The sequence below is a fragment of the Geodermatophilus sp. URMC 65 genome, assembly GCF_053502545.1.
Map to the genome: position 1 here is coordinate 4876326 of NZ_CP199954.1, position 457621 is coordinate 5333946.

Genomic DNA, 457621 nt, shown 5'->3' on the forward strand with positions numbered 1-457621 from the left:
CTGCGCCGCACCCGGCGGCAGGACCGGGTGGACGCGGCCGAGCACGACCACGGCGCCCGGCACCGGCACGGGCACGCCGCCCACTCCTGAGCCGACGCAGGGGGTGTCCGGCCCGTGATCGGGCCGGACACCCCCTGGTGTCGGGTGCGTTGCCGCGTCAGCGCACCGAGGTCTCCGCAAGCCTGGCCTGCGCGTCGCCCGCGTCCCGCTGACCGGGGCCGGCGTTGGTAGCGGAGGCCGGGAGTTCGTCACCGTGCGAGGCCAGGTAGTCGTCGTGCTCGTCGAGCATGGTGGCCTCGTCGAACGGCTCGCGGCCCGAGAGCGCCGCGGACAGCTGCTCGCGGTCGAGCTCCTTGGTCCAGGTGGCGATCAGGACGGTGGCGATCGCGTTGCCCGCGAAGTTGGTCACCGCCCGGGCCTCGGACATGAAGCGGTCGATGCCGACGATCAGGCCGACGCCGTCCAGCAGGTCGGGACGGTGGGCCGAGAGCCCACCGGCCAGCGTGGCCAGGCCCGCGCCGGTGACACCCGCCGCCCCCTTCGAGGCGATGATCATGAAGACCAGCAGCCCGATCTGCTCACCGAGCGACAGCGGGTCACCCAGCGCCTCGGCGATGAACAACGAGGCCATCGTCAGGTAGATGGCGGTGCCGTCGAGGTTGAACGAGTACCCCGTCGGGACGACGATGCCGGCGACCGGCTGGCTCACGCCGGCGTGCTCCATCTTGGCGATCAGCCGCGGCAGGGCGGTCTCCGACGACGAGGTGGAGACGATCAGCAGGAACTCGCGGCCCAGGTACTTCAGCAGCGAGAAGACGTTGATCTTGGCGACCAGGCGCAGCAGCAGGCCGAGGACGACGATCACGAAGACCGCGCAGGTGGCGTAGAAGCCCAGCATGATGATCGCGAGGCTCTTCAGCGCGTCGATCCCGGTCTCGCCGACGACGGCGGCGATCGCGCCGAACGCGCCGATCGGGGCGACCCACATGACCATCGCGAGGATGCGGAAGACCAGCCGCTGGAAGTGCCCGATGCCCCGCAGGATGGGCTCGCCGGCCCTGCCCATGGCCTGGATGGCGAAGCCGGTCAGCAGGGCCACCAGCAGCGCCTGCAGCACCGAGCCCTCGGTCAGCGCCGACACCAGCGTGGTGGGGATGAGGCCCAGCAGGAAGTCGACGGTGCCTCCGCTCTCGTGAGCCGTGCCGGCCAGCTCGGCACCCTCGCCGCGCAGCTCCTCGGACAGCTGCAGCCCGTCACCGGGGCTCAGGATGTTGCCGACGACGAGCCCGATCGCCAGGGCGATCGTGGACATGAGGATGAAGTAGCCCAGCGCCAGCCCGCCGATGCGGCCGACCTTGGCCGCCTGCCGGATGGCGCCGATGCCCAGCACGATGGTGCAGAAGATGACCGGCGCGATGAGCATCTTGATGAGGCCCACGAAGGCCGTCCCGAGCCACTTGAGCGAGACGGCGAACTCGGGGAAGGCGAAACCGACCGCGATGCCGGCGAGCACCGCGCCGATGACCGCGATGTAGAGCCAGTGCGTGCGGTCCCGCCGCTTCGCGGGCGGCGGCGCGTCAGCGACGGTGCCTGAGGCCATGACTGCTCCTGGGGTCCGGGGGGATGGGGCGGCCCGTGATGCGGGCCACTGCACAAACGGTGCGGGTACCCGGTGACCGCCGTCACGCATTCGTTCATTGCGTACACGCCGGTCGCTGCACCGAGGCGCCGACGCGGGACACTCGCGGACGTGCGCGTTCCCGACCCGCTGTCGCACCGCCGCCGGGGGGACGCGAGCCTGGCCCGGCGGTTGTTGCTGCTCCAAGCGCTGGTCGTGGCCGTGGTCGTGCTGACGGCCATGGTCGTGGCCTACCTCGACGCCCGCCAGGCGGTCCGGGCCGCCGCCGAGGAGGAGACCACGGCGATCGTCGAGAGCATCGCCGACTCACCCCTGGTGATCGACGCGGTGACCGGTCCCGACCCGACCGCGGTGCTGCAGCCCTACGTCGAGGCGGTCCGCGCCGACACCGGGACGTCGTTCATCACCGTCCTGGCCCCCGACCGGACCCGGTACACCCACCCCGACCCCGACGAGATCGGCCGGCCGTTCCTCGGCAGCATCGCGCCGGCCCTGGACGGGGAGACGTTCACCGAGACCTACACCGGCACCCTGGGCCCGTCGGTGCGCGCCACCGGTCCCGTGGTCGACGCCGACGGGGACGTCGTGGCGATCGTCTCGGCGGGGGTCACCGTCGAGGCCATCGGCGAGGACCTCGCCGCCGCCGTCCCCGGCATCCTCGGGACGGCGACGGCCACGCTGGCCGTCGGCGCCCTCGGCAGCTGGGCGCTCTCCCGGCGGCTGCGGCGGCAGACGCACGGGCTCTCGCCGGCGCAGCTCGCGCGGATGGTCGACTACCACCACGCCGTGCTGCACGCCGTCCGGGAGGGCCTGCTGCTGGTGGACGACGAGCAGCGGGTGCAGCTGGTCAACGACGAGGCCCGGCGCCTGCTCGGGTTGGCCGACGACCCCACCGGCAAGCACGTCGGCGAGCTGGGGCTGGCGCCGGAGCTCACCGCCGCGCTCACCCAGCAGCGCACCGCCGTCGACGAGGTGCACGTGACCGGCACCCGGGTGCTCGTGGTCAACCAGGCCCCGCCGCGGCCGGGGGGCCGCTCCGCCGGGGCGGTGGTGACCCTGCGCGACCACACGGAGCTGCAGGCGCTGACCGGCGAGCTGGACAGCGTGCGCTCCTTCGCCGAGTCGCTGCGCGCCCAGGCGCACGAGGCGGCCAACCGGCTGCACACCACCGTGTCGCTGGTCGAGCTCGGCCGCACCCAGGAGGCGATCGACTTCGCCACCGCCCAGCTGGCCTCGGCCCAGCAGCTCACCGACCGGGTGGTCGACGCCGTCGGTGACCCGGTCCTGGCGGCGCTGCTCCTGGGCAAGGCCGCGACGGCGCACGAGCGCGGCGTGCTGCTGGAGGTCGACCCGGCGACGGCGGTGGGGGAGACCCGCATCCCCGGCGGCGACCTGGTCACGATCGTCGGCAACCTGCTCGACAACGCGATCGACGCCGCCCTGGCCGGCGACCCGCCGCGGGAGGTGCAGTTCGCCGCCGAGGTCGACGGCGGGCGGCTGGAGATCCGGGTCGAGGACACCGGGCCCGGCGTCCGCGAGGAGGACCTGCCGCGGGTGTTCGAGCGCGGCTGGAGCACCAAGGAGACGGCCGCCGCGCCCACCGGGCTCGGTCGCGGGCTGGGGCTGGCGCTGGTCGCCCAGGCCGTCGCCCGGCACGGCGGCACGCTCACCGTGCGGCCCGGGCCGGGGGCGCTGTTCACCGTCACCCTGCCCGTCGGCGTCCCGGCGGTGTCCCGGTGATCCGCGTGCTGGTCGTCGAGGACGAGCCGGTCGCCGCCGAGGCGCACCGCGCCTACGTCGACCGGACGCCGGGCTTCACCACCGCGGCGGTCGCCGGCACCGGGGCCGCGGCCCTGGACGCGCTGGCCCGCCAGCCGGTCGACCTGGTGCTGCTGGACATGAACCTGCCCGACGGCCACGGCATCGACCTGTGCCGGCGGATCCGCGGCGCCGGCGCCCAGGTCGACGTCCTCGCCGTCACCTCGGCGCGGGAGCTGGCCACTGTGCGCGCCGCGGCCGCCCACGGCGTCGTCGGCTACCTGCTCAAGCCGTTCACCTACCCGGCGCTGCGCGACCGTCTGGCCGCGTACGCCGAGTACCACGCGCGGCTGCACGCCGGCGGGGACGCCGCCGGGCAGGACGACGTCGACCGCGTGCTCGGCGGGGTGCGTCCCAGCCGGCCGGCGCCGCTGCCCAAGGGGATGGGCCGGGAGACCCTCGACGCGGTCGTGGCCGCGGTGCGCGCCGCCCACGAGGGGCTGTCGGCCGCGCAGACCGCCGAGTTGATCGGGGCCTCGCGGATCACCGCCCGCCGCTACCTGGAGTACCTCGCCGACACCGGGCTGGTCGACCGGGCGCCGCGCTACGGCGGTGCCGGCCGCCCCGAGCTGGAGTACCGCTGGCGCTGAGCCGCGACGCCCCCCGGGGCGGTAGCGTGGACCCGAGCGTCGGACAGCGCCGGCGCTCCTCGTGCGTCACTCCCGCGGCGTACCCGAGCACCGGCCCCGGCTCGCGGGGTCCTGGAGCTGAGGTCGTCCAGCCTCTTCCGGTGGACGACCGGAGGGCGCCGCCATGTCGAGGAACGAGCTGCCGGACCCCCTCGACCCGGTCGAGGCGCTGGAGCGGTTGAGCCGCCTCACCTTCCGCGAGCACGGCATGAGGTCGCTGCTGCAGACGGTGGCCGACCTGGCCAAGGAGGTCATGCCCGGCGACCCGGAGGCGTCGGTGTCCCTGCTGATCAACGACAGGCCGAGCACGGCGGTGTTCACCGGCGAGCTGGCGCGCGCCTGCGACGAGAGCCAGTACGGCCGCGGCTACGGACCCTGCCTGCACGCTGCCGGCACCGGCGAGGTGGTCGAGATCGCCGACGCGCGGGCGGACACGCGGTGGGGGGACTACACGGCGTACGCCGTCGAGCGCGGAGCCCTCAGTTCGCTGTCGGTCCCGCTGCCGATCACCGAGGGCATCGCAGGGGCGGTGAACGTCTACGCCCGCAAGCCGCACGCCTTTGGCGAGGACAGCCGCTCGGCGGCCATCCGGTTCGCCGGCCACGCCGCCGTGGTCGCCGCGAACATGTACGCCTACGAGGAGGCCCGCGACCTGGCCGAGCACCTCGAGCGCAGGGTGGGGTCGCGGGCGGTCGTCGAGCGGGCCACGGGCATGCTCATGGAGCGCCACGGGCTCACCGTCGAGCAGGCGCAGCAGGCCCTGGCCCGGGTGGCGCGGTACACCGACACCAGGGTGAAGGACATTGCGGGCGGTCTCGTGCGGACCGGCGAGCTCCCGGACGACGGAGGTCCGGCGGCTGACCTGCTCGGGGGCACGAGTCCCTGACTGCCCGCGGAGCCGGCGGATGTGCGGTCCCGGTGGCCTCAGCACCCGCCGAGACCACCGGGACCGCGCAGCGGTTCCGATGACGGCGGGGTCAGCCGTGCGGGAGGCGCGGTACGGGGCGCACGGGGAACGGCTCCGGGGTGTCGTGGTCGCGGAGGACGCCGCTCATGCCCGCCGTCCTCCCTCGTCGTCGGTGCTGCCCCAGCCGCAGGCCCGCTCCAGCGCTCCGGCCGCGGCCGCGGGGTCGGCCCCGCGCCAGGCCACGTGCTGGTCGGGGCGGACCAGCAGGAACGGCGCGCCCCAGGTCTCGCGCAGCGGGGCGCCGCCGGACGCCACGTCGCCGTCCCCCAGCCGGACGACGGTCAGCGGGATCCCGCGGCGCGCCGCCGCCTCGCGGACCGGCCCGGGATCGCCGTCGGCCAGGGCGAGCAGCGTGAACCCGCGGCCCAGCAGGTCGTAGGCCGAGCGCCCGCCGGTCAGCCAGCGGTGCGGCAGCAGGCAGCCGGGGTGCGCCGAGGGGGTGTAGCGGATCGGGTCGTCGGCCGGCAGGTCGCTGCCGTCGTCGCTGGTCAGCGGCGAGGCGGCGTACTGGTAGCCCAGCACCAGGCCCAGCGAGTGGAACTCGCTGTCCTTGACCTCGAGCGCCACGGCGACCTCCTTGCGGAGGAGGTCGGCCTCCGGGCCCTCCTCGCCCAGCCGCGGGTCGGCGAAGTGGTGCGCGAGGGCCCGGTCGTTCGCGCCGGCGTCGGCGATGGTGCGGGCGGCGACCGGACGGCGCTCGGCCTCGTAGCTGGCCAGCAGGCCCGGCCCGCCCCAGCCCTGCAGGACCGCGGCGGCCTTCCACCCGGCGTTGACCGCGTCACCGACGCAGGTGTTGAAGCCGTGCCCGCCCCACGGCGGGTTGAGGTGGGCGGCGTCCCCGACCAGCAGCACCCGGCCGGTGCCGTAGGAGTCGGCGAGCAGCATCCGCGCCACCCACGGGTCGGTGGCGACCACCTCCACGTCGACCGGCTCGCCGACCAGCGCGTGCACGAGCGCGACCGGGTCGACGTCGTCGGCGCGCACGTCCACCCCCTGCACGATCGCCCACCACGTGTCGGCCGGGTCCAGCCGCCCGACGATGCCGGCCGCGCCCGGGGCCATCACCCAGGAGTGGACGGCGCCCGCGAACGGCACCCGCTCGGCCAGGCCGGGCGCGCGGAACAGGATGCTCAGGTTCGGCTTCTCGCCGGAGCCCCCCTCGTAGCGGGCGCCCAGCGCCGTCCGGGCGACGCTGCCGCCGCCGTCGGCGCCGAGCACCAGGTCGGCGCGCACGAGCGAGGTGCCGCCGTCGGCGTCCTGGACGGTCACGTCCACGCCGTCGTCGTCCTGCCGCAGGCCGGTGACGCGGGCGCCGGTCAGCAGCCGGGCGTGCGCGGAGGCCTGCACCGCCGCGCGCAGCACCTCCTCGATGACCGGCTGCGGCACCTGCTGGCCGGCCTCCGGGAACTCCTCCCGGCGGGTGGCGTACAGCTGGAAGGCGTGCTCGAAGCGGCGCACCTCGTAGCCCAGCAGCGTGGAGCAGAAGACGACGTCCTGCGCCTCCTCGACCGGCAGGGGTGCCGCCGCGCGGAGCCGGTCGGCGACCCCCCAGCGGCGCAGGTGGGTCATCGTGCGGGCGTTGGTGGTCTTGGCGCGGGGGCGCAGCGGGTCCACGGTGACGCGGGGCTCGACCACCAGGCTGGCCACGCCGTGGGTGTCCAGCTCCAGCGCGGCGGCCAGGCCGGCCGGGCCGCCGCCGACCACGAGGACGGGCACGTGCCGGCTCGCCGTGCCCATGGGGGACCTCGCGAGCTCGGTCACGCGGCACCCCCGGTGGTGGCGGCGGGACGGGGCGCGGCGACGACGGGGACCTCGGTCCGCGAGCGCGGCAGGCGGCTCATGACCAGCGCGCCGAGCAGCGCAGGGACGGCGAAGGCGACCGCGCTGGCGACCACCGCGCTCCCACCGCCGACGAACAGGGCGCCGTAGGTCGGCCCGACGATGGCGCCCACCCGGCCCACGCCGAGCGCCCAGCCCAGCCCGGTGGCGCGGGCGCCCGCCGGGTAGAAGCCGGCGACGTGGTCGTTGAGCAGGTTCTGGGTGCCCAGCCCGCCGAAGCCCGCGACGGCGACCAGGACGAGCACCACACCCGTGGGCGGCTGCGAGGCCAGGAGCGCGAGGGCTGTCGTGGCCGCGGCGAAGCCGGTCAGCACCATCGCCTTGGCGCCCAGGCGCTGGGCGAGGTGCGCGGCGACCAGCGTGCCGACGATGCCGCCGGCGCTGTAGACGAGCAGGAAGGCCACCGACGAGCTCAGGCCGTAGCCGGCGGTGCGCATGATCTGCGGCAGCCAGGTGCTCAGCCCGAACAGGGTCAGCAGGCTGCAGATGGTCACGATCCAGATGCCGATGGTGGCCGGGCCCATGCCGTCGGCGAACAGCGTCCGCACCGGCGAGCGGCGGCCGGCCGGCGCGGGCACGGCGGTGGCTGGGGCGGGCAGCCCGAAGGCGGCGGCGATCCCGTCGGCCTCGGCGGTGCGGCCCCGGGCGCGCAGGTACGCCGGCGACTCGGGCAGCAGGCGCAGCGCGACCGGCACGAGCAGCAGCGGGACGACGCCCAGGCCGTAGACCAGCTGGAAGCCGTGCTCGGCCAGCAGCGCGACCGACGCCGCCGAGGCGAGCAGGCCGCCGAGCGGCGGGCCGGTGAGCACCGCGCCGAGGATGCGCGAGCGGTGCTGCGGCGCCGCGAACTCGCTCGTCAGCGCGATCGCCGTGGGCAGCAGGCCGCCGATGCCGAGGCCGGCGAGGAAGCGGAACGCGGCGAAGACGCCGAAGGAGGGCGCCAGCCCGCAGCCGAGCATCGCGAGGGAGAACAGCGCGACCGAGGCGGCGAAGAGCCGGCGGCGGCCGAGCAGGTCGGTCAGCGTCCCGGCGACCAGCGAGCCGCAGAGCATGCCGACCAGGCCGAGGCTGGCGACCGCGCCCACCGACGCGGGCGTGGCGCCCCAGTCGGGTGCGGCCAGCAGCCCCGGCACGGTGGCGCCGTAGGCGAACAGGTCGTACCCGTCGGCGGTCAGGGCCAGCCAGCAGAGCACGGGCACGAGGAGCGCGGATCGGGACGGGGTGCGCGAGGCGAGGGTGTCCACGCGGGTCTCCGGGGAGTCGGGGGAGGGGGCGGGCGGCCGCTGCGCCAAGAGTGGGTGGCGCGGGTCACCCGATCCGACGGGGTTGCCATCCAATGGCAGACCGAGGTGCCAGGATCCCCGCGTGGACGAGGACCCGGGACCCCCTCCGCCCGCGCGCGGCAAGCGGCCGCCGCAGGGCGATCCCGTCGTCGACCGAGCGCTGGCCCTGCTGGCCGCCTTCGACGACGGCCACCGCCGGCTGACGCTGTCGGACCTGGCGCGGCGGGCCGGGACGCCGCTGAGCACCACCCGCCGGCTGGCCGAGCGGCTGGTCGCCTGGGGCGCGCTGGAGCGGGCCGACGAGGGCGGTTACGTGGTCGGCCTGCGGCTGTGGGAGGTCGGGTCGCTCGCGCCGCGCGCACTGGGCCTGCGCGAGGTCGCGATGCCGTTCATGGACGACCTGTACGAGGCGACCCGCCAGCACGTGCTGCTCGCCGTCCTCGACGGGGACGCCGCCCTGCTGGTGGAGCGGCGGTCCTCGCGGGCCGCCGTCCCGGTGCAGTACCGCGTCGGCGACCGGCTGCCGCTGCACATGACCGGGGTCGGCCGGCTGCTGCTGGCCCACGCGCCGGCCGAGCTGCAGGAGCGGGTGCTGCGCGGTGAGGTCGGCGGCCGGTCCGACGACCCGCCGCCGCAGCCGGCCGCGCTGCGCCGGGAGCTCGCCGAGATCCGCCGCAGGGGGATCGGGGTCATCAACCGGCGCCGGCCCGCGCCGGTGGTGTCGGTGGCCGCACCGGTGTGGGATGCCGCGGGGCGCGTGGCGGCGGCGCTGTCGATCGTGGTGCCGGCCGGTGGCGCCGGCCCGCGGACGATCGAGCCGGCGGTGCGGGCCGCGGCCCGTGCGGTGTCGCGCGGGCTGGGTGCCCCGGCCGCGGGGCGGCCGGGGCCGTCAGCGGGCTGAGCGGAGGAAGGCGATCGTCCGGGCCAGCGCGTCGTCCGCCGCCTCCGGGCTGCCCAGCCACATGTGGTCGGCGCCGTCGTAGGTCGTGAGCTCGACCGACACACGGGCGTCCTGCAGCGCGTCGCGCAGCCGCTCGCTCTGCACGCAGGGGATGAGCCGGTCGGCCCGCCCGTGCAGCAGGAGGAACGGCGGCGCGCCGGGGGAGACGTGTGCGACCGGGCTGGCCTGCGCCGCGCGGTCGGGCACGGCCGCGACGGGCGCGCCGAGCAGCTGCGCCTCCCGGGAGTCGGCGGCCGCCGGGTCGGTGCCGAGGTCCCCGGGCAGAGCGGGCAGGTCGGTGGGCGGGTACCAGGCGGCGACCGCGGCCACCGCGCTCGAGGGGCCGGTCACCCCGACGTCCCCCTCCAGCTCCGGGTCGCCCGCGGTCAGGCCCAGCAGCGCGGCGAGGTGGCCGCCGGCCGACTCGCCCCACGCGTGCACCCGCCCGGGGTCGACACCCAGTTCGCCGGCGCGGGCGCGCAGCCAGCGGACGGCCGCCTTGACGTCGTGCAGCTGGGCCGGCCACACCGCCTCGCCGGAGAGCCGGTGGTCGACCGAGGCGACCGCGATCCCGGCGCGGGCGACCGCCTCGAACGCCGACGGCCGCCGCCCGGCGTAGGCGGGCCCCGCGGAGTGCCGGCTGCCCAGCCGCCACCCGCCGCCGTGCACGAAGACGACGACCGGGGCCGGTCGCTCGGCGGGCAGGTACAGGTCCAGCTCGAGCGGGCGGGCGCCGGACAGCGCCGCGTACGGGACGCCGGCGAGCACCGTGACGCCCGCGCCGGCCTCCCACGCCGGCGGCAGCGGAGCGGTGTGTGCGGGCGGGAGCAGCGGGCGGTCGGGCACGCGTCGCCCTCCTGGGGTCAGGCGTCGGGCCAGTCGACGTCGCGGAGGAACTGCATCCGGTGCGCCTGCGCGGCGGCCTGCATGCGGGGCGGGTCGGGGACGAACGGCGGCTGCTCGCTAGGCACGTCGGTCGGCGCCCCCATGTGCTGGAAGAACCGCTCGAACCCGCCGGTGACGACCCCCAGCATCCGGCTGGGCCGCTCGACGCGGTAGGCGTGCGGCAGACCGGCCGGCACGAAGCCGAAGTCGCCCGGGCCCAGGAGCCGGGACGTCTTCTCGCCCCGCCGGTCCTGCACGAACACGCGCACCGCGCCGTCCACGACGTAGAACACCTCGTGCGTGGCGTCGTGCGCGTGGGTCGGGATGACGTCGCCGGCCGGGCAGTCGGCGGTGATGACGCCGAACTGGCCCTCGGTCTCGTCGCCGCTGAGCAGGACGGTGAACAGGTCGCCGAAGAGCCGGGCGTGCTCGCCCTCGCCCCGCTGGAGGAAGAAGGGCTCGGGTGCGCCGGGCAGCAGGCCGCGCCACTGCGGCCCCTGCTCCGGATCGGTCAGGTACTCGAAGCTCATGGCTGCTCCCGGGCCGGGCGGACGACGTCCCGGGCAGCGTGGGGAACGCCGGTCCCGCCCGGCCAGTGGCTTGCCATTGGACGGCAGGGTCAGCGCGCCGGGGTGGCCTCGAGCGCGTCGTCGTCCCTGCGGTCGACGTCGTCCCCGGCGACCGCCTCGCCGCGGGCGACCAGGCCGGCGACGTCGGACAGCGGGATCTCCCTGAGGAACAGCGCCAGCAGCAGCGCGACGGCGAAGGCCGGCAGCAGGTAGCCGAACACCGGGGCCAGGGCGCCGGCGTAGGCGTCGACGATCGCCGTCCGCAGCGGCTCGCCGGCCGCCTCGACCGCCTGCGGCACCAGGCTGTCCGGCGAGGTGATGCCGGCCGCGACCGCCTGCTGGGCGTTGTCCTGCAGTGCGCCGGTGAGGTTCTCGGCCAGCCGGTTGGTGAAGACCGTGCCGAAGACCGCGACGCCGAGGGTGGCGCCGACCTCGCGGAAGTAGTTGTTGGTCGAGGTGGCCGTGCCCAGGTCGCGCGGGGAGACCGCGTTCTGCGCCACGAGGACGACGACCTGCATGACCAGGCCGAGGCCCAGGCCCATGACGAACAGCATCGTGCAGATGGTGACCAGCGAGGTGTCGCCGGACAGCGTGGTCATCCAGAGCATCGCCGCGGCGATGACCAGCACGCCGGCGATGGGGAAGGCCTTGTACCGGCCGGTCCTCGTGGTCGCGACGCCCGAGCCGATGGCCGTGGTGAACAGGCCGGCCATCATCGGCAGCATCAGCAGGCCCGAGCTGGCCGCCGAGGTGCCCGAGGCCATCTGCAGGAACGTGGGCATGAAGGCGATGGCCGAGAACATGCCCAGGCCGATCGCGGCGCCGAGCGCCGTGGCCACGACGAAGGTCGGGTTGCCGAAGAGGGACAGCGGCACGATCGGCTGCACGGCGCGCTGCTCGACCAGCACGAAGGCCAGCACCGAGACGGCGAAGGCGGCCATCAGGGCGAGGGTCCAGCCGTCGGTCCAGCCGCGGTCGCCGCCGGAGTCGGTGGCGAACACCAGCGAGGTGGTCGCGGCCGACAGGGTGACGATGCCGGCGTAGTCGACCGGCTCGGTGTTGCGCTTGCGCGGCAGCGTCAGGGCGAACCAGCCGATGACCAGCGCGGCGACGCCGACCGGGACGTTGATCCAGAAGCACCACTGCCAGCCGAGGCTCGCGTGGTCGGTGAAGAACCCGCCGACGAGCGGGCCGGCGACCGCGGCCAGGCCGAAGACGGCGCCGAGCGGGCCGAGGTACTTGCCGCGCTCCCGGGCCGGGACGACGTCGGCGATGATCGCCTGCGACAGGATCATCAGCCCGCCGCCGCCCAGGCCCTGCACGCCGCGCCAGAACACGAACCAGGTGAAGTTGGTGGACAGCGCCGCCCCGACGCTGGCGGCGGTGAACAGCGCGATCGCGAGCAGGAACAGGGTGCGGCGTCCCCACAGGTCGCCGAACTTGCCGTAGATCGGCATGACCAGCGTGCTGGCCAGCAGGTAGGTCGTCGTCACCCAGGCCATGTGCGAGACGCCGCCGAGGTCGCCGACGATGGTCGGCATCGCCGTCGAGACGATGGTCTGGTCGAGGCTGGAGACCAGCATCCCGGCGATCAGCGCCGAGAAGACGAGGTTGATCCGGCGCCGGGTGAGGACGAACAGCGGTGCGTCGTCCGTCGCGGTCGGGGTGGGGGCGTGCACGGGGCTCCTCGGGTCAGTGGGGGAGGGCGGCCAGGCCGCGGGCGAGTACGTCCCACGCCTCGTCGACGAGGCGGGGCAGGGAGTCGGTGAACCCGCCGGTGAGCCAGCGGTGCAGAGCGGTGCGCAGCACCGCGCCGCTGGTCAGCGCCAGCAGCGTGGGCAGGGTGTCGGTGTCCACGTCGGTGCCGGTGCGCTCGGCGACGGCGGCGGCCAGGGCGCGGTCGGCCTCACCGAAGTGGGTGACCAGCCGGCCGACGAGACCCGGGTTGGCCTCGATGACCTGCAGCCGCAGCGGCCACAGTTCGGGCTCGCGCGCCATCTCCTCGGCCCGCGCGCGCTGGACGGCGCGCAGTGCCGCGACGGCCGGCTCGTCCGCGGGCCGCTCGGCGAGCGCCTGCGCCGTCCGCCGCAGTTCGGCCGGGTCCAGGCCGAGGACCGCGTCGTCCTTGGTGGCGAAGTAGTTGAAGAAGGTGCGCGGGGAGACGTCGGCTCGGGCGGCGATGTCGTCGACCGAGACGCCGTCCAGGCCGTGCTCGGCCACCAGCCGGAGCGCGGCCTCGTGGAGCGCGGCCCGGGTGGCGGCCTTCTTGCGCTCACGGAGTCCGGTGGTCACCCAGCCATCGTTGCACCGTCTGCAACTTTGCGGACTCTGCAGGACTTGTCGTGTCCGTCACGGCGGACGCGTGCCGCGGTTCAGGCCGGCCGCGCCGTCGGCGCGTACGCCAGCAGCCGCCACGACCCCCCGCTCCGCGTCCAGACGGCGAGGGCCAGGTTGTCGAGCGTCTTCGGGACGCCGGCGACGTCGACCACCGCGGTCATCCGGCCGACGACGATCGCGGTGTCGCCGGTGACCTCGACCCGGTCGACCGGGTGCTCGGCCCGGCGGTACACGTAGTACCGCGACCGCAGCTCGGCGAGGTACTCCTCCTTGGTGTCCCGGCTGCCGCTCGAGTGCGTGTAGCAGAGCCCGTCGGCGAGCGACTCCCCGAGCGCGTCCAGGTCGCCGTCGACCATCGCCCGGTACCGGCGGTCCTCCGCCGCGAGCACTGCCTGCACGTCGTCCGGGCTCCCGGTCACGGGGCCATCGTGACCCGTCCGGCCGTCGGGCCGCACCGCGAGTCGGCGGTGGGTCGGGCGACGGACGCCGAAAGCACCGTGGATCACACCCGGTGAGGGAGGGACTGCACCGGCCCCTACGCTCCGCCCGTGCCGCTGTTCTCCTTCGAAGGCCGTGCCCCCTCCGTCTCCCCGGAGGCCTGGATCGCACCGACCGCCACGCTCGTGGGGGACGTCGTCGTGGAGGCCGGGGCGTCGGTCTGGTACGGCGCGGTCCTGCGCGCGGACTTCGGCCGCATCGTGGTGCGGGCCGGCGCCAACGTGCAGGACAACTCGGTGCTGCACGGTGGTGCGGACCCGGAGACCGAGATCGGGCCGGGCGCGACCATCGGCCACCAGTGCGTCGTCCACGGCGCGGTGGTGGGCGCAGAGGCGCTGATCGGCAACGGCAGCACCGTGCAGGACGGCGCCCGCATCGGCGCCCGGGCGCTCATCGGCGCGCACAGCCTGGTGCCGCCGGGGGCGGTTGTCCCCGACGGGGTGCTGGCGCTCGGCGCCCCGGTGACGGTGCGGGGACCGCTCAGCGAGGGGGCCGCGGTCTGGGTCGACGGCAACCCGTCGATCTACCGGGAGCTGGCCCGGCGGCACGCGGCCGGCGTCGAGCAGGTCGGCTGAGCTGGCGGTGACGGTCCGCGAGCTCGTCGTCCTCGGCACCGCCAGCCAGGCGCCCACCCGCACGCGCAACCACAACGGTTACCTGCTGCGCTGGGACGGCGAGGGGCTGCTGTTCGACCCCGGCGAGGGCACGCAGCGGCAGATGCTGCTGGCCGGCGTCCCGAGCAGCGCGGTCACCCGGATCTGCCTGACCCACTTCCACGGCGACCACTGCCTGGGTGTGCCGGGCGTGGTGCAGCGGATGTCGCTGGACCGGGTCGCGCACCCGGTGGTCGCGCACTTCCCGGCGTCCGGGCGGGAGTACTTCGGCCGGCTGCGCGCCGCGTCGGTGTTCCACGACGTCGTCGACCTGCGCGAGCAGCCGCTGACCGCCGACGGACCGGTGGCCTCGGGGCCGTCGTGGACGCTGGAGGCGCGCCGGCTCGACCACCTCGTCGAGTCCTTCGGCTACCGGCTGGTCGAGCCCGACGGCCGCCGGATGCTGCCCGAGGAGCTGGCCCGCGCGGGGGTGTCCGGCCCGGACGTCGGCCGGCTGCAGCGCTCCGGGTGGCTGGACGTCGGCGGGCGGACCGTGCGGCTGGAGGAGGTGAGCGCCCACCGCCCGGGGCAGCGGGTGGCCTTCGTGATGGACACCCGGCTGTGCGACGCGGTCCCCGCACTGGCCGACGGCGCGGACCTGTTGGTGATCGAGTCCACCTTCCTCGAGGAGGACGCCGCGCTGGCCCGCGACCACGGGCACCTGACCGCCCGGCAGGCGGCGACGGTGGCCGCCGAGTGCGGCGTGCGCCGACTGGTGCTCACCCACTTCTCCCAGCGCTACCCCGACCCCTCGCGGTTCGCCGACGAGGCGGCCGCGGTGTTCGACGGAGACCTGGTGGTGGCGGCGGACCTGGGCACCGTGCCGGTGCCGCGCCGCGCCTAGCGGACCTCGCCGGAGCCGTAGTCGCCGAACGGCTCGGTGGCGACGGCGCTGATCGGCACCTCGGCCAGCGCCCGGCCGGCCGCGTCGAGGGTGCGCACCTCGCGGGCGCCGGCCGGGAGGAGGGCGGCCCCGCCGCCGTCGGGCAGCGGGACGGTGGCGAGCACGCCGCCGCGCTCGTCGAGCACGGCGGCGGCGGTGGCCGGGGCCGGCGCGGTGACGACCAGCCAGCGGCCGGCGTCGGACGGCTCGGTCTCGGGGGAGGACAGGTCGCAGACCCGCGCCACGACGAGCCCGGCGACGTCGGTGGTGCCCGGCGGGGTGTGCACGCCGCACGGCACGGTGCGCCCGGCCCCGGAGCTGCCGAGCTGCCCGGCCCGGGTGGTGACGACGAGCCCGCCGCCCGGGCTGCGGCCCACGACGACGGCGGCGCTGCCCGGCACCTCGGGCATCGGCAGGGTGCCCGACCAGAGCAGCTGCGGCTGCAGCTCGGCGGGCTCGGTGCCCAGCGGGACGGCGATGTCGGTGAGCGCCTCGGTCACCAGCCGGTCGGCCGGACGGGTGGTCGCCGGGCGCAGCGGGTCCAGCGGCGGGACGTCGACGGCGCCGACCGGGAGCGCGGGACTGGTGACGCCGGCGCGGTACAGCGGCTGCCCGTCGCGCAGCACGCGGACGCTGGTGCCGGATCCGGCGGCCGTCGTCGGGACCTCGGTGACCGCGAGGCCGTCGTCCGCCGGGACCGGCTCGTAGCTCCGGCCGACCGTGCCCCGCGGGCCGACCTGGAGCCGGGGGGAGACCTCGACCTGGTCGCCGGGGGCGGTGACGACGACGAGGGTCGCCGGGCCGGGGCCGCCCACCAGCAGCGACGCCGGCCGGTACGGGCCGAGGTCCTGCGGGACGTGGCGGGTGAGCTGCTCGGGCGGTGCGCCCACCGGACCGGTGAGCCAGACGCCGCGGACGTCCTCGTCGACCGTGCCGGCGAGCAGGACGACGCGGCCGGCGGGGGTGTCGGTGGCGAGGACGACGCGCCGCTCCTCGACCGGGGGCGGGGTCAGCGGGCCCCAGTCGGCGCGGCGCGCGGCCTCGACGAAGGCGGTGTCGTCGGCGAGCGAGCCGCGGGTGGGCTCGGTGAGCACGGGGACGTCGGCGGCCTGCTTCTGGGCGCTCGGCGCGTCGGGCGGCTCCACGCTCAGCTGCGGGACCACCAGGGCGGCGGCGGCCACGGTGGCGGCGGCCGCGGCGGCGATCCCGGCGGCGCGGACCCGGCGCTGCCGGCGGGCGCGGCCGAGGGCGTCGGCGGCGGCTGCGTCGGCGTCCAGGCGCCAGCGCGCGGGCGGGACGGCTGCCGGTCGGGGGCGGTCGTCGAGCGACTCGAGGACCTGCCCGTCCCCGTGCGGCGACGCGGCGGCGTGCAGGGCGTCGGCGGCGGTGGTCGCGGGATCGGTGCCGCGCCGTCCCCAGTGCCGCCGGGTGCGGGCCAGGGCGCGCTGGACGGCGTCCTCGGCGCGGTCGGGGTCGCCGGTCAACCGGAGCGCCTCGGCGAGGAGGCCGTCGCGCTCGGCGGCGACGAAGCGGCGGAAGGCCGCGTCGTCGTCCTCGCCCATGCCGGTCCTCTCTGGGTGCGCTGTGCCCGGAGCCCCAGTGTCCCGCTCCGCGGTCGTCCGGACCCACTGCTGGGGCTAGCGTCAGCAGACGTGCAGCTGCCCGACGGACTGGTCGCCGTCGTCAAGCGGGACTGCCCGACGTGCACCCTCGTCGAGCCGGTGCTGCGTGGGCTGGGTGCCGCGGTGTGGTGCCAGGACGACCCGGACTGGTTCGACGGCGACGACACCGGTCTGGAGCTGTCGTACCGGCTGGGCATCGAGACCGTGCCGACGGTGCTGCGGGTCGAGGACGGTCGGGAGACGGGCCGGGTCGTGGGGTGGAGCCGGGAGCAGTGGGAGGAGCTGACCGGGGCCGCCGGGCTCGGTCCCGGGCTGCCCGATCACCGGCCCGGCTGCGGGTCCCTGTCGGTGGACCCCTCCCGGGTGGACGAGCTGGAGGCCCGCTACGGCGACGGGCTGGCCAGCCGGCGGGTGGCGCTGGCCGACCTCGAGGACGAGCACGAGGCGCTGTTCGACCGCGGCTGGACCGACGGGCTGCCCGTGGTCCCGCCGACGCCGGAGCGGGTCCTGCGGCTGCTGCGGGGGACGACGCGGGATCCGCGCGAGGTGGTCGCCGTCGTCCCGCCGGACCTCGTGGCGTGCACCGTGGAGAAGGTCGCGGTCAACGCGGTGATGGCCGGGTGCCTCCCCGAGTACCTGCCTGTGGTGCTCGCCGCGGTGGAGGCCGCCTGCGCCGAGGAGTTCGCCCTCCACGGGCTGCTGGCCACCACCTACTTCTCCGGTCCGGTCGTGGTGGTCAACGGCCCGGTCGCCCGGCGGGTGGGCATGAACAGCGGGGTCAACGCTCTCGGCCAGGGCAACCGGGCCAACGCCACGATCGGCCGGGCGCTGCAGCTCGTCGTCCGCAACGTCGGCGGCGGCCGGCCCGGGGAGGTGGACCGGGCCACGCTCGGCAACCCCGGCAAGTACACCTCCTGCTTCGCCGAGCGGGAGGAGAACAGCCCCTTCGCTCCCCTGGCCGCCGACCGCGGTGTGCCCGGGGACGCGGTCACCGTGTTCGCCGGCGCCGGAGTGCAACCGGTGGTCGACCAGCTCAGCCGCGACCCGGAGTCGCTGGCCCGCAGCCTCGCCGCCTGCCTGCGGGTGAACGCCCACCCCAAGCTGCCGATGGCCTTCGACGCCATGCTGGTCGTCTCCCCGGAGCACGGCCGGGTGTTCCGGGAGGCGGGCTGGGACCGGGCGCGGCTGCTCGCCGAGCTCGACGGGCTGCTGCGGCTGCCGGCCGGCGAGCTGGTGCGGGGGGCGGGGGGCATGGCCGAGGGGCTGCCACCGGGGGTCGAGTTCGAGCAGCTGCCGAAGTTCCGCCCGGGCGGTCTGCTCGTGACGCACGCCGGCGGGGACGCCGGTCTGTTCAGCGCGATCATCGGTGGGTGGGTGTCCGGCGAGACGGGGAGCGTCCCCGTGACGAGGGAGGTGCGCGGGTGAGGACCGTCCTGGACCCGACCGGCGAGCGCAGGCCGGCGACACGGGAGCTGCTGCCCCGGCCCGGTGCGCTGCGCGGCCGGACCGTCGGCCTGCTCGACATCGGCAAGGCCCGCGGGGACGTCGTCCTGGACCGGCTGGAGGAGCTGCTGCGGGCCGACGGGGTGCGGGTGCTCCGGTACCGCAAGCCGACCTTCGCCCGGCCCGCCCCGGTGGACCTGCGGCACGAGATCGCCGAGCACTGCGAGGTGGTCATCGAGGCGCTCGCCGACTAGGGCTCGTGCACGTCGTGCAGTGTGCACGACATCGCCGACCTCGAGCGCCGCGGTGTGGTGGGGGTCTTCCTCGCCAGCGAGGCCTTCGCCGAGGCCGCGCTCGTCCAGGGCCGGGCCCTCGGGTACCCGGCTCCCGCCGTCCTCGTGCCGCACCCGGTGCAGGACCGCACCGACGACGAACTGCGTGCCGCCGCCGACGCCGCTTATCCCGCGGTGGTCGCTGCGGTCACGGCGGCCCGGTGAAGCCGCTGCGCGACGTCATCGCCCCCGACCTCGACGTCGTCTTCTGCGGGATCAACCCGTCGCTGCTGTCGGCCGAGCGCGGGCACCACTTCGCCCGGCCCGGCAACCGCTTCTGGCCTGCGATCCACCGGGCGGGCCTCACCCCGCGGCTGCTTCGGCCCGAGGAGGACGTGCAGCTGCTCGACCACGGCCTCGGGGTGACCAACGTCGTCGACCGCCCGACCCGGACCGCCGCGGAACTATCCCCCGAGGAGCTGCGGGCTGGCGCCGTGGCGCTGGGCGAGCTGGTGGCGCGGTACCGGCCGCGGGTGCTCGCCGTCCTCGGCATCACGGCCTACCGGATCGGCTTCGACCGGCCGCGCGCGGGCGTCGGGCTCCAGCCCGAGCGGGTCGGTGGCGCGGCGACCTGGGTGGTCCCCAACCCGAGCGGCCTGAACGCCCATCACCAGCTGCCCGACCTGGCCCGGCTCTACGGGCAGCTGCGGGAGGCGGCGCTCTCCGGCTGACCGTCGGGCCGTCAGCGGCGGGTCGAGAGGGCGCGCAGCTCGTGCGCGGACTCGACGGTCGGGGCGCGGGCGAGCAGTCGCTCGAAGGCGCGGTCCTCGCGCACGCGGGCGCGGGTGCGGCGGCGCTCGGCGATGGTGGTGCGCAGACGGGACACGGTGGTTCCTCTCGGGTCAGGCGGCGGCGGGCACCGTCGCGCTGGGCAGGGCGCTGTGCACGGCGTAGACCCCGTGCTCGGGGGTGAGGCGCGCCCCGGGGAGCAGCCGGCGGACCAGTCCGACCATGCGGTCGTTGTCGGCCTGGACGTCGCCGGTGAGGCTGCGGACGCCGCGGCGTGCGGCCAGCTCGGTCAGCTCGGCGAGCAACTGGCGGCCGACGCCGACGCCCTGCCAGGCGTCCTCGACGACCACGGCGACCTCGGCGGACGCGGGGTCGGCGGGGGAGCGGTCGTAGCGAGCCACCCCGATCACCTCGCCACCGACGACGGCCACGAGCGCCTCGCGCAGGTCGTGGTCGACCTCGACCAGCCGGTGTGCGTCCCCCGGCGGGGAGCGCAGCGGTGCGTGGAAGCGCCGGTAGACCGTCTCGGGGGAGAGCCGGTCCCACAGCCGGCAGAACAGCGGGGCGTCGTCCGGCCGCACCGGCCTGGTCGTCACGGGCAGATCCATCCCGGCCTCCCTGAGTTCGTGTGCCGAACTCTGCTCCTCCCGAGTGAGTTCGTCAAGTGAACTCAGCGGGCTATGCTGGTCCTGTGAGCGAAGCCGAGTGGGACCGGTCGCGGTGCTCGGTCGCGGGCACGCTGGCCGTCGTCGGCGAGAAGTGGAGCCTGCTGGTCCTGCGGGAGGCGTTCCTCGGAGTGCGCCGGTTCGCCGACTTCCAGCGGGTGCTCGGCGCACCGAGAGCGGTCCTGACCGACCGGCTCGCCACGCTCGTCGACCAGGGCATCCTGCGGCGGGTCCCGTACCAGGCCCCGGGGGAGCGGCAGCGGCACGAGTACCGGCTGACGCAGAAGGGCATCGACCTGCACCCCGTGCTGGTGGCCCTGATGAGGTGGGGGGACCAGTACCTGGCCGAGGACGGCGACGTGCCCCTCGAGTTGCGGCACCGCGACTGCGGGGAGCCGGTGCGCCTGGCCCTGGTCTGCGACGCCGGCCACGAGCTCTCCGGGGCCCGCGACGTGCGGCCGGCGCCCCGGGGCTCCGCGGGGTGACCACACCGGCGGCCGGCGCACACCGTCCGCCGGTCGCTCACTGCCGGGACCCCGAGCTCGCCCGTGTCCACGGGCAGCAACGGCCCCGCGTCCGATCGGTGCCGCCAGCCAGCGCCGGGGTCAGAACGGTGGGAGGTCGGCGTCCGGGTCGGGTGCTGGCGGTGGGTGCTGGCCGGGTCCTGGTCCGGGTGGTCGGGTGAGGACGCGGGGGCCGACCGGCTGCAGGCCCGGTGGCCGGCTGGTGCGGGTGACCCCGGAGGGTGCGGTGACGGTGAGGATGCCGTCGGGGTCCATGGCGAACCGCCAGCCGCGGGCGTGGGTCTTGAGCCGGTGGTGGGTGCGGCACAGGCAGCACTGCTAGACCTGAAGGGCAGCCTCTGAGGGGTGCTGACGAGGCCTTCGGGTCTGACCGCAAGGGGTACAGGACCGGCCCAGTGGTCCACTCGGGAGTTGTTGGCCCGGAGGCTTCGCCGCTGCCCCTCTGACCGGGCTGCCGCTCCGCCTGACCGAAGGCAGCACACGGGCGCTTCGCTGCCTCGAATCTGGCCTGTCGGCGGGCGGCAGCCCTTCTCGGCTTCACCCCGGTCAGATCCAAAGAATGGCTCTGGTGTCATTGTCCGCAACGGCGGATCCTCGCCCTGTGGACTGACTTCTTGGATCACTGACCCTCGTGTCTTGCAATGGACTCGTCGCCGCAGGTACCGAGCTCCGTTCCTTTGACCGCCAGCCCGCGTGACCGAATAGGAGCGTGCCACGCCGCTAGTGCATGGCCGATAGCAGTGCTGTCCATTGCGGACGAAGCGGTCGAGAGGTCCCTTCGGAAGTCGACAGGAGTAGTGCAGAAGTGATGAAATCGAAGGCTTCAGGTCGAACGGCCGATCCGGTCGCCAGTCTGTTCCGGGAAAGAGCGAAGACAACGGCTCCTGGTTCGGCGCAGGAGGTGTGGATCGGCATCGACACCCACAAGGACGTCAACGTCGCCGCCGCCGTCGACGAGGCCGGCCGCACGATCGGCGACGAAGCCCCCGCCTCCATCACCGTGCCGACCACGCCGGCCGGCAACGCCGACCTGCTGGCCTGGGCCGGCAGTCTCGGCGCGACCGTCGTGGCCTTCGCGGTGGAAGGCACCGGCAGCTACGGGGCCAGCCTGACCCGGTTCCTGCAGGCCAAGGGCCAGTACGTGGTCGAGGCGACTCGGCCCAAACGGGAGGACGCCGCGGTCCGCCGTAACCGGGGCAAGTCCGACGCCATCGACGCCCTGCTCGCCGCGCAGCGGCTGCACCGGCTGGAGCTCAAGATCAGCCCCAAGTCCCGGGTCGGCGACGTCGAGTGCCTGCGCATGCTCCGCGTCGCCCGCAAGACCGCGGTCAAGGCCCGCACTCAGGCGCTGAACTCGATGAAGGCCCTCATCGTCACCGCACCCGACGACCTCCGCGAGCAGCTGCGCGGACTGACCAAGGACACGCTGCCCGACAAGTGCGCATCGTTGCGGCCGAAAGGCACCGAGCCCACCGCGGCAGCGAAGCTTGCGCTGCGCAGCCTCGCCCGGCGAATCCATGCTCTCGACGCCGAGCTCCAGGAGCTCGACAGCGAGATGGCCACGATCATTGAGCGCGCCGCTCCGCAATTGCGTAGCCGCATGGGCGTGGGAACCGACGTGGCGGCCGCTCTTCTGGTCGCGGCCGGCGACAATCCCGACCGCATGAGAAGCGAATCCTCGTTCGCCGCCATGGCTGGAGTCAGCCCCTTGCCCGACGGTAGCGGCAAGACCAATGGCCGCCACCGGCTCAACACCGGCGGCAACCGCGACGCCAACAATGCCCTCTGGCGCATTGTTCTGACCCGCATGAACCACGACCCGCGCACCAAGGCCTACGTCATGCGCCGCACGCTCGAGGGAAAGGACAAGAAGTTCATCATGCGAGCGCTCAAGCGCTACGTCGCCCGAGAGATCTACGCCGCCGTGATGGCCGACCAGCCCGCCCTCGCGGCCCGTTCCTCGCCGCCACCGCGCTGACACCCGACGCCGCTTGACGAGACATAGGAGCGTCAGGTTGGCGCAGTCGGTGGCCCCGCCGTCAGCGTGCGGGACGACGTGGTCGGCGTCGACCCAGCCGGCCCGGTTGTCGCAGCCGGGATGGCGGCAGCTGCGGTCCCGGGTGGTGATGAACCGGTCCTGCGCGGCGGTCGGTCTGTAGGCCTGGGTCGGTTCCGGCCGGGTGATCACCGCACAGCCGCGGTCCCCGGCCGGGTGCTCCGGGCAGCCCCGCCGCGTCGCCTGCCGGAGTTCGTGCAGCGTGGCCACGGCCTGCAGGGCGCCCGCGTCGTCGGTGAAGGAGAAGGTGCTCGACCCGTTCGCCGGCGGCTGGAAGCCGGCGGCGTCGAGCTGGGCGAGCAGGTCCCGCACGTGCGCGGCGGTGATCGGGGTGCCGGCGACCGCACCGGTGGGCTCGGCCACGTCATCGGGCCGCTGGAACTCCGCCGGCAGCGGCGCACCGGCGGCCAGGAACCGCTCCGGCGTCAGGGCCCCGAGGGGCACCTGGATCTCGAGGTGCGCGGCCACCGGCTCGGGCGCCAGACACGGCCGCAGCACCAGATCGGCCAACACCCCCACCCGCAGCAGGCCGATCGGGCGGGCGTCGCCGGCCTGGTGCGCCCGCCAGGCCAGCTCGTCGATCGTCGCCTGGCAGGCGGCGGCCAGCTCATCGGGCATGCCGGCGACCAGCTCGCTGATCCCGTCCCCGACCGAGCGGCGGCGCGCGGTGACCGCCCGGTGCGCGCGTTCGCGGCGGCGATCGGAGGCCGCCGCATCGCGGGCGGCCGGCTCGGCGCGCAGCCGGGCCTTGAGCTTGCGGATGGACAGCGAGGCGGCCTCGGGCAGCACGGCGGCCTCCACCGCGGCGATCACCTGCGGGTCGGTGCCGTGCGCCGGCCAGCCCAGCTCCTCGCTGATGGTGCGGGCGCGGGGCCAGTCCAGCCGGCCCTGCGCCAGCTCGGCCAGCGTCGCGGCCAGCGACCGGGTCAGCGTCAGTGCGTGCTCGGTCAGCGTCGACGCGGTCGCGCGGGCGCAGCTGAGGGTGAGGGCCAGCTCGTCGGCGAAGAACTCCGACACCCCGTCCGGCGCGGCGCCATTCGCCATGTCGGCGGCGGCACCGGGCTCGCCGGGCTGGCAGTCGGCCGAGGCAGGGCGGTCGGCGGCGAACGCGGCCACCAGCTCGACCTTGTAGGCAGCGAGCTCCGACTCCAGCTGCTGCACCCGCTGCAGCTCCAGCGCCTTCTCCTCCGGCGACCGCAGGTGCACCGGCAGCACCTCACCCAGCGACGGGATCGCCGTCCCCGGCGGGGCGACCAACGGCAACTCGACGTCGGTCACCGTCAGCCCGACGCCGTAGCCGCCACCGATGAACACACCCCGAACCTACGGCCGGGGTACGACACTTCCCGGCCTTTGACCAGCGGAAACGGTGCCCGACGCGGTCCTGCCGAGGTGATCATGGAGTTGTTGCAGGCGACACGCGGAGACACGCCGCGCTTGTCAGCAACAACCCGATGATCAACGGCGCGAGAGCGGCACCCCGGCCGGTCCAGCAGACCCCCGAGCGTCAGACCGGCTGGGGTCCGGACGGTGGCGGAGCCGACGGGTCGGCGGGACCGGGCACGGGGAACGGGGCCGGCTCGGGCGGCGGCACGGGGTCCACGGGGGACGGCGAGGGCGAAGGAGGTTGCGGACCGGGCGGAGGCGGGACGGTCATGGACCGACGCTAGACCTCGGGAGCAGCTCGCCAGCCGCCGAACGGCGCCAGGAGACCAGCAGCTCGCGGCCGCTGGACCCGCCGGTGAGGACGACGACGGAGCCGGCCACCTCGCGACATCGGACCTCCCGGGGACGACGGTCGGCCCCGGGCTACCCCGGCCTGGACCGGCGGACGCGCACCGGGTCCCCTAGCGTCCGGGACGTGGGCAGACGCGTGGTCGTGATCGGTGGGGACGCCGCGGGTGGCAGTGCGGCGTCGCAGGCGAAGAAGCGACGTCCCGACCTGGACGTCGTCATGTTGGAGCGGGGCCGTGCGACGTCCTACTCGGCCTGCGGCATCCCGTTCTGGATCAGCGGCACCGTCGACTCCGAGGCCGACCTGATCGCCCGCACCCCGGAGCAGCACCGCGCGATGGGCATCGACGTCCGGATGCGGACCGAGGTCGTCGGCATCGACCTCGACCGGCGCGTCGTCCACTGGCGCGGCCTGGAGGACGGCGGCAGCGGCATCGAGCCGTTCGACGACCTGGTGTACGCCACCGGCAGCGTCCCCATGCGGCCGCCGGTGCCCGGCATCGACGCGACCGGGGTCCACGGCGTCCAGACGCTGGACGACGGCGCAGCGCTGCGGGCCGCGCTCGACGACGACGTCCGTCGCGTGGTCGTCGTCGGTGGCGGCTACATCGGCCTGGAGATCGCCGAGGCCTGCCGGATCCGCGGGCTCGACGTGACCGTCGTGGACATGTCGGCGACCCCGGTCGGCACCTTCGACCCCGACGTCGGGGAGTTCATCGCCGAGGCCGTGCGCAAGGAGGGCATCGAGCTGGTCCTCTCCGACGCGGTCGCGGCGATCGAGACCGACGCCGGCGGCCGGGCCCGGGCGGTGGTGACCGCCAGCGGCCGGGAGCTGCCCGCCGACGTGGTGGTGCTCGGCCTCGGTGTGCGCCCGGCGGTCCGGCTGGCCGAGGAGTCCGGCATCCCGCTCGGCGTCTCCGGCGGCATCGCGGTCGACGCGGGGATGCGCACCCGGGTCGAGGGCGTCTGGGCGGCCGGCGACTGCGTGGAGTCGGTGCACCGGCTCTCCGGCCAGCGGGTGGTGGTCGCCCTGGGTACCCACGCCAACAAGCAGGGCCGGGTGGCCGGCATCAACATCGGCGGCGGCTACGCGACCTTCCCGGGCGTCATCGGCACCGCGATCACCCGCATCTGCGAGCTGGAGGCGGCGCGCACCGGGCTGTCCACCGCCGAGGCCGAGGCGGCCGGGTACCAGTTCGTCACCGCCGTCGTCGACTCGACCACCAAGGCCGGCTACTTCCCGGGCGCGCAGCCGATCCGGCTCAAGATGATCGCCGAGCGGCGCAGCGGCCGGCTGCTCGGCGCCCAGGTCGTCGGCCGGGAGGCGGCGGCCAAGCGCGTCGACGCGCTGGCGATCTGCATCTGGAACGAGATGGGCGTCGACGAGATCCTCTCGCTCGACCTCTCCTACGCCCCGCCGTTCTCGCCCGTGTGGGACCCGGTGCTCATCGCCGCGCGCAAGGCCTTCGAGGCCGTGCAGGCCGACGTCCACCAGCTGTAGGCCCCGTCCTCCCCGCCCTCGGCTCGCGACGGGCGGGGAGCACGGGGTCCTCGCTCAAGCGGGGTCGACCCGGTCGGCCTGCCGGCCGCGCTGACCCTCGCTGGCCTCGAACTCGACGCGCTGGCCCTCGTCGAGGCTGCGGTAGCCGCCGCGGTCGGCGATGGCCGAGAAGTGCACGAATACGTCCGGGCTGCCGTCGTCGGGCTCGATGAACCCGAAGCCCTTCTCCGCGTTGAACCACTTCACCGTGCCGTTGGCCCGGCCGCCGCCCGAGGGTCGGCGCCCCTCACCGGCGCCGCCGCGCCCGGCGTCCCGGCCGCCGTCGCGGTAGCCGCCACGGTCCCGGTCCTGGTAGCCACCGCGGTCGCGGTCCTGGTGGCCACCGCGGTCGCGGTCCTGGTAGCCGCCCGAGTCGCGGTACCCACCGCCGCGCGGGCCGGCGTCCCGGGAGCCGCCGCTCCGCTCGGCCGACCGCACGTCCTCGGCCTGCGGGCCGCGCTGGCCCTGGGTGACGTCGAACTCGACGCGCTGGCCCTCGTCGAGGCTGCGGAACCCGCCCCGGTCGGCGATGGCCGAGAAGTGCACGAACACGTCCGGCCCGCCGTCGTCGGGTGCGATGAACCCGAAGCCCTTGTCGGCGTCGAACCAGGAGACCGTGCCGGTGGCCCGCCCGCCGCGCGACGGGCGGCCGCCCTCGCGCCCGCGGTCGCCGCCGCGGCCCCAGTCCCGCTCGTCGTCCCGCCCGCGGCCCCGGTCGTCGCGCCCGCGCTCCTGGCGGCGGGGAGCGCCGCCGACCGGCCGCACCGAGTCGGCCTGCGGGCCGCGCTGCCCCTCGCTGGCCTCGAACTCCACCTGCTGGCCCTCGTCGAGGGAGCGGAACCCGCCCTCGTCGGCGATCGCGGAGAAGTGGACGAACACGTCACGCCCTCCGTCATCGGGTGCGATGAACCCGAACCCCTTCTCGGCGTTGAACCACTTCACCGTGCCCTGCGGCATCCACGTGCTCCTGCACTGCTCGTCGCCGGCGGGCCCATCCCACCGGCCGTCCTCCGGCCCCACCGTCCCCGAGGAGAGGCACGGCCGCGCCCCCAGCCTCCCTCACCCGCCGCGCGCCCGGGCAGGCACCCGGCAGGACACCGGTCACGTCGCCCCCGCGGCGGGCGGACGGCCCGCGGCGGGCGTCCGGTCGAGGCGGACGTCGGGACAGCTCGTCCAGCCGGGCCTCGGCGGTCCGGCAGGCCGTGACCGCCGCACCGCTCGGGGTGCGCGCGAACGCCGAGCGGGCCGCGCCGAGGTCGCGGTGGGCCCCGATGACCAGCCGGTCGATCGCGGACACGGTGCCGACGGCGGGTGACATGGGAACTCCGCTGGGGACTCCGACCGGAGTCCGACTGGCCGGACTCCGGTCGCACGGCTGGACATACCCACCGGTGACCGCTCCCATCCCCGGCCCGGCACTCCCGCGGCGTGTCGCCGAGGTCGGCGGGCGTGTCCCGTTACCCGGGCGCGGGTCCGGGTAGGGGCGGCCACTCGCACGGGGAGACCCGACCGGAGGAGGAACGATGACGTCGAGCAGCGACAACCACGTCGTGGCGCAGGCGGTGCACGACCTGGGCTCGGCCCTGTGGTTCGGCGGGGCGGTGATGGGCATCGCCGGCGTGAACAAGTCCGGCCAGGACCTCTCCCAGGGCCTCGACCGCATCCGGGTGGCCGGGTCGGCATGGAGCCGGTACCAGCCCGCGCAGTTCGGCGGCATCGCCGCCACGCTGCTGGCCGGGCTGCGGCTCACCCAGGTCGGCGGCCGCCGGATCGCCCTGCAGAAGGGCTTCGGCACCGTGGGCGCGCTCAAGGCCGGGCTGGCCGTGGCCGGCGCGGGCGCCACCGCCTACGCCGCCTACACCGGCAGCCGCATCGGCAAGGCCGCCGAGGAGGCGGCGCGCCGCGGTGAGCAGGTGGAGGTCAAGGACGCCACCCTGCCGACCCAGAACACCCCGCCGGAGATCGCCAAGTGGCAGAGCCGGCAGCGGGTGACGCAGTTCCTCGTGCCCGCGCTGGCCGGCGCGAACATCGTCTGCAACTCGTGGCTGGTGCAGTCCTACCGAGTCGGGGCGACGGCCAAGGGCGTGCTGGGCCGGCTGTTCAACTGAGAGAGGACCACCCTCCGCCCCACGCCTCGGAGGCTCGGCGCGGGCCCCTGAAGGGTGGCCCTTCCAGTCCGTCACCGGGCTCAGGGCGGGTCAGGGGACGGGGCAGGGTGCAACCGGCTGCAACGCTCCCGGGGACCGGGCGCCTCGCGGTGTCCTGTCGGCAGCCTCCCGCGCGGAGGTCCACCGACGGACGGAGACGACGCCATGCAGGCAGCCCGGTTCCACGGTCGCGGCGACATCCGGGTCGAGGAGGTCCCGGACCCCCAGGTGCGCCCCGGCACGGTCGCCGTCGAGGTCGAGTGGTGCGGCATCTGCGGCACCGACCTGCACGAGTACCTCGAGGGCCCGATCTTCGTGCCCACGGCCGGGGCGCCGCACCCGCTGACCGGCGAGAGCATGCCGGTGACCCTCGGCCACGAGTTCGCCGGCGTGGTGGCGGAGGTCGGGCCCGGGGTGGACGACGTGCGGGTGGGCGACCGGGTGGTCGTGGAGCCCTACGTCGTCTGCGGCCGCTGCGACGCCTGCCAGCAGGGTCGGTACAACGTCTGCCGCACCCTCGGCTTCGTGGGGCTCTCCGGTGGCGGCGGGGGCTTCTCCCGGTACGTCGTGGCCGAGCGCCGGTGGATCCACCCGCTCGGCGACCTCGGCACGGACGTCGGGGCGCTCGTCGAGCCGCTCGCCGTCGCGTACCACGCCGTCCGGCTCTCCGGCGCCCGGCCGGGGCACGCGGCGGTGGTGTTCGGGGCCGGTCCCATCGGGCTGGTGACCACCGCGGCGCTGACCGCCGCCGGCGTGGAGCAGGTGGTCGTGGTGGAGCCTGCCGAGGCGCGCAAGCAGAAGGCGGCGGGCGCCGGCGCGGCCACCGTGCTCGACCCGCGGTCGGTCGACGTCGTCGAGGCCGTGGAGGAGCTGACGAAGGGCCGCGGCGCCGACGTCACCTTCGAGTGCGCCGGCGTCGACCAGGTGCTGGCGACGGCCATCCGCTCCACCCGTGCCGGCGGCACCTGCGTCAACGTGGCGATCTGGGGGCACGAGGCCCGGGTCGCGATGAACGACCTGGTGTTCCGCGAGGTCAGCGTGCTCGGCAGCCTCGCCTACGCGCATGACCACCCGGCGACGATCGAGATGGTGGCCTCCGGCCGGGTCGACCCGTTCCAGTTCATCACCGGGCGGATCGGCCTCGATGACATCGTCGAGCAGGGGTTCCGCGAGCTGATCGACAACAAGGAGGAGAACGTCAAGATCCTGGTGCAGCCCCGATGACGACGTGACCGGGTCGGTCGACCCGGCCGGTCCGCTCCTCGCTCGCTGGCGCTCGCTGCGATGCTCACTCGCTGTCGGCTCGCTCCGCGCGCTGCGATGCTCACTCGCTGTCGGCTCGCTCCGCGCGCTGCGATGCTCACTCGCTGTCGGCTCGCTCCGCGCGCTGCGATGCTCCCGGCCGCGTCAGCCGACGACGACGGTCCACGGCCGGATCGTCCAGCCGGTCACCAGCCCCTGGACGACGTAGGGGTCGGACTCGACGAAGCGCTCCACCACCTCGCGCGGCGCCGTCCACACCAGCAGCGCGCGGTCGTGCGGGTCGGGCAGCGCGCCGGCCATGAGCAGCTCCCCGCGCTCGTGGGCGGCTCGGAGGAGCGCCAGGTGGTCGGCCCGCAGCGCCTCCCGGCGCTCCAGGTAGTCGTCGGCCAGCGTGTACTCCAGGACGCTGTACTGGGGAGGGTTCACGCCGACAGCCTCCCAGGCCGGGCTCAGCGCAGCGCGGTCGTCAGCCGCACCGTGACGCCGTCCGGGCCGGAGCTGATGTCCACGTGGTCGCACAGCTGGCGGGCCAGCCACACGCCCATGCCGCCGCGGGAGAGGTCCTGGCCGTGAGCCGGGCCGTAGCCGGCGAACGGGTCGTCCAGGCCCCGGCCGTGGTCGGTGACGGCGCACACGACCCGGTCGGCCGACGTCCACAGCCGCAGGCCCACCGGCGGCGCGCCGTGCCGGACGGCGTTGGAGGTCGTCTCGTCGACGGCCAGGAGGAAGTCCTCGACCACCTCGCGCGGGCCCCCGACCGCGGCCAGCTCGGCGGCGACGGCGTGCCGCAGCGCGATCGGGTCGGCGACGTCGTCCACCGCCAGCCGCGGGACGCCGGACTGCAGCGGCTCATCGGGCACCGGCAGACCGCGCAGGTACGCGGCCGGGTCGACGAAGCGGGGATTGGGCGTCCGGGAGCGGCCGGCGACGACGGTCGGGTGGGTGCGGGCGACCGACTCGAGCACCGGCTCGGGCAGCCGCGTGGTGTCGAAGATGCACAGCCCCCACAGCGGCCGGTCGGCGAGGGCGCGGTTCACCACGGCCTCGTAGCGCTGCCACTCCAGCTGCTCGCGCTCGGTGCGCCCGAAGTCGGTCTCGCCGACCACCCGGACGCGGCGCGCGCCGGTGGCGGTGAGTTCGTCGGCCAGCCGGCGGAACGCGGTGACCGCCGCGGGCGTGCGCTGCGCGTAGGCCTCGGTCCACGCCAGGACCCTGACCCGGTCGTCGTCCACGGCCGTCCGGACGACGTCGGCGGTGGCGGGGGAGGCGGTGACGACGACGGCGTCACCCGCGGCCAGGCCCTCCTGGACGAAGGGAACCGTGGCCTCGACCAGTTCGTCGGGGGAGGAGTAGAAGAGCGCGTCGTGCACGTAGCGCGGGCCGGGCGCCGGGACGACTCCGTGCGGTAGCGCCGTGTCCACCTGCTCGTCCCTCCGCGTTCGGCCCGCCGATGCCCTACCACGGTAGCCAGCGCCGCGGTGCGGCCGCCCGCGGACACGGGGCGATGTAGCCCACCCCGGGCACGCCGCGCCTCCCGGCCGGGCTCGGACGGGCTCCTCCTGCACCGGGCGCCGGACGTCGTCCGGTCTCCCCGGACCCCCTGCGGGGACCAGCTCCCCGCCGGCGCGGACCCGGCGCAGCCGGTGCGCGGCCGGCCGGCTCCTGGCGCACCATGACGGGGTGATCGGCGCTGGAGGGTACGTCGCGCTCGGCGACTCGATCTCGATCGACGACTACTCCGGCGGCCCGGGCTGCGGCGGGGCCAGCCTGCTGTACGCCAACCGGGACGACGACTTCCCGGACTGGCGCGGGCGCGACCTGCGCAGCACCGCGCCCGGGACGGCGTTCGCGTTGCTGGCGACCGACGGCGCGACGACCGGCACGCTGCTGGACCGCCAGCTGCCCCGGCTCGCCGCGCTGCCCGCCCGGCCCTCGCTGGTCACGCTGACCATCGGCGGGAACGACCTCCTCGGCGCCTACGGGGACACCGCGGCCGCCCGTGCGGTCGTCGCCAGGGTCGCGGCCGCGCTCGACCGGGCACTGGTCGCCATCGGCGAGGCGCTGGCGCCGGACGGCCGCGTCGTCGTGGGCACGGTGTACGACCCCAGTGACGGCACCGGCGACGCGGCGCGGCTGGGCCTGCCGCCCTGGCCGGACGCCGTCGCGCTGATCGCCGAGCTCAACGACGCCCTTCGCCGGGGAGCGGCCCGGCACGGCGCCGCGGTGGCCGAGATCGCCGAGCTGTTCCGCGGCCACGGGCTGGCGGCGGGCGACCCCCGGCGCCACGAGGCCCGGCCGGAGCAGCGGGACCTGTGGTTCTGCTCCCTCATCGAGCCCAACGCCTGGGGTGCCGACGGCGTCCGCGCGGCCTTCTGGGCGGCCCTGGACGGCGGCTGACGGTGGCGTCCCCGGGCCCCGGCTGGACCCGCCGGCGCCTGCTCGGCGCCGCTGCGGCGCTCGCCGGTGCGGGTGGCCTCGCCGGCTGCGGGGTGCAGCTGCCGGGGTCCCCCGGCAGCACGGGGACGGTCGCGCGGCTCACCGCCCGCCCGCAGCCGGAGCTGCCCACCGCGCCGCCCGCGCCGGGGACGCAGCCGCTGGACCTGGGGGTCGAGCGGGTGCCGTTGCTGCACGTGCCGCCCGGGCTCGCAGCGGGCAGCGCGGTGCCGCTCGTGGTCGCCCTGCACGGGGCGGGCGGGAACGCCGACACCGGACTCGCCATCCTCGGCGGCCTGGCCGACGAGCGGGGCCTGCTCGTCCTCGCGCCGGCCTCCCGCGGGTCGACGTGGGACGCGGTCACCGGCCGCTCCGGTGAGGACGCCGCCCTGCTGCACCGGGCCCTGGCCCACGTCTTCTCGACCGTGCCGGTCGACCCGGGGCGCACCGCCGTCACCGGGTTCTCCGACGGCGCCTCCTGCGCGCTGGGGCTCGGCCTGGCCAACGGGGACCTGTTCACGCGGGTGGTGGCCTTCTCCCCGGGCTTCGTGCCCGGGGTGTCGCGGGAGGGGCGGCCGGCGGTGTTCGTGTCGCACGGCGACGCCGACGAGGTCCTGCCCGTCGAGCAGACCAGCCGGCGGATCGTGCCGGCCCTCCGCGACGACGGCTACGACGTCACCTACCAGGAGTTCGCCGGCGGGCACGCCGTCCCGCACGAGGTGGCCGTGGCGGCCGTGGACTGGCTCGGCGCGGGATGACGACGCCTCGGGGCGCGGACACGCGTCGACCGGCGTAGCGTCCGCAGCCACCCTGGTTCCGGGAGACCGAGTTCCGGAGGAGCGATGGCCCTCAGACGCCGGATCGGCGGCGCGCTCGGCGCGGCCGCGGCCCTGGCCGGTGCCGGCGTGGTGGCCGGCGCGGGGGTCACGGCCGGGCTCGTCGGTGGCACCGCCGGGCTGGTGCAGGGGGCCGCCCGCTCGTCACTGTCCCTCGCCCACGCGGCCGCGGTCACGGGCACCCGCGCCGTCGGCACCCTGGTCACCGGCGCCGACCCGCTGCCCGACGGGCGGTTGCACGACCTGGTGGACGCCGCGCGGGGGATGCTCGAGCCCCCGCCGGCGCGGCACACCCGCCGGGTCTGGGCCGACCGCGGCCGGGTGCAGGTCGAGCTCCTCGCACCGGATGCGCAGGAGACCCCGGAGGTCCGCACCGCGCTCCGCCGGCACCTCGAACGGCTCGAGGGCGTGGAGTGGGCGACCGTCAACGACGTCGTGGGGCGGGTCCTGGTCGCCTTCGACGAGCGGCGGATCACCGCCGAGGACCTCGTCGGCACGGTGACCGCCATCGAGAAGGCCCGCGGCGGGCAGGGTCTGCTCCCGGCACGGGAGGACCACCCGGCCGACCTGGAGCCGCTGCTGGCCGCGCTCGCGGCTGCCGGCATCGACCTCGCGGCCGTCGGTGTCGCCTACGCGGGGAAGCTGCTGCCGGTCCCGGCGCTCACCCGCCACGCGACCCTCGCCGTCGCGCTGCTGGAGTCCCAGACGTGGCTCAAGCGGGAGCTGTACCGGCGCGTGGGCCCGACCGGCACGGAACTGGTCTTCTCCGGCGTCAGTGCGCTGCTGCACGCGCTCACCCAGAGCCCCACGGTGCCGGCGCTCAATGCCGCCGCCGCGCTCCAGGAGGTCCTGGAGATGCGCGCCCACCGGCAGGTGTGGCGGCGCCGCGAGTGGGAGCTGTGCCGCCCGGAGCCGGACGACGGCGAGCGGGAGCCGCTGACGCCCCCGGGACCGCGGCCGTGCCCCCTGCCACCCGGCCCGGTCGAGTCCTACACCGATCGGCTGGCCCCCACCGAGCTCGCCGCCGCGCTCGGCCTGCTGGCGCTCACCGGGCGCCCCGGCCGCTCGGCCGACCTGCTCAAGGCGCTGAACCCGAAGGCCGCCTTCCACGGGCGGGCGGCGTTCACCACGACGCTGGACCTGCTGCTGTGCCGCCGCAACGTGCTGCCGATGGACGGCTCGGCCTACCGGCGGCTGGACCGGGTGGACACCGTCGTGGTCGACGGGGACGCGCTGTGCACCGGCCCGCCGGTGGTGCTGGAGGCCACCGCGGAGGCCGACGGGTGGGACGACGCCCGGGTCTGGACGGCCGCCGCCCGGCTGGTCGGCGCGCTCGAGGGCGACGAGCCGGACGACGGCGTGCGGCTCGGGCCGCCCGGGGCTGCCGGAGACGCCCCCGGGGCCGAGGTCCGGCCGCTGTACGAGGGCCGGCACCGGGTGGGCACGGCGACCGTCGCCCGCGAGCTGGACCCGCACGCCGAGGCCCTGCTGACCACCGCCGCGACGGCCGGCGCCCGGCTGGTGCTCACCGCGCACGCCGGCACGCGTGAGGTGGCCGCGGCGGCCGACGAGGTGGCACCCGCGGACGAGGCGCTGGTGGAGACGGTGCGCCGGCTGCAGGACGACGGGCGCGGCGTCCTGCTGGTCAGCGACACCGACGGCCCCGCCCTGCTGGCCGCCGACGTCGCCGTCGCCCCCGTCCGGCCCGGCCGGGCGCCGGCGTGGGGCGCCGACCTGGTCACCCCGCCGGGGCTCGCCGACGCCTGCCGGCTGGTCGCGGCGACGGGGGCGGCCCGCACCGTGAGCCGACGCTCGGTGCAGGCGGCGCTCACCGGCAACGTCCTCGGCGCGCTGCTCGCCGCCGTCGGCAGCGAGCGGTACGGGCAGCGCAGGTCCACCACGCCCGGGAAGACGGCCACCACCGTCGCGATGCTGGGCGGCACCTGGGCCGCCTTCCGGGCCGCCGGCCGCCCGGTCCCGCCCCCCACGGTGCACACGCCCTGGCACGCGCTGGACCCCGACGACGTGCTGCGCCGCGTGGCCGAGCTCCCGGGCGCGGAGGACGCGCGGCCGGTCCGCCTCCGCCGGGTCCGGGCGCACCCGCTGGTGCGGGGGCCGTCCCGGTTCGTCCGCACCGTCGCCGCCGAGCTGGCCGACCCGCTGACCCCCGTCCTCGGCACCGGCGCCGCGGCCACCGCGGTGCTCGGCGAGGCCACCGACGCGGTCCTCGTCGGTAGCGTCACGGTCGCCAACTCGCTGGTCAGTGGCCTGCAGCGGCTGCGCGCGGAGACGGCGCTGGAGTCGCTGCTGCTCGAGCAGGACGTCGTCGTCCACCGGGAGACCGACGGCGGCCGCGAGGAGGTGCCCGGCAGCGCACTGCGGGTGGGGGACGTCGTCGTGGTCGAGCCCGGTGACGTGCTCCCCTGCGACGCCCGCCTGCTGGAGGCGGTCGACCTCGAGGTCGACGAGTCCAACCTGACCGGGGAGTCCCTGTCGGTGGGCAAGTCGGTGCCGGCCACGCCGGGGGCCGAGGTCGCCGACCGCACCTGCATGCTCTTCGACGGCACGACCGTGGTGGCCGGGCGCGGCCGGGCCGCCGTCGTCGCGGTCGGCGACGCCACCCAGGCCGGCCGCGCGGCCCGGGCCGCCGGCGGCGCCGCACCCCCCGCCGGCGTGCAGGCCCGGCTGGGGGAGCTGACCCGCTCGGTGCTGCCGCTGACCCTGGCCGGCGGCGCGGCGGTGACCGCCCTCGGGGTGCTGTGGCGCCGCCCGCTGCGGGACGCCGTCCGGGACGGCGTGGCCGTCGCGGTCGCCGCGGTGCCGGAGGGCCTGCCGCTGGTGGCCACCGTGGCGCAGCAGGCCGCGGCCCGGCGGCTGTCGCGGCGGGGCGCCGTCGTCCGCAGCGCCCGGGTGCTCGAGGCCCTCGGCCGGGTGGACACCGTCTGCTTCGACAAGACCGGGACGCTGACGGAGAACCGGCTGCGGGTGGCCGGCCTGGCCCCCCTGGACGGGGAGCTCGACGAGGAGGGACTGCTGCGGCTGGTCGCGGCCGGTGTCGGCAACGGCGACGACCGGGCGCACGAGACCGACCGCGCGGTCGTGGAGGCCGCCGAGGAGCGCGGTGTGTGCCCCGACGGCGACGCGGGGGAGAGCCTGCCGTTCGCTGCCGGGCGCGGCTTCTCCGCGGCCGTGCGCGAGGGCCGGCTCGTGGTCAAGGGCGCGCCCGAGGTGGTGGCCGGCCGCTGCCGGGACGCCGGAGACCTCACCGGGCGGGTCCAGGAGCTCGCCGCGGAGGGGCTGCGGGTGCTGGCCGTCGCCGACCGGGAGTGGGACGGCGGCGCGGACGACCTGGAGGAGGGGGCCCGCGACCTCACGCTGCGCGGGCTGGTCGGGCTGGCCGACACGGTGCGCGGCTCCTCGGTCGCGGCGGTCGAGCAGCTCCGGGCAGCCGGCGTCCGGGTGATCGTGGCCACCGGCGACCACCCGGAGACCGCCCGCGCCATCGCCGCCCAGGCCGGCGTCCCCGGTGCCGACCAGGTCGTGACCGGCGCGCAGTTCGCCCGCGCCTCGGAGTCCGAGCGGGCCCGCATGGTGCGCGAGACGACGGTGTTCGCCCGACTGTCGCCCGAGCAGAAGGTGTCGCTGGTCGCCGCCCTGCGCCGGGCCGGGGCGACCCTGGCGATGACCGGCGACGGCGTGAACGACGCCGCGGCGATCCGGCTGGCCGACGTCGGGGTGGGGGTCTCCGGGGCCGAGTCGCCCGCCGCCCGTGCCGCTGCCGACCTCGTGCTCACCGACCTGGACCTGACCCGGCTGGTCGACGCGATCGGCGAGGGCCGGGCGATGTGGTCGCGGGTGACGGACGCCGTCTCGGTGCTGGTCGGCGGCAACGCCGGCGAGGTGGCGTTCACCGTGCTCGGCACCGCGTTCGGCGGGCGGGCGCCGATCAACACGCGGCAGCTGCTGCTGGTCAACCTGCTCACCGACATGTTCCCGGCGCTGGCCGTCGCCGTGGCCGCGCCGCGCGGCGCCGCACCCGGCGGGGACGACGGCCCGCTGGCCGGCCACCCGCTGGCCGCGGTGCTCGAGGCCGGGCCGCAGCGGGGCTTCGCGCGGGAGGTGCGCCGGATGGTGCTGGTGCGCGGGGCGGCCACCACCGCCGGCGCGACCGCCGCCTGGGCCACCGGGCGGCTCACCGGCCTCCGCGGCCGGGCCGGGACGATGGGCCTGGCCGCGTTGATCACCACCCAGCTGGGGCAGACCGCGTGGGCCGGCCGGCGCAGCCCGCTGGTGCTGGTCACCGCCGCGGGCTCGCTCGCCGTCCTGGCCGCCGTCGTCCAGACGCCGGGGCTCAGCCGCTTCTTCGGCTGCACGCCGCTGGACCCGCTGGCCTGGCTGGTCGTGCTCGGCTGCGCGGCGGCCGGCACCGCCGGTGCCGAGGTCGTGCCGGCGCTGGTGACGCGGGTGCGCGGGGAGCCGGCGGCGGCGATCTCCGCGGAGGTGGCCGCCGCCGGCGATCAGCCGGCGTAGCGGGCCGCGAACGCGCCCGGCGTCATGCCGGTGACCCGGGCGAAGTCGCGGCTGAAGTGGGGCTGGTCGGCGTACCCGAGCAGCGCCGAGACCTCGGCGAGGGTCGTGTCCCGATCGCGGAGGCGCTCGGCGGCCTCCTGCAGCCGGCGGCGCTGGATGAGCCACTTCGGCGTCAGTCCGAGCCGGCGCCGCACCAGCCGCTGCAGCGCCCGCTCGGACAGGTCGAACCCCGCGCAGACCTGGGCCACCCGGGTGACCTCGCCGTCGCCCTCCACGAAGGCCACCACCCGGTTGACCAGCTCGCCCTCGGCGTCGACGGGCAGCAGCGGCCGCAGCGCATCCCCGAAGGCGGCCATCGCCGTCCGGTGCGCGGCGGGGGACGCCGGGTCGGGAGCCATCGCCGCCCGCACCCGCGCGGTCAGCCGCTCGCCGTCGGCACCGAGCACGTCGGCCAGGTCGACGGAGCGGTCGGTGTACGGGGCCACCGAGCCGCGGGCGACGAGCGCGCCGGCGGCGGGGGCGCACATGACCCCGACCGCCCAGCCGTCACTGGTCAGCGTGGTGGTCGACAGGCCGGACACGACGCCGTAGAAGCGGGCGTAGGCGGCGGAGACGACGAGCAGCGTGACCGGGTACTGCAGCACCTGCTGCGGCGCCTCCCGGCCGGGTGGCACGGACCAGACCGGGATCCAGAAGCGCTCCAGCAGGCCGGCGAACTCCGGCGCCGCGTCGTAGCGGTACATCACGTGGGAGGCGTCGCCTGGGGAGCGCAGGTGCGCGCGCTCGACGTGGTCCAGGGGCCGCGGGGCGGTGTCGGGTTCCATCAAGACCCCACCCTGCCCGGCTCCCTACCGTCCCGGCCATGACCTCACCGACGACCTCACCCCGCAGCTCGATCGCCACCGCCCACGCCGCGGCCGACCGCCCGCTCACCGCCGTCCTCGACGCGGTCCCGGCCGACGCGTGGGACCGGCCCTCGACCTGCGAGGGGTGGACCGTGCGCGACGTCGTCCGGCACCTCGTGCAGACCCAGCGGGAGTTCCTCACCGAGCGCGGCGTCGACCTCGGGGCGGAGCCGGACGTCGACGCCGACCCGGCGGCGGCGTGGCGGGCCCACGCCGCGCGGGTCGCGGCGGCGGTCGCCGACCCGGCCGTCGCGGAGCAGGCGTACGACGGGTTCTTCGGCCCCACGACGGTCGGTGCGACCCTCGAGCAGTTCTACGTGTGGGACATGGTCGTGCACCGCTGGGACGTCGCCCGGTCGGTCGGCGCCGACCCCGCGCTCACCGACGCCGAGCTGGGCCGCGTCGAGTCCGGGGCGGACGCGTTCGGCGACGCGCTGTACATGGAGGGCATCTGCCGGCCCGCGGTCCAGCCGCCCGCCGACGCCGACCGCACGACGCGCGTGCTCGCCCGGCTGGGCCGCGCCTGAGCCCAGCCGGCGGGCTCCCGCGCCGGGAGGGCGTCCAGCGAGCGGCGCACGGTCTGGACGACGTCCCCCGCCACGAACAGGTCGTCGGCGGTGGTGGCCCGCGCCCGGCGGACCGCGTCGGCGAACTCGTGCAGGCACGCCCGCGCCCGGCTCGGGGCACCGGGGTCGGCCGCCGCGTCCTCCACCGAGCGCAGCGCGGCGGCCAGCGCGGCGAGGGTGCGGGCTGCGGACGGGCGCAGCGCGGGGCCGAGCGCGACCCGCTCGAACTCGGCCCGCTCCGTCTCGGCGATCACCTGGGTCAGCTGCTCGACCATCAGGCTCAGCCGCTCCAGCGCCCGGGCCTGCCGGTACTGCGCCTCCGCGGCGGCGCGGTGGTGGCGGGCCCGGCGGTTGCCCCGGCGCGCCTCGGCGGCCTGCTGCACCGCCTCCCGCATCTGCACGAGCACCGGGTCGATCCGGTGCGTGCGCCGCCGCCACTCGTCCTCGGTGGGCGGGTGCTCTTGCTGCAGCCCGTCGGCGAGGTCCTCGAGCTGACCGGCGAGCGTGTCGCGCAGCGCCCGCAGCTGCTCGGCGGCCGGCGCGAGCGGCAGCGGCGGGGAGGCGGCGGTGACCGCGAGGCCGATGACCGCACCGACGGCGGTCAGCCCCGTGTAGGCCACGACGAAGCCGGAGTCCTGCGTGCCGAGGACGAGCACGAACAGCGCCGAGGTCGCCGTCCAGCTGCCGGAGCTGCCCAGGCGCCGCCAGCCGGCCAGCAGCACGCTGGCGGCGACCATCACGGCGAGGGCCCCGAAGCCGTCCCCGAGCACGGCCGAGACCCCGAGGGCGAGAGCGGCGCCGAGGGCGATCGCGGCGACCGACTGGATCGACCCCCGCACCGAGCCGGACAGCGTCGTCGACGTCGCGATCACCGCGCCCAGCGGCGCGAAGTACGGGTACTGCTGGGCCGGGTCGAGGGGCAGCAGCCCGGCCACGTGCCAGGCCAGGGCGGCCTTGACGGCCAGCCCTCCCCGCGGGTGGCGCGCCCAGGTCCGCCGCACCCGGCCCGGCCGGCCGGGGTACGGCCGCCGGACGCCGGTCACCGGCCCAGGTGCGCCCGGAGCGCGGCCACGACCATGCGGTGGTCCTCGAGCTGCGGCAGCCCGGAGACGACGACCGCGCCGACCGGCCCCACCGAGCGGACGACGACGGGGAACGCGCCGCCGTGGGCCGCGTAGAGGGCGGGGTCGAGGCCGAACTCCTCCTCGAACGTCGTCCCCCGCTCGATCGAGGCCTGCCGCACGTAGAGGCTGCTGTGCCCGAAGCGGTGGACGACGCGGGTCTTGCGCTGGATCCACGAGTCGTTGTCCGGGCTGGTGCCCGGCAGCGAGGCGTGGAAGAGCTGGTGGCCGTGCCGGCTGACGTCGACCGCCACCGGGGCGCCGTCCCGCCGCGCGGCGGCCACCAGCGCCGAGCCGAGGTCCCAGGCGTCGTCGTTGGTGAATCCGGTGAACTGCAGCTCCTCCTCCTCGGCGGCGAGCTCGGCGAGGGAGGGGAAGGGGTCGGCCATGTCCCCTTCCTACCGCGCTCGACCGTCCTCCTGCGGGGTAGGAGGGTGTCCCTCGACGCGACAGGGGTGGGCCATGAGGTGGACGGAGCGGGTCGACCGGTTCCAGCGCCGGCACCCGGCGGCCGGGTTCCCGATCGCGGTGGTCTACAAGTTCATGGACGACGACGCCGTCTTCCTCGCCGCGCTGATCACCTACTACGGCTTCCTGTCGCTGTTCCCGACCCTGCTCCTGCTGGCCACCGTGCTGGGGCTGGTGCTGGCCGGGGACCCGGCACTGCAGCAGCGGCTGCTGGACTCGGCGCTGGCCGAGTTCCCGGTGATCGGGCCGCAGCTGGCTCGGCCGGAGGGCCTCGGCGGCGGGGTCACCGGCATCGTGGTCGGCGGACTGGTCGCCCTGTACGGGGCCCTGGGCATGGGGCAGGCCATGCAGCACGCGATGAACACCGTGTGGGCGGTGCCGCGGCACAGCCGGCCGGACCCGATCACCGCCCGCGGGCGCAGCCTGCTGCTGCTGTTCACCCTGGGGCTGCTCCTGCTGGCCACCACCCTGCTGTCCGCGCTGGGCACGGGTGCGGCGGCCTACGGCGGCGGGTTCAGCGGCTGGCTGCACGTGCTGCTCACCGTCGCCTCGGTGCTGGCCAACGCCGCCGTCTTCGTGCTCGGGTTCCGGGTCACCACGGCGCGCCGGCTCACCACGCGGCAGGTGCTGCCCGGTGCCGTGGCCGCCGCCGTGCTGTGGCAGCTGCTGCAGTCCTTCGGCGGCGTCTACGTCGCCCGGGTGGTGGCCAACGCCAGCGCTGTCGACGCGGTCTTCGCCCTGGTGCTCGGACTGCTCGCGTTCATCTACGTGGCCGCGGTCGCGCTCATGCTGTGCGTGGAGATCGACGTGGTCCGGGTCGACCACCTCTACCCCCGGGCGCTGCTCACGCCCTTCGTCGACCACAAGGACCTCACCGAGGGCGACGAGCGGGTCTACTCGGACGCCGCGCGCGCCCAGCGAGCGGTGCGGCACCAGGAGGTCGACGTCCGCTTCGAGTCGGGGGACGACGGGGGCTGACCCCGCGGGGCTTGACCTCGAGTGCACGTGAGGTCCGACGATCGGGTGGCCGGAAATCGGGTGGCGGTCCGATGAGTCCGGCGCGCACATTCGGTCGGAGGGGCAGAGGACGCTGCGACGCACCACCTGCTGAGGAGCCCGGATGACAGCCCAGCCAGCGCTCGCCATCGAGGCGGTCGGCCTCGAGAAGTCCTTCGGGGACACCCGGGCGGTGGCCGGCGTCGACCTCGCCGTCCCCGCCGGCGCCATCTACGGGGTCCTCGGACCCAACGGCGCCGGGAAGACCACCACGATCCGGATGCTCGCCACGCTGGTCGGACCCGACGCCGGCAGCGCGCGGGTCCTGGGGCACGACGTGGTCACCGAGTCCGACGCCGTCCGCGGTCTGGTCAGCCTCACCGGTCAGCTCGCCTCGGTCGACGAGGAGCTCACCGGCCGCGAGAACCTGGTGCTCGTCGGCCGGCTGCTCGGCCACCGCCGGGCCGCGGCCCGGGCCCGGGCCGACGAGCTGCTGGAGGCCTTCGGCGTCGCCGACGCCGCGGGCAGGCTGGTCAAGCACTGGTCCGGCGGCATGCGCCGCCGGCTGGACATCGCGGCCAGCATCGTCGTCACGCCGCAGCTGGTGTTCCTCGACGAGCCGACGACCGGGCTGGACCCGCGGTCGCGCAACCAGGTCTGGGAGATCGCCCGGGCGCTGGCCGCCGCCGGGACGACGATCCTGCTCTGCACCCAGTACCTGGAGGAGGCCGACCAGCTGGCCGACGGCATCGCGGTCATCGACCGCGGCCGGGTCATCGCCGAGGGCACCCCCGGCCAGCTCAAGGCCTCGGTGGGCACCGGCTCGCTGCACGTGCGGCTGCTCGACCCCGGCCGCCGCGCGGAGGCCGCCCGCATCCTCGAGGCCGCGGTCGGCACCGTGGTGCTGGAGCCGGACCCGGCCGCGCTCTCGGCCGCCTGCGCGGACGCCGAGCGCGCGGCCGTCGGCGTCGGTGAGCTGGGGCGCGCCGGCGTCGGCGTCGCCGGATTCTCCCTCGACCAGCCCAGCCTGGACGAGGTCTTCCTGGCCCTCACCGGGCACGCCGCGGAGCCCACCGCCACCCTTGAGGAGCAGGCGTCATGACCGCCACCACCAGCGCACCCGGCTCCGCCGACACCGCCGCCGTCCGCCGGGCCATCGCCGACACCGCGCGGCCGCCGCGCCCCGGTCGCCTGTCGACCGCGCTGACCTTCGGCTGGCGCGGCATGCTCAAGGTCAAGCACGTGCCCGAGCAGCTGCTCGACGTCACGGTCACCCCGGTGATGTTCCTGCTGCTGTTCACCTACCTGTTCGGCGGCGCCATCGCCGGCTCGACCAGCGCCTACCTCGACTACACCCTGCCGGGTCTGCTGGTCATGTCAGTGCTGTTCACCACCGTCTACTCCGGCGTCTCGCTGAACACCGACCTCACCAAGGGCGTGGTCGACCGGTTCCGGTCGCTGCCCATCTGGCGGCCGGCGCCGCTGCTGGGGTCGCTCCTGGGCGACAGCGTCCGCTACGTCGTGGCCGGCACGGTGATCATCGGGGTCGGCGTCGCCCTGGGGTACCGGCCGGACGGCGGGGTCGGGGGAGCGCTCGCGGCGCTGGCGCTGGTCGTCGTCTTCTCGTTCGGGCTGTCGTGGGTGTTCTCGGTGCTCGGGCTGCTGATGCGCTCGCCGAACGCGGTGATGAACGCCGGGTTCATGGGCATCTTCCCGCTGACGTTCCTGTCCAACGTCTTCGTCGACCCGGCCACGCTGCCCGGCCCGCTCGAGGCGTTCGTCGAGGTCAACCCGATCTCGGTACTGGCCACCGCCTCCCGCTCCCTCATGGCCGGCACTCCCGACGGCACCGCCATCGCGGTCTCCCTGGCCGTGGCCGCGGCGCTGGCCGCGGTGTTCCTCCCGGTCACGACCCGCCTCTACCGCAGCCGCTGAGGGCTACCGTGACGGCCGTGGTGCCGTCGGACCCGGACCCGTCGGGATCGGTGCGGCCGCTGGAGGACGCCATCCGCACCGACCTCGGCGGCGCCATGACCTACGCCGCGTACCTGGACCTCGACCACCTGCTGGCCGCCCAGCACCCCCGCAGCAGCCCCGAGCACCACGACGAGCTGCTGTTCATCGTCCAGCACCAGACCAGCGAGCTGTGGCTCAAGCTCGTCCTGCACGAGCTGCGTGCCGCCTGCCGGCACCTGGCCGGGAACGAGCTGGCGCCGGCCCTCAAGTGCCTGGCCCGGGTGAAGAACGTGCAGCGGACCCTCATCGAGCAGTGGTCGGTCCTGGCGACCCTGACCCCGCGCGAGTACGCCCAGTTCCGCGGCGCACTCGGCAATGCGTCGGGCTTCCAGTCGCACCAGTACCGCGCGGTCGAGTTCGTCCTCGGCGACAAGCACCCCGGCATGCTCGCGGTCTTCGACGGCGAGCCCGCCGCGAGGGAGCTGCTGGAGGAGCTGCTGGGGGCGCCGACGCTCTACGACGAGTTCCTCCGGCTGCTGGCCCGGCTCGGCCTCGCCGTCCCGGCGGTCGTCCTGGAGCGCGACGTGCGCCGGCCGTGGACCTTCCAGCCGGACCTGGTCCCGGTCTTCCGGGAGGTCTACGAGTCGACCGGCACGCCGTGGGGCGTCTACGAGGCCTGCGAGAGCCTGGTCGACGTCGAGGACAACTGGCAGCTCTGGCGGTTCCGCCACCTGCGCACGGTGCAGCGGACCATCGGCGCGAAGACCGGGACCGGCGGCTCCTCCGGGGTGGGCTTCCTGCGCCGGGCCCTCGACCGCACGTTCTTCCCCGAGCTGTACGCCGTGCGCACCGTCATCGGCACCCCGGCGGAGACCTCCCCGGGCGAGCCCGGCACCGAGCGGTCCTGAGGCTCGTCCCCGGGGGCGGCGGCCGCCGTGGAAATGCGGTGGCGTCGTCCGTCACACACCGAGCAGCGTTCTCGTCAGTAGGGGAGAGCAGGGTGCGCACCCACCGAGGAGAGGAGCGGCATGACCGCACGACCGGGCCACGCGGATGTCCTTGTGGCGCTCCCACCGGGGGGTCGAGCATGGGCACCCTGGCGCACCCGCAGAGGAGGAGCCGACATGGAGCCCGACCCGCGCGAACCGACCGGGGACCTCGGCTACGACACGGCGCACGAGGTGACCGGCGGCCGGGCACGGCCGCAGGGAGGGACCCCGGAGACCCCTCCGGTGGACGACGGCCGGGACGACGCGGCCGGGGACTACGGCTACGACGAGGCGCACGACTTCCGGCGCTGACGGCGACCCCGCGTGAGAACGCCGCGCCGGGGTAGTCGACGGGGACCCGCTCGTCCCCAGGGAGCGTCGTGACCGACCGCAGCTCGCCCCGATCCCTCCTCGGCACGCTGACCGGCGGCCTCGTCCGCGCGCCGGAGCTGCGCACCGACGACGACCGTACGGCCTCCCGTCTGGAGCTCTTCTTCGACCTGGCCTTTGTCCTCGTCGTCGCGGAGCTGGCCATCGACTTCCGTGCCGACGTGACCTGGCACGGGGAGCTGGTGTTCGCCGGGCTGTTCACCACCGTCTGGTGGGCGTGGGTCAGTTCGACCCTCTACGCCAACCGCTTCGACCACGACGACGTCGTCTACCGCCTGCTCAAGCTCGGCAGCATGGCCGCCGTCGTCGGGATGGCCGCCACGGCCACCGAGGCGACCGGCACCTACTTCGGCGTCTTCGTCGGCTGCCAGCTGGTGCTGCGGGCGATGTTGTTCCTCCAGTACCTCCGCGCGTACTGGCACCTGGCCGGTGCCCGGCCGATCGCCCGGCTGTACATGATCGGCACCGTCATCGGGGCGCTGCTGTGGGCGGTGTCCCTCGCGGTGCCGCGGCCGATCGGGTTCGCCCTGTGGGCCGCCGCCGTCCTGGTCGAGGTGCTGGTGCCACTGGTGGCCACCCGCTCGTCGGCCGACGTCCCGCTGCACGTCGAGCACCTGCCCGAGCGGTTCGCGCTCTTCGTGATCCTGGTGCTCGGCGAGTCGGTGGCCGGCATCGCCCACGGGCTGCACACCGCCCACTGGACCGGCTCCGGGCTGCTGGTCGCGGCGCTCGGCTTCGTCCTGGCCGCGGCACTGTGGTGGAGCTACTTCGACCTGGCCGGGGCCCGCGCCAAGCAGCTGCTCAGCGAGGTGGGCGGGGAGCGCAGCGACCACTCGCACGACGTGTACGTCTTCGGGCAGCTGCCGCTGACCCTGGCGCTGGCCACCATTGGCGCGGGGCTGGAGCTGGCGGTCGTGCAGAGCGGCGAGGGCGAGGTGCCGACCGGCACCCGGCTGGTGCTGGCCGGCGGGGTGGTCGTCTACCTGCTGTCGGTGACCGCCACCGAGGTGGGCATGTCCAAGCGGGGGGCGCGGCGCGGGCTGTGGTGGCCGGTCGTCGCGGCCGCGGTCGCTGCGGTGGACGTCGCGCTGGAGCTGCCGGCCGCCGTCGTGGTCGGCGCGCTGGCCGCGGTCGTCGTCACCGTGGTGGTGGTCGGGCTGGCCGAGCGGTCCACCGGGCGGCTGGCCGTCGAGGAGGTCTGAGACCGGTTCAGCGCGCCCGGCGGGCGACCAGCCGGCGCAGCGGGTCCGGCAGGAAGAGCAGCAACAGCGCGAGGTTGCCGACCGCCGGGACGGCGACACCGAGGAGGAGGGCGACCCCGAAGGCGGCCGTGGTGAGCAGGGAGCCGGTCGGGTCGTCCTCGGCGCCGTCGTAGCCGTGCCGGCGCAGGTGCGGCCGGCCGGAGACCATCAGGTTCAGCACGGTCAGGCAGGCCGAGCTCAGGGCCATCGTCCCGATGTAGATCGCGATCCCCAGCCGGGTGCTGTTCCCGTAGACGGCCGCCACCTCGGTGGCAAAGGGCAGCAGCACGATCGTCATCGTCCAGAGCAGGTTCACCAGCACGAACGGCCCGTCGTAGGAGCCGACCCGCTCGACGATGCGGTGGTGCACCAGCCACAGCTGGGCGATCACCGCGAAGCTCAGCGCGAAGGCGCCGAACCGGCCGGCCTCGTCGGCCAGCAGGGTGTCGAGGTCCAGCGTCGCACCCTCGGCGGGGAGGACGTCGACCAGCGGCAGGACGAGCAGCGTGATGGCGATCGCCACGACGGCGTCGAGGAACGTGATCAGCCGGTCGAGGCCCCGGTCGGTGCGCACCCGCCGCAGGCTAGGTGCAGCCCGTGCCCGAGCGGGGCGGTCGGAGCGCCCACCGGCAGGGTAGGGGCGGGGCATGCGGGAACGACCAGGCCACGGCGGACGACTCGGACCCCGGGAGGGCAGCATCCGACTGCCGGACGGGCGGGCGATGGCGTACGCCGAGTACGGCGACCCGGCGGGCCGGGTGGTGCTCGGCTGCCACGGCTCGCCGAGCTCCCGGCTGGAGCGCCACGTCGAGGACCCCGAGGACTACCGGCGCTGGGGGGTGCGGTTCGTCGTCCCCGACCGGCCGGGCTTCGGCCGTTCCGACCCGCAGCCGGGACGGCGGGTGGTCGACTGGCCGGACGACGTGGCGCGGTTGCTCGACTCCCTCGGCATCGGCGAGTTCTCCGTCCTCAGCCTCTCCGGCGGCGCCGCCTACGCGCTGGCGTGCGCCGCCGCGTTCGGCCCCCGGGTGCGGGCCGTCGGGGTGCTCGGCGGGGCCCCGCCGCCCGACGTCCCGTGGCCCTGGCCGCAGTGGGTGCCCCGGCGGCTGCGCTCGGCCGCGCACCGGCCGTCTGCGGCGACGGCGCTGCTGCGGCCGCTGTTCGGCCCCGTGGCGCTGCGCCCGGCGGCGATCCCGCGCTACCTGCAGGCTCGCCTCAACCCGGCCGACCGGCGGGTGCTCGGACGTCCCGAGGTCCGGCGCATCCTGTCCGAGACCTTCACCGAGGGGCTGCGCAACGGCGCGGCCCCGCTCGCCGAGGACCGCGCGCTGCTGTTCCGGCCGTGGGGGTTCCCACTGTCGTCGGTGGAGCAGCACGTGCACGTCTGGCACGGCACGCAGGACTGGCAGGTGCCCGCCGGGCTCGGCCGGGTGCTGGTCGCGATGCTGCCCCGCTGCACCGCGCACTGGCTGGTCGGCGAGGGGCACTTCGCCGTCTTCGACCACGCCGCGGAGGTCTACGGCGCGCTGCGCCCCTGACCGGGCGGGGGAGGATGCCCGCGTGCCCCGGCTGCTCGTCGTCCACCACACGCCCTCGCCGTCCCTGCAGGCCGTGCTCGAGGCGGTGCGCGAGGGCGTGGCGCTGGTCGAGGAGGTCGAGCTCGAGGTGCGCCCGGCGCTCTCGGCCGGGGCCGCGGACCTGCTCGCCGCCGACGGCGTCCTGCTCGGGACGCCGGCCAACATCGGCTACATGTCCGGGGCGCTCAAGCACTTCTTCGACACCGTCTACTACCCGTGCCTGGACGCCACCGTCGGTCTCCCGTACGGGGTGTACGTGCACGGCAACGACGACACCGCGGGCGCGCTGCGCAGCATCGAGCGGATCACCGGCGCGCTGCGGTGGAAGCAGGTGGCCGCGCCCCTGAGCCTCACCGGTGCGCCCGGGCCGGCCGACCTCGAGGCCGTCCGGGAGCTGGCCTCCACCGTCGCCGTCCAGCTGTAGCCGAGCACCCCGCTCAGCCGGGCGGAGTGGACGGCGCTGCGGCGGTGGGCGCGTGCCGCGGGGGGACCTCGGCGAACAGGTCGACCAGCGCGTCCCAGCGGGTCCGCCGGCCGGCGGGGAAGCGGGCCTCGGCGCGGGCCTGCCGTCGCGAGCCCGGCCGGTACCAGCGGTGCGCCCAGAACGAGCCGGGCCGGGCCAGCCGCACCGCGCCGACCAGCGCGACCAGCGGGACGAAGACGCCGACGACGCCCAGCACCACCCGGCCCTTGAGGATCGCGGCCAGGGCGAAGAGCAGGTTGACCGCCACCGTCACCCACAACAGGGTCTCGCTCCCGGCGTCGTCGGCGTCGAACGGGTTGGCGCCGACGAGGAGCAGCCCGCCGACGACGAGCGCGACCATGACCGCGTCGATCGAGCTGCGGCCCTGCCGGCTCCAGTAGACGTCCTCCAGGTGCAGCCACAGCGCGAACTCGTCGAGGGTGAGCGCGGCGCCGGCCCCGAACAGCACCGCCAGCAGCTGCACCCACGGCGGGCCCGGCCGGTAGGTGAACTCCAGGGTGCCGGTGCCCAGCAGCAGGAAGATGCCGTAGACCTCGTGGTGCACGTGCACCCCGCCGACGCTGGCGTCGCGGAACGGCCCGCGGCCGGTCCGGATGGCCCGGACGACCAGGCGGGTGACCAGGAAGGTCACCAGGAACGCCAGCACCATCCAGGCGACGACGGACCGCCGCCCGGCCAGCTCGGGCAGCACCTCCGGAGTGACCTCCACCCGCCACCTCCGCGCGCCGCGGCCCCGGTCCCGGCCGATGGTGGTGCCGGCGGCGGTCCGCCGACAAGCGGGTCAGCCGCCGTGCAGGCGCAGCAGGACGGCCTCGTCCGGCAGCAGCACCAGGTCGCGCACCGCCGAGGTCGAACGGCCGGGGTCGGTGGAGACCAGCAGGGTGGACTCCTCGCCCGGGGCGAGGGCGCGGGGCCCGAGGCTGAGGTTGACGGCGGCCAGCAGCCGCTCGTCGCCCTCCTCCCGGAGCCAGGCCAGCACGCCGGGCGCGGTGTCCAGCATGCGCTGCCGGCCGGTCTGCAGGGCGGAGGAGGCGGCGCGCAGCGCGCCGAGACGGCGCACCAGGGACAGCGTGGACGACGGGTCGGCGGCCTGGCGCTCGACGCACAGCCGCTCGGCGTCGGCGACCAGCGGCAGCCAGGGCTCGCCGGTGGTGAACCCGGCTCCCTGGCCGGCGACCGACGGCGGCCGCCAGGGGAGCGGCGCCCGCTCGGGGTCGCGGCCGTCGACGTCGACCACCCGGTCCGTCGGGACGACGGCGTCGGGCAGTCCCAGCTCGTCGCCCTGGTAGAGGAACGGCGTGCCGCGCAGCGCGGTCAGGAGCAGCGCGACCGCGCGCGCCCGCGCCGGGCCGTGCCCGCCGTCGTCGTAGCGGGTGGCGATGCGGGAGTGGTCGTGGTTGCCGAGGAACCACGCCGGCCAGGTCTCGGGCTCGGCCTGCGCCTCGAACTCCTCGATCGCGGTGCGGAAGGCGATGGCGTCCCACGGCAGGTGGACGAAGACGAAGTTGTGCGCCAGGTGCAGCTGGTCGCCGCCGGCGAGGTAGGCCAGCACGCGCCGTAGGTCGAGCAGGTAGACCTCGCCGACGATCATCCGGTCGGGGAACTCGTCGACCACCCGCCGGATGCCGCGCAGCCGCTCGTGCGCGGTCTCCCAGTCCTGGTCGTGCCGGCGGTCGGAGCCGGCGTTGCTGCGCAGCAAGGGGTCCTTGGCCAGCCGCTGCAGCGCGTCGATCCGCAGCCCGTCGACGCCGCGGGCGAGCCAGAACCGGATCGTGTCGTGCATCGCCGCCTCGACCTCGGGGTCGTCCCAGTTGAGGTCGGGCTGCTGCGGCGTGTACGAGTGCAGGTACCACTGGCCGGTGGGCTCGTCGTAGGTCCACGCCGGGCCGACCGCGGCGAACTCCGAGCGCCAGTCGTTGGGCGGCCCGCCGTCGGGGGCGCCGTCCCGCCAGACGTACCAGTTCCGCTTCGGGTCCTCGCGCGAGGACCGGGAGGCGCGGAACCACGGGTGCTGGTCGGAGGTGTGATTGGGCACCCAGTCCAGCACCACCCGGATGCCGCGCGCGTGGCAGTCGGCGACCAGGTCGTCGAGGTCGGCGAGCGTGCCGAACAGCGGGTCGACGTCGCAGTGGTCGGAGACGTCGTAGCCGAAGTCGGCCATGGGGGAGGGGAACACCGGCGAGAGCCAGACCGCCACGACCGACAGGTCGGCGAGGTGGTCCAGGTGCGTCCGCAGGCCGCGCAGGTCACCGATCCCGTCGCCGTCGGAGTCGGCGAACGACCGCGGGTAGACCTGGTAGACCGCGCCGCGCCGCCACCACTCCGTCACGGGCCCTCCTGGCTGGCGCTCGTCGGCGTCACGACGGACCGTGTCGTGTCCGTGCGGAACCTGGCGGGTTCGGTCACGGGCGCGGGATGTTGCGCAGGTTGCTGCGGGCCAGGTCGATCATCTTCCCGACACCGCCGCCGAGCACCTGCTTGGTGGCCGACGTCGCGAAGCCGCGGATCTGCTCGCCGGTGATCGCCGGCGGGATGGACAGCGCGTTCGGGTCGGTGACGAACTCCATGAGCACCGGGCCGGGGTCGGCCAGGCCCTTGGCCAGGGTGTCCCGGACGTCACGGGGGTCCTCCACCCGCATCGACCGGATGCCGACGCCCTCGGCGATCGCGGTGAAGTCCGTCGGCTCGTGGTCGGTCTCGAAGTCGGGGATGCCGTCGACCATCATCTCCAGCTTCACCATGCCGAGCGAGGCGTTGTTGAACAGCACGACCTTCACCGGCAGCCGGTGCAGCCGCACGGTGATCAGCTCGCCGAGCAGCATCGCCAGCCCGCCGTCGCCGGACATCGACACCACCTGCCGGCCCGGCGCGGCGAACTGCGCGCCGACGGCGTGGGGGAGGGCGTTGGCCATCGAGCCGTGCCGGAAGGAGCCGATGACCCGCCGGCGGCCGTTGGGCGTCAGGTAGCGGGCCGCCCACACGTTGCACATCCCGGTGTCGACGGTGAAGATGGCGTCGTCGGCGGCGAGGTCGTCGAGCTGCGCGGCCACGTACTCGGGGTGGATGGGCCGCATCCGCTCCACCCGGTGCGTGTAGGCGTCGACCACCTTCTCCAGCGCCTCGGCGTGCTGCCGCAGCATCGAGTCGAGGAAGCGCCGGTCGGTCTTCTGCTCCAGCAGCGGCAGCAGCGCCCGGATCGTCTCGCCGACGTCCCCGTGGACGGCGACCTCCAGCGGGCTGCGCCGGCCGAGGTGACCGGCGTCGGCGTCCACCTGCGCCGTCCGCCGCTGGGGCAGGAAGTTCGTGTACGGGAAGTCCGTGCCCAGCAGCAGGAGCAGGTCGGCCTCGTGGGTGGCCTTGTGCGCGGCGCCGTAGCCGAGCAGCCCGTTCATCCCGACGTCGTACGGGTTGTCGTACTGGATCCACTCCTTGCCGCCGAGCGCGTGGCCGACCGGGGCCAGCACCCGCCCGGCCAGCTCCACGACCTCGTCGTGCGCGTCCGCGCACCCGGCGCCGCAGAACAGCGTGACCGTGCGCGCGGCGTTCAGCGCGTCGGCCAGGGCCTGCACCTGCTCGGGCACCGGCCGCACCGGCGAGGGCCGGGGGACCAGCGCGGTCGGCACGGTCGGGCCGCCGGACTCCTCGGCCGCCAGGTCACCGGGGAGCACGACCACCGAGACCCCGCGCCGGCCGATCGCCGTCTGGATCGCGACGCGCAGGTTGTGCGGCATCTGCTTCGGCGTGACGACCTCGCACCAGTACGAGCAGTCCTGGAAGGTGCGCTCCGGGTGGGTCTCCTGGAAGAAGCCCATCCCGATCTCCTGCGACTGGATGTGCGAGGCGATCGCCACCACGGGGGCGCCGCTGCGGTGGGCGTCGTAGAGACCCTGGACCAGGTGGGTGTTGCCCGGCCCGCAGGAGCCGGCGCACACCGCCAGCTGCCCGGTGACCTGGGCCTCGGCGGCCGCCGCGAACGCGCCGCCCTCCTCGTTGCTGACGTGCACCCACTCGATGCCCTCGGTGTGCCGCACGGCGTCGACGACGGGGTTGAGGCTGTCGCCGACCACGCCGTAGATCCGGCGGGCACCGGCGTCCCGCAGCATGCGGACCAGTTGGGCGGCGACGGTCGGGTGGGCCATGGCGACCTCCGGGGACGGGGGAGCGGCGGCGACCGCGTCTGGCTGGGCGTGCCCTACCCGAGAGGCCCGCTGTCGAGTCGTGGCGGGGGACGTCCTGCGGCGACACGCCGTCACCGGGCGAGGAAGTGCACCCCGAGCCACACCCAGACGAGCAGCACCGCGACCCGCCCGGGCGTCGTCCGCATGGCGGCGCCGACCGCCGCGCCGACGGTCGCCGGCCCCGCGCCGCGCCGCGCTCCGGCCTCCAGCGCGAGGGCGGTGACCACCAGGACGGCGAACCCGACGGCGCCGGTCACCCCGGCCGCCGGGAGCCGGGACGGGTGACCAGCCAGGCGCCGGCCGCCAGCCAGGCGAGCGTCGCCCCGCCGCGCAGCACCGGCGAGGCCAGGACCGGGTCGGCCAGGTCGCTGAGCGTGGGCAGGTCGTCGTCGGCCAGGGTGACCAGTTCCCAGGCGACGGCCGCTCCCAGCCAGCCGAGCCACGGCAGCCCGCGCCGGCCCACCGGCGCCGCCCCCGCGCCCGCGCGGCGGGCCAGGCCCGCGGCGGTGACGACGGCACCGGCGGCGGCCACGGCGAGCAGCGCGCCCGAGGACAGCTCGCCCGCGACGGCGACCGCGACGGCGCAGGCGACGGCCGCCGCGGCGCAGGTGAGCCGGCGCGCGGAGCGGGAACACCGCATCCGTGCATGCTGGCGCAGCCGACCGCAGGAGGGTGCTGGTCCTCGCCGTGGCGCTGGTCCCGGTGCTCGGCGCCTGGAACAACCTGGTCGTGCACCGGCTCCCGGGCCAGCCCGGGTCCTACGTGGTGGCCAACGTCGCGGCGGCGGGTGTCCTGCTGGCGGCGGCCCGTGCGAGCGGCCTGTCCTGGGCCGAGCTGGGCCTCGGCCGCCGGCGGCTCGCGGCGGGCGCGCGGTGGGGCGGCACGTGTGCCGCCGTGGTCGCGGCCGGCTACGGCACGGCACTGGCGGTCCCCGCCCTCCGGCCGCTGCTCGGCGACGCGCGGGTGGCCGGCCTCGGGGGCGGGGAGCTCGCCGGGCAGGTGCTGGTCCGGATCCCGCTCGGGACCGTCCTCTGGGAGGAGGTCGCCTTCCGCGGGGTGCTGCTGTCGACGCTGGGCCGGCTGCTGTCCCGGCGCGGGGCGACCGGGGTCTCCGCCGCCCTGTTCGGCCTCTGGCACGTCCGGCCCACGCTCGGGGCGCTGGCGGCCAACGACCTGGCGGGTGGACCGCTGGCGCGCACCGGCGCCGTGGTGCTGGCCTGCCTGGGCACCGCGGCTGCCGGCGTCCTCTTCGCCGAGCTGCGGCTGCGCAGCGGGAGCCTGCTCGCCCCCGCCCTGCTGCACCTGGCCACGAACTGCCTGGGCCTGCTCGCCGCGGCCGCCGCGCACCGGTGAAGGACCCCGTCCTCCTCACGCCTCGGAAGAGGACCCCGTCCTCCTCACCGCTCGCAGGCTCGCGGCGAGCCTCTGGACGGGGCCGGCCCGGGACGGGGCGGAGCCTCGGGACGGGGACGTCCCTACACTCGCGCTCGATGACGACGGCGGGGTGGCGGGCGGCGCTCGCCATCCTCGCGGTGGTGGCCGGTGCCCTGGCCGTGCTGACCAACCTGACGCTCTTCCCGCTCTACTCCCTCAACCGCGACGACTCCGTCTACGTCGCCATGGCCCGGCTGCTCGAGACCGGCGCGGTCACCCTCCCCGCCGACCACGACGCCTTCCGGCCCTGGGCCTCGGCGGTGGTCGGCGACCGGATCGTGCTGAAGTACACGCCGCCCTGGCCGGCCGTGATCGCGGCCGGCGACCTGCTCACCGGCTCGCCGCAGGCGGCCCTCGCGGTCAGCGCCGCGGCGGCCGCGGTGCTCGTCGCGTTGCTGACCGCCGAGGTGCTGCGCGACCGGGTCGTCGCCCTCACCGCCGGGGCGCTGTTCGCGCTGTCGCCGGTGGTCGTGGTGCAGAGCGGCACCTTCCTGCCGTACCTGCCCGCCCTGGCGCTGGGCCTCGGTGCCGCCGTCCTGCTGCTGTCGGGGGCGCGGCTGGGCTCGACGCCGCGGCTGGTCGCGGGCGGCGCGGTGGCCGGGGTCGCCGCGTTCGCCCGGCCCTTCGACGCGCTGCTCACCGTCGCGCCGTTCGCGCTCGCCGTCCTGCTGGCCCGGGAGCGCGGGGGCCTCTCCCGCCCCGGCCTGGTCCTCCGGGTCGCCGCCGGGGCTCTGCCGGTGCTCGCGCTGACGCTGGTCTACAACGCCGTCGTGGTCGGCGGGCCGTTCCGGCTGCCGTTCACCGTCACCGGCCCGCAGGACACCTTCGGCTTCGGCGACCGCGGCGTCTTCCCGCAGTACACGGTGCACTTCACGGCCGCCGACGGCGTGACGGGAGTGCTGGCCAACCTCCTCGCGACGCCGGGCTGGGTGGCCGGCGGGGTCGTGCTCGTGGTGCTCGCCGTCGTCGGCCTGGTGCGGACGCGCGGTGCAGCCCGCTGGGCGGTCGCGGCGCTGGCCGTGGTGGTGCCGCTGGGCTACCTGCCGTTCTGGGGGCCGTGGGCGATCAGCGCGCAGTGGGAGGGCCTGGAGCTGTTCGGCCCCTTCTACTGGCTCCCGGTCGTCGTCCCGCTGGTCGTGTTCGGCGCCGCCGGGCTGGCCGTGGTGGTCCGGCGGGGGCGGGTGTCCGCCGCCGTCGTGGTCGCGGCGATGGTCGGGTTGACCGCGCTGGCCGTGCCCGGCCCGGTGACCGGCAACCGGGCGGTGACCGAGCAGTACCGGGCGGTGCAGCGGGTCGTCGAGGACGCCGGCCTCGACGACGCGCTGCTGTTCCTCCCGGAGCGGGGCGACCTGGGCTTCGAGAGCGACACGCCGTTCCTGCAGAACGACCCGTCGCTGCAGCAGCCGGTGCTCTACGCCGAGCAGCGCGGCGGGGCCGACCTCGCCCTGGCCGCGCGCTTCCCGGAGCGCTCCCCGTACCGGCTGTCGCAGGACGACGAGGGCCCGCCGGTCGTCGAGCCGCTGCGGGTGGACGCCGGCCCGCAGGTGACCCTCCGGCTGCGGCTCGCCGTCCCCGCCGGCGCGCCATCCGCCGTCGCCCACCTGCGGGTGGGGGACCGCACGTACGAGCAGCCCCTGGACCCGTCCGGCGAGGTGACCTGGACCGTCGCGGCACCCGGCGCCGCGGCCGACCCCGGCGCGGTGGTGCTCGACGCCGGCGGCGTGCTCGGCGTCGGCCTGGCCGTCCGCGCGCCGGGGGACGACGGTCCCGGCGACCGCTGGGAGCGGCGCATCGCGCACCGCACCGTCGACGGCGGGGCGCGGGTGGAGCTGCTGCGGCCGGGGCAGGCATGGGCGCGCACCGACGGCGGCGGCTGGGTGCCCGACGCGACCGGCAGCCCGGTCGAGGAGCTCGCCCCCTAGCCGAGCTGCCGCGCCAGCCAGTCGAGGACCCGCTCCCCGCGCAGGGCGACGGCGAGCGGCTCGCAGTGGCCGGCCGCGCCCTCGTCGGCGGTGAACCGCACGAGCTCCTTGGGGCCGGGCAGCATCTCGTACAGCCGCCGGGACTGGCCGGGCCAGAACTCCTCCTGCTCGGGGTCGGTGACCAGCACCGGGCAGGTGATCAGCCGCACGACGTCCTCGGTCAGGGTGTACGCGCGGGCGGCGGTGAAGAAGTCGAACGGCGAGGTGGTGCCGTAGGGCCGCATCCGCCACGTCATCATCGCCTGGACACGCGGGGCCAGCCGCAGCCCCAGCCTGATCTCCCTGTCGAAGACCTCCCGGTTCCCGGCGTCGAGCAGCCGCACGAGGTGGTGCGGCAGGTGGGTGAGCATCGCCGCGGACACGTCGACGACGCCGGGGTCGGCGACGGCGGCGGCGACGCGGTGCTCGAAGGCCGCGGCCCGAGGCACCCAGTAGCCGGCCTGGCTGACGCCGACCAGGGCCAGCCGGTCCGGGTCGACGTCGGGACGGGCGAGCAGGGCGTCGACGACCGGGGTGACGACGTGCTCCCAGTCGGGCCGGAAGTGCAGCTCCTGGCGGACGAGGGCGGCGTTCTGGCCGGGGCCGTCGAAGGTCATCGCGTTCCACCCGCGGGCGAGGGCACCGGAGATGCCCCGCACCCAGGCGCCCACCACCGAGCCGTCGCTGCCGTTGGTGTAGACCAGCGTGGGCCGGGGCTCGTCCGCCGCGCCGGACCGGAACAGGTAGCCGGGCAGGGTGGTGCCCTCGTAGGGGATCTCGAGGCGCTCGACGGCGAGGTCGGTGGCGTCGACGAAGGCGTCCCAGGCCTGTCGATGCCGTTCCCACAGCGACGCGAACAGGCCGTCGTCACCGGTGCGGTCGGCCGCCTCGGTCGCGGTGGCGAGGTAGTTCGCGGCGCGCAGGGACCGGGCCGCGGTCGAGGCGGCGCTCCCGTCCTCGGCCAGCAGCCGCTCGGCGGTGGCGATCCACTCGTCGACCCAGGACCGGCCGTTGCCGTCGCGGATCCGGTCGACGGTGGTGAGCACCTCGCCGACGTCCGCGGCGCCGGCGAAGACCCCGCCGAGCAGGGTGCGGGTGGCGAAGTCGAAGTCCTCGTCGGTGAACAGGGGGCGCACGGCCGTCACCTCCCGGGTGGACGACGACTGTGCCGCCCGGCGGCAGCCCACGGCACCCCGCCGGCGCCGCGCGGGGGCGGGCGCTCGCGGGTCGCGCCGGGGCGCGAGCGGACCGGCCGGTTCCGTGAGGCCGCGCAACGGGGTTCCCGGGCTGGACCGCGCCCGGGAGCATGGCGCGGTGGACGGACTGGCCGCGGCGCTCGCGCTCCTCGCCGCCGTCCTGTTCGCGGTCGCCTCGGCGGTGCAGCAGGAGTCGGCCGCCGACGTCCCCCAGGCGCAGGCCCGCGGCGGCCGGCTGCTGCTCGCCCTGGCCCGCAGCCCGCGGTGGTGGGCCGGGACGCTGTGCGACACCGCGGGGTTCGCCGCACAGGCGGCGGCGCTGGGCCTGGGTTCGCTGCTGCTGGTGCAGCCGCTGCTGGTCACGACCCTGCTGGTCGCGCTGCCGCTGGGCGCCCGCTGGGGCGGCCGGCGGCTGCGCCGCTCGGACTGGGTCTGGTCGGCGCTGCTGGTGCTCGCCCTGGCCGTCTTCGCCGTGGTGGGGGAGCCCACCGCGGGCGTCGACCGCGCCGGCTGGCGGCCGTGGCTGCCGGCCCTGGTGTTCCTCGGCCTGCTCCTCGGCGGCTGCCTGGCCGGTGCGGCGGTCCGCCGGGGGACGGCGCGGTCGGTCCTGCTGGCCATCGCCGCGGGCGTGGCCTACGGCGTCGGCGCGGCGCTGACCAAGGGCGTGGTGAGCCTGCTGGACGACGGGCTGCTCGCCCTGCTCACCAGCTGGGAGACCTGGCTGCTGGCCGTCGCGATGGGCGGCGGCACGCTGCTGCAGCAGTCGGCCTACCAGGCCGGCGCCCTCGAGGCGTCGCTGCCCGCGGTGACCGTGGGGGAGCCCGTGGTCGCTGTCGCGCTGGGGATCGCGGTGCTGGGGGAGCGGCTGCGCGCCGACGGGGCGGAGTGGGCGCTGATCGGCATCCTCGTCGTGGTCATGGCCGCTGCGACGGTGGCGCTGGCCCGGGCCGCGGCGCGGGACGCCGCGCCCGTCCCCGCTTGACCACGGCGGGCAGACGCGGTGGACCCGGCTGACTCCGATGCCGCCGAGGTGGTCATGAGCGGCCCACTCAGCGGCAGCGCAGCCCGAGCCTGTGGGTCAGCGGAGTCTTCGGGCGGTGAGGGGCGCGCCGCCGGAAAGCAGTAGCCACCGGAATGCGGTTCCGACAGTCTGGCCGCCCGGACACCATCGGGGGGCGAGGCTGATCATGGTCGAGGATGCTGTGTCGACGGTCGGTGGGACGGGTGGGGAACTGCTCGCCGGGGGCAGGACCTCGCCCGGGGTCGTCCGCATCGGGAACACGGTGCATCGCCCGGTCCGCCGGTGGACGACCACGGTGCACGCGGTGCTGCGGCATCTGGAACGGGCGGGCTTCACCGCGGCGCCCCGGGTGCTCGGGTTCGACGACGCGGGACGGGAGGTGCTCACCTATCTGGAGGGGGAGACGGCCGGTGAGGCGCCCTGGCCGGCGTGGGTGTCCTCGGACGACGCCCTGACGCAGGTCGGCACCTGGTTGCGGCGGCTGCACGATGCGACGGTCGACTTCGTGCCGCCGCGGGATGCGGTGTGGTTCGCCGGCCGGCCCGGGCGACCGGGTCTGGTCATCGGCCACCACGACGCAGCTCCGTACAACGCGGTCTGGCGGCAGGGACGGCTTGTCGGGTTCGTGGACTGGGACGTCGCGGGGCCGTCCTCGCGGGAGTTCGACCTGGCGTACTCGGCTCTCATGTGGGTGCCCCTGCTCGCCCCGGGGTCCGCGTGGCCGATGGCGTCCCGCCCGATGGAGGAGCGGTACCGGCGCCTGCACCTGTTGCTCGACGCCTACGGGTACGACGACGACCGCTCCGCGCTGGGGGAGGCCGTGCCCGCGCGCGCCAGGAGGAACGCCGAGGTGACCCGTCGGCTCGCCGACAGCGGCGACCCGGTGTTCCAGGCCCTCCGTGGGCAGGCCGCCGACCTGGACCGATCCGCGCAGCAGGTCGACGAACTCCCTGGGTCCTTCTGGCGGCGACCCGCAACGGGCTCCGGACCTCGACCGCAGGAGTCACCTCGGGGCGAACCAGGAGGAACGGGCGAGTAGCCGCCATTCGGCCCACGGCTCCTCCTGGGCTGCGCCTACGATCGCGACTGCCTCCGAGACCGTCCCCCGTCCCTCAGCGGCCCATCCGGTGACAGCTCGGATGGTTCCAGCAGTGGCCCGTCGGCAGGGCCGGTGGACGCTCGTCCTCGTCCTGCTGCCCACAACGCCGAAGGCGGCCGGCTGCACGGCGTGGCCGCTCGTGCTCCTGGTGCCATCGACACGTCTTAGCGATCACGAAGCGTGCCGCCATGCAGGGGAGGGGCCTTCCGACCCTGGCGTCCCTTTTAGGTCCTACGACGGTGGAACCGCCCCCGGTATGCGTCGACCGCGCCGGTGGCGCTGGTTCGGGGCTACTGCGTCACGCCCGGTCTCCGGGGTTTCCCCGTAGGTCCGAATCGGAGAGGCAGACCCAGCCATGACTGCAGTTGCAGGACAGACGGCACGTGGGATTCGCCCGTTCACCATCCACGTTCCCGAGGCGGACCTCGAGGACCTGCGTGCTCGCATCGTGGCCACGCACTGGCCCGAGAGGGAGACGGTCCCTGATCAGTCGCAGGGGCCACGGCTCGCCACCATGCGAGCGCTCGCGGACTACTGGGCCACCGAGTACGACTGGCGCAGGTGCGAGGCGCGCATGAACTCCTTCCCGCAGTTCCTCACCGAGATCGACGGACTGGACATCCATTTCCTCCACGTGCGGTCCCCGCACGAGGATGCGTTGCCGCTGATCGTCTGCCACGGGTGGCCCGGCTCCATCGTCGAGCAGCTGAAGATCATCGAGCCGCTGACCGACCCCACTGCCCATGGTGGGCAGGCGTCGGACGCCTTCCACGTGGTGGTCCCCTCCATGCCCGGCTACGGGTACTCCGGCAAGCCGACCACCACCGGCTGGGGCCCCGAGCACATCGCGCGTGCCTGGGCCGAGCTGATGGAGCGTCTCGGATACGACCGCTACGCCGCCCAGGGCGGCGATTGGGGCGGACAGATAGTCGATCTGATGGGTGCGCAGGCACCGACGGGGTTGATCGGCATCCACACCAACTTCCCTGGCGCTGTTCGCGACGACGTCACAGCGGCAGTCGTGTCGGGCGGCCCGCCGCCGTCCGGTCTCGATGACGAGGAGACGCGCCTCTACGAGAAACTGAGGGACTTCTGGGCGACAGACGTGGCCTATGCACTCGAGATGGGGACCCACCCCCAGACGCTGTACGGAATCGCGGATTCACCCGTCGGCCTGGCCGCCTGGATGCTCGACCACGACTCGACCAGTCTGGCGCTGATCGCCCGCGTCTTCGACGGTCAGCCCGAGGGCCTCACCCGAGACGACGTGCTCGACAACATCACCCACTACTGGTTGACGACCACGGGGGTCTCTTCGGGACGTCTCTATTGGGAGAACGAGTTGTCCTTCTTCGGCCCGAAGGGCGTCGCCATCCCGGTAGCCGTGAGCGTCTTCCCTGACGAGCTCTACCAGGTGCCGCGGAGTTGGGCAGAACAGGCCTATCCCAATCTCATCCACTACAACCGGCTCCCCGCGGGCGGGCACTTCGCAGCCTGGGAGCAGCCGGACCTCTTCACAGAAGAGGTGCGCGCGGGCTTGAGACCTCTGCGCAAGGCCCGGGTGCCTGAACCGCGTAGCTCCTGACGGACCCGCGGCTTCAGGGACATGACCGTTGCCCCTGGAGCCGCCTTCAGGACGACGGTCGCGACGCGCCGGGCGGACGGGCCGGCGCACCGGCGGCTCAGCAGGGCCGACGCTCGGGACGGCCCGGGACGTCGTCGGCGCGCTCGCCCACCGACGGAGCAGGGACCCCGCCCTCTCCACCCTTCGCGAGCTCAGGACGGGGTCGAGGGTCCTCGTCGGCGTCGCTGCGGCTGACCAGCCACGGCTGCAGGTCCTCGAAGCCGCTCACCGAGCGGCGCTGCAGCGGCTCGATCCGGTAGCCGGGGTGCCGCCGCAGCCGGGCGGCCAGCTCGCGGTCGACGAGCACGCTGCCGGCGCGGGCCACCGTGGTCAGCCGGCTGGCCAGGTTCACCACTGACGAGTACACGTCCCCGAGCCGGGTGAGCACCCGGCCGTGCGCCAGGCCGACCCGCAGCGGCGGCCGGTCCCCGGCCGCCCACCGCTCCGGCAGCGACAGCGCGATCTCCGCTGCGGCGGCCGGGTCGGTCGCGGTGAACAGCACCCCGTCCCCGACGGTCTTCACCACCCGCCCGCCGCCGCGCGCGACCACCTCGGCGGCGGTCGCCTCGAAGTCCTCGACCATGACGCCCAGCTCGGCGCCGCTCATGCCGCGCGTGCGGGTGGTGTAGCCGACCAGGTCGGCGAAGCCGACGGCCAGCTCGCGGATCTCGTCGCCGGGCGGTGCGGTCGGCGCCCGCTCGACGGCGGCGGCCAGGTGACGGCGCCACACGTGGTCCTGGACCTCGCGCAGCCGCGACAGCAGCGCGTCGGCCGCCGGTGACCCGTCCGGGGACGGGGTGCCCGGCTGGTCGGGCTGCCCGGCGCGGTCGCGGGCGAGGACGCCGGTGAGCAGCGGAGCCTGCCAGTCGGCCAGCCGCGCCAGCGGCTGCGCCAGCGCACGGGCGAACGACGCCTCGGTGCCCGGGCCGACGGACCCGGCGTCGGCGAGGTCCGACAGGGTGCGCAGCGCGGCGACGTCGTCGTCGGTGAACACCACGTCGTCCTCGGCGGCCTCGGCGAAGCCCAGGGCGTGCCACAGTCGCCGGAAGCGGTCCGGCGCCAGCCCGGACAGCTGCGCCACTTGCGCCCGGGTGTACCGGCGGCGGCCGCCCAGCAGCAGCCGGTCGAGCTGCGCGGCGGTCGGGTCGCGACGCGTCCCACCCTCGTCGTGCACCTCCCGAGTGTGCGGCTCACCCCGGGACGGCGCTGCGCCGACGCTCGAGCAGGGCGAAGACGAACGGCGGCAGCGACAGCACCACGGTCGCCAGTGCGAGCAGCAGCACGTAGACCACCGGGTTGCCGGTCTGCAGCTGGTCGGGGGGCACGAACCCGAGCAGGAACGAGACGACGCAGCCGAGCAGGCCCACGCCGCCGACGAGCCAGACGCCGGGCAGGCCGCCGGGGATGCGGTACGGGCGGGGGACGTCGGGCTGCGTGTGCCGCAGCCGGATGACCGCGGCGAACACCAGCGCGTACATGGTCACGATGACCTGCGCGGTGACCGCCGAGAGCATCCAGTACGAGGTGCTGACGCTGGGCACGAGCACGAACAGCAGCGCGAACACCGACCCGGCGACCGCCTGCACGACCAGCAGCGCCACCGGGACGTCGTTGCCGTTGACCCGGCCCAATCGCGCCGGGGCCAGCCCCTCGCGGGCGACCGCGCCGACGCCCTTGGCCGGCCCCAGCACCCACGGCATCAGGTGCGCGACCCCGCCGAGCGCGACGACGACGGCCAACGGGGCCAGCAGCCACCCGATGTCGAGGCGCTGCAGCACGGTGGAGAACAGCTCCATCGTCCCGGAGACCAGGCTGATCTCCCGCTGCGGCACGACGAGGGCCATGAACAGCGAGCCCAACACCGAGAAGGCGACGGTGACGGCGACGGCCAGCGCGATCGCCCGGGGCACGGTGCGACCGGGGTCGGCGGTCTCCCGGGCGTGGAAGCCGGCCATCTCCATGCCGGTGAACAGCAGGATGACCCCGCCGAGGAAGGCCACGTTGCCGAGCGAGACGTCGGGTACCAGCGCGCCGGCGGAGAACGGGATCTCCGAGGCGTTGCCGCGCAGCAGGAACGCCGCGCCGAGCGCCACGACGAGGACGGCCGGCAGGATCGACCCCGCGATCGTGCCGACCGCGCCGATCACCGACGACGTCCGCACCCCGCCCAGCGCGGCGGCGGTGGTGCCCCAGAAGACGACGAGCATGACCGCGACGAGGAAGAACCGGTCGTCGGCCAGCGCCGGGTCGAACGCGTAGGCCAGCGAGGCGGCGATGAACGACAGCACGGTGGGGAACCAGGCGACGTTCTCGGCGTAGTCGCACCACACCGCCAGCGCCCCGGTCCGGCCGCCGAAGGCCTCCTTGACCCAGGCGTAGACGCCGCCCTCCTTCGGCCAGGCGGTGCCGAGCTCGGCGGCGGCCATCGAGACCGGCACCAGGAAGACGCCGATCGACAGCGCGAACAGCGCGAGCATCGACCAGCCGTACTCGGCCATGACCGGCAGGTTCCGGGCGCTGACGATCGAGGCGATGTTGACCATGGCCAGCGACAGGACGCCGAGGCGGACCCTGCCGCCCGGCCGGGTCACGCCGCCGACCGCCGCTCCGGCGCCGAGGGCGCGGGCACGCCGCCGACGGCCTTGGGCACCAGCAGCTCGCCGAGCCCGGGCACGGCCAGGAAGCCCTCCGCGCCGGCGTAGCGCAGGCCCACCCGCGGCAGGTCGGCGCGGTGCCGGTAGGCGAGCACGCGGGGCAGCCACTCGGGGTCGAACTTGGCGTTGAAGTCGTGCAGCGACTTGATCTGGAAGAACGGGTTGAGCGCCCCGACCGCCCAGCGGGCCGCGCGCTGGGCGGGGGTGAACGGGACGTCGTCGGCGAACAGCCGCCCCCACAGCGCGAAGTTCATCGACAGCCGGGCCACGCCGCGGGCGCCCAGGGCGGTCGCGGTGGAGGCGATGAGGAACTCGGTCATGCCGTTCGGCGCATCGGGGTCGTGGCGCATCAGGTCCAGCGTGTAGCCGAACGACGGCCCGTAGGCGGGCACCAGGCGCAGGAAGCCGCCGGGCCGGCCGTCGGCGTCCTCCGCGACGCAGAGCAGGAACCCGGGGTCGGCGCCGGCGCCGCGGACGTCCTGGGACAGCGACATCGTGAAGCCGCGCTCGGGGTGCTTGCCGCGCCAGCGGGCGCTGATCGCGTTGAGCTGGTCGACCAGCGCCGGTGGGGCGTCGGTCTCGGCGACCAGCCGGAAGCGGTGGGTCCGCCCCACCCGCCGGACGGCGGCGCGCAGCCCCTTCTTCGCCGGGCCCTCGAGGCCGAACCGGCGGCAGTCGATGACCGCCTCGTCGCCCAGGTAGAACGCGGTGAACCCGCGCGAGGAGTACAGCGGCATGCTGGCCTCGCGAGCGGCCAGGAGGGCCGGCGTCCAGGCCCGCTCGGCGCAGAGGGCGAGGAACTCGTCGAGCACCCGCGGGACCGACTCGCGGGCGCCGATCGGGTCGCCGGAGACCAGCGCGTAGCCGCCGAGGTAGGTGTAGGCGAGGAAGGCCTCGCCGTCCCGGGAGAAGAAGAACGTCTTGTCGTCGCGCAGGGCGAAGTAGGCGAGGGTGTCCCAGCCGTAGGTGTGCACCAGCCGCTCGGCGTGCGCCCAGTCCTCCTCGGTGTGCGGACGGCGGGCCGCGGCCAGCGGGCGGAACAGCAGCACCGCCAGGGCGACCAGGCCGACGATCCCCAGCGCGAGCAGGGCCGCGGGGTAGAACGCCGCGAAGAAGCGGGAGCCGTAGGCGTAGGGGCCGTCGAGGCCGACCAGCCCGGCGAGCACGGTCTGCAGCGCCCCGGCGAGGGTGAGCGGCGGGTCGACCCGCCCCCGCTCGGCCCACAGCGCGGCCAGGCCGAACAGCAGCACGCCGGCCAGGTACAGCGGGACGAACCGCAGCAGGCGCAGCAGCGACGGCGGATCGGCCGGCGCCCGGAACGCCGACCGGTACCGCACCAGCCCGGCGAGCAGCGCCAGGCACAGCGCCACGGCGACCGGGTGGGGTCCCTTGGCCACGTGCGCGACCGCCCCGACCGCGGACAGCAGCACCGCCAGTCGCCAGGCCAGCGCCTTGCGCCGGGTCAGCTGGTCGGACAGCAGCAGGAGCAGCAGCCCCACCACCACCGACGCGACCGTGCCGCTCACCGGCACCCACAGCGGGCCGAACGCCGTCCCCCGGCCGACGAGCCGCTCGTGCACCACGGGCAGGGCGGTGAGCAGCTGCAGGACGCCGGAGAGCGCGGTCAGCCCGGCCAGCACCCGCACGGCCAGGGCGTGGGTGGGCGCCGTCGGCGGGGGTGCCGGGACCGGACCGGACGAGGGGGCCATCGACGGCAGCGCGACGACCGAGCCGTCCGCCGTCCCTGCGCCGTCCTGGCCGGCCGCGCTGCCGGCGGGGATCGGGGTGGGGGCGACCAGCGGGCGCACCGCGCCGTCCGGGCCGGTGCCGGGGACCTCGGGGCGCAGCGTCGGGAAGAGGATCACCTCGCGGATCGAGTCGACGCCGGTCAGCAGCATGACCAGCCGGTCGATGCCGATGCCCAACCCGCCGGTGCAGGGCATCCCGCACTCCAGCGCGCGGACGTAGTCGAGGTCGACGTCCCCGGCCTCCGGGTCGCCGTGCGACTTGGCGCGGGCCTCGGCCTCGAACGCGGCGAGCTGCTCGACCGGGTCGTTCTGCTCGGAGTAGGCGTTGCACAGCTCGAAGCCGGCGACGATCAGCTCGAAGCGCTCGACGTAGGCGGGGTCGTCGCGGTGCACCCGGGCCAGCGGCGAGACCTCGCGCGGGTAGTCGACGCAGAACACCGGCCCCACGACCGAGTGCTGCACCTTCTCGTCGTAGACCTCCTTCATCAGCCGCCCGGCGCCCCACGAGGCCTCGTACGGGATGCCCAGCCGGTCGAGCACCGCGCGCGCGTCGCCGATCGGCATGGCCGGGTGCATCTGCGCGCCGGTGACCTCGGCGATCATGTCGGCGAACCGCGTGCGGGGCCACGGCGTCGCGGCCAGGTCGATGGTGTGGCCGGCGTAGTGGACGGTGAGGTCCTCGCCGAGAGCGGCCCGGGCCGCGGCGGTGACGAGCCCCTCGGTCAGCTCCATCATGTCGGTGATGTCGCCGAAGGCCTGGTAGGCCTCCAGCAGCGTGAACTCGGGGTTGTGCCGGGTGTCGACGCCCTCGTTGCGGAAGACCCGGCCGATCTCGAAGACCCGCTCCAGCCCGCCGACGATCAGCCGCTTGAGGTGCAGCTCCAGGGCGATCCTCAGGTAGAGGTCGAGGTCCAGGGCGTTGGAGTGGGTGACGAACGGCCGCGCGCTGGCCCCGCCCTGGATCGTCTGCAGCACCGGCCCCTCGACCTCGGTGAAGTCGAGGTCCTCCAGGTGCCGGCGGATCGCCCGCACCGCCGCGTGCCGGATGCGGAAGACCTCCCGGGTGCGCTCGTTGACCTCGAGGTCGACGTAGCGCTGCCGGTAGCGGGTCTCCACGTCGGTCAGGCCGGCGTGCTCGGGCGGCGGCGCGCGCAGCGCCTTGCCGAGGACGGCGAAGTCCTCGACGCACACCGACAGCTCGCCGGTCCGGGTGGTCATCACGGTGCCCTCGGCGCCGAGCCAGTCGCCGCGGTCGACGTCGTCGAACTCGGCGTGCCGGTCCCCGCCGAGGACGGAGCTGTCGACGTAGAGCTGGATGGCGCCGGTGCGGTCGCGCAGCGTCGCGAAGGTCAGCCACCCCTGCCGGCGGATGAGCTCGACCCGGCCGGCGACCCGCACCCGGTCCGTCGTCCGCACGTCGGGGGCCAGGTCCGGGTGGGCCGCGCGGATGCCGGCGGCGGTGGCGTCCGGGGGCCAGCGGTAGGGGTAGGCCGCGGTGCCCCGGGCGCGCAGCGCCTCCAGCTTGGCCAGCCGGTGCGCGCGCTGTCCCGCGCTGCGCCCGGCGACGTCGGATCCGCTGACCACCGGGCCATGATGGTGAGGTCCCGGCTGGTGCGACCCCTCCGGCGACGCCGGTCGCCCCGGCCCCGTGCGTGCTCGGTGGGTCGCTGCACTCAGGGTCGGGCGGCCCTCGCTGCGTGTGGTCGCGACCGGGACCCTCGCCCCTGGTGCCGGGCCGGGCGCAGCGCGATCGTGTCCTCTCGTGCGACGGACTTCCCTTCCTGCGTGGGCGGCTGCCGGCCTGCTGGTCCTGGGTGGCTGTGCCGCCGGGCAGGAGGCCGAGACGGCAGAGGAGACCCCGGACGTCGCCGGCGTCGACGGCACGGTCGGCTCGGTGTCGCTGGACGACGTCTTCCTCGACGCCGAGGACACCGTCGAGGCCGGGGCCTCCGTACCGCTGCGGGGTGTGCTGACCAACGACGCCGAGCAGGCCGACCGGCTCGTCGGCGTCAGCACACCGGCGGCGGAGTCGGTCCAGCTGCTCGACGAGTCCGGTGCACAGAGCGCCGACGGGATCGAGCTGCCGGCCGGCGGTCAGGTGGAGGCCGTCAGCGGCGCCGTGCGGATGCAGCTGGAGGGGGTGACCGCGCCGATCGCCCCCACCGACACCGTCTCGGTCACCTTCACCTTCGCGACGGCCGGTGAGGTGGCCCTCGACGTGCCGGTCGCCCCCGGCCCCGGTCCCGTGGACTAAGACGACGGCCGCACCCGTTCGGCGGCTCCGCCGGATGCGTGCCCGGCGGCGTGCGCACGGTCCGCACGCGCCGCGTCCCTCGCTGGGCAGCCCGACGGGACGCTCCGGGCGCCGCCCACCCCGGCGCGAGCGAGGACATTCCCCTCCGTGCGGTGCCGCCCGGCGCCGCCAGGGAGGAGACCGGTCATGTACGCCAGGACCACCACCGTCCGCGGCGACCCGCGCGCGGTCGACGACGGGATCGCCTTCATCCGGAACGACGTCTGGCCGCTGGTCGAGCGGATGGACGGCTGCATCGGGATGTCGATGCTCGCCGACCGCGAGGCGGGGCGGTGCATCGTCACCTCCGCGTGGGCGAGCGAGGACGCGATGCGGGCCAGCGCCGACAAGGTCCAGGAGTCGCGGCGGCAGGCGGCCGAGGTGCTCCGCGCCGATGCTGTCGACATCGCCGAGTGGGAGATCGCCATCCTGCACCGGTCCCGGCCGGCGGGGGACGCGGCGTGCGTCCGGGGCACCTGGCTCGACGTCCCGGCCGGCCACGTCGACGAGATGGTCGACACCTTCCGGATGAGCCTGCTGTCGAGGCTCGAGGACCTCCCCGGCTTCTGCAGTGTCAGCCTGCTGGTCGACCGGCCCGGCTCCCGCGGCGTGGCCGCCGTGACCTACGAGGACCGAGCCGCCCTGGAGCGGACCCGCGAGCAGGGCGCCGCGCTCCGCGAGGAGTTCAGCCGGGCGATGGGCGCGAGGATCACCGAGGTCGCCGAGTTCGACCTCGTGATGGCCCACCTGCACGTCCCCGAGATGGCGTGAGGTCGTCGCGCCGCTGAGGCGGCGCCCCTGCAGTACTGCGCGCCCACGGCCCGTCCCGACTGCCTGGACGGGCCACCGGCGCGCGACGCCCGGTGTGCTCAGCCGCCGGGCCGCCAGCCCAGCGCCGGGCCGAGGCGTGTGGCGACGTCGGTGAGGATCTGCTCGTAGTCGGCGGGCGCGAAGTCGAACGGCAGCGCGAAGACGACCTCGGTGACCTCGCGGAAGCCGGCGTGGGTGTACAGGGCCTCGGCGATCTCCTCGGAGCCGCCCAGCAGGTCACGGGCGAAGAGCATCCGCGCCGGGCCCTGCGGTGCCGTCGTCCGCGGGGTGCGGGCCTCGACGTAGGCGGCGTACCGCGCCCACTGCTCGGGGGTGGCGCTGTCGGTGGGGATGACCACCAGCCCCTGGGAGACCCGGCCGGTGGGGCTGGCGGCCCGGAAGGTCCGCACGTGGGAGGCCTGGACCTCGGCGAAGTCCTCGGACTCCTCGGCCTTGACCACGCTGGAGGTCAGGAAGTGCATGCCGTGCTCGCCGGCCCACGCCGCTGAGCGCAGGCTGCCCCCGCCGTACCACATCCGGCCGGCCAGCCCGGGGGACTGCGGCTGCACCCGGTCGGACCACTCCTCGACGACGCTCTCCCGGCCGACGAAGGTCGACGCCCGCTGGCCGCGGACGAACCGCAGCAGCCGCTCCACACGCGCGTAGCTGAAGTCCTCGCGGTCGGCGGTGTCGGGGTAGAGGGCGTCCTTGACGTCGTCCCAGTGCATCGGCGGTCCGACGCTGACGCCCGGGTTGAGCCGCCCACCGGAGAGGACGTCGACGGTGGCGAGGTCCTCGGCCAGCCGCAGCGGGTTCTCCCAGGCCAGCGGCGTGACGGCGGTCCCGAGCCCGATCCGGCGGGTGCGCTGGGTGAGTGCGGCGAGGACGGCGACCGGCGAGGAGATGCCCGGCTGCAGGTGCCGGTGGCGCAGCCACGCGCTGTCGAACCCCAGCTGCTCGCCGAGCTCGACCATCGCGAGGGTCGCCTCGTGCCCGGGGCCGGGGTCGGCCGGGTCGAAGGTGCCGATGGTCAGGAAGCCGAGCCGGTCCAGCGGGGTCCCGGGGGCGGGCATGGGGCGGCTCCTCGATCGGTGCGGCGGGGTCCGTGCCATCGTCGGTCAGTGGCCGACGACGTGCTCCTGCGCCGTCCCCCGCGGAGGGGGCGTGGGTGGACCCCAGTAGCGCCGCAGGTCCACCGCGGGGAGGGAGTCAGGGTCGCGTGGGGGCTGTCGTGCGGGTCGAGCGCGCCGCCACTGCACCGATGTCTCTGAGCGGCCCACTGTGGGACAGCCCCATGTCGCACCCGACCCGACTCCGTGCTCCCGTGCTCTCGGATGAACGGCAGCCTCTGCGAACCGGTCGACGCGTCCCTGGGCCTGCTCGGTGCCCGCAATGTGACGACCCGGCACTGCCTCACCCGGCATTCGGCTTTTCATGGGCCGCTGAGCGCCAAGCCCCGGCGACACGCACCAGCGAAGCCCTGGACCGGCGCCAGTTCCTCACTCAGCGTATGTAACCCTTCACTTGCGCGACGACACACCGCAGGGACAGGGGCACCGACTGTTTCGACTCACTCGACCCTAGGCCCGGCCCCCGGAGGGAACTACCGTGCGCCAAAACCCTGCGGAACCGACTCAGTACGGACTGCTGGTGAACTTCGTCCGCAGCGATGCAGAGGCGCTCAATGACTCGGCCGCCGACTTCGAACGTGAGGGAGCACAAGGGTCCCTTCGGCACGCCGGACGGTTCACGTGCGGACCTCGAGGACATCCTGCGCGATTTTGTCGCCTTGGACGGAAGGCCTGGCTTTGGCGGAGTGGCAACGCGCGCCGACGATGCCATGGTTCGGGTCATCGTTGGTCGGATAGGGGCTGGCAAGACCGTATACATGCGGCGTCTATTCAGCTACCAAGAGGCCAGCAAGTCAGTCTACGCCGATCCGCCCCAACAGGACTTGCCCCAGACCGACCTGGTGATACAGGCGTGTCAGTGGTTCCCGAGCGAGCTCCTCACCGAGAAGTGGATGCAACTCTGGCACCGTGCGATTCTGCGCAGCCTCACAACGCATCTGCTCACAGCTCGGCAATTGCGTGGCACGGTAGAAGCGGCAGAGGCGGCCGCGATCCGGGGAGAGTACGGGCACCTCATTGGTAAGTTCCGGCAACCTCGGTCCATCTATAGCGAGCTTCGTGACATAATTTTCAGTCACAATGCGGCTATTCACCTGCGGCGATACCTTGAGAATCCCGACTGGGACGATCTGGAGTCGGTCCTTGCGGACCTGCTGCGAGAGAGCATGCCGGTCTTCTTCTATCTGGATGCCGTGGACGAAAGGATCAACAGTGCACCCATGTACTGGCTCCGATGCCAAGAAGGCTTGTTTATGCAAGTCATGCAATTGCTCCGGGACTCGAGGTTCGGCTCACGGTTGCACGTCGTGGTGTGCGTGCGCGAGCTCGTGCTTGCCTCCATCTATCGAAGTGAGCATGCCCCGCGCTATCACAACGAACCGCACATCCGCGTGTTGGACTGGTCTCGGGAGGCGATCGAGTTTCTGTTACGACAGAAGATCGAGCGGCTGCCTGACGAGTTTCTGATGGCCCCATCACTACCCAGCGGATCGTTGTCATGGCTGGGACGCACCTGGGTGCACAACGAAGCTCGCGGCGTGGATGAAGATGTTCTGGAGTACATAATCAGGCATACAAGACTTATTCCACGCGACATAGTCTCCCTCGGCAACGATCTTTGCCAGGTGGTCGCGCAGCAAAAATCGCTTGGGCGTACCGAAGTTCCTGGAGAGGTGCTGCGCCGCGTGGTGTCCTTGGCCGCGAAGCGCTTCGGCGACTCTCAGTTGGCGCAGTGTGCCAGCCAGATCGCGGCCGATGCGATACCCCGCCATGCGGTGAAGAAGGGCTTTGCCGACTTCTACCTGTCCGACCAGGAGTACGCCAGGTCCCTGCGGCAGGAGCTCAAGGAGATCATACGAGCCGTAGGTGTGGATCGATTCGACGCCGGAGACCTGCGCCAAATGGAGGAACTCGCCAAACAGGGCTTCGACGGGGCGACGAGCATTGCGTCGATCCTTTGGCAGAACGGCTTGCTCGGATACGTCGAGAACGGCCGGTACAGCTTCTATGCCGTCTCGGACATGAATGAACTCGAGTTACCGCGACATGCTCACGAGTACGTCTTTCACCCCTGCCTCATGGACGCCGTGCCTGGATTGCGTCCGTCGGGGCGGGAGATCGTCTACCCCTACTACCGGGAATAGGAGGGCAGTGTGGCCAAGGTTGCTCGCCTCGCGCTTCACTCCTGGGAAGAATTGAAGCGCGACCTGGTGCCTCTGCTCTTTGATCGAGAACCATTCCGATCAGGCGAGTACCTGTTCCGTGGGTGCGGAGACGCCGAGTGGTCGTTGATATCATCCTTCGATCGACAGTTCGGTCATCTGTCGAGCGACAAGCGCATGGCGATCTGGAAGGCTCTGCTACGGGAGTTCAGAGAACAAGGCGCTGAGCATGGCGTGGCCCGCGAGATCCTCGCGGACGACAAAGCGCTGCTTGCGTTCGCTCAGCATCACGGATTGCCAACGCGGTTGCTGGACTGGTCGTTGAGCCCCTACGTGGCCGCCTTCTTTGCCTTCCGTCAGGCGTTGAAAAGCCCCGGCGCAACCGGTCAGGTGGCGCTATGGGTCCTTGACACCCGGTCCAGCGCTTGGTCAGCGGAGATGGGGGTCGAGCTGGTCGCCCCTTTCGCGTCAGGCAATCTCCGACTGCGTAACCAGTCTGGTCGCTTCACGTATGCTCGCACCCCTCACCTGACCTTGGAGGAGTACGTCAGCTACGTGCCGACGGACGAAAGCCTTTTGACGCAGGTCACCTTGCCCAGTATCGAAGCCATCCGCGCTATGCCCGATCTCGACGCCATGGGCACACATGCCGTCAATCTGTTCCCGGATTGGGAGGGCCTTGCTGAGGGAGTGGCCATCCGACTCGAACTGGAGGCGCTGGCGAGTAGCGAAGCTCCGGTCAGCTGACCGTCCTGGCTGTGCTCTGGCGTTCCCGCGGGTGCATGGGGCAGGGCCGCTGTCGCCTGTCCCAGAGGCCGCCATCAGGGACACGGGTGGCGGCGCAGAGGATCTGCAGGACAGGCACTCGTCGTCATGTCCAATCGCCCGAAACCGTCAGACCCCGTACGTATGTTCGGGTCATGACGTCGACCGGCTCCCTGCGCACGCCGATCGAGGCGGCGCTGGTGGTCCGGCTGCTGGACCGGCCGTCGAGCAGCGCCCGGTTGCCGGTGGGTGTGCTGACCCGGGCGGAGAAGGCCGCCGAGCTGCGCCGGCTGCAGGCCCGCCAGGCGATGGACGCCGCGTATGAGGCCGAGCTGGTGCTCGGCCTGGCCGGCGACACCCCCGACACCCTGGACCCGCCGCCGGACGGCCCGGTGCCCGGCGCGGGTCGTGGGCGCCGGAGCCCGAGCTGCCCGGGGTGTCACAGTTCTTCACGTCTGAGCTGGCGGTGGTGCCCAACTGCGGCCGCCGCACCGCGGCGAACCTGGCGCTGCGGGCGTGGACCTACCGGGAGCAGCTGCCGGCCACCTGGGCGGCGCTGGCCGCCGGCACGCTGGACGAGGCGCGCGCCAGGGTGCTGGCCGACGTCCTCGGCCTGACCTCGCCCGCGCTCGCCCGGGCCGTCGAGGCCCAGCTGCTGCCCGAGGCGACCGGCCTGTCCACCGGCGGGCTGCGGGCCCGGGCGCTGGCGCTGCTGCTGGAGCGCGACGCCGCCGCCGTGGATGCCCGCCGCACGGAGGCCCGCCGGCAGGCCGACGTGCGCACCTATCCCTCGCCGCTGGAGGGCATGGCCACCCTGGCCGCGGACCTGCCGACTCCGGTGTCGGCCGAGTGCCTCGACGTCATCAACCGGCTCGCGGCGATGCTCAAGGCCGACGGTGATGCCCGCCCGATCGGGGAGCTGCACGCCGCGGTGCTGGCCGACCTCATCCGCCGCCCCTGGGACACCGGCCGCCCGGCGGTCACCGCCCACCTGACGGTCACCGCCGCCCTCGACGCCCTGGCCGGCACCGCGCACACCCCCGGATCGGTCAACGGGTTGCCGATCACCGCCGCGCACGTGCGCGAGCTGCTGGCCCGCCTCGGCGCGCTCGGGCTGCGCACCCCGTCGTCGGGTGCGGTGACGATGAGGGCCTTCATCGAGTTCAGCGCCTGAGTGCGGGCCTTGACCGCGGTCTTGCGGGCGACGCGGAGCATGCGCAGGCACTCGACGTCGCCGACCCGGGACTTGGGGCTGATCTTGAGCTCCAGCCGGTGCAGCCGCTGCGCGGCGAGCAGAGCGTCGATGGCGTCGGACTTGCCCCGGTTACGGCGGACCGCGGCCTCCTCCCGTTTGGGCCGAGTCGCCTCGACCACGTACTGGCCCTTGGCCTGCAGGAACCGGGTCAGGCTGGCCCCGTAGCTGCCGGTGCCTTCCACCGCGAAGGCCACGACGGTCGCGCCGAGACTGCCGGCCCAGGCCAGCAGGTCGGCGTTGCCGGCCGGCGTGGTCGGCACGGTGATGGAGGCGGGGGCTTCGTCGCCGATCGTGCGGCCGGCCTCGTCGACGGCGGCGGCGACGTTGACGTCCTTGTGGGTGTCGATGCCGATCCACACCTCCTGCGCCGAACCAGGAGCCGTTGTCTTCGCTCTTTCCCGGAACAGACTGGCGACCGGATCGGCCGTTCGACCTGAAGCCTTCGATTTCATCACTTCTGCACTACTCCTGTCGACTTCCGAAGGGACCTCTCGACCGCTTCGTCCGCAATGGACAGCACTGCTATCGGCCATGCACTAGCGGCGTGGCACGCTCCTATTCGGTCACGCGGGCTGGCGGTCAAAGGAACGGAGCTCGGTACCTGCGGCGACGAGTCCATTGCAAGACACGAGGGTCAGTGATCCAAGAAGTCAGTCCACAGGGCGAGGATCCGCCGTTGCGGACAATGACACCAGAGCCATTCTTTGGAGCTGACCGGGGTGAAGCCGAGAAGGGCTGCCGCCCGCCGACAGGCCAGATTCGAGGCAGCGAAGCGCCCGTGTGCTGCCTTCGGTCAGGCGGAGCGGCAGCCCGGTCAGAGGGGCAGCGGCGAAGCCTCCGGGCCAACAACTCCCGAGTGGACCACTGGGCCGGTCCTGTACCCCTTGCGGTCAGACCCGAAGGCCTCGTCAGCACCCCTCAGAGGCTGCCCTTCAGGTCTAGCAGTGCTGCCTGTGCCGCAGCCACCACCGGCTCAAGACCCACGCCCGCGGCTGGCGGTTCGCCATGGACTCCGACGGCACCCTGCACGTCACCGCACCCAGCGGGGTCACCCGCACCACCCGACCACCCGGCCTGCGGCCACCGATGGTCGATCCGCGCATGACGGACGGAACCTCACCACCGCCGGCACCGCCGGACGACGGCCCGCCGCCCTTCTGACCGGCCGCACCAACGTGTCGGTTCGTCGCCTTGTCGACGAACCGACACGGGCCGAGCCCGCGACTGCGAAGGGCGTGGCAGCCCAGGAGCGGTGGGCAGCCCAGGAGCGTTGGGCAGCCCAGGAGCGTTGGACAACAGCTCTGGCTGCGGCATCGGTCGACACCGGACCGATCACCGCCGACCGACGCACCACTGTCAACTGCGCCCTGCGAACTCCAGGAGCTCGGACAGCGCGGCCTCCGGTTCCGGCCCGAGGACGCCGACCTCCGCCGTCCCGGACGAGGGGACGACGTGCGCCGCGTCGCCGTCCCGGAACTCCACCACGCCACCGGGCAGCGCCGCCGCGGTGAGCGTGCCGGCCCGCGCCGCGGCCGAGACCCAGACGGTGGCCGCCTGCCGGTCCCATCCGGCCGGCACGGGCGCCCGGGCCCAGCGCTGCTCGCCCGGGGGCGCGCCGTTCCGCCCCACAGCCGCCCAGAGCTCGTCGAGCGAGGCCACCGGGCGGGCGGCGCCGGTCGCCGTGGCCAGCAGGTAGCCGCCGCGCCAGGGCGTGACCCGCAGCCGCCGGCCGGTCAGCAGCCGGCCGACGGCACCCGCCCGGGCGGCGCGCTCCGCGGGACCGGCCCCGGCCAGCACGTCCTCCCACGGCACGGTGGCCCGGCCGGTGCCGCAGGCGCCGCACACCGCGTCAGGCCGGGCGGGGCGAGCGGCGCAGGAAGTCCTGCGCGATCTCGTCGAAGGTCACCCAGTGCACGCCCTCGTGCCCCTTGATGTGGGCGATGATCCGCTCCAGGGCCATCAGGACCTGCGGTCGTCCGGAGACGTCGGGGTGGATGGTCATCGTGAACGCCGCGTAGTCCTGCTCGCGGTAGACCCAGTCGAACTGGTCGGTCCACATCTGCTCGATGTCGCGCGGGTTGACGAACCCGTGGCTGTTCGGACTGGTCTTGACGAACATCATCGGCGGCAGGTCGTCGAGGTACCAGTTCGCCGGGATCTCCACCAGCTCGGTCTCCCGGCCGCGGACCAGCGGCTGCATCCACGTGTCCGCCGGCTGCGAGTAGTCGATCTTCGTCCAGCTGTCGCCGACGCGGACGTAGTAGGGCTCGAAGTCGCGATGCATGAGCGAGTGGTCGTAGGTGATGCCCCGCTCCAGCAGCAGCTCGTTGGTGACGCGGGAGAACTCCCACCACGGCGCGACGTACCCGGTGGGACGGCGTCCGGCCCGCTTCTCGATGAGGTCGATGCAGCGGTCGAGCACCGCCGACTCCTGCTCGCGGGTCATCGCGATCGGGTTCTCGTGGCTGTAGCCGTGCACACCGATCTCGTGGCCGGCCGCCACGCAGGCGTCGAACTGCTCCGGGAACGTCTCGATGGAGTGGCCCGGCCAGAAGAACGTCTGGGTCAGCCCCTCGCGGCGGAACAGCTCGAGGATGCGCGGCACGCCCACCTCGCCGGCGAACAGCCCGCGCGAGATGTCGTCGGGGGAGTCCTCCCCGCCGTAGGACCCCAGCCACCCGGCGACGGCGTCGATGTCGACGCCGAAGGACACGAAGATCTCCTTGGCCATGCCCGTTCCCCTCTCGATCCGTCGGTGCTCACAGCCGGCCGGCGAGGACCCGCCCCGGGTCCTGCGGGTCCAGCGCCAGGGCGGCGGCCAGCAGCAGCCGCCCCTGCCAGGGGCTCAGGTCCCCGCCGAACAGGGCGCCGTCGCGCGCCAGGCTCGCCCCGCCCCCGGCGTAGAGCGGGGCGACCGGGCCCGACGGCACCCGCGAGCACACCAGGACCGGCACGCCGCCCGCCACCAGCTCGGCCGCCGCTGCGGCCACCGGCGGCGGGACGTTGCCCGCCCCGAACGCCTCCAGCACTACCCCGGCGGCGCCGGCCGCGACCGCGGCGCGCAGCAGGGCGTCGTCCGACCCCTGGGCGCAGGCGACGACGTCGACCCGCGGCAGGTCGGCGGCCAGGTCCAGCGGCAGCGCGGGCGGCCGCGGCGGCCGGCCCAGGGGGACGACGGCACCGCCCGCGACCCGCAGCACCGGTCCGCGGCCGGGGGCGCCGAAGGCCGCGCCGCGCAGGGTCTCCACCTTGCGCACCCCGCGGGCGGCGAAGACCAGGCCGTCGAAGGCGAGCAGCGCACCGAGGTCCCGGGCCGCGGGGTCGGCGGCGACCCGGAGCCCGTCGGCGAGGTTCGCCGGACCGTCGGGGGCCGGCGCGTCGAACGGCCGCTGCGCGCCGGTGAAGACCACCGGCCGCGGGTCGTCGTGCACCAGGTCGGCCAGGAACGCCGACTCCTCCATCGTGTCCGTGCCGTGGGTGACGACGACGCCGTCGACGCCGTCGGCCAGGCGCTCCCGCACCGCGCGGAGCAGCCCCCGCACGTCGGCGCCGGTGAGCGCGAAGCTCGGCACCGTCGTGAGGTCGCTGACGGTGACCTCGAGGCCCGGGAGCGGCCCGGCAGCGGCCAGCAGCTCGGCGGCCGGCGTGGTGGCCGACAGCCCGTCGTCGGTGCGGCGGCTGGCGATCGTGCCCCCGGTCGCCAGCAGGTGGACCCGTGCCACGGCACCCTCCCGTCCTCGCACCCGACCTCCCGCAGCGGCCCCAGGTGACCACGACGCGCCGAGCGACGCACCTCGGGGTGCGGTGTGAGCGGACCCACCCTGGGCGCTGACCTGCGTCGTCGTCGGACCGGTCCGTCCCGGGCTTGACGGCGCACGGCAGGACTCACTTAGAGTCCTCGACCGGACACCGCCCGTCATGGGGGGCCGCACGCCGCGGGGGCCACGGGGCTCTCGCGTCGCGCGGTGCGGGGGTGGCCCGCCGGAGCGCCGTGTCGCCCGGACGACCGCCGCCCGGGTGCTCGGAGCCCGGGTGCGCCTGACGCCCGCACGCACTGGAGAACGCCCTGATGCACCCTGCCCTCCGGCGTCGCACCACCGCAGGAGCCCACCGGTGACGACGGTCCTCGACCGGCCGCGCGTCTCGGACCTCACCGGCGAGATCCCCGTGCCGGTCACCCGCCGGGCCGCGCCCTCGACCCGCGCGCAGGCGGTGGCCTGGACGGCGCTGCACGCGCTGCTCGCCGCCGCCCCGCTGGCCCTGTGTCTCACCGCCGTCCGGCCCGGGCGCGGCTTCCTCGTCGACCTCTCCGTGGCGCTGGGTTTCGTGGCCCTCTCGGTGATGGGGCTGCAGTTCGCCCTGGCCGCGCGGTTCTCCCGGGCCACGGCCCCCTTCGGCATCGACGCCGTCCTGCGGTACCACAAGCAGATGTCGGCGCTGGCCGTCGTGGCCGCGTTCGGGCACCCGGCGCTGCTGTTCCTCGCCGACGACCGGTACCTGGTGCTGCTCGACGTCGCCGACGCGCCGCTGCGGGCCCAGTTCGCCTGGCTGTCGGTGCTGGCGCTCGGGCTGCTGATGGTGACCTCGATCTGGCGGCGGGGGCTGCGGATCCCGTACCAGGTCTGGCACGTGCTGCACTCGCTGCTCGGCGTCACCATCGTGCTGGCCGGCCTGGTGCACGCCTTCCTCGTCGGCAACTGGATGAGCGCGCCGTGGGTGCGCATCGGCTGGATCGTCTACGCCGCGGCCTTCCTGTGGCTGGCGGTGTGGGTCCGGCTGGTCAAGCCGCTGCGGCTGTGGCGCCGTCCCTGGCGGGTGGTGGAGCTGTGGCCCGAGCCCGGGGGCGCCGTGACCGTCGGCCTGGAGCCCGCCCACCGGCACGGCGGGCGGCCGTGGTCGTTCACGGCCGGGCAGTTCGCCTGGATCCTCCCCGGCCGGGTGCCCTTCACCCCGACCTACCACCCGTTCTCGATCTCCTCGAGCGCGCTGCGGCCCCGCGTCGAGTTCACGATCAAGCAGGTCGGCGACTTCACCCGCTCCATCCGCCGGCTGCGGGTGGGCGACACCGTCTACGTCGACGGTCCGCACGGCTCGTTCACCCTCGACCGGCACCCGGGCATGGGCTACGTCTTCCTCGCCACGGGCGTCGGCGTCACGCCGTTCCTCAGCATGCTGGCCACGCTGGCCGACCAGGGCGACCGGCGCCCGGTGTGGCTGTTCCTCGGCAACCGCAGCGAGGACCAGATCACCGGGATCCGCCAGCTCGAGCGGCTGAGGGGCCGGCTGGACCTGCGGGTGGTGCACGTCATCAGCCGGGCGTCCGAGGGCTGGCCGGGCGAGCGCGGCCGCATCGACGCCGCGCTGCTGGCCCGCCACCTGCCGCCGCACGCGCGCTCGCTGCAGTACTTCGTCTGCTCCCGCGAGGAGACGGTGCGGGCGGTCCGCGCCTCGCTCGGCGAGCTGGGCGTGCCCGCGGACCGGGTGCACAGCGAGCAGTTCGGGATGGTCTGACGTGCGCGCCGACGGACCGGCCTCGGCGGCCTGGGTGGTCAGCGGCGTGCTGCTGGCCCTCTGCGTGCTCTGGGCCCTGCTGCAGACCTGACCGGCCGGGCGCGCGCCGGGCGGTGACCGTGGCCACAATCCCCTCACCGGGACCGTCCGCACCGCGCCCTAGGAGGACCAGGTGGCGACCTTCAGTTCCGCCCCGCTGACCCCGACCGCCTTCCTCGACCGCTCCGCGCGGGTGTTCCCGGAGCGCACCGCGGTGGTCGACGGCGACCGGCGGTTCACCTACCGCGAGTTCGCCGACCGCTCGCGCCGGCTGGCCGGGGCCCTGGCGGCCCACGGCGTCTCACCGGGGAACCGGGTGGCCGCGCTGTGCACGAACAGCTCGGCGATGCTCGAGCTGCACAACGGCGTGCCGTGGGCAGGGGCGGTGCTGGTCCCGCTCAACACGCGGCTGAAGGCGGGCGAGCTCGACTACATCCTGCGGCACTCCGGCGCCGAGGTCCTCGTCGCCGACGCCGCGTTCGCCGCGACCGCCACCGAGGTCGCCGCGGCGGTGGGGATCCCGGTCGTGGTGGCCGGCGGCGAGGCCGACGAGTACGAGCAGCTGCTGGCCTCGGCCGAGCCCCTGGCACGGCCGTGCGCGGACGAGTGGGGGCTGCTGGCGCTCAACTACACCTCCGGCACCACCGGCCGGCCCAAGGGCGTCATGTACAGCCACCGGGGCGCCTACCTGCAGGCGATGGCGATGGCCCTGCACACCGGACTGGGACCCGGCAGCCAGTACCTGTGGACGCTGCCGATGTTCCACTGCGACGGCTGGTGCTTCCCCTGGGCGGTATCGGCCGGCGGCGCCACCCACGTGTGCCTGCCCCGGGTGGAGCCCGCCCGCATCTGGCAGCTGCTGCGCACCGAGGGCATCACCCACTTCAGCGCGGCGCCGACCGTGCTGACCATGATCGCCAACGCCGAGGAGGCGGAGGCCGGCCCGGTCTCCACGCGCGTCGCGGTGCAGACCGGCGGCGCGCCGCCCACCCCGACCCTGCTGGCCCGGATGTCCGCGCTCAACATGGACGTCACCCACCTGTACGGGCTCACCGAGACCTACGGGCCGGTGGCGGTCAACCAGTGGCACCCGGAGTGGGACGACCTCCCGGGCGAGCGGCAGGCCGAGCTCAAGGCCCGGCAGGGTGTCGCCAACGTGGTCGCCGAGCCACTGCGGGTGGTGGGGGAGGACGGCACGGACGTGCCCCGCGACGGGGAGATCATCGGGGAGATCGTCGCCCGCGGGAACGACGTCATGCTCGGCTACTACCAGGACGAGGAGGCGACGGCGAAGGCGACGCTGCCGGGGCCGGACGGCGGACCCGGCTGGTTCCGCACCGGGGACCTGGCGGTCGTCCATCCGGACGGCTACCTGGAGATCCGGGACCGCAGCAAGGACATCATCATCTCCGGCGGCGAGAACATCTCCTCGGTGGAGGTCGAGCGGGCCCTGGACGCCCACCCCGCCGTCCTGGAGTCCGCCGTGGTCGCCGAGCCCCACGAGAAGTGGGGGGAGGTCCCGGTCGCCCACGTGACGCTGCGGCCCGGGAGCGAGGTCACCGACGAGGAGCTCGCGGCCTTCGTGCGATCGCGGCTGGCCGGGTTCAAGGTCCCCAAGCGGTTCGTCCACGGGGACCTGCCGAAGACCTCCACCGGCAAGGTGCAGAAGAACCTGCTGCGCGAACGCTCCTCCGGCTGACCCGCGGGCCCTCAGACGGCGGCGGTGCCGATCAGGCCCTTGCGGGTGACCAGGTCGGCGAGCTGCTCCTCCGTCATCCCGTCGGTCCCCTCGGGCCGACGGGGGACGACCATGTACCGGGACTCGGCGCTGGCGTCCCACACGCTGATCCGCGTCCCGGCCGGCAGCTCAAGCCCGAACTCCCGCAGCACGCCGCGCGGGTCCCGGACCACCCGGGACCGGTAGGCCTCGCTCTTGTACCAGGCCGGGGAGGGGCCGAGCAGCGCGATCGGGTAGCAGGAGCACAGCGTGCAGACCACCACGTTGTGCTCGTCCTCGGTGTTGGCGACGACCTTCAGCCGCTGCTCCTGCAGCCCGCCGGACATCGACAGCCCGAGCTCCCGGATCGCGGCGTTGGCGTCGGCGAGCAGCCGGTCCCGGAAGTCCGGGTCCACCCAGGCGCGCGCGGTGATCCGGGCCCCGTTGGCCGGGGAGGCCTTGGCGAGGAACGCGTCGATGCGCCGGTCGACCTCGCCCTCGTCGACGAGGCCGCGCGCCTCCAGGAGGGCCTCGACGTGCCGGACCCGCTCGGAGATCGCCGAGCTGCCGTGGTGCTCTCCGCTCATGGTGTCCCTCCCTGGGGGTCGGCGGGCTCCAGGTAGTCCTCCCAGAGCTCCACGGTGACGGCGTGGTCGCCGTCGCCGAACAGGTCCGCGGCGGCGAACCGCACGTGGTAGACGGCTCGCGCCGTGCCCGGCAGGCCGCGAGCCCGGTCGTCGGCGAGGGGGTGGTGCCCGGCCAGCTCGACCACCCGGCCGACCGCGCCGCGGGTGTACCGCGGCAGCCGGGTGTGCCACGCCGGGTCGGCGGTGCTGGTCCGCACCGCGTCCCCGGGGGCGAAGCGGTCAGGCACCGGGGTCGGCCCCGGGGACGGCGAGCTCCTCCGGCGTCGCCACACCCTTGTCGACGAGCAGGGTCGTGATGGCCGTGAACCACTTCTCGTAGTAGGAGCTCGAGAGGTAGGCGTCCGGCGGCATCCGCTCGATGGCGTCGCGGAACTCGTCGAGGTTGTAGACGCCCCGCCGGAGCAGCGCCGCGTTGAGGGCCAGGACGTGCGCTTCCCAGTCGGCGTGGAAGGCCGGCTCGTCGGGCTCCTCGACGATCGCGGGGAAGCCCACCATGCCGCCGACGTCGTTGATGCGGCTCACCCGTCGATCCTGTCCCGTCGCACCGGTCCGGTCCAGCTCGCCGGGCGGGCCGGCCGGGCCAGGAGCAGGCTGGGCCCCTGGACCGCGACCGTCCCGACGCCCGAGGAGTCCCCGTGCCGCGTCGACGCACCGTCTTCACCGCCCTGACCGCCGCCGTCCTGGCCGGGGTCGCCCCGGCCGGCACCGCGGCAGCCGTGCCCGCGGACGCCGCCGTCCCGCCGCCGGAGAAGGTGCCCCGCGCGGTCGGGACCGGTGGTGCGGTCGCCACGGTCGACCCCGACGCCACCCGGGTCGGCCTGGAGGTCCTCGCCGCCGGCGGCAACGCCGCCGATGCGGCGGTCGCGGCGGCTGCCGCGCTCGGCGTGAGCGAGCCCTACTCGGCGGGCGTGGGCGGCGGCGGCTTCTTCGTGTACTACGACGCCGCGACCGGGGAGATCACCACGGTCGACGGCCGGGAGACCGCGCCGCAGGCGATGGGGGCCGACGCCTTCCTCGGGGAGGACGGCCAGCCCCTGCCGTTCGAGGAGGCGGTGACCAGCGGGCTGTCGGTCGGCACGCCGGGGACCCCGCTCACGTGGCAGCGGGCGCTCGACGAGTTCGGCACGCTCTCGCTGGCCGAGGCGCTGGAGGGCGCGACCGAGCTGGCCGAGGAGGGCTTCGTCGTCGACGAGACGTTCCGCCAGCAGACCGCCGACAACGAGGAGCGGTTCCGCCGCTTCGCGCCGAGCGCCGAGCTGTTCCTCCCCGGCGGCGCGCTGCCCGAGGTGGGCTCGGTCTTCCGCAACCCCGACCTCGCGGGCACCTACGAGCTGATGGCAGCGAAGGGGGTCGAGGCGTTCTACACCGGCGAGCTGGCGGAGGAGGTCGTGCGGACGGCGCAGGAGCCCCCGGTGGCGGACGGCGCCGCGCCGGTGCGGGCCGGCCTGCTGGAGGAGTCCGACCTCGCCGGCTACGAGGCACCGCTGCGCGAGCCGACCCGCATCGAGTACCGGGGCCTGGAGGTCTACGGGATGGCGCCGCCGTCCAGCGGTGGCCCGACCGTCGGTGAGGCCCTGAACGTCCTGGAGGGCGCCGAGCTGGCGACCCTCCCCGAGGTCGACGTCCTGCACACCTACCTCGAGGCGAGCGCGCTGGCCTTCGCCGACCGCAACGCCTACGTGGGCGACCCCGCCTACACCCAGGTGCCGCTGGCCGAGCTGCTCTCCGACGCCTTCGCCGCCGAACGTGCCTGCCTGATCACCCCGGACCGGGCGGCGCCCAAGCCGGTGCCGGCGGGCGTCCCGGACGGCGAGTACGGCCCGTGCCCGGCCCCGGCCGCTGCCACCGACGACGGCGGTCCGGAGGGACCGTCCACCACGCACCTCACCGTGGCCGACGCCGACGGGAACGTGGCCAGCTACACGCTGACCATCGAGCAGACCGGTGGCAGCGGGATCACCGTCCCCGACCGCGGGTTCCTGCTGAACAACGAGCTGACCGACTTCACCTTCGCGCCGGCCGACCCGACCCGACCCGAGCCGAACCTGCCCGGTCCGGGCAAGCGGCCGCGCAGCAGCATGGCGCCGACGGTCGTGCTGCAGGACGGCGAGCCGCTGCTGGCCCTCGGCTCGCCCGGCGGCGCCACGATCATCACGACGGTGCTGCAGACGCTGGTGGACCGGCTGGACCGCGGCACCGACCTGGTCGACGCCATCGCGGCCCCGCGGGCCAGCCAGCGCAACGCCGCGACGGCCGACGCCGAGCCGGCCTTCCTCGACGCGTACGGCGCCGAGCTGACCGCCCGCGGGCACGCCTTCGCCCCGGTCGACGAGATCGGGGCGGCCACCGGCGTGGAGTTCCTGCCCGACGGCCGGCTGCTGGCCGCGGCCGAGACCGTGCGGCGGGGGGGCGGCAGTGCCGGGGTGGTGCAGCCGAGCGACGGTTGACCCGCTCCGGTCAGCTCCCGGGCGCCCGTCGCCGGCCGAGCTGCACCAGCACCAGCAGCCGGGGGGGGGGGGGGGGGGGGGCGGACGAACGCGGCCGCCAGCGCCAGCCGCCGCCGCTGGCCGGAGGAGAGCTCCGAGGGCAGCGCGTCGGCGCGCTCGCCGAGGCCGAACGCCTCGACCTCGGCGTCCACGACCTCCTCGCCGCGGCCACCCCGTGCCCGCGCGCGGTCAGCAGCAGGTGCTCGCGCCCGGTGAGCGAGACGAAGAAGGCGTCGTCGTCCAGGACGGCGGCGACGTCGCGGCGGAAGGCCGACGACCGCTCGTCGACCGGTGCGCCGGCGAAGGCCACGGTGCCGTCGAGCGGCTCCAGCAGCCCGACCAGCGTGCGCAGCAGCGTGGACGTGCCCGAGCCGTTCGGACCGACGACGGCCACGGCGCGGCCGGCGGCCGGACGGAGGTCTACCGGGGCGCAGACCGGGGCGGTCCCGTGTCCCACGGAGAGGTCCTCGGCGACGAGCAGGTCGGGCTGACACACGGTGCGGTCCATCAGCGACCAACCTGGGTGCAGCCGGCGAGGGCACCGGTCGGCGACCCGGCGATGACTTCCCACGGGCACACGGGTCGGTAGTCGCAGAGCAGCCGGGACGACAGGGAGGACGGCATGGCGGAGACGACGTCCGCGGACGGCACGACGATCGCCTACGACAGCTGGGGCGACGGACCCCTGGTCGTGGTGGTCGGCGGCGCGTTCAACGACCGGGGTACGTGGGCGCAGCTGGCTCGGGCGCTGGCCGACCAGGGGTTCCGCGCGGTGTCCTACGACCGCCGGGGCCGGGGCGGCAGCGGGGACACCCAGCCGTACGCGGTCGAGCGGGAGATCGAGGACCTCTCCGCAGTGGTCGACGCGGCAGGGCAGGACGGCGTGACGTACGCCCACGGCGTCTCGTCGGGTGGCGCCCTGCTGCTCCGTGCGGTGGCCGCCGGGGTGCCGGTGGTGCGGCTGTCGGTGCTCGAGCTGCCCTACCGGGTCGGGGGCGCACCCCCGGCACCGGAGCGCTACATCGAGACGCTGCAGGGCTTCGTCGACGCCGACGACCGGTCCGGCCTGGTCGAGTACTTCCAGACCCGGGTGATCGGGCTCCCGGCCGAGATGGTGACCCGGTTCCGGGGGACGCCGATGTGGCACGCCCTGGAGGAGATGGCGCCCACGCTGCGCTACGACGGCCTGGCCCTGGGCGGCGACGACCACTCCCTGCCGGTCGACCTGCTGTCGCGCGTCGACGTGCCGGTGCTGGCGGTGACGAGCACCGGGACCGCGGCGCCCTGGATGGGGCGGGCCACCGAGGAGCTGGCGGCCGCGCTGCCGTCCGGTGAGTTCGCCCGCCTGGAGGGGGGCTTCCACGAGGTGCCGGTCGAGGTCCTCGCGCCCGCCCTCGCGGACTTCTACCGCCGGGACTGAGCGCGCCCGTCCCTCCGGACGGCGGTCGGTGGCGGGAGGATGCGGCATGGACGCCGACCCCGCGCTCGGACCGGACCTCGAACCCGACCTCGGATCCGGCCTCGAGCCGGACCTCGAACCGGACCTGGACGGCTTCCTGCTGGCCCGGATCGCCGAGGACCAGCGGCTGGCGGCCGAGGCCGCCCAGGCCACCGGCCACGAGTCCTGGGCCGGCGGCGTGACCGCGCCGGACGGCGCCGCGGACCACGTCGCCCACCACGACCCGGCACGGGTGCTCGCCGAGTGCGCCGCCAAGCGCCGGCTGGTGCTCGCCTGCCGGGACGCGCGCCCGGACCTGCACCGGCTCGGCGCGCGCCCGGAGGGGCTGGACTTCCCGCTCCCACCCACCGACCAGCACCAGCTGGCCGCGCTCACCCTGGCGCTGCTCGCCCTGCCCTACGCCGCGCACCCCGACTACCGGCCGGCCTGGCGCCCCTGACCGCGATGAGTTCCCCCCGCCCGCGGGGTCGGTACTGCAACGGAAGCGACCCCGGGAGGCACGGTGCGCACCCTCGCGATCACCCAGAACACGACCGTCGACGGCGCGGTGGAGATGCTCGACGACTGGTTCGCCCCGCAGGGGCAGGCGGAGGTGGACGAGTCCGACCTGGTCGAGGAGATCCACCGCCAGGACGAGCGCGCCGACGCCCTCCTCCTCGGCCGGCAGACCTTCGAGGACTTCCGCAGCTACTGGCCGGGGCGGACCGACGACCCGACCGGCATCAGCGCCTACCTGGACCGGGTGCAGAAGTACGTCGTCTCCTCGACGCTGACCGAGCCCGGCTGGCAGTACACGACCGTGCTGGACGGCGACCCGGTCGAGCAGGTGCGTGCGCTCAAGCAGCAGCCCGGTGCGGACATCGTCGTCACCGGCAGCATCACCCTCTGCCACACTCTGATCGGTGCCGGGCTGGTCGACGAGTACCGGCTGTTCACCTACCCCGCCGTCCAGGGCCGCGGCCGGAGGCTGTTCCCCGACGGCGCCGCGGCGGACCGGCTGCGGCTGGTCGAGTGCCGGGGCTTCCGCAACGGCGTCACGTACGCGCGCTACGCCCGGGGGTGACGTCCGCTGCCGCCCGCGCGCGGGGGCAGCGGGTCCCTCGGCTCAGCGGTGCGGCAGCTCCCCGAAGGCCGCGCAGGTCTCCTCGACGGCGGCCTGCGCCGCCGGGGACACCGCGCCCATGGCGAAGAAGCCGTGGATCAGCCCGTCGAACCGGCGGACCCGCGCCTCCACCCCGGCGGCGCGCAGCGCCTGGCCGTAGGCCTCGCCCTCGTCGCGGAGCGGGTCGTACTCCGCGGTGACGACGACCGCCGGCGGCAGCCCGGAGAGGTCGGCGGCGTGCAGCGGGGACAACCGCGGGTCCTCGGCGTCGTCCCACGCGCCGGCGTAGTGGCCGTAGAACCAGTCCATGGTCGCCTGCTCGAGGAAGTAGCCGCGGGCGTTCTCGGTGCGCGAGGGGTGGTCGCCGAGCGCGTCGACCGCCGGGTAGACCAGCAGCTGCGCGGCCAGCGGGGTGCCCTGGGCGGTCAGCTGCTGGGCGACGACGGCGGCGAGGTTGCCGCCCGCGCTGTCGCCGGCCACGGCCAGCCGGTCGTCGCCGCCCAGCTCACCCCGGTGCGCGGCGATCCAGCGGGCGGCGGCGACCGCGTCCTCGGCCGCGGCGGGGAAGGGGTGCTCGGGGGCGAGCCGGTAGTCGACGGCGACGACGACCGCGCGGCTGCCGCGGCAGATCCCCCGCACCGACCGGTCGTGGGTGTCGAGGTCGCCGATCACCCAGCCGCCGCCGTGGAAGAAGGCGACGGTGGGGAAGGGGCCCCCGCCCTCGGGCCGGTACACGCGGGCGCGCAGGTCGCCCTCGGCGCCGGGCACGGTGGTCTCCTCGACCGCCCCGACCGGCACGACCAGCTCCGAGGAGCGCGCGGCGCTCAGCGTCAGGTACTGGGTCCGGGCGGCCTCCGGCGTCCCCTCGTGCATGGGCGGCAGACCGGTCTCGGTGAGCATGGTGAGCAGAGCGGCGATGTGCGGGTCGACCGGCACCGGGCCTCCTGTGCGTGCGCGTGCTGGGTCACGGCAACCTATCCGCGCCGGACGACGGTTCCGGCACTTGGGTGTCCGCACCGCCCCGGTCCGTCCGCCGCCGACCTCGGGCCGGGGGTCGCCGCCTGGTTGACTGGTTGAACACTGGACCGTCGCCGGTGGCGGCCCCCACCCCGAGGAGGACAGCCGTGCACGTGGGCGTCGACAGCTTCGTCGCAGCGGTGACCGACCCCTCGACCGAGCGACCGGTCGGGCCCGAGGAGCGGATGGCGCACCTGCTCGAGGAGATCGCCCTCGCCGACGAGGTCGGGCTGTACTCCTTCGGCATCGGTGAGCACCACCGCCCGGAGTACTACGACTCGGCGCCGCCGGTCATCCTGGGCGCGGCGGCCGCGCGCACCTCGCGCATCCGGCTGGGCAGCGCGGTCACCGTGCTCAGCGCCGCCGATCCGGTCCGCGTCTTCCAGCAGTTCGCCACGCTGGACCTCGTCTCCCGCGGCCGTGTCGACCTGGTGGTGGGCCGCGGCTCGTTCGTCGAGGCGTTCCCCCTGTTCGGGCTGTCGCTCGCGGACTACGACGAGCTGTTCGAGGAGAAGCTGGACCTGCTGCTGCGGCTGCGGGACTCCGAGGAGGTGACCTGGTCGGGGCGGCACCGCCCCCCGCTCACCGGGCAGGGCGTCTACCCGCGGCCGCTGCAGGACCCGCTGCCGATCTGGGTCGGGGTCGGCGGGACGCCGGAGTCCTTCGTCCGCGCCGGGCTGCTCGGCCTCCCCCTGATGGTGGCGATCATCGGTGGGGAGCCGCGGCAGTTCGCACCCCTGGTCGACCTCTACCGCCGGGCCGGCGCGCAGGCCGGGCACGCGCCCGAGAGCCTGCAGGTCGGGCTGCACGTCTTCGGCTACGTCGCGGAGAGCACCCGGGCCGCCGCCGACACGATCTACCCGGGGTGGCACGAGATGTTCACCAAGGTCTCCCGAGAGCGCGGCTTCGCCCAGCCGACGCGAGCGCAGTTCGACGCGACCAGCGGCCCGAACGGCGCCTTCTTCATGGGCGACCCGGACACCGTGGCCGACAAGCTCGTCCGGGTGTCCGAGCAGCTCGGCGGGGTCGACCGCGTCTCGATCCAGATGACCAACCCGCGGCTGGCGCACGCCGACCTGCTGCGCGGCATCGAGCTGCTGGGGACCGAGGTCGCGCCCCGGGTGGCCTGGGCGTAGAGCTCAGAGGAAGGACCCCGTCCTCCCCACCCTTCGCAGGCTCAGGGCGGGACCCGGGACGGGGCCGCGCTGTCAGACGATTCTCTGAGCGGTGGCCAGCAGCACCGGGTCGGGCTGGCCGGCCCAGGTGCCGGTGAGCGTCGCGGCGCCGTCGACGGGCACGCCCGGGGTCAGCACGCGGCGCACGACCAGCTCCAGGTCCCCGGCGCGGACCGTCGTCACGTCGCCGGTGTCGGTGACGGACGGGGTCCCGAGGGTGTCGACGTCGGCCGCCGTCCCGCTGCCGGCGACGTGTGCCGTGGGGTCGCGGCGCTCCTGCCGGTCGTCGACCACGACGTACTCCTCGGCCTGCGGGGCGCCGGTGAGCACCGCGGCGGCCAGCGCGGCGACGTACACCGGGTCGGCGCACGCGTCGTAGCACCAGCGCCGGCCGAGCACCGAGTGCTCCGTCGTCCCCACCAGGTGCTCGGCCAGCTCCGGGACGGGCGCGCCGCGGTAGGTCAGCGGCACGTGCAGCACGGTGTCGCCGGCGCGCAGCACGAACGTCTCGGCGCCGACCTCGCCGGCCGGGTCGTCGAAGCGGTAGGCGGCGACCTGCTCGAGCTCGGCGCCTGCAGCCGCAGTACCCCACGGCCGGCCGGGCGCCCACCCCGCCACCAGCTCGAGCTTCGACGGCTGCAGGGTGGCCCGGTGGATGAGTGCCATGAGGGCGACCGTACGGGCCGGCGTCCGGGCTGCCCGGACGGGTGTCGTCGCCGGTGGCTGCCGCGGATCGCCCGTCCGCCGTACGCTGCTACGACCGGGAGCGGGTGGCGGGACGCCGCTCGTGCCACCCGGTCGGAGCGCACCGGGACCCCTACGTCGGGACAGCCGGTGGAGGAGGCGGGGCGATGGCGCAGGGTCCGGCGTCCATGCCGGTGCTCAGCCGGGGCAGGCACCGCAGTCCGGCCCGCGGGGCGTGTTTCCTGGAGTACACCGCCCTCCTGGCCGGCGAGCCGTTCACCGACGCCCCGGACTGCGTGGACGGGGAACTGGCCGCGGTCCTGCGGCACGCCAACGACCGGCTGTCCAACGGCGACCGGTTCCGGCTGACGCCGCTGCTCGGTCGCGCGATCGGCCTGGTGGTCCCGGGGCCGGCGGCGCCACGACGCCGGCGCCGCTCCGCGCGCCGGGCCGACGGGGAGGACGTGCACGCCCTTGCCGTCCACGACGCGGTCGTCGGCGAGCTGCGGGAGTCGGTCTCGCGGCGCTTCACGGTCGCGCTCGGCCACCGCCCGTCCCCGGCGGAGTGGCGCGGGCACGCCTGCGGCCGGGACGTCGACCGGCTCTTCTGGTCCCTGATGCTGGAGCCCACCCCGGTCAGCACCTCCGCCGCGTACGTGGACCGGTTGGTCGGCCGGCTGGTCCTGCTGCACGAGTGCTACGAGCAGGCGATGGCGCAGCTCGGTCTCGCGAGGCGGCCGCCGGCCTCGGCCACGGCCGCGCCCTCCCCGGACGGCATCCCGGCCGCGTCCCCGTCGGGGGTCTGACCGCCCCGCCGCACGCGGACCGACCCCGGCGTCCGGGCGCGCTCCCCGTGTGGTGCGGTGGGCGGGATGCGGACACCGGGAGGGACGAACACGGCGGTCTTCCTGCTGGGCCTGTCGGCGCTGCTGACCATCTACGCGACCCAGCCGCTGCTGCCGGCGCTCGCCGCCGACCTCGGCGTCTCCGCGACCGCCGCCGCCTGGACGGTGAGCGCCACGGCGCTCGGGGTCGCGGTCGCCGCGCCGTTCGCCGGGGCGGTGTCGGACCGGCTGGGCCGCAAGCGCGTGATGCTGACGGCGATCGCCGTGCTGGCCGGAGCGACGGTGGCCTGCGCTCTCGCTCCCGGCTTCGCGGTGCTGCTGGCCGCGCGGGCGGCGCAGGGCCTGGCCGTCCCGTTCGTCTTCGCGGTCGCGGTCGCCTACGTGGCCGAGGAGGTGCCCGCCTCCCGGTCGGCCGCCGTCAACGGCCTCTACGTCTCGGGGACGGCGTTCGGCGGTTTCCTCGGCCGGTTCCTCTCCGGCGCGGTCGCGGACGCGTTCGGCTGGCGGGCGTCGTTCGCGGCGCTGGTGCTGGTGCTGCTGGCCGTGCTCGGCGGGGTCGCGGCGCTGCTGCCGCGGGAGCGGCGGTTCGCGCCGACGGCCGGTGTGCTCGGCGGCCTGCGCGGCATCGGCGGCCACCTGCGCAACGGGCGGCTGCTGGGCACCTGCGCCCTCGGGTCCGCGGTGCTGTTCGTGCAGGTCGGCGCCTTCACCTACGCCGGGCTGCACCTGTCCGGACCACCGTTCGGGCTGGGCACCGCGCAGGTCGGGGCGGTGTTCGCGGTGTTCCTCGTCGCCGTCGTCGTCACGCCGCTGACCGGGCGGCTGGTGTCGCGGGTGGGCCGTCGTGGGGTGCTCGTGCCGGCCACCGTCGTCGTGCTCGCCGGGCTGGCACTGACCCTCGTGCCGGCGACCGCGGCGGTCGTCGCCGGACTGGCCGGCGCGTGCACCGGCGTGTTCGCCGCCCAGGCGTGCGCCACCGCGCAGGCCGCGGCCAGCGGGGGCGCGGCCCGCTCGAGCGCGGTCGGGCTGTACCTGACCTGCTACTACGTCGGCGGCGGGATCGGCGCCGTCGTCCCGGCGCCGCTGTTCTCGTCGGCCGGGTGGCCGGCGTGCGTGGGGCTGCTGGGCGCGGTCGCCGTCCTCGGTGCGGTCGCGGCGCTGGTGAGCTGGCCGGCGGGAGCCGGCGTCCAGCCCCCCGCGAGCGACGCCCGGGCGGCGTCGACCGGATCGGTGCCGGCCCGTGACCGGTCCAGCCGGTAGCGGACAGCGAGCGAGACGGTGGCCGTGGCCGATGTGTCTGCGGCGGTGCCCTGCCCCTGCCCCGCATGGTGGGCAGCGGGAGAGCGTGCGCGGGTGGTGGTGGGCCACCGGGCCGGACCGACTCCCGGGGACGGTGGTCGTGGACCGCGGAGCACGCCGCGCCGCGAGGCGCGGGGGTGGCATCCGGCGCCGGCCTGTGAGGAGATGCCATCTCGGACGGGACCACGCGGAGGTGCGGCATGACCCGAGCGATCGTCGTCGGGGGCGGGGTCGCCGGGCCCGTCGTGGCGATGGCCCTGCAGCGCGTCGGCATCGAGGCCACCGTGCACGAGGCGCACGCGGGCCCCGCGGGGGACGTCGGCGCGTGGCTGGGCCTGCAGACGAACGGGCTCGACGCGCTGCGGGCGATCGACGCGGAGCAGGCGGTCGCCGGCGTGGGCTTCCCGACGCCGGTCATCGAGTTCCGCAGCTGGACCGGCAAGGTGCTGGGCGCCGTCCCCACGTCGGGTCCCGACGGGAGCGTCGGCCTCTCCATGCGGCGCTCCGACCTCTACCGGGCGCTGCACGCCGAGGCGCTGCGCCGCGGCGTGCGGGTCCGCTACGGCTCCCGCCTGGTCGACGCGCGCGGCACCGACTCCGCCGTGACGGCGTCCTTCGCCGACGGCAGCTCCGAGGAAGCAGACCTCCTGATCGGGGCCGACGGCGTCCGCTCCACCGTCCGGGCCCTCGTCGACCCCGGGGGTGCGGCGCCCCGCTTCGTCCCCGTGCTCAACACCGCGGGGTACTCCGAGCACGTGCCGCCGGGTGCGGAGGTCGGCCGGCTCACGATGGTGTTCGGCCGCCGCGGGTTCGCCGGGTACCTCGCGGCGCCGTCCGGGGGGACCTGGTGGTTCGCCAACCCGCCGCTGACCCGCGAGCCGCCCTCCGGCGAGGTGGCGGGCACCTCGGACGCCGAGTGGCGGGCCCGGCTGTCCGACCTGCACCGCGGCGACCGGTCGCCGATCCTGGCCCTGGTCGAGGCCACGCCGGGTCCGCTGCGCGGGTGGACGACGTACGACATCCCGACCGTGCGCCGGTGGTCCGCCGGCCGCATGGTGCTGATCGGGGACGCCGCGCACGCCACCTCGCCGGCGGCCGGTCAGGGCTCGTCCCTCGCTGTCGAGGACGCCGTCGTGCTCGCCCGCTGCCTGCGCGACCTGCCCCTCCCCGCGGCCCTGGCGGCGTTCGAGGAACTGCGCCGGGAGCGGGCGGAGCGGGTCGTCGCCCAGGGCTTCCGCACCAGCAGCGCCAAGTCGCCACCCGCCATCGGCCGGGTCGTTCGGGACCTGGTCATGCCGTTCGTGCTGCGGCGCCGGGACCCGCAGGCCTGGGTGCGGGCCCACTCCGTCGACTGGGACGCCCCCGCGGTCCCGGCCTGAGGACCCTCGCGCTCAGCTGCCGGCGAGCAGCGCGCGGACGGCGTCGAGCGGATCGGCGTCGGCCGGGGACCTGTCCGGCCGGTAGCGGACCACCCGGGCGAAGCGCAGCGCGACGCCGCCGGGGTAGCGGGGGCTGCGCTGGGCGCCGTCCAGGGCGACCTCGACGACCAGCTCCGGTTGCAGCAGCACGCCCCACTCGTGCTGCTCGCGGGCGAGCCCGGGGAACGTCTGCGTCTGCCACTCCAGCAGCTCGTCGGTCATCCCCTTGAAGGTCTTGCCCACCATGACCGGCTCGCCGCCGTCGGGGTCGCGGGCGCCCAGGTGGATGTTCGACAGCTTCCCGGAGCGCCGGCCGTACCCCCACTCGGCGCCCAGCACGACCAGGTCGAGGGTGTGCACCGGCTTGACCTTCTGCCAGGCCCGCCCGCGCCGGCCGGCGGCGTAGGGCCCGTCGAGCGCCTTGACCACCACGCCCTCGTGCCCGGCGCCCAGCGCGCCGTCGAGCACCTCGGCGGCCTGCTCGGGCGTGGGCCGGCGGACGCCGGGCATCCGCAGCGGCGCGTGCTCCTCGCCGGCCAGCAGCTCCGCCAGCGCGTCGAGGCGGACGGCCAGCGGCTCGTCGAGCAGGTCACGGCCGTCGAGGTGCAGCAGGTCGAAGAAGAACGGGCTGAGCACGACGGCGGGGTCGGGCTCCCCGTCGTCCGGTGCCTGGCTGCCGAAGCGGCTCATCGTGTCCTGGAAGGCGCGTGGGCGGCCGTCGTCGTCCAGGGCGAGGGTCTCCCCGTCGAGGACTGCGGTGCGGCACGGCAGCGACCGGACCTGCGCGACCAGCTCGGGCACCCCGTCGGTCACCTCGCGCAGGGTGCGGGTCCAGACGCGGACGACGTCGCCGTCGCGGTGCACCTGGATGCGGGCGCCGTCCAGCTTGTGCTCGACCGTGACGTCGTCGCCGAGGTCGGCCAGCACGGCATCCAGCGAGGAGCCCGGGCTGGCCAGCATCGGCCGCACCGGGCGGCCGACCTGCAGGTGCACGGCTGCCAGCGCCGTCGTCCCGCCGTCGAGGGCCGTGGCGGCGGTGTCGGCCAGGCTGCCGGAGAGCATGAACGCCCGCCGCACGGCCGCGGCCGGGACGTCGGCCGCGGCGGCGATCGCGTCGAGGACGACGCCCTCGAGCGCGCCCTGCCGCAGCTCGCCGGTGAGCAGCCGGACGAGGAAGCGCTGCTCGTCGGCGGTGGCGGCGGTGAACAGCTGCTCGAGGAGCGCCTCCCGCCTGGCCGCCGACCCGGTGCCGGTCGTGCCGGCCAGCTCGGTGAGCGCGCGGTCGACGTCGGGGACGGTCAGCTGCGGTGCGACTGCCGGGTCGTGCGCGAGGCGGCCGAGGGTGCGCCAGCCGACCCCGAGCCGACCCTGCAGGGGATCGCCGGCCAGCCACGCGGTGACCGGCCGTACCTCGTCGCCGTCCGCGCGGCGCAGCAGGTCGGCGATGGCCGTGGCCTTGGCCGTGCGCGAGCGGGTGGCCGCCACCGCGGCGGAGGCGGCGACGACGTCGGCGAACAGCACGGCGCCATGGTGGCAGCCGGGACCGACACCGCCGCGGTGCCGGTGACGCAGCGCTGTCGAGGGGGTGGGGGCCGTGTCAGCCGCGTGACAGGGCGCTGCGAGGGGGCGCCGCCACTCTCAGGACACCCGGGAGGCGGAGGACGAGATGGTCGGTGGACCGGTGGGTGCAGGGATGCGGGTGGCTCCCGCGCCGGAGCGGGGCCACGGAGCGGTAACGCCGGTGGCGGCCCTGGGGGTCGGCGCGTTCGCGACCGGCACCGACCTCTTCGTCGTGGCCGGGGTGCTCCCCGGCCTGGCCGCCGACCTCGGTATCACGGTCGGCACCGCCGGCCTGACGGTCACGGTCTCCGCGGCCGCCTACGCCGTCGGCGGTCCGCTGCTCGGCGCTGCGCTCGGCGCGCGGCCGCGGCGGCGGGTGCTGATCGGTTCCCTGGCGCTGTTCGGTGCGTGCACCGCGATGGCGGCGGTGGCGCCGACGTTCGCGGTGCTGCTCGTCGCCCGGGCACTGGGCGCCCTCGCGGCGTCCGTGCACGTGCCGGTCGCCGCCGCGGCAGCCGTCGCGGCGGTCCCGGCGCGGTCCCGCGGCCGGGCGCTGGGGGTGGTCCTGGGTGGGGCCTCGGCCGCGATGGTCCTGGGTGCCCCGCTCGGCGTCCTGCTGGCTGGTGTGCTGTCGTGGCGTGCGGCCTTCGGCCTGGCCGCCCTCTTCGCGGCGGGCGGCGTCGTCGTCCTGCTGTGCGGCGACGTCGGGTCCGGTCGGCTGCCCCCGTCGACGCTGTCGGAGCGGCTGCGTCCGGTCCGCCGGCCCGCGGTCGTCGTCACGCTGGGCGCGACGGTCCTGGTGATGGCCGGCTCGAACGGCGTGTACAGCTACCTCGGCGTGCTGCTGGACCCGGTCGCCGGACCGGCCGGTCCCGGCCTGGTCATGGCGGCGTTCGGCCTCGGCGGTGCGGCGGGGGCCTGGTGGGGCGGGACCCTGGCGGACCGGCTCGGGGACCGGCGCCTCGTCCTGCTGGCGGGAGGCGCACTGACGGCGGCGGTCGCCGCGCTCCCGCTGGTCGCCTCGACCGGTGGCGCGCTGCTGGTCGTCGTGGCCGGGTGGGGGACCGCGGCCTGGGCGTTCACCGCGGCGCAGCAGCACCGCGTGCTCCGGCTGGGCGGGGACGCGGCGTCGGTGTCCCTGGCCCTGAACAGCGCGGCGACCCACGTCGGGTTCGCGGTGGGGGCGCTGCTCGGCGGTCTCGTCGTGGACACCGCCGGCCCCGGCCCGCTGGCGCTGCTGGGTGTCGCTCTCGGCGGCGCCGGACTGACCCTGCACCGATCCCTCGACCTGGAGGTCCGATCATGACCGAGTCCGCATCCGTCGTCGCCGAGCTGGGCACCGTCCTCGGCATCTGGGCGCACCCCGACGACGAGGCCTACCTGTCCGGCGGGCTGATGGCGCTGGCCCGCGACGGCGGCTCGCGCGTGGTGTGCGTGACCGCGACGCGCGGCGAGCTGGGCACCCCCGACCCGGAGGCGTGGCCGCCCCGGCGGCTGGCCGCGGAGCGCGCCCGCGAGCTGGCGCGCTGCCTGGCGGTCCTCGGCGTCTCCGAGCACCGCTGGCTCGGGTACCGGGACGGCGAGTGCCCGGACGCCCCCGCCTCCGAGGCGGTCGGGGAGCTCTGCGAGGTGATCGACGAGGTCGCACCGGACACCGTGGTGACGTTCGGCCCGGACGGCATCACCGGTCACCCGGACCACCGGGCGGTGTCGGCCTGGGCGACCGCGGCGTTCGACCGGGCGGCGCCGCCGGGGGCCCGGCTGCTGTACGCGGCGGCCGCCGAGCGGCGGGTGCCCCGGTGGCGGGACCTGGACGAGCGCCTGGGCGTCTACCTGCCGGGCTACCCCGTCGCGGTCCCCGACGAGCGGCTGGCGGTCGACCTGGTGCTGGACCCGGACACGGCAGCCCGCAAGGTCCGGGCGCTGGCGGCCCAGACGACCCAGACGGCCGGCCTCATCGCCACGATGGGGATCGACCGCTACACCGCCTGGGTCGGTGAGGAGTCGTTCGTCGAGCACCGGCGCTCGGCGCCGGTCGCCCGGCGGCCGGTCGCGGCGGTCACGCGCGGGTGAGCGTCGCATCCGGGTGACCTGGGAGACCGAGCCCTGCCCGGGGACGTCCTGTACTCCGAGGCGCGGCTCAGCGAAGGCGAGGCGCGGGCGCCCGCCGGAGTGCGCCTCGGCCACATGTCCCCACCCGGGTAGCGGGTCCTGGCGAGGGCCCTCGAGCTGGGACGCCAGCACCTGCCGACCCGGGCTGGACCGGCAGGCAGCGGAGCCCGGTGGGCCCGGCCCTGGCCGCGGCGGGAGGGGAACCCCCGTGACTCAGGGACGGGTCCCTGTGGTGCCGTCAGCGGAGCCGGCTGGGGAGCACGCTCGTCAGACGGGTACGGAGTCGTAGCGGGAGGAGATCTCGCGGCGGACGACCGGGTCACGCAGGCTGTCACCGGGAAGCCGGCTGAGGGCCTTGAACATCTCGTGCAGCCCGGCCGGGGCCATGATCGCCAGCAGGGTCCCGCCGCCTCGCCGCGCCGTGATCATGTGCGGGCTGCCGACCGGGACGAGGAAGTAGTCCCCGCGTCCTGCGGTGACCGCATCCCCGTCGCACTCGAAGGCGAACGTGCCGTCCAGGACGAAGAACGACTCACTGGTCCGCTGGTGCACGTGCGGGATCGTCCAGGGCCCTCGTCCCCGCGGAACTCCGCCAGGGCGAAGGCGCCGCCGGCCTGGTCCTCGACCAGGACGCGCATCGAGACCACGCCCAGGTCGCAGATCTCCCCGGCGTCCTTGTTGACGTAGTACCCGGCCACTGTGACCGCCTCCTTCAGTGAGAGGAACCCACGATGCTGCGCCGTCCTCGGGCACTCCAGCCCAGAAAGTGAACCGCCCCGGTGACCCTCCGGCTGCCAGACTGCGGGGTGTGCGGACCTACGGTCAGTACTGCCCGGTCGCACGGACGGCCGAGCTGTTCGCCGAGCGCTGGACGCCGATCATCATCCGGAACCTGCTCGCGGGTGTGACGACCTTCGGCCAGTTGCTGGCCGGGGCGCCGGGCATCCCGAAGGCGCTGCTCGCCGAGCGGCTGGCCGGCCTGCAGCGGGCTGGCATCGTCGAGCGTCGCACCGGCCCCGGCCGCCGGGTCACCTATGGCCTCACCGATGCCGGCCGGGACCTCAAGCCGCTGTGCGACGCGATGGGCGCCTGGGGGATGCGCTGGCTCGAGGTCGAGCCGCAGCACATCGACCCGGCCTACGTCCTGTGGGCCACCGCGCGACTGGTCGACGTCGACGCCCTGCCACCCGGCCAGGTGACCGTCCGGGTCGACCTGCGCGAGGCAGCCTCCGGCCCCTACTGGTTGCTGCTGCACCGCCCCGTGGCCGAGGTCTGCACCCACTACCCGGGCACCTCCGAGGACCTGGTCCTCCGCACGGACGCCGACGCACTCGCGCGCTGGCACCTGCGCGAGTGCAGCTACGCCCACCTGGTCCGTCAGCAGCGCATCCGGATCGACGGGCCGCCGGGCCTGGTCCGCGCGTTCCCCCGGTGGATCCGCCCCAGCCCGCATGCCGTGCACCGCATCCCTGCGTCGGCCCTGCCGTCCTCCTGAGGTCTTCCCGCATGCAGCTGGGGGATCCTCCACCCGCATCAGCCGCACTCAGTCGTCGCCGACCGCGCCTGGGGATCAGGTCACCTCCGTGCGGCGGTCACACGCGGGTGAGGTTGCGCTCGATGGCCAGCCGGGCCACCTCGAGGACGGCAGCCCGGCCGGGGACCTCGACGGTGGCCGGCTGCGGTGGGGCGCTGCGGGCGGCGGCGTCGGGAGCCCGGTCGGAGGCCGCGTCGAGCACGTCGGCCGGCTGGTCGTCCCCGAGCCGGCGGAGCAGGTCGGCGAGGTTGCGCAGCGTCGTCCACTGGTGGGTCCAGTTGCCGGTGCGGGCGAAGTAGTCGACCACCTCCCGGTACCCGACCAGCGCCTCACGGACCCGGCCGGCGTCGGCGCGCGCGGGGAGGAGCCCCACGGAGGCGATGCCGACGACGAAGGTGGCCCCCGACGTCCGGGCGAGGTCGATGGCCCGGACGTAGTGGGGCTCGGCGCGGTCCCGGCGGCCGACGGCGGTCTCGATCTCCCCGGCGACGTAGGCACCCCAGGCGCGCATCGAGGGCGAGACCGCCTCGGCGAGCCCGCGCTCGTTGAGGGTCCGTGCCCGGTCGGCGTCTCCCGAGTAGGCCAGCGCGAGGGCGGCGATCCCGGGCAGCTCGGCGGGCCGGATCCGGAGCGCGGCCGCGGCGAGGGCGTGCTCGGCGGCCTCGGTGTACGCCCCGCGGGCCAGGGCGACCACCGACAGCGGCAGCAGGCAGCACCCCGTCCCGGTCACGTCGGTCGCGCGCTCCAACCCGGCGCGGGCGAGCCGGACCGCCGTGGTGAGGTCGCCGCGGTGGTAGGCGGCCTCACCGGCGGTGCCCAGCACCGCGGCCTCCTGCGGGTGGCCGGCGAGCGCCGGGTCGGCGGCCAGCTCCTCGGCCCAGCTGCGGATCTCGACGAGATCACGGTACGTGACGGCGTCGTACAGCCCCAGGACCATCGCGACCGCGTCGTCGAGGGCGCCCCGGCTCCGGGTCGACCGCCACGCGGCCCGCAGGTTGGCCACCTCCCTGCGCAGGACGGCGTCGGCCTCGGGCTCACGGTCGGTGAGGCTGGCGGCGGCGAACCAGGCGGTCAGCTCGACCGCCCAGCGCTGCATGCGGTCGGTCGCGGCCTCCTCCTCGCCGGCCGTGGTCAGCCGGTCCAGGCCGAACGCCCGCAGCGTGTCGAGCATGCGGTAGCGGGTGCCCGCCTCCCCGATGTCGGCCTCGATCATCGAGGCGTCCACCAGGCGGGCCAGGACGCTCCCGGGGTCGCTGCCCAGGCGCAGGTCGGCGGCGACCCGTTCGGCGGTCGCGAGGTCGACCCCGTCGACGAACACCGACAGGTGCCGGAACAGCCGCCGCTCGTCCTCGGAGAGGAGCTGGTAGGACCACTCGACGGTCGCGCGCAGCGTCCGGTGCCGGGCGTCGCCACTGGGTCGCCCCCCGCCCAGCAGGTCCAACGAGCGGGTCAGCCGGCTGCGCAGGTCGGTCAGGGAGAAGGTCGACAGCCGGCCGGCAGCGAGTTCGATGGCCAGCGGCATGCCGTCGAGCCGGCGGACGATGTCCGCGACCGTGCGCAGCTCGTCGGGTGTCGGTGGGCGGCCGGGACGCACCCGCTCGGCCCGGTCCAGGAAGACCGCCACGGAGGGGACCAGGGAGAGGTCCCGATCGCCGTCCGGGAGCGGGAGCGGGGCCAGCCGGACGACGCACTCGGCCGCGAGGCCGAGCGGTTCCCGGCTGGTGGCCAGCACGGCGATCCGCGGGCAGGCGGCCAGGACGGCATCGACCGTGTCACGCACCGCGTCGAGCAGGTGCTCGCAGTTGTCGACCACCAGCAGGCCGGGGCGGTCGCCCAGGACGGCGAGGCAGGCCGCGAGGACGTCCCCCCGCACGACCTCCAGGCCCAGGGCCGCCGCCAGCGCGTGCGGGACGGCAGCCGGATCGGTGACCGGTGCGAGCAGCAGCGCCGCGGTCACCTCGCTCCGTCGTGCGACCTCGACGGCGACGCGGGTCTTCCCGACACCGCCCGGCCCGACGAGCGTGACCAGCCGCTCCCTCTCGAGCCGCCGGTGCAGCGCAGCGACCTCCGCGTCCCGGCCGATGAGCCGGGTCGTGGGCCGGACGGCCACCCGGGGTCCGGGCACCGGGCCGGCGGCTCCCCCGGCGACCTCGCGTTCCAGTCGGTCCAGCTCCGGTGACGGGTCCAGGCCGGTCTCCTCGGCCAGCCGCTGCCGGTACTCGCGTCCGGTCTGCAGCGCCTCGGGCGCCCGCCCGGTCGCCGCCAGTGCTCGCATCAGCAGCAGCACCGCGGGTTCGCGCAGCGGGTCGTCGGCCAGGGACGCAGCCGCCAGGCCCAGGACCTCCTCGGCCTCTCCGGCGGCGATCGCACTGCCGATCAGCGCGTCGGTCACCTCGCGCCGGAGCCGCGTGCACTCCTCGACCGCGGTGGCGATCGGCAGGACGTCGGTGAGGTCGGACAGGAGCGGTCCCCGCCAGAGGGCCCGTGCCTCCCGCAGCACGGCGAGCGCACCGGCCGGGTCCTGCCGTCCGCGCGAGCGCGCCGCCGCGAGCAGTGCCCGCGCCCGCGCCACGTCCAGGGCGTCGTCCTCGAGCACGAGCCGGTAGCCGTCCGGCTCGGTCTCCAGCCGGGCCGCCGCGGAGCCGAGGTGCCCGCGCAGCCGGGACACGTGGCTGTGCAGGGCCTGGCGGCCCGACTCCGGCACCTCCGACGGCCACAGCGCGTCCACCAGGGAGTCCACCGGCACGGTCCGACCCTCGGCGAGCGCGAGCAGGGCGAGCACCGCGCGCCGCTTGGGGCCGCGGACGTCGACCGGTCGGCCGTCGACGACCAGCCGCAGCGGACCGAGCACCTCCACCCGGACCCGCGCCGTCGCCTGGTCGTCCGACATCGCGCACCTCCGGAGCCCAGCCTGCCCGCGTCGGCGTCCGGACGGGAGGCCCGGGGCCGCCCTGTCAGCGGGCTGCCAGCGCGTGCGAGAGCCGTGACAGGGCCCGCGCCCACCGTCTGTCGCGACCGGGCAGGACACTGGGAGGAGAAGGAGATGGACCAGAGCAGGGTGACGGCGTTCCTCGAGCGCTTCGTCACGGACCTGGGTGCGGGTGGATCCGTCGGCGCGGTGGCGATCGGCCACCGGCTGGGGCTCTACCGCGCCCTGGCGCAGGGCCCGGCGACGCCCGAGCAGCTCGCCGAGCGCAGCGGGTGCCACCCGCGGTACCTCACCGAGTGGCTGCGCGGCCAGGCCGCCGGCGGGTGGGTGAGCTACGACGCGTCGACCGGCGAGTTCTCGCTCACCGAAGAGCAGGCGTTCTGCCTGGCCGACCCGAACGGGCCGAACCTGGCCGCGGCGTCCCTCGTCGTCCTCGGCTACCTGCGGGCGGAACCGAGGATCACCGAGGCCTTCCGCACCGGTGCCGGCGTCGCCTGGAGCGAGCACCACGAGGACGTCTTCGTGGGGTGCGACGCCTTCTACCGGCCCGGCTACGTGGCCCAGCTGGTGCCGGACTGGATCCCCGCGCTCGAGGGGGTCGAGGAGAAGCTGGCCGCCGGGGCGCGGGTCGCCGACGTCGGGTGCGGTCTGGGCTCGACCTCGGTGCTGCTCGCCCAGGCCTACCCGCGCACGACCGTCGTCGGCTCGGACTCGCACGCCGAGTCGATCGACCTGGCGCGCAAGAAGGCCGCCGAGGCCGGGGTCGGCCACCGGGTCACCTTCGAGGTGGCCTCCGCGCAGACCTTCTCCGGCAGCGACCACGACCTCGTGACGATGTTCGACTGCCTGCACGACATGGGGGACCCCGTGGGTGCCGCCCGGCGGGTGCGCGACGCGCTGGCGCCCGACGGCACGTGGCTGCTCGTCGAACCGTTCGCCGGCGACACGGTGGAGGACACCCTCAACCCGGTGGGACGGCTGTACTACAACGGCTCGACGTTCCTGTGCGTCCCCAACGCGCTCTCCCAGCCGGGCGGCCGCGCACTCGGTGCCCAGGCCGGTGAGGCGGCGATCCGCCAGGTCGCGGCCGAGGCGGGCTTCACCCGGTTCCGGCGGGCGGCGCAGACCCCGTTCAACCTGGTCTACGAGATCCGCCCGTAGGCGGGTCGGCCGGCGCCGGGGTCCCGGCCGGCGGGGTCAGCCCTCGTCGGCCGGCTCGCCGAGGTGGGCCTGCTTCGGCGCCAGTCCGCGCAGGGCCTCGGCGGCGACCCGGTCCCGGTCGGCCCCCGCGGCCGCGGTGACCGCCGCGCCGACGAGACCCTCGACCAGGGGAGCGGGGGAGAGGACCACCCGCTCGCGGACGTCGTCGTCCAGCAGCTCCAGCGCGGTCTCGGCGGAGAGGACGGCGCTGCCGAGGTCCATGAGGACGACGACGCCGTCCCCGCTGTCGGCCGCGGTGACCGCGTCCGCGATCGCCGTCGCGTCGGTGCCGAGGCCGCCGTCGACGTCCCCGGCCGCCACGCCGACGGCGAGCTCCCTGCCGGGCAGCATGCCCCGGGCGAGCTCCACCGCGGCGTCGGCGAGGGCGCGGCTGTGCGACACGACCACCAGTCCGACCGGCACCGCTCAGCCCTCGCCGGCCAGCGCGGTGGCGGCGGCCTGCACCAGCAGCGTCGCCGAGGCCGCGCCGGGGTCCACGTGGCCGGCGCTGCGCTCGCCGAGGTAGCTGGCCCGGCCCTTGCGGGCGACCAGCGGCTCGGTCGCGTCGCGGCCGGCCGCGGCCGCCTCCGCGGCGGCGCCCAGGGCCGCGGTGAGCGGCTTGCCGGAGCCGACCGCCTCGTCGAGCGCGTCGCACGCCGGGCCGAGCGCGTCGAGCATCGTCTTGTCCCCGCGCTCGGCCTTGCCCCGTGCGACGACGCCGTCGTACCCGGCGCGCACCGCGGCGGCGAGGGCCCGGCCGTCGTCCCCGTCCAAAGTGCCTGCGGCCCGAAGGAAGAACGTGCCGTAGAGCGGCCCGCTGGCGCCGCCGACCGTCTTGATCAGCGTCGTCGCGACGGTCTTGAGGACGGCGGCGGGGTCGTCCGAGGGGGTGGCCTCGAGGGCGGCGACGGCGGCGGTCATCCCGCGGTCGAGGTTGGCGCCGTGGTCGGCGTCGCCGATGGCGGCGTCGAGCTGGGTGAGCGCGTCGCGCTGCTCGTGCACCAGCCGGGCGAACTCCCGGACCCAGGCGGTGAGCGCGGCGGCGTCGACGGCGCTCATGCGCCCCAGCGCAGGGACGGGGTGCGCACGGGGGCGTCCCACAGCCGCAGCAGCTCGTCGTCGGCCTTGAGCAGGGTGACCGAGCAGCCGGCCATGTCCAGGCTGGTCATGTACGAGCCGACGAGGTTGCGGGCGACCCCGACCCCGGCCTTCTCCAGGACGGCGACCACCTCGGCGTACATCAGGTAGAGCTCGAGCAGCGGGGTGCCGCCCATGCCGTTGACGAAGGCGATCACCCCGTCGCCGCCGGTCATGTCCAGGTCGGCGAGGACCGGCTCGAGGAGCATCTCGGCGACCTCCCGCGCCGGCGCCAGCGGGACACGGCGGCGGCCGGGCTCGCCGTGGATCCCGATGCCGATCTCCATCTCGTCGTCCGGCAGGTCGAAGGTGGGTCGCCCCGCCGCGGGCACGGTGCAGGAGGTGAGCGCCATGCCCATGCTGCGGCCGTTGGCGTTGACCCGCTTCGCGATGTCGGCGACCTGGGCCAGCGGCCGGCCCTCCTCGGCCGCGGCGCCGGCCAGCTTCTCGACGAGGACGGTGACGCCGACGCCCCGCCGCCCGGCGGTGTAGAGGCTGTCCTGGACGGCGACGTCGTCGTCGGTGACCACCGCGACGACCTCGGTGTCGGACTCGGCGGCCACCAGCTCCGCCGCCATCTCGAAGTTCATGACGTCGCCGGTGTAGTTCTTCACGATGTGCAGCACCCCGGCGCCGCCGTCGACGCCGCGGGTCGCCGCCACCACCTGGTCGGGGACCGGCGAGGTGAACACCTCCCCGGCGCAGGCCGCGTCGAGCATCCCCGTCCCGACGAACCCGGCGTGCATCGGCTCGTGCCCCGAGCCGCCGCCGGAGACCAGGCCGACCTTGCCCTGCACCGGCGCGTCGGCCCGGAGGACGACGCGGTTCTCGTGGTCGACCCGCAGCTCGGGGTGGGCCAGGGCCAGACCGCGCAACGCCTCGGGGACGACGTCCGCGGGGTCGTTGATGAGCTTCTTCATCGCAGCCTCCTGGCCTCGGCGTTCCCGGTGACGGGGGTCACGGGGCAGGAGGCTAGGAGGGGGCACCGACCGGCACAAGCGAGGCCGGGCCCCGCGCCGGTCCGTCGCCCGGGGTTCCCGTCAGGGGACGACCACGACCGGCCAGCGGCCGCTGCGCACCAGGCGGTTGCCCAGCGACCCGAGGAGGCGGTGCCCCACCCGGGCCGAGGCCCCGACCACGACGAGGTCGGCCCGCAGCTGCGTGGCCAGGCGGCACAGCCGGGCGAAGGGCTCGCTGCGCACGGCGACGAACTCGGCGCGGACCCCGGCGTGCGCGGCGTCGTCCTCCACCTGGGTGCGCAGGTCGGCGGTCCGCTGCGCCATCGTCTCCTGGATCGGCCACGGCTGGTCGGTGGAGAGCAGGGCCATCACCGGTGGCGTCTCGACGTGGACCGCCACCAGCCGGGCCCGCTCGCGACGGGCGACCCCTGCGGCGTACGCGCCGGCCGTCTGCGAGGGGGGCGACCCGTCGAAGCCCACGACCACCACGGACGGGCCGTCGGTGCCGAGCTCGAACGCCGGTCGCTGCGGCGCGGCCTCCTCAGCCATGGCGCCCGCCGGTCCGGTGGGGCCGGTCCTCGGGGCAGGGGGACGCCGACGCCGCGGAGGACGGCGCGGCCGGGCCTGCGGACGGCGTCGCCGTCGGCGCCGTGGGAGTGGACCCCGGCGTGCCGGGCGCGGACGGCGTCGGTCCTGCGGCGGACGACGACGGCTCGGCGGGTGCCGCCGCCGACTGCGCCTCGGGAACCGGGGTGGGCGGCGTCGCGACGGCGGCCGGGGTGGCGGGCTGCGCAGCCGGCGCTCCGGCCGGGGCGTCCGCGTGCGCGGTGGCGGCTGCGGGCTGCGGTCGCGGGGTGGACGGTGCGGGCACGACCGGTCCGGCGCCCGCCGGTCGTCCGGCAGCGGCGGGAGCGGTTCCGGGCGCAGGGGCTCCCAACCCGCCGGGCGGCTCGGTCGTGCTGCTCGGCGCCGCGGCGGCCGTGGCGGCGGGCCCGGGACCGGCCGGTGCGGCCTGCTGGTCGCCCGCGGTGCCGGCCAGGACGGCCCCGCCGGCGATCACCGCGGCTGCCGCCCCGGCCGCCAGGGTGAGCCGGCCGCGGCGCGCCGGCCGAGGCGCGGGACCCGCAGAGGCTCGGGCGACCGCCGCGGCTCGCTGCCCAGGATGCGCAGGGCGGCCACCGCCGGCGGGCTGAGCCGGGTCCGGCCGGCGCGGAGTTCCGCGAGGACGACCCCGGCGAGGTCCTGACGCAGGTCGTCGTCTGCGTCCGGCATCGGGCAGCCTCCTTCGGCGCGGTGGGGTCGGGTGCGTCAGCCGGCCAGCACGGCCTGGATCTCGAGCTCGACGAGCAGGTGGGTGCCGACGAGGGAGAGGCCCAGCTCGACGGCCTGGTTCCAGTTCATCCGGAAGTCCTCGCGGTCGAGCCGGGCGGTGGCCGTGAAGCCCGCCCGGACGCCGCCCCACGGATCGGGGCGGGTGCCGCCGTAGTGCAGCTCCAGCGGCACGTCACGGGCGGTGCCGGCGAGGTCCAGCCGGCCGTGCACGGTCCACCGGCCCGGCCCCGCGGGCTCGACCGCGTTGCCGGTGTAGCGGATCTCGGGGATCCGCTCGACGTCGAGGAAGTCCGCCGAGCGCAGGTGCGCGTCGCGCTGGTCGTTGGCGGTGTCGATGCTGGCCGCGTCGATCACCGCCTCGCACCGCGAGCGCTCGAGCGGCTCGGCCACCACGATCTCGCCGGAGAACGCGCGGGAGCGACCGTGCACGGTCGAGAGGGCCAGGTGCCGGGCCGTGACCTCGATCGTGGAGTGCGCCGGGTCGATGACCCACCGGCCGGGCCGCGGGGTGCCGGAGTCGCCGGGGCGGCTCAGCACGAGCGGCCCGAGGTCGGTGCCGATCGGTCCGGTGGCCACGGTGCGCGCGACCGGGACGCAGCCGGGGGCGGCCACGATGACCGTCGCGGTCCCCGGGGCGGAGACCGGGACGGCGAAGCGGCCCGCGGCGTCCACGGCGGCGCGGCCGAGCTGCCGGCCGGTGCCGTCCACGAGCGTCACCGTGGCCGCCTCCAGCGGCTCGCCGTCCCGGCCGAGGACCGTTCCGGTGACGGCGTCCCGGACCTCCAGCCGACCGGAGCTCACCGCAGCGCTCCCAGCGTCATGTCGCGCGCCACAGCGGCCCCGGCGGGCAGCCGCAGCGCCTCGGCCACCGGGGCGAAGCCGCTCGCGGTGACCGTGTAGTCGCCGGGCAGCAGGTCGGCGAAGGCGTAGCCGCCGTCCCCTCCGGTGCGGGTCGTGGCCAGCACGTTGCCCGCCTCGTCGAGCAGCGTGACCGTCGCCTCCGGCAGCGGACGCCGGTCGCTGGCGGCACGGACGGTGCCGCTGAGCCGGGCGCCGCCGACGAGGGCGAGGTCCCGGACGACGGTGCCGCCGTCGGGCAGCTCGACGGTGCCGGCGACCGGCTGGTGCCCCGGCGCCTGGGCGGTCAGGGTGTAGGCCCCGGCCAGCAGATCGCCGAGGGTGAACGCCCCGTCGGCGGTGGTCGTGGTGCTCGCCACCACCTCGCCCTGGACGTCGGTCAGGGTGACCAGCGCCCCGGGCAGCGGCCCGCCGGTCGCTCCGCACACGGTGCCGCGGATCTCGCCACTGCCGGCCAGGACGACGTCCCGGTGCACGGCGGAGTCGGCCACGGCGACCATGGCGGCGTTGGGGGCCAGCTGTGGCGCGGCGGCGATGAGCAGGTAGGTGCCGCCGGTCGTCGGCCGCAGGCGGTAGCCGCCGTCGTCCCCCGAGCTGGCGCGGTCCACCTGCCGCCCGGTGACGTCGGCCAGCGTGACCGACGCGCCGACGAGCGGCCGGCCGTCGCCGCGCAGCACCCGGCCCAGCACCGACCGTCCGTCCGCGGAGTGCCCGTTGCCGTTGGCGCCGGGCACCGCGCCGTTCGCGCTCGCGGCGGCGGCCAGGGGGACGGGCTGCGTCTGCGGCGCTCGAGGGGCCTCGACGGCGGCCGCCGGAGCGGCCTCGCCGGCGGAGTTGCTGCTGCGCAGCGGCACCTCCTCGATGAACAGGACGGCGAGCACCGCGACCGCGGAGATGACCGCCGCGATGACGAACACGTCGCCGATGACGTCGCCGTAGACGGCCCGGACCAGGCTCTGCACCGGGCCGGGGAGGCCGGCCAGGTCCAGGGACTCCGAGCCGCCGCCCTGCGGTGCCGGCAGGCCCATCGCCACCAGGCCCTCGGCCACCCGGTCGCTGACCCGGTTGGCGGCGATCGAGCCCAGGACCGAGACGCCGGCGGCACCGCCCATCGAACGGAAGAAGGTGACCACGGAGGTCGCGGCGCCGATGTCGCGCAGGTCGACGGTGTTCTGCACCGCCAGCACCAGGTTCTGCATGGTCATGCCGACGCCGAGGCCGAGCAGCGCCATGTAGGCGGCCATCACCGCGTAGTCGGTCTCGTGGTCGATCGTGCCGAGCAGGCCCATGCCGGCGACCAGCAGGATCGTGCCGGCGACCAGGTAGACCTTCCACCTCCCGAACCGGGTGACGAGCTGGCCGGACACCGTGGAGGAGACCAGCAGCGCCCCGATCATCGGGATGGTCGCCAGCCCGGCCTTGGTCGGCGACCAGCCGCGGGCGATCTGGAAGTACTGACCGAAGAAGACCGAGGCGCCGATCATCCCGACGCCGACCGCGATCGAGGCGATGATCGCCAGCGCGGTGGTCCGGTCCCGCACGATGGGCAGCGGGATGATCGGCTCCCGCACGCGGCTCTCGACGAGCACGGTGAGCAGCAGGGCGGCGAGGCCTCCGCCGGCCATGACCGCCGACTGCCAGGAGACCCAGTCGAACTCGTTGCCGGCGAAGGTCACCCAGATGAGCAGGTCGCTGACCGCGGCGGTGACGAGCGTGGCACCCAGCCAGTCGATGCTCACCGGCCGGCGCACGGTCGGCAGGTGCAGCGTCTTCTGCAGCAGCACGAGGGCGATGAGGGCCAGCGGCACGCAGGCGTAGAAGGTCCAGCGCCAGCCGAGCCACGACGTGTCGACGATGACGCCGCCGAGCAGCGGGCCGCCCACGGTGGCCACGGCCATCACCGCGCCCAGGTAGCCCGAGTACTTGCCCCGCTCCCGAGGCGGGATCATCGCCCCGATCACGACCTGGACCAGGGACTGCAGGCCGCCCATCCCGATGCCCTGGAGCACCCGGAACCCGATGAGCATGCCCATCGACGAGGTGAGGCCGCAGAGCGCGGAGCCGATGACGAAGACGACGATCGCGAGCTGGACCAGCAGCTTCTTGCTGTAGAGGTCGGCGAGCTTGCCCCAGATGGGCGTCGACGCCGTGGCCGCCAGCAGGGCCGCGGTGACGACCCACGTGTACTGCGACTGGGTGCCCTCGAGCTTGGCGGTGATCGTCGGGAGCGCGTTCGCGACGATCGTGGTGCTCAGCAGGCCGACGAAGAGGGCCATCAGCAGGCCGCTCAGCGCCTCGAGCGTCTCGCGGCGCGTCATGGCGGACTCGACGGCGACAGGCCTCGTGGCCCGGTGGGTGGTGCTCATGCAGTGTCCTTCGCGGATGACGGCCGCCGGCCGTGCGCAGGTACCGGGGAGGCGGTCGGCAGGTCTCTCGGCCGCCGCTACAGGTTGTATTACGCAACGACATGTGGAGAGCTTCCCGCCGTCGGGGGAGACCTGCGTCACCGTCGGTGCCCGCCAGGTCGCCGACTGGGAACGGCGTCACTCGCGGCGTCCTCGTTTGGTTAGCCGGCCGGAGTGCGCGGTCATCGGCGACTCGGGCGAGGATGGCCGCCCGTCCTGCCGCCTCCCAATGGCATCGGCTGCGATCTTGTGCCGCGCTGGCTCCGCGCCTCTGACCTGGGCCTTCCTCTTGTGGAGCGCGGCCGGTCGAACGTATGATCGAACACATGGGCGGCGGGATGCAGGGCAGCACCATGGGTGCTGCTGCGCCCACCGTCGGGTGGGCGTCGGGTCCGCTGGGTGCGGTGCAGGCCGCGGATCGGGAGATCTCCCGGCAGACGGCGGTCAAGGCGCGGGCGGTGGCGGCGTTCGCCGCGTCCCGGCCGGCGTCGGCGGATCGGGCGCAGGGTGAGCGCGGGGCGATGTCGGCCGAGCGGTGGGCGGCGCGCCCGGAGATGCTCCGTGCCGTCAGCGAGTGGGCGACGCCGGAGTTGGCGATCGCTCTCAACCTCACGCAGAAGGCCGCCGAGGGACTGCTGGAGGAGTCCTGACCCTGGTGCACCGGCTGCCGGGGACGCTGGCGGCGCTGGAGTCGGGGTTGCTGCACGCCGGTCATCTGTGGTGTCTGATCGACAGGGTGGCACCGATCGCCGATGACCGGCTGCGCGCGGCGGTGGAGGCGGACCTGCTGGCCTGGATGGCCAGGAGGAACCGGGTCACCTCACCGTCGCAGTTGGGCGACAAGGCCCGGAAGGTGGTGGCCCAGCGGGATGCCGCCGCGGCCGGCCGCCGGCTGGCCCGGCCTTGAAGGAGCGCGGGGTCTCGATCCGCCCGGACCGGGTGGAGGGCATGGCGCTGGTGAGCCTGTACTGCACCCTGCCCGAGGCGCGGGCGTTCTACGGCGCGCTGGTGCAGTGCGCCGAGGCGGTGGGGGACGAGCCGGGCGGTCCGGTGCGCACCCGCGGGCAGAAGATGGTCGACGCGCTGCTGGAGCTGGTGCTGCGCCCGGGGGAGTCCGAGCTGCCGCCGGTGCGGGTGCTGCTGACGCTGGTGGCCTCGGTGGCGACCATGCTGGGTGGGGACGCCCCGGCGGAGCTGGACGGGGAGCTGCTGCCCGCGGAGATGGCCCGCCAGTTGGCCCGCGCCTTCGTCGGCTTCGACCCCGTCGCCGCCGCGGCCGACGAGCCGCCGGGAATGCCGTGGCAGGAGGCCGAGCAGGCTGAGCTGGCCGCCTGGTGGGACGAGGTGGAACGCCGTCTGCTCGCCGGCGAGCTGTCCGACGAACCCGAGTGGGGCCCGGACCGGCTGTCCGCGGACGCTGTCGGAGGAGGTGGCGAGGGCGTCGGCTGGTGGCCCGATACGGTACTGCGGGGCCCGTGGGCCGCCGCGGATCCCCAGCCACGGCCGGACCGCGAGCCACCGCCAGACGCGCGTGCGCCGCGGTCGCGAAATGGCTGGTGGGCGGCCGCGGACCGGGCGGTGCAGGACGCCGGCGCGGCGGTGCACACCGCCCGGATCGCCCTCGGCCACGCCTTCCGCAGCGTGCGCACCGCGCAGCAGGCCACGGCCGCCGACGAGACCGCGTGGCGGGCCGGCCCGGCCGGGCGGGCCGATGCCGCCACCGACGCGCTCGGCGCGCTGGCCGCGGCGGCGGACGCCCAGCGGGAGCAGCTGGCCGACCTGCTGGACACCACGGCCGGGGGTGGGCTGGCCGACCGGCCGCGCCTGGCGCTCACCGACGCGGTCAGCGGCGCGCTGCTGACGCTGACCGACCTGCCCGGGCTGCGCCGCACCGGCAGCTGCGGGCGGCCGACCTGCCGCCGCCGGCCGCAGACCTGCAGCCACGACCTGACCGGCCGCCCCGGGCTGGGCAGGCCCGGGCCCACCGACGGCTACGCACCCGGTGCGGCGCTGGACCGGTTCCTCCGCGCCCGCGACCGGCGCTGCCGGTTTCCCGGCTGCCGCCGCCGCGTGCCCCGGGCCGGCGAACTGGACCACCACCGGGCGTATGCCGAGGGTGGGGAGACCGCCGCGGCCAACCTGGCCGGCTACTGCACCGGCGACCACCGCGGCAAGCACCAGGCCCCGGGCTGGCGCCACGACCTGGCCCCCGACGGCACCCTCACCGTCACCACCCCCACCGGCCTGACCGCCGTCACCGAACCACCGCCCTACTGAGGCCGTCACCGGTCGTCCGGCGGGCGCCGCGGGGTCCCGAATGGGTGCCACCCGGTCGGGACCCCGCGGCAATCCGGACAGCGCACCCGGTGGAGCCGAGCGGCTCAGGTAGTGGGCGGCGAGGTGCTGGTGCCGTCCTCGGGCGGGTCCTGGTCGGGGTCGTCGTCCGGGAAGTCGAACGGCGGCGTCGGGTTCCGCCCCTCGGCGGACACCGGCACGTCGACGGTCACCTCGCCGACCTCTCCGAAGGCGTCGTCGTCCTCGATGCCGAAGGCGTCGTCGTCCTCGATGATCAGCACGGACCGGGCCATGCCGCGGCACTGCCCAGCGATGCCGCCCTCGACACCGCCCGGTCCCGGCGCCGGGCTCAGAACCAGCCCCGGCGGGCGCCGAGCTGACGGACTGCGGCGTCGAGGTGCGCGGCCACGGTGCGCACGTCGGTGTCCGAGTGGCTCAACCGCAGCCGGCCGCCGACGTCCCGTCCCTCGCTGAGCAGCCCGCCCCGCCGGTCGACCTCCAGGACGACGTCCACGCCCTGCGGGTCGGCGAGGAAGGTGACCTCCAGCTCGTTCACCCGGCCACGCAGGCCGGGCGGCGGGGCGAACTCGACCTCCTGGTAGAAGGGCAGCTCGCTGCCGCGGACGTGGCCCTTCTCCACGTCGGCGCCGCGGAAGGCGAAGCCGAGGCCGTCGAGCGCGTGGAGCACGGTGCGCTGCACCGGCAGCGGCAGCACGGTCACCGGGTCGAGGTCGCCGGGGTCGACCGAGCCGGGGATGTCGACCCGGGTGCGCAGGCCGATGCGCATGCCGCGCAGGTGCCAGCCGTCGATCGCGGTGATCGGGCACTGCCACGGCACCGGCAGGCTGAACGGCAGGGTGTGGCGAGCGCCCGGCTCGACCCGCGCGGCCCCGGCGACGGCGACCGTGCCGAAGGTGACCTCCTCGCGCCAGGAGGAGTCGCCGCGCTCCACCTCCACGGTGGCCTGCAGCGCGACGCGCACCTCGGTGACGTCCTGCGGCACCGTGCCGCCGGTCACGTGCACGGTGCCGGTGACGGCGCCGCCGGGGGTCGTCTCCGGCCGGTCGAGCACGGTCTCGACGCCGGCGCCGCCGGAGCCCAGGCGCGCCATCATGCCGCGGAAGGCCATCGGTCCTCCTGAATCGTCGGGGGTGGTGGGGTGCCTCGGGATCCTGGCGACCGGAGCCTGTCACGGGGCTCGTCCGCGTGTCACCGTCTCGTGGCGAGGGCACCGGGGTCCGCACGGACCTCCCAGTGGCACCGGCGCCGAGGAGGCGGACGTGAGCGAGACCTTCAGCCTGGGCCGGATCGCCGGCATCCGCGTGGGCGTGAACGCCAGCGTCCTCGTGATCGTCCTGATCATCGCCGGGGGACTGGCATTCGGCCGGTTCCCCCTGGTGCTGCCCGGCCGCGGCGCCGCCGCGTACGTCGTCGCCGCGCTGGCGGCCGCCGTGGCCTTCCTCGCCTCGCTGCTCGCGCACGAGCTGGCCCACGCCCTGGTGGCCCGCCGCAACGGGGTCGAGGTCGAGGGCATCACCCTGTGGCTGTTGGGGGGTGTGGCCCGGCTGAGGGGAGGGGCCCGCACGCCCGGGGCGGAGTTCCGCATCGCCGGCGTCGGCCCCCTCACCAGCCTCGTCCTCGGCCTCCTCCTCGGCGCCTGCGCCATGCTGGCGCGGCTCGCGGGAGCCGACGGCCTGCCGGTGGCCGTCCTCGAGTACCTGGCCGGCATCAACGTGGTGCTCGCCGTCTTCAACCTGGTCCCGGCCGCCCCGCTCGACGGCGGGCGGCTGCTGCGCGCGCTCCTGTGGCGTCTCCGCGGCGACGCGTGGTCCTCCGCGGTGACCTCGGCGCGGGCGGGCCGGGTCTTCGGCTTCGCCCTGATCGCCCTGGGCTTCCTGCAGCTGGTCACCGGCCAGGGGTTCGGCGGGCTGTGGCTGGCGCTCATCGGGCTGTTCGTCGTGAACGCGGCGACGGCCGAGGAGCAGCACGCCCAGGTGTCCGGCCGCCTGGGCGGGCTGACCGTCGGTGCGGTCATGAGCAGCCCCGCGCTGGTCGCCGACCCCGAGCTGACCGTCGAGCGGTTCCTGCACGAGGTCGCCCTCGTCCGGCGCTTCAGCACCTATCCGCTCGTCGACCCCTCCGGCGCACTCGTCGGCCTGGTGACGCTCAACCGGTTGCGCTCGGTGCCGCCCGCGGCCCGGGCCACGACCCGGCTCCGGGACGTCGCCTGCCCGCCGCCGGAGATCCCGGTCGCCCGCCCCGGCGAGCCGCTCACCGAGCTGCTGCCCCGCATGGAGGGGTGCAGCGACGGCCGTGCCGTCGTCCTCGACGGCGGCCGGGTCGTCGGTGTGGTCTCACCGAGCGACGTCGCCCGGACCCTCCAGCTCGCCGACCTCGCCGCCTTCGACCGGTACCCGTCGGCCGGGGGCGGGGCGGACGTGGCCCGGGTGCCGGACGCCGGTCGTCCCTGATCGTCCCGGCCCGCCCCTGGGAACCGGTCAGGCGCCGCCGGCGAACCGGCGCTCGGCGCGGGCGACCAGCACCGGGTAGAGCCGCGGCGCCAGCCGGACCAGCAGGTCGACGGCCTTGGCGTCGGTGCCGACCAGGATGCGCGGCCGGCCGGCCTCCACCCCGTCGACGACGATCCGCGCGGCCTGCTCGGGCGGCATCCTCAGCAGCTTCTCGTCGTAGGCCCGGTGGCGCGCCTCCTCGGCAGCGGTCATCTCCTGGCCCTGCGCCCGTGCGTGCTGCATCGCCGCCGTGGCGATGTTTGTCCGCACCCCGCCGGGGTGGACGACGCTGACCTGCACCGGGTGCCCGGCCGCCAGCAGCTCCGCGCGCAGGCTCTCGGTGAAACCGCGGACGCCGAACTTGCTGGTGCAGTAGGCCGTCATGCGGCCCTGGCCCATGATCCCGTTGAGGCTGGAGACGTTGACGACGTGCCCGTCGCCGGAGGCGATCAGGTGCGGCAGGAACGCCTTGGTGCCGTGGATGACGCCGAACAGGTTGATCGACAGGACCCGGTCGTAGTCGGCCCAGCTGCTGTCGAGCACGGTGCTCCCACCGGCGACCCCGGCGTTGTTGTAGACCTGGTGGACGACGCCGAAGTGCTCGGCCACCGCGGTCGCGTACGCCTCGACGGCCGCGCGGTCGCTGACGTCGAGCCGGGCGGTGTGCACCTCCGCGCCCAGCGCCTGCGCGCGGTCGGCGGTCTCGCCCAGGCCCGGCTCGTCGACGTCCGACAGCGCCAGGCGCGCGCCGCGCCGGGCCAGCTCGAGGGCCAGCTGCCGGCCGATGCCGGAGGCGGCGCCGGTGACGACGGCGACCTTGCCGCGCACGCTGCTCATCGGGTTCCTCCTGCGGTGGTCCGGACGAGGTCGGTGGTGAGCTCGACGAGGCGGTCGACGACGCCGGGCGCGAGGTGGTGGCCCATGCCGGCGATCTCGACGTGCCGCGCCCCCGGGATGGCGTCGGCGGTGGCCCGCCCGCCGGTCGGGTGCACCATCGGGTCGCGGTCGCCGTGGACGACCAGGGTCGGCGCGGCGATGCGGGCCAGCTCCGCCGTCCGGTCGCCGGAGGCCTGGATGGCGCCGATCTGCCGAGCCACCGGCGCGCCGGAGCGGGCGCCGCCGCAGCGGTCCCACACCGCGGTGGCCCAGGCCCGCTCGTGGTCCTCGTCCGGCGGGAAGGTGGTCGAGCCGATGTGCGCCAGCATCGCCAGGTGCCGCTCGACGGACTCCTCGACCGTGCGCGCCGGGCCCCTGCCCAGCCGCAGCAGCGTCGAGCGGGCCGGCTGGCCCACCCGCCGGTGCTCGGTGGTCGAGAAGATCGACGTCAGGGTGAGGACCCGCGCCGGGTGCCTCGCCGCGACGGTCTGGGCGATCATCCCGCCCATCGACATCCCGACCAGGTGCACCCGCTCGATGCCAAGGGCGTCGAGCAGGCCCACGGCGTCGGCGGCCATGTCGGCCAGGTCGTAGGCGTCCGGCCGCGGCCGGGCCAGCAGCTGGCGCAGCCGGCCGGGCGGCGGGGCGTCGATCCGGGAGGAGCGGCCGGCGTCGCGGTTGTCGAGGCGGACGACGCGGAAGCCCCGCTCGACGAAGCCGTCGACCATCCGCTGCGGCCACGAGGTGAGGTCCAGGCCGAGGCCCGCGACGAGGAGCAGCGGCGTCCCGTCGTCCGGCCCGTCGACGCGGTGGCAGATCCGCGGGCCGGCCGGGAGGTCGACGAAGCGGTCGGTGTCCTGCGCGGTCGCCGTCACGGTGCCTCCTCGCCGGCGCTCGTCGGCTCCGTGCCGAGTCGTGCTGTGCTCCTGCATGACCTCGCGAGCTCGGTCACGCGGTCACCACCGCGCGGTCGGCGGAGCGGGACAGGTGCAGCTCGGGGTCGGTGACGCTGTCGGCGCGCAGCAGCTTGACGTCGGAGCTGTAGCTCATGGACGTCAGCCACGGCATCCGGTCGCCCTGGCGGGGCAGCTGGTCGACCGCGCGCTGGATGTAACCGGCGGCGAAGTCCAGGAACGGCCGGGTCGGCATGTCCGGGTCGCTGGGCTCGGGCCGGGCCACGTCGTACCCGTGCGCGTCCATGTACGCCAGCAGCCGGCAGAAGTGCTCGCAGAGCAGGCCGATCTTCAGCGTCCAGGAGGAGTTCGTGTAGCCGATCGCCAGCACGAAGTTGGGGACGCCGGAGAGCATCATCCCCTTGTAGGCGACCGTGTCGGGCAGGTGCACCGGCTCACCGTCGACGGTCAGCGAGATGCCGCCGATGGCCTGCACGTTGAGCCCGGTCGCGGTCACGATCACGTCGGCCTCGAGCTCCCGGCCGGAGGCCAGCAGCACGCCGTTCTCGGTGAAGGTCTCGATCCGGTCGGTGACGACGTCCGCCGTCCCGTTGCGGATGGCGCGGAACAGGTCGCCGTCGGGGACGGCGCACAGCCGCTGGTCCCACGGGTCGTACGGCGGGTTGAAGTGCTCGTCGACCGGATACCCCTCGGGCAGCTGCTTGGTGTTCACCCAGCGGATCAGCCGGCGGGCCGCCTTGGGGTACTTCTGGCAGAACTTCCAGATGCCGATGCCGCGGGCGATGTTCTTGCGCCGGGTCAGCGCGAACGCGCGCTCCTCGCCGAGCAGCGCGCGCAGCCGGTCGGCGAGGGCGTCGTTGCGCGGGACGGGCAGCACGTAGGACGGCGTGCGCTGCAGCATCGTCACGTGCCCGGCGGTCTCGGCCATCGCCGGCACCAGGGTGACCGCGGTGGCGCCGCTGCCGATAACCAGCACCCGCTTGCCGGCGTAGTCGAGGTCCTCGGGCCAGTGCTGCGGGTGGACGATCGGGCCGCGGAAGCGCTCCCGGCCGGGGAAGACCGGGGTGAAGCCCTCGTCGTAGCGGTAGTAGCCGCCGGCGCAGAACAGCCAGCTGGCCGACAGCTGCAGCCGCTCGCCGGTGTCGGTGCGCTCGACGTCGACGGTCCAGCGGGCGTCGGCGGTCGACCACGAGGCCGCCAGCACCCGGTGGTGGTACCGGATGTGGGCGTCCAGGCCGTTCTCGGTGATCGTCTCGCGCAGGTAGGCGAGGATCCGCGGGGCGTCGGCGATCGACTGCTCGTCCCGCCACGGCTTGAACTCGTAGCCGAAGGTGTGCAGGTCGGAGTCCGACCGGATGCCGGGGTAGCGGAACAGGTCCCAAGTGCCGCCGGAGGCCCCGCGGGCCTCGAGGACGGCGAAGCTCGTCGCCGGCAGCTCGGTCGTCAGGTACCGGCCGGCCCCGATGCCGGAGATCCCGGCCCCGACGACGAGGACGTCGAGGTGCTCGACCGGCGTCTGCGTGGTGGTCACCCCTCCGACTCTCCGTGGTGCGCACCACTTGCGCCACCGCACGGTGCACCACGATGCTGCCCGCGTGGTGCAGACTGCTGCGCGCGGGCGGTGGCCCGACGTCTCCTCTCGGGTGCGGGAGCTCTTCCGGAGGGGTGCGGAGCTGGCGCTCGACCCCAACGACGCGTGGGTCGAGGAGCTGCACGCCGCCTCCCTGGGCGGGGCGCGGATGCGGCCGGTCGCCGAGGACCCGGTGCTCGCCGCGGCGACCCGGCGGGTCAGCCTGGCCAACCTGCTGCACTGGGCGGCGGCCAACGTGCAGCACCCGGGACGCCGGGTGCCGCCCAACACCGGGCCGGAGTCGCTGGAGGCGGCGCGCGACCTGGTGCGCCGGGGCCTGGACGAGTCGGCCCTGGACGCCTACCGCGCCGCGCAGGGCGTGGCCTGGCGGCGGTGGATGGAGATCTGCTTCGAGCTGACCTCCGACCCCGCCGAGCTGCGCGAGCTGCTCGACGTCTCCGCCCTGTCCATCGCCACCTTCATCGAGGACACCGTCGCGGCCACCTCCGAGCGGATGCGGGCGGAGCGCGACGAGCTCACCCGCGGCGCCCACGCCGAGCGCCGGGCCGCGGTCAGCCTGCTGCTGGAGGGCGCCCCCATCAGCCGGGCCCGCGCCGAGGTCCAGCTCGGCTACGGCCTGGCCGGCCCGCACACCGCCGTCGTCGTGTGGAGCGGGTCGGGGACGGCCTCTGGCCAGCTCGAGGCCGCGGCCGAGGCCGTCGTCCGGGCCAGCGGGGCCGCGCACCGGTTGACCGTCGTCGCCAGCGCCGCCGCGCTGTGGGTCTGGCTGCCGGTGGCGACCGCGCCCAACGCGGGGCAGCTCGCCGGCGAGCTCGCCGCGCACCCCGACGTCCGGGTGGCCGTCGGCCGTCCCGGCCGGGACGTCGACGGCTTCCGCCGCAGCCACCTCGACGCCGCCACCACCCAGCGCATGGTCGCCCGGCTGACCAGCCCCCAGCAGGTGGCCCGCTACGAGGACGTACAGCTGGTCGCGGTGCTCACCGCCGAGCTGACGCAGGCCGACGAGTTCCTCGCCGACACCCTGGGCGACCTGCTGCACGCCGCCCCCGACACCCAGCAGGCGGTGCTTACCTACGTCCGCGAGCTGGGCAACGCCTCGCGCACCGCCGAGCGGCTCTACACGCACCGCAACACGGTGCTGCGCCGGCTGGCCCGCGCCGACGAGCTGCTGCCGCGCCCGCTGGCCGAGAACGTCGTCAGCGTCGCCGCGGCGCTGGAGGTGCTGCGCTGGCGGGGGACGGCCACCTGAGAGAGGACCCCGTTGCCCCCGCCACTCGCAGGCTCGCGGCGGGACCCTGCAGCGGGGCCGTCCAGGGGGGGCGGGGTCCTCGTTCAGGTCCCGGGTGCCTCCGGCCCGTCGGCCAGCAGCAGGTAGAGCGACCGGCGGGCGTCGGCGAGGACGGCGGCAGCCGCGGCGCGCTGCGCGTCCGTGCCGGTCCGCGCGATCTCCCGGACGGCGGCGTGCAGCTGCTCGACGGGGCCCCGGAGGTCGGCGCCGGGACCGGTGGCGTCGTGCCCGGCGAACGGGTCGGCTCCGGTCTGCCTGTGCTCGTCGACGTGACGGCGGCCGGCCTCGGTCAGCGTGACGAGTTTGCGGCCGGCCTCGGCGGTGACGGTGACCAGTCCCTCGTCCTCGAGCTGGCTGATCGTCGGGTAGATCGCCCCCGGGCTCGGCGTCCACCGGCCGCCGCTGCGGTCGGCGATCGCCTGCATGAGCTGGTACCCGTGCATGGGCTGTTCGGACACCAGCAGCAGGACGGCCGCGCGGACGTCGCCGCGAGCGGCCCGTCCGCGGCCTCCGCGGCGGTGCCCCATCGGCCCGTCGAAGGCGCCCGGGTGGCCGCGGCGGGGGTGGTGGTGACGTCGGTCGGCGGGGTGTCCGCCGTTGTCTCGCATGGGGTGCATGTGCATCTCCTCGGTATATCGGATGACGGTAACGATACATCGTTACCGTCATCCGATCAAGCCGCCGGAGGATGCGCGAACGGTCCCGCTGCAGGGCGGGGGAGGCGGTCCTCCTTCAGCGCACCCGGAGCAGCACCTTGCCCGTGGCCCGGCGCTCGTCGAGCTCGGTGACCGCCGCGGCGGCGTCGGCGAGGTCGTGCACCGAGCCGAGGACCGGGTCGAGGGCGCCGCGCTCGAGCAGCGGCTGCAGGTCGCGCCACTGCTCCTGCACGTAGCCGGGGTCGCCCGTCCAGAACGCACCCCAGCCGACGCCGACGACCGAGACGTTGTTCAGCAGCAGCCGGTTGACCTTGACCGTGGGGATCTCCCCGCCGGTGAAGCCGAGGACCAGCAGTCGGCCCTCCCGCCCCAGGCTGCGCAGCGAGTCGGTGAAGCGGTCGCCGCCCACCGGGTCGGCCACGACGTCCACGCCGCGGCCGCCGGTGAGCTCCTTGACCCGGTCGCGGAACCCGTCGGCGAGCACGACCTCGTCGGCGCCGGCGGTCCGTGCGGTCTCGCCCTTGCCCTCGCTCGACACCACCGCGAGCACGCGCGCGCCGTAGGCCTTGGCCAATTGGATGCCCGCCGTCCCCAGGCCGCCGGCGGCGCCGTGCACCAGCACCGTCTCGCCCTCGCGCAGCTGACCGCGGCGGCGAAGCGCGAAGTGCATGGTCAGGTAGTTCATGGGCAGCGCCGCGCCCTGCTCGAAGCCCACCCGGTCGGGCAGCGGGAAGACGAGGCCCGGGTCGGCCGAGGCCACCTCGGCGAACCCGCCGAAGCCGGGGAAGGCCGCCACCCGCTGCCCGGGCTGCACGCCGCTGCCCTCGGGCGCGCTGCGCACCGTGCCGGCGACCTCGCTGCCGGGGACGAACGGCAGCTCCGGCTTGATCTGGTACTGCCCACGGCTGAGCAGCACCTCGGGGAAGGTCACGCCGGCGACGTGCACGTCGATCAGCACCTTCCCGTCCGCGTCGGGCTCGGGGACGTCGGCGACCGAGATGGCCGAGGGGCCGTCGAGGGTGGCGATCTGGGCGGCGCGCACGGGTCCTCCTGCACGGTGGGGGTACGGGGTCGCGAGCCTCTCAGAGCGGGTGACCGGCGTCGCACCACGGGGTGGCGGTCTCAGTCGGTCTCCGGCTGCTCGGTCGACTCCGGTCCGACGGCGGGGGCGGCGCCGCCGAGCTCCTTGCTGCGGGTGGGGTCGGCGTCCTCGAGCCTCGGGACGCGGGGGTCGTCGGGCAGCGGGGGAGCGGTCTCCTGGGGCCTGTCGTCGGCGGGGGGCGGGGTGCTGTCGGTGTCCATGCCCATGGGGTACCCGCTCGCCGGCTCGTCCTCGCGGGTGAACCGCACCTCCATCCACGGCTGCCAGGTCACGCCGTCCTCGGCCCGCTCCCACAGCGCGGTCATCGTCCGGCGATCCGAGGCGATGCGCAGGGTCGACCGTACGGCGGCCGTGGGGGCGTCCGGGTCGAACTGCGCGGCGCGGGCGACGTCACCGCCACCGGTGAAGTGCCAGGCGCCGTCGTCGTCGATGCGGACCCGCATGAGCGTGACGTCGCCGGTGTCGTCGTAGGAGCGGGCCAGCATCGCGTCGCCGTCCCGCTCGCCGATGATCTCGAGCGCCCGCACCGGCGTCCCGCCCACCAGGACGTCGACGGAGTGCACGAGGACGTGGCCGCCGGGGCCGGGCTCGTAGACGTCGCTGCCGGTGACGGGCACCGGGTCGTCGCCGAGGACGTGGCCCTCGGTGCGCCACCGGCCCACCACCGGCGCCAGGTCGGTGCGGGTCATGACGCCCATGGTGGGACAGCCGGGCGCGCCGCGGAACCGGCCTAGCGACCGACCAGCTGCCGCAGCCGGCGGACCGGCTCCCGGACGGCGCACACCGCCAGTCGCACCGGCAGGGTCGCGACGGCCTGACCGACCCGGACGCCGAGGCGCCACAGGTCGCCGTAGTCCGGCGGCGGCGGAGGCGCGCTCGGCGTGGGGTCGGCCGGGGGCGGCGTCGCGGGCACGATCAGGTCCACCGTCGTCCGGCGGCGCGTGCTGCGCAGCGACTCGAACGACGGGATCGCCGGGGCGGCGGGCGACTCCTCGTCGTCCGGATGCGTGTCCGGGGAGGAGAGCCGCTCCCCGCGCCCACCCGCGGCAACGCGGCCGGGCGGCTCCGGGACGACGCGGCGGATGGCCGCGATGCTGCCCGGGCCCAGCCCGTTGACCGCCAGCAGGTCGGCCCGGGTGAGGCCGGCGAGTTGTGCGGTCGTGGTGATCCCGGCCCGGGCCAGTGCGGTGACCGCCCGCGCGGGCAGGCCGAGGTCACTGACGGTCTCCCCGGGCGTGGTCCCCGGCGACGTGGTCGGCATGGTGTCCAACCTAGGACCGGCCGTCCGGCCGCACCGGTCCAGGTCTCCTGCAGGATGCGCAGCAGACCGCACCCGCGCAGGAGGACTCCCCGATGACCGCTGCTCAGCCCGTGCACGCCGAGGGCACCCTGGCCTCGGGGCTGTACCGGCAGGCCTGGACCGTCGAGGACCCGGTCGGCGCCGTCGTCCTGGTGCACGGCGCGCACGAGCACGGCGGCCGGTACCGGCACGTCGCCGAGCGGCTGGCCGCCGCAGGGTACGCCGCCCACGCCGTCGACCACCCCGGGCACGGCCGGTCCCCGGGTCGCCGCAGCAACATCGGCAGCATGGCCGCCGCCGTCGACGGCGTGGCCGAGCTGGTGCGGTTCGCCGGCGAGCAGCACCCCGGCGTCCCGCTGTTCGTCTACGGGCACAGCCTGGGTGGGCTGATCGCGCTGCAGTACCTGACCGGGACGCCGGACGCCCGGGTCGCCGGCGCGGTGGTCTCGGCGGCGGCCCTGGACACCAGCGCCGCGACCGCCGTCCAGCGGACCCTGGCGCCGCTGCTGTCGCGGGTCCTGCCCGACCTCGGCGTCCTGCGGCTCGACGCGGAGGCGGTCAGCCGGGACCCCGAGGTGGTCCGCGACTACTGGACCGACCCGCTCAACCACAACGGCCGGGTGGTCGCCCGCACCGGCGCCGAGCTGATGGCCACCGCGCTGGCCATGCCCCGGCGGCTGCCCTCGCTGACCATGCCGCTGCTCGTGCTGCACGGCACCGCCGACCGGCTCGTGCCGCCGGCGGCCAGCGAGGTCGTCCGGGCGCACGCCGGCTCACCCGACCTCACGGTCACGACCTACGAGGGGCTCTTCCACGAGCCGCACAACGAGCCCGAGAAGGACGACGTCCTGGCCGACGTCGTCGCCTGGCTCGACGCCCACCGTCCCTCCTCCTGACCGACCACCGCCGGCCGGGAGGCCGTGCGGCCGGGGCAGGAGTGACCACGGCTACACCGGCGCGACACGCCGCGTCGACCTGCGGCGCGCTGCTGGATAGCCGGTTTGTGACCGGCGTCACGACGACAGTGCACATGACTGCACGTAGCGTTTTGTGTGCGCTCAGCAAAGGAGAGAGCGCGGCGCCGGACCGCCAAACCCTGCCCACCGGTCGCCATCCAGATCCCAGGGCAGGGGTGGGGGACCCACGACCACGGCGCGCCACGACTCGAGCCGCACGGCTCGAGCCGAGGACCGCCTCGGGGTGAAGCCGCGGACCGCGGCCGGGCACCGATCGCCCGAACCCGACAGCTCACCTCGCCGGCGGTGATCGGAGATCACCATGGCCAAGCACCGCGCACCCCGCTACGTCCGCACCAAGAAGGTCCTCGCCAAGGCGCCCGTCGCCGCCGGCGCCACCGTCGTCGGGTTCGGCGTCCTGGGCTCCCCGTCCCAGGCCCTCGCCGGGACGACGGGCCCCCTCCCGGCTCACGCCGTCGAGGCCCCCGCCGCGACGGCGGTCGCCGACGCCGGCGCCCCGGAGGCCGGCTACACCGTCGAGCGCGGTGACACGATCGCGACGATCGCCGCCGCCCACGGTCAGTCGTGGCGGGACCTGTACCAGCGCAACGTCGGCGTCATCGGCGCCGACCCGAACCTGATCTTCCCGGGTCAGGTCCTCCACACCGCCGGCTCGGCGGCCGCCGCCCCGGCCGCCCCGGCTCCCGCCGCCGGCTCGGCCGGCGACGCCGCGCCCGCGCCGGTGGTCGCCCCGCTCGCCGCGGCGGCCGCTCCGGCACCAGCGGCCACCGCGCGCATCAGCAACAGCTCCGGCGACGTGGCCTCGCAGGTGCAGGTCGCGGCGAACCGGGTGGTCAGCGAGGTGTCCGGCGCCGGCTCGATCACCATCGGCGGCACCCGGGCCAGCGCCACCGACCCGAACGGCCACCCGTCCGGCCTCGCGCTGGACTACATGGTCATGTCCGACGCCGCCCTCGGCGACGCCATCGCCGAGTACCACATCGCCCACTGGGACGAGCTCGGCGTTGAGTACGTCATCTGGCAGCAGCGGATCCTGACCTCGCCGGACGGCGTGTGGAAGGCCATGGCCGACCGCGGCGGCGCGACGGCGAACCACATGGACCACGTGCACGTGAACTACGTCGGCTGAGTCCCCGGCCCGCACGTCGGCGGCCCTCCACCCCCTCGGTGGAGGGCCGCTGGTGTGCGGAGGGCCTCTCAGAGCAGCTCGTCGAGGTCGTCCGGGCCCGGACCGGTGCCGCCGGAGTCGCGCAGCGGCGAGGTGTCGGGCAGGTCGTCCTCGGGCGGCTCGGGCGCGACCGGACCCTCCGAGTACAGGGTGCTCGGGTCCCGCGGGTCCATCTCGCTCATGCCGACTCAGTGCCCCGGGGAGCCGCGGAGAACCGTCCGCGGGCAGCCCGACTCCGGGGTGGCGCTCGGTGCCCGCGGTCAGACGTCCTAGACATCTGTTGCGGAACCGTTCCGTCGACCGCATGCTGTCCCCGGCGGGGCCCCGGGGCAGAACCTGGGCGAGCTCCGCCGCCAGCTCCCCGCCGCCCCCGGGCCGCGGGTGCGGACCGGGCGGGGAAGCGCTCGCGCGGTCAGGCGGGACGGTCGAGCAGTTCCTTCAGCGTCCGGTCGACGACGTCGTTGTCGGCGGGGTTCATCCCGAGGCCGCCGAAGTGCCCCCAGATGGTGTCGATGACCCGGACCTCGCCCCGGGCGATGAACTGCGAGGCCCACTGCTCGTCCTCGGGGGGGAAGTAGAGGTCGGTCCGGGCGGGCATGGCCACCAGCGGGCAGCGGATCGAGCGCAGTGCCGCCTCGGTGTCCCCGTCGAAGCCCGGCGTCCGGCCGACGTCCCCGTGCTCCCAGGTCCAGAGCATCGCCAGCAGGTTGTTCGGGTCCCGGTCCCGGTCGAGCCAGAAGCCCTCCCAGAACCCGACCAGGAAGTCCTCGAGCGAGGAGTAGCCCATGGTCCGGTACTCGCGCTCCCAGTAGAACGCCTGCGACAGGCCCCACCCGGCGTAGATCCGGGCGAAGGCCCGCATGCCGGCGGTGGGGCGCGCGTCGGGGGAGTACTCGCCGCCCCGGAACGCCGGGTCGAGCGTCAGCGTGGCCCGCAGGCTCTTCAGGAACACCTGGTTGTGCTCGCTGGTGCGGCTGGAGCCGACGATCGGGGCGGCCCGCTTCACCATCTCGGGGTGGCTGACCGCCCACTGGTAGGTCTGGCCGGCCCCCATGGAGGAGCCGAGCACCAGCTCGATCGACTCGATGCCCCACTGCTGCGTGAGCAGGCGGTGCTGGGCCTCGATCTGGTCGGAGAAGGTGATCCGGGGGAAGTGGGGGCCGTCGAAGGGGGGAGGGGTGGTGCTCGGCGAGGTCGACAGGCCGTTGTTGAGCTGGTTCGGGACGACGATGAAGTACCGGTCCGGGTCGCAGGCCAGGCCCGGGCCGATCGACCACTCGTTGGCGTCGTGCCAGGCGCTGAACCACGTGGGGTGCACGATCACGTTGGACCGGTCGGCGTTCAGGGTCCCGTACGTCTTGTAGGCCAGTCGGGCGCCGCGCAGCGTCGCGCCGCTCTGCAGCGGCAGGTCGCCGAGGTCGAACAGCTCGTGGTCCGTCGGAGCCGGCACGGCGGGTTCCTCTCAGCTGGGAGGCCGGCCAGCCTGCTCGCCGCGATGTGCTCAGCGCAACCCCGAACGCCCGGGTCAGCGGGTCGCCAGCCGCTCCAGCAGCCGGCGGAGCGTGCGCGCCTCGGCCGAGGACAGCGCGGCGAGCCCGGCGCGCTCGGCCTCGGCGATCTGCGGGGCGAGCGACCGGCACAACGCCCGGCCGCGTTCGGCGGCGTGCACGACGACACGGCGACGGTCGGTCGCGTCGACGTTGCGGTAGAGCAGCGCGCGCTCCACCAGCCGGTCCACGAGCCGGGTCACGGTGGGCCCGGAGATGCGGGTGCGGCCGCTCAGGTCGCTCATGGACAGCGGGCCGGCCTCGGTCAGGGTGTGCAGCACCCGCCACTGGTCCAGGGTGAGGTCGCTCCCGACGAGGATCTCCTCGACGCGGGAGGTCAGGCCGGAGGTCACCTGCCGTAGCAGGTCGACGTGGGGCAGTGACCCCCCCGACGTCTCCTGTCGCATGCTCGCCTCTCCCTCGCCCGGGACCCTTCCCATGGCCGGGGCGGGTCAGCATAGTGATGCCCGACTCGGGCCGATTCTCGCAGAGGTCCGGGACGTCCCGCTCCAACGCCCGCGCACTCCACGCCTGGGGGGATCGATGCGTCGTCGGTCCGCAGAGGTCGCGCGGGTCGGGCTGGTCGTGCCCCTGCAGGGGCCCGCGGGCCTCTTCGGCCCGTCCTGCGAGGCGGTCGCGGCGACGGCGGTGCGGACCATCAACGACGCCGGCGTCCTCGGCCGGGAGCTGGCCGTCGAGGTCGTCGACGGGGGCGCGCGGCCGGAGCAGGTGGGCGCCGCCGTCGGCCGGCTGATCGACGCCGGGCGGATCGACGCGGTGACCGGCTGGCACATCTCGGCGGTCCGGCACGCCGTGGCCCCCGTGACCGCGGGGCGGATCCCCTACGTCTACACCTCGCTGTACGAGGGCGGGGAGTCCCGGCCGGGCGTCTTCTGCTCCGGTGAGACGCCCGCGCGGCAGATCGCACCCGCGCTGCGGTGGCTGCGCGACGTGTGCGGCGTGCGGCGGTGGTTCGTGGTGGGCGACGACTACGTCTGGCCCCGCGCCTCGGTCGCGGTCACCCGGGAGTTCGCCCGGCAGCTGGACCTGCGGCTGGTCGGGACGGCGTACGTGCCGCTGGGGACCGACGACTTCCGCGGCGTCGTCGGGCGCATCCGCGCCAGTGACGCCCAGGGGGTGCTGCTCTACCTGGTCGGGCAGGACGCGGTCCAGTTCAACCGCGTGTTCGCCGAGGAGGGACTGCAGGACGGGCTGGTCCGCTTCACCCCGCTCATGGAGGAGAACATGCTCCTGGCCAGCGGGGCGGAGGCGACGAGGAACCTCTTCGTCTGCGCGTCCTACTTCCGGTCGCTGGCCACGTCGTCGGCGCTGGAGTTCTGCGGCGACTACGTCGACCAGCACGGTCCCGACGCGCCACCGCTGAACAACGCCGCGGAGTCCTGCTGCGAGGGGCTCATGGCCCTGGCGGCCCTCGCCCGGCGCGCCGGCAGCTTCGACGTCCACCGGATGGTCGCCGTCGCCGACGGGCTGGGCTACGACGGGCCGCGCGGCCCGGTGTCCTTCGCCGGCAACCACCTCCAGCAGCGGGTCCACCTCGCCGTGGCCGACGGCTACGACTTCGACGTCCTCGCCGCGCTCTAGCGGGACCACCTGCGCACTCCTCTTGACAGTTCTTTTCACCTGAATAAGTTGCAGGTGAAAAGAACGGAGGAGTCATGGCCACGTACGTGTTCCGCTGCCCCGACTGCTCGGTGTTCGAGGTGGTGATCCCGATGTCCTCGCTGCGCTCCACGCACCCCTGCCCGACGTGCGCGGAGGAGTCCCCCCGGGTGTGGACCGCGCCCGCCCTGGCGACGACACCCGCCGCACTGCACCGCGCCGTCTCGGCCGCCGACGCCAGCGCCGAGGCGCCGCAGGTGGTCCGTTCGATCCCCGCCGGCAGGCCCCGGCCGCGGAGCCGGCGGTGGAGTCCCACCACGGGCGCCGCCCCGGTCAACGCGGCGCACCGTCCCGCGGGCCCGCACCCCTCACTGCCGCGCTGGTGACCCGTGGGCGCCGTCGGCCTGCTCTACGTCTGTGCCGTGCTCGTCGTCAACGGGTTCATGCTGCTGGGGCGCGTGAGCCCGCGCAGCGCCGCACCGCTGAACCTCTTCGTCGGCGGGCTCCAGGTGGTCACGCCGACCTACCTCATCATCGCCGCGGGCGGTGACCAGGCGCAGATCGCGCTCGCCGCGGGGCTCTACTACTTCGGCTTCACCTACCTGTGGGTGGGCATCAACGGCATCACCGGCTGGCCGGCCGAGGGACTCGGCTGGTTCTCCCTGGTCGTGGCCGCTGCCGCCGTGGGTTTCGCCGCCCACTCCTGGCTGGAGGTCGGTGACCGGACCTTCGCCGTCATCTGGCTGCTGTGGGCGGTCCTGTGGTTCTGCTTCTTCCTGCTGATGGCCGGGCACAAGGACCACCTCATCGGCGCGGTCGGCGTCCTGACCCTGGGGGAGGGGCTGCTCACGGCCGCCGTCCCGGCCTTCCTGATCATCACCGGTTGGTGGAGCGAGTCGCTCACCACTGCCCTCGTCGTCGCCGCCCTCGGGGTGCTCCTGCTCGTCGCCAGCGTCCCGCTCAGCCGGACCCTGTCCGCCTCCGCTCCGCCCACCCCCACCCAGCCCGGTGCCGCACCGGGCGCCCAGTGAGAGGAAACCGCCATGCCCGAGGTCGTGTTCAGCGTCGACCAGAGCAGGTCCATGCGGGACCAGGCCGTCCCCGGCCACAACCGCTGGCACCCGGACATCCCGCCGGCGGTCACCGTCCGTCCGGGGCAGGACTTCCGGGTGGAGTGCAGGGAGTGGACCGACGGCCAGATCGGCAACAACGACTCGGCCAACGACGTGCGGGACGTCGACCTCTCCCACGCCCACATGCTCTCCGGGCCGATCGCCGTGGAGGGGGCCGAGCCGGGTGACCTCCTGGTCGTCGACATCCTCGACCTCGGCCCGGTGCCGCAGGTCCAGGGCCCCAACTGCGGGGAGGGCTGGGGGTACTCCGGGATCTTCGCCAAGGTCAACGGCGGGGGCTTCCTCGCCGACTACTTCCCCGACGCCTACAAGGCCATCTGGGACTTCCGCGGGCAGAAGTGCACCTCCCGCCACGTCCCCGGGGTCGAGTACACCGGCATCACCCACCCCGGCCTGTTCGGCACCGCGCCGTCGGCGGACCTGCTGGCGCGCTGGAACGCCCGCGAGCGCGCGCTGATCGCCACCGACCCCGACCGCGTCCCGCCGCTGGGGCTGCCGCCGCTGCCCGACAACGTCCTGGGCGGCACGGCCACCGGTGACCTGCTCGGGGCGATCGGGCGGGACGGCGCCCGCACCGTCCCGGCGCGGGAGAACGGCGGCAACCACGACATCAAGAACTTCACCCGCGGCAGCCGGGTGTTCTACCCGGTGTACGTCGACGGCGGGCTGCTCTCCGGCGGGGACCTGCACTTCAGCCAGGGCGACGGCGAGATCAACTTCTGCGGCGCCATCGAGATGGGCGGCTTCATCGACTTCTCCGTCGACCTCATCAAGGGCGGCATGGAGACCTACGGCGTCACGACCAACCCGATCTTCATGCCCGGCCGGGTCGAGCCGCGCTACTCGGAGTTCCTGACGTTCATCGGTGTCTCGGTCGACCACCGCGACGACACGAACGTCTACATGGACGCGACGCTGGCCTACCGCAACGCCTGCCTGAACGCCATCCGCTACCTGGAGAAGTGGGGCTACACCGGCGAGCAGTCCTACCTCATCCTCGGCACCTCGCCGATCGAGGGCCGGATCGGTGGTGTGGTGGACATCCCCAACGCCTGCTGCTCGGTCTTCCTGCCGACGGAGATCTTCGACGAGGACATCCGGCCCGGCGGCCAGGGCCCGCAGCGCAGGGACCGCGGGCAGGTCTGCGTCACCTCCTGACCGAGGTGCTGCGGCCGGGCGCCGGCGGCCGACGGTCCGCCCGCGCCCGGCCCCCCGACCCGGCTTCCCGCCGGCGCTCGCACTCGCAGGACCCCTACACCCTCCGGCCCCCGATCCGGGGGTGGACGACGTGCATCACCTCACGAAAACGGGGCCGCGGATTGTCACAGTTCGATGACGCCGTTACGGTCGATGGGTCCGGTCGGTCGTTCCGCCTCCGAAGGGGGCCCGAGCGGACGCCGCCGAGTCGCCCCTTCGGGGCGAGCCGGGGACCCACCGCAGTACTGGGGTGAATCCGCTCCTGGACGCACGTCCGGGGGCAGGTAGGGCTGCTTCCCGCCCGAACCCGTCAGCTAACTCGGTAGGCGGCTCACGGAAGAAACGGAGAGCCGCCGGATGGCGTGCGCCTGCCCCGCTGCACCACCCCGCCGGCTCCGGTCCCGGGGGCGCTCGCGCACCTGACCGCCCGCGGCCGTCCGCAGCGGACGTCGCCCGCGCAGGCCCACCGGACCCCCCCGAGCACCTCAGCTCGACCGGCACCCCGCCGTTCCCCTCCGGTGCGCCCGCCCCGGCGCTCGCCGCACGGCCGCAGCCCCCTGCCGTCCGCACGCCTCCGCAGCTCCGCGCGCCCGCGCGCCGCTGCGCCCGCACCCCGGAGAACTCCCATCCCCATGGACACGCGCACTCCCACCTCTGGCCGCCTCGCCCGCGCACGCCGCCGTCCCGCCCTGTACCTGGGGGCGGCCACCGCCGGCGCCGTCCTGGCCGGCGTCGTCGTCGGCACCGAGCCGGCCGCGCAGGCCGGGGCCGCGCCGCCGCGGACCGTCAGCGTCGCCCAGGAGCTCGGGCTGACCGCCGGGTCCGGCCCGGTCGACGTCGCCACCGAGCTGCAGCCGCTGCAGGACCTCGCCGCCACCCGCAGCACCCGCGAGGCCGCCGAGACCGCTGCCCAGCAGGTCCAGGCCGCCGCCGACCAGGCGGTGCTCGACCGGCAGCGGGCCGAGGCCGAGGCCGCCGCGAAGGTCGCCGCGGACGCCGCCGCGAAGGCCGAGGCGGAGGCCGCGCAGGCCGCCGCCCCGGCGCAGGCGGGTGCGGCAGCTCCCGCGGCGGCCGCGCCCCGGGCCTCGGCCGCCTCGGCCGGCACGGTCGCGCGCGTCACCAACACCGCCGGCCCCGTCGCCGCGGTCGTGCAGGCCGCGGCCAACGCCGTCGTCAGCGCCGTGCCCGGCGCCGGCTCGATCACCCTGGGCGGCACCCGCCCGAGCGCGGCCGACCCGGGCGGCCACCCGTCCGGCCTGGCGCTGGACTACATGGTGATGTCCGACGCCGCCCTCGGGGACGCGATCGTCGAGTACCACAAGGCCCACTGGGACGAGCTCGGCGTCGACTACATCATCTGGCAGCAGCGGATGCTGTCCTCGCCGAACGGCTCCTGGAAGGCGATGGCCGACCGCGGCGGCGCGACGGCCAACCACATGGACCACCCGCACGTGAACTACCGAAGTTGACCTGCGGTTGCCCGCCGCGCCGGCGGGGCAGGACGGCACGATGGGCACCAGCTCCTCCCGTCCCGTCCCGCCGACCCTCGTCGACGCCAACCGGCTCTGGGTCGACTCACGCGTCCGTGCGCTGGTCCAGCGCCGCGTCGAGGCACCGGTCCTGCTCCGGCTGGGCGGGCCGGTGCCCGGCGGCCGGGTCCTGGAGCTCGGCACCGGGCGGCGCGGCACCGGGTTGCGCCTGGCGCTGGAGGTCTTCGGCGCCGCACACGCCGACGGCGTCGAGCGGTACGAGCCGAGCGTCGCGGCATGCCGGGCGGCGGTCCGCGACCTGGGCGGCCGGGTCGACGTGCAGCGCGGCGACGTGACGGCGCTGGTCGCGCAGGACGGGGCCTACGACGCGGTCTTCGGCTACCACGTCCTGCACCACGCCGACGCCTGGCGGGACGTGGTCCGGGAGGCGGCGCGGGTGCTGCGGCCCGGCGGGCGCCTCTACTCCTGCGAGATGACCGCGCGCTTCGTCGACAGCCGCCCGCTGCGGGCGGTCTCCCGCCACCCCGCCGACGGCGACCGGCCCACCCCGGACGGCCTCGCCGCCGCGTGCCGGGCGGCGGGGCTGACCGTGACCGCGCAGGACACCCGGCTCGCCGGCTGCTGGACGGCGCTGGTCGCGACCCGGCCCTGAGCCGGCCGGACCCTGAGCCGGCCGGACCCTGGGCCGGCCGGACCCTGGGCCGGCCGCCCGGCAGGCGTCAGAAGAGCGGGGTGACCGTCCGCGCGGTGTCGTGCTCGGCGATGAAGGCGCGGACGACCGGGTAGATCTCGGCCTCCCAACGCGAGCCGGCGAACACGCCGTAGTGACCCACGCCCGGCTGCAGGTGGTGCCGGCGCCGCTCGGGCGGGAGCCCGGTGCACAGCGCGTGCGCGGCCTCGGTCTGCCCGGGTGAGCACATGTCGTCCTGGGCGCCCTCGACGGTGAGCAGCGCGGTCTCCTCGATGAGCGAGGGGTCGACGTGCCGGCCCCGCCAGGTCAGGACGCTGCGGGGCAGGTCGTGCGCCATGAAGACGCGCTGCAGCGTCTCCAGGTAGAACTCCGCGGGCACGTCCATCACCGCGCCGTACTCGTCGTAGAAGGCGCGGGTGGCGGCCGCGGTCGCCTCGTCGCCGGCCACCATGGCGCGGTACATCCCCAGGTGGGCACCGAGGTGCCGCCGCGGGTTCATCGACATGAACGCCGCGAGCTGGGCGACCCCGGGGTAGACCCGCCGTCCGGCGCCCGGGTACCGGGCCGGGACGGTCGTGATCAGCAGCCGCTCGTACCGGGACAGCGGGACGCGGCCGGCGTTGGCGTTGACCCGGTTGGGGTTGACCCGGGTGTCGATCGGGCCGGCGATCAGCGTGAGGCTGCGCGGCTGGGCGGGGTCGTCGTCGGCGGCCAGCAGGGCGACGGCGGCGAGCACGAGCGGCGCGGGCTGGCACACGGCCAGGACGTGGGTGTCCCGGCCCAGGTGCCGCACGGCCTGCAGGACGTGGTCGACGTACTCGTCGAGCCCGAACCGGCCGGCGGACACCGGGACGTCGCGGGCGTTGTGCCAGTCGATGACGAACACGTCGTGGTCGGCCAGCAGGGTGCGCACCGTGGGGCGCAGCAGCGTGGCGAAGTGCCCGGAGATCGGCCCCACGACCAGCACCTGGGGCTGACCGGCGATGTCGGGCTTGGAGAAGTGCAGCACGTCGGCGAACGGCGTCGACAGCACCGGCTCCACGACCACCTCGGCGGCCCGCCCGTCGACGTCCACCGTGTCGATGCCCCAGTCGGGGCGGACGTGGGTGGCGCGTGCGTCGGCGACCACCCGGCAGGCCGCCCGCAGCCGGCGGGTCCCGGGCAGCGCGGCCAGCGGCGCGGGCAGTGCCTCGAGGGCACGCGCGGTCAGCGCTGTCGTCGTCCGGGCAGGAGCGGTCAGCCGCCGCTGCCACTCGTACGCGGTGTAGAGCACGGGTGTCCGCCCTTCGGAGCTCCTGCCGTGTGGCCGGTGCCACACCCTGCCGACGCTAACCGACGGCTCCGGGGGAGGGCCCGTCGGGACGCGCGGGCGCCGGTCAGCCGGCGAGGTCCGCGTACGCCATGCGCAGCTCGCGCTTGAGGATCTTGCCGCTGGCGTTCTTCGGCAGGCCGTCGGCGACGGCCACGTACCGGGGGGTCTTGTAGCCGGCGAGTCGCTCGCGGCAGAACGCCACGAGCTGGTCGGGGTCGACCGGCTGCCCGTCCCGGGGGACGACGACCGCGGCGACGGCCTCGATCCAGCGCGGGTGGGGGATGCCGAAGACGGCGACCTCCGCGACGGCGGGGTGCTGGTAGAGGACCTCCTCCACCTCGCGGCTGGCCACGTTCTCCCCGCCGGTCTTGATCACGTCCTTCTTGCGGTCGACGATCGTGATGTAGCCGTCCTCGTCGGCCACGCCGAGGTCGCCGCTGTGGAACCAGCCGTTGCGGAACGCCTCGGCCGTCTTCCCCGGGTCGTTCCAGTAGCCGGCGGTGGCGTGCGGGCTGCGGTGCACGATCTCGCCCTCGACGCCCGGGCCCACCGGGTCGTCGGCGTCGTCGACGACCCGGGTCTCGCTGTTGACCACCGCCGTGCCGGCCGACCCGGGCTTGCGCAGCTGGTCCTCGGGTGAGAGCACGAGGGCGACCGCGGACATCTCGGTCTGGCCGTAGAAGTTGAACAGCGCCATGTCGGGCAGCCTGCGGCGGAGCTCCTCGACGACGGCCACCGGCATGATGGACGCGCCGTAGTAGCCGGTGGCCAGCGACGAGAGGTCGCGGCGGTCGAAGTCGGGGTGCCGCAGCAGCCCGATCCACACCGTCGGCGGGCAGAACAGGCTGGTGATCCGCTCCCGCTCGACCGTCTCGAGCAGGGTGGCCGGGTCCGGCCCGTCCAGGACGACGTTCGTCCCGCCCAGGTAGAGGTTCGGCATCAGGAAGCAGTGCTGGGCCGCGACGTGGAACAGCGGCAGCGCGTGCAGGGCGACGTCCCCCGCGGTGTAGCGGCCGTCGACGATGCAGCTGACGTACTGGGCGATGAGGCTGCGGCTGGTCATCATCACGCCCTTGGGCCGCGACTCGGTGCCGCTCGTGTACATCAGCTGCAGCACGTCGTCGTCGGCGACGTCCACCTGCGGTGCGGTGGGGTCGCCGTGCGCGGTCCAGGTCTCGACCGCCTCCCAGCCCTCCGGCAGGCTCCGGGATTGCTGGGAGGCGGTGGAGCCCAGGACGCCGCGGACCCGGACCGACTCCGCGCGCCCGGCCTCCTCGATCGCCTCCTGCGCCACCGGCAGCAGCGCGGACTCGGCGACGACGCCGATCGCCGCGGAGTGCTCGAGGATGTAGGCCACCTCGCCGGCCCGGAGCATGAAGTTCACCGGGACGGCGATCGCACCCAGCCGCGCGAGCGCGAAGGTCAGCACCACGTACCCGTCGTCGTTGTGGGACAGCAGCGCGACCCGGTCGCCCTTGGACACGCCCCGTTCGGCCAGGGCGTTGGCGGTGCGGTCGGCCGCGGCGTCCAGTTCGGCGTAGGTGTGGGAGCGGTCGCGGAAGCGCAGGGCGGTCTTGCCCGGCACCCGGGCCGCGGAGCGGCGCAGCAGGTCGCCGAGGGCGTGCCGGCGGGCGCGGGCGATCGTCGTGGTCAGCGCGTCGTCGAACACGGAGGGCCTCCCGGGGCCGGCAGCGGTCGGGGTCGGTGGCGCCCGGGACGGTGGTCCGGGTCACGCACACGAGTACCACGGAGAGCCGGGGACCGGCCCCGGTGCTACCTCCCGGAGTGGGCGCGGACCTGCTCGACGGAGGCGCCGGCGTCCTGGTCGCCCAGGAAGTCCTCGACCAGCGCGCAGCCCTGCTCCGGGTCCTCGAACAGGAACAGGTGGCCGCTGTCGACCATCTCCAGCCGGGCGTGCGGCAGGGCGGTCGCGAGGATGTCGGCGTTGCGGGGCCGCGCGAGCGGGTCCCGCCGCGCGCCGATCACCAGGGTCGGGTGGTCGAGCTGGCGCAGCCAGCACCGGCTCGACCAGCCGGAGACGGCGTAGAGCTGCTGCGTGTAGCCGGCGAGGCTGGGCGGCCGGTGCAGCCGAGCCCGGCCGTGGAGCGAGTCGGCGGCCGCCCGCGGGCTGGTGCCGAACAGCAGCGGCGCGGTCAGCCGCAGGTAGGTGCGCGAGTAGTAGCGCGCCGGCGAGCTCATCAGCGCCAGGACCCAGGGCCACGGCGGCTGACCGCCCACGCCCGGCGTCGTGGCGGCCAGCACGAGCGCCCGCACGCGCTCCGGCGCCTGGTGGGCCAGCTGCTGGGCCAGCGCGCCGCCCCACGAGTAGCCCAGGACGTCCACCCGGTCCAGCCCCAGGGCGTCGAGCACCTGCGTCACCAGCTGCGCGTAGCCGCGCATCCTCAAGCCCACCCGCAGCGCAGGGGACCCGCCCGTCCCGGGCACGTCCAGCATGACCAGCCGGCGCCCGGTCAGGTGGCGTGCAGCGGGCTCCCACATCTCGATGTTGGCGCCGATGCCGCTGAGCAGCAGCAGCGGCGGGCCCTCACCGGCGACCGCGACGCGCACCGTGGCCGAGGCCGTGCGCACCGTCGAGTACACGGGGGGCCAAGCCGTGCTGGCTGCGCCTGCGCCGTCCCGGGACACCCGGGGGACGATACGCAGCGCCTCCGGTGGCCGCTCGGCGCGCCGGCCGGCCGGGCCGGGTCGGAGGACACCGGCGACGCGGGCCGCGGTGCGGTCGTGCACCCGTACGGAAGTGGTGTCCTGCGCCACCATGGACGACGCTGACCGCGCTCGACCACGCAGAGGGAGGACCCCGATGGACGTCGCCGAGGCCTACCGGGCCAGCCGGGACCAGCTGCTGGCGCTGCGCGGCCGGCACGAGACGGCGGTCGCCGAGTTCCGCTGGCCCGAGCTGGGGGAACGGTTCAACTGGGCGGTCGACTGGTTCGACGCCGTCGCGCGGGGCAACGACCGTCCCGCCCTGGTCCTCGTCGCCGAGGACGGGACGACGACGCGGCGCTCCTTCGACGAGATGGCGCGGCGCTCCGACCAGCTGGCCGCCTGGCTGGCCGGCCGCGGCGTGCGCAGGGGCGACCCGGTGCTGCTCATGCTCGGCAACCAGGTCGAGCTGTGGGAGTCGATGCTGGCCGTGATGAAGCTCGGCGCGGTGATCGTGCCGACCACCACGGCGGTCGGCCCCGCGGACCTGGTCGACCGGATCACCCGCGGCGGCGCGCGGCACGTCGTCTGCAACGCCGCCGACGTCGGGAAGTTCGACCAGGTCCCCGGCGACCACACGCGGATCAGCGTGGGGCCGGCCGAGGGCTGGGCGGACCTGCGGGCGGCCGCCGACCTCGAGCACGCGCCGGTCGAGCACCCGGGGACCGCGCCCGGCGACCCGCTGCTGCTGTACTTCACCTCGGGGACGACGTCGCGCCCCAAGCTGGTCGAGCACACGCAGGTCTCCTACCCGGTCGGGCACCTGTCGACGGTGTACTGGCTGGGCCTGCAGCCCGGCGACGTGCACCTCAACATCTCCTCGCCCGGCTGGGCCAAGCACGCCTGGTCCTGCTTCTTCGCCCCGTGGATCGCCGAGGCGACGGTCGTCGTGCACGACTACCGCCGCTTCGACCCGACCACGCTGCTGGGGCTGATCCGCGAGCACGGCGTGACCACCTTCTGCGCGCCCCCCACGGTGTGGCGGATGCTCGTCAACGCCGACCTCTCCGGCGGCCCCGGCGCGTTGCGGGAGGTCCTGGCCGCCGGCGAGCCGCTCAACCCCGAGGTCATCGAGCAGGTCCGCCGCGCCTGGGGGCTGACCGTCCGCGACGGCTACGGCCAGACCGAGACGACCGCGCAGGTCGGCAACACCCCCGACTCGGAGGTCAGGCCCGGCTCCATGGGGCGCCCGCTGCCCGGGGTGCCGGTGGTGCTGGTCGACCCGGTCGGCGGCCGCCGCGTCGAGGGGCCGGGGGAGGGGGAGATCTGCCTGGACCTCTCGCCGTACCCGCTACCGCTGATGACCGGCTACCAGGGCGACCCCGAGCGCGACGCCGAGGCCAAGGCCGGCGGTTACTACCACACCGGGGACGTCGCCAGCGTCGACGCCGACGGCTACATCACCTACATCGGACGCACCGACGACGTCTTCAAGGCCAGCGACTACAAGATCAGCCCGTTCGAGCTCGAGTCGGTCCTCATCGAGCACCCGGCCGTCGCCGAGGCCGCCGTCGTCCCCGCGCCCGACGCCCTGCGGCTGGCCGTGCCCAAGGCCTACGTCACGCTGGCCCCGGGGCACGAGCCGACCGAGGAGACGGCGCTGTCGGTGCTGCGGTACGCCCGCGAGCGGCTCAACCCCTACCAGCGGGTGCGGCGCATCGAGTTCGCGGAGCTGCCCAAGACCATCTCGGGGAAGATCCGGCGGGTGGAGCTGCGCGCCCGCGAGGAGGAACTCGCCGGCGCCGACAGCCGTTCGGGCGTCGAGTGGCGCGACGACCAGTTCCCCGAGCTGAAGAACTGATCCTGGAGGACCTGCCGTGACCGTCGACCGCCTGGTGCCCAGCGAGGAGGCCGAGGACCTGCTCGCGCTCGTCCGCGAGGTCGCCGACAAGGAGCTGGCGACCCGCGTGGACGAGCACGAGCGGGCCGAGACCTATCCCGAGGGGCTGTTCGCCACCCTCGGCGGGCTCGGCCTGCTCGGCCTGCCCTACCCCGAGGAGCTCGGCGGGGGCGGACAGCCCTACGAGGTCTACCTGCAGGTGCTCGAGGAGCTCGGCGCGCGCTGGGCGGCGGTGGCCGTGGCGGTGTCGGTGCACGGGCTGTCCTGCCACCCGCTGGCCACCTTCGGCACGCCGGAGCAGCAGGAGCGCTGGTTGCCGCGGATGCTCGCCGGTGAACTCGTCGGCGGCTACTCGCTGTCCGAGCCGCAGGCCGGCTCCGACGCCGCGGCGCTGGCCTGCAGGGCGGAGCGGACCGAGGGCGGGTACCGGGTGACCGGCACCAAGTCGTGGATCACCCACGGTGGGAAGGCCGACTTCTACGCGCTGTTCGCGCGCACCGGCGAGGGCTCCCGCGGGATCTCCTGCTTTCTCGCGCCCGGGCAGGTCGAGGGGCTGTCGTTCGGCCGGCCCGAGGAGAAGATGGGCCTGCACGCCATCCCGACCACGATGGCCAACTGGGACGGCGCGCTGATCGAGGCCGACCGGCTCATCGGGGCCGAGGGACAGGGTCTGCCGATCGCGTTCTCCGCGCTGGACTCCGGGCGGCTGGGCATCGCCGCGGTCGCCACCGGCCTGGCGCAGGCGGCGCTGGACACCGCGGTGGACTACGCGCACCAGCGCAGCACCTTCGGCCGGCGGATCATCGACCACCAGGGGCTGGGCTTCCTGCTCGCCGACATGGCCGCCGCGGTCGACACCGCGCGGGCCACCTATCTGGACGCCGCCCGCCGCCGCGACGCCGGGCGCCCGTACAGCCGGCAGTCGTCCGTGGCCAAGCTGGTCGCCACCGACGCCGCGATGAAGGTGACCACCGACGCCGTCCAGGTGCTCGGCGGGTACGGCTACACCCGTGACTTCCCGGTCGAGCGGTACATGCGCGAGGCCAAGGTCATGCAGATCTTCGAGGGCACCAACCAGATCCAGCGCCTGGTCATCAGCCGCCAGCTCGCCCGCTGACGGTCCGCCTCGGACGGCGGACGGCGGCCGGAGTGCCGTCGACGGACGCAGCGCGCTGCGAACGCGCCCCCGCCACCGATCCCACCGGTGCGGGACGGGGGACAGCCCCACCCGGATGACGGGGGACCCGACCGGCGGAGTGGGGGTTGCCTCGATGACCCGGCGCCCGGGGGACCGCCAGGCTCTGTCCACAGAGGAGCCCGACCGCCCGAGGAGCTGACGATGATCACGACCACCGCCATCCCGACCAGCACCGCCATCCCGACCAGCACCGCCACCCCGATCACCGCCAGCCTGCAGACCGTCCTCGAGGACGACTTCGCCCTGACGCGCTCCGAGTGGTCCGCGGCCCGCTCGCAGCGGCAGCGGAAGGACACCCCGGCCCACCGCGCCGCGGTCGCCCAGGCCGGCGCCCGCATCGACGCCGTCCTGGACATGTACCTCGACGCGCGCCTGGCCGCGTGAGAGGTACCGGACCGGCTCAGCCCGCCAGGTCCAGGGGTACGAGCACCCCGGCGTTGAGCACGCTGACGTAGGCCCGGCTGCCGTCCGGCAGCACCGCGACGGAGGTCGGCCCGACACCGACCGGCAGCCGCGCGGTCGCCTCGGACGTCTCGCCGTTGACCACCCCCGCCACGGCGTCAGCGGTGACGGTCGCGACGTAGGCGAACCGGCCGTCGGTCGACCAGGTGATGTCCTGCGGGTTCTGGTCCACCGGGATGCTGGCGACGACCGAGTTGCTGTCCGTGTCGATCATCGTCACCGAGCCGGAGTCGTAGTTGGCGTTGGGACCAGCGGCCGGTCCTGGTGCACCGCCGCGCTGTGCGGGCTGGTCCCCACCGGGATCTGGCTGGCCACCTCGAGGGTCCCCGGGTCCTGCTGGGTCACGAGGTTGGACTTGTGGTTGGCGACGTAGGCCCGCGACCCGTCGGGGGTGAACTCGATCCAGTGCGGGTTGGGCGGCACCTGCACCTCGGGGACCATCTCGTTCGGCGCCGTGTCGATCACCGAGATCGTGCCCGAGCCGTGGTCGGGCACGAACAGCCCGCGACCCGTCCCGGGTCACCGCGCCGAGGTAGGGCCGCGTGCGCACCGGGATCGTTGGGAGCACGTCGTTGTCGGCGGTGTCGATCACGGCGACGGCGGCGATCGGGCGCTCGTCGTTGTACACGCTGACGTAGAGCCGCTGCCGTCGGGCGCGAAGGTGAGGAACTGCGGCGACCCGGCTGGGACCGGGATCGTGGCGGTCACCGCGTCGACGGCGGAGTCGACCACGGTCACCACACCCGCCGTCCGGTTCGCCACGTAGAGCTGCCGGCCGTTGGGTGAGACGGCGACGAAGCCGGGGGTCGCACCCACGTCGATCGGCTCCCCGATGGAGGGGATCGGCACCGCGGTCAGCGGCGGTGGTGTCGGGACGTCGGACGGCGCAGGTCCCGGGACGTCCCGGTCGCGCTAGGACGCGCCCACCCCGGCGTCCTCCTCGTGCGCCGCGGTGACGGGGTCGTCGTCGCGCAGCAGCACCAGCGCGAGGGCGACGCTGAGGACCACCACCAGCAGGGCCGCGGCGCCGGCCAGCACCGCGCCGCGGCCGGACCGACCGGACCCCTTCGGCCCCGCACCGGGGACGCCCTCCGGCGGGCCCGCCGAGCCCATCGGACCCGCGGGACCCATCGGCCCGTGCCGGCCCGGGCCCATCGCGCCCGGCCCATCCGGACCCATCGGGCCCGGCGCACCCGAGCCCGGGAACGGGCCGCCGACAGGAGGCGGGCGGTCCCCGCGGCCGGCCGCCCGAGGCGGGGACCACGGCGGCCACGTCCTGCTCGCGTACCGGCTGGGGTCGGCGGCACGCCAGGTGTTCGAGCGGCTCGGGATCGACCGGCGCATCGTCCCGCAGTGGAACCGCCACGACGTCGCCGGGATCCTGGCGCACTACGACGAGCAGATCACCTGGCACGACGTGGCCCGGGGGCAGACGCACTGGGGGAGACGGGAGGTCGGTGCCCACGTGACGGCGTTGTACACCGCGCTGCCGGACCTGCGGCTGGACCTCACCACCCGGCTGCCGCACGGCGACCTCGTGGCCGAGGAGTACACGATCACCGGCACCCACCTGGGCGAGCTGTTCGGCATCCCGCCGACCGGTCGGCCGCTGCACATCCGGGCGGTCAGCGTCGTCCGGATGCGCGACCGCCTCCCCGAGGACACCTCCTACGTCGACCTGGCCGGGGTCCTCGGTCAGCTGGGCCTGTTCCCGCCGCTCGGCCGCGCCGAGAGCCGCTGGGGGCGGCTGGGCCTGCGGGTGGCCGCCCTGGTGCGCTCGCCCCGGCGCGGCGTGGCGACACACCGGGCCCGGCGCGGCGGCTGGGACCCAGGCCTGGCCCGGCGGCGCCCCATCGGAGGACGCTGACGGACCGCCGCCCCTCGCCTGACCCCAGGAGGCCCCGATGCGCCGACCGGTCGTCACCTCGGTCCTGTCCGCGTGTGCGCTGGTCGTCGTTGGCGGCTGCGGGGGTACCGACGAGGCCCCGTCGGCGTCCACCGGTGGAGAGACCGCGGCCACGGGGTCCGCGTCGCCCGAGGCCGGTGCCGGGGAGCTCACGGCCCGGCTGGTCGACCCGGAGGGCGGGGAGGTGGGCGTCGCGACCCTCACCGAGGTGGACGGCGGCACGCAGGTCGACGTCCGCGTGACCGGCCTCCCGCCCGGTTTCCACGGGTTGCACGTGCACGCCGTCGGACTCTGCGAGCCGGACAGCCCCAGCCCGGCCGACCCATCGATGTCGGGGGACTTCCTGTCGGCCGGCGGGCACATCGGTGCCGGCGCGGTCGACCACGGGGAGCACGCCGGTGACCTGCCCGTGCTGTACGTGACCGAGGGCGGCGCCGGGACGCTCACGGCCGTCACCGACACGCTGACCCGCGACCAGCTCACCGACGAGGACGGCAGCGCGGTGATGGTGCACGCCGGCCGGGACAACTACGCGCACGTCCCCGAGCGCTACGCACCTGGTGGCCCCGACGAGATGACGCGGAACACCGGCGACGCCGGAGGCCGCATCGCGTGCGGGCCGGTCGAGGGCTGACGCGTCCGCGTCCCCGGCGCGATCGATCCGCGGGGCCGGCAGCAGGGCCGGTGCCGAGGCCCCCGGCCGGGGATGCCGGGGCCTGCACGCCACAGCCGAGCTGGTCGTCCACCGACGCGGCGATGCGGATGACCACCGGCGCGCGCAGGTGCTCGGCGGGTACGGCATGACCGGGCAGGTGCGGTCGGAGGCATGCTCGGCGGGGACCCGAGGCGACTGCGCTGGGATCGGCACGGCCGCCGTCCGCCGAGGGGACGTCGGACCCGCCGCACGGGGCATCCGCGAAGGCTGGAACCTGCCGCTGTACACGGTTACTCTCGGTCCGTTTGAGACCCACCTCACACCGCTGAACAGACGGCGGCGCAGGTCCCACGGCTGGGGGCCGATGACTCGACCGCACGCCAACCGGGCGGGCCCGATGGACGCCCGAGCAGCCGCCCTGCGCCGCACCGAGCGGGCCCCGCACCCGTGCAGCTCTGCCGCACCACCCGACCCGAGCGTCGCCCAGCGCAGCTGAGCACCCAGTCCACCGGGGGCAGGGGGAGACCCGATGTCCGACACCCGACCGTTCCGCGGGGCCGTCTTCGACGTCGACGGGGTGCTCGTCGACTCACCGCACGAACTCGCCTGGCGGGAGGCCTTCCGGGCCCTGATGGAGAGCGACTGGCGGGACGTCCGGGACCAGACGACCTGGACGCCGGAGCGGTTCACGCCCGCCGTCTACCAGGAGGTCATGGCCGGGCGGCCGCGCATGGAGGGTGCCCGGGCGGCCATGGAGTACTTCGGCGTGCCGGACGTCGACACCCGGATCGAGGCGTACGCGGCCGCCAAGCAGGAGCACGTCGTCAAGCTCATCGAGGAGGGCCGCTTCATGGCCTTCCCCGACGCCCTGCGCTTCATCCTCACGGTCAAGGGCGCCGGGATCCCGGTGGCCGCCGCGTCGTCGTCCAAGAACGCCCGGCTCTTCCTCGAGCGGATCCGGCTGGACCTCTTCGTGGCCGAGCAGCGGATCGACTGCGACTTCGTCCCCGAGGGCATGACGCTGCTCGAGCTCTTCGACGCCGACATCTCCGGCCGCGACTTCCCCCGGGGCAAGCCCGACCCGGAGATCTTCCTGACCGCCGCGGCGGAGCTGGGTGTCGACCCCGCTCACTGCTTCGTCACCGAGGACGCGAGCACCGGCATCCAGGCGGCCAAGGCGGCGGGGATGGCGGCCCTGGGCGTGGCCCGGCTCGACGACCGGGACCTCCTCGTGGAGGCGGGCGCGGACCTCGTCGTCACGACGCTGGACGACGTCTCGCGGCGGGCCCTGGCCGGGGGACGGCTGGAGGAGCGGCGGGCCGCGGGCGAGCTGCGACGGCGCCGCACCCAGCAGCCCCCGAGCGTGTGGACGCTGGTCTACGACTCCTTCGACCCGGCTCGACAGGGGCTGCGCGAGGCGCTGCTCGCCACGGGCAACGGCTACGTCGTCACCCGCGGCGCGCTGCCCGAGGCGACGGCGGACGACGTCAACTACCCGGGCACCTACTTCGCCGGTCTCTACGACCGCGCCGAGAGCGAGGTCGGCGGTCGGACCGTCGAGAACGAGGACCTGGTCAACGCGCCCAACTGGCTGCCCCTGCGCTTCCGCGCCGAGGGCGGGGAGTGGTTCGACGCCCGCGGCGCGGGCGTCACCGAGCACCGGTTCGAGCTCGACATCCGGCGCGGCGTCCTGACCCGCCACCTGACCTGGGAGGACGCCGACGGGCGGCGGACGGGCATGACGCAGCAGCGGTTCGTGAGCATGAAGGACGAGCACCTCGCCGGCCTGCTCACCACGTTCACCGCGGAGAACTGGTCGGGCCGGCTGGAGGTGTCCTCCGGGCTGGACGGCCGGGTGGTCAACGCCGGTGTCAAGCGCTACCGCGACCTCACCGGCCGCCACCTCCAGGTCCTCGGCCAGGGCGAGGTCGACGAGCGCACCGTCGACCTGCAGGTGGAGACCCTCCATTCGCACGTCCGGGTCGCCATGGCGGCGCGCACCCGGGTCGTGGCGGAGGGCCACTGGGTCGACGCCGACCGGCGGCTGGTCGAGGAGCCCGGGTACGTGGCCCACCAGCTGGTCCTCGACCTCGAGGAGGGCCGGCCGACGAGCGTCGAGAAGGTCGTCGCGATGTACACCTCGCGCGACCGCGCGATCTCCGAGAGCCGGGACGACGCCCGGCTGGCCGCCGTCGGTGCGGACGACTACGCCGCTCTCCTGGCCCGGCACGCGGGCGCCTGGAACAGCCTGTGGAACCGGTTCGACATCGAGCTCGACAGCGCCAACGAGTGGACCGAGACCGTCCTGCACCTGCACGTGTTCCACCTGCTGCAGACCATCTCCCCGCACACGGCCGACCTCGACGTCGGCGTGCCGGCCCGCGGCTGGCACGGCGAGGCCTACCGGGGGCACGTCTTCTGGGACGAGCTGTTCATCTTCCCGTTCTTCAACTTCGAGCGACCGAGCCTCGCCCGGGCGCTGCTGCGCTACCGCTACGACCGGCTGGGGACGGCGCGGGCGGCGGCCCGGGCCGAGGGCTTCGAGGGTGCGATGTACCCGTGGCAGAGCGGGGCGACCGGCCGGGAGGAGACCCAGCGGGTGCACCTCAACCCGAAGTCGGGGCGCTGGCTGCCCGACCACTCGCACAACCAGCGGCACGTCAACATCGCGATCGCCTACAACGTCTGGCAGCACTACATGGTGACCGGGGACACCGGCTTCCTGCGGTTCACCGGCGCCGAGATGCTCATCGAGATCGCCCGGTTCTGGTCGAGCCTCACGACGTTCGACGCCGCGGAGGGCCGGTACGAGATCACCGGCGTGATGGGCCCGGACGAGTACCACGAGACCTACCCCGGCTCCGACGAGCAGGGCCTGCGCAACAACACCTACACCAACGTCATGGCGGTGTGGGTGCTGCAGCGGGCGCTGGAGACCCTCGACGTCCTGCCGCCGCACTACCGGGAGGAGCTCGTCCACGAGCTGACCATCCGCGACGAGGAGCTCGACCGCTGGCGGGACATCACCAGGAAGATGAGGGTCGTCTTCCACGCCGACGGCGTCCTGACCCAGTTCGAGGGCTACGAGGACCTCCCCGAGTTCGACTGGGACGGCTACCGCGAGCGCTACGGGAACATCCAGCGGCTGGACCGGCTGCTGGAGGCCGAGGGCGACAGCACCGACCGCTACAAGCTGGCCAAGCAGGCCGACGTCCTCATGCTGTTGTTCCTGCTGTCCCGCGACGAGCTGCGCACGCTGCTGCACTCCCTCGGCTACAAGGTGACCCTCGAGCAGCTCGAGCGGACGGTCGACTACCACCTGGAGCGGACCTCGCACGGCTCCACGCTCAGCGGCGTCGTCAGCGCCTGGGTGCTGTCCCGCTACCGGCCCGAGGAGGCCTGGCGGTTCCTGCAGCACGCCCTGGAGAGCGACGTCTCCGACGTCCAGGGCGGGACGACGGCCGAGGGCATCCACCTGGGCGCGATGGCAGGGACGGTCGACATCGTGCTGCGCTGCCTCACCGGCATGCGGGCGCTCGGCCCGGTACTGCGCCTGGACCCGGCGCTGCCGACGGAGGTCAAGCAGCTGCGGTTCAGCGTCCACTACCGCGGCCAGCGGGTGCACGTCGAGCTGGCCGAGGACCGCATCAGGCTCGCGGTGCGGCCGGGCGGCACCACGCCGGTCCACCTGCTCGTGCACGGGCAGCCGGTCGAGCTGGCGCCGGGCCAGGAGCGCGAGCTGGCACTGGAGCGGACACCGTGACCGAGCTCGCGAGGTCACGCCCGAGCGCGGCACCGCCGGTCACGACGACGACGAGCGCCGGCGAGGAGGAGACGTGACCGCCGGGACCGCCCAGGTCGGGGAGGTGGCGCGCGAACTCGCGGGACGGGCCCGGGAGGTCGCGCTGTGCCTGGACTTCGACGGCACCCTCAGCCCGGTGGTCGACGACCCGCAGGCGGCGCGGCCGCTGGAGGGGATCGTCGACCTGCTCGCGCCGCTGGCCCGCCGTTTCGGCGCGGTCGCGATCGTCTCCGGCCGCCCCGCTCCCTACCTCGCCGAGCACGTCGCGGCACCCGGCGTCCGGTACCTCGGGCTCTACGGGCTGCAGGAGGTGTACCAGGGGCAGGTCCGCGTGGACGCGCGGCTGGAGGCGGCGCGGCCGACGGTCGCCGACGCCGAGGCCGCGCTGAGGGACTCACCCGCCGTGCGGGACAGCGGCGCGTGGCTCGAGGACAAGGTCTACTCGGTCGCCGTCCACACCCGGCGCGTCCCCGACCGGGACCGCTGGGCCGAGCCGATCGACCGGACCGCCCGGCGGATCGCCGACGACCTCGGCCTGGAGATCGTGCCCGGGAAGCTGGTCTGGGAGCTGCGGCCGGCGGTGCGGGGGGACAAGGGGGACGCCGTCCGCCGCGTCGTGGAGGAGTCGGGGGCCCGCACCGTCGTCGTGGTCGGGGACGACCTCGGTGACCTGCCCGCGTTCGCCGCGGTGGCCGAGCTCGCCGCGGCGGGCGTTCCCGGGCTGCGCGTGGCCGTCCGCTCGGAGGAGGCACCGCCGGACCTGCTCGCCGCCGCCGACCTGGTGGTCGAGGGGCCCGACGGCGTGCTCGACCTGCTCCGCCGGCTGGCCGCCTGAGGCCGACCACACGAGGCGTACGCACGAGGAGGTGGACCGTGGGGCTCACGATCGGCGTGGACATCGGCGGGACCAAGGTCGCCGCCGGGGTGGTCGACGAGCAGGGCGGGATCGTCGCCAGCGCCCGCCGCGACACACCGTCGAACGACCCGGCCAAGATCGAGATGCTCATCGCGGACGTCGTCCGGGAGCTGCAGGCCTCGCACGACATCGAGGCCGTCGGCATCGGCGCCGCCGGCTTCGTCGACGCCGCGCGGTCCACGGTGGTGTTCGCGCCCAACCTGGCCTGGCGGGACGAGCCGTTGCGCCGGAACCTCGAGAAGCGGTGCGGCCTGCCCGTCGTGGTCGAGAACGACGCCAACGCCGCGGCGTGGGCGGAGGCCCGGTTCGGTGCCGGGCGGGGCCAGCAGTACCTCGTCGTCCTCACCGTCGGGACCGGCCTCGGCGGCGGGCTGGTGATCGGTGGGGAGCTCTACCGGGGGCGGCTCGGCATCGCCGCGGAGTTCGGGCACGTGACGGTGGAGCCCGGGGGACGGCGCTGCGGCTGCGGCGGCCGCGGCTGCTGGGAGCGCTACGCCAGCGGCCGGGCGCTCATCCTCGAGGCGCAGGAGCTCGCCACCGTCTCGCCCGCCATCGCCGGCCGGTTGCTCGAGCTGGCCAGCGGCCAGCCGGAGGCGATCACCGGGCTGGACGTCACCCGTGCCGCCCAGGACGGCGACGAGGCGGCCCTGGAGGCGTTCCGGGTCATCGGCACCTGGCTCGGGCAGGGCATGGCGGCCCTCGCCGCGGTCCTGGACCCGGGGATGTTCGTGCTCGGCGGTGGGGTCTCCGCCGCCGGCGAGCTGCTGCGCGAGCCGGCCGAGCGGTCGCTGCAGGAGCGGATCACCGCGCGGGCGTACCGGGAGGTGCCCGGCGTCCGGCTCGCCGAGCTGGGCCCCGAGGCCGGGATCGTCGGCGCCGCCGACCTCGCGCGGCGCCGGTGACGAGCACGGTGCCCGGCGGGTGGCCGGGGAGCACGGGACGTGGCAGCGACCAGGGCACAGCGGAGGGGATCAGATGAGCGAGCACGGTTCGTTCAGCGAGCAGGCGTCCATCTACGACGACGCCGACACCGGGAGTGGCCGCAGCGCGATACGCATCGCGTCGGTGGCCGCGCTGGGCGGGTTCCTGTTCGGCTACGACAGCGCGGTCATCAACGGCGCCGTCGCCGCGGTGGAGGACCGGTTCGACGTGGCGCCGGGTCCGCTCGGCTTCGCCGTCGCCTCGGCCCTCCTCGGGGCCGCGGCCGGCGCGCTGACGGCCGGGAAGTTCGCCGACCGCTTCGGCCGGCTGTTCACCATGAAGGTCGCCGCGGTGCTGTTCTTCGTCAGCGCCCTGGTCACCGGGTTCGCGCCCAACCTGATCATCCTGATCCTCGGCCGCATCGTCGGCGGCATCGGCGTCGGCGTGGCCTCGGTCATCGCCCCGGCCTACATCGCGGAGGTCGCCCCGGCGCGGATCCGGGGCCGCCTCGGCTCGCTGCAGCAGCTGGCCATCGTCACCGGCATCTTCCTGTCCCTGCTGGTCGACTTCGCCTTCGCGGCGGCGGCCGGGGGGTCGCGCGAGCCGTTCTGGTTCGGGCTCGAGGCGTGGCGGTGGATGTTCCTCGCCATGGCGATCCCGGCCGTCATCTACGGCCTGCTCACCATGACCATCCCCGAGTCGCCGCGCTACCTCATCGCCACGCACCGGATCCCCGAGGCGCGGCGGATCCTGAGCTCCCTGCTCGGCGAGCGCGGTCTCGACATCAAGATCAACCGGATCCGGGAGACGATGGAGCGCGAGAAGCCGCCCTCCTGGGCGGACCTGCGCGCGCCGCGGAGCGGGCTGCTGCCGATCGTCTGGGTGGGTCTGGGCCTGTCGGTCTTCCAGCAGTTCGTCGGGATCAACGTGATCTTCTACTACTCGAACGTCCTGTGGGAGGCCGTCGGCTTCAGCGAGTCCGACGCCTTCGTCATCACGGTGATCACGTCGGTGGTGAACATCGCGACCACCCTGATCGCGATCGCCACGGTCGACCGCTTCGGCCGGCGGCCGCTGCTGCTCATCGGCTCGGTGGGGATGGCCGTCACGCTCGGCACCCTGACGGTGATCTTCGGGACCGCGCCGGTGAACGCCGAGGGCAACCCGGTGCTCTCGGGTGCGACCGGCCCGATCGCGCTGGTCGCGGCGAACCTGTTCGTGGTCGCCTTCGGCATGTCCTGGGGCCCGGTGGTCTGGGTCCTGCTCGGCGAGAAGTTCCCCAACCGGATCCGCGCCGCGGCGCTGGCCTTCGCCGCCGGCGGTCAGTGGGTGGCCAACTGGCTGATCACGGTGAGCTTCCCCAAGCTGAGCGACGCGTCCCTCGGCCTGGCCTACGGCTTCTACACCGTCTGCGCGGTGCTGTCGTTCGTCTTCGTGCTGCGCTGGGTGCAGGAGACCAAGGGCAAGGAGCTGGAGGAGATGCAGACCGGAGCCCGGGCGTGAGGGCCCGGGCGGGCGTCCACCCGCAGACGCCGTCGGCAGGTCGATCGGACAGGAGGTCGGTCCCATGCGCAGGGTCCTCGTCGTCGCCAACCAGACCATCGGCGGGCCCGAGCTGAGGAGGGAGCTCGAGCGCCGCGTGCAGGCCGGGGAGTGCTCTTTCCACGTGGTGGTCCCGAACACGGCCGCGGCGAACTACCACGTCGTCCCCGCGGCCGGGGGCCTCGTCCCCATGCCCACCCTAGCCACCGGGTACGGCGGCCCGGCGACCGACGAGGAGGCCACCGAGGAGGCCCAGGGCCGGCTCGCGGAGATCCTCGCCGAGCTCGGCGAGCTGGGCGCCCGGGCCGAGGGCTCCCTCGGCCGGGCCGACCCCGTCGAGGCCGTCGGGGACGCCCTCGCCGCGGGACGGTTCGACGAGATCGTCGTCGCGACCCTGCCCAAGCGGGTGTCGCGCTGGCTGGGCTCCGGTGTCCCGGACCAGATCGAGCGGCGCTTCGGACTGCCGGTGACGACCGTGGTCGCCCGCGGCTGACCGGGAGGGAGGGCCGGCGCCATGGGTACCGCGCCGCAGTCCGCAGCGACGCCCACGGGCCGGCACCCGGTCGTCGTCCCGCTGCGGGACCTCGACGCCTCGGCCCTCGCCCTGGCCGGTGGCAAGGCGGCCAACCTCGGTGAGCTGATCGGAGCCGGGTTCCCGGTCCCCGACGGCTTCTGCGTGACCACGGACGCCTACGCCGAGCTGGCGGTCGCGGCCGGTCTCGCCGAGCTGCTCGACGGGCCGGCCCTGCCCGCCGCCGAGCTGGCCCGGGCTGCGCGGGAACGGATCCTGGCCGCCCCCGTGCCGCGGTCCGTGGCCGCGGCGGTCGCGGACGCCTACGCGGGGCTCGGCGACTCGGTCCCGGTCGCGGTCCGGTCCTCGGCCACGGCCGAGGACCTCCCGTTCGCCAGCTCCGCCGGCCAGCAGGACACCTACCTGGACGTCATCGGGGAGGACGGCGTCCTCGACGCGGTGCACCGCTGCTGGGCCTCGCTGTGGACCGACCGCGCCGTCGTCTACCGGGAGCGGAACGGCATCGACTCCACCCGGACCCGGCTGGCGGTCGTGGTGCAGCGGATGGTCGACGCCGCGGTGGCCGGCGTGATGTTCACGGCCAACCCGGTCACCGGACGGCGGACCGAGACCGTCGTCGACGCCGCGCCCGGGCTCGGGGACGCCGTGGTGAGCGGCTCGGTCGACCCCGACCACGTCGTGCTCGACAGCGCGACAGGCGCCGTGCTCGAACGCCGCCTGGGCGGCGGGCGCGACGCCTGCCTCACCGACGAGCAGCTCCGGGCCCTGACCCGGCTCGGCGCCCGCGTGCAGGAGCACTACGGGGCACCGCAGGACACCGAGTGGGCGATCGACGGGGCCGGGACGCTGTGGCTCACCCAGGCCCGCCCCGTGACGACGCTGTTCCCCGTCCCGCAGCGCCCGGCCCGGGACGACGGCCTGCGCGTCTGGTTCTGCGCCAGCCTCGCGCAGGGGCTGACCCGGCCGCTCACCCCCATGGGGATCTCGGCCCTCCGCCTGCTGGGCGGGTCGGCCCTGCGCCTCGCCGGACGCCCCCCGGCCGATCCGGTGGCCGGCGCACCCGGCATGCAGGACGCCGCCGGTCGGCTGTTCTTCGACATCACGCCGATCGTGCGCAGCAGGGCGGGCCGGACGTACTTCCCCCGGCTGCTCGACGTCATGGAGGCGCGCTCGGCCGTCGTCCTGCGCGGCCTGTTCGACGATCCACGGCTGTCGGTCGTGCACCGCTCCTGGCGGCCGGTGGCACGGCGGCTGGCGTTCGTGGCCGCGCGGTACGGCGTCCCGCTGCAGGTGGTGCAGGCCCTGGTCAGCCCGGCCGCCGCCCGCCGGCGGCTCGACCGCCTCGGCGCGGGGCTCCGGGAGCGCCCGCTGCCAGGGGACCAGGCGCCCGCGATCGAGCGGCTGGACGCCGTCCTCGACCTCCTCGGCGACGCGATCCCGCAGGTCGTGCCACGGGTGGCGCCGCCCATGGCGACCGGGTTCGGCCTGCTCGGCCTGGCGGGGGTGCTGCTGGGCCCCGACGCGCACCCGGGGGACCTCGCGACGGTGCTCCGGGGACTGCCGCACAACGTGACCACGGAGATGGACCTGGACCTCTGGCGGCTGGCGACCGCCGTGCGCGCCTGCGCGGCGTCCGCCGACGCGGTGCGGCACGGGACGGCGGTGGAGCTGGCCGAGCGGTACCGGGCCGGCACGCTGCCCCCCGTCCTGCAGCGCGGACTGGGCGACTTCCTGGGCCGCTACGGGTTCCGTGCCGTGGCCGAGATCGACGTCGGGGTGCCCCGGTGGGCCGAGAACCCGGCCCACCTCCTCGGCGTCCTCGCCAACTACCTGCAGCTGGACGACTCCGGCCGGGCACCGGACGCCGTCTTCGCCGGCTCGGCCGCGCAGGCCGAGGGCATGGTGGCCGTGCTGACCGATCGTGCCCATCGGCGCGGACGGCTGCGTGGGGCCCTGGTCGCGCTCGCGCTGGACCGCGCCCGCCAGCTGGCCGGCCTGCGCGAGCTGCCCAAGTACGACCTCGTGCTGGTGCTCGGTCGGGTGCGGGCCCTGCTGGCGTCCATCGGCGCGGACCTCGTGACGGCCGGGGTGCTCGCGGAGGCCGGCGACGTGTTCGCCCTGGAGCTGGGGGAGGTCCGGGACGCGCTGCGTGGTGGCGGGGGGCTGCAGGACGTGGTCGCCGGGCGCCGCGTGACGTACGAGCGCGAGATGGCCCGGCGGCGCGTACCGCGCGTGCTGCTCAGCGACGGCACCGAGCCGGAGGCGGTGTCGGCCGGGCCACCCGCGGATGCCGGTGCCCTCGTGGGCACCGCGGCGTCGGCCGGGACGGTGACCGGGCGGGCGCGCGTCGTGCTCGAGCCCACGGGCGCGCACCTCGTGCCCGGCGAGGTCCTGGTCGCGCCGTCCACCGATCCCGGGTGGACGCCGCTGTTCCTCACCGCCGGCGGGCTGGTCATGGAGATGGGTGGGGCCAACTCCCACGGGGCCGTCGTGGCCCGCGAGTACGGGATCCCCGCAGTCGTCGGTGTCCCCGGTGCGACGAGTCACCTCGTCACCGGCCAGGAGGTCACCGTCGACGGCACGCGCGGGATGGTCATCGCCGGGGCGACGCCGGACTGAGCCGCGGGTTGCCGCGACCTGCGTCCACGAGCGGGTGGTTCCCGGCGACGGGGCCGGTCCGTGCGGGGGCGGTCGCACGCCCCCACGGCCCCGTACCCCGAGGACGATCCCGTTCCGGACGGCTCGTACGGTCCTCCGAGACCGCCCGGTGGACGCCGGGAGGGTGAGGATCGGAGAGCAGTGAACGCAGACGTGCCGCCGGTCGTGGAGCGGATCTACGACGAGGTCCTCCGCCGGAACCCGGGTGAGGTCGAGTTCCACCAGGCCGTCCGCGAGGTGCTCGAGTCCCTCGCGGTCGTGCTGACGCGGCACGCCGAGTACACCGAGATGAAGACCGTCGAGCGCATCTGCGAGCCCGAGCGGCAGATCATCTTCCGCGTGCCGTGGCAGGACGACCGCGGCGAGGTGCACATCAACCGCGGCTTCCGGGTCGAGTTCAACTCCGCGCTGGGCCCCTACAAGGGCGGCCTGCGGTTCCACCCCTCGGTGAACCTGAGCATCATCAAGTTCCTCGGCTTCGAGCAGGTCTTCAAGAACGCCCTCACCGGGATGCCGATCGGCGGCGGCAAGGGCGGCTCCGACTTCGACCCCAAGGGCCGCTCCGACGCCGAGATCATGCGGTTCTGCCAGTCGTTCATGACCGAGCTCTACCGCCACCTGGGGGAGTACACCGACGTGCCGGCCGGCGACATCGGCGTCGGCAGCCGCGAGATCGGCTACCTGTTCGGCCAGTACAAGCGGATCACCAACCGCTACGAGTCCGGGGTGCTCACCGGCAAGGGCCTCGGCTGGGGCGGCTCGCTGGTGCGGACCGAGGCCACCGGCTACGGCGCGGCCTTCTTCGCCGACGAGATGCTCAAGGCCCGCGGCGAGTCCTTCGACGGGCGGCGGGTCGTGGTCTCGGGGTCGGGCAACGTGGCCGTCTACGGCGTCGAGAAGGTGCACCAGCTCGGCGGGACGGCGGTCGCCTGCTCGGACTCCAGCGGCTACGTCGTCGACGAGAAGGGCATCGACCTCGACGTCCTCAAGCAGGTGAAGGAGGTCGAGCGCGGTCGGATCAGCGCCTACGCCGACCGGGTCGCCTCGGCGACCTTCGTCGAGGGCGGCAGCATCTGGGACGTCCCCTGCGACCTCGCCATCCCCAGTGCCACGCAGAACGAGCTGGACGGCGATGCCGCGACGACGCTGGCCCGCAACGGCTGCCGGTACGTCGTCGAGGGCGCGAACATGCCCTCCACCCCGGACGCGGTGCGGGTGTTCCGCGAGGCCGGGATCGCCTTCGCCCCGGGCAAGGCCGCCAACGCCGGCGGGGTGGCCACCTCCGCGCTGGAGATGCAGCAGAACGCCTCGCGGGACCGCTGGACCTTCGAGCACACCGAGGCCCGCCTCGAGGAGGTCGTGCGCGACATCCACACCCGCTGCCACGAGACGGCCGAGGAGTACGGCTCCCCGGGCGACCTCGTGCTCGGGGCCAACGTGGCGGGGTTCCTGCAGGTCGCGGAGGCGGTGCACTCCCTCGGTCTGGTGTGACACCGGCCCCCCGCTTTTGTGAGCGCGGCGGCACGGTGGCAGGGTCTTGGGGGGAGTCGTCAGAGAGGGAGGCCGGCATGGCATCGGAGGACGACACGCGTGAGGTGGCGGGGGCGGCCGGGCCGCTCGACCTGCTGCTGACCCAGGCGGCCCAGGGGACGCTGCGGCGGCTGTCCCCGGGGAAGCCGGGCTTGAAGTTGCTGGGCGGGCTGGCGCGCCGTCCGGACCGGGTGGCCGCACGGGCGCGGTCACTGGCCGGCCAGCTGGCGCAGATCGCCGTCGGCACGTGCGACGTGGCCCCCTCCAAGCGGGACCGGCGCTTCGCCGACCCGGCGTGGACGGAGAACCCGCTGCTGCGGCGCCTGGTGCAGGCCTACCTCGTCACCGGCGAGACCGCGCTCGGCCTGCTGCACGACGTGCCGCTGGAGTGGAAGGACGCCGAGCGGGTGCGCTTCGCCGGCACCAACCTGGTCGACGCGCTCGCGCCCAGCAACAACCCGCTGATCAGCCCGGTGGCGTGGAAGGCCGTCATCGACACCGCCGGCGCCAACATCGTGCGGGGCCCGCGGAACCTGGTGCGCGACCTGGCCAGCCCGCCGCGGGTGCCGACGATGGTCGACCCGGACGCCTACGAGGTGGGCGAGGACCTCGCCGTCACCCCCGGCGCGGTCGTGCTGCGCACGCCGGTCTTCGAGCTGATCCAGTACCGGCCGACGACGGAGACCGTCCGCACGGTGCCCGTGCTCATCGTGCCGCCGACGATCAACAAGTACTACGTGCTCGACCTCGCGCCCGGACGCAGCCTGGTCGAGCACCTCGTCGGCCAGGGCCAGCAGGTCTTCATGGTCTCCTGGCGCAACCCCGACGCCCGGCACCGCGACTGGGGCTTCGACACCTACGCCACTGCCATCCTCGACGCCCTCGACGCCGTCGAGGAGATCACCGGCGAGGACGCCACCCACCTGATGGGCACGTGCTCGGGCGGCATCCTGGCCAGCATGACCGCCGCCGTCCTGGCCGCGAAGGGGCGGCAGGACCGGCTGGCCAGCCTGAGCCTGCTGGTCACCGTGCTGGACCAGACGCGCGCCGGCCTGCTCGGCGCGACGATGGACCCGGACACCGCCGCGCAGTCCGTCGCGGCGTCCCAGCGCGCCGGCTACCTCGACGGCCGCAAGCTCGCCGAGGTGTTCGCCTGGCTGCGGCCCAACGACCTGATCTGGAACTACTGGGTCAACAACTACCTGCAGGGCAAGCGGCCGCCGAAGTTCGACATCCTGTCCTGGAACTCCGACACCACCCGGATGACCGCCCAGCTGCACGCCGACTTCGTCGACATGGCCCTGGGCAACAAGCTCACCCGGCCCGGCAGCGTGACCCTGCTCGGCACCGAGGTGGACCTCAGCCAGGTCACCGTCGACTCCTACGTGCTGGCCGGGTCCGCCGACCACATCTGCCCGTGGCAGTCGTGCTATCGCAGCAGCCAGCTGCTCGGCGGCAAGATGCGCTTCGTGCTCTCCACCAACGGGCACATCGCGGCGCTGGTCAACCCGCCGGGCAACCCCAAGTCCAGCTACCGGGTCACCGACGACAACTCGGCCGCGGTCGAGGAGTGGAGCGACACCGCCCGCACCGAGAAGGGCTCCTGGTGGCCGGACTACTCCGCGTGGCTCGGGGAACGCTCCGGGCCGGACAAGCCGGCGCCCGAGCAGCTCGGCAGCGCCCGGTTCCGGGTCCGGGAGGACGCCCCGGGCAGCTACGTCCGGGACAAGTGACACGCGGACCGGCACGCTGCGACGGGAGGCGACTGACGTGACGTTGGCAGAGGGCATCGGCAACGCACTGTCCACCGACTACTTCCAGCTGCGCGAGGAGCTCTCGCCCGAGCAGATGGACCACCTGATGCGCACCCGGGCCTTCGTCGAGGACGAGGTGCTGCCGGTGATCAACGGCTACTGGGAGCGCGCGGAGTTCCCCCGGGAGCTGGCCGAGAAGCTGGGCGCGGCAGGCCTGGTCGGTGACGGCATCGAGGGCTACGGCTGCCCGCCGATGGACCACCTCTCCGCCGGCCTCATCCACATGGAGCTCAACCGCGGCGACGGCAGCCTGGGCACCTTCCTCGGCGTCCAGGCGGGGCTGGCGATGAAGTCGATCGCCATGCTCGGCTCGGAGGAGCAGAAGCAGCGCTGGCTGCCGCCGATGGCCCGCTGCGAGGCGCTCGGCGCCTTCGCCCTCACCGAGCCCGACCACGGGTCGGACTCGATCGCCCTGGAGACGTCGGCCCGCCGGGACGGCGACTCCTACGTGCTCAACGGGTCGAAGAAGTGGATCGGCAACGGCACCGTCGCCGACGTCGTCGTGGTGTGGGCCCGCGACACCGACGACCGCCAGGTGAAGGGCTTCCTCGTCGAGAAGGGGACGCCGGGCTACCGGGCGCGCCGGATCGAGGGCAAGGGGTCGCTGCGCGCCGTGTGGCAGGCCGAGATCGAGCTCGAGGACCTGCGCGTCCCGGCCGAGAACCACCTGCCGGGCTCGCGCAGCTTCAAGGACACCGGGGCGGTGCTGGCCACCACCCGCGGCTCCTGCGCCTGGATGGCCCTGGGCCACGCCGTCGCCGGGTACGAGGCGGCGCTGACCTACGCCGGGCGGCGCAAGCAGTTCGGCAAGCCGCTGGTGGAGTTCCAGCTCATCCAGGAGCGGCTGGTCGGGATGCTGGCGAAGGTCACCGCGATGCAGCTGTACTGCCGGCGGCTGGCCGACCTGGGGATGGCCGGGCGCGTCGAGCCGACGCTGGCCGGGCTGGCCAAGGCGCACAACACCAGCACCGCCCGCGCGGTGCTCGCCGAGGCCCGCGACCTGCTCGGCGGCAACGGGATCCTGCTGGACTTCCACGTCATCCGGCACATGGCCGACATCGAGTCGATCCACACCTTCGAGGGCACCGAGACCATCCAGACCCTCATCGTCGGCCGGGACATCACCGGCGCCTCGGCATTCGCGTGAGGCCGGCGGAGGTCCGCACCATCCAGGTGGGGGAGGTGCGGCTGCGGACGTCGGTCCGCGGCTCGGGGCGTCCGCTGCTGCTCATCACCGGCCTGGGCGCCAGCCTGGAGCTGGCCGAGTCCTTCGAGCGGGAGCTCGCCGCCCGCGGCCGCCAGGTGATCAGCTTCGACGCGCCCGGCATCGGTGGCTCGACGCCGTACCGCACCCCGCGGCGGATGCCGGGGCTGGTGCGGACCGTGATCGGGCTGCTCGACGCCCTCGGGCTGGACGAGGTGGACGTCTTCGGCGTCTCCCTCGGCGGTGTGGTGGCCCAGCAGCTGGCCCACCAGGCACCCCACCGGGTGCGGGGCCTGGTGCTCGCGGCCACCGCCCCCGGGGTGGGCGGCATGCCGGGGGCGCCGTCGGCCCTGCTGGCGCTGGCGACGCCGCGCCGGTACCGCGACGTCGAGCACTACCTGTCGATCGCCGGGCGCATCTACGGCGGCATGGCGCGCACCGACCCGCACCGGCTGCTGCGCACGGTCATCGGCCGGGTGCGGCCCCCGTCGGTGATCGGGTACGTCGGCCAGCTCTACGCGATCACCGGGTGGACCAGCATGCCCTGGCTGCACACCCTGCGGCAGCCGACGCTGGTGCTGGCGGGGGACGACGACCCGATCATCCCGCTGGTCAACGGGCGGATCCTCGCCTGGCGCATCCCGAACGCGACGATGCACGTCGTCCGCGGCGGGGGACACCTGTTCATCCTCGAGCGCCCGGCGGAGATGGCCGGCCTGATCACGTCCTTCCTCGAGGGGGAGCCCGTCGCGACGAGGGTCAGGTCCGGCGCGACCAGGTGGACAGACCACCCGCGCGACGGAAGCCCAGTGCCTCGTTGACCGCGACCATCGGCCGGTTGGACTCCGAGTTGTAGGTGCTGATCCGCCGCACCTGCGGCGACGTCGCGGCCAGCTCCCGCAGCACCGCGACCTTGACGCGGGCGCCGAGGCGGTGCCCGCGGTGCTCGCGCAGCACCAGCGTGGCGCCCTGGTGGGCGCGCTCGGGCTGCTCCAGCGGCACGTGCAGCTCGGTGTAGGCGACCAGCCGGCCGTCGCGGACCGCGCCGCCGGTGAGCACCGTGCGGCCCCGGGCGACGTGCGCCGCCTCGTCCTCGCGGATCCGGGCGACGTCCCAGTGCTCCTCCTCGACCGGCACGTCCCCGCTCGGTGCGTCGGTCGACATCCGGCGGCCGAGCAGGGCGCGGTCCTCGGCCAGGGCGTCCGGCGTCCGGTCCCGCCAGGTGAGCACCTCGTAGTCCTCGCCGGCGGCACGGGCCTCGGTCTCGAGCGCCGCGAGCCGTGCCTCGTCCACCGGGAGCGCCAGGTCGCGGCGGCTCTCCTGCAGGTCGCACGTCCACCCGTGGTGCCGGGCGAACGCGCGCCCGGCGGTGTCCGGCACCGGCTCGTCGACCTCCGCGACCATCGCCGTCCGCCCGGCCGCCGCGGCGATCCGACCGGCCTCCTCCAGCAGCGCGCTGCCGACGCCCCGGCGGCGGGCGTCCGGGTCCACCGCCAGGTCGACGTACGCGACGGTCGTGTTGTCGCGCACCGGCAGGAGCAGCCGCAGCGCGCCGACGACGGCGTCCCCGGCGACCGCGGCCCGGTGGGTGCCCTCCATCGAGCCACCCGGCTCGACCAGCCGGCGTCCCAGGGCCACGTGGTCGCGCGCCGTCCGCGGCAGCTCGTCCGGGCGGTCCGCGCGCTGGCTCGCCGCCCACACCTCGCACCAGGCGGCGAAGCGCGCGTCGTCGGGGTCGGTCTCCAGGATCCGCACCTCCCCGTTGTAGCGAGGGGCGCAACGGGGTTTCCCGGTCAAGGGAGCAGGGCGAGCTTCCCCACGACCTCCCGTCGGGCCAGCCGCGTGAGGGCGTGCGCGGCCTCGTCGAGCGGGAGGGAGGTGGGCGGCGGCGGCCGGAGCTCGCCGCGCGCGATGCGCCCGAGGACGTCGGACACGAGCGCGTTCGCGGCCTCGGGCTCGGTCCGGGCCCAGTCACCCCAGTCGACCCCGATGACGCTGCGGTTGCGCAGCAGGACGACGTTGGCCGGCAGCCGGGGGATCTCCCCGCCGGCGAACCCGACCACGCAGAACCGCCCGTAGCCGGTGAGCGAGCGCAGCGCCGTCTCGGCCAGCGGGCCGCCGACCGGGTCGATGACGACGTCCGCCCCGCCCCCGGTCACCTCGCGGACGCGGTCCTTCAGGTCGGTGTAGTCGAGGACGACCTCGGCACCGGCCGCGGTGGCGGCGGTCCGCTTGGCCTCGCTGCTGGCGGCGCCCAGAACCCGGGCGCCGGCCGCGCGGGCGACGTCCACCGCGGCCAGGCCGATCGCCCCGCCCGCGCCGAGTACGAGGACCCACTCACCGGGCTCGACGCGCACGCGGTGTGCCAGGGCGAAGGACAGGGTGCTGTAGTTCTCGATCGCGGTGGCCGCGAGCTCCGGCGCCAGGCCCGGCGGCAGCCGGCACAGCGCTGCGGCGGGGACCACGAGGTGCGTGGTGAACCCGCCACCGGCCATCGACAGCACGGCGACCGGGTCGCCGACCTCGACCGCCCCGACGCCCTCGCCGACGGCGCGCACCCGGCCGGCCACCGCGGACCCCGGCGTCCAGGGCAGCAGCGGCCGCACCTGGTAGCGCCCCTCGACCATCAGGCCGTCCACGAAGCTGACCGCGGCCGCCTCGACGGCCACCACCACCTCGCCGGGCCCCGGTGTGGGGTCGGGCTCCTCCACGAGGGTCAGTCCGTCGACCGGACCGAACTCCCGACACACGATGCGCCGCACGCGTCCTCCTCGGTGGCCGCCCCGACGGCTGCTGGACCGCAGCAGACCACGGATCCGGGTGCTCGTCGCGCCGTCGTCCCGGCGGACCCGTCCCGGTCCCTGCGCCGGCCCGCCCACCTCGGGTGAACCCCGACAGGACGCAGGGGAGCCTCGTGCGGTCCAGCGCTGCGAGCACCACCGCTGGTCACCGCGCCACCGCGGGAGACCACGGCGCGCCCGCCCGCCCGTCCGTCGAGGGCGCGCGGGGACTCGGGACCGCCGGTGCGGGCTAGCGTCGCCGCCGCTGTGTCCCGTCGAGTAGGGAGCCTCATGGCACGCGGCGTCGCCCTCGCAGACATCCACCCGTCCGTCGAGAAGGGGGTCAACGACCAGGACCTGGACGGCCTGATGGCGCTCTACGCGCCGGACGCGACGATGGTCCTGCCGGATGGCTCCACAGTGACCGGCACCGAGGCCATCCGCGAACTGTGGTCCGGGCTCCTCGCGATGGGGGGCCGGATGACGCTGCGCACCCGCTACGCCATCGAGGCCGGTGACCTGGCCGTCCTCAGCAACGAGTGGACGTACACCGCGGGCGAACAGACGGTGGGCGCGACCACGGCCGAGGTCGCCCGGCGGCAAGCCGACGGTGGCTGGTTGTACGTCGTCGACCATCCGTACGCGGGACTCGAGGCGGAGGAACTGGCCGCGCTGGCCGCCGCGATGCAGGGCTGACTCCGCGGGTGCTGCGTGCGGCGCGGCGCTCGGTCGCACCGGGCGCCGGTTCAGCGCAGTCGCACGGGCAGCCGGGTCAGGCCGCGCATGAGGATGCTCTGCCGCCAGGTCAACGCGGCGGGGTCGACGGCGAGGGCCAGGTCGGGGAAGCGGTCGAGCAGGGTGCGGAACGCGACCTCGCCCTCCAGCCGGGCCAGCGGCGCGCCCAGGCAGTGGTGGATGCCGTGCCCGAAGGCCAGGTGCCCGGCCTCGCGGTGCAGGTCCAGCTCGTCGGGGTCGGCGTAGTGCTCCGGGTCGCGGTTGGCCGACGCCAGCGACACCAGCACCACCTCGCCGGTGGGGATGGTGGTGCCGCCGACCTCGACCGGCGCGGTGGTGTACCGGAACGTGGCCAGGTTGACCGGCCCGTCGAAGCGCAGCAGCTCCTCGACCGCGGCCGGCACCAGACCGGGGTCGGCGCGCAGCTCCGCGAGCCGGTCGGGACGGCGCAGCAGCGCCAGCACCCCGTTGCCGATGAGGTTGACCGTCGTCTCGTGGCCGGCGACCAGCAGCAGGAAGGCCATGGACACGGTCTCGTCGGCCGAGAGCCGGTCGGCGTCCTCGGAGGCGGCGACGATCGCCGACAGCACGTCGTCCGCCGGGTGCGCCCGCTTCTGCGCCACGAGGTCGGTCAGGTACACGGCCATCGACATGCCGGCGGCAGTGCGCTCGTCGACCGCGCCGTCGGAGGACAGGAGCGTGTTCGACCAGCGGCGGAACGACGTCCGCTCGGCGTCCGGCACGCCGAGCAGCTCGCAGATGACGCCCATCGGCAGCGGGAAGGCGAAGGCGTCGAGCAGGTCCACCTCCGCGGGTCCGGCGGCCATGCGGTCGGCGAGCCGGCCGGCGATCGCCTCGATCTGCGGGCGGAGGGCGGCGATGGCCCGCACCGTGAAGGCCCGGCTGACCAGCTTGCGCAGCCGGGTGTGGTCGGGCGGGTCGGTGCTGAGCATGTGCCGGTTGAGCTCCTGGGTGAACGCCACCCGGGAACTCGACGGCAGCGGCTTGCTCTCCAGCACCCGGGCGAACCCGTCGGCGTCCTTGGCCAGCCGCGGGTCGGTGAGCGCCTCCCTGACGTCGTCGTACGGCGTCACCAGCCAGACCGGCATGCCCACTGGGGTCACCGCCCGCGCCACCGGCTCCTCGACCCGCAGCCGCGCGTACAGCGCGTACGGGTCGGCGAAGAAGCCCGCGTCGAGCGGGACGACGGGGGCAGCGAGGTCCATGGCCCGAGGTTCCCGACACCGCCGAGCGCACGCCAGGTGCCTAGGTCCCACGTGGCGCGGACCCTGGACGCCCACGTCAGCCCGCCACTACGGTCCCCGGCGACCACGGGTGCCCCGCGTGCCGACCGCCCCCGGCCGGCCCCGCCCGTGGCGCTCGACGAGCAGGCGTCCGCGCGGCGGCGCCGGTCAGGACCGTGCCCGTGTCCGAGTCCCCGAACGCAGCAGCCCTCCGCCGTCGCAGGCTCAGGTCGACCGGCACGGCCGCGGCCGTCGCCACCCTGACCGCCCTGACGTCGGCCTGCGCCACCGGCGCCGTGGCCGCTCCCGCACCTGCGACGAGCACGCTGCCCCCGGTGCCGCCGGGGCCGGCCGCGTCGCTGAGCCAGGAGCAGGTCGAGCACGCGGTCAGCAGCCTGGACGGGCTGGTGACGGACGCCATGGACCGCACCGGGGTCCCCGGCGTGGCCGTCGCCGTGGTCTACCGGGACCAGGTCGTGTACTCGAAGGGCTTCGGGGTCCGGGAGGTCGGCAGGCCCGAGCCCGTGGACCCGGACACGGTGTTCCAGCTCGCCTCGGTGTCCAAGCCACTGGCGTCCACCGTCATCGCCGGCGTCGTCGGGCAGGGTGTCGTCGAGTGGGACCAGCCTGTCGGTCGGTACGACCCGTCCTTCGCCCTGAACGACCCCTACGTCACCGAGCACGCCACCCTCGCCGACCTGCTGTCGCACCGCAGCGGACTGCACACGGGGGCGGGTGACCTGCTCGAGGACCTCGGCTTCGACCGCGAGTACGTCCTGTCGCACCTCGACCAGCAGCCCCTGGACCCGTTCCGGTCGAGCTACAACTACAGCAACTTCGGGTACACGGCGGGCGGGGAGGCCGCGGCCGTCGCCACGGGGACGTCGTGGGAGGACCTGGCCGACCAGGTGCTCTTCGACCCGCTGGGGATGACCGACACCAGCTACCGCCACGAGGACTACGTGGCCGCGGCCGACAAGGCCGTCATCCACGTGCCGGCCGGCGACGGGACCTGGGTGGCCCGCTACACCCGGGACGCCGACGCCGAGGCGCCCGCCGGTGGTGCCAGCTCCTCCGTGCGCGACCTGGCCCAGTGGATCCGCCTCCAGCTGGGCAACGGCGTGCACGACGGCACCCAGGTCATCGACCCCGACGCACTGGCGGTCACCCGTGTCCCGCACTCCGTCTCCAGTCCGCCGGCGTCCCCGGACGCCCGCACCGGCTTCTACGGCCTGGGCTGGAACGTCTCCTACGACGACCAGGGACGGCTGCAGATCGGGCACTCCGGCGCCTTCGCCCTCGGCGCCGCCACCTCGGTGCTCATGCTCCCCGCCGAGCAGCTCGGCATCGTCGCCCTGACCAACGGGCACCCCGAGGGCATCCCCGAGGCCATCACCGCCGGCTTCCTCGACGTCGCCGGCCACGGGGAGCCGACCGTCGACTGGCTCACCTTCCTCTCCGGGATCTTCGCCCAGATCGAGCAGGCCGACGCCCCGGAGACCGACTGGTCGCAGCCGCCGGCCGACCCGCAGCCGGCGCGCGACCTCGCCGCCTACACCGGCACCTACGCCAACTCCTACTACGGGCCGCTCACCGTCACCACCGACGGCGACCGCCTCGCCATGACGATGGGCCCGGCGCAGGCGCCGACGACGTTCCCGCTGACCCACCACTCCGGCGACGTCTTCACCTTCGAGTCGATCGGCGAGAACGCCAACGGCCTGGCCGGGGCCCTGTTCACCGTCGACGGGGGTGGGACGGCGGCGAGCGTGCGGCTGGACTTCTACGACCGGGAGGGGCTGGGCACCTTCACCCGCGAGTGATCCCGAACGGCGCCCCCGACCGCACCGGCCGGGGGCGCCGCCGGGTCAGCCCGAGTGCGCCGGGGCGCGCCGCCGGCCGGGGGCGCCGCCGGGTCAGCCCGAGTGCGCCGGGGCGCGCCGGGCGAAGGCCGGCGCGTGCTCGGGCCGCAGTCCCACGCCGATCAGGTACGCCGGGACGACGGAGAGCTGCGGGAACCGGTGCACCAGCGCGAGCACCGGCTTCGGCGGGCCGGCCCGCCGTCCCTCGACCAGCGGGCCCACGAAGCCCCGGTGCAGCGCCCGCTGCAGCGTCTGCACGGCCACGGTCGGCAGGATCCGGCGGGCGCGCACGGCGGCCAGGTCGGAGGGGCCCACCGTGCCGTTCCGCAGCGGCTCGGCCAGCAGGGTCGCGGCGGCGACGGCATCCTGGACGGCGAGGTTGATGCCGACACCGCCGACCGGCGACATCGCGTGCGCGGCGTCGCCGATGCACAGCAGCCCGTCGACGTGCCACTGCACCAGGCGGTCGACCCGCACGTCGAGGTGCTTGACGTCGTCCATCGAGCGCAGCGTGTCCACCCGGTCCCGGAACTCGGGGATGAGCTCGGCGACGTCCGCGCGGAACGCCTCGATCCCGCGGGCCCGCAGCTGCGCGTCGGTGCCCTTGCGGCCGATGTAGGCGATCTGCAGGAAGTCCTCGCGCGGGATGACGACGGCGAACCGGCCGGGCGCCGCGTGGGGGGACAGGGCGGAGGGGCGGTCGTCGGGCAGGCGGGGGACCCGGAACCACCAGGCGTCGATGGGGACGGCGAACTCCTTGGGCCGCAGTCCCGCCTGCAACCGAGCGAGGGAGTGCCGGCCGTCGCAGGCCACGGTCAGGTCGGCACGGATCTCGCCGGTATCGCCGTCCGCCGTCCGGTAGCGCACCCCGCGGACCCGTTCGCCCTCGCGCAGGAGGTCGGTCATCTCGGTCGACATCCGCAGCGTGAACGTCGGCTCGCGCCGGCCGGCGTCGGCGAGCAGGTCGAGCAGGTCCCACTGCGGCGTCATCGCGATGTAGGGGTAGGGGACGTGCAGCCGGCGGAAGTCCCCGAGGGTCACGGTGCCCCCGTCGGCCGTGGGGATGACGACCTGCTCGACCTTCGTGTGCGGCAGCCGGTCGAACTCCCCGGCCAGGCCCAGCTCGTCGAGCAGCTGCAGCGTCGAGGGGTGCACGGTGTCGCCGCGGAAGTCGCGGAGGAAGTCGGCATGCTTCTCCAGCACGGTCACCTCGACGCCGGCGCGGGCCAGCAGCAGGCCCAGCACCATGCCGGCGGGACCGCCGCCGACCACCACGCAGGTCGTGTGCTCACTCATGCGCCGGCCTCCCGTCGGCCACCCGGGACGCGTCCGGCGTCGCGGGGCGGATGGAACGCCCCCTCTCTACCGTCGAGTCGTCCGGACGGGAAGGGCAGCCCGACCCCGTTCCCGTGGCCCGGCGCGCCGGTGCCGCCGGCCCGTCCACGGGTCCAGGCGGACGCCCCGGGTGCGGGAGCGCTCGAGTCCCTCCGACGCCGGACCCACGGGTGTCGGTGCGAGCCGTTCCACCAGTGCCGGTCGTCGGGTGGAGGGGCGGTAGGTCACGGCTGCCCCTTCGCGCACGGCGCCTCCCTCGGCATGGAGGTCGCATGCTGCTGGAGAACCCGGTGGGGGTGCTCGCCGGACTGCGCGCCGCTGGCCGCCGGCGGCTGCTGACCGTGGTCCGCAAGGCCGCCGGGCGCTGGCGAGCAACGCGTGGCCGACGTCCTTGCCGCACCGGCCCAGCAGACCGTCGTCGTGCCGGCAGCGCCGCGGCGGAGAAGGTGCTGCCACGGCCGGCCACCTCCCTGGCCGGCGTGCTCGCCCACCGGCGGGCGATTGCCGCCGAGGTCGAAGGGTCCTCGATGCCCACCCTCTTGCCCGGGTCATAGCCTCGATGCCCGGCGTGGGGTCAGGACCGCAGTCCGCGTCCTGCTCGAGGTCGGCGACGGCGGCGGCGCACCGACCGGCGGCCGTCTGGCCGACTACGCCGGCCTGGCCCCGGTCAGCCTCCGCTCGGGTGGCTCGATCCGCGGTGAACATCCACCCCCGCGCGGGCAACAAGCAGCCCAGGCCACGACGCCGCCCGCATCTGCCTGGCCCGCCGCCGCGTCGACGTCCTGGTGCGCCATGCGCCGCGACGGCACCCCCTGTACGAGCCCCAACCGGCTTGCCCGAATCCATGAATCCATAGGGCCTGCCCCCCTTGTCGCCGGGGGCCCGCCCTTTGTCGCCGGGGGTTTCCCCGATTGTGACCGGGGTCGCTCCTGCCGGATTGTATGCGTCGTCGGGTTCGGGATTCGGCCGGCTCGACGAGCCCCTCCCTCTACGACACAGGAGAGATCCATGTTCGAGATGTTCGAAGACCAGAGCGTCGAGCTGCTGCCGGCCCGTACCGTGATGAGCACCGTCTCTCTCGGCAGGCGGCGGCGCCGCGGCAACGTCAACGTGGCCGTCGGCGGTGACGGCGGTAACGGCGGTGCCGGCGGTGCCGGCGGTGACAACAACGTCAACATCGGTGCCGGCGGCGCCGGCAACGGCGGCGACGGCGGTAACGGCGGCAACGGCGGCAGCGCCACGGCAGGCTGATCAGGCCCGCCGCTGCGGGCGGTGTCGCCCGCGGGTGAATGTCCGGTGGAGGGGCGGTCGGTCGCGGCCGCCCCTCCACGCACGCCGCCGCCCATCCTGGAGGTCGCATTGTTGCTGCAGGACCCGGTGGAGGCGCCGCCGCTGGCCGGCGCGCGCCGGGTGCACCGGCTGGTGCAGGGCACCGAGCTCCTCGGTGAGTACCAGGGCGGCGGCTTCCGGGAGCCGAAGTTCCTGATCCGCCGCTCCGACGGGCAGGTGCTGCAGCTGCCCGATCTGCTCTACCGGGTGGCCGGCGCGCTGGACGGCCGCCGCGATGACGCCGCGCTGGCCGCGGACCTGGCCGCCGAGCTGGGCCGGGAGCTGACCGCGGAGCAGTTCTGCTTCCTGGTGGAGGAGAAGCTGCGCCCGGTGGGCATCGTGGTCGGCGATGCCGCCGACCCGGGCGCGGGCGTGCCGGCCGCGCCGGTCCGGTCCGATCCGCTGCTGGCGCTGCGCTATCGGGTGGGGGTCGTGCCCGAGCGGATGGTGTGGCGGCTGGCCGGGCCGTTCCGCTTCCTGTTCCGCCGGCCGGCGTGGCTGGCGGCGCTGGCCGCGCTGCTGGCCGTGGATGTGGCGATCGTGGCCGCCGGGGACCTGCTGGACACCTCCCTGCGCGGGGTGGAGCAGCTGGTCCGCCATCCCGAGCTGTTCCTCGTGCTGTTCGTCTTGACCCTGCTGTCGGTGGTGTTCCACGAGATCGGGCACGTGACCGGCTGCCGCTTCGGCGGGGCCCGCCCCGGCGACATGGGCGTGGGGGTGTACCTGGTCTGGCCGGCCTTCTACAGCACGGTCACCGACGCCTACCGGCTGGACCGGGTCGGCCGGCTGCGGACGGACCTGGGCGGGGTGTACTTCAACGCGGTGTTCCTGGTCGCCACCGGGCTGCTCTACCTGCAGACCGGCCAGCCCTGGCTGCTGCTGGCCCTCATCGGGCTGCACACCGAGACCGCCTGGCAGTTTCTGCCCTCGATCCGGCTCGACGGCTACTACATCCTCGGCGACCTGGTCGGCGTGCCGGATCTGTTCGGCTACATCCTCCCGGCCCTCAAGAGCCTTCTGCCCGGGCGGCCGGTCCATCCCCGGATCCGGGACCTGCGCCCCGGGCCGCGCCGGCTGATCATCGGCTGGGTCGCCGTCACCGTTCCCCTGATCCTGGGCTACCTGGCCGCGTTCCTGATCATCCTGCCGCACGCGGTGCCGGTGGTGGTCCGCGAGCTGCGCACCTACCTGCAGCTGCTGGAACAGCACGTCCGGGCCGGCCACGTCGTGGAGACCACCGTCGGCGTGCTGCAGGGGTTCTTCCTGCTCGTGCCGTGGATCGGCTCGGCGATGGCCACCTGGATGCTGCTCCAGTGGATCGCGAGCTGGAGCCCCCGCCGCCGGGAACGCCGGTGGGGACCCGGCCGGGTGCCCTCCGGCACGTGGGGCCGGGTTCGTCGCGGCGCAGCGCTGGCCGGTGTCGGAGCCCTGGCCGCCCTGGTGGTGGCGCGGGTCTGGCAGGTCGGGACGTCGCTGCCCGCGTCCCCCGGAGAGCTCGGGCTGACCGACGAGTCCTTATCCGGGGTGGCCGGCGCCCCAGGGGCCGCGGATCTGCTCCGAGCCCATGTGGCCGTGCTCGGCTGGTTGACCGGCGCCGATGGGGGCGACCCCGGCACCCTGGACGGGAGCCGGCTGCTGGCCGTGGTCTGCACGGCCGTGCTGGTCACCTGCCTTCTGCTCTTCGCCGCGAGACGGCGGGTCCGGCTCGCGGTGGTGACGTTGCCGCTGCTGGCCGCGCTGGTCATGGGGCCGGCGGTCGGCGCGCTCGCCGGCGTGAACGGTGCCGTGGTGGGTGCGGCCTGGGCCGCCGCGGGCCTGCTCGCCCTGACCCCGACCCCGCGCCGCGCCAAGCACCGGCCCCCCAGAGGAGCCAAGCACCGCCGCCGCAGACGACCAGCGGGGACGGCTCCGGGCGCGGCCGCGGTCGCCGTCGGGATCCTGCTCTGCCCCCTCGTCGCCGTGCCGCTGGCCGCCGGTCTGGCCGTCGTGCTCGCCCGCGGCACGCTGGGGGCCGACCGGCGGGCAGGTCCGCGCTGGGCCGCCGCGGTCCTCCTCACCGCCGCGGCGGTGCTGGCCGCGCTCCAGGCGGACCCGCTGGGTGGCCAGCTGGTCACGGGGCCCGACCGCACCGTGCTCCTGCTGGCCGCCGGGCTGGTCACCGTCGCCGGATGCGCGTTCCGCCGGCTCCGCCCCTGGGCGGCCGCGGCGGCCCTCGCGCTCCTCATGGGGGCACTGCCCTGGCCCGGCGCCGGCGCGGCGCTGCCGCTCGTGGTGGTGACGGCCGTGCCGCTCGCGATGCTGATGACCGACGCGCTGATCGGGAGGCCGGTCGCCGACCGCCCGCACCCGATGGTCAGGGCTGCCCTCGCCGTGCCGATCGGCATCCTGGTCATCGTCGGCGCACTGTTCACCCCCTGAGCGCCCCGTCTCGCGCCTGCCGCGCTCGCCCTGCCCACCACCTCTCCGTCGAGGAACCTCGATGCCCGGCGTGGGGTCAGGACCGCAGTCCGCGTCCTGCTCGAGGTCGGCGACGGCGGCGGCGCACCGACCGGCGGCCGTCTGGCCGACTACGCAGGCCTGGCCCCGGTCAGCCCCCGCTCGGGTGGCTCGATCCGCGGTGAACATCCACCCCCGCGCGGGCAACAAGCAGCCCAGGCCACGACGCCGCCCGCATCTGCCTGGCCCGCCGCCGCGTCGACGTCCTGGTGCGCCATGCGCCGCGACGGCACCCCCTGTACGAGCCCCAACCGGCTTGCCCGAATCCATGAATCCATAGGGCCTGCCCCCCTTGTCGCCGGGGGCCCGCCCTTTGTCGCCGGGGGTTTCCCCGGTCGTGACCGGGGTCGCTCCTGCCGGATTGTATGCGTCGTCGGGTTCGGGATTCGGCCGGCTCGACGAGCCCCTCCCTCTACGACACAGGAGAGATCCATGTTCGAGATGTTCGAAGACCAGAGCGTCGAGCTGCTGCCGGCCCGTACCGTGATGAGCACCGTCTCTCTCGGCAGGCGGCGGCGGCAGCAACAACAGCAGTGGCGCTTGCGAGGGCTACGGCGGCACCCCCAGCTCCGGCAGCAGGTGATCAGGCCCGCCGGCGGGTGATGTCGCCCGCTGGTGAAGGTCCCTTGCGGGCGCCCGGACGGTGGCAGGACGATCGTGCGCACGGGCCCGGTGGACGCGCATCGGCCGACCGTCGCGGTCGTCGCCGGGCATTCCCGGGAGGGGGCTCCGTGCGTCGTGCCGTCAGCGGCCTGCTGGCCTGGTTCGTGGTCTTCGGCCTGGTTGTCGGCGGGTGGCAGACGCTCGCGCCGCGGTCCTTCTACGAGGACTTCCCGGGCTTCGGACGGACCTGGGTGAGCGTCGACGGCCCCTACAACGAGCACCTGCTCCGGGACGTCGGTCAGGGCAACCTCGCCCTCGGGGTCGTGGCCCTCGTCGCGCTGCTGACCGGCGGGGTGTGGCTGGCTCGGGCGACGGGCCTGGCCGCGGTCGTGGCCTACCTGCCGCACCAGCTCTACCACCAGCTGACCCTGCACCTGCTCGAGACCAGGAGCGACGCGGTCCTGCAGACCCTGACGCTGACCCTGGTGTCGGTCGCCGCGGTGCTGCTCACCGTGCTCGCGTTCCGGCTGCCGGTCGGTGAGCGACCGACGCGGGGGCCGGCCCTGCGGCCCGACCCGGTCCGCGTCCCCGGCCAGGACGCCGGACGCCGGCACGCCGTCCCGGGGGAGTGAGCCCGCAGGACGGTGGACCGCGGACGTCAGGGCTTGACGGCGAGCACCGGGCGGTCGGCGTCAAGCAGGATCCGCTGGGCGGTGCTGCCCATGAGCAGCTTGCCCACCGGGGAGCGCTTGCGCAGGCCGATCACGATCATCTCGGCGTCGACCGCGCCGGCGACGCGCACCACCTCGTCGGCGACGTCGCCGGTGTGCGCCTCCTGGTGCACCTCGACGTCGACGCCGGCCGCGGCGGCGCGTTCCACCAGCGCCCGCACCGCGTCCTCGTCGGCCATGGCGGCGCTGACCGGCGCGCCCTCGCGCGGGGTGTTGAGCAGCACCAGCCGTCCGCCGCGGCGGCCGGCCTCCTCGACGGCCGCGGCGAAGGCGGCGTCCCCCTCGGGCGTCGGGACGTAGGCGACGAGGACGGTCACACGAGCTCCTTGGTCTTCTGGCGGTCGTTGCTCCGCCGGCGGGAGAGGGCGCCCCGGATGACCGGGAGCAGCGCCACGAGGAAGAACAGGACGAGCAGCGTCCCGGAGATGGGGCGGGTGAGGAAGCCGGTCGGGTCGCCGTCGAACAGCAGCAGCGAGCGGCGCAGGGAGTCCTCGAGCAGCGAGCCGAGGACGAAGGCGAGCACCAGCGGGCCCGGGTCGAAGCCGAGCTTCTTCATCAGGTAGCCCAGCGCCCCGAAGACGACCACCAGCCCGATGTCGAAGACGTCGTAGTTGACCGTGTAGACCCCGATCAGCGTGATGAGCACGGTGATCGGCGCGAGGATCGTGGCCCGCACCCTCAGGATCTTCACGAACAGGCCGACCAGCGGGATGCTCATGATCAGCAGCAGGATGTTGCCGATGTACATGGAGTTGACCACGCCCCAGAACAGCTCGGGCTCCTGGTCCACCAGCTGCGGGCCGGGGCTCACGCCCTGGATGAGCAGCGCGCCGTAGATGACCGCCATGGTCGCGTTGGCGGGGATGCCCAGGGTGAGCAGCGGGATGAAGGACGACGTGGCGGCCGCGTTGTTGGCCGACTCGGGCGCGGCGACGCCCTCGACGGCACCCCGACCGAAGCGTTCCGGCGTCTTCGACCGGCGCTTCTCCAGCGCGTAGGAGGCCAGCGAGGCGAGGGTGGCGCCGCCGCCGGGCAGGATGCCGAGGAAGAAGCCCAGGACCGAGCCGCGCCCGATGGCACCCGAGGACTGCCGGAGGTCCGTCCGCGACGGCCACACGTTGGCCACCTTCGCGGGGGCGTGCACGGCCCGGTGGCGCTCCTCCAGGTTGTAGAGGATCTCGCCCAGGCCGAACAGGCCCATGGCGATCGGCACGAAGTCCAGGCCGTCGGCGAGCGAGAGGTTGTCGAAGGTGAACCGCTCGGCGCCGGTGAACCCGTCGCGGCCGACCGTGGCCAGCAGCAGGCCCAGGCAGGCGGCGATCACGGCCTTGAGGCGGTCCCCGCTGCTGACGGTGGCGACGAGCAGGATGCCCAGCAGCGCCAGGGCCGTGTACTCCGGCGGGCCGAAGTCGAGGGCGAAGCCGGCCACCAACGGGGCGACGAAGGACAGCGCGACGATCGAGACGGTGCCGCCGATGAACGAGCCGACCGCGGCGATGCCCAGCGCGGTGCCGGCTCGGCCGTTGCGAGCCAGGGCGTGACCGTCGAAGACGGTGACGACCGAGGAGGCCTCGCCGGGGAGCCGCAGCAGGACCGAGGTGATCGTGCCGCCGTACTGGGCGCCGTAGAAGATGCCGGCGAGCATGATGATCGCGGTCACCGGCTCGATGCCGATGGTGATCGGCAGCAGGATCGCGATGGTGGCCGCCGGGCCGAGGCCGGGCAGCACGCCGACCAGCATGCCGACGACGACGCCGATGAGGCAGTAGAGCAGGTTGGTCGGCTCGAGCACGACGCCGAAGCCGTCGAGCACCGGGGTGAGGTCCACGGCGTCTCCTAGAACAGGTGCGGGATGGGGACCGAGAGGGCCGCCACGAAGATGAGGTAGAAGGCGACCACCATGGCGAGGCTCCCGACGATCGAGGTGCGCCAGCTCTCGTGGCCGAGGAATCGGAGCCAGACGAAGGCGAGCAGTGCCGCGGGGATCTCGAAGCCGATGACCGAGATGACCGCGACGAAGACGACCATGGTCGCCAGGCCGGCGAGCACCAGCCAGCTGGTGCGGGAGAACCGCTCGGCGTCGGTGGTGCGCCGGGCGGTCGCCACGAGGCCGAGGCCGAGGACGACGATCGCCACGCTGAGCAGGAGCGGCCAGGTCCCCGCCTCGGGGCTGCTGGCGCTGCCGACGTCGACGGCCAGGGAGCCGACGACCGCGGCCACCCCCAGGGCGACGACGGCCGCGGCGACGACCAGGTTGCCCAGCAGCCCGGCGGCCGGCGGGCGGCCCTCGTGCTCCTCGGCCTCGACCTGGTGGATGGCCTCCTCGAGGTCGAAGTCGTCGGCGGGGGACTCCACCGGCGGCGCCCCGGGGCCGGCCTCGGGGGTGGCCCCGGCGGCCGTGCGGCCGCCGGGGCGCCCCGGGCCGTGCGCCCCGCCTGCGGGAGAGGTCACGAGTCCCCGCCGAGGTCGATCGAGTACTGCTCGACGACGCCGCGGTACCGCTCCAGGTTCGACGTCCAGGTCTCGCGGACCTCCTCGCCGTCGACCTCGTTCGGGGTGAGCTGGTTGTCCTGGTTGAACTGCTGGTAGGCCTCGGACTCGAAGGCCGTCTGGAACGAGGCCTGCAGGGTCTCGATCACGTCCTCCGGCGTGCCCTTGGGGGCGAACACCGCGCGGGACTGCTGCACCGGCACGTCGTAGCCGGCCTCGACGGCGGTCGGGGTGTCGGGCAGGTAGCTGACCCGCTCCTCGGCGAAGGTCACGATCGGCGTCAGCTCGCCGGCCTCGATCTGCTCGATGGCCTCGCCCAGCTGGATGGAGCCGACGTCGACCTGGCCGCCGAGCACGGCGGTGAGGGTCGGGGACCCGCCGTCGAAGGGGACGGCGGTGGCCTCGATGCCGGCCTGGTTGAACAGCAGCTCCTGGGAGAGCTGGCTGCCGGTGCCGACGCCCGTCGTCCCGAAGGTGATCGGCCGGCCGGCGTTGGCCAGGTCCTCGACCGTCGTGAAGCCGGAGGACGGCGCGGTCACCAGCACGTAGTCGTCCTGGCTGACGCCGGTGACGATCTCGTAGTCGGCGATGTCGGGCGCCTCGCCCTCGGCGACGGCCAGCGGCGTGATGTAGGCCAGGCTGCCGTTGTAGACCATCAGGGTGTGGCCGTCGGGCTGCGCACTGGCCAGCTCCTGGGCGGCGAGCGCGCCGTTGGCGCCGGGCCGGTTCTCCACGGTGACCGGGACGCCGAGGTCGTCGGAGACCTCGTCGGCGAGCGCGCGGGCGATCAGGTCGGTGCTGCCGCCCGGGTCCTGACCGACCAGCACGGTGATCGGGTCGCCGCCCGGGAAGTCCTCGCCCTCGGCGGCCTCTCCGCCGCCGACGTTGCCGCCGCAGGCGGCCAGCGACAGGGCCAGGGCGAGGCCGGTGCCGGCCGTCGCCCACCGGCGCGCGCGGTTGTTCGTGGTCATTCGTTCTCCTCGGAGAGCAGCCGGAGCCGGCCGCGGGCGGTGTGAGTGGCGTCACGGACGCCGGGTCGTCGGCGAGCCTAGGAAGGCTTGCTCATGCCTGTCCAAATCCATTGAGGCATCGATTGATACCTTGTCGGCATGGCCTTTACGCTGGAGCAGCTCCGCGGGTTCGTCGCCGTCGCCGACGAGCTGCACTTCGGTCGAGCCGCCGCTCGGCTGAGGATGACCCAACCGCCGTTGAGTCGGCAGATCCAGAAGCTCGAGCGGGTCGTCGGCGCGCAGTTGCTCGAGCGGGACAACCGCCGGGTCACCCTCACGGCTGCCGGTCAGGTCTTCCTCGTCGAGGCGCGCAGGCTGCTCGGCCTGGCGGACTCCGCGCCCGAGCTGGCCCGGCGGGTGTCGTCGGGGGCCAGCGGCGTGGTGCGCATCGGCTTCACCGCCGCCTCGACCTACGGCATCCTCGGCCGGCTGCTCAACGACCTGGCGCAGGAGCTGCCCGACGTCGACGTCGACCTCGCCGAGATGGTGACCCGCGAGCAGGTCGCCGGGCTGCTCAACGAGGAGGTCGACCTGGGCCTCGCACGCCCGCCGTTCGACGAGGACGCGTTCGGCCACCGGCTGCTGCACCGGGAGGCGCTGCTCGTGGCCGCGCCCGTCGGGCACCGGCTGCTGGAGCTCGGCCGGCCGGTGACCGCCACGGACCTCGCGTCGACGCCGGTCGTCATGCACTCGCCGACCCAGGCGAAGTACTTCTACGACCTGGTCGCCGGCGTCGCACCCATCGCCGCCGAGAACACCGTGCACACCGTCAGCCAGGTGCTCACCATGCTCTGGCTGGTGGCGGCCGGCCGCGGGGTGGCCTTCGTCCCGGAGTCGGCGGCGCGGCTGCCCATCGAGGGGGTGTCGTTCGTCCGGCTGGAGACGCCGGTGCCCGAGCCGGTCGAGCTGCACCTGCTCTGGGCCAAGGACTCGAAGAACCCCGCGCTGTGGCGGGCGCTCGCCGTGCTGGAGCAGCAGGCGGGCCGACTCTGATACCAGCCGGGCATCGAGCGATGCGAAAGTGCTCTTGGACGTGCATCGTCTGTGGTTCCTACGGTGGCCGCGACCACAGCCCGCGCCGCCGGAGGACCCCGGCGCGGACCCGTCGGACCCAAGGACACGATCCCCGTGACGCTGCTGCCCCCGGACGCCCTCGCTGACCGGCTGAAGTCCGGCCTGCTCTCCTTCCCGGTGACCCACTTCGACGCCGAGCTCCAGTTCGACGAGGCCCGGTACCGCGAGCACCTGGCGTGGCAGGCGGGCTACGACGTCGCCGGCCTGTTCGCCGCGGGTGGCACCGGCGAGGGCTTCTCCCTGACGCCGGCCGAGATCGACCGGGTCGTGCGCGTCGCCGTCGACGAGGTGGCCGACCGGGTGCCGGTCATCGCGCCGGCCACCGGCGGGACCGCCGTCTCGGTGGCGCAGGCCCAGGCCGCCCAGGCCGCCGGCGCCTCCGGGCTGCTGCTCTTCCCGCCGTACCTGACCGAGGCCAGCCAGCAGGGCCTCGTCGAGCACATCAGCGCCGTGTCCCGCGCCACCGACCTCGGCGTCATCGTCTACAGCCGCGCCAACGCCGTCCTCACCGACGCCACCGTCGCCGAGGTCGCCGAGCGCAACCCCAACCTGATCGGCCTCAAGGACGGCGTCGGTGACATCGAGCAGATGACCCGCACGTACGCCCGCGTCGGCGACCGGCTGATCTACGTCGGCGGGCTGCCCACCGCCGAGACCTTCGCGCTGCCGCTGCTGCAGCTGGGCGTGACCACGTACTCGTCGGCGCTCTACAACTTCCTGCCCGAGTTCGCGCTCCGCTTCTACGCCGCGGTGCGCGCCCAGGACCGCACCGCCGTCTACCAGATGCTCAACGACTTCGTGATCCCGTACCTCGACATCCGGGACCAGGCCAAGGGCTACGCGGTCTCCATCGTCAAGGCCGGCCTCACCGCGGTCGGCCGCGACGGCGGGCGGGTCCGCCCGCCCCTGACGGACCTGACCGAGGCCGAGCTCGCCGAGCTCACCGCCCTGGTCGACAAGGTCTCCTGAGCCCCGTGGAGGACCAGATGACCGGCCGCACGCCCACCGTCGCCCGCGTGGAGGTGGTGCCCGTCGCCGGGCACGACAGCATGCTGCTCAACCTCAGCGGCGCGCACGGGCCCTTCTTCACCCGCAACCTCGCGATCGTCACCGACAGCGAGGGCCGGACCGGCGTCGGGGAGGTGCCCGGCGGCGAGGCGATCCGTCGCACCGTCGAGGACGCCGGCGCGGTGCTCACCGGGCAGCCGGTGGCGCGGTACGGCAGCCTGCTCCGCCAGGTGGCCGCCACCTTCGCCGACCGGGACGCCGGCGGCCGCGGCCTGCAGACCTTCGACCTGCGGACGACGATCCACGCCGTCACCGCGCTGGAGTCCGCGCTGCTCGACCTGCTCGGCCAGCACCTCGGCGTCCCGGTCGCCGAGCTGCTCGGAGAGGGCCAGCAGCGCGACAGCGTGCCGATGCTGGGCTACCTCTTCTACGTCGGCGACCGCCGCGCCACCGACCTGCCCTACCTGGCCGAGACCGACCCGGCCGACGACTGGGAGCGGTTGCGGCGCGAGCCGGCGCTGACCCCCGAGGCGGTCGTCGCGCTGGCCGAGGCGGCGCAGGCCCGCTACGGGTTCTCCGACTTCAAGCTCAAGGGCGGCGTGCTCGCCGGCGAGGAGGAGGTCGCCGCGGTCCGCGCGCTGGCCGCCCGCTTCCCCGACGCCCGGATCACCCTCGACCCGAACGGCGGCTGGCTGCTCGCCGAGGCCGTCGAGCTGTGCCGCGACCTGCACGGGGTGCTGGCCTACGCCGAGGACCCGGTCGGCGCCGAGGGCGGCTACTCCGGCCGCGAGGTCATGGCCGAGTTCTGCCGGGCCACCGGGCTGCCGACGGCGACCAACATGGTCGCCACCGACTGGCGGCAGATGGCGCACGCCATCCGCTCGAACGCCGTCGACATCCCGCTGGCCGACCCGCACTTCTGGACGATGCGCGGCTCGGTGCGGGTCGCCCAGCTCTGCCACGAGTTCGGGCTGACCTGGGGCTCGCACAGCAACAACCACTTCGACGTCTCGCTGGCGATGTTCACCCATGTCGGCGCGGCGGCCCCGGGGCGGATCACCGCCCTGGACACGCACTGGATCTGGCAGGACGGGCAGGCGCTGACCCGCGAGCCGCTGCAGATCCGGGACGGCGCGATCGCCGTCCCCAGCGCGCCCGGCCTGGGCGTCGAGCTGGATCGCGACGCCGTGGCCGCCGCGCACGAGCTCTACCTCGAGCACGGGCTCGGCGCGCGGGACGACGCGGCCGCGATGCAGTACCTCGTCCCCGGCTGGGCGTTCGACCCCAAGCGCCCCTGTCTCGTCCGCTGAGCGACCGGAGCCCCGACATGACGACGACCGTCCCCACCCTGCTGCAGTCCACCGCCCCGGCGGTCCTCGACCGCATCGAGTCGGTGACCCTCTCCTCGGTCACCCTGCCGCTGCCCAACCCGATCAGTGACGCGAAGGTCTTCACCGGCCGGCAGCGGCCGATGACCGAGGTCGCGTTCCTGTTCGCCGAGGTCACCACCGAGGGCGGCCACGAGGGCGTCGGGTTCAGCTACTCCAAGCGGGCCGGTGGCCCGGCACAGTTCGCGCACGCGAAGGAGGTCGCGCCCGACCTGATCGGCGAGGACCCCAGCGACATCGCCCGGCTGTGGACCAAGCTGGTCTGGGCCGGCGCGTCGGTGGGCCGCAGCGGCGCCTCGACCCAGGCCATCGCCGCGATCGACGTCGCGCTGTGGGACCTCAAGGCCAAGCGCGCCGGCCTGCCGCTGGCCAAGCTGCTGGGCGCGCACCGCGACTCGGTGCGCTGCTACAACACCTCCGGCGGCTTCCTGCACGAGTCCGTCGACCAGGTCAGGGACAACGCCACCCGCACCCTCGAGCAGGGCATCGGCGGCATCAAGATCAAGGTGGGGCTGCCCGACTCGGCCGAGGACCTGCGCCGGGTCCGCGCCGTCCGCGAGCACCTCGGCGACGGCGTGCCGCTCATGGTCGATGCCAACCAGCAGTGGGACCGGCCGACCGCCATGCGGGTCAGCCGGCGGCTGGAGGAGTTCGACCTGGTGTGGATCGAGGAGCCGCTCGACGCCTACGACGCCGAGGGCCACGCGCAGCTGGCCCGGTCGCTGGACACCGCGATCGCCACCGGCGAGATGCTGACCAGCGTCGCCGAGCACGCCGAGCTGATCCGGCACGGCGCGGTCGACGTCCTCCAGCCCGATGCTCCGCGCATCGGCGGCATCACCCAGTTCCTGAAACTGGCCACCCTCGCCGACGTCGCCAACCTGCAGCTGGCTCCGCACTTCGCGATGGAGATCCACGCCCACCTGGCCGCGGCCTACCCTCGCGAGCCGTGGGTGGAGCACTTCGACTGGCTGCACCCGCTGTTCAACGAGCGGTTGGAGACCCGCGACGGGCGCATGTACATCTCCGACCGGCCGGGCCTGGGCATCACCCTCAGCGAGCAGACCCGCGCCTGGACGGTCGACCGCGTCACCGTCGGCGCCATCCGCTGACCACCCGCACCACAGCACAGGAGGCAACCGTGTCCGCACCCCCCGACCGCGGGGTCGTCAGCACCGACCCGCGCACCGGCGAGACCGTCGAGGTCGTCGCCCAGGAGACCCCCCGCGAGGAGGTGGACCGGCTCTGCACGGCCGCGCTCGCCGCGGCCCCCGCCTTGGACGCCCTCGGCCGCGCCGGCCGGGCGGCGCTGCTGCGCGCCCTCGCCGACGCCCTGGAGGCCCGGCGGGACGACGTGGTCGCCGTCGCGGACCGCGAGACCGCCCTCGGCCCGACCCGGCTGAACGGCGAGCTCACCCGCACCTGCTACCAGCTGCGGCTGTTCGCCGAGGTGCTCGACGAGGGCAGCTACCTCGAGGCCGCGATCGACTCCCCCGGGCAGACCCCGATGGGCCCGCGCCCGGACCTGCGCCGGATGCTCGTCCCGATCGGCCCGGTCGCGGTCTTCGGAGCCAGCAACTTCCCGCTCGCCTTCTCCGTGCCCGGCGGCGACACCGCCTCGGCGCTGGCCGCCGGCTGCCCCGTCGTGGTCAAGGCGCACGGCTCGCACCCGGCGACCTCGCAGCTGGTCTTCGACGTCCTGGACGCCGCCGCCCGCGAGGCCGGCGCGCCCGACGGCACGCTCGGCATCGTGCACGGCCTGCAGGCCGGCGCCGACCTGGTCGCCCACCCCGCGATCCGCGCCGTCGGCTTCACCGGCTCGGTCAACGGCGGCCGCGCCCTGCTCGAGATCATCGAGCGGCGGCCCGACCCGGTGCCGTTCTTCGGCGAGCTGTCCAGCCTCAACCCCGTCGTCGTGACGCCGGCGGCCGCCGCCGAGCGGGGGACGACGATCGGCACCGAGCTGGTCGGCTCCTTCACCCTCGGCGGCGGCCAGTTCTGCACCAAGCCGGGGCTGGCGTTCGTGCCGGCCGGCCCCGAAGGCGACGCCGTCGTCGACGCGATGGCCGAGGCCGTGCGCGGCACGGCCGCCCCGGTGCTGCTCAACGAGGGCATCGCCGCCTCCTACGAGCGAATCTCCGACGGCCTGGCCGGAGCGCCGGGCGTCGAGGAGATCGCCCGCGGCGGGGAGCCCTCGGGCCGGGGCTTCGAGGCCGTGCCGCGGCTGCTGCAGACGACCGCCGCCGCGCTGCCCGAGCAGGTGACCGAGGAGTGCTTCGGTCCGGTGTCGGTCGTCGCCCGCTACGACGGCGAGAAGGAGCTGTTCGCCGCGCTCGACGCCATGCCGTCCTCGCTGACCGCGACCGTGCTGCGCGGCGAGGGGGAGACCGACCTGCCGCTTGCCGTCTCGCAGGAGCTGCGCACCCGGGCCGGCCGGCTGGTCTACGACGCCTACCCGACCGGCGTGGCGGTCTCCTGGGCGCAGCACCACGGTGGGCCGTGGCCGTCGACGAACTCGCAGCACACCTCGGTGGGGACGACGGCGATCCGTCGCTTCCTGCGCCCGGTCACCTGGCAGGGGGCGCCACAGGAGGTGCTCCCGGCCGAGCTCACCGACGACTACCGCGGCATCCCGCGGCGGGTCGACGGCGTCCTGCAGCTGCCCCGGTGAGCCGGCGGGTCGCCCTCGTCAGCTCCGAGCGCGGCCTGCGCGTCGACCCGGACCTCCCGCTCGCCGCGCCGGCGCTGCGGGAGGCCGGGTACGCCGTCGACTGCGTGCGCTGGGACGACCCGGCGGTCGACTGGGCCGGGTACGACCTGGCCGTCGTGCGCTCCTGCTGGGACTACGCCTGGCGGCGGGCGGAGTTCCTGGCCTGGGCCGGCGCCGTCCCGCGGCTGCGCAACGACGCCGCCGTGCTGCGCTGGAACACCGACAAGACCCACCTGCGCGACGTCGAGGCCGCCGGGCTGCCCGTCGTGCCCACCGTCTGGGACCCGGCGAGCGCCGCCGACCTGCCCGACGCGGGGGAGTGGGTGGTCAAGCCGTCGGTGTCCGCGGGCGCCCGGGACACCGCGCGCTGGACCGATCCTGGCGACGTCCTCGCGCACGTCGTGCAGCTGACCGCGGCCGGCCGGACGGCGATGGTGCAGCCGTACCAGGCCAGCGTGGACGACGCGGGGGAGACGGCGCTGCTGTTCCTCGGCGGGCGGTTCTCGCACGCCGCGCGCAAGCCCCCGATGCTCGGCCGCGGCGAGGGCGTGCGTCAGGACCGCAACGGCCGCCGGGGCGTGCGACCGGCCACCACGACGCCGGAGCAACGGGAGCTGGCGCAGGCGGTGGTCGACGCCGTCCCCGCGCTGGCCCGTGATGCCGCACCGCTGCTCTACGCGCGGATCGACCTGGTCGCCGACGCCGCCGGTCGGCCGGTGGTGCTCGAGGTCGAGCTCACCGAGCCGAACCTGTTCCTCCCGCAGGCCCCGCCGGAGGCGCTGCCCCGGCTGGTCCGCGCGGTCGGGGACGCGCTCGCCGCGTGAACGGGGTGGTGGGGGGCTTCGCCGCCCTCACCGCGGTCATCGCCGTCGGTTGGCTGGTCGCGCGCACTGGCACCCTGGGACGGGACGCCGCGGCGGTGCTCTCGAAGCTCTCCTACGTCGTGGCGACGCCGGCGCTGCTGCTGCTCACCCTCGCCGACGCCGACCCCGGCGTGCTGGTGTCACCGGCGCTGGTCGCCACCGCCGGCAGCGCGGTGCTGGCCGCGCTGCTGTTCGTCGGGCTGGCGCGCTGGCGCTGGCGGCTGCGGCCGGCCGAGCTGACCGCCGGCGGGCTGGCGTCCTCGTACGTCAACGCCGGCAACCTCGGCGTCCCGATCTCGGTGTACGTGCTGGACGACGCCTCGTTCGTCGCCCCCGTGCTGCTGTTCCAGGTGCTGGTCATGGCGCCGGTCGGCCTCGCCGTGCTGGCCGGGTCGCGCGCGCAAGGGCGCTCGCGCTGGCGGGTGCTGGTCCAGCCGCTGGCCACGCCGGTCGTCCTCGGCTGCGCCCTCGGCGTGCTGGTGGCCGCGACCGGGGTCGAGCTGCCGGCGCTGGTGCTGCAGCCGGTCGAGCTCACCGCCGGGCTGGCCGTGCCCGCGGCCCTGCTCGCCTACGGCATGAGCCTGCACGGCGCGCCGCGACCGGCGTCCGGCGAGGGCGCCGGGCCGGTGTGGCTCGCGGTGGCGCTCAAGACGGTGGGGCAACCGGCGCTGGCCTACGCCCTCGGCCGCTGGGTCGCCGGCCTCGACGGGGGAGCGCTGCTCGCGGTCACGGTGACCTCCGCGCTGCCCACGGCGCAGAACGTCTTCGTCTACGCCGCGACCCACGGCCGCGGCACGCTGCTCGCCCGGGACGTCGTCCTGCTCAGCACCGTCCTGTCGGTCCCGGTGCTGGTCGGCATCGCCCTGCTCCTCGGCTGACCGCCGGCTCAGGCCGCAGCGGACCGGAGCCGCGCACGCACCTCGGGGACGCCGTCGCCGGTGAGCTCGTCGAGGGCCGCCGGTCGGCCGGCGAGCGTGCAGAGCAGCGCGGTGGCCGGCCCGCTGACCGGGAGGCCGGTGCCGTGGCGCCAGTCCGCGTCGGTGGCCGCGAAGGCCAGTCCGTCGAGCAGGCCGGCGGCGAGGGCGCGACGGCCGGTCAGCTGGCCGAGGGCGATGCCGGCGTCCTCCGGGTCGGTCGGCGACGGGACGCCGAGCGGCCGGTAGACGTCCTGGGCGTGGATCACGAGGTGGCTCAGCGGCGCCTCCGCCGGCGCTCCCGGCCCCGCCTCGAAGCGCCGGTGCTCGGTGTCCCGCAGGGCGGTGACCACCTGCGCGGGGGACCGCGGGTCGCGGCGGGCCCAGCGGTCCGCGGCCCGGTCGAAGCGGAAGCCGGAGCGCGCCATGAGGGCGAGGAACCGGGGCATCGAGAGCTCGTAGGGCATGAGCAGGTGGACGACGAGGTCGCGCACCGTCCAGCCGGCGCACAGGCTCGGTGTGCGCCACTCGTCGGCGTCGAGGCCCTCCAGCACGGTGAGCAGCCGGTCCCGCTCCCGGCGGACCCGCAGGTCCACGTCGTCCTCGTTCGCCGTCATCCCGGTGCCCTCTCGTCGGTCCGCTCGCCGCGGACGCCGGGTCCGCGTGTCCAGAGCAGTGACGCCCGGTGGCGGGCGGACTCATCGCCGCTCCCCATGCCCGCTGGGCATCGCGTCATGCCACACCGGTCTTGGACAGGCATCGCGGTGGCTCCCTAGCGTGCGCATCGTGCGCGGAACCGGGCCGGTCGAGAACTGGGACGCCGTGCTGGTGGGCGGCGGGGTGATGAGCGCGACGCTCGGCGTGCTGCTCGCCCACGCCGAGCCGGACCGGCGGGTCCTCGTCGTCGAGCGGCTGGACGAGGCCGGGTGCGAGAGCTCGGCTGCGGAGAACAACGCCGGCACCGGGCACGCCGGGCTCTGCGAGTTCAACTACACGCCGCGGCGGCCCGACGGCACCGTCGACCCGAGCGCCGCCCTGCTGATCGCCGAGCAGTTCGCCACGTCCCTGGTGTTCTGGGCCCGGCTGGTCGAGCGCGGTGAGCTGGGGCCACCCGGGGCGTTCGTCCGGTCGGTGCCGCACCTGGGCCTGGGCCGCGGCGCCGACGGGGTGGCGTACCTGCGGGCCCGGTTCGAGGCGCTGCGCGGCTCCCCGCTGTTCGCCGACCTCGAGTACAGCGACGACCCGGCCGTGCTCGCCTCCTGGCTGCCCCTGGTCCTCCGGGGCCGCACGGACGGCGAGCCGATCGCCGCCACCCGGGCGGCGCAGGGCACCGACGTCGACTTCGGCGTCCTCACCCGGCAGCTGCTGGCGGCCCTGCGGGCGCGCGGTGCCGAGGTGCGGCTGGGCACCGAGGTCACCTCGCTGCGGCGACGCGGCGAACGCTGGGAGCTGGCGCTGCGGGACCGGGCGACGGGGGCGCGCCGGCGGGTGCGGACGCCGTACGTCTTCGTCGGCGCTGGCGGCGGGACGCTGCCGCTGCTGCAGTCGGCGCGGGTGCCCGAGGTCCGGCGGTACGGCGCCTTCCCGATCAGCGGCCGGTTCCTGCGCACCGACCACCCCGAGCTGGTGGCCGCGCACCGCGGCAAGGTCTACGGCCACGCCGAGCCCGGCGCGCCGGCGATCTCCGTGCCGCACCTGGACCTGCGGGTGGTCGACGGGCGCGAGTCGCTGCTGTTCGGTCCGTTCGCCGCGTTCTCGCCGCGCTTCCTCACCCGCGGCCGACTCGGCGACCTGGTCCGCTCGGTGCGGCCGGGGAACCTGCCGGTGCTGCTCGCCTCGGTGCGCGACAACCGCGCGTTGATCGCCCACCTGGTCCGCCAGGTCACCGCCCGGCCGTCGTCCCGGATGGCCGCGCTGCGCCGGTTCGTGCCCACGGCGCGCGAGGAGGACTGGCGGCTGGTGAGCGCCGGGCAGCGGGTCCAGGTGCTCAAGGAGACCGACGGGCGCGGCACCCTGGTCGGCTTCGGCACCGAGGTCGTCACCTCCGCGGGCGGGTCGCTGGCCGCCCTGCTCGGCGCCTCGCCGGGGGCCTCCACCGCCGTGGCCACCGTGCTCGACGTCCTGGACACCTGCTCCCCCGGACGGCGGGACGAGTGGGGCCCGCGGCTGGCGGAACTCGTGCCGCTCCCGACGCCCGAGGAGCTGGCCCGGGCGCGCCGGGTGCTCGGCCTGGCGCCGGTGCTCGCCGTCGGGGGTGCGCGGTGACCGCGGACCTCGCCGCCCGGCTGCGGGACCTCGTCGGGCCGGCCGGCGTGGTCGACGACCCGGCGGGCTTCCTCACCGACTGGCGGGGCGCGTACTCGGGGACGGCGGCGGCCGTCGTCCGCCCCGGCAGCACCGAGGAGGTGGCCGCGGTGGTCGCGCTGTGCCGGGAACTCGGCGTCGCCGTCGTCCCGCAGGGCGGCAACACCGGGCTGTGCGGCGGCGCGGTGCCCGACGCCTCCGGCCGGCAGGTGGTGCTCTCCCTGACCCGGATGCGGCGGATCCGGGACCTCGACGCGGCGAACTCGACGATCACCGTGGAGGCCGGGGTGGTGCTGCAGACGGTGCAGGAGGCCGCCGCGGCCGCGGGCCGGCTGTTCCCCCTGTCCCTGGGCGCCGAGGGCAGCTGCACGATCGGCGGCAACCTGGCCACCAACGCCGGCGGCACGGGGGTGCTGCGCTACGGCACGATGCGCGACCTCACCCTGGGTCTGGAGGTCGTGCTGCCCGACGGGCGGGTGTGGAACGGGCTGCGCGGCCTGCGCAAGGACAACACCGGCTACGACCTCAAGCACCTGTTCGTCGGGGCCGAGGGGACGCTCGGCGTCATCACCGCCGCCGTGCTGGAGCTGTTCCCGGCCGTCCGCAGCCGGGCGACGGCGTGGGTGGCGCTGCCGGACCCGCAGGCGGCGGTGGACCTCATCGGCGTGGTCCGCGAGTCGGCCGGCGACCGGCTGACGGCCTTCGAGCTCATGTCCCGGCAGAGCGTGGAGTTCGTGCTGCGCCACGGACCCGGCGCGCGCGACCCGATCGCCGACACCTCCCCCTGGTACGCGCTGGTCGAGCTCAGCGACACGCTGCCCGACGCCCGCCTCGACGCGGTGGTCGAGGCGGCGCTGGGGGAGGCGGTCGAGCGGGGGATCGTGACCGACGCCGTGGTGGCCTCCGGGTCGGCGCAGGTCGCCGCGCTGTGGGCGCTGCGCGAGGGCATCTCCGAGGCGCAGAACTGCGAGGGCCCGAGCCTCAAGCACGACGTCACCGTGCCGATCAGCGCGCTCCCGGCGTTCGTGGCCGCCACCGACCGGGCGCTGGCCGCGGCCCTGCCCGGCGTCCGGGTGGTGGCCTACGGCCACGTCGGGGACGGCAACCTGCACTACAACCTGAGCGGGCCCGAGCCGAGGGACGACGGGGCCTTCCGCGCGCGGGCCGGCGTGCTGAGCCGGATCGTGTACGACTCGGTGGCCGCCTTCGACGGCAGCATCAGCGCCGAGCACGGGCTCGGGCAGGCCAAGCGGGATGTGATCGCCGACTACAAGAGCCCGCTGGAGCTGGAGCTGATGCGCGGGGTCAAGCGGCTGCTCGACCCGGCCGGGTTGATGAACCCCGGCAAGGTGCTGCCCGGCTGACCGGGTGGGGCGGGCGGCGCCCCCGGGCCGGCCGGGAGCGGCGCCCGGTCACCAGCGGAGGGGATCGGTCAGCCGGGACTGCGCCGTGCGGCAGGCTCGGCAGTTGCCCCACGAGACGATGGCCAGCGGCGTCGTCGGCGACCCGCACTCGGGGCAGTCGACCGGCTCGCCCGACCGGCTGCGGGCCTCGGTGATCTCGCGGGACCGCTCCTCGTGGATCTTCTCGTCGCCCCGGCAGGGGCACCCGAGATGGGCTTCGGCGCAGCGTCCGCGGTGTGTGGCGATGGGGCCTCCTCGTCTCGGGGCGACGCTACCCGCCGGCCCGGTCCGCGACGGCCGAGCCGCGCCGAGCGCGGTCCCGCGGGTCAGCGGTCGCGGCGGCTGACCCGCAGGACCATCCCGTCGGCGCCGGCGAGGACGACCAGCGAGCCGCGGCGGAAGCGGGTCCGCGTCGGGGTGTCGGGATGGGGCGAGACGTCGTCGGGCGCGTCGAGGCAGCGCTGGATGTCGGCCTCGCCGATGCCCATGCCGGTCGCCGCCTCCCGGGCGCCACGCGTCATCCGCAGTACCGGGCCCCGGCGACCCCGGGAGGGGGGTCCTGCGGGGCGGATCGGGTCGCTGGGGGACCGGACGTCCGTGGCGTCGTCGGGGTCGTACCCCGTGGACGGGGGAGCGACGAAGGTCAGAGCGGGTGCGCTCATGCAGGGTCCAGACTGGACGGGCGGGGGCCGGTGGCCGCTCCGCGGTGGCGGGCGCCGGTCGGCGCCAGGGGCCCGGGTGCGCGTCGCGCTGCGGCCGGGCGGGAGTCGGTGGCGCGAGCACCGAGCGGGCTCGCGATCACCACGCTACGCGCCGGCATCGGAGGACCGGCCTCGACGGGCGGTTCCGCGCCCGGCGAGCGGGTGACGCGCCCGGTGCGGGATGTCGACGGCAGTCGGCCGTCCCGCGCTCCGGTGTGTCCCCCGAGGGTCGAGCCGTCCGTACATTCCCGTGCATGAGCCGGGCGTTCCGGTACACACCGCCACTCGCCGCCCATGGGCTCATCGTCCGGCCCCGACTGCTGGACCGGCTGCACACCCGGTTCGAGCGGCGGCTGACCGCCGTCGTGGCGCCGGCCGGGTTCGGGAAGACGACGCTGCTGGCGCAGGCGGTGCAGGAGAACACCCTCTCGCCGCTCGGGGAGGACCGCTGGCTGACCTGCCAGCGCGACGACACGGCGCTGTCCTTCCTGGGTGCGGGGGCCTTCGCCGCCGTGGGTCTCACCACGCCCGTCCCCGACGACCCGCGGGAGGCCGCGGTCTCCGTCGCCGAGGCCATCTGGAGCGCCGCGCCCCGGCAGGTGGCGCTGATCCTCGACGACGTCCACCTCGTGGGGCCGAGCTCGCCCGGCGGCCACTTCGTCTCCGAGCTCGTCGAGGAGCTGCCGCGCAACGGCCACGTCGTCCTCGCCTCCCGCCCGCCGCTGCCCGTGCGGACCTCCCGGCTGCTCGCCACCGGCGACGCGGTCGTCGTGGGCGAGTCCGAGCTGCACTTCGAGGACGACGAGATGGCCGCCTTCGCGGCGTCCCGGCACGTCGCGCCGGACCTGCTGCGGGACGTGGGCGGCTGGCCGGCGCTGGCCGAGCTGACCGCGACCGCCGGTCCGTACGCGGTCAGCGGGTACGTGTGGGAGGAGCTGCTCAGCCGGCTCACGCCGGACCGGCGCCGCGCGCTGGCGGTGCTCGTCGCCGTGGGCGGTGCGGACGACGAGCTCGCCACGGCGCTGCTCGGGGAGGACGTGCGGCTCGAGAAGCTGCTGGACGGGCTGCCGCTCGTCGCCCGCGGCCGCTCGGGCTGGTGGTCGCTGCACGGACTGTGGACCGAGGTCCTCCAACACCAGCTGGACGCCGCCGAGGTGGCGGCGGTCCGCCGCACCGCGGGCCTGGTCCTGGCCCGCCGCCGTCGCTACCACGACGCCGTGGAGCTGCTGACCGAGGCCGGCGCGTGGGACGACGTCCGGCAGCTCGTGGTCGAGGTGTGCGAGGTGGGGACGCCGCTGGTGCAGCCGGACGTGCTCGAGGGGTGGCTGCGCCGCCTGCCGCCCTCGGTCCAGGGCAGCGCCGAGGGGCTGCTGCTGTCGGCGATGGTCGCCGAGCCCATCAGCCCGGACACCGCCGGACAGATCCTCGAGCACGCCCTCACGCTGGCGCCCGACGTCGCCCCGGTGCGCGTGGCCTGTCTCAACGCCCTCCTCGAGGTGGCCTTCCGCCGCAGCGACGGCCGGGGGATGAGGCGCGTCATCGAGCGGCTGACCGACCTGGCCGCGCACGGTCACGAGCGCGCCGCGAGCTGGATCCCGCTGTTCCGCGGCCTGCTCGCGCACACCCCGGGTGAGGTGCGGGCCGAGCTGGCCAGCCCCGCCCTGGTCGCGGGGACCGCGCTCAGCCCGGTGCAGGAGTGGCTGCGCGGCCACCTGCTGCTGCGCTCGCTGGGCGACGCGGCCGCCGCCGAGTCCGTCGCCCGGGCAGCGCTGCAGCGGCCGGTCCCGAACATGCTGGTCCAGACCCAGTGCCTGCTCCTGGAGTCGCTGCGGCTGCAGGGCCGGTGCGACGAGGCGGCGGCGCTGCTCCCGGACCTGCTCGCCGGCATCGACCCGGCGCGGGTGCGGACCTCCCCGGAGTCCGTCACCTACGCCGTCGTCCTGCTCGGCGTCCTGGGGCGCGACGCCGAGGCCGGGGGACTGCTGCACGCGTCGCGGGGCGCCCTCGCCGACTCGTCGGTCGACTGGGCGCCGGTCGCGGCCGCCGTGGCCGAGGCCGATGCCGCCGTGTCGGCCGGCGACGAGACGGCTGCCGCCGCCGCGCTGCGGGCGGTGCAGCACCTCCGGCAGAGCCGGCGTGGCGCGGTCCTGACGGTGACACCGGCGGCCCTGCCACTGCTCTACGTGCTGCTCCCGGAGGTCCGGCCCCAGTGGGACGCCGCGCCCCCGCCCGGCTGCTTCGAGGCGGTGCTCGACCTCTCCCGGGCGCTCGTCGCCGTCCGCGAGGAGGGGCGTCTGGAGCCGGTCCGGCAGCTCTCGACCGAGGCGCGCGCGGTCGTGCGGGCCGTGCTCCCGGCGCCGTGGACCGCCGAGCTGGCCCTGGCGATGGTCGCCTCCGGGCTGGAGGAGGCCCGTGCGCTGGTGGAGAAGCTCGGGCCTCGGGCCCGGCCCAAGCTACGGGCGATGAGCGCCGCCGGTCCCGCGCCGGTCGCCGCCACCGCCCGGCGGCTGCTCCGGGAGATGCCGCCGGCGCCGACGTCCCGGCTGGGACTGCGGGTGCTGGGGCCGATGCAGCTGCGCCGCGACGGGACCGTCGTGACGGCCCGGGAGCTGCGCCGCGAGCGGGTGCGCCAGCTGCTGGGGTACCTGCTCGCCCACGACCGGCCGACGCGGGCCGCCGTCACCGCCGACCTGTGGCCGGACCTGGACGAGGTCGCCGCGGCCCGGAACCTGCGGGTCACTCTCGCCTACCTCCAGGACCTGCTCGAGCCCGACCGGGACGAGTCCGACGCGCCGTACTTCGTCCGCAGCACCGGGCCGGTCCTGCACCTGGTCGTCGACGAGGCGCTGCAGGTGGACGTGGTGGAGTTCGAGCGGCACCTCGACGAGGCCGCACGGCTGGAGCGCCAGGGAGCGCCGTCGGCCGCACTGGCCGCCTACCAGCAGGCGCTCGCGCTCTGGGACACCGACTTCCTGCCCGACGTGAGCGGCGGGGACTGGCTGCAGTGGGAGCGCGACCGGCTGCGCGGCCGGTTCGTCGGGGCCGCCGTCCGTGCCGGGGAGCTCCTCCTGGCGCGGGGCGACGACGCCGCCGCCCGGACGCTGGGCGAGCGCGCGCTCGGGGTCGACAGCTGGTCGGAGGAGGCCCACCAGCTCCTCGTCGCCGCGCTGCTGGAGTGCGGGGACCTCGCCGATGCGCGCCGGCAGCTGCGGCGCTGCCTGCAGGCGCTCGCCGAGCTGGGCGTCCCGCCGCAGCCGCGCACGGTCGCCCTGGCCCGGCGACTGGAGGTCCACCTCCACCGCGGCCGGCCGCCCGGCTGACACCCCCTCCGGTCCCGGCTGACGCCCGGCTAACACGGCCCCCGGACGCTCCGGTCCGACGGCGAGGCAGCCGTCCGGGACCGAGGGGAGCCGCCATGGACGCCGCAGAGGTGACCGGCCTGGTCCGGCGAGCCGCTCAGGGGGACGAGCGGGCGTGGCAGGGGATCGTCGACGAGTACAGCGGCCTGGTGTGGTCGGTTGCCCGGGGTTTCCGGCTCGACGAGGCGCAGATGGCCGACGCCGTCCAGACGACCTGGCTGCGGTTGGTGGAGCACCTGGCCGAGATCCGCGAGCCGGAGCGCCTGCCCGGGTGGCTGCGGACGACGACGCGGCGGGCCTGCCTGGCGACGGCCCGTCAGTCGCTCCGAGAGCAGCCGGTCGACGCCGCCGAGCAGTCCTCCGCCTGGGACCACGGCGGCCTCCTCGACGACGCCGGGCCGGAGACCAGCGCCGTGCGCCAGGACCAGCAGGTCCTGGTCCGCCGGGCCGTCGCCACCCTCCCGCCGCGGCACCGGGCGCTGCTGGGGATGCTGGTCAGCTCGCCGCCGGTGAGCTACGAGGAGATCAGCGCCGGCCTCGGCATCCCGGTGGGCAGCATCGGGCCGACGCGGGCCCGGATCCTGGGCCGGCTGCGGACGGCGCTGGAGACGGCGGGCCTCCACGACGCGGCGCTGAACTGAGCCGCCCGTCGCCCGTCGTGCCGATCTCGCCCGGCGCTCGCGCGGGAACGCCGGGCGACCCGCGCCCTCGCGGTCCGCCGGCTCACAGGCCGGCGAGGTGGCGGATCCCGGTGAGGCTCGGCAGGAAGACGTAGGCGCAGCCGCGGGTGGTGACCAGCCGCGGCAGGTCGGTCAGCTCCGCCCTGCCCCCGGAGGTGCGGAACCGGAAGGTGCCGCCCGCGCCCTCCCCGGCGCCGGTGCCGAGGAACGGGTCCTGCGTGCGGCCCAGCCCGGGCGCGAAGAGCCCGTCGTGCGCCCACTCGGCCATGAGGAACTCGAACTGGTCCCGCAGGCTGGCGCCGATGAAGAGGCCGACGACCCCGCGCTCCTGCCCGTCGCGCGGCCGGGCCGGGTCGTAGGGCGGGCCGTAGGTCAGTCCGCGGCGGACGATGCGGTGCTTGGCGCCTCCGTTGCCGGCGACCCGGGAGTTCCGCGGGTGCATCCGCCGGACGTGCGCGCCGATCGGGCAGCGCTCGCCGCGTTCGTCGCCGGTGTAGTCGAAGTCGTTGAGCGCCTCGGGCGGCAGCCGGGAGTCGGTGTCGGGGGAGAGGACCAGCGGCGTCCCGCTCCGCCACCGCCCGCACAGCTTCGCGGCGACCAGCTCGGGGGACATGCCGGTGCGCTGCGACTGCTCGGCCAGCAGCGCGCAGAAGGCGTCGACGTCCTGGGCCATGACCCGGAACGCCGCGAAGCTGCCGTTGCGGCCGAGGGCCGGCGGGTCGGGCACGGGGTAGCTGTGGGCGGTGAACTGGCTGGGGTGGCCGAGCAGGAAGGCCCCGGTCGGCTGGACCGGCAGCCGGTCCGGGGGGCCCGGCGGCGGGGCGGGGGCGACGGTCGGCTGGGAGATGCCGTCCACGTACCCGAAGTGGTCGGTCCGGTTGGGCAGCAGGTCGGCGTCCACGCGGTCGAGCTCGGTGAGCCCGGGCGCGGTCCCGGCCAGGAGGGCGTCGGTGGCCTGCTCCCGCGCCTCCGGCGTGACGGCGGACAGCGAGAGGAGCAGGTGGAAGCCCGGCCCGGTGAAGACCGGCCGCCAGTGCGCGGGGTCGCACGGCCCGACGTCGCCCACGACGCCGGCGCGGGCGACGGCGCCCTCGGTGAACTCGGCGGGGAAGCCGGACAGCGACGCGCCCAGCACGCCGAGCCCCTCCGCGGTGACCGCCACGTTGAGGCAGGAGTCGGGCCGGACCTCCCACGCGGTCGCCGTGGTGACCTGCGGCCGGCCGGGCGTGCCGTCGACCACCGAGCCCAGCAGCGCCCGGGCCGCCGGCACCGAGTCGATGCGCACCAGCAGGTGGCGCGCGTGGGCCATGGTGTAGCCGCGGACGACCAGCCCCTGCACGTCGGCCAGGTCCAGCACGTCGGCGTCCCCCGGGGCGCTGCGGTCAGCCGGCGTCGTCAGCACGGATGTCCAGGACCGGCCTGGTGGGGTAGGCGCTGTAGAAGGTACCGACGCACTCCAGGTCGTGCCGGTTCACGTAGGCGAGGAACTCCTCGGGGTGCTGCTGCACCGGCAGCGGCGGCGGGTCGACCATGTGTCGCAGGAGCGTGTCGAACACCGGCCCGATGTGGTCGACGAAGTCCATGATGTAGCGCTCGAAGTCGCCGTCGTAGGTGGTGATCACGGCCAGCCGCTCGTCGTCGAGGAAGACGAACCGGGCGAAGTGCACGGTGCCGATCGCGTCGAGCGCGGTGATCACCGGGTTCTGCTCCCGCGGCAACGCCTGCAGCCGGTCGACCTCCGCCCGCAGCGCCTCGCGGGCCTCGGGCCGGACCGGCATGACCAGCGTCAGCGGCTTCTGCACCGTCGTCTCGGTCGTGGTTCCCCCGGTCATGGACGGACCTCCTCCTCCCGCGGACGGCGAGGTGCCGCCCGGACCAGCGACGATGCGGGAGTGGCGTCACCGCCGCGTCACGTCCGCGTCACCGCTCCCCGGCCGTATCAGCGGGGCCGCCGACGTCCTCTGTCGGTCGGGCACCGCCGGAGGGGGACTGCATGGACGCGCGGATCGACCTGCTGGACGGCTTCACCCTGGTCCTGGACGGGGGGCGACCGACCGGGCGGGACGCCGTCCCCCGTGCGGTGCAGCGGCTGGTCGCCTCCGTCTGCCTCGCCGGCCGGCCCGGCCGGGCGGCGGTCGCCGGGCAGCTGTGGGGCGAGGTCCCGGAGGAGCAGGCGCAGGCGAGCCTGCGGTCGGCGCTGTGGCGGCTGCACCGGGTGGCGCCGGGACTGCTCGACACCGCCGGAGGCGCGCTCGCACTCGCCCCGGGCGTGGGCGTCGACGTCCGTGACCTGGCCGCCTGGGCGATCCGGACCCGGGACCCGCGCACCGACCTCGACGACCTGGACCTGCCACCCGCGGACCTGCTGGGCGACCTGCTGCCCGGCTGGCACGACGACTGGGTGCTCGTCGAGCGGGAGCGGCTGCGGCAGCTGCGGCTGTACGCGCTGGAGACCCTCGCCGCCCGGCTGGCCGCGGCGGGCCGCCCCGGCGACGCGGTCGCGGCCGCCCACTTCGCCGTGCGCGGCGAGCCGCTGCGGGAGAGCGCGTACCGCCTCCTCGTGCGGGTCCACCTGGCCGAGGGCGACGTGGCCGCCGCCGTCTCCACCTACCGGCAGTTCCGCACGCGGCTGCGCGACGAGCTCGGCATCGACCCGACCGACCAGCTGACCCGCCTGGTCGCCCACCTCGGCGAGGGACGGCGCCTGGCCTCCTGAGCACCTGGCCTCCTGAGCGCCTGGCCCCCTGAGGAAACGCCGAGCGGCGGTGTATCAGCCGAACCTGCCCTGCGCTCTGTCCGACGTGGGCCCGGCCACGGTGTCGAGGGGGTGGCCGGGCCCACGCTCCCGCCGAGAGCCCCGGAGGCCGTCCATGACCACGCAGCCACCCGGTCCCGCAGACCCGCGCTGCGACGTCCCGTACGGGGAGCTGCTCAGCGGACTGCGCCGCCTCATCCGGACCGAGGGCCGGCGCTACCTCGACGACCCGAACATCACCTCCATCGGCCTCGGTCACCGGGTCGTCGGGGGCTGCCGGACCAGCGAGCTGGTGGTGCAGTTCACCGTGGAGGAGAAGCGCGCCGAGCCGGAGGCCCTGGCCGCGCTGGGGACCACCCCCGTGCCGGAGGCGGTCACGGTCGCCGGCGTACGCGTGGCGACCGACGTGCTCGAGCGCCGCTCGCAACCGGCCCTCACCCACCCGTCCACCCCGGTTCCCGGCGAGCGCCCCGGGACCGTCGAGATCGCCGCCGGACGGTCCCCGCACCCCACGGCGCCCGACGGGACCCCCGGCCCGGTGAGGAGGGTCCGTGCTGTGCGGTGACGGCACCGTGCTGTGACGGCACCCGGGACACCGCCCGGCCGGCGCCGCCGGACCCGGCCGTGCCCGGTGGACGGGGGCACCCCGCGGACGACGCCGGTCCCGGTCGACCGGTCACCGGCCGACGTGCGCGGGACGTCGTCCTGAGCGGGGCCGTCAGCCGCGGACGGCATCGCGCGCAGGCCCCACCCGATCACGGTCCGCCCGGTATCTCCCGGCGCCACGCGTCCTCTGTCGGGGGAGAACCGGTCAACACCCCGCTGCGGGACGCTCTGCGCCCCTCGATGGCAGGAGGTGGCACGCATGCTCGTTGACGACGACGTCCCCCAACTGGTCGCGGCCGCGTCGCGCGGTGACCAGGGGGCGTGGAACGCCATCGTCGACCGGTACCTGCCGCTCGTGTACTCGGTGACGCGCGCCTACCGGCTCGCCCGGAGTGACGCCGAGGACGTCAACCAGACCGTGTGGCTGCGCCTGGTGGAGAACCTCGACCACCTGCGCGAGCCGCGCGCCCTCCCCAAGTGGATCCTGACGACGGCCCGGCACGAGTGCAGCCGCCTGACCAGGGCCGGCCGCCGCGAACAGCCCGTCGACCCGCTGACCGACCGCACCCTCGGCGGCGCGGTCGACGGCGAGGTGGTGGAGGCCGACCTCCTCCGGGCCGAGCGGCAGCAGTCGTTGCGGGACGGCCTCGCGCAGCTGCGCCCCGCTGACCGCCGACTGCTGGTGCTCCTGGCGGAGGACCCACCGCGGAGCTACCGGGAGATCTCCGAGCTCACGGGTATGCCGATCGGCAGCATCGGCCCGACCCGGGCCCGGTGCCTCGAGCGGCTGCGAGAGACCCCTGCCGTGCGCGCCCTGCTCGCGGGAGAGTCTGCGGCAGCCCACACGAGAGGTGACCGGGATGAGCGCGCACCCACGCCACAACGGCGATGACCCACTGCTCGCCGAGCTGGCGGAGGCGTGGAGCGCGGCACGGGCCGTACCCGAGAGCATGCGGGTGGCGGCCCGTGCGGCGTTCGCCTGGAGGACCGTGGGGGAGGAGCTCGAGCTCCTGGTCCTCGCGCACGACTCGGCGCTCCTGACCGACGCGGGCGACGTCCGCGCCGCTCCCTCGGACGGCCCGCGCGAGCTGACCTTCCGGGGCGCCGCGCTGTCCGTGGAGTTCGAGGTGGGCGCGGACGTCATGGGCCGGCTCGTCCCGCCGCGGCCCGGCCGGGTGACCCTGGCCGGCACCCACGGGGTCCTCGCCGAGACGGATGCCGACGCGCTGGGCTCCTTCCGGCTGCCCCGGCCGGACTGTGGACCGGTCCGTGTGGTGTGCCGGACCGACGACGCGGCCGTCACCACCGGGTGGATCCGGCTGTAGCGGCGACCGGGACCGGCCCTCCGACCGGCGCGCCGACGCGCCCCCGTCCCCGACGCGCCCCGTCCCCGGCGCGGCCCGCTCAGGCCGAGCCCGCGCTGGGCCCGGTCACCCCCGCGCCCCCTCCAGCCCGAGGCCGACCCAGGCGGTGACCACGCGGGCGCCCGCGTCGGTGCGCAGGTGCAGGCGGAAGCACCCGCGGGGTGCGGGCCGGACGACGAAGCACCCCAGGGCGTCGATCTCCGCGGACGCCCGGTCGCCGTCCATGGTCTGCAGCTGCACCCGTCCCGGTCCCGGCGGGACCACCTGCCCGAGCAGGCGCTCCCCGCCGAGCGCCACCTCCACGGTGAGGTCGGCGGCGACGAAGGTCAGGTCCCGGAGCTCGGCCACGTCCTCCCGGCCCGTCCGGCGGGTCCACGGGACGGTGGCGCAGTCACGGGCGAGGGTCGCCAGCTCGGCGTCCAGCGTGCGCCAGTCGTAGGCCGCCCGGGCTGCCACGCGGAACTGCGGCGGGACCGCCCGTGCGGCGAGCACGGCCTCGGCCAGGGCCCGCTCCAGCCCCGCATCGTCTCGCGTCCACCCTCCGCGCACGTCCCTCAGCTCCTCGTCCGCTCGCTCCGGTCGCGGTCGCCGGCGTCCCCTCCCTCACGGTCGGTGTGCGTGGACGTCCTGGCCGTCCCCGTGGCGGCGGGACCTGGTCCGGCTGAGCGCCTGCCGTGCCGTCGCGCCCTCCTCCCGGGCCACCCGGGCGATCGGCCCGCTGACGCCGGCGACGGCGGAGGAGGCTCGTGCCACCGGGCGGAACCGTGGGGGAACGCGACGCGCCGGGTCGGCCCGAGGACCACCCGGCCCTCCTCCCGCCGGACGTCGAGGACGTCGACGTCGCCGGTCAGGAACGCGCGGTCCGGTGCGTCGTCCCCCGGCTCTGCCCCCAGCCGGTCGACGTCCGGGAGGTCCGGGACGCCCCTGGACGCCCACCCGGGCACCGTCAGGAGGGTGGGGCCCAGCTCGGGCAGCGGCTCGTCGGTCCCGGTCACGTCGGGGAACCCGCTGTCGGCCAGCAGGTCCACGACCACCCGCCGGTGCCCGGTGTCGACCACGACCTGCTCGCGGTCGAACCGCTCGCCCCGCCGGACTCCTGCGCTCGAGGTCATCTCGTCCTCCCTGGTCGCCGCTCGTGCCCATCCGGAGCGGACACGGGGCGCCGTGATACGAGGCGCTCCGGCGCGGTCGGCTCCAGGGGGCCGGCGGCCGTCCTGCTCAGGGCACCGGCCGTCCGGCGTGGCAGGTCTCGAGGTACAGGTCGAGGACGACGTCGACCCGGGCCGAGCACTCCTCGACGGCCGCCCGGTGCTCGCGGCTGTCCCGATCGCGCCGGTGCAGCCGGGCCCGGGTGAGCTCCGCGCAGGCGGAGGCGAAGTCGGCGCCGAGCTGTTCGACGAGGCTGCCGAGGACGACCGGCGGGGACGTCTGCACCGGGTGGTGCACGGAGGCCCCCGTCCCCGGCCCGGTGCCCGTCACGGGTGCACCCGGCGGAGGTCGGCCCGGACGCTGCTCGGCAGCGCGGCCTGCTGGGCCTCGGCCAGGGCCGGGGCCGGTTGCTCCTCGGGGGCGAGCGCCGCCAGCGGCCGCGGCGGCAGGAGCAGTCGATCGAGCACCGTGCGCCTCCTCTCGGGTCCCGGCCGGCGGGGACGCCGCCCGGCAGTCCTGTCGGCTCCGCCCCGATCCGGGGCGCGTCGGCCGGTACCCACCTGAGGAGCGGCCGGCCCGCCAGATACCTCGCCGGCGCGGGATCGGCGTCCGGGTCGGCGCCGCGGTGCGGCCCCGGCAGGAGGCGACCGCGGGTCAGGCGCTGAGGTGGGTGCGCTGCTGCAGGCGCAGCCGGCGGCGCTCGCGCTCGGAGAGGCCGCCCCAGATGCCGAAGCGCTCGTCGTTGGCCAGCGCGAACTCCAGGCACTCGGCCCGCACCGTGCAGCCGCTGCACACCCGCTTGGCGTCGCGGGTCGAGCCACCCTTCTCCGGGAAGAACGCCTCCGGGTCGGTCTCCGCGCACAGCGCCTCCAGCCGCCACGACGCGTCGCCCACGGGGGACAGGTCCGTCCACGGCGAGGCGGCAGGGGTGGCGGCGGTGTCGGGCCAGCCGGAGACCAGGGACAGGTGCGGGCGGGAGAACGTGGACACGGCGGGCTCCTCGGGGAGGGGGAGTCGGATGGATGAGTGACGGACCGGTACGGCCTCGTTGCTGTACGTGACGTTACGGAATGCGGAGCCCTGGAGGCACTGGCAGAAATGGGCCGAAAACGCCCATCCGTTCTGGCGGCATCTGTCGGTGCCCGCGCCGTCCGGCGCGTCGTCCTCCCGCACCAGTGCCGGTCGTCCCTGGTGGTCGTTGCGGGATGAGAGGACCCTGGGACCCCTCCTGGGAGGTGACCTGCATGACGACCACCCGACCCACGTTCGACGAGTTCGTGGCCTGGCTGGAGGCCGGCCGGGACCAGGGTCAGGTCCACTTCGACGAGCACCAGCAGTGCTGGCACGTGCTCGGCCACCCAGAGGCGAGCACCGTCCTCTCCGACCCGGCGGTGTTCTCCTCCGACCTCACCTCGCTGCAGCCGGCCCAGGACGACTTCGCGCTCTTCCAGCGCGGCAACCTCGTCCGGATGGACCCGCCGCGGCACCGGACGCTGCGCGCCCTGGTCAGCCAGGCGTTCACCCCGCGCGTCGTGGCCGACCTCGAGCCGCGCATCGCCGCTCTGACCACCGAGCTGCTGGACGAGGCCGGCGAGCGCTTCGACCTGGTCGACGCACTGGCCTACCCCCTGCCGGTCATCGTGATCGCCGACCTGCTCGGCATCCCGACCTCCGACCGGGCGCTCTTCCGCCGGTGGGCCGACGTGCTGCTCGGCCAGGAGATCGACCCCGACCAGCCGCTGGTCGAGGCCGGGGAGCAGGCGATGAGCGCCGTCGCGCCCGTCATCCGGGAGATGAACGAGTACTTCCTCGCCCACATCCGGTCCCGGCGGCGGCGCCCGGGCAGCGACCTGACCAGCCGCCTGGTGCAGGCCGAGGTGGACGGCGAGCGGCTGGCCTACGAGGAGATCGTCGGCTTCGTCGGCCTGCTGCTCATCGCCGGCCACATCACCACCACCGCGACGCTGGGCAACGCCGTGGTGGCCTTCTCCGACGCGCCCCAGGCCGCCGCCGCGGTGCGCGCCGACCCGGCCCTGCTGCCGGCGGCGATCGAGGAGGTGCTGCGGCTGCGGACGCCGTTCCCGCGCCTGGCCCGGCTCACCACCACCGAGGCGTGGGTGGGCGGCGCGCGCATCCCGGCCGGGCAGGTCGTGCTGCCCTGGCTGGCCGCGGCCAACCGGGACGGGCGGGTCTTCGCCGACCCGCAGCGCTTCGACCTGCACCGCCGGCCCAACCCGCACCTGACCTTCGGGCACGGCGTCCACTTCTGCCTGGGTGCGCCGCTGGCCCGGCTGGAGGCCAGGGTGGCGATGCGCCTGCTGTTCGAGCGCTACCGCGACGTCGAGATCGCCGCCGACGAGCCGGTCGAGCACCGCAACCCGTGGACGATGGTCGCCGTCACCCGGCTGCCGCTCGTCGTCCGTCCCGCCTGACGCGGCGGCTGCCCTCCAGCCGCCGCCCGGCCCGCGCCTCGATCAGGCCGCGACCGGGGTCTCGCCGAACAGGCTGCAGTCCGAGCCGAGCTCGTACGGCCGGTACTCCACGGCCCAGCCCCGGCCGGCGTCCCGGACGACGGTGTGCGCCCCGGTGATCGCGTACATGCAGGACGAGTCCGGGTCGCTGCCGACCCACAGGTCGATGGTGTACTCGGCCTCGGGCGTCCAGTCCGAGCAGCCGCCGCACCGGTCCTCCACCACGAAGTACGCGCGGACCAGCGGCACGTAGAAGACCGTCCCGACGGGGAACTCGTCGCCGCCCGCGTAGCCCACGGCGAGCGTGATCGGGTCGTCGAAGGTCCCCGTACCGCCGGCCTTGCGGCCGGAGGAGGTGGCACGGGTCCCGGCGGGCGAGTTGTCCTCCAGGCTGTACCCGGTCAGCCACGCCGTGTCGACCCAGCCGTGTGGCTCGGAGCCGGGGTGGGCGGTGGCCACCGTCGGCACCAGGACGGCGGCGCACAGGCCGGTCAGTCCTGCGACGGCGGTGGTCACGGTGCGGCGGGTCGGTGTCCTCATGGCGGTCCTGTCCGTGGGGGGCGGGAGCGCAGCCACTCTCCTGAGGGCGGGACCCGGCGACAACTCGGCGCCCGGCATCGCGGACGGGACCCGCGCGTCGGCGACCGCGCGTGTCGGACACGCGCAACGACCTGCGCGACGGCGCGCCGTGTCGTTGCGGGAGGGAGCCGTCTCCTGTCTTGCCGTGCCGCCCGCTCGGCACCATGCTGCCCGTACCCCGATCCGGAGCCGTGTCGGTGGCATCGACCAGGCTCCGGCCCATGGACGAGGCGCACGCGCCCGAGCCGCAGGAGGAGCCGGTGACAGCGACCCAGGAACGGACCAGCAGGACGGGCGACAAGCTCTCCGGCCGGGTGGCGTTCGTGACCGGGGGCACCCGGGGGATCGGCGCGGCCATCTGCCGCAGCATGGCCGCGCAGGGCGCCGACGTCGCCGCCGGCTACAGCGGCAACGACGAGGCCGCCGAGCGCTTCCGCAAGCAGTTCTGCGACGACTTCCCCGACCAGGGCTTCTCCGTGCACAAGGGCGACATCGCGAACGCTGACGACTGTCGCCGCACCATCGCCGAGGTGATCGAGAAGCACAGCCGGCTCGACATCCTGGTCAACAACGCCGGCATCACCGTCGACCGCACCGTGCTGAAGATGACCGACGACGACTGGCGAAGGGTCATCGACGTCAACCTGTCCGGCGCCTTCTACCTGTCGCAGGCCGCGCTCAAGCACATGCTCGAGCGCGGCAGCGGGCGGATCGTGATGATCTCCTCGGTCATCGGGGAGATGGGCGGCATCGGGCAGTCCAACTACGCCTCGGCCAAGGCCGGGCTGCTGGGCCTGACCAAGACGCTGGCCCGCGAGGCCGCGATGCAGGTGCAGCGTTCCGGCAAGACCGACGGCCTGGGCATCACGGTCAACGCCGTCACCCCCGGCTACACCGCCACCGAGATGCTCGGGACGGTGCCGGACAAGGTGCTCGACAACCTCAAGGGCAAGATCCCGCTCGGCCGGCTCGGCGAACCGGAGGAGGTCGCCCGCGTCGTGCACTTCCTCGCCGCGGACGCCTCCGGCTACATCACCGGGCAGGTCTGGGGGGTCAACGGCGGCCTGGACATGTAGCAGCAGGCACGGGTGGCCACCGAGCCGCCCTTCCACCACCACCACCGACCAGGGAGAGGTGTCCCGGTGTTCGACCGCATCGCCGTCGTCAACCGTGGGGAGCCCGCGATGCGGCTCATCCGTGCGGTGCGGGAGCTGGACGCCGAACTCGGCACTCGCACCCGCGTGATCGCCCTGTACACCGAGGCCGAGCGGCGGGCGACCTTCGTGCGCGCCGCCGACGAGGCGGTGCTGCTGGCCGACACCGGCGCCGGCTCGCCCTACCTCGACCACGCCGAGCTGGCCCGGGCCCTGCGCGCCAGCCGCGCCGACGCGGCGTGGGTGGGGTGGGGCTTCGTCGCCGAGGACCCCGCCTTCGCGGAGCTGTGCGCCGACCTCGGCGTGACCTTCATCGGGCCGTCGCCCGAGGCGATGCGGCTGCTCGGCGCCAAGATCGAGGCCAAGGTGCTGGCCGAGAAGGTCGGCGTCCCGGTCGCACCGTGGAGCCACGGCCCGGTCGAGGGGCCGGACGACGCCCGGCGGCACGCCGACGCCATCGGCTACCCGCTCATCGTCAAGGCCCGCAGCGGCGGTGGGGGCCGCGGGATCCGCGTCGTCCGCTCGCCCGAAGAGCTCGAGGAGGCCCTGGCCCGCACCCGGTCCGAGGCGGAGAAGAGCTTCGGCGACCCGGTCGTGTTCATGGAGCGGCTGGTCCAGGGCGGCCGGCACGTCGAGGTCCAGGTCATCGCCGACCAGCACGGCACCGTCTGGGCCCCGGGCGTGCGCGACTGCTCGGTGCAGCGGCGCAACCAGAAGATCATCGAGGAGTCCAGCTCACCGGCGCTCACCCCGGAGCAGGACGCCGCCCTGCGCGAGTCCGCCGTCGCGCTGGTCCGTGCGGCCGGCTACGTCGGCGCGGGCACCGTCGAGTTCCTGTACCAGCCCGAGGAGCAGCTCACCACCTTCCTCGAGGTCAACACCCGGCTGCAGGTCGAGCACCCCGTGACCGAGGCGACCACCGGCCTGGACCTGGTGAAGCTGCAGTTGCACGTGGCCGAGGGCGGCCGCCTGGAGGGCGACCCGCCCCCGGCCACCGGGCACGCCGTCGAGGCGCGGCTCACCGCCGAGGACGCCGAGCAGGGCTTCGCGCCCGCACCCGGCCGGGTGGAGCTGCTGCGGATGGCGAGCGGCCCCGGCATCCGCGTGGACACCGGGCTGAGCGTCGGCGACGCCGTCCCGCCGCAGTACGACTCGATGATCGCCAAGGTGATCGCCTGGGGCCGGGACCGTCCCGAGGCGCTCGCCCGGCTGCGCTGCGCCCTGCGGGAGACCACCGTCGTGCTGGCCGGCGGGACGACGACCAAGTCCTTCCTGCTCGACCTGCTGGACCGTCCTGAGGTCGTGGACGGCACCGCCGACACCGGGTGGTTGGACCGCACCGGCACGGCTGCCGCCCGACCGGCCGCCAACGCGTGGGTTGCGCTGGTGCAGGTGGCGCTCGACCTGGCCGAGGCGGAGGTCGAGCAGGAGCGGCTGGCCTTCCTGGCCTCGGCGCGCGGCGGCCGGCCGCGCGCGCCGCACGAGGTCGGCCGCACCATCGAGCTCGGCATGCGCGGGCAGGTGTACCGGCTGACGGTGGCCACCGTCGACCACGACCGCTACCGGGTCGCGCTCGACGACCGGGTCGTCGACGTCGAGGTCGACCGGCTCGGCCCGCTGGAGAGCCGGCTCACGGCCGACGGACGGCGCTACTCCGTGGTCACCGCCGAGGCACCCGGGTCCGCCCTGGTCGAGGTGGAGGGGGAGACGCACCGGGTGAGCCGGGACGTCGGCGGGGTGGTCCGCGCCCCCGCGCCGGCCGTGGTCGTCGCCGTCCGGGTCGAGCCGGGCGACGAGGTCGAGGCCGGCCAGCCGATCGCCGTCCTGGAGAGCATGAAGATGGAGACGGCGGTGCGGGCGCCGTTCGCGGGCCGGGTCCGCGAGGTGCGGGCCGCGGTCAACAGCCAGGTCGACGCCGGCGCCCCCCTGGTCGCCCTCGACCGGGTCGGCGGGGACGTCGAGGAGGCCCAGGGCGAGCGGGTGGCCCTGCCGGGCGCGGGCGAGGTGCCGGACGGCGACCCGCGGGCGCGGGCACTGGCCCGCCTGGCGGCGCTGCGGGCGCTCGTCACCGGCTACGACGTCAGCGGCGGGCACGCGAAGCAGCTGGTCGCCGAGTACGCCGCCGCCCGTGAGGAGCTGCCCGTCGACGACGCGGACCTGCTGTCTGCCGAGCTCGACGTGCTGGTCACCTTCGCCGACATCTCCGAGCTGTCGCGCAACCGGCCGGCCAGCGCGGAGGAGGAGGCCGAGACCCAGGTCCACAGCCCGCGGGAGTACTTCCAGGCCTACCTGCGGTCCCTCGACGTGGAGCGGGAGGGGCTCCCGGAGGCCTTCCGCGCCCGGCTGCGGCGGGCACTGGCCCACTACGGCGTCGAGGACCTGGAGCCCAGCGCGGCGTTGACCGAGGCGGTGCACCGGGTGTTCCTCGCTCAGCAGCGCGTCAGTGAGCAGCTGCCCGCCGTCTCCGCGCTACTGGACCGCTGGCTCACCGCCGACCAGCTGCCCGACGGGCCCGCGCGCGCGGAGGTGGGGGAGGTGCTCGACCGGCTGGTCGTCGCCACCCAGTTGCGCTATCCCGTGGTGGGCGACCTGGCCCGCGCCGTCCGCTACCGGCACTTCGAGGAGCCGGTCGTCCGGGCGGCCCGGCAGGAGGTCCTCGACCGGGCCGCCCGGCTGCTCGACGAGCTCGACGAGGCCGCGGCGCGTGGCGACACCGCGGAGAGCATCCGGCGGATGGAGGCGCTGGTCGCCAGCCCCGAGCCGCTGGTGCGGCTGCTGGCGCAGCGGTTCGGCCGGTCGACCGCCGTCCCGGACCCGGTGCTCGAGGTGCTCACCCGCCGCTACTACCGCAGCCGCAGCCTCGAGGACGTGCGCGCGACGCTGCTCGACGGGGACACCTGCGTCACCGCGGAGTTCGACCTGCACGGCAACCGCCTGCACCTGCTGGCGCTGATGACCGACCACGCGCGGCTGCCCGAGGCGCTGGGATCGGTGGCCGGCGCGCTGGCCGACGTCGCCGACCCGAGCCAGGTGGTCGTCGACCTCTACGTGAACTGGCCGGACCGCCCCGCGGACGACGACGAGGTCTCCGAGCGGCTGCGCGAGCAGCTCGAGGGCGTGCCGGCGCTGCGGACCGGCCGCCGGGTGACCGTCACGGTCTGCATCCCGGAGGGGGAGGTCGAGACGTTCACCTTCCGGCGGACGCCGGACCGGGCACAGAGCCCGACAGGGGAGGGCGGCCCGGCCACGGGGCTCGCCGAGGAGCGTGTCATCCGCGGCCTGCACCCGCTCACCGCACAGCGGCTGGACATCTGGCGGTTCAAGGAATTCGACGGCGAGCGCGTGCCGTCCCCCGAGGACACCTACCTGCTGCACATCACGGCCAAGGAGAACCCGAACGACGAGCGGTTCATCGCCATGGCCGAGGTCCGCGACCTGACCCCGGTGCGCGACGAGCACGGCGAGGTCGTCGGCTTCCCGACGATCGAGCGGCAGCTCACGTCCTGCCTGGACGGCCTGCGGCGGGCGCAGTCGCTGCGGCGGTCCCGGCGGCCGCTGGAGAACAACCGCATCCACCTGTACGCCTGGCCGTCGATCGAGGTGCCGCTGGCCGAGGTGGCCGAGTTCGCGCGCACCGCCGCCCCCCTGACCTACGGCGCCGGCCTGGACCAGATCGTGCTGCTGGCCCGGCTGCAGGAGGAGGGCGGCCCGCCGCGCGACGTGGCGCTGCGCTTCTCCGCCCGCCCGGGCACCGGGGTGCAGATGCGGGTGACCGACCGCCCGACCGAGCCGCTCAGGGTCCTCGACGACTACACCGCCAAGGTGCTCAGCTCCCGGGCCCGCGGTGCGCCCTACCCGTACGAGCTGGCCCCGCTGCTCGCCGGGTCCGACGGCTCGTTCGTCGAGCACGACCTGGACGCCGACGGCCGGCTCGCACCCGTCGAGCGCCCGCCCGGGCAGAACAAGGCCGGGATCGTCGTCGGCCTGGTCACCACGCCGACGCCGCGCTACCCGGAGGGCATGACCCGGGTGGCCCTGTTCGGCGACCCGACCAAGGCGCTGGGCACCGTGGCCGAGCCGGAGTGCGCGCGGGTCGTGGCCGCCCTGGACCTCGCCGAGGAACGGGACATCCCGGTCGAGTGGTTCGCGCTGTCGTCGGGCGCACGCATCTCGATGGACAGCGGCACCGAGAACATGGACTGGGTGTCGCGCGCGCTGCGCCGGATCATCGAGTTCACCCAGGCCGGTCACGAGATCAACGTCGTCGTCACCGGGATCAACGTCGGCGCCCAGCCGTACTGGAACGCCGAGGCCACGATGCTCATGCACACCAAGGGCATCCTGGTCATGACCCCGGACAGCGCGATGGTGCTCACCGGCAAGCACTCCCTGGACTACTCCGGCGGGGTGTCGGCCGAGGACAACTTCGGCATCGGCGGCTACGACCGGGTCATGGGGCCCAACGGCCAGGCGCAGTACTGGGCACCGGACCTCAACGGGGCGCTGGACGTGCTGTTCCGGCACTACGACCACGCCTACCGGGCGCCGGGGGAGCGCTGGCCGCGGCCGGCGCAGACCTCCGACCCGCGCGACCGGGACGTGCGCTCCTTCCCGCACTCGCACCCGGACAGCGAGTTCACCACCGTCGGCGACGTCTTCTCGGCGGAGGCCAACCCCGAGCGCAAGAAGGCCTTCGACATCCGCACCGTCATGCGCGCGGTCACCGACCAGGACCACCCGGTGCTCGAGCGGTGGGCCGGCATGGCCGACGCCGACACCTCCGTCGTCCTCGACGCCCACCTCGGCGGGCACCCGGTGACCGTGCTGGGCGTGGAGTCCCGGCCGATCCCGCGGCGCGGCAGCCACCCCGCCGACGGGCCCGACCAGTGGACGGCGGGGACGCTGTTCCCGCGCTCGTCGAAGAAGACCGCCCGCGCCATCAACGCGGCCAGCGGCAACCGGCCGCTGGTGGTCCTGGCCAACCTCTCCGGCTTCGACGGGTCACCGGAGTCGCTGCGCAACATCCAGCTGGAGTACGGCGCGGAGATCGGCCGGGCGATCACCAACTTCGACGGCCCGATCGTCTTCTGCGTCGTCTCTCGCTACCACGGCGGCGCCTTCGTCGTCTTCTCCGGCGTCCTCAACGACAACATGGAGGTCCTCGCCGTCGAGGGCTCCTACGCCTCGGTGATCGGCGGCGCGCCCGCCGCTGCGGTGGTGTTCGCCCGCGAGGTCGACAAGCGCACCGCCGCCGACCCCCGGGTGAAGGAGCTGGAGGCCGCCATCGCCGCGGCCGACGCCGTCGAGCAGGCCCACCTCCGGTCGCAGCTGGCGACCCTCCGCAGCGCCGTCCGCTCCGAGAAGCTCGGCGAGGTGGCCGCCGAGTTCGAGGCGGTCCACGACATCGAGCGCGCCCGCCGGACGGGCTCGGTGCACGCCATCATCCCCGCCGCCGAGCTGCGGCCCCGCCTCATCGCCGCCGTCGAGCGCGGCATGGACCGCGCGGCCACGACCTGACCCGCCCACAGAGAGGACTCCCGTGAACGCGTTCGTCCTGAACCGGCACGGCCACATGGTGTTCCCCTCGAACATCATGCCCGAGCTGGACTTCTCCACCGTGGAGACGCTCGAACAGCTCGACAGCGTCATCCGCCGGGACTTCGAGACCAAGGCCCCGAGCGGCACCGAGATCCTCGAGCGGGTGCGCACCGGGGCCTACGCCACCCGCTACGACCTGATGCGGGACATGGCCCTGAACCTGTTCTGGGCCAACCGCTTCTCGATCACCATGTACGACAAGCGGCCCACCCGCTGGGCCGACGTCCCCCGGTCCCGCTCGGACGTGTTCCTCCCGGTGCTGGAGCCCTGGGAGGACGGCGAGACCAAGATCGCCGCGGTGGAGGAGGCCTACCCGCAGCTGCCGTCGCGGTGGGACGAGGGCTGCGAGGACCGGATCTTCGACGTCCTGTTCGACGTCTACGGCCACCGGAAGCACCACGCCTCGACGCTGCCGGCGGTCAAGCCCACGGTCGCGGAGTTCATGGAACAGCCGGGCGCGCTGACCTTCCGGCTGCCGGACTACGACCCGGACTACCCGGTCTACGACTACACCGACATCCTCGACGTCTCCGAGGACGTCCCCGAGCTCGAGGCGCTGCACCGCTGGGCGATGGTGCTGCACAACCAGTACCCCTGGGACAGGTCGAAGATGGAGCTCGCCTCGGCCGGCGAGCTCAAGGACGACGACTACGTGGTCGCCTTCCACCCGCGCGACAAGGAGGTGCGGGCCTTCCTGCGCCGGCTGCGTGCCGGTGCCGAGCCCCGGCACGTCGCCGGGCCCCGGGAGTCCCGCCCGCCGGTGCGGCCGTACCCGGAGCTGGACGTGCGGCAGCGCTTCTCGGTGCAGCCGCGGATCGAGGCGCTGGCCGCGGTGCACGGCGACCAGGTCTGCAGCAACGACGACCTGATCCGCAACACCGCCTACAACTGGTCGCCGATGAGCGCCGACGAGATCTCCTCCAAGACCGGCATCGAGCAGCGCGAGTACAGCTCGCTGCCGCTGGAGGACCTCGCCCTGCAGGCCGCCGAGGCCGCACTGGACAAGGCGGGGCGGCAGCCGGAGGAGATCGGCGCCGTGCTGGTCTGCACCTGCACCAGCTCCCGGCTCATCCCGTCCCTGGCCACCTACCTCTGCGGCCAGCTGGGGATGCACCAGGTGTACGCGGCCTACGACATCATCGCCGCCTGCGCGGGCATGCCCTACGGCGTCGCCGACGCCGTGCGGATGCTGCAGGAGGTCGAGCGGCCGGTCCTCGTCGTCTGCGTCGAGAAGTTCTCCGACAAGATCGGCAACGTCCGCACCTCGCGGATGATCTTCGGGGACGGCGCGGCGGCGCTGGTCGTCGGCCCGGCCCCCGAGGGGACCGACGGCGACATCGACTACATGAAGACCTACGCCAGCGGCCCGGCCAGCGAGGTGAACTCGATCCTCTGGCCGAACCCCGAGTTCGACAACAACATCACCGTGTTCGGCCCCCAGGTGAAGGCGCTGGCCGGTCGCTACCTCTCGCAGATGATCGACGAGCTGGGGCAGCTGCCGGCCCCGGACGGCCGGGAGGGGTCGCTGATGGACGCCATCGACCTGATCGTGCCGCACCAGGCGAACAAGACGATGGTGATCGGCCTGGCCGAGCGAGCCGGGCTGACCGCCGACCAGCTCTACTTCAACATCGAGAAGGTAGGCAACACCTCCTCGGCCAGCATCCCGCTGGCCATCCACGACGCCGTGCGCGACGGGGTGGTCACCGCGCCGGTGCGGGTCTTCGCGCCGGGGTTCGGGGCGGGCGCCGTGGCCGGGTACACCGTCATGCGGGTCGACCCGGCGGTGGTCGCCGTCCAGGGGACGTCCGCGCCGCACGAGCACGCCGAGATGCCCGCCCCGACGCCGGCCGACGAGGCGCAGCCCGGATCGGCCTCGGAGGGGATGCGGGAGGCCTTTACCTGATGGAGGACCTCCCTGCCCCCCGCCACTCGCGAGCTCGCGGCGGGACCCTGCAGGGAGGCCACACGACGGTGCGGGCCGCGGACGGGACGCGGCTGCGCGCCTGGACCAACGACGGGGACGGCGTCCCGGTCCTGCTGTGCAACGGTCTGGGCGCGCCGCCGGCGGCCTGGCCGCGGGTGGTCGAGCGGGACAGCGGCTTCCGGGTGGTCACCTGGGCGCACCGCGGTCTGGCCGGCTCCGCGCGGCCGGCCGACCGCAGCCGGGTGCGGGTCGAGGACCACGCCGACGACGCCCGCGCCGTCCTCGACGCCTTCGACATGCCGTCGGCGACGGTCGTCGGCTGGTCGCTCGGGGTCAACGTGGCCTTCGAACTGGCGCTGGAGCAGTCCTCACGCGTGCGGTCGCTGCTCGCCGTCGCCGGCGTGCCGGGCGGGAGCTTCTCCGCGATGTTCGCCCCCTACGGCGTGCCGCGGCGGCTGCGGGCCCCGGCAGGCCGGCTGAGCAGCCGGCTGCTGCCGGTCGTGGGCCCGCTGCTGCCGGTGGTCGTGGCCAGCCTGCCGCCGTGGCACGAGCTGCTGACGCCGGCCGGGTTCACCGGCCCCGCGCGAGAGGCCACCCACCCGGCCGCGCTGTACCAGGTGCTGCACGAGTTCTCGCGGCACGACTGGCGCTGGTACCGGCACCTGGCCCTGGCCGTCGCGGAGCACGCGCCGCTGGACGTCGCGGGGGTGACCTGCCCGGTCACGTTCGTGGCCGGCCGCTTCGACACCCTGGTCGACCCCGTCGACGTCCGGACGGCGGCCGAGGCGGTGCCCCGCGCCCGGCTCCGCACGCTGTCGGGCACCCACTTCGTGCCGCTGCAGTACCCCGAGGTGATGCGCGCGGAGCTGCAGGCCCTCGTCGCCCGCGAACCCCGCTACCGCTAGTCCCGGGTCCGGCGGCGGCCGGTCGGTGCTCCGGCCGCCGCCCCGGTTCGGCTCGCCGGTGGTCCGGGAGCCCGGCCGGCCGCTAGATCCGGGCCGGCACCCGGTCCCGGACGTAGGAGCCGGGCGCCGGCTCCAGCGGCGGGTGCGCTGCGCTGCCCAACGTCTCCGGTGCGGGCACCTCCTCGCCGGAGCGCTCGATCGCCCACTCCGACCACGGCTCCCACCAGCTGCCGGTGTGCTCCTCGGCCGCCGCGCGCCAGGCGTGCGGGTCCGCACCGGGCTCCCCGCCGGTCCAGTACTTGGCCCGGGGGTTGCCCGGGGGGTTGACCAGGCTCTGGATGTGGCCGCTGGAGCTGAGCACGAAGGTGCTCGGTCCCGACAGCAGCTGGGTGGTCCGGTAGCAGCCGTGCCACGGGGTGATGTGGTCGGTGAGCGCCCCGGTGACGAACGTGGGGAGGGTGATCCGGCTCAGGTGGACCGGCGTCCCCAGGACCCGCAGCGCCCCCGGCTTGACCAGGGCGTTGTTGCCGAAGATGTCGAGGAACTGCTCGTGCAGCCGGGCCGGCAGGTTCGTCCCGTCCGCGTTCCAGGCGAGGACGTCGAACGCCGGCGGGTCCTCGCCCATGAGCCACTGCTGCACCAGGTAGTTGAAGATCAGGTCGTCCGGGCGCATCCAGGTGAACATCGACCCCATCTGCCGGGCGCTGATGACGCCCCGCCGGCGGGAGTTGCGCCGGGCGGTCTCCAGCATCCGCGGCCCGGAGAAGGCGCCGAGCGGGGCCTGGCTGGAGAAGTCGAGCAGGGTCACCGCGTAGCCGGCGGCGTGCACCCGGTCGTCGCCGGTCGCGGCGAGGTGGTTGAGCGCCGTCGTCATCACCTGGCCGCCGGCGCACAGGCCGAGGGTGGTGGCGTCGGGGGAGCCGGTGACCTCACGAGCCACGTCGACGGCGGTGAGGACGCCCTGTGCGTACTCGTCCAGGCCCCACTCGGACTGTTCCTTCGTCGGGTTGCGCCAGCTGATCATGAAGACCTGCAGGCCCCGGCTGACCGCGTACTCGACGAGGCTGCGTCCCGGTCGCAGGTCGAGGAAGTAGAAGCGCCCGATGGGCGGCGGCACGATCACCAGGGGCCGTTGCCGGACGCGCGGCGTCGAGGGGGTGTACTGGATGACCTCGATGACCTCGTCCCGGTGGACGACGGCGCCGGGGGTGATCCCGAGGCTCTCGCCCACGGTGAAGGCGCTGCGGTCCACCTGGCGCGGCAGGCCGCCGTTGCGCACGAGGTCGTGGAGCGCGTTCCGGAGCCCGCGGACGACGCTGACCCCGGCGGTGTCGAACGCCCGCTTGAGCGCAGCCGGGTTGCCCAGCAGGGTGTTGGTCGGCGCCATGGCGCTGGTGAGCGCGTTGAGCACGAAGCGCACCTGCTCGACCTCGCGCCAGTCGGCGCCGCCGGCCTCGAAGTCCGCCACCAGGCGGTCCAGGGAGGACGCCGCCGCCACGTAGGACTGGGCGAGCCGGCGGTACCCGGGGTGCAGCGACCAGGCCGGGTCGGCGAACCGCTTGTCCTTCGGGGAGGGCGCGATCTCCGCGGTGCCCCGGAGGATGCGCACCGTGTCCCGCCCGAGCCGGACGGCCTCCCGCGCCATCGGCCGGGGCTGGGTGAACGTGGCGACCAGGCCTCGGGCCATCCCCCGCGGGGAAGGCAGGCCGACGTCCTCGCCACCCTCCACCGGAGCCGACGTACCGGGTTCCTCCGGAGCGAGCCGGTCGACGGCAGCGGGGCGGGGCCTGCCGGATGTGCGCGGACGGGGTGGGGTCGTCGTCACGGTGCCTCCGTTGTGAGCTGGGTCACAGGCCCTCCGACGGTAGCCCGTCTCCTCGGTGTCGGTCACCCCCTGCGACGGCCGCGGGGTCCGCGCCCGCCGCGCCGGCGTCGGATCTCTCCCGCCCCGGCACGTGCGGCCGGTCGATGACGGCCCCCCCTCCCATCCCACGGGACGCGGCGGTAGCGTCGCCGACGTGAGCGCCGTGAGGAGGCTGGACGCCCCGACGGGTCTGCGCCCCGGCGACCACGTGTGCTGGACGTTCGCCGACACCGCGGACTTCACGGCCGCCGTCCTGCCCTTCCTCGAGGAGGGACGACGGCTCGGTGAGCACCTGCTGCTCGTCGGGGCGTCGCGACCGGAGCTGCTGTCGGCCCTGGCGCCGCTGCCGGACCGGGACGAGCTGCTCGCCAGCGGGCAGCTGGAGGTGCGCAGCACCGCCGAGGTGTATGCGTCCGGCGGACAGCGCTCACCGGCCGAGCAGGTGACGGCGTACCGGAGCCTGGTCGATGCGGCCCTGGCGCGCGGACGCACCGGCGTCAGGGTCGCCGCCGACGTCACCCCGCTGGTCCGCTGCGGGGTCGACGGCCGGCGGCAGCTGCACGTCTACGAACAGCTGGCCGACGCCCTGATGGGCACCGTCGCCATGACCGCGCTCTGCCTGTACGAGGCCTCGCTGGGGGCGGAGGTCCTCGGACCGGTGACCCTCCTGCACCCCGATCAGCACTCCGGCGAGGAGGAGCCCCTCGCCCACCTGTCCGGGCGGGGCCCGTCGCTGTCGCTGCACGGCGAGGTCGACATGACCCAGGCCGACGGCTTGTCCCGCGCGCTCGTCGACGTCGCCTGCGGCACCCCCGGTGAGGTCGTGCTCGACCTCTCGGACCTCCGGTTCCTGGACGTCGCGGGCGCCCGCGCGCTGGCCCGGGCCACCCAGGTGCTCCGCGGGGCCGACGTGCACCTGCGGCTGGTGCGGGCCCCCCGGGTGGCCGCTCGCTGTCTGGGGCTGTTCGGCCTGCACGGCGAGGAGACGGTGTCGGCGTGAGCCCAGTCAGCCCGACCGGCGACTGGGACGGGAGGAGCTTCGCCCACGAGGCCTTCGCGTTCAGTGCCGACCAGGAGCTCGTCGACAGGGACGTCCCGTTCGCGGTGGAGGGGTTGTCCCGCGGGGAGCCGGTGCTCGTCGTCGCCGGCGAGCGTGTCCGGACGCTCCTCGCCCAGGAGCTGGGCGCGGACGTACGTCGCCTGGCGACCTTCGCCGCCGCGGAGACCTGGTGGCAGGGCGGGCACCGCACCCTGCACGCCTACGACCGGGACCTCCGTGCCCTGCAGGCCGTGGCGCCGACCTGGCGGCTCGCCGCGGAGCCGACCTGGCTGGCCCGCGACGACGGGCGGGAGTGGAGCCGGTTCGAGGCCGTCGCCAACCGCTGCTATGCCTCCCTGCCGTACTACAGCCTGTGCCTGCACGACCGGCAGCGGCTCCCGGCGTCGGTGCTCGACGCGGTGGCGCGCACCCACCCGCTCACCTGGGGTGGCTCCGCACCGGTCCCGGAGCCGGCCTACGAGGACCCGCAGCAGTTCATCCGGTCGGTGCACCCGGCCTGGGTCCCGCGGCCGGCGCGCGCCTCCGTGGCGGTGCTGACGACGCTTCGGGAGGCGCGCCGCGCCGTGTCGGCAGCGGCGCTCGGCTGGTGGCCGGCGCGCGTCGGCGACGTCGTCCAGGCCGCCCACGAACTGGTGGTCAACTCGCTGCGCGTGGCGGCCTTCACCGAGGTGTCGTCCTGGACCGACGGGGACACCCTCGTCGTCGAGGTCGCCGACTCCGGGCCGGGCCTGCCGGACGAGACCCTCGGCTACGTCCCGCCCCCCGGGGGCCCCGACGGCGCCGGGGGGATGTGGCTGGCCTGGAGCCTGGCCGACGACGCGGCGGTCGACTCACACCCGGCGGGCACCGCCATCCGGCTGTTCTTCCACCGCTGAAGGAGGACGCCCCCTTCCTCCACGCCTCGCAGGCTCGGCGCGGGACCCTGGAGGGTGGCCGGACGGTGGGCGTTAGACGAGGACGCGAGCGTCTCCGTGCGCGGGGACCGTGCGGCTCTCGCTACCTCCAGCGGTTGATGAACTCCACCGTCGCGGTGTCGACGTCCTCGGGGTTCGATGCGCTCAGGAAGTGCCGGCCGCCCTCGGCGACGCGGGGCTCGGCGGCGGGGCTGTTGACGAACAGCGTGATCTCGTCCTCGGCATTGGCCACGGAGTAGACCGGGTCTGCAGTGCCGTGCATCCACAGGACCGGGCACCGCACGCTGTCCAGTCGGCCGTGCAGGCCGTCGCGGTCACGCAGGTTGATGCTGCTGGTGCGAAGACGCTCCCGTCCTGCATCGCAGGCGTAGTTCTCCTGGTGTGCTGTGTGCCAGAACGTGCGCTCGTCGGGTGGCACGTCCTCGCCGAGGCCCTCGTGGAGGACGGCGTCCACGAGCTCGGTCGGGATCACCCAGTCGTCTCCGACGCTCGCGGCGAGTGCGTCGATGGCCGGCGTGCAGAAGGCGATCCCGTCCCAGCACCCCAGGTCTCGGCTGCGCTGGCTCTCGGAGTCCATCGAGGTGCCGAGCGGGATGATGCCCCTCACGGTGTGGGGGTCGAGCATGGCCATGCGGGCCGCCATCCATCCGCCTTGTGACGTGCCCAGGACGAACGCCTCGGGGATGCCGAGCGCGTCGAGGACCTGCAGGTTGGCGACGGCCGAGTCCCAGTAGGTGAACTGCTGGTACGAGGCGCGGGTCCGGCCGTGGCCGTATGGCTCGAGAGCGAGCACGTTGACCGCGGCGGCGAGCTGCTCGTCCGCGGACTGGGGCCGGAACAGCTCGGCAGAGGTGCTGAACGAGTTGACCATGACGAGCGTCGGGAGGGAGGCGTCGTACGCCCGGCCGAACCTGTAGCCGATGGTGGAGGTGCCGAGATGGGGCACCGTGACCGTTTCCGCGTTCAGATCTCCCCGGTGTCAGCAACTGGCGCACGGCGGGTCGGTCGGAGCCGCGGTGGGCCCGGCAAGCCTGACCTCGCCCTCGTCACCGGTCAACCTCTCGAACCGCGCAGCCGACCCGGGGTGGCAGACCCTCAGACGAGGACGCGGCGTCCGGAGCGGGTGTCGGCGGCCTCGGCGGCCAGCAGGATCCGGCGGGCCGGGCGGTAGCGGCCCTCGCGGAGGCTGCGGGCCTTGTCGGGGTCGACCCGCGCCAGCTCGGCGTTCGAGGCGAGGTTGTGCGCGTTGTCGGCCAGCTTGACCAGTCGGCCGAGCGGGTGCGCCGCGGCCCGCCGGATCAGGCCGGCGATGTAGGGCTCGCCCGGGCGCCGGGTGACCGCGTCGATCGCCTCGACGACGACCTCCGGGACACCGAGGGCGCGGAGCCGGTCGAGGTCGTAGCGGCGGGCGGGGTCGGGGTGGTCGCGGGTGTCCTCGACGATGTCGTGCAGCGCGCCGGCCATCTCGGCGTGCGGGCCATGGGGGCGCAGGGCCTCGGCGATCGGCCGCAGGTGGGCGAGGTAGTAGTCGCGGCCCTGCTTGTCGACCTGGCCCTGGTGCGCGTGCAGCGCCAGCAGGTGCGCGTCAGGAACGGTGAACCCCACGCTCCGAGGCTAGGCGCTGGGTACGACGCCGGCGCCACGGTCGCCGTCACCGGCCGCCGCGAGGACCGCCTCGAGCAGGCGCTGGTGGGGTACCCGGCCGACCGCGCCGCGCAGGTCCCCGGCGGCACCAGCGCGTCGACCGGGCAGCCGCACGTGTGGCCGAGCCGCCCGTGTCCGCCTGCGCCGAGCGACGGGTCTCAGTCCACGACCACCTCGTCGTGCACGCGCATGCGCTCACCGACGAACCCGCCGACGGCGGTGACGAGCGAGACGGCGATCAGCAGGGTCGCGGGCACCCACGGGTCGTCGCCGATGCCGCTGGTCAGGGCGGTCGCGACGAAGGGGAGGAACCCGCTGAGCGCGCCGGCGATGTTGTAGGCCAGTGCCACCCCGCTGTAGCGGTAACGGGCGGGGAACAGTTCGGCCAGCAGGGCCCCGGTGACGGCGTACGCCACGGAGAGCGCGGCGATCCCGACCGAGATGGCGAGCACGACGGCAGCGGGTGAGCGCGTCGTCAGCAGGGCGAAGACCGGTAGCGCCAGGACCGCGCTGGCCAGGCCGCCCCAGAACGTCACCCGTCCCGGGCCGAGCCGGTCGGCTATCCGGCCGAACAGGACGATGACGCCGATCTCGACCACGGCGGCCACCAGCGTGGCGTTCACCATGAGGGTGCGGGACAGGCCGAGGGTGTCCACGCCGTAGCTGATCGCGAACGTGGTCAGCACGTAGAACCCGCCGACGCCGAGGAACGCCGCCGCGATGGCGACGAGCAGGCGGCCCCAGGCGTGGGTGAAGACCTCCCCGGCCGGGATCTTCGGCCGGTCGGCCTCCTGCGCGAGCATCTGGTCGAAGACCGGTGACTCCTCGACGCGGCGGCGGATGTAGAAGGCGATGACGAGCAGGGGGAAGGCCGCGAGGAAGGGCAGCCGCCACCCCCACGAGTCGAAGCTCTCGGCCGGCAGCAGCAGCACGAGCGCGAAGGCGCCCGAGGACATCAGCGTGCCCACCGGCGAGCCGAGCTGGGGGAGGGCGGCGTAGCGGCCGCGCTGGTCCGGCGGGGCGTGCTCGACGGCGAGGGTCACCGCACCGCCCCACTCCCCGCCGACGGCCACGCCCTGCGCGAGGCGCAGCAGCACGAGCAGGGCCGGCGCGGCGACGCCGATGGCCGCGAAGTCGGGCAGCAGGCCGATCAGCCCGGTCGCCACGCCGATCATCACCACCGTGATCAGCAGCGCGGGTCGGCGCCCGATGCGGTCGCCCACCGCTCCGAAGACGACCGCCCCCACCGGGCGGGCGACGAAGCCGACGCCGAAGGTGGCGAAGGCCGCCAGCGTCGCCGCAGTGGGGTCCAGCGTGCTGAAGTAGAGCCGGTTGAAGACGAGGGCGGCGGCGGTGCCGAAGAGGAAGTAGTCGTACCACTCGAGGGCCGTGCCGACGAAGGCCGCGAAGGCGACGCGGCGGGCGTCCTGGGGGCTGACGTGAGCCGGCGCGCCGGCGGCGGCGGAGGTCCTCGTCGTGCCAGGTGACGAGGCGGTCGGGTCACTCATGCCTGCGCTCCCTCGGAGTGGGGGTGGGTGCGGGGAGGTCCCGGCCCGTGAACAGGCCGGTGTCGTGCACGGGCGCCCCGGCGAGCAGCGTCGCCAGGACGCCGATGGCGCCGATCCGGTCGGCATCGACGCGGAGCGGGTCGTCGTCCAGCAGCACCAGGTCGGCGAGCTTGCCGCGGGTGAGGCTGCCGCGGGTCCGCTCGTCGTGGCTGGCCCAGGCCTCGTCCAGGGTGTAGGCCCGCAGCGCCTGGGCGGCGCTCACGCGCTCGTCCGCCCCGATCAGGGCCCCGCCGGACGACAGGCGCTCGACCATGGACTGCATGCCGAGCAGCGGGGCACCGGGGGCGACCGGCCGGTCGGAGCTGCCGGGCACCCGCAGTCCGGCGTGCAGGAACGAGCGGTGCCGGTAGAGCCAGTCCACGCGCCGGGGCCCCACCGCGGCGGCCATGGTGTCCCCGATCGCGTACAGGAAGCGCGGCTGCGGGACGGGTACCACGCCCAGCTCTGCGAAGCGGGCGAGCTGGTCGGGACGGACCAGGCCGGCGTGCTCGACGCGATGGCGGACGTCGGCGCGCGGGTGCACCCGGGTGGCCTCGGCGAACGCGTCCAGCGCCAGCTCCACGGCGTCGTCGCCGATGGCGTGCGCGGCCACCCGCCACCCGGCGCGGTGCGCGTCGACCACGAGGCGGCGCATGACGTCCGGGTCGTCCTGGAACACCGCGGTCCCGTGGTCGCAGAAGGGCTCGGACAGCGCGGCCGTGCGCCCGATCAACGACCCGTCCAGCCAGATCTTCATGGGTCCCAGCCGCAGCCGGTCGTCGCCGAATCCGGTGCGCAGCCCGAGGTCGAGCCCCACGTCGATACCGTCGGCGGGGTGCGCCCGGAGGCGGTGCAGGGTGTCGCCGGCGACCATCAGCTCGACGCGGGTGCGCAGCAGCCCCCGGTCCCGGGCTACCAGGTAGGCGGCCGCCTCCACCGGCGTGCGGCCGAGCAGGCCCAGGCCGATGCCGGCCTCGACGACGTGGGTCAGCCCCTCCGCGGCGTAGACCTCGCTCGCCCGGCCGAGCGCCGTGGCGACCTCCTCCACCGGGTACGGCTTCACCAGGTCGTCGACGAGCGCCTGAGCGCGCTCCTGGAGCAGCCCCGTGGGCTCGCCGGACCCGTCACGGACGACGACGCCGCCCTCCGGCTGCTCCGTGCGGCCGTCCAGGACACCGCAGCGTCGCAGCACCTCGCTGCTCACCACGCTCATGTGGCCCGAGCGGTGCTTCAACCACACCGGGCGGCCACCGCCGGCCCGGTCCAGCAGGGAGCGGTCGGGGTGGGCGCCCATGACCGTGTCGTCGTAGCCGGAGCCGACGACCCACGCGTCCGCGGGGAGGCGTTCGGCGTCCCGGGCCACGGCGTCCTCGACGCCGGCCAGGCTGCTGGTGACGGACAGGTCGATCTCGCCCAGCGACTGGCCGAACCAGGCCATGTGGTTGTGCGCGTCCCCGAAGCCGGGGACCACCACGGCACCCTGGCCCTCGACGACCGTCCGGGCGGGCAGGTCCACGACCTCCTCGTCCAGGCCCACGACCCGGCCGCCGAGGACGCCGATCGCCGACGCCGTGGGACGGGCGTCGTCGACGGTGTGCACGCGGACGTCCCGCAGCAGCATGTCCAGCACGGTCGCTCCGTTCAGGCCAGGTGGTGCAGGCGGGTGAGGGGCAGGTCGGACACGCGGTGCACGGGCACGGGACGCCCGTCCACGAGGACGGGACCCGGCTCCGTCGGCACGGCGACCGCGGGCAGGGCGGTGTTGGCGACCATGTCCGCGCTCGTCAGGCCCCGGCTCGCCCGGATGGCGGCGTAGCGCACGCCCTCGGGCAGCGCTCTGCGCGCGTCGGCGTCCGCGAGGCACTGCTCGGAGACGAACACCCGCGAGAGCCGGCGTGGCGCGGCCCCGAGGCCACCGAAGTACGGCCGCAGCACGCGCGGCTGGGTCAGCCGGGTGGAGCCCGAGCCGGACCCCGAGGTCCCCCACGCGACGAAGCCGGACTTGAGGACCAGCTCCGGCGCGGTGCCGAAGGTGGCCGGGTGCCACAGCACGACGTCCGCGAGCCGCCCCGGCGTCAGGGATCCCACTTCGTGCGCCATGCCGTGGGCGATGGCCGGGTTGACGGTGATCTTGGCCAGGTAGCGGAGCACCCGCTCGTTGTTGACGTGCTCCGGCCCGGCCTGACCGGCCAGGTGCGCCTGCACGTGGGCCAGCTGCCAGGTGCGCCGGGCGGTCTCCGCGATCCGGCCCATGCCCATCGAGTCGGAGTTCACGATGCTGATTGCGCCCAGGTCGTGCAGGGCGTTCTCCGCGGCGATGCCGTGCTCGCGCACGCGGCTGGTGGCGATGGAGACGTCGCTGTCGATGCCGCGGTGACCGCGGTGGACGGTCAGGGTCATGGGCAGCAGCTCGTCGACCGTCGCGACCGTCAGCGGGAGCGTCGGCGTGGTCGAGGAGGTCAGGACGTGGGCCTCGCCCACCACCTGCAGCAGGTCGGCGTGCCCACCACCGCCCTCGACGTGGTAGGCGTGCACCGTCCGGCCGCGGGTGGCCGACAGCGTGTCGGCCAGGGCGCCGGACTCGTTGAGGGTGTCCGTGTGCAGGGCCACGGGCAGGTCCACGTCGTCGGCCACGCCGAGGCAGGTGTCCACGATGCGCGGGGTCGCGCCCCAGTCCTCGTGGATCTTGAACCCCCCGGCCCCGGCGAGGGCGGCACGCTCGAGCAGCTCGGTGGACGAGGTGGATCCCCGGGCGAGGAAGGCCGCGTTGAGGGGGGTGTCGCGCCACCCCTCGATGAGCGTGTGCAGGTTCGTCGCGGGGTTGGCGCCGACGTCCCACACACCGCCGATGCCCATGCCCACCAGTGAGGTCACCCCGGCGGCCAGGGCCGCGGGGGCGATCTCGGGGCTGGACAGGTGCACGTGCGAGTCCACGACGCCCGGGGTGGCGAGGAGGCCCTCCCCGGTGATCATCGCCGTGTGGGAGTCGACCACCAGCTCGACGGCGTCGCTGGTGTCCGGGTTGCCGGCCCGGCCGACGCCGACGATGCGGCCGTCCTTGACGCCGATGCTGGTCTTGCGCACCCCGAGCAGCGGGTCGACGACCACGACGCCGAGCACCACCATGTCCAGGGCGCTGTCCCCGGGGGCGCGGTCGGTCACGAGCAGCCCGTCCCGGGCGGTCTTGCCGCAGCCGCCGAGCAGCTCGTCGCCGGGGTCGGTGTCGTCGGCCTCGATGCGCACCCACAGGTCGGTGTCGCCCAGGCGCAGCAGGTCACCGGTGGTGGGGCCGTAGAGGCCGGCGTAGCGGGCGTGGGAGATGCGGCTCACCGCTGACCCCCGCGGGCCACCACGGGCACGGTGGAGGTGGTGCCGGGCGGGAACTCCCGGCTGACCCCGGCCGGCAGGTCGAGCCGGAAACCACGCACCGCGTCGCGGTCGAACTCGACCGCCGGGTTGACCTCCTCCAGCGGGAAGTGCGAGGAGATCCACACGGAGCGGTCGCTGCGGTTGGTGACCTCGACGGTGCGCCGGAGCCGGCCCGGCGCCAGCTCGACGTCGCCGTCCTGCGCGAGGACGGCGCCCGGACCGGTCGGGTCGGCCGGGCCGAAGGGCTCGGGCACGTGCACCAGGGAGGTGCCGTGGGGGAACAGCGCCTCCACCTGCAGGCTGGGCACGGTGGTGGCGACCCCGGGGAGCACCTGGTCGACCGCGACCACGCTCCGGGCCCGCCGGACGACCTCCTGGAGCGGCAGCCCGTCCCAGGCCATCTCCAGGACCTCGTCGCAGACCAGGGCGATCGCCTCGGTCGCGCCCAGGCGCGCGCCCCGGGTCAGTCGCCGGCGGGCGAGTTCGGCGGCGTTGAAGAGCAGCAGGCGCTCCTGCTCGCGAGGGGTCAGGTGCACCGCGGCCTCCGGGGTCCGTGCGGTCGGTGGTGTCGAGCGCCACGGTGCTCCTGACCTCGGCGTTCGGCAATCCGCGGCGTGCGGCCGGTGTCCGCTCGCGGCCGCCGGTCGTGGTCCGCGGTGCGACCGGCGGACTCCTGAGGGCGCTGCCGGAGCCCCGCCTGTGGGCGATGTCGCAGGTCCGGCGTGTCGGTCGGGCCGGCCGGCTCAGTAGAGTCGACGGGCAACGCCATCCGGAGCGGCCGAGAGACCTGGCTCGACGACGCCGCAGCAACCCCCCGCCCCGGCGGACGAGGGTGCTACTGCCAGGACCGATGGAGGACGCGATGACAGGCCCAGCGCCCACGTGGGCCCGCCGGCACGTCGACCTGTGCCGCACCGCCGCGGCCCTGTGTCGCTGACCGCCCGGCCCTCGTCGCGGTAGCTGCCCCGCCGTCCGGGGCACACAGCCCCTGCTGGTCCGTCGCTCCCGCGCGGCCCGGACGTCGTCCGGACGTCGGTGCGCCCCTGCCCGGGGCTGCCGGTCGGCCGGCGCCGTCCGGAGACCGTTCCCGCCTGCTCACCCCTGAGGACAGCCCACCCGTGATAGATCTGCACGACGTCCGCAAGGTCTTCCCCGCCCGGAGGCGGTCCGGGGAGGTCGTCGCCGTCGACGGCATCACCCTGCACGTCGAGGCCGGCGAGTTCGCCGGCGTGGTCGGCCCCAGCGGGTCGGGCAAGAGCACGCTGGTGCGCTTGGTGAACCTGCTGGAGCGGCCCACGTCGGGGTCGGTGACCGTCGACGGCCGGGTGCTCACCGAGCTGCCGGACGACGAGGTGCGGCAGGCGCGCCGCTCCATCGGGATGGTCTTCCAGCACTTCGAGCTCCTGGACTCGCGGACCGCGGCCGGCAACGTCGAGCACCCGCTCGAGCTGGCCGGTGTCGGCCGGGCCGAGCGCCGCCGCCGGGCCACCGAGCTGCTGGAGCTGGTCGGGCTGGGGGAGCGCGCGGACGCGCACCCCGGGCAGCTCTCCGGCGGGCAGAAGCAGCGGGTGGCGATCGCCCGTGCGCTGGCCGGCCGCCCCACGGTGCTGCTCTGCGACGAGGCGACCTCCGCCCTCGACCAGGCCAGCACCACCGGCGTGCTGGAGCTCCTGCGCCGGGTGCGCTCCGAGTTCGGCCTGACCGTGCTGCTCATCACCCACGAGATGGCGGTCGTCAAGGCCGTGTGCGACAGCGCCGTCCTCCTCGAGCGGGGCCGCGTCGTGGACAGCGGCCGGCTCTCGGAGGTCCTGACCCGCGAGCACTCGCCGCTGAGCGACGCACTGCTGCCCGCGCCGCTCGCCGACGCCGGCGCCGGGCACGACGGCGTCCTCCTCCGGGTGACCGTCACCGACCGCACGCCCGAGACCGTCGTCCTGCAGACCCTGATCGGGCAGCTGGGGCTCGCGGTGGAGGTCGCCGGCGGTTCGGTCGAGACCGTCGCCGGGGGCCGCTACGGCCGGCTGCTGCTGCGGGCCACCGGCGACCTCAGCCGGCTGGACGGGGCGCTGCGCGGGCTGCGCGACGACGGCGTCCTCATCGAGGCGGTGCCCCGGGACACGGACGCCGTGGCGGCGACGGGAGCGGGCCGATGAGCGACTGGGCCCGCATCTGGCCGCAGTTGATGGAGGCGACCGGCGAGACGCTGTACATGGTCGGGGTCTCCGCCCTGCTCACCGTGCTGCTCGGCATCCCCCTCGGGATCCTGCTGACCGTCACCGCTCCGGGGGCGCTCGCCCCGCGACCGCTGCTGAACCGGTTCCTCGGGGTGGTCGTCAACCTCGGCCGCTCGCTGCCGTTCATCATCCTGCTGTTCCTGGTCGCGCCGGTCACCCGCGGCATCGTCGGGACGACCATCGGCTCGACGGCGGCCATCGTGCCGCTGACGATCGGCGCCGTCCCCTTCCTCGCCCGCCTGGTGGAGACCAGCCTCCGGGAGGTCGCCCCCGGGAAGGTCGAAGCGGCGATGGCCATGGGCGCGCGCCGCCGGGACGTCGTCCGCACCGTGCTGCTGCCCGAGGCGCGCCCCTCGCTCATCGCCGGGACCACGGTCACCGTCGTCGCGCTCATCAGCTACTCGGCGATGGCCGGCGCGGTCGGCGGTGGCGGGCTCGGCGACTTCGCCATCCGCTTCGGCTACCAGCAGTTCCGGACCGACATCACCCTGCTGACCGTCGTCCTGCTGCTCCTCGTCGTGCAGGCCCTGCAGTGGGCCGGCGACCACTGGGCGCGCCGGCTGGCGCACGTCTGACCACCCACCCCACCGACCCCCCGGTGGCCGGCCGGCCACCTCTCCCACCACGTCCGAGGAGGACCCCCGTCATGCGCTCCCGTCTCACCTCGCTCCTGGCCGCGTCCGCGGCGACCGCCCTCCTGGCCGCCTGCGGCGGCGGCGAGGCCGAGCTGTCCGCGGCCGACGAGCCGCTGCGGGTGGGCGCGTCCCCGGTGCCGCACGCCGAGATCCTGCGCTTCGTCGACGAGAACCTCGCCGCGGACGCCGGCCTGGACCTCGACATCGTCGAGTTCACCGACTACGTGCAGCCCAACGTCGCCCTGGACGACGGGTCCCTGGACGCGAACTACTTCCAGACCATCCCGTACCTGGAGGAGCAGGAGGCCAGCGCCGGGTACGACTTCACCCCGCTGGCGCCGGTGCACATCGAGCCCCTGGGCATCTACTCCCAGTCGCTTCCCGACCTCGCCGCCCTTCCCGACGGCGCGACCGTGGCGATCCCCAACGACCCCACCAACGCCGCCCGGGCCCTGCGGCTGCTGGAGGCCAACGGGCTGATGACCCTGGCCGACACCGGCGACGCGGCGCCCACGTCGCTGGACGTCCAGGACAACCCGAAGGACCTGCAGATCTCCGAGGTCGAGGCCGCGCAGGTGCCCCGGTCGCTGGCCGACGTCGACATCGCGGTGATCAACGGCAACTACGCCATCGAGGCCGACCTCGTGCCGGCCGAGGACGCCCTGGCGCTGGAGTCGGCCGAGGGCAACCCCAACGCCAACCTGCTGGTCGTGCGGACCGGGACCGAGGACGACGAGCGGATCCAGGAGCTCGAGGGGCTGCTGCACTCCGACCAGGTGCGTCAGTTCATCGAGGACACCTACGAGGGCGCGGTCATCCCCGCCTTCTGACGGTCGCCGGGCAGGGGGCCGACCGGGGGTCCCGGCCGGCCCCCTGCCGCGTGCGGTGCCGGTCGTGGTCCGCGCGGCGGGTCGGGCGCGAGTAGCGCCGCACGCGGTGGGAACTGAGGAGGCCGGGCCTCCCGGCCCCGTCAGCTCCGGGCTCCAGTCCCGCGTCGGCAGGAGGACACGTGCGCACGCTGCTCACCAACTTCCGGAACTTCGCCTTCTCCGGCAGTCTCATCGACCTGGCCGTGGGCCTGGCGATCGGGGCGGCGTTCGCGACGGTGGTCGACTCACTGGTGGGCGACGTCATCCTGCCGCTCGTCGCAGCGATCTTCGGGCAGCCGAACTTCGACGCCCTCGTGCTGACGGTGAACGGCGCGGAGATCCGCTACGGGTCGTTCCTGACGGCGCTGGTCTCGTTCCTGCTGCTGGCCCTCACGATCATGCTCATCGTCCAGGCCATCCGGCGTGCCACCGGCCGGGAGACCGCCGGCGCGCAGGGCAGCCGGGAGTGCGACCACTGCAAGAGCTTCATCCCGGTGGACGCGTCGGTGTGCATGTTCTGCACCCGGGACGTCGACCCGATCGTCTCCTGAGCGGCCCCGCCGAGCCCGTCGCGGGCGGGGACGTGGTGCCCTGTCCGGGGCACACCCGCCGGCATAGCGTCCGGTTCGGCTCCCACGACCGCCGCCGGACCCGAGGAGGTGGACCCGGGGAGCGGGGGCGGCGGCACGTCGGGCACCCGCGGACACTGCCCGGCCCGGTCCCGGACGGCGGGAGGGAGCCGGGAGGTCAGGAGGCACGCCATGACCAGGACCCGCTCCGCTCGGCGTCAGGCGGTCGTGACCGCCGCGCTGCTGGTCCTCGCCGGAACGCCGACCGCGGCGGCCGGGGACGAGGCGGCCTCCCCGCGAGGTGATCCCGGGGTGGTGCTCAGCTGGAACGCCCTCGCCTGGCGCACCATCGGCGTCGAGGGGGAGCAGCCGCCGCCCGTGGCGCAGCTGTACCTCGGCCTGGTGTCGACGGCCGTGCACGACGCGGTCGTCACCGCCGAGGAGGCCGACGTCCCCACCGCCTCCGACGTGGCCGCGGCGACCGCGGCGCACGACGTCCTCGTGCACTGGTTCCCGGCGTCCCGGGCCGCCCTGGACGCCGATCTCGCCGCCTGGCTCGGCACCGTCCCGGACACCGCGGAGCGGCAGCGCGGCCTGCAGGTCGGCCGGGACGCCGCGGCGGAGCTCATCGCCGCCCGCGCCGACGACGGGCGGGACGCACCGATCACCCTCGACCGGCCCGCCGAGCCACCCCCCGGGATGTGGGTGCCCACCGGCAGCGGGGAGATGCTGGCCCCGTGGCTGGGCTTCACGGAGCCGCTCGTCGTCGAGTCGCCGGTGGAGTTCGCCACGGACGGGCCCGACCCCCTGGACAGCGAGGAGTACGCCGCGGACTTCGCCGAGGTGGCGGCGATGGGGTCCGCGACGAGCGCCGACCGGACGGCGGAGCAGACCGACCTGGCCCTGTTCTGGAGCGACAACCCGGTCCGGCAGTACCAGGACGCTCTGCGGGAGCGGGCGGCCCGCCACCCCATGGACATCGTGGACACGGCGCGGGTGTTCGCCGCCGTCAACACCGCTGGAGCCGACACGCAGATCACCTGCTGGCGGGTCAAGTACGACACCGCCTTCTGGCGCCCGGTCACCGCGATCCAGCAGGCCGACCGGGACGGCAACGACGCCACCGCGGCCGACCCGGCGTGGACCTCGCTGCGTGCGTCCCCGCCGTACCCGGACAACCCCAGCGGCCACGGCTGCGTCAGCTCGGCCGTCGCCGGGACGCTGGAGGAGATGTTCGGTCCCGGCCAGCTGGACATGGCGATCTACAGCACCGTCACGGACACCACCCGGGTCTACGACGACGCGGAGGCCTGGCTGGACGACGTCACGAACGCGCGGATCTGGCTGGGGATCCACTTCCGGGACGCGATGGACGACGCCCGGGAGATCGGTACCGGGGTCGCCGATGCGGTGGTCGACCGCGCGTTCCGGCCGGCGGACAGCTGAGGCGGGCGCGGTCAGCGCGTCCCGGGCGGCACGCCGTCAGGCCCTCCCGAGCCGCCGGCGGTGGCTTTCCGACACGGCGCCGGAGGGCCACACTCCCGGGAGCAGGGCGACGACACGCCGATCCAGGCCGACGATCGCGGGAGGGACCACGATGCCCGACCACCCGATGCTGGACCGCAGCAGGTATCTCGAGGGGGCGTTCGCGCCGGTCACGGAGGAGATCACCGCGTTCGACCTGCCGGTGACCGGGACCCTCCCGGCCGAGCTGCACGGGCGGTACCTGCGCAACGGGCCCAACCCCCTGGGCCTGGACGACCCGGTCCAGCACTGGTTCCTCGGTCCCGGCATGGTGCACGGGGTCCGGCTGCGGGACGGTCGGGCCGAGTGGTACCGCAACCGCTGGGTGCGCTCGAGGCAGGTGGCGGAGGCGCTGGGGGAGCGGTGGGCCGGGGGGCCGGTGCACGCCGGCATGGACTTCGCCGCGAACACCCACGTCATCGCGCACGCCGGGCGCACGCTCGCCACCGTCGAGGCCGGCGCGCTGCCGTACGAGCTCACCGACGAGCTGGACACCGTCGGTCCGTGCGACTTCGGCGGCACGCTGCCGGGCGGCTACGCCGCGCACACCAAGCTCGACCAGCGGACCGGGGACCTGCACGCCGTCGCCTACTACTGGGGATGGGACCACGTGCAGCACGTCGTCATCGGCCCCGACGGGCGGGTCAGCAGCACCACCGACGTCCCGGTCGCGGACGGGCCGATGATGCACGACTTCGCCCTGACCGAGCGCTACGTCGTCCTGCTCGACCTCCCGGTGACCTTCAGCATGGCCGCCGCGGCCACCGGCTCCTCGCTGCCCTACGGGTGGAACCCGGCGCACCAGGCCCGGGTCGGGCTGCTGCCCCGGGAGGGGACCACCCGCGAGGTCCGCTGGTTCGAGGTGGACCCCTGCTGGGTCTTCCACACGCTCAACGCCTACGACGACGGCGACCGGGTCGTCGTCGACCTCTGCCGCTACGAGGGCGCCTACGACCTGTCCGGCCTGTCCGGGCAGGGCTCGCTGACGCTGGACCGCTGGACCGTCGACCCCACCGCGGGCAGGGTCGGCCAGCAGCGCCTCGACGACCGCCCGCAGGAGCTGCCGCGCACCGACGAGCGGGTCGTCTCCCGGCCGTACCGCTACGGCTACAGCGCGGTGACCCGGGAGGTGAGCCGGTCCACCGTGCAGGTCGACGGCACCTTCGCGGACGACGCCTTCGCCGACGCGCTGCTCAAGCACGACCTGGCCACGGGCCGCGTCGAGGTGCACCGGTTCGGCCGGGACGCCACCGTGGGCGAGGCCGTGTTCGCGCCCTCGGCCCCCGACGCGGCCGAGGACGACGGCTACGTCCTGGCGTTCGTGCACGACCCCGAGCGGGGAGCCGCGGACCTGGTGGTCATCGCGGCCCAGGACTTCGCCGGCGGACCGGTCGCCCGCGTCCACCTGCCGGCGCGGGTCCCGCTCGGCTTCCACGGCAGCTGGATCGCCGACCGGTGAGCCGCCGTCCCCGGGGAGGGGCGACGGGGGCACCATCAGCGGTGTCGCCGACGAGCAGGGCCGGCGCTCGCAGCCGGGCGAGCCGGTACGGGAGGCGCGGCGATGGCGCGGAGTGACTTCCACGTGGCCCTGGCCAACGCACTGGACGTCGCCATGCCGCCGGAGGTGCCGCAGGAGTACGACATCGAGGCCGTGGTCGACCAGTGCATCGCACTGCTGGAGCGGGCGGGATGGCGCTTCACCCGGACGCGACCCTCCTCCGCGCCGCCCGCCCGTCGTCCGCCGCAACCGGTGTGACCCGGGCGCGCCGCGGCCGGCGGCCCGGGGGACCGCCGTGGACGTGTGTAGGCGAGGGAGGCCCCGCGGTCACCGACCGCGGGGCCTCCCTGGGAGCGAGCGTGGGGGAGGGGCACGGCGTGGCGTCGCCGTGCCCCTCCCGTCGCTCAGATCGCGCGGACGTTCTCCGCCTGCGGGCCCTTCTGGCCCTGGGTGACGTCGAACTCGACGCGCTGCGCCTCGTCCAGCGACCGGTAGCCGCTGCCGGTGATCGCCGAGTAGTGGCAGAAGACGTCGGCGCCGCCGCCGTCCTGCTCGATGAAGCCGAAGCCCTTCTCCGCGTTGAACCACTTCACAGTGCCCTGAGCCATGTCGTTCTCTTCTCCGTGCTGTCGTGTCAGGACCGACCGCTGTCGGTCCTGGGGCGCCGCACCGACCGGCAGGACCGAGAGGAACGTCAGGCAGAGACGACTGCGGACGTCCGAGAACGAAGCAGAGGCACAACGGCGACCGCACTCGACTGTACGGGCTGCCGCACCGGTGCGGGGCCGTGTCGGGCAACCGAGGCGGATCTCACCGGGGGGCGCGGTCCGCTGCCGCCGTGCCCGCCCGCGCAGGAGGCTGTCCCGATGGACATCACCACGGTCAACGACCGCCACCTCTACGAGGGCCGGGTCGTGGTGCAGGACCCGGCCGACCCGTCCCGCCACATCGACCTGCCGAGGAGGATCGTCCGCTTCGGCCCCGCCGGCTGGCTGACGGTGATCGCCGCCCTGGCCGAGGACGCCGAGATCGAGCTCTATCCGATCGGCCGCGTCCTGGCGGTCACCGACCTCCGCGAGGCCGGAGTGCCCGGCCACGCCCCGGGTACCGGTGCGTGACCACCGCCGTGACGATCCGGCGATGCCGGATCCGGGCACGACGACGAGCGACGGAGCAGCACTCCACCACCCTGGTGTGCACGCCGTGGTGGGCGCCGGGGGAGCGACCGGCCGGCGGCTCGTCGCCCATCTGCACGCGGCGGGGTACCGGGTGCGCGCGGTCACCCGTGACGGCCGCGACGTCGGCACGCCCGGCGTGGAGACGGCGGCGGCGGACGCCACCGACGGTGCGGCCCTGGCCGCGGCCTGCCGGGACGCGGCCGCCGTCTACCACTGCGTGATGCCCGTCCTCGCCCGCTGGACCGGCGAGTTCCCCGTGGTCACCGACGCCCTGGTCGACGCCGCCTCCCGCGCCGGCGCACGTCTGGTGTTCGCCGACGACACCTGGATGTACGGGCGGGTCGACGGGCCGATGACCGAGGACACCCCGTGGCGGCCGGTCGCCGCCTTGGGCGTGCTGCGCGCCTGGATCGCCGAGCGGGTGCTCTCCGCCGGTGCGGCCGGACGCCTGCCGGTCGGCCTCGTCCGCGCCGGGGAGCTCTACGGGCCCGGCGTCCGGTCGGTCGTCGCCGGCAACGTGTTCCGGGCCGCGCTGCGCGGGTGGCCGGTGCAGTGGCTCGGGGACCCGGACCTGCCCCTGACACCCACGTTCATCGACGACTTCGCCGCCACCCTGGCCGCCGTCGGGACGGGCGACACCTCGCCGGCGGCGGTGTGGCACGTGCCGCACCCGGGCGTGACCACCGGCCGGGCGCTCGCCGCGGAGGCGTGCCGGCAGGCGGGCACCCGGCTGCGGCTGGTGCGGCACGGGAGCCGCCGGGTGCGCGCCCTCGGCTCCGTCGTCCCGCTGGCCCGCGAGGGAGCCGAGATGGTGTACCAGTTCGAGCAGCCGTTCGTGGTCGACGGCAGCCGGGCCGCCCGGGCCTTCGGCCTCGCGGCGACCCCGTACGAGGAGGGCGTGCGCCGGACCCTGGCGGCGAGCTCCGCTGCCGGCCACTGAGCCCGGCCGGCGCCCCGGGCTCAGCCGCCGGGTCGGGCCGCGGGCGGCCGGCCCGGGAGGGCCCGGCCCAGCACGAGCGCGCCGACCCCGGCCAGCACGACGCTGAGCAGCGCGACCCGCAGGCTGGTGGCGTCGGCCAGGGCACCGATCAGCGGCGGGGACACGAGGAAGCCGATCCGCAGGAGCCAGTTGATGACCGCCAGTCCCACCCCGTGCGGCAGCCCGGGCAGCTCGTCGGCGGCCTGGTAGACGGCCGGGATCAGGGTGGCGACGCCGAGCCCGGCGAGGGCGAACCCGGCCAGCGTGGCGGGCACCGACGGCAGGCCCAGGGCCAGGCCCATCCCCACCGCGGCCAGCGCCCCGCCGGCCCGGGCCACCCGGCGCCGGCCGAACCGGTCGACGACCCGGTCGCCGGTCAGCCGCCCGACGGTCATCGCCACCGACAGGGCCACGAAGCCCAGCCCGGCGGTGGCCGCGCCGGCCGCGAGCTCGGTGCGCAGGTACAGCGCGCTCCAGGACGCGCCGGCGTCCTCGACGAACGCGCCGCAGGCGGCGAGCACGCCGAGCACGGCGAGCGCCGGGACGGCGGTCCGCCGCCGCGGTCGCTCCCGCGGGTGTGCCCCGGGAACCGGGTCGGGCTCGTCCCGGCCGGGCAGCACCGCCCGCGAGGCGACCACCGCGACGGCGCCGAAGAGGACGGCCGAGGCAGCGAGGTGGACGCCCAGCGGCACGCCCAGCCCTGCGGCGGCCGAGCCGAGCAGCCCACCGGTGACCGCGCCGACGCTCCAGACGCCGTGGAAGGCGTTGATGATCGAGCGGCCGTAGTACCGCTGCACGCGCAGCCCGTGGGCGTTCTGCGCGACGTCGACGACCGCGTCCAGCGCGCCGAGCACCAGCAGCGCCGCGGCGAGGCCGAGCCAGTTGGGCACCACCGACACCGTCCACACCACGACGCCGAGCAGCACCAGGCCGTAGGAGGCGACCCGGCCGGAGCCGAACCGGCGGATGAGGACGGCCGACGACAGGCCGGCCAGCAGCGCACCCAGCGGCAGGGCCGCCAGCGCTGTGCCCAGGGCGGTGCTGCTCAGCCCCAGCTGGGCCTTCACCTCCGGCAGGCGTGGCACGAGGCCGGCGTAGAAGACGGCGTTGAGGAAGAAGCAGGCAGCGACGGCGGCGCGGGCCCGGCGCAGGGCAGCGGTGTCGGTGACGGGGACGGCCACGGGGGTCCTCGGGAGGGTCAGCCGGCGAGCCGGTGGAGGGCGGAGCGGATCTGGTCGGCGGTCATCGGGTCGGTGGACAGGGCGCTGTGCAGGACGAGCCCCTCCACCAGCGCGTCGACCTCGCGCGCGGTCACCGGGTCGAGGTGCCGCTCCAGGCTGCGGCGGCTGCGGGACATCCAGTCCTGGGTGACCGCGCGCAGCGCCGGGTCGCGGGCCGCGGCGACGTAGAGCTCGACGGCGAGCACCAGGTCGCGCTGGGAGCCGAGCAGGTCGCCGGTGAGGTGCTCGACCAGCGCCTCGAGCGCCGCCGCCCGGTCCGGCGCGGCCCGCATGCGCTCGTCGAAGCGCTCGGCGACGGCGTCGACGTGCCGGGTGAACGCGGCGGCGAGCAGCTGGCTCAGCGAGGCGAAGTGGTAGGTCAGCGACCCCAGGGGGACGTCGGCGGCGCGGGCGATCGCCCGGTGCGTGGCGGCCGTGACGCCCTGCTCGGCGATGACGTCGAGCGTGGTGTCCACCAGCCGGTCGCGCCGTCCCGGGTCGTGCCGCCGGGACCGCCGCGCCGGGGCGGACGTCACCGGCCGGGCCCGTCCAGGGTGCGGACGACGCGGGCGGGGTTGCCGACGGCGACCACGTCCGGCGGCAGGTCGCGGGTGACCACCGCTCCCGCACCGACGACGGTGTTCTCGCCGATCGTCACGCCGGGCAGCACGATCGCCCCGCCCCCGAGCCACACGTTGTCGCCGATCGTGATCGGCTCGGCCGCCTCCCACTTGGCCCGGCGGGGCTCCGGGTCGAGCGGGTGGGTCGGGGTCAGCAGCTGGACGTTGGGCCCGATCTGGACGTCGTCCCCGATGGTGATGGGCGCGACGTCGAGGGCGACCAGCCCGACGTTGGCGAAGCAGCGGGCGCCGATGCGGATGGAGCTGCCGTAGTCGACGAAGAAGGGAGGCCGAATCTCGGTGCCCTCCCCGACGGCGCCGAGCAGCTCCTCCAGCAGCCGGCGGCGCAGCGGGCCCTGGCGGACGGTCGTCGCGTTGTAGGCGTCGGCCAGGTCCTGCGCCCGGGTGCTGGCCTCGCCGAGGTCGGGGTCGTCGGCGATGTAGGGGTCGCCGGCGAGCATCCGCTCGCGCATGGTCCTGGTGTCGCTGGCGTCGGGCCGGAGGCTCATAGGAACAAGCGTACACAACGGCCGCCTGCAGGCCGCCGCCCACCCCGGTCCCGCGCTGCCTCAGGCGGTGCGGTCGGCCTCGGCGGCGGTGACGGCGTCCTCGCGGCTGGGGAACGGCCCTCCGGTGCGGCCGTCGGCACGGCAGGTCCACCGGTAGCCGTCGGGCGTCTGCTCGATGCGGTAGCCCTCCGGGTCGGACGGACCGTGGCCCGGGCGTTCCCACGGGTCGGTCATGCGAACCCCACGTTCCTGAAGCGCACTCCCGCGAACGCCCCGCCGAGGTGGACGACGGGCACGGGGCGGTGGGTGGCGTCCGCGACGGTCACGCTCTCGCCGCTGGCGGCCGTGAAGAGCAGGCCCGAGCCGGTGACGGTGATCCGGAGCGGCACGTAGGTGCCCGTCCTCGGCGCCGTTCCCGCCGTCGAGGACGCCAACGGGGTGGGGACTCCCTCGACGACCCGGTGGACGTCCAGGGTGCCGTCTCCCCGCAGGAGGAATAGGTAGCCGTCGGCACCGGGCGACCGGTCGGACGACGGTCGGTACGGGTGGTCGTCGGTGCTCAGGAAGACGAACCCGCAGCTCGTGCGGCCGTCCGCGCAGGTCTCGTCCATGCGGAGGTCGAGGTACAGCGTGAACGCGGCCGGGTCCGGCGGTGCCAGGAAGCCCATGAGCGTGCAGGTGGCGGTGGCCGAGATGTCGAGGCCCCAGGAACCGTCGTCCGCGTGGAACCGGCCGCGGCTGGTGTCCGGCAGCATCCCCGGCAGCCAGACCTGACGGGCGAACAGGTCCGAGGCACGCCGCCCCGCGTCCCCCGCGATGTAGACCGGGTCGTCGGAGAAGATCGCGTCCACGCCGTCGGCGACGAGGACGTCCCGCTGGTGCCGGCGGTTGACCGTGTGGACGGCCACCTCGATCCCCACGGCATGCGCTCGTGCACACACCGCCGCGGTGACCTGGCCCGCCTCCGGGCCGATCCAGCCGATGCCCTCGGCGGCGGCCCGGACGACGTCGGTGGTCCCGAGCCAGATGACGTCCCGCCCCCGCGAGCGCGCCAGCCGGCACTCGGCGAGTGCGTAGGACTGGAGCAGTACGGACGCCGGGCTGACGCCACGTCGGTCGAGCGCGTCGATCACCGGCTCCATCGCGTCGCTGCTCTTGGTCTCGACGCAGAGGAGGACGCGGTTGCCGAACTCCACGAGCACCTCCTCGAACAGCGGAGGGCGCAGGCCGTCGGGCCAGCCTCCGCCGAGGATGGCCGAGGCGTCGATGTCCAGCTGCTTCCAGGACACCGACGTGTGGTCGGCGACGTTGCCGCTGGAGGTGGTCATGCGGTCCACCGTGCCGTCGTGCATGACGCCCAGGCCGCCGTCGGCGAGCGTCGACACGTCCTGCTCGATGACCGGCAGGCCCTGGCCCACCGCGACCCGGTAGCCCTCCATGGTGTGTTCGGGGACCTGCAGGGCACCGCCGCGGTGGGCGATGACGAACGGCCGGCTCAGGTCGGCGAAGTCCACGGGGTGATCCTGGGGCCCCGGCCGCGCGGCCGGGGTGCGAGCGGCCGCCGGGCTCCGGCCTCGTCGTCGGTCCGGCCGGGGGCGTGCGCCCGTCCGGAACGGGTGTGGTCAGCCGCGCAGCACGTCCCCCAGCGCTCGGGCGTCGTACAACGCGGAGGAGTCGACCGGTCGCCCGTCGAGGAGGGCCGCGGGCGTGCCCTGCGGATCCTGCTCCTGGAACGCCCGGTCCACCTCGACCACCCAGGCCTCGTACCGCCCGTCCCTGACCCCGGTCTGGTATGCCGGGTCGTCCAGGCCCACGCGCCTACCCAGGACCAGCAGGTCCTCGGCGGTGAAGCCGCCGCTGTGCTCGGGTGGTTGGCTCGCGAACACCTCGCGGCGCAGCTGGTCGAACCGACCCGCCTCCGCGGCGAGGGCCAGCGCGTTGTCGGCGCGCACCGACTCCGGGCCCAGGAAGCACCGCATCCGGTACTCGACCGCGACCGCACCGGCAGCGACCTCGCGGCGCAACAGGTCCCCCGACGCCTCCTCGAACTGCCGGCAGTAGGGGCACTGGGGGTCCTCGAAGACGACGAGCCGGCGACGGGCGCCGTCGCTGCCCACGAGCACCCCGCCTCCCGGGGTATGGCCAGAGGGCGCGGGCGGGGTCGCGGCGGGGTCCATGGCAGGTCCGTACCCACGATCCGGGTCCGGCAGCCCCGTTCGCGCGCGCCCGGACCCGGGAGCAGGATCGTCCCGGCGGAACTCCGAGGCGCCGGCCCACGACGCCGCCGGAGTCGGGGACCGGAGGAGGGGTGCCGGGATGGCGGTCAGCGAGGTCGACCTGCGGCGGCGGTGGTCGGACGGGCAGCCGTGCCACGGTCTGTGGAACACACTGCCCGGCGCGGTGACCGGCGAGGTGCTGGCGCGCACCGGAGCCGACTTCGTCGTCGTCGACCTGCAGCACGGCGCCGGAGCGGAGGCCGAGCTGCCGGGCGTCGCGGCGGCGATCACCGCGGCGGGCTCGGTGCCGCTCGTCCGGACCCGCAGCCCGGCCTTCGCCGATGTCGGACGTCCGCTGGACCTGGGAGCCCGCGGTGTTCTCGTGCCCAACGTGCGCGACGCCGACCACGCCCGGGAGGTCGTCGCCGCCTGCCGGTACGCCCCGGCCGGTGGTCGGTCGATCGGACGGCTCTCCGGCGGGGCGGACCAGCCCCTGGTGGTCGTGATGGTGGAGGCCGCGACCGCGCTGGACGACCTCGACGCCGTCCTCGCCGTCGAGGGGCTGGACGGCGTCTACGTCGGACCGGGCGACCTCTCCCTGTCGCTGGGGCTGACCGGCGACGACCACCGGGAGGAACTGCGCGCCGTGCTGTCCTCGATCGTCGCCCGGGCCGGCGCCGCAGGCGTGCCCGTCGGCGTGCACGCCTACAACGGTGCGCAGGCCGCCGGGTACGCCGCCGAGGGCGCGACGATCGTGACCGTCGCCGTCGACGCCGTCTCGCTGCGCGAGGCGGTGACCTCCCACCTCGGCGTCGCCCGCGGCGGCCCGGGGCCGGATCCCGGCTGACCATCGCCCACCCGGTCGTCACCCCCCACCGCCCGCGACGGGATACTCGTCCCCGACGCGGTCCACCGGCGGTCCCGCGGTGGAGGAGGTCGCACGACGTGCCCAGAGCCCTGCTGCTGGAGAACATCGACCCGGTGGCGGCCGACCTGCTCGGCTCGGCCGGCTACGAGGTCGAGTCGCTGCGGGGGGCGCTGGACGAGGCCGACCTGGCCGCCGCGCTCGACGGCGTCGACCTGCTGGGCATCCGGTCGAAGACCCAGGTGACCGCGGAGGTCCTGCGCCGCCGTCCGGGCCTGGCGGCGGTGGGGGCCTTCTGCATCGGCACCAACCAGATCGACCTCGCCGCGGCCGCGGCCGCCGGGGTCGCGGTGTTCAACGCGCCGTACTCCAACACCCGCAGCGTGGTGGAGATGGCCATCGCGGAGATCATCATCATGGCCCGGCGGCTGGTCGACCGGGACCGCGCGCTGCACGCCGGCACCTGGGACAAGTCGGCGGCCGGCAGCCACGAGATCCGCGGGCGCACCCTGGGCATCGTCGGCTACGGCAACATCGGCAGCCAGCTGTCCGTGCTCGCCGAGGCGCTGGGCATGCGGGTGCTGTTCTACGACCTCGAGGACAAGCTCGCGCTGGGCAACGCGGAGGCCTGCAGCAGCCTGGAGGAGCTGCTCGAGCGCGCGGAGACCGTGACGCTGCACGTCGACGGCCGGGCCGGGAACGCCGGGCTGTTCGGCGCCGAGCAGTTCGCCCGGATGCGTCGGCGCAGCCTGTTCCTCAACCTGTCCCGCGGGTTCGTCGTCGACCACGAGGCACTGCGCGAGCACATCCTCAGCGGCCACATCGCCGGCGCCGCGGTCGACGTGTTCCCCGACGAGCCCCGCGAGCAGGGCGACGCGTTCACCTCCGTGCTGCGCGGACTGCCCAACGTCATCCTCACGCCGCACGTCGGTGGTTCCACCCAGGAGGCCCAGCACGACATCGGGCGGTTCGTCGCCGGCAAACTGGTCGACTACACCGGCTCCGGGACGACGACGTTGAGCGTCAACCTGCCCACCGTGGCCCTGCACGGCTCCTCCGCAGCCCGGTTCGCGCTGCTGCACCGCAACGTGCCCGGCGTCCTCGCGCACGTGAACGCGCTGGTCGGCGAGCACGGGCTGAACGTGGACGGCCAGGTGCTGGCCACCCGCGGCGAGCTCGGGTACGCGGTCACCGACATCAGCGCGGCGCTGCCCGCGGACCTGCTGGCCGCGCTGGACGCGCTCCCGGAGACGCTCCGTCTCACGACCTTCGGCAGCCGGACCGGCTGACCACCGGGTCGGCGTCCGCACAGCCGGCGCCGGTCACCCCGTGCCTCCCGGGACCGGCCGGGGCGGGCCCGGCGTCTGCCACCATGCGGCTGTGGACCTCGAGGAGACGATGCTGCCCGGCGTCGGTGTCCGGTACCGGCTGCGGACCCGCTCCGGCGAGGTCCTCGCCATCGTCCTCGACCGGGAGGGCACGGCCGAGATCGCCGTCTACGACCGGCGCGACCCCGACCGGGCGCGTGGCGTGCTGCGGCTCGAGCCCGACGAGGTCGACGCCGTGGCGGAGGTGCTCGGGGCTCCCCGGCTGACGCAGCGCTTCGCGGACCTGTCCCGCGAGGTCCCGGGGCTGGAGTCGGGACGGTTCCGGATCCGTGCGGGCTCGCGCTTCGCCGGCCGTCCGCTGGGCGACACGCGGGCACGCACGCTGACCGGCTGCTCCATCGTGGCGATCGTGCGGGACGCCGACGTCGTCCCGTCCCCGGGGCCGGGTGACCTGCTGCACCCGGGGGACGTCGTCGTCGCCATCGGGTCGGTGCGGGGGCTGGCGGACCTGGAACGGCACCTGGACGAGCCCGCGTAGGGGCACCGGTGGACCACGTCGCCCAGCTGCTGCTCGAACTGGGTCTGCTGTTCTGCGGGCTGTCCCTCATCGGTCTGCTGGCCCGCCGGCTGGGCCTGTCGTCCGTGCCGTTCGTCCTGCTGTCCGCGCTCGCGCTGGGGGAGGGCGGCATCGCCCCGCTGACGACCTCGGAGCCGTTCATCGAGGCGGCCGCGGAGGTCGGCGTGGTCCTGCTGCTGCTCGCCCTCGGCCTGGAGTTCACCGCCGACGAGCTGTTCGCCTCGCTGCGGCACCACGGCTCCTCAGGACTGGTGGACCTGCTGCTCAACGCCCCGCCGGGCTTCGTGGCGGGGCTGCTGCTCGGCCTGCCGTGGCAGGGTGCGCTGGCGCTGGCCGGGGTCACCTGGATCTCCTCGTCGGGCATCGTCGCCCGGCTGCTCGGCGACCTCGGGAGGCTGGCCAACCGGGAGACCCCAGCGGTGCTGTCCGTACTGGTCCTGGAGGACCTGGCGATGGCGCTGTTCCTCCCGCTGCTGGTCGTCGCGCTCGCCGGTGGTGGCCCGATGACGGCCGTGGCGGGCATCGCGCTGGCGGCGGGTGCTGTCGGGCTGGCGCTGCTGGCCGCGAAGCGGCAGGGCCACCGGCTCGGCCGGCTCCTGGCCTCGGACGACGACGAGCAGGTGCTGCTGCGCCTGATGGGGCTGACCCTGCTGGTGGCCGGGCTCGCCCAGGCGGCGGGGGCGTCGGCCGCGGTGGGGGCGTTCCTGGTCGGGCTGGCGCTGCCCACCGCGGTCGCCGACCGGGCGCGAGCGGTCCTGGGGCCGCTGCGCGACCTGTTCGCGGCGATCTTCTTCGTCGCCTTCGGGCTGTCCACCGACCCCCGCGCGGTGCTGCCCGTGCTGCCCGCCGTCCTGCTGCTGGCCCTCGTGACCGCCGGGACCAAGGTCGCCACCGGCTGGTTCGCCGCCCGGCGGGACGCGGTGGCCGTGCCCGGCCGGCTGCGCGCCGGGACGGCCCTGGTGGCCCGCGGCGAGTTCTCCGTCGTCATCGCCGGCCTGGCGGTGACCGCGGGGGTGCCGGAGCTCGGGCCGCTGGCCACCGGCTACGTGCTGGTCCTCGCCGTGGCCGGTCCGGTGCTCACCCGCCTCGCCGAGCCACGTGCTCGGCGCGCCGGCCCGCGACCGCCGGCTCCCGGGCGGACGGTCGCCTGACCCCGGTGGTCGTGGCAGCGGTCGGTCAGGCGCGGCCGAGGTCGTCGGTGCGCGCCGTGGACGGACCTCGCCGGGCGGACGCGGACCGCGCCACGGCCTCGGCCTCGCGGAACGCGCGCAGGACGTTGCCGCCAATCAGCCGGGTGCACTCGTCCCGGCTCCACCCCCGGTCGAGGAGCTCGGCGACCAGCGCGGGATAGCAGGAGACGTCCTCCAGCCCGTCCGGCAGGTCCTCCACGCCGTCGAAGTCCCCGCCGAGGCCGACGTGGTCGACGCCGGCCACCCGCCGCACGTGCTCGACGTGGTCGGCGACCTGGGCGAGCGTCGCCCGCGGACGGGGGTGGTCGGCGAGGTACTCGCCCGCCACCGCGGCCCGCACGCCGGCGTCCCTCGGATCGAGCCCGCGGTGCTCCATCTCGGCGCGCAGCCCGAGCGCCCACGCACGGCACCCCGGCGACACGAAGTCCGACACGAACGTCACCATGCACACCCCGCCGTTGGCGGCCAGTCCGCGGAGGAGGTCGTCGGGGACGTTGCGCGGGTGGTCGCACACCGCGCGGGCACCCGAGTGCGAGCAGACGACCGGCGCCTCCGTGACCCGGAGCGCGTCGCGTGCGGTGCTGTCGGCCACGTGGGACAGGTCGACCAGCATGCCGAGCCGGTTCATCTCCCGGACCACCTCCTCGCCGAACGCGCTGAGCCCGCCCGCGGCGGGGACGTCCGTCGCCGAGTCGGCCCAGGGGACGTTGACGTTGTGCGTCAGCGTCAGGTAGCGGACGCCGAGCCGGTGCAGCATGCGGAGGACGCCCAGGGAACCGGCGATGGAGTGGCCGCCCTCGGCGCCCAGCAGCGAGGCGATCCGCCCGCGGGCGAAGGCGCTCTCGACGTCGTCGGCGGTCAGCGCCAGCTCCAGGTCGTCCGGGTGCCGGTCGATCATCCGGAGGACGAGGTCGACCTGCTCGAGGGTCGTCGCGACCGCCGCCTCGCCCTGCAGCGCACCCGGCACGTAGACCGACCAGAACTGGGCGCCGACCCCACCCCGCCGCAGCCGCGGGAGGTCGGTGTGCGTGCCCGCCACCGGGGCCGCGAGGTCCAGCCGGCGCAGGTCGAGACCGGACCCCTCGCGGATCCTCCACGCGAGGTCGTTGTGGCCGTCGACCAGCGGGTGGGAGCGCAGCAGGTCGCGGGCCGTCGTCAGTGCGGCGGCGGGTCCACTCCGCATCCCGATCCTCCGGGGGACGTGCCTACAGCCCGAGGGCCTGGCGGACGGACGGCGCGTGCCGGCGGGAGACCGGGACGGTCTCGTGGACGCGGGTGTCGGTGGCGAGGAACAGCGTCCCCTTGAAGCCCGGCTCGATCTCCCTCACCCGGCCCAGGTTGACGAGGAAGCGGCGGTGGACCCGGAGGAACCCCTTGTCCGTGAGGTCCTGTTCGAGGCGGTCGAGACCCCGGGCGGCGGCCAGGAGCCGTCCCTGGTCGCTGACGAGCCAGACGTTGTTGTGGTCGGCCTCGGCGAACCGGATCTCGCGCGGGTCGAGCAGCACCCAGCGGTCCTCCCGCAGGGCGACGACCCGGCTGGGCAGGGGGTGGCGGGGACGCGGGAGGGTGGGGCCGGGACCGCTCGGGCATGCCCCGGCGCCGGATCCCCCGTCCTCGGGTCCGTCCACGTCGGACCCGTCGGCGGAGCCGAGGGCCAGCAGCGCGCCGATCACCTGCGTGCCGGCGAGCACCGGACGGACGGCGACCTGGAGGGCAGTCCCCAGGAAGGGCACGTAGACCCGCGTCGACCCCCGCCAGCCGGGGTCCTGCCGGGCCCGTTCGGTGACCCAGCGGACCAGCTCGGGCACCCCGGGCACCTGCGGGGTCCACCGCTGTGCCGGGGCGTACGCCGGGGTGTCCGCGGGCGTGCCGACCAGGACGGCGGCCCCGCTGTTGGCCAGCACGACCTTCCCGGCGGTGTCCACGGCGGCCAGCGGTGTCGCGCAGGGCAGGCGGGCGTCGGCCACGGCGGCGGCCAGCAGGGTGCCGGTGTGCCGCGCCCGCTGGCGCAGCTTGGCCTCGGTGGCCGCGGCGACCCCGCTCAGCCACGGCACCACGGCATCGGGCGGCGGCGTCCGCCAGCAGGAGACGGTGAGCACGGCGAGCGGCTCGTGCGTGACGACGTCGCGCACCGCGACGCCGGCACACGTCCACGGGTCGAAGCTGCGGCACCAGTGCTCCGGGCCCCGGACCAGGACCGGGCGCTGGCTCTCCAGCGGGGTCCCCAGGCCGTTGGTGCCGCTGGTCCGCTCCGCCCAGACCGACCAGGCGGCGAGATTGCTGTCCGCGGCGAGGCGGAGCATCCGCCGACTGCCCCAGGAGGCGAGGACGCGGCCGTCGCAGTCAGCCACGGTGACCAGGCCGTCGAGGCCGTCGACCTCACCGGCGGCGCAGGCCGCCGAGCCCCCGAGCTCGGCGAACACCACGTCGTGCCCCATCGAGTGCGCGCTGCCCTCGGCCGCGGCCGGCGCCCGCTCCAGCTCGGGGTCGACCTCGTACTCCTCGCGGCACCGGTACCAGGACACGAGGATCTCGGAGCGGACCCCGTGGACGGTGTCCGCTCCGGCGGCGAAGCGCTCCCGGGCAGTGGCGATCCGCCTCAGGTCGTCGTCGGAGAGCGCAGCTCCGCTCGTCACCGGGGGTGCGCCGTTCGTCCTGCCTATCGCGCCGTTCATCCCGATCCCCTTGGGCTGTGGGGGGAAGCGTCCCACGCTCGGGCCGCGGTCGAGGAGCAGCAGGCTATCGGGCCCGGCGCGGTTCCAGGACGCAGACGGCAGCCGGAGGGGGGTGGGCGGCCATGCGGGCGGTGGTCTACCGGAGGCCCTTCGAGGTCGCGGTCGAGGAGGTCCCCGACCCCCGGATCGAGCAGCCGAACGACGCGATCGTGCGGATCACCTCCACGTGCATCTGCGGCGCCGACCTGTACGTGTACGAAGGGCGGACGGGCGCCGAGCCGGGCACCGTGGTCGGCCACGAGACGCTCGGCGTCGTCGAGGAGGTCGGCGCCGGCGTCGCCGCCCTGGAGCAGGGCGACCGCGTCGTGGTGCCCTTCGCCGTGGCCTGCGGCTTCTGCAGGAACTGCCGGGCGGGCTCCACCGGCTCCTGCCTCACGGTCGCCCCGGCCGGCCGTGCGGGCAGCCCGTACGGCGTCGCGCCGGCCCCGCGTGCCGGCGGCCAGGCGGAGTACCTGCGGGTGCCCTTCGCGGACGCCAACTGCCTGCCCCTGCCGGCCGGCACCGACCACGAGTCCGACTACGTCCTGCTCTCCGACGCCTTCCCCACCGGCTACCACGGCTGCCGCCTCGCGGGCCTCTCGCCCGGTGGGACCGTCGCGGTCTACGGCGCCGGGCCGCTGGGACTGATGACCGCGTACTCCGCGCTGCTGTGCGGCGCGTCCCGCGTCTTCGTCGTCGACCGCGTACCCGAGCGACTCGCCAGGGCGCGGGACATCGGTGCCGTCGCCGTGGACTCCTCCGCCGGCGACCCGGCCCAGCAGATCGCGGACCTGACCGGAGGTGAGGGCACCGACACGGGCGTGGACGCCGTCGGGTTCCCGTTCCCCGCCGAGACCGGTGAGGGCGGGGAGCCCGCGGCGGTGCTGGACCAGCTCGTGCGCACGGTGCGGCCCACCGGCGGGCTCGGCGTCCTCAGCCCGTGCGTGCGCCGCGGACCGGACGGCGGCGCCGGGGACGCCGGACCCGGCACGCTGCCCGTCACCATCCACACGCTGGTCGAGAAGGGCCTGCGCCTGGGCGCCGGGCGGGCGGACGTCCGGCGCTACGACCGGCAGCTGCGCGACCTGATCACCGACGGCCGGGCCAGGCCGAGCTTCGTCGTGTCCCACGAGCTGCCGCTCGACCAGGCACCGGACGCCTACCGGGCCGTCGACCGCCGCGCCGACGGCTACACCAAGGTCGTGCTCAGACCCGATGCCGCCTGATCGCCGTGCGGCCCGCAGCAGCCAGAGGGAGGAGGTGCCATGGCCACCCAGGCGCCGACCGCGCGGGGGACGGCGGGACGTCGTCCGGGGGCCTGGCCGTGACCGTCGAGGGCACGGCAGGCACCCCATCAGTCCGCTCTCACAGGACACACCGCACCAGGAGGGAAGGTCGATGACGACCACCGCATCGGAGCGATCCGCGGCGCTGCACGAGCTCGGGTTGGACGGGCAGAACCAGGCGACGATCGGCCGGCTGCTGGCCACCGGCAACATCGCGCGCGCCGAGGAGGGCGCCGACGGCCGGATGCGCGCGCGGATCCGGATCGTGCCCGACCAGCTGATCTGGGACCCCTCGGTCCTCGTCCTGCCCCACGGCGGGCACCTGGACATCGAGTTCGTCAACGACGACCAGAACACGCACTGCGCGCTCGTGCCGAGCAACGGCGACAGCAAGTGGATGTGGTTGCCGAACTACTCGCGCGGGACCATGTCCGTCACCCTCGACGGCCCTGGTTACTACTGGTTCAGCTCCAACATCGGCAACGACGAGGGCCGGGGGCTGATCGGGGCGATCGTCGTCATGGGCGACGTCCCGGAGTCCGCCCGGCTCGACCGCCCGAAGCAGCCCCGACCGTAGACAGGACTGGGTCAATGACCGACATCCAGGACAGGACCGACATCGAGTACCGCGAGGCCCCGCCGGCCGTCGACTTCGGGTCCCTGACCACCGCGGTCGGGACCGCGCCGCCGGTGGTCCAGGACGTCACGTACGAACGCATCCTCGACGCCCGCTCGGAGCCGCAGAACTGGCTCACCTACTACGGCGCCTACGACGGTCAGCGGTACAGCCCGCTCGACCAGATCAACACCGAGAACGTCGTCCGCATCACCCCGGCCTGGGTGTTCAGCTTCTCGCCCCACGGGCTGCACGCGGGCCAGTCGACCTACGCCTTCGAGAACTGCCCGATCGTCGTCGAGGGCGTCATGTACGTCTCCGGGTGGGACGGCTGGGTCTGGGCGCTCGACGCCAAGACCGGGCAGCTGCTGTGGCAGTACAAGCACGCGATCCCGTTCGACGTCTCGCTGTGCTGCGGCAACGTCAACCGCGGTGTCGCCGTCGCTCGCGGCAAGGTGTTCGTCTGCACCCTCAACGCCCACGTGCTCGCGCTCGACGCGACCACCGGTGAGTGCCTCTGGGACGTCACCAGCGGCGACGTGCGCGCGGGGGAAAGTCTCACGGTCGCCCCGCTGGTGGTGAAGGACCGGGTCGTCGTCGGCAGCTCCGGCGGGGAGTTCGGCGTGCGTGGCCACCTCGACGCCTACGACATGGAGACCGGGGAGCGGGTCTGGCGGTGCTACACGATCCCCAAGCCCGGCGAGCCCGGCTCGGAGACCTGGCCGCAGGAGGGCGAGGCGTGGGCGCGGGGCGGTGCCAACGGCTGGATCACCGGCACCTTCGACCCGGAGACCAACCTCCTGTACTGGGGGACCGGCAACCCGGCGCCCGACTTCGACGGCGAGGTCCGTCCGGGCGACAACCTCTACACCGACAGCGTCATCGCGGTGGACGCCGACAGCGGCGAGATCCGCTGGCACTACCAGTGCACCCCGCACGACCTGTGGGACTACGACAGCAACATGGAGTGCATCCTGTTCGAGCAGGACGGGCGCAAGCTGCTGGCCCACTTCGACAAGAACGGGTACTGCTTCGTCCTGGACCGCACCACCGGCGAGCGGGTGCGGATCTTCCCCTTCGTCGACCGGATCACCTGGGGCGAGATCACCCCCGACGGACAGGTGACGCCCCGGATCTACCCCGACAAGGAGGGCGAGGAGGTGCACTTCTACCCCGGGCCGGCCGGGGCGAAGGAGTGGACCCACGCGGCGTACAGCCCGCGGACGGAGCTGTTCTACGTCCCGGTGCAGGACACCGGCGCGAGGGTCGCCCGCCGGCGCAGGGAGTTCAAGGAGGGCATCCCCTACTGGGGCGCCGCCGTGATCGTGGACGCCGAGGACATGGCGGGGTCGGTGTCGGCGTTCAACGCCTCCGGCGAGGAGGTGTGGCGCTGGCGCAACGACCTGCCGATGTGCGCGTCGGTGCTGGCCACGGCGGGCGACCTCGTGTTCGCGGGCACGCCGTCCGGGACGTTCGTGGCCCTCGACGCCCGCAGCGGCGAGTTCCTGTGGCAGTTCAACTGCGGCAGCGGCCACCACAGCAGCCCGATCACCTACAGCGTCGAGGGCAAGCAGTACATCGCCGTCCCGGTCGGCTGGGGCGCCTGGGTCGAGGGCTTCCTGCCCGGGATGATGGGCGGCCCGCACGGCCAGGCGATGTTCGTCTTCTCGCTGCCCGAGGACATCGACTCGGCTGGGGGGAGGTGACCGTGATGGACCAGGAGCTCTGCGTCTCCCCGCACTGCGCCGAGGAGTGGGAGGCCCCCTCCTTCGAGGAGATCCGGGTGTCCGCTGAGGCGACCGCCTACATGGGCGTCCAGGAGGACTGGGACTAGGCGGATCCGGGCGGAGAGGCGTCGGGCGGTGCGGTCCGGCGCCTCTCCGTCTCCGCGCGGCTCCGTCTCCCCTCTGCAGGGAGGACCACCGATCGACATGTGGGTGCGGGTGCTGGGCTCGGCAGCGGGCGGCGGGTTCCCGCAGTGGAACTGCGCCTGCCCGCCGTGCCGCGCGGTGCGCGACGGATCCCGGCCGGCCCGCCCGCGCACCCAGTCGTCCGTCGCGGTGAGCGCGGACCGCCGGCGGTGGTCCCTGCTCAACGCCTCACCCGACGTCCGGGTCCAGCTCGAGTCCTGCCCCGACCTGCAGCCCGACGCGAGCCGGCCGGTCCCGCTGCAGGCCGTGCTGCTCACCGACGCGGAGCTGGACCACACGCTCGGGCTGCTGCTGCTCCGCGAGGGGGGCGGCCTGGTCCTGCACGCCACCGAGGCGACCCGCGACACGCTGTACGACGGGACGGCGCTGCTCCGGACGCTCGAGGCCTACTGCCCGGTCGAGTGGCGGCCGGTGGTGCCGGGCGCGGACGTGCCGCTCGGCGACGGGCTGTCGTACCGGGCCTTCGACGTCCCCACGACCAAGCGCGCGCGCTTCGGCTCCGGTTCCCGGGAGGGGCGGGTCGTCGGCTACCGCCTCACCGACGAGCGCAGCGGCCGGGCGCTGGTCCACCTGCCGGTGCTGCAGGAGCTGACCCCGGCGGTGTGCGGCCAGCTCGAGGACTGCGCCTGCCTGCTCGTCGACGGCACCTGCTGGTCCGACGACGAGCTGGTCCGGCTCGGCCGGGGCGGCCGGACGGCCCGCGAGATGGGGCACCTGCCGATCAGCGGTCCGGGCGGCAGCCTCGAGCAGCTCGCCCCGCTGCCCATCGCGCGGCGCATCTACGTCCACGTCAACAACACCAACCCGATCCTCCTCGAGGACTCGCCCGAGCGGCGCGCGGTCGAGGAGCACGGCCTGGAGGTCGCCGTGGACGGGCTGGACCTGGAGGTGTGAGGCTCCTCATGACGCTGATCGACAGGACCGACACCACCGACACGGCGACCGGCCGGTTCGTGGCCGCGTTGCGCATGCAGTCGCGGCGCTACCACGACCAGCACCCCTTCCACCGCAGGATGAACGCCGGCGAGCTGGCGCCCGGGCAGATCCGCTGCTGGGTGGCCAACCGCTTCTGCTACCAGGTGAACATCCCCCGCAAGGACGCCGCGATCCTCGCGAACTGCCCGGACCGGGAGGTCCGCCGCCGCTGGCTGCGGCGCATCGTCGACCACGACGGCACGGTCGACGGCGAGGGGGGCACCGAGGCAGGCGGCATCGAGGCGTGGCTGTGCCTCGGCGAGGCGGTGGGGCTGACCAGGCGGGAGATGGAGGACGAGCGGCACGTCGTCCCGGGCGTGCGGTTCGCCGTCGACGCCTACGTCACCTTCGCTCGCACCCGGCCGTGGGTGGAGGCGGTGGCCTCCTCGCTGACCGAGCTGTTCGCGCCGGACCTGATGGCCGAGCGCCTGGCCGCCTTCGAGCGCCACTACACCTGGATCGACCCGCAGGGCCTCGCCTACTTCCGTGCCCGACTGACGCAGGCGCCCCGCGACTCCGCACACGCCCTGGAGGTGGTGACGGAGCACTGCCGGACGCCGGACCAGCAGGCGGCCGCCCTGGCGGCCCTGTCCTTCAAGTGCGACGTCCTCTGGAGCATGCTCGATGCGATCGACCGCGCCTGTGCAGACCGCTGACGGCACCGGCCGCCCCCGGCTGGCCCGCCACGTCAGGCTGAGGTTCGACCCGGCACGCGGGCAGCACGTGCTGCTGACCCCGGAGGCGGTCACCGTCCTCAACGGCACGGGCGCGGCCGTCCTGGAGCTGTGCGACGGGCAGCGGACGGTGGCCGAGATCGTGGCCGAGCTGCGCGGGCGGTACGCGCACGTGGACGACGACGAGGTGCGCCGCTTCGTCGACCGCCTCGCCGCCCGGCGGTGCCTCGAGATGGGGGACGCGGAGGCCTGCCGTGGACGGGCCTGCCGTGGATAGCGCCGTGGAGCGGCCGTTCGGCCTGCTGGCCGAGCTGACCTACGGCTGCCCGCTGCACTGCTCCTACTGCTCCAACCCGCTCGACCTCGGCGCGTACGCCGACGAGCTGACCACGGTGGAGTGGCTCCGGGTGCTGGCCGAGGCCAGGGAGCTGGGCGTGCTGCAGCTGCACCTCTCCGGCGGGGAACCCCTCCTGCGCCGCGACCTCGCCGACATCGTCCGGTGCGCCGCTGAGCTGGGCCTGTACACCAACCTGATCACCAGTGCGCTCGGGCTGACGCCGCGCCGTGCGGAGGAGCTGCTGGCCGCGGGGCTCGACCACGTGCAGATCAGCCTCCAGGCCGACGAGGCCGCCCTGTCCGACCGCATCGCAGGGGCGCGGTCGTTCGAGCGCAAGCTGGTCGCCGCCCGGCTGGTGAAGGCGCTGGGCTGGCCCCTCACGCTGAACGTCGTCCTGCACCGGCACAACGTCGACCGGGTCGCCGGGGTCCTCGACCTGGCCGAGGAGCTGGGGGCCGACCGGATCGAGCTGGCCCACACGCAGTACTACGGGTGGGCCCTGCGCAACCGCGAGGGGCTGCTGCCGAGCAGGGCCCAGCTGGAGCGCGCCCAGGGGGTGGTGCGGGCAGCGCACGAGCGTCTGCAGGGGCGGATGGAGGTCATCTACGTCCTGCCCGACTACCACAGCCGGTACCCGAAACCGTGCATGGGCGGCTGGGGCCGGCGCCAGCTCACCGTGGTGCCCGACGGCGACGTCCTCCCGTGCCCGACCGCACACACCCTCCCGCTTCCCCGGGCCAGCGTGCGGGATCACCCACTGAGGTGGATCTGGGAGCGGTCACCGCTCTTCCAGCGCTTCCGCGGGACGGACTGGATGCCGGAGCCCTGCCGCAGCTGCGACCGCCGCGAGCTCGACTTCGGCGGCTGCCGCTGCCAGGCCTTCCAGCTCACCGGCGACGCCGCCCGCACCGACCCGGTGTGCCACCTCTCGCCCGACCACGGGCTCGTGGCCGAGGCGGTGGCCGCCGCCGACGACGGGGCGTGGCCCCGCGAGGCGGTGCTGACCCCGCGGCGACACCCCGCTGCCGGGCGCCGCCGGTGACCGCCCGTCGACACCCCAGCCCACGGCTCGTCGCGAGGAGGACCCCAGGACATGACCTCGGCGTTCGTCTTCATCTCCGGGGCGACCCTGCTGGTGATCAGCGCGGAGAAGCTCATCACCCACCTCGTCGGGGCGGCGAGCGGTCTGCGGATCCCGCTGTTCCTGCTGGCCGTCGTCTTCACCGGTGTCGAGTTCGACGACATCGCGCTCGGCGTCGGGCTGAACCTCGAGGACCTCAGCGGTGTCGCGCTCGGCGTCGTGTTCGGGACGGCGCTCTCGTTCACCGGGGTCGTCCTCGCGGTGGCCGCGCTCCTCCGGCCGAGCCGGGTCGACATCCCGCGCGACTACCTCGTCCTGTTCGCCGTCGCACCGCTCGTGATGGTCGCGTTCACGCTCACCGGGCCGCTCACGGTGACCGACGGGCTGCTGCTCCTCGGGCTGTTCGTCCTGTTCGTCACCTACGTCGCCGCCCGGGAGCTGCGCAGGAGCGTCGCGGTCTTCCGCGACGTGGAGGTGTACGAGGTCGCCGTCGCCGAGGCCGAGGACGATCCGCACCCCGCACGCGGGGTGGGAACGGCGGCGCGGCTGGACCCGCCGGTCGGGGCGGGAGCACGGACCGGCGCCGAGCGGACGCAGCAGGTCGTCGAGGACGCGCCTCGCACCGAGGAGCGCGGCCTGCCCGGCTGGGCCCATCTCGGACTGGCGGTGGTCGCGCTGGCCGGCCTCGTCGTGGGCGCGGCGACGGTGAGCACCGGGACCGAGGGGATCCTGGAGGCCTACGGACTCGAGGGCACGGTGTTCGGCGCCACGATCGCCACCGCCGTGCTCACCATGGAGGACGTCTTCCTGACCGTGGAGCCCTTCCGCAGGGGCGTGCCGGAGATCGGGGTCGGCAACGTCATCGGCAGCGTCGTCTTCTCCGTCACCGGGAAGCTGGGCATCACCCTCCTGGCCGGCGGCATCGTCGTCGGCCCGGACGTGTTCACCTGGCACCTGCCCGCGCTCGTCGTCCTCACCGCGCTGGCTGCGTACCAGCTCTCCACCGGCCGGCTGACGCGGTGGCACGGCGGCACCCTCCTGGCGCTCTACGTCGGGTACTGGGTGGTCAGCCTCGTCGCCTTCGGCGAGGTCCCGGTCGAACTGGACTGAGAGAGGACCCCCTTGCCCCGCCGCTCGCAGGCTCGCGGCGGGACCCTGCAGGGGGGCCAGCGGGACCCTCCGAGGGGCCACCGTCCCCGCCGGTGGACGGGACGAGGGAGGTGACCACCATGCCGGACTGGGCGTGGACGCTGGTCGGGGTGCTGGGTGGCCTGCTGCTGTGCTGGCTGGTGCTGATGGCCGTGCTGTGGACGACCCGCCCCGACGACCTGCGCCTGCGGGAGCTGCTGCGGCTGCTCCCCGACGTGCTCCGGCTCGTGCACCGGCTGGCCGGCGACGGCACGCTGCCGCGCGGCGTCCGGGTGCGGCTGTGGCTGTTGCTGGGCTACCTGGCGATGCCGGTCGACCTGGTGCCCGACTTCGTGCCGGTGCTCGGCCACGCCGACGACGCGATCGTGGTCGCCCTCGTGCTGCGCTCGGTGGTCCGCCGCGCCGGAGCGGCCGCGATCGACCGGCACTGGCCCGGGACGCCGGACGGGCTGGCCGCGCTGCGCCGCGCCAGCCGGCTGCCGGCGTAGGCGTCCTCCACCGGGATCGCCGTGCCGGCGCGCGGCGACGCCGCGGGTGCCGCGGACGTCAGAAGCCGGCGGTGGCCGCCTCGCACACCGCGGTGTCCTGCTCACCGGTGCCGCCGCTCACCCCGACCGCGCCCACGATGACGCCGTCCGCGCGCACCGGTGCGCCGCCGGCGAAGACCATCACCTTGCCGTTGTTGGACGCCTGGATGCCGTAGAAGGGCCCGCCCGGCGTGGCCAGCTCGGCCAGCTCGGCGGTGGCGATGTCGAACGCCCGGGCGGTGAAGGCCTTGTTGATGGCGATGTCGACGCTGCCGCGCCAGGCGCCGTCCATCCGGACGTGCAGGATCAGGTCGCCCCCCGCATCGACCACGGCGATGTTCATCGGCTGCCCGATCTCCCGGGCGCGGGCCTCCCCGGCCGCGACGATGCGGCGGGCGTCGTCCAGGGTCAGGCTGGTCAGCTGCTGGGTCACGGGGATCCCTCCCGGTCGAGCGCGGGTCAGGGGCCAGGGCTCGTCAGCCCCTGTTCCGGTCCAGCGGGCCGGAACAGGACGGGGGTACCCGGACCGCTGCCGTCACCAACTCCGCTCCCGGCCGGTCGCCGTCCCTCGCGACCCGCGGGACCGGGCCCGGAGCACCTCACTGCGACCTACTCCTGGTCCAGGACGCCGAGGACCGTGCCCCAGAGCTGCCGGTCGGGCACCACGCGCTCGTCGGTGTCGGCGTCGCCGCAGGAGCGCAGGCGGCTGACGTGGATCTGCGGGGCCGGCTCGTCGGTCGGGGAGGCGTCGGCCGGGTGGGTCATCGCGAACGGGTGGGTGAAGTCCGTCGTCGACCCGTTGACCAGTGGGGAGTACCCCGCGATCGCGGTCGCGGGCGAGTCCGCGGTGTCGACGATCCACACGGTGCTCCCCGGGACGCTGCACGGTTGCGGACCGAGCGGCTGGTCCTCGTACGCGGTGCCGGGCCAGGCCCACGCACAGGCCGCTGGCGACACCCGAGGGCGCGTACTCCAGCTGCGCTGCGCGCAGGCTGCCGTGGTGACAGTCCACCGCGGCGGAGACCATGCCAGCAGCGGCGAAGTCGGAGACCAGGCCGCCGCGGGGCACGAAGTCCCCGGACGGGTCCGAGCTGCTGGCGCGCTGCAGGACGAGGGGCTGGCCGACCCTCGCCACCCCCTCGCCGGGAGCGTCGTTCCCGTGCCCACGCCGACGACCGTGGCCGTCGCCGCTGTGGCAGCCAGGACCTGACTCCTGACGGACGTGAGCCACTCCTCCCTCGTCAGGTGCGGCCCCGACCGGCACGTCTCGGCGCTGGCCTGCGCTGTCGTGGGCCCGTGTCGCCGGGACGGCTAGGACGGATCGCTGGACCCGCCGAAGCGCTCGAGCCTGATCCACGACGGGTCGTGACCGAGGTCGACGAGCGTCGTGGCGGTGCTCTCGACGAAGGACGTGGGGCCGCACACGAAGACCCGCGGCCGCGTCGTGGGCGCGAGGGTCTGCGCCTCCAGCATGCGGCGGTCGATCCTGCCGGTCAGCCCCCTCCAGTCGGGAGGCGCCTCCCGGGTCAGCGTGATCGTCGCCTGCGGCCCCAGGGCGTCGCGCGCGAGGACGTCGTCGACCGTGCGTGCCGAGTACAGCAGCCGCACCGGCGTGGAACCGCCCGTGCGCCGGTGGTGGTCGAGCATGGCGAGGAACGGGGCGACGCCGGCACCGCCCGCGACGAGCTGGACGGGGCGGCGACCCTCGGCGTTCCCCCCGTCCCGGTCCACGGCGGACGACCAGACGAAGTACCCGCCGATGGGGCCGCGCAGCTCCAGCAGGTCACCGGGGCGCAGTTCGCCGGTGAGGTACGGCGAGACCTCACCGCCCTCGAGGCGCTCGACCAGCAGGTGCAGCCGGGGGTCCTCGGGAGCGGAGGCCAGCGAGTAGCTGCGCTGGGCCGTGTACCCGTCCTCGGCGGTCAGCCGCAGGTCGATGTGCTGGCCCGGGAGGTGACCCGGCCAGCCGGGGACGTCGAAGAGGAGCCGGTGGACGCGGGCGGTCTCGGGTCGGTTCTCGAGGACCGTGGCGCGCAGCCAGTTCAGTCGCCGCTGTACCGCTGCTCGAGCCATGGGTCCCCGCGATCGTGGTAGCCGAACGTCTCCCAGAACCCCGGCTCGTTGAACCGGGTCAACGCGAACCCGCGGAGCCACTTGGCGCTCTTCCAGAAGTAGAGGTGGGGGACCAGCAGCCGGACCGGCCCGCCGTGCTCGGGTGCCAGCGGCTGCCCGTCGTAGGTGTCGACCACCCACGCCCGGCCGTCGGTCAGGTCGGACAGCCGGTGGTTGGTGGTGTACCCGCCGTCGCAGAAGGCGAGGGCGTACTCGGACTCGGTCCGGACGTCGGCCAGCAGCGTGTCGACCGCGACGCCCTCCCAGCGGGTGTCGAACTTCGACCACTTGGTGACGCAGTGGATGTCGACCGAGACCGCCTCGCGCGGCAGGTCCCGGAACTCCTCCCAGGTCCAGCGCCGCAGGCCGTCCACCTCGCCCTGGAGCGTCAGGTCCCACTCGCTCAGCGGCGTGTGCGGGGTCGGGCCGGCGGACAGCACGGGGAAGACGGCGCCGGTGTCGTACTGGCCCGGGGGCAGTCGCTCGTCCCGGCGCTGCTCTCGGCGACCGAACCCTCGAGAGACCACTGACATGGCGGCTCCTCCCGGACGTTCCCTCCGGCAGTGCCGACTCTCCCCGCCGCGGCGGGCGGAGGCATCAGTCAAAGGACCACGGCTGCACCCGCAGCGGCCGCCTCGCGCGCGGTGCCGCTCAAGGCGTCCCTCAGCGCGGCCCGGGAGCTGATGCCCAGCTTGGGGAAGACCCGGTAGAGGTGGGCTCCGACCGTCCGTGGCGACAGGTACAGCCGGCTGCCGATCTGCTTGTTCGACAGGCCCGAGGCGGCCAGCAGGGCGATCTGGTGCTCCTGTGCGGTCAGTGCGCTGGTGCCCCGGTCGCCGACGGCTCCGCGGTGGGTCAGCCCGGTCGCCCGGACCTCGTTGGACGCCCGCGTGGCCCACGGTCGCGCTCCGAGCTCCTGGAAGGTCTCCAGTGCCGCGCTCAGCTGTACCCGGGAGGCGTTGGTCGCGCGACTGCGGCGCAGGTGCTCCCCGTAGGCGAGCTGGACCCGCGCGCGCTCGAACGGGTACTGCTCGGCCCCGGGGACGGCCAGGGCCCGCTCGAAGCACCGGGACGCCTCCTCACCCGATGCCACGAGAGCCGCCGAGCCGGCCCTCACCAGGGCGAGCTTCGGACGGCCGGTGAAGATGGCGGACCGCTCCATGGCCGCCACGTGCGCCGCGGCCTCGCGCCGACGGCCCGTCCGCATCGCCGCCTCCACCAGGTCCATGGCGACGGCGAGGCCGACAGGGGCGTAGGGGGCGAAGCCACCGGCCTGGCTGACGGCGCTGAGCTCCCGGTAGGCGTCCTCGAAGTCACCTCGTCCCAGCGCGGCCAGCCCGCGGACGCGGCGGGCGAAGTCCTCGAGGAGACCGAGCGCCCTCGGCCCCGACCACGCGGTGAGCTCGTCGGCCAGAGCCTCGGCTGTCCCCTCGTCCCCCCGCGCGGCCGCCAGGAGGGCCGAGCAGTAGACGCCGCACAGGGTGAGCAGCCGGTAGCCCAGCTCCTCACCCCAGGCGCGGCCCTCCTCGGCCGTGCGCCCGGCCTCCTGCCAGCGACCGCCGTCGAACGCCTCGTGGCAGAGCAGCATCAGGGCGTTGACGGCCGAGCCGGCCGCGCCGCCCTCCCTCCCGTCCCTGACGACCCTCCGGAGCGCCTGCCGGCAGCTGGAGAGACGATCCGCGTAGAAGGCGGCCATGCCCACGCGGACCACGTGGGTGGGATCGACGCCGGTGTGCGCGGAGACGATCAGCTCGTCGAGCCCCTCCAGCGCCGCCGGTGCCGCGCGGACGGGGTCGGCGAACACCGTGCGCGACACCGACAGCACCGGCGGGACGTCCGGTCCGAGGGCCGTGAGCGCCCGCTCGAAGGGTCGCCAGAGCTCGTCCCGGCCGCCGAAGTGGCACACCAGCATGAGGCTGTGCAGTGCGTCCTCGACCGCGGCCGCCGCCGATCCGTGGTCGAGCGCGTACTCGACGGCCCGCACGAGCATGCGGTGCGCCGTCTCGACGTCGCCCTCCCCGTTGATCAGGTGGTGGGCGGCGGCCACGGCGACCTCGAGGGACACCGCCGTCCGGGGATCGGCCGTGCGCGCCGCGGACAACAACTCGGGCACGCTCCGCAGGTCCCCGGTCGTGTCGGCACCCACGAACGCGGCGGCCGCCAGCCGACGGGCCCGGTCGGGACCGCTCGGGGTGAGGTCCGCGGCCCGGAGGAGGGCGTTGACCGCACGGACCGCGTCCCCCTTGTGGCGCGCGCGGTGCGCCGCGGTCTCGAGGAGGTCGGCGGCGTGGGCGTCGGTACCGACGACGGCCTCGGCGAGGTGCCAGGCGCACTCCTCCGGGTGGTCGACCAGGACGTGGGCCAGGGCGCCGTGGGCCCGTCGGAGCTCACCGCTGGTCGCCAGGCCGACCACCGCCGACCCGATGAGCGGGTGCCGCAGGGTCACCCGTCCCGCGGCGAGGTCGACGCGCAGCAGCCGCGCTCTCTCGGCCGGCGCCAGGTCGTCGAGCCACCCGTCGGTGGCCGCCACAGCACGCAGCGTCCGGAGGTCTCCCGTCCCCTCGAGGGCGGCCAGCAGCAGCAGTCCCCGGGTCCGCTCGGGCAGGTCGGCGAGCTGCTGGGCGAAGACCCTCTGCAGGTGGCTGCTCAGCGGCAGCGCCGACGGGAGGGGGTCGGACCCGGTGCGCTGCGCCTCGGTCATGACCGCGGGCAGCTCCAGCAGGGCGAGCGGGTTGCCCTCGGACACCGCCAGGACACGTCCGCGGATCTGGGCGCCCAGCACGGGGAAGCGGGTCTGCAGCAGCTCCGTGGCGGCGTCGTCGTCCAGCGGGGGCACCTCGAGCTGTGGCAGGCCCGCCTGGAGGAGGACGCAGTCGCTGCCCGTCCGCGCCGCGGCCAGCACACCGATCCGACTGCGGTCCAGGCGGCGGGCGACGAAGCCGAGGACCCGGGTGCTCGGCCGGTCCAGCCACGGCACGTCGTCGACGACGACCAGCACCGGCCGGGACTCCGCCGCCCGCGTGAGCAGACACAGGACGGCGGCCGAGACCAGCAGCCGGTGGGGGAACGGCCCCGCACCCAGACCGAGGGCCACGACCAGTGCCTCCCGGTGCGGCTCGGGGAGCGTCTCGAGGTCGTCGAGGAGCGGCAGCAGGAGCTGGTTGAGGCCCGCGAAGCCCACCTCGGCCTCGAACTCGACCCCGGCGGCCTGCACGACCGTGGCGCCGGCTGCCGCCGCGTCCCGCGCGGCCGTCTCCAGGAGGGCCGTCTTGCCGACGCCGGGTTCCCCCGTCACCAGCAGCACGGCACCGGTGCCCAGCGCCCGGTCGAGGAAGGAGGCGAGTACGGAGGTCTCCGCCGACCGGCCGACCAGGCCCGCGTCGGCGAGGTGGATGGAGGCGAGCGCGTCTGGCAACGGAACCCCTCCCGCGCGTCGCCGGCGGTGTCGGCATGCGAACCCCCCGTCGTGGAGGGTCCCTCGTCCGGTCGTCTGCGGATCAGTGAGAGTGTCTCTCACTCGCGGCGCGGTCCACCAGGGCCCTCGGGCCCGAGGGGCAGCTGCCGACCTCCAGTCGGATGACCGATGCGTCGACGGGGTCGGTGCTGCCACGGTCGCCGACGGGACACGGGTGAGCGGCCCTCTGGCGGGCGCTCGTCCCTGCTCCGGCCCGGGGTCGAGGAGGTGTGCGGTGGACCCGTTCGTCTTCGGCACCGACGGGACCGATCCCGAGGAGGACTCCGGCGTCCTGGAGCCGCAGGACACCCTCGAGGACCTCCACGGCGTGGCCGACGTGCTGGACACCGGCTGGTCCCCGGCCGAGCGCCCGTGGGCGGTCACGGACTGGGGGACCACGGAACGGGAGGAGCTGGCCGGTGAGAGCCTGGCGGGTCGCCTCGCCCGCGAGGTCCCGGAGCAGCAGGAGGTCGAGGGCGACGGACTCGGCGACGCCTCCGACACCGACGGGGAGCTCATCGACGACGAGGTCGGCGGCCGCCGCGCGGGGAGGCTGGTGGAGACCGCCGAGCGCTGGGGGGACGTCGAACCGGAGCTGTACGCCCTCGACGTGGGCATCGACTCGGGGGCGGCCTCCGCGGAGGAGGGCGCTGTGCACGTCGTCCCCGAGGAGGACGCCGTCCGGGCCCCCGGCTGGACGGATCGATGACGAGCAGGCCGGAGCGGATCGGAGGTGTGTCCCGTGACCGGTGTCCCGGAGACGGGTGATCGTCGCCTGGACGGCAACGCGGCGGGCGGGGTCCTGCGCGAGGTCTTCGCGGTGGACCCGACGACGGCGGTCTCGACCTGTGCGCACTGCGGACGTCCGGCGCCCTTGGGTGCGCACCTGGTCTACGCCGACGCGCCTGCGCTCGTCGTCCGGTGCCCGAGCTGCCTGCAGGTCGTCCTCCGGTGCGCCTCCGACGCGGCGGGGCTGCGACTGGAGATGACCGGGGTGCGGCTGCTGCGCATGGCCCCTGCGGAGGGCGCCTCCGGTTGACGCCGGGCGCGCTCGGGCCGTCGTGACCGGGACGCGGTCCCGACGGCCCGACCGGGCCCCCCGACGGCTACGCCGAGACCGCCTGGAGCGCCTGCTGGACCACCTCGGTGACGACCTTCGGCTGCGAGACCATGATCACGTGCGAGCCCTCCGCCTCCACCACGGTGGCGCCGGCCCGCTGCGCCATGGTCCGCAGGACGTCGCTGCCGGCCGCCTTGTCACCGGTCGGGATGACGGCCCAGGACGGCAGGCTCTTCCACGCCGGAGCCGAGGTCGGCTCCCCGAAGCCCAGGGCCGAGATGGGCCGCTGGGTCGCGGCCATCACGCGGGCCTGCTCCTCCGACACGTCGGCGGCGAAGGCGTCGTGGAACCTGTCCGGGTCGATCGCGAACTCGGTCTCCGTCCCGGAGTCGCCGGTCGGGTAGCTCCACTGGAGCAGGGCCGTGGTCAGGACGCTGTCCCTGGAGTCGGCCTCGATGTCCAGCAGGGTCTCGCCCTCGTCGGGCGCGAACGCGGCCACGTAGACCAGTCCGACGACGTTGCCCACCCGCAGCGCGGCGTTGGTGAGAACCGCCCCGCCGTAGGAGTGACCGACGGCGAGCACCGGTCCGTCGATCTGCGAGAGGGCGCTGGCCACGTAGGCGGCGTCGTGGGCCAGGCCGCGCAACGGGTTCGAGACGGCCCGCACCCGCACCCCGTCGGCGAGGAGCTGGGCGACGACGTCGTTCCAGCCCGAGCTGTCGGCGAAGGCGCCGTGGACGAGTGCGACGGTCGGCCGCGAGCCGTGCGTGCTGGTGGCCTCGGTCATGGTGATCTCCTCCGGGACTGGTCGGTGGAACGTGAGGCGGCAGCCCCCCGTGCTCTCGCGCATCGGGGACGGCGTGCCGCAGGCTGGGACGTTGCCCCGGCGTCCGGGCGGCCGCATCGGTCAGGTGACCCGGTGGTCGGCCGTCAGGGGTCAGCCGGACCCGGTCGGCGCGGTCGGGCTCCGGGAGCCGACGTGGAACTCCCGGATCGCGGCGAGCATCTCGTGCGGTCTCTCCTCGACCATGAAGTGACCGCAGTCGATCGCCCGCCCGGTGACGTCGTCGGCCCACTCCCGCCAGATCGCGAGGGTGTCGTACCACGCCTCGAGCGCACCCCTGCCCGCCCAGAGCACCTGCGTGGGGCAGGTGATCCGTCGCCCGGCGGCACGGTCCTCGTCGTCCTCCCGACGGTCGCAGGTGGCCCCGGCCCGGTAGTCCTCGCACATGGCCTCGATGGCCGCCGGGTCCCGGGCGCAGCGGACGTAGTCGGCCACCGCCACCGGGGGGAACCGCCGGATGGCACCGCCGAACTCGGCGTCGAACAGGAAGAAGTCGGGATCCTGTCCGATGAGCCGCTCGGGGATCGGGTGCGGCTGGGCCAGGAAGGCCCAGTGCCAGTAGCCGAGGGCGAAACGGTCGTCGGCGCGGGCCCAGACCTCGCCGGTCGGGACGACGTCCAGCACCGTGAGCCGGCGGACCACCTCGGGGTGGTCCAGGGCCATCCGGTAGGCCACCCGCCCACCTCGGTCGTGGCCGACGACGTCGAAGGCGTCGAAGCCGAGCCCGCCCATCAGGGCGATGCAGTCCTCCGCCATGGCCCGCTTGCCGTAGCTCTCGTGACCGGGCACCGCGGCCGGCTTGGAGCTGTCGCCGTACCCGCGCAGGTCGGGGGCCACGACCGTGGCGGTCCGGGCGAGCTCGCCGGCCACCAGCCCCCAGGCCAGGTGGGTCTCGGGATAGCCGTGGAGGAGGAGCAGTGGAGGTCCCGAGCCGCCGTGCCGGACCCGCAGGGTGACCTCGCCGACGGGGATGCGCGACAGTCCCAGGTCGTCGAACCCGTCCGGGAAGACGCCGTCACTGGTGGTCCCGGCGGGTGTGGACATCCGGTTCCTCCTGCGGGGGCACGGTCGAGGCGACGGCAACGGGAGAGCGTGCCCGAGAGGCGGGCCGCGGCGCATCGGTCAGACGACTGCTCAGGGAGGAACGCCCACGTCAGTGAGGGCGCGGGCTGCTGGAGTGACACACTCCGTCCGGGATCGGCCCCACTGCGCACACGGGAGGGAGGCGGCATGCCGCCGAGCAGTCCGGTCGCCGGCTCCCGGGAGCAGCGGCGCGCCCGGATCGAGAAAGCGGCGCTGGAGCTCTTCCGCGCCAGGGGGTTCGACCACGTCACGGTGGAGGACGTCTGCGCCGAGGCCGGTGTGGCTCCCGCGACCTTCTACCGGCACTTCGGGACCAAGGAGGAGGTCGTCTTCGCCTACCGGGAGGACTTCACCGCGGCGCTCGGCAGGGCGCTCGAAGCCGCCGCGCAGGTGCCGGACGTGGAGCGCCTGCCGGTCGTCCTCGGCGAGTTCGCGGCCTTCCTCGAGTCGCAGCAGGACGTGCTCGCGCTGCGGGACCAGATCGTGCTCGGACACCCGCGGCTCATGCAGCGGACGCTGACGGTCCAGCGGGACATGGAGAGTGCGCTGGCGGCGGGTCTGGCGAGGTCGCGCGGCCTGCCGTCGCCCGACCCGGCGGCCCTGCTGGAGGCCGGTGTGGGGATCCTCGTGCTCCGCGTCGCACTCCGGTCGTGGCGGGCAGAGGGCGGGGGGTCCCTGCTGACGGCCACGCAGCGGACGCTCGTGCACCTGCGGGAGGTCGTCGCCGGCCTGGCCATCGGTGGCGGGTGATCGCTCGCCACGCGCCAGCCGGCACGGGCAGCCGTGGTGGGGGATCGGACGGAGGACGGAGCGCCGACCAGGGAACCGGCCAGGGACCCTCCCGGGCGCGACGGGCGGCACCGCGACGCCACGGTGGACGCGGCGGCAGCGTCGGATGCCGCCGACGACCCGGAGGTGGTGGGCATGAGCGCCCGGTCTGCTCCGGACACCGGCGTCCACCGTCCGCCGGAGCCCGGTGACGCACGCCCGCGGGGCCTCTGGGACCGGCTGCGGGGCCGACCCGGGAACGGGTCCCGCAGCCCGGGCCCGTGGCGGGTGGAGGGCATGCCGGACGACCCCTCCTCTCGTACGCCGGAGCAGCGACCGCGCCGAGGTGGCTTCTGGTGGCTGGTGATCGGCTTCCTGGTGATCAACTGGATCGTCATGTCGGTCGTCATGGGGCCGCCGTCGCGGTCCGACGTCTCCTACACCTTCTTCACGGACCAGCTGGACGCGGGCAACGTGGAGACGGTCACGTCGACGGCGGACACCATCCAGGGTGAGTTCAGGAAGGCGGCGGAGTACCCGCCCGGGTCGGAGGACGCGGCCCGGGTCGACCTGTTCACCACGCAGCGCCCGTCGTTCGCCACGGACGACCTGTTGGGGACGCTGGAGGCCAAGGGCGTCACGGTCAACGCCGACCCCCCGGACGCCGCCGCTCCGCTGTGGACGCGGGTGCTCCTCGGCTTCGGTCCCACCGTGCTGCTCGTCGGCCTGCTCCTGTGGTTCGCGCGGCGCAGCGCCTCCGGCCTGAGCGGTCTGGGCGGGTTCGGCCGGTCCCGGGCGACCCTCTACCGGCCGGACGCCGGGCCGCGGACGACGTTCGCCGACGTCGCCGGCATCGACGAGGTCGAGAACGAGGTCATGGAGATCGTCGACTTCCTCGGCGACCCGCAGCGCTACAGCCGGCTCGGGGCGCGGATACCCCGGGGTGTGCTGCTCTCCGGTCCGCCGGGAACGGGCAAGACGCTGCTGGCCCGGGCCGTGGCCGGGGAGGCCGGGGTGCCGTTCTTCTCGATCTCCGCGTCCGAGTTCATCGAGGCGATCGTGGGGGTCGGCGCCAGCCGGGTGCGCGACCTGTTCGACCAGGCCAAGCAGGTGGCGCCGTCGATCGTCTTCATCGACGAGCTCGACGCGATCGGCCGGGCGCGTGGTGGTGCCTTCTCGGCCGGCGGGGTCGACGAGCGGGAACAGACGCTCAACCAGATCCTCACCGAGATGGACGGGTTCCAGGGCAACGAGGGCGTCGTCGTGCTGGCCGCGACCAACCGCCCGGAGGTCCTGGACCCGGCCCTGCTGCGGCCGGGACGGTTCGACCGCCGGGTGAGCGTGGGCCCACCGGACCTGAGCGGGCGGCTGGAGATCCTGCGGGTGCACACGCGGCACGTGCCGCTGGCACCCGACGTGGACCTCGCCGCGGTGGCCGCCGCGACGCCGGGCATGGTGGGGGCGGACCTGGCCAACCTCGTCAACGAGGCTGCGCTGGCGGCCGCCGGCCACCGGCGCGAGCAGGTCACCCCCGCCGACTTCGGCGAGGCGCTCGAGAAGGCCCTCCTGGGCACGGTGCGCGGCATCGTGCTCTCCCCGGAGGAGAAGCTGAGCACCGCCTACCACGAGTCCGGCCACGCGCTGCTCGGCATGCTCACCCCGGGAGCCGATCCGGTGCGCCGGGTGACGATCATCCCGCGGGGGCAGGCGCTCGGCGTGACCGTGCAGACGCCGCAGGCCGACCGGTACGGCTACACGGCCAGGTACCTGCGGGGCCGCATCGTCGGGGCGCTCGGCGGCCGCGCGGCCGAGGACGTCGTCTACGGCGAGGCCACGACCGGGGCCGAGAGCGACCTGGACCAGGCCACCCAGCTCGCTCGCCGGATGGTCGGCCGCTGGGGCATGTCGCCCGTGGTGGGACCGGTCACCGTCCTGCCGCCGCCCGGCCAGGAGCAGCCCTTCGGCCTGGACGGCGTCGCGCCGGCGACCAGGGAACTCGTGGACACCGAGGTCCGGCGGCTGGTCGACGGCTGCTACGCCGAAGCGGTGGAGACGTTGCGGAGCAACCGCGAGCGGCTCGACCGGCTCGCCCACACCCTGCTGCAACGGGAGACGTTGGACGAGGACGAGGCGTACGCCGCCGCAGGTGTCACCCGGGACACGGCACCGGCCGCCGTCGCCCGCGGCGAGACGCCCGGCACCGACCGCGCACCGGGACTGCCTCCCGAGAACGCTGCCGCCCCGGTGCGCTGACCGCGCGCGGCCACCGGCGCGACCGGCACGGGAGGTGCGCGGGCGCCGCAGGCACGACGGGGCCCGTGCGGGCTATCCGAAGGTGAGGGCGTGGACCGCGACGCCGGGGTCGAGGAACTCGACCTCGAAGGTCCCGCCGGTGACCCGGCCGCGTCGACGGACGAGCTGGTACAGACGGGGTTCGGTGACCGTGCCCTGACCGGTGCTGTCGACGTCGAGGCCGTGGTCGGCGTCCGGGGCCCGGCCGTCGAGCTGCACGCGGAAGCGCACCGTCGCCCCGGGAGCCGGTGGCGCCACGACCAGGTGGAGGTCCCGGGCGTGGAAGCGGCACGTGAGGCGTCCGCCGGGCTCGTGCGAGGACGACGACTCGCTGCCGACCGTCCAGCTGCCGGCGAGGGACCAGTGCCCGAGGCGCAGCCGCTCGGCCGCGGTGTAGGCGTGCGGCTGGTCCGGCACGACGTCGGGGGAGGAGGCGAACCCGGAGGTGCGGTCGTAGCCGAGGTGGATCTCCGCGGAGCGGAGCGTGTCCCAGTCGGCGGGGGCCTCGATGCCGCGGGCGTCGACCGGCGCCGGTTCGGGGCCGAGGTCGCCGGCCCCGGCCTCGGCGAGGAGCTGCCGGAGGACCGTCTCGTCCTCCTCGTAGCCGCCCTCGCCGAAGCTGTGGTGGCGGAGGCGTCCTCCGGCGTCGACCAGGTAGCGGGCCGGCCAGAAGTGGTTGTGGAAGGAGCGCCAGACCGCGAAGTGGTCGTCGATCGCCACGGGGTGGCCGATGGACCGGTTCCGCATGGCCCGGCGGACGTTGTCCACGTCGTGCTCGAAGGAGAACTCCGGTGAGTGCACGCCGACCACGACCAGCCCGGAGTCGCGGTAGGCCTCCTCCCACGCCCGGACGTGGGGCAGCGACCGGAGCCAGTTGATGCAGGTGTAGGTCCGGAAGTCGACCAGCACCACGCGACCGCGGAGGTCCGCGCCGGTGAGCGGCGGGGAGTTGAGCCAGTCCGTGGCTCCGGCGAGGGAGAACCCGTCCTCTGCCGGCCAGAGGGCGTCCTCGCCGTCGGCCGCCCCGCGGTCCTCGGCCCGGACGGCGTCGTGGGACAACCGCTGCCCGAGACGGCGGGCGACGTCGACCAGGCGGTCGTGGGATGCCATGGCCCGGGGACGGTCAGCGGACCGACCGGAACGCGGCGCGCAGTTCCTCGGCGAAGAGCTGCGGCTGCTCCCAGGCGGCGAAGTGGCCGCCCCGGTCGGCCCGGTTGTAGTGGATCAGGTTGGGGTAGGCCCGCTCCGTCCAGCTGCGCGGAGCCTCGTACTGCTCACCCGGGAAGACGGTCACGGCCACCGGGATCGTGACGCCCTTGGCGTCGAAGAAGCCGCCCCGGTACTCCCAGTAGAGGCGGGACGCGGAGACCCCGGTGTTGGTCAGCCAGTAGAGCGTGATGTTGTCGAGCACCTCGTCCCGCGTCAGCTCACCGGTGGCGCTGGCGTGCCGGTCCAGAGCCGCGACGACCGCCGCGGCCGGCTGGCCGTCGGCGTCGTTGTGGTCGAGCAGCCAGGCGGCCAGGCCGACGGGTGAGTCCGCGATGCCGTACAGGGTCTGCGGGCGCGCGGCCATGTACCGGGCGTACTCCACCTGCCCGAACGTCCGGATCAGCTGCTCGTAGGCGCGCCGCTCCTCGGCGGAGAGCCCGGCGGGCGGCGGCTGACCCGCCAGCGCGGCGTCGTTGACGTCGGCGGGCACGGTGGCCGGCATGTTGGTGTGGACGGCGAGCAGCCCCTCGGGCGCCTGCAGTCCCATCTGGTCGACGACGAAGGCACCCCAGTCGCCGCCCTGGGCGACGTAGCGGGTGTAGCCCAGCCGTCCCATCAGTTCCGCCCAGGCCCGGGCCATGCGCTCCGGGCCCCAGCCGGTGCTCGTGGGCTTGCCCGAGAACCCGTAGCCGGGCATGGACGGGACCACCACGTGGAAGGCGTCCGCGGCGCTCCCGCCGTGTGCCGTCGGGTCGGTGAGCCGGTCGATGATCTTGAGCTGCTCGATCACCGAGCCGGGCCACCCGTGGTTGACGACGATCGGCAGCGCGTCCTCGTGCTGGGACCGGGCGTGGATGAAGTGGATCTCCAGGCCGTCGATGTCGGTGGTGAACTGCGGCAGCGCGTTGAGCCTCGCCTCGCAGGCGCGCCAGTCGTAGTCCGTGGCCCAGTGGCGGGCCAGCTCCTGCACCATGGCGAGCGGCACGCCCTGCGACTGGTCCGCGACGGTCTCCTCCTCCGGCCACTGCGTCGCGGCGATGCGCCGTCGCAGGTCGGTGAGCTTCTCCTCGGGGATGTCCACGTGGAAGGGGCGGATCCCGGTGGCGGTCTCGACGGTGCTGGTCATGACGTCCCTCTCTCGCGCAGTGACCGGAACTCGGCCCGTACCTCGGTCGTGACGAGGTCCGGTCCTGCTCCGTGGCGACGTGGTCTGCGGCCTCCGTGGTCGGTGTCAGCAGGGAGCCTGGCGGTGCCCTGAGCGCCGCGCGCCCGTCGTGGTCCCTGGTCCGTCCCTGGTCTCCACCGGTCCACTGGTCCGCTGGTCCCTCCCCGGTGGGCGGTCGGGAGGAGCGGCCTCCACCGCCGCGGCGTCAGCGGCCCGGCAGCCGGGTCGTGATCTCCTGGAGCACCCAGCCGTTGCCGTCCGGGTCGCTGAACACGGCGTGCGACTGGTAGCTCCGACCCTCGGGGTCCCGCCCGGGCAACCGGACACCAGGGTCGTCCGGGTGGAACCGCCCGGCCGGGCCGTGGAAGACCTCGCTCACCGGGGCGCCGCGCTCGACGTACTCGGCGCGCGTGGCCTCGATGTCCTCCGTGACGAGCAGCAGCCCCTGCTGCGATCCCGGCGGCACCGTCGTCACACCGGTGCCGAAGGCGATCGAGCAGGACGACCCGGGCGGGGTGAGCTGCACGATGCGGAAGTCGGCGCCGCTGACGATGTCGGCGTCCTCGCGCCACCCGAGCCCCTTGTAGAACTGCTTGGCGCGGTCGACGTCGGACACGGGCAGGACGACGACCTCGAGCTTCACGTCCACGAGCGGACCTCCTCAATCTGGGGTGTGACGGCCGGTGCGGTCACCGGCACGGCGCCGAGGGCCGCCCGTCCACGTGTGGGCGTCACGGCGGCGAGGCGCTCGCGCGGGCCGCCGTCCCGGCGCGAGCACCGTCCGGTCCGGGGGGACGACGATCAGCCGTGACGGACGGCACGCCCTGTTCCCCGGCCAGTCGACCGGCGGCCGGGTCGACCAGACCGAGCTGCGCGGCGATCGGCCGGCTGACCAGGTTCACCGCCCAGTCGGTGGCGACCCGCAGCCGGTTCGCCGCTGCCGGGAGGGCGTAGAGGTGGTAGCCCTTCGTCGTGACCTTGGCCGTCAGCCCGGTCAGCGGGAGGCCGAGCGGCCGCGCGACGGCCGCCGCGCCGCCGAGGTCGGCCACCAACCCGAGGTCCCGGCGCCGGTAGGGACGCGGCCGGCCGAAGCCCAGGTCCGCGGCGATGTTGCGGCCGATGGTCACGCCCTGCCGCTGGGCGTGCTGCGCGGTGGGCGGGTAGTCCGTGCCCGTCTCGCTGAAGGGGTCCCGGGCGGCGGCGGTGTCGCCGGCGGCCCAGACCCCGTCGCGGAGCCGGAGCTGCTCGTCGACGACGAGCCGGCCCCGCGCCACGGGCAGGCCGAGGCGCTCCACCAGGGCCGGCGGGGTCACCCCGACGGTCCACAGGACGGTCCGGGTCGCCAGCCGGGTGCCGTCGGAGAGGAGGATCCCGTCGTCGGTCACCTCCGACACCGTCGTGCCGAGCCGGACGTCCATGCCCCGGCGGCGGATGACCCGCATGGCGGCGCGGCCGAGCCGCGGGCCGAGCTCGGGCAGCACCCGCGGGGCCAGGTCCAGGAGCACCCACTGCAGGTCGTCCGGGGAGAGCCGGGGGAACCGGTCCAGCTGCGAGGTGGTCATGTGCTGCAGCTGCGCGGCGGTCTCCGTGCCCGTGTAGCCGGCGCCGACGACCACGAAGGTCAACCGGGCCCGGCGCTCCTCCCGGTCGTGGGTGGCGTCGGCCAGCTCCATCTGGCGCAGCACGTGGTCGTGCACGTACTGCGCCTCCACCAGGGTCTTGAGCCCCAGTCCGTGCGTGGCCACCCCGGGCGTGGGCAGCACGCGGGTGACGCTGCCGGTGGTCAGCGTCAGCCGGTCCCAGGCGACCGGGGCCAGGGGACACCCGGCGGCGGCCAGGGTCAGCGTCCGCCGGTCGAAGTCGACCATCTCGACCGTCGCCTGCAGGATGCGGGTGCGGCGCAGCCGGGCGTGCAGGGGGACGGCGATGCGTCGCGGGTCCAGTCGTCCGGCGGCCACCTCGGGCAGGAGAGGGCTGTAGCAGAGGTGGTCGGTGGCGCTGACCAGCGTCAGCTCGGCGGCCTCCGCGGGCAGCAGGCGCTCCAGCGTGCGGGCGGCGTAGAAGCCGGCGAACCCGCCGCCCACCACCACGACCGACGGGGTGGTCGTCGTGGTCCTCCTCCGCGGCCCGGACGGGTCGTTCACGGCGACGCCGCCTCGAGGGGCCGCTCCGCCGTGACCTCGGCGAGCAGCGACTGCAGCGCCGAGAGGTGGATCTCGGAGAAGGTGGGGAACGGCTGGATGGTGTCGACCAGGACCTCCAGCGGCACCCCGCCGCGGATCGCCACCGTGGCCTGCTGGAGCCACTCGCCTGCCTCGGGACCGAGCGCGTAGGCGCCGGTCAGTCGCCGACCGTCGCTGAGCAGGGTCAGGAAACCGTTGCTCTCGGCGTACGCGCGGGTGTGGACCGCCGTCTTGGCGACGCCCGACAGCGCAGCCGTGGCGCGCAACGGTGCCTCCGCGGCACCGACGGCAGCGGCCTGCGGATCGGTGAACACGACGCGGGGGACGGCCTCGTAGTGCGCCTCGCGCGGTCGGCCCAGGATGTTGGCCGCGACGATCCTGCCCTGGTACTTGCCGACGTGCGTCAGGGGCCAGATGCCGGTGACGTCGCCGATCGCCCACAGCCCGTCGCCGGCGCGCAGGTGGCTGTCCACCGGGATGCCACGGGCATCCGCCCGCACCCCGACCGTCTCCAGGCCGAGATCCGCGACCCGCGGCCTGCGGCCGGTGGCGACGAGCAGGCGGTCGCCGCGCAGCTCACGGCCGTCGTCCAGGTGGAGGACGACGTCGGCGCCGTCGCGTCGCACGCTCCGGGCGGTGCGACCGAGCTCCAGCTCGACGCCGTCGCGACGCAGTGCCTCGCCGAGTGCGGTTCCCAGCGGCGCGGCCTCGCGGGGGAGCAGGTGGTCCCTCATCTCCACGACCACAGCCCCGCCACCCAGGCGCCGGACGGCCTGGGCCGTCTCCACGCCCACCGGGCCGCCGCCGAGGACGAGCATCCGGCGGGGGACGGCCGCCATGGCGGTCGCCTCCCGGCTGGTCCAGAGGTCGTCGATCTCCCGGAGTCCCGGGACCGGGGGGATGACGGGGTCCGAGCCGGTCGCGATGACGACGTGCCCGGCCGTGTGCCGGACCCCGTCGACCTCGACCGCCCCCGGCCCGGCGAGCCGGCCCGTGCCGCGCAGCAACCGGATGCCCTTGTCGGACAGCCAGCGCTCCTGGCCGGCATCGGAGTAGCCCGAGACCATGGAGTCCCGCCAGGCGAGCGCGGCCTGGACGTCGACCTGCGCGGTGGCCGCCGCCTCGCGCGCGCCGTGCACCGCCTCGCCGGGGCGGAGGAGCGTCTTGGACGGGATGCAGGCCCAGTACGAGCACTCACCGCCGACGAGGTCGCGCTCGACGAGCGCGACGCGCAGCCCGCCGTCGGCGAGGGCGCCGGCGCAGTGCTCCCCGGGCGAGCCGCCCCCGAGGACGATGACGTCGTGGTCGGTGGTCACCGCGGCACCGACTCCGTGTGCCGAGTGGCGTCGGCGACGGCCAGGTCCTCGGTCCGGCCCCGCTCGCGCGCGATGACGTAGGCGGCGTACCAGTCCGACCAGTGGTGCGGCGGTGCGGTCGGCTCGTACCGGCCGTGGTGCTCCTCGGCCTCCCGCAGGAGCTCGGTCAGCCTCGTGACGTCCATCGGTGGTCCTCGTCCTCGGGGGAGCCGGCACCCGACGGGGCAGGCTCGACCACCCTGGCGCGGCCACCCCCGGGGTCGCCCCAGGGAGACTCCCTGGTCTGCTGCCCGGTCGTCGGCTGAGCGCTGGGGGCGGAGGGCGTGTGCCGGACCAGGGAGGCACCAGGGGATCTCCCTGGGGCGAGGGGCTGCTCGATGCCGCCACGGTGGACCGGGAGGCCGGCCGGCGGAGGCGTCCGGTCACCGGACGGGACACGAGGGGACGTGCGACACCTCGTCGCCGCGACGCACCCTCGGGTGCGGCGTCCGGAGTCGCCGTCCCCGGCGCCCGATGAGAGGCGGTGACGCCATGCGGTCCGACATCGTCCCCGGCGGGGTCTTCCCCGACTACGCGCTCCCCGACCACACCGGGACCGTCCACACGCTCAGCCGGCTCCAGGGCCGTGACCCGCTGATCCTCACGCTGGCGCGCGGTCACCACTGTCCGGAGGAGCACCAGCAGCACCTCGAGCTGGCGGCGTTCCAGCCGGAGATCGCGGTGGCCCACACCCAGGTCGTCACGATCGCGACCGACGACCACCACACGCTGCAGGAGTTCCGCGCGTCCGTCGGCGCCCGGTGGACCTTCCTCTCCGACCCCGGGCGGATCGTCCAGCAGGACCTCGACATCCAGGAGTACACCGACCCCGAGAACGACCCGATGATCCCGCACACGCTCGTGCTCAAGCCCGGCCTGGTCGTCCACTCGGTCTACAACGGCTACTGGTTCTGGGGTCGCCCGTCGGTCCAGGACCTCTGGCACGACCTGCGCGCGGCGACGGCCGAGATCCGCCCGGACTGGGACCTGAGCGCGCCGGGGCTGCGTGCGGCCTGGACCGCCGGCGACTGGTCGCCCTCCCACGGGCGGGACGGACGCGCCCGGACGCCGCTCGCCACGACCTGAGGCTCCGTCGCGACCACGGACCGCGGGGCCGGCTAGGTGTACTGACCGGAGACGTTGGTGCAGCGGCTGATCGGCGGGAGATTGCCCAGGGCGGTGTGTGGCCGGTGGTGGTTGTAGTGGTGCAGCCAGCCTGACAGGGCCGCCCGTCGCGCGGGCTCGGAGGTGTAGAGCCGCTTGTAGGCCCACTCGGCGAGCAGCGTGCGGTTGAGCCGTTCGACTTTTCCGTTCGTCCGGGGTCGGCGGACGCGGGTCCGTGAATGCCGGATGTCCAGCCGGCGGTGTTCATCACGCCAGGCGTGACTGACATAGGGGCTGCCGTTGTCGGTCAGCACGCGCTCGACGGTGATGCCGTGGCCGGCGAAGAACGTCCGGGCCCGCCCCCAGAAGGCCAGCGCCGTGGCGGCAGTCTCGTCGTCGAGGGCCTCGCTGTAGGCCAGCCGGGTGTGGGCGTCGATGGCCGAGTGCACGTAGCAGTAGCCGATGTGGGGACGGCCGTGCACCTTGCGGGGGCGGGCGGGGTCGCGGTGTGCGTGCCGGTGCACCTGGCCCTGCGCACGGCCGAGCTTGGCCCAGCCGCCGCCATCGGGGATGTTGCCCAGCTTCTTGACGTCGACGTGCACCAGCTCGCCGGGGCGGGTCATCTCGTAGCGGCGGATCGGTTCACCGGTGAGCCGGTCGACGTGCCAGAGCCGGTTGATCCGGCAGGCGACCAGGATGCGGTGCACGGTCGAGGGCGCCCGGCCGACCCGGGCCGCGATCGCCACCGGGCCGAGTCGCTGCTTCCAGCGCATGTGCACGATCTTGCGTAACACCGGCTGGGGCGTACGCCGCGGCGAGTGATGCGGCCGGCTGGACCGGTCAACCATGCCGGCCGGTCCAAGGTCACGGTAGCGATCCGCCCATCGCTTGGCCGTCGTCCGAGCCACCTGGAAGCGCTCCGCGGCGCGGGCGATCGGCCAGCCGTGATCGACGATGCAGCGGGCCAGCCGTAGCCGGCCGGTCTCGCTCAAGGGCGCATTACGGTGAACCACGAGGGACCTCCTGGGTCTGGATGGGTGCTTGGCAGCTCCCACACCGAACCCGGAGGTCCCTCCTCACATCAAGATCAGCCTCGGCTGGAGGCGGTGCACCAACCTGTCCGACCAGTACAGCTAGGTGGCGGTGGCGGCGCCGTCCGGCAGGGACCGCCGCAGCTCGCGGCGCGTGGCGACTCCGAGCTTGGTGAAGACCTTGCGGAGGTGCCACTCGACCGTCCGGGGGCTGAGGTACAGCTCGGCACCGATCTCGCGGTTGGTGAGCCCTCGTGTGGCGAGCCTGGCGATGTGGGCCTCCTGGGCGGTGAGCTCCCCGGTGGTCTCCGCCGTGCGCTTGCGCACCGTCTCCCCGGTGGCCAGCAGCTCGTGGCGCGCGCGCTCGGCGAAGGCGGCGACGCCCATCGCGGTGAACGCCTCGTGGGCGGTGCGCAGCTGGGCGCGGGCGTCGACGCGGCGACCCTCCCGCCGCAGCCACTCGCCGTAGAGCAGCCGAGCCCGGGCGAGCTCGACGCGGACGGTGGTGCGGCCGAGTCGGTCGAGGGCCTCCAGGTGAAGCCCCTCGGCAGTGCGACCGCCGCTCAGCAGGGCGCGCCTGCCCGCCTCGACCCCGAGCGCCCACTCCGTGCCGCTGGCCCGCGCCATGGTCGAGAGCTGCTCCAGCGCAGCAGCCGCCGCCCCGGTGTCCCCGGTCCGCACGCCCGCCTCGACGAGTTCGGCGAGCGCCCACTGGGGTGGCCCGAGTCCGAGGGGGGACGCGGCCGCCTCGCAGGCCGCACGCAGGGCGTCCCCGTAGCGGCCGAGGCCGTTGCACAGCACGGCCCGGGCCCACTGCACCATGGTGGCGCCGGCCCCTTCGCCCCGGGCGGTGACGTCCTCCAGACAGCGCTGGATCAGCGGTTCGGCCTGTGCGGCGTCCCCCCGGACGGCGAGCAGCCCGACCTCCCCGTAGGGCGCGAGACTGCTCCTCGTCACCTCGGTGACGGACCGGGCCTCCTCCACCAGGGACGCCGCGGTGGCAAGGTCGCCGGTGAAGAGGTGCACCTCGGCACGGGTGTGGAGGGCCAGGGGGAGGGCGCTGAGGGCTCCCGAGTCGCGGGTGACGTCCAGGTGCCGACGGGTGAGGACGTCCCAGCTGCCGTCGTCCCACAGGGACGCCGCCGTGGCGGCCGCGAGCCAGGCGGAACGCAGCGCCTCGTCCAGCGTCAGCTCCTCGGTGACGAACGCCCGCACCGCCCGGTGCAGGAGCGGCGTCGCGGGCGCGTACCCGTCGGTGAACAGCACCGCGAGCCCGGCCAGGAGCGCGTCCCCCTTGCGCGGGGCATCCGGCGTGGGCGCCTCCCGCACGGCCTCGGCGACCTGTCGCGCTCCCGGACCGGCAGCCAGCCGTCCGGCGAACAGCGCGGCGGAGAGCGCGTCCAGGTAGGTGTCCCGGGACAGCTGCGCATCGAGCGGTTCCAGTCGGCGGGCCGCGGGCAGCAGCAGTGGCAGCGACTCGTTGCCACGGTTCGCCGCGAAGGAGATCTCCGCCCGGAGCAGGTCGACCCGTGCCCGCCCGGCGTCCCCGAGCGGTCCTCCGTCGGCCGTGGCCAGGAGGGCCGAGGCGTCGTCGAGCGCCCCGGCGTGCACCTTGGCCTGTGCGGCGTCCAGGGAGCGCCCTGCCCGCCGTGCCGGGTCGGGCGTCAGCGCTGCGGCCTGTTCGAGGAACGCGGCCGCCGCCGCCAGCCCGCCGTGCGAGAAGGCGCGGCCGGCGGAACGCTCCAGTTCTGCGGCGGTGTCCTCGTCCGGGCCGACCGCGGCGCGGGAGCGGTGCCACGCCCGACGGTCGGGGTCCACCTCCGGGTCGGTGACGTCGGCGAGCGCTCGGTGGACCTCCCGCCGTTCGGCCGGTGTGGCCGACCGGTAGACCGCCGAGCGGACCAGCGGGTGCCGGAACCGGACCCGGTCGCGCAGCTCGATCAGGCCCGAGGCCTCGGCCGCAGCCGCGGCCCCGGACCCGATGCCGAGCCGCTCGGCGGCGCGCCACAGCAGCTGGACGTCACCGACCGGTTCGGCGGCCGCCGTCAGCAGCAGTCGGAGCGACTGCGGCGGGAGGGGCGCCGCCTGGCGCAGGAACCCCTGTTCCAGCCGCTGGACCAAGGGTGTCGCGCTGTGGCCGGTCTCGCCCCCGAAGGCCAGGTCGGCCGGCGCGAGCCCTCGCGGCAGCTCGAGGAGAGCGAGCGGGTTGCCGTGGCTCTCGGCCAGGATGCGGTCACGTACCCGGGGATCGAGCACGCCGGTCACCGATGACTCCAGGAGTGCCGCCGCATCGCCGGCGCCCAAGCCCCGCACCACGAGATCCGGGAGCCCGCTGAGCTGGGGCTCCTCGTCGGACGCGCGCACGGCGAAGACCATCGCCACGCGTTCGTGCACGAGGCGGCGGGCGACGAACTCCAGCGCCTGCGCGGACGCCCGGTCCAGCCACTGGGCGTCGTCCACGACGCAGACCAGCGGTCGCTCCTCGGCCACCTCGGACAGGAGGGCGAGCACCGCCACACCCACGAGGAAGCGGTCCGGGGTGCTGCCCGGCCGCAGTCCGAAGGCGGTGCCGAGCGCTTCCTGCTGGGGGTCGGGCAACTTGCCCAGCCGGTCCAGGTGGGGGCTGCACAGCTGGTGCAGGCCGGCGAACGCGAGCTCCATCTCCGACTCGACACCGGCCGCCCGGGCCACTCGGCACCCCGCTGCGCGGTCGAGGAGGACGTCGAGCAACGCGGTCTTGCCGATCCCGGTCTCGCCGCGTAGCACCAGGACCTGGCTGCGGCCCGCCTTCGCCGCCGCCACCAGGGTGCTCAGCGTCTCGCACTCCATCCGGCGTCCGAGCAGGCCTGGCCACGATCTGGTACCGGACATGGGTTACACCGCCAGAGGTCGTCGGAGGGCGCGCCGGATGGTCCGTGCTCGACCACGTGCCGGGCCGCCGGGCGGACACGGCCCTCCCGGTCCGATGCCGGACGGTCGATCAGCCGACCGGGAGGGGGTCCGGGAGGAGACGGTTCGTGGACGGGTGCACGCCGGCCGGGAACCCGTGGAGATCAGCAGGGGGTGACGGAGGGGCGGTTCTTGGTCGGACGCCACGAGATGGGACTGCCATCACGCCTCCTCATCGGGAGCCGGGGGAGCGGTGACCGGCCGGCGCAGGAGCCGGGCGGGAACTCCCCGGCGCCATCACGCTAGGGGAGGCGATCCGGGCACACATGTGTCATTTGACCTCGACGGCCGCCGGTGGTGTCGGACCCGACCGCGGCGACCGCCGCCGCGACCGCGTCGTCGACGTGCGCGGACGACCAGTGACCGGTGCGGGTCCCGAGCACGGGACACCGGCCGGCGTGCAGCGGGACCTGCGCTGTGCAGGGGACGTGGACGGCTGCGCGGAGCGGCTCCAGGGACACCACCGGTGTCCCTGGAGCCGCGGCGCCCGTGATCAGTGACGCGGTTCGGGGACCTGGGGTCCGCGCAGGGGGCGGAACGCGGCCCGGACCTCGGTCGCGAACAGCTCGGGCTCCTCCCAGGCGGCGAAGTGGCCGCCGCGGTCGACCTCGTTGAAGTAGGTGAGGTCGGGATACGCCCTCTCGACCCAGCTCCGCGGGGCCCGCCAGATCTCGCCGGGGAACGTGGTGAAGCCGGTCGGGACCGACACCGCCGCAGGAGCCCGGCCGGCCGCTGCGGCGGCGGCCGCGGGAGCGTCGGGTCCGTAGCTGTCCCAGTACGACCGGGCCGCCGAGGCGCCGGTGCCGGTCAGCCAGTACAGCGTGATGTTGTCGAGGACGTGGTCGCGGGTGAGGTTGCCGGTGGGCCGCCCGTCGACGAAGGCGCCGGAGATCTTGTAGTAGGCGTCGGTGTCGTGGTCGAGCATCCAGGCGGCCAGGGCGGCGGGTGAGTCGAGCAGCGCGTAGCCGATCGTCTGCGGCCGGGTGGCCTGCTCGAGGAAGTAGGCGAAGCCGCTGGTCCGGAACGTCTCGACCGCGTCGGCCGCCGCGCGTTCCTGCTCGGTGTCCGTGGGCTGGGGACCGGCCAGCGCCGACACGAGCAGGTTGAGGTGGATGCCGAGCAGGCCCTCGGGGGCCTGGCGGCCCATCGCGTCGGTGACGCCGGCGCCCACGTCACCGCCCTGGGCGACGTAGCGGGTACAGCCGAGGCGACGCATCAGCTCGGCCCAGGCGCGCCCGACGCGGGCGACGTCCCACCCGATCTCCCGCGGCTCCCCGGAGAAGCCGTAGCCGGGCAGGGAGGGCAGCACGACGTCGAAGGCGTCCTGGGCGCGGCCGCCGTACGCGGTCGGGTCGGTGAGCGGGCCGATGGAGTCGAGCAGCTCGATGACCGAGCCGGGCCAGCCGTGCGTCACGACCAGCGGAAGTGCGTCCCGGTGCGGTGACCGGACGTGGACGAAGTGGATGTCCACCCCGTCGATGTGGGTCGTGAACTGTGGCAGCGCGTTCAGCCGCGCCTCGATCCGGTGCATGTCGTAGTCGTTCGCCCAGTAGCGGCAGAGCTCCTGCATCGTCGCCAGCTGCACGCCCTGCGACCGGTCGTCGACCAGCTCTCGGGTGGGCCAGCGCGTCGCGGCGATGCGGCGGCGCAGCTCGACCAGCGCGCTCTCGGGTGTCTCGATCCGGAACGGGCGGACCGCTGCGGCGGCTGCAGATCGCTCGGTTGTGGTGGCCACGTGTGCCTCCTGTGTCGACGAGGCCGCCAAGCGTGATGACCTCGTCGCCACCTCGCGCCCGTGGAAGTCCCTGGTCCTCCCCGCGTGGACGGGGGGACGGTGGACGGGCGTGCCACCGTCCCCCTCCGGATCAATGCAGGGACCGGAACGCGGCGCGCATCTCCTCGGCGAAGACCTGCGGCTCCTCCCACGCCGGGAAGTGGCCGCCGCGCTCGGCCTCGTGGAAGTAGACGAGGTCGGGGAACGCCCGCCGGGCCCACGTCTCGGGAGCCCGGAAGAGGTCGTCGTCCGGACACACCGTGATGGCCACGGGCATCCTGATCGTGTCGGTCCTCTGCCCGGCCGCGCTGATCAGGCTCTGTGCCCGGTTCTCCCAGTACAGCCTCGCCCCGGAGGCCACGGTGTTGGTCAACCAGTGCAGGGAGAAGTTGTCCAGCACCTCGTCGACGGTCGGCGTCTGCGCGGGGTCCCTGCCGTACGTCCACTTCCCGAACCCGCCGTGCACGAGCATCCACCCGGCGAGCCCGGCGGGGGAGTCCGTGAGGCCATAGCCGACCGCCTGCGGTCGCGCGGTCATCATCTGGTAGTAGTCCCAGCCCCCGGTCGCGAGGAACCTCCGCACGTCGTCGAACGCCGCCTGTTCCTCCTCGGAGAGTCCCGCCGGTGCCGGCCCGCCGCTGGCGATCGCCGCAGCGGCATCGGGCGGGACACCGCCGGCAGGTTGGTGTGGATCCCGAGCAGTCCCTCGGGCGCCTGCCGTCCCATCGCCTCGACGACGCCGGCCCCCCAGTCACCGCCCTGCGAGACGTAGCGCTCGTACCCCAGGCGCTTCATCAGCACGTCCCAGGCACGCCCGATCCGTTCGACGTCCCAGCCGGTCTCCGTCGGTCGTGACGAGAACCCGTAGCCCGGCAGGGAGGGGATGACGACGTCGAAGGCGTCCTCCGCCCGACCGCCGTGCGCCGTCGGGTCGGTGAGCGGAGCGATGACCTTGATCTGCTCGATGACCGAGCCCGGCCACCCGTGGGAGATGACCAGCGGCAGCGCCCTCGTGCCGGGAGCGGACGTGGAGGAAGTGGACGTCGACCCCGTCGACGGTCGTCATGAACTGCGGCCAGGCGTTCAGCTGCGCCTCGCCCCTGCGCCAGTCGTACTCCGTGTGCCAGTACTCGACGAGCTGCTGCAGGTCGGCCAGCTTCGCGCCCTGGGACCGGTCGGGCACGGTCTCCCTGTCGGGCCATCGCGTCGCTGCCAGGCGCCGGCGGAGGTCGTCGAGGTCCGACTGCGGCACGTCGACCCGGAAGGGGCGGACGGCGGCGGTCCGGGCGTCCTGCGTGGTGTCGACGGGCGGCTCGGTCGTCGTGGTCATGGTCGTCGTCCTCCCTGACGAGTGCGCTCGGGCACGTCGAACGTCGTGCCGTCCGCGGGACGTCGCGCCCGTGGAAGGCCCTGGTCCGCTGCCTGCCGGCCTGGACCAGTGGGCGAACGGCGGGGAGCACGTCGGCTCGGCTGACCGGGGGACGTGTACCGGTGCCCGGCCGACCGGGGACCGGACCAGGGGTGTCGACGGGTGCGACGGGCAGGGGGAGCGACCAGTCTCCGTGCCGTTCCCTCCACTGCGCACCTGGTCGGTCGAACGGAGGCCTCCTCGATGAGCGTGTTCGAACGTCTCCGTCTGCACATGCCCTCGCTCGGCGGGGCGACCGACTGGATCAACTCCGAGCCGCTCGGCCCCGACGAGCTGCGCGGGCACGTCGTCCTCGTCGACTTCTGGACGTTCACGTGCATCAACTGGCTGCGCACGGAGCCGTACGTCCGTGCGTGGTCGCAGGCCTACCGGGACGACGGGCTGGTCGTCATCGGGGTCCACACGCCGGAGTTCTCCTTCGAGCACGAGATCGACCGCGTGCGGCAGGCGACGCAGGAACGAGGGATCGACCACCCCGTCGCGGTCGACAACGACTACGCGATCTGGAGCGCCTTCGACAACCACTACTGGCCGGCGCTCTACTTCGTCGACGCGGGCGGCGTGATCCGCGACCACCACTTCGGCGAGGGACGCTACGAGCGGTCGGAGCGGGTCATCCAGCGCCTGCTCGGGGTCGAGCGTGGGCTCGTCGAGGTGCAGGGGCAAGGCGTGGAGGCGGAGGCCGACTGGGACCACCTGCGGTCGCGGGAGACGTACCTCGGGTACCAGCGCGGCGAGCGCTTCGCGTCGGCGGACCGCGCAGCGTCGGACAGCCCGGGCAGCTACGAGCTCCCCGGAGACCTGCGCCCCGACCACTGGGGCCTCGGTGGCGAGTGGACGGTGCACGGGGAGCACATCGCGCTCCACCGGGCCCCCGGGCGCATCGCCTACCGCTTCCACGCACGCGACGCGCACCTCGTGCTGTCCTCCCGGACGCGCGAGCCGATCCCCTTCCGCGTGCTCCTCGACGGGGAGGTCCCGGGCCCGTCACACGGCGTGGACGTCGACGAGGGCGGGGACGGCGTGCTCCGCGACGGCCGCCTGTACCAGCTCGTGCGCCAGCACGAGGCGGTCCGCGACCGGACGCTGGAGATCACGTTCCTCGAGCCCGGCGCCGAGGCGTTCGTCTTCACGTTCGGATAGGTGGGAACGGCGGCAGACGGTGGACGGCTACCGCTGCCCGAGGGGCTGCAGGTCCAGGCCCGCCAGGGTCTCCGGGGCGGCGAGCAGGTCGATCGCGGTCACGACGCCGTCCTCGACGGTGAAGGCGAAGACCACCTGCGGCGTCCCCCTCAGCGACCACACGGCACCCGGCACGCCGTCGACGAGCACCGGCCGCGCGGCCCGCGCCCGGCCGGACAGGAACCGGGCGACCGCCGTCGCCCCGCGCACCTCGGCCGCGCTGCCCATCCGGGTGGCCACGGCGTCGGACCGCAGCACCGCCTCCGGGTGCAGGAGCTCGAGCAGGGCGGAGAACTCCCCGTTGCGGGACGCGTCGAGGAAGGCCGCGACCACCTCCCGGCGCCGCTCGGTGGCGTCGGGCAGTTGGGCTCCGCGCACGCGGCGCCGGGCCCGGCTGGCCAGCTGCCGGGCGGCGGCGGGGGAGCGGTCGACGATGGGCGCGATGTCGTCGAAGGGCACGTCGAACAGGTCGTGCAGCACGAAGGCCAGCCGCTCGGCGGGCGCGAGCTGGTCGAGGACGACGAGCAGCGCCAGCCCGACGGAGTCGGTGAGCGCCGCCTCCTCGGCGGGGTCGGCGACGGCGTGCAGGCGGGCCGGCGGTGCGTCGTCGAGGGGGTCCTCACGCCGGGAGGCCCGGGCGCGCAGCTGGTTGAGCGCCACCCGGGCCACGACGGTCGTCAGCCAGGCGCCGAGGTCGACCACCTCAGCAGTGCCGGCCCGGCTGACCCGCAGCCAGGCCTCCTGGACGGCGTCCTCGGCCTCGGCGCGCGAGCCGAGCAGGCGGGAGGCCACGGCGGTCAGCCGGTCGCGGTGCGCCTCGAACCGCGCGGCGAGGACGTCGTCCCCCGTCATGTCGTCACATCCCCCGGTCGGCGGGTGTCAGGGAGGTGGGAGACCCGACCCGACCATCCGAGGAGCACATCATGACGACCGGGATCCGCACCGTCATCTACCCCGTGGCCGACCTGGCCCGCGCGAAGGCACTGTTCGGCGCACTGCTCGGTGCCGACCCGGTGGTGGACGCGCCGTACTACGCCCAGTTCGACGCCGACGGCCAGACTATCGGCCTGGACCTGCACGGCCACCGGCACGGGCAGTCCGGCCCGGTCGCCTACTGGCACGTGGACGACGTCGCACAGAGCCTCGCCGCCCTCCTGGCGGCCGGCGCCGAGACGGTGCAGGACCCCACCGACGTCGGCGGCGGCCTCCTCGTCGCCCTGGCCAGGGACGGCGACGGCAACCTGATCGGCCTGCGCCAGGCGTGCTGACCCGCCCGGCGCGCGACCGGCCGCGTGGGTGAGCGGTGTGGCGGACCGTAGCGGAGGGCTGACCGGACGGCCGGGGACGGGCAGGGACCCACCAGGCCGTTCCCGTGCCAGGCTGACGCCATGACCGTGGAGCGGACGGTCCAGCTGCAGTTCGAGGACGCGGCGCGGACGGCCGGCACCCACAGCAACCTCTCGGCCGTCCGCAGCGACGGCGCCGTCCTCTGGGTGGCCGGCGACGAGACCGCGACGATCGAGCGGCTGGTCGCCGACGATCCCGGGGAACCGCGTCGATACGGGCGGCACACCGGCGTCCGGCTCGCCGACCTCGTGGCGCTGCCGGGCACCGAGGACGACGAGGAAGCCGACATCGAGGGCCTGGCCCGGCACGGCTGCTTCCTGTGGGCGGTCGGGTCGCACAGCCTGCGCCGCAAGCAGATCAAGGCCGGGCACAGCGGCGAGAAGGCCCTGCGCCGGCTGGCCCGCGTCTCCGGCCAGCCCAACCGCCAGGTGCTCCTCCGACTGCCGGTCGGCGTGGTGGACGGCCTGCCGACCGTCGTGCCCGAACTGGAGGAGGACGGGGTACGGCACCGCGCGGCGTCCTTCGGCGTCCACGGCACCGACCTGCGGGACGTCCTGGCCGACGACGAGCACCTCGGCCCCTTCCTGCCGCTGCCGGGCAAGGACAACGGGCTGGACGTCGAGGGCATCGCGGTCGCCGGATCGCGGGTGTACCTGGGCCTGCGCGGGCCGGTGCTGCGCGGCTGGGCCGTGGTGCTGGAGCTGCGCCCCGAGGTCGACCCCGACGCACCCGACCGGCTGCGCCTGGCCGCACTCGACGACGGCCGTGCGTACCGCAAGCACGTCCTCCGGCTGCGCGGCCTGGGGGTCCGGGACCTCTGCCCGCACGGCGACGACCTGCTCGTGCTGGCCGGGCCGACGATGGATCTCGACGGACCGGTGCACGTCTTCCGCTGGCACGGCGCACTGCAGGCGGACACGCCGCAGGTGGTCCGCGGCGACCTGCTCACGCGGGAGCTCGACCTGCCCCACGGCGACGGCTGCGACCACGCCGAGGGCATCGGACTGCTCGGTCCCGCCGACGGCCCGCGCCTGCTGGTCGTCTACGACAGTCCGTCCCCGGCCCGGCTGACCGACGACGGGAGCGTCCTCGCCGACGTGGTCCGGCTGCCGGGTGCGCCGGACGGATCCGCACCGGACCGGGGTGGTGCTCCCGTGGAGCAGGAGTCGACCGCCGGGACGGAGGCGGGCGGCACGACGTCCCCGGGCGTGCACCTGCGGGAGGTCACCGACGACAACCGCGAGGCCGTCCGCGCGCTGCGCGTCCGAGGTCGCCAGAAGCGGTTCGTCGCCTCGGTGTCCTGCTCCCTGCGGGACGCCGCCGAGTCGCCGGAGGCCAACCCGTGGTTCCGCGCGGTGTACTGCGGCGAGGAGCCGGTCGGCTTCGTGATGCTCTCCTGGAAGCCGCGGAAGGGCCCGTACCGAGGGCGCCACTTCCTGTGGCGGCTGCTCATCGACAAGCGGTACCAGGGTCGCGGGATCGGCCGAGCGGTGCTGACCCAGCTCGTCGACCTGGTGCGCGCCGACGGCGGCACCGAGCTGCTGACCAGCTACGAGCCCGGCGAGGGCGGACCATCGCCCTTCTACCAGGGGTTCGGCTTCCGGCCCACCGGCCAGGTCGACGACGGGGAGATCGTCCTGCGGCTCCCACTGCCCGCCCGGTGAGCACGAGCGCCCTCAGCCGGTGGGCTCGCCGGCGGTCTGGACGGCGGTGCTGGTCGCGGCCCAGCTGGCGAGCAGCTTGAGCCCGTCCTCCGACGCCGACCCCGGTTCGGCGGTGTAGATGGTCAGGCGGAGGTCCGAGCGGTCCTCGGTGGGCAGCTCGAGCGTCCAGTAGTTCAGGTCGAGCGCGCCGACGACGGGGTGGTGGAAGTGCTTGGCGCCGTTGTGGTGGATGCGGACGTTGTGCGCGGCCCAGCGGGTGCGGAACTCCTCGCTGACCGTGGAGAGCTCCCCGACGAGCTCGCGCAGCTGCGTGTCGTGCGGGCGGCGACCGGCCTCGGCGCGGAGCAGGGCGACGGTGATGGTGGCCGCGGCCTCCCAGTCGGAGTAGTACTCGTGCGCCTGAGGGTCGAGGAACTGGAACCGGGCGAAGTTCGCCGGCCGCTGCGGGCTGCCGAACATCGGTGAGTGCAGCGCCCACCCCAGGGTGTTGGTGGCGAGGATGTCCAGGCGGCCGTTGGCGACGAACGCGGCCGACCCCGTCATCGAGTCCAGCATCCACTGCACCCGCGGCTGGATCTGCGCCTTGCTCCGGCGCTGGGGCGCGCGGGTCGGCCTGGCGGCGGCGCGGGCGAGGTCGAACAGGTAGGTCCGCTCGGCCTCGTCCAGCTGCAACGCCCGGGCGACGGCCTCGAGGACGTCCTCGGACACCCCGGTGATGTGGCCCTTCTCCAGCCGGGTGTACCAGTCGGTGCTCACCCCGGCGAGGACGGCGACCTCCTCCCGGCGCAGGCCGGGCACCCGCCGCCGACCCCCGCCGGGCAGCAGCCCGGCCTGCTCCGGGGTGATCCGGGCGCGCCGGCTGGCGAGGAAGTCGCGGATGTCGGAGCGGTTGTCCACGCCGTCGACGCTACGTCGACCGGCCGGTGGAGGGAGGTCGAGCTTCTACCCCCCACAAACCCGACCTCCCACGCCCGCGCCCTGAGGCGTTCCGTGGAGTCCACCGCCCATCCACTCCAGAAGGAGCACCGTCTTGCGAGGAGCCGTTCTCCACGCCCCCGGCGACGTCCGCGTCGAGGAGCGCCCGGATCCGGGCATCGAGCAGCCCACCGACGCGGTCATCCGGCTGGCCGCCACCTGCGTGTGCGGGTCGGACCTGTGGCCCTACCGCGGCATCGAGGCGGTGGACGGGCCGGCCCCGATGGGTCACGAGTACGTCGGCATCGTCGAGGAGGTCGGCGGCGAGGTCACCACGGTGCGGCCCGGGCAGTTCGTCGTCGGCTCGTTCTTCGCCTCCGACAACACCTGCGAGATCTGTCGCGCCGGCTACCAGACCCACTGCGTCAACCGGCAGCCCGGCGCCCCCACCGGCGCGCAGGCCCAGTACGCCCGCATCCCGCTGGCCGACGGCACCCTGGTCGCCACCCCCGACCTGCCCTCCGACGACCTGGTGCCCGGCCTGCTGGCCGCCTCCGACGTGCTGGGCACCGGCTGGTTCGCCGCCGTCGCCGCCGAGGCCGGCCCGGGCAAGACCGTCGCCGTGGTCGGTGACGGCGCCGTCGGCCTGCTCGGCGTCCTGGCCGCGAAGCAGCTGGGGGCCGAGCGGGTGATCGCGATGAGCCGGCACGAGCCCCGTCAGCGGCTGGCGCGGGAGTTCGGCGCCACCGACGTCGTGGTCGAACGCGGCGACGAGGGCGTGGCCCGCCTCAAGGACCTCACCGGCGGGCTGGGCGCGCACTCGGTCATCGAGGCCGTCGGCACCCAGGAGTCGATGATGCAGGCCATCCGCGCCACCCGCCCCGGCGGGCACGTCGGCTACGTCGGGGTCTCCCACGACGTCTCGCTGCCCGGCGAGGAGCTGTTCTTCTCCGGCGTCCACCTGCACGGCGGGCCCGCGCCGGTGCGCCGGTTCCTCCCCGAGCTGATCGACCTCATCTGCACCCGGGCGATCGACCCGGGCAGGGTCTTCGACCTCGAGCTCCCGCTGGAGCAGGCCGCCGAGGGCTACCGCGCGATGGACGAGCGGCGCGCGATCAAGACCCTGCTCACCGTCTGAGCGGACCCGTACCGAGGAGGACGACCGTGCAGATCACCCGGAGCTCCATCGACACCGCCAAGGGCCCCGCCGACTGGTCCACCCCCGATTGGGGGCACCTCCCGCTTGCGGGGGACTACATCGACGCCGTCGCCGCCGCACCGGCGCCGTCCCGGGTCACCGCCAACCTGGTGCACTTCATGCCCGGCGCGCGCACCCACTGGCATCGCCACCCGCTGAGTCAGAACGTGTTCGTCACCGAGGGCGTCGGCCTGTGCCAGCGCCGGGGCGGCCCGATCGAGGTCATCCGTCCCGGCGACCGCGTCCTGTTCGAGGCCGACGAGGAGCACTGGCACGGGGCGGCGCCGAACCGGCTCATGGTCCACCTGGCCATCAACGAGGCCGACGCCGACCACGCCGTCGTGCACTGGCTGACCCCCGTCACCGACGAGGAGTACGCCGCCGCCCCGGCCGCCGACTGACCGCCGACCCACCCCACCACGGAAGGACCACTCCCCATGCGCGTCAACGCCTACGCCGCCCCGGCTGCCGGCCGGCCCCTGGCCCCCACCACCATCGAGCGCCGGGACGTCGGCGCCACTGACGTCCTCATCGAGATCACGCACGCCGGCATCTGCCACTCCGACATCCACACCGTCAACGGCGACTGGGGCCCGCAGCCCTTCCCCGTCGTGCCCGGCCACGAGATCGTCGGCGTCGTCGCCCAGGTCGGCACCGACGTCACCACGCACCAGGTCGGCGACCGCGTCGGCGTCGGCTGCATGGTCAACTCCTGCGGGCACTGCGCCAACTGCCGCAACGGCGACGAGCAGTACTGCCTGAACGGCATGGTCGGCACCTACGCCGCCACCGACCGCGACGGCAGCACCACCCAGGGCGGCTACTCCACCCACGTGGTGGTCGATGCCGGCTTCGTGCTCCGGGTGCCCGACGGCATCGACTCCGCGGCGGCGGCCCCGCTGCTGTGCGCGGGCATCACCACCTACAGCCCGCTGCGCCACTGGGGCGCCGGCCCCGGCAAGCGGGTCGCGGTCGTCGGCCTCGGCGGCCTGGGGCACATGGCCGTCAAGCTCGCACACGCGATGGGCGCGGAGGTGACCGTGCTGTCGCAGTCGCTGAAGAAGCAGGAAGACGGCCTGCGCCTGGGCGCCGACGCCTACTTCGCCACCAGCGACCCGGACACCTTCAGGGAGCTGGCCGGCCGGTTCGACCTGGTCGTCAACACCGTCAGCGCACCGATCGACGTCGACGCGTACCTCTCGCTGCTGGCCGTGGGTGGCGCGCTGGTCAACGTCGGCGCCCCCGCCGAGCCGCTGAGCCTCAACGTCTTCTCCCTCATCGGCGGCCGCCGCAGCTACGCCGGCTCCATGATCGGCGGCATCGCCGAGACCCAGGAGATGCTCGACTTCTGCGCCGCGCACGGCATCGGCGCCGAGGTCGAGGTCATCGCCGCCGACCAGGTCAACGACGCCTACGAGCGGGTCCTGGCCTCCGACGTCCGCTACCGGTTCGTCATCGACACCGCCACCCTGCGGTGACCTCGGACCAACTGACCCGCCCGGCCGGGTCGGCGGCGTCGCCCGCCGGCCCGGCCCCCGACGGTGGATCCCCGACGCCGCGGCCGGTACGGCTCCCCTTCGTCGTGCACGTGCTGGCGGTCGGCACGTTCCTCATGCTCACCACCGAGTTCGTCGTCGCGGGCCTGCTGCCGGAGATCGCCGGCGACCTCCAGGTGGGCGTGGCCCAGGCCGGACTGCTGATCACGGTCTTCGCGGTCGGCATGGTCGTCGGCTCTCCGACGATGGCGCTGCTGACCCGGCGGATCCTCCGACGGACGACCCTGGTGCTTGCGCTCGTCGTCTTCGCGGTAGGCCACGTCGTCGTCGCGATCGGCAGCAGCTTCCCGCTGCTGTTGGCCGCCCGGTTCGTGACCGCCTGGGCGACCGGGGCGTTCTGGTCCGTGGCGTCGGTGGCGGCCACTCGCGCCGCCGGTCCTGGCGCCAGCGCCCGCGCCCTCGGCCTGGTCGGCGCCGGGGGCATGCTCGCCAACGTCGTCGGCGTGCCGCTGGGCGCGTTCGCCGGCCAGCTGTCCGGCTGGCGCGGCCCGTTCTGGGCCCTGGCCGGCCTCGCGCTGGTCGCCGTGCCGCTGATCGCCCGGCACGTCCCGCGCGAGGAGGGCGACCAGCGGTCGGTGACCCTGCGGTCGGAACTCGGTGCGATGCGGTCCGGCCGGCTGTGGCTGGTGCTGGCCGCCTGCGCGACCACGACCGGCGGCGTGCTCTCGGCCTACTCCTACATCGCCCCGCTGCTGACCGACCGGGCCGGGATCGCGCCCGGATGGGTGCCGCTGGTGCTCGTCGGCTTCGGCGTCGGCTCGCTCATCGGCACGATCGTCGGAGGCCGCCTCGGCGACGCCCGCCCGCACGCGACGACCATCGCCGTCGCCGCGTCGACCACGGTCGTGCTGCTGGCGATCTGCCTGCTGTCCGCCTACATCGTCCCCACGGTGCTGCTGGTGGTCGTGCTCGGCCTCCTCGGGTTGAGCGCCAACCCGGTGCTGTCCTCGCTGGCGGTCCGCTTCGCCGGCGTCGCGCCCACGCTGGGAGTGGCCATGTCGGTCTCGGCGTACAACCTCGGCACCGCGGTCGGCTCCTGGACCGCCGGCTGCGCCCTCGACTCCGAACTCGGGGCGATCGGTCCCGCCGTGGTGGGGACGACCTTCGCTGCGCTGACCCTCATCCCCACGATCGCCATCTCCGTGCTCCAGCGCCGCTCCGTTCCTGGAGGCAGACCATGACCACCATCGCGATCGCGGGCGCCGGCCGCGGCCTCGGCGCCGCCGCCCCCCGCCGCTTCGGCCGGCAGGGCTTCGACGTCGCCCTGCTCGCCCGCCGTCAGGAACACGTCGACGAGCTCGCCGCGCAGCTGACCGCGCAGGGCAGCACCGCACGCGGCTACGCCGCGGACGTCCGCGACCCCGCCTCGCTGACTGCTGGACTCGACCGTGCCGCCGCGACCCTCGCCGACACGCTCTGGGCGATGCACACCGAGGGCGGTGGGTCCCGCCGCTTCGCCGACGACCTCGACGCCTGAGCACCCGAACCGCCGGCGGCCGGACCACCCAGCAGACCAGGAGGCAGCCATGATGCAGGCCGACCGCGGCCGCACCGGGCGCGCGGTGACCGAGCGCGCGCTCCGCACCAGGACCCCCGAGGGCGGGTCCGGGAGGGACGGCGCCCAGACGATCGGCGCCGGCATCCGCCACGGGTCCGGCCACGTCGTCGGCACCTCGAGCACCCCGGCGTGGGCCGGCTGATGGACTGGCTCAGCACCCTGCCCGCGTGCACCGTCCCGGCGGTGGTCGCGGTCGTGCTCGTGGCCGAGTCGGGCCTGCTCATCGGCCTGGTGCTGACCGGCTCGTCGCTGGTGGTCGGCGTCGGCGTCCTCGCCGGCGCCGGGCTGGTCCCGGTGCCGGTGGCCGCACTGACCGTGGCCGCCGCCACGGTGGGAGGCGCCGTGCTCGGTCACCGCTGCGCCGCGCGCGCCGGCCCTGGCACGCTCCTGCCGACCGGCGGGCCGCTCGGGCGGTTGCTGCCCGGGTGGGCGCGGGACCTGGCGGACCGCTCAGCGGGGCCGTGGTCGGACGCCGTCGCACGGCGGCCGGTGCGCATGGCGGGGATGTCGCAGCTCGTCACCGGGTCGCGGACGCTCGCACCGCGCATCGCCGCCCGATCCGGGGTGCCGCTGTCGACCATGCTGCGGGGAACGGTCCCCGCGGCGCTGCTGTGGTCGTGGGGTCTGGTCGCAGCGGGCACTGCGGCGGGCGCCGCCGCGCCGCTCCTGAACGGCGTGCTCGCCCTGGCCGGCCTGCCGGTCGTCGTCGTGGTCACCTGGTTGCTCCTGCGCCGGCACGCTCGCGCTGCCGGCGCGCCGCAGGCCCGTCGGCCGACCGCGCCTCGCCGCCTCCGCCACCGCGGGTGGCTGCCCACGCTGGCCGCCTCGACAGGGGCTGCCAGCGTGATGGTGTCGGCATCCGGATCCACGCCACCTGCCCCGGCATCATGGACACGGCCGTGATCGGCCGGGTCAGCCCTGCTCGGGATCGGCCTCCTCCGCGAACTCGCGGAAGGCCGCGAACGCGCGCGGGCCGTACACGGTGCCCGGTCCGCCGTTCATCGCGATGGCGACGCCGAGCGCCTCGGCGACCTCCGACTCGGTCGCGCCGGTGCGGACGGCGCCACGGGCGTGCGACGCGATGCAGCCGTCGCACTCCTTGCCCACCGCGATGGCGAGCGCGATCAACTCCTTGGTCTTCTGGTCCAGGGCACCTGCGGCGTACGCGGCGGCGTGCATCTGGCGGTATCCGTCGTAGACCCCGGGGATGGCGCGGCGCAGGGCGCGCGCCGGTTCGCGGAGCTCCTGCTGGACGGCGTGGCCGTGGCTCATGACGCGATGGTGCCACCTCCCGTACCGCCGCCCTGGTGGTCCTGGCGCCCCCGACGGGGCCAGACTCTGAGGTCTCCGCGGCCTGGCCCGCCGGGTCTCTCGGGCGTCGGAGACGTCGGTCCGCGAGGACCACAGGGGGAGCCATGACGATCGCCGCGCCATCCCGGCCGAGCGCCACCGCACTGCTCACCGCGGCGGTCATGCTGGGGTTGACCTTCCTGCTCACCGCGGCGGCGAAGCCGTCCGACGACGGCTGGCAGCCGATCCAGCCGCGGCTGACGACGCCGTGGACCGACCAGGTCTCACCGAGCAACGCGCTGCCGGAGTACCCACGGCCGCAGCTGACCCGGGCCCGCTGGCAGAACCTCAACGGGGTGTGGCAGTTCGCCGGTGCCGCGGCGGGGGAGGCGCCGCCCGTCGGCCAGGACCTCGCCGAGAGCATCCTGGTGCCGTACCCGACCGAGTCGGCGCTGTCCGGCATCCAGCGGCACGAGGACCACATGTGGTACCGGCGGACGTTCGAGGTCCCGGCGTCCTGGCAGGTGGGGGACGGTCAGCGGCTGCGTCTCCACTTCGGCGCCGTGGACCACGCGGCCACCGTGTGGGTGAACGGCACCCAGGTCGCCGAGCACACCGGCGGCTACACCGCGTTCTCCGTCGACGTCACCGATGCCCTGGCGCCCTCGGGTCCCCAGGAGATCGTCGTCGGTGTCGAGGACCGCACCGACGCGACGTGGCAGCCGGTCGGCAAGCAGCGGAACGTCCCGGACCGCGGCATCTTCTACACCGGCTCCTCCGGCATCTGGCAGACGGTGTGGATGGAGCCCGTCACCGCCCGCGCGTACGTGGCGGACCTCGACACGGCCACGGACGTCGACACGGGCACGCTCGCACTGACCGTGGACACCGGCGGGGACGCCTCCGGCCTCACGGTCCGGGCCGTGGTCAGGAATGGCGACGTGCAGGTCGCGACCGCGGAGGGAGCGCGCGGCCGGCCCCTGGACGTGCAGGTCCCGGACGCCCGCCTGTGGTCACCCGACGACCCGTTCCTCTACGACCTGGAGGTGACCCTGCTGGACGGCGACCAGGAGGTCGACCGGGTCGGGTCCTACGTGGGCATGCGGGAGATCGGGACCGTGCAGGGCGCGGACGGCCGCCTGCGCATCACCCTCAACCACGAGATCCTCTTCCTGATGTCGACCCTGGACCAGGGCTACTGGCCGGACGGCCTCTACACCGCACCGACGGACGAGGCGCTGCGGTTCGACGTGGCCGAGACCAAGCGCCTCGGTTTCAACGCCATCCGCAAGCACGTCAAGGTCGAGCCGGACCGCTGGTACCACCACGCCGACACGCTCGGCGTGCTGGTCTGGCAGGACATGCCCTCCATGCGGACGGGCGGGACCCCGCCGCCGGACGCCCGGACCGAGTTCGAGCGCCAGCTGCACGAGATCGTCGACCAGCACGACAGCTGGACGTCGGTGATCGGGTGGGTCCCGTTCAACGAGGGCTGGGGGGAGTGGAGCAGGGAGGCCACCGGGCGGATCGCCGACTCGGTCGCGGCCCAGGACCCCACCCGGCTCGTGGACGCGAACAGCGGGGTGAACTGCTGCGACTCGCTCGGTGACAGCGGCCGCGGCGACGTCATCGACTGGCACGCCTACACCGGTCCCGCGGACCCCACGCCCGACGACCACCGCGTGGCCGTCGACGGGGAGCACGGTGGCTTCGGGCTCGAGGTGCCCGGCCACATGTGGTTCGAGGACGGCCACGGGTACGAGATGGCGCAGGACGAGGCGGAGCTCACCAGGCTGTACGTGGACAACCAGCGTGAGCTCATCCCGATCGCGCAGCAGCGAGCCATCAGCGGCGCGGTCTACACGCAGATCACCGACGTCGAGCACGAGGTCAACGGCTTGTTCACCTACGACCGGCGGGTGGAGAAGATGGACTTCGACCAGGTCCGGGCGGTCAACCAGGAGGTCGTCCGCAACGCCCAGCCCACCGTCCCCTGAGAACACCGCCCCGGCGATGGTCGGTGGTGGCCGGTCGGTGTCCACGGCCGGGTGACCGTGGGGGCGCCGAGGATCCGCGGCCGGCACCGGACGCCTCCGGTGCCGGCCGCGACTCCTCCTCGGTGGACCAGGACGCGGTCCGCGTGGGCTCAGGCTCCCGCGGCTCCGGTGCCGAGCGCATCCGCCGGGGTGAACTTCTCGCGGTGGATCTGGCGGGGTGCCATGCGACGGCGCTTGAACGCCTTGACGCCGGCCTCGACCATCGCGGGTGGGCCGCACAGCCACCCTGACCAGCCCCGCGCGCTCGCCACGTCCTCGACGAAGGCGTCGGTCGGGAAGCCAGCGCGGCAGGAGGGGGCCGGCTGGTCCGACAGCACCGGCACGAACCGGAAGCCCGGGTGGGTGGCCGCGAGCTCCGCCAACCGGTCGACGTCGTAGAGGTCCTCGGCCCCGCGGACGCCGTGGTAGAGCACGATCTCGCGGTCGGGCCGCCGCTGCAGCGCCGTCCGCACGATGCCCACGAACGGGGCCAGCCCCGTGCCGCCGGCGATGCAGGCCATGGGCTCGCCCTCGTCGTCGGCCTCCTCCGGCAGGGAGAAGTCCCCCAGCGGCCCGGTCAGCTCGACCCGGTCCCCGACGGCCACGGACCCGAAGAGCCAGGCGTCGCTGGCGATGCCACCCGGCACCCGCCGGACGTGCAGCTCGAGGACCTTGTCCTCGTCGGGCGTGTTGGCCAGCGAGTACTGGCGGCGCACGCCGCTGCCCGGGACGACCAGCTCGACGTACTGGCCGGCGGAGAACGCCAGCGGCTCGTCGAGGCCGAGCAGCAGCCGCCGGGTGTCCCGGGCGACGTCCTCCACGTCGAGGACGGTGGCCACCAGGTCGCGCAGGGCGTGGGTGCCGCGGGCGGCACCCGAGGCCGTCGGTGAGCTGACGACGGTGTCGCACCGGGGGCTGGCCTGGCAGGCGAGCGCCATGCCGGCCTGCCGCTCCTCGTGGGGGAGGGTGTCGGCCGGCGAGCCGCGGTGGTCGACCTCCCCGTCGAGGACGCGCAGCTTGCAGGTGCCGCAGGTCCCCTGGTTGCAGGAGTTGGGCATCCACACCCCGGCCCGCAGGAAGGCGTCGAGCAGGGACTGGTCGGGCGCGCACTCGACCCGGCGGTCGCCGACGGTGACGGTGTGGGCCATCTCAGACCTCCCAGGTGACGTGCAGGGTCGTCGGGCCGCGGAAGCCCCAGCCCCAGAACTCCACGCCCTCGCGGGTGTCTCGCTCCAGGTTCGGGATGGACTCGAAGAGCTCCTCCAGCCCGATGCGCATGACGTGGTTGGCGAAGTAGATGCCCGCGCAGGCGTGGTTGCCGGCGCCGAAGGCCAGGTGCGGCAGCGGCGGACGGTGCAGGTCGTACTCGGTCGGCGCCTGGTGGACGCCCGTGTCGTGGTTGGCCGACCCGTAGGACAGGATCACCGGGGTGCCGGCCGGGAGGTCGACGCCCGCGACGGTGACCGGCCTGGTGGAGATGCGCGCGGTGGCCGACCAGATCGGCGAGGTCCACCGCATGCCCTCGGAGATCGCCCGCGGGATCAGGGTGGGGTCGTCGACGACCTCCTCCATCTGCTCGGGCCGGCTGGACAGGCCGACCAGGGTGGAGGCCATGCCGTGGCCCGGCTCCTGCATCGCGCCGAGGAGGTAGACGTAGATCGTCGGGTAGATGTACTCGCGGTCGCGGGTCCGGCCGGGCGGCATGCCGTCGTGCAGCCAGTGGGAGATGGCGCTGTCGTCGGGCTCGGCGATCCACCGGTCGATCAGCGGGTCGACGATCGAGCGGATCTCCGCCTTGGCGGCGTCCCCCTCGGCGAAGCCCTCCGGGTTGGCGAACTCCCCGTTCTCGTCCGTCGCGGCGTTGGTGAACGACCGGTTCAGCTTGTGGAACCAGTCGCGCAGCTGGTCGGAGGGGACGTCCTCGAGGCCGAGCAGATCGCCGAGGGCGCGCACGCTGACCGGCTCGCAGTACTGCGCGACCAGCTCGGCGTGCCCGTCGTCCTCGAACTGCTCGAGGAAGCCGCGGGCGATCGGCCGCACCAGGTCGTCGATCCACCGGTCGACCTCGACCGGCTGCAGCGCCGGCTCGACCATCGAGCGGAGGTCGGCGTGGATGTCGCCGTTGACCCCGATGATCGCGGGGTGGCCGAACGTCCGGCCGCCGGCCGGGGTGATGACGGCCTCGAAGTCCGGGCTGGTCGCGATCGAGCGGCACACCTCGGCGGTGGAGGCGACGTAGGAGCCGAGCACCGGCACGAAGGCCAGCGGTGCCTCCCGGCGGAGCCGCTCGTAGACGGGGTACGGGTTGCGCTCGAGCTCGGTCATGGTGACGGCGTCGAGCCAGGACAGGTCGCGCTGCCCCGTCGCAGCAGCGAGCTGGTCGGTGATCGTCATCAGGTCCCCTCCGGACGCGGTCTTCCTCACGGGTGGCCCGTGGTCGGTCGGAAAGCTAGGCCGGGCGCCGGTGAGCCACGACACGCATCGCGCGGTCCCTGCACCCATCGCGCGGCGGTGTTGTGATCGTCGTCTCAGGGGGCTCTGCCGCTCGGGTAGCCTCGAACGCGTGTCCGGCCGGCGTCGTGGCGGGCCCTCCGACTGGGGGCAGGCCTCCCGCGTCGTCGCCGAGGCGTACTTCCCGCACGAGCTGCGCCGGCTGGGCGGCGCGTCGGCACCGCGGCTGACGCTGCGCACGCTGGACCTCGGCCACGTCCTGGTGGGGCACGTGGGATGGGGTGCCGACGTGGCGATCGAGTGCGACTACCCCGGCGCCTACGAGGTCAACATGCCGCTGACCGGGCACCTCGAGAGCCGGGGCCGCCACGGCCGGGTGACCTCGCTCCCCGGGCAGGGGACGGTGTTCCGGGCCGACACCCCGTCGCTCATCAGCCACTGGGACGCGACCTGCACGGTCCTCGGGGTCAAGTTCGACGGCGCGTGGCTCGAGCGCGAGGCCGAGCGGGTGCTGGGGAGCGACCGCGCGGGCGCCCGCGGCGCGCTGCCGGACCAGGTGGACCTCGGCTCGGGTCAGGGGCTGGCGTGGCGCCAGCTCGTCGCCGGCCTCTCCGCCCACCTGCGCGCGCCGGACCTGTTCGGGGGCAGCACCTTGGTCCGCGACCAGCTCGCCGGCGCCGTCGCCGCCGGGTTCCTGCTCAGCAGCTGCCCGGACGGCGGGCGTGCCGTGGTGGCCCGGCCCCGCACGGTCAAGCGGGTGGTGGACCAGCTGCACGACGACCCGGCCCGGCCGTGGACCGCCGGGGAGATGGCCGCGCTGGCCGGCACCAGCGTGCGGCGGCTGCAGGAGGGCTTCCGCGAGTGGCTCGGTTGCAAGCCGACCGAGTACCTGGTCGGCGTCCGGCTGCAGCGCGCGCACGCGGAGCTGATGGCCGATCCGACCCGGACCGTCAGCGACGTCGCCGCCGCGTGGGGGTTCTCCAGCGCCAGCCGGTTCGCCGCCGCCTACCGCCGCCGCTACGGGCGCTCCCCGTCCGAGGCCCGGCGGTGAGACGTCCGGGCCCCGGACGTCGTGGACGGCCGGCGGTTGCCCGCACGACGCGGTCGGTCGGGAGGCTCTCGCCGCGACCGTGGGGACCCGGTCAGCCGGCGGCGACCTCGGTGGCCCCCTGCGCCGGTGTCTGACCCCGGCCACGGTCGCGGGGCATGAGCAGCACGGCGGCCAGCATCGCCACGGCCAGCACCGTCGTCCCCAGGAAGACGGAGTGCACCGCGGTGGTGAGCGCCTCCGGCGCCACCCGGTCGCCCTCCACCCCTGACCCGCCGAGGGTCGCGTTGACGACCGCGCCGAAGACGGCGACCCCGACGGCGCTGCCCGCGGAGCGGAAGAACATGTTGAGGCCGGTGACCACGCCGCGCTCGTGCCACTGCACCGCCGACTGGGCGGCGATGAGCGTCGGCGCCGCGGTGAAGCCCATGCCGAGGCCGATCACGAACGCCGTCGCGCCGACCTGCAGCACGCTCGAGGACCCGTCGAGCAGGAGCAGCAGCGCCGAGCCGAGGACGACGATCGCGGCGCCGACCAGTGCGGTGGACCGGATGCCGATCCGGAGGTAGACGCGGCCGGACAGCGACGCCGAGATCGGCCAGCCGAGCGTCAGGGCGGCGAGCGCGAACCCGGCGACCAGCGGGCCGGTGCCGAGGACGTCCTGCGCGAACGTCGGCACGTAGGAGGTCAGTCCGAGCAGCACGGCGCCGACGCAGGCGGATGCGAGGTTCGTCGCGACGAGCAGCCGGTTGCGCAGCAGCCCGAGCGGGACGACGGGATCGGCCGCCCGACGCTCGATCCCGACGAACAGCCCGAGCAGGACGGCGCCGGTCACGAGGACGGCGATGCCCTGCGGGGACCCCCACGCCCAGGCCTGACCGCCCTCGAGCACCCCCAGGACCAGCAGCGTCAGGGCGACCGTGAGCGTGGCCGCCCCGGCGTGGTCGATCCGCGGACGGCGCCGGTCCACCTGCTCGTGGAACCGCAGGGCGATGGCCGCCGCGGCGACCAGGCAGAGCGGGATGTTGACGAAGAAGATCCACCGCCAGCTGAGGTACTGGGAGAAGACACCGCCGAGGGTCGGGCCCACGACCGACGACACGGCCCAGACGCTGGCGATGTAGCCCTGCACCTTCGCGCGCTCCCTGAGCGAGTACAGGTCACCGACGATCGTCATCGACATCGGCTGGACCGCGCCGGCGCCCAGGCCCTGGACGGCGCGGAACGCGATGAGCGTCCCCATGCTCGCCGCGACGCCGCAGAGGACCGACCCGAGGAGGAACAGGCCGATGCCGACGAGCATCACCGGCTTGCGCCCGAAGACGTCGGCCAGCTTGCCGTAGACCGGCACGGTCACCGCCTGCGCGAGCAGGTAGACGGAGAACAGCCACGGGAACTCGGCGAAGCCGCCGAGGCTCGCCACGATCGACGGGACGGCGGTCGCGATCACCGTCGCGTCGATGGCCACCAGCGCCGTGGACAGCATGACCCCTACGAGGACCGGGCCACGCTCCGACCGGAACCCGACACCCGACGACGCTGCGGGCCGCTCCACGCTCACTGCTCCGAGGTTAGGACCGCCGAGGGAACCCGACAGGGCCGCCTCCCCGCAGGCAGGTGGAGCGGGCCCGGTCGGCTCGTGCGGGTGCCCGTCGGCAGGCCGGCCCGACCGGATCCTGGGACCCTGTCGACAGACCACGGGCGGGTCGCGATGCGGGCGGCGGTGCCGGGCGCCGCCCGGACCGTTCCTCGTGCGGTGGCGCAGGGTCGGGTCCTCCCCGGAGGCCGTCGCGACAGGTGCCCGCACCGGGTCGCGGCGGGCGCCGTCGGTCCGGCCGCGCTCGACGGGAGGGTGGAGGTCACGGTGGCGCCGGACGGCCTCCTGATCCGGGGAGCCAAGCTCTTCGACGGGCACCGCTTCCGCCCGTCTGGCTGCCTGCTGGTCCGGGACGGGCGCGTCGCCGCGCTCGCCGAGCGGCTGACCCCACCGGCGGGCGTGCCGGTCCTCGACGCCCGGGGGAGCACCCTCCTGCCGGGTCTGATCGACGCCCACGTGCACGTCCTCCCCGGCGCGCTGCAGGCGGCGCTGCGCGCAGGGGTCACCACGGAGGTGGACCTGTTCGCCGACCCCCACCTCGCCGGGTCCCTCCGGGAGCAGGCGGCGGCCGATCCCGGTGCTGCCGATCTGCGCTCGGCCGGCATCGGCGCCACCGCTCCGGGCGGCCACCCGACCCGGCTGGTCGAGCGGGGGCTGCTGCCGCCCTTCCCCACGGTGGCGGGGCCGGAGGAGGCCGAGAGCTTCGTGGCGGCGCGGGTGGCGGAGGGCTCCCACCTCCTCAAGGTGGTCCTCGAGGACGGCACGACCACGGGGCACCCGTGCCCCACCCTGACCGCGGACACGGTGCGGGCACTGGTCCACGCGGCGCACGCCCGTGGTCTCCTCGTGGTGGCCCACGTCCTCACCCAGGCGCACGCGCTGGTCGCCATCGGCGCGGGCGTCGACGGGCTGGCCCACCTGTTCGTGGACGAGCCGCCCGCACCGCAGTTCCTCGACGCCGTCGCGCACGGCGACGTGTTCGTCATCCCCACGCTCACCTCGCTCGCTGCCCGCGCCGGGCACCACCGGGGCCGGGCCCTGGCCGCTGATCCCCACCTCGGTCGGTTCCTGGACCCGCGCCAGCGCGCCGGGCTGGAGATGGACTTCCCGGTCGCGCCGGGCGCACGAGCCGACCTCGGCCACGCGGTGTCGACCGTCGGCCGGCTGCACCGGGCGGGCCGGCGGATACTGGCCGGGACCGACGCCTCCAGCCCGGGCACCGCCCACGGCGTCAGCCTGCACGACGAGCTCGTGCTGCTGGTGGCGGCCGGCCTCCCGACGACGGCGGCCCTGGCCGCGGCGACCAGTGCCCCGGCCGCCGCACTCGGCCTCCCCGACCGGGGAACGCTCACCCCAGGGCTGCGCGCCGACCTCCTGCTCGTCGACGGCGACCCCGAGTTCGACATCACCAGGACCCGGCACGTCGCACAGGTCTGGCGCGCCGGTCGCCGAGCGACCTGACCGCCGGCCGCTGCACCGACGGGCGTCAGGACCCGCCGTCGCCTCGCCCGGTGTGCCCGACGGCGGGGAGGTGCTCCCCGCTGCGGGGGGACGGGACCAGCGCGGTGCGGTCCGCGGTCCCGCGACGTCCCCCGCCCTGGGGAGGCGTGGCCAGGAGGCCGGCGTCCCGGGCCCGCTGGACCGCCATCAGCCGGTCCCGCACGCCGAGCTTGCGGTACAGGTGCTCGAGGTGCTTGTGCACCGTCCGGGGGGAGCTGTTCAGGCGGCGGGCGATCGCCTGGGCGGTGAGACCTGCCCCCAGGAGCGTGAGCACGGCGAACTCGCGCTCGGTCAGGCGGCGGCCCCGGACGCGGTCGACCTGCGACTCCGGCAGGCCGGAGAGCACCCGGTGCTGGCGGACCAGTGCGGCCAGTGCCGGCAGGACCAGGGTGGCCAGGTCGGCGTCGGCGTCGTCGTAGTCGTCGTCGGGACGGCTGACCACGTAGGCCTCGATGCCGGCGCCCACTCGGAGGGGCAGCGCGAGCTGGTGGGTGATACCGAAGGGACGGGCGAACGCCGACCACTGCGCGCACATCCTCGGATCCGCCACCGCGCGCGGTACCCGGCCCAGGATCTGGGGTGCCGAGCTGCCCGTGACGGCGTACCAGCGGATGAGCGGCTGCGTGGTCGCGTCGGGGAGGGCACCGGACGGTGGCGTCGCCGGCAGGTAGCCGACCGGCCAGCCGCCGACGACGTGGTCCACCCACGCGTGGTCCACGACGTTCAGCGAGCAGCAGGCCGCGTCGAAGGACTCGAGGAGCAGGTCCGCCACCTGCGCGTGCGGGAACTCTCGTGCCCCGGGCTGTCCCTGCAGGATGTCGCCGACGAGCTCCAACCACGCTGCATGACGCCTCGTGGTGCGCGACACGGTGCTGAGGGTAATCCGTCACGCCGGATCGCGGAGGGCGTCCGGGCCCGGCGGCCACGTCCTCCCGGAGCCGGTGTGGCCCGCGGAGTACGTACAAGTGCGTACGGTCCCGGCGGTCGGGACGGGAATAGCGTTCCTGTTCCGCATTTCATGCGCGTGCGTCCAGGGGGAATCATGTCGGGCAGCGTCGTACACCTGCATCTGAGGACCACCAGCGCGAACGAGGTCGGTCGGGCCGGCCAGGCACCGCCGAGCCGCACCACCTGACCGGCTCGTCGATCCGGGGTGGCCGGGGCGTACGCGCCCATCCAGGTGAGCGGTCGGCCGCTCCCGGTCCCGGAGCCCGCTGCGGGTGAGGTGACCGACGCCGTCCACCAGCCCGCACGGTCGAGGCCCCGTCGGCGGTCGTGCCCGTCCGAGCGGGCCCGAGCGACCCCGCCCCGATGAGCCCGCCCGTGCCCGATCGGCTGTCCACCGAGCCCAGCAGGGGCGGTCGTCCGGGCGGCCGGATCCGGAGCCGGATGACCGGTCCCGGCAGCGCCGTCCGGTGATCGTTCGCTCGACCCCAGAGGAAGGACCAGGCCCGTGGACAGTCCACCGGTTGCCCGTGTCACGCTGCTCGACGGCTTCCGCCTCGAGGTCCCCGGCCGCCACCAGCAGTCGGCCGGTGACGAGCTGCCACGCGGCGTGCAGCGGCTGGTGGCACACCTGTGCCTGTCCCACCGGCCGACCCGGACGGCGACGGCGGGCCAGCTGTGGCCCGACGTGCCGGAGGACCACGCGCACGGGAGCCTGCGCTCGGCGTTGTGGCGGCTCAACAAGGCGACACCCGGACTGATCGAGGTGTCGGGGAGCGCGCTGCGACTGGCGGCGGGCGTCGGTGTCGACGTGTGGGAGCTCGACGACTGGGCGCAACGGGCGATCGCCTCGCCCGGCGTCGCCGACGAGGTCGCGGTGCCGGACGCGACGCTCCTCGGCGACCTCCTGCCCGGTTGGTACGACGACTGGGTCCTCCTCGAGCGGGAGAGGCTGCGTCAGCTCCGCATGCAGGCGCTGGAGGCGGTCGCGGCCCGACTCGCCTTCCTCGGCCGCCACTGCGAGGCCCTGGAGGCCGCCTACGCCGCGGTCCGCGCCGATCCGCTGCGGGAGAGCGCCCACCGGACGGTCGTGCGCGTCCACCTGGCCCAGGGGAACCTCGCCGAGGCTCTGCGGGCCTACGAGCTCTTCCGGGCGATGGTGGAGGACGAGCTCGGCGTGCCCCCGACCGAGCAGATGACCCGACTGGTCCAGGACATCCCGCGGCTGCGGCGGTCGCTGTCCGGGGAGCGCCGGGCACCCGGAGGAGCGTGGTCCGGTCCGGAGCGGTGATCCCGGCGAGGGCCGGACGACGTCGGACCTGACGGGCATGCGCCGCTGGTCCTGGAGTCCTGGGACGCCGCCCGCCCAGCCGCCACGCCGTCCGTGGTGGCGGGTCATCCGTACGGGGGACTGCGTCACGGAGCGTGACCCCGCAGCATGGGTCCTCGCACGTTGACCGCATCGCGCGGTTCTCGGATGCCGGACCCGGCAACGCTGCGTGGTAGCCCGTAGGAGAGACGACGTGGTCGACGACCCGAGTGCCGCACTGCTCATCCGTGTCTGGCTCGAGGGCTCCAGCGAGTTCCGGGCGCGGCTCCTGGCCCTGGGAGCCGCCACCGCGGAGACACCCGCGGAGGAGGTGACGGTCGCCGTGGCGTCGTCCGCCGAGGACGCGCTCGCGGCCGTACGTCGCTGGCTCGACGGCTTCACCCGGGACGCCACCTCTCAGCCCGACAGTCACCGGTGAGCCCCAGGAGGAGGGAACCCGACGGTCTGGCCCTCCGGTCGGACGGCAGGGGCCGGAGTACGGACACCGGTGTCTGTCCCAGCAGCTCCGCGGGTGAGTTCGTGGGCATCTCCTCCTGACGGTTCGGTTCGCTCGAACAGGAGGGCGACGGGCTCGAGGACGCCTGCGACGCCGACGGTGAGCTCCTCGAAGACGAGGTGGGTGACCGGCGGGCGGATCGACTCACCGACCCGGACGAGGGCGGGTGGGAGGACGTCGAGCCCGAGCTGTACGCCGTCGACCACGGGATCGACCGCGCAGCGACCTCGGCCGAGGAGGCCGCGATGCGGGCCGCCGTGAGGCGCTGGCGCTCGGCCGCCTGGCCAGGCACCGTCCGGCGGATCGCGGTCAGGGCGCGTACTCGATGCCCTCGCGGACCTGCTGTGCCCGCTCGGGGCCGGCCAGGCGCCCGACGATGTGCAGCGCCATGTCGATCCCGGCCGAGATGCCGGCGGAGGTGATCACGTCGCCGTCGTCGACGAAGCGCTCACCCGGCCGGACGGTGATCGTGGGGTCGATGGACCCCAGCTGCTCGAGCGCGCCGCGATTGCTGGTGGCCGGGCGGCCGCGGAGGAGCCCGGCGGCCGCCAGCACGGTCGATCCCGTGCACACGCTGGTGACCAGCGGCACGTGCGCGCGCTGCTCGCACAGCCAGGCGAGGTGCGCCCGGTCGGTGAGCATCGCCCGGGTACCGTCCCCGCCGGGGTGGAGCAGGACGTCCAACGGCGGCACGGTGGCGACGCTGTGGTGGGGCTGCACCACGAGGCCCTTCTCGCACGTCACCGGCCGGCCGTCGGAGGAGAACGTCGTCGCGGTGTAGCCGTCGCCGGGGAAGTGCCGGGTCCACCAGGCGAACACCTCCCAGGGGCCGATGGCGTCCAACTCCTCCATGACGTCGAACAGCAGGATCCCGATGTGGCGTGCACTCCTGGTCGTGGTCATGGTCGGAGCCTGCGACCCGACGACCCGGCCCGACAGAGGCTGGGGTCCAGCCCTCGCAGAGAGCTGCCTGTGCACCGGGTCGCCGTCAGACCGCGGTCTCCTGAACGACTCCGGGGACGGGTGGACCCATCACCACCGGGCAGCCGATCTCCGCGGGCCGGGTGGGACACCAGCACGTGGCCGCTCGACCGCCACCGGACGGGGCGGTCCACCGGGTCGCGGGCGTCTCCGACCGCCGTCTCGACCACCACGACGCTCACCGGGACGGGCAGCGGCGAACACGCCTGTTCCGCACGACCGCTGGACTGCACGGACGTCCGGCCCGGACAGGGCGAGCGCTGCCCGGGCCGGAGGCGGGTCGGTCGGGAGAGCCGACCCGCCCCCTGACGCGAGGACGCCGGTGTGGCGCCGGTCGTCCCCGCGGGGCCGCGTGGTGCAGCTCAGAAGGGTGGCTCCTCGCTGAGCCCGCCCACCGGCGCCGCCCAGGGGTCGGGTGAGCCACCTCGCCCCGTCCCGGTGCGACCGTCGCCGCCGCCGGAGCCGGCGCCCGTCCCGCCATCGCCACCGAAGCCCATCCCGCCACCGGATCCGCCGCCAGGGCCATCCCCGGAACGGGTCACCTTGGAGACCGACGCCGTCGCGTAGCGCAGGGACGGGCCGATCTCGTCGACCTCCAGCTCGACGACGGTGCGCTTCTCGCCCTCCTTGGTCTCGAAGGACCGCTGCTTGAGGCGTCCCTGTGCCATGACCCGCGAGCCGCGGGTGAGTGATCCCGCGACGTGCTCGGCCATCTGCCGCCAGCAGCTGCAGCGCAGGAAGAGCGCCTCGCCGTCCTTCCACTCCTGCGTCTGGCGATCCAGGGTGCGGGGGGTGGACGCGATGGTGAAGTCGGCGACCGCCGCTCCCGAGGGCGTGAAGCGCAGCTCGGGGTCGCTGGTCAGGTTGCCGATGATGGTGATGACAGTGTCGCCGGCCATGATCCGGTCCTCCGTGTCGTCGGTGCATCGCTCAGGTGAGCGTCCGGAGGCTACGAGGACGGTCTGACGTTTTCGCGCCCGCCGTCCGGTGCGCCGCGGACCACGTCCCGCGAGCGGAGGACCGCGGAGGTGTCCCCGGGGAGTGTGACCATCGGGGGGACGGCGGGTGCTGGGGGGATGGCGGTGGCAGAGGCGCGGACCGGGGCGGTCCTGGAGGCGACGCTGGAGCGGATCACGTTCGCCAACCCCCAGACCGGCTACACCGTGGCCCGGGTGGACACCGGGCGGGGCGGTGACCTGGTGACCGTCGTGGGGTCGCTCCTCGGCGCGCAACCGGGGGAGACGCTGCGGCTGCGGGGACGGTGGGGCGCCCACCCGCAGTACGGCCGGCAGTTCCAGGTCGAGGACTACACGACCGTGCTGCCGGCCACGGTGCAGGGCATCCGCCGCTACCTGGGCTCGGGCCTGGTCAAGGGGATCGGCCCGCGGCTGGCCGAGCGGATCGTGGACCACTTCGGCACCGACGCGCTGCGGGTCATCGAGGAGCAACCGGCGCGCCTGGCCGAGGTGCCGAACCTGGGCCCCAAGCGGACCCGGCTGATCACCGCGGCCTGGGAGGAGCAGCGGGCCATCAAGGAGGTGATGGTCTTCCTGCAGGGGGTGGGCGTGTCCACCTCGCTGGCCGTGCGCATCTACCGGCAGTACGGCGACGCCTCGATCGGCGTGGTCCGCAACGAGCCCTACCGCCTGGCCGCCGAGGTGTGGGGCATCGGGTTCCGGACCGCCGACACGATCGCGGCCGCGGTGGGCATCCCGCACGACAGCACGCAGCGGGTCGAGGCGGGGCTGCAGTTCGTGCTCTCCGAGGCGACCGGGCAGGGGCACTGCTTCCTACCGGAGACCGAACTGGTCGCCCGGGCGATCGAGATGCTGCAGGTCCCGGCGGACCTGGTGGGGCACTGCCTGGCCCTGCTGGTCGCGGAGGAGGGCTTGATCCGCGAGGAGTTCCCCGGCGCGGACGGCGAGCCGCCGACGGTGGCGTACTACCTCGTCCCCTTCCACCGGGCAGAGGTCTCGCTGGCCGGAGGACTGAAGAGACTGGCGACCGCCGACGACGACCGGCTGGCGGCCTTCGCGAGCGTGGACTGGGACGCGGCACTGGCCTGGTTGCACCGGCGCACGGGCGTGGAGCTGGCGGCCGGGCAGAAGGCCGCGGTGCAGCTGGCGCTGACCGAGAAGGTCGCCGTCCTCACCGGTGGCCCCGGCTGCGGCAAGAGCTTCACGGTGCGCTCCATCGTCACCCTCGCGGCGGCCAAGGGGGCGAAGGTCGTGCTGGCCGCGCCGACCGGCCGGGCCGCGAAGCGGCTGACCGAGCTGACCGGCGTCGAGGCGGTGACCGTGCACCGGCTGCTGGAGCTGCGGCCGGGCGGGGACGCCGCCTTCGACCGGGACCGGCCGCTGCAGGCCGACCTGGTCGTCGTCGACGAGTCCTCGATGCTGGACCTGCTGCTGGCCAACAAGCTGGTGCGGGCCGTCCCGCCGGGCGCGCACCTGTTGCTGGTCGGCGACGTCGACCAGCTGCCCTCGGTCGGCGCCGGGGAGGTGCTGCGCGACCTGCTCGCCGACGGCACCCCCATCCCGCACGTGCGCCTGACGCAGGTCTTCCGCCAGGCCAGCCGGTCGGGGGTGGTCACCAACGCGCACCGGATCAACGCCGGCAGCCATCCCCAGGTCCGCGGCCTCGACGACTTCTTCCTCTTCCCCACCGACGACGCCGAGGAGGCCGCCCGGCTCACCGTGGACGTCGTGGTGCGCCGGATCCCGGCCCGGTTCGGCCTCGATCCCCGCCGCGACGTGCAGGTGCTGACCCCGGTGCACCGTGGGCCGTCCGGCGCCGCCGCGCTCAACGAGCTGCTGCAGGAGGCGCTCACCCCGGCCCACCCCGACCGGGCCGAGAAGCGCTTCGGCGGGCGGGTGTTCCGCGTCGGGGACAAGGTCACCCAGATCCGCAACGACTACGACAAGGGCGCCAACGGGGTCTTCAACGGCACCCAGGGCGTCGTCACCGCCATCGACGCCGTCGAGCAGAGACTCACCGTCGTCACCGACGAGGACGAGGCGATCGGCTACGACTTCGGCGAGCTCGACGAGCTGGTGCACGCCTACGCCGTCACGGTCCACCGCTCCCAGGGCAGCGAGTACCCCTGCGTGGTCATCCCGCTGACCACCAGCGCCTGGATGATGCTGCAACGGAACCTGCTCTACACCGCCGTCACCCGCGCCAAGCAGCTCGTCGTCCTCGTCGGCTCGCCCCGGGCCCTCGGCCAGGCCGTGCGCGCCACCGGTTCCGGACGCCGGCACACCGCCCTCGCCCGCCGTCTCCGCGGCCGACCGTCCTCCGCCGCCTCCCCGCTCGACGGCGGGACGAGGCCCCACCCGCCGGTCCGTCTCGCAGCGGTCCCGGCCCTGGAGCACCCGTGAGCGCTCCTCGTCCGGCGACGTCGTGGCCGGGACGGCCGTCGGTCGCGTGGCCGAGCGGGGGAGGGCGTCACGGCGTGTTCAGCTGACGCTTCTCCGACGCGTGCTGGTACTGCTCCTGCCGAGCCTCGAGCGCCGCCTGCGCCTGCATCTCCAGGCCGTCGAAGGTCTCCTCCACCTGCTGCAGCCGCTCCCACCAGCCCGTCACGGCGTGCAGGTCGGCCAGGTCGACCGTGGACGAGCCCAGGAGGACGCGGATGGCCGCGTCCGCCTCCTCCAGCACCCCGGAGTCGTCGTCCGACGACTCGGCGCGCGCCGCCCAGAAGACCTCCGCCCACAGTGCGGCCACCGCGACGCCGTGGGCCGGCGGCACCCGCTGCTCGAACGCCAGCCGCCGGTCGCCGGCGACCACGGTCAGCCGCAGCGCCAGGAGGCGCCGCGTCAGCCGCAGCAAGTCGGGTGCGTGGACCCGGCACGCCTCCGGGGTGCCGGCGACGAGGACCCGCTCGTACACCTCGGTGAGGCGCTGCGACGTCTCCTGGCTCCACAGCCACAGGTCGTAGGGCGTTGCTCCTCGCAAGGGGACGGCGTCCACCGCGTCGCCACCCGGACCGTCGTGGGAGAAGCCGCTCACGCTGCCGAACGCTAGTGCGCCCTGCTCCCGGGTTCAGCAAGCCGCGCCGCGTCCCCACAGGACGCCGGTCACGCCCGGTCCAGGCACCTCGCCCGTGGCTGCCGAGATCGCCCCGGAGCCGGTCCGGTCGCCCGGCGAGGGCTGGTCCGGATGCGGCCGTGGTGGGCGCCGGTTACGCCGACAGCGAACGACCGACACGCCGATCCGAGTTCCTGTGCCGTCCTGAGCTGCAGCTTCACGAAGAGGACCGGATGTGCTTGCGCGATGGGCGGACGGATGTGTCAGTACCCACCCATAGCTTTCGGGTCGACATCTTCCCCATGTCGACGAGGAGTTCACCATGGCCGTCTCTGGCCTCAAGACCCGCAAGCCCACCGGTCGCGTGCCGTGGCCCTGCATCCTCCTGGAGGGGGAGGAGAAGGCCGGGAAGTCGTGGGCGCTGGCCCAGTTCAGCGCCTCGGACAAGATCGGCACGCTGTACTGGATCGACCTCAACGAGGGCGCCGGTGACGAGTACGGCGCGATCCCCGGCGCGAAGTACGAGCTGGTCGAGCACGACGGCTCCTACGCCGCGGTGCTGGCCGCCGTCCAGGCGGTCAAGGCCCAGGCACGCCGCGCCGCGGACGCCGGCGAGCCGCCGGTGGTCCTCGGCATCGACACCGGCTCCGCCATCTGGGACGGCCTGAAGGACTGGGCGAGTGAGCGCGCCGCGAGGTCGGCCCGCAACCGCGAGCTGCTCAAGCGCGACCCCAACGCCGAGATCACCATCAGCCAGAACCTGTGGAACGACGCGGGCGCGCGCTGGCGCAAACTGCAGACCGAGCTGCTCACCTTCCCCGGCATCGTCGTCGTGACCGCCCGCGGCAAGGAGGTCACCGAGGTCGACGCCAACGGCCGGCCCATCGAGGGGCAGAAGACCTGGTCGGTGCAGACCCACCGCGAGTTCCCCTACGCAGCGAGCGTGTGGGTGCGGCTGCGCCGCGGGCGCCGACCGCTGATCGTCGGCGCGCGCAGCGTGCACGTCGGCATCAAGCCGAACGACGACCCGGCCAAGGAGGTCGCCGACAAGAAGGCGGACGGCCGGCTGCTGGAGTGGCTGGTCTTCGACGCCCTCAAGTGCGACCCGGGGACCGCGCACGTCCGGGACCTCGTCTCCTTCCACGGCGGCGGGCTGCTCGACCACGAGCGGACCGAGGAGGCCCCGGCCGGTCGGCAGGCTGCCCGGGCGGGCGGGCGGCGTGAGCCCGACGCCGGCGACCTGGTCGCGCGGATCGGCGACGCCGGGGACGACGACGAGCTGCGCGAGGTGTGGGCCGAGGCCAACCGCAGCGGCATGCTGCAGGTCGACGTCCCGACCCCCAGCGGCTCGTACACCGTCGCCGAGCTGATCCAGGCCCGGCACGAGGAGTTCCTCGAGGCGTCGGTGGGGTCCCACCCCGCCGGGCGCCGCAGGACCTCGGCCGCCGGCCAGACGCCCGCTCCGGAGACGCCCGCCGCGGTGGTGGAGTCCGCCCGGGCCGCCGCCGCGGCCGCCCGACCGTCCACCGGCCGGGAGGAGACGCCGGCGAACCCGCTGCTCGAGCCCTCGCCGACCCCGGACGACCCGGGGGAGCGCCGGCTCAACGCCGCCCGCCGGGGCGTGCTGGCCAGCCTGGAGGCCCTGGGTGTGACCGAGGAGCAGATCGCCGCCCGCTTCGGCCGGCCCGCCGAGCAGGTGGCCACCCGGCGGCTGACCGCACTCGTGCGGGACGTCATCGCCACGCAGCGGGCCGCGGGCGACGACCGCACGGACGTCGCCTGAGCCGCACCGCTGGAGCGGGGCCGGACCCCCGGCCCCGCTCCGGCACCCCCTACCCGAGGGAGACGTGATGACCGCCGTCCTGCCCGCCCGTCCCAGCGCCGCCGAGCGCCGGGCCGCCCCGAGCCTGGCCGCCGCGGTCCGTGACCTCGACAGCCGTCGGGCCCGCTCCCGCCAGCGGATGATCGGCGCCTCCGAGCTCGGCGAGTGCCGCCGCCGGGCGGCCTACCGCATCGCCCGCCGCCGTCCGACCAACACCCGCACCGGGCTGCAGGCCTTCATGGGCACCGAGCTGCACCGCGGGGTGCTGCGCGCGCTCCGCCGCCAGTACGGCGGCCTGACCGAGGTCGCTCTGAAGGGCGAGCAGGTCAGGGGGCGCTGCGACTGGTGGCACGCACCGGTCGTCGAGGACCTCAAGACGACGTCCCGGTTCGGCTTCGAGCGGGTCCTCACCCGTGGGGTCCCGGTCCGGCACTGGTTCCAGGTCGCCGTCTACGCCTGGCTGCTGCGGACCGGGCAGACCGCCGACCGCCGGCTGCCGGCCGGCGACGGGCAGGACGTCGACGGACTGCGCATCCGCTACCTGTCCCGCGACTCGGGCGAGGACGTCGTCTTCGAGGCCGACCACGACCCGGCGCTGACCGCCGAGGCGATCATGTGGCTCACCGACGTCTACGCCACCGTGGAGGACGACGGGGCCGACGCCGTCCCCCGCGACGGGTTCGGACCCGGCGTGGACACCATGTGCGACTGGTGCCCGTTCCTCGACCTGTGCTGGGGCCCGCCGGTGGACCCGGGGACCGAGGGCGACGTCTCGCGCCAGTCCCGCCTGACGGTGACCGACGAGGACTACGTCGAGGCCGTCCACGACTACGACGCCTGGCGGGCGGCCGAGAACGAGGCCAAGCGGCACAAGGAGTACGCGCGGGAACGGCTGCGGGGCCGGTCCGGTCCGGCGGACGACCTGTACTGCGAGTGGTCCGGTGGCGGCCTGCGCACGCAGGTGGACAAGGACGCCGCGGTGGAGCGGCTGGTCGAGCTCGGTGAGGTCCTGCCCACCCGGAGGACCCGCAGCCCGCAGACGATCCGGGTCACGCGGAACGGCACCCGGCAGGACTGAGCGCCGGGCCGTGCCCGGCCTAGCTCCCTCCTCCGCCCTCCTCCTGCGGCGTGCGGACCGCCGCTGCCGGCTGCGCCCGTGCCGCTGCCGCGTCGGCCACCGCGCGGTCGCGCGCCTCCTCCGCCCGCAGGCGGTCCCGTCGACTCTCCGCGGCGCGGCGCTCCGCACGTTCGGCGCGGGCCTCCTGCGCACTCGCCTGCTCCGTCGCGGCGTCGGCCCGGGCCTCCGCCGCCTGCGCACGGCCCTCCGCGGCGGTGGTCTCCAGCCGGGCGGCGGCCTCCGCCTGCTCGGCACGGCTGACCGCCTGCGCCGCGTCGGCCCGTGCGCGTCCGGTCTCCGCCCGGGCCGCGCGTTCGGCGTCCAGCGCCCGGTCCCGCGCCGCCTCCGCGGAGGTCGCCCGCTCCTGTGCCGCCGCCGCGTCGGCGACCGCGCGTGCCCGCGCCTCCTCCGCCCGGGCTGCCTCGCTGCGGGCCGACTCGGCGGCGCGCACGGCCGCGTCCCGCTGTCGCTCGGCGTCCCGTCGCCCTGCCTCGGCCGCGCTCGCGGCCGCTCCGGCCGCGTCCGCGTCGGCGCGCGCCTGCTGCGCTCGCGCGTGCGCCGCCTCGGCCGCCTCCCGGGCGGTGGCTGCCTGGTCCCGGGCTGCAGCCGCTGCGTCCCGCGCGCCGGCGGCGTCGGCCTCGGCCCCGGCCGCGACCTCGAGGGCCTCCCGCGTCGCCCTCTCGGCGACCGCCCGCACCCGGTCGGCGAGGGACGCGCGCTGCTCGGCCTCGGCGATCTCGCGGCGTGCGTCGGTGCGGACGGCGGCCCGCTCCGCCTCGAGCAGCTCCGCGTCGGCGGCCCTGGTCAGGACCTCGCGGGCGCGGCCCACCTGGTCCTCGATCGCGCCCAGGGTGTGGTGGAGCCGGTCGGCGATCTCGGTCAGCGTCTCCGCGGGACGGTTTGCCGGCTGCGGAGCGGCGGGTGCCCCCGGGGCGGGGGATGTGCGTCCGGCCGCCTCCGCCCGGCGTGCGGCGAAGGCGGTCGTGCGGTTGTGGTCCGGGCGCGAGCAGTAGGAGGAGCGTCCTCCGGTCGGCGGGGGTGGGGCCACGGGGCGCTCGCAGTCCGGATAGGCGCACATCGCCGGGGCCGCGGTCATGGCCCCGAGCCTTCTTCCGGTCGTGCGTTGCAGCCAGACTGGACAAACGAACGGACGACCGACACTCGGGTCGGAGAACGGGACGACGCCGACCCGAGCACTCCATAACCAACTGTTATGGAGTCCGGAGCGCCGGCGGCCGGGACGCCCACCGCAGACCCCTCCACCGGGGTCCTGGTCACGACGACCGGAGCCGGCGCGCCCGCCGGGGCGGGAGCCGCCGACGGCGGCCTGGTGCTCCCCGGGGACGTCGAGTCGGTGGGGCGCTATCTCACCGCGGCGAAGGCCGAGTCCACGAGGAAGGCCTACGACGCGGACTTCCGCGCCTGGTCGGCCTGGGCCCGGCAGCGGGGCTTTCCCGCGCTGCCCGCGGCCGACGCCGCGGTGGCGGCCTACCTCGCGGCGCTCAGCGACGCGGGGGCGAGCCCGCGCACCATCGCCCGGCGACTGTCCGGCATCGGGCACGCGCACCGGGAGGCCGGGCACCCCAGTCCGTCCGAGCACCCCGGCACCCGCGAGGTCCTGCGGGGCATCCGTCGCACGGCGGCCCGCGACGGCCGTCGTCCGAAGAAGGCCCGGGCGCTGGACACCCAGACGATCCGCGCGCTCGTCGAGGACCTCCCGGCCGGGGTGGCCGGTCTGCGCGACCGGGCCCTCATCCTCACCTCGTTCGCCCTCGCGCTCCGGGCGTCGGACGTCTGCGGGCTGGACGTGCCCGACCTGGCCCCGGCCGGGCACGGTGGCCTCGACGTCACCATCCGGTGGTCGAAGACCGATCAGGAGGGCTCCGGCGAGGTGCTGGCACTGGCGCCGGGGGTGCGGGCGCCGACCTGCCCGGTGCGGGCCCTGCAGGCCTGGGTCGACGCAGCCGACCTCGCCGGCGGCTCGGGGCCGCTGTTCCGCAGCGTGGGGCGAGGCGCCCATCCCCGGATCGGCCGGACGCGGATGGCCAGGTCGTCGGTGCGGCTCGTCCTGCGCCGCGCCGCCGAGCGTGCCGGCGTCCCGCTGGACGGGCTGAGCCCGCACAGTCTCCGCCGCTCGTTCGCGACCGAGGGGTACAAGGCCGGTGTCAGCGAGCGCGAGCTGGCCCGGACGGGCCGGTGGGCCTCGGTGACCACCATGCGGGGATACGACGCCAGCAGTCGCTGGGCGGACCCGGCGTCGGCCCGGCTCGGGCTCTGAGCGGCCCTGGGCCGGGCGGCCGCAGGACGGCGGCGCGGCGCCACGGGTCGGGGAGTCCCGGTCGACGCGGTCGGGACACAGCGCCGGCGGGGCAGTGGACGTCGCTCAGCGACCAGCGGAGGGGGGTGGCATCCGTCGGACCCTGGGCGCACAATCGAACACGCGTTCGATCGGCTGCGGCGGCTCCACCGCCGGGGGAGACCGCCCCGACGCCGGTCGGCCGGTCGGCTCGATGCCCAGGAGGCCCTGTGACCACCGTCTCGACGAACAACCTGCCCGCCGGGGAGCCGGTCCTGACCACCGACGTGGTCGGCACGGACTTCGGCCTGCCCCTCGTCCGGCCGACCAGGACCAGGCAGGGGAGTCAGGTCCGGGTCGTGCGCTCGCGCTGCAAGGCGCACGGGGGGGTCGTCGTGTGGTTCACCGACGGCACCAAGACCCCGCCGCTCCACGGGCGCACGGCCTGGATCGTCGCCGGGCCCGAGCCGGGTGCGCACACGCCTGCCCGTGTGGTGGCGTGACGCGGGACGCCCGTGGGCGCGCCGGTGCGCGCGGCCTCGTGGGCGGGAGGCCCGGGGCGCAGGGCTGAGCGCCCAGGGGCGCGGAGGGCTCGCGGTCGCTGAGCGGGGCGCCGGCGCGCCGTCGTGACCCACCCGATCCGCGCTGCCACCGGGGACGGCGGGGCACGGCAGCACCACCGGCTGCCTGCCGGTGGACCCGGTCCGGGCGCTGGCAGGAATGACGCGATAGACGTCTTTCCTGCCACTCGTCGCTGGGTCCTGCACGGTCGACGCTGGGCCTGGCGGCGGACGCCGCCGGAACCGGACAGCCCGGGAGGGGACCGATGGTCCGCTGGAGGACGACGACGCTGCGAGCCTGGCGAGGACTCCGCGAGTTCCTCGCCGTCCAGGTCGAGCTGCACGAGCGGGCGGCACTGCTCGACCGGCCGTGGGAGGAGGAGTTCCTGCACTGGGCCGGCGGCGGGCGGGAGCTGCACGGCCGGCTCGTCCCGCCCCCCGGGCGAGCCCGGGGCACCACCCGCAGCGGCTGGTGCCCCGGCCTGGAGGGCGCCCACGGCGCACCGCCCCGGACGGGTGCGCGGTCGCCGGCCTGACGACCTCCGGTCCGCGGGGCGCTGGACGCGGCGTCCCTCGCTGTCGACCAGCGGGAGGTCGACGGCCCGAGGTCGTCGGAGGGCCTGCGGGTCCGCCACCCCGTGCTAGAGGTCGGGGCGGGCCATGGCCCGGCCCTGGTCGACGGGACGGGGGACCGGTACGGCGCGGGGTGCGGGAGGGGTCGCCCCCGGATCGCCCAGCGGTACCCGGCCCACGACCCTGGTGCCCTCTCCGGGGGCGGATCGGACGTCGAGGTGCCCGCCGACGGCCGCGATGCGTGACGTCATGTTGCGCACCCCCCGCCCGAGGGGATCCGACCGGGTCTCCGGATCCCAGCCCCGCCCCTCGTCCTCGACGGTGAAGAGGAGGTGGTCGTCGGCACGGTGCAGCCGCACGCAGATGGGCGCCCCACCCGCGTACTTGCGGGCGTTGTTCACCGACTCGAGGCAGCAGAAGTAGACGGCGGCCTCGACCTCGGGCGCGAACCGGGCGACGGTCACGGCGGTGGTGTCGAGTCGGATGTGCGGGTCCCCTCCGAGCTCGGCGCGGAGGGCGGCGACCAGACCGCGCTCGGCGAGCGCGGCCGAGGAGAGGCCCGTGGCGGTCCGGGCGAGGACGGCCTCCGCGGTGTCGAGCTGCCCGACGGCCTGGTCCAGCCGGGCGCGTGCCTGCTCCAGCCGCCCGGCCCGGACCTCGTGCTCGGCCAGCCCGAGCGTCAGGCTCAGCGACACCAGGTGGTGCTGGGCCCCGTCGTGGAGGTCCCGCTCGATGCGCCGCCGCTCGCTGTCCGCCTCGGCCACGACCCGTCGACGCGCGTCGGCGATCTCGGCGGCGTGGGCCACCGCGGCGCGCAGCTCGCGCTCGAGGTCGATGCCGGTCCGCACGGCCTGCAGCACGACTCCGAGGCTGGTGGCGATCGCCTCCAGCAGGACCTGCCGCTGGTCGTCCGCCCCGGCGACCGCAGCCCGGTCGACCGCGATCGTCCCGACGTCCTGCCCCCCGTGCCGGATGGGGACCTCCAGCGACGTCTCGGCCTCCTCCTCTCCCGGCCTGACCCACCGATAGCTCCGGTCGCGCAGCCCCGGCCGGTACACGGTCAGCTGGCACGTGGTGGCGCCCAGGCCCTGGCCGACCGCCTCCGCGAGGCCGGCCAGGTCGGGGACGCCCCCGGTCGTGGCCCGTGGCAGGGCGGCGAGCTCGGCCAGCACCCTGTACGGGGTCGGCCTGGTGCCGTAGAGCAACCGGTCGGCCGCGCGTTCGGTCAGCAGGAACACGGGGAGGAAGACCAGCGCGCTCACCGTCACAGCCGCTGCCGTGGTGACGAGCGGAGGAGGGACCACGCCTCCGGACCTGGGCTTGCCGACGAGCATGTCGACGACCGCGTAGAGACAGCCGATCGAGGCCGTGACCAGGACGACGACCACCCCGCGGCTGAACCACCGCTGCGCGCTCGCGGCGCCGGGCCGGCGGCTCGTCACCAGCACGGCCACGGCCACGACGGGCAGGGACAGCCGGGATGCCCAGTACCACAGCACGATCGGGGGCAGGGACCGTGCGGTCGTCCAGTCCACGCTCGTCCAGTCGAGCTGGGCCAGCCCCCGCAGGCTCAGCAACGCCAGCACGCCGGTGAGGACGGCCAGCGCCGCGCCCATCGCCACGGTCGCCACCAGGAGACCGAAGAGCAGCCGCGTCGGCGCCCGCAGCCGCTCACTGGTGCTGGCGCGGAGCTGCCGGCGCAGGCCGGCGATCCCGAGCAGCGGCAGCACGACCCCGGCCAGGAGGACACAGCGGACCGACGCCGGGAGGAACGCGGCGCCCACCAGGGCCACCGCCGCGGCGCCGAGCGCCGCAGCCACCACCCACCGGTCGGGGCGCCCGAGGGGACCGCTCCGCGGCGCCCAGGCCAGCGCGAGCACGAAGGTGGTGCAGGCGACCACCGGCAGCAGCAACCGGGGGACCGCAGCGACCCCGTCGACCCCGGTGACGGTGGCCAGCACCTCCGACGCCGCGTCCGACTGCGGGCCGAAGGCGGCGGCCGAGGCGGCCAGCGCCGTCCCGAGCAGGAGCTGCGCGGGATCGCGGGGAGCGCGCACCAGCAGGGCGCCCGCGAGGCCGAGGACGAGCACGGTCAGTGCCGCGTCGGGGATCAGCACGGGGAGGGGCTCGCTGTGCCGCATCCCAGCGACCAGACCCCGTGTCCACACGTCGCTCGCGGCGACCGCCTCCGGGGTGAGGCCTGCGATGCCGGCGAACTCCTGCGCCACGGCCACGACCACCCCGAGGACCAGCCAGCAGACCGACAGCAGCGCGCACCCGACGAGGAGGGCAACGATCCAGGTGCTGCCCCCTCGTTCGGCACGCCCGCCGGTCACCGGACCGCGACCTCCATCTCGAGGACGCCCTCCACGACCGGCTCCACCCGGTCGGGCACCCAGGCGCGGACGACGACAGGGGGACTGCCGCCCCGGCTGGCGGGGAGGGCGGCACCGTCCTCGCTGTGCGCGGTGACCCGCAGGCCGCCACCGAGCGCGATCAGGCGGTCGGCGTCGTCGGCGAGCACCGCCTCGAGACGAGCCGCACCCACCGGCGGGGCGGGGTCGTCGAGGACCACGCTGATCGCGCCGCGGCACTCCTCCAGGCGCAGGCTCAGCTCTCCTTCGGCGGGTCGTCCGGCCAGCTCGCGGAGTGCCGAGGCGGCGGCGTAGTACAGCCCGGACTCCAGCTCCCATGCCGCCCGCGACGCCAGCTGCGCGTGGAGCCGGACCGGCCGCGGCAGGTCGGCCACCACCTCGTCGAGCGCGGCGGCCGGCCCGTGGTCGCGGAGCACGGACGGGTACACACCCCTGGCCACCGTGCGGAACCGGTCGAGCAGGTCGTCCAGCCGGACCCGGGCGTCGGCGAGCGCGTCCCGGAACGGCGTCAGGTCGTCCGGGGCGTCGGCCAGGCGGGCGCGGGTCGCCGTTAGCTCGGTCCGCAGCGCAGCCAGGCGGTCGTCCGTGGCGTGCGAGAGCTCCGCGACCAGCCGCCGGCGCGCCGCGTCCCGTGCCGAGGCGAGACGGCGGCGGGACGCCCGGAGCTCCTCGGCGAGCTCGGCGGCCCGCCGGACCCGCTCGCTGAGCTCGGCGTTGAGCGCCACCACGCGGAGCGGCAGCGCCGCACCGTTGGCGACGTCGTGGAGCAGGTCCCGGTCGGCGACGGTGATCGGTCCCGGCTTGGTGATCGTCAGGGCGGCCCGGAGCACCCCCGCGTCGAGCACCGGCACGACGTGGTCGACGTCCGGGTCCACCAGGAGGTCCGCGAGCCCGGTCACGGTCCGGCCGGGTGGACTCGCGCCTCCGGTGTCCGGAGGGTGGTGGACGGCCTCCACCAACCGGTCTCCCACGGTCAGCCAGACTGCGGCCCGGACCGCCCCGGTGCCCTCGGCCAGCACCTGTGCCAGGCCGGGGAGGACCTGGTCGAGGGATCCGGCCTGGATCCGCCGGGCCGCCTCGGCCAGCGCCGAGTACGGGCTGGCCAGCCTCTGGCCGGCCACGCGGGCGACCGTGCGCTCGAGCACGGGCCACGCCAGGAAGAGCCCGACGGCCGCGAGGCAGACCCCGAGGAACGGCAGCACCAGCCTGAGCTGCCTGTTGTCGATCACCGCCCGGCCGCCGAGGACGACCGCGAGCAGCACAGCGGCCACCCCTCCGGCGACCAGCAGTCCACGGAGCACCACTGCTGTGCTGACCCGGGTCATCCGCACCACCGACCCACGCCCGGCGCTCCGGCCGGGCCGTGCGCTCACGCTAGGCCCAGCCGCGGGCCGCGCCAACCCCCCTGCAGCCGGGGTCAGTCCTCGTCGCGCTGAGCCCGCAGGTAGGTGAGGACGGCCAGGACCCGGCGATGGTGCTCGGTGGCGTCCTCGGGCAGCCGCAGCTTGCCGAAGATGCTGGCGATGTGTTTCTCCACCGCCTTGGGCGTGACGAACAGCTGGGCCGCGATCCCGTTGTTCGACCGGCCCTCGGCCATGAGCCGCAGCACGTCCAGTTCTCGTGGCGACAGTGACTCGACGGCTCCCTTCTTCTCACCGCGGGGGTGCTCGACCAGGCGTTTGGCCAGGACCGGTTCGATGACGATCTCACCGGCTTCGATCCGGGCGAGCGTGTCGCTCAGGACGTCGACGCTGCCGACCTTCTCCTTGAGCCGGTAGCCGATGGACTCGGTCCCGATCTGCAGGATCCGCATCAGGTAGTGGGACTCGGCGTAGTGGGAGAGGAACAGCAGCCCCATGTCGGCGTGCAGGGCCCGGAGTCGTTCGGCGGTCACCAGGCCGCCGTCGGGCCCCGGGGGCATCCGGATGTCCAGGATCGCCACGTCGGCCCGTTCGGTGTCCAGCAGCTCGACCAGCGCGTCCCCGTCGGCGGTGGAGCCGACGACCTCGTGGCCCGCGGCCTCCAGCAGCATGAGCAGCCCCTCACGGAACAGGGCGCCGTCCTCGGCCAGGGCTACTCGCACGGGATCCTCACCGTGATCCTCCCCGAGTCGGGCGCCTCTGCGACGCTGACCTGGCCACCCAGCCCCTGTACCTGGCTCAGCACCTGGACGGCGTGCCGGACCGGCACGCCATCCAGGGAGACGACGAGCACCTCCCCGTCGCGGCGCAGCACCACCTCGACCGGCGGCCCCCCGGCCTCGAGCAGGGTGAGGCACTGGGTGACGGCGAAGTAGACGGCCCCCTCGACCTCCGGGCCGAAGCGCTCCGCCGGTGCCACGACGTACACGGGCACGGCAACGCGGTCGGCGAACTCGCACAGCGCCGGGCCCAGCCCGGCCTGGTCCAGCAACGGTGGGTAGATCTCCCGTGAGACCTCCCGCAGCTCCTGCAGCACCGTGTGCAGCTGGTCCTGCAGGTCGTCGATGGAGAGCCGGACACCCTCCTCGTCGTCCGACAGCCGTTTGCGGACCACGCCGAGCCGCGGCACGAGTGCGGAGATCTGCAGGGACGCGCCGTCGTGCAGCCGGCGCTGCAGGCGCAGCCGACGCAGCCAGTGGTCGCGCACGACCTGGCGGGTGCCGGCCGACCCGAGGTCGACCGGTTGCGACGGCGCCCCGTTCCCGGCAGCCCGTTCCGGGGCCGCGGCACCCGTGTCGTCCGGCCACTGCGCAGGCGTGTACATCACCAACAGATCCTCCGGCCGGGCCGGCGCGGCCGGAATGGGGTGCGCCCCATCCCCGGGGTGGGGTAGACCCCCGAGTTCGCTCCGTGACGGATCGCTCGTGGCCCACCCCGCGCCGCCGGCGGACGGACCGCACGGCCAGCCCGCCTCGTTACGCTACGGCCGGCGAGGAAGTCTGCCGCCCGCTGCCTTCCCAGGGGGCGCTGTGGGTTACTGCCTCGGGGTGGACCTCGGGACGACGTCCGCCGCGGCCGCGGTCGCGGACGGCGTTCGCGTGGAGGTGTTCCCGCTCGGGGATCGGTCGCCGGTGATGCCCTCGGTCGTCCACGTCCGGGACGACGGGGCGCTGGTCGCCGGTGACGAGGCCGCGAAGCACGCCGTGAGCGACCCCGACCGGGTGGCCTCCGAGATCACGCGCCGGCTGGGGAACCCGACGCCGGTGGTGCTCGGCGGGACCTCCCTCCCGGCCACCGACCTGCTGGCCGCGCTGCTGCAGGAGGTGGTCGCCCGGGTCACCGCGCAGCAGGGCCTCGAACCCGAGGTCGTGGTCCTCACCCACCCGGCCAACTGGGGTCCCTTCCGGCAGGGGTTGTTCGAGGAGGTGCCGCAGCTCGTCGGCATCCCCGACGCACGGACGATCACCGAACCGGAGGCGGCCGTCGCCTACCACGCCGCCACCCGGCAGCCGGCGACGGAGGAGACCATCGCCGTCTACGACCTCGGGGGCGGCACGTTCGACGCGGCGGTGCTGCGCCGGAACGGTCGCAGCACCGACGTCCTCGGCACGCCCGAGAGCATCGAGCGTCTCGGCGGTGCCGACTTCGACGAGGCGGTCCTCTCCTTCGTCGACGACGCCACCGGTGGGGCGCTCGCGGAGCTGGACAGGGGCGATCCCCGGGCCGCTGTCGCCCTCGCCCGCCTGCGCCGGGACTGCACCCTCGCCAAGGAGGCGCTGTCCCTCGACACCGAGACGGTCATCCCGGTGGTCCTGCCCGGGATCCGCCTGGAGGTCCGGCTGACCAGGGAGCGGTTCGAGGAGCTGGTCCTCGGTCTGGTCGAGTCGACCATCACCACGTTCCGGCGGGCACTGTGCTCGGCGGGGGTCTCCCCGGAGGTGCTCTCAGCGGTGTTGCTGATCGGCGGCTCGTCGCGGATCCCCCTGGTGGCCCGGCTGCTCTCGCGCGAGCTGGGGCGTCCCCTCGGAGTCGACCCCCGTCCGGACCATGCCGTGGCCCTGGGAGCGGCCGCGTCGTGGCACCTCCACTCCGCTGCGCACCCGCAGCCCCCCCGCGGACGGCCGTGACGGGCCGGCCCGGGAGGTCGCCGGTCGGGTGCTGCTGGCGGAGACGGCGGCGGGGCGTCCGGAACGGGAGTCGAGGTCGCGGGCCGACCGGCCTCGGTGGAGCGGCTGCGCGCGAGGTGCGCGTCGAGGACGACGTCGATCCGGGCGCTGCTCCGCTGGACGGCGAGCCGGGTCGCCGGCGTGTCCTCGACCCGCTGCTGGTGCCGGGCCTCGGCACGCTCATCGCAGGCGCGCCGGAAGGCGACGCGCAGTCCGGTCGAGCGGCTGCCGGTCTCCTGCTGCTCGCGAGAGCTCTCGGCGACCGCGGTCTCGACGGCTTCGTCCCGTGGTCCGGGGTCCTGCGCCACCGGCGGGGCGGCGCGCCGCGCGAGCTGCCGGGACAGGTGCCACGCGGTGCAGTCGTCGCAGTAGGCCAGCCAGGTGCGCGAGTGGCGCAGGCACGGCAGGGGAGCGGACATGGCGGGTCCTCGATGTGGAGGGGGCGTCACCGCTCTCGTCCGGGAGCCGCGAACCGGTCTCCGGTCCAAGAACGCTGAGACCAGGGTCGCCGGGTCCGGGGTCACCCGACATCCGGCCAACCCCCCACCTGCCGGCGCGAGCCCCCGTTCCGGAGCGGGGGAGGACCCCCCGGGCCGAGGGGGGCGGTCACGTGGCCGCCCCCGGCGGTCCGGCGCCTCGGCGGTGCCCGGCGAACGGCAGGCGCTGGGATGGCAGGACGCCGTCGTGCGGGCTCCGCCCCGCCTCCTGGAGCAGCCACCGCGCCAGGGTCAGCGCGAGGTTCAGCGAGTGCAGCTCCGGAACGCGGAGGCCACCGACAGCACCGCGGTCGAGGACGGCCGCCAGCGCCTCGGCGTCCAGGATCCCCCGGTCGACGACCGCGGGATGACCGACCAGTTCGACCAGTTGTCCCCGGTTGCGCAACAGCCCGCGGTAGTAGACCTCGTTGAAGTGCCCCTTGCGCCGGCGCGTCGCGATCGGGTCGGGCAACGTGCCGCGCATCGCGGCGCGCAGCAACGGCTTGCTCGGCGTCGGATCCGGGCGGACGCTCGCGACGGCCCGCAACCCCGCCTGCAGCACCCGCCGGTCGAGGAAGGGGTGCGAGACGACCAGGCCGAGGGGGTGTGCCACCGCCCACCGGACCGGGTCCCCGGTCCGGCCCCGGATGCCGGCCAGGGCGGACCCGACGGCGGGTGTCGGGTGGAACGCGGCCCCGGACGCCGCCTGCTCCGCGATGCGTTCCGCCAGGGCCGTGCGCCGGGCGAACTCCGGCCTGACCCACGCCGGGACCTCGGGTGCGCGGCGGCGCCGACGGGCGAGCAGCGGGTCGAACCCGTAGGGCCGTAGCACCGTCCACGGGTCGGTGTTGTCCGCCGCCGCCCAGCGCCGCACCTCGCGCCAAGCCCGAGCCAGCCGCCAGCTGCGCAGGTCCGCTGCGAGGTGGAAGGGATGGGTGTCGAGGATCTCGTCGGCCCCGACGCCGGTGAGGACCCGTTCGGCACCGGCCTCGAACGCCGCGAGGGTCAGGGCGCGGTCCATCCCGATGCGCCACAGCCCGGGATACGGCTCGTCGTGCTCGGGCGGGTCGGCGAAGGCGTCGAAGTCCAGCAGGTGGTCCCCGTCGAGCCGCACCGACCGCAGGCGGGGCGCGATGCCGAGCGCGGAGTCGACGTACGGCGTCTCGCGCGCGAGCAGGCCCAGTTCCCGGTACACGACCGAGAGCCCGGCCACCAGCGTGCACCGGCCGTGCGCGGCGGCGTCGGCCGCGCAGCGCAGTACGGCAGACGAGTCCAGCCCGCCGGAGACGTGGCACGCGACGTCGCCGATCGCGCGTTCCCCCACCGCGGCGACGAACACGTCGCGGAAGTCGGCCGCGGCACCGGAGAGCGTGTGACCTCGGACGGGAGCGACCTCCAGCGGGGCGAACAGCGGACGGACGGCTGTCGTCAACGCGGGGATCTCGACCTGGAGCGCCGCGCCGGCCGGGACCCGCTCGACGCCTCGGAAGGGCGTGCTCGTCCCGGCCGGCTCGTTGAGCGGGAACTGGGCGGCGAGGTAGCCGGCGAGGTGGTCGTCGTCCAGGTCGGCCGGCCGACCCCGCAGCCGGTGGAGCGTCGCCAGGTCGGTCGCGACGACGACCTGCTCGCCGAGACGCTCGTGGTAGAGCCGGTGCCCTCCCATGGGGTCACGCACGGCGAGGACCCGACCGGAGGTCCGGTCGTACAGCAGGAACGCGAAGTCGCCCTCGAGCGCCGCGAGGCCGGTGCGACCCCCCCGGTGGTAGACGCGAGCGATCCGCTCGGCGTCGTCGGGCCGGCCCGGTCCCACGTGCAGGTCCGCGCGGTAGTGCAGCTCACCCAGGAGCAGCACCGTGACCCCGCCGCCGCTGGCGCCCGTGACGTGCCGGCCCGTGGCCGTCAGCGCCGCGCCGGTCGGACCGATCGTGGCGACCAGCACGCCGCCGCTCATCGGTAGCGGGCCACGGGCTGGAACGCATCGCAGAGGTCGGGGAGGTCGCCGAGGACGACGTCGTCGTCCACGAGGCACCAGGTGTGCGTGGCCAGCGGGTAGAAGCTCAGACCGAGCACCACGGCAGCCGGCAACCCCGCGGTCCGTGCCTCAGCCAGGCAGACCACGGCCCGTTCCTTGCACGTGTGCCCCAGGGCGCTGCCCGTGGCCGAGCGGCGCACCCGTCGGTCGATCTCGACCGTGGAGGCTCCGTCCGGAGGGTCCCGGAGCGGCAGGGCGGTCCACCACCGGAGGGTGCGGGACCACCCCGCCGTGGCGAAGCAGAACCGCGCGGCCGCCAACAGGGCCCAGGTCCTCAGGCGGAGGTGTCCCACCCGGCGCAGGAGGGACAGCACCGCGACGACGAGCGGATCGACCCGCCTGTCGCGCCGGATCGCGCTCTCGGTACCGATGCCGGGGGGCAGCTCCGCGAGGAGGGCGTCGAGGTCGGCCGCGACCTGCTGCTCGGGGACCCGGTACCGCCGGGCGGCGGTGAGCACCGTCTCGGTGCGATCACCGCGCGACAGGCCGACGAGGAGCTCCGCGGCGAGCGGGTCGACGGCGTAGAAGGAGCCGGCGAGGTCCAGGAGCCTGCCGCTGCCGTCCGGGGCCCGGACGAGCAGCAGGTCGGGGCGGAGGCGGATGGCCCCGCCGGCGAGCTCAGGGCTCCATGTAGTAGCCGGTGTAGCCGTCATGGGCCTTGCCGAACATGCCCCCGCGGACCAACCTCGTCGCGGGGCCGACGGAGAAGGCCCGCGGCCGGGAGTACTCCCGCTGCTCGGGAGCGTCCCGTTCCGTGCTCTCTTCGAGAGCAGCCGACCGGTCAGGGCCGTCGTCCAGCGGTACATCGGTGACGGGCACGGGGGCCTCCTGGTGGGGATGGGACGGTCGGCCGGCCCTGTCGACGAGGAGGCGGGCCTCCCGTCATCGGGGCGACTGTGACCAGGGACGTCCACGCCCGGCCCTGGCTCGGCGGGCGAGGTCACAGGCCACAGGACCATCGTCACGACGGCCGGGGCGGGCACGGAAGAGGGCGGCCCCTACCAGGGGGTGGGGGAGACCCCACCTCCCCGGGAGGGCTGACGCCGGCACCGCGACCGTCGCGATGGGGACGTCGCCGACGTGGGTGGCGGTCGTGCCCGACGGGACGGCGGCCCGCGTCGGTGATCAGGAGGCCGGCACGCCGACCGTGCGGCCCGCGGGCAGGTCGACGTCCCAGCGCCGGGGATCCGACAGCTCCAGGTAGAGGTCCAGCACGGCATCGACCCGGGCCCGCTCCCGAGCGACGGCGGCGCGGTGGGCGGGGGTGTCCTTGGCCTGCTGGGCGAGCCGGGCAGCGACGAGGTCGGCACCTGCCTGCACGAAGTCGGGGCGGAGGTCGTCGGCGGGGCTGAGGGCCAGCGCGTTCATGGGTGTCTCCAGGGTCCGATTGCCGGGGCGGGCCGGTCGAGCGGGGCGACGTGGTCCCGTGTCGTCCTGCTGACACGAGGGTGGCGGTAACCCCGGGCCCGGGCCATCGAGCCAACCCCCGGACGGGTGTGACCCACCCCCGGTCGCGTCGTGGGGGCAGCCCCCGCGGACGGAGTGAAGAGCCGGACCAGAGGAGGCCCGGGTCGGTGCGGGGCCGGCGGCTGCACCGGGACAGGGGAACCGCAGGCGACCGGGACGGTGACCGGAGCGCGGCCGGTGCGGCTCCGTCCCTCCGGTTGCGGCCCCTGAACAGGCATCCCACCGCGGTGGTGGGGACTCCCGGTGGGGGCCCGCCCCCCTCAGGACATGGGGGCGAGGCCGCCGGTTCTCGGGAGAGCCCGATCGATCCCCCGTTCGCCTCGCCGCAGTCTCGCTGTGAGGGCAGCTGATCCCTCTCCCCGGACCCACATCCCGTGCCAGCACAGTAGGGGACCGACGTGCCCGTCATCTCCGCTCCGCACGAGTTCGACGAAGAGGACCTGTACGTCGAGCTGAGCTCCGTCTTCGGACGGTCGCTCTTCCTCAAGTGCGAGGGCTTCAACTTCGCCGGGTCGGTCAAGGTCAAGGCCGCCACCCGGATGGTGGAGCTCGCCGAGCGCCGCGGCCTGCTGAGGCCCGGATCGATCCTGGTGGAGTCCTCCTCGGGCAACCTGGGCGTGGCCCTGAGCATGATCGCGGCCAGCAAGGGCTACGGGTTCCGATGCGTGACCGACTCCCGGTGCAACCTGTCGACCCGGCTGCTGATGGAAGCGCTGGGCGCCGAGGTGCACGTGGTCACCGAGCCCCACCCGGTCACGGGCTTCCTCGGGGCCCGGATCGAGTACGTGCAGGCGCTGTGCGCCTCCGACGACCGGTACGCCTGGCTCAACCAGTACGACAACCCCGGGAACTGGGGAGCCCACTACGAGACGACGGCGCCCGCGATCGCCCGCCAGTTCCCCGGGCTGGACGTGCTGTTCGTCGGAGCGGGCACGACCGGCACCCTGATGGGCTGCGCCCGGTGGTTCTCCGAGCACCGTCCCTCGGTGCACATCGTCGCCGTGGACGCGGTGGGTTCGGTCTCCTTCGGTGCCCCGCCGGCCCGCCGGATGATCCCCGGCCTGGGCATGGGGGTCCGCCCCCCGATGCTCGACCGATCCCACGTCGAAGACGTCGTCTGGGCCGAGGAGGCCGACACCATCCGGACCTGCCACCGGCTGGCCCGGCGCGGCTTCCACTTCGGCGGCTCCACCGGGCCCGCGGTCAGCGGCGCGCTGGACTGGCTGGCCCGCCACGACGCGGAGGGGCTCACGGCGGTCACGATCGCCCCGGACCTCGGTGAGCGCTACCTCGACATCGTTCACCAGCGCACCTGGGTCCAGGACCTCTTCGGCGAGCTCGCGCTCCGTCCCGACGAGGGAGCCGAGGTCGCGCCGGCCGTGCCCGAGCCACGGTCCCCGGAGTCCCCGTCGCCCGTCCTGTCCGCGCTGCGGTGAGGCGGCCAGAGCACACGTGACCACAGATCCCCGGGCACGTGCCCGGACCGCCCCTCCACCGACGCGAGGAGTTCACGACGTGGGACATCCGAACGAGGTCGCAACGGCCGCCCCTGCAGCGGTCCCGGCCGTCCAGGACGAACACGCCCCCACGACCGGGGACGTCCAGGCCTTCCTGGCCGGGCTGCTGGCAGACCTGATGGGCGTCGAGCGGGTGCCCGCGGACAGCCACTTCTTCGAGGACCTGGGCGCCGACTCGATGGTGATGGCGCGCTTCTGCGCCCGGGTCAGGAAGCGGCCGGACCTGCCCTCGGTCTCGATGCGGGACGTCTACCAGCACCCGACCGTCTCCGGACTGGCGACGGCCCTCGCGCCGGCTCCGGGGTCTCGGGCCGGCGCACCGGTCGAGGCCGAGCTGGCCGCCGTCCTGGCCGAGGTCCTGGGCGTGGACGCGGTGCCGGTCGACAGCCACGTCTTCGACGACCTGGGCGCCGACTCCCTGGTCATGGCCCGGTTCTGCGCTCGCGTCCGCAAGCGGCCCGACCTGCCCTCCGTCTCGATGCGGGACGTCTACGCGCACCCCTCCGTCCGGAGCCTGGCGGCGGCGTTCGGCGCACCCCCGCCTGCTCCGGCACAGGCGCCGTCCCCGGCCGCGGCACCGGTCGCTGCGGCACCGGCGAGCACGCTCCGCTGCGGGCTGGTCGGGTCGCTGCAGGTCCTGGTCTTCCTCGGGTACCTGTACGCCGCCGCGGTCGTCGCCGACTGCGGCTTCGACTGGATCTCCGGGGGTGGGGATCTGGTCTCCCAGTACCTGCGGGCGGTCGCGTTCGGCGCCATGACCCTCGGCGGCACGGCGGTCACCCCGATCGTCGCGAAGTGGGTGCTGATCGGTCGGTGGACGCCGCAGGAGTTCCCGGTCTGGAGCCTGGTGTACGTCCGTTTCTGGGTGGTCAAGACGCTCGTCCGCAGCAGCCCGCTGCTGCTGTTCTTCGGCGGCTCGCCGCTCCACGTGCTGTACCTGCGGGCCCTCGGGGCGCGGATCGGCCGCGGCGTGACGATCCTCGCCAAGCAGGTGCCCGTCGCGACCGACCTGCTCACCATCGGGGACGACACGGTCATCCGACGGGAGTCGGCGTTCCCCTGCTACCGGGCGCACGCCGGGCTCATCCAGATCGGCCCGGTCACCATCGGCCGGGACGTGCTGGTCGGCGAGGCGACGGTGCTGGACATCGACACCTCGATCGGCGACGGCGCCCAGCTGGGCCTGCGTTCCACGCTGCAGCGTGGCCAGGCCGTGCCCGCCGGCGAGCGCTGGCACGGGAACTCGGCGCAGCCGACCGAGGTCGACCATCGAGTGGTGCCGCCGGCTCCGTGCGGCACCCGCAGGCGGGTCGTCTACTCGCTGCTGCAGGTGCTGTCCGTCGTCCTGGTGACCCTGCCGCTCGGCATCGGCGGCCTCTCCATGCTGCTCGTCCTGTGGCCGGAGATCGGCGCGCTGCTGGACGCCGGTCCGCTCGCGTTCACGGAACCGGCGTTCTACCTCCACGCCGCGGAGATCTCCGCCGTCCTGTTCTCCGGCGGGGTGCTGCTCGGCCTGCTGGCCGCGACGACGGTCCCTCGCGTGCTCAACCTCGGAATCAGGCCGGACCGGATCTACCCGCTGTACGGCTTCCACTGGGCGCTCCACAAGGGGATCTCGCGGCTGACCAACCGCAAGTTCCTGACCGGCCTGTTCGGCGACAGCTCCTACATCGTGCACTACCTGCGGTGGATCGGGTACGACCTGTCGAAGGTCGTGCAGACGGGGTCGAACTTCGGCACCAACGTGATCCACGAGAGCCCCTACCACGTCACGGTCGGCACCGGGACGATGGTCGCCGACGGGCTGACCGTCGTGAACGCCGATTTCTCGGCGACGTCCTTCCGGGTCTCCCGGGCGTCGATCGCGCCGCGCAGCTTCCTCGGCAACGGCATCATCTACCTGCCGCAGTCCCGGATGGGTGAGAACTGCCTGCTCGCGACCAAGGTGCAGCTCCCGATCGAGGGGCCGGTCCGCGAGAACGTCGGGCTGCTCGGGTCACCGGCCTTCGAGATCCCCCGTTCGGTCGAGCGGGACGGCACCTTCGACCACCACAGCAGCGACGAGGAACTGCCGGGCCGGCTGGCCGCCAAGAACCGCTACAACCTGCGGACGATCGGGCTCTTTCTGCTGTTCCGGTGGAGCTCCTACTTCGGGATCACGCTGCTCGGGCTCGCCGCTGCGGACCTGCACCACAGCGTGGGCGCGCTGGCGATCTTCATGGCCGAGCTCGGCGCCCTCCTGTTCACCATCGTCCTCGGCGTCCTCGTTGAGCGGGCGAACCTGCGGTTCGGCCGGTTGCGACCGCAGTTCTGCTCGATCTACGACCCCTACTTCTGGTGGCACGAGCGCTACTGGAAGCTGATGTGGAACCCCGCCCTCTTCAACGGCACACCGATGAAGGGCCTGGCCTGGCGGCTGGTGGGGGTCCGCGTCGGCCGCCGGCTGTTCGACGACGGGTGCGACATCCCGGAGCGGACGCTGGTCACCATCGGCGACGACTGCACCCTCAACGCCCTGACCTGGCTGCAGGCGCACTCGCAGGAGGACGGCGCCTTCAAGTCCGACGCCATCACCCTGGGGTCGGGCGTCACCCTGGGCCTGTCGGCCTGGACCCACTACGGCGTGACGCTGGGCGACGGCGCCGTGCTCGCCGCCGACTCCTTCCTGATGAAGGGCGAGGAGATCCCGCCGGGCGGGCACTGGGGCGGCAACCCGGCCCGCGCGATGCCGGAGGTCCCGTCGGCCCCGCCGGCCTGCACCGACCGCCCCACCGCCCCGGTGCCGCCGCCGCGGACCGGGAACCCGACCCCCGTGCCCTCGTCCGACGGAGGTCGCCCTGCGGCCGCCCCATCCCTGACCCCGGCCCTGCAGTGAGGAGGACCCACCCGATGACCACGGCACCGACCGAGGCCGGCCTGGCCTTCTGGCGCGAGGTGTTCCTCGCCGGCGGCTCGACCGCGATCCCGCGCTGGACCCGCGACCCTCGACCGGGCGTCGCCCGGCTCGAGACGACGCTCCCCGGCAGTCTGACGGTGGCCCTGCGCCGCCGGGCCATCGAGCTCGGGGTACCGCTGCGGTCGCTGTTCCTGGCCGCGCACGCCCGAGTGCTCGGCGCACTGTCCGGGGAGGCCGACGTCGTCACCGGCTACGTGGCCGGCACCGGGGACCACCCGGTGCCGTGCCGGCTGCCGGGGGACGCCGGGTCGTGGCGGCAGCTGGTGCGGCACGCCGCCGAGGTCGAGGCCGGGCTGCGGGCGCACCGGGGCGTCCCGCTGGACGACCTGCGGAGAGAGCTGGACCTGACCGGTCCGGTGTCCGAGGCGGTCGTCGACCCTGGTGGCGACGGCGACCTCGGCGGGGAGGCCGTCCTGCGGGTGGGCGTCCCCGGCAACGGGTCCCGCCTCGCGCTGCGGTACCGCACGGACGTCTCGACGCCTCCGCCGCCGCCCGGATCGCCGGGTACCACCGTGCGGCGCTGGCGCTGCTCCCCGCCGACCCCGACGCCGACCCCGGACGGCAGAGCCTGCTGTCCGCCGCGGAGCTGCGGTTCCAGCTCGACGGGCTGGCCGGTCGGCACCGCGAGCTGCCCGACCGCGCGGTCCACGAGCTGTTCGAGGAGCAGATGCGCCTGCGCCCGGACGACGTGGCCGCCGTGCACGAGGACCGCCAGCTGACCTACCGAGAGCTGGACTCCCGCGCCAACCGGGTGGCCCGGTCCCTGCTGGCCCGCGGGCTGCAGCGCGAGGACGTCGTCGCGGTGGTCACCGAGCGCGGCCTGGACTGGCTGACCGTCGTCCTGGCCGTGTTCAAGGCCGGGGGCGCGTGCCTGCCGGTCGAGCCGCACTTCCCGGCCGACCGCATCGCCCGGGTGCTGACCCGCGCCGGGTGCCGGCTGGCGCTCACCGAGCCGGGCAGCATCGCCTCCCTCGACGCGGCCCTCGAGGGAGCGCCCGGCGTGGAGGTGCTGCGGATCGGCGCGGCCGTGCAGGAGGGCCACCCCGACGAGGACCTCGGCATCCCGGTCGCCCCCGACCAGCTCGCCTACGTCTACTCCACCTCCGGCTCCACCGGCGAGCCCAAGGGGGCGATGTGCGAGCACGCGGGCATGCTCAACCACCTCGTCGCCAAGATCGACGACCTCGGGATCGGCGCGGAGCTGACCGTCGCCCGGGTCGCGCCGCAGTGCTTCGACATCTCGCTGTGGCAGCTGCTCTCCGCGGTGCTGGTCGGCGGGCGGACCCTGATCGTCTCCCAACAGGTGGTCCTCGACGCCGAGCGGTTCGTCGACCGGATCGTCGAGGGACGGGTCGGCGTCCTGCAGGTCGTGCCGTCCTATCTCGAGGTGCTGCTGACCTACCTCGGGGCGCAGCCCCGCGCACTGCCCGACCTGCGCTGCGTGTCGGTCACCGGCGAGGCGCTGAAGAGGGAGCTCGTGCAGCGCTGGTTCACCGCGCAGCCGGGCATCGCGCTGGTCAACGCCTACGGGCTGACCGAGACCTGCGACGACACCAACCACGAGGTCATGCACGGCGTGCCGGCCACCGACCGGGTGCCGCTGGGCCGCCCGATCGCCAACGTCGAGGTGCGCGTCGTCGACGAGCACCTGCAGCCGGTGCCGCTGGGCGCGCCCGGGGAGAACGTCTTCTCCGGGATCTGCGTCGGCCGCGGCTACGTCGACGACCCCGAGTGGACCCGGGCGGCGTTGTTGCCCGACCCCTACCGGCCGGGCCGGCGGCTGTACCGCAGCGGCGACTCCGGGCGCTAGCTGCCCGACGGCGAGCTGGAGTTCCTGGGCCGGCGGGACGCCCAGGTCAAGATTCCCGGCTTCCGGATCGAGATCGGCGAGGTACAGAACACCCTGCTGCGCGTGCTCGGCGTGCGCGACGGCGCGGTGGTCGTCGCCGGGGCGGCCGACCGGAGCAAGCACCTGGTGGCCTTCCACGCCGCCCCCCGGCCGATCGAGGCGGATGTGCTGCGCGCCCGGCTGGCCGCGACGGTGCCGGGCTACATGGTGCCGCGGGCCTTCCACTGGCGGGAGTCCCTGCTGTTGACCGCCAACGGCAAGATCGACAGGAAGGCGCTGACGGCCCTGGTCGAGGAGGTCGCCACCGTGGACGGGAGTTCCGCCGTCCCGCTCACGCCGACCGAGCAGCGCGTGGCCGCCGCCTGAGCGCAAGTGCTCGGCATCCCGGCCGACCGGATCGGCCGGCGGGACTCCTTCCTCGACCGCGGCGGCACATCGCTGTCGGCCGTGAAGCTGGCAGTCGCGCTGGACCGCGCCGTCACGCGCAGGGACCTCGTCAGCCACCCGGTCCTCGCCGATCTCGCCGAGCTGGTCGACGAGCGGACCGGCACACGAGCCGCTCCCGACCCGACCGACTTCCCCGGGACAGGGGAGGGACCAGGTGACGTCGTCCTCGCCCTCGCGCTTGGGTCCGGGACGCCCACGCTGACGTCCACCGGCCGCCGAGGTGGCGACATGTCGTGCGCCGCCACCGTCGGTGTCATCCGTCCCGGTTCTCCGGGTCGCACCGTCGCGCGCCGACTGCCCGACGACGGCCAGGTCCCCGTGCACGACCGCGATGCCCGGACGGTGACGACGACGGTCGAGGCGGGAGCGGGACCGGTGCGGCTCCCCGCGGACGCGGCGGAGCCGGCGACGCGGAGTGAGTCGGCGGAGCGGGTCCGCGTGGCCGGTGGAGGACCCCGCGCGTGCGCCCCGTACAGGAGGAACAGGGCCGAGGCGACGCGCGAGGCGTCAGCCCCCCTCGTCGCCGGGGGTCTCCCCCCGCTCGAGAACGGGGGCTCCTGACGGCAGGGCGGGGGTCAGTGCGATGTCGGGCGGGTCCGGGCCCGGCGATCCTTATCTCAGGGGAAATCGACACCACCGCCGGCCTCATCCACCCGAGGGCCGCGAACACCGGAAGAGGGCTCGTGATGAACACCTACGACCCTGCAGACAGCATCGTCTACGTGCACATGGCTCCGGAGTCGGACCCGTGGAGCCGCCCGGTGGTCCAGACCCGGCGGTGCACCACGCTCCCGACCGGCTATGCGAACCAGTCCCCGCGGACCCGGTTGCGGACCGACAGCAGGCCGGTCGGGACGCTGTCCCGCCGCTCGCGTCAGAGCGCGTGACGCGGGAGTCTCCGGGATGACGACGGGCACGGGACGCACGCACACGCTCGCGTCCGTGTCACTCGTCGCCGACGTCGGTGCTGCCCACCTGGCTCGCTCCGCCACGTGGGAACGACGACGTCGGCCACCGGAAGCGGCCCGCCCGTGGCGCCTGCTCCGTCCGTCTCGCCACGCGCGGAGGAGCCCGGTGGCCACGGCTGCGACGCTCAGGACCGCGGCCACGGGCGCCGGGTCGAGGTCCGGCCCCGCACCGGGCAGCGCCGCGGTGGCGACGTTGAGGCCGGCGTGCATGACGACGGCGGTCGGCACGCAGTGCCCGGAGCCCGCGTACACCTCGACGATGAGGACGCGGGCGGCCACCGTTCCCAGGCACTGCCACACGATCCACCCGGCGTCGCGCCCCACCTGCAGGTACGGCACCAGGTGCCAGGCAGCCCAGACCGCACCGAGGACGAGCCCGGTGCCCGCAGTGCCGAGGCGGAGGAGCACCCGGTCGGTGAGGTAGGCGGTCCAGCCCACCTCCTCGGCCAGTGCCGCCGCCAGGTAGACGACGACGAGGAGCGGCACGGCAGCCGGTGGCACCGGCGCCGGCGGGAGTGTCCCCGACCCGTGGTCGAGGAGCGTCGCGAGCAGGACGAGGGCCGGGAGCAGGGCGACGGCGGCGACCCAGCCGGCGTACCGGGCAGCCGGGACGTCGACGGAACGGCGCCACAGCGTCGCCGCCTGCGCGCGCCCGCCCTCGACAGCCGCCAGCACCGTCGCGATGATCATGGGGCAGACGAACCAGCGCGCTCGTCGGCAGCAGCAGCCCGAACCCGTCCAGCTGGGCCGACCTCAGCAGCAGCCAGAACGGCGGCGACGACGAGATCAGCACGGCGACGAACACCGCCGACCGTGCCCCAGCAGGCCATGTCCCAGCAGGCCATGTCCCACCAGGCCACGAGCTCCGGAGCGGCGGAGGGCGGGGGGTGCTCGTGTCCACCGGTCACCTCGACGCGCCGAACTCGGTCCAGGGGCCCCGGTACAGCATGCCGAGGCGCCGCACGCAGCGGTGAGCCCCGGTGCGTGCACGACGGGGGCTAACGTCCGCGGGTGTGACGGCGACGACACCGACGGTCCAGACCTCCGACGGCACGGTGCGCGGCATCACCCGCAACGGCGTGCACGCCTTCCTCGGCATCCCCTACGCGGCTCCGCCCTTCGGCCCCCGGCGGTTCGCCGCGCCGCAGCCGGCCGAGCGCTGGGACGGGGTCCGGTCGGCCACCGGGTACGGACCGACGGTGCCGAAGCCGCCCTACGCGCCGCCCTACGACGTCCTGCTGCCCGAGCCGCAGATCCCCGGCGAGGACTGCCTCAACCTCAACGTCTGGACCCCGGACCCGGGCGCGTCAGGGCTGCCGGTGTTCGTGTGGATCCACGGCGGCGCTTTCGTCAACGGGTCCGGGGCGGTCCCGGTCTACGACGGCACGGCCTTCGCCCGCGACGGCGTCGTGTGCGTGACGATCAACTACCGGCTCGGCGTCGACGGCTTCCTGCAGTTCGCCGACGACGGTCCGGCCAACCGCGGCCTGCTCGACCAGGTGGCCGCGCTGCACTGGGTGCAGGAGAACATCGCCGCCTTCGGAGGCGACCCGGCCCGGGTCACGATCGGCGGCGAGTCGGCCGGCGCGATGAGCGTGGCGTCCCTGCTGGCCATGCCGTCGACGCGGGGGCTGTTCCGCCAGGCCGTGGCACAGAGCGGCGCCGGGCACCACGCGCTGACCGCGGCCACGGCGACCAGGATCGGCGGCTACCTGGCCGAGGGGCTGGGCGTCCCGGCCACCCGGGAGGCGCTGGCCGCCGTCCCGGTCGACCGGCTGATCGCCGCCCAGCAGGGGCTGGCCGCGGAGGTCGCCCTCATGCCCGACCCCGGGCGGTTCGGCGAGGTCGCGGCCAACCTCCTGGCCTTCGAGCCGGTCATCGACGGCGACGTGCTGCCCGACCTGCCGATCCGGGCCATCGCGAGCGGAGCGGGCCGCGACGTCGCCGTCCTCGTGGGCGCCAACCGCGACGAGCAGCGGCTGTTCCTCGTGCCCAACGGGGTCGTCGACATGGTGACCGACCAGCTGCTGCAGCTGGCCGTCGCCGGGTACGGGGTGCCGGTCGACCGGGCGCTCGAGGTCTACCGCGCGGCTCGCCCCGGGGGGACGCCGGGAGACCTGCTGGCCGACATCGCCACCGACTGGTACTTCCGGCTCCCGGCGATCCGGCTGGCCGAGGCGGTGACGCAGCAGGGAGGGGCCGCCGGTGGGCGCGCCTGGGTGTACGAGTTCTCCTGGCCCTCACCGCAGTTCGGCGGCCGGCTCGGCGCCTGCCACGCCCTCGAGCTCGGGTTCACCTTCGACACGCTGGAGCACGAGGCGCACGGCGCGCTGATGGGCACGGCCGCCCCGCAGGACCTGGCCGACGCGATGCACGGTGCGTGGGTCCGCTTCGTCACCGACGGCGACCCCGGCTGGGCGCCCTACGACGTCCGACGCCGGCCGGTGCAGGACTTCGGTGCGCAGGTGCAGGTGGTCGAGGATCCGCGGGGAACCGAGCGCGCCCTGTGGGACGGGATCCGCTAGGTGCACTGACCGGAGACGTCGGTCACCCGGCGGGTGCGCGCGTCGTCCGCCACGCGTTCGCGGTAGAGGGCAGCGAGGCCGCCGGGCGCCGACGGATCGGCGTCGGACGACGGTCCGGGCGTGGTACGGGCACCTCGTTCCCAGTTGCCTCGGTGGCGGCTCCCCTCACCGTGCGTGAGTCGAGGGCGGGTCCGCCACCCCGGATCGGCAGTACGGTGCTCAGGGTGGACGGGCCGTCCTCGGGGCCGGGGATCGCGTCATGAGGCCGCAGCTCGCCCTCCACCAGGCGGCGGAGGTGCTCGGGTCGACGCACGTCTTCGGCGCGCTCGACCAGCCCTCACTGCTCGACCTGGCCGCGGGCAGCAGGCAACGGACCTACGGCCGGGGGCAGTACCTCTGGTACCAGGGTGACCCTGGAGATCACCTGGTCGTGGTCTGTACGGGCTTGGTCAAGGTCGTGCTGACGTCGGAGCAGGGCGACGAGATCGTGCTCGTCACCCTGGGTCGGCACGAGACCGTCGGCGAGCTCGCCATCCTCGACGGCTCACCGCGCTCGGCATCGGTCATCGCCGTCGAGCCGACGACCGTGTTGATGCTGCCGCGGGCGGCGGTGCTGGAGGCGATGGCCGCCCATCCGGCGGTCCTCGACGCCGTTCTCCGCTCGCTCGGGCAGCTGGTCCGCCGGCTGACCGAGCAGACCGGCGGCCTCGTCTTCCTCGACCTCGCAGGTCGTGTCGCGAAGGTCCTGCTCGAGCTCGCGCAGCGCCATGCACGGGACGACCAGCACACGGTGCTCGACGTCGGGCTGTCGCAGTCCGACATCGCCGCGATGGTCGGAGCGACCCGTCCCGCGGTCAACCGGATCCTGCAGCTCTTCGCGTCCCGAGGCCTGATCTCGGTGGACGGCCGCGTGATCGTCCTCCGTGATCCCTCTGCGCTGCGCCGTCGCGCCGGCATGTGAAGCACCGGGGCCCGTCGTGGCCCGTGCGGCAACCGGTGCCCGGCCCGTACCGACACACCAGCTGTCATCCGGATGACAGCTGGCGTGTCCGCCGGTTGGCAGCCCGGCGCAGGCCCCGGCCATAGCGTCCTCCCCGCAGCCAGACCCGGTGCAGCGCCACGACCACCACGACGGTCCTCGATCTGCTGTGGAGGCCGGCGTGACCGCGCCCAGGCTGTTCCACCCACCCACGATCCGCTGATCGTCCCGCATCGAGCGGATCCGTCGAGAACGGGACTGCTGCGCGATGGCCACACAGCTCCGCCCCACGACTGCGCACGCCGCTCGCGGATGCGACAACGCCACGTTGCTCGCCCGGGTGGCCGAGGGTGATCAGTCGGCCTGGAGACGACTGATCGACGAGTACGACGGCCTCGTCCGATCAGTTGCCGCGTCGTTCCACCTCCAGGCGGCGGACGTCCACGACGTGGCGCAGACGACCTGGATGCGCCTGCTCCAGAACGTGCGGACCATCCGCGATCCGGAGCGGCTGGCGGGATGGCTCTCGGTCACCGCGTCGCGGGAGGCCTTGACGCTCCTGCGCCGGTCCTCTCGGCAGCGCCCACTGCCCATGGCCGACGAGACGCCGGATGCCACGGCCGATCCGGAGAGGGACGTCGTCGACCGCGACCAGGCACGGGTCCTGTGGGCCGCCGTGGCCGAACTCTCGCCGCGGCAGCAGCGTCTGCTCATCGCCCTCTTCCGGGAGGAGCTGGACTCGTACAACGACGTCGCGGCCACGTGCGCCATGCCCATCGGCAGCATCGGCCCGACGCGGGCACGCGCACTGTCCCGCCTCCGGAGCAAGCTCGCCGACCGCGGCCTGGATCCGGCCGCCTCCTGATCCCTGATCACCGACGACGAGGCCGTCAGGCGGATCCGCCCCTCGATGTCGGTCTTGGTCGAGCCGACGACGTGGCTCGACCCACGATGGCCGGCCGGGGCGGCGACGAGGCAGAACTGGAGCCGGCGAGCGAGCAGGTCGACCCACCGTCGCCGTAGGGAGCACGGTGCCGTGGTCCAGCCGTGTCGCTCGGCGCCGGAAGGCCGGAGCGCGGGCCGGAGCCGGTGCCCCTGCGGCAGGGGCACCTCCCAAGGGGACAGCGCGCCGATGGGGTCTCGGGTCTCGGACCTCTTGAAGTCAGGGACGACATCGGTAGCGTCGTGTCGGTGGCGGCTCCCCTCGCTCCGGTCGGGCCCGGAGCGAGGCCGCCGGCACCGGACGTCCGCAAGACGGTCACGATCCTCTTCGCCGACCTCGTCGACTCGTCGCGGCTGAGCCTCACCCTCGACCCGGAAGCGCTCCGGAACCTGCTCGCGCGCTACTTCGACGAGATGAGCGCCATCGTCGGGAAGCACGGCGGAACCGTGGAGAAGTACATCGGTGACGCGATCATGGCAGTGTTCGGCGTACCCACCCTCCACGAGGACGACGCCCTGCGCGCGGTGCGGGGAGCCGTCGAGATGCGCGACAGGCTCACCATCCTCAACCGCGATCTGGAGGCCGGCTGGGGTGTCCGGTTGGCCAGCCGGATCGGCGTCAACACCGGCGAGGTGATCGCGGGCGACCACCGGCAGGGACATCTGTTCGTCACCGGAGAGGCCGTGAACGTCGCCAAGCGCCTCGAGGAGGCGGCGAAGGCGAACGAGATCCTGATCGGCAGGTCGACGCACAGGCTGGTGCGCGATGCAGTCGACGTCGAGCCGAGCGGGCCACGCGCCCTCAAGCACGGAGAGGTGGTCGACGCCCTGGTCGTCGTGCACGCCCGCGCGCACGCCCCCGGCCTCGCGCGCCACTTCGAGTCACCCTTCATCGGGCGCCAGGGCCCGCGCGCCGAGCTCAGGACCGTGTTCGGCCGGACGGTCAGCCAGAGGAGCTGCCACGTGCTGACCGTGCTCGGTGACGCGGGCGTGGGGAAGTCGCGGCTCGTGCGGGAGTTCACGGCCGAACTCGCCGGCGACGTCGTGGTCCTGCACGGTCGCTGCCTGCCCTACGGCGAGGGGATCACCTACTGGCCCCTGGCGGAGATCGTCCGCGGGATCACCCGGGCCAAGGGGGTGGAGCCCGACGAGCAGTCCGCGGCCACGATCGCGGCGCGGCTCGCCGCGGGAGAGCTCGCCGGTGAGGAGAAGGCCCAGCTGATCGCCCAGCGCGTGGCCGAGGCGCTCGGGCTCGGCAACGCGGGAGGAGGGACGAGCGAGGAGACCTTCTGGGCGGTCCGGAGGCTGTTCGAGGCGCTGGCGCGAGCCGGGCCGCTCGTCATCGTGGTGGACGACCTCCACTGGGCCGAGCCGACCTTCCTCGACCTGGTGGAGCACGTCGCAGACTTCTCGCGCGGGTTCCCGATCCTCCTCGTCTGCATCGCCCGGAGGGATCTGCTGGAGATCCGCCCGGGTTGGGGGAGCGACAAGCCCAACGCCACCTCGATCCTGCTCGACCCACTGAGCGACGCGGAGTGCCGTGAGCTGGTGTTCAACCTGCTGGACCGCGCGCCTGTGCCGCCCGCTGCCGCATCCATGATCGCGGGCTCGGCCGAGGGCAACGCGCTCTTCGCGGAGGAACTCGTGGCGATGCTCGTCGACGACGGGCTGCTCACGCGTGAGGAGGACCGCTGGGTTGCTCCGTCGGATCTCTCCGAGCTGCCCGTTCCCTCGACGATCCACGCGGTCATCGCCGCCCGTCTGGAGGGCCTTCCGGCCGACCAGCGGGCCATCCTGACGACCGCGGCAGTCGAAGGGGTGGTGTTCCACCGGGGTGCCGTCGGCGAGCTCGCCCACCCCGCGCTCGACAGGGCGCTCGAGGACGGTTTGCAGACGCTGGTCCACCGAGACCTGATCCGCCGGAACGCGGCGGACTTCGCCGGCGAGGAGGCCTACCGCTTCCGGCACGGTCTGATCCGCGATGCCGCCTACCGCTCACTGCCGAAAGGCGATCGGGCCGACCTGCACGAGCGCTACGCGGGCTGGCTCGAGACGATGGCTGTTGACCGCTCGCGCCTGCGCGAGTTCGAGGAGATCGTCGGCTACCACCTCGAGCAGGCATTCCGGAACCGCGTAGCCCTCGGCCCGCGCGACGCGCGCGCGGCCTCGCTCGCTGCACGGGCGTCCGAGCGGCTCGAGGCGGCAGGACGACGGGCGCTCGCTCGCAGCGACCTGCCTGCGGGGATCGGCCTGCTCGAGCGGGTGACGGGGCTGCTCCGGCCTGAGGACCCGAGGCGGCCGCTGGTGCTCGCCGAGCTCGGCGCCGCGATGACCGAGTGCGGCCGGCTGGCCCAGGCCGGGCGCGTGCTCGACGAGGCGGAGCGGCTGGCTGTGGCCGCGGACGACGCGTGCGCGGCGTCGCACGTGCTGGTCCAGCAGCAGTTCCTCCGGCTCCTCCACGTCGAGGAGGGCGGGACCGAGGAAGCTGCTCGGGCGATGGCCCTGGTGATCCCCGTCTTCGAGCGTTGTGCGGACGACCTCGGCCTGTGCCGTGCACGGCGGCTCGAGGCATGGCTCCACTGGAACGAGGCGCGTGCCGAGGCGGCGGCAGCAGCGTGGGAGCGCGCAGCCGCGCACGCGCGCCGGGCAGGGGATCGTCACGTGCGGAACGAGATCCTGACATGGGTGGCGTCCTCGCTGTGGTTCGGTCCGACACCCGCCGATGAGGGTGTGCGCCGCTGCGAGGCGATGCGCGAGGAGGTGCGCGAGAGTCCGGAGTCCGAGGCGGCAATCCTCCGTCACCTCGCCGGACTGCACGCGATGCTTGGTCGCTTCGGCCTCGCCCGTCGGCTGCTGGCGACGAGCAACGCCGCCTACGCGGACCTCGGCCTCACCCTGAATGCGGCGACGTCCCAGAACGAGGCCGTCATCGAGCTGCTCGCGGGCAACCCGGCAGCGGCCGAGCAGAGCCTGCGCGCGGGGTGTCGCGCGCTGGAGGAGATGGGGGAGCGCATGTTCCTCCCGACGACCGCCGCTTTCCTCGCACGCGCGATCCTCGAGCAGGGGCGCGATCTGGAGGCCGAGGCACTCGCAGACCTCAGCGCCCGGCTGGCCGGGCCCACCGACCTGCTGTCGCAGGTCCTCTGGCGGGGGGTCCGCGCGCGCGTGCTCATCAGGCGTGCAGAGCTCCAGGAGGCCGAGGCGCTGGCGCGCGAAGCGGTGACACTCGCCGGAGCAACCGACTTCCTCAATCACCGGGCCGACGCGTTGCTCGATCTGTCACACGTGCTCGAAGCCTCCCGCAGGGGCGGCGAAGCCGTCACCGTCGCGGCCAAAGCGCTGCACCTGTACGAGCGCAAGGGGAATGTCATCTCCGCAGCCGCAACCCGACTGCGTCTGGATGAACTCCACAAGAGGACATGATTGCGATGGTGTACGCGGGGTCCACCGCGTACAGGTGACACCTGTGAGCCGCGGGGCTCGGATGGGCGGTGAGGCGATGACGTCAGCCGGAGGCAATTTCAGGCGGGTGCTGAGGATCGACGCGGGGAAGGTCTGGCTCCGCGGTCCGTTCGAACTCGAGAAGGACCAGACGCTGTCGAAGATGTACATCTGGCTCTGGCAGTCGGACGGTGACGGGACGGGGGCTGCCGCCACAGCCGTCCTGGACGAGGCGGACTTCGACAGTGCAGCCGCTCAGAATGTGGGTGGTGCAGAGTGGCAGGCGACGGCGCAGCCCGAACACGGCGAGTTCCGGGCCGGGCCGGCAACCGGGATGGCGCTGGCGATCCTGAGACGAGCAGATGGATCGACGACTCCGTATTGGTGGTCCGACAGCAACATCCGCCTGAAAGAAGGCCCCACGGACGGATCGGCCCCGAGCACCGATGTGACCGCCCAGCTGGCCGAAGCGTTCCAGGCCGTGGCCGACACCCTCAAGAGGCGGTGACACTCGCCGGAGCAACCGACTTCCTCAATCACCGGGCCGACGCGTTGCTCGATCTGTCACACGTGCTCGAAGCCTCCCGCAGGGGCGGCGAAGCCGTCACCGTCGCGGCCAAAGCGCTGCACCTGTACGAGCGCAAGGGGAATGTCATCTCCGCAGCCGCAACCCGACTGCGTCTGGATGAACTCCACAAGAGGACATGATTGCGATGGTGTACGCGGGGTCCACCGCGTACAGGTGACACCTGTGAGCCGCGGGGCTCGGATGGGCGGTGAGGCGATGACGTCAGCCGGAGGCAATTTCAGGCGGGTGCTGAGGATCGACGCGGGGAAGGTCTGGCTCCGCGGTCCGTTCGAACTCGAGAAGGACCAGACGCTGTCGAAGATGTACATCTGGCTCTGGCAGTCGGACGGTGACGGGACGGGGGCTGCCGCCACAGCCGTCCTGGACGAGGCGGACTTCGACAGTGCAGCCGCTCAGAATGTGGGTGGTGCAGAGTGGCAGGCGACGGCGCAGCCCGAACACGGCGAGTTCCGGGCCGGGCCGGCAACCGGGATGGCGCTGGCGATCCTGAGACGAGCAGATGGATCGACGACTCCGTATTGGTGGTCCGACAGCAACATCCGCCTGAAAGAAGGCCCCACGGACGGATCGGCCCCGAGCACCGATGTGACCGCCCAGCTGGCCGAAGCGTTCCAGGCCGTGGCCGACACCCTCAAGATCCCGTCGGCTGTCTTCAAGACCGGCGTGCCCAAGGACGCGCTCGAGCTGGACAACACGCTGTCCTGGAAGACCGCCACTGGGAACGCGGCCACCATGCTGGAGGAACTCCAGCCCAACATCCTGCGCCCTCACGTGCGCGAGCACCTGTCCGTGCTCCTCCTACGGTTCGGTGACCGAGTCGAGGGCAGGACCTTCCTGCGCGAGCTCGCTGTTCTGGTGAAGTCGGCCAGGCGTCACCTGCAGGAGGTCGAGGACTTCAAGACGATGGGGAAGCCGGGCACCTCGTACGTCGGCGTCGGCCTGACCCACGCCGGTTACGAGGCGTTGGGCGTCGACGCCAGACGGATCCCCAGCGACGCGTCGTTCACTCGCGGCATGAAGGACCCGGACAGCCGGGACAAGCTGCACGACCCACCGCCCTCGACCTGGGAGCCGCCGTACCGCGAGGAGATCCACGCAGTCGTCCTCGTCGGCGACGCGACCGACGGCGGGATGGCTGCGACCCGCGACGAGGTCCTCGATCGGCTCACGGGCTCGATCACCGTGCTCGGCGAGGAGACCGGCCTGGGGCAGCACAACGGCTCCGGCGCCCCCATCGAGCACTTCGGATACGTCGACGGCCTCAGCCAGCCGCTGTTCCTGGACGAGGACATCAGGGCAGCGAGGGACCGCACGCCGGGCGCGATCGCGTGGGATCCCGAGTTCCACCTCGATCGCGTCCTGGTGAAGGACCTCGCGGCCCCGGATCCCGACGTCCACTGCGGCAGCTACTTCGTGTTCCGCAAGCTCGAGCAGAACGTGCGGCGGTTCAAGCAGGCCGAGGACGACCTCGCTCAGGCCCTCGGGCTCATCGGGGGCGACCGCGACCGTGCCGGTGCGATGCTCGTCGGCCGATTCGAGGACGGCACCCCGCTGACCGTCCAGCAGGCCCCTGGCGCACCCTTGGCTGTCGCCAACAACTTCGACTACGGCGCCGACGCCGGCGGGCGACGGTGCCCACTGCAGGCCCACATCCGCAAGGTCAACCCCCGAGGCTCCGGCGGGATCGAGCCGCTAACGGCCGAGCGGGTGCACGTCATGGCCCGGCGAGGACAGACCTACGGTCAGCGCACCGACGACCTCGACGCCGACCTGCCTCCCAGCAGCCGCCCCACCGGTGGGGTCGGCCTGCTGTTCATGGCCTTCAACGCCGATCTCGGTCGACAGTTCGACTTCGTGCAGGAGCGGTGGGTCAACGACCCCGGCTTCCCGCGCCTCGGCGGCGGCGCCGAGCCCGGACGTGACCCGGTGATCGGCCGGGGAGCCCGGAAGGGAGAGACCTACTTCCCGATCTGGGGCGCCGCCGCAGCCGTGACGACGGCTGCGAGCCCCCAGGCGGTCACGCTGAAGGGCGGCGAGTACTTCTTCATGCCCTCGCTCGCATTCCTGCGCGACCTCTGATCGACCGGGGCGACTGCGCTTCTCCCCATCCCGACTGCTTCCCCAGCCGAGAGACGGCGCCGGCCGACATCGCCGCCGGTCGGTCCGACGGCGCCGTCGTCCCGAACGGCTGACGGACGCGGTCGTGCCGAGCCGCACGCGAGCGTGCTTGCTCCGCCGCACTTCCCGCCATCCCGGGTCAGGGCGCCCGAGGACGGTCCCGTGACGTCTCCGTGACGGGTTGCTTGGTCTGCTGCTCCCGGGCGGCTGTCCGACCTCCGGCCGCGATGCCACGGGCAGGAGTCAGGAGCATGACCAGGAGCACCCGCGTCGAGGTGTTGGCGCCACGGCGCCCGCTGGACGACCTCGTCGCCGACGAGTCCCTGCCCGCCGACCTGACCGTGCAGGTCGGCAGCGCGGGGGCGCCGATCGCTGACTCGGTGCCGCTGCAGGAGTTCGTCGCCTCGGCCGCAAACCTCAGCCACGCCCAGCGCATGACGATCGTCCAGCAGGCCCTGCTCCTGCTCGAGGGCAACTACGTGCACCTGCCGCTCAAGGCGGCCATGCACGCGGTCAACCCGGTGCAGCGGCTGCGGCTGCTGCGGGCCCGGCTGGGGCAGCAGACCGACGCGACGATGGCGCCGGAGCGGGACTTCCACCGGGAGATGTCGAGCATCTTCCACTCGGTCCGCGACCTGCACACCAACTACCTGCTGCCCGCCCCGTTCAACGGGATGATCGCCTACCTGCCGTTCCAGGTGGAACGCTGCGTGGACGGTGCGGCGGAGAAGTACATCGTCAGCCACATGGCCCAGGGGGTGAGCGCCCCGCCGTTCACGCGCGGTGTCGAGTCACCCATTGGAACGGTGTGCCGATCGCCCTGGCCGTGGCCATCAGCGGCGACCGGTTCGCCGGCAGCAACCGGGCCGCCCGCCTGGCGCGCGGTGCCGACGCGTTGACCCTGCGCCCCCTGCTGCTGCACCTGCCGCCCGACGAGGAGTGGGTGACCATCACCTACCTGGACGCCCGCGGGGTGCGCCACGAGCTGCGCCAGCCCTGGCTGGTCGGCCCGAACGTCCCGCCCATGGCCGACGCCGACGCGCCGACCACCACGTCGGCCTCGATGGGGCTGGACCTGTTCGCCGACGAGGTCGGCCGCGCCCGCGCACTGCTGTTCGCGCCGCAGGCCGTGGACCAGCAGCTCTCCGACGTCCAGGCCGAGGTCGAGACGGAGCCGGCCGAGGCCGGGGCCGAGCTGACGACCACCATGCCGCTGGTGTTCCGGGCACGCAGCGTCGTGACCGCGTCCGGCACGTTCGGCCACCTGCGCATCCGCACCTTCAACGTGGACGACCCGGACGCCTTCGTCGACGAGTTCGTGCGGCTCATCGGGTTGCTCCCGCAGGACGGGCTGATCCTCGACGCGCGCGGCAACGGCGGTGGGCACATCTTCGCCAGCGAGTTCATCCTGCAGACTCTGACGCCGCGACCGATCACCCCGGAGCCGGTGCAGTTCATCTGCACCCCGCTGAACCTGACCGTTGTGCGCCAGCACAAGGCCGACCCGAGCGGCATCGACCTGGGCCGTGGTTCCGGTCGATGGAGCAGGCCGTGGAGACCGGTTCGGTCTTCTCCTCAGCGTTCCCGATCACCCCGGTCGAGGGCGCCAACCGCCGGGGACAGCAGTACTGCGGCCCGGTGGTGCTCGTCACCGACGCCCGTTGCTACTCGGCCACCGACATCTTCGCCGCCGGCTTCCAGGACCACGGGATCGGTCCGGTGCTCGGCGTGGACGACAACACCGGAGCGGGCGGCGCCAACGTGTGGACACACCGCCTGCTCAAGCAGCTGCTGGAGCTGCCGGCAGCGAACCCGGAGAGCCCGTACAAGGCTCTGCCGAACGGAGCCGCCATGCGCGTCTCCATGCGGCGCACCCTCCGCGTCGGGGAGCTGGCCGGCACCCCGGTGGAGGACCTCGGCGTCGTGCCGGACCGCCGGCACGAGCTGACCCGCCGCGACGTGCTCGAGGACAACGTCGACCTCCTCGACGCCGCCGCAGCGCTGCTCGAGCAGATGCCGAAGCGCACCCTGCGGCTGACGTCCTCGGTGGACGGCGGTGGCACGCTCACCCTGCAGGTGACGACGGCGGGCATCCAGCGGCTCGACGTCTACGTCGACGGCCGGCCACGGGCCAGCACCGACGTGGCGGACGGCGCCTCGACCGTCACCGTGACCGGGGTGGCCGGCGCCGACGTCGTGCGGGTGGAGGGACACGCCGGCGGGAAGCTGGTCGCCGCGCGCACCCAGCAGCTCTGACCGGCACGCCGCCCGCGTCCCGCTCCGTCGACGCTCCGGCGCCGGATGCCCCCGCGTCCGGAGGACCAGGAGCACTCGTCTGGCCGTCATCGGAGGGGACGCCGCGCGCGGGAGGCAGTGCGGCGTCACAGGCCCGGAAGCGGGGCCGCCCCTGGCCGTGCTCGCGTCAGACCAGCACCTCGTGGGCGCTGGCCGCCTCCCACCGGCGCATGCGCTCGACGGCGGCCGGTCCGAGCCGGTCGAGGACGGCGTCCACCAGCAGCTCGGTGAGCACGAAGGCGGCCGCGGCGGAGTCGAAGGCGCCCGTGGACCGCACCGAGGTGGGCAGGACGACCTCGGCCGCCTGTGCGACGGGGGAGAGCCACTCGTCGGTGATGCAGACGATGTGCGCACCGGCGTCGGCCAGCTCGGTCGCGCGCTGCACCGTCGACGTCTGGTAGCGCCGGAAGTCGTACACGACGAACACGTCCCGCCGGTCGGCGTCGATCACGTCCGCCGCGTCGATCGTCTGCCCGTCGTCCGGTGCCGAGACGTTCGTGCGGATCTGTCGCAGGTGGCGCGCGAGGTAGCCCGCCAGGTGACCGGAGAACCGGCCACCCACGGCCCGGATCCGCATCCGGGGATCGGCCAGGAGGGTGACCGCGGCGTCGAGTTCGGCCGTGGGGATGGCGGTCAGGGACTGCGTGATCGAGGCCGTCGCGACCTGGACCCCGCGGTCGAGCCAGTGCCCCTCGGCACGGTGCGCGCGGCTGCCCTCGTAGAGCGACAGGGGGGACGCCACGCGTTCGGAGAGCTCGTCGAGCAACGCCTGCTGCAGAGCGGGGAACCCCGAGTGGCCGAGGCTGCGGGCGAAGCGGACGACCGTCGGCGGGCTCACTCCGGCTGCCGCCGCGAGCTCCGCGCTGGTGCCGAGCGCCGCCCGGGGGTAGTCGGCGAGCAGGACCCGGGCGACCCGTCGCTCCTGCGGGCTGAAGGACGACAGGTCCGCCTTCAGGGTGTCACCGATGGACACCGGGTCACTGTCCGGAGGTCACAGCCCGGGGGTCGAGCACCTCGACCTCACGGGAGGCCAGGTCGATGGCCAGGATGCTGTCGCTCGGGACCGGCGTCCACCCCTCGTCCGGCAGACCGCTGGAGATCACGTGCACCGCGGTCGGGGAGACCTTGTACGCCATGTCGAAGTACCCGGCGGCGTGCCCGTGCGGGATGGCGTCGTCGGACCCGAACAGCTCCCGGAGGTCGTCGAGCGGGGTCGCCGCCTGGCTGTTGACGTGCACCGCGTACAGGTGCGTCGGGGTCAGGAAGAGCGCGTTGAGACTGGCCTCGGGGAACTGCACGTGCAGCAGTCCGACCGCGTGGACCAGGCCGGCCCGCTCGTCCCCGTCGGCCTCGATGCACTGCAGGACGAGACGGAAGTAGCGCTCGCTGTCGGTGGTGCCGTGCAGTCGCGCCCGGCTGGTCTCCGACAGCAGGCCCTCCAGCGTGTCGATCGGCGCGATGCTGCCGTTGTGCGCCAGCGCGTGGGTGCCGTCGCTGAACGGGTGCGTGTTCATGGGGTGGACGGCGAGTCCGTCCGTGGCCCAGCGCAGGTGCACCAGTCCGGCCGAGCCCAGCGCCCGCCCGGCCAACTCGACGTAGGCCGGGTCGTCCGCGGCCGACATCGGGGAGGTGGCGGTGTCGATCCCGTCGCCACCCGGCCGGGACCACGCCATCCCCCAGCCGTCCCCGTGCAGGGCGGACAGCGAGGTGAAGGTCTGGAACCTCTCGGCGCCGAGGCCCTCCACAGCGGACTCGGGCTCCTCGGACACGTATCCCAGCAACCGACACACGTCGACAACACCCCTTCTCAACGCCGTTCGAGGGCCGGTATAAAGGCGCGGCTGTGTAACAGAGGTTACATCGGCCCGGAGAATCACCTTCACGAAACGGACGCGTCAAGTGCCAGTGGTCCCTCCGACCGAGTCGTCGGTCCACCGCCGTGACATCGAGGTGCACGCTGAGCGGCTCCGGGGGGCCGGCCTCCGCACCCTGACCGGGGTCGTGAGCGACAGCGGCGGGGTCATCCGGGCCAAGACCGTCCCGGCGCGGAGGGTCGAGTCCTTCGCCCGTTCCGGCATGGGCGCCTCGTTGACGTGGCCGGTCTTCTGCGTCGACAACGGCATCGCGATGACCCCCGAGCTCGGCGTCGTCGGGGACCTGAGGCTGACCGCGGACCTCGAGCGGGCGGTCGTGCTGGACTCCGGGTTCGGCTGGGCTCCCGCGGACGTGCGGGACCAGGACGGCGAGCTGTCCCCGTACTGCTGGCGCAGCGTCGCCCGGCGCCAGGTCGACCGGCTGGCGGCGCTCGGCCTCGAGGCCCTGGTCGGCAACGAGCTCGAGTTCGGCCTGCTGGACGAGGCCGGGCGGCCGCTGGGGGAGCGCGACGGCTGGCCCTGCTACGGCGCAGGCGTGTACAGCGGGCTCAGCGGTTTCGCCGCGGACGTGTGCGAGCGGCTGGACGCCGCCGGTGTCCCGGTCGAGCAGATCCACGCCGAGTACGGGCTCGGGCAGTTCGAGCTCTCCCTGCCGCCGCGCGCACCGGTCCGCGCTGCCGACGACGTGCTCCTCGCCAGGGCGGTCCTCGGCCGGGTCGCCCGGGAGCACGGGCTCCGGGTCACCTTCTCCCCGGTGCCCTTCGCCGGCGGCTCGGGCAACGGCGCCCACATGCACGTCTCCCTCACCCGGAACGGGATCCCGCTGCTCACCGGCGGTCCGCTGGCCGAGGGCCTGACCGCCGAGGGCGCCTCGGCCGTCGCCGGGATCGTCCGACACCTCCCCGGCGGCACCGCTGTGCTGGCCGGCACCGTCGTCTCCGGGGAGCGCATGCAGCCGGGCCACTGGTCCGGGGCGTCGGCCTGCTGGGGTGTCGAGAACCGCGAGGCCGCCGTCCGCCTGCTGCTCGCGAACAACGGCAATCCCCACGGCGCGAACGTCGAGGTCAAGTGCGTGGACGCCGGTGCCAACAGCTACCTCGCGACCGGCCTGGTCCTCGGCTTCGCCGCCGAGGGCATCGAGCGGAGGCTGCAGCTGCCCCCCGCCGTCGACGTCGACCCGACGCAGCTGTCCCCGGAGGAGGCGCGGGCAGCGGCGGTCGTGCCGCTCCCGAGCGACGCGGCCGCCCGGATCGAGCTGTTCGCGCGGAGCGACGCGGCTCGCGCCGTCCTGGGCCCGGAGCTGCACGCCGCCGTCCTCGCCGTCCGCCGGTACGAGTCCTCGCTGTTCCAGGGCGAGGACGCGCACGCGCTGACCAGGTTCGCCTGGTCCTCCTGAACCACCGTCCTCCTGGACCACCGTCCTCCTGGACCACCGTCCTCCTGGAACACCGCCGTCCCGGATCACCTGCCCGCACCACCCCGGCGCACCACCCGTCCGAAACGAGGAGTGTCATGGCCAAGCGGAAGCTGCGACTGTGGGAGGCGCTCGCGCTCTCACTCGGCCTCATGGGTCCCACGCTGGCCATGGCCGGCAACGGCCAGGGCATCATCGGCACGGTCGGCAAGGCCGTCCCGCTCGTGTTCCTCCTGGGCTTCATCGGCGTCGCACTGGTCGCCTACGGGTTCATCCGGCTGACCCAGCGGTACAACCACGCCGGTAGCGCCTACGCGCTGGTGGGCGCGACGCTCGGGCCGCGGGCCGGGTTCGTCGCCGGCTTCGCGCTCTTCGGCACGTACCTCTTCTTCACGATCTGCACGGCAGCGGTGTTCGGGGCCTTCCTCAACGCGCTGCTCGCGTCGCTCACCGGTGAGGGAACCAGCCTCGGCTACGGCATCGCGGCCGTTCTCTGCCTGCTCGTCACCGGCTACATGAACACCCGCGACACCACGACGGTGTCGCGCTCGCTGCTCGCCATCGAGGGCGTGGGCATCGCCGCCATGCTGGTCCTGGTCATCGCGGTCTTCGGCCAGGGCGGCGCGGCGTCGACCGGCGTCGACCTCTCCACGTTCACGCCGGACGGCATCGGGCTCGGCGCCGTGCTCGCCGCGGTCGTCGCCGCGTTCCTCTCCTGGGCCGGCTTCGAGGCCTGTGCCGCGCTGGGCGAGGAGACCGACGACCCCCGCCGCAACATCCCGCGCGCGCTGTTCGGCTCGGTCCTGCTCACCGGCGTGCTGTTCGTCGTCGTCATGTTCGCCCAGACGATCGGCTTCGGCACCGACGAGGCGGGCCTGGCCGCCTTCCAGGGCTCCGGGAACACCCTCGGCGACCTCGGCGAGGGCTTCGTCGGTCACTGGTTCGCCCTGCTGCTCCTGGTGACGGCGGTGCTGTCGGCGTTCGCCTCGAACCTCTCGTCGGTGATGGCCTCGGCGCGGCTGGCGATGGCGCTGGCGCGCGACGGCTTCGGCCCCCGCCAGTTCGCCCGGATCGACCCGACGCACCGGATCCCGCGCAACGCCGTCCTGGCCATGGCCGGTGCCGGCATCGTCGTCAACCTGGTCACCTGGCTGACCGGCTGGCCGGTCATGGGCACCGGGGACGCCGCCATCGACGCGTACTTCTTCTTCGCCGTCGTGGGGGCGACCTGCCTGCTGTTCGCCTACCTGCTGGTCGAGGTGGCGGTGTTCGCCGCGTGGCGCAGCGGTCAGGTCAGGCTCAACCCCGCCGAGCTCGTGCTCCCGGCCCTGGGCGGCCTGTTCATCGTGGTCGTCATCGTCTACAGCGTGAAGGACGCGAGCGGCCTGTCGCCGGCCTTCGTGGCCATCGGCTGGGTCGTGCTCGGCCTCCTGGTCGCCGTCCTCGCCGGCGGCCTCGCCCAGCGGATCGGCGCCTCGCTGACCCGGGAGCTCGACGACGTCGACAGGGACGCCACCTTCGCGGACACCGAGGCCCGCTGATGCACGAGACCGCACAGCGTCTGTACGACCGCGACCGGGTCGTCGCCGGGGTCGAGAAGCTGCGCTTCTTCCCGCTGGCACTCGAGTCCGGGCAGGGCTCCTGGCTGGTCGAGGCCGGCGGACGCCGGCTGCTCGACCTGTCGGCGACCTGGACCGCGTGCGGTCTCGGGCACGGCCACCCCGCGGTGCGGGACGCCCTGCTCCGGGTGGCGGCGGCGCCGCCCGGGGCCGGTGCACTCAGCGCCGTCCACGAGGACGCCGTCGCGCTGGCCGAGGAGCTGCTCGAGCTCACCCCGGGCACCGGGGACCGGCGGGTGTACCTCGGCCACGCGGGGTCGGACGCCAACGACGTGGCCATCCGGAGCGCCGTCCACGCCACCGGCCGCCCCACGGTGCTCGCGTTCGAGCACAGCTACCACGGCGGCATCGGCGTGGCGATGAAGGCGTCGGGCGTGCACGTCGAGGCCGGCAGCGTCGCCGCGGACGAGCAGGTCCGCTTCACGCCCTACCCGGACCCGTACCGGCAGCCCGGGCGCCACGGCCAGGTCCTCGCCGCCCTCGACGCGGCACTGGCCGGCCGGGACGTCGCCTGCCTGGTGGTCGAGCCGATCCTGTCCGACGGTGGCCTGGTCGTCCCGCCCGACGGCTTCCTCGCCGAGGTCGCCGTCCGGTGCGCCGCGGCGGGCACCCTGCTGATCTGCGACGAGGTCAAGGTCGGCCTCGGCCGGCCCGGGACGTGGCACGCGTTCGAGCACGACGGCATCACCCCCGACGTCGTCACCCTCGGCAAGTCACTGGGCGCCGGTGTGCCCATCTCGGCGGCGATCGGCCCGGCCGCGGTGCTCGACGAGCCCGGTGCGTCCGCGCTGCTGACCCAGGCGGGCAACCCCTACAGCACCGCCGTCGCCCGGGCGGTCCTCGCCACGTACCGGGCGGAGGGGCTGGTGGAGCGGGCCGCGCAGGCCGGTGAGCGGCTCCGGCGGGGCCTGCGGCAGGCGACCGCGCACCTCGACGTCGTGGGGGACGTGCGGGGGCGCGGTCTGGCCATCGGCGTGGACCTCGTGACCGACCGGGCGAGCCGCGGCCGCGACGCCGCGCTCGCGGCCAGGACCGTCTACCGGGTGTGGGAGCTCGGCGGCGTCGTCTTCTACGTCGGCGGCAACGTCCTCGAGGTCACGCCGCCGCTGGTGATCACCGACGACGAGGTGGACCGCGCCGTGGAGCTGCTGGCGCGGGGCATCGAGGACGCGGCCGCCGGCAAGGTCAGCGACGCCCAGGTCGCGCCCTACGCAGGATGGTGAGCATGGACCCCCGCGCACACCCCGGGCCGCTGGACGAGACGGTGGCCGACCTCCCCCTCGTCGACCACCACGTGCACGGCGCGCTGCGGGCGGCGGTCGACCGGCCGACGTTCGAGTCGATGATCACCGAGGGGCCGAGACCGCACTCGGCGGGGACCGCGTTCGACTCGCAGGTCGGCTTCGCCATCCGGCGCTGGTGCGCCCCGGTGCTCGGCCTGCAGCCGCACGCGCCCGCGGAGGAGTACTGGGCGCGCCGGTGCGAGCTGGGGGAGGACGAGGTCAACCGGCGGCTCCTCGGAGCGGCCGGCACCGACACCTACCTCGTCGAGACCGGGTACCTCGGGGACGCCGTCCTGACGCCCGCGGAGCACGCCGAGGCGGCCGGCGCGGCCGCGCACGAGGTCGTCCGGCTGGAGACCGTGGCCGAGGGGCTGCTCGGGGAGGTGGGCTCCGGCCGCGCCTTCGTCGCGGGGTACCCGGCCCTGCTGGAGGAGGCGACCCGCGCGGCGGTCGGCACCAAGAGCATCATCGCCTACCGCGCCGGCTTCGACGTCGACCCGGCACGACCCGGCGACGCCGAGGTCGCCGAGGCCGTCGACCGCCTCCTCGGCTCCGCGTCCGGCCGGGTCCGGATCGAGGACCCGGTGCTCCTGCGCCACCTCCTGTGGTGCGGTGTCGACCGCGGCCTGCCCCTGCAGCTGCACAGCGGTTACGGCGACCCCGACCTGGACCTGCACCGGGCCAACCCGCTGCTGCTCATGCCCTGGCTGCGCCGGGTGGAGCCGACCGGCGTCCCGGTGATGTTGCTGCACAACTACCCGTACCACCGCGAGGCGGGCTACCTGGCCCAGGCGTTCGACAACGTCTACTTCGACGTCGGCCTCGGCCTGTTCTACTCCGGCAGCCAGAGCGCGCAGATCGTCGCCGAGTCGCTCGAGGTCGCCCCCTTCACCAAGCAGCTGTACTCGTCGGACGCCTGGGGGCCCAGCGAGCTGCACCTGCTCGGTGCGCTGCTGTGGCGACGGGGCATCAGCCGGGTCGTCGGGCAGTGGGTGCAGGACGGGGAGTGGGCGCGGCCCGACGCCGAGCGCGTCCTGCGCCTCATCGGCCACGAGAACGCCCGGCGGGTGTACCGGCTCTGATCCACCGCCGGGACGCGACGCCGACCGCCGTGCCCCCGTGCCCACGGGGCCCAGCGGCCGGCGGTCGGGCCTCAGGAGCCGGTCGGCGGGCGGCTGTCGTCGGGTGCCAGTGCCCGGGCGAGGGGCACGCCGGGGCGGTAGGCCAGGTACCGGTGGGACGGCGCGTCGAGGACGGCCAGGTCGGCCCGCGCACCGGGACCGAGGTGCCCGACGTCCGGCCGTCGCAACGCCGCCGCGCCGCCGGCGGTCGCCGCCCACAGCGCCTCGACCGGGGCCATCCCCATCTCGCGGACGGCGAGCGCGATGCAGAACGGCATCGACGACGTGAAGCTGCTGCCCGGGTTGCAGTCGGTGGCCAGGGCCACCGTGACCCCTGCCGACAACAGCCGCCGGGCGTCGGGATAGGGCGACCGGGTGGCGAACTCGACGCCGGGCAGCAGGGTCGCGACCGTGCTGCCGTCGGCGAGGGCGTCGACGTCGGCGTCGCTCAGGTGGGTGCAGTGGTCGGCGCTGGCCGCGCCGAGCTCCACCGCGAGCCGCACACCGGGTCCGGCCGAGAGCTGGTTGGCGTGCACCCGCGGCTGCAGGCCTCGGGCGCGGCCGGCCTCCAGCACGGCGCGTGCCTCGTCGCCGTCGAAGGCGTGCGCCGAGGCGGGCTCGCAGAAGACGTCGATCCACCGGGCGGACGGGGCGCACGCCGCGAGCATCGGACCGGTGACCAGGGCGACGTAGTCCTCGCGGCGGCCGGCGTACTCGGCCGGCACCACGTGCGCGCCCAGGAACGTGGTCTCGGCCGTGACCTCCGCAGCCAGTCGCAGGCAGCGTGCCTCGTCCTCGACGGTCAGCCCGTAGCCGCTCTTGACCTCCGCGGTCGTGGTGCCCTGGCGACGCATCTCCGCCACCAGACCGCGCAGCCGGCTGCGGAGGGTGTCGTCGGAGGCGGCGCGGGTCGCGGCGACGGTGGCCGCGATGCCGCCGCCGTCGTAGCGCGCGCCGGACATCCGGGCCTCGAACTCCGCGGCCCGGTCGCCGGCGAAGACCAGGTGGGTGTGGCTGTCGACGAAGCCCGGGACGACCGCCCGGCCACCGACGTCGATCGACGCATCGGCGGCCGGTGCGCGGCGTCGCGACCCGATCCAGGCGATGGCGCCGTCCTCCACGATCAGGGCCGCGTCGCTGATCAGGCCCAGCCGGCCCGTTCCTCGGGAGGGGTCGTTGGTGACCAGTTCGGCGATGCCGGTGACCAGCGTGCTCACCCGGGCTCCTCACCGGCGCTCGTCGGCCTCGTTCGCGGAGCCGCTCTGTCCCTCGTCGAGCTCGCCGGCTCGCTCACCGGTCGTCCCGGAGCGGGTCGATGGCCGCCGCGAGCAGGCGGCCGACGTCGCCCAGCACGTGCCTGCCCTCGGCGACGACGACCCGGCCGTCGACGACCACGGTGTGCACGTCCGTGGCGGCCGCCACCATCGGCAGCTGGGCCGGTGTGCACCCGGCCGTCCGCGGGCTGTCCAGCCGGACGGCGACCAGGTCGGCCCGCTGGCCCGGGGCGATGCGACCGGCATCGGGCCAGCCGAGGGCGCGGTGCCCGTCGAGGGTGAGCGCGGCGACGAGCGCGGCCGGGGCGAAGCGGCCACGTTCGCGGGTGCGCAGCCGCTCGTGGGCCTCGAGCAGCTGGGCCTCGGCCAGCAGGTCGGTGACGACGTGCTGGTCGCTGCCCAGGCTGAGCGGCGAGCCGGCGTCCCGGAGCCCCAGGAGCGGGGCCATCCCGTCGGCGAGGTCGGCCTCGGTGCTCGGGCAGGCGCAGACCCCCGTCCCGGTGCCCCCGAGCGTCGCGACGTCGTCCGGGGTGAGGTGGACGGCGTGCACGGCGGTGGTCGAGGGACCGAGGACCCCCTGCTCGTGCAGCAGCCCGGTGGGCGTCGTGCCGTAGTGGGCCAGGCAGGCCTCGTTCTCCGCGGGCTGCTCGGAGAGGTGCACGTGCAGGGGGCGCCCGCCGGTGGCGTGCGTGACCGTGGGCAGCTGCGCCGCCGGCACGGCCCGCACGGAGTGCACGGCGGCTCCGACCCGGACGCCGTCCCGCTCCGCGAGCAGCTCCGTCCGTGCGGCCCAGGCATCGGCATCCCCGTCGGAGAACCGGAGCTGGACCTCGTCCAGGGGCAGGTGCCCGCCTCCGTCGAGCCCGCCGGCGAGGTAGCAGGCGTCGAGCAGGGTCAGCCGGATGCCGGCGTCGGCCGCCGCCTGGACCAGCGCCTCCGCCATGGCGTTCGGATCGGCGTACCGACCGCCGCCGGGCGGGTGGTGCAGGTAGTGGAACTCGCCTACGCAGGTGATCCCGGCGAGCGCCATCTCGGCGTAGGCGGCGCGGGCCAGGGCGAGGTGACGGTCGGGGTCGAGCCGCGCGGCCAGGCGGTACATGCGCTCCCGCCAGGTCCAGAACGTGCCGGCCCGGTCGTGGGTGCGCCCGCGCAGGGCTCGGTGGAAGGCGTGCGAGTGCCCGTTCGCCAGACCGGGCAGGACGAGACCGGCCAGCCGCTGGTCCCCGGCCGCGGGCGCGGCCACCTCGACGGCGGTGATCCGCCCCTCGTCGAGGGCCACCCGCACCCCGGCCGCCGGGCCGCTGCCGAGCCAGGCGTGCTCGCACCAGAAGGTCAGCACGCGAGCTCCTCGACCACCCGGACCAGTGCGGCCACGCCGGCCGCGCAGTCGTCGGGCTCTGCGTGTTCGGCGGGGGAGTGGGAGACGCCGGTCGGGTTGCGGACGAACAGCATGGCGGTCGGGATGCCGGCCGCCGTCAGGATGCCCGCGTCGTGACCCGCGCCCGTGGGCAGGACCGGCGCGGGGGTGCCGTCGCCGCCGAGGAGGCCGGCCAGCCGGTCGCGCAGCGAGGGCTCGAACGAGGTGCCGGGGGTCCAGGACTCCTCGACGGGATCCGCGCCCGCCGCCGCCCCCACCGCGGCGACCACTTGTCGTACGCCGGCCTCGTCGGGCCCCCGGGCGTCCAACCAGGCGGTGACCTCCGACGGGATCGCGTTGACCCCGTTGGGCTGCACCTGCACCTTGCCGACGGTGGCCAGGGCGCCGTGGCGGCCGGCCGCCTCCCGTGCCCCGAGGACGGCCGCCGCCAGCGCCAGCATCGGATCCTGCCGGTCGGCCAGCCTCGTGGTGCCCGCGTGGTCGGCCCGGCCGCGCAGGTCCAGCCGCCACCGGCCGTGCGGCCGGATCGACGAGGCGACGCCGACGGCCGACGATCGGTCGACCAGCGCGCGGCCCTGCTCCACGTGCAGTTCGACGAACGTGCCGATGCGCCGGAGGGCCTCGTCGTCCCGGCCGACCACGGCCGGATCCAGCCCGGCGCGGGTCATGGCCTCCGCCATCGTCGTGCCGTCGTCGTCGGTCAGCCCGCGAGCCCGGTCGGGGTCGAGGACGCCGGTGACCAGCCGGGACCCGGAACAGGCCACGCCGAAGCGGGCACCCTCCTCGTCGGCGAAGCAGGCGATGCCGACCGGCCGCCGGAGGGCGGCGCGGTCGAGCCGGTCCAGCGCCGCGAGGGCCGACACGATGCCGAGCGGGCCGTCGAACGCGCCGCCGTCCGGCACCGAGTCGAGGTGGCTGCCGAGGACGAGCCCGGGCCCGCCGGCGTCGGGGTCCGCCGTCCAGGCCCAGAGGTTGCCGGCCCGGTCGGTCGTGACGTCGAGCCCCCGCCGTCCGGCCTCGGCGGTGAACCACTCGCGCAGGGTGGCGTCGGCCGCCGTCCAGGCGGAGCGGCGGTAGCCGCCGGTGGACGGGTCCCGGCCTACCGGCGCCAGGTCGGCCCACATGGACCCGAACGAGTCCACCGTCAGCCCTCCGTCATCGGGACCCGGATCCCGCGCTCGGCCGCGACGTCGGCGGCCAGGTCGTAGCCCGCGTCGACGTGCCGCAGCACGCCGGTGCCCGGGTCGTTGTGCAGCACCCGCGCGAGTTTCCGGGCGGCCAGCTCCGTGCCGTCGGCGACGCTGACCTGCCCGGCGTGGATGGACCGGCCGATGCCCACGCCGCCGCCGTGGTGGACCGACACCCACGTGGCGCCCGAGGCGGTGTTGACCAGCGCGTTGAGCAGCGGCCAGTCGGCGATGGCGTCCGATCCGTCCGCCATGGCCTCCGTCTCCCGGTAGGGGGAGGCGACGGACCCGGAGTCGAGGTGGTCGCGGCCGATGACGATCGGTGCGGTGATCTCCCCGGCGGCGACCAGCTCGTTGAAGCGGAGACCGGCGACGTCGCGCTCGCCGTAGCCGAGCCAGCAGATGCGGGCCGGCAGCCCCTGGAAGGCGACCTTGTCCTGCGCGGCCCGGATCCAGCGCTGCAGGTGGTCGTCGTCCGGGAACAGGTCGAGGACGGCGCGGTCGGTCGCGGCGATGTCGGCCGGGTCCCCGGACAGGGCGGCCCAGCGGAAGGGACCCTTGCCCGCGCAGAACAGCGGCCGGATGTAGGCGGGCACGAAGCCCGGGAAGGCGAACGCCCGGTCGAAGCCGCCCTGGCGGGCCTCGTCCCGGATCGAGTTGCCGTAGTCGAAGACCTCGGCCCCGGCGTCGAGGAACCCGACCATCGCCTCGACGTGCCGGGCCATCGACGCGCGGGCGCGGTCGGTGAACTCCTCGGGCTTGGCCCGGGCGAGGTCGTGCCAGTCGTCGGGGTCGACCCCCTCCGGGAGGTAGCTGAGCGGGTCGTGCGCGGAGGTCTGGTCGGTGACGACGTCGACCTCGACGTCCCGGCGCAGGAGCTCGGGGACCACCGTGGCCGCGTTGCCCTGGAGGCCGACGGACAGCGCTCGCCGGTCCCGCTTGGCGGCGAGGCAGCGTCCGACGGCGTCGTCGAGGTCGTCGGCCACCTCGTCGAGGTAGCGCTGGGCGACCCGGCGGCGCAGCCGGCTCCCGTCGACGTCGACGATGAGGCACACCCCGCCGTTGAGCGTCACGGCGAGCGGCTGGGCACCGCCCATGCCGCCGCAGCCGCAGGTCAGCGTCAGCGTGCCGGCGAGAGTTCCCCCGAACCGCCTGGCCGCCACGGCGGCGAACGTCTCGTAGGTGCCCTGGAGGATCCCCTGCGTCCCGATGTAGATCCACGAGCCGGCGGTCATCTGGCCGTACATGGTCAGGCCGAGGTGCTCGAGGCGTCTGAACTCCGGCCAGGTCGCCCAGTCGCCCACCAGGTTGGAGTTGGCGATCAGCACCCGGGGCCCCCATTCGTGCGTCTGCAGGACGCCGACCGGCCGACCGGACTGCACCAGCATCGTCTCGTCGTCGGCGAGGGTCGTCAGCGTGCGCACCATGGCGTCGAAGCTGCGCCAGTCGCGGGCGGCGCGACCGGTGCCGCCGTAGACGACCAGGTCGTCGGGTCGTTCGGCGACCTCGGGGTCGAGGTTGTTCTGCAGCATCCGCAGCGGCGCCTCCGTCTGCCAGCTCCGGGCCGTGAGGGTGGTGCCGCGTGGGGACCGTACGGGTCGTGCTCCGTCCATGGGTGGCTCTCCTCGTCTCGCGGGGTCAGCTCAGGGGGAGGTCGGTGACCCGGAGCAGGGCTCCGTCGGCCACCAGGCGGACGACGGCCTCGATCTCCGGGGCCAGGTACCGGTCCGGTCCGGGCCCGTCGACGCCGGCCGCGCGGACGGCGTCGCGCACCGCGGCCGTGGCCCGGGCCGGTCGCAGCGGGGCCCTCAGGTCGAGGGCACGGGCTGCGGTCAGGATCTCGATGGCGAGGACACGGGTGAGGCCGTCGATCGCGCGCCGCAGCTTGCGGGCGGCGGCCCAGCCCATGGAGACGTGGTCCTCCTGCATCGCCGAGGAGGGGATGGTGTCGACGCTGGCCGGGACGGCGAGCCGCTTGAGCTCGCTGACGATCCCGGCCGCGGTGTACTGGGCGATCATATGCCCGGAGTCGAGCCCGGGAGCGTCGGCGAGGAACGCCGGCAGTCCGTTGCTGCGGGCCACGTCGAGGAACCGGTCGGTGCGTCGCTCGCTCATCCCGGCGACGTCGGCGGCCGCGATCGCGAGGAAGTCCAGGACGTAGCCGACCGGCGCGCCGTGGAAGTTGCCGTTGGACTCCACGCGGCCGTCGGGGGTGATCACCGGGTTGTCGATGGCCGCGGCGAGCTCGCGGCCGGCGACCGCGGCGGCGTGGGCGATCGTGTCGCGGGCCGCGCCGTGCACCTGTGGGGCGCAGCGCAGCGAGTAGGCGTCCTGCACCCGCGTGCACTCGGGCCCCCGGTGACTGGCCATCACGCCGCTGCCGCTCAGGAGCATGCGCAGGTTGGCGGCCGAGACCGCCTGCCCCGGGTGCGGGCGCAGCGCCTGGAGGTCCGCGGCGAACACGGCGTCGGTGCCGAGCAGGGCCTCGACGCTCATGGCCGCGGCGACGTCGGCCGTCGTCAGCAGGCGGCGCAGGTCGGCCAGCGCCAGGACCAGCATGCCGAGCATGCCGTCGGTCCCGTTCACCAGTGCGAGCCCCTCCTTCTCGGCCAGCTCCACGGGCTCGATGCCGTGCTCCCGCAGGGCCTCCGCGGCCGCGCGGAGCTCACCGGCGCCGTCCCGGACCCGTCCCTCCCCCGTGAGGGCGAGCGCGACCGAGGCCAGCGGGGCCAGGTCGCCGGAGCACCCGAGCGAGCCGTACTCGTGCACGACCGGCACGAGTCCGGCATCCAGCACGGCCGCGTAGGTCTGGGCGGTCTCCGGCCGGACGCCGGTGCGGCCGGTCGCCAGGGTGGACAGCCGCAGCAGCATGAGGGCCCGGACGACCTCGCGTTCGACCTCGGGGCCGGAGCCCGCGGCGTGGGAACGGATCAGGCTGCGCTGCAACCAGCCTCGCTGCCCGACCGGGATGTGCAGGGTGGCCAGCGCCCCGAAGCCGGTGGACACGCCGTAGTGCGCCCGGTCGTCCCCGGCCAGGGCGTCGACGACGGAGCGGCTCCGGGCGATCTCCGCGAGGGCCTCCGCGGTCAGGCGGACCCCGCACCCGTCCCGGGCGACGCGGACCACGTCCTCGGGCCTGACCGGGCCGGTCCCGACAGCCACGCGTTCGGGAGGCATGGGGCCATGGGACACCGGAAGCGCTGGGCCGCCTAGACCTGTCGGCCCGGTCGATGACGGCCCGCAGCGACCGCGGCCGCGGACGTCGACGACGGTCGCCACGACCCGACCGGTGAGCGGTAGCGCTCGGGCGCACGGTCGGGTGTCGGGCAGCGCGGTTCCCGACCGGTCAGGTCGTCGGCACCCGCGTCACCACGATCGTCAGGGGAGTAGCAGAACAGCGTGTTCCCCGTTGACCACCGGCCGGACGGTGAGGACAACTGGCCTCCTCGGGTGCACGGGATCGAGAGGAGGAGCCATGGAGACCCAGCCCCTGGAGCACGCCACCTTCGACGAGCCGGACGAGGTCCGTGAGGGGGACAACTGGCGGCTCGAACTGCTCAACCTGTCCGGGGGAGCCCAGGTCGGCAGGATCACCCTCCAGCCGGGGTGGCGGTGGTCCGAGGACGTCAAGCCGGTGGCCGGCACGGAGCTCTGCGAGGCGCCGCACCAGCAGTACCAGGTGTCCGGCCGGGTCCACGTGCGCATGGCGGACGGGACCGAGATCGAGGCCGGGCCCGGTGACGTGACGTCGTTGCCACCCGGACACGACGCGTGGGTCGTCGGCGACGAGGCGGTCGTGGCCATCGACTGGCACGGCGCCTCCGTGTGGGCCCGTCCCACGTAGTCGCCACCGCCCTCGCGCGCCGTCGGCGCCCGGGCCCGGCGCCCGGCCGAATCCGCCTTCCGCCCCACGGAAGTGGCGTACACCCGCGGCGGTGTCCTGCGTCACTCTTCCCTCCATCGATCGCCGATCGCCGATAGGCGGCGGCCTCGCTCGGAAGGGAGTGGCAGATGGCGTCAGGGAGTTCCGAGAGCGACACCGCCCGGGAAGAGCAGCTGCTCGACGTCGGTCGCGACGACCGGCCGGTCGCCCCCTACCGGGCCCTGTGGGCGGTGCTGCTGCTCGGCTGGGTGGTCAGCTACGCGGACCGGACGGTCACCGGCCCGGTCATCGCCTGGATGATCCAGAACGAGGCGGGGTTCATCGGGGACGCGTCCAACCCGGCGACGGTGGGTGGCCTGGTCGGCTCGATGTTCTTCCTGGGCTACATGCTCACCCAGTACCCGGGGGGGCGGCTCGGCGACCGCTTCGGGCACCGGGAGATGATCATCGTCTCGCTGCTGGCGGCCGGCGTCCTGACCATCGTCTCCGGCCTGGTGGCCGGGCTCGTGGCGTTCGTCGCGGCCCGCGTGCTGACCGGCCTGGGCGAGGGCGTCTTCTACTCCAACGACCGCACCCTGATCATCACGCACACCCCGGCGGCCCAGCGGACGCTCGGTCTGGGCATCGTGATCACCGGCCTGTCCATCGGCCTGACGGTCGGGATCATCGCCACGCCGCTGCTGATCGCCTGGGGCGAGTCGCTGGGCATGGGCGACGGTGCCTGGCGACTGCCGTTCTTCGTGTTCGCCGCGTTCACGTTCGTGGTCGCGACGGTGGCGTTCGTCTTCTTCCGGTCGAAGCTCGGTGGGGCGCTGCGGCTGGGGCCGCCGTTCCTACGGCTGCTGCTGTTCTCCACGCCGACCTTCCTGGTCATCGTCGGCCTCTTCCTGATGGCCGAGACGTTCCAGTGGCCGGAGTGGCTGACCGCGACCATCGCGTCGGTCATCGCGCTCGTGTACATCGCGATCATCGTGCGCAGCGTCAAGCAGTCCGGTCGCGGGGCAGCACTGCTCAACCGCAACATGTGGCTGATCTACCTGGCCTACATCGCGATCCTGTGGAACCTGTGGTTCTTCAGCTTCTGGTCGGTGCAGATCGTCCGGGAGGCAGCGGAGAGCAGTCTGCTGGCCGCCGCGCTGACCGCTGCGTTCAACGCCGGTGCCGGGATCCTCGGCTTCCCCGTCGGCGGCTGGCTCGCCGACCGCGCCGTCCGCCGCGGCCGTGGCCGCAAGCCGCTCGCCCTGGTCTGCACCGCCGTCTACTCGGTGCTCGTGCTCCTCTTCGGCTGGAGCATCTCCGGCGGGGAGGGTGACCAGCTGCCCTCGCTGGCCCTCCTCGGGCTGCTGCTGTTCAGCTCCGGGGTGTTCTTCAACGCGCTGCAGCCGATCGTGCAGGGCATGACCGGCGACCTGGTGCCCGCCAGCGAGCGCGGCTCGGCCTTCGGCATGCTCAACCTCGTCTCCGAGATCGGTGCCGTGCTCAGCCCGGTGGTCAGCGGCATCCTCCGCGACGCGACCGGGAGCTGGGCTCCCGGGGTCTACGTCGCCGCCGGGATCATGATCGTCTCCTTCTTCCTCTACGCGATGGTCCGGGAGGCACCGGCCCACCACGAGGACCCCATCCCCGCCTGACCGTTCCCCGACCCGACTGCCCCGCCGAGATCTCCGAAGGGACCCGAACATGACCGGTTCGACCTCGCCCGCCTCCGTCGGCCGCCCCACCGGGCACGCCGCGTTCCGCTCGTTCCCGCTCAACGCCTGGTACGCGGCGGCGTGGGACCACGAGGTGGGGCGCAACCTGCTGGCCAAGACGGTCGCCAACCGGCCGATCGTCCTCTACCGGACCACGGCCGGCCGTCCGGTCGCGCTGGCCGACGCCTGCTGGCACCGGCTGGCGCCGTTGTCGATGGGCAAGCTGCGCGGCGACGAGGAGATCATGTGCGGCTACCACGGCATCTGCTACGACCCCGACGGCCGGGCCACCTTCATGCCGGCGCAGGAGACGATCAACCCCAGCGCCTCGGTGCACTCCTTCCCGGTCGTGGAGCGGCACCGCTACGTGTGGGTCTGGCCGGGCGACCCGGCGCTGGCCGACCCGGCCCTGGTGCCCGACCTGTACTGGAACGAGCACCCCGAGTGGGCCGGTGACGGCAAGACGATCCACGTCAACTGCAGCTACCAGCTCATCGTGGACAACCTCATGGACCTCACGCACGAACAGTTCGTGCACGGGTCGAGCATCGGCCACGACGCGCTGTCGGAGTCGGAGTTCACCGTGACCCACACCGACCGGACGGTGACGGTGACCAAGTGGATGCTGGGCATCGACCCGCCGCCGTTCTGGAGGCGCAACCTGCAGGACCGCTTCCCCGACTACGAGGGGCCGGTCGACCGCTGGCAGATCATTCGCTACACCGCCCCGTCGACCATCGCGATCGACGTCGGTGTGGCCAAGGCCGGGACGGGCGCGCCCGAGGGCGACCGCAGCCAGGGGGTCACCGGCACGGTGATCAACACGATGACGCCGGAGACCGACAACACCTGCCACTACCTGTGGGGGTTCGCCCGCGACTGGTGCCTGGACAAGCAGGTGATCACCACCCGGCTGCGCGAGGGCGTGTCCAACGTCTTCTTCGAGGACGAGCAGATGCTCGAGGCCCAGCAGCGGGGGATCGAGGCCAACCCCGACTACGACTTCTACAACCTCAACATCGACGCGGGCAGCATGTGGACCCGCCGGATCGTGCAGCGCATGATCGACGCCGAGCTCGGCTCGGACACCGGAGCGGTGAGTGACCTGGCCGGGCACGCCGCCGCCGCGATGGCCGAGGTCACGTCCGCCGCCAACGCCGGGCCGCCGGCCGGCGGCGGCGCCGGTCAGGCCGCCGAGGTGGCCGGTGGCGTGGCCCGTCACCGGGAGCAGCCGACGGCCGGCCTCATGGGCCGCGGCCTGTAGCCGGAGCGACCGACATGGCAGCCACGAGCGCCAAGCGGTGGGGGAGGGCGCGGGTGATCGACGTCTGCGAGGTCGCCCAGCACGTCCGGCGGATCGTGCTGGAGCCCGAGCAGCTCGACGTGCCCGCGCCACCGGGCAGCCACATCGACATCGGGGTCTACGTCAACGGCCGCGCCGACGTCCGCTCGTACTCCGTCGTGGGCATGAGCGGCTACGGCACGGAGCTGGTGCTGGGGGTGCAGCTGGCCCGGCAGAGCCGGGGCGGCTCGGCCTTCATGCACGGTCTGCGCCGGGGGCAGGAGGTGTCGATCACCCAGCCGCTGCAGAACTTCCCGCTCAACTACGGCAGGCCCGGGTACGTCCTGGCCGCCGGGGGGATCGGCATCACCGCCCTGGTGGCCATGGGGAAGGCGCTCAAGGCCCGCGGCGCGGACTACCGCTTCGTCTACGGCGCCCGGTCGCGGGGCCTCATGGCGTTCGTCGACGAGCTGGCCGCCGAGCACGGCGACCGCCTCGACCTGCGGATCGACGACGAGGGCGGCTCCCTCGACGTCGCCGAGCTGGTCGCCGGCGTCCCCGACGGCGGGGAGCTGTACGTCTGCGGTCCCACCCCCATGCTCGACGCGATCAAGGCCGCCTGGGCGCAGGCCGGACGTCGCCCGGCCGACCTGCGGTTCGAGACGTTCGGCAGCAGCGGCCGGTTCGCCCCCGAGGCGTTCACCGTGCGCATCCCGCGGCTGGGCCTGGAGACCCTCGTGCCGCACGACGTGTCGATGCTCGAGGCGCTGGAGGCCTGCGGTGCGGACATGATGTTCGACTGCCGTCGCGGCGAGTGCGGCCTGTGCGAGGTCAAGGTCCTCGACGTCGACGGGGTCATCGACCACCGCGACGTCTTCCTCAGCGACGAGCAGCACCGGGCGGGTGACCGGCTGCAGTGCTGCGTCTCCCGCGTGGTCAGCGCCCGCACCGGGGGGCTGGCCGGCGGCGACGGGCGGCCGGCGGTCGTCTCCATCGACGTGCCGTGACCAGCGGCCTCCGTGCCGGTCCGCTGGCGGCCCGGCGGACGGCGGGCGGCAAGCTGCTCGCCGTCCTCGACGCCTTCACGCGGGAGCGGCCGGCGCTCACGCTGTCGGAGATCGCCCGGGCCGTCGGCGTGCCGCTGTCCACCGCCCACCGCCTGGTCGGAGAGCTGTGCGCCTGGGGCGGCGTCGAGCGGGACGAGGACGGCCGCTACCGGGTGGGCCTGCGGGTGTGGGAGCTGGGCGCCCTCGCGCCACGCGGGCTGGGACTGCGCGAGGTGGCGCTGCCGTTCATGGAGGACCTCTACGAGGTCACCCACGAGAACGTGCAGCTCGCCGTGCGCGAGGGCACCGAGGTGGTCTTCGTCGAGCGGATCGCCGGGCGGTCGGCCGTCGGCGTGCTCACCCGGGTCGGCGGTCGCTTCGCCCTGCCGCCGACCGGGGTCGGCCTGGTGCTGCTGGCCCACGCCCCGGCCGAGGTGCAGGAACGCGTGCTGGCCGACCCGCTGACGGCCTACACCCGGCACACCATCACCGATCCGCGGCGGTTGCGCCGGGTGCTCGCCGAGGTCCGCCGGACCGGCATGGCCATCAGCGATCGGCAGGTCACCGAGGACGCCGTCTCCGTCGCCGCACCGGTCGAGGTCTGCGGCACCGTGGTGGCCGCGTTGTCCATCGTCGTGCGCGGGAGTTCCCCGGCTGCCGTCCGCGACATCGCGCCCGGCGTCCGGGCCGCCGCGCGCGGCATCGGCCGCACCCTCGCGTCGCCCGGCACGGACTGGTGGGCTCCCTGACGGTCCCCGGCAGGGAGCGGGACCGCGCACCCTGCCGGGAGCCGAGCGGCTGTCCGCGACGACGACCACGCTCGGCGGCACGGCCCGCCGGAAGCCGGACCGGGTGTCCCAGGTTGCCCCCGGTGTGAGGCTCTCGCTGCTCGACCGCTCCCGGACCCGCACCGGCCATCCGGAGGGGGCCGCGCTGACGCACACGGTGGAGCGGGCGGTCGCGACGGAGGCGCTCGGCTACCGCCGGTTCTGGGTGGCCGAGCACCACGGCGTACCGGGTGTCGCGTCCGGAGCGCCGGCGGTGCTGCTGGCGGCGATCGGGGCGCGCACGGCGACGATCCGGCTCGGCTCGGGTGGGGTGATGCTGCCGCACCACCAGCCCCTCGTCGTGGCCGAGCAGTTCCAGATGCTCGCCGCCCTGTACCCGAGGCGGATCGACCTCGGCCTGGGCCGCTCGCTCGGCTTCACCGCGCCCGTACGCCGTGCCCTGCGTCGCTCCGGCGACGAGCCGGACACGTTCGCCGACGACGTCGTCGAGCTCCGCGGCTACCTGGAGCGGACCGCACCGGTCACCGCGCACCCGGTCGGCGAGGCGCCGGTCCCGCTCTTCGTGCTCGCCACCGGCCGCGGGGTCGAGGTCGCCGCCCGGCTGGGGCTCCCGGTCGTGCTGGGTGGCCCGGTGCTCGACCGGCCCGACCTGGGGGACCTGCTCGCGGCCTACCGGCGGGACTTCCGTCCGCATCGGGACGGCCGTCCGCACGTCACCGTCGCCCTCGACGTGCTCGTCGCCGACACCGATGCCGAGGCCCGGGAGCTGGCGCTCCCCGAGGTCTGGGCGATGGTGAGCTCCCGGCGCACCGGCGTGTTCGGCGCCCTCGAGCCGGTGGCGGCCATCCGCGACCAGCGCTGGGACGACCAGGTCGCCGGCCGGGTCGAGCGCGGCCTCGACGCCGCCGCCGCCGGCAGCCCCACGACGGTCCGCCGCCGCCTGGAGCAGCTCACCGAGCGCAGCGGGGCCGACGAGCTGCTGGCCACCGGCGCGACCTACGACCGGGCGGCGCTCGCCGACTCCGACGCCTCGCTCGCGGCGCTGCTGGCCTGATCGGACGAGCGGCTCCGGTCGGGGACGGGTGCCCGTGCGACCGAGCCGGTCGTCGTGCACCGCCGACCGCCTGCACCGGCGGGTCAGCCGGCGACGGTCCGGTCGCGCCGGCGGGCAGCGATCTCTGCGACCAGTCGCTCGACCAGTTCGGACACCGGCATGAGGGACCGGGCCGGTGAGCCGGGCGCGGACACGGTGACCGCGTCGTCCGCGACCTCGTCGTCCCCCACCACCGCGACGTATGCAGCTCGCCGGTGGTGTGCCTCCTTGATGCGGACCGACAGCGAGCCACGTGCGGACAGCTCCGCGCGGATGCCCGCCCTGGCGAGCCGGGTCACCAGCGAGCGTGCGGCAGCTCCGTGCGCCTCCTCGCTGACCGGCAGCACCCGGACCTGCTCCGGGGACAGCCAGGTGGGGAAGCGACCGTTGCCGCCGTCCAGGAGGATGGCTGTCATCCGCTCCATCGAGCTCAGCAGCCCCCGGTGGACCATGACGGGGCGGTGCCTCCCGCCGTCCTCGCCGACGTAGTGCAGGTCGAAACGCTCCGGCTGGTTGTGGTCGACCTGCACGGTGGAGAGGGTCTCCTCGCGGCCGCGGTGGTCGACCACCTGGACGTCGATCTTCGGACCGTAGAAGGCGGCCTCACCCGGCGCGACGTCATGGCTGAGGCCGGCGACGTCCAGAGCGGCGCGGAGCTGGTCCTCAGCGGTACGCCACTGCTCGTCCGCTCCCAGGTAGCGGCCATGGGGTCCGCGGACGGAGAGCCGGTACCGGTGGATGCGGATGCCGAGCACCTCGTAGCAGTGTCGGATCGCGTCGAGTGCGAGACGCACCTCGTCGGTGACCTGATCGGGACGGCAGAAGGAGTGCGCATCGTCGAGGTTGATCTGCCGGACCCGGCTGAGCCCGACGAGGACGCCGGACAGTTCGCTGCGGAACATCGAGCCGATCTCCGCCAGCCGCACCGGCATGTCCCGGTAGCTGCGTGGGCGGGCCGCGAAGACCTGGGTGTGGTGCGGGCAGTTCGCCGGGCGCAGCACGAGGCTCTCCCCGCCCACCCGCATCTCCGGGAACATGTCGGCCGAGAACTTGTCCCAGTGCCCCGAGCGTTCGAACAGCTCCCGCTTGGCCAGCACGGGGGTGTAGACCCGGCGGCAGCCCGATGCGAGTGCCTGTTCCACGGCGAATCGTTCCAGCTCGGCGCGTACGACGGCGCCGTCGGGCAGCCACAGGGGGAGCCCGGCACCCACCGAGACGGAGGTGTCGAAGAGATCCAGTGCACGTCCGAGACCGGAGTGGTCGGAGGGGCTGGGGGACATCGCGGTTCCTCTCACGAGGGGAACCGACCGCCGACAGCACACCCGGGGCTGGCTCCCCGGGACTGGTAGCGCGCGTGCTACACGAGACGCCGGAGGACCTCCGGCGTGGTCGTCTGCTGCAGCGCGATGAGCACGTCGCCGACCATGACACCCGGTGGGTTCGACGAGCAAGGCCATTAGCCGGCCCCATGCCCTCCATCCGGGAGCGCACCGGATGGCAGGGGCACGGGCCGGGGTGGTCGTGCTGCCCATGGGAGCTGCCTCGACGGTCCGCCTCGGCCGACCAGCAGCTCGATCGCGGCCAGGGTGGCGCCGGGAGGTCGCGTTCGACCCGGGGATCGCTGCGACCCAGTGCGCGGCCCGGTCCACGGTGCTGATCAGGACCGCCTGGCCGCAGCTCATGACCCGATGGCCGCACCGGGCTGCGTCCGGGCTCGTTGACCGCCGACCACGAGGGGCGGCCCGCACGATCGGGGGACCGCCGGCCCGCCGGGAGGGGAGCAGTTCGCCCCTGGCCGAGCGGCTGCGGACCGGCCATCGTCTGCAGGGGTCTGGCTGCTCCACGAGAGGGGACTCGGATGTCCGTCACGGTCAGCGACGCCGAACTCAAGGCGCGGCACCGCAAGATGTGGGCCTCGGGGGACTACCCCCGGATGGTGGAGACGTGGCTGCTGCCGCTCGGTCCCCGGCTGGTCGAGGCCTGCGACGTGCGCGCCGGACAGCGGGTCCTCGACGTCGCGGCCGGCACCGGCAACGCCTCGCTCCCCGCCGCGCAGCGGGGGGCGCGCGTGACCGCGAGCGACCTGACACCCGAGTTGCTGGAGGCCGGCCGGCGACGCGCAGAGGCGCAGGGGCTCGACCTGGAGTGGGCCGAGGCCGACGCGGAGGACCTGCCCTTCGAGGACGGGTCCTTCGACGTCGTCATGTCCACGATCGGGGTCATGTTCGCGCCCCACCACCAGGACGCCGCCGACCAACTCGTGCGCGTGTGCCGCCCCGGCGGGACCATCGGGCTGCTGTGCTGGACGCCCGAGGGCATGCTCGGTGCGCTGTTCGCCACCATGAAGCCGTTCGCGCCGCCCCCTCCGCCGGGTGCGCAGCCGCCGCCGCTGTGGGGCAGCGAAGACCACGTGCGGTCGCTGCTCGGCGATCGGGTCGAGTGGCGGACGCTGACCCGTGACGTCCTGGAGATCACGGTCTTCGACGACCCGCACGACTACGCCCGGCACATGAAGGCGTACTACGGGCCGACGATCGCGGCCCGGGCCAACGCCGTCCGCGAGGGCCGCGAGGCGGAGTTCGACGAGGCGCTGGACCGCTTCTGCGACGAGTGGAACCGCGGTACACCGGATCGGGCGAGGTTCGAGAAGGAGTACCTGCTCGCCGTCGGCACCCGGCGCTGACCCGGCGCGGCCGGTCCTCCTGGCGCCCTTCGCCGCACTCCCGCTCCACCTCGGGGCCGTGCGTGCCGCCGCACCGCTGGGGCAGGTCCGCGGTCGTCACCGCAGTCGGGCGCACGGTCACCTCCCCGGGCGCGTCCGCCCGTCTCCGGTGTCCTCGGCCGCGAGGGGTACCTCGGCCGGGTCGCAGCCTGTGACGATCCGGGGATGGCTGACCTCCACGACCTCCTGAGCGACGTGGCGGCGCGGGCGTCCGACTACCGGGCCGGTGTCCGGGACGTCGCGGTCTTCCCCCCAGGGGAGCCGGCCGCCGCCGTCCGCGCCGGACTGGGCGCGCTGCGCGACGAGGGCGCCGGGCCGGACGTCGTCCTGGCGGAGCTGGCGGCGGCTGCCGGGCCGGGGCTGGTGGCCACGACGGGGCCGCGGTACTTCGGCTTCGTGGTCGGCGGCGCCCTGGACGCGGCCACCGCGGCGGACATGCTCGCCGTGGCGTGGGACCAGCCGGCGTTCAACGCGGTGACGTCGCCGGCGGCAGCGGTGGTGGAGGACGTGGCCGGCGCGTGGTTGCAGGAGGTGCTCGGGTTGCCGGGGACGGCGTCCGTCGGGTTCGTCACCGGCGCACAGGGAGCCAACACCGTGGGCCTGGCCGCGGCCCGGCACCGCGTGCTCGCCGACGCCGGCTGGGACGTGGAACAGGACGGGCTCGGAGGCGCGCCGGCGATCCGGGTGCTGGCGACGGGGGAGCGGCACGCGACGATCGACCGGTCGCTGCGACTGCTGGGGCTCGGCACGGGCGTCCTGCGCCCCGTCGCCACCGACGAGCAGGGGCGGATCGACGTCGCTGCGTTCGCCGGCGCACTGGAGGACGGTCCACCGGGACCGGTCATCGTCTGCCTGCAGGCGGGCAACGTGAACACGGGTGCCTGCGACGACCTCGCCGCTGCCGTCCCCCTCGCCCACCGGTACGGGGCCTGGGTCCACGTGGACGGCGCCTTCGGACTGTGGGCGGCGGCCTGCCCGACCACCCGGCACCTGGTCGAGGGCCTCGCGGCCGCGGACTCCTGGGGTACCGACGGTCACAAGTGGCTGAACGTCCCCTACGACAGCGGCTACGCGTTCTGCGCCGACCCGGAGGCGCACCGGGCGGCGATGGCGTACACGGCTGTGTACCTGACCGGGCAGGGACAGGGGGACCTGCGCGCGCCCGGGGACCACGTCCCGGAGTCCTCCCGCCGGGCGCGCGGCTTCGCGACGTGGGCCGCCCTCCGTGAGCTCGGTCGTGCGGGCGTCTCCGACCTCGTGGAGCGCTGCTGTGCGCTGGCCCGTCGGTTCGCCGATCAGGCGTCGGCCGTCGAGGGCGTGGCGGTGGTCAACGACGTCGTCCTCAACCAGGTCCTCCTCCGGTTCGGGGACGACGACGCGGCGACCGACGCGGTGGTGGCCGCGGTGCAGCGCTCGGGTGAGTGCTGGATGGGCGCCACCACCTGGCACGGGATGCGGCTCATGCGGGTCTCCGTGTCGAACTGGTCCACGACGGAGGCGGACGTCGACCGAGCCGTGCGGGCAGTCGGGGCCGCGTGGAGGGGCGGGGGACGGCGGGTCGCGGATCCCTGACGGCGCCGCGAACGGACCCGACCGTCCAGGTGGTCGACGCCGGGTGATCTGCGCTGGTGACGGAACCCCCACGGTCGGACCGTGGGGGTTCGTCCGGTGTCCGAGGAGCGTCTCGGCCCGTGCGCACACGTTCCTCGTCGGCCGGCTGGATGGGCGAGGAGCACCACCGGGGTGTCGAGGTCGCCTGATCGGCGGCCGACCTCGACGTCGGGATCACACGAGGTCGTACCGGTCGAGGTTCATGACCTTGGTCCACGCGGCCACGAAGTCGCGCACGAACTTCTCCTCCGCGTCGTCGCAGGCGTAGACCTCCGCGAGGGCACGCAGCTGGGAGTTGGACCCGAAGACGAGGTCGGCGGCGGTGGCGGTCCACCGGACCTCGTCCGTGGCCCGGTCCCGGCCCTCGTACACGTTCTCGACCTCTGCGGACCCCTTCCACTCCGTGCGCATGTCCAGCAGGTTCACGAAGAAGTCGTTGGTCAGCGTCCCCGGCCGGTCGGTGAGCACGCCGTGCGGCGTCCCCCCGTGGTTGGCGCCCAGGGCGCGCATCCCGCCGAGGAGCACCGTCATCTCCGCAGCGGTCAGGTTGAGCATGAACGCCCGGTCCACGAGCAGCGTCTCCGGCGACAGCTTCTCCCCGGCCCGGAGGTAGTTGCGGAACCCGTCCGCGGTCGGTTCGAGCACGGCGAAGGTCGACACGTCGGTCTGCTCCTGCGAGGCGTCCGTGCGCCCCGGCGCGAACGGCACCGGAACGTCGTGGCCGGCGTCCTCGGCCGCCCGCTCCACGGCCGCGCACCCGCCCAGGACGATCAGGTCGGCGAGCGAGACCTCCTTCCCGCCGGACTGCGTGCTGTTGAAGTCGCGCTGGACCTGCTCGTAGGTCGGCAGCACCCCGGCCAGTTCGGCCGGGTCGTTGACGTCCCAGCTGCGCTGCGGCTCGAGCCGGATCCGGGCCCCGTTGGCGCCGCCTCGCTTGTCGGTGCCGCGGAAGCTCGCCGCAGACGCCCAGGCGGTGGCGACCAGCTGGGGGATCGACAGGCCCGAGTCGAGGAGCGTGCGCTTGAGGGTCGCGATGTCGTCGTCCCCGACCAGCTCGTGGTCGACCGGGGGGACGGGGTCCTGCCACAGCTGCGGCTCCGGGACCCACGGGCCGAGGTAGCGGGAGAGCGGCCCCATGTCCCGGTGCAGCAGCTTGTACCAGGCCTTGGCGAACGCCTCGTCGAGCTGTTCGGGGTGCTCGAGGAAGCGCCGCGTGATGGGCCCGTAGATGGGGTCCACCTTCAGCGCGAGGTCCGTCGTCAGCATCATCGGGGCGTGCCGCTCCGACGGGTCGTGGGCGTCGGGGACGGCGTCGGCCGCGGCGCCCTCCTTCGGCTTCCACTGCTTGGCGCCGGCAGGGCTCTCGGTGAGCTCCCACTCGTGGCCGTACAGGTTCTCCAGGAATCCGTTGTCCCACGTCGTCGGCGCGTCGGTCCAGGCGCCTTCCAGACCGCTGGTGAGCGCGTCGCGCCCCACGCCGCTGCCGTAGCTGTTCTTCCAGCCGAGGCCCTGCTGCTCGATGGGCGCCGCCTCCGGTTCCGGGCCGATGTACTCCGGGCTGACGGCACCGTGGGCCTTGCCGACGGTGTGGCCGCCGACGATGAGCGCGACCGTCTCCTCGTCGTTCATCGCCATGCGGCTGAAGGTCTCACGGATGTCGCGGCCGGCGGCGAGCGGATCCGGGTTGCCGTTCGGCCCCTCGGGGTTCACGTAGATCAGGCCCATCTGGACGGCGCCGAACGGCCCGGTGAGCTCCCGGTCGCCGCTGTAGCGCTCGTCGCCGAGCCAGGTGTCCTCGGGCCCCCAGAAGATCTCCTCGGGCTCCCAGATGTCCTCCCGCCCGAAGGCGAAACCGAACGTCCTGAACCCCATGGACTCGTAGGCGCAGTTGCCGGCGAAGACGAGCAGATCGGCCCAGGAGACCTTCCGGCCGTACTTCTGCTTGAGCGGCCAGAGCAACCGACGGGCCTTGTCGAGGCTGGCGTTGTCGGGCCAGCTGTTGAGCGGGGCGAAGCGCTGCGCGCCGGAGCCGCCTCCGCCCCGGCCGTCGGCGATGCGGTACGTACCGGCCGCGTGCCAGCTCATCCGGATGAACAGCGGCCCGTAGTGGCCGTAGTCGGCCGGCCACCAGTCCTGCGTCGTCGTCATCAGGGAGAACAGGTCCCGCTTCAGCGCCTCGACGTCGAGGGTCCTGAACTCCTCGGCGTAGTCGAAGTCGTCGCCCAGCGGACTGGGCCGGGCCTCGTGCTGGCGCAGGACCGACAGGTCCGGCTGATTGGGCCACCAGTCCCGGTTGGTCCGCGGCCGCGCCGATGCCTTCGGAGTGGGGCTCGGGATCGCGGGGTTCTCGCTCTCGCTGGTGCTCTCGGTCGCGGTCTTGTCGCTCTCACCGAATCTCTCGGTCATGTCGGTCCTTTTCCCTGTCTCGCGGTTTCCTCGTGATGACTGGTCGCCTCCAGCCGCTGGACGTCGTCGTCGCGACTCTTCCCGGGCATCGACCCCAGCAGCTGACCTCCTCGTGGTCGATCTGGTGGCCGGGACCGCCGGGGGCCGTCGGGCAGCGCACCTCGCCGACCGCGCCATCGACGTCGGCGATGGCGATGGCGATGGCGATGGCGATGGCGCTGCATGATCGGCACACGACGTGGTGGTGGTCGCCCCGGGCGTGGTCAGCGCGTGCAGCACGTCGTGGAGCGGCCTGATGGGGACCTGGCCGACACCCAGGTCCGCGGCGTCGGGGCCGGCTGTGGATGGCAGGAGGCATGTTCACCCTCGCCCTGAGGGCGCCGGCTCCGGACGCGCTGGCGTCGCTGCGTGGGTACGCCGACGTGGCCGGCCGGACGGTCGATGACGTCGCCATCCTCCTACTCGAGCGGCGCCTGCAGTCGTAGCTGCTGCGCGAGGACGCAGGCCGACGGTGGGCCGTGCACGTCCTCGCGATGACGCACTCGTGACGATCCGGTGGCGGTGTCGGGGGAGGCTCCGTGCCCTCGGGGATGCGAACGGGCATCCCGACGGGCGGTGCCCCTCCCCGCCCTGAGCGCGGGAGGTCCGCGATGGCGTTCTCCGACGGCAGGATCCACACTGCCGTGGTCCTGCAGGGCGGCGGGGCCCTCGGCGCGTACGAGTGCGGGGTCCTCAAGGCCCTCTACGAGCAGCGGCCCGGGTTCGAGCCACTCGCGGTGGCCGGGATCTCGATCGGAGCCGTGACGGCAGCGGTGCTCGGCGGCGCCGACGGCGACCCGGTCGCCGCGCTGGAGCGACTGTGGTGCGAGGAGTTCACGGTCTCGGCACCGTGGCCGCTCGGCCGGTTCCTGCCTGCGGTCGAACGCTCGCTCGCCGTCCTGGCCAACCCCGGCATCTACCGGCCGAACGCGGCACTGGTCACGACGCCGTGGAAGGCGACGAGCATCTACGACACGACGCCACTGCGGCGGACCCTCGCCGAGATGCTCGACCTGGAGCGGCTCAACCGCGCGACACCCCAGGTGATCGTCGGGGCTCTCGACGTCGGCTCGGGGGAGATGGAGTACTTCGATCGCCACCGCCCTGGCGGTCTGACCGTCGAGCACGTGGTCGCCAGCGGGAGCCTGCCCCCGGGGTTCCCCATGACCGAGATCGACGGTGCGTGCTACTGGGACGGCGGCCTGTTCTCCAACCTGCCGCTCGGGCCGGCGATCGATCTGCTCGGAGGAGCCGCAGCCGGCGACCCCTCCGCCGTCCGGGAGCTGATCGTCGTCGAACTGTTCCCCATGCGGGCGCCGATCCCGCGGACCCTCCCCGACGTGCTGGAGCGGATGGTCCAGCTCCAGTTCAGCAGCCGGCTCACCCTCGACGAGGCCTTCTTCCAGCGGATCGACCGGTTGGTCGACCTCGTCGCGAAGGTCGACCGGCAACTCCCCGAGGACAGCGACCTCCGCAACGACCCGACGTACCGGGAACTGCTCGCCCGGCGGAAGATCGATCACTTCAGCGTGGTGACCTCTGCCCTCCCCGAGGAGCTGTCCCACCCGTCCGATTTCTCAGAGGCCACCATCCGGGCTCGCATCGAGGCCGGCTACGAGGACGCTGTCCGGCAGGGGATCGGCCGCCCCGGTGCACCAGGTCTCCGTCCGGGCGCCACCGGTCGCGACCGGTGGCGGGCCGGTGGGTGAGGTCGTCCCCGGCCCGATCCCCCGCAGCTGCGCCGGCTTCTCCCCCCGGGGTTCGTCCCCGGCTGTATCACGGGCGCCCGGGGCGCGCTCCAGCAGACGTGGACCTCCCCCCGGTGTTCCGGATCGCGCTCCTCGACGGCTTCACCCTCCGGTCCCAGGCTCCCGAACCGGTGGTGAGCGACCTCCCGCGGGGGGTGCAGCGGCTGGTGGCGTTCCTGTGCCTGTCGCGTGGGCCGGCCCGGACGGCGGTCGCCGGCCGGCTGTGGCCCGACGTCCGCGAGGAACAGGCCCAGGCGAGCCTGCGCTCGGCGCTGTGGCGCCTCCGCAGGACCGCGCCGGGACTCGTCGTGGGGACGCCGTGCGGCCTCTCCCTCGCGGCCGGGGTCCGCGTCGACGTCCGGGAGCTGCAGGTGTGGGCCGAGCGGGTCCTCGACCCGCGAGGCCGGGCCGACCAGGTGTTCCTGCCGGACACGGCACTCCGGGGCGACCTCCTGCCCGGCTGGTACGACGACTGGGTCCTGCTCGAGCGGGAACGGGTCAGGCAGCACCGGATGCACGCGCTGGAGGCCGTCGCGGCCCGCCTCGCCGCCGCAGGTCACCACGGCGCGGCCGTGCAGGCGGCGCACCTGGCGATCCAGGCCGAGCCGCTGCGGGAGAGCGCTCACCGCACCCTGGTGCGGGTGCACCTCGCCGAGGGGAACACCACCGAGGCGCTGCGGGCCTACACCCTCTTCCGGGAGATGCTGCTCGACGAGCTGGGCGTGCTCCCCACCGAGCAGATGACCCGCCTGGTCCGGAGCATCCCGCAGCGCCGCGACGAGGCGACCGGGGCACACCCCTCCATCGGGGAGTCCGTCCTCCGATCCCGAGCGGTGGTGTCCTCGGCGGTGGCGTCGGGTCGCGCCTGATGCGCGGGCACGTCGCGGGGTGTCGGCCTCGTCCAGGAGCCGGGCGATCCCGGGTCACGGAGCACGGGTGAGCGCCGTGACGAGGGTTTGATGTCCCTGTGACGGTGCCCGGCCTAGCGTGGCGACCCGGACGATCCACGTGACCCGGCATCCACCTGGAGGGCCCGGCGGCGCGTGGGTGTGGCTCGCACTCAGCTCACCGGGCGTCGGCGGCGGACAGGCCACGGTACGCCGGGTCCCTGGAAGAGGAGAGACCGATGGCTGACGTGATCGTGAGGGTCACCCCCTCCAGCGGGCGGGTCGCACTGACCGACCTCATCGCTGCCCCCCTGGGGCTGGACGTGTGGGAGGTCAAGCCGGACCACCTCGTCGTGCAGGCCGAGGAAGCCCAGGTCGCCCGGCTGGAGGCCATGGGCTTCGGCGTCGAGCAGTTGCGCTCGATCGACCCCTATCTGTCGACGTTCGCGACCGAGGCCGCCGCGACCGGTTACCACACGGCGGCGACTCTCGAGCAGGACCTGCGGCGCCTGGCCGAGGAGCACCCCGAGATCGCCGAGATCCACGAGATCGGGCGCAGCGTCGAAGGACGACCGCTGTGGGCCCTGCGGATCGGTGAGCGCCGCGGCAGCACCCGCAAGGTGGCCTTCCTGGGCTGCCACCACGCGCGCGAGTGGATCTCCGTCGAGGTCCCGTACCTGCTGGCCGAGCACCTGCTGCAGAACTCTTCGTCGGACCCCGTGCAGGGGTGGTTGCAGCAGGGGGAGGTCTGGGTGGCCCCGATGGTCAACCCGGACGGGCACGAGTACACCCAGACCCCGGCGAACCGGTTGTGGCGCAAGAACCGGCGCCGAAACCACGACGGCAGCATCGGGGTCGACCCGAACCGCAACTACGGCTACATGTGGGGCACGCTGAACGTGAGCACCTCCAGCCACGTCCCCGCGGACGAGACGTACGTCGGCCCGCGGGCCTTCTCGGAGCCGGAGGTCCGCGCGGTGCGGGACCTCGTCGCGCGCGAACTGTTCACCGGTGTCCTCACGTACCACAGCTACTCGCAGCTGATCATGTACCCGTGGGGTCACACGTCCGAGCCGATCAAGGACGTGTCCGACCGCCGCGTCGTGCGGGGACTCGCCGAGGACATGGAACGGCTGATCGGCAAGGTGCACGGCAGGACCTACACCGCGCAGCAGTCCTCGACGCTGTACCCGACGGCGGGGGACACCGCCGATTGGACCTACGGCGAGTACGACGCCGTCTCCCTCACCGTGGAACTGCGCCCGGCCACCTGGGAAGAGGGCGGCTTCATCCTGCCGGCCGCGGAGATCCAGCCGTGCTGGGAGGAGAACCGCCCCGCCGCGTTCGAGTTCATCCAGCGCGTCCTGGAGAGGACGGAGGGCTGACGGGGCGGTGCGCCAGCTGCCGCCGCGGGGGCAGTCGAGCGAGGATCTGTCCACGCGTGCCGCAACTCTGGGGGACGACGATGGCCGACACCGAACAGACCTGGATCGCTCGCCTCACCCCGCCGGCGGGCAGCAGCGTCGCGAGTCTGCTGGACCTGCCGCTCGGCCTCGACGTGTGGGAACGCCACAGCGACTGCCTCGTCGTGGCCGCACCCGAGAGTCGTCTCGCCGAGGTGGAGCGGCGGCGCCTCGCCATGGTGGAGCGCTGGGTCCCGGAGGAGCAGTACGTGGCGCAGATGCAGCGCCGGGAGGGAGATCGGTGACCTGGGCCGACGCCTCCGGGAGTGGGGCCCGGTGTGTCGACCGCCGGTCCCGACCCCCCGACGACCGGCTGGGGGCAGGTGCCGTCACGCGTCCGTGACGCGTCACCGAGCACGTCATCCGAGGGACGCCCGACAGCGCTCCGATGGGTTCCTCGGGCGACCGCTGAGAGGTCACGGGCCCGGGCACGGGCGGTCGATCACGTCCGCAGGTCCTCGAGGCTCTCCAGCGGGACGTACACCGGTAGGGCTCGGTGCGCCGCCTCGTCCTCGGGGAGATCCGCCGCCAGCGGGTCTGCGGCCGAGTACGCGGACAGGTCGTAGCCGGTCGCGTCGGCGAGGTCGCGGATGGCGATCTGGAACGTCCGGTAGGGACCGAGTTCGAAGCCCTCGACCGCTTCGGTGCGGTCCCGCTTCTCGAGCAGCTCCCGGATGAGGTCGCCCTGGCTGAGGAGGTAGGCCGTGGCGTGCAGGGCGGGCCGGTCCGCGTCGACCATCGCGACCAGCTTCCAGAACTCCCTGGGCACGAGGACGCCGGGCTCGATCTCGGGGTCGTCCTCCCGGGCGACCGGGCCGGTGAACACGCAGGCCTGGAAGCCCCGGGTGCGGGCGCTGTCCAGGATGTAGTCCTCCAGCCCGAGCCAGAGTTCCTTGCCCTGGTTCATGTCGGAGTGCTGAGGCGCGGCGTTGGTGTAGTGGAAGGTGTCGTCGTTGGCCTGCCTGGCAACGGCGCTGGTCGATCCGGGCCGGGCGGCCGGGTCCCAGTTGGGGTCCTCCCGGCGCACCATGTGGCCGCGGTCGATGTCGGGGTCGGCGTAGGCGGCCCGGTCCAGCTGGGCGTCCAGCGGGATCCGTCCGTCGGCGAACCACTGGTCCCGGCCGCGCTTGATCCGCACCGGGTACCGGCCGTCGATGTTCACGGCGGTCATCACCGGCTGCCGCCGGGTGGTGGAGAACCGGACGCCGAAGTGGGTGTAGCGCAGCTCGAACGGCTTGGCCGGGACCTCGTCGCTCGGCCGGGCGAGCTGTGCCCGGACCTCGTCCGGCACCCCGGGCCAGGGGGCGACGAGGCCGTCGCCGAGGAAGTCGGGGTCGTACCCGGCCCGACCGGTCAACTGCTCGGGACCGTGCACGCCGTCCGGGCGCTCCTCGGACGGGGGAGGGAGGACGAACGTCCTCGGGCCACCGCCCGCCAGCACGTCCTTCAGGGTGCGGACCCCGACGGCGCTGTTCGCCACCCCGTAGACACCGGCGAAGTGCAGGCCGGCGACGGTACCGTCCTCGAGCCTGATGAGCGGGGACCCGGAGTTGCCGCCGAGGCTGGTGCAGTCGTGGCTGAGCACCGTGCGACCGGTGAGGCTCTGCATCACCTTGCCGGGCGCGAACCGCTTGACGTCGTAGAGGTCGTGGAAGTACCGCGCCTGGTCGTCGACGTCGTTGCGGCTGTCGAACGCGGGGTAGCCGATCAGGGCCACCAGTTCCTCGACGTCGGCCTCGTCCCGGGCCAGGGGCAGCGGGTCGGGCAGTCCGGTGCCGGTGATCCGCAGCAGGGCGACGTCCGGTGCGGTGTCGTCAGCCAGGTGGACGATCTCGCTGACCTGGAACGGTCGGGCATCGGCGGGCAGCGACCCGACCTCTTCCTTGAAGTCCACGTTCACCCCGTAGCGGGCGCCGGTGGCCGGTGAGCGCAGGAACACCCCGCGGCCGTCCGCGAGCCGGCGGGCCACCAGCTTGGCGACGTGCCGGTTCGTGGCGACCACGCGCGAGGTCCCGGTCCCGTCGACCACCCACCCGGTCCCACCCCAGGACAGCCGGTGGTTGAGGAACTCGACCCGGCCGACGGACCTGACGCCGGCCTCGACGGCCTTGATCCTGACGTCGGTCCCGGCCGGGAAGTCGGCGAGTGCCTCGAGCTCCACGGCGTCGTTGCGGACCAGCAGGGGAGGACGCCCGACCCGCTGGACGATGGCCTCCAGGGCGTCGACGGGGACGACGCTCTCCAGCGGCTCGCGGTCGGCCGAGAGCACGTCCGGCGCAGTGGGCGGGATCACGGCGGCGGCGGCTTCGGGCACCGCTCCGGAGACGATCGCCTCCCGGACCGCCGCCGCCAGATCCGGTGACGCGGCCAACCGCGTGCGGACGCTCTCGAGCCTGTCCTCGGACATGGACATGGACATGCGTGCTCTCCTGTCTCAGGGCTCCCGCTGGGCCAGCAGGACGGCGAGGAGCGGTGCGAGGGCCGCGGGCAGGCGGTCGCGCAGCAGTGCGGTGGCGACGGCGAGCGGGCCGTTCGGGACCGCGGCCGACCCGTGTCCAGCGCTGCGGGGAGCCGACCGGGAAGACGGTGCCCAGCTTCGGGTTCCCGCGTCACGGTGCCGTCACCTCGCCGTCACGACACCGATCAGCGGAGCACCGCGACCTCCGCACCCGCTCCCTGCGGAGGCGAGGCACTGCTCGGGCGCCGGCAACGAGCGGCGCGGGACTCCCTGCAGCGATGGGCGCGACGTCATCACGACGTCCCCACCTGGCATCGGACGGTGGCCGGGAGGACGTCCGTGAGGCCGCGACGGAGCCGGGTGCGTGCCCGGCAGCCGCGGCCGTGCCGGAGCCGGCCGACCGTCCCCGGTGGGCCGCCGGGTGCATGACGGGACGGTGACGGCGCGGTGATGGCAGCGCCCCTACGGTGCCCGCGTCCGAACACCTGCACGACGGGCGCACCAGGGCGGAACCGGGACCTGGGCTCCCTGACAGGGCACATCGCCGTGTCCGTCGAGGTCGGTTCCCCCTGGGGGACGACCGCCTCGCTCCGCGGGACCCGTGCCGCCTCCCGCGGACCCGCCCCGGTGCAACCGGCCACGAGACGCACGATCGAAACCGGAGTTCGCGATGATGCCGTGGCGCCTGCGCAGGGACTTCTGGAACCTGCTGGCGATCCTCAAGTACCGCACCAACCGACCGGCGGTGATCCCGGTCCCCACTGACGACGGGCACCGGCTGGGTGACGTCAGCTTCGCCAGCCAGTTCCCCGGGATCCCCATCCACAACATCCGGGTCGCCGATCGGGTCCCGGACGACGAGGCGAACCGACTCAGGTACTGCTTCTACGAGTTCCAGGTGGCCCTGTACCGGCTGTTCCCGCCGATGCAACCCGGCCTCCCCAGCCGGGACGAGGACCCGCACGAGGCCCTCCGCGAGGCCTACACGCCGGCACACCGACGTCTCTTCCCGGCTCCCGAGGTGCCGCAGGAGTACGAGGGCGACGTGGACCTGGGGCTCCTCGCGGTGGCGGGACCGTATGCCGGTTACCTCGAGCGGGCACCCGAGGGCGGATACCACTGGGACCTCCGGGACCTGGCGCGCTACGAGCACCACCGAGGACTGCGCTCCCTGGGCGTGCGCGTCCTGTTCCGGCTGGACCAGGAGAGGTCACGACTCGACGCGGTCCGGATCGACTGCGAACTGGGGCAGTGCGAGCCGGGCGGCCCTGACTGGGACCTCGCGAAGAAGCTCGCGCTCTGCGCGGTCACGAACCACGTGTCACTCGTCCGCCACTTCAACTGGGTCCACCTGGCAGTCGGCGGCCCCTTCGCCATCGCCACCCGCAACTGCCTGGGTGCCGACCACCCGGTGCGCCGGTTGCTGTGGCCCCACGTGTTCGGCACGCAGTCCAGCAACCAGATCGCCACCAAGGGGCAGATGGCCCGGGGTGGTGACTTCGAGACGGTCTTCAGCTTCACCCACGCCGGGATGTGCGAGCTCTACGAGGACAGCTACGCGGACTACGACGTCGTCGTGCTGGACCCCGCTCGAGACGCGGAACGTCGGGGGATCAGAGGAGCCGGGTTCGACACGCCCACCCTCCGCAACCACGAGGCGCTGTTCGACGTCATGCACACGCACGCCCTGCGGTACATGGCCCTGTACTACTCCTCCGACGAGGAGGTGCGGGCCGACGCGGCGGTGGTCGACTGGATGGCCTCCCTGGACCGGTTGGTGCCGAACGGGATCCGCACCCTCAGCGGCCCGGACGTCACGATCGGGAGCACGGCTCGGCTGATCGCGGCACTCCTCTACCTGGCCACGGTCCAGCACGAGTTCCTCGGTACGGGTCTCTGGAACTACCAGATGTGGACCCACGTGCAACCGGTCCGCGTCTACGAGGACGGGAGGCGCGAACCCGTCGACGTCTACCAGCGCCTGGTCAACGCGAACTTCACCCTCAACGTGCGGCGCGCCCCGCTCCTCCAGGACTTCAGCTACCTGGCGCTGGACGCACGGGGTGCCGACGCCTTCCGCGCCTTCACGAAGGACCTGGAGGCCCTGCAGGACCGGCTCGACGCGGAACCCTTCGCCCACTGGAAGGTCTATCCCGAGAAACTGGAAGCCAACATCAATGCCTGACGCGATGGAACCGGACGCGGCGCGGCCCCTCACCGCGTCCTCGGACGTCAGCACGGCGCCGGCCGTCGCAGCCGCACCGAGGGCTCACCGGAGCGCGTCGTGAGCGCCGCCCCGGCCGAGCCCGAGTTCGACTACGTCGTCGTCGGCTCCGGTGCCGGAGGCGGCCCCGTGGCGGCCAACCTGGCCGAGGCCGGGCACCGCGTGCTGCTGCTGGAGGCAGGACTCGATCCCGAGGACGACGACTACCGGGTCCCGGCCTTCCACGGCCGAGCCAGCGAGCACCCGGAGATGAGCTGGCAGTTCCACGTCCGGCACTTCGACGACCTGACGCAGCAGCGGCGCGACCCGAAGTACCGGTCCGAGCACGACGGCGTCTTCTACCCCCGGTCGGCGACCCTCGGCGGCTGCACGGCGCACAACGCCATGATCACGGTGTACCCGCACGATGCGGACTGGGACGCCATCGCCGAGGCCACGGGTGACGCCAGCTGGCGGGCCGGGGAGATGCGCCGGTGGTTCGAGCGGCTCGAGGCCTGTGACCACAAGCGGCGGCCGCGGATGCTGCCGGGCAACCCCCTGGTGGCCCGGCTGCTCGCCGCCCTCCCGTTCATCAGCGAGGGGTACGTCAACCGCAGCCGGCACGGCTTCGACGGGTGGCTGCACACGACGCTGGCGGACCCGGCTCTGGCACTGGGTGACCCTCAGCTGCGCCGGCTGCTGCTCGCCGCGGCCGCCGACAGCCTGGCCGACCTCCTCGGGCGCCCCCTCACCGCGGTGGAGGGGCTGGCCAGCGCCGTCGACCCCAACGACTGGCGGGTGCGGAACACGCCGGAGGGGCTCTGGCAGGTCCCCCTCGCGGTCCACGCCGGCCGGCGCAACGGCACCCGGGAGCGGATCCGCGACGTCGCCCGGCGCTTCCCCGACCGACTCGTCGTCCGCACCGGGGCCCTGGCCACGCGCGTCCTCCTCGACGACGACGACGTCGCGCGCGGGGTCGAGTACCTGGATCGCCCGCACGCCTACCGTGCCGACCCACGGGCGGTGCCCGGCCGGCCCGGCGAGCGGGTGCAGGCGTTGGTCCGGCGCGAGGTCGTCCTCGCCGGAGGGGCGTTCAACACCCCGCAGCTCCTCAAGCTCTCGGGGATCGGACCGGCCGGCGAGCTGGCCCGGTGGGACATCCCGGTACGGGTGCACCTGCCCGGGGTCGGCGAGAACCTGCAGGACCGGTACGAGGTGGGCGTCGTCAGCCAGATGCCCGCCGGGTTCTCGCTGCTGCGCGGGCTCACCTTTCGCCCGCCCCGGCCGGGCGAACCCCCGGACCCGGGCTACGCCGACTGGCTCGACCAGCGGGGGGTCTACACGACCAACGGGGCGCTGCTGGGCATCGTGCGCCGCTCCCGGCCCGAGCTGGTCAGCCCGGACCTGTTCCTGTTCGGGCTGCCGGCGCGCTTCACCGGCTACTACCCGGGCTACTCGCAGGACCTGGGGCAGTCCACCGACGTCTTCACCTGGGCGGTGCTCAAGGCGCACACCGTCAACCGCGCCGGCAGCGTCCTGCTCCGCTCGGCCGACCCGTGCGACCCTCCCGACATCCGGTTCCGGTACTTCGACGAGGGCGACGACCGGGCCGGCGAGGACCTCGACGCAGTCGTCACCGGCATCCAGCTCGCACGGTCGGTCATGCGCCGGCTGGGGGACGACGTCTCGCGGGAGCTCCTGCCCGGGGACGACGTGCGCACGAGGGACGAGCTGCGCACCTTCGTGCGCGACCAGGCGTGGGGCCACCACGCGTCCTGCACCGCCGCCATGGGCCGCGCCGGGGACCCCCGCGCCGTCGTGGACAGCGACTTCCGGGTACACGGGACCCGCGGGCTGCGCGTGGTGGACGCATCGGTGTTCCCCCGCATCCCCGGCTTCTTCATCGTCACCGCCGTCTACATGGTGGCGGAGAAGGCCAGTGCCGCCCTGCTGGCCGATGCCACCGGACCGCCACCTGCCCGCGCCGGATCCCGGCGCGTCCTCTCGCTCCGCCTGCCCCGTCCGCGCCGACCGCACGTGTCGCATGCCGTCCAGGAGACCCGATGAGCACCCACACCCCCGACCCCTCCGGCACGCGCACTGCCGGGCGGGGCGTCGCCGTGCCACGCCCACGCACCAGCGCCGCGCCGGCACCGGGAGTCGTCCCTGCCGCGACGACGCGCCCGCCGATCCCCGGGGCCGACCACCGCCGGACACCCTTCTGGCGCATCTACTCGGCGGTGGCCGGACTGATCGACCGCCGGGTGGGGTGGGACCGGCTGCCACGCGTGCCGGGCCTGGCCGTGGCCGTCGGGCTCCGGAACACCCTCCGATGGGAGAACCTGCAGGATCCCTCGACGCAGGTGCCGATCGTCGACGCACCTCCGGTGCCGCCCCGCACCCCGCAGCACCTGGTCGCCCGCAGCGTCGACGGCTCGCACAACGACCTGGACCACCCCGAGATGGGCATGGCCCGCGCCCGCTTCGGCCGCAACATCCCGCTGGAGAAGGTGGTGGCGGTGACCGACGAGGAGCTGCTGCGGCCGAGCCCCCGGGAGGTCAGCCGCCGACTCCTCACCCGGACGGCGTTCCAACCCGCCGAGACCGTCAACACCCTGGCCGCTGCCTGGCTGCAGTTCATGGTCCGTGACTGGTTCAGCCACGGCCAGGGGGACACCTCCCGGGTGGTGGAGATCCCGCTGGAGCCCGGGGACACGTGGTGGGAGGACCCGATGCGGATCCCACGGACCCTCACCGACCCGACCAGGCCACCCGGCGCCGACGGCCCGGTCACCTCGGTCAACGAGCTGACCCACTGGTGGGACGGGTCCTCGTTGTACGGCAACTCGCGGGCGGAGCAGCAGCGGGTGCGGACGGGTCGCGACGGCAAGCTGCACGTGACCGAGGACGGGACGATGCCGGCGTCCGGCGACCCGACCCTGGTGCCCGGCTGGTGGACCGGCCTCGGCATGCTGGCCACCCTCTTCGTGCGGGAGCACAACGCGGTCTGCGACCGGCTCGCGGCCGAGTACCCGGGATGGGGCGACGAGGAGCTGTTCCAGCGTGCGAGGCTGGTGGTCTCCGCCCTCATGGCCAAGATCCACACGGTGGAGTGGACGCCGGCCGTCATCAGCCACCCGACGACCGTCGCCGCGCTCCGGGTCAACTGGTTCGGCGTGGCGGGGGAGCGGATCGCCCGCACCTTCGGCCGGATCAGCGACAGCGAGGTCGTCAGCGGGATCCCGGGATCGGCGACGCAGCACCACGGCGTGCCGTTCTCGCTCACCGAGGAGTTCGCCGCCGTCTACCGGATGCACCCGCTGCTGCCGGACGAGTTCGACATCCGGGCGGTCGACGGCGACCGGCCGTTGGACACGCTCGCCTTCCCCCGGCTCGCCGGCCCGCACTCGCGCGAGGTCACGGAGCGGATCGCCTGGCAGGACCTCTTCTACTCGTTCGGCACCACCCACCCCGGTGCGATCGTGCTGCGGAACTTCCCCCGCTTCCTGCAGTCGTTCGAGCGGCCCGACGGCAAGGTCGTCGACCTGGCAGCGACCGACATCCTGCGCATCCGCGAGCTCGGCGTGCCGCGCTACTGCGAGTTCCGGCGGCTGCTGCACCTCCAGGCACCGCGCACGTTCGCCGAGCTGACCGACGACGCCGGGCTCGCCGCTGATCTCGAGGACGTCTACGGCGACATCGAGCGGGTCGACCTGATGGTCGGCCTCTTCGCCGAGAAGCGGCCCACCGGGTTCGCCTTCAGCGACACGGCGTTCCGGATCTTCATCCTGATGGCGTCGCGCCGGCTCAACAGCGACCGCTTCTTCACCCGTGACTTCCGGCCGGAGATCTACACCCCGGCCGGGCTGGAGTGGGTCCGGGACAACGACATGCGCACCGTCCTGCTCCGGCACTTCCCGGAGCTGCGGCCGGCGCTGCGGGGCGTCGGCAACGCCTTCGCTCCCTGGTCGCGCACGGGCGTCTGACGGCCGGTGCTGCTCTTCGGGGTCGGGGACGGCTCCAGCAGCGACCGGGCGGGTGCGGTGACGTCGCGGTGACGGCCGCGTGCTGCCATCGCCGACGGGTGGGCGCGGCACGGGGACAGCCGTCCACCGCCACGTGTCCGCTCGGGGACGAGGAGCGCAGCGATGGACGCCGAGACCGTGGAGCCCCACGTGACCGCGGCGAACGGCCCGGCACCGGCGACGGACCGACTCCTGGACCTCGTCTGGCGCCGACACCGGCAGTGGTCCGTCGCGGCGGAGGCGGCGAGGAGGCGGTTGGACAGGTGGCGGCTGTGGAACCTCGGGCTGCTGGTGCTCGGTGCACTCACGGGAGCGCTGGCGGCGCAGACCTGGCTGGCCGCACGCGTCGCCACCGGGTCGGCCGTCGTCGCGGCCGTCTCCCTGGGTCTCGCGGGGTACCTCCAGGCCCATCTCCTGAACTCCGAGCAGACCGCTCGCTGGACGCACGCCCGGGCGGCCTCGGAGGCGCTGAAGGCGGAGACCCACCGCTATCTCCTGCGCGTCGCGCCCTACGCGCAGGCGGATCGGTCCCAGGTGCTCCGGGCCCAGCTGGACGTGGTGCGGACCCGGGCGGCCGCTCTCCTGGTCGACCAGCAGGACGTGCCGGTCGACGACCGCCCGCTCCCGGAGGTGCGCACGGTCGGCGAGTACGTGACCGCCCGCGCGCAGGGCCAGGCGACCTGGCACAGGGACGAGAGCGTCCGGCACGCTCGGCGGGCCAGGCACATCCGCGCCTGGCAGCTCGTCGCCACCGGGGTGGGCGTGGTCCTCGCGGCCGTCACCGGGTTCGTCCCCTCCTGGCGCCTGTCCACCTGGACGGCCGCAGCGACGACGATCGCCGCCGTGTTCGGCGCGCATCTGGCCGCGACCCGGCACCAGGACGTCGCGGCGTCCTACGCAGCCACCGCCGACGAGCTCGAGACCCTCGTCGCCGGCTTCGACCAGCCCTCCGCGACACCGGATGAGCAGGCCCGGTTCGTCGCCGACGTGGAGCGCGTCCTCGCTGCCCAGAACCAGGGCTGGACCGACCTGCTGAGCCCCGAGCCGGCGGGTGGGTAGGGCGACTCCCCGGGGGATGACCGCGTGCTCGGCACCCGGCTCGGCGGAGCCGTCAGCCGGACGGGACGGCACCCTCCGCCAGGAAGGGGCGCACGCGGGCCTCGATGCGGTCGATCAGGTCCTCCCCGTCCCCGAGTCGCCGGTAGAGCTCCAGCTGGTCGAGCACCGCCTGCGCCTGGTCCGGTGTGGGCCCGCGATCGACGGTGGCCCGGACGTAGGCGCGCTCGACGTCCAGCGCCGTCGGTCCCGCGTCGAGGAGGTGCCGGGTCAGGACCAGCTCGGCGACGCTGACGACGGCCCAGAAGTCGTCTCCGGTCGCCGCTCGCTCGGCGAAGAACTGCGCGACCGGGGCCAGTTCCAGGGCACGGGAGAGCTGGCCGGCGGAACCTCCGAGGTGCTGGGCGAGGATGCGCAGGGTCGTCACCGCGTTGAGCCCGGTGTAGTAGTCGGTGGGCGCTGCCGCGAAGCCCCGCTCGTAGAGGTCCGCCGCCGCTCGCAGGTGGTGGGCCGCGACGAGCCGGTCGCCGCCGTCCAGTGCACGGAGCCCCCGCCGCTTCTGCAGTCCTGCCGCGATGCCGCAGGTCTCCGGGTCGTCCCCCAGCGCGACGGCCTCGTCCAACAGCTCCTGGGCGGCCCTCCACGGCTCCTCGGGGTCCTGCCCGGTCTCGAGCCGGCGCTCGCCACGGCGGCGCAGCGCCAGGGCGAGCTGCTGGGCCCAGAGCAGGTACGACCCGTCGTCCGGGGTGAGGTCCAGCGATCGCAGGACGTCGATCGCCTCGTCGTACCGGCCCAGCTCCCGCAGCGCGACCCCGAGCCGGAGCAGCAGCTGACGCTGCTGGTCGGCGCCGACCTGCGCGGCTCCCACGTCGGTCAGCAGGGTGTGCAGCGCATCGAGGTCCCGCCTCCTGACCGCCTTCGTCACCCGCTGGTGCAACTCCAGGCTCCGTGACGGACCGGCCCCTGCGCCTCCGCGGACCCGCAGGCGCAGCCGTTGGAGCTCGAAGAACTCGAACACCGGGCTGTCCCGGCGGGCGTCTCGCAGTCGGTCGGGGTCGAGCACGTCGCGCAGCTCCTGGACGGCGGACAACGCGGAGGCCTCGTCCAGCGTCCCGCCGTCCAGCCGGTACGAGAAGTGCCGGATCGGGCGCACGTCGAACGGCAGGGGGTCACCCACGGGCCCGAGCAGCACGGTGGTCTTGTCTGCGAACGCGTGGCGCACCCCCAGCTCGTAGAACACGTTCGGGTTCTGGGTGACCGTGTCCACCACCACCACGTCGGCGTTGCCCAGCTGCTCGATCATCGCGACGTGGATGAGCCCGGTGTCCAGTTCCTCGTCCGCGCGCTGCCACCGGAGGTCCGCGTCCTCCAGGGCCGGGACGATCACTCGGCCGAAGACCTCGTCGCAGTCGACGGACCCGGTGCCTCTCGGCTTCCTGCCGAAGGGCATGGCCACGAAGGCGGTCAGCTGGTCCGCCGGCCGCACGCCGGGGTCGAGGTCGATCCATGCCAGGTTCTGGGTCCGGGCGCGGTCGACGAAGTCGTCGGTGATGCTGGGCGGACCCTGCGACACCCGTGGACGCACCGCCACCGCGAGGGTCTCCCCTCGGCCGTCGAGGTCCCGAGCATGGTCGAGCAGGGCCTGGTTGCCCTGGCGGTACCCCTCGGTGGTGTCGGGCAGGTCGTGCTCCACCAGGACGCAGGCGTTCCCTCCCGCGGCCACGGCGTCCAGCACGCGGTCGTACGCCGCCGTCCAGGAGGCGCCGCGATCGGCCACCGAGCGTTCGCGGAACACCTCCCGAGCCGAGGGGAGCACGACGTGGACGGCGACGCCGAGACGCAGCGCCTCCTCCAGGACCAGGAGGTCGGACCCCGCTGCGGCGGCGGTGACCACGACGTCGGGGCGCAGGTGTTCCAGCATCCGGCTGAGCCTGGCGCGCACCACGTCCACCTGGCCTGGAGGGAACCGGCCCGACCCCTGGGCGTCCTCCGCGTCGACGCGGTTCCCGGCGTGGACGACGAGCATGTGGCGCTCCCTCGGTGAGCGGACCGACGGGCGTGAGCCACCGGTGTGGCCCACCGCGGGGTGAGCCGGCCGCGCACGCTGCCGGTCCCGCGATGGAACCCTCCGCCGCATCACGAACCCGTCACCGCCTCGTCACCGCCGCCGGCACGGCGGACCGTCCAGACCGCTGCGGTCACGAGGACGTGACGGCCCGGTGATGACGGTCGCTGACCCTGGGGCGCGCTGGTCGTCCGGCTCGTCTCCAGCAGGGCGGCGGCGGGCCACCGACACACCGGGGGATGTCTTCGAGGGGGAGCACCATGCGCAGCTACACCGTTCTGCGGGACCTGACCGCCGCCAGCACGGGTGAGCCCTACGGGGGAGGGGAGTCGCGGAACGCGTCGGACCTCGGCTCCGTGGGGCTCCGGGTCGACGTCGAGCGGCTGGACAGGTCCGACGTCCGATCGCTCGGCCGCGACCCGGCGGTACGAGCCATCGCACCGGTCATGCCGACGATGCTCGTCCACCCCGTCGACGAGCCTGAGGACCCGACCACGCCCCAGGCCACGGAGACGGCGTGGGGGGTGTCCGCCGTCGGCGCGGACAGGTCGTCGCGCACCGGGGCGGGGGTGGTCGTGGCCGTCCTGGACACGGGCATCGACGCGTCGCACCCGGCGTTCACCGGCGTGGAGCTGACCCAGGTGGACTTCTCGGGGTCCGGGAACGGGGACAAGCAGGGACACGGGACGCACTGCGCCGGCACCGTCTTCGGCCGGGAGGTGGACGGCACCCGGATCGGGGTCGCTCCCGGTGTGACCCGGGCGCTGATCGGCAAGGTGGTGGGCGACGACGGCGCCGGCGACTCCCAGATGATCTTCCGCGGCCTCCAGTGGGCGCTGGACAACCGCGCGCAGGTCATCTCCATGTCCCTGGGCTTCGACTTCCCCGGGCTGGTCGAGGACCTCGTCGGCCGGGGATGGCCGGCGGACCTGGCCACCTCCGTCGCGCTGGAGGCCTATCGCGCCAACCTGCGCATGTTCGACGCGCTGATGGCGATGGTCCGGGTCAGGGAGCCGTTCGGCGGCGGGTGCGTGCTCGTCGCGGCCGCGGGGAACGAGAGCCGCCGTACCGTCGACCCCGACTACGAGATCGCCGTGTCCATCCCCGCGGCGGCCGACGGCGTGGTGTCGGTCGGTGCCCTGGGGGAGAGCTCCGGCGGGCTCCAGGTGGCCTCCTTCTCCAACACCTTCCCGCAGGTCAGCGGACCGGGTGTGAAGGTGCTGTCGGCCAGGCCCGGCGGCGACCTGACCACCCTGAGCGGGACGAGCATGGCGACGCCGCACGTGGCCGGGGTGGCGGCGCTGTGGTGGGAGGAGCTGGCGGCGTCGAACGTGCCCCTGTCGGCCCGCGTGACCCTCGCCAAGCTCCTGGCGACCGCGACGACCGACGGCCTCGCGGCAGGCGTGGAGCCGGCCGACCGTGGTCTGGGCCTCGTGCAGGCTCCCTGATCCCGACGGTGCACGCCATGGCGGGAGCCGCCGTGGCGTGCACGACGCCGGTCCCCGCGATCGCGCGGCGTGAGGGCCTCGCCGGGGATGGCCCGCGCGCTAGCCTCGCGGGGCTTGCCGGTTCACCGCTCGAGGTCGCCGATCGGGGACGTTCGCATGAGGCGCGGCGCGACGATGGTCTTCAGATCCCGGAGCTTCCCGGCCGCCTCACCGGCGCCGGCCGAGATGGCGGTCGTGCCGGCCACGTCAGCGGAGGCCGACCTGACCCTCGAGGTCGTTCCCGAGCTGGCTCCCCGCGACGAGGCGGTCTTCCTGTTGCACACGGCCGCCGAGATCGAGCACGCGTTGATGGTCCAGTACCTCTACGCGGCCTGGTCCCTACCGGACGGGCCGGCCGGCGTCCGGCGCTGGCGGCGGAGGATCGTGCAGATAGCTCGAGAGGAGATGGCGCACCTCATCGACGTGCAGAACCTGCTGCGGTTCGTCGGCGGTCCGCTGAACTTCGATCGCGAGGACTTCCCCTTCCTCAGCGGCTTCTACCCCTTCCCCTTCCGCCTGGAGCGCCTGCGTCGCAGCTCACTCGCGCGCTACGTCGTCGCCGAGATGCCCGCCCGGTCCGGTGTGGACCCCAGCCTGATCGCCGAAGCGGTGCGCCTGGCCACCGGTGCGCCGAACGGCGGGCCGGTCAACCGGGTCGGCGCGCTCTACAACCGGCTGAGCGAGTTGATCGGCGACGAGGGCAGACTCCCCGACCACGTCTTCCGACCGGACACGGCCGATCTCCTCCAGGCGCGGCCGTCCCGGTTCCGAGCCGATGTGGGTCGCGGCCCGCTGTACCTGCGCACCGTGCGCAGCCGGGCCGACGCGCTGAGCCTCCTGGCCGACGTCGCGGACCAGGGGGAGGGCGAGGGGTCCGTGGCCGACTCCCACTTCCTGGCCTTCGTCGACATCTTCGACGACTGGCCGGTCGACGAGGACGACGAGCCGTCGCTCGAGGTACCGACGCAGCCGACCGTGGGACCTGCGGCCGGCGCCGACGACGAGGGGCGCATCGACCACCCCCACGCCCGGGACTGGGCGGTGGTCTTCAACCACCACTACCGCATGCTGCTGGCCTGGCTCCAGCACGGCCTCCTCACCGGAGCGAGCGCCACCGCGGACGGGCTGGCGCTCCGGGCATTCGACGAGATGTTCGTCCTGGCCGACGTCGGTCCGTTCCTGACCACGCTGCCACGCACGGCTGACGGTGCGGGCCGGGCGGGCGCTCCCTTCGAGCTCCCCTACACCCTCGCGCTGCCCGACCTGGCGCGCGACCGGTGGGCGCACCACGAGGACCTGATCACGACCGCCCGCTCGCAGCTCGCCGCCCTGGGCCTCAGCAGCAGCAGCGCCGAGGACGACGTCCGGCTGCGCACCACCGCGTCGCTGGCGGCGGCCGAGGCGTTCGTGACCGCGCAGCGCGACGAGGCCGGGAGGCGGTCATGAGCGTCCTGTCGTTCCCCCGGCTGCACCTGTGCGGCGCGATGTCGTGGGACCCGGTCGTGTCGAACAACGACCCGGCCGTCTACGACGGAGTGGCTGCCCGGGCGAGGCTGGCACCGGGGGAGCGGGTCGCGTGCTTCCGCGAGCGGATGACCGCCAGCACGGTGGAGCGGGGCGACTGGAACTACTTCGGTACCCACCGATGTGCGCTCGAGGGGGCGCACGTCAGCGGCGGTTCGCTCGCCCCGGGCGACCGGGGGGACCTGCTCGACGACGGCGTCCGCGACGCACCGGTCGGCCTCGTCGGCAAGTTGGTCGACATCGACCCGACCGGGATCTGCTCACAGCTCTTCTTCGACGACCTCACGGTGGGCGTCCCGGGGCGCCCGCACCTCCGGGCCCGGCCCCGCCGCCGGATGAGCTCACGGTGGCTGAACTTCGGCCGCAACCTGATCCGGCTGCCCTTCGCCGGTCGTGCGTCCGCGGCCTGGCAGACGGTGTTCCCCACGACCGACGTCGAGGTCCGCCGCACCGGCGAGTCGCCGTTGCTCACCGGTCTGGCCGCTGCTCTCGAGGACCCGCGGGCCCGTGGCCTCGTGCTGCGGCTGAGCACCTACCGGACCCTGTACTTCCAGAACGGGGTCCTCAACGAGTTGGAGCCCGCGGCCGACCTCGGTCAACTGCAGCGCCTGCACGAGCGTGGCCTGCCCGTGTCCAACCCCGCCTACAGCCTGGTGGTCGGCACGCTCGGGGTGTGGTTCGACGGGGAGAGCGAGTCGGTGCCGGAGGGGCGCAGGCTCTTCTCCGCCGGACCGGTGCCGGTGCGCAACGCCGGGGGGCAACTGGCGGCGGCAGGGCCGGCCGCTGCGCTGTTCCACCCCGGCCTGCAGACGTTGTCCCTCGACCTCGCCGACACGGTTCCCGAGCTGGACCGGGACGCGGAGAAGGCGGACTTCGGCCCGCTCGAGGTCGTCGTGCAGACCGAGGACGACGTCGTCGGGATCGGGCGGATCGAGCCCTCTGCCTACGACCGGTGTGCCTACGAGGCACGAGCCGGGATCGTGGACGTGGACGTCTCCGGCTCCGCGGACGTCGCCTCCCTGCTGTCGCGCGGCCGGCTCCTGATCCGCGTGGACACACCCACCGGGCGCACCGAACTGCTGACCGAGCAGGCGTTCGCCGCTTCCTGCGACGACTGCAACGTCTACCTCGACCAGGACGACTCGCGGAGGCTGGTGATCCGTGTCCGGGAGCGTGGCGAGCGGCCGTCGCGTCCGCTGTCGGTCCTCGTCGCCGCCTACGTGCAGGCGGAGGACATCGTCTTCTCCGGCGACATGACCGTGCTCCCCGTGTCCGAGGACGGCACGGCGTCCCTCCCGATCCGCGGTGAGCAGGCCGGGTACCGGCATCTCGGCTACACCGTGTTCGACGGGGGCGACATCCCGGTGCCCCCTGCGGTGTTGCCCCTCGCCACCGCGGACTTCAGCAGCGTGCGCACCCTCCCCTTCGACGACGAGCTCGAGGAGACCACTCCGGACGAGGCGCTGACCTTCGACTTCGTCTACACGAACATCCTGTCGACGTACGACGCCATCGCCCCGCGGATGAGCAACATCCTCGACCTCGCCGATGCCGCGGCGGTGCGCACGTTCGCGCGTCGCATCCTGGAGGTGGTCGACCCCGCGCTCTTCGAGAGCAGCCGGTACATGCCGGTCACCCGCGACCTCTCCCGGGGCCGGCGCACCCTGCTGCGACGGTTCTGCACGCTGCGGCTCACGTCACCGACGCCCACCGAGATGCCGCCGCCCGAGCCGCCTACCGCGGCGAGGCCGGTGGAGCCCCTCGCCGCCGGCCTCGGCGAGCCGGGCCCGGACGGATCGGGTGGACGGAGGACCGCGCCCATCGGTGAGCGGTTCGACAAGCGTGCCCTTCGGTGATCCCCGGACGACCTGAGCCCTGCGCGGAGCGCCCGGGTCTCGTCGACTGTCGGCAGGACCGTCGTCTCCATCGGGCTCGGGGCGCCGCCGGCGCCGATGGCGAGGGCGAGTGCGGGCACGGGGACGTTGTCCGGGGCTCCCCGGAGCGTGGAGCCGTCCTGGGCACCGAGCGCACACCAGGACCCGTGCAGTCCCAGCTGACGCATGGGGAGTTCAGGCCGCCATCCAGGAGGCACCGCGCTCGGTCAGAGGGTGAAGGACTCGGGGCCGAAGCGGCCGAACGCCACGAAGACGGCCATGGCGAGATAGGTCAGGTCCACCAGCACGTGGATGGACTCTCGACGGCGGTAGGTCACGATCGCCGCGCCGACCATGATCGTCGCCAGACCGACAGCGGCCATCGGTACCAGAACCGGCGCGATGCCGAGCAGGGCGGGCAGGATCAGGCCGACGGCGCCCAGGATCTCGACCGCTCCGAGAGCCTTGACGAAGCCGGCGCTGAAGTCCAGGACCCATCCACCGCCAGGAGCCTCGGCCAGTTTCTCCCGGGACAGGAACAACTTGGTGGAGCCGGCGAAGAGGAAGACAGCGGCCAGGAGTCCGGCAGTGATCCACAGAGCGAGGTCCATGAGGTCTCTCCTTGCGATCTCGATTCCCGCTTAGGGGTGTCGAGGGTCAGTGACGGTGTCGTGGGACGAGGTCCCGACCGGATCCGTCGAGCCGGGGGTCGCCCAGCCGGCCCGGAGGAAGCGACGTCCTCGGAGCAGCTCCTGATGTGGGAGGGCTCGACAGGCCCGCCGGAGTTGGCAGGTGCTGGACTCCGCACCGACCCGTTCCGGTCTCGGGTCAATCGGTGCGCCGGCGAGCCTGGTTCGCCTCGCGGGCGATGGCCCAGGCGTCCGCCACCGGACCCAGGTGCGCGAGCTTGTCGGGGTTGATGAGCGAGTGGATCGTCTGGATCCGCCCGTCGAGGATGTCGAGCGTCCAGGTGTGGAGGACCTTGCCGTCCCGGTCGCGGAAGATCGCGCCCGGCTGGCCGTTGAGCTCGTGCGGCTCGAACGTCACGTGGATCCGGGCCATCGGCGGGACGATGGCGGCGAGCAGCCGGGCCACCTTCGCGGCGCCGACGACGGCCCTGGCCAGCTGCGGGGCCTTCCCGCCGCCGTCCCCGACCAGCTGGACGTCGGCGGCCAGCAGCTCCCGCAGACCGTCCACGTCCCCTTCCCTGAAGGCGTCGAAAAACCGCTTGGCGAGTTCCTCGCGCTCCCGTCGGTCGGCCTCGAACCGAGGGCGCCCGGCGTCCATGTGGCGACGCGCCCGCACCGCGAGCTGGCGGCACGCCGCCTCCGACCTCCCCACCGCCGACGCGACCTCGGGGAAGCCGAACCCGAACACCTCTCGCAGCACGAAGACCGCGCGCTCAAGGGGGCTGAGCCGCTCGAGCAGCAACAGGGCCGCCATCGACACCGAATCGGCCAACTCCGCCGAGCGCGCCGGGTCCTCGTAGGGGTCGTCGAGCAGCGGCTCGGGGAGCCAGTGCCCGACGTACTCCTCCCGCCGCACGCGGGCCGAGCGCAGCACGTCGATCGAGATCCGGGTGACGACGGCCGAGAGGAAGGCCTTGGTCGACGTGGGTCGTGTCGGGGAGGACTCGAAGCGCAGCCAGGTCTCCTGGACCGCGTCCTCGGCCTCGCTCACGCTGCCGAGGATCCGGTAGGCGATCGCGAACAGCAGCGACCGCAGCTCCTCGAACTCCTCGGCCCGGGTCACGCCAGCCCTTCCTCGAAGCCCTGCCGCCACGACGGATAGCGCAGTTCCCAGCCGAGCTCGCGCTTGGCCTTGGCGTTGGAGAAGCCGCGCCCCTCGGTCATCATCGTCACCGCCACGTCCCCGGCCAACAGCCTGGCGAGCCACGTGGGGACCCGCACCGGCCGCTTGGCACCCGTGCACGCGGCCAGGTGGGGCAGCCACTCGCTGGCCGGCGCCGGCTCGTCGTCGACGATGTTGAACACGCCCTTCGCCTGCTGCTCCACGGCCAGGACGGTCGCCCTCACCGCGTCGTCCAGGTGCACCCACGAGCTGTAGCCGGTGCCGCCCCCGACGAGCGGGAACTGCCGCCTGCGCACGAGCTCGACCACGTCATGGCTGGCGCCCGGCCCGTAGAACCCGCCGTATCGCAGGACTGCGCCACCGGCTCCGACGACCACGTCGTCGACGTGGCGCATCGCCGCCATCCCCTTGCGCATACTCGGCGGGCCCGGGTCCAGTGGATCCTCCTCGGTCTTGACCCATCCGCCCTCGCGGATCCCGTTCCAACTGGCGTGGCCCTGGGCGACGACATGGGAGACGCCGGTCGCCTCGGCCGCGGCCAGGAGGTGGTCGGTCCCCTCGGTGCGCAACCGGCTGGTGGTGGCGAAGAACCGGTCCATGTGCCTCATGTCGGGCTTGCCGGCGTGGGTGGGACTGAGCGCGGTCATCTGGTGCACGATCGCGTCCGGCCGGGCGGCCGCCACGGCTCCACCGACCGACACCGCATCCAGCCCGTCCATCACGACACCCTCGGCACCGAGCTGCTCCAGCAGGCCCACCTTGCCCGGGTCCGTCGTCGTAGCGGTCACCTGGTGGCCACGGGCCACGAGCTGCGGCACCAGCCGCCGCCCCACGGCCCCGGTCCCGCCTGCCACGAGCACCCGCATGACCCTCACCTTCCTGATCCCGGGGTCGGCTCTCAGTCCAGTGACGAGACGGCCCCGGGCATCTGTGACATCGAGGTCCCGACGCACGTCTCTGCCGATGAGAGCGCCGCCCAGCCGTCCCGGTCCGGCCGTCTCCGGTCCAGCGGGGCGCGGGTCGGGAATCATGCGCCCGGGCTCGCGTTGACATGAGGGAGGCACCGACCACGAGGACCGGACCGGTCGTCCGACGACCGTCTCCGTACCGTGGTCACCAGCCCACCCCAGGCCAGCGGCGTCGATCCTCGGAGATCCGGACGCCGGCTCGGCCTACAGAGCACCAGGCCCTGCGTTCGGGACGTCCCCCGTCCTGTCCACGGGACCGTGCGGCATGCTGCCGCGGCACCCGTGCCCGGCATCCAGAGGAGGAGTCTGTGGCTCGACCAGGCCAGCGCCACATGGGCGCTCGCCGTACCGCCCCGCGGAAGCAGCGCCGCGTCCACCACCGCGGTGACGTCGTCTCGGTGCTCGCCCGCACCGTCCGTGAGGTCGAGGCGGCCGCCCAGCGCGGCCGCGTGACGCCTGCCGTGCGCACGACGTTCCATGCCGTCGCCCTGCTGCTGCGCGACGAGCGCGCCCGGATCCGGGCGGACGAAGACGTCAGCGACGGTCGTCGGGCCGAGCAGCTCAAGCGCCTGGACGGCCTGGCGACCATCCTGGCGACGGCCGCCGTCCGGGATGCCGGGCTGCTGGCGCTGCTCGCCGAGGACGCCGTCGTCCCCGACGCGGCCCGGTCGCTCAAGCGGGAGATGCTGCGGGACCTCGGCATCGAGCCGGCGCCGGACGAGATCGCGCCGGAGGAGACCGCGCCCACTCCGGCCGGCACCGAGCGGCGGGTCGTCCCGCAGTCGGTGATCTCCCGGCAGCTGGCGAACCCCTTCCTCGCGCCCGACTTCTCCGCCGTTCCGCAGCGCACGCCCCGTCCGCGCCGCCTGGCCGGCTGGGAACTGCTCGGCCCGCTGCTGAGCTCGTTCGAGCGCGCCGGTGGGGGAGCCCCGGCGTGCATGGCGCTCCCGGCGCCGACGGCGCGGTTCACCCCGGCGGGCCTGGAGCTGATGCCGCACCAGGGGCAGCTGGTCGCCGCTGCCGCTGCCGGCCACCGGACCTTCCTGCTCGCCGACGAGCCGGGGCTCGGCAAGACGGCCCAGGCACTGCTCGCCGCGGAGGCGGCGAACGCCTACCCGCTGCTCGTCGTGGTGCCGAACGTCGTCAAGACCAACTGGGCCCGTGAGGCGGCCCGCTGGACCCACCACCGCCCGACCACTGTGGTCCAGGGCGACGGCGAGACGATCGACGGCTTCGCCGACGTCGTCGTGGTCAACTACGAGGTGCTCGACCGCCACGTGGGCTGGCTCGGCGACTTCGGCTTCCGCGGGATGGTCGTGGACGAGGCCCACTTCATCAAGAACAAGACCTCCCAGCGCTCCCAGCACGTCCTCGCGCTCTCCGACCGCATCCGGTCCCGCAGCCCGCGACCCCTGCTGATGGCGTTGACCGGCACCCCGCTGATCAACGACATCGAGGACTTCCGGACGATCTGGCAGTACCTCGGCTGGATCGACGCCGGCAAGCCCCTCGACGAGCTGATGGACGCGCTCGAGGACACCGGCCTGACGCCCGCTGACCGGGGCTTCTCCGCCGCGGCGCGCCAGTGCGTGATCGACCTCGGCATCGTGCGCCGCCGCAAGGTCGACGTGGCCGCCGACATCCCGGCCCGCCGCATCGCCGACCTCCCCGTCGAGCTGGACGGACCGGTCGGCCGGTCGATCCGGGCGGCCGAGCGGAACCTCGCCCGCCGGATGAGAGTCCGGTACGAGACCGCGCTGGCGGCCCGCTCGTCCGACACGGTCATCGAGGGCATCGACCTCGACCTGGTGCGCCGGGTGGCCCGGTCGGAGCTCAAGGACGCGATGGCCGCGCAGTCCGGCGAGAACGTGTTCACCATGGTGCGGCGCATCGGCCTCGCGAAGGCCGACCTGGCCGCGGACTATGCGGCGCAGCTGGCCCGCAGCGCCGGCAAGGTCGTCTTCTTCGCCAGGCACGTCGACGTGATGGACGCCGCCGAGGAGACCTTCGCCCGGAAGGGGGTCCGCTTCTCGTCGATCCGCGGCGACCAGACGCCCACGGCGCGGCAGGCGAACATCGACGCCTTCGTGGAGGATCCGGACGTCGCCGTCGCGGTGTGCTCGCTGACCGCGGCCGGCGTCGGCCTGAACCTGCAGGTGGCCTCGAACATCGTGCTGGCCGAGCTCTCCTGGACCGACGCGGAGCAGACCCAGGCCATCGACCGCAGCCACCGCATCGGGCAGACCGAGCCGGTCACCGCGTGGCGCATCATCGCGACCCAGACCATCGACGCCCGGATCGCCGAGCTGGTCCAGAGCAAGGCGGGGCTCGCCGCTCGGGCGTTGGACGGGTCCGACGAGGAGGTCTCCTCGTCGGTCGACGTGCAGGTCGAGGCGCTGGTCGCGTTGCTGACGGATGCGCTGCGGGCCTCGCCCGGACGAGGGGACGCCCCCGGTTCCTGACCGTCGGGACACCGGGGTGGTGTGGTGATCGAGGACACGTCACCCCCGCACACGCGCCTGTCCCTCGTCAGGCGATCCGACGGTGCGGTGACGTCCGCTGCTGCGATGCCATCACCACGGCCGGCCGGTGCGTGCCTCGTGCCTGTATCTCGTCGCGGCACATCCGCCTCTCAGTAGGTGGAGTTGCAGGAGCCGAGGCGTTCCCTGCAGCAGTCGCACCCAGGCAAGGAGTCCACGCATGCCCATCCCGGTGTCCCCGCGTCCGCTGCGGGCCCTGTTGGTGGAAGGTGTCCACCCGATCGCGGCCGACCTGCTGGCCACGTGCGGCATCGCCGTCGAACAGGTGGATCGGGCTCTGGACCCCGACGAGCTGGTGCGACGGCTGCACGGTGTGCAGGTGCTCGGACTGCGCTCGGGCACGCAGGTGACCGCCGACGTCCTCGCGCAGGCCCCGGACCTGCAGGTGGTCGGGGCGTTCTGCATCGGGACCAACCAGATCGACCTGCAGGCGGCCACCGCGCACGGGGTGGCGGTGTTCAACGCCCCGTTCTCCAACACCCGTAGCGTGGTCGAGCTCGCGGTGGCCGAGATCATCGCGCTCACCCGCCGGTTGACCGTGCACAACGACGCCATGCACACCGGGATCTGGCGCAAGTCGGCGAAGGGCAGCCACGAGGTGCGCGGGCGGCGGCTGGGCATCGTCGGGTACGGCAAGATCGGCAGCCAGCTCTCGGTGCTCGCCGAGGCGCTCGGCATGCGGGTGTCCTTCTTCGACACCGCGGACCGCCTCGCCCTGGGCAACGCCCGCCGCTGCGCGACGCTCGAGGAGCTGCTCGCCGACTCCGACGTGGTGTCGCTGCACGTCGACGGCCGGCCCGGCAACAGCGGCATGTTCGATGAGGAGCAGTTCGCGGCCATGGTGCCCGGTGCGTTGTTCCTCAACCTCTCCCGGGGCTTCGTCGTCGACCACGCCGCCCTGCGCCGGCACATCGACAGCGGTCACCTGGGCGGCGCGGCGGTCGACGTGTTCCCGGACGAGCCGGCCGCGGCGGGTGACGCGTTCGAGTCCGACCTCCGCGGGCTGCCCAACGTCATCCTCTCGCCGCACGTCGGCGGCTCCACCGAGGAGGCGCAGCAGGACATCGGCGAGTTCGTGGCCACCAAGCTGATCGGGTACCTGCAGCACGGTGCCACCGGGCTGAGCGTCAACCTGCCCGAGGTCCAGCCGGCTCGCCCGGCCGGGGCCGTCCGCCTGGTGCTCCTGCACCGCAACCAGCCGGGCACGCTGGCCCACGTCAACGACCTGCTCGCCGACGACGACCTGAACGTGGAGCAGCAGGTGTTCGCCACCTCCGGGTCGGTCGGCTACGTGGTCACCGACGTGCGCGGCCCACTCGCCCCAGCCCTGGTCGACCGGATGCGCGGCATGCCCGAGACCATCCGGGTCCGCGTGCTGCCCGGCTGAGTGCCGAGAGCCGGCCAGGACCATCGCGGCCGGCACGAGCGGTGCGGCCGGTGCCCACCCTGCAGCCGCTCCAGCCGCCCGTGGGCGCCGGGGAGCACGGAACGACACGAGGCCCCTGCGCGGCGCAGCCGTCGCGCGGGGCCTCGTGTCGTCGCGGCCCCGCGCGCGCCGGAACCGGCCCGGGGCCCCGGGCGCAGGTGCAGGCTGTGGCCTTCCGCGTCGCACACCCGGGAGGAGCAGCCATGCCACCCCTGATCGACCTGGACAGCGCGGCCACGTCCGCACCACGGATGCGCGCGTCGGACGCCGACCGGCTGGCCACCGTGGAGCACCTGCAGGACGCGGTGGCCCGCGGCCTGCTCACACCGGACGAGGGCAGCGAGCGGATGGCCGACGCCTTCGCCGCCGTCCACCTGAGCGACCTCGACCCGCTGACCGAGGACCTCCCGCCGGCGCCGCCCGAGCGCACGGCGCCGGGCTGGCGGTCGCTCGGGACGCTCGCGGTCGAGCAGGTGCGGGCCTGTCTGACCACCGCCGCCACCGGCCGGTTGAGGGCGGCGCGCGTGGCGTTCGTGCTCCTCGTCGCCTCCTTCTTCCTCGTCCTCGTCGGCGCCCTGAGCGGGGTGGCGCTGTCCGACAGCGGTGGCGGCGGGGGAGGTGGCGGCGGTTGGGACGACCACTGGGACCACTGGGACGACGACCGCTGGGACCGCTGGGACGACGACTGACCTGCTCGGCGATCCGCCGCCCGGAGGTCGGTCACCCCACGGGCACCACGACCGCCGGTCGCCCCCCGCCGTCTCCACGCGGAGGTGACTCCCGGCCGCCCGAGGTGCGGGGAACTCAGCCGGCCGTCGGTGACGCGCCGGTGAGGCCGCGCACGATCCCCCCGAGGAGTGCTGCGCGGGCCGTCGAGTCGGGCACCTGTTCGATCCCGAACCCGAGCAGCACGGTGTCCTCGGTGGTGATCGCCGCCCCGACCTGTGACTGCGCCCGGACGAAGTCCGCGACGTTCGGCGGGCTGCCCTCCGGCGCACCGGGCACCGTCCACGGCCCGAGGTCGGTCTCGAAGCCCTGCGGCTCGACGGCCGTGCCACCGATCACCAGCCGCGTCTGGTCCACGCACACCCCGGCCCCGCCGGTGGCCGGATCGGTGACGTAGCTGACCGCCACCTCGACCTGCCCGCCCGCGTAGGCGGACAGGTCGAAGCCGACCTGCTGCCAGCCCTCGGAGGTGCCGGTGATCCGGTTCCACGCCCCCGTGGTCCCGGTCGGCTGGCAGGGCGCGCCGCCGGTCAGGTAGTGCGAGAGGAACGGGTGACGCTCCAGCAGGAGCCCGACCTCGCAGGCCGTCGGCGGTTCGCTGTCGCTGAGCCCGCCGACCTCCGGCAGCGTCGTCCAGGCGTCGGTGCCGACGGGGTGGGCCTCCACGATGACGTTGTCGTAACCCGCCTCCACGTCGTGGGACAGCGCGAACTGCAGCGTCGGCGTCTGCGCCGCGGGGACGTCCGTGAGGTCGACGGTGCGGGTGAGCCTCATGTACGAGTTGTCGGCGTGCGCTGCCGCGGCGAACCAGTCGCCCTCGAAGGTCTCGAGATTGCCCGGTGGGCCGCCCCGGTACTCACCGGACACGGCACTCGTGAACTGCGGGAACCGGTCCGGGGGCAGGACGGCGCTCGTGGGGAGGAACGTCCCGGCCTCGTCGATCGGGTTGCTCGGCGTGGCCGCCAGTTCCGTGCTGGTGCCACTGATCGGCGTGCCCGTCCCGTCCAGGAACTCCGGCGCCGCGCGCGGCGACCGGGTGAACGCGCCCAGGTAGTACTGGACGAAGTCGTCCTTGAGCAGTAGGCAGTCGCTGAGTGGGTCGGCCGTCACCACGCAGTCCTGGTCCGGTGCGCCGTCCAGTCCGTGGTAGATGCCGCCGAGCCCGGTGCCGAGCGTGCCGTGGTAGCCCGCCGTCTCACCGGTGAGCGCGAGGGTGCCGCCTCCGTTGAGGTAGTCGCGCACCGCGAGGGTCAGGTACTGCTGCCGCTCGGCGACAGCCGCGTCCTCCAGCTGTGCGCCGAGGACATCGGTGAGGACGTCCTCGGCGTCCTGGGTCAGCCGGTTGTCGCCGAGGTACCAGACCACGCTGTCGAAGTGGCCGAGCACCCCGAGGTCGTGCGGCACGCCCTGGGCGGACACGTCCCACACGGCCGAGCCGATGCCGGCGTCGGTGAGCGCGTCGACGTACTGCTGCGCGTACCGGGGTGCGGTGGTGGCACCCGGCCCACCGGGGTTGAAGCCCTCGTAGTCCTCGTTGGCCAGCACCAGGACCGACCCGCCGTCGTGCGCCACGGTGTAGCCGAACCGCTCGCTGCTCACCGGGCCGCGGCCGGGGCGTACGCCGGAGAACCACACCTCGACGTCCTGTCCCACGTCTGCCCCGCGGACCTCCCCGCGGAACTCCGCGTAGTAGGTGTCGCCCTCGTCCCCGTAGCGCTCGCCGCCGGCCCACTCGCGCACGGTCACGCGGTGTTCGGGTCCGCCGTCGACCCGGTAGTGCAGCTCGAGGTCGCGCAGGTCGCGCCGGGCCGTGACGGCGACCGGCTGCGGGGTCCCGTAGGAGACGGGGAAGGGGTCGAGCTCGAAGTCCGGGACCGTGCGGCCCACGACCGAGACGGGGTTCGACGGGTCCTGCGCCGACCGGGCCACGGCCAGCGCGAAGGGGAGGTTCTTGTCGAACTCCGCCTGGACCAGCGGCTCCGAGTCGGGGAACTCGAACACGCTCCCGCAGGCGCTGGGCTCGAAGGCGTCGCCGGGGTCGGCTGCGCTGGCCGTCTGGCACGTCGCCATCTCCGGGTTGAAGGCGAGCGTGCCGTACGCCTCCTGGGCGTGCTCGGTTGTCTCGCCGTTCGTGGTGTACAGCTCCGCGGAGATGTCCGGGTCGTAGCCGGGCACCGCGGGCTCGGCGTCGTCGCCGGCCATCGCCTCGTAGACGACGTCGTCGGGCGTCGGTGTGGCGACCTGCCAGCCCGTGCCGTAGAGCAGCAACTCGGCCGCGGAGTGGTAGTTCACGAGGAACTCGAAGCCGACCCGGCGCATGAGCCCGTCGAAGGCACGCGTCTCGGGTTCGGAGGACGGAGCCGGGCCACGGTGGGCATCGCTGTCCGGCGACGGGGACGAGCCCTCGTTGTCGTAGCCCCAGCGGGTCGGGAAGTTGCGGTTGAGGTCGACGCCGTCGACCGCGGTGATCACGCCGTCGCCGTCGTTGTCGCGCAGGTTCTTGCGCCACAGCCGGTCGGTGGTGAACGTGTGGTCGTAGCCGTCCGGGTTCGCCACGGGGACGAACCACAGCTCGGTGCGGTCCAGCAGTCCGCGGATCTCCGTGTCGGTGCGGTAGCCGTCGAGCACGTGGCGCATCAGCCGCCGGGTCATCTCCGGGGTGATCCACTCGCGGGCGTGCTGGGCCGAGACGTACAGCACCGCGGGGCGACTGCCGTCGGGCGCCCGTCGGGCATCCGTGGTCACCTTGAACGCCAGGATCTCCTGCCCGGTGACGGATCGGCCGATCACGACCTGCTCCACCAGGTCCGGGTGCGCCGCCGCGAGCGCGGCGAACTCCTCGCGCAGCCCGCCCGCACCGCTCCACGGACGGAACACACCGGCCGTCGCGGCAGAGGTCTGCGCGGTGGCCGTCCGGGCCTGCAGCGGCACGTCCTGCGCCACCAGGGCGTTCGCCATGCGCTCGCCGAGCACGACCTCCACCCGTACCGAACCGGGTGCGCCACCGGGCGCGGTCAGCACCTCCCGGCGGTCGAGCCCGCTGTCCAGCACCAGGGCCAGCTGCTCGGGCGTCAGCTCGCCCGTGTAGGCGACCGGGCCCGCGCCGCCGGTGGAGGGTGCGGCGCTGGCCGCGGTCCCCGTGCCGGTGAGCACCCCCAGCACGAGCAGCAGGATCACGAGGGCGGGAACGGACCCGCCGCGAGGGCGCTCAGCCGCAGGCACCATGTCAACCGTCCAGACCACGTGGCAGGGGGAGCGAGACACGATCGCCCGGCACAGCGTCCGCGGGCGACAGCACTGCCGTCCACGTCCACGCGCGAGCCGGAAGCGTGTCCGGGGCGTGCTGCCGCAGCGGCCACGTCCGGTCACAGGGCGTGATGACGGGCGTGGTGCCCGGTGTGCCAGCGCCTCCCGGCCCCTCGACGGTCGCGCTGCTCGGGCGGCACGATCCGGGTTCCGTACAGGGGGACCAGGCCGGCAGGGTCCTCCGCGCAGTAGCCGCTGCACCAGGGACGCATGGGTGCAGCGGTCGTCGTCCGGAAGAGGAGGCGCTGGGGCTCAGCTCTCCGGCTCGGGGCGAGCTGTCCGTGTCGGCGCTACGGCCTGCCGGCCTCCCGAGAACACGCGTTCAGCGCAGTTCGTCACCGGAGGGCTCCCTCGTCGACGGCCGGCTGCGGGAGACGCCGAACCCGGCACAGGGACCGAGCGCCCCAAGGCTCGGAGCCGGGACGTGCTACTCGACGTCCGAGGAGCACCGCACGACCCCTCCCGGGCTCGGCGACCGGGAGGGCGCGCGACGTTCAAGCCTCCCCGCCCAGCTCGCCGTCGTCCAGGTCCCGCTGCCGACGCCGGTCCTCCTCGATGTCGGCGCGCTCCTCGGCTCTCCTCTCGGCGAGGCTGTCCGGGGTCCGGTCCCTCGCGACCTGGAGCTCGGTGCGGGTGCCGGGATGCTGCGACTCGGTGCTCATGGCGCGGGCCCTCCGGTCGGTTGACGGACGCGGGCGCCAGGAGGGGTGGCCCGTCGGGGCACCACTCCCCGCCTACCACGCTGCGATGGCAGGGACAGACGCGGTGTGGTCGGCAGAAGGGGCTACGCCTGCGGCGCTCCGCAGGTCGAGGTGTCGGCGAGGACTCAGTGCTTCTTGTCCCGCGTCAGCCGTTCCATCTGGGACGGGGCGTCGGTCTTGGCCTTGCGCTCCAGGCGCTTCTCCTTGATCGACTTGCCGGACTTCTTCGACATCGAGTGTCGAGGGGACTTGTCGGCCATTGACTGCTCCCTCATCGGGAACCTGTGCGGCTCCATGCTCGGACGCTACGCCCCCCAGGGGCCCGTGTCCGCCTGTCAGTGTAGTGGTGGTGGGGTCAGCGGCTGCGGCCGTCAGCTGTTCACCGCCCCCGCCTCGGGAGGTGCCTTCCCTGGCGAGGGCCTGCTCCGACGGATGCCGCCATACCCAGTCGGCTTCCTCGTCTCCGCGGCCGGTCGACGTCTTGTCCCGCAGGGGAGGCGCGAGCACGCTGTCGGAGATCCCGACAGCAGCGGCGTCGGCCCGGGTGCCGCCCGGGCCTCTGGAGCGCCCCGATGCTGTTCCACGTCAGCTTCCGCGTCGAGCACACCCGGCTCGACCGCGACGAGTTCTGGGACGAGTGGGAGCGGGAGACGCAGGCGGCGCTCGGGGCGCTGGAGGCCGGGGTCATTTCCGGTCCGGGAGTACGCGGCCTTCGCCGAGGACGTACGCACGCGCTGGCAGTCCTAGCCTCGGGAGCTCCGGCCTGTCGGGTTCCGGCCTCAGTACCGAGTGCTGGCGTGCCCTCCGAGGAGCGCCTCGGTACACACGCACACGGCTACGGCCGTGATCGTGCGTGCTGATCCCCTCCGACGATCCGTGGCCGTCCCGGCCTGAGGCCGCAGAGTCGGGTGCCGGCCGTCGCCGTGCGAGGGCGTCCGGTCTCCCCTCGAGCCGCTGACACCGAGGCGGACACCGCCACCCCCATGGGACGTCGCCTCGCACCACTGCCCGCGGACGCCGTGGCCCCCTCGTCGGGCCAGCGCCTCCTGGCGGGCTCGACCTCCCAGCCCCGCCGTCCTGGGCGCCCTCGCGAGCTGCTCGCGTGCGGCCGCGGGTGGCACGATGCGGCCATGGCCTCCCCGCAGGTGCCTGCCGGGCAGGGCAACACGGCATTCGTCCTGGGTGGCGGGGGAGTGCTCGGCGCGGCCGAGGTCGGGATGCTGCAGGCTCTCCTCGAGCACGGCGTCCGGCCCGACCTGGTCGTGGGCACGTCCGTGGGGGCGATCAACGGCGCGCTCGTCGCCGCCGACCCCACGCCGGGCACCGTCGACCGGCTGCGCGGCGTGTGGGAGGAGCTGGTCTCCCAGCGGATCTTCACCGGGTCCGTGCTGGGCCGGGCGCGCACGCTGGCGCGGACCCGCACGCACCTGCACCCGCGGGAGCCGCTGCGGGACCTGCTCGCCCAGCACCTCCCGGTGCGCACGTTCGCCGAGCTGCGCGTGCCGTTCCAGTGCGTCGCGGCCAGCATCGAGCGGGCCGCCGAGCACTGGTTCACCGAGGGCGCGTTGGTCGAGGCGGTGCTCGCCTCGTGCGCGGTGCCCGGGCTGCTGCCACCCGTGGAGCTCGACGGCGAGCACTACCTCGACGGCGGGCTGGTGCACAGCATCCCGGTCGGCCGGGCGGTCGCGCTCGGCGCCGACACGATCTTCGTGCTGCACGTCGGGCGGATCGACCATCCACTGACCCCACCGACCGGGCCGTGGGAGGTCGCGCAGGTCGCCTTCGAGATCGCGCGGCGGCACCGGTTCGCCGCCGACCTGGCCGCCCTACCCCCCGGCGTCACGGTGCACGTGCTGCCCTCGGGTGACCCGGCTCCGCCCGGGGCCGCCAACCTGCGCTACCGCGACTTCTCCGGGGTCCCGGCCCGGATCGACCAGGCGTACCGCGCGGCCCGTGGCCACCTGGACCGGATCGGCGCGTCCCTGGACCAGGGAGCCTGAGGTGCTGCCGCCACGCCGCGTCCGCCGGGTCACCGGCCCGCTCCTCGTCGCCGCGCTGGTGGCCGCGGTCGCCCTGCTCCCCGCGCTCGTGGTCGTGGCGGTGGTCGCCTCGATCTTCCTGCCCGGCCGGCTGCGCGCGCTGCGGCTGCTGGCCTTCGCGTTGGTGTACCTCGCGCTGGAGGTGGCCGGGCTCGCGGTCGCGGCGGTCCTGTGGGTGCTCGGCGGCTTCGGCCGCAGGATGGACACACCGCGGGCCCGGGCGGCGCACTACACCGTGCTCCGCCTGCTGCTCGACACGCTGATGCGGGTGGCCCAGCGGCTGTTCGCCCTGCGGCTGGTCACCGACGGCACGTCCTGGTCGCCGCTGGACGACGGGGTGCCCGGCTCAACCAACGCCATGGTCGTGCTCTCCCGGCACGCCGGCCCGGGCGACTCGTTCCTGCTCGTGCACACGCTGATGAACCGCGACCACCTGCGCCAGCCGCGGATCGTGCTCAAGGACGTGTTGCAGTTGGACCCGCTGATCGACGTCTACCTCAACCGGCTGCCCAACCACTTCGTCTCGGCCGATCCCGCGGCGGGGTCCGGCTCCGAGGAGGCGATCGCCCACCTCGCCCGTGACCTGGGCGAGGAGGACGCGCTGCTGATCTTCCCCGAGGGTGCGAACTTCACCCCGCAGCGCCGGACCCGGGCCATCCAGCGACTGCGCGACCGAGGCCTGCTGTCCGCAGTGCGCCGGGCCGAGGCGATGCGGCACCTGCTGCCGCCGCGTCCCGGCGGGGTCGTCGCGGCGCTGCGGTCAGCCCCGCACGCCGACGTCGTCCTGGTCGCGCACACCGGACTGGAGCACCTGAGCACGGTCCGCGACCTGTGGCGGGGCCTGCCCATGGACAAGACCCTGCACCTGCGCTGGTGGTTCATCCCGGCCGCGGAGGTGCCGCGGGACGAGACGCAGCTGACCGACTGGCTGTACCACTGGTGGGAGACGATCGACGCCTGGATCACCACCACCTCGGCGGCTCAGCGGGCGCAGGACGTACGTGGGACCGGTGTGCCAGGCGTCCCCGACGCGGGCAGCGCGCTCCGGAGCGAGCCGTCGTAGCGAGCCGGCGTGGTCGAGGCGACGGTTGTCACGTCATGTCGACCGCGATCTTCAACTGCCCCGGCCGGGGAGCGATGGCGGCGCTGAAGGCCCCCTGCACGTCGGCGACGGGGTGGACGTGGCTGACGTAGCAGTCGCGCAGGCCGGGGTGGGCCGCCAGGTGGGTGCCGGCGTCCGCCAGCACCCGGCGCCGTTCCAGGGTGACGCCCGAGCGCAGGGTCAGGTTCTTGCGCAGGAAGGTCATCATGTCGAACGGGTAGACCGGGTCGTCGGGGACGCCGAAGTAGAAGACCTGACCGCCGGGCGCCACGGCGTCCAGTGCCGGCTGCAGCGTCGAGATCTGGTGGCCCACCGCCTCCACGACCACGGACGGCCGGTCGGCGTCGGACAGCGAGCCCGCCCACCGCTCGGCCCGGGCGGTGACCACCTCGTCGACGCCGAAGGCGGACGCGACGTCGCTGCGGTCCACCGGGTCCACGCCGGTCACCCGGGCCGCGCCGCGGGCCTTGAGGACGTGGCTGAACAGCAGGCCGATCGGGCCCTGACCGATCACCCCGACCGTCTGCCCCGAGACGTCGCCGAGCTGCTCGACGGCGTAGAGCACGCAGGCCAGGGGCTGCAGCATGACCGCTGTGGTGGCCGGCAGGCCGGTGTCGTAGCCGGTGAGGCCGTCGCCGTCGGTGACCACCAGCTCGGCGATGCCGTCGAACATCGACGCCCAGCCCACGACGAGGTCGCCGGGGGAGTGGTCGGGATGCCGGCTGGCGACGACCTCCCCGACGATCTCGTGCATCGGGAAGCCGGGCGCCCGTGTGGCCCCCCAGCCGTCCTCCGCGGCTGGGTGCGGCCAGATGCCACCGCGGAAGTTGGGCAGGTCGCTGCCGCAGATGGCGCCCGCGCGGGTGGCCAGCAGCACGTGCCCGGGCGGCAGGGCAGCGGGGTCCGGGGCCTCGACCTCGACCTGCTCGAAGCGGAAGGGACCGCTGAGCGTCTGTGCCCACATGGGTGTTCTCCGTCCTGCTCGGCGTGCCCGCACCGGGACGGTGCCGGCCGCAGTGCCGTCGATGAGCGCCCCGCTGGCCGGACCGTCGGGCGATGCCTCGCAGCCTGCAGGATCTCCCGCTCGAGCTCAGCAGCGCACAGGTCCCCGTGCGCCTCCCGTGTCGTGCAGGTGCTGCCGAGCCGACGGGACCACCTCCGTCCACCAGGAGCCCGGGTGGGTTCGGCGGCGGGCGTCGACGACGGTCCCGTCCGGCCGCTGACGGCGGGGGAGCGTCGGCGGCAGGCTCAGTGGTTGTCGCGCGGGACACCCATGGTCTGCGCGACGCGCTGGTAGCCCACCGCGGGACGGAGGACCATGCCGTCGCACAGCTGGGTGACCATCGCGCGCTGGATCTCCTGCCACGGCGTCTGCGAGGGCGGCATCGGATACCCGCCGGCCGCCTCCAGACGGCGCCGGCGCTCGGTCAGCTCCTCGTCGGGGAGCAGGACGTCGGCCCGTCCGGCGACCAGGTCGATCCGGACGACGTCGCCGGTCTGCAGCAGCGCCAGCCCGCCGCCGGCCGCGGCCTCGGGTGAGGCGTTGAGTATCGAGGGCGAGCCCGACGTCCCCGACTGGCGGCCGTCACCGATGCACGGCAGCGCGTGCACCCCTCGCTTGATCAACGCCGCCGGCGGTTGCATGTTGACGACCTCGGCGGCGCCCGGATAGCCCAGCGGGCCGACCCCGCGGATGAACAGCAGGCAGTCCTCGTCGATGCCCAGCGCCGGGTCGTCGATGCGGGCGTGGTAGTCCTCCGGCCCGTCGAAGACGACGGCGCGACCCTGCAACACGCCCGGGTGCTCGGGGTCGGACAGGTAGCGCTCCCGGAACTCCGGGGAGATGACGCTGGTCTTCATGATCGCGCTGTCGAACAGGTTGCCGCGCAGTACGAGGAAGCCGGCATCGGGCAGCAGGGCCCGGTCGAAGGTGCGGATGACCTCGCGGTCGGTCGCAGCGCTGTCCCGGCAGTTCTCCCCGATCGTCCTGCCGTTGACGGTGCGGGCGTCCTCGTGGATCAGGCCGTGCGCCATCAGCTCGTGGACGACGGCGGGCACGCCACCGGCCCGGTGGAACTCCTCGCCGAGGAACCTGCCGGCCGGCTGCAGGTCCACGATCAGCGGCACGGTGAGCCCCAGGTCCTGCCAGTCCGCCACGTCCAGCGGGACGCCCACGTGCCGGGCGATGGCGTTGACGTGGATCGGCGCGTTGGTGGAGCCCCCGATGGCCGAGGTGACGACGACGGCGTTCTCGAAGGCCTCCCGGGTCAGGACGTCCGACGGCCTGAGGTCCTCGTGGACCATCTCCACGATCCGCCTGCCGGTCAGGTACGCCATCCGGGCGCGGTCCCGGTGCGGAGCCGGGATGGCGGCAGAGCCGGGCAGGCTCATGCCGAGAGCCTCCGCGATCGCGTTCATGGTCGAGGCCGTCCCCATCGTGTTGCAGTGGCCGGGGGAGGGGGCCGACGAGGCGACGAGGTCGACGAACCCGGCCTCGTCGATCTCCCCGGCGGCGAGCATCTCCCGGGCCTTCCAGACGATGGTCCCCGACCCGGTCCGCTCGCCGTTGAACCAGCCGTTGAGCATCGGGCCCCCGGACAGCACGATCGCCGGGAGGTCGACCGTGGCCGCGGCCATCAGGCAGGCGGGGGTCGTCTTGTCACAGCCAGTGGTCAGCACGACGCCGTCCAGCGGATAGCCGTGCAGCACCTCGACGAGGCCGAGGTAGGCGAGGTTGCGGTCGAGCGCTGCGGTGGGACGCCGCCCGGTCTCCTGGATCGGGTGCACCGGGAACTCGAGGGCCAGTCCGCCCGCGTCCCGGATGCCCTCCCGCACGCGCTCGGCCAGGACCAGGTGGTGCCGGTTGCACGGCGCGAGGTCCGAGCCGGTCTGCGCGATGCCGATGACCGGCCGGCCCGACTGGAGCTCCGCCCGGGTGAGCCCCCAGTTCAGGTACCGCTCGACGTAGAGCGCCGTCATCCCGGGGTTCTGCGGGTTGTCGAACCACGCCTGGCTGCGCAGCCGTCGTGCCGGCGCCACGTCGTCGTCCACCGGAGCTCCTCTCATCCGTCGTGCCCCGCCGACCATCGGAGGCTCGGACCGCACGGGCTGATTGTGGTCCGGGGGACGTCCGTCGTCCTGGTGGGAGACCACGGTCGCCCCCGGGTGCAGTGGGCCTCCCGATCCCCGTCCCGGCGGGCGGCGAGCGGGCGGCCGCGGCCCCTGCGACCCTGGACGGCGCCGCGACCTGGCTGGTCGTGACCGGAACCCGGCACGCAGGGAGGCGAGGGACATGGTCGGCAAGGCGCCGCTCCCGCCGATCACGACCGTGCGGCAGGTGCCGCGGTGGTCGGAGATCCGGGACGTCGTGCAGTTCAGGAGGCCGCAGCTCGGCGGTAACGCGCGGCGGCTGGCGAACGCGCTCTCGGTCCGCGACCTGCGCGAGGCGGCCCGGCACACGACCCCCCGCGCCGTCTTCGACTACGTGGACGGCGCGGCCGAGGAGGAGATCACCGCGGCGAGGAACGTCGCCGCCTACCGGCGGGTCACGTTCCTCTCCGACGCGCTGCGCTCGGTCGCCGACCCCGATCCGAGCGTGGAGGTGCTCGGTCGGCGCATCGCCATGCCACTGGTGTTCGCGCCCACCGGCTACACGCGGATGATGCACCACCACGGGGAGGCGGCCGTGGCCGGCGTGGCCCAGCACGTCGGCGTGCCGTACGCGCTGTCGACGGTGGGCTCGACCTCGATCGAGGACGTGCGAGCCGCCGCACCCGACGGCGACCTGTGGTTCCAGCTGTACTTCACCGCCGACCCGGAGGTCAACGAGGACCTGGTCTCCCGTGCGGAGGCGGCCGGGTACTCGACGATCCTGCTCACCGTCGACACCGCGGTCTCCGGGATGCGCCTGCGGGACGTCGTCAACGGCCTCACGATCCCGCCGACGCTGACCGCCAGGACCGTGCTCAACATGTCGCGGTTCCCGGTGTGGTGGTTCAACAAGCTGACCACCGGGGGGTTGACCTTCGCCTCGCTCTCCGGTGTCCCGGGCAACCCGACGCCGGGCGAGGTCGCGAGCATGATGTTCGACCCCGGCCTGGACCTGAACTCGCTGGACTGGTTGCGCGCCCGGTGGCGGGGCGACCTCGTCGTCAAGGGCGTGACGACGCCGGAGTCGGCCCGCGAGATCGTGGAGCGCGGCGCGGACGCCGTGGTGGTCTCCAACCACGGCGGTCGCCAGCTGGACCGCTCGGCGGCGACGCTCGACGTGCTCCCGGCCATCCGGGCGGCGGTCGGGCGGGAGGCGACCGTGCTCATCGACGGCGGGGTCCTGCACGGCCAGGACATCGTGGCCGCCCGTGCGCTCGGCGCGGACGCGGTGATGATCGGCCGCGCCTACCTGTACGGCCTCATGGCCGGCGGTCGGGACGGCGTGCTGCGCGCCTACGAGATCCTCGCCGAGGAGTACCTGCGCTCGATGCAGCTGCTGGGCGTGCGACGCAGCGAGGACCTCTCCGACCGGCACGTCTCCTTCAGCCCGCACGGCACGGGCGACTACCCGAACGTCTCGGTCTGATCGCGCGGTCCGGTCCGCCTTGCGAGACGACCCCGGACGGTGCACAAATCCCCTTGCAGCCTCAGCAGTGACCCAGTTCACGGACCAAGGAGGCACCATGGTCAGCACCCGTCAGCCGGGAGGGCAGCCCTCCTCGGTGGTGGCCCTCTTCCCGACCAAGCACCTGGCCGCACCGCAGGTACGGGACATGCCGGAGCCGCCGTCGCAGTTCCGGCACGTCATCGGGCCGGGGATCATCGCCGCCGGCGTCGGCATGGCCAGCGGCGAGTTCATCCTCTACCCGTACATCGCGTCCCAGGTCGGGCTGGTGTTCGTCTGGGCCGCGTTCGTGGGGTTGGCCACCCAGTACTTCCTCAACATGGAGATCGAGCGGTACACGCTCGCGACGGGGGAGACCGCGCTCACCGGCTTCAGCCGGTACTGGCGGCACTGGGGCCTGGTCTTCGCCGTCATGGCCTACTTCGCCAACGTCTGGCCGGGCTGGGCCACCAGCTCGGCGACCCTCATCACCTACCTCGTCGGCGGCAGCGTGGCGCCGATCGCGATCGGCATCCTGCTGCTGATCGGCGTGATCCTGACGATGGCCCCGGTGGTCTACCAGGCGCTCGAGAAGATCGAGATGGTCAAGGTCGCGGCCGTCCTGCTGCTCATCGCCGTGGCCTCGGTCGCCGCGATCGGCGCCTCCACCTGGGCCGACACCCCGCAGATCATCACCGGCGCGGGGCTGCCCTACCAGGAGCTGGGCTTCGCCCTGCTCCTCGGGGCCCTGGCGTTCGCCGGCGCGGGTGGCGGCCAGAACCTGTGCCAGAGCAACTGGATCCGCGACAAGCGGTTCGGCATGGGTGCCTACGTCCCGCGGATCGTCAGCCCGGTGACCGGCCACCCCGAGGCGGCGCCCTCGACCGGCTTCGTGTTCGAGCCGACCCCGGAGAACCTGGGCCGCTGGCGCCGCTGGTGGCGCTTCGCCAACATCGAGCAGCTGACCACCTTCGTGCTGATCAGCTTCCTCACCATCCTCTTCACCTCGCTGCTCGCCTACGCCACCGTGTTCGGCCGGGAGGGGCTGGCCAGCGACATCTCGTTCCTCGAGGCGGAGGGCGAGGTGCTCAACGAGACCGTGGGCGGCTGGTTCGGCACCTTCTTCTGGATCATCGGCGCCTTCTCGCTGTTCGCGGCGGCGCTCGGGATCGTCGACTACACCAGCCGGCTCGGCGCCGACGTGCTCAAGACCGCCTACCTCAAGGGCGCGAACGAGAGCAAGATCTACTTCGCGCTGGTCTGGGGCCTGGTCGTGATCGGCGTCGTCGTGATCCTGTCCGGGCTCAGCCAGCCGCTGGTCCTGCTCGTCATCTCGGCAGTCACCGGCGGCCTGATGATGTTCATCTACTCGGCGCTGTTGCTCCTGGTGAACCGGCGGACGCTGCCCCAGGAGATCCGCCCCGGCGCCGGCCGGGTCGCGGCCCTGGTCTGGGCGTTCCTGCTGTTCGGCTTCCTGTCCGTGCTGACCTTCAACCAGCAGCTGCAGAACCTGTTCGGTGGCTGAGCCAGCAGGGGAGTCGCTGCCGCGGGTGGTCACGGCGGGGGAGACGATGGTGCTCGTCGTCCCCACCGCCCCGGGCCGGCTCCGGCACGCCGGCGCGGTGACCCTGTCGATCGGTGGCGCGGAGAGCAACGTGGCCATCGGGCTGTCCCGGCTCGGCGTCCCGGCCAGCTGGGTCAGCGCGCTCGGCGAGGACGAGCTCGGTGAGCTCGTCCTGCACCGGGTGCGCGCCGAGGGCGTGGACACCAGCGCCGTGCGCCGGGTGCCGGACCGGCCCACTGGGCTCTACCTGCGGGAGGAGGTCGCCGGCGCGCTGCGGGTGTACTACTACCGCCGCGGGTCGGCGGCCTCGACCCTGGCGCCGGGCGCGTTCGACCCGGCGCTCCTCGACGGCGCCGCCTTCCTGCACCTGACCGGGATCACCGGGGCACTGTCGCCGGAGTCCGCCGGGTTCCTGATCTGGGCGGCGCGGACCGCCCGGGAGGCCGGTGTCCGGGTGAGCTACGACGTCAACTACCGCACCCGGCTGTGGGAGCCCGCGGCTGCGCGCGCCGCCAGCGAGGCGGTGCTCCCGTACGTCGACGTCCTGTTCGTCGGCGACGAGGAGGGCCGCGCCCTGTGGGGCTGGGACGACGACACCTGCCTGGACCGGCTCGCCGACGCCGGCCCCCGCGAGGTGGTGCTCAAGCAGGGTGCGCGGGGCTGCGCCGCGGTGGTGGACGGCGAGCGGCTGGCCTCGCCGGGGTTCCCGGCCCGCCAGGTGGACCCGATAGGTGCGGGGGACGCGTTCGCCGCCGGCTACCTCGCCGCGACCCTGGAGGGCCAGGACCCAGCGGGCCGGCTGCGGACGGCGAACGCCATGGGCGCGTTCTGCGTGCAGAACCTCGGCGACTACGAGGGCCTGCCGAGCCACCGTGAGCTCACCGCATTCCTGGACCGGACCGTCGACCTCGGGAGATGACGATGCAGGATCCTGCCGACGTCCTCGCAGGCGTCTACGTCGCCAACGTGACGCCGTTCCGCGACGACGAGCGCTACAGCATCGACGTGGACGCCTACCTCGGCCACGTCCGGTGGCTGGCCGAGCAGGGGGTCACCGGCGTCATCCCGTTCGGGACCAACGGCGAGGGGCCCTCGGTCGCCTCGCACGAGAAGCGCGCCGTCCTGGAGGCGCTCGTCCCCGGGGCGGGTCCGCTGCACGTCGTCCCGACGGTCGCGGAGGGCAACCTGCCGGACACCCTCGACCTCCTGTCCTTTCTGGAGGACCTGCCCGTGCGGGCGGTCATGGTGCTGCCGCCGTACTACTTCAAGCCGGTGTCGATCGAGGGGCTGCGGGTCTTCTACGAGCGCGTCCTGGCCGCCACCCGGCACCCGGTGGTCATGTACCACATCCCGAAGTACGCGATCCCGCTCCCGACGGACCTCGTGACGAGCATGCCGGTGTGGGGTGTCAAGGACTCCGGGGGTGAGGCGGGATACGCCGAGACGGTCCACGGCGCCGGGAAGGGGGTCCTCGTCGGCACGGAGGACGACCTGCCAGCACGTCTCCTGTCGGCCCACGGCTCGATCTCCGCACTGGCCAACATCGTGCCCGAGCAGGTCGTCGCGCTCTACGAGCACGTCCGCAGCGGCCGGTCCGCCGAGGCCGGAACGGTCTCCACCCACCTCCAACAGGTACGCGCGATGACCAAGGAGTACGTGTCGGCCGGCGTGCTCAAGAAGGTCGCCGAGCAGCGGCACGGGCACCCGATGGGGACCGTGCGACCGCCGTTGGCACCTGTCCCGCCGACCTTCGACGCGGCCGCGGCGGCCGAGCGCGCCGTGGCCGGCCCCATCCGGTGAGGACGCCCCGGGTTCGGGTGCTGGTGACCGACGCGGACTACGGGGTCCTCGACATCGAGACGGAGGTGCTGTCGGCCGCCGGGCACGAGCTGCTCATCGCCCGGTGCCGGACGGCGGCGGAGGTCATCGAGGCCGCGCAGGAGGTCGACGCCGTCCTCGTGCAGTACGCCCCCATCACGGCCGAGGTGCTCGACGCGCTGCCGCGGCTGCGCCTGGTGAGCCGCTACGGCGTCGGCGTGGACGTCGTCGACACCGACGCCGCCCGGGCCCGGGGGGTCTGGGTGTGCAACGTGCCCGACTACGGCACCGTCGAGGTCGCCCTGCACGCGGTGGCGATGCTGCTCGCCCTCCTGCGGAACCTCGCCGGACACGACCGGGAGGTCCACGCCGGACGCTGGGACCACCGGCTCGGGGGGCGCCTGCCGCGGCCCGGCGGGCTGACCGTCGGTGTGGTCGGGCTCGGCCGGATCGGGCGGATGACGATGGAGCGCGCCGCGCCGTGGTTCGGCCGGGTGGTGGGCTACGACCCGCACCTGCCGGACGACGCCTGGCCCGCCGGGGTCGAACGGTTGGGGCTCGACGAGCTGTTCGCCGCCAGCAACGCGGTGACGCTGCACCTGCCGTTGACTGCCGATACCCAGGGCCTGGTGGGCGCGGACCTGCTGGCGCGGATGCCCGCAGGTTCCTACCTCGTCAACACCGCCCGGGGTGGGCTGGTCGACCTCGACGCCGTCGTACGGGCGCTGGAGGACGGCCGGCTAGCCGGCGTCGGCCTCGACGTGCTCCCGCAGGAGCCGCCACCGGTGGACCACCCCCTGCTCGGCCACCCCCGGATGCTGCTGAGCCCGCACGTCGCCTGGTACTCCGAGGAGTCCGAGGCCGAACTGCGTCGCAAGGCGGCTGAGAACGTCGTCGCATGGGCGCGGACCGGTCGTCCGACCTACCCCGTCGTCGACGGTCGCTGACGTCGGACCGTGGTGGCCAGGTGTCCCGGTCGAGGGCCGGACCGCGACGGGCCGAGGCGGGTGGTCGACCGGGACGCTGCCACCGTGGCCGCGCTCCGCGGCCACCGGGCGGCTCACGGCCTGCCGGCCCTGGACCTCGTGCGGACCCGGCGCTCGTGCTCGGCAACTCGAGGGCTGATCCGAGGCGCGGAGCACCACGCCGAGCCCCATCACGGTCCGCTCCCCGGCCGTGAGGACCTCGCGGCGCCGAGGTCCGTTGTCCGATGGGGAGACAGGAGTGATCCTGTTCCATGACGTCGAGTCCGTCGTACGAGCAGTCGAAGCAGGTCGCCGAGGCCAGCCGTGAGAGGGAGTGGACCAAGCCGTCGTTCGGCAAGGAGCTCTTCCTCGGCAGGTTCCGCCTGGACCTGATCCACCCCCAGCCCGAGCTCGATCAGGGCCAGGTCAGGAAGGGGGAGGCCTTCCTCGAGCGCCTGCGCGTCTTCCTCACGGGGAGCGTCGACCGGCAGCTGATCGAGCGGGAGGCGAGGATCCCCGCAGACGTCATCCGGGGCCTCGAGGACCTGGGCGCCCTCGGCATGAAGATCCCCGAGGAGTACGGCGGGCTGGGGCTGAGCCAGGTCCACTACAACAAGGCGCTGGCCATGGCGGGCACGTGGCACTCGTCGATCTCGACCCTGCTGTCCGCACACCAGTCGATCGGCCTCCCCGAGCCGCTGCACCTGTTCGGCTCGGAGGAGCAGAAGCGCGAGTGGTTGCCCAAGCTCGCCAAGGACCACGTCTCGGCGTTCCTGCTCACCGAGCCGGACGTCGGTTCCGACCCAGCGCGCATGAGCACGACCGCGATCCCGACCGAGGACGGCACCGGTTACCGGATCAGCGGCACGAAGCTGTGGGCGACCAACGGCGCGATCGCCGACGTCGTGGTGGTCATGGCCGTCGTCCCGGAGTCCGACGGCCATCCGGGCGGCATCACCGCCTTCATCTGCCCATACCACCGGGAGGGCATCACCGTCGAGCACCGCAACGAGTTCATGGGACTCCGGGGCATCGAGAACTCGGTGACGCGCTTCGACGACGTCTTCGTCCCGAACTCGGACGTCATCGGCGGCGAGGGCAAGGGTCTGCGGATCGCGCTCACCACCCTCAACACCGGCCGCCTGTCACTGCCGGCGTTCTGCCTGTCGGCGGTCAAGTACTCGTTGAAGATCGCACGCGAGTGGGCGGCCGAGCGCACGCAGTGGGGCAGGCCCATCGGCGAGCACGACGCGATCGCGCAGAAGCTCGCCTGGCTGACGGGCACCGCCTTCGGCCTCGAGGCGGTGCTCGACGTGTCGAGTCGCCAGGCCGACGACGAGCGCAACGACATCCGCATCGAGGCCGCGCTCGCGAAGCTCTACGGGTCCGAGCTCGGCTGGATCGCCGTCGACGAGATGGTCCAGGTCCGCGGCGGCCGCGCCTACGAGACCGCCGAGTCGCTCGCTCGACGCGGCGAGAAGCCGGTGCCGGCCGAGCAGATGCTGCGCGACATGCGGATCAACCGCATCTTCGAGGGCTCGACGGAGATCATGCACCTGCTGATCGCTCGTGAGGCCGTCGACCAGCACCTGAAGGTCGCGGGCGACGTGGTGTTCGGCCATTCGGGCCCGGCCGGCAAGGCGAAGGCCGCCGTGAGGGCCGGCGCCTTCTACGCCGCGTGGTTCCCGACGTTGGTGACGGGCGCCGGCCAGCGTCCGGGCGCCTTCTCCGAGTTCGGCGACCTGGCCAGGCACCTGCGCTACGTCGAGCGCCACTCGCGCAAGCTCGCGCGGTCGACCTTCTACGCGATGGGCCGCTACCAGGCGCGCCTGGAGCAGAAGGGCCATCTGCTCGGCCGGATCGTCGACATCGGCGCGGAGCTCTACGCCATGGCGTGTGCGTGCGTCCACGCGGACACCATCGCGCGCGGGGACCCCCAACGCAGGCAGGAGGCCTTCGAGCTGGCCGACCTGTTCTGCGGCCAGGCCCGGCGTCGGGCCGACCGGCTGTTCACGGAGCTGTGGGCCAACGACGACGCGGCTCAGTACGAGGTCGCCCAGCAGGTGCTCAGCGGCCGCTACGAGTGGTTCGAGCAGGACGTCCTCGACCCGGCGGGCGATGGCCCGATGATGCCGGCGCACGCACAGCCGGCCGCCGGGCAGTTCGAGGACGTGCGGGTCGGGACCGCGCCGGAGGTGGAGACCACGGCCGCGCAGTAGCAGAGCCTCACGCCTGAGCGGTGAGCGGTTCCTGGACACCGAGACCACTCGTCGAGTGGTGGCACGTACGGAGGTCTGATTTCATGTCGGTCCTGTAGTGGAAGGACCCCGGCCCCGGGGTCTTGCCAGCCAGGAGCCGCCGTGGCGCTCAGAGTGGCCGTCCTCGCAACCGGTGGGACCATCGCGACCCGCACGGACGGGTCCGGGACGGCCGTGGCGCGGGCGAGCGGCCGGAAGTCGCTCGGCGACCTCCCTCGACCTGCTGGGGTCGCTGTCGACGCGGAGGACGTCCTCCGGGTCGGCAGCCACGCGACGACCCTGCAGCACCTGCAGCACCTGCAGCAGCTCGCCGTCCGCGTCGCCGGACGCCTGCGGGGCGACGTGGCTGGCCCGCATCGTCCTGCACTGCTCAGCTCCGACGCCGACGCCGTACGGGCCGCTCCCACCGAGTACGTGGACCCGACGACTCGGCCACCTGACCGACCCCCGGTCGCCAGGGCCAGGGGCTGACGCCCATCCCGACGGAGGAGGTATCCCCGGTGCCGAAGGAAGTCCTTTGTGCGTTCGGAGTCGATGTCGACGCTGTGGCCGGTTGGCTGGGGTCCTACGGGGGAGAGGACTCGCCGGATGACATCTCCCGCGGACTCTTCGCCGGAGAGGTCGGCGTGCCCCGCCTGCTGACGCTGTTCGATCGGTACGACCTGCGGACCTCGTGGTTCGTACCCGGGCACTCCATCGAGACGTTCCCGGACCAGTTCCGGCAGATCGTCGACGGCGGCCACGAGGTCGGGGTGCACGGATACAGCCACGAGAACCCGATCGCGATGAGCCGCCAGCAGGAGTCCGCCGTGCTCGACCGCTGTATCGAGCTCATCGAGAAGATGGCGGACCGGCGCCCTACGGGATACGTGGCTCCGTGGTGGGAGTTCTCGCCCGTGACCAACGAGCTGTTGCTCGAGAGGGGCATCAAGTACGACCACTCCCTGATGCACGACGACTTCACGCCGTACCGGGTCCGGGTCGGCGACAGCTGGATGAAGATCGACTATTCGAAGTCGGCCGAGGAGTGGATGGAGCCGCTGGTCCGCGGCCAGGAGACCGACCTCATCGAGATCCCGGCGAACTGGTACCTGGACGACCTGCCGCCGATGATGTTCGTCAAGACCAGCCCCAACAGTCACGGGTTCGTCAACCCGCGCCACCTCGAGGAGATGTGGCGCGACCAGTTCGACTGGGTCTACCGCGAGATGGACTACGCGGCGTTCACGATGACCATCCACCCGGACGTCTCGGGGCGCCCTCAGGTGCTGCTGATGCTCGAGCGGCTCATCGAGCACATCAACGGCCACGACGGGGTCCGTTGGGTGACGTTCGACGAGATCGCCGACGACTACGCGGCTCGCTACCCACGAGATGGGCAGGAGCGATGAGCAGCCAGGAGCGGCCCGGGGAGACGTCCTCGGTCCGGGGTTACGACGACGACACCCCGATGCATCGCTTCGAGGACATGTCCCCGGTCGGGCACTTCGCCGAGAACGAGCTGGCGGAGCGACCCGAGGTCGCCCGTCGCCAGTTCCCCACCTTCACCAGGCGCCAGACGAACACGGCGATGATCCTGGCCTTGACCGCCTGGACGGTCGCGGTCTTCGACTACGGGCTGTTCGGCACGCTGCTGCCGGCCATGCAGGGCGACTTCGGCTGGAGCCCCGAGCAGGCGTACCTCGTGAACACCCTCATCGCCATCGGCACGGCCATCGTGGCCTTCGGCGTGGGGCCCGTCATCGACCGGCTGGGGCGCCGGCGCGGGATGATGACGACCATCGGCGGCACGGCCGTGGCCTCCGCCCTGACCGCCGTCATCCCCGCCAACGCCGGAGCCGCGACCACCGCAGCGGTCGTCGGGGTTCGCTCTCTGGGCGGACTCGGCTTCTCCGAGCAGTCGGTCAACGCCACCTACCTGAACGAGGTCTTCTCCCTCACCGAGGACGAGAACAAGAAGAAGAACCGCGGCTTCTGGTACGGCATCGTCCAGGGTGGCTGGCCGCTCGGCTTCCTGATCTCCAGCGCGGCGGCCCTGCTGCTCCTCGACCTGATCGGATGGCGCGGTCTCTACCTCGTGGCCGCCGTTCCAGCGCTCGTGCTGGTCCTGCTCATCGGCCGCAAGTTGCAGGAGAGCCCACAGTTCGAGCTGCACCAGCAGATGCACCGGCTCAAGAAGGAGGGCAGGGCAGCCGAGGCCGAGGAGCTCGCGGCCGCCTACGGCGTGGACCACGTCACCGAGGCGCCTATCGCCCGGATCTTCGCCCCGGGCCTCCGGCGCAACACGATCGTGCTGTCACTGGCCTGGATCGTGAACTTCTTCGGCATCAACATCTTCAGCGTCCTCGGCAGCTCCGTGCTGGCCAACGCCAAGGGCGTTCAACTGAGCACCGCGTTCTGGATGCTGGTCATCATCAACCTCGGGGCCTATTTCGGATACATCTTCCACGGTTGGCTCGGTGACCGGATCGGGCGCAAGAACACCATCGTCATCGGCTGGATGATCTCCGGGATCGCCTTCGCAGTGATGCTGGCCGTCCAGAACACCGCCTTGATCGTCCTGACGTACGCGATCGGGCTGTTCTTCCTGGTCGGCCCGTACGCGGCCATCCTCTTCTACATGGGGGAGTGCTACCCCACCGACTGCCGTGGCACCGGCACGGTGATCATCGGGGCGATGAGTCAACCCGGCACCATCATCGGCGGGTTCCTGTTCACGGCGGCCGCCGCGGCGTGGGGCACCGGCGCGGCGGCGCTGTGGGTCGGCGCGCTGGGGACGTTCCTGTCCGGCCTGCTCATGTTGCTGGCCAAGCCCGTCGCGCAGCTGGAGCACTGACCGATGACCACTGAGGAGGGAGACGGGGCCCGACGTGTCGCCGTGGTGACAGGAGCGGCCAGCGGCATCGGGCGCGCCACGGCGGTCGGCTACGCCGGCGTCGGCGTGGCCGTCGTCATCGGGACGTTCCCGGGGGACCCGCACGATCCCGGTGAGACGCTCCGCCAGGTGGAGGCCGCCGGAGGGGACGGGTTGGTCGTGGAGGTGGACGTCCGGGACAGCGCGCAGGTCGACGAGCTCGCCACACGGGCCGTGGACGAGTTCGGCCGGATCGACTACGTGGTCGCCAACGCGGGCGTGCTCAGGCGGGCGCCGCTGGCCGATCTCACCGACGCGGCCTGGGACGACATGCTGGCGGTCGACCTGACCGGCGTGCTGCGGACCTTCCGCTCCTGCGCCGCAGCGCTGGGGGAGGGGGCGGCCATGGTGGCCGTCTCCTCGATCGCCGGCGGGGTCTACGGCTGGGAGGACCACGCCCACTACGCGGCCGCCAAGGCCGGCGTCCTGGGGCTGTGCCGGTCCCTGGCGGTGGAGCTGGCACCCCGAGGAGTGCGGGTCAACGCCGTGATCCCCGGGTTGATCGAGACCCCGCAGTCCTCCGACCCCGTCAACTCGCTCGGGCCGGAGGGGCTGCAGCGCGCCGGTGCGGACATCCCGTGGGGCCGGGTCGGGCGGCCGGAGGAGGTGGCCGACGTGATCCGGTTCCTCACGTCACCGGCTGCGCAGTACGTGACCGGGCAGGCGATCGTCGTCGACGGTGGTCTGACCGTGAAGATGCGGGCGTGACCGGCGTGTTGCAGGGCCGGCGGGCCCTCGTCACCGGCGGCGCCAGCGGGATCGGACGCGCCATCGCCGAGGCGTTCCTCGCGGAGGGCGCCCGGGTGGTCCTCCTGGACCGCGACGAGACGCTGGCCGAGCAGGCGGCCCGGGACGTCGGCGCCGCCGGCTCGGTCGCGGCCGACGTCGCCGACGAGGCCCAGGTGCGACAGGCGGTGGTCGACGCCGAGCAGGCGATGGGCGACATCGACGTCCTGGTCAACGCCGCGGGCATCCTCACCCAGGCTCCGCTGGTCGAGATGTCCCTCGCGCAGTGGCAGCAGACGATCGACGTGGACCTGACCGGCGTCTTCCTGATGTGCCGGCACGTCGTGCCCGGGATGGTGCACCGAGGAGCCGGCCGGGTGATCAACATCGCCTCGCAACTGGCGATCAAGGGCGGCGAGTCCCTCACGCACTACAGCGCCGCCAAGGCCGGGGTCATCGGTCTGACCAAGGCCCTGGCCCTGGAGGTGTCCCGTTCCGGGGTGCTGGTCAATGCCATCGCTCCCGGCCCGATCGAGACGCCGCTCGTCGAGGGCATCTCCGAGGACTGGAAGACGGCGAAGCGCGCAGAGCTGCCGCTCGGCCGCTTCGGCCGGCCGGAGGAGGTCGCTCCCACCGCGGTGCTCCTCGCCAGTTCCCCCGGCGGGGACCTGTACGTGGGACAGACGCTCGGGCCCAACTCCGGCGACGTCATGCCCTGACCGCGTGGATCCGCGTGGCGCGGCAACCAGAGAGGGGGACGGGATGTGCGGGGCCTGTGGCCGCAGGACGGCGGTGGACGCGTGCACGCCGGTCCTCGCCTGCACCCCAGCGCGCCGGGAGGGGGCGGACCCGGTCGACGCGACGCTGCGGGACGACGGTCACCCGGCACGGGTCACCGCCACCGCACTGTGGGCGACTCCGCTCTCCCACCCGGAGGTGCTGGTGGACCTGCTGCTCGCCCTGCCGGCCCGCCTCGACCAGCCCGTCGCACCGTCCGCTCCCACCCCGGTGGTCGTGGCGGTGGCGGATGCTGCCGCTGCGACGGCCCGCTCCACTCCCTCGAGCCGTCATCCGGAACCAGGACGGGAAAGATGACCATCAGCATCAACTCCGACATCGGTGAGTCGTTCGGGATCCACTCCTTCGGCAACGACGAGCGTCTGCTACCGCTGATCGACACCGCCAACGTGGCCTGCGGCTTCCACGCCGGCGACCCGGTCGGCATCCACGAGGTCGTCGCGAGAGCGGGAGCGGCCGGGATCTCCGTGGGGGCGCATCCCGGGCTCCCGGACCCGGTCGGGTTCGGACGCCGGGAGATGAAGCTGCTCCCCGAGGAGGTCCGGGACATCGTCCTGTACCAGGTGGGCGCGCTGTCGGGGTTCCTCACCGCCGAGGGGCTGCCGCTCGACCACATCAAGCCGCACGGCTCGCTCTACGGCATGGTGGCCCGCGACGAGCAGCTCATGGACGCCGTGTGCGACGTCGCGGTCCAGTACGGCGTGCCGGTCTACGGGATGGCCGGAACCGCCCACGAGGAGGTCGCCAAGCGCCGTGGCGTCGACTTCGTCTCCGAGTTCTACGTGGACCTGGGTTACCGCGCCGACGGGTCCCTGATCATCGCGCGCCGCCCGTCAGCGACTCCGCCGGAGCTGGCCGCCAGGCGGGCTCGCCTGGCCCTGGCGGAGGGGGTCGCCGAAGCCGACACCGGCGAGCGCGTCCCCGTCCGGGTGGAGAGCATCTGCGTGCACTCCGACACTCCCAACGCCGTGGACGTCGCCACCGCGGTGCGTTCCGTACTCGACGCCACGACCAGCGATCCCACCGCCAGCGAAAGGACCCGATGATGGCCGAGCACACGGTCCTGTCCCCCCTCCCAGGGGTCTTCTACCGCAGCCCCTCGCCGACGGATCCCCCGTTCGCGGAGGTGGGGTCCTCGGTCACCGCGGACCAGACGATCGGACTGGTCGAGATCATGAAGCAGTTCGCCGAGGTCAAGGCAGGGGTGGACGGGAGCCTCACCGGCTTCACCGTGGAGAACCAAGCCACGGTCGGACCGGGGGACCCGATCGCCACCATCGACGCGGGCTGACCGATGCGCAAGCTCCTGGTCGCCAACCGCGGCGAGATCGCCATCCGGGTCGTCCGGGCCGCCCGAGAGCTGGGCATCCCCACCGTCGCGGTCTGCAGCGAGCCCGACGTGGAGGCGCTGCACGCGCGCGCCGCGGACGAGCAGGTGGTGATCGGGCCGGCCGCAGCGGCGCGCAGTTACCTGGACGTCGACGCCGTCCTGGAGGCAGCGGCGGAGGTCGGCGCGGACGCCGTCCACCCGGGGTACGGCTTCCTCTCCGAGCGGGCCGACTTCGCCGAGCGCCTCGACCAGGCGGGGATCACCTTCGTCGGACCGTCGGCCGAGGCGATCCGCCTGATGGGGGACAAGGCGCTGGCCCGCTCCACCGCCGCCCACGCCGGGGTCCCGACCGTGCCCGGCTCCGACGGCCCGGTCGCAGGCGTGCCGGAGGCCCTCGACGTCGCGGCGGAGATCGGCTACCCGGTCGCGGTCAAGGCGGCCGCCGGTGGAGGCGGCCGGGGGATTCGCGTCGTGGGAACGCCGGAGGAGCTCCGGACGGCGGTCCCGACGGCCCAGGCCGAAGCCACCGCGGCCTTCGGGCACGGCGAGGTCTACCTCGAGCGGTTCGTCGAGCACGCGCACCACGTGGAGGTGCAGGTCTTCGGCGACGGCTCCCGGTTCCTGCACCTGGGGGAGCGCGAGTGCTCGCTGCAGCGCCGCAGGCAGAAGATCCTCGAGGAGGCCCCCTCGCCGAGCATCTCCGAGCAGGTGCGGGAGGAGATGACCGCCGCGGCGGTCCGGCTCGCCGCCGAGGTCTCCTACCGCGGCGCCGGCACCGTCGAGTTCCTCTACGACCCGGACCACCACGACTTCTTCTTCATCGAGATGAACACCCGCATCCAGGTCGAGCACCCGATCACCGAGATGGTCACCGGCCGCGACCTGGTGCGCGAGCAGCTGAGCGTCGCGGCCGGGAACCCGCTGTCCTTCACCCAGGAGGACGTGGAGGTCCGCGGGCACTCGATCGAGCTGCGACTGAACGCCGAGGACCCTGCGATGCAGTTCATGCCGAGTCCGGGACCGCTCGAGGTGATGCGGATGCCGGCGGGCCCGTTCGTGCGCATCGACTCCGGCTACGAGCAGGGCACCGCGGTCAGCCCCTACTACGACTCGCTGCTGGCCAAGGTCGTCGTCTGGGACGAGGACCGTCCGCGGGCGCTCGCGCGCGCCCGCCGGGCGCTCGACGAGGTGCACATCGTCGGGGTGCAGACGACCGCACCGTTCCTGCGCGAGGTCCTCGACCTCCCCGAGGTGGTGGAGGGCCGCTACCACTCCACCTTCCTCGAAGCCTGGATGGCCGACGGCGCCAAGACCCGGGAGACCGCATGAGCACCTCGACCGACGCGTCCAGCACCTCGACGGCGAGCCGCTATTCGTGGGGCGGCGACGAGCACCTCGTCGTGCAGGTGTCCGAGGAGATGAGCCTCGAGGCCAACTCCTCCGTGATGGCGGTGACCGACCTCCTGCGGCAGCGCCACCTCGACGGGGTCGTGGACATCTGCCCGGCGAACGCCTCGTTCCTCATCCGGTTCGATCCCGACGTCCTCGCTCCGGCCGATCTCGAGGCCGCGGTCCGCGGGGTGGAAGCGGAGGTGGCGCACGCCCCGTCCCTGACCCTGGAGACGCGGGTCGTGGAGGTGCCGGTCTGGTACGCCGACCCCTACACCACCGAGACCGGTGCGCGGTTCCGCGACCGGCACCAGCAGCCCCAGGGCACCGACCTCGAGTTCGCCGCGGCAGAGAACGGGCTGTCCTCGGTGCAGGAGTTCATCGACCGGCACTCGGGCGCCCCGTGGATCACCTCGATGGTCGGGTTCGTCGCCGGCCTGCCGTTCATGTTCCAGATGGTGCCGCGGGAACGGCAGCTGGAGGTGCCGAAGTACCTCCGGCCCCGGACGGACACCCCACCGCTCACCGTGGGGCACGGCGGGTGCTTCGCCTGCATCTACTCCGTCCGCGGCGCCGGGGGCTACCAGATGTTCGGCGTCACGCCAGGGCCCATCTTCGATCCCGCTCAGACGCTGCCGGACTTCGCCGACTTCATGGTCTTCTTCCGTCCCGGCGACATCGTGAAGTTCCGGCCGATCGACGAGGGCGAGTACCACCGGATCCGCGACGAGGTGTCGGCCGGCCGCTTCCGGTTCCGGCAGAAGCCCTTCCGCTTCAGCCTCGGCGAGTTCCACGCAGACCCTGACGCGTACAACCGCACGGTCCTGGAGGTCCTCGATGGCGATTGAGATCGTCGCGCCCGGGTTGGGCTGCACCGTGCAGGACCAGGGCCGCCTCGGCCACTACGACGTCGGGATCCCGCCGTCCGGAGCCCTCGACCTGTTCTCCGCCCTCGCCGCCAACCTCCTCGTCGGCAACGACGAGACGGCGGGCGTCCTGGAAGCGGCGTACATGGGACCGCAGCTGCGCTTCACGGCCCCAGCGGTCGTTGCCGTCACCGGCGCCACCATGCCCGTCACGGTCGGCGGGCAGACCCGGCCCTCGTGGGAGTCCTTCGACGTCGCGGCCGGTGACCTCCTGGAGTTCGGTTTCCTGCAGCAGGGGGCGCGGATCTACATCGCCGTCGCCGGTGGCATCGACGTGCCCGCGGTCCTCGGCAGCCGGTCGACCTACGCGCTGGGCGGCTTCGGCGGCTTCGCCGGACGCGCGGTGCAGACGGGTGACGTGCTCCAGGTCGGGGCGGGGTCCGGGCGCGCCGGTCAGCGGGTCCCCGAGCACCTGCGCCCCGCGCTGGCCCGGGAGCAGGAGCTGCGCACGGTCATGGGCCTGTACGACTACCGGCTGACCGACCGGGGCCTGGACACACTGCTGGAGACGACCTGGACGTTGACGCCGGTGGCCGACCGCATCGGCTTCCGGTACAGCGGCGGCGAACTCGAGTGGCGACCGCGGGAACAGCCCTTCGGCGCCGGCTCGGACCCGTCCAACATCGTGGACGCCGGGTACCCGCTGGGGTCGATCCAGGTACCGGGCGGCGTGGAACCGATCATCCTGCACCGCGACGCCGTCTCGGGCGGCGGTTATGCGATGGTCGGCACGGTGATCAGCGCCGACCTCGACACGGTTGCCCAGTCGTCCCCGGGAACCCGGACCCGGTTCCGTCCGGTGTCGCTCGCCGAGGCGCTCGAAGCGCGCGCCGACCGCCGTCGGAGGGTGGAGGGACTGCGCGCTGCAGTGGGGTGAGCGGACGGGGGGACGCTCCCACGAACACGGCAGCACCGGCGTGCGGGGACGACGCACATCGACGCTCTGCGGGGTCCGTCGTCCGGGGCTGCGGCCTGGTCGAACCGCGGGGTGGAGGGACTCGATGCCGGCCCTGGCAGGTGCTTGTCCCCACCAACTGCCCTCGCTACGGTCGGCCCCCTCATCCTCGCGAGCGACGGAGGACGCGCATGGAGCACAAGATCTTCGAGCTGGGTGATTTCGCCCTGCAGAAGGGTTCCGTCCTCCCCCAGGCCACGTTGGGGTACACGACCTCGGGGCGGCTGAACGAAGCCCGCGACAACGTCGTCGTGTGCCCCACCTGGTTCACCGCGACACCGTCGGACACCGCTGCCTGGATGACAGGGACGAACCGGGCCCTGGACCCGGAGCGGTACTTCATCGTCGTGCCGAACCACTTCGGGGCCGCGGTGTCGTCCTCACCCAGCAACACCCCGCCGCCGTTCGACAGAGGGCGCTTCCCCCACGTCACGACCTACGACAACGTCGTGGCGCAGCACCGCCTACTGACCGAGGAGCTCGGGGTCGAGCGCATCCGTCTGGTGAGCAGTTGGTCCATGGGGGCGTGCCAGACCTACGCCTGGGCCGCCCTGCACCCGGAGATGGTCCAAGCGATCGCGCCGATCTCCGGATCTGCGCGGACGGCCAACTTCAACAAGGTCTTCCTCGCAGGGAACATCCGCGCGATCACCTCGGATCCTGACTGGAATGACGGCTTCTACGGCGACAAGCCGCCGATCCGGGGCGTCAAGACCATGGCCGCGCTGTACGCCGGTTGGGGCTTCTCCGAGCCGTTCTACCGCCAGGAGGTGTTCCGGGCCTTCGGCGCCGGCACGGTGGAGGAGTTCATCGACTACTTCTGGGACGCCTTCTTCATCAAGTGCGATGCCAACGACCTCCTGGCGCAGATGTGGACGTGGTGGCACAACGACCTGGGCGACCACCCGACCTTCGGTGGCGACTTCGAGGCCGCGCTGGGTGCCATCCGCGCGCGGACGATCATCCTCAATGCCGAGACGGACTCGTACTTCCCGCCGGTGGACAGCGAGTACGAGGCGAGACACATCCCGGGCGCGGAAGCCCGCCCCATCCCGACGATCTGGGGACACCTGGCTCCGTTCAACCCGGAAGACCAGAAGTTCATCGACGGCGCTCTCAGGGAACTGCTCGAGGGCTGACGCCGGACAGCTCTGCGCGCGGGCCGACGTGGGGGCCGGCCGACGAGGTCGGTGACCGAGGGCCCCGGAGGATGGGGATGCCCGGGCGGGCACGACCGGACCCGCTGGAACGCCGCCCAGGCGGCCCGGCGACGTCGCTGCTCGACACCGGACGACGGCGATGGCGACGACAGCCCGGCGGCCGGCGGACCGTGGTGAGGCTGACCGACTCAGACGGCCGCGGTGAGGCTGTCGGTGTAGCCGTCGTAGGGCAGTGTCGTGGTGGCCACCGTCTCGCCGTCCAGGATCCGGTTGATCCGGAAGGCGGCGATGTCAGCCTTGTGCACCACTCGGTCGCCGGCGGCCGTGCACACCTCGTTGAAGACGACCGACGACACGGTGCCGGCACGCACGCAGGCGGTGATGCTAGCACGTAGTCGAACTGGCACTCGAGCATCGCGATGATCGAGTTGTGGCCGAGGTTGGTGTTCGGGCCGTACAGGATGAAGAGGTTGGGGAACCCCGACACGGTCATCCCGAGGTAGGCCTCTGGAGCCTCCCGCCATGCGTCTCGCAGGGAGACGCCCTCGCCGCGCCGGGGCGGCCAGCTCTTCGGGGACCGGCCGATGATCTCGACGTGGCCGATGAACGACAGCGTCTCGAAGCCCGTGGCGTAGACGATCACGTCCATCTCGTGCAGCCGGCCGTCGGCCGTCCGGACCCCGGCGGCCTCGATGCGGTCGATCCGCTCGGTGACCAGTTCGACGTTGTCGCGCATGAGCGCCGGGTAGAACGTGTCGGCGATCAGCAGCCGCTTGCAGCCGATCGGGTACTTCGGCCATACCGGCGTCGACGGTGTTCACCGCGGTGATCACCTCGCCGACCTCGGAGGCGCCGTAGCCGGCGGCGCCGAGCGCGTTCAGGGCCTCGTAGTTCAGGCTCGGGTCGGCGAAGAGCTCCAGTGGCACGCCCACGGTGGGCTGTGCCGGAGCCGGGGGTGCGGCGGCCGCCGTGGTGGACGGGAGTGCCCAGGTGGTGGCGCCGGCGGCGGCCAGACCGGTCAGCAGGCCGCGGCGGGACAGAGCGGGACCGCCGGCACCCGGGACGCCCCCCGGACGGGCGGCGGCGGTCGCAGGCCGCACGTCGGCGTCGAGGGCGGGCGTCGTCCGGACGGAAGTGACCCCGGGGGCCGTCGACACGAGGTGTGGGCGATACGACCATCCCGGTGCGCCTGGTGCGCCCCTCCTGCCGCGGGCCCTGGCGCGCTGCGCACAACCGTGCGGGCCGGGTCACGGTGGGACGAGCCCGGCGCTCGGTCGCCGAGGGCCCGGTCACCGTGCGCCCCGGCGAGGACGCTCAGAGTGCACGGCTCGGTGTCCGTCGGATCGGTGCCGAGATGACGCTCTGCTGTCGCACGGTGTTGAGAAGTGATCCCAGCCGTGGATAGGGTGGGAGCTCACCACGGAGACTGCGTGGAGGGCATTCCCGCCGCGGGCGCCTCGTCCTGACCTGAGCCGCAGCGGGCGGTCGAGAGCACCTGACTCTCCTCGCCCGTCCTCGGCCGGATGGGCCGGAGCGTTACGGCAGGTGGCAGACGATCGACCGACCGTTCCGACGCCGGCAGCCCGGCAGACATCCCCACCGGACTGCAGTCGGTTGGAGCCGAGCCCGGGTCGATCGACTGGACGGTGCGGTGGACTCCACAATCCCAGGGACTCGTCGGCACGTCGCCGGCGCCCGTCGCCGCGCCGGGACGCCGGTGCCACCCGCCGGTCGCCGAGCCGGCCGATCACGTGCTGCGCCGCTCGAGCACGGCATCCCGACGACGGCGCGCCTGGCCGCGGTCGTCTCCCCGGTGCCGCGCACCGGCCGGACCGCGTCCTCCTCCGAGACCTCGTCGAGCTCCCGGTACTCCCGCACCGTCGCCCCTCGCGGAGAGGCGACGTCTCCATGCCATCAGGGGGAGCCCACTCGTGCTGTTCAGCGTTGCCTCCGCCCACCTCCTGGCCATGGAGGCGCACGAGGACCAGGTCGACGACCAAGGCCGTGACTACTACCTGTACGAGCTGGTGCCGATCGCCGATGCGGCCCGTCCCTACGGGAAGCGCGCCGAGATGGTCGCGGTCCTGCACCACATCGTCGAGGACACCCGCGACCACCCCGACCCTGCCCGCCGCTACGACCTGGACCGGCTGCGCAGCCTCGGCGTGCCCGAAGACGTCGTCCGCGCGATCGACGCGATCACCCCGCGCCCCGGCGAGCCCTACCTGGGCGGGTTCATCCAGCGCGCCGCCGCCGACCGGCTCGGCCGCCTGGTCGAGCTGATCGAGAACAAGCGGCACCTCGACGAGAGCGAGCACCTGGCCAGGACGGACCCCAACAAGGCGCGCACCCTCCGGGAGGGCCGCTACCTCCCGGCCCGGCGGATCCTGCTGAAGGCCGAAGCCGCCTCCGGGCCCCGCATCCTCGCCTGACCCCGTACCGCCGTCCGGTACGACCGAGCCCGCAGCCGACCGGGCTCCGCACCTCGTCGTGTGCTCCTCCGGACCAGTCGCCGCTGGTGGGTGCCTCGCGGCGGTGCGGTGTCGTGCCCCGCCTGCGGGGCGCGGGGAGATCCACGACGGCTCGCCGTGCGCACACGGCTCTGACCCGATCGCTGACGCGCGCACGCCCAACATCGACGGCGTCCCGGCCTGGCGCGCCGGCTGCCGGGAGGTCGCGACCAGCGGCTGCGGGGGAGTGCTCCTAAGGTCGCCGTGGGAACGCCCTGCCACCCGAGACCCGGAGCCCGGATCCCCGAGAGAGGGCCTGCATGAGGATCACTGCTGCCGTCGTCGACGAACTGCACGGCCCCTTCATCGTCCGGGAGGTCGAGCTCGACGAGCCCGGCCCCGGGGACGTGCTGGTCCGGGTGGCCGCCACCGGGTTCTGCCACACCGACGGCATCGCCCGCGACGGCGACCTGCCCTTCCCGCTGCCCGGCGTGCTCGGCCACGAGGGCGCCGGCACGGTGGTGGCGGTGGGGGAGGGGGTCACCGGGGTCCGCGAGGGACAGGACGTCGTCCTCGGCTGGCCGTGGTGCGGAGCCTGCCGCAACTGCCAGGCCGGCGAGCCGCGCTACTGCCTGCGCATGGCGGAGCTGGTCGGCGGGGGGCACCGCCTCGACGGGCCGTCGGCGCTGCGCGGCACCGACGGTTCTCCGCTGGCCAGCCACTTCTTCGGGCAGTCGTCGTTCGGTACCTACGCCATCACCACCGCCTCCGCGCTGGTTCCGGTCCCTGCCGGGCTGCCTGTGGAGCTGATGGGCCCGCTGGCCTGCGGGCTGGCCACCGGCGCCGGCGCGGTGTTCAACACGCTGCGACCCGAGCCGGGCAGCTCGATCGTCGTCTACGGCGCCGGCACCGTCGGCCTGGCCGCGGTGATGGCAGCCCACAACTCCGCGGCGACGACGATCGTCGCGGTCGACCGGCACGCCGCCAGACTGCGGCTGGCCGAGGGGCTGGGCGCCACGCACACCGTCGACGCGACCGACACCGACCCGGTGCAGGCGGTCGACGAGATCTGCGGTGGCCCCGCCGACGCGTCGCTGGACTGCACCGGCAACACCGCGGTCATCCAGCAGGCGATCGACTCGGTGGGCATGCTCGGGACGGCCCTGCTCATCGGCGGCGCCCCTGCGGGGGCCGAGTTCAGCGCCGACCACGTGACCACGCTGTGGGGCAAGACCATCCGCGGCACCCTCGGCGGCAGCGGCCACGGCCAGCAGCTGATCGCCGCCCTGATGGACCTGCACGCCCAAGGGCGGTTCCCGTTCGACCAGCTGGTGCAGTTCTTCCCGCTGGACCGCATCGAGGACGCCGTTGAGGCCTCCTACAGCGGCGCGGTCGTCAAACCCATCCTGACCATGCCCCACTGACACCTGCCTCCCCGGCAGGCGGGCGGTCGATGGGCGCCGGCGCTCGGCCCGGGCGTGCGGGTGAGTCGCTGCCGCGGTCTCACGCCTGGTGCAGCAGGGCCTCCACGCGGTCGGTCAGCTGCTGACGGAGCTCGCCCTCGTCCAGCGTCCCGTCGTCGTAGCGCGGGATGCGGAGGATGCGCTCGGAGGCGAAGTCGAACGGCGCAGGTGGCGAGTTCTCCTCGCGGACGGGGATCCAGCCGCAGGGCTCGCCCTCCTTGCCGTCGATCTCCGACGTGCGCGCGTGCAGCATCCCCGCCTCGAAGACGACGTTGGGGTTGTCGACGAACGCGTGCGGCCCCCCGTCGACCGGGGCGGGCTCGGAGAGATAGCAGATCCCGAACGGCTGACCGCGCTGCGGGCGTTCGAGTGGCTGGAGGCCCACCTGCCGAGCCGGTGACGTCCAGGGCGCGCTCCGCGCTCGTCGGCCCGTGCCGGGACCCGCCGGTTCGTACCGTGGCGGCCTCAGCTCCGAGACGCGCGGGCATGCCGTCGCCGCACCAGCCACCACGCACATGCGTAGCCGACCGCGGCCATGCCCGTGGCCGGCGCCCACAGCCAGCCTGAGGTCACCGCCCCGATGCAGTCGCCCATGACCGTGCGCCGCTCGTTTGCAGCGGCGCGCGACAGGGCGTCCGTCGCGGTCGTCACCTCGGCATCTCCTCTGGAGACGGCCAGCTCGGCGCCGCGCTGCAGGGATCCGTCGCTCTCGAGCGCACCGGCCGCCACCGCCGCGCTGGCGTGGCACGTCCGCCCGGCGTCGGTCGTCGCGGCCAGGACGGCCTGCAGGAGCGGTGCGACGACGAGTGTGGCCGCGAGGGCGGCCACGACCGAGAAAGCCGCGAGCTCGCCCCGGAGCCACGGTGTGAGACCCCCGCCTGCAGGCAGGCGGAAGAACGCCGCCAGCACCGTGAGCAGTGCGAGCCCGGCTGTCGCGCCCAGCCAGTCCCACGCGCCCTCGCCGCTGAAGCTGAGCGCCACGACCGCGGCCAGGGCCGTGCCCAGGAGCGCCGCACGGTCCACGTCTCGGCGGACGTGAGGGAGGTCCGCACCGCTGGCGGTGCCCGAGGTCTGCTTCCGAGCGCTCACCGGACCACGCCACGGGCTGCGTCGGCGCGGGGGCCCGAGGACCGAGGGCCGGAGTTCGGGCGACTCGCCGTCCGTCCCCCGGTCAGCAGGACGGTGACCATGGCTCCGCACCTCCGTCCGATCGTGGTAGGCGCGGTCACGGCTCGGGGGCCGGCAGCGGCCGCGACCAGGTGCTCCGCCGGGATCCCGGCGAACCCGTCCACCAGGACATCCCAGCGGAGCCGGGCCCGGACGGGAAGCAGATACGCGATCGCCGCCACCCTCGCGGAGCCTCCTGCCGCCAGACCGTCAGGCCGGGGCGAACTCGCCTGCCGCAGGTGGTGTCGACGCGGTCCGCTCCGTGGAGCCGCTACCGGCGGGCACCACCGGGCGAGGGCTCGCCGTCGCCGGCGGCCGCCGGTCGGTGACCGGTTGTCGGGAGGTCGGGCCGCCCGTACGGTCCGGAACTCGCCGGGGTCGGCGGCACGGGATCGCCAGTTCCCGGTCGTCGCCGTGGAGCAGCGGGTCCCTTCCTCGACGGAGGTGCCGGGCATGCAGATCGCGATGGCCGGGGCCGCCGGGGACCGGGAAGGCGTGGGCGCCTCGCCGTGACCGCGGGGACCGGGCCCGGCTCCGCCGCCGGGCCGGCAGTACGAGGAGCTGCGCGGGCCCTGGCCCGGCTGCGGCGACGCGACCCCTCGCTGGCCGACGTCCGACGGGCCGGCCGGGTGACGGTTGCCTCCTGCGTCGCGTTCTACACCTGCCGGTACCTGATCGACGATCCGGTCACCGCCCTCTATGCGTTGTTCGCGGCGGTCGCCCTGGGCGGCCTCTCCGAGGTCACCGGACGGCCGGCCGAGCGGACCCGGATCTACGCCGGCAGCCTGCTGGCCGCCGGTGTGCTGGTCACCCTCGGCACCCTGCTGGCGGTGAGCACGTGGACGGCGGTCCTCGGCATGCTGGCCGTGGGGTTCCTCGTCGCCCACGCCGGCGTCGGCGGGCCGCGCGTGGCCGGCGCCGTGAACGGGGTGCAGCTGTTCTACGTGCTGCCGTGCTTCCCGCCGTACGCGCCCGACACCCTGGACCAGCGGCTGCTCGGGGTCGGGCTGGGCATCACGCTCCTCGCCGTCGCCGACCGGGTGCTGTGGCCGGCCCCGGCGGACCCGGCTGTCCGCGTGGCCGACGCCGCCGGGCGGTTGGCGGCCTACGCGCGGGTGCTGGGCCACGAGCTGCGGGACAGCGGGGACGGGCGATCCGCCGCGCTGCGGGCGGCCGCCGCAGACGCCGCGGACAGCCTGCGGTTGAGCACGGTGCCGATCGCCGAGCGGCCGCTCGGGCCCGGCGTCCGCGACCGGTGCCTGGTCCGGGCCGCGGCGGCGATCCGGGTGGTCTCCGGCCGCCTGGGCGCGCTCGCCGACGCGCGGCCCCCCTCCGCCGGGCAGCACACCCAGGCTGCGACCGCGAAGCTGGTGGACGCCGTGGGAGACGCCCTGGCCGAGTCACGGGCGGCCCTGCTCGGAACCGGACCCCCGCCGTCGACCGACCGGCTGGAGGCCGCGCTCGCCGCCCATCGCGAGCGGCGAAGGGACCAGTTGTCGGATGGCGCCGAGCCATCCGCCCTGCGGGCCGGCGTCAGTGCCGTCGCCGTCGCGGAGGCCGCCCGCAGCCTGGTGCTGACCGTCCGCGGCGCCGTCGGTGCACCCGCTCCGGCGGACGTCCCCGCGGAGCTCTGGTTCCTCACCGCCTCCACCGGCCGGCTGTGGTGGCAGCGGCTGCGCACGCACCTGACACCGCGATCGGTGTACCTGCAGAACGCCGTGCGGTTGGCACTCGGCCTCGCTGCGGCCCGCACCGTCGCCGGGGTCCTCGACCTCACGCACGGCTTCTGGGTGCTGCTGGCCACGCTGAGCCTCATGCGGACCAGCGCGGTCGCCGGTCGCTCGGTGCTCGTCCGGGCCGTCGCCGGCACCGCCGTCGGCGCGCTCGTCGCCGGGGCAGTGCTGTTCCTCGTCGGGGAGGACGTCGCGGTCTATGCCTGGGCGTTGCCGGCGCTGATGGTGGTGGGCCTGGCGGCGGGCCCCCTCTTCGGGGTGGCGGCGGGGCAGGCCGGGTTCACCGTCGTCGTCGCCCTGCTGTTCGCCCAGGTCGGTCCGACGAACTGGCGCCTTGCCGAGGTCCGCCTCGAGGACGTCCTCGTCGGCGGCCTCGTCGGCATCCTGATCGGCGCCGCGGTGTGGCCGCGCGGAGGCAGCGGGGAGCTGACCCGGGCAGCGGGGGAGAGCCTGCGGGCGGGTGCGGCGGAGGTGGTGGCGGTCGTCGACCAGCTGACCGGGGAGGGACCGGCGCACCCGACCACGCTCGGCCGGCTGTCCGCACTGCTCGACCAGACCTACGCGCAGTACCGATTCGAACCGACCCGGCCGGGCCCGCGGGTGGACTGGCTGGCCGTGCTCGGTGTGGTGCACCGCATCGACGACTACTCCCGGACTCTGCGGTCTCGCTACCCGGCCGTCGCGCCGCCGCCCTGGCCGCGCAGCTGCGGACGACGGCCGTAGAGGTCGCCGCCGGCTACCGCGAGGCCGCGGCCGCCGTCGGGGTCGGCCGGGTGCCGACAGCTCGTCCGGCCGTGCGGGTGGACCCGGTCCCGAGCGACGAGATCGCCGCAGCCCCGGACGACGCGCTGCGGATGCTCGACACCTGGGGCTGGTTGCTGACGATGGCTGACGACCTGGCCGGTGTCGGCCGGGCCCTCAGCCCGCCCCCGCCGGCCGGGGTCGAGTCCGGCGCTGGCGGGAACTGCACCGAGACCGGACGCGGTTGACGAACTGGGGCCGGCAGTCCACTGCGGAGCCTCAGTGGGAGCTCGCCGTCGACCGCCGAGGTCACCTGGCGAGGAGGGGCTCGAGGAGACGAACGGGTGGCCGCCCGTCGCTGCCGATCCTCGGCCACGGCCTCAGGTGGCGCCGTCGCTCGGCTCGTGCGCCCTCTCCACTGCACGACGGCTCCAGTCCGGACGGGTCAGGGGAAGGCGGTCGTGTCCGGGAGGTCCTGGCTTGATCGCCAGCACCTGGTTCACGCCGACCCGGTGGCCTTCGAAGGCCAGCGCCGATCCCGCCAGGTACAGCCGCCAGACCCGGGCCCGGCCGGGGGAGGACAGTCGGACGGCCTCGTCCCAACGACGCTCCAGGTTGCTCACCCAGGCCCGGCAGGTCAGCGCGTAGTGCCGGCGGAGAGCCTCGACGTCGGCGACCTCGAAGCCGGCTCCCTCGAGGATCCGGACGTGGGTGGCCAGCGGCTGCAGTTCGCCGTCGGGGAAGACGTAGCGGGTGAGGAACGAGCGGGGATCGGGGCGGTCGGGACCGGCTGCGGGGCCGCGCGCGATGGCGTGGTTGAGCAGCCGACCGCCCGGGCGCAGCAGGGCGTGCAGCCTGGCGGCGTAGAGCGGCAACCGATCGAGGCCCACGTGCTCGGCCATCCCGATCGAGGCGATCGCGTCGAAGGGTCCGTCGACGACCTCGCGGTAGTCCTGCAGGCGGATCTCGACGCGTGCGGAGAGGCCTGCCTCGGCCACGCGCCGGGTGGCCAGCTCGGCCTGGGCGGCGGAGATGGTCACCCCGGTCACCGATGACCCGTACCGGGCTGCGGCGTGCAGGGCGAGCGAGCCCCACCCGCACCCGACGTCGAGCAGCCGCATCCCGGGCTGCAGGTCCAGCTTGCGGCAGACGAGGTCGAGCTTCGCCTCCTGCGCCTGTTCCAGCGTCGCCGCCGGCTCGGGGAAATAGGCACAGCTGTAGACCAGCGATCGTCCCAGCAGCAGCCGGTAGAAGTCGTTCCCGACGTCGTAGTGGTGGCTGATGGCGCTCCGATCCCGCCCGAGCGAGTGCCGGGCCCCACCCAGCCGGGCCTCCTCCGGCGGTGGCGCGGGGGGCGGTCCGAAGACCCCGAGGCGCAGCAGCGGGCCGGCCAGCCGGGCGAGAGCCCGTCGGTCCAGGCGCAGCTCCGGGCGGGCCGGCATCCGGTCCGGGAAGCTCAGCGCCGGGTAGATGTCCCCCTCGATGTCGAGGTCCCCACTGATGTAGGCGCGAGCGAGGCCCAGCTCCCCGGGCGCGTAGACCAGCCGGCGCAGGGCCCGTCGGTGGCGCACGACGAGGGTCGGTGCACCGTCGACGACGGACGCCGAGCCGTCCCAGCACCGCACGGACAGCGGGATGGGGGCCCCGAGCAGCAGCCGCCCCAGCTCGTCCACCAGTCCGGCCGCCCGGGGCGGGGAGGACGTGGCCATGCCCGACCCTGGCACAGCGCTCCGGTCGGACGGTCACAGATCTCGCCGGATGTGCCTCTCGGCGATCTCCCGGACCTTGTCCACGCGAGCGGCGTACTTGGGGTCGTCGGCGAGGAAGTCGGTCGTCAGCCACGCTCTCACCGTCTCGAGAGCGAGCGCCGATCCGATGATCTTCGCGCCCAGGCACAGGACGTTCGTGTCGGAGTGCGAGCGGGCGAGTGTTGCGCAGAACGGATCCTGGCACACCGCCGCATACACGCCGTGGACCTTGTTCGCGATCAGCGCGCTGCCGTAGCCGACCCCGTCGACGAAGATGCCTCGGTCGACCTCGGCCTTCCCGACAGCCAGCGCCGCGGGATGGACGAAGTCCGGGAGATCGCACGCCGTGCTGTCTCCGGTGCCGAAGTCGCTCACGTCGTGCCCGGCGAGGATCTCCTTGATCTCCTCCTTCAACGACCAGCCCGCGTGGTCACTTGCCACCGCGATCCTCATCACAGCTCCTCTCGCCGGCACCCCAGGCGGTGCGATGACGGTGCCGGCCGCTGCTCCGGTACTGGCCGGACGGAACTCCAGTACGGCCGGGAACCCACCACAGTGGCAGGGGCAGGGCCGGGAATCGAGTCCCCCTCAGCTGCACCGGGCGTTCGCGGTTCGCCGTGGGCAGGTCTCCGGATGGCGGTGGGAGGAGTCGGTGGTGCACCGGCGGACGTCATGCAATTGCCATGGCCGCGGCGGGTCGGGTCGATGAGCCGACCCGTCCCTGGGTCCTGGTGACTGTGATCGGCCGGCCGGGCCAGGAGATCGGCCCGTCGGCGGAGCCACCGCCGATCGTCGGACGCCGGATACCCGGTCGGCGAGCCGGCCGCACCGCTCCACGTCCTCGGGCTCGCTCAGATGCCGGTCTCGGCCGGCAGGACGCCCCGCTGGACGGCGCGCACCAGGTCGGCGTGGTCGCGCTCGGTCTGATCGGCGTAGGCGCGGGCGAACCGGCAGAGGGCCTCGCGGACTCTCGAGCCGCCCCCGAGGTAGCCCGCGATCATCGACGCCCCGCTGGTGCGGGCGTGTCCCTTGGCCAGCAGGTACCCACAGATGCCCGCGTACGAGGTGAGTGCGCGGGCGTCGATGCCCACGAGGGTGATCGCGCCTTTCATGTCCCGGAACTGGCGCACGTAGTACTGGACGTCGCCGACGCTCGTCCAGCCGAGGAGCGGGTCGCTCACCGTCTGCACCGCTTGCTGGTACTCCACGACGCGCTGGCCCTGGTGGGCGTGCCACGCCGACTCGCCGTGCACGAACGGCGCTATCACCGAGCGTCTGGCCTGCTTCAGTTGGAGGAACAGCACGTCGTCGGTGCTGCTGCCCTCGCAGAGGGCCACCCACGCGCGGAGCCCGACCGAGCCGACGCCGACCACCTTGTGGGCGATGTCGACCAGGCGGTAGCCGCTCACCACTCGAGCCCAGTGCGGAGGCAGTGTGGTCAGGTAGGCGTCCAGCGCCTCGGCCAACTGCTCTGCCTCGGCCGGCTGTGGTCGGGTGAGCAGCGGCGGTTCGGTCATGATCCTCCGCGCACCGTCGCGCTCCTCGGTGATCCGAGGCAGCGCCCGGTCACTCGTGCGCCTGCGGGCCCGGCGGGCCGACGTCTCGATCTCGGAGCGCAGACCCGTGCCGGGCGCCGTCCGCAGCAACCGGTCGACGTCCAGGTGCTCGTACGAGCGGGCCAGGAGCGGCTGTTCGGCCAGGGCCGCGATCTGCAGGCGGTACTCCTCGACGCACCGCGCCACCGCCTCACCGCACGCAGCCTCCGACGCCCCGTTCTCCCGGCCCGCCACCCACACGCTCGTGGTGAGCCGACGCAGGTCCCACTCCCAGGCACCCGGGTGTGCTTCGTCGAAGTCGTTGAGGTCGAACACGAGGTCACGTTCGGGGGAGGCGTAGAACCCGAAGTTGCCGAGGTGCGCGTCGCCGCACACGACCGGCGTGATCCCCGTAGCCGGCAGACCGGCGAAGTCCGCGGCGTGCACGTTGGCCGCGCCCCGCAGGAAGGCGTACGGGGAGGCGATCATCCGCCCGACGCGCACGGGCACCAGCCAGTCCAGCCGCCCCTCCTGCGACCGGATCACCTGGGCGACGACGTCCGGACGATCCGGTGGGGGAGCCCAGTCCCCGAGCGCGGAGCGTGGTGTGCTCCGGCGCAGCTGTCGGCCGAGCGCGTACCGTGCCGCGCGCGGAGGGCCGCTGTGCCGCAACGAAGCGAACCCGCGGTCGTCGGCCGACGCGAGAACCGTGTGCCCCCGCCGTCCTGCCTGTGTCCCGGTCACGCAGAGAGCCTCGCAGCGGGACGGTCCGAGAACCAGGGAGCGGTGTTCTTCATGGTGTCGAAGGGATTGCGGGACGGGCCGAACAGGTAGTTGTCACACGTGCCGCGAAAGCCCATGACGGGGCTGTTGGTCTTGTCGACGAGAACGGCGCCGGCGGCCTCCATCCTCTCCGCGTACGTGCAGTAGGCGGGGACGCTGAAGCTCCTCAGCGCACGTATGCCCCCGAACGTCGCCGGCCATCCGGGTTTGAAGTCGAACAGGTCCTTGATCGCGGTCGGGACCCCGTGCAGCGGGCCGAGCGCCGCGCCGGACGTCACCATCTGCTCAGCCCTCCGCGCCTGCTCACGAGCCTCGTCGAACGCGGTGAAGACGAGTGCGTTCAGGCTGGGGTTCCGTGCCTCGATGCGGGTGATGACGGCGTCGATGACCTCGACGGGGGAGAGGTCACGGCGTCGGATGCGAGCGGCCAGCTCGGTCGCGGTGGCGTAGGCCAGGTCGTCGGACATCGTCGTCCGCCGCTTCGTCAGCCGGGCACGTTGAGGGGCCGGAGTCTGCCGAGCCTCATCGGCGCCACAAGGTCAGAGAACCGCCTACCGACACAGCAGGGTGTCGTAGCGGGACTCGATCAGCTGGCGGACCGGGGCCGGCAGCGCCTGGCCGGGCCGCGGCGCGCGATCACGGTGGGAGGGCGCAGCAGGCGGGTACGGAACGTACGGGGGAGCAGGACTCCCCGGATGCCCGTCGCCCGAGCCAGGTCGCTGCGCGATGCGAACCCCGGCTTGACACTGCGCCTCGTCAGCACCGCCGGTCACCTCGACGCCCCGTGGCCCCGGCAGACGAATTGCGCGCCTGGCTCGATCAGCACGTCCGCTGACGGGGAGGCACGCTGGCCGTCCTCCGAGGGGATCGACGCCACTCGGTGGCCTCGCAGCCGATGGCCGGCAGGAGAGTGCCGTGCTCCTCGGCTCCCGTCCCGGGAACAGCTGGAGCGACCAGGCCCGAGGGGGGACTCGGCAGACAGCAATCCGTACCGCTTCAGCGGTGAGCAGAGCTCCTCCGGGGAGGAGCCATGTCGGGAATGCGTCGTCAAGCGGGCCGATCGCAGCGTGCGGCCTGTGCGCAGCGCCGGCGTCGTGGAACCGGCAGTGGGTGGCTCGCGGTCGGTCTCTGCCGCTCGGGCAGTCCCCTCACTCCTATTCACCGGGAGCCGGAGACCGGGTTGGGCGTTCCCAACGCCACACCGGTCCGTCCTGCGGATCGTGGATCTCCCCGGTGCGTCGGAACCCCAGCCGCACCAGCACCCGTGTGGAGGCGCTGTCCTGCGCCAGTGTGTGCGCGCGGACGATCTCGGCCCCACCGCGGGCTGCCGCCTGCAGCAGCTGGGTGGCCGCTTCGGTGGCCAACCCACCTCGACGGTAGGCCGGGGCGATGGCGTAGCCGATCTCCACTGTCCCCTCGACCGGCGGGCCGGTGAACCCTCCGATACCGACCACAGCGGCGTCGGAGCGGTGCACGAACAGGTGCGTTGCCCACTGCGGCGGGACGCCGCGCTCCAACATCTCGAGTGCGCCGTCCAGAGCGCCGTCGAAAGGGGACCAACCTGGTTCCACCCGCAGCCCTCGGGTCCTCTCGAACCGGGCAGGGTCGTCCCGCAGGAGCTGCAGGTCCTCTGCTGTGGCAGGAACCGCGTCCAGTCGATCGCTCACCTGCTCGGTTCTACACACGCCGGTCCCGCCATGACGAGTGGTTCTCGCTGAGGCAGCGGAAGCGATCAGCTGCTCAGCTCAGCCGAGGTCGGGCGCAGCGCGTGGCCCTGTGACTGCGCCACCGATGGGGGTGCCGGAGGCCCGGTCGCACGGACGACGAGGGCCCATGGTCGCCGACGACGGAGCCTCTCGTCCGCCGTCTCCGAGGGCGACGCGGTATGTGCGCCCACTGCCCATCGGTGGCTGACCGACCTGCCGGCGGTCGACGGGCTCGTCAGGGAGCGACGCGAACGCGGTGTGCGACTCGCCCGTCCGGATGAGCCCGGCGAGCTGCCCGACCAGCCTCTGGGTTCCGTAGTTTGAGGGTGTGGACCGGACCCTCTCACCGGGGGTGGCGCCTCCCGACCGCCTCGGCACGACCGTCCTGCCCGACGGCCGCAGGCTCGGCTGGAGCGAGTGGGGGCCGGCTGACGGCAGGCCGGTGCTCCTGTGCCCGGGCGCGGCCACCAGCCGCTCGCTGGGCTTCGGATCCGACGTACTCGACGAGCTCGGCGTGAGGTTGGTCTCCGCCGACCGTCCGGGCCTCGGCGTCTCCGATCCCGCGCCGGCGCGCGGCCTGAGCAGCTGGGCTGACGACGTCGCCGCGCTGGTGTGCGACCGGGAGCTCGACCGCCCGGCCGCAGTGGGGTACTCGCAGGGAGCCCCGTTCGCCCTCGCCTGCGCCTCGGCCGGCGTGGTCGGCGCGCTGGCCGTGGTGTCGGGGACCGACGAACTCGCCGAGCCGGCGGTGCGTGCACAGCTCGTCCCCGACGTGCAGCGCCTGGTGGACCTGTGCGTCACCGACCCGGCCGCGGCGACCGCATCGTTCGGCCGGATGAGGCCACCGGCCATGTTCGAGATGGTGCTGGCCATGAGCGGGGAGGCCGACCGAGCGGTCTACAGCCACCCGGCCTTCGCTGCGGCCTACCGACGCGCGATGGACGAGGCGTTCGCCCAGGGCCCGCACGGCTACGTGGTCGACACCGTGCTGTCGATGACGCGCTGGCCCTTCGAGGTGTCCGGCATCGCGGGGCCGGTGGATCTCTGGTACGGCTCCGCGGACACCAGCCCGGTGCACTCCCCGGACGCCGGGGCAGGGCTCGCGGCGCGCATCCCGAACGCACGGCGACACGTCGTGGACGGCGCCGGTGGTGCCTTGCTGTGGACGGAGCCCGCCCGCATCCTCGCTGCCCTGCTCGAGCGCGCGCACTAGCGGGGACGACACCTCCGTCGGCCTGCCACGGTCACGAGCGGTCCGCTAGCTTCAGCGCCCGTGGTCGCTGCTCAGGAAGCCGTGGTGGTCCGCCGAGCTCGCGAGGAGGACGCCGAGGCGCTGCACGCGCTGAGCTTGGCGGCGATCGCGCGATCCGCGGCCGGCCACTACGACGAGCGCCAGCGGGCGGCCTGGGCGGGACGGCGCACCCAGGAGGGGCACCGCTGGATGATCCGCGAGACCACGACCTTCGTGGCGGTCGCGGAGGAGGAGCTCGCCGGGTTCGCGAGTGTCGCGCTGCATCCGGTCGGCGAACTACAGGCGGGGGAGGTCGACCAGCTGTTCGTCGCCCCCGGGCTTGGTGGCCGGGGCGTTGCGCGTCTGCTCCTGGACGCCGTGGCCGCAGCTGCTGCCGAGGCCGGTCTGCGGGAGCTCGTGACGCATGCCTCGTGGCGTGCGGTGCCGACGTTCGAAGCGCTGGGCTACTGCCGCTGCCAGACCGAGACGGTGCAGCTCGGCGGCGTGGAGCTCACCCGTGCTCTGATGCGCCGGGCGATCCCCACGACCTGAGGATGGCCCGCAGTCGGGTCCGCTGCGCCGGCAGTGATCTGCCGGACGTCAGGAGGCATGTCGCGACGACCGCCATCCGGGTAGCCGATGTGCGGAGCAGGGGTACGGCGACCACAGCAGTAGGGGCACTGCGGGTCCTCGAAGACGACGAGCCGGCGACGGGCGCCGTCGCTGCCCACCAGCACCCGCCTCCCGGGGTGTGGCCGGAGGGCGCGGGCGGGGTCGCTGAGGAGTCCATGGTGTCGTCCGTACCCACGGTTCAGGTCCGCCCCATGACGCGGTCCACAAAGGCCATGGCGCGGGGATAGGCGTCGAGTCGGTTGGCCAGCTTCGCCAGGCCGTGCCCCTCGTCTCCGTAGACGAGCAGCTCGCAAGGCACGTCGCGGTCCCTGAGGGCGGACACCAGCTGCCGGGCCTCGTCCAGGGGCACCCGCGGGTCATTCGCGCCATGGACGACGAACAGCGGTGCGCGGATCTGCCCGGCTCGCCGTAGGGGGGACGCGGCCGCGAGGAACTCCCGATCGGTGCTGAGTGAGCCGTACTCCCGCTCGCGGTGGGCGCGCCGGTGGTCCGCCGTCCGCTCCAGGAAGGTGATCAGGTCACTGATCCCCACGACGTCGACTCCGGCAGCCCACAGCTCGGGCTGGAACGCGCATCCGGCCAGCACCAGGTACCCGCCGTACGAGGTGCCCCACAGCGCCACGCGGGCCGGGTCCAGCCCGGCGTGGGTCAACCAGCCGTGGACGGCGGCGAGGTCGCGCAACGAGTCCAGGCGTCGGGTGGTGTCGTCGAGGCTGTAGTACCGCTTGCCGTAGCCGGTGGAACCCCGGACGTTGGGGAGCGCGACGGCGTAGCCGCGTGCAGCCAGCGCCTGTGCGACGGGGGAGAAGACCGGCTGGGATTGCCCCTCCGGCCCGCCGTGGAGCATCACCACGGCTGGGGGCGGGGATGCCCCGGCCGAGGACAGGGGCCGGTAGAGCAGCAGCGGCACGGCGAGCCCGTCCGCACTCGTCACCGTGTGCCGTTCCGGATGCCGCAACCGTGTGCGGTCGATCTGGAGAGGACTCCGGGTCAGCGGCTCCGGGGGCGCATCCGCACGGAGACGCCACACGTCGGGCGGCATCCTCGGCGAGCTGCACGTCGCGACCACGCACCCGTCGTCAACGACCAGCGGGTCGGGCAGCACGTGGTTCCAGGCCATCACCGCGTCGGGGTCGGGGAGCCGGAGCCTGCCCCGGGGCGCCATGGTCCGGGCGTCGAACAGCTCCCCGGCGCTGCTGCCGTCGACGTTGCTCACCGCCAGGAGTGTCATCCCGTCCGGGCTGGTCCAGCCTCCGACGTCCCAAGCCCGCGTCAGCACGACAGTTCCCTCGTCGGTGGCGAGGTCGACGCGGATCAGGGCGTGGCGGTCCCTGCCCAGGTTGCTGCTCACCACCAGGACAGTCGCGTCGACCCATGCCGGAGCGCCGACCACGGCCGCCTCATCGAGGTGAGGGAGCACCACCCGTTGTCCACTGGTCGCGATGTCGAGGAGCAGCAGGTCGGTGTCCATCGGGCGTGGCCCGGGGCGCAGAACGGACAACCAGCCGCCGTCCGGAGAGAAGCCGGATGCGGGCTGGCACCAGCCGCCGCCGTCGTGGAGGAGCTGCTCGTGGCCGGTGTCAAGGTCGAGCAGCCAGACGTCGAAGGCGGCTCGGTCCCGGCGGTTGGCGAGGATGGCCACCCTCCGCCCGTCCGGGCTCATCCCGGCGAAGTGGTGCACGGCGCCGGGGTCGTGGGTGAGGGCCTGCACCCTCGACCGGTCGCGCACCAGCGGACCGTCGAGGTCGAGCAGCCACAGCTGGCTGCGCTCGTCACCGCCGACATCGCCCTCGACGACGGCCTGCCGGTGTCCGGGCCGGTAGCGCGCCGTGGTCACCCGTGCGTCGAAGGCGGTGAGCGGTCGCTCGACCCCGGCGTGCCACTCGGCGAGCTGGTCGAGTCCGGTCGCGTCCGTGCGCAGCAACAGGTGGTCGCCGGCGCTGTCGAGCGCGGCAGTCGAGCGGCCTTGCAGCAGCTCACGCAGCATGGGACGTGCCCGGCTGTGCCGCGGTGCGAACGGGGGAATTCCGGGAGCAGGACCGACCGGGTCGTTCAGCCGCGACGCGCGTCTGCGACCACCTCGAACCACTCCGTCCGGCTCGGCTCCTCCTCCAGCTGCTCGAGCGTCGACCGTTGTTCAAGGAACGCGGGGTCATGGTGCCAGGCCTCCCAGTCCTCCCGGCTCTGCCAGGTGCCGACGATGACCCGTGTGTGGGGTTCCTCCGTCGGGGTGAGCAGTTGTCCCGAGATCCAGCCCGGCCGGTCGCGCGCCGACTCGAACCGCGCACGTACCGCCGCGTCCCATTCATCCTCCCGACCCGGACGCAGCCGGGCGGTCGACACCACAGTCATCATCGCCAGCTCCCACGCCGGACGGTCACCTGGTCCCTCAGTCTCGCCCGTCCGTCGTCCCGCTGCACTCGTCGGACGAGCGGCCGGCCGGGCACACCGCTCGCCGCCTGCCCTCGTGCAACCGGACGCTGCTCCGTCGACATCACTCCTCACCGGGGTAGGGGCTTCGGCCGTTCCGGACCTCGAGCGCTGTATGCGGCACATGCGCGCAGGCATCCCGATGCCGAGCCTGCGCCGAGCGGCCTGGACGACGATCCCCGGTGGACGCCGTCGAAGAGCCGGCAACCCTGACCGCCGGCCGTGATCTGGTCCGCCCGTCAGGCCGTCAGGGACGAAGTGCTCCGGACGCCGATGTCGCCGGAGGCGGACGCGCCAGGGTGACAGAACCCCGCGGCCGGTGACCGTGTTGGTTCTCGTGCGCGTGCCCGAGGTGGGACTCGCGTCATCGGCACACGGCTGCCGATCGGGGCCCACTCGTCTGGCCCGTTCTCCATCCTGCTGCCAGGCGCCGATGGCCGGGTCCTGAGAGGGCTGTGGAGTGACCACGGGCGGATCGGGATCGGGCGGTCGGGAGAGCTCGGTGCGCCTGGGGATGCCCTCCGCGGACGCCTGCCGGGCTCGGGGCCGTCCTCGTAGCGGGAGGCCCGTCCGTCGCCTCCGGACGACGTCCCTCGATCGCGCTGTGGCCGGGGGCGCGCCTCCGGGGCGGGCGTACTGGCATCGTCGGCCTCCTCAACTCGTGCCCCGAGTTCGTCCTGCCATCGCAGCGGCCACCAGAGGCTCGGTCCTCCCGTGGTGGCCAGGGCCCAGGCGTTCGCCTGGTGCGCACCTGGAGGGGGCCGGCCGGGCAGGCCGCAAGTCGGATGACCGATGCGAGGCTCCGTGTCCAGGGCCACGGTTGGGCCGTTCGGCGGCGGTCACCGGCCGGGGTCCGTGGCCGCCGGCGGGCGCAGGCCGGACGGAGCCGCTCCGCAGTCGGCCTGCGGAAGTGGCCGGACGCAGGACCGATGATCGAGGGAGATCGCAGATGCCGACGTATCGGATGGTCTACGGGGATGGCGAGCAGGTCGTGCGCGAGACCTACGAGGACGTCGCTCTGGAGCGGGAGGACGGCTGGACCGTCCTGTTCCGCGGAGGCCACGCCATCCTGCGGGTGCAGGACGAGCACGTGCAGTCGCTCGAGCGGGTCGAGCAGCCCCCGAGTGAGTGCTCCAGCCGCGACAGCACATCGTCGTCCCGAGTCGGCCCGCCTCCGGCAGCCGTGCAGCGGTGAGTTGCGACGTGTGAGCGTGGCCTGTCCGACCGCTCGCATCGCATCACGCCACCGCCTGGACAGGTCCCCGGGTCGAGCACTCGGCATCCGCGCTCCGCGCCGACGCTGACTTCCTCCCTCCGGCTTCGGTCGTACAGGGCGGTCACCGAGAGCACCACGACCAGGAGGCCGCCATGACCAGCACCACCGTCGAGGACCTGATGCTCCGCAACGTTCTCGGCGTCTTCGGCGAGCGGGGCGCCGCCGCGCGAGCCGCCGCCATCGCAGAGCTGTACGCCCCCGACGTCGTCCTGCACCTCGGTGCCGAGGCCGTCCACGGCACGCAGGCGCTCGACGAGCACGTCCGGACACTGCTCGACAGCACCCCCGGCTTCGTGTTCCAGACCCTCGGCGAGGCCGAGGTCGACGGCAGGCTGGGCACCCGCGCCTGGGGCTTCGGCCCCGAGGGCGCTTCGCCGGTGGTCACCGGCCGTGACGTCGTCCGGGTCGAGGACGGTCGGATCACCGAGATTCTCGTTTTCGTCCACCCGTCGGCCGCCGACTGACGACCGCACCGCCGCCGCGCCCGGTCGCAGCCCCGGTCGATCGTCGCGCTCCGGCATGGACCCGGACCCGGCTGCGCCCGTCGGGCGTCACGTGTCCAGTGGAACAGCTCGTCGCTCGCCTGCAGTGCAGTGTCCATCGGGGTCGTCTGCCGGACGCCCCGTGGGAGCGCATGATGCTCAACCCCCTCAGTCAGACGAACGCCACCGGGGGGTGACAGCCTCGACCAAGGGGCGCGCTCAAGCCCCAGCACGCGGCGGATGTCCTGGCCGTGCACGACGACCTCACGAGCGAGGCCGCGGTGTGGCCGGTCGCTGCGGGCGTACTGGCGACGACCCCGTCGGAACCGTTCCAGGGTCTCGCTCGGCGTCCTGCCACGGCGCTCGGCGAGGCGGCGCTGGTCATCCGTCACGAGGTCGCGCTAGACGGCAGCGATGCCGCCGAACCCCGAAGGATCGGCGTCCCGGTGTGCCGGGAGCCCCGGCAAGTGCCCAACCCGCGGAGCCACCGACGCAGAACGTGGGCGGCCCGGACTTCCCGAGGGTCATCGGCACATCTGCAGATGACGGAAGCCAGAGTCGACGACCCACGGGACGAGCCTGTCGTCGGTGGGCCCTGCCTCGGTCGACGGCGCACTCCGCGTCCGTCCGGGATCTCACTCTCCCGCGGTGGGGAGGAACTCCGGAGCCCGGCGTGCCCCAACCTCGGACTCGAAGTCGAAGGCCAGGTCCAGCACGGCCGCGTCTTCCCATCGGCTGCCCATGAAGGAGATCCCGATCGGAAGCGTCTCTCGCGGGCCGGCGAAGCCGGCCGGGACAGTGACGCTCGGGTAGCCGGCAACCGCCGCGGGGGTGGAGGACTCGTAGCCGAACGCGTCGCCGACGCCGTCGATGTGCTCGTATCCGGTGACCCAGCCCGGCGTGTTCGTCAAGGCCGCTATCGCCTCGAGATCGTCCTCGGGCCCGGGCCCCTGGGCGAGGGCGTCGTCGATGGAAGCCCGAGCCAACGTGCGGATGGTGTCGCGCAGCTCGCGCACTGCCGGGTCATCGGCCGGGACGGCCGCCGCCTGTGCCTGCTCGAAGGTCTCCTGGTCGAAGGGAACCAGTTCGAGCGAATCCTGCTGGTTGAAAGCGATCAGGCCGGCGAGGTCGGCCGGGTGATCGCCGGGGGTGGCCGCGAGATAGGCGTTGATGTCGCGGTGGAACTCGGCCAACAGCGCGGGGAACTCGCCCTCGTCTATCGCGGCCTGGTTCGCCAGCTGCACCGGGATCACCGTGGCCCTGGCGGCCTCGATCGACTTGATCGCGGTCGCGAAGACCGCCTCGGTGGCGTCGTCAACGGCCACGGACTCCTCGGGCGTCAGCGTCAACACGCCGATCCGTGAGCCTTCGAGCGCGTCGTCATCCGGGTCCGCACCGCTGAGTTCCTGCCCAGGCGCCGCGAGGGTTGCGGGGTCAGCTGGGTCTGGTCCGGAGACGACCCGCAGGAGCAGCGCCGCATCGATGACGTGCCGGGCGATCGGTCCGGCAGTGTCCTGCTCGGCGGAGATGGGGACGACTCCGTTGCGGCTGACCAACCCGAGTGTGGGCTTGAGGCCGACGACGCCGGTGGTGCCGCCCGGGGACACGATGGATCCGTCGGTCTCGGTTCCGATGGCGACCTGGGTGAGGGCGGCGGCGACGGCCACGGCCGAGCCGGAGGAGGAACCGTTGGGGTTGCGGTCGAGGACATACGGGTTGTTCGTCTGCCCGCCCACAGCGCTCCAACCGCTGGTGGCATCGTCCCCGCGGAAGTTCGCCCATTCCGACAGGTTCGCCTTGCCCAGAATGACCGCGCCGGCCTCGCGGAGCTTACGGGTGATCGTCGCGTCGTCAGGTCGGCTCCCGAGCAGGGCACGAGAGCCGGCTGTGGTCGGCAATGTCCGCGGTGTCCACATTGTCCTTCAGCAGCACGGGTATCCCTTCCAGGGGGCCGCGCACGCCGCTCTCCCGGCGGACCTGGTCACTGGCAGCGGCCTCCGCGACGGCGTTCGGGTTGACGAAGAGCACCGAGCCGAGCACGTCGTCGAGCTCGACGATCCGGGCCAGGTAGGCCCGGGTGAGCTCGACCGCGGTGAAGGTCCCGGCATCGATGCGGGCCTGGATCTCGGGGATGGTGGCGGCGTCGAGGTCGAGGCCGCCCAGCGACGGTGCGACGACGGCCGGACCTGTCGTCTCGGGCGCCGGGTCGGCGCCGGATGACGGGACCGCCACGGTGCCGGAGAGGACCAGCAGCAGCCCGGCCATGGCAGCGGTCACCGTGACACTTCTGCGCGAGGGACAGGGGTCGAGGGCCACACGCACGGTTCCTCCCCGGGCGCTCAGCGGGATGCCTCGGAGCCACGTGCCTGGTGCCTCCGTCAGGCACACAGGACCGTCTGACAGACGCGCAGAGAGGAACACCCGAACCTCGACGGCAGCGCGTCCCGGTTCGGGAGCCGTCACGCTGCGTGGGTCGTCAGGTACGCCGCAGGCGGCGGCTACTCCTGCTGCGGTGACCGGACCGCAGCCACCGCGGTGTCGCGGATGCCGTCGGTCCACCCGCGGAGCGGCTCATCCGCGAGGAGCGTCCGAGGGGAGTCGGAGACCGTGGAGCGGGAGCCGTCACACGGCGTCTCCCGGGGTGGGCAAGGAGCCCGGTCTACAAGGCTTCGTGGACATGATCGCAAACCTGACGCGCCCGACGGACGACGCTGTGATCACTGGCTTCACCCGGAGCCTGTTCACCGGGCGAACGCGCCAGCGAGCCCGTCGATCACCCGATCCAGACGCTGGCGCGTTTCGGGCGAGGCGGGTGGACGAGTGAGGCCGCAGAAGCCGGCTGCGGCTCCGTAGCGGCGGGCGGCGCGCTGTCACGTGCGGTGGGCTCACGCCGACTTCTGCGCGGACCCGCGACAGCGACCGTCCTGCACTCACGACGGCCGAGCCCGAGAGCGGCGAACACCTGCGGAATCAGGAGCTGGTGGGGGACCGCCTAGTCGTCTCCGCCTGATCGACGACCTCCCCGCAGGCCTGACACGTGACCTCCGGGATCAGGCGGTGCCCGCAGGTGTGCTCGAGGACCAGCGGGGGGCCCTCCAGGCCGGCGAGGTGCTCGTCGCCCCATCGCAGCAGGGTCAGGATGACCGGGTAGAGGTCCCGGCCGGCGGCTGTGAGGTGGTACTCGAAGCGCTGCGGGTGATCGCTGTACCGGTGACGCTGCAGGATGCCGGCGTCGACCAGCGTGCGGAGCCGGGCTGCCAGCGTGTCTCGCGGTGCTCCGGTGCGCCGGATCATCTCGTCGAAGCGGCGGTTGCCCAGGAAGACCTCGCGTACGGCCAGCAGTGCCCACTTCTCGCCCACCACCTCGAGCGCGCGCGCGATGGAGCAGACGCGGGGTGCCGCCGGTGCTGCCATGTCCCAAGCTTAACGCGCTGAGTCCGACATCTGGACGGACTCACCCCGGCGGGCTACCGTGCGTCCAGAATTCGAACTAACCCCCGGGGGCCATCCATGGGGCTCGGCAAGAGATCGCGCTCATCCGTCGTCACCGAACCCGTGCCGAACGGTGGGACGGCGGCAGTCGTGGCGGTTCTGGCCATCGCGGTGTTCATGTCCAGTCTCGACCTGTTCATCGTCAACCTGGCGTTCCCCTCAATCGGACAGGAGTACGCGGGGGCGGAACTGGGCTCGCTGTCGTGGATCCTCAACGCGTACACGATCGTGTTCGCGGCGGTGCTGGTCCCCGCCGGACGGTGGGCCGACCGGGTCGGGCGCCGGCGAGCCCTGGTTGCGGGACTGGCCGTGTTCACCGGCGGGTCGTTGCTCTGCGGCCTGGCCCCGGGGGTGGGCTGGCTGGTCGCGGCCAGGACGGTGCAAGCGGTCGGGGCCGGCGTGATGGTGCCCGCATCGCTGTCGCTGCTGCTGGCCGTCATCCCGCACGAACAGCGCGCCCGCGCGCTCGGGTCCTGGTCGGCGCTCGGCGCCCTGGGCGCGGCCCTGGGTCCGGTGATCGGTGGTGGCCTGGTCGAGATCGGCTGGCGCTGGGTCTTCTGGGTGAATCTGCCGGTGGGGGTCGTCGCAATCCTGCTCGCGCTGCGCCTGGTGCCCGAGAGCCGGGACGAAGCGCGGGGGAGTCGCCCCGACCTGCTCGGCGCGATGTTCCTCGCGCTGGCGGTCGGCCTGGTCGCCGGGGCACTGGTCGAGGCGGCGGACTGGGGCTGGGTATCGGCCGGCTTCCTGGGCCTGCTGCTGGCGGCAGCCCTGTGCGCGGGGGCGGTCGTGGTGCGCTCGTTCCGTCATCCGGCGCCGGTGCTGGAGCCGGGCCTGTTCCGGTCCCGGGCGTTCTCCGGGGCCGGAGCGGCGTCGGTGCTGTACTACGCGGCCTTCGGCGCCTTCCTGCTCAACACCGTCGAGTTCCTCACCACGGTCTGGCGCTTCACACCGCTGGAGGCGGGGCTGGCCATCGCCCCGGGGCCGCTGATGGTGCTGCCGTTCGCGCGGCTCGTCGCGCCACGGTTGATCCCCGTGCTGGGTGGGGTCGGGCGGGTCGCAGCCCTGGGCTGCGGGGTCGGCGCGCTCGCGCAGGTGCTGTGGCTGGTGCTCATCCAGATCGAGCCGGCCTACGTGACGCACCTGCTGCCGGCGCAGTTGGTCGGCGGGGCCGGGGTGGGGTTGGCCATCCCCTCACTGCTGGGAGCCGGGAGTGCCGGCTTGCCCGGGGCGAACCTGGGCACCGGCAGCGGGATCCTGAACATGGCCCGGCAGGTCGGCACCGTGCTGGGCGTGGCTGCGCTCGTCGCGGCGCTCACGGTCCCCGCCCCCGATCCGCTCACCGCGTTCCGGCACGGCATCGCGCTGACCATCGCCTTCTTCGTCGCGGCCGGGGCCGTGTGTGTCGCCGTCCTGGCCCGGCGCGTCCGGCCGGCCGCGGTTGCCGCGACGCTTCCGCACCCCCGACCGCAGGAGGCGGCATGAGACCGGACGAAGGCTCACCCCCCGACGGCTGGGGCCAACCCCGGTCGAGGACCGTCACCTGGTGGGACCCGATGATCGGCGCCCACGCGATGCGCGACCTCAGTGGCCGCGAATACCTGCAGGCGATGATCGACGGCCGGCTGCCCCCAGCACCCATCGGCGGGCTGATGGCCATGACCGCGGTCTCCGTGGGCGAGGGGACGGTGGAGTTCCGGTGCCAGCCGGACGAGTCGGCGTACAACCCCATCGGCGTGGTGCACGGCGGCCTCGTCTGCACGCTCCTCGACTCCGTCGCCGGTTGTGCGGTGCACAGCACGTTGCCAGCGGGAGTGGGCTACACGAGTCTGGAGATCAAGGTCAGCTACCTGCGTCCGGTCCGGCATGGTGGAGGCGAGCTGACCGCGACCGGCCGGGTCACCAGACCAGGACGTCGAGCCGCCTTCGCCGACGGCGACGTGCGTGACGGGGACGGCAGGTTGGTCGCCACCGCGTCCAGCACCTGCCTGGTCTTCTCGCTCAGGGATGGATGAGCGGCGACAGTCGCTGACCTGCGCGAGTCGCGGGAGTCCGCTGCGGCGAGGCGCTCGCCCTGCGCTGAGGCGATGTGGACCTGGGCGCCCGGCCGGGTCCAGGTCCGCCGCAGCGTCGGCGTGGTGAAGGCCAAGGGCGCGGCGAGCGCCCTGTCGAGGGTCCGACCAAGACCGGCCGGTCCCGGGTCGTCGACCTCGACGCGGGCACCGTCGCCGCGCTGCGTGCCTACCGGTCCGCCCGCGGAGGGCTGGCCTTAGACCTCGTGCGCGACTCGGCGCTGATGCTCGGCAACCTCGACGGCACCCACCGGCACTCCCCGAGCGGTACTCCCGCCGCTTCGCCGGCCAGGTCGTCCAGGCGCACAAGGTGCTGGGGAGGACCTGCTTCAGTGACCCGGCTGCACGACCTGCGGCACACCCACGCCACCCTGCTGCTGGCCGACGGCGTGCCGGTGAAGGTGGTCTCGGAGCACCTCGGTCACGCGAGCGCCACGATCACGCTCACCGTCTACCAGCACGTCCACCCCGGCATGGGCCGCGAGGTGGCCGACCGCTTCGCGGCGCTGCTCGAGGGCTGAGTCGAGGCGCGAAGTACCACGCGGGTATCACGAGGGCCTGAGGAGCCCCTACTGCAAGACACTCCGAGCTCCTGACCTGCAGGAACACCGGGGTGAGGCTGGGTGTCCGAGGGGTGACACGCTACATACGCACACGGCTCGTCATGGGCTGTTGAGCAACCGTCCCGAGTCGCCGTGACACCGCCTCCGATGCCGTGTTCTCAGGGCAGGAAACGCTCAGGGATCCAATGGCAATGCCTACACCTATAGCACACGTAAGGTGTACTATAGGTGTATGGCGCGACTGCGGACCAACATCGAGATCGAGGACGACCTGGTACAGGTCGTGATGGCTCGCTACGCCGTGAGGACGAAGACGGAGGCGGTCGACCTCGCGCTGCGGCACTTGGCCGGTCAGCCGATGAGCCGCGATGAGGCGTTGTCCATGCGCGGCGCCCGGGCGATGGGTGACGTCCCGGAGGACCGTGCACCGCGCGGCGCTGCGTGATCCTGACCGACACCTCTGCCTGGGTGGAGTTCGATCGGGCGACGGGCAGCGCCGTGGATCGGCGGATGACTGAGTTGATCGCCTCCGGCGGCCCCCTCGCCATCACCGAGCCCGTGCTCATGGAGGTTCTTGCGGGGGCACGAGATGACCGACGGGCGGATGATCTCCGCCGGTTGCTGTTGCGATGTCATCTGCTGGCGATCGATCCTGTCGCGGACTTCGATGCGGCTGCCCGGGTCTACCGTCGTTGCCGTCGCGTCGGGGTGACCCCTCGCGGCCTCTTGGACTGCTTGGTCATCGCGGTGGCTTGGCGTAGCGGAGCCAGCGTGCTCGCACAGGATGTCGACGTCGATCGCATCTGTGAGGTCTTGGGTGTGTCCCTGGACCGGCGGGCAACGGACTGACCACGCAGGGGGCTGCCACCGGTTCCATCGTCCCTTGTCCTGTGTGGGGACGACCTACGGGCCTCCGAGAACCCTGCCCGGCTGGGCCGATGCAGTCCATCCGGCCTCGACGGGACGTGCCGACATCAGAAAGCGAAGAACCCCGACGGCCTGAAGACCGTGTAGATCAATTCGGTGTCCGAGGGGCGACTCGCTACATACGCACACGCCTGGCGCCCACCTGCTGAGCGGGCGCCTCGAGCTTTGTGAGCGCAGCCGGAACGGCTGGGTCGTCGACGTCGGCGGCCGGCTCCCAGCGATCACCGTTCAGCAACGACATGCCGTCACCCCCGAAGGCAGTGGTTCGTTCTGCTGAGGCTCGGGTGCGGCGACTCGTCCCCGGGGATCGCCGTCGGCGCCCGGCGGAGGTCCCATCGGCCGCCGGGGCGGGCGGACCTCGCCCACGTCGAAGCAGAGATCGCCGACGTCGACATGGAGCACGTGTCGCCGTATGCGGTCGACGGCAGGAGGACGTCCTCGGCAGCGGGCTACGGTCGGGGGTCGTGACCAGCCCCGAGCGTGAGTTCGTGACCGCCCACCTCGACGACCTGCGCGCCGATCTCGACGCCTGGCTGCGGATCCCGTCGATCTCCGCCGATCCCGCGCACGCCTCGGACGTCGCCCGCAGCGCCGAGTGGCTGGCCGAGGCGCTGCGCAGGGTCGGCTTCCCGACGGTCGAGATCTGGCCGACGCCCGGCGCACCCGCGGTCTACGCCGAGTGGCCGTCGGGCGACTCCGAGGCCCCGGTCGCGCTCGTGTACGGGCACCACGACGTGCAGCCGGTGGATCCACTGGAGCTGTGGGTGCACCCGCCGTTCGAGCCGACGGCCGTCGAAGGACCGAACGGCCCGGAGCTGCACGCCCGCGGCGCGATCGACGACAAGGGCAACGTCGCCATGCACCTGCTCGGCATGCGCGCCCACCTCGCCGCGACCGGTCGGGACACCCCGGCCGTGACCGTGAAGCTGCTCATCGAGGGAGAAGAGGAGTCCGGGTCGCCGCACCTCGCCGCACTGCTGAAGGAGCGGCGGGCCCGGCTGGACTGCGACGTCGTCGTCGTCAGTGACACGGGCATGGCCGCTCCCGACGTCCCCAGCGCCGTCGTCTCGATGCGCGGGCTGACCGGCGCCGAGATCACGCTGCGCGGACCCGCCGTCGACCTGCACTCCGGCTCGTTCGGCGGCGCGGTGCCCAACCCGCTGCACGCCATGGCCGAGCTGCTTGCCGGCCTGCACGACGACCAGGGCCGCGTCACCCTGCCAGGCTTCTACGACAAGGTCCGCCCGCTGTCCGACCGCGAGCGCGAGCTGATGGGCCGGGTGCCCTTCGACGAGCAGGCGTGGCTGGCCGGGCCGGCGGCGGGCTCCGCGGCGTACGGAGAAGCCGGGTTCAGCACCCTGGAACGGACCGGCGCCCGGCCAACCGCGGAGGTCAACGGCATGTGGGGCGGCTATCAGGGCCCGGGTCACAAGACGATCATCCCGGCCGAGGCACACGCGAAGCTCAGCTTCCGGCTGGTGGCCGACCAGGCTCCTGCGGACATCGCCGACCAGGTCCGCGCCTGGGTCGACCAGCGGCTGCCGGAGGGGGTCACCGCCGACGTGCTGATAGAGAAGGCCGGCGTCGCTCCGTGCGCCAGCGACCTCGACTCGCCCGGCATGGCCGCGCTGCGGCGGGCGATCGCGCAGGCCTGGGACCGCGATCCCGACGACGTGCTCTACCTGCGCGAGGGCGGCAGCGGACCGGAGGCCGACCTGGTCGAGCAACTCGGCGCTCCGCTGCTGTTCCTGGGTGCGGGGCTGCCCACCGACCGCATCCACTCGCCCAACGAGCGGGTGCTGCTGCCCATGCTGCACCGCGGGGCCGAGGCGGCTGCGCACCTCTGGCGCGAACTCGCAGGGATCCCCGGCCGGTCTTAGGATCCGTCCGCGTCCGCCCAGGTCACTGGAGCGACGCGGGAGGCCCCGCCACCGTTGGAGGAGCGTCGATGTCCGACCACCGGCACCTCATCGGGCTGCTGCTCGGGACCGAGGAGGACTGGCCCACCGCCTTCGAGGCGATGGTGCGCCGCCTCGGCACCGTGCACGACGGGACCGGCGCCGCTCACCAGTACGACGTCGAGCGGATCACGGTCGAGCCGTTCGACCTGTGCGCCAAGCCGCGCTACGACCTGGTCATCGACCGACTGGCCTACTGGTACTACCACCCCCGTGAGTGGCTGAAGAAGGCCGCGCTCATGGACGACGTCTACCTGCTCAACAGCCCCTTCACCTTCCAGAGCATGGAGAAGCACGCCGCCTACTGCGCCATGCTCCGGCTGGGCCTGCGCGTGCCGGACACGGTGCTCATCCCGTACAAGAACCCGCCGGACCACACCAAGTACGCCTACACGGCGGAGAAGTACAACCGGCCGTTCGACCTGACCGCGATAGCCGACCGCATGGGCTACCCCCTGTTCATGAAGCCGTACGACGGAGGTGCGTGGGTCGGCGTCACGATGATCCGCAACGCCGAGGACCTGCAGCGGGCCTACGACGCCTCCGGTCAGCGCCTGATGCACCTGCAGAAGGCCGTCTCGGGGTACGACGTCTTCGCCCGGAGCCTGTCCATCGGCCCCGAGACGATGGTCATGAACTTCGACCCCGACCAGCCCATGCACGGCCGGTACTCGGTCTCCCACGGCTTCCTGGACGCCGCCACCGGCGAGGAGACGGTGACCATCGGTCGGCTGGTCAACGCGTTCTTCCGCTGGGAGTTCAACTCCTGCGAGACGCTCATCAAGGACGGCGTCGTCCACCCCATCGACTACGCCAACGCCTGCCCGGACATCGCGCTGACCAGCCTGCACTACTACTTCCCGTGGGCGCTGAAGGCGCTGGTCCGGTGGTCGGTGTACTGCACCGCCACGGGCCGCCGGCCGCGCTACGACCTCGACACCCGCCGGTACTTCAACATCGCCGACCGCGAGGACCTGGGCTACGAGGAGAAGCTCAAGGCCTACCGGGCCCTGGCCGACGACTACTTCCAGGTCGAGGCCTACGCGGACTTCTGCGCCAGCCGGCTCGCCCATCTGGACGAGGTCGTGCTCGACTGGGTCCGGGGTCCCGACTTCGACCGGTTGCTGGTCGACACGGTGCGCTCCACGTTCCCACCGCACGAGCACGACCACTTCATCGCGCACTACCGGGGGCTGCTCGAGATGTGGATGCGTGACGAGGAGAACCGCCTGAGCCGCGTGTAGCGGCTGAACGACCCCTCTGCAGGGGCCCGCCGCGAGCGTGCGAGCGGTGGGGGGCAGAGGGGCCCTTCACCAGTCGGCGACCGGCTCGTTGGCGTGCATGTGCTCGGTGTAGCGGCGCAGCATCTCCCGCAGCGCGTCACGGCGGTCCAGCGGCTGCCGCTGCTCGTCGATCCGGTGAAACGTCTCGGCCTGCCACTCCGCGCCGTTGCGGTAGGCGGTGCACCGGCGCTCGACCGCGCCGAGCAGCCGGTCGCTGACCGCGGTGTCGACGTCCCACTCGGCCAGGCCCGCCTGGGCCATCGGCAGCAGCCGGCGCAGCACGAGCTCGGTCACAGGCACGGTGCCGAGGCCCGGCCAGTACAGCTGGGCGTTGATGCCGTTGCGCGCCCCTTCCTCGAAGTTCTCCTCCGCGGCGGCGAAGGACATCTGCGACCACACGGGCCGGTCCTGGGCCGCCAGGGTGCGTAGCAGGCCGTAGTAGAAGGCGCCGTTGGCGAACACGTCGACGATGGTCGGGCCGGCGGGCAGCACACGGTTCTCGACCCGGAGGTGCGGCTGGCCCCGGTGGATGTCGTAGACCGGGCGGTTCCAGCGGTAGATGGTCCCGTTGTGCATCCGCAGCTCGGACAGCTGCGGGATGTCGCCGCGGTCGAGGACGGCCATCGGGTCCTCCTCGTCGCAGACCGGGAGCAGCGCGGGGAAGTACCGGACGTTCTCCTCGAAGTGATCGAACACGGAGGTGATGAAGCGCTCCCCGAACCAGACCCGGGGTCGGACGCCCTGCTCCTTGAGCTCCAGCGGGCGGGTGTCGGTCGCCTGCTCGAACAGCGGGATCCGGGTCTCCCGCCACAGCTCCTTGCCGAACAGGAACGGCGAGTTGGCACCGAGCGCCACCTGGACGCCGGCGATGCACTGCGCGGCGTTCCAGTGGGCCGCGTAGTCCTGGGGGCTCACCTGCAGGTGGAACTGGGTGCTGGTGCAGGCCGCCTCCGGCGCGATCGTGTCGGCGTGCATGTCCAGCCGCTCGGGCCCGGAGATGGCGATGTGCAGGTCCTCGCCCCGCGCGGCGAAGATCTGCTCGTTGATCAGCGCGTAGCGCGGGTGCGCGGTGATCGCGTCGCCGGTGAGGTGCTCGGGGGCGAGGGTCGGCAGCGTGCCGATCATCACGATGTGCGCCCCGATCGCCCGGGCGCGCTCCTCGGCCTGGTTGAGGCTGCCCCGCAGCTCCGCCTCGAGGTCCGCGGCGGCCGTGCCGGCCAGCGTCGTCGGCCGCACGTTCATCTCGATGTTGAACTGGCCCATCTCGGCCTGGAAGACCTCGTCGGCGATCGCGGCGAGGACCTCCTCGTTGCGCATCGCCGGGTCGTGCAGGGCGTCCACCAGGTTGAACTCGATCTCCGTGCCGGTCAGGGGCCGCTCGAAGTCGAACTTCGACTCGTTGAGCATCCGGCCGAACACGTCCAGGCAGCGGCGCAGCTTCTCCCGGTAGCGCAGGCGGTCCGCGCGCGAGAACGTGCGGGCCTCGACCTCTTGCCCCACGATGGCCGCCTCCCGTCGGTGCCGACGTGCGGCCAGGTTGGCACACATCGGCGCGGCCGACACGCCGGGCCTTCCTGCGCCGTCGCCTCCCCGGCCCCGCGTTGTCGCGGCAGGACGGCCGTGTCAGGGTGACCGTCGCGGGTGCGCGGAAGGGGAACGACGTGAAGGTGACCGACCGCTGGCACTCCGAGCGGATGGACCAGCCGATCGGTCTGGCCCGGTGGGGCCACTACGGAACGCCCGTCCTGGTCTTCCCCACGGCGGGCGGCGACGCCGAGGAGATCGAGCGCAACGGCGTGGTCGGTGCCTGCTGGCCGCTGATCGAGAGCGGCAGGGTCAAGCTCTACTCCTGCGACAGCGTGGCCGGCGCGGCGATGGCAGCGAAGGCCGGGTCGCTCGAGTACCGGATGTGGCTCTTCAACCAGTTCCACCACGCCGTCCGGTACGAGGTCGTGCCGGCGATCCGGGCCGACATGGGCGGCGACCAGACGCCGATCCTCGCCACCGGCGCCTCGATCGGGGCCTTCAACTCACTGGCGGTGCTCTGCCGCTTCCCGGACGTGTTCCGCGCCGCGGTGGGCATGAGCGGCACCTACCGGATCCAGAAGTTCCTCGACCACCAGTCCTCGCAGGACCTCTTCTTCGCCTCGCCGCTGGACTTCCTCCCGGGACTGGAGGGCGAGCAGCTCGACCAGCTGCGCACCCGATTCGCGATCATCGCCACCGGCCAGGGGGCGTGGGAGGACGTCGACTCGTCCTGGGACGCCGGCAACGTGCTCGGCAGCAAGGGCGTGCCGAACCGGGTCGACGTCTGGGGGCAGGAGTGGGAGCACGACTGGCCCACCTGGCGGCGGATGCTGCCGCAGTACCTCGATGAGCTCTGCTGACGTGCTCCTTCAGCCCGCGAACATCTGGAAGTCGCGGGCGAACGCCTCGGTCATCTCGATGACCTGCTGCAGCTCCGGATGCCGGACGACGATCATGCCGTCGCCGGTCACCGTCGAGCGCCAGTCACGGCGCGGCGCCCCCACCGGGAGCAGGTCGACGAGCGCCACGTGCTCGCCGTACCGGCCCATCAGCGCGTCGAAGCCCTCGGAGTGCGTGATCCGCCCGGAGCCGCGGGCGCGCTTGAAGATCGCGCCCGCGTTGTACCGGCGCTCCAGCGGCTCCATCCCGCCGTGGACCACGGCCTGCGCCCAGCCGGCGTAGGTGTCGCCGTCGGTGGCGAAGTTCATGACGTCCACCACCCGCGCGCCCGGCGGGCGCGCCCCGATCTCCCCGAACACCGCCTCGCCGTCGTGCTTGAGGTACCACTCCATGTGCGTGAAGCCGGTGCGGAACCCGAGCGCCGCCAGCACCGCCTCGCCCATCCGTCGTCCGCCGGACAGGCGCGGCACGGACAGGTCGCGCAGCGAGATCGACACCGGGCTGACCCACTCGTGCATGCGCATCTGCAGCGGCCGCGGCCGATACCACAGCACGTGCTCGAACAGGATCCGGCCGTCGGAGCAGATGGTGTCGAAGGTGAACTCCTCGCCGTCGACGAACTCCTCCACGCTCACCTCGGGCACGTGCCGCAGCAGGGGCAGGACGTCGGTCAGCTCCTGCGGCGAGTCCACCCGGTAGGTGTCCGCCGAGCCCGCGCCGGCGATCGGCTTGACGATGAGCGGGTAGCCGACCTTCTCCGCGGCCTCCCACACCTCCGCGACGGTGCGGGCGCTGACGTGCCAGGGCGTGCGGACGCCGGCGGCGTCGAGGACGCGCTTCATCTGCTCCTTGTCGCGGAAGGGCACGGTCTGCTCCACGGTCATGCCGGGCAGTCCGAAGACCTCCCGGATGCGCGCCGCCAGGAGCATGTACGGCTCCCAGAGGCACTCGACCCGGTCGATCGAGGCGTGCTGCCACAGCCCGCGCAACGCGTCGAGCACCGCGCCCTCGTCAGCGAGGTTCACGTGCTCGTAGTGCGCCAGCGACGAGCGGGCGGCCTCGGGCAGCGCGTCCGGCGGCTGGTCACCGACACCGATGACCCGGGCGCCGACGCCGGCCAGCGCACGGGTGAAGTAGGCCATCTCGGCCGGGTAGCCGGGGGAGAGCATGACGACGTTCATCGCACCTCCGGGTCTTGTCAGGCTTCGGCTAGTTCCACGCGCACCCCGCTGACGATCCGGTGCAGCGCGTCCTCCACCACGGCGGTGTCCGGGTCGCGCACCATCGCGTAGCCCTCGCCCAGGTAGTCCGTGCCGGCCGGCTGCCCCGGCTCTGGGAGCCGCGCCTCCACCACGAGATGCCCGATCTGCTCCTGGACGGCGTCGACGCCGTGCACCGCGCGCACGCGCCCGTGCCCCATGCCGCGCAGGTAGGCCGTCCCGGCCGCGTACCGGCGCTCGGGCACGTCGAACCGGCCGAGGACCACCAGCTCCGCCCACGCCCGGTAGAGGTCGAAGTCGTGCGCGTACCCGTGCATCGAGGTCAACTGCGGACCGGGGGGCCGGGCGGCCACCTCCGAGACGGCGACGGAACCGTCGGGCCGGGCGAACCACTCCATGTGGGTCAGCGCGTCGGTGACGCCCAGCGCCTTCAGCGCGGCGGGCCCCCAGCGGTGGATGCCCTCGTACCGCGGGCCGCCGATGTCGCGCGGCAGCACGACCGTCCACTGGATCCACGGATTGCGCAGGACCTCCAGCGGCGGGGGGCGGTAGTCGGCGATCGACGACCACACGGTCGAGCCGCCGAGGGTGACGCTGTCGAACGTGTGCTCCTCGCCGGTGAGGAACTCCTCGAGCAGCGCGGGGGAGTCGCCGCCCAGCGGCACGGCGGCCAGCCAGCCCCGCAGCATGTCGCCGTCGTCCAGCCGGAACGTCGACTGCGCCCCCGCCCCGGCCGGCGGCTTGGCGACCAGCGGGAACCCGACCCGGTCGGCGAAGGCCACGGCCTCCCCGGGGCTGCGCACGAGCGCGTGACGGGCGCACGGGATGCCGGCCGCCTGCAGCGTCTCCTTCATCTGCGCCTTGTCGCGCACGTTGATGGCCGTCCGCACGTCCATGCCCTCGATGCCGAGCGACTCGCGCACCCGCGCCAGCGGCACCTGCAGCTGCTCGAGGGCCCCGACGAGCCGATCCACCCTGCCCAGCTGCCCGGCGAGGCCGCTCACCGCCCACGCCACCTGCCGCGGGTCGAACGCGTCGTCCACCCGCCAGTGGGCGTCGAGCCGCTCGCGCAGCGTCGGCGGGATCCGCTCCACGGGCTCGCAGGTGACGAGCCCGAGCCGGACGCCGGGCAGTTCCGCGGCGGCCACGACGAACCGCGCCGTGGCCTCGAGCAGGTACGGCGCGACGAAGGCGGCGACGACCATGCGCGGACGCTACGCCCGGAGGCTGGAACGGGCAGTGGAAGGACCCCCTGCCCCCACCGCTCGCACGCTCGCGGTGGGACCCTGCAGGGGGCCGAAGGGCCTCCTAAGCTCCCCGGCATGAACGTGGTCTTCGTCGACCCGGCGTTCCCGCCGACGCAGCGCCACTTCGTGCGGGCCCTCGCCGACGTGGGTGCCACGGTCATCGGGATCGGCGACCGTCCGACGGAGGGGCTGGACGAGGAGCTGCGCTCCTGGCTGGCGCACTACCACGTCGTCCCGAACGTCACCGACGTCGGCGTCATGACTGACGCCGTCCGCTGGATCCAGGAGCAGGTCTGGGTGGACCGGCTGGAGGCCACCATCGAGTCGCACACCCTCGCGGCCGCCCAGGTGCGGGAGAACTGCACGATCCCCGGGACGTCGGTGCGGACGGCGTGGCTGTGCCGGGACAAGCCGTCGATGAAGGAGGTGCTCCGGGCGGCCGGCGTGCCGACGGCGGCGTCCACCGCCGCGTTCACAGCCGATGAGGTGTGGTCGTTCGCGAGAGAGATCGGCTACCCGCTGATCCTCAAGCCGCGGACGGGGGCGGGGGCTCTGGACACCACCCGGGTCGACGGCGACGGCGAGCTCGAGGCCGCCTTGGGCACGTTCGGCGCGCAGCAGGTCGACTCCATCGCCGTCGAGGAGTTCATCGAGGGGCACGAGGGCTTCTACGACACCCTGTCGGTCGACGGTGTCCCGGCGCTGGACTTCGTGTCGCACTACTTCCCGAACGTGCTCGAGGCGATGCGCACCCGCTGGATCTCGCCGCAGTTCCTCGCCACGAACCGGATCGACACCGTGGCCGACTACCAGGAGCTGCGGGACATGGGACGGCAGGTCAACGAGGCGCTCGGCATCGGCACCAGCGCCACGCACATGGAGTGGTTCTTCGGCCCCAAGGGACTGCGGTTCAGCGAGATCGGCTGCCGGCCGCCCGGCGTCGGCGCCTGGGACCTGTACTCGGCGGCCAACGACCTCGACGTCTACCGCCAGTGGGCCGACTCGATCGTCCACGGGCAGATCTGGGGGCAGCCGTCGCGGCAGTACTCGGCCGGCATCGTGGCGTTGCGCCCCGAGCGGGACGGGACCATCTCGGGGTACTCGGGCGTCGACGACGTCCAGGCCCGGCACGGCCAGTGGGTGCTGGACGCGCACCTTCCGCCGCCGGGGACGCCGACCCAGCCGGTGGCGGCCGGGTACATGGCCAACGCCTACGTCCGCATGCGGCACCCCGACTTCGACACGCTGCACGGCATGCTCGACGACGTCGGGCGCACCGTGCGCGTGCACGCGAACTGACGCCGCGGTGACCCCGTCGATCACGTTGCTCGGGC

At 74.2% G+C, this 457621-nt stretch carries 411 protein-coding genes, 8 pseudogenes and 3 riboswitches (2 of these 422 only partly in view); of the genes and pseudogenes, 242 read left to right on the forward strand and 177 right to left on the reverse strand.

Annotated features, from left to right (window positions below; all coding sequences use genetic code 11):
* Positions 1-90: the 3' portion of an MFS transporter gene (locus ACWIX7_RS23600; protein WP_448618835.1), read on the forward strand. It extends 1428 nt beyond the left edge of the window; 90 of the gene's 1518 nt are visible here — the last part of the coding sequence; the start codon falls outside the window, past its left edge; it ends in the stop codon at positions 88-90.
* 67 nt (positions 91-157) lie between these two features.
* Here ACWIX7_RS23600 and ACWIX7_RS23605 read toward each other — a convergent pair whose 3' ends face one another.
* Entirely contained in the window at positions 158-1600 is a 1443-nt protein-coding gene (locus ACWIX7_RS23605) for a cation:dicarboxylate symporter family transporter (RefSeq protein ID WP_448618836.1), read from the reverse strand.
* Positions 1601-1750: 150 nt separating this feature from the next.
* Between ACWIX7_RS23605 and ACWIX7_RS23610 the strand changes: the two genes are divergently transcribed.
* The 3 genes from ACWIX7_RS23610 (at position 1751) to ACWIX7_RS23620 (ending at position 4972) form a co-directional block, all read left to right on the forward strand.
* Positions 1751-3379 (forward strand): sensor histidine kinase, encoded by a 1629-nt coding sequence (locus tag ACWIX7_RS23610; protein ID WP_448618837.1) that lies wholly within the window; start codon positions 1751-1753, stop codon positions 3377-3379.
* Positions 3376-4047 carry a response regulator gene (locus tag ACWIX7_RS23615; RefSeq protein WP_448618838.1) on the forward strand — a complete coding sequence of 224 codons (672 nt, stop codon included), beginning with the start codon at positions 3376-3378 and terminating at the stop codon, positions 4045-4047. The genes ACWIX7_RS23610 and ACWIX7_RS23615 overlap by 4 nt, the downstream gene beginning before the upstream one ends.
* A 163-nt stretch (positions 4048-4210) precedes the next feature.
* Positions 4211-4972: a GAF domain-containing protein gene (locus ACWIX7_RS23620; RefSeq protein WP_448618839.1), complete on the forward strand. Its 762-nt coding sequence runs from the start codon at positions 4211-4213 to the stop codon at positions 4970-4972.
* Positions 4973-5137: 165 nt separating this feature from the next.
* On the opposite strand, the gene ACWIX7_RS23625 is transcribed toward ACWIX7_RS23620, so the two are convergent.
* Together ACWIX7_RS23625 and ACWIX7_RS23630 are read right to left on the reverse strand one after the other, a co-directional pair.
* Complete coding sequence (locus ACWIX7_RS23625) at positions 5138-6814, reverse strand: FAD-dependent monooxygenase (protein ID WP_448618840.1); 1677 nt, start codon at positions 6812-6814, stop codon at positions 5138-5140.
* On the reverse strand, positions 6811-8136 hold the full coding sequence (locus ACWIX7_RS23630) for an MFS transporter (protein ID WP_448618841.1): 1326 nt from the start codon (positions 8134-8136) through the stop codon (positions 6811-6813). Before ACWIX7_RS23630 ends, ACWIX7_RS23625 begins: the two co-directional genes overlap by 4 nt.
* Before the next feature lie 121 nt (positions 8137-8257).
* On the opposite strand from ACWIX7_RS23630, the gene ACWIX7_RS23635 reads away from it, so the two are divergent.
* Positions 8258-9076, forward strand: a complete 819-nt coding sequence (locus ACWIX7_RS23635; RefSeq protein WP_448618842.1) for an IclR family transcriptional regulator — start codon at positions 8258-8260, stop codon at positions 9074-9076.
* Here ACWIX7_RS23635 and ACWIX7_RS23640 read toward each other — a convergent pair.
* The 5 genes from ACWIX7_RS23640 to ACWIX7_RS23660 all read right to left on the reverse strand — a co-directional run bounded on the left by ACWIX7_RS23640 (position 9065) and on the right by ACWIX7_RS23660 (position 13325).
* Positions 9065-9961, reverse strand: a complete 897-nt coding sequence (locus ACWIX7_RS23640) for an alpha/beta hydrolase fold domain-containing protein (protein WP_448618843.1) — start codon at positions 9959-9961, stop codon at positions 9065-9067. The genes ACWIX7_RS23635 and ACWIX7_RS23640 overlap by 12 nt on opposite strands.
* Before the next feature lie 17 nt (positions 9962-9978).
* Positions 9979-10530 carry a quercetin 2,3-dioxygenase gene (locus ACWIX7_RS23645; protein WP_448618844.1) on the reverse strand — a complete coding sequence of 184 codons (552 nt, stop codon included), beginning with the start codon at positions 10528-10530 and terminating at the stop codon, positions 9979-9981.
* Positions 10531-10619: 89 nt separating this feature from the next.
* Positions 10620-12248, reverse strand: coding sequence for an MDR family MFS transporter (locus tag ACWIX7_RS23650; RefSeq protein ID WP_448618845.1), 1629 nt, complete (start codon positions 12246-12248; stop codon positions 10620-10622).
* Positions 12249-12261: 13 nt separating this feature from the next.
* Positions 12262-12861: a TetR/AcrR family transcriptional regulator gene (locus ACWIX7_RS23655; RefSeq protein WP_448618846.1), complete on the reverse strand. Its 600-nt coding sequence runs from the start codon at positions 12859-12861 to the stop codon at positions 12262-12264.
* An 80-nt stretch (positions 12862-12941) separates the two neighbouring features.
* The gene (locus ACWIX7_RS23660; RefSeq protein WP_448618847.1) at positions 12942-13325 is read right to left on the reverse strand and encodes a nuclear transport factor 2 family protein; all 384 of its coding nucleotides are present in this window, start codon (positions 13323-13325) and stop codon (positions 12942-12944) included.
* Positions 13326-13454: 129 nt separating this feature from the next.
* Here ACWIX7_RS23660 and ACWIX7_RS23665 point away from each other — a divergent pair, with 129 nt between their 5' ends.
* Together ACWIX7_RS23665 and ACWIX7_RS23670 are read left to right on the forward strand one after the other, a co-directional pair.
* Positions 13455-13979: a gamma carbonic anhydrase family protein gene (locus tag ACWIX7_RS23665; RefSeq protein ID WP_448618848.1), complete on the forward strand. Its 525-nt coding sequence runs from the start codon at positions 13455-13457 to the stop codon at positions 13977-13979.
* Positions 13980-13986: 7 nt separating this feature from the next.
* Positions 13987-14901 (forward strand): ribonuclease Z, encoded by a 915-nt coding sequence (locus tag ACWIX7_RS23670; protein WP_448618849.1) that lies wholly within the window; start codon positions 13987-13989, stop codon positions 14899-14901.
* Here ACWIX7_RS23670 and ACWIX7_RS23675 read toward each other — a convergent pair.
* Positions 14898-16502 carry a hypothetical protein gene (locus tag ACWIX7_RS23675; RefSeq protein ID WP_448618850.1) on the reverse strand — a complete coding sequence of 535 codons (1605 nt, stop codon included), beginning with the start codon at positions 16500-16502 and terminating at the stop codon, positions 14898-14900. The genes ACWIX7_RS23670 and ACWIX7_RS23675 overlap by 4 nt on opposite strands.
* A gap of 90 nt (positions 16503-16592) precedes the next feature.
* Between ACWIX7_RS23675 and ACWIX7_RS23680 the strand changes: the two genes are divergently transcribed.
* The 3 genes and pseudogenes from ACWIX7_RS23680 to mug all read left to right on the forward strand — a co-directional run bounded on the left by ACWIX7_RS23680 (position 16593) and on the right by mug (position 19008).
* Entirely contained in the window at positions 16593-17987 is a 1395-nt protein-coding gene (locus ACWIX7_RS23680) for a thioredoxin family protein (protein WP_448618851.1), read from the forward strand.
* Positions 17984-18502: pseudogene (locus ACWIX7_RS23685) on the forward strand (UGSC family (seleno)protein). Before ACWIX7_RS23680 ends, ACWIX7_RS23685 begins: the two are co-directional and overlap by 4 nt.
* On the forward strand, positions 18499-19008 hold the full coding sequence (gene mug / locus ACWIX7_RS23690; RefSeq protein ID WP_448618852.1) for a G/U mismatch-specific DNA glycosylase: 510 nt from the start codon (positions 18499-18501) through the stop codon (positions 19006-19008). Before ACWIX7_RS23685 ends, mug begins: the two are co-directional and overlap by 4 nt.
* An 11-nt stretch (positions 19009-19019) precedes the next feature.
* Here the strand turns inward: mug and ACWIX7_RS23695 are convergent, their stop codons facing one another.
* Both ACWIX7_RS23695 and ACWIX7_RS23700 read right to left on the reverse strand, forming a co-directional pair.
* The gene (locus tag ACWIX7_RS23695) at positions 19020-19163 is read right to left on the reverse strand and encodes a hypothetical protein (protein ID WP_448618853.1); all 144 of its coding nucleotides are present in this window, start codon (positions 19161-19163) and stop codon (positions 19020-19022) included.
* Between the two features lie 16 nt (positions 19164-19179).
* A complete protein-coding gene (locus ACWIX7_RS23700; protein WP_448618854.1) occupies positions 19180-19662 on the reverse strand; it encodes an N-acetyltransferase family protein in 483 nt (160 codons plus the stop codon).
* Between the two features lie 95 nt (positions 19663-19757).
* Here ACWIX7_RS23700 and ACWIX7_RS23705 point away from each other — a divergent pair, with 95 nt between their 5' ends.
* Together ACWIX7_RS23705 and ACWIX7_RS23710 are read left to right on the forward strand one after the other, a co-directional pair.
* The gene (locus ACWIX7_RS23705; protein WP_448618855.1) at positions 19758-20216 is read left to right on the forward strand and encodes a winged helix-turn-helix transcriptional regulator; all 459 of its coding nucleotides are present in this window, start codon (positions 19758-19760) and stop codon (positions 20214-20216) included.
* Positions 20217-21063: 847 nt separating this feature from the next.
* Entirely contained in the window at positions 21064-22233 is a 1170-nt protein-coding gene (locus ACWIX7_RS23710; RefSeq protein WP_448622184.1) for an IS110 family transposase, read from the forward strand.
* A gap of 618 nt (positions 22234-22851) precedes the next feature.
* Here ACWIX7_RS23710 and ACWIX7_RS23715 read toward each other — a convergent pair.
* Positions 22852-23355 (reverse strand): annotated as a pseudogene (locus ACWIX7_RS23715) (DUF222 domain-containing protein); the annotation flags it as partial.
* An 817-nt stretch (positions 23356-24172) separates the two neighbouring features.
* On the opposite strand from ACWIX7_RS23715, the gene ACWIX7_RS23720 reads away from it, so the two are divergent.
* The gene (locus ACWIX7_RS23720; protein ID WP_448618856.1) at positions 24173-25546 is read left to right on the forward strand and encodes an FAD-dependent oxidoreductase; all 1374 of its coding nucleotides are present in this window, start codon (positions 24173-24175) and stop codon (positions 25544-25546) included.
* Positions 25547-25600: 54 nt separating this feature from the next.
* Here ACWIX7_RS23720 and ACWIX7_RS23725 read toward each other — a convergent pair whose 3' ends face one another.
* Positions 25601-26542 carry a cold-shock protein gene (locus tag ACWIX7_RS23725; RefSeq protein ID WP_448618857.1) on the reverse strand — a complete coding sequence of 314 codons (942 nt, stop codon included), beginning with the start codon at positions 26540-26542 and terminating at the stop codon, positions 25601-25603.
* Between the two features lie 566 nt (positions 26543-27108).
* Here ACWIX7_RS23725 and ACWIX7_RS23730 point away from each other — a divergent pair.
* Both ACWIX7_RS23730 and ACWIX7_RS23735 read left to right on the forward strand, forming a co-directional pair.
* Positions 27109-27693, forward strand: coding sequence for a hypothetical protein (locus tag ACWIX7_RS23730; RefSeq protein WP_448618858.1), 585 nt, complete (start codon positions 27109-27111; stop codon positions 27691-27693).
* 204 nt (positions 27694-27897) lie between these two features.
* Positions 27898-28956, forward strand: a complete 1059-nt coding sequence (locus ACWIX7_RS23735; RefSeq protein WP_448618859.1) for a 2,3-butanediol dehydrogenase — start codon at positions 27898-27900, stop codon at positions 28954-28956.
* A 183-nt stretch (positions 28957-29139) separates the two neighbouring features.
* On the opposite strand, the gene ACWIX7_RS23740 is transcribed toward ACWIX7_RS23735, so the two are convergent.
* Entirely contained in the window at positions 29140-29421 is a 282-nt protein-coding gene (locus ACWIX7_RS23740) for a YciI-like protein (RefSeq protein ID WP_448618860.1), read from the reverse strand.
* A gap of 23 nt (positions 29422-29444) precedes the next feature.
* Complete coding sequence (locus tag ACWIX7_RS23745) at positions 29445-30416, reverse strand: anti-sigma factor RsbA family regulatory protein (RefSeq protein WP_448618861.1); 972 nt, start codon at positions 30414-30416, stop codon at positions 29445-29447.
* A gap of 259 nt (positions 30417-30675) precedes the next feature.
* Between ACWIX7_RS23745 and ACWIX7_RS23750 the strand changes: the two genes are divergently transcribed.
* The 3 genes from ACWIX7_RS23750 to ACWIX7_RS23760 all read left to right on the forward strand — a co-directional run bounded on the left by ACWIX7_RS23750 (position 30676) and on the right by ACWIX7_RS23760 (position 36794).
* Positions 30676-31392 carry an SGNH/GDSL hydrolase family protein gene (locus ACWIX7_RS23750; RefSeq protein ID WP_448618862.1) on the forward strand — a complete coding sequence of 239 codons (717 nt, stop codon included), beginning with the start codon at positions 30676-30678 and terminating at the stop codon, positions 31390-31392.
* 2 nt (positions 31393-31394) lie between these two features.
* Complete coding sequence (locus tag ACWIX7_RS23755; RefSeq protein ID WP_448618863.1) at positions 31395-32186, forward strand: alpha/beta hydrolase; 792 nt, start codon at positions 31395-31397, stop codon at positions 32184-32186.
* A gap of 84 nt (positions 32187-32270) precedes the next feature.
* On the forward strand, positions 32271-36794 hold the full coding sequence (locus ACWIX7_RS23760) for an HAD-IC family P-type ATPase (protein WP_448618864.1): 4524 nt from the start codon (positions 32271-32273) through the stop codon (positions 36792-36794).
* On the opposite strand, the gene ACWIX7_RS23765 is transcribed toward ACWIX7_RS23760, so the two are convergent.
* Positions 36782-37618, reverse strand: a complete 837-nt coding sequence (locus ACWIX7_RS23765; protein ID WP_448618865.1) for a helix-turn-helix domain-containing protein — start codon at positions 37616-37618, stop codon at positions 36782-36784. The genes ACWIX7_RS23760 and ACWIX7_RS23765 overlap by 13 nt on opposite strands.
* Positions 37619-37656: 38 nt before the next feature.
* On the opposite strand from ACWIX7_RS23765, the gene ACWIX7_RS23770 reads away from it, so the two are divergent.
* Positions 37657-38226 (forward strand): TIGR03086 family metal-binding protein, encoded by a 570-nt coding sequence (locus tag ACWIX7_RS23770; protein ID WP_448618866.1) that lies wholly within the window; start codon positions 37657-37659, stop codon positions 38224-38226.
* A 620-nt stretch (positions 38227-38846) separates the two neighbouring features.
* On the opposite strand, the pseudogene ACWIX7_RS23775 reads toward ACWIX7_RS23770, so the two are convergent.
* Positions 38847-39308: pseudogene (locus tag ACWIX7_RS23775) on the reverse strand (FUSC family protein); the annotation flags it as partial.
* Positions 39305-39775, reverse strand: a complete 471-nt coding sequence (locus ACWIX7_RS23780) for a heme-degrading domain-containing protein (protein WP_448618867.1) — start codon at positions 39773-39775, stop codon at positions 39305-39307. The pseudogene ACWIX7_RS23775 and the gene ACWIX7_RS23780, both read right to left, overlap by 4 nt.
* A gap of 73 nt (positions 39776-39848) precedes the next feature.
* On the opposite strand from ACWIX7_RS23780, the gene ACWIX7_RS23785 reads away from it, so the two are divergent.
* From ACWIX7_RS23785 to ACWIX7_RS23810, 6 genes are all read left to right on the forward strand, one after another.
* A complete protein-coding gene (locus tag ACWIX7_RS23785; RefSeq protein ID WP_448618868.1) occupies positions 39849-40832 on the forward strand; it encodes a YihY/virulence factor BrkB family protein in 984 nt (327 codons plus the stop codon).
* Positions 40833-40974: 142 nt separating this feature from the next.
* Positions 40975-41952, forward strand: coding sequence for an ATP-binding cassette domain-containing protein (locus ACWIX7_RS23790; RefSeq protein WP_448618869.1), 978 nt, complete (start codon positions 40975-40977; stop codon positions 41950-41952).
* Positions 41949-42785, forward strand: a complete 837-nt coding sequence (locus ACWIX7_RS23795; protein ID WP_448618870.1) for an ABC transporter permease — start codon at positions 41949-41951, stop codon at positions 42783-42785. The genes ACWIX7_RS23790 and ACWIX7_RS23795 overlap by 4 nt, the downstream gene beginning before the upstream one ends.
* 17 nt (positions 42786-42802) lie before the next feature.
* Positions 42803-43714, forward strand: coding sequence for a tryptophan 2,3-dioxygenase (locus ACWIX7_RS23800; protein ID WP_448618871.1), 912 nt, complete (start codon positions 42803-42805; stop codon positions 43712-43714).
* A gap of 216 nt (positions 43715-43930) precedes the next feature.
* A complete protein-coding gene (locus ACWIX7_RS23805) occupies positions 43931-44107 on the forward strand; it encodes a hypothetical protein (protein WP_448618872.1) in 177 nt (58 codons plus the stop codon).
* 68 nt (positions 44108-44175) lie between these two features.
* A complete protein-coding gene (locus ACWIX7_RS23810; protein WP_448618873.1) occupies positions 44176-45387 on the forward strand; it encodes a low temperature requirement protein A in 1212 nt (403 codons plus the stop codon).
* A 7-nt stretch (positions 45388-45394) separates the two neighbouring features.
* Here the strand turns inward: ACWIX7_RS23810 and ACWIX7_RS23815 are convergent, their stop codons facing one another.
* Entirely contained in the window at positions 45395-46000 is a 606-nt protein-coding gene (locus tag ACWIX7_RS23815; RefSeq protein WP_448618874.1) for a TMEM175 family protein, read from the reverse strand.
* Positions 46001-46073: 73 nt separating this feature from the next.
* Here ACWIX7_RS23815 and ACWIX7_RS23820 point away from each other — a divergent pair, with 73 nt between their 5' ends.
* A complete protein-coding gene (locus tag ACWIX7_RS23820) occupies positions 46074-46964 on the forward strand; it encodes an alpha/beta fold hydrolase (RefSeq protein WP_448618875.1) in 891 nt (296 codons plus the stop codon).
* A gap of 22 nt (positions 46965-46986) precedes the next feature.
* The gene (locus ACWIX7_RS23825; protein WP_448618876.1) at positions 46987-47427 is read left to right on the forward strand and encodes a flavodoxin family protein; all 441 of its coding nucleotides are present in this window, start codon (positions 46987-46989) and stop codon (positions 47425-47427) included.
* A 13-nt stretch (positions 47428-47440) separates the two neighbouring features.
* Here the strand turns inward: ACWIX7_RS23825 and ACWIX7_RS23830 are convergent, their stop codons facing one another.
* From ACWIX7_RS23830 to ACWIX7_RS23850, 5 genes are all read right to left on the reverse strand, one after another.
* Positions 47441-48196, reverse strand: a complete 756-nt coding sequence (locus tag ACWIX7_RS23830; RefSeq protein ID WP_448618877.1) for a hypothetical protein — start codon at positions 48194-48196, stop codon at positions 47441-47443.
* Positions 48197-48268: 72 nt separating this feature from the next.
* Positions 48269-49816: an alpha-amylase family glycosyl hydrolase gene (locus ACWIX7_RS23835; RefSeq protein WP_448618878.1), complete on the reverse strand. Its 1548-nt coding sequence runs from the start codon at positions 49814-49816 to the stop codon at positions 48269-48271.
* 73 nt (positions 49817-49889) lie between these two features.
* The gene (locus ACWIX7_RS23840) at positions 49890-51626 is read right to left on the reverse strand and encodes a pyruvate dehydrogenase (RefSeq protein WP_448618879.1); all 1737 of its coding nucleotides are present in this window, start codon (positions 51624-51626) and stop codon (positions 49890-49892) included.
* A 110-nt stretch (positions 51627-51736) separates the two neighbouring features.
* Positions 51737-51922, reverse strand: coding sequence for a DUF6186 family protein (locus ACWIX7_RS23845; protein ID WP_448618880.1), 186 nt, complete (start codon positions 51920-51922; stop codon positions 51737-51739).
* The gene (locus tag ACWIX7_RS23850; RefSeq protein WP_448618881.1) at positions 51919-52305 is read right to left on the reverse strand and encodes a hypothetical protein; all 387 of its coding nucleotides are present in this window, start codon (positions 52303-52305) and stop codon (positions 51919-51921) included. Before ACWIX7_RS23850 ends, ACWIX7_RS23845 begins: the two co-directional genes overlap by 4 nt.
* Positions 52306-52337: 32 nt before the next feature.
* On the opposite strand from ACWIX7_RS23850, the gene ACWIX7_RS23855 reads away from it, so the two are divergent.
* On the forward strand, positions 52338-53018 hold the full coding sequence (locus ACWIX7_RS23855; RefSeq protein ID WP_448618882.1) for a CPBP family intramembrane glutamic endopeptidase: 681 nt from the start codon (positions 52338-52340) through the stop codon (positions 53016-53018).
* A 137-nt stretch (positions 53019-53155) separates the two neighbouring features.
* Complete coding sequence (locus ACWIX7_RS23860) at positions 53156-55021, forward strand: DUF7846 domain-containing protein (RefSeq protein WP_448618883.1); 1866 nt, start codon at positions 53156-53158, stop codon at positions 55019-55021.
* Here ACWIX7_RS23860 and ACWIX7_RS23865 read toward each other — a convergent pair.
* On the reverse strand, positions 55018-56196 hold the full coding sequence (locus ACWIX7_RS23865; protein WP_448618884.1) for an alpha/beta hydrolase family protein: 1179 nt from the start codon (positions 56194-56196) through the stop codon (positions 55018-55020). The genes ACWIX7_RS23860 and ACWIX7_RS23865 overlap by 4 nt on opposite strands.
* Before the next feature lie 178 nt (positions 56197-56374).
* On the opposite strand from ACWIX7_RS23865, the gene ACWIX7_RS23870 reads away from it, so the two are divergent.
* The 3 genes from ACWIX7_RS23870 (at position 56375) to ACWIX7_RS23880 (ending at position 59961) form a co-directional block, all read left to right on the forward strand.
* Entirely contained in the window at positions 56375-57238 is an 864-nt protein-coding gene (locus tag ACWIX7_RS23870) for a DMT family transporter (RefSeq protein ID WP_448618885.1), read from the forward strand.
* 205 nt (positions 57239-57443) lie between these two features.
* On the forward strand, positions 57444-58316 hold the full coding sequence (locus tag ACWIX7_RS23875) for a phosphotransferase (protein ID WP_448618886.1): 873 nt from the start codon (positions 57444-57446) through the stop codon (positions 58314-58316).
* 415 nt (positions 58317-58731) lie between these two features.
* Positions 58732-59961, forward strand: a complete 1230-nt coding sequence (locus ACWIX7_RS23880; RefSeq protein ID WP_448618887.1) for an epoxide hydrolase family protein — start codon at positions 58732-58734, stop codon at positions 59959-59961.
* Between the two features lie 97 nt (positions 59962-60058).
* Here the strand turns inward: ACWIX7_RS23880 and ACWIX7_RS23885 are convergent, their stop codons facing one another.
* The 3 genes from ACWIX7_RS23885 to lysS are packed head-to-tail and all read right to left on the reverse strand — an operon-like array spanning position 60059 to position 65986.
* On the reverse strand, positions 60059-61174 hold the full coding sequence (locus ACWIX7_RS23885; protein ID WP_448618888.1) for an adenylate/guanylate cyclase domain-containing protein: 1116 nt from the start codon (positions 61172-61174) through the stop codon (positions 60059-60061).
* Between the two features lie 16 nt (positions 61175-61190).
* Positions 61191-62591: an APC family permease gene (locus ACWIX7_RS23890; RefSeq protein ID WP_448618889.1), complete on the reverse strand. Its 1401-nt coding sequence runs from the start codon at positions 62589-62591 to the stop codon at positions 61191-61193.
* The gene (gene lysS / locus ACWIX7_RS23895) at positions 62588-65986 is read right to left on the reverse strand and encodes a lysine--tRNA ligase (protein ID WP_448618890.1); all 3399 of its coding nucleotides are present in this window, start codon (positions 65984-65986) and stop codon (positions 62588-62590) included. Before lysS ends, ACWIX7_RS23890 begins: the two co-directional genes overlap by 4 nt.
* Before the next feature lie 178 nt (positions 65987-66164).
* On the opposite strand from lysS, the gene ACWIX7_RS23900 reads away from it, so the two are divergent.
* On the forward strand, positions 66165-66656 hold the full coding sequence (locus ACWIX7_RS23900; RefSeq protein ID WP_448618891.1) for a copper chaperone PCu(A)C: 492 nt from the start codon (positions 66165-66167) through the stop codon (positions 66654-66656).
* A 186-nt stretch (positions 66657-66842) separates the two neighbouring features.
* Entirely contained in the window at positions 66843-67466 is a 624-nt protein-coding gene (locus ACWIX7_RS23905; RefSeq protein WP_448618892.1) for an antibiotic biosynthesis monooxygenase, read from the forward strand.
* A gap of 98 nt (positions 67467-67564) precedes the next feature.
* Here ACWIX7_RS23905 and ACWIX7_RS23910 read toward each other — a convergent pair whose 3' ends face one another.
* The gene (locus tag ACWIX7_RS23910) at positions 67565-68578 is read right to left on the reverse strand and encodes an LLM class flavin-dependent oxidoreductase (protein ID WP_448618893.1); all 1014 of its coding nucleotides are present in this window, start codon (positions 68576-68578) and stop codon (positions 67565-67567) included.
* A gap of 635 nt (positions 68579-69213) precedes the next feature.
* Between ACWIX7_RS23910 and ACWIX7_RS23915 the strand changes: the two genes are divergently transcribed.
* The 3 genes from ACWIX7_RS23915 (at position 69214) to ACWIX7_RS23925 (ending at position 72736) form a co-directional block, all read left to right on the forward strand.
* Complete coding sequence (locus tag ACWIX7_RS23915) at positions 69214-70779, forward strand: P-loop ATPase, Sll1717 family (protein ID WP_448618894.1); 1566 nt, start codon at positions 69214-69216, stop codon at positions 70777-70779.
* A 9-nt stretch (positions 70780-70788) separates the two neighbouring features.
* Entirely contained in the window at positions 70789-71544 is a 756-nt protein-coding gene (locus tag ACWIX7_RS23920) for an FRG domain-containing protein (RefSeq protein WP_448618895.1), read from the forward strand.
* 454 nt (positions 71545-71998) lie between these two features.
* Positions 71999-72736: a hypothetical protein gene (locus ACWIX7_RS23925; protein WP_448622204.1), complete on the forward strand. Its 738-nt coding sequence runs from the start codon at positions 71999-72001 to the stop codon at positions 72734-72736.
* Positions 72737-72765: 29 nt separating this feature from the next.
* Here ACWIX7_RS23925 and ACWIX7_RS23930 read toward each other — a convergent pair.
* Positions 72766-73350: pseudogene (locus ACWIX7_RS23930) on the reverse strand (IS110 family transposase); the annotation flags it as partial.
* A 412-nt stretch (positions 73351-73762) separates the two neighbouring features.
* On the opposite strand from ACWIX7_RS23930, the pseudogene ACWIX7_RS23935 reads away from it, so the two are divergent.
* Positions 73763-73978, forward strand: a pseudogene (locus ACWIX7_RS23935) (HNH endonuclease); the annotation flags it as partial.
* A 195-nt stretch (positions 73979-74173) separates the two neighbouring features.
* Here the strand turns inward: ACWIX7_RS23935 and ACWIX7_RS23940 are convergent.
* The 3 genes from ACWIX7_RS23940 to ACWIX7_RS23950 are packed head-to-tail and all read right to left on the reverse strand — an operon-like array spanning position 74174 to position 76539.
* The gene (locus ACWIX7_RS23940) at positions 74174-74662 is read right to left on the reverse strand and encodes a hypothetical protein (protein ID WP_448618896.1); all 489 of its coding nucleotides are present in this window, start codon (positions 74660-74662) and stop codon (positions 74174-74176) included.
* Positions 74663-74666: 4 nt separating this feature from the next.
* Positions 74667-75548, reverse strand: a complete 882-nt coding sequence (locus tag ACWIX7_RS23945) for a polysaccharide deacetylase family protein (protein WP_448618897.1) — start codon at positions 75546-75548, stop codon at positions 74667-74669.
* A gap of 28 nt (positions 75549-75576) precedes the next feature.
* Positions 75577-76539 carry an asparaginase gene (locus tag ACWIX7_RS23950; RefSeq protein ID WP_448618898.1) on the reverse strand — a complete coding sequence of 321 codons (963 nt, stop codon included), beginning with the start codon at positions 76537-76539 and terminating at the stop codon, positions 75577-75579.
* Between the two features lie 391 nt (positions 76540-76930).
* Between ACWIX7_RS23950 and ACWIX7_RS23955 the strand changes: the two genes are divergently transcribed.
* The gene (locus ACWIX7_RS23955) at positions 76931-78328 is read left to right on the forward strand and encodes a ferredoxin reductase family protein (RefSeq protein WP_448618899.1); all 1398 of its coding nucleotides are present in this window, start codon (positions 76931-76933) and stop codon (positions 78326-78328) included.
* Between the two features lie 172 nt (positions 78329-78500).
* Positions 78501-80066, forward strand: coding sequence for an acyl--CoA ligase family protein (locus ACWIX7_RS23960; RefSeq protein ID WP_448618900.1), 1566 nt, complete (start codon positions 78501-78503; stop codon positions 80064-80066).
* Between the two features lie 11 nt (positions 80067-80077).
* On the opposite strand, the gene nthA is transcribed toward ACWIX7_RS23960, so the two are convergent.
* From nthA to ACWIX7_RS23975, 3 genes are read right to left on the reverse strand one after another with little or no spacing between them, the layout of a single operon-like run.
* A complete protein-coding gene (gene nthA, locus ACWIX7_RS23965; protein WP_448618901.1) occupies positions 80078-80671 on the reverse strand; it encodes a nitrile hydratase subunit alpha in 594 nt (197 codons plus the stop codon).
* Entirely contained in the window at positions 80668-80928 is a 261-nt protein-coding gene (locus tag ACWIX7_RS23970; RefSeq protein WP_448618902.1) for an SH3-like domain-containing protein, read from the reverse strand. The genes nthA and ACWIX7_RS23970 overlap by 4 nt, the downstream gene beginning before the upstream one ends.
* Before the next feature lie 22 nt (positions 80929-80950).
* Entirely contained in the window at positions 80951-81253 is a 303-nt protein-coding gene (locus ACWIX7_RS23975; protein ID WP_448618903.1) for a hypothetical protein, read from the reverse strand.
* Positions 81254-81366: 113 nt separating this feature from the next.
* On the opposite strand from ACWIX7_RS23975, the gene ggt reads away from it, so the two are divergent.
* Entirely contained in the window at positions 81367-83178 is a 1812-nt protein-coding gene (gene ggt, locus ACWIX7_RS23980) for a gamma-glutamyltransferase (RefSeq protein WP_448618904.1), read from the forward strand.
* A 10-nt stretch (positions 83179-83188) separates the two neighbouring features.
* Here the strand turns inward: ggt and ACWIX7_RS23985 are convergent, their stop codons facing one another.
* Positions 83189-83725, reverse strand: coding sequence for an ABC transporter ATP-binding protein (locus tag ACWIX7_RS23985; protein WP_448618905.1), 537 nt, complete (start codon positions 83723-83725; stop codon positions 83189-83191).
* Between the two features lie 114 nt (positions 83726-83839).
* On the opposite strand from ACWIX7_RS23985, the gene ACWIX7_RS23990 reads away from it, so the two are divergent.
* The 3 genes from ACWIX7_RS23990 to ACWIX7_RS24000 all read left to right on the forward strand — a co-directional run bounded on the left by ACWIX7_RS23990 (position 83840) and on the right by ACWIX7_RS24000 (position 85739).
* The gene (locus ACWIX7_RS23990) at positions 83840-84637 is read left to right on the forward strand and encodes an alpha/beta fold hydrolase (protein WP_448618906.1); all 798 of its coding nucleotides are present in this window, start codon (positions 83840-83842) and stop codon (positions 84635-84637) included.
* Between the two features lie 46 nt (positions 84638-84683).
* Positions 84684-85115 (forward strand): DUF6221 family protein, encoded by a 432-nt coding sequence (locus ACWIX7_RS23995; RefSeq protein WP_448618907.1) that lies wholly within the window; start codon positions 84684-84686, stop codon positions 85113-85115.
* A gap of 63 nt (positions 85116-85178) precedes the next feature.
* Complete coding sequence (locus ACWIX7_RS24000; RefSeq protein ID WP_448618908.1) at positions 85179-85739, forward strand: dihydrofolate reductase family protein; 561 nt, start codon at positions 85179-85181, stop codon at positions 85737-85739.
* Positions 85740-85781: 42 nt separating this feature from the next.
* On the opposite strand, the gene ACWIX7_RS24005 is transcribed toward ACWIX7_RS24000, so the two are convergent.
* Positions 85782-86714 (reverse strand): alpha/beta hydrolase, encoded by a 933-nt coding sequence (locus tag ACWIX7_RS24005; RefSeq protein WP_448618909.1) that lies wholly within the window; start codon positions 86712-86714, stop codon positions 85782-85784.
* Positions 86715-86902: 188 nt separating this feature from the next.
* On the opposite strand from ACWIX7_RS24005, the gene ACWIX7_RS24010 reads away from it, so the two are divergent.
* Positions 86903-87931, forward strand: a complete 1029-nt coding sequence (locus ACWIX7_RS24010) for an Atu2307/SP_0267 family LLM class monooxygenase (protein ID WP_448618910.1) — start codon at positions 86903-86905, stop codon at positions 87929-87931.
* A gap of 72 nt (positions 87932-88003) precedes the next feature.
* Here the strand turns inward: ACWIX7_RS24010 and ACWIX7_RS24015 are convergent, their stop codons facing one another.
* Positions 88004-88636 carry a CG0192-related protein gene (locus ACWIX7_RS24015; protein WP_448618911.1) on the reverse strand — a complete coding sequence of 211 codons (633 nt, stop codon included), beginning with the start codon at positions 88634-88636 and terminating at the stop codon, positions 88004-88006.
* Positions 88637-88821: 185 nt separating this feature from the next.
* Here ACWIX7_RS24015 and ACWIX7_RS24020 point away from each other — a divergent pair, with 185 nt between their 5' ends.
* The 3 genes from ACWIX7_RS24020 to ACWIX7_RS24030 all read left to right on the forward strand — a co-directional run bounded on the left by ACWIX7_RS24020 (position 88822) and on the right by ACWIX7_RS24030 (position 92177).
* A complete protein-coding gene (locus ACWIX7_RS24020; protein ID WP_448618912.1) occupies positions 88822-89460 on the forward strand; it encodes a hypothetical protein in 639 nt (212 codons plus the stop codon).
* Positions 89461-89526: 66 nt separating this feature from the next.
* A complete protein-coding gene (locus ACWIX7_RS24025; RefSeq protein WP_448618913.1) occupies positions 89527-90759 on the forward strand; it encodes an MFS transporter in 1233 nt (410 codons plus the stop codon).
* 239 nt (positions 90760-90998) lie between these two features.
* Entirely contained in the window at positions 90999-92177 is a 1179-nt protein-coding gene (locus tag ACWIX7_RS24030; RefSeq protein WP_448618914.1) for an FAD-dependent oxidoreductase, read from the forward strand.
* 12 nt (positions 92178-92189) lie between these two features.
* Here the strand turns inward: ACWIX7_RS24030 and ACWIX7_RS24035 are convergent, their stop codons facing one another.
* Positions 92190-93737, reverse strand: coding sequence for an ATP-dependent DNA ligase (locus ACWIX7_RS24035; protein WP_448618915.1), 1548 nt, complete (start codon positions 93735-93737; stop codon positions 92190-92192).
* A gap of 220 nt (positions 93738-93957) precedes the next feature.
* Between ACWIX7_RS24035 and ACWIX7_RS24040 the strand changes: the two genes are divergently transcribed.
* Positions 93958-95082, forward strand: coding sequence for an MFS transporter (locus tag ACWIX7_RS24040; RefSeq protein ID WP_448618916.1), 1125 nt, complete (start codon positions 93958-93960; stop codon positions 95080-95082).
* Positions 95079-95849 (forward strand): PIG-L deacetylase family protein, encoded by a 771-nt coding sequence (locus ACWIX7_RS24045; protein ID WP_448618917.1) that lies wholly within the window; start codon positions 95079-95081, stop codon positions 95847-95849. Before ACWIX7_RS24040 ends, ACWIX7_RS24045 begins: the two co-directional genes overlap by 4 nt.
* 306 nt (positions 95850-96155) lie before the next feature.
* Here the strand turns inward: ACWIX7_RS24045 and ACWIX7_RS24050 are convergent, their stop codons facing one another.
* On the reverse strand, positions 96156-96440 hold the full coding sequence (locus ACWIX7_RS24050) for a cupin domain-containing protein (protein ID WP_448618918.1): 285 nt from the start codon (positions 96438-96440) through the stop codon (positions 96156-96158).
* A 256-nt stretch (positions 96441-96696) separates the two neighbouring features.
* Here ACWIX7_RS24050 and ACWIX7_RS24055 point away from each other — a divergent pair, with 256 nt between their 5' ends.
* Positions 96697-97383 carry a winged helix-turn-helix transcriptional regulator gene (locus ACWIX7_RS24055; protein WP_448618919.1) on the forward strand — a complete coding sequence of 229 codons (687 nt, stop codon included), beginning with the start codon at positions 96697-96699 and terminating at the stop codon, positions 97381-97383.
* 97 nt (positions 97384-97480) lie between these two features.
* Here the strand turns inward: ACWIX7_RS24055 and ACWIX7_RS24060 are convergent, their stop codons facing one another.
* Positions 97481-100312 carry an ATP-binding protein gene (locus tag ACWIX7_RS24060; protein WP_448618920.1) on the reverse strand — a complete coding sequence of 944 codons (2832 nt, stop codon included), beginning with the start codon at positions 100310-100312 and terminating at the stop codon, positions 97481-97483.
* A 153-nt stretch (positions 100313-100465) separates the two neighbouring features.
* Between ACWIX7_RS24060 and ACWIX7_RS24065 the strand changes: the two genes are divergently transcribed.
* Positions 100466-101512, forward strand: coding sequence for a class I SAM-dependent methyltransferase (locus tag ACWIX7_RS24065; protein ID WP_448618921.1), 1047 nt, complete (start codon positions 100466-100468; stop codon positions 101510-101512).
* A 36-nt stretch (positions 101513-101548) separates the two neighbouring features.
* Here ACWIX7_RS24065 and dhaM read toward each other — a convergent pair whose 3' ends face one another.
* From dhaM to ACWIX7_RS24100, 7 genes are all read right to left on the reverse strand, one after another.
* Positions 101549-101974, reverse strand: coding sequence for a dihydroxyacetone kinase phosphoryl donor subunit DhaM (dhaM, locus tag ACWIX7_RS24070; protein ID WP_448618922.1), 426 nt, complete (start codon positions 101972-101974; stop codon positions 101549-101551).
* A gap of 3 nt (positions 101975-101977) precedes the next feature.
* Complete coding sequence (dhaL, locus tag ACWIX7_RS24075; protein WP_448618923.1) at positions 101978-102610, reverse strand: dihydroxyacetone kinase subunit DhaL; 633 nt, start codon at positions 102608-102610, stop codon at positions 101978-101980.
* Positions 102607-103608 carry a dihydroxyacetone kinase subunit DhaK gene (dhaK, locus tag ACWIX7_RS24080; RefSeq protein WP_448618924.1) on the reverse strand — a complete coding sequence of 334 codons (1002 nt, stop codon included), beginning with the start codon at positions 103606-103608 and terminating at the stop codon, positions 102607-102609. The genes dhaL and dhaK overlap by 4 nt, the downstream gene beginning before the upstream one ends.
* A 120-nt stretch (positions 103609-103728) precedes the next feature.
* Positions 103729-104196 (reverse strand): universal stress protein, encoded by a 468-nt coding sequence (locus tag ACWIX7_RS24085; protein WP_448618925.1) that lies wholly within the window; start codon positions 104194-104196, stop codon positions 103729-103731.
* Positions 104197-104703: 507 nt separating this feature from the next.
* Positions 104704-104919, reverse strand: a complete 216-nt coding sequence (locus ACWIX7_RS24090; RefSeq protein ID WP_448618926.1) for a hypothetical protein — start codon at positions 104917-104919, stop codon at positions 104704-104706.
* A 36-nt stretch (positions 104920-104955) separates the two neighbouring features.
* A complete protein-coding gene (locus tag ACWIX7_RS24095; protein ID WP_448618927.1) occupies positions 104956-105780 on the reverse strand; it encodes a YceI family protein in 825 nt (274 codons plus the stop codon).
* Positions 105777-108203: an MFS transporter gene (locus tag ACWIX7_RS24100; RefSeq protein WP_448618928.1), complete on the reverse strand. Its 2427-nt coding sequence runs from the start codon at positions 108201-108203 to the stop codon at positions 105777-105779. Before ACWIX7_RS24100 ends, ACWIX7_RS24095 begins: the two co-directional genes overlap by 4 nt.
* 365 nt (positions 108204-108568) lie before the next feature.
* Between ACWIX7_RS24100 and ACWIX7_RS24105 the strand changes: the two genes are divergently transcribed.
* From ACWIX7_RS24105 to ACWIX7_RS24115, 3 genes are read left to right on the forward strand one after another with little or no spacing between them, the layout of a single operon-like run.
* Positions 108569-108892 (forward strand): hypothetical protein, encoded by a 324-nt coding sequence (locus ACWIX7_RS24105; protein WP_448618929.1) that lies wholly within the window; start codon positions 108569-108571, stop codon positions 108890-108892.
* Between the two features lie 5 nt (positions 108893-108897).
* On the forward strand, positions 108898-109149 hold the full coding sequence (locus ACWIX7_RS24110) for a hypothetical protein (RefSeq protein ID WP_448618930.1): 252 nt from the start codon (positions 108898-108900) through the stop codon (positions 109147-109149).
* A 41-nt stretch (positions 109150-109190) separates the two neighbouring features.
* Positions 109191-110519, forward strand: coding sequence for an HNH endonuclease signature motif containing protein (locus ACWIX7_RS24115; protein ID WP_448618931.1), 1329 nt, complete (start codon positions 109191-109193; stop codon positions 110517-110519).
* Positions 110520-110623: 104 nt separating this feature from the next.
* Here ACWIX7_RS24115 and ACWIX7_RS24120 read toward each other — a convergent pair whose 3' ends face one another.
* Together ACWIX7_RS24120 and ACWIX7_RS24125 are read right to left on the reverse strand one after the other, a co-directional pair.
* Positions 110624-110830 carry a hypothetical protein gene (locus ACWIX7_RS24120; protein ID WP_448618932.1) on the reverse strand — a complete coding sequence of 69 codons (207 nt, stop codon included), beginning with the start codon at positions 110828-110830 and terminating at the stop codon, positions 110624-110626.
* Between the two features lie 56 nt (positions 110831-110886).
* Entirely contained in the window at positions 110887-111666 is a 780-nt protein-coding gene (locus ACWIX7_RS24125) for a sporulation protein (protein WP_448618933.1), read from the reverse strand.
* A gap of 151 nt (positions 111667-111817) precedes the next feature.
* Here ACWIX7_RS24125 and ACWIX7_RS24130 point away from each other — a divergent pair, with 151 nt between their 5' ends.
* The gene (locus tag ACWIX7_RS24130; protein WP_448618934.1) at positions 111818-113008 is read left to right on the forward strand and encodes a site-2 protease family protein; all 1191 of its coding nucleotides are present in this window, start codon (positions 111818-111820) and stop codon (positions 113006-113008) included.
* 27 nt (positions 113009-113035) lie between these two features.
* Here the strand turns inward: ACWIX7_RS24130 and ACWIX7_RS24135 are convergent, their stop codons facing one another.
* The 3 genes from ACWIX7_RS24135 to ACWIX7_RS24145 all read right to left on the reverse strand — a co-directional run bounded on the left by ACWIX7_RS24135 (position 113036) and on the right by ACWIX7_RS24145 (position 116368).
* On the reverse strand, positions 113036-113884 hold the full coding sequence (locus tag ACWIX7_RS24135; protein WP_448618935.1) for an SDR family NAD(P)-dependent oxidoreductase: 849 nt from the start codon (positions 113882-113884) through the stop codon (positions 113036-113038).
* On the reverse strand, positions 113881-114798 hold the full coding sequence (locus ACWIX7_RS24140; RefSeq protein WP_448618936.1) for an alpha/beta fold hydrolase: 918 nt from the start codon (positions 114796-114798) through the stop codon (positions 113881-113883). Before ACWIX7_RS24140 ends, ACWIX7_RS24135 begins: the two co-directional genes overlap by 4 nt.
* 73 nt (positions 114799-114871) lie before the next feature.
* Entirely contained in the window at positions 114872-116368 is a 1497-nt protein-coding gene (locus ACWIX7_RS24145; protein WP_448618937.1) for a flavin-containing monooxygenase, read from the reverse strand.
* 64 nt (positions 116369-116432) lie between these two features.
* Here ACWIX7_RS24145 and ACWIX7_RS24150 point away from each other — a divergent pair, with 64 nt between their 5' ends.
* Positions 116433-117677 carry a PucR family transcriptional regulator gene (locus tag ACWIX7_RS24150; protein ID WP_448618938.1) on the forward strand — a complete coding sequence of 415 codons (1245 nt, stop codon included), beginning with the start codon at positions 116433-116435 and terminating at the stop codon, positions 117675-117677.
* A gap of 83 nt (positions 117678-117760) precedes the next feature.
* Here the strand turns inward: ACWIX7_RS24150 and ACWIX7_RS24155 are convergent, their stop codons facing one another.
* The 4 genes from ACWIX7_RS24155 to ACWIX7_RS24170 all read right to left on the reverse strand — a co-directional run bounded on the left by ACWIX7_RS24155 (position 117761) and on the right by ACWIX7_RS24170 (position 120735).
* The gene (locus ACWIX7_RS24155; protein ID WP_448618939.1) at positions 117761-118333 is read right to left on the reverse strand and encodes a PadR family transcriptional regulator; all 573 of its coding nucleotides are present in this window, start codon (positions 118331-118333) and stop codon (positions 117761-117763) included.
* Positions 118334-118448: 115 nt separating this feature from the next.
* The gene (locus tag ACWIX7_RS24160; RefSeq protein ID WP_448618940.1) at positions 118449-119414 is read right to left on the reverse strand and encodes an NADPH:quinone oxidoreductase family protein; all 966 of its coding nucleotides are present in this window, start codon (positions 119412-119414) and stop codon (positions 118449-118451) included.
* An 80-nt stretch (positions 119415-119494) separates the two neighbouring features.
* A complete protein-coding gene (locus tag ACWIX7_RS24165; RefSeq protein WP_448618941.1) occupies positions 119495-120163 on the reverse strand; it encodes a hypothetical protein in 669 nt (222 codons plus the stop codon).
* Positions 120164-120204: 41 nt separating this feature from the next.
* Positions 120205-120735 (reverse strand): DNA-directed RNA polymerase subunit alpha C-terminal domain-containing protein, encoded by a 531-nt coding sequence (locus tag ACWIX7_RS24170; RefSeq protein ID WP_448618942.1) that lies wholly within the window; start codon positions 120733-120735, stop codon positions 120205-120207.
* Positions 120736-120827: 92 nt separating this feature from the next.
* Here ACWIX7_RS24170 and ACWIX7_RS24175 point away from each other — a divergent pair, with 92 nt between their 5' ends.
* Together ACWIX7_RS24175 and ACWIX7_RS24180 are read left to right on the forward strand one after the other, a co-directional pair.
* Complete coding sequence (locus tag ACWIX7_RS24175) at positions 120828-121670, forward strand: alpha/beta hydrolase (RefSeq protein ID WP_448618943.1); 843 nt, start codon at positions 120828-120830, stop codon at positions 121668-121670.
* 261 nt (positions 121671-121931) lie between these two features.
* A riboswitch (cyclic di-AMP (ydaO/yuaA leader) is annotated at positions 121932-122051 on the forward strand.
* Position 122052: 1 nt separating this feature from the next.
* Complete coding sequence (locus ACWIX7_RS24180; protein ID WP_448618944.1) at positions 122053-122880, forward strand: LysM peptidoglycan-binding domain-containing protein; 828 nt, start codon at positions 122053-122055, stop codon at positions 122878-122880.
* 68 nt (positions 122881-122948) lie between these two features.
* On the opposite strand, the gene ACWIX7_RS24185 is transcribed toward ACWIX7_RS24180, so the two are convergent.
* The 3 genes from ACWIX7_RS24185 to ACWIX7_RS24195 form a co-directional block, all read right to left on the reverse strand.
* Positions 122949-123101, reverse strand: coding sequence for a hypothetical protein (locus ACWIX7_RS24185; RefSeq protein WP_175479654.1), 153 nt, complete (start codon positions 123099-123101; stop codon positions 122949-122951).
* A 230-nt stretch (positions 123102-123331) separates the two neighbouring features.
* Entirely contained in the window at positions 123332-124369 is a 1038-nt protein-coding gene (locus tag ACWIX7_RS24190) for an alpha/beta fold hydrolase (RefSeq protein ID WP_448618945.1), read from the reverse strand.
* 75 nt (positions 124370-124444) lie between these two features.
* Positions 124445-124873: a MarR family winged helix-turn-helix transcriptional regulator gene (locus ACWIX7_RS24195; protein ID WP_448618946.1), complete on the reverse strand. Its 429-nt coding sequence runs from the start codon at positions 124871-124873 to the stop codon at positions 124445-124447.
* A 136-nt stretch (positions 124874-125009) separates the two neighbouring features.
* Between ACWIX7_RS24195 and ACWIX7_RS24200 the strand changes: the two genes are divergently transcribed.
* From ACWIX7_RS24200 to ACWIX7_RS24225, 6 genes are all read left to right on the forward strand, one after another.
* A complete protein-coding gene (locus tag ACWIX7_RS24200) occupies positions 125010-126068 on the forward strand; it encodes a substrate-binding domain-containing protein (RefSeq protein WP_448618947.1) in 1059 nt (352 codons plus the stop codon).
* A 74-nt stretch (positions 126069-126142) separates the two neighbouring features.
* Positions 126143-126472, forward strand: coding sequence for a zinc ribbon domain-containing protein (locus tag ACWIX7_RS24205; protein WP_448618948.1), 330 nt, complete (start codon positions 126143-126145; stop codon positions 126470-126472).
* A 3-nt stretch (positions 126473-126475) separates the two neighbouring features.
* Positions 126476-127117 carry an AmiS/UreI family transporter gene (locus tag ACWIX7_RS24210; RefSeq protein WP_448618949.1) on the forward strand — a complete coding sequence of 214 codons (642 nt, stop codon included), beginning with the start codon at positions 126476-126478 and terminating at the stop codon, positions 127115-127117.
* A gap of 12 nt (positions 127118-127129) precedes the next feature.
* Positions 127130-128377 carry a formamidase gene (gene fmdA / locus ACWIX7_RS24215; protein ID WP_448618950.1) on the forward strand — a complete coding sequence of 416 codons (1248 nt, stop codon included), beginning with the start codon at positions 127130-127132 and terminating at the stop codon, positions 128375-128377.
* A gap of 230 nt (positions 128378-128607) precedes the next feature.
* Positions 128608-128760: riboswitch (cyclic di-AMP (ydaO/yuaA leader) on the forward strand.
* 288 nt (positions 128761-129048) lie between these two features.
* Positions 129049-129885, forward strand: a complete 837-nt coding sequence (locus ACWIX7_RS24220) for a hypothetical protein (protein WP_448618951.1) — start codon at positions 129049-129051, stop codon at positions 129883-129885.
* 40 nt (positions 129886-129925) lie between these two features.
* Complete coding sequence (locus ACWIX7_RS24225) at positions 129926-130558, forward strand: class I SAM-dependent methyltransferase (protein WP_448618952.1); 633 nt, start codon at positions 129926-129928, stop codon at positions 130556-130558.
* 67 nt (positions 130559-130625) lie between these two features.
* Here ACWIX7_RS24225 and phaZ read toward each other — a convergent pair whose 3' ends face one another.
* The 3 genes from phaZ to ACWIX7_RS24240 all read right to left on the reverse strand — a co-directional run bounded on the left by phaZ (position 130626) and on the right by ACWIX7_RS24240 (position 134684).
* On the reverse strand, positions 130626-131870 hold the full coding sequence (gene phaZ, locus ACWIX7_RS24230; protein WP_448618953.1) for a polyhydroxyalkanoate depolymerase: 1245 nt from the start codon (positions 131868-131870) through the stop codon (positions 130626-130628).
* A 103-nt stretch (positions 131871-131973) separates the two neighbouring features.
* Positions 131974-133578 carry an acyl-CoA synthetase gene (locus ACWIX7_RS24235; RefSeq protein ID WP_448618954.1) on the reverse strand — a complete coding sequence of 535 codons (1605 nt, stop codon included), beginning with the start codon at positions 133576-133578 and terminating at the stop codon, positions 131974-131976.
* Positions 133579-133682: 104 nt separating this feature from the next.
* Positions 133683-134684, reverse strand: a complete 1002-nt coding sequence (locus ACWIX7_RS24240; protein WP_448618955.1) for an alpha/beta fold hydrolase — start codon at positions 134682-134684, stop codon at positions 133683-133685.
* A 46-nt stretch (positions 134685-134730) separates the two neighbouring features.
* Here ACWIX7_RS24240 and ACWIX7_RS24245 point away from each other — a divergent pair, with 46 nt between their 5' ends.
* From ACWIX7_RS24245 to ACWIX7_RS24255, 3 genes are all read left to right on the forward strand, one after another.
* Positions 134731-136434, forward strand: coding sequence for an AMP-binding protein (locus ACWIX7_RS24245; RefSeq protein WP_448618956.1), 1704 nt, complete (start codon positions 134731-134733; stop codon positions 136432-136434).
* A gap of 16 nt (positions 136435-136450) precedes the next feature.
* Positions 136451-137590 (forward strand): acyl-CoA dehydrogenase family protein, encoded by a 1140-nt coding sequence (locus ACWIX7_RS24250; RefSeq protein ID WP_448618957.1) that lies wholly within the window; start codon positions 136451-136453, stop codon positions 137588-137590.
* Positions 137591-137812: 222 nt separating this feature from the next.
* Positions 137813-138055 (forward strand): hypothetical protein, encoded by a 243-nt coding sequence (locus ACWIX7_RS24255; RefSeq protein WP_448618958.1) that lies wholly within the window; start codon positions 137813-137815, stop codon positions 138053-138055.
* 16 nt (positions 138056-138071) lie between these two features.
* Here ACWIX7_RS24255 and ACWIX7_RS24260 read toward each other — a convergent pair whose 3' ends face one another.
* The 4 genes from ACWIX7_RS24260 to ACWIX7_RS24275 all read right to left on the reverse strand — a co-directional run bounded on the left by ACWIX7_RS24260 (position 138072) and on the right by ACWIX7_RS24275 (position 139246).
* On the reverse strand, positions 138072-138347 hold the full coding sequence (locus tag ACWIX7_RS24260; RefSeq protein ID WP_448618959.1) for a hypothetical protein: 276 nt from the start codon (positions 138345-138347) through the stop codon (positions 138072-138074).
* A gap of 2 nt (positions 138348-138349) precedes the next feature.
* Complete coding sequence (locus tag ACWIX7_RS24265; RefSeq protein WP_448618960.1) at positions 138350-138598, reverse strand: YncE family protein; 249 nt, start codon at positions 138596-138598, stop codon at positions 138350-138352.
* Positions 138599-138721: 123 nt separating this feature from the next.
* Positions 138722-138982 (reverse strand): YncE family protein, encoded by a 261-nt coding sequence (locus ACWIX7_RS24270; protein ID WP_448618961.1) that lies wholly within the window; start codon positions 138980-138982, stop codon positions 138722-138724.
* 63 nt (positions 138983-139045) lie between these two features.
* Positions 139046-139246 carry a hypothetical protein gene (locus ACWIX7_RS24275; RefSeq protein WP_448618962.1) on the reverse strand — a complete coding sequence of 67 codons (201 nt, stop codon included), beginning with the start codon at positions 139244-139246 and terminating at the stop codon, positions 139046-139048.
* A 199-nt stretch (positions 139247-139445) separates the two neighbouring features.
* Between ACWIX7_RS24275 and ACWIX7_RS24280 the strand changes: the two genes are divergently transcribed.
* From ACWIX7_RS24280 to ACWIX7_RS24335, 12 genes are all read left to right on the forward strand, one after another.
* Positions 139446-140000 carry an ester cyclase gene (locus ACWIX7_RS24280; RefSeq protein ID WP_448618963.1) on the forward strand — a complete coding sequence of 185 codons (555 nt, stop codon included), beginning with the start codon at positions 139446-139448 and terminating at the stop codon, positions 139998-140000.
* 37 nt (positions 140001-140037) lie between these two features.
* Positions 140038-140673, forward strand: a complete 636-nt coding sequence (locus ACWIX7_RS24285; protein WP_448618964.1) for a superoxide dismutase family protein — start codon at positions 140038-140040, stop codon at positions 140671-140673.
* A gap of 550 nt (positions 140674-141223) precedes the next feature.
* Positions 141224-144457, forward strand: coding sequence for an HAD-IA family hydrolase (locus ACWIX7_RS24290; RefSeq protein ID WP_448618965.1), 3234 nt, complete (start codon positions 141224-141226; stop codon positions 144455-144457).
* A 73-nt stretch (positions 144458-144530) separates the two neighbouring features.
* Positions 144531-145331 carry a trehalose-phosphatase gene (gene otsB, locus ACWIX7_RS24295; protein WP_448618966.1) on the forward strand — a complete coding sequence of 267 codons (801 nt, stop codon included), beginning with the start codon at positions 144531-144533 and terminating at the stop codon, positions 145329-145331.
* Between the two features lie 38 nt (positions 145332-145369).
* On the forward strand, positions 145370-146314 hold the full coding sequence (locus tag ACWIX7_RS24300) for an ROK family glucokinase (protein WP_448618967.1): 945 nt from the start codon (positions 145370-145372) through the stop codon (positions 146312-146314).
* Between the two features lie 73 nt (positions 146315-146387).
* Positions 146388-147836: a sugar porter family MFS transporter gene (locus ACWIX7_RS24305; RefSeq protein WP_448618968.1), complete on the forward strand. Its 1449-nt coding sequence runs from the start codon at positions 146388-146390 to the stop codon at positions 147834-147836.
* A gap of 64 nt (positions 147837-147900) precedes the next feature.
* Positions 147901-148368 (forward strand): hypothetical protein, encoded by a 468-nt coding sequence (locus ACWIX7_RS24310; protein WP_448618969.1) that lies wholly within the window; start codon positions 147901-147903, stop codon positions 148366-148368.
* A gap of 21 nt (positions 148369-148389) precedes the next feature.
* Positions 148390-151026 carry a PEP/pyruvate-binding domain-containing protein gene (locus tag ACWIX7_RS24315; RefSeq protein WP_448618970.1) on the forward strand — a complete coding sequence of 879 codons (2637 nt, stop codon included), beginning with the start codon at positions 148390-148392 and terminating at the stop codon, positions 151024-151026.
* 180 nt (positions 151027-151206) lie between these two features.
* Positions 151207-152556, forward strand: a complete 1350-nt coding sequence (gdhA, locus tag ACWIX7_RS24320; RefSeq protein ID WP_448618971.1) for an NADP-specific glutamate dehydrogenase — start codon at positions 151207-151209, stop codon at positions 152554-152556.
* 77 nt (positions 152557-152633) lie between these two features.
* A complete protein-coding gene (locus ACWIX7_RS24325; protein ID WP_448618972.1) occupies positions 152634-154328 on the forward strand; it encodes a PHA/PHB synthase family protein in 1695 nt (564 codons plus the stop codon).
* A 37-nt stretch (positions 154329-154365) separates the two neighbouring features.
* Complete coding sequence (locus ACWIX7_RS24330) at positions 154366-155556, forward strand: acyl-CoA dehydrogenase family protein (RefSeq protein ID WP_448618973.1); 1191 nt, start codon at positions 154366-154368, stop codon at positions 155554-155556.
* Entirely contained in the window at positions 155553-156434 is an 882-nt protein-coding gene (locus tag ACWIX7_RS24335) for an alpha/beta fold hydrolase (RefSeq protein WP_448618974.1), read from the forward strand. Before ACWIX7_RS24330 ends, ACWIX7_RS24335 begins: the two co-directional genes overlap by 4 nt.
* On the opposite strand, the gene ACWIX7_RS24340 is transcribed toward ACWIX7_RS24335, so the two are convergent.
* Both ACWIX7_RS24340 and ACWIX7_RS24345 read right to left on the reverse strand, forming a co-directional pair.
* Positions 156373-157368 carry a GNAT family N-acetyltransferase gene (locus tag ACWIX7_RS24340; protein ID WP_448618975.1) on the reverse strand — a complete coding sequence of 332 codons (996 nt, stop codon included), beginning with the start codon at positions 157366-157368 and terminating at the stop codon, positions 156373-156375. The genes ACWIX7_RS24335 and ACWIX7_RS24340 overlap by 62 nt on opposite strands.
* 38 nt (positions 157369-157406) lie before the next feature.
* Entirely contained in the window at positions 157407-158375 is a 969-nt protein-coding gene (locus ACWIX7_RS24345) for an NADPH:quinone oxidoreductase family protein (protein WP_448618976.1), read from the reverse strand.
* Between the two features lie 309 nt (positions 158376-158684).
* Here ACWIX7_RS24345 and ACWIX7_RS24350 point away from each other — a divergent pair, with 309 nt between their 5' ends.
* The gene (locus ACWIX7_RS24350; RefSeq protein ID WP_448618977.1) at positions 158685-159089 is read left to right on the forward strand and encodes a YybH family protein; all 405 of its coding nucleotides are present in this window, start codon (positions 158685-158687) and stop codon (positions 159087-159089) included.
* Between the two features lie 50 nt (positions 159090-159139).
* Here the strand turns inward: ACWIX7_RS24350 and ACWIX7_RS24355 are convergent, their stop codons facing one another.
* On the reverse strand, positions 159140-160354 hold the full coding sequence (locus tag ACWIX7_RS24355; protein ID WP_448618978.1) for a cytochrome P450 family protein: 1215 nt from the start codon (positions 160352-160354) through the stop codon (positions 159140-159142).
* A gap of 200 nt (positions 160355-160554) precedes the next feature.
* Here ACWIX7_RS24355 and ACWIX7_RS24360 point away from each other — a divergent pair, with 200 nt between their 5' ends.
* The gene (locus ACWIX7_RS24360) at positions 160555-162195 is read left to right on the forward strand and encodes a serine hydrolase (protein ID WP_448618979.1); all 1641 of its coding nucleotides are present in this window, start codon (positions 160555-160557) and stop codon (positions 162193-162195) included.
* Between the two features lie 93 nt (positions 162196-162288).
* Here ACWIX7_RS24360 and ACWIX7_RS24365 read toward each other — a convergent pair whose 3' ends face one another.
* Positions 162289-163530: an FAD-dependent oxidoreductase gene (locus ACWIX7_RS24365; protein WP_448618980.1), complete on the reverse strand. Its 1242-nt coding sequence runs from the start codon at positions 163528-163530 to the stop codon at positions 162289-162291.
* Positions 163531-163841: 311 nt separating this feature from the next.
* On the opposite strand from ACWIX7_RS24365, the gene ACWIX7_RS24370 reads away from it, so the two are divergent.
* The 7 genes and pseudogenes from ACWIX7_RS24370 (at position 163842) to ACWIX7_RS24400 (ending at position 168629) form a co-directional block, all read left to right on the forward strand.
* On the forward strand, positions 163842-164123 hold the full coding sequence (locus tag ACWIX7_RS24370; protein ID WP_448622205.1) for a hypothetical protein: 282 nt from the start codon (positions 163842-163844) through the stop codon (positions 164121-164123).
* Positions 164071-164292, forward strand: a pseudogene (locus ACWIX7_RS24375) (transposase); the annotation flags it as partial. The gene ACWIX7_RS24370 and the pseudogene ACWIX7_RS24375, both read left to right, overlap by 53 nt.
* Positions 164293-164577: 285 nt before the next feature.
* Positions 164578-164820, forward strand: coding sequence for a hypothetical protein (locus tag ACWIX7_RS24380; protein WP_448622185.1), 243 nt, complete (start codon positions 164578-164580; stop codon positions 164818-164820).
* Between the two features lie 111 nt (positions 164821-164931).
* A complete protein-coding gene (locus ACWIX7_RS24385) occupies positions 164932-167316 on the forward strand; it encodes a hypothetical protein (RefSeq protein ID WP_448618981.1) in 2385 nt (794 codons plus the stop codon).
* 55 nt (positions 167317-167371) lie between these two features.
* A pseudogene (locus ACWIX7_RS24390) lies at positions 167372-167666 on the forward strand (transposase); the annotation flags it as partial.
* A gap of 160 nt (positions 167667-167826) precedes the next feature.
* Complete coding sequence (locus tag ACWIX7_RS24395; RefSeq protein ID WP_448618982.1) at positions 167827-167997, forward strand: hypothetical protein; 171 nt, start codon at positions 167827-167829, stop codon at positions 167995-167997.
* 128 nt (positions 167998-168125) lie between these two features.
* Positions 168126-168629, forward strand: coding sequence for a hypothetical protein (locus ACWIX7_RS24400; protein ID WP_448618983.1), 504 nt, complete (start codon positions 168126-168128; stop codon positions 168627-168629).
* Between the two features lie 26 nt (positions 168630-168655).
* Here ACWIX7_RS24400 and ACWIX7_RS24405 read toward each other — a convergent pair whose 3' ends face one another.
* From ACWIX7_RS24405 to ACWIX7_RS24420, 4 genes are read right to left on the reverse strand one after another with little or no spacing between them, the layout of a single operon-like run.
* On the reverse strand, positions 168656-169045 hold the full coding sequence (locus tag ACWIX7_RS24405) for a universal stress protein (protein WP_448618984.1): 390 nt from the start codon (positions 169043-169045) through the stop codon (positions 168656-168658).
* Positions 169042-170556 carry a tripartite tricarboxylate transporter permease gene (locus ACWIX7_RS24410; RefSeq protein WP_448618985.1) on the reverse strand — a complete coding sequence of 505 codons (1515 nt, stop codon included), beginning with the start codon at positions 170554-170556 and terminating at the stop codon, positions 169042-169044. The genes ACWIX7_RS24405 and ACWIX7_RS24410 overlap by 4 nt, the downstream gene beginning before the upstream one ends.
* An 8-nt stretch (positions 170557-170564) precedes the next feature.
* The gene (locus ACWIX7_RS24415) at positions 170565-171179 is read right to left on the reverse strand and encodes a tripartite tricarboxylate transporter TctB family protein (protein WP_448618986.1); all 615 of its coding nucleotides are present in this window, start codon (positions 171177-171179) and stop codon (positions 170565-170567) included.
* The gene (locus ACWIX7_RS24420) at positions 171176-172189 is read right to left on the reverse strand and encodes a tripartite tricarboxylate transporter substrate binding protein (protein ID WP_448618987.1); all 1014 of its coding nucleotides are present in this window, start codon (positions 172187-172189) and stop codon (positions 171176-171178) included. The genes ACWIX7_RS24415 and ACWIX7_RS24420 overlap by 4 nt, the downstream gene beginning before the upstream one ends.
* 138 nt (positions 172190-172327) lie before the next feature.
* On the opposite strand from ACWIX7_RS24420, the gene ACWIX7_RS24425 reads away from it, so the two are divergent.
* The 7 genes from ACWIX7_RS24425 to ACWIX7_RS24455 all read left to right on the forward strand — a co-directional run bounded on the left by ACWIX7_RS24425 (position 172328) and on the right by ACWIX7_RS24455 (position 180149).
* Positions 172328-173221 carry a LysR substrate-binding domain-containing protein gene (locus ACWIX7_RS24425; RefSeq protein WP_448618988.1) on the forward strand — a complete coding sequence of 298 codons (894 nt, stop codon included), beginning with the start codon at positions 172328-172330 and terminating at the stop codon, positions 173219-173221.
* Between the two features lie 135 nt (positions 173222-173356).
* Entirely contained in the window at positions 173357-174271 is a 915-nt protein-coding gene (gene kdgD / locus ACWIX7_RS24430; protein WP_448618989.1) for a 5-dehydro-4-deoxyglucarate dehydratase, read from the forward strand.
* A 17-nt stretch (positions 174272-174288) separates the two neighbouring features.
* Complete coding sequence (locus ACWIX7_RS24435) at positions 174289-175620, forward strand: enolase C-terminal domain-like protein (RefSeq protein WP_448618990.1); 1332 nt, start codon at positions 174289-174291, stop codon at positions 175618-175620.
* A 17-nt stretch (positions 175621-175637) separates the two neighbouring features.
* Positions 175638-176810, forward strand: coding sequence for an L-talarate/galactarate dehydratase (locus ACWIX7_RS24440; RefSeq protein WP_448618991.1), 1173 nt, complete (start codon positions 175638-175640; stop codon positions 176808-176810).
* A 29-nt stretch (positions 176811-176839) separates the two neighbouring features.
* Positions 176840-178369, forward strand: coding sequence for an aldehyde dehydrogenase (NADP(+)) (locus tag ACWIX7_RS24445; protein ID WP_448618992.1), 1530 nt, complete (start codon positions 176840-176842; stop codon positions 178367-178369).
* Entirely contained in the window at positions 178366-179232 is an 867-nt protein-coding gene (locus ACWIX7_RS24450) for an ATP-grasp domain-containing protein (protein WP_448618993.1), read from the forward strand. The genes ACWIX7_RS24445 and ACWIX7_RS24450 overlap by 4 nt, the downstream gene beginning before the upstream one ends.
* Positions 179229-180149: an AEC family transporter gene (locus ACWIX7_RS24455; protein WP_448618994.1), complete on the forward strand. Its 921-nt coding sequence runs from the start codon at positions 179229-179231 to the stop codon at positions 180147-180149. The genes ACWIX7_RS24450 and ACWIX7_RS24455 overlap by 4 nt, the downstream gene beginning before the upstream one ends.
* 8 nt (positions 180150-180157) lie before the next feature.
* On the opposite strand, the gene ACWIX7_RS24460 is transcribed toward ACWIX7_RS24455, so the two are convergent.
* Positions 180158-180802, reverse strand: coding sequence for a maleylpyruvate isomerase family mycothiol-dependent enzyme (locus tag ACWIX7_RS24460; protein WP_448618995.1), 645 nt, complete (start codon positions 180800-180802; stop codon positions 180158-180160).
* 169 nt (positions 180803-180971) lie between these two features.
* Here ACWIX7_RS24460 and mqo point away from each other — a divergent pair, with 169 nt between their 5' ends.
* Together mqo and ACWIX7_RS24470 are read left to right on the forward strand one after the other, a co-directional pair.
* On the forward strand, positions 180972-182450 hold the full coding sequence (gene mqo / locus ACWIX7_RS24465; RefSeq protein WP_448618996.1) for a malate dehydrogenase (quinone): 1479 nt from the start codon (positions 180972-180974) through the stop codon (positions 182448-182450).
* Positions 182447-183853: an FAD-binding oxidoreductase gene (locus ACWIX7_RS24470; RefSeq protein WP_448618997.1), complete on the forward strand. Its 1407-nt coding sequence runs from the start codon at positions 182447-182449 to the stop codon at positions 183851-183853. The genes mqo and ACWIX7_RS24470 overlap by 4 nt, the downstream gene beginning before the upstream one ends.
* A 365-nt stretch (positions 183854-184218) precedes the next feature.
* Here the strand turns inward: ACWIX7_RS24470 and ACWIX7_RS24475 are convergent, their stop codons facing one another.
* A complete protein-coding gene (locus ACWIX7_RS24475) occupies positions 184219-184554 on the reverse strand; it encodes a hypothetical protein (protein ID WP_448618998.1) in 336 nt (111 codons plus the stop codon).
* Positions 184555-184847: 293 nt separating this feature from the next.
* Here ACWIX7_RS24475 and ACWIX7_RS24480 point away from each other — a divergent pair, with 293 nt between their 5' ends.
* Positions 184848-187913, forward strand: coding sequence for a BTAD domain-containing putative transcriptional regulator (locus ACWIX7_RS24480; RefSeq protein ID WP_448618999.1), 3066 nt, complete (start codon positions 184848-184850; stop codon positions 187911-187913).
* A gap of 95 nt (positions 187914-188008) precedes the next feature.
* Positions 188009-188593: an RNA polymerase sigma factor gene (locus ACWIX7_RS24485; RefSeq protein ID WP_448619000.1), complete on the forward strand. Its 585-nt coding sequence runs from the start codon at positions 188009-188011 to the stop codon at positions 188591-188593.
* Between the two features lie 82 nt (positions 188594-188675).
* On the opposite strand, the gene ACWIX7_RS24490 is transcribed toward ACWIX7_RS24485, so the two are convergent.
* Complete coding sequence (locus ACWIX7_RS24490; protein ID WP_448619001.1) at positions 188676-190034, reverse strand: Dyp-type peroxidase; 1359 nt, start codon at positions 190032-190034, stop codon at positions 188676-188678.
* Positions 190015-190464 (reverse strand): hypothetical protein, encoded by a 450-nt coding sequence (locus ACWIX7_RS24495; RefSeq protein WP_448619002.1) that lies wholly within the window; start codon positions 190462-190464, stop codon positions 190015-190017. Before ACWIX7_RS24495 ends, ACWIX7_RS24490 begins: the two co-directional genes overlap by 20 nt.
* Positions 190465-190625: 161 nt before the next feature.
* Here ACWIX7_RS24495 and ACWIX7_RS24500 point away from each other — a divergent pair, with 161 nt between their 5' ends.
* The 4 genes from ACWIX7_RS24500 to ACWIX7_RS24515 all read left to right on the forward strand — a co-directional run bounded on the left by ACWIX7_RS24500 (position 190626) and on the right by ACWIX7_RS24515 (position 193318).
* The gene (locus ACWIX7_RS24500) at positions 190626-191348 is read left to right on the forward strand and encodes an AfsR/SARP family transcriptional regulator (protein WP_448619003.1); all 723 of its coding nucleotides are present in this window, start codon (positions 190626-190628) and stop codon (positions 191346-191348) included.
* A 154-nt stretch (positions 191349-191502) separates the two neighbouring features.
* Positions 191503-191952, forward strand: coding sequence for a hypothetical protein (locus tag ACWIX7_RS24505; protein WP_448619004.1), 450 nt, complete (start codon positions 191503-191505; stop codon positions 191950-191952).
* A gap of 300 nt (positions 191953-192252) precedes the next feature.
* Positions 192253-192885 carry an RNA polymerase sigma factor gene (locus tag ACWIX7_RS24510; RefSeq protein ID WP_448619005.1) on the forward strand — a complete coding sequence of 211 codons (633 nt, stop codon included), beginning with the start codon at positions 192253-192255 and terminating at the stop codon, positions 192883-192885.
* Positions 192854-193318 carry a hypothetical protein gene (locus tag ACWIX7_RS24515; RefSeq protein WP_448619006.1) on the forward strand — a complete coding sequence of 155 codons (465 nt, stop codon included), beginning with the start codon at positions 192854-192856 and terminating at the stop codon, positions 193316-193318. Before ACWIX7_RS24510 ends, ACWIX7_RS24515 begins: the two co-directional genes overlap by 32 nt.
* A 105-nt stretch (positions 193319-193423) precedes the next feature.
* On the opposite strand, the gene ACWIX7_RS24520 is transcribed toward ACWIX7_RS24515, so the two are convergent.
* From ACWIX7_RS24520 to ACWIX7_RS24540, 5 genes are all read right to left on the reverse strand, one after another.
* On the reverse strand, positions 193424-193906 hold the full coding sequence (locus ACWIX7_RS24520; protein ID WP_448619007.1) for a hypothetical protein: 483 nt from the start codon (positions 193904-193906) through the stop codon (positions 193424-193426).
* Positions 193907-193911: 5 nt separating this feature from the next.
* The gene (locus ACWIX7_RS24525) at positions 193912-194469 is read right to left on the reverse strand and encodes a hypothetical protein (protein ID WP_448619008.1); all 558 of its coding nucleotides are present in this window, start codon (positions 194467-194469) and stop codon (positions 193912-193914) included.
* Between the two features lie 106 nt (positions 194470-194575).
* Positions 194576-194836 (reverse strand): hypothetical protein, encoded by a 261-nt coding sequence (locus tag ACWIX7_RS24530; protein WP_448619009.1) that lies wholly within the window; start codon positions 194834-194836, stop codon positions 194576-194578.
* Positions 194833-194973: a hypothetical protein gene (locus tag ACWIX7_RS24535; RefSeq protein WP_448619010.1), complete on the reverse strand. Its 141-nt coding sequence runs from the start codon at positions 194971-194973 to the stop codon at positions 194833-194835. The genes ACWIX7_RS24530 and ACWIX7_RS24535 overlap by 4 nt, the downstream gene beginning before the upstream one ends.
* Before the next feature lie 187 nt (positions 194974-195160).
* On the reverse strand, positions 195161-195496 hold the full coding sequence (locus tag ACWIX7_RS24540; RefSeq protein ID WP_448619011.1) for a WhiB family transcriptional regulator: 336 nt from the start codon (positions 195494-195496) through the stop codon (positions 195161-195163).
* A gap of 254 nt (positions 195497-195750) precedes the next feature.
* On the opposite strand from ACWIX7_RS24540, the gene ACWIX7_RS24545 reads away from it, so the two are divergent.
* A complete protein-coding gene (locus ACWIX7_RS24545) occupies positions 195751-196938 on the forward strand; it encodes a cytochrome P450 (RefSeq protein WP_448619012.1) in 1188 nt (395 codons plus the stop codon).
* Positions 196939-196980: 42 nt separating this feature from the next.
* On the opposite strand, the gene ACWIX7_RS24550 is transcribed toward ACWIX7_RS24545, so the two are convergent.
* Complete coding sequence (locus tag ACWIX7_RS24550) at positions 196981-197517, reverse strand: hypothetical protein (protein ID WP_448619013.1); 537 nt, start codon at positions 197515-197517, stop codon at positions 196981-196983.
* A 260-nt stretch (positions 197518-197777) separates the two neighbouring features.
* On the opposite strand from ACWIX7_RS24550, the gene ACWIX7_RS24555 reads away from it, so the two are divergent.
* The 4 genes from ACWIX7_RS24555 to ACWIX7_RS24570 all read left to right on the forward strand — a co-directional run bounded on the left by ACWIX7_RS24555 (position 197778) and on the right by ACWIX7_RS24570 (position 207140).
* Entirely contained in the window at positions 197778-198632 is an 855-nt protein-coding gene (locus ACWIX7_RS24555) for a 3-oxoacyl-ACP reductase family protein (protein ID WP_448619014.1), read from the forward strand.
* A 66-nt stretch (positions 198633-198698) separates the two neighbouring features.
* Positions 198699-204227, forward strand: coding sequence for an ATP-binding protein (locus tag ACWIX7_RS24560; protein WP_448619015.1), 5529 nt, complete (start codon positions 198699-198701; stop codon positions 204225-204227).
* A 22-nt stretch (positions 204228-204249) separates the two neighbouring features.
* Complete coding sequence (locus tag ACWIX7_RS24565) at positions 204250-206214, forward strand: 3-oxoacyl-ACP synthase III family protein (RefSeq protein WP_448619016.1); 1965 nt, start codon at positions 204250-204252, stop codon at positions 206212-206214.
* A gap of 68 nt (positions 206215-206282) precedes the next feature.
* On the forward strand, positions 206283-207140 hold the full coding sequence (locus ACWIX7_RS24570; RefSeq protein WP_448619017.1) for an alpha/beta fold hydrolase: 858 nt from the start codon (positions 206283-206285) through the stop codon (positions 207138-207140).
* 82 nt (positions 207141-207222) lie between these two features.
* Here ACWIX7_RS24570 and ACWIX7_RS24575 read toward each other — a convergent pair whose 3' ends face one another.
* Positions 207223-208827 (reverse strand): PHA/PHB synthase family protein, encoded by a 1605-nt coding sequence (locus ACWIX7_RS24575; RefSeq protein ID WP_448619018.1) that lies wholly within the window; start codon positions 208825-208827, stop codon positions 207223-207225.
* Positions 208828-209158: 331 nt separating this feature from the next.
* On the opposite strand from ACWIX7_RS24575, the gene ACWIX7_RS24580 reads away from it, so the two are divergent.
* Both ACWIX7_RS24580 and ACWIX7_RS24585 read left to right on the forward strand, forming a co-directional pair.
* Positions 209159-210004: an MEDS domain-containing protein gene (locus tag ACWIX7_RS24580; protein ID WP_448619019.1), complete on the forward strand. Its 846-nt coding sequence runs from the start codon at positions 209159-209161 to the stop codon at positions 210002-210004.
* A complete protein-coding gene (locus tag ACWIX7_RS24585) occupies positions 210001-210939 on the forward strand; it encodes an anti-sigma factor RsbA family regulatory protein (protein ID WP_448619020.1) in 939 nt (312 codons plus the stop codon). Before ACWIX7_RS24580 ends, ACWIX7_RS24585 begins: the two co-directional genes overlap by 4 nt.
* Positions 210940-211060: 121 nt before the next feature.
* On the opposite strand, the gene ACWIX7_RS24590 is transcribed toward ACWIX7_RS24585, so the two are convergent.
* From ACWIX7_RS24590 to ureA, 6 genes are all read right to left on the reverse strand, one after another.
* A complete protein-coding gene (locus ACWIX7_RS24590) occupies positions 211061-211924 on the reverse strand; it encodes an alpha/beta fold hydrolase (RefSeq protein ID WP_448619021.1) in 864 nt (287 codons plus the stop codon).
* A gap of 149 nt (positions 211925-212073) precedes the next feature.
* A complete protein-coding gene (locus ACWIX7_RS24595; RefSeq protein WP_448619022.1) occupies positions 212074-212583 on the reverse strand; it encodes an HD domain-containing protein in 510 nt (169 codons plus the stop codon).
* Positions 212584-212780: 197 nt separating this feature from the next.
* Positions 212781-214130 (reverse strand): MFS transporter, encoded by a 1350-nt coding sequence (locus ACWIX7_RS24600; RefSeq protein ID WP_448619023.1) that lies wholly within the window; start codon positions 214128-214130, stop codon positions 212781-212783.
* Complete coding sequence (locus ACWIX7_RS24605; protein ID WP_448622186.1) at positions 214123-215790, reverse strand: amidohydrolase; 1668 nt, start codon at positions 215788-215790, stop codon at positions 214123-214125. Before ACWIX7_RS24605 ends, ACWIX7_RS24600 begins: the two co-directional genes overlap by 8 nt.
* Positions 215791-215810: 20 nt before the next feature.
* On the reverse strand, positions 215811-217499 hold the full coding sequence (locus ACWIX7_RS24610) for an urease subunit alpha (RefSeq protein WP_448619024.1): 1689 nt from the start codon (positions 217497-217499) through the stop codon (positions 215811-215813).
* Entirely contained in the window at positions 217496-218074 is a 579-nt protein-coding gene (gene ureA / locus ACWIX7_RS24615; protein WP_448619025.1) for an urease subunit gamma, read from the reverse strand. Before ureA ends, ACWIX7_RS24610 begins: the two co-directional genes overlap by 4 nt.
* 226 nt (positions 218075-218300) lie before the next feature.
* A riboswitch (SAM riboswitch) is annotated at positions 218301-218395 on the forward strand.
* Positions 218396-218400: 5 nt separating this feature from the next.
* On the opposite strand from ureA, the gene ACWIX7_RS24620 reads away from it, so the two are divergent.
* The 8 genes from ACWIX7_RS24620 to ACWIX7_RS24655 all read left to right on the forward strand — a co-directional run bounded on the left by ACWIX7_RS24620 (position 218401) and on the right by ACWIX7_RS24655 (position 225125).
* Complete coding sequence (locus ACWIX7_RS24620; protein ID WP_448622187.1) at positions 218401-218475, forward strand: putative leader peptide; 75 nt, start codon at positions 218401-218403, stop codon at positions 218473-218475.
* A gap of 181 nt (positions 218476-218656) precedes the next feature.
* Entirely contained in the window at positions 218657-219691 is a 1035-nt protein-coding gene (locus tag ACWIX7_RS24625; protein WP_448619026.1) for a methionine ABC transporter ATP-binding protein, read from the forward strand.
* Entirely contained in the window at positions 219688-220347 is a 660-nt protein-coding gene (locus tag ACWIX7_RS24630) for a methionine ABC transporter permease (RefSeq protein ID WP_448619027.1), read from the forward strand. The genes ACWIX7_RS24625 and ACWIX7_RS24630 overlap by 4 nt, the downstream gene beginning before the upstream one ends.
* A gap of 71 nt (positions 220348-220418) precedes the next feature.
* A complete protein-coding gene (locus tag ACWIX7_RS24635) occupies positions 220419-221237 on the forward strand; it encodes a MetQ/NlpA family ABC transporter substrate-binding protein (protein ID WP_448619028.1) in 819 nt (272 codons plus the stop codon).
* Between the two features lie 179 nt (positions 221238-221416).
* The gene (mscL, locus tag ACWIX7_RS24640; RefSeq protein ID WP_448619029.1) at positions 221417-221827 is read left to right on the forward strand and encodes a large conductance mechanosensitive channel protein MscL; all 411 of its coding nucleotides are present in this window, start codon (positions 221417-221419) and stop codon (positions 221825-221827) included.
* Between the two features lie 210 nt (positions 221828-222037).
* Positions 222038-223291: a vanadium-dependent haloperoxidase gene (locus tag ACWIX7_RS24645; RefSeq protein WP_448619030.1), complete on the forward strand. Its 1254-nt coding sequence runs from the start codon at positions 222038-222040 to the stop codon at positions 223289-223291.
* A 151-nt stretch (positions 223292-223442) separates the two neighbouring features.
* A complete protein-coding gene (locus ACWIX7_RS24650; protein WP_448619031.1) occupies positions 223443-224828 on the forward strand; it encodes a carotenoid oxygenase family protein in 1386 nt (461 codons plus the stop codon).
* A gap of 102 nt (positions 224829-224930) precedes the next feature.
* Complete coding sequence (locus tag ACWIX7_RS24655; RefSeq protein WP_448619032.1) at positions 224931-225125, forward strand: hypothetical protein; 195 nt, start codon at positions 224931-224933, stop codon at positions 225123-225125.
* 146 nt (positions 225126-225271) lie between these two features.
* Here ACWIX7_RS24655 and ACWIX7_RS24660 read toward each other — a convergent pair whose 3' ends face one another.
* Positions 225272-225475 (reverse strand): cold-shock protein, encoded by a 204-nt coding sequence (locus tag ACWIX7_RS24660; RefSeq protein ID WP_100499772.1) that lies wholly within the window; start codon positions 225473-225475, stop codon positions 225272-225274.
* Positions 225476-225733: 258 nt separating this feature from the next.
* On the opposite strand from ACWIX7_RS24660, the gene ACWIX7_RS24665 reads away from it, so the two are divergent.
* Together ACWIX7_RS24665 and ACWIX7_RS24670 are read left to right on the forward strand one after the other, a co-directional pair.
* Positions 225734-225985 carry a hypothetical protein gene (locus tag ACWIX7_RS24665; protein ID WP_448619033.1) on the forward strand — a complete coding sequence of 84 codons (252 nt, stop codon included), beginning with the start codon at positions 225734-225736 and terminating at the stop codon, positions 225983-225985.
* Between the two features lie 76 nt (positions 225986-226061).
* Positions 226062-226985 (forward strand): NAD-dependent epimerase/dehydratase family protein, encoded by a 924-nt coding sequence (locus ACWIX7_RS24670; RefSeq protein WP_448619034.1) that lies wholly within the window; start codon positions 226062-226064, stop codon positions 226983-226985.
* Positions 226986-227005: 20 nt separating this feature from the next.
* Here the strand turns inward: ACWIX7_RS24670 and ACWIX7_RS24675 are convergent, their stop codons facing one another.
* The 6 genes from ACWIX7_RS24675 to ACWIX7_RS24700 form a co-directional block, all read right to left on the reverse strand.
* A complete protein-coding gene (locus ACWIX7_RS24675) occupies positions 227006-228205 on the reverse strand; it encodes an MFS transporter (protein ID WP_448619035.1) in 1200 nt (399 codons plus the stop codon).
* A gap of 17 nt (positions 228206-228222) precedes the next feature.
* The gene (locus tag ACWIX7_RS24680; RefSeq protein WP_448619036.1) at positions 228223-228780 is read right to left on the reverse strand and encodes a TetR/AcrR family transcriptional regulator; all 558 of its coding nucleotides are present in this window, start codon (positions 228778-228780) and stop codon (positions 228223-228225) included.
* Positions 228777-229373: a sugar O-acetyltransferase gene (locus ACWIX7_RS24685; RefSeq protein WP_448619037.1), complete on the reverse strand. Its 597-nt coding sequence runs from the start codon at positions 229371-229373 to the stop codon at positions 228777-228779. Before ACWIX7_RS24685 ends, ACWIX7_RS24680 begins: the two co-directional genes overlap by 4 nt.
* Positions 229374-229433: 60 nt before the next feature.
* Complete coding sequence (locus ACWIX7_RS24690) at positions 229434-229607, reverse strand: hypothetical protein (RefSeq protein ID WP_448619038.1); 174 nt, start codon at positions 229605-229607, stop codon at positions 229434-229436.
* Positions 229604-230887 (reverse strand): glycerophosphodiester phosphodiesterase, encoded by a 1284-nt coding sequence (locus tag ACWIX7_RS24695; protein ID WP_448619039.1) that lies wholly within the window; start codon positions 230885-230887, stop codon positions 229604-229606. The genes ACWIX7_RS24690 and ACWIX7_RS24695 overlap by 4 nt, the downstream gene beginning before the upstream one ends.
* 108 nt (positions 230888-230995) lie before the next feature.
* Positions 230996-231496, reverse strand: coding sequence for a DsbA family protein (locus tag ACWIX7_RS24700; protein WP_448619040.1), 501 nt, complete (start codon positions 231494-231496; stop codon positions 230996-230998).
* A gap of 193 nt (positions 231497-231689) precedes the next feature.
* Here ACWIX7_RS24700 and ACWIX7_RS24705 point away from each other — a divergent pair, with 193 nt between their 5' ends.
* The 4 genes from ACWIX7_RS24705 to ACWIX7_RS24720 all read left to right on the forward strand — a co-directional run bounded on the left by ACWIX7_RS24705 (position 231690) and on the right by ACWIX7_RS24720 (position 235510).
* A complete protein-coding gene (locus ACWIX7_RS24705; protein WP_448619041.1) occupies positions 231690-232436 on the forward strand; it encodes an HpcH/HpaI aldolase family protein in 747 nt (248 codons plus the stop codon).
* A gap of 98 nt (positions 232437-232534) precedes the next feature.
* Entirely contained in the window at positions 232535-233743 is a 1209-nt protein-coding gene (gene serA / locus ACWIX7_RS24710; RefSeq protein WP_448619042.1) for a phosphoglycerate dehydrogenase, read from the forward strand.
* Between the two features lie 91 nt (positions 233744-233834).
* Positions 233835-234320: a cation:proton antiporter regulatory subunit gene (locus ACWIX7_RS24715; protein WP_448619043.1), complete on the forward strand. Its 486-nt coding sequence runs from the start codon at positions 233835-233837 to the stop codon at positions 234318-234320.
* A gap of 8 nt (positions 234321-234328) precedes the next feature.
* On the forward strand, positions 234329-235510 hold the full coding sequence (locus ACWIX7_RS24720) for a cation:proton antiporter (RefSeq protein WP_448619044.1): 1182 nt from the start codon (positions 234329-234331) through the stop codon (positions 235508-235510).
* A gap of 25 nt (positions 235511-235535) precedes the next feature.
* Here ACWIX7_RS24720 and ACWIX7_RS24725 read toward each other — a convergent pair whose 3' ends face one another.
* Together ACWIX7_RS24725 and ACWIX7_RS24730 are read right to left on the reverse strand one after the other, a co-directional pair.
* The gene (locus ACWIX7_RS24725) at positions 235536-236732 is read right to left on the reverse strand and encodes a dipeptidase (RefSeq protein ID WP_448619045.1); all 1197 of its coding nucleotides are present in this window, start codon (positions 236730-236732) and stop codon (positions 235536-235538) included.
* 22 nt (positions 236733-236754) lie between these two features.
* Positions 236755-238185 carry a LytTR family transcriptional regulator DNA-binding domain-containing protein gene (locus ACWIX7_RS24730; RefSeq protein ID WP_448619046.1) on the reverse strand — a complete coding sequence of 477 codons (1431 nt, stop codon included), beginning with the start codon at positions 238183-238185 and terminating at the stop codon, positions 236755-236757.
* Positions 238186-238346: 161 nt separating this feature from the next.
* Between ACWIX7_RS24730 and ACWIX7_RS24735 the strand changes: the two genes are divergently transcribed.
* The 10 genes from ACWIX7_RS24735 (at position 238347) to ACWIX7_RS24780 (ending at position 246800) form a co-directional block, all read left to right on the forward strand.
* Positions 238347-239489 (forward strand): glutathione-independent formaldehyde dehydrogenase, encoded by a 1143-nt coding sequence (locus tag ACWIX7_RS24735; RefSeq protein WP_448619047.1) that lies wholly within the window; start codon positions 238347-238349, stop codon positions 239487-239489.
* Between the two features lie 172 nt (positions 239490-239661).
* Complete coding sequence (locus tag ACWIX7_RS24740) at positions 239662-240126, forward strand: MSMEG_3727 family PQQ-associated protein (RefSeq protein WP_448619048.1); 465 nt, start codon at positions 239662-239664, stop codon at positions 240124-240126.
* A gap of 14 nt (positions 240127-240140) precedes the next feature.
* Positions 240141-241871 carry a PQQ-dependent dehydrogenase, methanol/ethanol family gene (locus ACWIX7_RS24745; RefSeq protein ID WP_448619049.1) on the forward strand — a complete coding sequence of 577 codons (1731 nt, stop codon included), beginning with the start codon at positions 240141-240143 and terminating at the stop codon, positions 241869-241871.
* Positions 241872-241876: 5 nt separating this feature from the next.
* Complete coding sequence (gene pqqA, locus ACWIX7_RS24750) at positions 241877-241999, forward strand: pyrroloquinoline quinone precursor peptide PqqA (protein ID WP_448619050.1); 123 nt, start codon at positions 241877-241879, stop codon at positions 241997-241999.
* Between the two features lie 97 nt (positions 242000-242096).
* On the forward strand, positions 242097-242990 hold the full coding sequence (pqqB, locus tag ACWIX7_RS24755; RefSeq protein WP_448619051.1) for a pyrroloquinoline quinone biosynthesis protein PqqB: 894 nt from the start codon (positions 242097-242099) through the stop codon (positions 242988-242990).
* An 8-nt stretch (positions 242991-242998) separates the two neighbouring features.
* Positions 242999-243727: a pyrroloquinoline-quinone synthase PqqC gene (gene pqqC / locus ACWIX7_RS24760; RefSeq protein WP_448619052.1), complete on the forward strand. Its 729-nt coding sequence runs from the start codon at positions 242999-243001 to the stop codon at positions 243725-243727.
* On the forward strand, positions 243714-244022 hold the full coding sequence (gene pqqD, locus ACWIX7_RS24765; protein ID WP_448619053.1) for a pyrroloquinoline quinone biosynthesis peptide chaperone PqqD: 309 nt from the start codon (positions 243714-243716) through the stop codon (positions 244020-244022). The genes pqqC and pqqD overlap by 14 nt, the downstream gene beginning before the upstream one ends.
* On the forward strand, positions 244015-245124 hold the full coding sequence (gene pqqE, locus ACWIX7_RS24770; protein ID WP_448619054.1) for a pyrroloquinoline quinone biosynthesis protein PqqE: 1110 nt from the start codon (positions 244015-244017) through the stop codon (positions 245122-245124). The genes pqqD and pqqE overlap by 8 nt, the downstream gene beginning before the upstream one ends.
* Before the next feature lie 51 nt (positions 245125-245175).
* Positions 245176-246273 carry a sodium:calcium antiporter gene (locus ACWIX7_RS24775; protein ID WP_448619055.1) on the forward strand — a complete coding sequence of 366 codons (1098 nt, stop codon included), beginning with the start codon at positions 245176-245178 and terminating at the stop codon, positions 246271-246273.
* Between the two features lie 92 nt (positions 246274-246365).
* Positions 246366-246800, forward strand: coding sequence for a YkvA family protein (locus ACWIX7_RS24780; RefSeq protein WP_448619056.1), 435 nt, complete (start codon positions 246366-246368; stop codon positions 246798-246800).
* 58 nt (positions 246801-246858) lie between these two features.
* Here the strand turns inward: ACWIX7_RS24780 and ACWIX7_RS24785 are convergent, their stop codons facing one another.
* The 5 genes from ACWIX7_RS24785 to ACWIX7_RS24805 form a co-directional block, all read right to left on the reverse strand.
* Entirely contained in the window at positions 246859-247272 is a 414-nt protein-coding gene (locus ACWIX7_RS24785) for a GlcG/HbpS family heme-binding protein (protein WP_448619057.1), read from the reverse strand.
* Between the two features lie 176 nt (positions 247273-247448).
* Positions 247449-247703 (reverse strand): hypothetical protein, encoded by a 255-nt coding sequence (locus tag ACWIX7_RS24790; RefSeq protein ID WP_448619058.1) that lies wholly within the window; start codon positions 247701-247703, stop codon positions 247449-247451.
* A 447-nt stretch (positions 247704-248150) separates the two neighbouring features.
* Positions 248151-248912: a ferredoxin reductase gene (locus ACWIX7_RS24795; protein WP_448619059.1), complete on the reverse strand. Its 762-nt coding sequence runs from the start codon at positions 248910-248912 to the stop codon at positions 248151-248153.
* Positions 248882-249484: a molybdopterin-dependent oxidoreductase gene (locus ACWIX7_RS24800; RefSeq protein ID WP_448619060.1), complete on the reverse strand. Its 603-nt coding sequence runs from the start codon at positions 249482-249484 to the stop codon at positions 248882-248884. The genes ACWIX7_RS24795 and ACWIX7_RS24800 overlap by 31 nt, the downstream gene beginning before the upstream one ends.
* Before the next feature lie 68 nt (positions 249485-249552).
* The gene (locus ACWIX7_RS24805; protein ID WP_448619061.1) at positions 249553-252366 is read right to left on the reverse strand and encodes an AAA family ATPase; all 2814 of its coding nucleotides are present in this window, start codon (positions 252364-252366) and stop codon (positions 249553-249555) included.
* 274 nt (positions 252367-252640) lie between these two features.
* Here ACWIX7_RS24805 and ACWIX7_RS24810 point away from each other — a divergent pair, with 274 nt between their 5' ends.
* Together ACWIX7_RS24810 and ACWIX7_RS24815 are read left to right on the forward strand one after the other, a co-directional pair.
* Positions 252641-253114: a DUF5709 domain-containing protein gene (locus ACWIX7_RS24810; RefSeq protein ID WP_448619062.1), complete on the forward strand. Its 474-nt coding sequence runs from the start codon at positions 252641-252643 to the stop codon at positions 253112-253114.
* A 33-nt stretch (positions 253115-253147) separates the two neighbouring features.
* A complete protein-coding gene (locus ACWIX7_RS24815; RefSeq protein ID WP_448619063.1) occupies positions 253148-253444 on the forward strand; it encodes a DUF6510 family protein in 297 nt (98 codons plus the stop codon).
* A 67-nt stretch (positions 253445-253511) separates the two neighbouring features.
* On the opposite strand, the gene ACWIX7_RS24820 is transcribed toward ACWIX7_RS24815, so the two are convergent.
* Together ACWIX7_RS24820 and ACWIX7_RS24825 are read right to left on the reverse strand one after the other, a co-directional pair.
* A complete protein-coding gene (locus tag ACWIX7_RS24820; RefSeq protein ID WP_448619064.1) occupies positions 253512-254252 on the reverse strand; it encodes an alpha/beta fold hydrolase in 741 nt (246 codons plus the stop codon).
* Positions 254253-254402: 150 nt separating this feature from the next.
* Positions 254403-255353 carry an alpha/beta fold hydrolase gene (locus tag ACWIX7_RS24825; RefSeq protein WP_448619065.1) on the reverse strand — a complete coding sequence of 317 codons (951 nt, stop codon included), beginning with the start codon at positions 255351-255353 and terminating at the stop codon, positions 254403-254405.
* Positions 255354-255539: 186 nt separating this feature from the next.
* On the opposite strand from ACWIX7_RS24825, the gene ACWIX7_RS24830 reads away from it, so the two are divergent.
* Positions 255540-256142: a TetR/AcrR family transcriptional regulator gene (locus tag ACWIX7_RS24830; protein WP_448619066.1), complete on the forward strand. Its 603-nt coding sequence runs from the start codon at positions 255540-255542 to the stop codon at positions 256140-256142.
* A gap of 315 nt (positions 256143-256457) precedes the next feature.
* Positions 256458-258413: an ATP-dependent zinc metalloprotease FtsH gene (gene ftsH, locus ACWIX7_RS24835; protein WP_448619067.1), complete on the forward strand. Its 1956-nt coding sequence runs from the start codon at positions 256458-256460 to the stop codon at positions 258411-258413.
* A gap of 72 nt (positions 258414-258485) precedes the next feature.
* Here ftsH and ACWIX7_RS24840 read toward each other — a convergent pair whose 3' ends face one another.
* The 6 genes from ACWIX7_RS24840 to ACWIX7_RS24865 form a co-directional block, all read right to left on the reverse strand.
* A complete protein-coding gene (locus tag ACWIX7_RS24840; protein ID WP_448619068.1) occupies positions 258486-259562 on the reverse strand; it encodes a thioredoxin in 1077 nt (358 codons plus the stop codon).
* Positions 259563-259575: 13 nt separating this feature from the next.
* On the reverse strand, positions 259576-260787 hold the full coding sequence (locus tag ACWIX7_RS24845) for an epoxide hydrolase family protein (RefSeq protein WP_448619069.1): 1212 nt from the start codon (positions 260785-260787) through the stop codon (positions 259576-259578).
* A gap of 244 nt (positions 260788-261031) precedes the next feature.
* Positions 261032-261475, reverse strand: a complete 444-nt coding sequence (locus ACWIX7_RS24850) for a VOC family protein (RefSeq protein ID WP_448619070.1) — start codon at positions 261473-261475, stop codon at positions 261032-261034.
* Positions 261476-261557: 82 nt separating this feature from the next.
* Positions 261558-262970 carry an NAD(P)/FAD-dependent oxidoreductase gene (locus ACWIX7_RS24855; RefSeq protein ID WP_448619071.1) on the reverse strand — a complete coding sequence of 471 codons (1413 nt, stop codon included), beginning with the start codon at positions 262968-262970 and terminating at the stop codon, positions 261558-261560.
* Complete coding sequence (locus tag ACWIX7_RS24860) at positions 262967-264325, reverse strand: dihydrolipoyl dehydrogenase family protein (RefSeq protein ID WP_448619072.1); 1359 nt, start codon at positions 264323-264325, stop codon at positions 262967-262969. The genes ACWIX7_RS24855 and ACWIX7_RS24860 overlap by 4 nt, the downstream gene beginning before the upstream one ends.
* Positions 264322-264510 carry a hypothetical protein gene (locus tag ACWIX7_RS24865; protein WP_448619073.1) on the reverse strand — a complete coding sequence of 63 codons (189 nt, stop codon included), beginning with the start codon at positions 264508-264510 and terminating at the stop codon, positions 264322-264324. Before ACWIX7_RS24865 ends, ACWIX7_RS24860 begins: the two co-directional genes overlap by 4 nt.
* Positions 264511-264856: 346 nt before the next feature.
* Here ACWIX7_RS24865 and ACWIX7_RS24870 point away from each other — a divergent pair, with 346 nt between their 5' ends.
* Complete coding sequence (locus ACWIX7_RS24870; protein ID WP_448619074.1) at positions 264857-265450, forward strand: peroxiredoxin family protein; 594 nt, start codon at positions 264857-264859, stop codon at positions 265448-265450.
* A gap of 32 nt (positions 265451-265482) precedes the next feature.
* Here the strand turns inward: ACWIX7_RS24870 and ACWIX7_RS24875 are convergent, their stop codons facing one another.
* The 6 genes and pseudogenes from ACWIX7_RS24875 to ACWIX7_RS24900 all read right to left on the reverse strand — a co-directional run.
* Positions 265483-266481, reverse strand: a complete 999-nt coding sequence (locus ACWIX7_RS24875; RefSeq protein WP_448619075.1) for an IS481 family transposase — start codon at positions 266479-266481, stop codon at positions 265483-265485.
* Between the two features lie 120 nt (positions 266482-266601).
* Positions 266602-269370, reverse strand: coding sequence for an ATP-binding protein (locus tag ACWIX7_RS24880; protein ID WP_448619076.1), 2769 nt, complete (start codon positions 269368-269370; stop codon positions 266602-266604).
* Between the two features lie 571 nt (positions 269371-269941).
* Positions 269942-271183 carry an epoxide hydrolase family protein gene (locus ACWIX7_RS24885; protein WP_448619077.1) on the reverse strand — a complete coding sequence of 414 codons (1242 nt, stop codon included), beginning with the start codon at positions 271181-271183 and terminating at the stop codon, positions 269942-269944.
* Positions 271184-271313: 130 nt separating this feature from the next.
* On the reverse strand, positions 271314-271805 hold the full coding sequence (locus tag ACWIX7_RS24890; protein WP_448619078.1) for an alpha/beta fold hydrolase: 492 nt from the start codon (positions 271803-271805) through the stop codon (positions 271314-271316).
* Entirely contained in the window at positions 271760-272227 is a 468-nt protein-coding gene (locus ACWIX7_RS24895) for an alpha/beta fold hydrolase (RefSeq protein ID WP_448622188.1), read from the reverse strand. Before ACWIX7_RS24895 ends, ACWIX7_RS24890 begins: the two co-directional genes overlap by 46 nt.
* Before the next feature lie 58 nt (positions 272228-272285).
* Positions 272286-272552 (reverse strand): annotated as a pseudogene (locus ACWIX7_RS24900) (epoxide hydrolase N-terminal domain-containing protein); the annotation flags it as partial.
* A 282-nt stretch (positions 272553-272834) separates the two neighbouring features.
* Between ACWIX7_RS24900 and ACWIX7_RS24905 the strand changes: the two are divergent.
* Positions 272835-273794: a thioredoxin gene (locus ACWIX7_RS24905; RefSeq protein ID WP_448619079.1), complete on the forward strand. Its 960-nt coding sequence runs from the start codon at positions 272835-272837 to the stop codon at positions 273792-273794.
* A 27-nt stretch (positions 273795-273821) separates the two neighbouring features.
* Here ACWIX7_RS24905 and ACWIX7_RS24910 read toward each other — a convergent pair whose 3' ends face one another.
* Positions 273822-274685 (reverse strand): sigma-70 family RNA polymerase sigma factor, encoded by an 864-nt coding sequence (locus tag ACWIX7_RS24910; RefSeq protein WP_448619080.1) that lies wholly within the window; start codon positions 274683-274685, stop codon positions 273822-273824.
* A gap of 71 nt (positions 274686-274756) precedes the next feature.
* Between ACWIX7_RS24910 and ACWIX7_RS24915 the strand changes: the two genes are divergently transcribed.
* Both ACWIX7_RS24915 and ACWIX7_RS24920 read left to right on the forward strand, forming a co-directional pair.
* Positions 274757-275101 carry a VOC family protein gene (locus ACWIX7_RS24915; RefSeq protein ID WP_448619081.1) on the forward strand — a complete coding sequence of 115 codons (345 nt, stop codon included), beginning with the start codon at positions 274757-274759 and terminating at the stop codon, positions 275099-275101.
* A 120-nt stretch (positions 275102-275221) separates the two neighbouring features.
* Positions 275222-276844 carry a GNAT family N-acetyltransferase gene (locus ACWIX7_RS24920; protein ID WP_448619082.1) on the forward strand — a complete coding sequence of 541 codons (1623 nt, stop codon included), beginning with the start codon at positions 275222-275224 and terminating at the stop codon, positions 276842-276844.
* Between the two features lie 12 nt (positions 276845-276856).
* On the opposite strand, the gene ACWIX7_RS24925 is transcribed toward ACWIX7_RS24920, so the two are convergent.
* Positions 276857-277741, reverse strand: a complete 885-nt coding sequence (locus tag ACWIX7_RS24925; protein ID WP_448619083.1) for a helix-turn-helix transcriptional regulator — start codon at positions 277739-277741, stop codon at positions 276857-276859.
* A 133-nt stretch (positions 277742-277874) separates the two neighbouring features.
* Between ACWIX7_RS24925 and ACWIX7_RS24930 the strand changes: the two genes are divergently transcribed.
* From ACWIX7_RS24930 to ACWIX7_RS24960, 7 genes are read left to right on the forward strand one after another with little or no spacing between them, the layout of a single operon-like run.
* A complete protein-coding gene (locus tag ACWIX7_RS24930; RefSeq protein WP_448619084.1) occupies positions 277875-278897 on the forward strand; it encodes a zinc-dependent alcohol dehydrogenase family protein in 1023 nt (340 codons plus the stop codon).
* Positions 278898-278923: 26 nt separating this feature from the next.
* Entirely contained in the window at positions 278924-279358 is a 435-nt protein-coding gene (locus tag ACWIX7_RS24935) for a (R)-mandelonitrile lyase (RefSeq protein ID WP_448619085.1), read from the forward strand.
* A gap of 36 nt (positions 279359-279394) precedes the next feature.
* Positions 279395-280435, forward strand: a complete 1041-nt coding sequence (locus tag ACWIX7_RS24940) for an NAD(P)-dependent alcohol dehydrogenase (RefSeq protein WP_448619086.1) — start codon at positions 279395-279397, stop codon at positions 280433-280435.
* The gene (locus ACWIX7_RS24945) at positions 280432-281694 is read left to right on the forward strand and encodes an MFS transporter (RefSeq protein WP_448619087.1); all 1263 of its coding nucleotides are present in this window, start codon (positions 280432-280434) and stop codon (positions 281692-281694) included. The genes ACWIX7_RS24940 and ACWIX7_RS24945 overlap by 4 nt, the downstream gene beginning before the upstream one ends.
* Positions 281691-281990, forward strand: coding sequence for an SDR family NAD(P)-dependent oxidoreductase (locus ACWIX7_RS24950; RefSeq protein WP_448619088.1), 300 nt, complete (start codon positions 281691-281693; stop codon positions 281988-281990). The genes ACWIX7_RS24945 and ACWIX7_RS24950 overlap by 4 nt, the downstream gene beginning before the upstream one ends.
* A gap of 49 nt (positions 281991-282039) precedes the next feature.
* Positions 282040-282213, forward strand: a complete 174-nt coding sequence (locus tag ACWIX7_RS24955) for a hypothetical protein (protein WP_448619089.1) — start codon at positions 282040-282042, stop codon at positions 282211-282213.
* Positions 282201-282974, forward strand: a complete 774-nt coding sequence (locus ACWIX7_RS24960) for a hypothetical protein (protein ID WP_448619090.1) — start codon at positions 282201-282203, stop codon at positions 282972-282974. The genes ACWIX7_RS24955 and ACWIX7_RS24960 overlap by 13 nt, the downstream gene beginning before the upstream one ends.
* A 9-nt stretch (positions 282975-282983) precedes the next feature.
* Here ACWIX7_RS24960 and ACWIX7_RS24965 read toward each other — a convergent pair whose 3' ends face one another.
* Positions 282984-283343, reverse strand: coding sequence for a carboxymuconolactone decarboxylase family protein (locus tag ACWIX7_RS24965; RefSeq protein ID WP_448619091.1), 360 nt, complete (start codon positions 283341-283343; stop codon positions 282984-282986).
* Between the two features lie 143 nt (positions 283344-283486).
* On the opposite strand from ACWIX7_RS24965, the gene ACWIX7_RS24970 reads away from it, so the two are divergent.
* On the forward strand, positions 283487-285358 hold the full coding sequence (locus tag ACWIX7_RS24970) for a glycoside hydrolase family 2 protein (protein WP_448619092.1): 1872 nt from the start codon (positions 283487-283489) through the stop codon (positions 285356-285358).
* A gap of 149 nt (positions 285359-285507) precedes the next feature.
* On the opposite strand, the gene ACWIX7_RS24975 is transcribed toward ACWIX7_RS24970, so the two are convergent.
* Positions 285508-286545: a 2Fe-2S iron-sulfur cluster-binding protein gene (locus tag ACWIX7_RS24975; protein WP_448619093.1), complete on the reverse strand. Its 1038-nt coding sequence runs from the start codon at positions 286543-286545 to the stop codon at positions 285508-285510.
* 1 nt (position 286546) lies between these two features.
* A complete protein-coding gene (locus ACWIX7_RS24980; protein ID WP_448619094.1) occupies positions 286547-287791 on the reverse strand; it encodes a cytochrome P450 in 1245 nt (414 codons plus the stop codon).
* Between the two features lie 169 nt (positions 287792-287960).
* On the opposite strand from ACWIX7_RS24980, the gene ACWIX7_RS24985 reads away from it, so the two are divergent.
* Entirely contained in the window at positions 287961-288899 is a 939-nt protein-coding gene (locus tag ACWIX7_RS24985; RefSeq protein WP_448619095.1) for an AraC family transcriptional regulator, read from the forward strand.
* Between the two features lie 91 nt (positions 288900-288990).
* Here ACWIX7_RS24985 and ACWIX7_RS24990 read toward each other — a convergent pair whose 3' ends face one another.
* The gene (locus ACWIX7_RS24990) at positions 288991-290382 is read right to left on the reverse strand and encodes an MDR family MFS transporter (RefSeq protein ID WP_448619096.1); all 1392 of its coding nucleotides are present in this window, start codon (positions 290380-290382) and stop codon (positions 288991-288993) included.
* 378 nt (positions 290383-290760) lie between these two features.
* Here ACWIX7_RS24990 and ACWIX7_RS24995 point away from each other — a divergent pair, with 378 nt between their 5' ends.
* Entirely contained in the window at positions 290761-291954 is a 1194-nt protein-coding gene (locus ACWIX7_RS24995; protein ID WP_448619097.1) for an amidohydrolase family protein, read from the forward strand.
* Positions 291955-291979: 25 nt separating this feature from the next.
* Here the strand turns inward: ACWIX7_RS24995 and ACWIX7_RS25000 are convergent, their stop codons facing one another.
* Positions 291980-292861 (reverse strand): response regulator transcription factor, encoded by an 882-nt coding sequence (locus ACWIX7_RS25000; RefSeq protein WP_448619098.1) that lies wholly within the window; start codon positions 292859-292861, stop codon positions 291980-291982.
* A gap of 585 nt (positions 292862-293446) precedes the next feature.
* Between ACWIX7_RS25000 and ACWIX7_RS25005 the strand changes: the two genes are divergently transcribed.
* The 3 genes from ACWIX7_RS25005 to ACWIX7_RS25015 all read left to right on the forward strand — a co-directional run bounded on the left by ACWIX7_RS25005 (position 293447) and on the right by ACWIX7_RS25015 (position 295186).
* Positions 293447-294229, forward strand: coding sequence for an AfsR/SARP family transcriptional regulator (locus ACWIX7_RS25005; RefSeq protein ID WP_448619099.1), 783 nt, complete (start codon positions 293447-293449; stop codon positions 294227-294229).
* Positions 294230-294461: 232 nt separating this feature from the next.
* Positions 294462-294686: a hypothetical protein gene (locus ACWIX7_RS25010; protein ID WP_448619100.1), complete on the forward strand. Its 225-nt coding sequence runs from the start codon at positions 294462-294464 to the stop codon at positions 294684-294686.
* 197 nt (positions 294687-294883) lie between these two features.
* Entirely contained in the window at positions 294884-295186 is a 303-nt protein-coding gene (locus ACWIX7_RS25015; protein ID WP_448619101.1) for a DUF5709 domain-containing protein, read from the forward strand.
* Here the strand turns inward: ACWIX7_RS25015 and ACWIX7_RS25020 are convergent.
* Both ACWIX7_RS25020 and ACWIX7_RS25025 read right to left on the reverse strand, forming a co-directional pair.
* Positions 295074-295667 (reverse strand): DJ-1/PfpI family protein, encoded by a 594-nt coding sequence (locus ACWIX7_RS25020; RefSeq protein ID WP_448619102.1) that lies wholly within the window; start codon positions 295665-295667, stop codon positions 295074-295076. The two genes, ACWIX7_RS25015 and ACWIX7_RS25020, sit on opposite strands and share 113 nt — an antisense overlap.
* Before the next feature lie 440 nt (positions 295668-296107).
* On the reverse strand, positions 296108-296644 hold the full coding sequence (locus ACWIX7_RS25025) for a single-stranded DNA-binding protein (protein ID WP_448619103.1): 537 nt from the start codon (positions 296642-296644) through the stop codon (positions 296108-296110).
* 183 nt (positions 296645-296827) lie between these two features.
* Between ACWIX7_RS25025 and recD2 the strand changes: the two genes are divergently transcribed.
* Positions 296828-299125 carry an SF1B family DNA helicase RecD2 gene (gene recD2 / locus ACWIX7_RS25030; protein ID WP_448619104.1) on the forward strand — a complete coding sequence of 766 codons (2298 nt, stop codon included), beginning with the start codon at positions 296828-296830 and terminating at the stop codon, positions 299123-299125.
* 67 nt (positions 299126-299192) lie between these two features.
* Here the strand turns inward: recD2 and ACWIX7_RS25035 are convergent, their stop codons facing one another.
* Positions 299193-299756 carry a hypothetical protein gene (locus ACWIX7_RS25035; protein WP_448619105.1) on the reverse strand — a complete coding sequence of 188 codons (564 nt, stop codon included), beginning with the start codon at positions 299754-299756 and terminating at the stop codon, positions 299193-299195.
* A 340-nt stretch (positions 299757-300096) separates the two neighbouring features.
* Between ACWIX7_RS25035 and ACWIX7_RS25040 the strand changes: the two genes are divergently transcribed.
* Both ACWIX7_RS25040 and ACWIX7_RS25045 read left to right on the forward strand, forming a co-directional pair.
* Complete coding sequence (locus ACWIX7_RS25040) at positions 300097-301557, forward strand: hypothetical protein (RefSeq protein WP_448619106.1); 1461 nt, start codon at positions 300097-300099, stop codon at positions 301555-301557.
* A gap of 67 nt (positions 301558-301624) precedes the next feature.
* The gene (locus ACWIX7_RS25045) at positions 301625-302674 is read left to right on the forward strand and encodes a PD-(D/E)XK nuclease family protein (protein ID WP_448619107.1); all 1050 of its coding nucleotides are present in this window, start codon (positions 301625-301627) and stop codon (positions 302672-302674) included.
* Positions 302675-302693: 19 nt separating this feature from the next.
* Here ACWIX7_RS25045 and ACWIX7_RS25050 read toward each other — a convergent pair whose 3' ends face one another.
* The gene (locus ACWIX7_RS25050) at positions 302694-303809 is read right to left on the reverse strand and encodes a hypothetical protein (protein WP_448619108.1); all 1116 of its coding nucleotides are present in this window, start codon (positions 303807-303809) and stop codon (positions 302694-302696) included.
* A gap of 117 nt (positions 303810-303926) precedes the next feature.
* On the opposite strand from ACWIX7_RS25050, the gene ACWIX7_RS25055 reads away from it, so the two are divergent.
* The 3 genes from ACWIX7_RS25055 to ACWIX7_RS25065 all read left to right on the forward strand — a co-directional run bounded on the left by ACWIX7_RS25055 (position 303927) and on the right by ACWIX7_RS25065 (position 306105).
* Positions 303927-304991 (forward strand): site-specific integrase, encoded by a 1065-nt coding sequence (locus tag ACWIX7_RS25055; protein ID WP_448619109.1) that lies wholly within the window; start codon positions 303927-303929, stop codon positions 304989-304991.
* 248 nt (positions 304992-305239) lie between these two features.
* Positions 305240-305512, forward strand: a complete 273-nt coding sequence (locus ACWIX7_RS25060) for a hypothetical protein (RefSeq protein WP_448619110.1) — start codon at positions 305240-305242, stop codon at positions 305510-305512.
* Between the two features lie 323 nt (positions 305513-305835).
* Positions 305836-306105: a hypothetical protein gene (locus ACWIX7_RS25065; protein WP_448619111.1), complete on the forward strand. Its 270-nt coding sequence runs from the start codon at positions 305836-305838 to the stop codon at positions 306103-306105.
* A gap of 105 nt (positions 306106-306210) precedes the next feature.
* On the opposite strand, the gene ACWIX7_RS25070 is transcribed toward ACWIX7_RS25065, so the two are convergent.
* The 4 genes from ACWIX7_RS25070 to ACWIX7_RS25085 form a co-directional block, all read right to left on the reverse strand.
* Positions 306211-308478 (reverse strand): sensor histidine kinase, encoded by a 2268-nt coding sequence (locus ACWIX7_RS25070; RefSeq protein ID WP_448619112.1) that lies wholly within the window; start codon positions 308476-308478, stop codon positions 306211-306213.
* On the reverse strand, positions 308475-309842 hold the full coding sequence (locus ACWIX7_RS25075; protein ID WP_448619113.1) for a hypothetical protein: 1368 nt from the start codon (positions 309840-309842) through the stop codon (positions 308475-308477). Before ACWIX7_RS25075 ends, ACWIX7_RS25070 begins: the two co-directional genes overlap by 4 nt.
* A gap of 92 nt (positions 309843-309934) precedes the next feature.
* On the reverse strand, positions 309935-310600 hold the full coding sequence (locus tag ACWIX7_RS25080) for a response regulator transcription factor (protein ID WP_448619114.1): 666 nt from the start codon (positions 310598-310600) through the stop codon (positions 309935-309937).
* On the reverse strand, positions 310591-311262 hold the full coding sequence (locus ACWIX7_RS25085; protein ID WP_448622189.1) for a sensor histidine kinase: 672 nt from the start codon (positions 311260-311262) through the stop codon (positions 310591-310593). The genes ACWIX7_RS25080 and ACWIX7_RS25085 overlap by 10 nt, the downstream gene beginning before the upstream one ends.
* Positions 311263-311467: 205 nt before the next feature.
* Between ACWIX7_RS25085 and ACWIX7_RS25090 the strand changes: the two genes are divergently transcribed.
* The gene (locus tag ACWIX7_RS25090; RefSeq protein WP_448619115.1) at positions 311468-312565 is read left to right on the forward strand and encodes an Hsp70 family protein; all 1098 of its coding nucleotides are present in this window, start codon (positions 311468-311470) and stop codon (positions 312563-312565) included.
* A 645-nt stretch (positions 312566-313210) separates the two neighbouring features.
* Here ACWIX7_RS25090 and ACWIX7_RS25095 read toward each other — a convergent pair.
* The 4 genes from ACWIX7_RS25095 to ACWIX7_RS25110 all read right to left on the reverse strand — a co-directional run bounded on the left by ACWIX7_RS25095 (position 313211) and on the right by ACWIX7_RS25110 (position 316480).
* Positions 313211-315031, reverse strand: coding sequence for an asparagine synthase-related protein (locus ACWIX7_RS25095; protein WP_448619116.1), 1821 nt, complete (start codon positions 315029-315031; stop codon positions 313211-313213).
* Positions 315028-315765, reverse strand: coding sequence for a lasso peptide biosynthesis B2 protein (locus ACWIX7_RS25100; RefSeq protein WP_448619117.1), 738 nt, complete (start codon positions 315763-315765; stop codon positions 315028-315030). The genes ACWIX7_RS25095 and ACWIX7_RS25100 overlap by 4 nt, the downstream gene beginning before the upstream one ends.
* The gene (locus ACWIX7_RS25105) at positions 315731-315931 is read right to left on the reverse strand and encodes a hypothetical protein (RefSeq protein ID WP_448619118.1); all 201 of its coding nucleotides are present in this window, start codon (positions 315929-315931) and stop codon (positions 315731-315733) included. Before ACWIX7_RS25105 ends, ACWIX7_RS25100 begins: the two co-directional genes overlap by 35 nt.
* A gap of 306 nt (positions 315932-316237) precedes the next feature.
* Complete coding sequence (locus tag ACWIX7_RS25110) at positions 316238-316480, reverse strand: hypothetical protein (protein ID WP_448619119.1); 243 nt, start codon at positions 316478-316480, stop codon at positions 316238-316240.
* Positions 316481-316977: 497 nt separating this feature from the next.
* Between ACWIX7_RS25110 and sbnA the strand changes: the two genes are divergently transcribed.
* The 6 genes from sbnA (at position 316978) to ACWIX7_RS25140 (ending at position 323909) form a co-directional block, all read left to right on the forward strand.
* Positions 316978-318015, forward strand: a complete 1038-nt coding sequence (gene sbnA, locus ACWIX7_RS25115) for a 2,3-diaminopropionate biosynthesis protein SbnA (protein WP_448619120.1) — start codon at positions 316978-316980, stop codon at positions 318013-318015.
* A gap of 79 nt (positions 318016-318094) precedes the next feature.
* Entirely contained in the window at positions 318095-320971 is a 2877-nt protein-coding gene (locus ACWIX7_RS25120) for a Pls/PosA family non-ribosomal peptide synthetase (RefSeq protein WP_448619121.1), read from the forward strand.
* 14 nt (positions 320972-320985) lie between these two features.
* Positions 320986-321771, forward strand: coding sequence for a hypothetical protein (locus ACWIX7_RS25125; protein ID WP_448619122.1), 786 nt, complete (start codon positions 320986-320988; stop codon positions 321769-321771).
* Complete coding sequence (locus tag ACWIX7_RS25130; RefSeq protein WP_448619123.1) at positions 321720-322862, forward strand: amino acid adenylation domain-containing protein; 1143 nt, start codon at positions 321720-321722, stop codon at positions 322860-322862. Before ACWIX7_RS25125 ends, ACWIX7_RS25130 begins: the two co-directional genes overlap by 52 nt.
* 102 nt (positions 322863-322964) lie before the next feature.
* Complete coding sequence (locus ACWIX7_RS25135; protein WP_448619124.1) at positions 322965-323267, forward strand: hypothetical protein; 303 nt, start codon at positions 322965-322967, stop codon at positions 323265-323267.
* 6 nt (positions 323268-323273) lie between these two features.
* Positions 323274-323909: an acyl carrier protein gene (locus ACWIX7_RS25140; protein ID WP_448619125.1), complete on the forward strand. Its 636-nt coding sequence runs from the start codon at positions 323274-323276 to the stop codon at positions 323907-323909.
* Positions 323910-323965: 56 nt separating this feature from the next.
* Here ACWIX7_RS25140 and ACWIX7_RS25145 read toward each other — a convergent pair whose 3' ends face one another.
* Positions 323966-325006: a CPBP family intramembrane glutamic endopeptidase gene (locus tag ACWIX7_RS25145; protein ID WP_448619126.1), complete on the reverse strand. Its 1041-nt coding sequence runs from the start codon at positions 325004-325006 to the stop codon at positions 323966-323968.
* 323 nt (positions 325007-325329) lie between these two features.
* Between ACWIX7_RS25145 and ACWIX7_RS25150 the strand changes: the two genes are divergently transcribed.
* The 8 genes from ACWIX7_RS25150 (at position 325330) to ACWIX7_RS25185 (ending at position 335809) form a co-directional block, all read left to right on the forward strand.
* Positions 325330-326841: a carboxylesterase/lipase family protein gene (locus tag ACWIX7_RS25150; RefSeq protein ID WP_448619127.1), complete on the forward strand. Its 1512-nt coding sequence runs from the start codon at positions 325330-325332 to the stop codon at positions 326839-326841.
* A 259-nt stretch (positions 326842-327100) separates the two neighbouring features.
* Complete coding sequence (locus ACWIX7_RS25155) at positions 327101-327802, forward strand: Crp/Fnr family transcriptional regulator (protein WP_448619128.1); 702 nt, start codon at positions 327101-327103, stop codon at positions 327800-327802.
* A 286-nt stretch (positions 327803-328088) separates the two neighbouring features.
* On the forward strand, positions 328089-328685 hold the full coding sequence (locus ACWIX7_RS25160) for an RNA polymerase sigma factor (RefSeq protein ID WP_448619129.1): 597 nt from the start codon (positions 328089-328091) through the stop codon (positions 328683-328685).
* A gap of 326 nt (positions 328686-329011) precedes the next feature.
* The gene (locus ACWIX7_RS25165; protein ID WP_448619130.1) at positions 329012-332185 is read left to right on the forward strand and encodes an ATP-binding protein; all 3174 of its coding nucleotides are present in this window, start codon (positions 329012-329014) and stop codon (positions 332183-332185) included.
* 106 nt (positions 332186-332291) lie between these two features.
* Positions 332292-332711 carry a hypothetical protein gene (locus tag ACWIX7_RS25170; RefSeq protein WP_448619131.1) on the forward strand — a complete coding sequence of 140 codons (420 nt, stop codon included), beginning with the start codon at positions 332292-332294 and terminating at the stop codon, positions 332709-332711.
* Complete coding sequence (locus ACWIX7_RS25175; protein ID WP_448619132.1) at positions 332708-332911, forward strand: hypothetical protein; 204 nt, start codon at positions 332708-332710, stop codon at positions 332909-332911. Before ACWIX7_RS25170 ends, ACWIX7_RS25175 begins: the two co-directional genes overlap by 4 nt.
* Before the next feature lie 106 nt (positions 332912-333017).
* Positions 333018-334871 (forward strand): Dyp-type peroxidase, encoded by a 1854-nt coding sequence (locus tag ACWIX7_RS25180; protein ID WP_448619133.1) that lies wholly within the window; start codon positions 333018-333020, stop codon positions 334869-334871.
* A 290-nt stretch (positions 334872-335161) separates the two neighbouring features.
* A complete protein-coding gene (locus tag ACWIX7_RS25185) occupies positions 335162-335809 on the forward strand; it encodes a hypothetical protein (protein ID WP_448619134.1) in 648 nt (215 codons plus the stop codon).
* 55 nt (positions 335810-335864) lie between these two features.
* Here ACWIX7_RS25185 and ACWIX7_RS25190 read toward each other — a convergent pair whose 3' ends face one another.
* Positions 335865-336239 carry a hypothetical protein gene (locus ACWIX7_RS25190; protein WP_448619135.1) on the reverse strand — a complete coding sequence of 125 codons (375 nt, stop codon included), beginning with the start codon at positions 336237-336239 and terminating at the stop codon, positions 335865-335867.
* Positions 336240-336461: 222 nt separating this feature from the next.
* Between ACWIX7_RS25190 and ACWIX7_RS25195 the strand changes: the two genes are divergently transcribed.
* Positions 336462-337166 (forward strand): S41 family peptidase, encoded by a 705-nt coding sequence (locus ACWIX7_RS25195; protein WP_448619136.1) that lies wholly within the window; start codon positions 336462-336464, stop codon positions 337164-337166.
* Positions 337167-337332: 166 nt separating this feature from the next.
* Here ACWIX7_RS25195 and ACWIX7_RS25200 read toward each other — a convergent pair whose 3' ends face one another.
* Both ACWIX7_RS25200 and ACWIX7_RS25205 read right to left on the reverse strand, forming a co-directional pair.
* A complete protein-coding gene (locus ACWIX7_RS25200; protein WP_448619137.1) occupies positions 337333-338178 on the reverse strand; it encodes a MurR/RpiR family transcriptional regulator in 846 nt (281 codons plus the stop codon).
* 4 nt (positions 338179-338182) lie between these two features.
* Positions 338183-339088, reverse strand: coding sequence for a class II glutamine amidotransferase (locus ACWIX7_RS25205; protein WP_448619138.1), 906 nt, complete (start codon positions 339086-339088; stop codon positions 338183-338185).
* Positions 339089-339206: 118 nt separating this feature from the next.
* Here ACWIX7_RS25205 and ACWIX7_RS25210 point away from each other — a divergent pair, with 118 nt between their 5' ends.
* The 4 genes from ACWIX7_RS25210 (at position 339207) to ACWIX7_RS25225 (ending at position 344477) form a co-directional block, all read left to right on the forward strand.
* Positions 339207-340475, forward strand: coding sequence for a glutamine synthetase (locus ACWIX7_RS25210; RefSeq protein WP_448619139.1), 1269 nt, complete (start codon positions 339207-339209; stop codon positions 340473-340475).
* A gap of 116 nt (positions 340476-340591) precedes the next feature.
* Complete coding sequence (locus ACWIX7_RS25215) at positions 340592-342034, forward strand: APC family permease (protein ID WP_448619140.1); 1443 nt, start codon at positions 340592-340594, stop codon at positions 342032-342034.
* Positions 342034-343335: an aspartate aminotransferase family protein gene (locus ACWIX7_RS25220; protein WP_448619141.1), complete on the forward strand. Its 1302-nt coding sequence runs from the start codon at positions 342034-342036 to the stop codon at positions 343333-343335. The genes ACWIX7_RS25215 and ACWIX7_RS25220 overlap by 1 nt, the downstream gene beginning before the upstream one ends.
* A 2-nt stretch (positions 343336-343337) precedes the next feature.
* The gene (locus ACWIX7_RS25225; protein WP_448619142.1) at positions 343338-344477 is read left to right on the forward strand and encodes an amidohydrolase family protein; all 1140 of its coding nucleotides are present in this window, start codon (positions 343338-343340) and stop codon (positions 344475-344477) included.
* A 71-nt stretch (positions 344478-344548) separates the two neighbouring features.
* Here ACWIX7_RS25225 and hutI read toward each other — a convergent pair whose 3' ends face one another.
* The 5 genes from hutI to hutH all read right to left on the reverse strand — a co-directional run bounded on the left by hutI (position 344549) and on the right by hutH (position 351532).
* Positions 344549-345733 carry an imidazolonepropionase gene (hutI, locus tag ACWIX7_RS25230; protein WP_448619143.1) on the reverse strand — a complete coding sequence of 395 codons (1185 nt, stop codon included), beginning with the start codon at positions 345731-345733 and terminating at the stop codon, positions 344549-344551.
* Between the two features lie 73 nt (positions 345734-345806).
* The gene (locus tag ACWIX7_RS25235) at positions 345807-347129 is read right to left on the reverse strand and encodes a formimidoylglutamate deiminase (RefSeq protein ID WP_448619144.1); all 1323 of its coding nucleotides are present in this window, start codon (positions 347127-347129) and stop codon (positions 345807-345809) included.
* Complete coding sequence (locus ACWIX7_RS25240) at positions 347123-348310, reverse strand: allantoate amidohydrolase (protein ID WP_448619145.1); 1188 nt, start codon at positions 348308-348310, stop codon at positions 347123-347125. The genes ACWIX7_RS25235 and ACWIX7_RS25240 overlap by 7 nt, the downstream gene beginning before the upstream one ends.
* A 2-nt stretch (positions 348311-348312) precedes the next feature.
* Entirely contained in the window at positions 348313-349968 is a 1656-nt protein-coding gene (gene hutU, locus ACWIX7_RS25245) for a urocanate hydratase (RefSeq protein ID WP_448619146.1), read from the reverse strand.
* Between the two features lie 25 nt (positions 349969-349993).
* Positions 349994-351532, reverse strand: coding sequence for a histidine ammonia-lyase (gene hutH, locus ACWIX7_RS25250; RefSeq protein WP_448619147.1), 1539 nt, complete (start codon positions 351530-351532; stop codon positions 349994-349996).
* 298 nt (positions 351533-351830) lie between these two features.
* On the opposite strand from hutH, the gene ACWIX7_RS25255 reads away from it, so the two are divergent.
* The 6 genes from ACWIX7_RS25255 to ACWIX7_RS25280 all read left to right on the forward strand — a co-directional run bounded on the left by ACWIX7_RS25255 (position 351831) and on the right by ACWIX7_RS25280 (position 358099).
* Positions 351831-352199 carry a cupin domain-containing protein gene (locus ACWIX7_RS25255; protein ID WP_448619148.1) on the forward strand — a complete coding sequence of 123 codons (369 nt, stop codon included), beginning with the start codon at positions 351831-351833 and terminating at the stop codon, positions 352197-352199.
* 167 nt (positions 352200-352366) lie between these two features.
* A complete protein-coding gene (locus ACWIX7_RS25260) occupies positions 352367-353869 on the forward strand; it encodes an MFS transporter (protein ID WP_448619149.1) in 1503 nt (500 codons plus the stop codon).
* A gap of 49 nt (positions 353870-353918) precedes the next feature.
* Positions 353919-355193 (forward strand): aromatic ring-hydroxylating dioxygenase subunit alpha, encoded by a 1275-nt coding sequence (locus ACWIX7_RS25265; protein WP_448619150.1) that lies wholly within the window; start codon positions 353919-353921, stop codon positions 355191-355193.
* A 14-nt stretch (positions 355194-355207) separates the two neighbouring features.
* Entirely contained in the window at positions 355208-356218 is a 1011-nt protein-coding gene (locus ACWIX7_RS25270; RefSeq protein ID WP_448619151.1) for a PDR/VanB family oxidoreductase, read from the forward strand.
* A complete protein-coding gene (locus ACWIX7_RS25275; RefSeq protein ID WP_448619152.1) occupies positions 356215-357006 on the forward strand; it encodes an IclR family transcriptional regulator in 792 nt (263 codons plus the stop codon). The genes ACWIX7_RS25270 and ACWIX7_RS25275 overlap by 4 nt, the downstream gene beginning before the upstream one ends.
* Positions 357007-357130: 124 nt before the next feature.
* Entirely contained in the window at positions 357131-358099 is a 969-nt protein-coding gene (locus ACWIX7_RS25280; RefSeq protein ID WP_448619153.1) for an MsnO8 family LLM class oxidoreductase, read from the forward strand.
* Between the two features lie 83 nt (positions 358100-358182).
* Here ACWIX7_RS25280 and thrS read toward each other — a convergent pair whose 3' ends face one another.
* Positions 358183-359418, reverse strand: a complete 1236-nt coding sequence (gene thrS, locus ACWIX7_RS25285) for a threonine--tRNA ligase (RefSeq protein ID WP_448619154.1) — start codon at positions 359416-359418, stop codon at positions 358183-358185.
* A 578-nt stretch (positions 359419-359996) separates the two neighbouring features.
* On the opposite strand from thrS, the gene ACWIX7_RS25290 reads away from it, so the two are divergent.
* Together ACWIX7_RS25290 and ACWIX7_RS25295 are read left to right on the forward strand one after the other, a co-directional pair.
* Positions 359997-360821, forward strand: a complete 825-nt coding sequence (locus tag ACWIX7_RS25290; protein WP_448619155.1) for a class I SAM-dependent methyltransferase — start codon at positions 359997-359999, stop codon at positions 360819-360821.
* 204 nt (positions 360822-361025) lie between these two features.
* On the forward strand, positions 361026-362432 hold the full coding sequence (locus tag ACWIX7_RS25295; RefSeq protein WP_448619156.1) for a pyridoxal phosphate-dependent decarboxylase family protein: 1407 nt from the start codon (positions 361026-361028) through the stop codon (positions 362430-362432).
* A gap of 213 nt (positions 362433-362645) precedes the next feature.
* On the opposite strand, the gene katG is transcribed toward ACWIX7_RS25295, so the two are convergent.
* Positions 362646-364877, reverse strand: coding sequence for a catalase/peroxidase HPI (gene katG, locus ACWIX7_RS25300; protein ID WP_448619157.1), 2232 nt, complete (start codon positions 364875-364877; stop codon positions 362646-362648).
* 356 nt (positions 364878-365233) lie between these two features.
* On the opposite strand from katG, the gene ACWIX7_RS25305 reads away from it, so the two are divergent.
* From ACWIX7_RS25305 to ACWIX7_RS25325, 5 genes are all read left to right on the forward strand, one after another.
* The gene (locus ACWIX7_RS25305; RefSeq protein WP_448619158.1) at positions 365234-365362 is read left to right on the forward strand and encodes a hypothetical protein; all 129 of its coding nucleotides are present in this window, start codon (positions 365234-365236) and stop codon (positions 365360-365362) included.
* A gap of 165 nt (positions 365363-365527) precedes the next feature.
* The gene (locus tag ACWIX7_RS25310; RefSeq protein WP_448619159.1) at positions 365528-366625 is read left to right on the forward strand and encodes a patatin-like phospholipase family protein; all 1098 of its coding nucleotides are present in this window, start codon (positions 365528-365530) and stop codon (positions 366623-366625) included.
* A gap of 98 nt (positions 366626-366723) precedes the next feature.
* A complete protein-coding gene (locus ACWIX7_RS25315; protein WP_448619160.1) occupies positions 366724-367533 on the forward strand; it encodes an AfsR/SARP family transcriptional regulator in 810 nt (269 codons plus the stop codon).
* 257 nt (positions 367534-367790) lie between these two features.
* Positions 367791-368936: a M14 family metallopeptidase gene (locus ACWIX7_RS25320; protein ID WP_448619161.1), complete on the forward strand. Its 1146-nt coding sequence runs from the start codon at positions 367791-367793 to the stop codon at positions 368934-368936.
* Between the two features lie 56 nt (positions 368937-368992).
* Positions 368993-369259 (forward strand): hypothetical protein, encoded by a 267-nt coding sequence (locus ACWIX7_RS25325; protein ID WP_448619162.1) that lies wholly within the window; start codon positions 368993-368995, stop codon positions 369257-369259.
* A gap of 197 nt (positions 369260-369456) precedes the next feature.
* Here ACWIX7_RS25325 and ACWIX7_RS25330 read toward each other — a convergent pair whose 3' ends face one another.
* The gene (locus ACWIX7_RS25330) at positions 369457-371433 is read right to left on the reverse strand and encodes a DNA/RNA non-specific endonuclease (RefSeq protein WP_448619163.1); all 1977 of its coding nucleotides are present in this window, start codon (positions 371431-371433) and stop codon (positions 369457-369459) included.
* 709 nt (positions 371434-372142) lie between these two features.
* On the opposite strand from ACWIX7_RS25330, the gene ACWIX7_RS25335 reads away from it, so the two are divergent.
* The 4 genes from ACWIX7_RS25335 (at position 372143) to ACWIX7_RS25350 (ending at position 378759) form a co-directional block, all read left to right on the forward strand.
* On the forward strand, positions 372143-373657 hold the full coding sequence (locus tag ACWIX7_RS25335; protein ID WP_448619164.1) for a lipoxygenase family protein: 1515 nt from the start codon (positions 372143-372145) through the stop codon (positions 373655-373657).
* Positions 373658-373756: 99 nt separating this feature from the next.
* Entirely contained in the window at positions 373757-375742 is a 1986-nt protein-coding gene (locus ACWIX7_RS25340) for a GMC family oxidoreductase (RefSeq protein ID WP_448619165.1), read from the forward strand.
* Positions 375739-377661, forward strand: a complete 1923-nt coding sequence (locus ACWIX7_RS25345) for a peroxidase family protein (RefSeq protein ID WP_448619166.1) — start codon at positions 375739-375741, stop codon at positions 377659-377661. The genes ACWIX7_RS25340 and ACWIX7_RS25345 overlap by 4 nt, the downstream gene beginning before the upstream one ends.
* Before the next feature lie 162 nt (positions 377662-377823).
* A complete protein-coding gene (locus ACWIX7_RS25350; RefSeq protein ID WP_448619167.1) occupies positions 377824-378759 on the forward strand; it encodes a DUF4231 domain-containing protein in 936 nt (311 codons plus the stop codon).
* A 52-nt stretch (positions 378760-378811) separates the two neighbouring features.
* Here ACWIX7_RS25350 and ACWIX7_RS25355 read toward each other — a convergent pair whose 3' ends face one another.
* Positions 378812-380782, reverse strand: a complete 1971-nt coding sequence (locus tag ACWIX7_RS25355) for a tetratricopeptide repeat-containing protein (protein WP_448619168.1) — start codon at positions 380780-380782, stop codon at positions 378812-378814.
* 299 nt (positions 380783-381081) lie between these two features.
* Here ACWIX7_RS25355 and ACWIX7_RS25360 point away from each other — a divergent pair, with 299 nt between their 5' ends.
* From ACWIX7_RS25360 to ACWIX7_RS25370, 3 genes are all read left to right on the forward strand, one after another.
* On the forward strand, positions 381082-382269 hold the full coding sequence (locus ACWIX7_RS25360; protein ID WP_448619169.1) for a S8 family peptidase: 1188 nt from the start codon (positions 381082-381084) through the stop codon (positions 382267-382269).
* 174 nt (positions 382270-382443) lie between these two features.
* Positions 382444-383754 carry a ferritin-like domain-containing protein gene (locus ACWIX7_RS25365; RefSeq protein ID WP_448619170.1) on the forward strand — a complete coding sequence of 437 codons (1311 nt, stop codon included), beginning with the start codon at positions 382444-382446 and terminating at the stop codon, positions 383752-383754.
* The gene (locus tag ACWIX7_RS25370; RefSeq protein WP_448619171.1) at positions 383751-385688 is read left to right on the forward strand and encodes a hypothetical protein; all 1938 of its coding nucleotides are present in this window, start codon (positions 383751-383753) and stop codon (positions 385686-385688) included. Before ACWIX7_RS25365 ends, ACWIX7_RS25370 begins: the two co-directional genes overlap by 4 nt.
* A 245-nt stretch (positions 385689-385933) precedes the next feature.
* Here the strand turns inward: ACWIX7_RS25370 and ACWIX7_RS25375 are convergent, their stop codons facing one another.
* The 3 genes from ACWIX7_RS25375 to ACWIX7_RS25385 all read right to left on the reverse strand — a co-directional run bounded on the left by ACWIX7_RS25375 (position 385934) and on the right by ACWIX7_RS25385 (position 388384).
* Positions 385934-386317 (reverse strand): DoxX family protein, encoded by a 384-nt coding sequence (locus tag ACWIX7_RS25375; protein WP_448619172.1) that lies wholly within the window; start codon positions 386315-386317, stop codon positions 385934-385936.
* A gap of 217 nt (positions 386318-386534) precedes the next feature.
* Positions 386535-387458: an RNA polymerase sigma-70 factor gene (locus ACWIX7_RS25380; protein WP_448619173.1), complete on the reverse strand. Its 924-nt coding sequence runs from the start codon at positions 387456-387458 to the stop codon at positions 386535-386537.
* Positions 387455-388384: an NAD-dependent epimerase/dehydratase family protein gene (locus ACWIX7_RS25385; RefSeq protein ID WP_448619174.1), complete on the reverse strand. Its 930-nt coding sequence runs from the start codon at positions 388382-388384 to the stop codon at positions 387455-387457. Before ACWIX7_RS25385 ends, ACWIX7_RS25380 begins: the two co-directional genes overlap by 4 nt.
* 410 nt (positions 388385-388794) lie before the next feature.
* On the opposite strand from ACWIX7_RS25385, the gene ACWIX7_RS25390 reads away from it, so the two are divergent.
* The 3 genes from ACWIX7_RS25390 (at position 388795) to ACWIX7_RS25400 (ending at position 393141) form a co-directional block, all read left to right on the forward strand.
* Complete coding sequence (locus tag ACWIX7_RS25390) at positions 388795-390948, forward strand: DEAD/DEAH box helicase (RefSeq protein ID WP_448619175.1); 2154 nt, start codon at positions 388795-388797, stop codon at positions 390946-390948.
* A 238-nt stretch (positions 390949-391186) separates the two neighbouring features.
* Positions 391187-392413, forward strand: a complete 1227-nt coding sequence (serA, locus tag ACWIX7_RS25395) for a phosphoglycerate dehydrogenase (RefSeq protein ID WP_448619176.1) — start codon at positions 391187-391189, stop codon at positions 392411-392413.
* A gap of 242 nt (positions 392414-392655) precedes the next feature.
* Positions 392656-393141: a DUF1707 SHOCT-like domain-containing protein gene (locus ACWIX7_RS25400; RefSeq protein WP_448619177.1), complete on the forward strand. Its 486-nt coding sequence runs from the start codon at positions 392656-392658 to the stop codon at positions 393139-393141.
* 115 nt (positions 393142-393256) lie between these two features.
* On the opposite strand, the gene ACWIX7_RS25405 is transcribed toward ACWIX7_RS25400, so the two are convergent.
* From ACWIX7_RS25405 to ACWIX7_RS25415, 3 genes are all read right to left on the reverse strand, one after another.
* Positions 393257-396355, reverse strand: coding sequence for a M14 family zinc carboxypeptidase (locus ACWIX7_RS25405; RefSeq protein WP_448619178.1), 3099 nt, complete (start codon positions 396353-396355; stop codon positions 393257-393259).
* A gap of 623 nt (positions 396356-396978) precedes the next feature.
* Positions 396979-397146, reverse strand: coding sequence for a hypothetical protein (locus ACWIX7_RS25410; protein ID WP_448619179.1), 168 nt, complete (start codon positions 397144-397146; stop codon positions 396979-396981).
* A gap of 164 nt (positions 397147-397310) precedes the next feature.
* A complete protein-coding gene (locus ACWIX7_RS25415) occupies positions 397311-397481 on the reverse strand; it encodes a hypothetical protein (RefSeq protein ID WP_448619180.1) in 171 nt (56 codons plus the stop codon).
* A gap of 834 nt (positions 397482-398315) precedes the next feature.
* Between ACWIX7_RS25415 and ACWIX7_RS25420 the strand changes: the two genes are divergently transcribed.
* Positions 398316-399185 (forward strand): patatin-like phospholipase family protein, encoded by an 870-nt coding sequence (locus ACWIX7_RS25420; protein WP_448619181.1) that lies wholly within the window; start codon positions 398316-398318, stop codon positions 399183-399185.
* Position 399186: 1 nt separating this feature from the next.
* Positions 399187-400287, forward strand: coding sequence for a lysophospholipid acyltransferase family protein (locus ACWIX7_RS25425; RefSeq protein ID WP_448619182.1), 1101 nt, complete (start codon positions 399187-399189; stop codon positions 400285-400287).
* A gap of 28 nt (positions 400288-400315) precedes the next feature.
* On the opposite strand, the gene ACWIX7_RS25430 is transcribed toward ACWIX7_RS25425, so the two are convergent.
* On the reverse strand, positions 400316-401290 hold the full coding sequence (locus ACWIX7_RS25430) for a zinc-binding dehydrogenase (protein ID WP_448619183.1): 975 nt from the start codon (positions 401288-401290) through the stop codon (positions 400316-400318).
* Between the two features lie 284 nt (positions 401291-401574).
* Positions 401575-403377 carry an IlvD/Edd family dehydratase gene (locus tag ACWIX7_RS25435; RefSeq protein WP_448619184.1) on the reverse strand — a complete coding sequence of 601 codons (1803 nt, stop codon included), beginning with the start codon at positions 403375-403377 and terminating at the stop codon, positions 401575-401577.
* Positions 403378-403618: 241 nt separating this feature from the next.
* Between ACWIX7_RS25435 and ACWIX7_RS25440 the strand changes: the two genes are divergently transcribed.
* The 17 genes from ACWIX7_RS25440 (at position 403619) to ACWIX7_RS25520 (ending at position 421702) form a co-directional block, all read left to right on the forward strand.
* Positions 403619-404902 (forward strand): alpha-hydroxy acid oxidase, encoded by a 1284-nt coding sequence (locus ACWIX7_RS25440; RefSeq protein WP_448619185.1) that lies wholly within the window; start codon positions 403619-403621, stop codon positions 404900-404902.
* A gap of 97 nt (positions 404903-404999) precedes the next feature.
* Positions 405000-406445 carry an Nramp family divalent metal transporter gene (locus tag ACWIX7_RS25445; protein ID WP_448619186.1) on the forward strand — a complete coding sequence of 482 codons (1446 nt, stop codon included), beginning with the start codon at positions 405000-405002 and terminating at the stop codon, positions 406443-406445.
* Positions 406438-407403 carry a sugar kinase gene (locus ACWIX7_RS25450; RefSeq protein ID WP_448619187.1) on the forward strand — a complete coding sequence of 322 codons (966 nt, stop codon included), beginning with the start codon at positions 406438-406440 and terminating at the stop codon, positions 407401-407403. The genes ACWIX7_RS25445 and ACWIX7_RS25450 overlap by 8 nt, the downstream gene beginning before the upstream one ends.
* A gap of 2 nt (positions 407404-407405) precedes the next feature.
* Entirely contained in the window at positions 407406-408284 is an 879-nt protein-coding gene (locus ACWIX7_RS25455; RefSeq protein WP_448619188.1) for a dihydrodipicolinate synthase family protein, read from the forward strand.
* A 17-nt stretch (positions 408285-408301) separates the two neighbouring features.
* Complete coding sequence (locus tag ACWIX7_RS25460; protein ID WP_448619189.1) at positions 408302-409249, forward strand: C-terminal binding protein; 948 nt, start codon at positions 408302-408304, stop codon at positions 409247-409249.
* A 290-nt stretch (positions 409250-409539) separates the two neighbouring features.
* Positions 409540-411486, forward strand: a complete 1947-nt coding sequence (locus tag ACWIX7_RS25465) for an acyl-CoA dehydrogenase family protein (RefSeq protein ID WP_448619190.1) — start codon at positions 409540-409542, stop codon at positions 411484-411486.
* 153 nt (positions 411487-411639) lie between these two features.
* Positions 411640-411996 (forward strand): asparaginase domain-containing protein, encoded by a 357-nt coding sequence (locus ACWIX7_RS25470; protein ID WP_448622190.1) that lies wholly within the window; start codon positions 411640-411642, stop codon positions 411994-411996.
* A 155-nt stretch (positions 411997-412151) separates the two neighbouring features.
* Entirely contained in the window at positions 412152-412916 is a 765-nt protein-coding gene (locus ACWIX7_RS25475; RefSeq protein ID WP_448619191.1) for a polysaccharide deacetylase family protein, read from the forward strand.
* The gene (locus ACWIX7_RS25480) at positions 412913-414361 is read left to right on the forward strand and encodes an MFS transporter (protein ID WP_448619192.1); all 1449 of its coding nucleotides are present in this window, start codon (positions 412913-412915) and stop codon (positions 414359-414361) included. The genes ACWIX7_RS25475 and ACWIX7_RS25480 overlap by 4 nt, the downstream gene beginning before the upstream one ends.
* 42 nt (positions 414362-414403) lie before the next feature.
* The gene (locus ACWIX7_RS25485) at positions 414404-415147 is read left to right on the forward strand and encodes an SDR family NAD(P)-dependent oxidoreductase (RefSeq protein WP_448619193.1); all 744 of its coding nucleotides are present in this window, start codon (positions 414404-414406) and stop codon (positions 415145-415147) included.
* Complete coding sequence (locus ACWIX7_RS25490; RefSeq protein WP_448619194.1) at positions 415144-415884, forward strand: SDR family NAD(P)-dependent oxidoreductase; 741 nt, start codon at positions 415144-415146, stop codon at positions 415882-415884. Before ACWIX7_RS25485 ends, ACWIX7_RS25490 begins: the two co-directional genes overlap by 4 nt.
* Before the next feature lie 372 nt (positions 415885-416256).
* A complete protein-coding gene (gene pxpA / locus ACWIX7_RS25495; protein ID WP_448619195.1) occupies positions 416257-417009 on the forward strand; it encodes a 5-oxoprolinase subunit PxpA in 753 nt (250 codons plus the stop codon).
* Complete coding sequence (locus ACWIX7_RS25500) at positions 417009-417254, forward strand: acetyl-CoA carboxylase (protein WP_448619196.1); 246 nt, start codon at positions 417009-417011, stop codon at positions 417252-417254. Before pxpA ends, ACWIX7_RS25500 begins: the two co-directional genes overlap by 1 nt.
* A 3-nt stretch (positions 417255-417257) precedes the next feature.
* The gene (locus ACWIX7_RS25505; protein ID WP_448619197.1) at positions 417258-418622 is read left to right on the forward strand and encodes an acetyl-CoA carboxylase biotin carboxylase subunit; all 1365 of its coding nucleotides are present in this window, start codon (positions 417258-417260) and stop codon (positions 418620-418622) included.
* Positions 418619-419530, forward strand: coding sequence for a 5-oxoprolinase subunit B family protein (locus ACWIX7_RS25510; protein ID WP_448619198.1), 912 nt, complete (start codon positions 418619-418621; stop codon positions 419528-419530). The genes ACWIX7_RS25505 and ACWIX7_RS25510 overlap by 4 nt, the downstream gene beginning before the upstream one ends.
* Positions 419520-420485 carry a 5-oxoprolinase subunit C family protein gene (locus ACWIX7_RS25515; protein WP_448619199.1) on the forward strand — a complete coding sequence of 322 codons (966 nt, stop codon included), beginning with the start codon at positions 419520-419522 and terminating at the stop codon, positions 420483-420485. The genes ACWIX7_RS25510 and ACWIX7_RS25515 overlap by 11 nt, the downstream gene beginning before the upstream one ends.
* A 209-nt stretch (positions 420486-420694) precedes the next feature.
* Complete coding sequence (locus ACWIX7_RS25520; RefSeq protein WP_448619200.1) at positions 420695-421702, forward strand: alpha/beta fold hydrolase; 1008 nt, start codon at positions 420695-420697, stop codon at positions 421700-421702.
* A gap of 209 nt (positions 421703-421911) precedes the next feature.
* On the opposite strand, the gene ACWIX7_RS25525 is transcribed toward ACWIX7_RS25520, so the two are convergent.
* Positions 421912-422094 carry a hypothetical protein gene (locus ACWIX7_RS25525; RefSeq protein ID WP_448619201.1) on the reverse strand — a complete coding sequence of 61 codons (183 nt, stop codon included), beginning with the start codon at positions 422092-422094 and terminating at the stop codon, positions 421912-421914.
* Between the two features lie 1560 nt (positions 422095-423654).
* On the opposite strand from ACWIX7_RS25525, the gene ACWIX7_RS25530 reads away from it, so the two are divergent.
* Together ACWIX7_RS25530 and ACWIX7_RS25535 are read left to right on the forward strand one after the other, a co-directional pair.
* Positions 423655-424155: a phosphohydrolase gene (locus ACWIX7_RS25530; protein ID WP_448619202.1), complete on the forward strand. Its 501-nt coding sequence runs from the start codon at positions 423655-423657 to the stop codon at positions 424153-424155.
* Between the two features lie 338 nt (positions 424156-424493).
* Positions 424494-425597: an NAD(P)-dependent alcohol dehydrogenase gene (locus ACWIX7_RS25535; protein ID WP_448619203.1), complete on the forward strand. Its 1104-nt coding sequence runs from the start codon at positions 424494-424496 to the stop codon at positions 425595-425597.
* A gap of 79 nt (positions 425598-425676) precedes the next feature.
* Here the strand turns inward: ACWIX7_RS25535 and ACWIX7_RS25540 are convergent, their stop codons facing one another.
* Both ACWIX7_RS25540 and ACWIX7_RS25545 read right to left on the reverse strand, forming a co-directional pair.
* Positions 425677-426021 (reverse strand): hypothetical protein, encoded by a 345-nt coding sequence (locus tag ACWIX7_RS25540; RefSeq protein WP_448619204.1) that lies wholly within the window; start codon positions 426019-426021, stop codon positions 425677-425679.
* Between the two features lie 80 nt (positions 426022-426101).
* Positions 426102-426725 carry a hypothetical protein gene (locus tag ACWIX7_RS25545; RefSeq protein ID WP_448619205.1) on the reverse strand — a complete coding sequence of 208 codons (624 nt, stop codon included), beginning with the start codon at positions 426723-426725 and terminating at the stop codon, positions 426102-426104.
* Positions 426726-427312: 587 nt separating this feature from the next.
* Here ACWIX7_RS25545 and ACWIX7_RS25550 point away from each other — a divergent pair.
* The gene (locus ACWIX7_RS25550; protein ID WP_448619206.1) at positions 427313-429259 is read left to right on the forward strand and encodes an FUSC family protein; all 1947 of its coding nucleotides are present in this window, start codon (positions 427313-427315) and stop codon (positions 429257-429259) included.
* 71 nt (positions 429260-429330) lie between these two features.
* Entirely contained in the window at positions 429331-429525 is a 195-nt protein-coding gene (locus ACWIX7_RS25555) for a hypothetical protein (RefSeq protein WP_448619207.1), read from the forward strand.
* A gap of 132 nt (positions 429526-429657) precedes the next feature.
* On the opposite strand, the gene ACWIX7_RS25560 is transcribed toward ACWIX7_RS25555, so the two are convergent.
* The 5 genes from ACWIX7_RS25560 to ACWIX7_RS25580 form a co-directional block, all read right to left on the reverse strand.
* Entirely contained in the window at positions 429658-430986 is a 1329-nt protein-coding gene (locus ACWIX7_RS25560) for a class I SAM-dependent methyltransferase (RefSeq protein ID WP_448619208.1), read from the reverse strand.
* Positions 430987-431019: 33 nt separating this feature from the next.
* Positions 431020-431478 carry an RpiB/LacA/LacB family sugar-phosphate isomerase gene (locus tag ACWIX7_RS25565; protein WP_448619209.1) on the reverse strand — a complete coding sequence of 153 codons (459 nt, stop codon included), beginning with the start codon at positions 431476-431478 and terminating at the stop codon, positions 431020-431022.
* 398 nt (positions 431479-431876) lie between these two features.
* Positions 431877-433106 (reverse strand): DUF2252 domain-containing protein, encoded by a 1230-nt coding sequence (locus ACWIX7_RS25570; protein WP_448619210.1) that lies wholly within the window; start codon positions 433104-433106, stop codon positions 431877-431879.
* 194 nt (positions 433107-433300) lie between these two features.
* Positions 433301-433810 (reverse strand): amidase family protein, encoded by a 510-nt coding sequence (locus ACWIX7_RS25575; RefSeq protein ID WP_448619211.1) that lies wholly within the window; start codon positions 433808-433810, stop codon positions 433301-433303.
* Positions 433811-434497: 687 nt separating this feature from the next.
* Complete coding sequence (locus tag ACWIX7_RS25580; protein WP_448619212.1) at positions 434498-435028, reverse strand: GNAT family N-acetyltransferase; 531 nt, start codon at positions 435026-435028, stop codon at positions 434498-434500.
* Positions 435029-435401: 373 nt separating this feature from the next.
* Here ACWIX7_RS25580 and ACWIX7_RS25585 point away from each other — a divergent pair, with 373 nt between their 5' ends.
* Both ACWIX7_RS25585 and ACWIX7_RS25590 read left to right on the forward strand, forming a co-directional pair.
* Positions 435402-436262, forward strand: coding sequence for an alpha/beta fold hydrolase (locus ACWIX7_RS25585; RefSeq protein ID WP_448619213.1), 861 nt, complete (start codon positions 435402-435404; stop codon positions 436260-436262).
* Between the two features lie 60 nt (positions 436263-436322).
* On the forward strand, positions 436323-436832 hold the full coding sequence (locus ACWIX7_RS25590) for a GNAT family N-acetyltransferase (RefSeq protein ID WP_448619214.1): 510 nt from the start codon (positions 436323-436325) through the stop codon (positions 436830-436832).
* 259 nt (positions 436833-437091) lie between these two features.
* Here the strand turns inward: ACWIX7_RS25590 and ACWIX7_RS25595 are convergent, their stop codons facing one another.
* Positions 437092-438900: a S9 family peptidase gene (locus tag ACWIX7_RS25595; protein ID WP_448619215.1), complete on the reverse strand. Its 1809-nt coding sequence runs from the start codon at positions 438898-438900 to the stop codon at positions 437092-437094.
* Between the two features lie 65 nt (positions 438901-438965).
* Positions 438966-439256 (reverse strand): antibiotic biosynthesis monooxygenase family protein, encoded by a 291-nt coding sequence (locus tag ACWIX7_RS25600; RefSeq protein WP_448619216.1) that lies wholly within the window; start codon positions 439254-439256, stop codon positions 438966-438968.
* A 1036-nt stretch (positions 439257-440292) separates the two neighbouring features.
* On the opposite strand from ACWIX7_RS25600, the gene ACWIX7_RS25605 reads away from it, so the two are divergent.
* Both ACWIX7_RS25605 and ACWIX7_RS25610 read left to right on the forward strand, forming a co-directional pair.
* Positions 440293-440538: a hypothetical protein gene (locus ACWIX7_RS25605; RefSeq protein WP_448619217.1), complete on the forward strand. Its 246-nt coding sequence runs from the start codon at positions 440293-440295 to the stop codon at positions 440536-440538.
* Between the two features lie 173 nt (positions 440539-440711).
* A complete protein-coding gene (locus ACWIX7_RS25610) occupies positions 440712-441083 on the forward strand; it encodes a nuclear transport factor 2 family protein (RefSeq protein ID WP_448619218.1) in 372 nt (123 codons plus the stop codon).
* 653 nt (positions 441084-441736) lie between these two features.
* On the opposite strand, the gene ACWIX7_RS25615 is transcribed toward ACWIX7_RS25610, so the two are convergent.
* The 3 genes from ACWIX7_RS25615 to ACWIX7_RS25625 all read right to left on the reverse strand — a co-directional run bounded on the left by ACWIX7_RS25615 (position 441737) and on the right by ACWIX7_RS25625 (position 444515).
* Positions 441737-442999, reverse strand: coding sequence for an amidase family protein (locus ACWIX7_RS25615; RefSeq protein ID WP_448619219.1), 1263 nt, complete (start codon positions 442997-442999; stop codon positions 441737-441739).
* Positions 442953-443417, reverse strand: a complete 465-nt coding sequence (locus tag ACWIX7_RS25620; protein ID WP_448619220.1) for an amidase family protein — start codon at positions 443415-443417, stop codon at positions 442953-442955. Before ACWIX7_RS25620 ends, ACWIX7_RS25615 begins: the two co-directional genes overlap by 47 nt.
* Before the next feature lie 654 nt (positions 443418-444071).
* Positions 444072-444515 carry a winged helix-turn-helix transcriptional regulator gene (locus tag ACWIX7_RS25625; protein ID WP_448619221.1) on the reverse strand — a complete coding sequence of 148 codons (444 nt, stop codon included), beginning with the start codon at positions 444513-444515 and terminating at the stop codon, positions 444072-444074.
* A gap of 168 nt (positions 444516-444683) precedes the next feature.
* Between ACWIX7_RS25625 and ACWIX7_RS25630 the strand changes: the two genes are divergently transcribed.
* The 7 genes from ACWIX7_RS25630 to ACWIX7_RS25660 all read left to right on the forward strand — a co-directional run bounded on the left by ACWIX7_RS25630 (position 444684) and on the right by ACWIX7_RS25660 (position 451354).
* Positions 444684-446075: an MFS transporter gene (locus ACWIX7_RS25630; RefSeq protein ID WP_448619222.1), complete on the forward strand. Its 1392-nt coding sequence runs from the start codon at positions 444684-444686 to the stop codon at positions 446073-446075.
* Positions 446072-446605, forward strand: a complete 534-nt coding sequence (locus ACWIX7_RS25635; protein WP_448619223.1) for a PaaI family thioesterase — start codon at positions 446072-446074, stop codon at positions 446603-446605. The genes ACWIX7_RS25630 and ACWIX7_RS25635 overlap by 4 nt, the downstream gene beginning before the upstream one ends.
* A 74-nt stretch (positions 446606-446679) precedes the next feature.
* Positions 446680-447183, forward strand: a complete 504-nt coding sequence (locus tag ACWIX7_RS25640) for a tyrosine-type recombinase/integrase (protein ID WP_448619224.1) — start codon at positions 446680-446682, stop codon at positions 447181-447183.
* A 274-nt stretch (positions 447184-447457) separates the two neighbouring features.
* A complete protein-coding gene (locus ACWIX7_RS25645) occupies positions 447458-447670 on the forward strand; it encodes a type II toxin-antitoxin system VapB family antitoxin (RefSeq protein WP_448619225.1) in 213 nt (70 codons plus the stop codon).
* Entirely contained in the window at positions 447667-448074 is a 408-nt protein-coding gene (vapC, locus tag ACWIX7_RS25650) for a type II toxin-antitoxin system VapC family toxin (protein ID WP_448619226.1), read from the forward strand. The genes ACWIX7_RS25645 and vapC overlap by 4 nt, the downstream gene beginning before the upstream one ends.
* A gap of 542 nt (positions 448075-448616) precedes the next feature.
* Positions 448617-450032, forward strand: coding sequence for a M20/M25/M40 family metallo-hydrolase (locus tag ACWIX7_RS25655; RefSeq protein WP_448619227.1), 1416 nt, complete (start codon positions 448617-448619; stop codon positions 450030-450032).
* Between the two features lie 68 nt (positions 450033-450100).
* Positions 450101-451354, forward strand: coding sequence for an ATP-grasp domain-containing protein (locus tag ACWIX7_RS25660; protein WP_448619228.1), 1254 nt, complete (start codon positions 450101-450103; stop codon positions 451352-451354).
* Positions 451355-451420: 66 nt separating this feature from the next.
* On the opposite strand, the gene ACWIX7_RS25665 is transcribed toward ACWIX7_RS25660, so the two are convergent.
* Positions 451421-452893 (reverse strand): hypothetical protein, encoded by a 1473-nt coding sequence (locus ACWIX7_RS25665; protein ID WP_448619229.1) that lies wholly within the window; start codon positions 452891-452893, stop codon positions 451421-451423.
* A 161-nt stretch (positions 452894-453054) separates the two neighbouring features.
* On the opposite strand from ACWIX7_RS25665, the gene ACWIX7_RS25670 reads away from it, so the two are divergent.
* Positions 453055-453780 carry an esterase family protein gene (locus tag ACWIX7_RS25670; protein WP_448619230.1) on the forward strand — a complete coding sequence of 242 codons (726 nt, stop codon included), beginning with the start codon at positions 453055-453057 and terminating at the stop codon, positions 453778-453780.
* 9 nt (positions 453781-453789) lie between these two features.
* On the opposite strand, the gene ACWIX7_RS25675 is transcribed toward ACWIX7_RS25670, so the two are convergent.
* A complete protein-coding gene (locus ACWIX7_RS25675) occupies positions 453790-455001 on the reverse strand; it encodes an ATP-grasp domain-containing protein (RefSeq protein WP_448619231.1) in 1212 nt (403 codons plus the stop codon).
* 17 nt (positions 455002-455018) lie between these two features.
* On the reverse strand, positions 455019-456245 hold the full coding sequence (locus ACWIX7_RS25680) for a hypothetical protein (protein ID WP_448619232.1): 1227 nt from the start codon (positions 456243-456245) through the stop codon (positions 455019-455021).
* Positions 456246-456362: 117 nt separating this feature from the next.
* Here ACWIX7_RS25680 and ACWIX7_RS25685 point away from each other — a divergent pair, with 117 nt between their 5' ends.
* Entirely contained in the window at positions 456363-457586 is a 1224-nt protein-coding gene (locus tag ACWIX7_RS25685) for an ATP-grasp domain-containing protein (RefSeq protein ID WP_448619233.1), read from the forward strand.
* Positions 457587-457593: 7 nt separating this feature from the next.
* On the forward strand, positions 457594-457621 hold the start of the coding sequence (locus ACWIX7_RS25690; protein WP_448619234.1) for a hypothetical protein. It continues 899 nt past the right edge of the window; the window shows 28 of its 927 coding nt (coding positions 1-28); it begins with the start codon at positions 457594-457596; its stop codon lies beyond the right edge, outside the window.

Bases quoted from the DNA above. Each gene is read 5' to 3' on its own strand.
- ACWIX7_RS24840 (WP_448619068.1), bottom strand. From the start codon at position 259,562: ATGGCATCCCACGACCGCCTGGTCGACGTCGCCCGCCGTCTCGGGCAG.
- ACWIX7_RS24205 (WP_448618948.1), top strand. From the start codon at position 126,143: ATGGCCACGTACGTGTTCCGCTGCCCCGACTGCTCGGTGTTCGAGGTG.
- ACWIX7_RS25410 (WP_448619179.1), bottom strand. From the start codon at position 397,146: ATGAGCACCGAGTCGCAGCATCCCGGCACCCGCACCGAGCTCCAGGTC.
- ACWIX7_RS24795 (WP_448619059.1), bottom strand. From the start codon at position 248,912: ATGGCTCGAGCAGCGGTACAGCGGCGACTGAACTGGCTGCGCGCCACG.
- ACWIX7_RS25310 (WP_448619159.1), top strand. From the start codon at position 365,528: ATGGCGTTCTCCGACGGCAGGATCCACACTGCCGTGGTCCTGCAGGGC.
- ftsH (WP_448619067.1), top strand. From the start codon at position 256,458: ATGCCGGACGACCCCTCCTCTCGTACGCCGGAGCAGCGACCGCGCCGA.
- ACWIX7_RS25510 (WP_448619198.1), top strand. From the start codon at position 418,619: ATGAGCACCTCGACCGACGCGTCCAGCACCTCGACGGCGAGCCGCTAT.
- ACWIX7_RS25420 (WP_448619181.1), top strand. From the start codon at position 398,316: ATGGCCTCCCCGCAGGTGCCTGCCGGGCAGGGCAACACGGCATTCGTC.
- ACWIX7_RS25440 (WP_448619185.1), top strand. From the start codon at position 403,619: ATGGTCGGCAAGGCGCCGCTCCCGCCGATCACGACCGTGCGGCAGGTG.
- ACWIX7_RS25130 (WP_448619123.1), top strand. From the start codon at position 321,720: ATGCGCCTGCGCCCGGACGACGTGGCCGCCGTGCACGAGGACCGCCAG.
- ACWIX7_RS24245 (WP_448618956.1), top strand. From the start codon at position 134,731: ATGGACGTCGCCGAGGCCTACCGGGCCAGCCGGGACCAGCTGCTGGCG.
- ACWIX7_RS25350 (WP_448619167.1), top strand. From the start codon at position 377,824: ATGGACGCCGAGACCGTGGAGCCCCACGTGACCGCGGCGAACGGCCCG.
- ACWIX7_RS24735 (WP_448619047.1), top strand. From the start codon at position 238,347: ATGCGGGCGGTGGTCTACCGGAGGCCCTTCGAGGTCGCGGTCGAGGAG.
- ACWIX7_RS24485 (WP_448619000.1), top strand. From the start codon at position 188,009: ATGGACGCCGCAGAGGTGACCGGCCTGGTCCGGCGAGCCGCTCAGGGG.
- ACWIX7_RS24830 (WP_448619066.1), top strand. From the start codon at position 255,540: ATGCCGCCGAGCAGTCCGGTCGCCGGCTCCCGGGAGCAGCGGCGCGCC.
- ACWIX7_RS24440 (WP_448618991.1), top strand. From the start codon at position 175,638: ATGACGACGACCGTCCCCACCCTGCTGCAGTCCACCGCCCCGGCGGTC.
- ACWIX7_RS25345 (WP_448619166.1), top strand. From the start codon at position 375,739: ATGAGCACCCACACCCCCGACCCCTCCGGCACGCGCACTGCCGGGCGG.
- ACWIX7_RS25305 (WP_448619158.1), top strand. From the start codon at position 365,234: ATGTTCACCCTCGCCCTGAGGGCGCCGGCTCCGGACGCGCTGGCGTCG.
- ACWIX7_RS24435 (WP_448618990.1), top strand. From the start codon at position 174,289: ATGACCGGCCGCACGCCCACCGTCGCCCGCGTGGAGGTGGTGCCCGTC.
- ACWIX7_RS23860 (WP_448618883.1), top strand. From the start codon at position 53,156: ATGACGACGGCGGGGTGGCGGGCGGCGCTCGCCATCCTCGCGGTGGTG.
- ACWIX7_RS25295 (WP_448619156.1), top strand. From the start codon at position 361,026: ATGGCTGACCTCCACGACCTCCTGAGCGACGTGGCGGCGCGGGCGTCC.
- ACWIX7_RS25455 (WP_448619188.1), top strand. From the start codon at position 407,406: ATGCAGGATCCTGCCGACGTCCTCGCAGGCGTCTACGTCGCCAACGTG.
- ACWIX7_RS24100 (WP_448618928.1), bottom strand. From the start codon at position 108,203: ATGAGCACCACCCACCGGGCCACGAGGCCTGTCGCCGTCGAGTCCGCC.
- ACWIX7_RS24725 (WP_448619045.1), bottom strand. From the start codon at position 236,732: ATGCGGAGTGGACCCGCCGCCGCACTGACGACGGCCCGCGACCTGCTG.
- ACWIX7_RS24705 (WP_448619041.1), top strand. From the start codon at position 231,690: ATGGCGGTCAGCGAGGTCGACCTGCGGCGGCGGTGGTCGGACGGGCAG.
- ACWIX7_RS24690 (WP_448619038.1), bottom strand. From the start codon at position 229,607: ATGACCGACCCGTGGGAACGCCCGGGCCACGGTCCGTCCGACCCGGAG.
- ACWIX7_RS24365 (WP_448618980.1), bottom strand. From the start codon at position 163,530: ATGAGTGAGCACACGACCTGCGTGGTGGTCGGCGGCGGTCCCGCCGGC.
- ACWIX7_RS24575 (WP_448619018.1), bottom strand. From the start codon at position 208,827: ATGGCCCGAGGCCTGGTCGCCACGTTCACCCAGCCCCGGCCGATGGCG.
- ACWIX7_RS24060 (WP_448618920.1), bottom strand. From the start codon at position 100,312: ATGTCGGACGACCAGGCGACGGCGCGGGTCCGGGTGGAGGTGCTCGGT.
- pqqB (WP_448619051.1), top strand. From the start codon at position 242,097: ATGTGGGTGCGGGTGCTGGGCTCGGCAGCGGGCGGCGGGTTCCCGCAG.
- ACWIX7_RS25335 (WP_448619164.1), top strand. From the start codon at position 372,143: ATGATGCCGTGGCGCCTGCGCAGGGACTTCTGGAACCTGCTGGCGATC.
- ACWIX7_RS25145 (WP_448619126.1), bottom strand. From the start codon at position 325,006: ATGATCATCGCGACGGTGCTGGCGGCTGTCGAGGGCGGGCGCGCGCAG.
- ACWIX7_RS23850 (WP_448618881.1), bottom strand. From the start codon at position 52,305: ATGCGGTGTTCCCGCTCCGCGCGCCGGCTCACCTGCGCCGCGGCGGCC.
- ACWIX7_RS23790 (WP_448618869.1), top strand. From the start codon at position 40,975: ATGACAGCCCAGCCAGCGCTCGCCATCGAGGCGGTCGGCCTCGAGAAG.
- ACWIX7_RS23645 (WP_448618844.1), bottom strand. From the start codon at position 10,530: ATGAGCTTCGAGTACCTGACCGATCCGGAGCAGGGGCCGCAGTGGCGC.
- ACWIX7_RS25040 (WP_448619106.1), top strand. From the start codon at position 300,097: ATGGCCGTCTCTGGCCTCAAGACCCGCAAGCCCACCGGTCGCGTGCCG.
- ACWIX7_RS24505 (WP_448619004.1), top strand. From the start codon at position 191,503: ATGACCACGCAGCCACCCGGTCCCGCAGACCCGCGCTGCGACGTCCCG.
- ACWIX7_RS25515 (WP_448619199.1), top strand. From the start codon at position 419,520: ATGGCGATTGAGATCGTCGCGCCCGGGTTGGGCTGCACCGTGCAGGAC.
- ACWIX7_RS23805 (WP_448618872.1), top strand. From the start codon at position 43,931: ATGGAGCCCGACCCGCGCGAACCGACCGGGGACCTCGGCTACGACACG.
- ACWIX7_RS25215 (WP_448619140.1), top strand. From the start codon at position 340,592: ATGGCCAAGCGGAAGCTGCGACTGTGGGAGGCGCTCGCGCTCTCACTC.
- ACWIX7_RS25020 (WP_448619102.1), bottom strand. From the start codon at position 295,667: ATGACCACGACCAGGAGTGCACGCCACATCGGGATCCTGCTGTTCGAC.
- ACWIX7_RS25085 (WP_448622189.1), bottom strand. From the start codon at position 311,262: ATGTACACGCCTGCGCAGTGGCCGGACGACACGGGTGCCGCGGCCCCG.
- ACWIX7_RS24955 (WP_448619089.1), top strand. From the start codon at position 282,040: ATGATGCAGGCCGACCGCGGCCGCACCGGGCGCGCGGTGACCGAGCGC.
- ACWIX7_RS23905 (WP_448618892.1), top strand. From the start codon at position 66,843: ATGTACGCCAGGACCACCACCGTCCGCGGCGACCCGCGCGCGGTCGAC.
- ACWIX7_RS25050 (WP_448619108.1), bottom strand. From the start codon at position 303,809: ATGACCGCGGCCCCGGCGATGTGCGCCTATCCGGACTGCGAGCGCCCC.
- ACWIX7_RS24355 (WP_448618978.1), bottom strand. From the start codon at position 160,354: ATGGACCTCGCTGCCCCCGTCGTCCCGCTCGACGCGGGCTTCTTCGCC.
- ACWIX7_RS24645 (WP_448619030.1), top strand. From the start codon at position 222,038: ATGACCAGGACCCGCTCCGCTCGGCGTCAGGCGGTCGTGACCGCCGCG.
- ACWIX7_RS24135 (WP_448618935.1), bottom strand. From the start codon at position 113,884: ATGAGCAGCGTGCGCGGCAAGGTCGCCGTCGTCACCGGCGCCGCCTCC.
- ACWIX7_RS24225 (WP_448618952.1), top strand. From the start codon at position 129,926: ATGGGCACCAGCTCCTCCCGTCCCGTCCCGCCGACCCTCGTCGACGCC.
- ACWIX7_RS24970 (WP_448619092.1), top strand. From the start codon at position 283,487: ATGACGATCGCCGCGCCATCCCGGCCGAGCGCCACCGCACTGCTCACC.
- ACWIX7_RS24165 (WP_448618941.1), bottom strand. From the start codon at position 120,163: ATGACCCGCACCGACCTGGCGCCGGTGGTGGGCCGGTGGCGCACCGAG.
- ACWIX7_RS24820 (WP_448619064.1), bottom strand. From the start codon at position 254,252: ATGACCGAGGCCACCAGCACGCACGGCTCGCGGCCGACCGTCGCACTC.
- ACWIX7_RS24510 (WP_448619005.1), top strand. From the start codon at position 192,253: ATGCTCGTTGACGACGACGTCCCCCAACTGGTCGCGGCCGCGTCGCGC.
- ACWIX7_RS23675 (WP_448618850.1), bottom strand. From the start codon at position 16,502: ATGGGCGAGGACGACGACGCGGCCTTCCGCCGCTTCGTCGCCGCCGAG.
- ACWIX7_RS24175 (WP_448618943.1), top strand. From the start codon at position 120,828: ATGACCGCTGCTCAGCCCGTGCACGCCGAGGGCACCCTGGCCTCGGGG.
- ACWIX7_RS25375 (WP_448619172.1), bottom strand. From the start codon at position 386,317: ATGGACCTCGCTCTGTGGATCACTGCCGGACTCCTGGCCGCTGTCTTC.
- nthA (WP_448618901.1), bottom strand. From the start codon at position 80,671: ATGAGCGGAGAGCACCACGGCAGCTCGGCGATCTCCGAGCGGGTCCGG.
- ACWIX7_RS24545 (WP_448619012.1), top strand. From the start codon at position 195,751: ATGACGACCACCCGACCCACGTTCGACGAGTTCGTGGCCTGGCTGGAG.
- ACWIX7_RS25095 (WP_448619116.1), bottom strand. From the start codon at position 315,031: ATGAGCGGCGGCGTGCTGGTCGCCACGATCGGTCCGACCGGCGCGGCG.
- ACWIX7_RS23730 (WP_448618858.1), top strand. From the start codon at position 27,109: ATGACGTCGAGCAGCGACAACCACGTCGTGGCGCAGGCGGTGCACGAC.
- ACWIX7_RS24115 (WP_448618931.1), top strand. From the start codon at position 109,191: ATGGCGCTGGTGAGCCTGTACTGCACCCTGCCCGAGGCGCGGGCGTTC.
- ACWIX7_RS24185 (WP_175479654.1), bottom strand. From the start codon at position 123,101: ATGAGCGAGATGGACCCGCGGGACCCGAGCACCCTGTACTCGGAGGGT.
- ACWIX7_RS25110 (WP_448619119.1), bottom strand. From the start codon at position 316,480: ATGAACGCGCTGGCCCTCAGCCCCGCCGACGACCTCCGCCCCGACTTC.
- ACWIX7_RS24605 (WP_448622186.1), bottom strand. From the start codon at position 215,790: ATGCTGCTGCGGGACGTCCGCGTGCACACCGTCGACGACGCCCGTCCC.
- ACWIX7_RS24275 (WP_448618962.1), bottom strand. From the start codon at position 139,246: ATGGGCTCGGCGGGCCCGCCGGAGGGCGTCCCCGGTGCGGGGCCGAAG.
- ACWIX7_RS23995 (WP_448618907.1), top strand. From the start codon at position 84,684: ATGGACGCCGACCCCGCGCTCGGACCGGACCTCGAACCCGACCTCGGA.
- ACWIX7_RS25500 (WP_448619196.1), top strand. From the start codon at position 417,009: ATGGCCGAGCACACGGTCCTGTCCCCCCTCCCAGGGGTCTTCTACCGC.
- ACWIX7_RS25520 (WP_448619200.1), top strand. From the start codon at position 420,695: ATGGAGCACAAGATCTTCGAGCTGGGTGATTTCGCCCTGCAGAAGGGT.
- ACWIX7_RS24980 (WP_448619094.1), bottom strand. From the start codon at position 287,791: ATGACGATCACCGACCAGCTCGCTGCTGCGACGGGGCAGCGCGACCTG.
- ACWIX7_RS24155 (WP_448618939.1), bottom strand. From the start codon at position 118,333: ATGCACCCCATGCGAGACAACGGCGGACACCCCGCCGACCGACGTCAC.
- ACWIX7_RS25535 (WP_448619203.1), top strand. From the start codon at position 424,494: ATGAGGATCACTGCTGCCGTCGTCGACGAACTGCACGGCCCCTTCATC.
- ACWIX7_RS24460 (WP_448618995.1), bottom strand. From the start codon at position 180,802: ATGACGGCGAACGAGGACGACGTGGACCTGCGGGTCCGCCGGGAGCGG.
- serA (WP_448619176.1), top strand. From the start codon at position 391,187: ATGCCCATCCCGGTGTCCCCGCGTCCGCTGCGGGCCCTGTTGGTGGAA.
- dhaK (WP_448618924.1), bottom strand. From the start codon at position 103,608: ATGAAGAAGCTCATCAACGACCCCGCGGACGTCGTCCCCGAGGCGTTG.
- ACWIX7_RS25160 (WP_448619129.1), top strand. From the start codon at position 328,089: ATGGCCACACAGCTCCGCCCCACGACTGCGCACGCCGCTCGCGGATGC.
- ACWIX7_RS25190 (WP_448619135.1), bottom strand. From the start codon at position 336,239: ATGAGCCGCACGAACTCGTCGACGAAGGCGTCCGGGTCGTCCACGTTG.
- ACWIX7_RS24650 (WP_448619031.1), top strand. From the start codon at position 223,443: ATGCCCGACCACCCGATGCTGGACCGCAGCAGGTATCTCGAGGGGGCG.
- ACWIX7_RS24865 (WP_448619073.1), bottom strand. From the start codon at position 264,510: ATGGACGTCACGAGGCTGACCGAGCTCCTGCGGGAGGCCGAGGAGCAC.
- ACWIX7_RS25635 (WP_448619223.1), top strand. From the start codon at position 446,072: ATGAGACCGGACGAAGGCTCACCCCCCGACGGCTGGGGCCAACCCCGG.
- ACWIX7_RS25400 (WP_448619177.1), top strand. From the start codon at position 392,656: ATGCCACCCCTGATCGACCTGGACAGCGCGGCCACGTCCGCACCACGG.
- ACWIX7_RS24195 (WP_448618946.1), bottom strand. From the start codon at position 124,873: ATGCGACAGGAGACGTCGGGGGGGTCACTGCCCCACGTCGACCTGCTA.
- ACWIX7_RS24880 (WP_448619076.1), bottom strand. From the start codon at position 269,370: ATGTCCGGTACCAGATCGTGGCCAGGCCTGCTCGGACGCCGGATGGAG.
- ACWIX7_RS25155 (WP_448619128.1), top strand. From the start codon at position 327,101: ATGAGGCCGCAGCTCGCCCTCCACCAGGCGGCGGAGGTGCTCGGGTCG.
- ACWIX7_RS23910 (WP_448618893.1), bottom strand. From the start codon at position 68,578: ATGCCCGCCCCCGGGACCCCGCTGGACCGGCTCGGCTTCCTGACCATC.
- ACWIX7_RS24065 (WP_448618921.1), top strand. From the start codon at position 100,466: ATGGACCAGAGCAGGGTGACGGCGTTCCTCGAGCGCTTCGTCACGGAC.
- ACWIX7_RS25565 (WP_448619209.1), bottom strand. From the start codon at position 431,478: ATGAGGATCGCGGTGGCAAGTGACCACGCGGGCTGGTCGTTGAAGGAG.
- ACWIX7_RS23780 (WP_448618867.1), bottom strand. From the start codon at position 39,775: ATGGCCGACCCCTTCCCCTCCCTCGCCGAGCTCGCCGCCGAGGAGGAG.
- ACWIX7_RS25075 (WP_448619113.1), bottom strand. From the start codon at position 309,842: ATGACCCGGGTCAGCACAGCAGTGGTGCTCCGTGGACTGCTGGTCGCC.
- ACWIX7_RS23710 (WP_448622184.1), top strand. From the start codon at position 21,064: ATGAAATCGAAGGCTTCAGGTCGAACGGCCGATCCGGTCGCCAGTCTG.
- ACWIX7_RS23875 (WP_448618886.1), top strand. From the start codon at position 57,444: ATGGTCGAGGATGCTGTGTCGACGGTCGGTGGGACGGGTGGGGAACTG.
- ACWIX7_RS24285 (WP_448618964.1), top strand. From the start codon at position 140,038: ATGCGCCGACCGGTCGTCACCTCGGTCCTGTCCGCGTGTGCGCTGGTC.
- ACWIX7_RS24665 (WP_448619033.1), top strand. From the start codon at position 225,734: ATGGACATCACCACGGTCAACGACCGCCACCTCTACGAGGGCCGGGTC.
- ACWIX7_RS24170 (WP_448618942.1), bottom strand. From the start codon at position 120,735: ATGCCGACCACGTCGCCGGGGACCACGCCCGGGGAGACCGTCAGTGAC.
- ACWIX7_RS25045 (WP_448619107.1), top strand. From the start codon at position 301,625: ATGACCGCCGTCCTGCCCGCCCGTCCCAGCGCCGCCGAGCGCCGGGCC.
- ACWIX7_RS24475 (WP_448618998.1), bottom strand. From the start codon at position 184,554: ATGAGCGCACCCGCTCTGACCTTCGTCGCTCCCCCGTCCACGGGGTAC.
- ACWIX7_RS24260 (WP_448618959.1), bottom strand. From the start codon at position 138,347: ATGATCGACACGGACAGCAACTCGGTCGTCGCCAGCATCCCGGTGGAC.
- ACWIX7_RS24965 (WP_448619091.1), bottom strand. From the start codon at position 283,343: ATGAGCCACGGCCACGCCGTCCAGCAGGAGCTCCGCGAACCGGCGCGC.
- ACWIX7_RS25625 (WP_448619221.1), bottom strand. From the start codon at position 444,515: ATGGCAGCACCGGCGGCACCCCGCGTCTGCTCCATCGCGCGCGCGCTC.
- ACWIX7_RS24800 (WP_448619060.1), bottom strand. From the start codon at position 249,484: ATGTCAGTGGTCTCTCGAGGGTTCGGTCGCCGAGAGCAGCGCCGGGAC.
- ACWIX7_RS24380 (WP_448622185.1), top strand. From the start codon at position 164,578: ATGTTCGAGATGTTCGAAGACCAGAGCGTCGAGCTGCTGCCGGCCCGT.
- ACWIX7_RS25385 (WP_448619174.1), bottom strand. From the start codon at position 388,384: ATGCGGGTGCTCGTGGCAGGCGGGACCGGGGCCGTGGGGCGGCGGCTG.
- ACWIX7_RS24255 (WP_448618958.1), top strand. From the start codon at position 137,813: ATGATCACGACCACCGCCATCCCGACCAGCACCGCCATCCCGACCAGC.
- ACWIX7_RS24660 (WP_100499772.1), bottom strand. From the start codon at position 225,475: ATGGCTCAGGGCACTGTGAAGTGGTTCAACGCGGAGAAGGGCTTCGGC.
- ACWIX7_RS24045 (WP_448618917.1), top strand. From the start codon at position 95,079: ATGACCGAGTCCGCATCCGTCGTCGCCGAGCTGGGCACCGTCCTCGGC.
- pqqC (WP_448619052.1), top strand. From the start codon at position 242,999: ATGACGCTGATCGACAGGACCGACACCACCGACACGGCGACCGGCCGG.
- ACWIX7_RS24025 (WP_448618913.1), top strand. From the start codon at position 89,527: ATGCGGACACCGGGAGGGACGAACACGGCGGTCTTCCTGCTGGGCCTG.
- ACWIX7_RS24940 (WP_448619086.1), top strand. From the start codon at position 279,395: ATGCGCGTCAACGCCTACGCCGCCCCGGCTGCCGGCCGGCCCCTGGCC.
- ACWIX7_RS24020 (WP_448618912.1), top strand. From the start codon at position 88,822: ATGGCGCAGGGTCCGGCGTCCATGCCGGTGCTCAGCCGGGGCAGGCAC.
- ACWIX7_RS24870 (WP_448619074.1), top strand. From the start codon at position 264,857: ATGCGGTCCGACATCGTCCCCGGCGGGGTCTTCCCCGACTACGCGCTC.
- ACWIX7_RS24630 (WP_448619027.1), top strand. From the start codon at position 219,688: ATGAGCGACTGGGCCCGCATCTGGCCGCAGTTGATGGAGGCGACCGGC.
- ACWIX7_RS25330 (WP_448619163.1), bottom strand. From the start codon at position 371,433: ATGTCCATGTCCATGTCCGAGGACAGGCTCGAGAGCGTCCGCACGCGG.
- ACWIX7_RS24395 (WP_448618982.1), top strand. From the start codon at position 167,827: ATGTTCGAGATGTTCGAAGACCAGAGCGTCGAGCTGCTGCCGGCCCGT.
- ACWIX7_RS24655 (WP_448619032.1), top strand. From the start codon at position 224,931: ATGGCGCGGAGTGACTTCCACGTGGCCCTGGCCAACGCACTGGACGTC.
- ACWIX7_RS25225 (WP_448619142.1), top strand. From the start codon at position 343,338: ATGGACCCCCGCGCACACCCCGGGCCGCTGGACGAGACGGTGGCCGAC.
- ACWIX7_RS25355 (WP_448619168.1), bottom strand. From the start codon at position 380,782: ATGCTCGTCGTCCACGCCGGGAACCGCGTCGACGCGGAGGACGCCCAG.
- ACWIX7_RS25025 (WP_448619103.1), bottom strand. From the start codon at position 296,644: ATGGCCGGCGACACTGTCATCACCATCATCGGCAACCTGACCAGCGAC.
- ACWIX7_RS24310 (WP_448618969.1), top strand. From the start codon at position 147,901: ATGCGCAGGGTCCTCGTCGTCGCCAACCAGACCATCGGCGGGCCCGAG.
- ACWIX7_RS24685 (WP_448619037.1), bottom strand. From the start codon at position 229,373: ATGAGCCTCCGGCCCGACGCCAGCGACACCAGGACCATGCGCGAGCGG.
- ACWIX7_RS25610 (WP_448619218.1), top strand. From the start codon at position 440,712: ATGACCAGCACCACCGTCGAGGACCTGATGCTCCGCAACGTTCTCGGC.
- ACWIX7_RS24105 (WP_448618929.1), top strand. From the start codon at position 108,569: ATGGGCGGCGGGATGCAGGGCAGCACCATGGGTGCTGCTGCGCCCACC.
- ACWIX7_RS24425 (WP_448618988.1), top strand. From the start codon at position 172,328: ATGGCCTTTACGCTGGAGCAGCTCCGCGGGTTCGTCGCCGTCGCCGAC.
- ACWIX7_RS24905 (WP_448619079.1), top strand. From the start codon at position 272,835: ATGAGCGTGTTCGAACGTCTCCGTCTGCACATGCCCTCGCTCGGCGGG.
- ACWIX7_RS23880 (WP_448618887.1), top strand. From the start codon at position 58,732: ATGACTGCAGTTGCAGGACAGACGGCACGTGGGATTCGCCCGTTCACC.
- ACWIX7_RS25430 (WP_448619183.1), bottom strand. From the start codon at position 401,290: ATGTGGGCACAGACGCTCAGCGGTCCCTTCCGCTTCGAGCAGGTCGAG.
- ACWIX7_RS23840 (WP_448618879.1), bottom strand. From the start codon at position 51,626: ATGGCCCACCCGACCGTCGCCGCCCAACTGGTCCGCATGCTGCGGGAC.
- ACWIX7_RS24745 (WP_448619049.1), top strand. From the start codon at position 240,141: ATGACCGACATCCAGGACAGGACCGACATCGAGTACCGCGAGGCCCCG.
- ACWIX7_RS24845 (WP_448619069.1), bottom strand. From the start codon at position 260,787: ATGACCAGCACCGTCGAGACCGCCACCGGGATCCGCCCCTTCCACGTG.
- ACWIX7_RS24220 (WP_448618951.1), top strand. From the start codon at position 129,049: ATGGACACGCGCACTCCCACCTCTGGCCGCCTCGCCCGCGCACGCCGC.
- ACWIX7_RS25185 (WP_448619134.1), top strand. From the start codon at position 335,162: ATGACCAGGAGCACCCGCGTCGAGGTGTTGGCGCCACGGCGCCCGCTG.
- ACWIX7_RS25505 (WP_448619197.1), top strand. From the start codon at position 417,258: ATGCGCAAGCTCCTGGTCGCCAACCGCGGCGAGATCGCCATCCGGGTC.
- ACWIX7_RS23985 (WP_448618905.1), bottom strand. From the start codon at position 83,725: ATGGACCGCACCGTGTGTCAGCCCGACCTGCTCGTCGCCGAGGACCTC.
- ACWIX7_RS24480 (WP_448618999.1), top strand. From the start codon at position 184,848: ATGAGCCGGGCGTTCCGGTACACACCGCCACTCGCCGCCCATGGGCTC.
- ACWIX7_RS23770 (WP_448618866.1), top strand. From the start codon at position 37,657: ATGACCTCACCGACGACCTCACCCCGCAGCTCGATCGCCACCGCCCAC.
- ACWIX7_RS24370 (WP_448622205.1), top strand. From the start codon at position 163,842: ATGCTGCTGGAGAACCCGGTGGGGGTGCTCGCCGGACTGCGCGCCGCT.
- ACWIX7_RS25365 (WP_448619170.1), top strand. From the start codon at position 382,444: ATGGTCTTCAGATCCCGGAGCTTCCCGGCCGCCTCACCGGCGCCGGCC.
- ACWIX7_RS25260 (WP_448619149.1), top strand. From the start codon at position 352,367: ATGGCGTCAGGGAGTTCCGAGAGCGACACCGCCCGGGAAGAGCAGCTG.
- hutH (WP_448619147.1), bottom strand. From the start codon at position 351,532: ATGCCTCCCGAACGCGTGGCTGTCGGGACCGGCCCGGTCAGGCCCGAG.
- ACWIX7_RS23765 (WP_448618865.1), bottom strand. From the start codon at position 37,618: ATGGAACCCGACACCGCCCCGCGGCCCCTGGACCACGTCGAGCGCGCG.
- ACWIX7_RS23945 (WP_448618897.1), bottom strand. From the start codon at position 75,548: ATGGCCAAGGAGATCTTCGTGTCCTTCGGCGTCGACATCGACGCCGTC.
- hutU (WP_448619146.1), bottom strand. From the start codon at position 349,968: ATGGACGGAGCACGACCCGTACGGTCCCCACGCGGCACCACCCTCACG.
- pxpA (WP_448619195.1), top strand. From the start codon at position 416,257: ATGACCATCAGCATCAACTCCGACATCGGTGAGTCGTTCGGGATCCAC.
- ACWIX7_RS24600 (WP_448619023.1), bottom strand. From the start codon at position 214,130: ATGAGTGACCCGACCGCCTCGTCACCTGGCACGACGAGGACCTCCGCC.
- ACWIX7_RS23725 (WP_448618857.1), bottom strand. From the start codon at position 26,542: ATGCCGCAGGGCACGGTGAAGTGGTTCAACGCCGAGAAGGGGTTCGGG.
- ACWIX7_RS25125 (WP_448619122.1), top strand. From the start codon at position 320,986: ATGACCACGGCACCGACCGAGGCCGGCCTGGCCTTCTGGCGCGAGGTG.
- ACWIX7_RS23990 (WP_448618906.1), top strand. From the start codon at position 83,840: ATGGCGGAGACGACGTCCGCGGACGGCACGACGATCGCCTACGACAGC.
- katG (WP_448619157.1), bottom strand. From the start codon at position 364,877: ATGACCGAGAGATTCGGTGAGAGCGACAAGACCGCGACCGAGAGCACC.
- ACWIX7_RS24305 (WP_448618968.1), top strand. From the start codon at position 146,388: ATGAGCGAGCACGGTTCGTTCAGCGAGCAGGCGTCCATCTACGACGAC.
- thrS (WP_448619154.1), bottom strand. From the start codon at position 359,418: ATGTCCCCCAGCCCCTCCGACCACTCCGGTCTCGGACGTGCACTGGAT.
- ACWIX7_RS24120 (WP_448618932.1), bottom strand. From the start codon at position 110,830: ATGGCCCGGTCCGTGCTGATCATCGAGGACGACGACGCCTTCGGCATC.
- ACWIX7_RS24030 (WP_448618914.1), top strand. From the start codon at position 90,999: ATGACCCGAGCGATCGTCGTCGGGGGCGGGGTCGCCGGGCCCGTCGTG.
- ACWIX7_RS24555 (WP_448619014.1), top strand. From the start codon at position 197,778: ATGGACGAGGCGCACGCGCCCGAGCCGCAGGAGGAGCCGGTGACAGCG.
- ACWIX7_RS24525 (WP_448619008.1), bottom strand. From the start codon at position 194,469: ATGACCTCGAGCGCAGGAGTCCGGCGGGGCGAGCGGTTCGACCGCGAG.
- ACWIX7_RS24015 (WP_448618911.1), bottom strand. From the start codon at position 88,636: ATGGCACTCATCCACCGGGCCACCCTGCAGCCGTCGAAGCTCGAGCTG.
- ACWIX7_RS24975 (WP_448619093.1), bottom strand. From the start codon at position 286,545: ATGGCCCACACCGTCACCGTCGGCGACCGCCGGGTCGAGTGCGCGCCC.
- ACWIX7_RS24775 (WP_448619055.1), top strand. From the start codon at position 245,176: ATGACCTCGGCGTTCGTCTTCATCTCCGGGGCGACCCTGCTGGTGATC.
- ACWIX7_RS23795 (WP_448618870.1), top strand. From the start codon at position 41,949: ATGACCGCCACCACCAGCGCACCCGGCTCCGCCGACACCGCCGCCGTC.
- ACWIX7_RS23820 (WP_448618875.1), top strand. From the start codon at position 46,074: ATGCGGGAACGACCAGGCCACGGCGGACGACTCGGACCCCGGGAGGGC.
- ACWIX7_RS25065 (WP_448619111.1), top strand. From the start codon at position 305,836: ATGGTCCGCTGGAGGACGACGACGCTGCGAGCCTGGCGAGGACTCCGC.
- ACWIX7_RS23620 (WP_448618839.1), top strand. From the start codon at position 4,211: ATGTCGAGGAACGAGCTGCCGGACCCCCTCGACCCGGTCGAGGCGCTG.
- ACWIX7_RS24825 (WP_448619065.1), bottom strand. From the start codon at position 255,353: ATGTCCACACCCGCCGGGACCACCAGTGACGGCGTCTTCCCGGACGGG.
- fmdA (WP_448618950.1), top strand. From the start codon at position 127,130: ATGCCCGAGGTCGTGTTCAGCGTCGACCAGAGCAGGTCCATGCGGGAC.
- ACWIX7_RS24950 (WP_448619088.1), top strand. From the start codon at position 281,691: ATGACCACCATCGCGATCGCGGGCGCCGGCCGCGGCCTCGGCGCCGCC.
- ACWIX7_RS25360 (WP_448619169.1), top strand. From the start codon at position 381,082: ATGCGCAGCTACACCGTTCTGCGGGACCTGACCGCCGCCAGCACGGGT.
- ACWIX7_RS24910 (WP_448619080.1), bottom strand. From the start codon at position 274,685: ATGACGGGGGACGACGTCCTCGCCGCGCGGTTCGAGGCGCACCGCGAC.
- ACWIX7_RS25265 (WP_448619150.1), top strand. From the start codon at position 353,919: ATGACCGGTTCGACCTCGCCCGCCTCCGTCGGCCGCCCCACCGGGCAC.
- ACWIX7_RS24420 (WP_448618987.1), bottom strand. From the start codon at position 172,189: ATGACCACGAACAACCGCGCGCGCCGGTGGGCGACGGCCGGCACCGGC.
- ACWIX7_RS25480 (WP_448619192.1), top strand. From the start codon at position 412,913: ATGAGCAGCCAGGAGCGGCCCGGGGAGACGTCCTCGGTCCGGGGTTAC.
- ACWIX7_RS24180 (WP_448618944.1), top strand. From the start codon at position 122,053: ATGGCCAAGCACCGCGCACCCCGCTACGTCCGCACCAAGAAGGTCCTC.
- ACWIX7_RS25320 (WP_448619161.1), top strand. From the start codon at position 367,791: ATGGCTGACGTGATCGTGAGGGTCACCCCCTCCAGCGGGCGGGTCGCA.
- ACWIX7_RS23785 (WP_448618868.1), top strand. From the start codon at position 39,849: ATGAGGTGGACGGAGCGGGTCGACCGGTTCCAGCGCCGGCACCCGGCG.
- ACWIX7_RS25465 (WP_448619190.1), top strand. From the start codon at position 409,540: ATGACGTCGAGTCCGTCGTACGAGCAGTCGAAGCAGGTCGCCGAGGCC.
- ACWIX7_RS23760 (WP_448618864.1), top strand. From the start codon at position 32,271: ATGGCCCTCAGACGCCGGATCGGCGGCGCGCTCGGCGCGGCCGCGGCC.
- ACWIX7_RS25575 (WP_448619211.1), bottom strand. From the start codon at position 433,810: ATGTCCGACGACCTGGCCTACGCCACCGCGACCGAGCTGGCCGCTCGC.
- pqqA (WP_448619050.1), top strand. From the start codon at position 241,877: ATGGACCAGGAGCTCTGCGTCTCCCCGCACTGCGCCGAGGAGTGGGAG.
- ACWIX7_RS25100 (WP_448619117.1), bottom strand. From the start codon at position 315,765: ATGACGGCTACACCGGCTACTACATGGAGCCCTGAGCTCGCCGGCGGG.
- ACWIX7_RS25220 (WP_448619141.1), top strand. From the start codon at position 342,034: ATGCACGAGACCGCACAGCGTCTGTACGACCGCGACCGGGTCGTCGCC.
- ACWIX7_RS25055 (WP_448619109.1), top strand. From the start codon at position 303,927: ATGGAGTCCGGAGCGCCGGCGGCCGGGACGCCCACCGCAGACCCCTCC.
- ACWIX7_RS25560 (WP_448619208.1), bottom strand. From the start codon at position 430,986: ATGGCCACGTCCTCCCCGCCCCGGGCGGCCGGACTGGTGGACGAGCTG.
- ACWIX7_RS24550 (WP_448619013.1), bottom strand. From the start codon at position 197,517: ATGAGGACACCGACCCGCCGCACCGTGACCACCGCCGTCGCAGGACTG.
- ACWIX7_RS24635 (WP_448619028.1), top strand. From the start codon at position 220,419: ATGCGCTCCCGTCTCACCTCGCTCCTGGCCGCGTCCGCGGCGACCGCC.
- ACWIX7_RS23605 (WP_448618836.1), bottom strand. From the start codon at position 1,600: ATGGCCTCAGGCACCGTCGCTGACGCGCCGCCGCCCGCGAAGCGGCGG.
- ACWIX7_RS25685 (WP_448619233.1), top strand. From the start codon at position 456,363: ATGAACGTGGTCTTCGTCGACCCGGCGTTCCCGCCGACGCAGCGCCAC.
- ACWIX7_RS24920 (WP_448619082.1), top strand. From the start codon at position 275,222: ATGACCGTGGAGCGGACGGTCCAGCTGCAGTTCGAGGACGCGGCGCGG.
- ACWIX7_RS24495 (WP_448619002.1), bottom strand. From the start codon at position 190,464: ATGACCGGGGGAACCACGACCGAGACGACGGTGCAGAAGCCGCTGACG.
- ACWIX7_RS25595 (WP_448619215.1), bottom strand. From the start codon at position 438,900: ATGCTGCGTGAGCTGCTGCAAGGCCGCTCGACTGCCGCGCTCGACAGC.
- ACWIX7_RS24990 (WP_448619096.1), bottom strand. From the start codon at position 290,382: ATGCTGTCCACGGCGCTGGTGGCCATCGACGCGACGGTGATCGCGACC.
- ACWIX7_RS25645 (WP_448619225.1), top strand. From the start codon at position 447,458: ATGGCGCGACTGCGGACCAACATCGAGATCGAGGACGACCTGGTACAG.
- ACWIX7_RS25290 (WP_448619155.1), top strand. From the start codon at position 359,997: ATGTCCGTCACGGTCAGCGACGCCGAACTCAAGGCGCGGCACCGCAAG.
- ACWIX7_RS24090 (WP_448618926.1), bottom strand. From the start codon at position 104,919: ATGCCGGACGCAGACGACGACCTGCGTCAGGACCTCGCCGGGGTCGTC.
- ACWIX7_RS23735 (WP_448618859.1), top strand. From the start codon at position 27,898: ATGCAGGCAGCCCGGTTCCACGGTCGCGGCGACATCCGGGTCGAGGAG.
- ACWIX7_RS24500 (WP_448619003.1), top strand. From the start codon at position 190,626: ATGGACGCGCGGATCGACCTGCTGGACGGCTTCACCCTGGTCCTGGAC.
- ACWIX7_RS25415 (WP_448619180.1), bottom strand. From the start codon at position 397,481: ATGGAGCCGCACAGGTTCCCGATGAGGGAGCAGTCAATGGCCGACAAG.
- ACWIX7_RS24125 (WP_448618933.1), bottom strand. From the start codon at position 111,666: ATGGCCTTCCGCGGCATGATGGCGCGCCTGGGCTCCGGCGGCGCCGGC.
- ACWIX7_RS24350 (WP_448618977.1), top strand. From the start codon at position 158,685: ATGGCACGCGGCGTCGCCCTCGCAGACATCCACCCGTCCGTCGAGAAG.
- ACWIX7_RS24085 (WP_448618925.1), bottom strand. From the start codon at position 104,196: ATGGCTGAGGAGGCCGCGCCGCAGCGACCGGCGTTCGAGCTCGGCACC.
- ACWIX7_RS25660 (WP_448619228.1), top strand. From the start codon at position 450,101: ATGTCCGACCACCGGCACCTCATCGGGCTGCTGCTCGGGACCGAGGAG.
- ACWIX7_RS25680 (WP_448619232.1), bottom strand. From the start codon at position 456,245: ATGGTCGTCGCCGCCTTCGTCGCGCCGTACCTGCTCGAGGCCACGGCG.
- ACWIX7_RS25255 (WP_448619148.1), top strand. From the start codon at position 351,831: ATGGAGACCCAGCCCCTGGAGCACGCCACCTTCGACGAGCCGGACGAG.
- ACWIX7_RS25445 (WP_448619186.1), top strand. From the start codon at position 405,000: ATGGTCAGCACCCGTCAGCCGGGAGGGCAGCCCTCCTCGGTGGTGGCC.
- ACWIX7_RS24290 (WP_448618965.1), top strand. From the start codon at position 141,224: ATGTCCGACACCCGACCGTTCCGCGGGGCCGTCTTCGACGTCGACGGG.
- ACWIX7_RS24915 (WP_448619081.1), top strand. From the start codon at position 274,757: ATGACGACCGGGATCCGCACCGTCATCTACCCCGTGGCCGACCTGGCC.
- ACWIX7_RS25370 (WP_448619171.1), top strand. From the start codon at position 383,751: ATGAGCGTCCTGTCGTTCCCCCGGCTGCACCTGTGCGGCGCGATGTCG.
- ACWIX7_RS24315 (WP_448618970.1), top strand. From the start codon at position 148,390: ATGGGTACCGCGCCGCAGTCCGCAGCGACGCCCACGGGCCGGCACCCG.
- ACWIX7_RS24200 (WP_448618947.1), top strand. From the start codon at position 125,010: ATGCGTCGTCGGTCCGCAGAGGTCGCGCGGGTCGGGCTGGTCGTGCCC.
- ACWIX7_RS25270 (WP_448619151.1), top strand. From the start codon at position 355,208: ATGGCAGCCACGAGCGCCAAGCGGTGGGGGAGGGCGCGGGTGATCGAC.
- ACWIX7_RS25675 (WP_448619231.1), bottom strand. From the start codon at position 455,001: ATGAACGTCGTCATGCTCTCCCCCGGCTACCCGGCCGAGATGGCCTAC.
- ACWIX7_RS24740 (WP_448619048.1), top strand. From the start codon at position 239,662: ATGACGACCACCGCATCGGAGCGATCCGCGGCGCTGCACGAGCTCGGG.
- ACWIX7_RS25605 (WP_448619217.1), top strand. From the start codon at position 440,293: ATGCCGACGTATCGGATGGTCTACGGGGATGGCGAGCAGGTCGTGCGC.
- ACWIX7_RS24325 (WP_448618972.1), top strand. From the start codon at position 152,634: ATGGCATCGGAGGACGACACGCGTGAGGTGGCGGGGGCGGCCGGGCCG.
- ACWIX7_RS24515 (WP_448619006.1), top strand. From the start codon at position 192,854: ATGAGCGCGCACCCACGCCACAACGGCGATGACCCACTGCTCGCCGAG.
- dhaL (WP_448618923.1), bottom strand. From the start codon at position 102,610: ATGAGCGCCGTCGACGCCGCCGCGCTCACCGCCTGGGTCCGGGAGTTC.